359 protein-coding genes, 1 tRNA gene and 6 pseudogenes (2 of these 366 cut by a window edge) are annotated in these 461,373 nt (G+C 48.1%); 190 read left to right on the top strand and 176 right to left on the bottom strand.

What is annotated here, in order from left to right; all coding sequences use genetic code 11:
* The 4 genes from H6629_11290 to H6629_11275 all read left to right on the top strand — a co-directional run.
* Nucleotides 1-339 carry the 3' portion of a VCBS repeat-containing protein gene (locus H6629_11290; GenBank protein ID MCB9068379.1) on the top strand. Its footprint begins 435 nt before the window's first position, so only the last 339 of its 774 coding nucleotides appear in the window; the start codon falls outside the window, past its left edge; its stop codon occupies nucleotides 337-339.
* Between the two features lie 13 nt (nucleotides 340-352).
* Nucleotides 353-733, top strand: a complete 381-nt coding sequence (locus H6629_11285; protein MCB9068378.1) for a VCBS repeat-containing protein — start codon at nucleotides 353-355, stop codon at nucleotides 731-733.
* A 77-nt stretch (nucleotides 734-810) separates the two neighbouring features.
* Nucleotides 811-927: an ASPIC/UnbV domain-containing protein gene (locus H6629_11280; protein ID MCB9068377.1), complete on the top strand. Its 117-nt coding sequence runs from the start codon at nucleotides 811-813 to the stop codon at nucleotides 925-927.
* Between the two features lie 117 nt (nucleotides 928-1,044).
* The gene (locus H6629_11275; GenBank protein MCB9068376.1) at nucleotides 1,045-2,763 is read left to right on the top strand and encodes a T9SS type A sorting domain-containing protein; all 1,719 of its coding nucleotides are present in this window, start codon (nucleotides 1,045-1,047) and stop codon (nucleotides 2,761-2,763) included.
* Nucleotides 2,764-2,785: 22 nt separating this feature from the next.
* On the opposite strand, the gene H6629_11270 is transcribed toward H6629_11275, so the two are convergent.
* Nucleotides 2,786-4,279, bottom strand: coding sequence for a polysaccharide biosynthesis C-terminal domain-containing protein (locus H6629_11270; GenBank protein MCB9068375.1), 1,494 nt, complete (start codon nucleotides 4,277-4,279; stop codon nucleotides 2,786-2,788).
* Nucleotides 4,280-4,511: 232 nt separating this feature from the next.
* Between H6629_11270 and H6629_11265 the strand changes: the two genes are divergently transcribed.
* A complete protein-coding gene (locus H6629_11265; protein MCB9068374.1) occupies nucleotides 4,512-5,018 on the top strand; it encodes a class I SAM-dependent methyltransferase in 507 nt (168 codons plus the stop codon).
* A gap of 53 nt (nucleotides 5,019-5,071) precedes the next feature.
* Nucleotides 5,072-5,524, top strand: a complete 453-nt coding sequence (locus tag H6629_11260) for a glycosyltransferase (protein ID MCB9068373.1) — start codon at nucleotides 5,072-5,074, stop codon at nucleotides 5,522-5,524.
* A gap of 322 nt (nucleotides 5,525-5,846) precedes the next feature.
* Here H6629_11260 and H6629_11255 read toward each other — a convergent pair whose 3' ends face one another.
* Together H6629_11255 and H6629_11250 are read right to left on the bottom strand one after the other, a co-directional pair.
* Nucleotides 5,847-6,176: a hypothetical protein gene (locus tag H6629_11255; protein MCB9068372.1), complete on the bottom strand. Its 330-nt coding sequence runs from the start codon at nucleotides 6,174-6,176 to the stop codon at nucleotides 5,847-5,849.
* 151 nt (nucleotides 6,177-6,327) lie between these two features.
* Complete coding sequence (locus tag H6629_11250) at nucleotides 6,328-6,741, bottom strand: hypothetical protein (GenBank protein ID MCB9068371.1); 414 nt, start codon at nucleotides 6,739-6,741, stop codon at nucleotides 6,328-6,330.
* Nucleotides 6,742-6,884: 143 nt separating this feature from the next.
* Here H6629_11250 and H6629_11245 point away from each other — a divergent pair, with 143 nt between their 5' ends.
* Nucleotides 6,885-8,357 (top strand): polysaccharide deacetylase family protein, encoded by a 1,473-nt coding sequence (locus H6629_11245; protein MCB9068370.1) that lies wholly within the window; start codon nucleotides 6,885-6,887, stop codon nucleotides 8,355-8,357.
* A gap of 76 nt (nucleotides 8,358-8,433) precedes the next feature.
* On the opposite strand, the gene H6629_11240 is transcribed toward H6629_11245, so the two are convergent.
* From H6629_11240 to H6629_11120, 25 genes are all read right to left on the bottom strand, one after another.
* On the bottom strand, nucleotides 8,434-8,688 hold the full coding sequence (locus H6629_11240; GenBank protein MCB9068369.1) for a PspC domain-containing protein: 255 nt from the start codon (nucleotides 8,686-8,688) through the stop codon (nucleotides 8,434-8,436).
* Nucleotides 8,689-8,859: 171 nt separating this feature from the next.
* Nucleotides 8,860-10,275, bottom strand: a complete 1,416-nt coding sequence (locus tag H6629_11235; protein MCB9068368.1) for a DUF342 domain-containing protein — start codon at nucleotides 10,273-10,275, stop codon at nucleotides 8,860-8,862.
* A gap of 291 nt (nucleotides 10,276-10,566) precedes the next feature.
* Nucleotides 10,567-11,742, bottom strand: a complete 1,176-nt coding sequence (locus tag H6629_11230) for a hybrid sensor histidine kinase/response regulator (GenBank protein ID MCB9068367.1) — start codon at nucleotides 11,740-11,742, stop codon at nucleotides 10,567-10,569.
* A gap of 193 nt (nucleotides 11,743-11,935) precedes the next feature.
* A complete protein-coding gene (locus H6629_11225) occupies nucleotides 11,936-13,426 on the bottom strand; it encodes a hypothetical protein (GenBank protein MCB9068366.1) in 1,491 nt (496 codons plus the stop codon).
* Between the two features lie 46 nt (nucleotides 13,427-13,472).
* Nucleotides 13,473-14,417 (bottom strand): HAMP domain-containing histidine kinase, encoded by a 945-nt coding sequence (locus H6629_11220; GenBank protein ID MCB9068365.1) that lies wholly within the window; start codon nucleotides 14,415-14,417, stop codon nucleotides 13,473-13,475.
* A 194-nt stretch (nucleotides 14,418-14,611) separates the two neighbouring features.
* Nucleotides 14,612-15,382: a FliA/WhiG family RNA polymerase sigma factor gene (locus tag H6629_11215; GenBank protein MCB9068364.1), complete on the bottom strand. Its 771-nt coding sequence runs from the start codon at nucleotides 15,380-15,382 to the stop codon at nucleotides 14,612-14,614.
* A 15-nt stretch (nucleotides 15,383-15,397) separates the two neighbouring features.
* Nucleotides 15,398-15,655 (bottom strand): hypothetical protein, encoded by a 258-nt coding sequence (locus H6629_11210; GenBank protein ID MCB9068363.1) that lies wholly within the window; start codon nucleotides 15,653-15,655, stop codon nucleotides 15,398-15,400.
* On the bottom strand, nucleotides 15,652-16,536 hold the full coding sequence (locus H6629_11205; protein ID MCB9068362.1) for a P-loop NTPase: 885 nt from the start codon (nucleotides 16,534-16,536) through the stop codon (nucleotides 15,652-15,654). The genes H6629_11210 and H6629_11205 overlap by 4 nt, the downstream gene beginning before the upstream one ends.
* A complete protein-coding gene (flhF, locus tag H6629_11200) occupies nucleotides 16,536-17,777 on the bottom strand; it encodes a flagellar biosynthesis protein FlhF (GenBank protein MCB9068361.1) in 1,242 nt (413 codons plus the stop codon). Before flhF ends, H6629_11205 begins: the two co-directional genes overlap by 1 nt.
* Nucleotides 17,767-19,821: a flagellar biosynthesis protein FlhA gene (gene flhA / locus H6629_11195; protein ID MCB9068360.1), complete on the bottom strand. Its 2,055-nt coding sequence runs from the start codon at nucleotides 19,819-19,821 to the stop codon at nucleotides 17,767-17,769. The genes flhF and flhA overlap by 11 nt, the downstream gene beginning before the upstream one ends.
* A 56-nt stretch (nucleotides 19,822-19,877) precedes the next feature.
* A complete protein-coding gene (flhB, locus tag H6629_11190; GenBank protein MCB9068359.1) occupies nucleotides 19,878-20,951 on the bottom strand; it encodes a flagellar biosynthesis protein FlhB in 1,074 nt (357 codons plus the stop codon).
* On the bottom strand, nucleotides 20,952-21,722 hold the full coding sequence (gene fliR, locus H6629_11185; GenBank protein MCB9068358.1) for a flagellar biosynthetic protein FliR: 771 nt from the start codon (nucleotides 21,720-21,722) through the stop codon (nucleotides 20,952-20,954).
* A 1-nt stretch (nucleotide 21,723) separates the two neighbouring features.
* Nucleotides 21,724-21,993, bottom strand: coding sequence for a flagellar biosynthesis protein FliQ (gene fliQ, locus H6629_11180; GenBank protein ID MCB9068357.1), 270 nt, complete (start codon nucleotides 21,991-21,993; stop codon nucleotides 21,724-21,726).
* 15 nt (nucleotides 21,994-22,008) lie between these two features.
* Nucleotides 22,009-22,776: a flagellar type III secretion system pore protein FliP gene (gene fliP / locus H6629_11175; protein MCB9068356.1), complete on the bottom strand. Its 768-nt coding sequence runs from the start codon at nucleotides 22,774-22,776 to the stop codon at nucleotides 22,009-22,011.
* A gap of 266 nt (nucleotides 22,777-23,042) precedes the next feature.
* Nucleotides 23,043-23,522 carry a flagellar biosynthetic protein FliO gene (fliO, locus tag H6629_11170; GenBank protein ID MCB9068355.1) on the bottom strand — a complete coding sequence of 160 codons (480 nt, stop codon included), beginning with the start codon at nucleotides 23,520-23,522 and terminating at the stop codon, nucleotides 23,043-23,045.
* On the bottom strand, nucleotides 23,522-23,971 hold the full coding sequence (gene fliN, locus H6629_11165; GenBank protein ID MCB9068354.1) for a flagellar motor switch protein FliN: 450 nt from the start codon (nucleotides 23,969-23,971) through the stop codon (nucleotides 23,522-23,524). The genes fliO and fliN overlap by 1 nt, the downstream gene beginning before the upstream one ends.
* Nucleotides 23,961-24,977 carry a flagellar motor switch protein FliM gene (gene fliM / locus H6629_11160; protein ID MCB9068353.1) on the bottom strand — a complete coding sequence of 339 codons (1,017 nt, stop codon included), beginning with the start codon at nucleotides 24,975-24,977 and terminating at the stop codon, nucleotides 23,961-23,963. The genes fliN and fliM overlap by 11 nt, the downstream gene beginning before the upstream one ends.
* Before the next feature lie 31 nt (nucleotides 24,978-25,008).
* Complete coding sequence (locus H6629_11155; GenBank protein ID MCB9068352.1) at nucleotides 25,009-25,524, bottom strand: flagellar basal body-associated FliL family protein; 516 nt, start codon at nucleotides 25,522-25,524, stop codon at nucleotides 25,009-25,011.
* 19 nt (nucleotides 25,525-25,543) lie between these two features.
* A complete protein-coding gene (locus H6629_11150) occupies nucleotides 25,544-26,398 on the bottom strand; it encodes an OmpA family protein (protein MCB9068351.1) in 855 nt (284 codons plus the stop codon).
* 282 nt (nucleotides 26,399-26,680) lie between these two features.
* A complete protein-coding gene (locus H6629_11145; GenBank protein MCB9068350.1) occupies nucleotides 26,681-27,451 on the bottom strand; it encodes a MotA/TolQ/ExbB proton channel family protein in 771 nt (256 codons plus the stop codon).
* 16 nt (nucleotides 27,452-27,467) lie between these two features.
* Nucleotides 27,468-27,671, bottom strand: coding sequence for a flagellar FlbD family protein (locus H6629_11140; GenBank protein ID MCB9068349.1), 204 nt, complete (start codon nucleotides 27,669-27,671; stop codon nucleotides 27,468-27,470).
* A 197-nt stretch (nucleotides 27,672-27,868) separates the two neighbouring features.
* Nucleotides 27,869-30,091: a flagellar hook-basal body complex protein gene (locus H6629_11135; protein MCB9068348.1), complete on the bottom strand. Its 2,223-nt coding sequence runs from the start codon at nucleotides 30,089-30,091 to the stop codon at nucleotides 27,869-27,871.
* A 98-nt stretch (nucleotides 30,092-30,189) separates the two neighbouring features.
* A complete protein-coding gene (locus tag H6629_11130) occupies nucleotides 30,190-30,585 on the bottom strand; it encodes a flagellar protein (GenBank protein MCB9068347.1) in 396 nt (131 codons plus the stop codon).
* Between the two features lie 102 nt (nucleotides 30,586-30,687).
* Complete coding sequence (locus H6629_11125) at nucleotides 30,688-31,479, bottom strand: hypothetical protein (protein MCB9068346.1); 792 nt, start codon at nucleotides 31,477-31,479, stop codon at nucleotides 30,688-30,690.
* Nucleotides 31,480-31,527: 48 nt separating this feature from the next.
* Nucleotides 31,528-35,235, bottom strand: a complete 3,708-nt coding sequence (locus H6629_11120) for a flagellar hook-length control protein FliK (GenBank protein ID MCB9068345.1) — start codon at nucleotides 35,233-35,235, stop codon at nucleotides 31,528-31,530.
* Nucleotides 35,236-35,572: 337 nt separating this feature from the next.
* Here H6629_11120 and H6629_11115 point away from each other — a divergent pair, with 337 nt between their 5' ends.
* The 3 genes from H6629_11115 to panB all read left to right on the top strand — a co-directional run bounded on the left by H6629_11115 (nucleotide 35,573) and on the right by panB (nucleotide 39,054).
* Complete coding sequence (locus H6629_11115) at nucleotides 35,573-36,127, top strand: hypothetical protein (GenBank protein ID MCB9068344.1); 555 nt, start codon at nucleotides 35,573-35,575, stop codon at nucleotides 36,125-36,127.
* Nucleotides 36,128-36,222: 95 nt separating this feature from the next.
* Complete coding sequence (locus tag H6629_11110; protein MCB9068343.1) at nucleotides 36,223-38,034, top strand: HAMP domain-containing protein; 1,812 nt, start codon at nucleotides 36,223-36,225, stop codon at nucleotides 38,032-38,034.
* Between the two features lie 156 nt (nucleotides 38,035-38,190).
* On the top strand, nucleotides 38,191-39,054 hold the full coding sequence (gene panB / locus H6629_11105; protein ID MCB9068342.1) for a 3-methyl-2-oxobutanoate hydroxymethyltransferase: 864 nt from the start codon (nucleotides 38,191-38,193) through the stop codon (nucleotides 39,052-39,054).
* Here panB and H6629_11100 read toward each other — a convergent pair.
* The 8 genes and pseudogenes from H6629_11100 to H6629_11065 all read right to left on the bottom strand — a co-directional run bounded on the left by H6629_11100 (nucleotide 39,051) and on the right by H6629_11065 (nucleotide 48,886).
* Nucleotides 39,051-41,917 (bottom strand): annotated as a pseudogene (locus tag H6629_11100) (molybdopterin-dependent oxidoreductase). The gene panB and the pseudogene H6629_11100 overlap by 4 nt on opposite strands.
* A gap of 107 nt (nucleotides 41,918-42,024) precedes the next feature.
* A pseudogene (locus H6629_11095) lies at nucleotides 42,025-42,354 on the bottom strand (GxxExxY protein).
* Between the two features lie 48 nt (nucleotides 42,355-42,402).
* The gene (nrfD, locus tag H6629_11090; protein MCB9068341.1) at nucleotides 42,403-44,031 is read right to left on the bottom strand and encodes a polysulfide reductase NrfD; all 1,629 of its coding nucleotides are present in this window, start codon (nucleotides 44,029-44,031) and stop codon (nucleotides 42,403-42,405) included.
* A gap of 100 nt (nucleotides 44,032-44,131) precedes the next feature.
* Nucleotides 44,132-44,578: a YeeE/YedE family protein gene (locus tag H6629_11085; GenBank protein ID MCB9068340.1), complete on the bottom strand. Its 447-nt coding sequence runs from the start codon at nucleotides 44,576-44,578 to the stop codon at nucleotides 44,132-44,134.
* A gap of 15 nt (nucleotides 44,579-44,593) precedes the next feature.
* On the bottom strand, nucleotides 44,594-45,076 hold the full coding sequence (locus H6629_11080) for a YeeE/YedE family protein (GenBank protein MCB9068339.1): 483 nt from the start codon (nucleotides 45,074-45,076) through the stop codon (nucleotides 44,594-44,596).
* Nucleotides 45,077-45,118: 42 nt separating this feature from the next.
* A complete protein-coding gene (locus H6629_11075; protein ID MCB9068338.1) occupies nucleotides 45,119-46,813 on the bottom strand; it encodes a solute carrier family 26 protein in 1,695 nt (564 codons plus the stop codon).
* Nucleotides 46,814-46,906: 93 nt separating this feature from the next.
* Nucleotides 46,907-48,343 (bottom strand): MBL fold metallo-hydrolase, encoded by a 1,437-nt coding sequence (locus tag H6629_11070; protein ID MCB9068337.1) that lies wholly within the window; start codon nucleotides 48,341-48,343, stop codon nucleotides 46,907-46,909.
* Between the two features lie 84 nt (nucleotides 48,344-48,427).
* Nucleotides 48,428-48,886 (bottom strand): dCMP deaminase family protein, encoded by a 459-nt coding sequence (locus H6629_11065; GenBank protein MCB9068336.1) that lies wholly within the window; start codon nucleotides 48,884-48,886, stop codon nucleotides 48,428-48,430.
* 189 nt (nucleotides 48,887-49,075) lie between these two features.
* Here H6629_11065 and H6629_11060 point away from each other — a divergent pair, with 189 nt between their 5' ends.
* From H6629_11060 to H6629_11035, 6 genes are all read left to right on the top strand, one after another.
* Nucleotides 49,076-50,068 carry a 2-dehydropantoate 2-reductase gene (locus tag H6629_11060; protein ID MCB9068335.1) on the top strand — a complete coding sequence of 331 codons (993 nt, stop codon included), beginning with the start codon at nucleotides 49,076-49,078 and terminating at the stop codon, nucleotides 50,066-50,068.
* Between the two features lie 30 nt (nucleotides 50,069-50,098).
* On the top strand, nucleotides 50,099-50,944 hold the full coding sequence (locus tag H6629_11055) for a pantoate--beta-alanine ligase (GenBank protein ID MCB9068334.1): 846 nt from the start codon (nucleotides 50,099-50,101) through the stop codon (nucleotides 50,942-50,944).
* 83 nt (nucleotides 50,945-51,027) lie between these two features.
* Entirely contained in the window at nucleotides 51,028-51,399 is a 372-nt protein-coding gene (locus H6629_11050) for an aspartate 1-decarboxylase (GenBank protein ID MCB9068333.1), read from the top strand.
* A 453-nt stretch (nucleotides 51,400-51,852) separates the two neighbouring features.
* A complete protein-coding gene (locus H6629_11045) occupies nucleotides 51,853-53,934 on the top strand; it encodes a pyruvate dehydrogenase (GenBank protein ID MCB9068332.1) in 2,082 nt (693 codons plus the stop codon).
* A gap of 106 nt (nucleotides 53,935-54,040) precedes the next feature.
* Nucleotides 54,041-55,243 carry a 2-oxo acid dehydrogenase subunit E2 gene (locus H6629_11040; GenBank protein MCB9068331.1) on the top strand — a complete coding sequence of 401 codons (1,203 nt, stop codon included), beginning with the start codon at nucleotides 54,041-54,043 and terminating at the stop codon, nucleotides 55,241-55,243.
* 299 nt (nucleotides 55,244-55,542) lie between these two features.
* On the top strand, nucleotides 55,543-57,012 hold the full coding sequence (locus H6629_11035; protein ID MCB9068330.1) for a hypothetical protein: 1,470 nt from the start codon (nucleotides 55,543-55,545) through the stop codon (nucleotides 57,010-57,012).
* Between the two features lie 41 nt (nucleotides 57,013-57,053).
* Here H6629_11035 and H6629_11030 read toward each other — a convergent pair whose 3' ends face one another.
* From H6629_11030 to trpE, 3 genes are all read right to left on the bottom strand, one after another.
* Nucleotides 57,054-57,326, bottom strand: a complete 273-nt coding sequence (locus tag H6629_11030; protein MCB9068329.1) for a DUF493 domain-containing protein — start codon at nucleotides 57,324-57,326, stop codon at nucleotides 57,054-57,056.
* 54 nt (nucleotides 57,327-57,380) lie between these two features.
* Nucleotides 57,381-57,962 (bottom strand): aminodeoxychorismate/anthranilate synthase component II, encoded by a 582-nt coding sequence (locus H6629_11025; GenBank protein MCB9068328.1) that lies wholly within the window; start codon nucleotides 57,960-57,962, stop codon nucleotides 57,381-57,383.
* 68 nt (nucleotides 57,963-58,030) lie between these two features.
* Complete coding sequence (trpE, locus tag H6629_11020; protein ID MCB9068327.1) at nucleotides 58,031-59,509, bottom strand: anthranilate synthase component I; 1,479 nt, start codon at nucleotides 59,507-59,509, stop codon at nucleotides 58,031-58,033.
* A gap of 605 nt (nucleotides 59,510-60,114) precedes the next feature.
* On the opposite strand from trpE, the gene H6629_11015 reads away from it, so the two are divergent.
* The 6 genes from H6629_11015 (at nucleotide 60,115) to H6629_10990 (ending at nucleotide 67,466) form a co-directional block, all read left to right on the top strand.
* Nucleotides 60,115-60,678, top strand: coding sequence for a hypothetical protein (locus H6629_11015; GenBank protein ID MCB9068326.1), 564 nt, complete (start codon nucleotides 60,115-60,117; stop codon nucleotides 60,676-60,678).
* 151 nt (nucleotides 60,679-60,829) lie between these two features.
* The gene (locus H6629_11010) at nucleotides 60,830-61,306 is read left to right on the top strand and encodes a hypothetical protein (protein ID MCB9068325.1); all 477 of its coding nucleotides are present in this window, start codon (nucleotides 60,830-60,832) and stop codon (nucleotides 61,304-61,306) included.
* Nucleotides 61,307-61,391: 85 nt separating this feature from the next.
* Nucleotides 61,392-62,576 (top strand): endonuclease/exonuclease/phosphatase family protein, encoded by a 1,185-nt coding sequence (locus H6629_11005; protein MCB9068324.1) that lies wholly within the window; start codon nucleotides 61,392-61,394, stop codon nucleotides 62,574-62,576.
* A 95-nt stretch (nucleotides 62,577-62,671) separates the two neighbouring features.
* Complete coding sequence (locus H6629_11000) at nucleotides 62,672-63,346, top strand: hypothetical protein (protein ID MCB9068323.1); 675 nt, start codon at nucleotides 62,672-62,674, stop codon at nucleotides 63,344-63,346.
* Between the two features lie 203 nt (nucleotides 63,347-63,549).
* Entirely contained in the window at nucleotides 63,550-65,931 is a 2,382-nt protein-coding gene (locus H6629_10995; protein ID MCB9068322.1) for a protein kinase, read from the top strand.
* A complete protein-coding gene (locus H6629_10990; GenBank protein ID MCB9068321.1) occupies nucleotides 65,931-67,466 on the top strand; it encodes a sigma 54-interacting transcriptional regulator in 1,536 nt (511 codons plus the stop codon). Before H6629_10995 ends, H6629_10990 begins: the two co-directional genes overlap by 1 nt.
* 3 nt (nucleotides 67,467-67,469) lie before the next feature.
* On the opposite strand, the gene H6629_10985 is transcribed toward H6629_10990, so the two are convergent.
* Nucleotides 67,470-68,357: an NAD(P)H-binding protein gene (locus H6629_10985; protein ID MCB9068320.1), complete on the bottom strand. Its 888-nt coding sequence runs from the start codon at nucleotides 68,355-68,357 to the stop codon at nucleotides 67,470-67,472.
* Nucleotides 68,358-68,599: 242 nt separating this feature from the next.
* Between H6629_10985 and H6629_10980 the strand changes: the two genes are divergently transcribed.
* The 7 genes from H6629_10980 to H6629_10950 all read left to right on the top strand — a co-directional run bounded on the left by H6629_10980 (nucleotide 68,600) and on the right by H6629_10950 (nucleotide 77,896).
* On the top strand, nucleotides 68,600-71,122 hold the full coding sequence (locus tag H6629_10980) for an AAA family ATPase (protein ID MCB9068319.1): 2,523 nt from the start codon (nucleotides 68,600-68,602) through the stop codon (nucleotides 71,120-71,122).
* Nucleotides 71,123-71,409: 287 nt separating this feature from the next.
* On the top strand, nucleotides 71,410-72,579 hold the full coding sequence (locus tag H6629_10975; GenBank protein MCB9068318.1) for an acyl-CoA dehydrogenase family protein: 1,170 nt from the start codon (nucleotides 71,410-71,412) through the stop codon (nucleotides 72,577-72,579).
* Nucleotides 72,580-72,677: 98 nt separating this feature from the next.
* Nucleotides 72,678-73,688: a response regulator gene (locus H6629_10970; protein MCB9068317.1), complete on the top strand. Its 1,011-nt coding sequence runs from the start codon at nucleotides 72,678-72,680 to the stop codon at nucleotides 73,686-73,688.
* Between the two features lie 438 nt (nucleotides 73,689-74,126).
* Nucleotides 74,127-75,212 (top strand): M20/M25/M40 family metallo-hydrolase, encoded by a 1,086-nt coding sequence (locus tag H6629_10965; GenBank protein MCB9068316.1) that lies wholly within the window; start codon nucleotides 74,127-74,129, stop codon nucleotides 75,210-75,212.
* Nucleotides 75,213-75,346: 134 nt separating this feature from the next.
* Nucleotides 75,347-75,802, top strand: a complete 456-nt coding sequence (locus H6629_10960; GenBank protein ID MCB9068315.1) for an aminotransferase class I/II-fold pyridoxal phosphate-dependent enzyme — start codon at nucleotides 75,347-75,349, stop codon at nucleotides 75,800-75,802.
* A gap of 305 nt (nucleotides 75,803-76,107) precedes the next feature.
* Nucleotides 76,108-76,506, top strand: a complete 399-nt coding sequence (locus tag H6629_10955) for a hypothetical protein (protein MCB9068314.1) — start codon at nucleotides 76,108-76,110, stop codon at nucleotides 76,504-76,506.
* A 304-nt stretch (nucleotides 76,507-76,810) separates the two neighbouring features.
* The gene (locus tag H6629_10950; GenBank protein MCB9068313.1) at nucleotides 76,811-77,896 is read left to right on the top strand and encodes a tetratricopeptide repeat protein; all 1,086 of its coding nucleotides are present in this window, start codon (nucleotides 76,811-76,813) and stop codon (nucleotides 77,894-77,896) included.
* A gap of 93 nt (nucleotides 77,897-77,989) precedes the next feature.
* Here the strand turns inward: H6629_10950 and H6629_10945 are convergent, their stop codons facing one another.
* Nucleotides 77,990-79,084 (bottom strand): histidine kinase, encoded by a 1,095-nt coding sequence (locus H6629_10945; GenBank protein ID MCB9068312.1) that lies wholly within the window; start codon nucleotides 79,082-79,084, stop codon nucleotides 77,990-77,992.
* Between the two features lie 375 nt (nucleotides 79,085-79,459).
* Here H6629_10945 and H6629_10940 point away from each other — a divergent pair, with 375 nt between their 5' ends.
* The 12 genes from H6629_10940 (at nucleotide 79,460) to H6629_10885 (ending at nucleotide 91,351) form a co-directional block, all read left to right on the top strand.
* Nucleotides 79,460-79,879 carry a hypothetical protein gene (locus H6629_10940; protein MCB9068311.1) on the top strand — a complete coding sequence of 140 codons (420 nt, stop codon included), beginning with the start codon at nucleotides 79,460-79,462 and terminating at the stop codon, nucleotides 79,877-79,879.
* Entirely contained in the window at nucleotides 79,872-80,765 is an 894-nt protein-coding gene (locus H6629_10935; protein MCB9068310.1) for a hypothetical protein, read from the top strand. Before H6629_10940 ends, H6629_10935 begins: the two co-directional genes overlap by 8 nt.
* Nucleotides 80,758-81,285, top strand: a complete 528-nt coding sequence (locus H6629_10930; protein ID MCB9068309.1) for a GTP-binding protein — start codon at nucleotides 80,758-80,760, stop codon at nucleotides 81,283-81,285. The genes H6629_10935 and H6629_10930 overlap by 8 nt, the downstream gene beginning before the upstream one ends.
* 7 nt (nucleotides 81,286-81,292) lie before the next feature.
* On the top strand, nucleotides 81,293-82,669 hold the full coding sequence (locus H6629_10925; GenBank protein ID MCB9068308.1) for a sigma-54-dependent Fis family transcriptional regulator: 1,377 nt from the start codon (nucleotides 81,293-81,295) through the stop codon (nucleotides 82,667-82,669).
* 496 nt (nucleotides 82,670-83,165) lie between these two features.
* Complete coding sequence (locus H6629_10920; protein MCB9068307.1) at nucleotides 83,166-83,576, top strand: DUF4332 domain-containing protein; 411 nt, start codon at nucleotides 83,166-83,168, stop codon at nucleotides 83,574-83,576.
* A 69-nt stretch (nucleotides 83,577-83,645) separates the two neighbouring features.
* Nucleotides 83,646-84,086 carry a peptidoglycan-binding protein LysM gene (gene lysM, locus H6629_10915; GenBank protein MCB9068306.1) on the top strand — a complete coding sequence of 147 codons (441 nt, stop codon included), beginning with the start codon at nucleotides 83,646-83,648 and terminating at the stop codon, nucleotides 84,084-84,086.
* A 97-nt stretch (nucleotides 84,087-84,183) separates the two neighbouring features.
* On the top strand, nucleotides 84,184-84,771 hold the full coding sequence (locus tag H6629_10910) for a DUF937 domain-containing protein (GenBank protein ID MCB9068305.1): 588 nt from the start codon (nucleotides 84,184-84,186) through the stop codon (nucleotides 84,769-84,771).
* A gap of 229 nt (nucleotides 84,772-85,000) precedes the next feature.
* Nucleotides 85,001-87,430 carry an ATP-binding protein gene (locus H6629_10905; GenBank protein MCB9068304.1) on the top strand — a complete coding sequence of 810 codons (2,430 nt, stop codon included), beginning with the start codon at nucleotides 85,001-85,003 and terminating at the stop codon, nucleotides 87,428-87,430.
* A gap of 12 nt (nucleotides 87,431-87,442) precedes the next feature.
* Nucleotides 87,443-87,958, top strand: coding sequence for a hypothetical protein (locus H6629_10900; protein ID MCB9068303.1), 516 nt, complete (start codon nucleotides 87,443-87,445; stop codon nucleotides 87,956-87,958).
* A gap of 160 nt (nucleotides 87,959-88,118) precedes the next feature.
* Nucleotides 88,119-88,451, top strand: coding sequence for a LapA family protein (locus tag H6629_10895; protein ID MCB9068302.1), 333 nt, complete (start codon nucleotides 88,119-88,121; stop codon nucleotides 88,449-88,451).
* A 341-nt stretch (nucleotides 88,452-88,792) separates the two neighbouring features.
* Entirely contained in the window at nucleotides 88,793-90,313 is a 1,521-nt protein-coding gene (locus tag H6629_10890) for an OmpA family protein (protein MCB9068301.1), read from the top strand.
* Nucleotides 90,314-90,472: 159 nt separating this feature from the next.
* On the top strand, nucleotides 90,473-91,351 hold the full coding sequence (locus tag H6629_10885; GenBank protein ID MCB9068300.1) for a DUF3078 domain-containing protein: 879 nt from the start codon (nucleotides 90,473-90,475) through the stop codon (nucleotides 91,349-91,351).
* Between the two features lie 84 nt (nucleotides 91,352-91,435).
* Here the strand turns inward: H6629_10885 and H6629_10880 are convergent, their stop codons facing one another.
* The gene (locus H6629_10880) at nucleotides 91,436-93,283 is read right to left on the bottom strand and encodes an ABC transporter substrate-binding protein (GenBank protein ID MCB9068299.1); all 1,848 of its coding nucleotides are present in this window, start codon (nucleotides 93,281-93,283) and stop codon (nucleotides 91,436-91,438) included.
* A 182-nt stretch (nucleotides 93,284-93,465) separates the two neighbouring features.
* Here H6629_10880 and H6629_10875 point away from each other — a divergent pair, with 182 nt between their 5' ends.
* Nucleotides 93,466-94,053 carry a hypothetical protein gene (locus H6629_10875; GenBank protein MCB9068298.1) on the top strand — a complete coding sequence of 196 codons (588 nt, stop codon included), beginning with the start codon at nucleotides 93,466-93,468 and terminating at the stop codon, nucleotides 94,051-94,053.
* A gap of 121 nt (nucleotides 94,054-94,174) precedes the next feature.
* Here H6629_10875 and H6629_10870 read toward each other — a convergent pair whose 3' ends face one another.
* Nucleotides 94,175-96,007: a HAMP domain-containing protein gene (locus tag H6629_10870; protein MCB9068297.1), complete on the bottom strand. Its 1,833-nt coding sequence runs from the start codon at nucleotides 96,005-96,007 to the stop codon at nucleotides 94,175-94,177.
* The gene (locus H6629_10865; GenBank protein MCB9068296.1) at nucleotides 96,004-97,650 is read right to left on the bottom strand and encodes an ABC transporter substrate-binding protein; all 1,647 of its coding nucleotides are present in this window, start codon (nucleotides 97,648-97,650) and stop codon (nucleotides 96,004-96,006) included. Before H6629_10865 ends, H6629_10870 begins: the two co-directional genes overlap by 4 nt.
* Before the next feature lie 303 nt (nucleotides 97,651-97,953).
* Between H6629_10865 and H6629_10860 the strand changes: the two genes are divergently transcribed.
* Together H6629_10860 and prfB are read left to right on the top strand one after the other, a co-directional pair.
* Nucleotides 97,954-99,570 carry a SpoIID/LytB domain-containing protein gene (locus tag H6629_10860; protein MCB9068295.1) on the top strand — a complete coding sequence of 539 codons (1,617 nt, stop codon included), beginning with the start codon at nucleotides 97,954-97,956 and terminating at the stop codon, nucleotides 99,568-99,570.
* Nucleotides 99,571-99,583: 13 nt separating this feature from the next.
* Nucleotides 99,584-100,694 (top strand): peptide chain release factor 2 gene (gene prfB / locus H6629_10855; GenBank protein ID MCB9068294.1). Its coding sequence is split into 2 segments (ribosomal slippage): nucleotides 99,584-99,652 and nucleotides 99,654-100,694, totalling 1,110 coding nucleotides; the frame shifts between segments, so codons are not numbered across the junction.
* Nucleotides 100,695-100,754: 60 nt separating this feature from the next.
* On the opposite strand, the gene H6629_10850 is transcribed toward prfB, so the two are convergent.
* The 13 genes from H6629_10850 to mnmH all read right to left on the bottom strand — a co-directional run bounded on the left by H6629_10850 (nucleotide 100,755) and on the right by mnmH (nucleotide 117,439).
* On the bottom strand, nucleotides 100,755-101,525 hold the full coding sequence (locus H6629_10850; protein ID MCB9068293.1) for a DUF481 domain-containing protein: 771 nt from the start codon (nucleotides 101,523-101,525) through the stop codon (nucleotides 100,755-100,757).
* A gap of 130 nt (nucleotides 101,526-101,655) precedes the next feature.
* Nucleotides 101,656-103,965 (bottom strand): tetratricopeptide repeat protein, encoded by a 2,310-nt coding sequence (locus H6629_10845; protein MCB9068292.1) that lies wholly within the window; start codon nucleotides 103,963-103,965, stop codon nucleotides 101,656-101,658.
* 85 nt (nucleotides 103,966-104,050) lie between these two features.
* Nucleotides 104,051-104,707: a transglutaminase domain-containing protein gene (locus H6629_10840; protein ID MCB9068291.1), complete on the bottom strand. Its 657-nt coding sequence runs from the start codon at nucleotides 104,705-104,707 to the stop codon at nucleotides 104,051-104,053.
* Nucleotides 104,708-104,807: 100 nt separating this feature from the next.
* Nucleotides 104,808-105,281: a chemotaxis protein CheX gene (locus H6629_10835; protein ID MCB9068290.1), complete on the bottom strand. Its 474-nt coding sequence runs from the start codon at nucleotides 105,279-105,281 to the stop codon at nucleotides 104,808-104,810.
* A gap of 75 nt (nucleotides 105,282-105,356) precedes the next feature.
* Complete coding sequence (locus H6629_10830; GenBank protein MCB9068289.1) at nucleotides 105,357-105,746, bottom strand: response regulator; 390 nt, start codon at nucleotides 105,744-105,746, stop codon at nucleotides 105,357-105,359.
* Entirely contained in the window at nucleotides 105,743-106,231 is a 489-nt protein-coding gene (locus H6629_10825) for a chemotaxis protein CheD (protein ID MCB9068288.1), read from the bottom strand. The genes H6629_10830 and H6629_10825 overlap by 4 nt, the downstream gene beginning before the upstream one ends.
* A gap of 2 nt (nucleotides 106,232-106,233) precedes the next feature.
* A complete protein-coding gene (locus H6629_10820; protein MCB9068287.1) occupies nucleotides 106,234-107,286 on the bottom strand; it encodes a chemotaxis response regulator protein-glutamate methylesterase in 1,053 nt (350 codons plus the stop codon).
* Nucleotides 107,287-107,289: 3 nt separating this feature from the next.
* Nucleotides 107,290-108,123, bottom strand: coding sequence for a protein-glutamate O-methyltransferase CheR (locus tag H6629_10815; protein MCB9068286.1), 834 nt, complete (start codon nucleotides 108,121-108,123; stop codon nucleotides 107,290-107,292).
* A 69-nt stretch (nucleotides 108,124-108,192) separates the two neighbouring features.
* On the bottom strand, nucleotides 108,193-109,449 hold the full coding sequence (locus tag H6629_10810) for an MFS transporter (GenBank protein MCB9068285.1): 1,257 nt from the start codon (nucleotides 109,447-109,449) through the stop codon (nucleotides 108,193-108,195).
* A gap of 83 nt (nucleotides 109,450-109,532) precedes the next feature.
* On the bottom strand, nucleotides 109,533-112,346 hold the full coding sequence (locus tag H6629_10805; GenBank protein MCB9068284.1) for a PAS domain-containing protein: 2,814 nt from the start codon (nucleotides 112,344-112,346) through the stop codon (nucleotides 109,533-109,535).
* Nucleotides 112,347-112,452: 106 nt separating this feature from the next.
* On the bottom strand, nucleotides 112,453-112,950 hold the full coding sequence (locus tag H6629_10800) for a purine-binding chemotaxis protein CheW (GenBank protein MCB9068283.1): 498 nt from the start codon (nucleotides 112,948-112,950) through the stop codon (nucleotides 112,453-112,455).
* Nucleotides 112,951-112,967: 17 nt separating this feature from the next.
* Nucleotides 112,968-116,141 (bottom strand): Hpt domain-containing protein, encoded by a 3,174-nt coding sequence (locus tag H6629_10795; GenBank protein ID MCB9068282.1) that lies wholly within the window; start codon nucleotides 116,139-116,141, stop codon nucleotides 112,968-112,970.
* A 266-nt stretch (nucleotides 116,142-116,407) separates the two neighbouring features.
* Nucleotides 116,408-117,439 (bottom strand): tRNA 2-selenouridine(34) synthase MnmH, encoded by a 1,032-nt coding sequence (mnmH, locus tag H6629_10790; protein ID MCB9068281.1) that lies wholly within the window; start codon nucleotides 117,437-117,439, stop codon nucleotides 116,408-116,410.
* A gap of 262 nt (nucleotides 117,440-117,701) precedes the next feature.
* On the opposite strand from mnmH, the gene H6629_10785 reads away from it, so the two are divergent.
* From H6629_10785 to H6629_10765, 5 genes are all read left to right on the top strand, one after another.
* A complete protein-coding gene (locus H6629_10785) occupies nucleotides 117,702-118,316 on the top strand; it encodes a hypothetical protein (GenBank protein MCB9068280.1) in 615 nt (204 codons plus the stop codon).
* Between the two features lie 139 nt (nucleotides 118,317-118,455).
* Complete coding sequence (locus H6629_10780) at nucleotides 118,456-118,905, top strand: GNAT family N-acetyltransferase (GenBank protein ID MCB9068279.1); 450 nt, start codon at nucleotides 118,456-118,458, stop codon at nucleotides 118,903-118,905.
* A 1-nt stretch (nucleotide 118,906) separates the two neighbouring features.
* On the top strand, nucleotides 118,907-121,459 hold the full coding sequence (locus H6629_10775; protein MCB9068278.1) for an ABC transporter permease: 2,553 nt from the start codon (nucleotides 118,907-118,909) through the stop codon (nucleotides 121,457-121,459).
* A 50-nt stretch (nucleotides 121,460-121,509) separates the two neighbouring features.
* Complete coding sequence (locus H6629_10770; protein MCB9068277.1) at nucleotides 121,510-122,682, top strand: carotenoid 1,2-hydratase; 1,173 nt, start codon at nucleotides 121,510-121,512, stop codon at nucleotides 122,680-122,682.
* A gap of 102 nt (nucleotides 122,683-122,784) precedes the next feature.
* Nucleotides 122,785-126,120, top strand: coding sequence for an exodeoxyribonuclease V subunit gamma (locus H6629_10765; GenBank protein MCB9068276.1), 3,336 nt, complete (start codon nucleotides 122,785-122,787; stop codon nucleotides 126,118-126,120).
* 215 nt (nucleotides 126,121-126,335) lie between these two features.
* Here the strand turns inward: H6629_10765 and H6629_10760 are convergent, their stop codons facing one another.
* The 3 genes from H6629_10760 to H6629_10750 form a co-directional block, all read right to left on the bottom strand.
* Entirely contained in the window at nucleotides 126,336-127,295 is a 960-nt protein-coding gene (locus H6629_10760) for an acyl-CoA desaturase (GenBank protein MCB9068275.1), read from the bottom strand.
* Between the two features lie 170 nt (nucleotides 127,296-127,465).
* Nucleotides 127,466-128,824 (bottom strand): glycosyltransferase family 1 protein, encoded by a 1,359-nt coding sequence (locus tag H6629_10755; GenBank protein ID MCB9068274.1) that lies wholly within the window; start codon nucleotides 128,822-128,824, stop codon nucleotides 127,466-127,468.
* Nucleotides 128,825-129,249: 425 nt separating this feature from the next.
* A complete protein-coding gene (locus H6629_10750; protein ID MCB9068273.1) occupies nucleotides 129,250-129,399 on the bottom strand; it encodes a hypothetical protein in 150 nt (49 codons plus the stop codon).
* Between the two features lie 233 nt (nucleotides 129,400-129,632).
* Between H6629_10750 and H6629_10745 the strand changes: the two genes are divergently transcribed.
* The 3 genes from H6629_10745 to H6629_10735 all read left to right on the top strand — a co-directional run bounded on the left by H6629_10745 (nucleotide 129,633) and on the right by H6629_10735 (nucleotide 137,254).
* Entirely contained in the window at nucleotides 129,633-132,653 is a 3,021-nt protein-coding gene (locus H6629_10745; protein MCB9068272.1) for a TonB-dependent receptor, read from the top strand.
* A 112-nt stretch (nucleotides 132,654-132,765) separates the two neighbouring features.
* Complete coding sequence (locus tag H6629_10740; GenBank protein ID MCB9068271.1) at nucleotides 132,766-136,101, top strand: T9SS type A sorting domain-containing protein; 3,336 nt, start codon at nucleotides 132,766-132,768, stop codon at nucleotides 136,099-136,101.
* 121 nt (nucleotides 136,102-136,222) lie between these two features.
* On the top strand, nucleotides 136,223-137,254 hold the full coding sequence (locus tag H6629_10735) for a PorV/PorQ family protein (GenBank protein ID MCB9068270.1): 1,032 nt from the start codon (nucleotides 136,223-136,225) through the stop codon (nucleotides 137,252-137,254).
* Nucleotides 137,255-137,607: 353 nt separating this feature from the next.
* Here the strand turns inward: H6629_10735 and pdxH are convergent, their stop codons facing one another.
* Together pdxH and H6629_10725 are read right to left on the bottom strand one after the other, a co-directional pair.
* Complete coding sequence (gene pdxH / locus H6629_10730; protein MCB9068269.1) at nucleotides 137,608-138,255, bottom strand: pyridoxamine 5'-phosphate oxidase; 648 nt, start codon at nucleotides 138,253-138,255, stop codon at nucleotides 137,608-137,610.
* Between the two features lie 9 nt (nucleotides 138,256-138,264).
* The gene (locus tag H6629_10725) at nucleotides 138,265-138,747 is read right to left on the bottom strand and encodes an SRPBCC family protein (protein ID MCB9068268.1); all 483 of its coding nucleotides are present in this window, start codon (nucleotides 138,745-138,747) and stop codon (nucleotides 138,265-138,267) included.
* A gap of 208 nt (nucleotides 138,748-138,955) precedes the next feature.
* Between H6629_10725 and H6629_10720 the strand changes: the two genes are divergently transcribed.
* The gene (locus H6629_10720; protein MCB9068267.1) at nucleotides 138,956-139,384 is read left to right on the top strand and encodes a BLUF domain-containing protein; all 429 of its coding nucleotides are present in this window, start codon (nucleotides 138,956-138,958) and stop codon (nucleotides 139,382-139,384) included.
* A gap of 19 nt (nucleotides 139,385-139,403) precedes the next feature.
* On the opposite strand, the gene H6629_10715 is transcribed toward H6629_10720, so the two are convergent.
* From H6629_10715 to H6629_10705, 3 genes are all read right to left on the bottom strand, one after another.
* On the bottom strand, nucleotides 139,404-139,988 hold the full coding sequence (locus tag H6629_10715) for a DUF479 domain-containing protein (GenBank protein ID MCB9068266.1): 585 nt from the start codon (nucleotides 139,986-139,988) through the stop codon (nucleotides 139,404-139,406).
* 45 nt (nucleotides 139,989-140,033) lie between these two features.
* A complete protein-coding gene (locus H6629_10710) occupies nucleotides 140,034-140,885 on the bottom strand; it encodes a hypothetical protein (protein MCB9068265.1) in 852 nt (283 codons plus the stop codon).
* Between the two features lie 232 nt (nucleotides 140,886-141,117).
* Nucleotides 141,118-143,160 (bottom strand): S9 family peptidase, encoded by a 2,043-nt coding sequence (locus H6629_10705; GenBank protein MCB9068264.1) that lies wholly within the window; start codon nucleotides 143,158-143,160, stop codon nucleotides 141,118-141,120.
* A gap of 313 nt (nucleotides 143,161-143,473) precedes the next feature.
* Between H6629_10705 and H6629_10700 the strand changes: the two genes are divergently transcribed.
* The 9 genes from H6629_10700 (at nucleotide 143,474) to H6629_10660 (ending at nucleotide 155,753) form a co-directional block, all read left to right on the top strand.
* Nucleotides 143,474-145,015, top strand: a complete 1,542-nt coding sequence (locus tag H6629_10700) for a sodium:proton antiporter (protein ID MCB9068263.1) — start codon at nucleotides 143,474-143,476, stop codon at nucleotides 145,013-145,015.
* 534 nt (nucleotides 145,016-145,549) lie between these two features.
* Nucleotides 145,550-147,427 carry a phosphoenolpyruvate carboxykinase (GTP) gene (locus tag H6629_10695; protein ID MCB9068262.1) on the top strand — a complete coding sequence of 626 codons (1,878 nt, stop codon included), beginning with the start codon at nucleotides 145,550-145,552 and terminating at the stop codon, nucleotides 147,425-147,427.
* Nucleotides 147,428-147,573: 146 nt separating this feature from the next.
* Nucleotides 147,574-147,807 (top strand): PqqD family protein, encoded by a 234-nt coding sequence (locus H6629_10690; protein MCB9068261.1) that lies wholly within the window; start codon nucleotides 147,574-147,576, stop codon nucleotides 147,805-147,807.
* Nucleotides 147,808-147,838: 31 nt separating this feature from the next.
* A complete protein-coding gene (locus tag H6629_10685; GenBank protein MCB9068260.1) occupies nucleotides 147,839-148,876 on the top strand; it encodes an ATP-grasp domain-containing protein in 1,038 nt (345 codons plus the stop codon).
* Nucleotides 148,876-150,231 carry an alanine racemase gene (locus tag H6629_10680; protein MCB9068259.1) on the top strand — a complete coding sequence of 452 codons (1,356 nt, stop codon included), beginning with the start codon at nucleotides 148,876-148,878 and terminating at the stop codon, nucleotides 150,229-150,231. The genes H6629_10685 and H6629_10680 overlap by 1 nt, the downstream gene beginning before the upstream one ends.
* 183 nt (nucleotides 150,232-150,414) lie before the next feature.
* Entirely contained in the window at nucleotides 150,415-152,517 is a 2,103-nt protein-coding gene (locus tag H6629_10675; protein MCB9068258.1) for an urea transporter, read from the top strand.
* Complete coding sequence (locus H6629_10670) at nucleotides 152,471-153,415, top strand: hypothetical protein (protein ID MCB9068257.1); 945 nt, start codon at nucleotides 152,471-152,473, stop codon at nucleotides 153,413-153,415. The genes H6629_10675 and H6629_10670 overlap by 47 nt, the downstream gene beginning before the upstream one ends.
* 26 nt (nucleotides 153,416-153,441) lie before the next feature.
* Nucleotides 153,442-155,082, top strand: a complete 1,641-nt coding sequence (locus H6629_10665) for a T9SS type A sorting domain-containing protein (protein MCB9068256.1) — start codon at nucleotides 153,442-153,444, stop codon at nucleotides 155,080-155,082.
* Between the two features lie 68 nt (nucleotides 155,083-155,150).
* A complete protein-coding gene (locus H6629_10660) occupies nucleotides 155,151-155,753 on the top strand; it encodes a hypothetical protein (protein MCB9068255.1) in 603 nt (200 codons plus the stop codon).
* 115 nt (nucleotides 155,754-155,868) lie between these two features.
* Here H6629_10660 and H6629_10655 read toward each other — a convergent pair whose 3' ends face one another.
* Entirely contained in the window at nucleotides 155,869-157,827 is a 1,959-nt protein-coding gene (locus H6629_10655; GenBank protein MCB9068254.1) for a CotH kinase family protein, read from the bottom strand.
* Nucleotides 157,828-158,014: 187 nt separating this feature from the next.
* Between H6629_10655 and rnhA the strand changes: the two genes are divergently transcribed.
* Complete coding sequence (gene rnhA / locus H6629_10650; GenBank protein MCB9068253.1) at nucleotides 158,015-158,497, top strand: ribonuclease HI; 483 nt, start codon at nucleotides 158,015-158,017, stop codon at nucleotides 158,495-158,497.
* Nucleotides 158,498-158,605: 108 nt separating this feature from the next.
* Here rnhA and H6629_10645 read toward each other — a convergent pair whose 3' ends face one another.
* The 3 genes from H6629_10645 to H6629_10635 form a co-directional block, all read right to left on the bottom strand.
* On the bottom strand, nucleotides 158,606-159,382 hold the full coding sequence (locus H6629_10645) for a T9SS type A sorting domain-containing protein (GenBank protein ID MCB9068252.1): 777 nt from the start codon (nucleotides 159,380-159,382) through the stop codon (nucleotides 158,606-158,608).
* 118 nt (nucleotides 159,383-159,500) lie between these two features.
* A complete protein-coding gene (locus H6629_10640; protein ID MCB9068251.1) occupies nucleotides 159,501-160,382 on the bottom strand; it encodes an EamA family transporter in 882 nt (293 codons plus the stop codon).
* Nucleotides 160,383-160,398: 16 nt separating this feature from the next.
* Nucleotides 160,399-161,646 (bottom strand): sensor histidine kinase, encoded by a 1,248-nt coding sequence (locus H6629_10635; GenBank protein MCB9068250.1) that lies wholly within the window; start codon nucleotides 161,644-161,646, stop codon nucleotides 160,399-160,401.
* Between the two features lie 215 nt (nucleotides 161,647-161,861).
* On the opposite strand from H6629_10635, the gene H6629_10630 reads away from it, so the two are divergent.
* The 4 genes from H6629_10630 (at nucleotide 161,862) to H6629_10615 (ending at nucleotide 167,922) form a co-directional block, all read left to right on the top strand.
* Nucleotides 161,862-163,157 carry an MATE family efflux transporter gene (locus tag H6629_10630; GenBank protein MCB9068249.1) on the top strand — a complete coding sequence of 432 codons (1,296 nt, stop codon included), beginning with the start codon at nucleotides 161,862-161,864 and terminating at the stop codon, nucleotides 163,155-163,157.
* A 271-nt stretch (nucleotides 163,158-163,428) separates the two neighbouring features.
* A complete protein-coding gene (locus tag H6629_10625) occupies nucleotides 163,429-166,305 on the top strand; it encodes a DEAD/DEAH box helicase (protein ID MCB9068248.1) in 2,877 nt (958 codons plus the stop codon).
* A gap of 297 nt (nucleotides 166,306-166,602) precedes the next feature.
* Nucleotides 166,603-166,821 carry a DUF2283 domain-containing protein gene (locus tag H6629_10620; protein ID MCB9068247.1) on the top strand — a complete coding sequence of 73 codons (219 nt, stop codon included), beginning with the start codon at nucleotides 166,603-166,605 and terminating at the stop codon, nucleotides 166,819-166,821.
* A gap of 33 nt (nucleotides 166,822-166,854) precedes the next feature.
* The gene (locus tag H6629_10615) at nucleotides 166,855-167,922 is read left to right on the top strand and encodes an AI-2E family transporter (GenBank protein ID MCB9068246.1); all 1,068 of its coding nucleotides are present in this window, start codon (nucleotides 166,855-166,857) and stop codon (nucleotides 167,920-167,922) included.
* Here H6629_10615 and yaeI read toward each other — a convergent pair.
* Nucleotides 167,919-168,854: a phosphodiesterase YaeI gene (gene yaeI / locus H6629_10610; GenBank protein ID MCB9068245.1), complete on the bottom strand. Its 936-nt coding sequence runs from the start codon at nucleotides 168,852-168,854 to the stop codon at nucleotides 167,919-167,921. The genes H6629_10615 and yaeI overlap by 4 nt on opposite strands.
* 77 nt (nucleotides 168,855-168,931) lie before the next feature.
* Nucleotides 168,932-169,258 (bottom strand): hypothetical protein, encoded by a 327-nt coding sequence (locus tag H6629_10605; GenBank protein ID MCB9068244.1) that lies wholly within the window; start codon nucleotides 169,256-169,258, stop codon nucleotides 168,932-168,934.
* Between the two features lie 192 nt (nucleotides 169,259-169,450).
* On the opposite strand from H6629_10605, the gene H6629_10600 reads away from it, so the two are divergent.
* Nucleotides 169,451-170,914: a sigma-54-dependent Fis family transcriptional regulator gene (locus tag H6629_10600; GenBank protein MCB9068243.1), complete on the top strand. Its 1,464-nt coding sequence runs from the start codon at nucleotides 169,451-169,453 to the stop codon at nucleotides 170,912-170,914.
* Nucleotides 170,915-171,089: 175 nt separating this feature from the next.
* Nucleotides 171,090-172,310, top strand: a complete 1,221-nt coding sequence (locus H6629_10595) for a hypothetical protein (protein MCB9068242.1) — start codon at nucleotides 171,090-171,092, stop codon at nucleotides 172,308-172,310.
* 130 nt (nucleotides 172,311-172,440) lie between these two features.
* Here H6629_10595 and H6629_10590 read toward each other — a convergent pair whose 3' ends face one another.
* The gene (locus H6629_10590) at nucleotides 172,441-172,602 is read right to left on the bottom strand and encodes a hypothetical protein (GenBank protein ID MCB9068241.1); all 162 of its coding nucleotides are present in this window, start codon (nucleotides 172,600-172,602) and stop codon (nucleotides 172,441-172,443) included.
* 130 nt (nucleotides 172,603-172,732) lie between these two features.
* Between H6629_10590 and H6629_10585 the strand changes: the two genes are divergently transcribed.
* Nucleotides 172,733-174,094, top strand: coding sequence for an outer membrane protein transport protein (locus H6629_10585; GenBank protein MCB9068240.1), 1,362 nt, complete (start codon nucleotides 172,733-172,735; stop codon nucleotides 174,092-174,094).
* Between the two features lie 136 nt (nucleotides 174,095-174,230).
* Here H6629_10585 and H6629_10580 read toward each other — a convergent pair whose 3' ends face one another.
* From H6629_10580 to ccsA, 8 genes are all read right to left on the bottom strand, one after another.
* Complete coding sequence (locus H6629_10580) at nucleotides 174,231-174,941, bottom strand: hypothetical protein (GenBank protein MCB9068239.1); 711 nt, start codon at nucleotides 174,939-174,941, stop codon at nucleotides 174,231-174,233.
* Nucleotides 174,938-175,666 carry a glycerophosphodiester phosphodiesterase gene (locus tag H6629_10575; protein MCB9068238.1) on the bottom strand — a complete coding sequence of 243 codons (729 nt, stop codon included), beginning with the start codon at nucleotides 175,664-175,666 and terminating at the stop codon, nucleotides 174,938-174,940. The genes H6629_10580 and H6629_10575 overlap by 4 nt, the downstream gene beginning before the upstream one ends.
* 63 nt (nucleotides 175,667-175,729) lie before the next feature.
* Nucleotides 175,730-176,341: a glucosaminidase domain-containing protein gene (locus tag H6629_10570; GenBank protein MCB9068237.1), complete on the bottom strand. Its 612-nt coding sequence runs from the start codon at nucleotides 176,339-176,341 to the stop codon at nucleotides 175,730-175,732.
* Nucleotides 176,338-177,300, bottom strand: coding sequence for a M48 family metalloprotease (locus H6629_10565; GenBank protein ID MCB9068236.1), 963 nt, complete (start codon nucleotides 177,298-177,300; stop codon nucleotides 176,338-176,340). The genes H6629_10570 and H6629_10565 overlap by 4 nt, the downstream gene beginning before the upstream one ends.
* Before the next feature lie 81 nt (nucleotides 177,301-177,381).
* Complete coding sequence (locus H6629_10560) at nucleotides 177,382-178,377, bottom strand: hypothetical protein (GenBank protein ID MCB9068235.1); 996 nt, start codon at nucleotides 178,375-178,377, stop codon at nucleotides 177,382-177,384.
* Between the two features lie 79 nt (nucleotides 178,378-178,456).
* The gene (locus tag H6629_10555) at nucleotides 178,457-180,565 is read right to left on the bottom strand and encodes a hypothetical protein (GenBank protein ID MCB9068234.1); all 2,109 of its coding nucleotides are present in this window, start codon (nucleotides 180,563-180,565) and stop codon (nucleotides 178,457-178,459) included.
* A gap of 107 nt (nucleotides 180,566-180,672) precedes the next feature.
* A complete protein-coding gene (locus H6629_10550) occupies nucleotides 180,673-182,625 on the bottom strand; it encodes a sigma 54-interacting transcriptional regulator (protein MCB9068233.1) in 1,953 nt (650 codons plus the stop codon).
* Nucleotides 182,626-182,674: 49 nt separating this feature from the next.
* Nucleotides 182,675-183,460, bottom strand: a complete 786-nt coding sequence (ccsA, locus tag H6629_10545; GenBank protein ID MCB9068232.1) for a cytochrome c biogenesis protein CcsA — start codon at nucleotides 183,458-183,460, stop codon at nucleotides 182,675-182,677.
* A 323-nt stretch (nucleotides 183,461-183,783) separates the two neighbouring features.
* Between ccsA and H6629_10540 the strand changes: the two genes are divergently transcribed.
* Both H6629_10540 and H6629_10535 read left to right on the top strand, forming a co-directional pair.
* Nucleotides 183,784-185,238 carry a glycosyltransferase gene (locus H6629_10540; GenBank protein ID MCB9068231.1) on the top strand — a complete coding sequence of 485 codons (1,455 nt, stop codon included), beginning with the start codon at nucleotides 183,784-183,786 and terminating at the stop codon, nucleotides 185,236-185,238.
* A 52-nt stretch (nucleotides 185,239-185,290) separates the two neighbouring features.
* Complete coding sequence (locus H6629_10535; protein MCB9068230.1) at nucleotides 185,291-186,745, top strand: DUF2029 domain-containing protein; 1,455 nt, start codon at nucleotides 185,291-185,293, stop codon at nucleotides 186,743-186,745.
* Between the two features lie 75 nt (nucleotides 186,746-186,820).
* Here H6629_10535 and H6629_10530 read toward each other — a convergent pair whose 3' ends face one another.
* Both H6629_10530 and H6629_10525 read right to left on the bottom strand, forming a co-directional pair.
* The gene (locus H6629_10530; GenBank protein ID MCB9068229.1) at nucleotides 186,821-187,084 is read right to left on the bottom strand and encodes a type II toxin-antitoxin system RelE/ParE family toxin; all 264 of its coding nucleotides are present in this window, start codon (nucleotides 187,082-187,084) and stop codon (nucleotides 186,821-186,823) included.
* Nucleotides 187,084-187,287, bottom strand: coding sequence for a hypothetical protein (locus H6629_10525; protein ID MCB9068228.1), 204 nt, complete (start codon nucleotides 187,285-187,287; stop codon nucleotides 187,084-187,086). The genes H6629_10530 and H6629_10525 overlap by 1 nt, the downstream gene beginning before the upstream one ends.
* A gap of 76 nt (nucleotides 187,288-187,363) precedes the next feature.
* Here H6629_10525 and H6629_10520 point away from each other — a divergent pair, with 76 nt between their 5' ends.
* The 29 genes and pseudogenes from H6629_10520 (at nucleotide 187,364) to H6629_10380 (ending at nucleotide 214,176) form a co-directional block, all read left to right on the top strand.
* Nucleotides 187,364-188,095: a glycosyltransferase family 2 protein gene (locus tag H6629_10520; GenBank protein ID MCB9068227.1), complete on the top strand. Its 732-nt coding sequence runs from the start codon at nucleotides 187,364-187,366 to the stop codon at nucleotides 188,093-188,095.
* Between the two features lie 96 nt (nucleotides 188,096-188,191).
* On the top strand, nucleotides 188,192-188,974 hold the full coding sequence (locus H6629_10515; protein MCB9068226.1) for a DUF2064 domain-containing protein: 783 nt from the start codon (nucleotides 188,192-188,194) through the stop codon (nucleotides 188,972-188,974).
* Between the two features lie 118 nt (nucleotides 188,975-189,092).
* Nucleotides 189,093-190,352, top strand: a complete 1,260-nt coding sequence (locus tag H6629_10510) for an FAD-dependent oxidoreductase (GenBank protein ID MCB9068225.1) — start codon at nucleotides 189,093-189,095, stop codon at nucleotides 190,350-190,352.
* Nucleotides 190,353-190,446: 94 nt separating this feature from the next.
* Complete coding sequence (locus H6629_10505) at nucleotides 190,447-191,358, top strand: radical SAM protein (protein MCB9068224.1); 912 nt, start codon at nucleotides 190,447-190,449, stop codon at nucleotides 191,356-191,358.
* A gap of 189 nt (nucleotides 191,359-191,547) precedes the next feature.
* Entirely contained in the window at nucleotides 191,548-192,348 is an 801-nt protein-coding gene (locus H6629_10500; GenBank protein MCB9068223.1) for a metallophosphoesterase family protein, read from the top strand.
* Nucleotides 192,349-192,426: 78 nt separating this feature from the next.
* Nucleotides 192,427-193,563: a hypothetical protein gene (locus tag H6629_10495; protein MCB9068222.1), complete on the top strand. Its 1,137-nt coding sequence runs from the start codon at nucleotides 192,427-192,429 to the stop codon at nucleotides 193,561-193,563.
* Between the two features lie 10 nt (nucleotides 193,564-193,573).
* Nucleotides 193,574-194,974 (top strand): sodium:solute symporter, encoded by a 1,401-nt coding sequence (locus H6629_10490; protein ID MCB9068221.1) that lies wholly within the window; start codon nucleotides 193,574-193,576, stop codon nucleotides 194,972-194,974.
* Between the two features lie 400 nt (nucleotides 194,975-195,374).
* Nucleotides 195,375-196,160, top strand: a complete 786-nt coding sequence (locus H6629_10485) for a ParA family protein (GenBank protein MCB9068220.1) — start codon at nucleotides 195,375-195,377, stop codon at nucleotides 196,158-196,160.
* A 76-nt stretch (nucleotides 196,161-196,236) separates the two neighbouring features.
* Complete coding sequence (locus H6629_10480; protein ID MCB9068219.1) at nucleotides 196,237-196,482, top strand: hypothetical protein; 246 nt, start codon at nucleotides 196,237-196,239, stop codon at nucleotides 196,480-196,482.
* A 143-nt stretch (nucleotides 196,483-196,625) separates the two neighbouring features.
* The gene (locus H6629_10475) at nucleotides 196,626-197,411 is read left to right on the top strand and encodes a hypothetical protein (protein MCB9068218.1); all 786 of its coding nucleotides are present in this window, start codon (nucleotides 196,626-196,628) and stop codon (nucleotides 197,409-197,411) included.
* Nucleotides 197,412-197,417: 6 nt separating this feature from the next.
* Entirely contained in the window at nucleotides 197,418-198,461 is a 1,044-nt protein-coding gene (locus H6629_10470) for a glycosyltransferase (GenBank protein ID MCB9068217.1), read from the top strand.
* Between the two features lie 136 nt (nucleotides 198,462-198,597).
* A complete protein-coding gene (locus tag H6629_10465; protein ID MCB9068216.1) occupies nucleotides 198,598-198,915 on the top strand; it encodes a hypothetical protein in 318 nt (105 codons plus the stop codon).
* A 246-nt stretch (nucleotides 198,916-199,161) separates the two neighbouring features.
* Nucleotides 199,162-199,614, top strand: a complete 453-nt coding sequence (locus H6629_10460) for a hypothetical protein (GenBank protein ID MCB9068215.1) — start codon at nucleotides 199,162-199,164, stop codon at nucleotides 199,612-199,614.
* The gene (locus tag H6629_10455; GenBank protein ID MCB9068214.1) at nucleotides 199,614-201,875 is read left to right on the top strand and encodes a TonB-dependent receptor; all 2,262 of its coding nucleotides are present in this window, start codon (nucleotides 199,614-199,616) and stop codon (nucleotides 201,873-201,875) included. Before H6629_10460 ends, H6629_10455 begins: the two co-directional genes overlap by 1 nt.
* A gap of 223 nt (nucleotides 201,876-202,098) precedes the next feature.
* Nucleotides 202,099-202,308 (top strand): hypothetical protein, encoded by a 210-nt coding sequence (locus tag H6629_10450; protein ID MCB9068213.1) that lies wholly within the window; start codon nucleotides 202,099-202,101, stop codon nucleotides 202,306-202,308.
* A gap of 35 nt (nucleotides 202,309-202,343) precedes the next feature.
* Entirely contained in the window at nucleotides 202,344-202,583 is a 240-nt protein-coding gene (gene rpmB, locus H6629_10445; GenBank protein ID MCB9068212.1) for a 50S ribosomal protein L28, read from the top strand.
* 67 nt (nucleotides 202,584-202,650) lie between these two features.
* Nucleotides 202,651-202,818 carry a 50S ribosomal protein L33 gene (gene rpmG / locus H6629_10440; protein MCB9068211.1) on the top strand — a complete coding sequence of 56 codons (168 nt, stop codon included), beginning with the start codon at nucleotides 202,651-202,653 and terminating at the stop codon, nucleotides 202,816-202,818.
* Between the two features lie 301 nt (nucleotides 202,819-203,119).
* The gene (locus H6629_10435; protein MCB9068210.1) at nucleotides 203,120-203,299 is read left to right on the top strand and encodes a type II toxin-antitoxin system HicB family antitoxin; all 180 of its coding nucleotides are present in this window, start codon (nucleotides 203,120-203,122) and stop codon (nucleotides 203,297-203,299) included.
* 14 nt (nucleotides 203,300-203,313) lie between these two features.
* The gene (locus H6629_10430; GenBank protein ID MCB9068209.1) at nucleotides 203,314-203,565 is read left to right on the top strand and encodes a hypothetical protein; all 252 of its coding nucleotides are present in this window, start codon (nucleotides 203,314-203,316) and stop codon (nucleotides 203,563-203,565) included.
* Between the two features lie 160 nt (nucleotides 203,566-203,725).
* Nucleotides 203,726-206,233, top strand: a complete 2,508-nt coding sequence (locus H6629_10425; protein ID MCB9068208.1) for a PP2C family protein-serine/threonine phosphatase — start codon at nucleotides 203,726-203,728, stop codon at nucleotides 206,231-206,233.
* A 123-nt stretch (nucleotides 206,234-206,356) separates the two neighbouring features.
* Nucleotides 206,357-206,929: a sigma-70 family RNA polymerase sigma factor gene (locus H6629_10420; protein MCB9068207.1), complete on the top strand. Its 573-nt coding sequence runs from the start codon at nucleotides 206,357-206,359 to the stop codon at nucleotides 206,927-206,929.
* Entirely contained in the window at nucleotides 206,926-207,372 is a 447-nt protein-coding gene (locus tag H6629_10415; GenBank protein MCB9068206.1) for a hypothetical protein, read from the top strand. The genes H6629_10420 and H6629_10415 overlap by 4 nt, the downstream gene beginning before the upstream one ends.
* Nucleotides 207,372-208,013 (top strand): hypothetical protein, encoded by a 642-nt coding sequence (locus H6629_10410; GenBank protein ID MCB9068205.1) that lies wholly within the window; start codon nucleotides 207,372-207,374, stop codon nucleotides 208,011-208,013. The genes H6629_10415 and H6629_10410 overlap by 1 nt, the downstream gene beginning before the upstream one ends.
* Before the next feature lie 129 nt (nucleotides 208,014-208,142).
* Nucleotides 208,143-208,940: a hypothetical protein gene (locus H6629_10405; protein MCB9068204.1), complete on the top strand. Its 798-nt coding sequence runs from the start codon at nucleotides 208,143-208,145 to the stop codon at nucleotides 208,938-208,940.
* Nucleotide 208,941: 1 nt separating this feature from the next.
* Nucleotides 208,942-210,315: a TolC family protein gene (locus H6629_10400; GenBank protein MCB9068203.1), complete on the top strand. Its 1,374-nt coding sequence runs from the start codon at nucleotides 208,942-208,944 to the stop codon at nucleotides 210,313-210,315.
* A 25-nt stretch (nucleotides 210,316-210,340) separates the two neighbouring features.
* Entirely contained in the window at nucleotides 210,341-211,630 is a 1,290-nt protein-coding gene (locus H6629_10395) for an efflux RND transporter periplasmic adaptor subunit (protein ID MCB9068202.1), read from the top strand.
* A gap of 1 nt (nucleotide 211,631) precedes the next feature.
* The gene (locus tag H6629_10390; GenBank protein MCB9068201.1) at nucleotides 211,632-212,390 is read left to right on the top strand and encodes an ABC transporter ATP-binding protein; all 759 of its coding nucleotides are present in this window, start codon (nucleotides 211,632-211,634) and stop codon (nucleotides 212,388-212,390) included.
* A gap of 132 nt (nucleotides 212,391-212,522) precedes the next feature.
* Complete coding sequence (locus tag H6629_10385; GenBank protein ID MCB9068200.1) at nucleotides 212,523-212,834, top strand: GIY-YIG nuclease family protein; 312 nt, start codon at nucleotides 212,523-212,525, stop codon at nucleotides 212,832-212,834.
* Nucleotides 212,835-212,956: 122 nt separating this feature from the next.
* Nucleotides 212,957-214,176 (top strand): annotated as a pseudogene (locus H6629_10380) (ABC transporter permease).
* Nucleotides 214,177-214,247: 71 nt separating this feature from the next.
* Here H6629_10380 and H6629_10375 read toward each other — a convergent pair.
* Nucleotides 214,248-216,548, bottom strand: coding sequence for a tetratricopeptide repeat protein (locus tag H6629_10375; protein MCB9068199.1), 2,301 nt, complete (start codon nucleotides 216,546-216,548; stop codon nucleotides 214,248-214,250).
* Between the two features lie 322 nt (nucleotides 216,549-216,870).
* On the opposite strand from H6629_10375, the gene H6629_10370 reads away from it, so the two are divergent.
* Both H6629_10370 and H6629_10365 read left to right on the top strand, forming a co-directional pair.
* Complete coding sequence (locus H6629_10370) at nucleotides 216,871-217,842, top strand: DUF4097 family beta strand repeat protein (protein ID MCB9068198.1); 972 nt, start codon at nucleotides 216,871-216,873, stop codon at nucleotides 217,840-217,842.
* 126 nt (nucleotides 217,843-217,968) lie between these two features.
* Nucleotides 217,969-218,727: a M15 family metallopeptidase gene (locus tag H6629_10365; GenBank protein MCB9068197.1), complete on the top strand. Its 759-nt coding sequence runs from the start codon at nucleotides 217,969-217,971 to the stop codon at nucleotides 218,725-218,727.
* Between the two features lie 36 nt (nucleotides 218,728-218,763).
* Here the strand turns inward: H6629_10365 and H6629_10360 are convergent, their stop codons facing one another.
* Nucleotides 218,764-220,965 (bottom strand): S9 family peptidase, encoded by a 2,202-nt coding sequence (locus H6629_10360; protein MCB9068196.1) that lies wholly within the window; start codon nucleotides 220,963-220,965, stop codon nucleotides 218,764-218,766.
* Between the two features lie 159 nt (nucleotides 220,966-221,124).
* Here H6629_10360 and H6629_10355 point away from each other — a divergent pair, with 159 nt between their 5' ends.
* From H6629_10355 to H6629_10340, 4 genes are all read left to right on the top strand, one after another.
* Nucleotides 221,125-222,012, top strand: coding sequence for an MBL fold metallo-hydrolase (locus H6629_10355; GenBank protein MCB9068195.1), 888 nt, complete (start codon nucleotides 221,125-221,127; stop codon nucleotides 222,010-222,012).
* 89 nt (nucleotides 222,013-222,101) lie between these two features.
* A complete protein-coding gene (locus H6629_10350) occupies nucleotides 222,102-222,821 on the top strand; it encodes an ABC transporter ATP-binding protein (protein ID MCB9068194.1) in 720 nt (239 codons plus the stop codon).
* A gap of 102 nt (nucleotides 222,822-222,923) precedes the next feature.
* On the top strand, nucleotides 222,924-223,178 hold the full coding sequence (rpsT, locus tag H6629_10345) for a 30S ribosomal protein S20 (protein MCB9068193.1): 255 nt from the start codon (nucleotides 222,924-222,926) through the stop codon (nucleotides 223,176-223,178).
* A gap of 209 nt (nucleotides 223,179-223,387) precedes the next feature.
* Entirely contained in the window at nucleotides 223,388-223,687 is a 300-nt protein-coding gene (locus tag H6629_10340; protein ID MCB9068192.1) for a DNA-directed RNA polymerase subunit omega, read from the top strand.
* Nucleotides 223,688-223,769: 82 nt separating this feature from the next.
* On the opposite strand, the gene H6629_10335 is transcribed toward H6629_10340, so the two are convergent.
* From H6629_10335 to H6629_10305, 7 genes are all read right to left on the bottom strand, one after another.
* A complete protein-coding gene (locus tag H6629_10335; GenBank protein MCB9068191.1) occupies nucleotides 223,770-224,360 on the bottom strand; it encodes a hypothetical protein in 591 nt (196 codons plus the stop codon).
* Nucleotides 224,361-224,385: 25 nt separating this feature from the next.
* Entirely contained in the window at nucleotides 224,386-225,495 is a 1,110-nt protein-coding gene (locus tag H6629_10330; protein ID MCB9068190.1) for a metal ABC transporter permease, read from the bottom strand.
* A 6-nt stretch (nucleotides 225,496-225,501) separates the two neighbouring features.
* The gene (locus H6629_10325) at nucleotides 225,502-226,650 is read right to left on the bottom strand and encodes a metal ABC transporter permease (protein ID MCB9068189.1); all 1,149 of its coding nucleotides are present in this window, start codon (nucleotides 226,648-226,650) and stop codon (nucleotides 225,502-225,504) included.
* Nucleotides 226,651-226,659: 9 nt separating this feature from the next.
* Nucleotides 226,660-228,921: a TonB-dependent receptor gene (locus tag H6629_10320; GenBank protein ID MCB9068188.1), complete on the bottom strand. Its 2,262-nt coding sequence runs from the start codon at nucleotides 228,919-228,921 to the stop codon at nucleotides 226,660-226,662.
* Nucleotides 228,922-228,999: 78 nt separating this feature from the next.
* On the bottom strand, nucleotides 229,000-229,800 hold the full coding sequence (locus H6629_10315; protein MCB9068187.1) for a metal ABC transporter ATP-binding protein: 801 nt from the start codon (nucleotides 229,798-229,800) through the stop codon (nucleotides 229,000-229,002).
* Nucleotides 229,801-229,909: 109 nt separating this feature from the next.
* Entirely contained in the window at nucleotides 229,910-230,866 is a 957-nt protein-coding gene (locus H6629_10310; protein ID MCB9068186.1) for a zinc ABC transporter substrate-binding protein, read from the bottom strand.
* Between the two features lie 10 nt (nucleotides 230,867-230,876).
* On the bottom strand, nucleotides 230,877-231,560 hold the full coding sequence (locus tag H6629_10305) for a metal-dependent transcriptional regulator (GenBank protein ID MCB9068185.1): 684 nt from the start codon (nucleotides 231,558-231,560) through the stop codon (nucleotides 230,877-230,879).
* Between the two features lie 177 nt (nucleotides 231,561-231,737).
* On the opposite strand from H6629_10305, the gene H6629_10300 reads away from it, so the two are divergent.
* The 8 genes and pseudogenes from H6629_10300 (at nucleotide 231,738) to H6629_10265 (ending at nucleotide 238,292) form a co-directional block, all read left to right on the top strand.
* A complete protein-coding gene (locus H6629_10300; GenBank protein ID MCB9068184.1) occupies nucleotides 231,738-232,862 on the top strand; it encodes a glycosyltransferase family 4 protein in 1,125 nt (374 codons plus the stop codon).
* Nucleotides 232,774-233,847, top strand: a pseudogene (locus H6629_10295) (oligosaccharide flippase family protein). Before H6629_10300 ends, H6629_10295 begins: the two are co-directional and overlap by 89 nt.
* A gap of 24 nt (nucleotides 233,848-233,871) precedes the next feature.
* Nucleotides 233,872-234,177, top strand: a complete 306-nt coding sequence (locus tag H6629_10290; protein ID MCB9068183.1) for a polysaccharide biosynthesis C-terminal domain-containing protein — start codon at nucleotides 233,872-233,874, stop codon at nucleotides 234,175-234,177.
* A gap of 176 nt (nucleotides 234,178-234,353) precedes the next feature.
* On the top strand, nucleotides 234,354-235,130 hold the full coding sequence (locus tag H6629_10285; GenBank protein MCB9068182.1) for an ATP-binding cassette domain-containing protein: 777 nt from the start codon (nucleotides 234,354-234,356) through the stop codon (nucleotides 235,128-235,130).
* Complete coding sequence (locus H6629_10280; protein MCB9068181.1) at nucleotides 235,127-236,326, top strand: ABC transporter permease; 1,200 nt, start codon at nucleotides 235,127-235,129, stop codon at nucleotides 236,324-236,326. Before H6629_10285 ends, H6629_10280 begins: the two co-directional genes overlap by 4 nt.
* A gap of 14 nt (nucleotides 236,327-236,340) precedes the next feature.
* Entirely contained in the window at nucleotides 236,341-237,240 is a 900-nt protein-coding gene (locus H6629_10275; protein MCB9068180.1) for an ABC transporter ATP-binding protein, read from the top strand.
* A gap of 191 nt (nucleotides 237,241-237,431) precedes the next feature.
* Nucleotides 237,432-238,070 carry an HAD family phosphatase gene (locus tag H6629_10270; protein MCB9068179.1) on the top strand — a complete coding sequence of 213 codons (639 nt, stop codon included), beginning with the start codon at nucleotides 237,432-237,434 and terminating at the stop codon, nucleotides 238,068-238,070.
* A gap of 15 nt (nucleotides 238,071-238,085) precedes the next feature.
* Nucleotides 238,086-238,292, top strand: coding sequence for a hypothetical protein (locus H6629_10265; GenBank protein ID MCB9068178.1), 207 nt, complete (start codon nucleotides 238,086-238,088; stop codon nucleotides 238,290-238,292).
* A gap of 56 nt (nucleotides 238,293-238,348) precedes the next feature.
* On the opposite strand, the gene H6629_10260 is transcribed toward H6629_10265, so the two are convergent.
* The gene (locus H6629_10260; GenBank protein MCB9068177.1) at nucleotides 238,349-239,554 is read right to left on the bottom strand and encodes an O-antigen ligase family protein; all 1,206 of its coding nucleotides are present in this window, start codon (nucleotides 239,552-239,554) and stop codon (nucleotides 238,349-238,351) included.
* Between the two features lie 191 nt (nucleotides 239,555-239,745).
* On the opposite strand from H6629_10260, the gene H6629_10255 reads away from it, so the two are divergent.
* Complete coding sequence (locus tag H6629_10255; GenBank protein ID MCB9068176.1) at nucleotides 239,746-240,633, top strand: pentapeptide repeat-containing protein; 888 nt, start codon at nucleotides 239,746-239,748, stop codon at nucleotides 240,631-240,633.
* Nucleotides 240,634-240,702: 69 nt separating this feature from the next.
* A complete protein-coding gene (locus tag H6629_10250) occupies nucleotides 240,703-241,053 on the top strand; it encodes a hypothetical protein (protein ID MCB9068175.1) in 351 nt (116 codons plus the stop codon).
* A 3-nt stretch (nucleotides 241,054-241,056) separates the two neighbouring features.
* On the opposite strand, the gene rfaE1 is transcribed toward H6629_10250, so the two are convergent.
* From rfaE1 to H6629_10205, 9 genes are all read right to left on the bottom strand, one after another.
* Nucleotides 241,057-242,043 carry a D-glycero-beta-D-manno-heptose-7-phosphate kinase gene (rfaE1, locus tag H6629_10245; GenBank protein MCB9068174.1) on the bottom strand — a complete coding sequence of 329 codons (987 nt, stop codon included), beginning with the start codon at nucleotides 242,041-242,043 and terminating at the stop codon, nucleotides 241,057-241,059.
* A 4-nt stretch (nucleotides 242,044-242,047) separates the two neighbouring features.
* Nucleotides 242,048-242,362, bottom strand: a complete 315-nt coding sequence (locus H6629_10240; protein ID MCB9068173.1) for a hypothetical protein — start codon at nucleotides 242,360-242,362, stop codon at nucleotides 242,048-242,050.
* Between the two features lie 59 nt (nucleotides 242,363-242,421).
* Nucleotides 242,422-242,973, bottom strand: a complete 552-nt coding sequence (locus H6629_10235) for a thioredoxin family protein (protein MCB9068172.1) — start codon at nucleotides 242,971-242,973, stop codon at nucleotides 242,422-242,424.
* Nucleotides 242,974-243,084: 111 nt separating this feature from the next.
* Complete coding sequence (locus tag H6629_10230) at nucleotides 243,085-244,014, bottom strand: DUF4115 domain-containing protein (GenBank protein ID MCB9068171.1); 930 nt, start codon at nucleotides 244,012-244,014, stop codon at nucleotides 243,085-243,087.
* 13 nt (nucleotides 244,015-244,027) lie between these two features.
* Entirely contained in the window at nucleotides 244,028-245,728 is a 1,701-nt protein-coding gene (recJ, locus tag H6629_10225; GenBank protein ID MCB9068170.1) for a single-stranded-DNA-specific exonuclease RecJ, read from the bottom strand.
* Between the two features lie 229 nt (nucleotides 245,729-245,957).
* Nucleotides 245,958-246,902: a tRNA (guanosine(46)-N7)-methyltransferase TrmB gene (gene trmB / locus H6629_10220; protein MCB9068169.1), complete on the bottom strand. Its 945-nt coding sequence runs from the start codon at nucleotides 246,900-246,902 to the stop codon at nucleotides 245,958-245,960.
* A gap of 148 nt (nucleotides 246,903-247,050) precedes the next feature.
* Complete coding sequence (locus H6629_10215) at nucleotides 247,051-248,094, bottom strand: isoaspartyl peptidase/L-asparaginase (GenBank protein MCB9068168.1); 1,044 nt, start codon at nucleotides 248,092-248,094, stop codon at nucleotides 247,051-247,053.
* A gap of 138 nt (nucleotides 248,095-248,232) precedes the next feature.
* On the bottom strand, nucleotides 248,233-250,167 hold the full coding sequence (locus tag H6629_10210) for a TRAP transporter fused permease subunit (GenBank protein MCB9068167.1): 1,935 nt from the start codon (nucleotides 250,165-250,167) through the stop codon (nucleotides 248,233-248,235).
* Nucleotides 250,164-252,182, bottom strand: coding sequence for a molybdopterin-dependent oxidoreductase (locus tag H6629_10205; protein MCB9068166.1), 2,019 nt, complete (start codon nucleotides 252,180-252,182; stop codon nucleotides 250,164-250,166). Before H6629_10205 ends, H6629_10210 begins: the two co-directional genes overlap by 4 nt.
* A 313-nt stretch (nucleotides 252,183-252,495) precedes the next feature.
* Between H6629_10205 and H6629_10200 the strand changes: the two genes are divergently transcribed.
* The 3 genes from H6629_10200 to H6629_10190 all read left to right on the top strand — a co-directional run bounded on the left by H6629_10200 (nucleotide 252,496) and on the right by H6629_10190 (nucleotide 256,634).
* On the top strand, nucleotides 252,496-254,637 hold the full coding sequence (locus H6629_10200) for a hypothetical protein (protein ID MCB9068165.1): 2,142 nt from the start codon (nucleotides 252,496-252,498) through the stop codon (nucleotides 254,635-254,637).
* Nucleotides 254,638-254,662: 25 nt separating this feature from the next.
* Nucleotides 254,663-255,949, top strand: coding sequence for a hypothetical protein (locus tag H6629_10195; protein ID MCB9068164.1), 1,287 nt, complete (start codon nucleotides 254,663-254,665; stop codon nucleotides 255,947-255,949).
* Nucleotides 255,950-256,154: 205 nt separating this feature from the next.
* A complete protein-coding gene (locus H6629_10190) occupies nucleotides 256,155-256,634 on the top strand; it encodes a metallophosphoesterase family protein (protein ID MCB9068163.1) in 480 nt (159 codons plus the stop codon).
* An 89-nt stretch (nucleotides 256,635-256,723) separates the two neighbouring features.
* Here the strand turns inward: H6629_10190 and H6629_10185 are convergent, their stop codons facing one another.
* The gene (locus tag H6629_10185) at nucleotides 256,724-258,136 is read right to left on the bottom strand and encodes an aminotransferase class I/II-fold pyridoxal phosphate-dependent enzyme (GenBank protein ID MCB9068162.1); all 1,413 of its coding nucleotides are present in this window, start codon (nucleotides 258,134-258,136) and stop codon (nucleotides 256,724-256,726) included.
* 80 nt (nucleotides 258,137-258,216) lie between these two features.
* Between H6629_10185 and H6629_10180 the strand changes: the two genes are divergently transcribed.
* Both H6629_10180 and H6629_10175 read left to right on the top strand, forming a co-directional pair.
* Complete coding sequence (locus H6629_10180) at nucleotides 258,217-259,050, top strand: glutaminyl-peptide cyclotransferase (GenBank protein MCB9068161.1); 834 nt, start codon at nucleotides 258,217-258,219, stop codon at nucleotides 259,048-259,050.
* Nucleotides 259,051-259,165: 115 nt separating this feature from the next.
* Nucleotides 259,166-262,096, top strand: coding sequence for a histidine kinase (locus H6629_10175; GenBank protein ID MCB9068160.1), 2,931 nt, complete (start codon nucleotides 259,166-259,168; stop codon nucleotides 262,094-262,096).
* Between the two features lie 56 nt (nucleotides 262,097-262,152).
* Here the strand turns inward: H6629_10175 and H6629_10170 are convergent, their stop codons facing one another.
* Complete coding sequence (locus H6629_10170) at nucleotides 262,153-262,677, bottom strand: HIT domain-containing protein (protein ID MCB9068159.1); 525 nt, start codon at nucleotides 262,675-262,677, stop codon at nucleotides 262,153-262,155.
* Nucleotides 262,678-263,460: 783 nt separating this feature from the next.
* Between H6629_10170 and H6629_10165 the strand changes: the two genes are divergently transcribed.
* The 15 genes and pseudogenes from H6629_10165 (at nucleotide 263,461) to H6629_10095 (ending at nucleotide 282,882) form a co-directional block, all read left to right on the top strand.
* Entirely contained in the window at nucleotides 263,461-265,335 is a 1,875-nt protein-coding gene (locus H6629_10165; protein ID MCB9068158.1) for a HAMP domain-containing protein, read from the top strand.
* Nucleotides 265,336-265,423: 88 nt separating this feature from the next.
* On the top strand, nucleotides 265,424-265,909 hold the full coding sequence (locus H6629_10160) for a chemotaxis protein CheW (GenBank protein MCB9068157.1): 486 nt from the start codon (nucleotides 265,424-265,426) through the stop codon (nucleotides 265,907-265,909).
* 84 nt (nucleotides 265,910-265,993) lie between these two features.
* The gene (locus H6629_10155) at nucleotides 265,994-267,652 is read left to right on the top strand and encodes a hypothetical protein (GenBank protein ID MCB9068156.1); all 1,659 of its coding nucleotides are present in this window, start codon (nucleotides 265,994-265,996) and stop codon (nucleotides 267,650-267,652) included.
* A 294-nt stretch (nucleotides 267,653-267,946) separates the two neighbouring features.
* Complete coding sequence (locus H6629_10150; protein ID MCB9068155.1) at nucleotides 267,947-269,293, top strand: HEAT repeat domain-containing protein; 1,347 nt, start codon at nucleotides 267,947-267,949, stop codon at nucleotides 269,291-269,293.
* Between the two features lie 28 nt (nucleotides 269,294-269,321).
* Nucleotides 269,322-270,197 (top strand): protein-glutamate O-methyltransferase CheR, encoded by an 876-nt coding sequence (locus H6629_10145; protein MCB9068154.1) that lies wholly within the window; start codon nucleotides 269,322-269,324, stop codon nucleotides 270,195-270,197.
* Nucleotides 270,198-270,200: 3 nt separating this feature from the next.
* Nucleotides 270,201-270,566, top strand: coding sequence for a response regulator (locus H6629_10140; protein MCB9068153.1), 366 nt, complete (start codon nucleotides 270,201-270,203; stop codon nucleotides 270,564-270,566).
* Nucleotides 270,567-270,579: 13 nt separating this feature from the next.
* Nucleotides 270,580-270,951 carry a response regulator gene (locus tag H6629_10135; GenBank protein ID MCB9068152.1) on the top strand — a complete coding sequence of 124 codons (372 nt, stop codon included), beginning with the start codon at nucleotides 270,580-270,582 and terminating at the stop codon, nucleotides 270,949-270,951.
* A gap of 141 nt (nucleotides 270,952-271,092) precedes the next feature.
* Nucleotides 271,093-272,064, top strand: a complete 972-nt coding sequence (locus H6629_10130; protein ID MCB9068151.1) for a protein phosphatase CheZ — start codon at nucleotides 271,093-271,095, stop codon at nucleotides 272,062-272,064.
* A gap of 129 nt (nucleotides 272,065-272,193) precedes the next feature.
* Nucleotides 272,194-275,706 (top strand): annotated as a pseudogene (gene cheB, locus H6629_10125) (chemotaxis-specific protein-glutamate methyltransferase CheB).
* Between the two features lie 142 nt (nucleotides 275,707-275,848).
* The gene (locus tag H6629_10120; GenBank protein ID MCB9068150.1) at nucleotides 275,849-276,736 is read left to right on the top strand and encodes a hypothetical protein; all 888 of its coding nucleotides are present in this window, start codon (nucleotides 275,849-275,851) and stop codon (nucleotides 276,734-276,736) included.
* A gap of 235 nt (nucleotides 276,737-276,971) precedes the next feature.
* Nucleotides 276,972-277,553 carry a sigma-70 family RNA polymerase sigma factor gene (locus tag H6629_10115; protein MCB9068149.1) on the top strand — a complete coding sequence of 194 codons (582 nt, stop codon included), beginning with the start codon at nucleotides 276,972-276,974 and terminating at the stop codon, nucleotides 277,551-277,553.
* 21 nt (nucleotides 277,554-277,574) lie between these two features.
* The gene (locus H6629_10110) at nucleotides 277,575-278,447 is read left to right on the top strand and encodes a hypothetical protein (protein MCB9068148.1); all 873 of its coding nucleotides are present in this window, start codon (nucleotides 277,575-277,577) and stop codon (nucleotides 278,445-278,447) included.
* Between the two features lie 75 nt (nucleotides 278,448-278,522).
* A complete protein-coding gene (locus tag H6629_10105) occupies nucleotides 278,523-281,108 on the top strand; it encodes a helix-hairpin-helix domain-containing protein (GenBank protein MCB9068147.1) in 2,586 nt (861 codons plus the stop codon).
* A 65-nt stretch (nucleotides 281,109-281,173) separates the two neighbouring features.
* Nucleotides 281,174-281,562 (top strand): annotated as a pseudogene (locus H6629_10100) (four helix bundle protein).
* Between the two features lie 30 nt (nucleotides 281,563-281,592).
* Nucleotides 281,593-282,882: a hypothetical protein gene (locus H6629_10095; GenBank protein MCB9068146.1), complete on the top strand. Its 1,290-nt coding sequence runs from the start codon at nucleotides 281,593-281,595 to the stop codon at nucleotides 282,880-282,882.
* 76 nt (nucleotides 282,883-282,958) lie between these two features.
* On the opposite strand, the gene H6629_10090 is transcribed toward H6629_10095, so the two are convergent.
* Together H6629_10090 and H6629_10085 are read right to left on the bottom strand one after the other, a co-directional pair.
* The gene (locus H6629_10090; GenBank protein ID MCB9068145.1) at nucleotides 282,959-283,339 is read right to left on the bottom strand and encodes a LysM peptidoglycan-binding domain-containing protein; all 381 of its coding nucleotides are present in this window, start codon (nucleotides 283,337-283,339) and stop codon (nucleotides 282,959-282,961) included.
* Nucleotides 283,340-283,411: 72 nt separating this feature from the next.
* Entirely contained in the window at nucleotides 283,412-284,704 is a 1,293-nt protein-coding gene (locus H6629_10085) for a hypothetical protein (GenBank protein MCB9068144.1), read from the bottom strand.
* A gap of 75 nt (nucleotides 284,705-284,779) precedes the next feature.
* Between H6629_10085 and H6629_10080 the strand changes: the two genes are divergently transcribed.
* Nucleotides 284,780-284,929 carry a hypothetical protein gene (locus H6629_10080; protein MCB9068143.1) on the top strand — a complete coding sequence of 50 codons (150 nt, stop codon included), beginning with the start codon at nucleotides 284,780-284,782 and terminating at the stop codon, nucleotides 284,927-284,929.
* Here the strand turns inward: H6629_10080 and H6629_10075 are convergent.
* Both H6629_10075 and H6629_10070 read right to left on the bottom strand, forming a co-directional pair.
* Nucleotides 284,926-286,095 (bottom strand): helix-turn-helix transcriptional regulator, encoded by a 1,170-nt coding sequence (locus tag H6629_10075; GenBank protein MCB9068142.1) that lies wholly within the window; start codon nucleotides 286,093-286,095, stop codon nucleotides 284,926-284,928. The two genes, H6629_10080 and H6629_10075, sit on opposite strands and share 4 nt — an antisense overlap.
* A 136-nt stretch (nucleotides 286,096-286,231) precedes the next feature.
* Nucleotides 286,232-288,547, bottom strand: coding sequence for a TonB-dependent receptor (locus H6629_10070; GenBank protein MCB9068141.1), 2,316 nt, complete (start codon nucleotides 288,545-288,547; stop codon nucleotides 286,232-286,234).
* A 455-nt stretch (nucleotides 288,548-289,002) separates the two neighbouring features.
* On the opposite strand from H6629_10070, the gene H6629_10065 reads away from it, so the two are divergent.
* Complete coding sequence (locus H6629_10065) at nucleotides 289,003-291,405, top strand: S9 family peptidase (GenBank protein ID MCB9068140.1); 2,403 nt, start codon at nucleotides 289,003-289,005, stop codon at nucleotides 291,403-291,405.
* Here H6629_10065 and fabF read toward each other — a convergent pair.
* On the bottom strand, nucleotides 291,297-292,550 hold the full coding sequence (gene fabF / locus H6629_10060) for a beta-ketoacyl-ACP synthase II (protein MCB9068139.1): 1,254 nt from the start codon (nucleotides 292,548-292,550) through the stop codon (nucleotides 291,297-291,299). The two genes, H6629_10065 and fabF, sit on opposite strands and share 109 nt — an antisense overlap.
* Before the next feature lie 225 nt (nucleotides 292,551-292,775).
* On the opposite strand from fabF, the gene H6629_10055 reads away from it, so the two are divergent.
* The 7 genes from H6629_10055 (at nucleotide 292,776) to H6629_10025 (ending at nucleotide 299,225) form a co-directional block, all read left to right on the top strand.
* Nucleotides 292,776-293,225, top strand: coding sequence for a type I restriction enzyme HsdR N-terminal domain-containing protein (locus H6629_10055; GenBank protein MCB9068138.1), 450 nt, complete (start codon nucleotides 292,776-292,778; stop codon nucleotides 293,223-293,225).
* Nucleotides 293,222-294,031, top strand: coding sequence for a ribosomal RNA small subunit methyltransferase A (rsmA, locus tag H6629_10050; protein ID MCB9068137.1), 810 nt, complete (start codon nucleotides 293,222-293,224; stop codon nucleotides 294,029-294,031). The genes H6629_10055 and rsmA overlap by 4 nt, the downstream gene beginning before the upstream one ends.
* Nucleotides 294,028-295,404 carry a magnesium transporter gene (mgtE, locus tag H6629_10045; GenBank protein MCB9068136.1) on the top strand — a complete coding sequence of 459 codons (1,377 nt, stop codon included), beginning with the start codon at nucleotides 294,028-294,030 and terminating at the stop codon, nucleotides 295,402-295,404. The genes rsmA and mgtE overlap by 4 nt, the downstream gene beginning before the upstream one ends.
* 76 nt (nucleotides 295,405-295,480) lie before the next feature.
* Nucleotides 295,481-296,245: a DNA repair protein RecO gene (gene recO / locus H6629_10040; GenBank protein ID MCB9068135.1), complete on the top strand. Its 765-nt coding sequence runs from the start codon at nucleotides 295,481-295,483 to the stop codon at nucleotides 296,243-296,245.
* A 138-nt stretch (nucleotides 296,246-296,383) separates the two neighbouring features.
* Nucleotides 296,384-297,814, top strand: a complete 1,431-nt coding sequence (locus tag H6629_10035; GenBank protein ID MCB9068134.1) for a glycine--tRNA ligase — start codon at nucleotides 296,384-296,386, stop codon at nucleotides 297,812-297,814.
* 195 nt (nucleotides 297,815-298,009) lie between these two features.
* Nucleotides 298,010-298,459: a single-stranded DNA-binding protein gene (locus tag H6629_10030; protein MCB9068133.1), complete on the top strand. Its 450-nt coding sequence runs from the start codon at nucleotides 298,010-298,012 to the stop codon at nucleotides 298,457-298,459.
* A 124-nt stretch (nucleotides 298,460-298,583) separates the two neighbouring features.
* Complete coding sequence (locus H6629_10025) at nucleotides 298,584-299,225, top strand: hypothetical protein (protein MCB9068132.1); 642 nt, start codon at nucleotides 298,584-298,586, stop codon at nucleotides 299,223-299,225.
* Here the strand turns inward: H6629_10025 and H6629_10020 are convergent.
* Nucleotides 299,222-300,628 (bottom strand): DUF2225 domain-containing protein, encoded by a 1,407-nt coding sequence (locus tag H6629_10020; GenBank protein MCB9068131.1) that lies wholly within the window; start codon nucleotides 300,626-300,628, stop codon nucleotides 299,222-299,224. The genes H6629_10025 and H6629_10020 overlap by 4 nt on opposite strands.
* Nucleotides 300,629-300,834: 206 nt before the next feature.
* Between H6629_10020 and H6629_10015 the strand changes: the two genes are divergently transcribed.
* Nucleotides 300,835-302,073, top strand: a complete 1,239-nt coding sequence (locus tag H6629_10015; GenBank protein MCB9068130.1) for a competence/damage-inducible protein A — start codon at nucleotides 300,835-300,837, stop codon at nucleotides 302,071-302,073.
* Between the two features lie 16 nt (nucleotides 302,074-302,089).
* Nucleotides 302,090-303,559, top strand: a complete 1,470-nt coding sequence (locus tag H6629_10010; GenBank protein MCB9068129.1) for an alpha-amylase — start codon at nucleotides 302,090-302,092, stop codon at nucleotides 303,557-303,559.
* A gap of 9 nt (nucleotides 303,560-303,568) precedes the next feature.
* Here the strand turns inward: H6629_10010 and H6629_10005 are convergent, their stop codons facing one another.
* The 6 genes from H6629_10005 to H6629_09980 all read right to left on the bottom strand — a co-directional run bounded on the left by H6629_10005 (nucleotide 303,569) and on the right by H6629_09980 (nucleotide 308,148).
* Complete coding sequence (locus tag H6629_10005) at nucleotides 303,569-304,045, bottom strand: CYTH domain-containing protein (protein MCB9068128.1); 477 nt, start codon at nucleotides 304,043-304,045, stop codon at nucleotides 303,569-303,571.
* A gap of 28 nt (nucleotides 304,046-304,073) precedes the next feature.
* Nucleotides 304,074-304,928 (bottom strand): ABC transporter permease, encoded by an 855-nt coding sequence (locus H6629_10000; GenBank protein MCB9068127.1) that lies wholly within the window; start codon nucleotides 304,926-304,928, stop codon nucleotides 304,074-304,076.
* Nucleotides 304,929-304,946: 18 nt separating this feature from the next.
* The gene (gene ftsE, locus H6629_09995) at nucleotides 304,947-305,636 is read right to left on the bottom strand and encodes a cell division ATP-binding protein FtsE (protein ID MCB9068126.1); all 690 of its coding nucleotides are present in this window, start codon (nucleotides 305,634-305,636) and stop codon (nucleotides 304,947-304,949) included.
* A gap of 24 nt (nucleotides 305,637-305,660) precedes the next feature.
* The gene (locus H6629_09990; protein MCB9068125.1) at nucleotides 305,661-306,437 is read right to left on the bottom strand and encodes a class I SAM-dependent methyltransferase; all 777 of its coding nucleotides are present in this window, start codon (nucleotides 306,435-306,437) and stop codon (nucleotides 305,661-305,663) included.
* Nucleotides 306,438-306,534: 97 nt separating this feature from the next.
* Nucleotides 306,535-307,776: an isocitrate dehydrogenase (NADP(+)) gene (gene icd / locus H6629_09985; GenBank protein MCB9068124.1), complete on the bottom strand. Its 1,242-nt coding sequence runs from the start codon at nucleotides 307,774-307,776 to the stop codon at nucleotides 306,535-306,537.
* Nucleotides 307,777-307,875: 99 nt separating this feature from the next.
* Nucleotides 307,876-308,148 carry a zinc ribbon domain-containing protein gene (locus tag H6629_09980; GenBank protein ID MCB9068123.1) on the bottom strand — a complete coding sequence of 91 codons (273 nt, stop codon included), beginning with the start codon at nucleotides 308,146-308,148 and terminating at the stop codon, nucleotides 307,876-307,878.
* A gap of 399 nt (nucleotides 308,149-308,547) precedes the next feature.
* Here H6629_09980 and H6629_09975 point away from each other — a divergent pair, with 399 nt between their 5' ends.
* Complete coding sequence (locus H6629_09975; protein MCB9068122.1) at nucleotides 308,548-309,636, top strand: T9SS type A sorting domain-containing protein; 1,089 nt, start codon at nucleotides 308,548-308,550, stop codon at nucleotides 309,634-309,636.
* Between the two features lie 9 nt (nucleotides 309,637-309,645).
* On the opposite strand, the gene H6629_09970 is transcribed toward H6629_09975, so the two are convergent.
* Nucleotides 309,646-310,641, bottom strand: coding sequence for a hypothetical protein (locus H6629_09970; GenBank protein MCB9068121.1), 996 nt, complete (start codon nucleotides 310,639-310,641; stop codon nucleotides 309,646-309,648).
* A 22-nt stretch (nucleotides 310,642-310,663) separates the two neighbouring features.
* The gene (locus tag H6629_09965) at nucleotides 310,664-311,953 is read right to left on the bottom strand and encodes a glycosyltransferase family 4 protein (protein MCB9068120.1); all 1,290 of its coding nucleotides are present in this window, start codon (nucleotides 311,951-311,953) and stop codon (nucleotides 310,664-310,666) included.
* Between the two features lie 561 nt (nucleotides 311,954-312,514).
* Between H6629_09965 and H6629_09960 the strand changes: the two genes are divergently transcribed.
* From H6629_09960 to H6629_09885, 16 genes are all read left to right on the top strand, one after another.
* A complete protein-coding gene (locus tag H6629_09960) occupies nucleotides 312,515-315,496 on the top strand; it encodes a SusC/RagA family TonB-linked outer membrane protein (protein ID MCB9068119.1) in 2,982 nt (993 codons plus the stop codon).
* 25 nt (nucleotides 315,497-315,521) lie between these two features.
* Nucleotides 315,522-316,871, top strand: coding sequence for a RagB/SusD family nutrient uptake outer membrane protein (locus tag H6629_09955; GenBank protein ID MCB9068118.1), 1,350 nt, complete (start codon nucleotides 315,522-315,524; stop codon nucleotides 316,869-316,871).
* 315 nt (nucleotides 316,872-317,186) lie between these two features.
* The gene (locus H6629_09950; protein ID MCB9068117.1) at nucleotides 317,187-319,133 is read left to right on the top strand and encodes a SpoIIE family protein phosphatase; all 1,947 of its coding nucleotides are present in this window, start codon (nucleotides 317,187-317,189) and stop codon (nucleotides 319,131-319,133) included.
* 241 nt (nucleotides 319,134-319,374) lie between these two features.
* Nucleotides 319,375-319,875 (top strand): hypothetical protein, encoded by a 501-nt coding sequence (locus tag H6629_09945; protein MCB9068116.1) that lies wholly within the window; start codon nucleotides 319,375-319,377, stop codon nucleotides 319,873-319,875.
* 141 nt (nucleotides 319,876-320,016) lie between these two features.
* On the top strand, nucleotides 320,017-321,045 hold the full coding sequence (locus H6629_09940; protein ID MCB9068115.1) for a hypothetical protein: 1,029 nt from the start codon (nucleotides 320,017-320,019) through the stop codon (nucleotides 321,043-321,045).
* Between the two features lie 177 nt (nucleotides 321,046-321,222).
* Nucleotides 321,223-321,840 carry a TetR/AcrR family transcriptional regulator gene (locus H6629_09935; GenBank protein MCB9068114.1) on the top strand — a complete coding sequence of 206 codons (618 nt, stop codon included), beginning with the start codon at nucleotides 321,223-321,225 and terminating at the stop codon, nucleotides 321,838-321,840.
* A gap of 85 nt (nucleotides 321,841-321,925) precedes the next feature.
* Entirely contained in the window at nucleotides 321,926-323,236 is a 1,311-nt protein-coding gene (locus H6629_09930) for a TolC family protein (protein MCB9068113.1), read from the top strand.
* A 383-nt stretch (nucleotides 323,237-323,619) separates the two neighbouring features.
* Nucleotides 323,620-324,498, top strand: coding sequence for an efflux RND transporter periplasmic adaptor subunit (locus tag H6629_09925; GenBank protein MCB9068112.1), 879 nt, complete (start codon nucleotides 323,620-323,622; stop codon nucleotides 324,496-324,498).
* A 90-nt stretch (nucleotides 324,499-324,588) separates the two neighbouring features.
* A complete protein-coding gene (locus H6629_09920) occupies nucleotides 324,589-325,218 on the top strand; it encodes a hypothetical protein (protein MCB9068111.1) in 630 nt (209 codons plus the stop codon).
* A 63-nt stretch (nucleotides 325,219-325,281) separates the two neighbouring features.
* Nucleotides 325,282-326,220: an ABC transporter ATP-binding protein gene (locus H6629_09915; protein MCB9068110.1), complete on the top strand. Its 939-nt coding sequence runs from the start codon at nucleotides 325,282-325,284 to the stop codon at nucleotides 326,218-326,220.
* On the top strand, nucleotides 326,217-326,942 hold the full coding sequence (locus H6629_09910; GenBank protein MCB9068109.1) for an ABC transporter ATP-binding protein: 726 nt from the start codon (nucleotides 326,217-326,219) through the stop codon (nucleotides 326,940-326,942). Before H6629_09915 ends, H6629_09910 begins: the two co-directional genes overlap by 4 nt.
* A 149-nt stretch (nucleotides 326,943-327,091) precedes the next feature.
* The gene (locus H6629_09905) at nucleotides 327,092-327,451 is read left to right on the top strand and encodes a four helix bundle protein (GenBank protein MCB9068108.1); all 360 of its coding nucleotides are present in this window, start codon (nucleotides 327,092-327,094) and stop codon (nucleotides 327,449-327,451) included.
* 52 nt (nucleotides 327,452-327,503) lie between these two features.
* Nucleotides 327,504-328,616 carry an ABC transporter permease gene (locus H6629_09900; GenBank protein MCB9068107.1) on the top strand — a complete coding sequence of 371 codons (1,113 nt, stop codon included), beginning with the start codon at nucleotides 327,504-327,506 and terminating at the stop codon, nucleotides 328,614-328,616.
* Between the two features lie 80 nt (nucleotides 328,617-328,696).
* Nucleotides 328,697-329,887 carry an ABC transporter permease gene (locus tag H6629_09895; protein ID MCB9068106.1) on the top strand — a complete coding sequence of 397 codons (1,191 nt, stop codon included), beginning with the start codon at nucleotides 328,697-328,699 and terminating at the stop codon, nucleotides 329,885-329,887.
* A gap of 195 nt (nucleotides 329,888-330,082) precedes the next feature.
* Nucleotides 330,083-331,564 (top strand): CRTAC1 family protein, encoded by a 1,482-nt coding sequence (locus tag H6629_09890; protein ID MCB9068105.1) that lies wholly within the window; start codon nucleotides 330,083-330,085, stop codon nucleotides 331,562-331,564.
* A gap of 149 nt (nucleotides 331,565-331,713) precedes the next feature.
* Nucleotides 331,714-331,986, top strand: a complete 273-nt coding sequence (locus H6629_09885; protein ID MCB9068104.1) for a hypothetical protein — start codon at nucleotides 331,714-331,716, stop codon at nucleotides 331,984-331,986.
* 60 nt (nucleotides 331,987-332,046) lie between these two features.
* On the opposite strand, the gene H6629_09880 is transcribed toward H6629_09885, so the two are convergent.
* The 6 genes from H6629_09880 to H6629_09855 all read right to left on the bottom strand — a co-directional run bounded on the left by H6629_09880 (nucleotide 332,047) and on the right by H6629_09855 (nucleotide 338,885).
* Nucleotides 332,047-333,699 (bottom strand): bifunctional metallophosphatase/5'-nucleotidase, encoded by a 1,653-nt coding sequence (locus H6629_09880; protein MCB9068103.1) that lies wholly within the window; start codon nucleotides 333,697-333,699, stop codon nucleotides 332,047-332,049.
* 28 nt (nucleotides 333,700-333,727) lie between these two features.
* A complete protein-coding gene (locus H6629_09875; GenBank protein ID MCB9068102.1) occupies nucleotides 333,728-334,297 on the bottom strand; it encodes a DUF3267 domain-containing protein in 570 nt (189 codons plus the stop codon).
* A 122-nt stretch (nucleotides 334,298-334,419) separates the two neighbouring features.
* A complete protein-coding gene (locus H6629_09870; GenBank protein ID MCB9068101.1) occupies nucleotides 334,420-335,268 on the bottom strand; it encodes an RNA polymerase sigma factor RpoD/SigA in 849 nt (282 codons plus the stop codon).
* Between the two features lie 38 nt (nucleotides 335,269-335,306).
* The gene (locus H6629_09865; GenBank protein ID MCB9068100.1) at nucleotides 335,307-336,362 is read right to left on the bottom strand and encodes a CapA family protein; all 1,056 of its coding nucleotides are present in this window, start codon (nucleotides 336,360-336,362) and stop codon (nucleotides 335,307-335,309) included.
* 460 nt (nucleotides 336,363-336,822) lie between these two features.
* Nucleotides 336,823-337,257, bottom strand: coding sequence for an ATP-binding protein (locus H6629_09860; protein MCB9068099.1), 435 nt, complete (start codon nucleotides 337,255-337,257; stop codon nucleotides 336,823-336,825).
* A 110-nt stretch (nucleotides 337,258-337,367) separates the two neighbouring features.
* Nucleotides 337,368-338,885 (bottom strand): hypothetical protein, encoded by a 1,518-nt coding sequence (locus H6629_09855; GenBank protein MCB9068098.1) that lies wholly within the window; start codon nucleotides 338,883-338,885, stop codon nucleotides 337,368-337,370.
* Nucleotides 338,886-339,407: 522 nt separating this feature from the next.
* On the opposite strand from H6629_09855, the gene yedF reads away from it, so the two are divergent.
* The 4 genes from yedF (at nucleotide 339,408) to H6629_09835 (ending at nucleotide 343,262) form a co-directional block, all read left to right on the top strand.
* Complete coding sequence (gene yedF, locus H6629_09850; GenBank protein ID MCB9068097.1) at nucleotides 339,408-339,743, top strand: sulfurtransferase-like selenium metabolism protein YedF; 336 nt, start codon at nucleotides 339,408-339,410, stop codon at nucleotides 339,741-339,743.
* Between the two features lie 282 nt (nucleotides 339,744-340,025).
* Nucleotides 340,026-340,982: a DmsE family decaheme c-type cytochrome gene (locus H6629_09845; protein ID MCB9068096.1), complete on the top strand. Its 957-nt coding sequence runs from the start codon at nucleotides 340,026-340,028 to the stop codon at nucleotides 340,980-340,982.
* A gap of 15 nt (nucleotides 340,983-340,997) precedes the next feature.
* The gene (locus H6629_09840; protein MCB9068095.1) at nucleotides 340,998-342,791 is read left to right on the top strand and encodes a hypothetical protein; all 1,794 of its coding nucleotides are present in this window, start codon (nucleotides 340,998-341,000) and stop codon (nucleotides 342,789-342,791) included.
* Between the two features lie 51 nt (nucleotides 342,792-342,842).
* Nucleotides 342,843-343,262, top strand: a complete 420-nt coding sequence (locus H6629_09835; GenBank protein ID MCB9068094.1) for a hypothetical protein — start codon at nucleotides 342,843-342,845, stop codon at nucleotides 343,260-343,262.
* Between the two features lie 188 nt (nucleotides 343,263-343,450).
* On the opposite strand, the gene H6629_09830 is transcribed toward H6629_09835, so the two are convergent.
* From H6629_09830 to H6629_09755, 16 genes are all read right to left on the bottom strand, one after another.
* Entirely contained in the window at nucleotides 343,451-345,916 is a 2,466-nt protein-coding gene (locus H6629_09830) for a hypothetical protein (GenBank protein MCB9068093.1), read from the bottom strand.
* 293 nt (nucleotides 345,917-346,209) lie between these two features.
* Nucleotides 346,210-349,371 (bottom strand): T9SS type A sorting domain-containing protein, encoded by a 3,162-nt coding sequence (locus H6629_09825; protein ID MCB9068092.1) that lies wholly within the window; start codon nucleotides 349,369-349,371, stop codon nucleotides 346,210-346,212.
* Nucleotides 349,358-350,449 (bottom strand): glycosidase, encoded by a 1,092-nt coding sequence (locus H6629_09820; GenBank protein MCB9068091.1) that lies wholly within the window; start codon nucleotides 350,447-350,449, stop codon nucleotides 349,358-349,360. Before H6629_09820 ends, H6629_09825 begins: the two co-directional genes overlap by 14 nt.
* Nucleotides 350,450-350,654: 205 nt before the next feature.
* Nucleotides 350,655-351,602 carry a hypothetical protein gene (locus H6629_09815; protein ID MCB9068090.1) on the bottom strand — a complete coding sequence of 316 codons (948 nt, stop codon included), beginning with the start codon at nucleotides 351,600-351,602 and terminating at the stop codon, nucleotides 350,655-350,657.
* A 7-nt stretch (nucleotides 351,603-351,609) separates the two neighbouring features.
* Nucleotides 351,610-352,731 (bottom strand): Gfo/Idh/MocA family oxidoreductase, encoded by a 1,122-nt coding sequence (locus tag H6629_09810; protein MCB9068089.1) that lies wholly within the window; start codon nucleotides 352,729-352,731, stop codon nucleotides 351,610-351,612.
* Nucleotides 352,732-352,806: 75 nt separating this feature from the next.
* A complete protein-coding gene (locus H6629_09805; GenBank protein ID MCB9068088.1) occupies nucleotides 352,807-354,114 on the bottom strand; it encodes a glycoside hydrolase family 9 protein in 1,308 nt (435 codons plus the stop codon).
* A gap of 79 nt (nucleotides 354,115-354,193) precedes the next feature.
* Nucleotides 354,194-355,003 carry a carbohydrate ABC transporter permease gene (locus H6629_09800; protein ID MCB9068087.1) on the bottom strand — a complete coding sequence of 270 codons (810 nt, stop codon included), beginning with the start codon at nucleotides 355,001-355,003 and terminating at the stop codon, nucleotides 354,194-354,196.
* An 89-nt stretch (nucleotides 355,004-355,092) separates the two neighbouring features.
* Complete coding sequence (locus H6629_09795; GenBank protein ID MCB9068086.1) at nucleotides 355,093-355,944, bottom strand: sugar ABC transporter permease; 852 nt, start codon at nucleotides 355,942-355,944, stop codon at nucleotides 355,093-355,095.
* Between the two features lie 38 nt (nucleotides 355,945-355,982).
* Complete coding sequence (locus H6629_09790) at nucleotides 355,983-356,465, bottom strand: four helix bundle protein (protein ID MCB9068085.1); 483 nt, start codon at nucleotides 356,463-356,465, stop codon at nucleotides 355,983-355,985.
* A 43-nt stretch (nucleotides 356,466-356,508) separates the two neighbouring features.
* A complete protein-coding gene (locus H6629_09785) occupies nucleotides 356,509-357,792 on the bottom strand; it encodes an extracellular solute-binding protein (GenBank protein MCB9068084.1) in 1,284 nt (427 codons plus the stop codon).
* Nucleotides 357,793-357,886: 94 nt separating this feature from the next.
* Nucleotides 357,887-358,909, bottom strand: coding sequence for a PorV/PorQ family protein (locus tag H6629_09780; protein MCB9068083.1), 1,023 nt, complete (start codon nucleotides 358,907-358,909; stop codon nucleotides 357,887-357,889).
* 169 nt (nucleotides 358,910-359,078) lie between these two features.
* Nucleotides 359,079-362,249 (bottom strand): hypothetical protein, encoded by a 3,171-nt coding sequence (locus H6629_09775; protein MCB9068082.1) that lies wholly within the window; start codon nucleotides 362,247-362,249, stop codon nucleotides 359,079-359,081.
* Between the two features lie 197 nt (nucleotides 362,250-362,446).
* On the bottom strand, nucleotides 362,447-365,131 hold the full coding sequence (locus H6629_09770) for a TonB-dependent receptor (protein ID MCB9068081.1): 2,685 nt from the start codon (nucleotides 365,129-365,131) through the stop codon (nucleotides 362,447-362,449).
* Nucleotides 365,132-365,365: 234 nt separating this feature from the next.
* Nucleotides 365,366-366,820, bottom strand: a complete 1,455-nt coding sequence (locus tag H6629_09765) for a T9SS type A sorting domain-containing protein (protein MCB9068080.1) — start codon at nucleotides 366,818-366,820, stop codon at nucleotides 365,366-365,368.
* An 83-nt stretch (nucleotides 366,821-366,903) separates the two neighbouring features.
* Nucleotides 366,904-367,917, bottom strand: a complete 1,014-nt coding sequence (locus H6629_09760; GenBank protein ID MCB9068079.1) for a LacI family DNA-binding transcriptional regulator — start codon at nucleotides 367,915-367,917, stop codon at nucleotides 366,904-366,906.
* Nucleotides 367,918-368,204: 287 nt separating this feature from the next.
* Nucleotides 368,205-369,731, bottom strand: coding sequence for a peptidylprolyl isomerase (locus H6629_09755; GenBank protein ID MCB9068078.1), 1,527 nt, complete (start codon nucleotides 369,729-369,731; stop codon nucleotides 368,205-368,207).
* A gap of 255 nt (nucleotides 369,732-369,986) precedes the next feature.
* On the opposite strand from H6629_09755, the gene H6629_09750 reads away from it, so the two are divergent.
* A complete protein-coding gene (locus H6629_09750; protein MCB9068077.1) occupies nucleotides 369,987-370,745 on the top strand; it encodes a class I SAM-dependent methyltransferase in 759 nt (252 codons plus the stop codon).
* Between the two features lie 79 nt (nucleotides 370,746-370,824).
* Here the strand turns inward: H6629_09750 and H6629_09745 are convergent, their stop codons facing one another.
* Nucleotides 370,825-371,007, bottom strand: a complete 183-nt coding sequence (locus tag H6629_09745; GenBank protein MCB9068076.1) for a hypothetical protein — start codon at nucleotides 371,005-371,007, stop codon at nucleotides 370,825-370,827.
* A 240-nt stretch (nucleotides 371,008-371,247) separates the two neighbouring features.
* On the opposite strand from H6629_09745, the gene H6629_09740 reads away from it, so the two are divergent.
* Nucleotides 371,248-373,896 carry an ATP-dependent helicase gene (locus tag H6629_09740; GenBank protein ID MCB9068075.1) on the top strand — a complete coding sequence of 883 codons (2,649 nt, stop codon included), beginning with the start codon at nucleotides 371,248-371,250 and terminating at the stop codon, nucleotides 373,894-373,896.
* A gap of 29 nt (nucleotides 373,897-373,925) precedes the next feature.
* Here the strand turns inward: H6629_09740 and H6629_09735 are convergent, their stop codons facing one another.
* On the bottom strand, nucleotides 373,926-374,897 hold the full coding sequence (locus H6629_09735) for a DUF1028 domain-containing protein (GenBank protein ID MCB9068074.1): 972 nt from the start codon (nucleotides 374,895-374,897) through the stop codon (nucleotides 373,926-373,928).
* A gap of 129 nt (nucleotides 374,898-375,026) precedes the next feature.
* Here H6629_09735 and thpR point away from each other — a divergent pair, with 129 nt between their 5' ends.
* From thpR to H6629_09710, 5 genes are all read left to right on the top strand, one after another.
* A complete protein-coding gene (thpR, locus tag H6629_09730) occupies nucleotides 375,027-375,605 on the top strand; it encodes an RNA 2',3'-cyclic phosphodiesterase (GenBank protein ID MCB9068073.1) in 579 nt (192 codons plus the stop codon).
* Nucleotides 375,606-375,727: 122 nt separating this feature from the next.
* Nucleotides 375,728-376,789 (top strand): recombinase RecA, encoded by a 1,062-nt coding sequence (gene recA / locus H6629_09725; GenBank protein MCB9068072.1) that lies wholly within the window; start codon nucleotides 375,728-375,730, stop codon nucleotides 376,787-376,789.
* 66 nt (nucleotides 376,790-376,855) lie between these two features.
* A complete protein-coding gene (locus tag H6629_09720) occupies nucleotides 376,856-377,503 on the top strand; it encodes a RecX family transcriptional regulator (protein ID MCB9068071.1) in 648 nt (215 codons plus the stop codon).
* A 57-nt stretch (nucleotides 377,504-377,560) separates the two neighbouring features.
* Nucleotides 377,561-378,235, top strand: a complete 675-nt coding sequence (locus tag H6629_09715) for a TIGR04282 family arsenosugar biosynthesis glycosyltransferase (GenBank protein ID MCB9068070.1) — start codon at nucleotides 377,561-377,563, stop codon at nucleotides 378,233-378,235.
* 155 nt (nucleotides 378,236-378,390) lie between these two features.
* Nucleotides 378,391-381,690, top strand: coding sequence for a T9SS type A sorting domain-containing protein (locus H6629_09710; protein ID MCB9068069.1), 3,300 nt, complete (start codon nucleotides 378,391-378,393; stop codon nucleotides 381,688-381,690).
* A 154-nt stretch (nucleotides 381,691-381,844) separates the two neighbouring features.
* Here H6629_09710 and H6629_09705 read toward each other — a convergent pair whose 3' ends face one another.
* Entirely contained in the window at nucleotides 381,845-384,880 is a 3,036-nt protein-coding gene (locus tag H6629_09705) for a serine/threonine protein kinase (GenBank protein ID MCB9068068.1), read from the bottom strand.
* A gap of 121 nt (nucleotides 384,881-385,001) precedes the next feature.
* A complete protein-coding gene (locus H6629_09700) occupies nucleotides 385,002-385,565 on the bottom strand; it encodes a sigma-70 family RNA polymerase sigma factor (protein ID MCB9068067.1) in 564 nt (187 codons plus the stop codon).
* A gap of 311 nt (nucleotides 385,566-385,876) precedes the next feature.
* On the opposite strand from H6629_09700, the gene H6629_09695 reads away from it, so the two are divergent.
* Nucleotides 385,877-386,470: a hypothetical protein gene (locus tag H6629_09695; protein MCB9068066.1), complete on the top strand. Its 594-nt coding sequence runs from the start codon at nucleotides 385,877-385,879 to the stop codon at nucleotides 386,468-386,470.
* Nucleotides 386,471-386,649: 179 nt separating this feature from the next.
* Here the strand turns inward: H6629_09695 and H6629_09690 are convergent, their stop codons facing one another.
* Both H6629_09690 and H6629_09685 read right to left on the bottom strand, forming a co-directional pair.
* Nucleotides 386,650-387,576, bottom strand: coding sequence for an aminoglycoside phosphotransferase family protein (locus tag H6629_09690; GenBank protein ID MCB9068065.1), 927 nt, complete (start codon nucleotides 387,574-387,576; stop codon nucleotides 386,650-386,652).
* A 27-nt stretch (nucleotides 387,577-387,603) separates the two neighbouring features.
* Nucleotides 387,604-388,290 (bottom strand): M23 family metallopeptidase, encoded by a 687-nt coding sequence (locus H6629_09685; protein ID MCB9068064.1) that lies wholly within the window; start codon nucleotides 388,288-388,290, stop codon nucleotides 387,604-387,606.
* 194 nt (nucleotides 388,291-388,484) lie between these two features.
* Here H6629_09685 and H6629_09680 point away from each other — a divergent pair, with 194 nt between their 5' ends.
* Both H6629_09680 and H6629_09675 read left to right on the top strand, forming a co-directional pair.
* Nucleotides 388,485-389,258, top strand: coding sequence for a sigma-70 family RNA polymerase sigma factor (locus tag H6629_09680; GenBank protein ID MCB9068063.1), 774 nt, complete (start codon nucleotides 388,485-388,487; stop codon nucleotides 389,256-389,258).
* 85 nt (nucleotides 389,259-389,343) lie between these two features.
* The gene (locus H6629_09675; protein ID MCB9068062.1) at nucleotides 389,344-391,089 is read left to right on the top strand and encodes a hypothetical protein; all 1,746 of its coding nucleotides are present in this window, start codon (nucleotides 389,344-389,346) and stop codon (nucleotides 391,087-391,089) included.
* Nucleotides 391,090-391,530: 441 nt separating this feature from the next.
* Here H6629_09675 and H6629_09670 read toward each other — a convergent pair whose 3' ends face one another.
* Nucleotides 391,531-391,875, bottom strand: a complete 345-nt coding sequence (locus H6629_09670) for a hypothetical protein (GenBank protein MCB9068061.1) — start codon at nucleotides 391,873-391,875, stop codon at nucleotides 391,531-391,533.
* A gap of 297 nt (nucleotides 391,876-392,172) precedes the next feature.
* Between H6629_09670 and H6629_09665 the strand changes: the two genes are divergently transcribed.
* A complete protein-coding gene (locus H6629_09665) occupies nucleotides 392,173-392,310 on the top strand; it encodes a hypothetical protein (GenBank protein MCB9068060.1) in 138 nt (45 codons plus the stop codon).
* A 50-nt stretch (nucleotides 392,311-392,360) separates the two neighbouring features.
* Here H6629_09665 and H6629_09660 read toward each other — a convergent pair whose 3' ends face one another.
* From H6629_09660 to H6629_09605, 12 genes are all read right to left on the bottom strand, one after another.
* Entirely contained in the window at nucleotides 392,361-392,948 is a 588-nt protein-coding gene (locus H6629_09660; protein MCB9068059.1) for a nucleotidyltransferase family protein, read from the bottom strand.
* On the bottom strand, nucleotides 392,941-393,957 hold the full coding sequence (locus H6629_09655; protein ID MCB9068058.1) for an XdhC family protein: 1,017 nt from the start codon (nucleotides 393,955-393,957) through the stop codon (nucleotides 392,941-392,943). The genes H6629_09660 and H6629_09655 overlap by 8 nt, the downstream gene beginning before the upstream one ends.
* Before the next feature lie 43 nt (nucleotides 393,958-394,000).
* Nucleotides 394,001-396,187, bottom strand: coding sequence for a xanthine dehydrogenase family protein molybdopterin-binding subunit (locus tag H6629_09650; GenBank protein MCB9068057.1), 2,187 nt, complete (start codon nucleotides 396,185-396,187; stop codon nucleotides 394,001-394,003).
* 54 nt (nucleotides 396,188-396,241) lie between these two features.
* Nucleotides 396,242-396,697 (bottom strand): (2Fe-2S)-binding protein, encoded by a 456-nt coding sequence (locus H6629_09645; protein MCB9068056.1) that lies wholly within the window; start codon nucleotides 396,695-396,697, stop codon nucleotides 396,242-396,244.
* A gap of 315 nt (nucleotides 396,698-397,012) precedes the next feature.
* A complete protein-coding gene (locus tag H6629_09640; GenBank protein MCB9068055.1) occupies nucleotides 397,013-399,034 on the bottom strand; it encodes a T9SS type A sorting domain-containing protein in 2,022 nt (673 codons plus the stop codon).
* A gap of 91 nt (nucleotides 399,035-399,125) precedes the next feature.
* The gene (locus tag H6629_09635) at nucleotides 399,126-399,869 is read right to left on the bottom strand and encodes a T9SS type A sorting domain-containing protein (protein MCB9068054.1); all 744 of its coding nucleotides are present in this window, start codon (nucleotides 399,867-399,869) and stop codon (nucleotides 399,126-399,128) included.
* Nucleotides 399,839-400,204 carry a hypothetical protein gene (locus tag H6629_09630; protein ID MCB9068053.1) on the bottom strand — a complete coding sequence of 122 codons (366 nt, stop codon included), beginning with the start codon at nucleotides 400,202-400,204 and terminating at the stop codon, nucleotides 399,839-399,841. Before H6629_09630 ends, H6629_09635 begins: the two co-directional genes overlap by 31 nt.
* Complete coding sequence (locus tag H6629_09625) at nucleotides 400,165-400,395, bottom strand: hypothetical protein (GenBank protein MCB9068052.1); 231 nt, start codon at nucleotides 400,393-400,395, stop codon at nucleotides 400,165-400,167. Before H6629_09625 ends, H6629_09630 begins: the two co-directional genes overlap by 40 nt.
* 376 nt (nucleotides 400,396-400,771) lie before the next feature.
* On the bottom strand, nucleotides 400,772-405,010 hold the full coding sequence (locus tag H6629_09620; protein ID MCB9068051.1) for a response regulator: 4,239 nt from the start codon (nucleotides 405,008-405,010) through the stop codon (nucleotides 400,772-400,774).
* A gap of 436 nt (nucleotides 405,011-405,446) precedes the next feature.
* The gene (locus H6629_09615; GenBank protein MCB9068050.1) at nucleotides 405,447-411,782 is read right to left on the bottom strand and encodes a choice-of-anchor J domain-containing protein; all 6,336 of its coding nucleotides are present in this window, start codon (nucleotides 411,780-411,782) and stop codon (nucleotides 405,447-405,449) included.
* A gap of 55 nt (nucleotides 411,783-411,837) precedes the next feature.
* A complete protein-coding gene (locus H6629_09610) occupies nucleotides 411,838-417,015 on the bottom strand; it encodes a choice-of-anchor D domain-containing protein (protein ID MCB9068049.1) in 5,178 nt (1,725 codons plus the stop codon).
* Nucleotides 417,016-417,313: 298 nt separating this feature from the next.
* The gene (locus tag H6629_09605; GenBank protein ID MCB9068048.1) at nucleotides 417,314-421,561 is read right to left on the bottom strand and encodes a response regulator; all 4,248 of its coding nucleotides are present in this window, start codon (nucleotides 421,559-421,561) and stop codon (nucleotides 417,314-417,316) included.
* A gap of 645 nt (nucleotides 421,562-422,206) precedes the next feature.
* Between H6629_09605 and H6629_09600 the strand changes: the two genes are divergently transcribed.
* Nucleotides 422,207-425,470 (top strand): caspase family protein, encoded by a 3,264-nt coding sequence (locus H6629_09600; GenBank protein MCB9068047.1) that lies wholly within the window; start codon nucleotides 422,207-422,209, stop codon nucleotides 425,468-425,470.
* A 94-nt stretch (nucleotides 425,471-425,564) separates the two neighbouring features.
* On the opposite strand, the gene H6629_09595 is transcribed toward H6629_09600, so the two are convergent.
* From H6629_09595 to H6629_09570, 6 genes are all read right to left on the bottom strand, one after another.
* A complete protein-coding gene (locus tag H6629_09595; protein MCB9068046.1) occupies nucleotides 425,565-426,551 on the bottom strand; it encodes an NADPH:quinone reductase in 987 nt (328 codons plus the stop codon).
* 246 nt (nucleotides 426,552-426,797) lie between these two features.
* Nucleotides 426,798-427,613 (bottom strand): SDR family oxidoreductase, encoded by an 816-nt coding sequence (locus H6629_09590; GenBank protein MCB9068045.1) that lies wholly within the window; start codon nucleotides 427,611-427,613, stop codon nucleotides 426,798-426,800.
* Nucleotides 427,614-427,624: 11 nt separating this feature from the next.
* Nucleotides 427,625-428,503, bottom strand: a complete 879-nt coding sequence (locus H6629_09585) for an SDR family oxidoreductase (GenBank protein MCB9068044.1) — start codon at nucleotides 428,501-428,503, stop codon at nucleotides 427,625-427,627.
* Between the two features lie 150 nt (nucleotides 428,504-428,653).
* Nucleotides 428,654-429,562: a helix-turn-helix transcriptional regulator gene (locus tag H6629_09580; protein ID MCB9068043.1), complete on the bottom strand. Its 909-nt coding sequence runs from the start codon at nucleotides 429,560-429,562 to the stop codon at nucleotides 428,654-428,656.
* Nucleotides 429,563-430,339: 777 nt separating this feature from the next.
* Nucleotides 430,340-431,112 (bottom strand): IS5 family transposase gene (locus tag H6629_09575; protein MCB9068042.1). Its coding sequence is split into 2 segments (ribosomal slippage): nucleotides 430,340-430,776 and nucleotides 430,776-431,112, totalling 774 coding nucleotides; the frame shifts between segments, so codons are not numbered across the junction.
* 333 nt (nucleotides 431,113-431,445) lie between these two features.
* Nucleotides 431,446-431,772: a hypothetical protein gene (locus H6629_09570; protein ID MCB9068041.1), complete on the bottom strand. Its 327-nt coding sequence runs from the start codon at nucleotides 431,770-431,772 to the stop codon at nucleotides 431,446-431,448.
* A gap of 374 nt (nucleotides 431,773-432,146) precedes the next feature.
* Here H6629_09570 and H6629_09565 point away from each other — a divergent pair, with 374 nt between their 5' ends.
* Both H6629_09565 and H6629_09560 read left to right on the top strand, forming a co-directional pair.
* Nucleotides 432,147-433,415 (top strand): exo-alpha-sialidase, encoded by a 1,269-nt coding sequence (locus tag H6629_09565; GenBank protein MCB9068040.1) that lies wholly within the window; start codon nucleotides 432,147-432,149, stop codon nucleotides 433,413-433,415.
* A 23-nt stretch (nucleotides 433,416-433,438) separates the two neighbouring features.
* Nucleotides 433,439-435,790 carry a TonB-dependent receptor gene (locus tag H6629_09560; GenBank protein ID MCB9068039.1) on the top strand — a complete coding sequence of 784 codons (2,352 nt, stop codon included), beginning with the start codon at nucleotides 433,439-433,441 and terminating at the stop codon, nucleotides 435,788-435,790.
* A gap of 376 nt (nucleotides 435,791-436,166) precedes the next feature.
* Here the strand turns inward: H6629_09560 and H6629_09555 are convergent, their stop codons facing one another.
* The 9 genes from H6629_09555 to nadC form a co-directional block, all read right to left on the bottom strand.
* Nucleotides 436,167-437,570 carry an aryl-sulfate sulfotransferase gene (locus H6629_09555; protein ID MCB9068038.1) on the bottom strand — a complete coding sequence of 468 codons (1,404 nt, stop codon included), beginning with the start codon at nucleotides 437,568-437,570 and terminating at the stop codon, nucleotides 436,167-436,169.
* Between the two features lie 958 nt (nucleotides 437,571-438,528).
* Nucleotides 438,529-439,038, bottom strand: coding sequence for a thioredoxin family protein (locus H6629_09550; protein MCB9068037.1), 510 nt, complete (start codon nucleotides 439,036-439,038; stop codon nucleotides 438,529-438,531).
* 137 nt (nucleotides 439,039-439,175) lie between these two features.
* Nucleotides 439,176-440,516 (bottom strand): serine hydrolase, encoded by a 1,341-nt coding sequence (locus H6629_09545; protein MCB9068036.1) that lies wholly within the window; start codon nucleotides 440,514-440,516, stop codon nucleotides 439,176-439,178.
* A 1,174-nt stretch (nucleotides 440,517-441,690) separates the two neighbouring features.
* The gene (locus tag H6629_09540) at nucleotides 441,691-442,683 is read right to left on the bottom strand and encodes an IS4 family transposase (GenBank protein MCB9068035.1); all 993 of its coding nucleotides are present in this window, start codon (nucleotides 442,681-442,683) and stop codon (nucleotides 441,691-441,693) included.
* Nucleotides 442,684-443,478: 795 nt separating this feature from the next.
* A complete protein-coding gene (locus H6629_09535) occupies nucleotides 443,479-444,249 on the bottom strand; it encodes a hypothetical protein (GenBank protein ID MCB9068034.1) in 771 nt (256 codons plus the stop codon).
* Between the two features lie 124 nt (nucleotides 444,250-444,373).
* On the bottom strand, nucleotides 444,374-445,351 hold the full coding sequence (locus tag H6629_09530; GenBank protein ID MCB9068033.1) for a DUF2911 domain-containing protein: 978 nt from the start codon (nucleotides 445,349-445,351) through the stop codon (nucleotides 444,374-444,376).
* Nucleotides 445,352-446,856: 1,505 nt separating this feature from the next.
* Nucleotides 446,857-446,933, bottom strand: a tRNA-Val gene (locus H6629_09525).
* Nucleotides 446,934-446,944: 11 nt separating this feature from the next.
* Nucleotides 446,945-447,214 (bottom strand): hypothetical protein, encoded by a 270-nt coding sequence (locus tag H6629_09520; protein MCB9068032.1) that lies wholly within the window; start codon nucleotides 447,212-447,214, stop codon nucleotides 446,945-446,947.
* A gap of 62 nt (nucleotides 447,215-447,276) precedes the next feature.
* Nucleotides 447,277-448,122, bottom strand: a complete 846-nt coding sequence (nadC, locus tag H6629_09515) for a carboxylating nicotinate-nucleotide diphosphorylase (GenBank protein MCB9068031.1) — start codon at nucleotides 448,120-448,122, stop codon at nucleotides 447,277-447,279.
* A gap of 146 nt (nucleotides 448,123-448,268) precedes the next feature.
* Here nadC and H6629_09510 point away from each other — a divergent pair, with 146 nt between their 5' ends.
* Complete coding sequence (locus H6629_09510) at nucleotides 448,269-449,045, top strand: hypothetical protein (protein MCB9068030.1); 777 nt, start codon at nucleotides 448,269-448,271, stop codon at nucleotides 449,043-449,045.
* Between the two features lie 111 nt (nucleotides 449,046-449,156).
* Here H6629_09510 and H6629_09505 read toward each other — a convergent pair whose 3' ends face one another.
* Together H6629_09505 and H6629_09500 are read right to left on the bottom strand one after the other, a co-directional pair.
* A complete protein-coding gene (locus tag H6629_09505; protein ID MCB9068029.1) occupies nucleotides 449,157-452,339 on the bottom strand; it encodes a VCBS repeat-containing protein in 3,183 nt (1,060 codons plus the stop codon).
* A 56-nt stretch (nucleotides 452,340-452,395) separates the two neighbouring features.
* Nucleotides 452,396-454,342, bottom strand: coding sequence for a SpoIIE family protein phosphatase (locus H6629_09500; protein ID MCB9068028.1), 1,947 nt, complete (start codon nucleotides 454,340-454,342; stop codon nucleotides 452,396-452,398).
* 235 nt (nucleotides 454,343-454,577) lie between these two features.
* Between H6629_09500 and H6629_09495 the strand changes: the two genes are divergently transcribed.
* The 6 genes from H6629_09495 to H6629_09470 all read left to right on the top strand — a co-directional run bounded on the left by H6629_09495 (nucleotide 454,578) and on the right by H6629_09470 (nucleotide 460,848).
* Nucleotides 454,578-454,889: a cold shock domain-containing protein gene (locus H6629_09495; protein MCB9068027.1), complete on the top strand. Its 312-nt coding sequence runs from the start codon at nucleotides 454,578-454,580 to the stop codon at nucleotides 454,887-454,889.
* Between the two features lie 99 nt (nucleotides 454,890-454,988).
* A complete protein-coding gene (gene obgE / locus H6629_09490; GenBank protein ID MCB9068026.1) occupies nucleotides 454,989-455,990 on the top strand; it encodes a GTPase ObgE in 1,002 nt (333 codons plus the stop codon).
* Nucleotides 455,991-456,080: 90 nt separating this feature from the next.
* The gene (gene dprA, locus H6629_09485) at nucleotides 456,081-457,178 is read left to right on the top strand and encodes a DNA-protecting protein DprA (GenBank protein ID MCB9068025.1); all 1,098 of its coding nucleotides are present in this window, start codon (nucleotides 456,081-456,083) and stop codon (nucleotides 457,176-457,178) included.
* Between the two features lie 117 nt (nucleotides 457,179-457,295).
* On the top strand, nucleotides 457,296-458,477 hold the full coding sequence (dusB, locus tag H6629_09480) for a tRNA dihydrouridine synthase DusB (GenBank protein MCB9068024.1): 1,182 nt from the start codon (nucleotides 457,296-457,298) through the stop codon (nucleotides 458,475-458,477).
* Between the two features lie 251 nt (nucleotides 458,478-458,728).
* The gene (locus H6629_09475; GenBank protein MCB9068023.1) at nucleotides 458,729-460,357 is read left to right on the top strand and encodes a metallophosphoesterase; all 1,629 of its coding nucleotides are present in this window, start codon (nucleotides 458,729-458,731) and stop codon (nucleotides 460,355-460,357) included.
* 203 nt (nucleotides 460,358-460,560) lie between these two features.
* Nucleotides 460,561-460,848 carry a hypothetical protein gene (locus H6629_09470; protein MCB9068022.1) on the top strand — a complete coding sequence of 96 codons (288 nt, stop codon included), beginning with the start codon at nucleotides 460,561-460,563 and terminating at the stop codon, nucleotides 460,846-460,848.
* 74 nt (nucleotides 460,849-460,922) lie between these two features.
* Here the strand turns inward: H6629_09470 and H6629_09465 are convergent, their stop codons facing one another.
* Nucleotides 460,923-461,373 carry the end of a cation transporter gene (locus H6629_09465; GenBank protein ID MCB9068021.1) on the bottom strand. The gene runs 494 nt beyond the window's last position, so only the last 451 of its 945 coding nucleotides appear in the window; the start codon falls outside the window, past its right edge; it ends in the stop codon at nucleotides 460,923-460,925.

Here is a 461,373-nt window from a genome sequence, read left to right as displayed (position 1 = left end):
TATTGCGCTGTTTGGGGTGATTACGATCTCGATGGCGATTTAGATCTTTTTGTTGGTAATTTTGGTGGTGAAGATCGCTTATTTCGGAATGACAACTATTACTTTGTGAATGTTGCATCTGAAGCAGGTGTAGATAATTATGGTTTTACACGAGCAGCATTATGGACAGATTTTGACAATGACGGAGATTTAGATTTATTTGTTGCCAGGGGTTCAACTAGTAATGCTCAAACGGATTTACTTTACATCAATGAAAATGGTGTTTTTACAAATATTGCCGCTGATGTTGGCATTACTGAGGTAGAACCTATCATTAGGAGTAGATGCAGGCGATTTTGATAATGACGGCGATTTGGATATATACGTTTCAACTCATTCAGGTTTTCCGAATAAATTGTATTTAAACAACAACGGCACATTCCAAAATATTGCTGCAAACGGTGCCGTTGATGATAATTCAGCTTGTTATGCTTCAACATGGTTAGACTTTGACAACGATTCCGATTTGGATATTTTTATCGTCAGAACTCCTGATCTTGGTCCTATATTATTTCAAAATGATAGCGGATTCTTTACTCAAGTCCAAAATCAAGTTGGCTTTAATAGTATTACAAATAGTACCGGAATGTCTTGGGGAGATTATGACAATGATGGCGATCTTGATGTATACTTACCCAACAGACAGGGTGCTAACTTTTTTATGAAAATTCAGGGAATTCAAATAATTGGTTAAACGTAAAATGTAAAGGCACCAGTTTTGAAAACCGTTTTGGAATTGGCGCAAAAATTAGATTAGTTGCTGGAAATTCAGTGCAAATCAGAGAGGTCAGAGCTGGAACAGGTGAATCGACTCAACATTCTCTTGATGAAGAATTCGGTTTAGGAAACATCACCCTCATCGATACACTGACCGTTTTTGGCATGTAGCTGATACATCCGTCACTCTCACCAATATTGCAGTCAATCAGTTTTTAGTAATAAATGAACCTGAAGTGCCTTTAATTACAAGGATTTATCCAGATAGCGGTTATCAAGGGTATCCACTTGAAATATCCATTTTGGAAAAACACACATTTTAATGAAGGTTCTGGAATCAACAGGGTTTGGCTTGAAAAAGACTCCAGTGAAATTGAAGCAATGAATTTTACTGTTATAAATAACACTGAGCTTCAAGCACTGTTCAACCCACCGGTAGCAGCGGATACTGGTATTTGGAATCTATTTATTGAGTCAAATATTGACGGGACAATATCCTATCAAGAATCCATCCGAATATTTGAACCACCTGCAATTGTGGATGTAAATATCGATTCTATAATAACAACACTGGATGTTGGTGATTCAATTGATATCAATATTTCCATAACCAATAATGCCGCAATAAATGGCGACACTCTTTCATGGCAGGCAGAAATAAAAACATTGTTTTCAAATATCACACTGCCAAGCACCCCACCAACAGCAACTATTATTAATTACAAAAAAAATGCTCAAACATCCATGTTTGTTGCCTCGAATATAACTTCAAACCGTAAAACAATAAAAGAAACACCAGCCCTTATTAAAACCGAGACCGGAAATATCGCATATGGTATAGAATTGTTAAATCTCAATACATTTGTAAAATTCGGTTTGAATGACCCTGAATCATTGAATGAAATAACACCCATTTCTGCGTCATATTTTGCTGGTGATTTTGATGACAAAGGTACCTTTTATACGATAAACAATTCGAACCAAACGCTAGCTTATTTCGACACTTTGACTGGCGCAGAAACAAGTGTTGGCCCAATGGAAGCACTGCCCGGACATAATTGGACAGGTCTAAGCTATAACTTTACAGATGGTTCTTTTTATGCGTCCAGTTCCAGTGGCATCAGCTCCGCACTTTACAGCGTTGACCATTTTACCGGAAGTGTAGTCTTGATTGGGGAAACCTTTGCAGCTCCGGTTATTATTGATATTGCAGTGGACAATAACGGCGTTTTATTTGCCCATGAAATCGTTAATGATGCAATATATACAGTTGATAAATTAACCGGGCAAGTAAACTTTATCGGCTATACAGGATTCGATGCAAATTATGCTCAGGGTATGGATTGCGACCCAAACAATAATGAGATATACCTCGCAGCGTTTAACAACAGTAGCTCCACAGCAGAATTACGTAAAGTGAACAAAAGTAACGGACAAACTACCTTTATCGGTTTTATAGGGGATGGTTATTCTTATGAAATGTGTGCATTTGGCATTTCAGGAAATGCCCCATCTTTTGCAAAAATCATCTCAGAAAAGGCAGGACAAATTGCTCCTGGAGATATCGGTGGATTCACTCTGAGATTATATGCGTTAGACATTCCCGATACAACATATTATGCAAATATCAACATTAAAACGAATGACCCGTTTACACCAACAATTGAGATACCAATTCTCATTAAAGCCAACAAAAGTGTTAATATTACTTCAAGGAATTCCATACCTGTTAAATTTCAAATCAATCAAAACTACCCTAATCCATTTAATCCCTCAACCAATATCGAATATGCAATCCCATACCAAAACCGTGTAAGGGTAACTATTTATAATATTTTAGGGCAAATGGTTCGTAAATTGGTCGATGAACCACAGCAACCCGGTAAATACAAAGTCCTCTGGAATGGACGCAACGATAATGGCAACCAAGTCGCTAGTGGAACTTACATATTAAAATTTGAAGCAGGAAAATTCCGGCGTAGTTATAAACTAATATTGACCAAATAATGAGAGGGGTGATGTGTTGTATTTATTTTTTGTAAAAGTTGAAAATAGAAAATGTTTTTTTCTTCAACTTCAGGCTTGAACCTCTTATTCGATTGATTTCAACAGGTTCGTAAAAATTGATATAGTATAATAAAACCGGAAAAGATAAAACAATACTTCCTTTCAAAATTATTCGCATTACCAATAATACGTCATTTAGCAACAAGGTAATCGAGTATAAAACTAAAGCAACAAAAGCCAACACTAGCAATCGTCTGATTTCATATTTTATCGGATAAAATTTTTGCGCGACAAAATATGCAAGCAAAGCAGACGCCAAGTTTGACAATACATTTGCAAATGCGGCACCCACCATGTTGAATAGCGGTATTAACATCAAATTCAATAAGATATTAACTATTAAAACACTACTTACAAGTAATGGAATCAATTTCGTTTTTCGAACAATCTCTAACTGAAAAAATATCATTCTCTGGATACTCATTAACACGATACCCAAAACCAATAATGGCACGACTTTATGAGCCCCCCAATATAAGGGGTCAGTAGCCAAAATCTGGATTACACCTTTGGCAAAAGCCGAGACAGCCAAACCTATCCACAAGAGAACAAAGACAAGGTATGTCATTGTTTTCGAAAAGAAACGTTTTGGATTACTATCTTCTTTAACTACTCGCCATCCAATAATTGGTAGACCTAAAAAAAACGAGTCGACAATAAATACCTTCAAAACATTGCTCAATTTAAACCCGAGCGAATATAAGCCGACCATTTCCAGAGTTGAAATTTTAGTTAGAATAAATCTATCACCAAGACTTAAAATAGTAGATGTGATAGCAGCAAACATCAGGGGCAAGCTATATAGAATCATTGATTTTAGCTCTGGAGTGGCAAAATTAAAACTCATCCGGTTAAACAAGTATGGAATCAACAATAAAAGTATCACTCCATTACTAATTGCCGATGCAATCAAGATACCGGCAACACCCATACCTAAGAAGACTACATAATAAATGTTTAACAAAAGGCTAATGAGAAACTGAATTAAAATCAAAACAGCAAAATAAAACGATTTTTCTTCTATTCTTAACAACGTTAATGGTATTTTTCCCAAAATTTGAAATGAAATTGACGCATATAAATACAAAAAATAATTGCCATAAGCAGAAGAATCTAATAGAAAGGATGAGATCATATCACCCCCATATATCACGAATGGCAGCAAGCCCAAAGTAATCAAAATCAGCAATGTAGTAATAGAGAATACATAGCTTTTTTTCTGAGCTAAATCATCTGATAAAGTATACCATCTGAACAGGGCCGTTTGCAATGCCAGTGAAAGCAAATGAACAAATAACAATTCCACTACTTCGAGGAGTCCCAAAACACCGTATTGCTCAGGTAACAACGCCTCAGTATATATTGGCAGCAGTATAAATCCAACCAACTTAGACCCCAATTTGCCCAAAGCAAAAATTGCGGAATGTGTTGCGGTACGTTTCAGTTTATCTAACATTATCTATTTTCTTTTAATTAATCACTAATAACACTCGGGCTTAAACAATTTAAACTTCTGTTCGTTTTGAAAAAACACTTCAAAATTAAAAAACTTAATAAGTTAAGCTTAAAAAATTAATAAAAATTAAATAAATTATTGAAATCTTGAATGCATTAAAGAATTCACTTAAATTGGTCCGCTTTGAAACGATACTTTATTAGCGCAATATCAGTCTGGAGAATTCTAAAGGATGTCAGAAAATACAACATCAATTCTTATTGATTTAGGTTGTGGCAGAGATAAATATCAAGACTCTAACTTTAAAGTTATAGGAATTGATCTTTGGTCAAAATCAAATGCGGATATTCGAGCATCTTGTATGGATTTGCCAATCCGCACAGGAGTGGTTAAGAAAATTTATGCAAGACATTTTTTCGAACATTTCACATACGACCAACTAAGGCTTATATTTGAAGAATGTTACAGAATATTACAACCCGATGGTGAAATAGAAATTATTGTTCCGCATTTTAGTTGTATTTCTGCCTATCAGGATCCAACTCACAGAATGTTTTTTACAAAACGAACCTTTTTCAAATTTGGACCTATGGGATTTAAGCCCATTCAATTTGAATTTCATTGGTTTCGAAAGCCTTATACAGGAAGGTTTCCACAGTTTATCAACGCTATTAACAAAATGATCAATAAATTTCATACATATGAAAGATTTTTTTGGGTTAATCGGCGGCGTGTATGAAATGAGCTGTATAATGAAAAAAGATCCTCTAATGCTGGATACTGAACATACCGATGGAGCAAAAATACTTGGCTAATTTTCCTGAAGAAAAAGTATCGATAATCATTGTAACCTACAATGCATTGGACTATGTTTCAAAATGTGTTGAAACGGTTTTGGCAAATACAGATCCCAAACATGAAATTATCATCGTCGATAATCATTCCGATAAACCGACAATCGATTACCTAAAATCGCTTAAGACGTATCCAAATATTAAACTCATTTTAAATTCTGAAAATCGATTATGGAGCCCGGGCAACAATCAGGGGCTTAGAGCCTCGGCAGAGGATGCAAAATTTTGTTTATTATTAAATTCTGATGTTGAAATTTTCAAACTGAACTGGCTTCAGGAATTGCAAATTCCTATGTATAAATACAGCAATGTTGCAATTACTGGAACACAATTCAACTTTTGCCAATTCGCCCAACTTATGGCGCTATTGATGGGTGCTGTTTTTGATTAGAAAGACCCTGATCGATCAAATCGGGTATCTTGATGAAAACTATCCATGGAACGGTGCAGGTGCAATTTTCACCTATAACGCATGGGTAAAAGGCTGGTATTTCTATCATGTGGATCAACCGGATTTATTGATTCACTATGGAAAACGATCTCGGATTAATAATCAAATTCAACTAAAAACCAAAAAGTTGACGTAAAACATATTATGTATGAATTGGGATTAAAACCGAGGTATGATCTATTTGCATATTTAAACTACAGACTGGATTCATTCGATATTAACAAAAAACTAGCCAACTACTTAAAACCCATAAGCTAAAATATTACATGGCATAACCAAATTTTTGCGCTAATGGAGCAACATGCATCAAACTGCTTTTTTCTAGCTCACTCCAATTTTTATATGTTGGAAATTCACCTTTTAATTGTTGATTAACCGGATGTTTTAACAATCTCTTAACACTCTTTATTTCAAAACCTTCAAGTCCAATAAAATCATATATTTTGCGAGTGATTTCCGGTTGCAAAAATAAATCCTCAGCTTTTACAAATAACTGTTTGTCCATTGGAATTTTTGTCAGAAAATCAAGTATAAATTGATTGGTTTCATTCCATAGCCACCCATTTTTTCGATAAGTGAATAGTTTGTCCACTTCTGAATTGCATTGGGATCTTTGGGAACTATCCGCCCGATATCGTGCGAATGTCCCTCTCAGTACCATCTCCGGCGAATCCCGCTGCGCACAAAGCTGCCCGGATGACGAACCAAATGGATAAAAATTGCATTTGGAAAAACAGCCGGAATTATGGGCGCAAAAAAGTGCTTTGGTTATTGGTTTCGATGTAGATTTTGTCTTGTTTCGCGGCTTTCAGTAAATATTCCTCGCGGGCGCTTTTAAATACTTCGTGAAAAACTTCCGGGAACCGGTCGATTTCTTCATATGCCCGTTTTGATGGGCGATACAGCTCTGGCTTCGGTTCGTGATTGGGATCCGCATTCGGCGAAAGCAGCAATAATTCATTCAACAGCAAAGTGCCGCATCGACCGGTAGAAAGGACAAAACAGGGACGAACGGTTTTCCAGCCACTTTTCTCCAAGTCCAGCAAAAAAATCCGTTTTTCAGGAATCACTTTATCCGCCGCGCCGCGCAATAGCTTGGAAGTATTTTCTAACTTATCGGCAGTGAGGATAATCAGCCGTCTCAATAAATGCTTCATTGTAGCAGCCCGGACCTCTTTGGGATAACGTTTGTCTTTAAAATCACGCAACAAGCTTGCTATTTTACACAAAGATTGCTTTATTGTCAATCGTTTACTGAGATAGCGATTTGGTTGATTTTTCGAAACTTAACGGAAAAAGTATGCCTGTTTGCCTGAACAAAAATCAGTTGGAATACATTGTTAACTATTTCCGTTCGATCTATGCCGTTCCGGCTGAAATCCAACTGGGATATGGCACAGAGCATCTGCCTGTCAATGTTTTTGCATCCGCAAGCAACGTGTTTCGCAATCACAAACTATTGGATGAACAGACAATTGTCTGGACAAAATGGCGGGATAAAAAAATTCCGGTTTTGTTTCCTGCCGCTTCTCATTTGCCATTGCTGGAAACTACCGGCGAACGCATTTTTATCCGCCACGATTTGTTCGCCGGTGCCTTCTATTTTTTGAGCGGATGGCAAGAATATGTGTATATGCAGAGGCACTCTGCCATTCGCTATCCGTTTACAGAGAGTCTGCAACACCGGTTGAATATCATCCGGCTGCCTGTCGTCAACTATTATTTTGATGTGCTGAAAACCGCCATTGAGCAGGCATATTCGCTAAAGTTGGCAGTGCAGCCCACTGCCGGACGACTGTATGATATTTGCTTAACACACGATATCGACGAAGCTACAACCGGATGGAAAGCTGATTTGGCTGCCACACTAAAAAAGAAGCAACTTGGGCAAAGCTGGCACATTTTCCGGGAGAAAATACGCGGCAACGACACCTGCTTTAACCTCTATGAAATCAACGACTTGGAAGCGAATTACAGCGCAAAAAGCTCATATTATTTTATCGCCCGAAGCAATACTGTATTTGCAAAAACCGTCGATGAAAAAGGCTTTGCCAGTGATGAAACTTCCAAAAAAACATACGACCCAGGCTATTTTTTCAAACCCAAACGTTCAGGCGAATATCGGCAATTATTGCAAAATGCCGATTACGACCTTCGTATGACCAAAATTCGCCAGATTTTTCAAATTTTGCGACAAGCCGGGTCAGAAATCGGTATTCACGGCAGTTTTGGCAGCAGCATTTCTGAACCGCAATTTGCAGAAGATTTCTCACGGTTTGATGCGCCCGTATCCGGCGGACGATTCCATTACCTTTGTTTCGACATCACCAAAACTTTCGACATTCTGGAAAATGCCGGAATCCAATATGATTCAACATTGGGTTTCGCGGAACTGCCGGGATTTCGCAACGGCTGCTGTTTCCCTTTTCAGCCATATAATATTCGGGAAGATCGCCCGTACCAGCTGATAGAAATCCCGCTTATTGCGATGGATGCAACTTACCGTTCATACATGAAATTGCCGCTATCCGACGTTCTCGCAGACATTCGGCAATTGCGCGATACTGTTCGGGATTTTGGCGGATGCCTGACCGTGCTTTGGCATAACAACTATTTTACACCCTATAAATTTGCCGGTTGGCGTGAGCTTTATGAGGATATTTTGCAGATGGGAAAATCGGACGGCGCAGAACTGACAACGGGTGCAGCTATCGCAAAAAACTGGGGTCAAATTATTAATTTTAAACAAGATAGTCAAATTATCGAAACATAAAAAAAGCCGGAAAAATATTTTTCCGGCTAATAAAAGCGTTCATCATCATTGCCTGTTTTCGCTGATTTCAACGGTGTTAATGCGAGCTTGCCGGTTCAGAAGGTGTCTCTTCCAAAATTTCCCGCTCACCGGATTTTAGCTCATACGGCGCTTCAGGCAAGATAAACCATGCGGCAATGTAAGTTACCAATACCGGTAATCCGGCAGTAAAAAAGAAGAGTAAAATTGCTGCAAGTCGCAACACGTTCGAATCGATATCAAAATACTCACCTAACCCGCCAATAACGCCACTAATTTTCTGATCTTTTCTGGAACGGCTTAATCGTTTCATAATTTTTCACCTTTATCTTTGTTAACTCTCCAACACTTTTTTTACGTAAGCCGGTACTAATGGTTGCAATATTTTACAGGTTAGCTTTTTTGCGATTGTAACCACAGCCAGTCTGCTTTAAAAAACAAACCCCGCTCAAAGGCGGGGCAAATAATAGTGTCGATTTTTTCGCTAAAGCGATCCGGCGAGAATTTTATCACCGGAAAGATAGTATCGCTTTCGCCGGGCTTTTTCCTGCACCATTAACCGGGCATCGCAAATGCTGAGCGATACTTTTTCATTTACAATTCCCCGGATTTCGATATCTGCATTTTCCAGATCTTTCACCAATTCGTTGATATCCGTAAGTTTCTCTTCAATTTCACGGATCTTTTCGGGAATCATTTTTTTCTCAATTTGCAAAGAATTCAGGTGCTCAAGCTCGATTTCGGTAATTTTGTTATCGATTTGCTTCATTACCAATTCATACATTTTCTGTTTATTTTCTTTGATCGATTCCTGATATTGAACAATCAGATCGTCCATTTCCCGTTTGCGGCGAACCAATTGCTCCCTTCGCCCGACCATCAGTTTGGTTACTACAGCTTCTTCGCTACCGGCAAAATGCACTTGTATGCCAAACAGACCTTTCGTTTCACCGCCAATGATTCCACCGGTACGCCCAACAACTTTTTGCCCGGCAGATACTTTACATCCAATTAGTTCTGTCAGAAAAAACACCGTATCATTCGCTTCGATGGTTTGATACAGCGCAAAGGTTAAAATTGTGTGGCGCTGCGATTTTAATGTCCCTTTGCCGCGTCCCACAAATCCGCGATGGATAATAATATCCCTGCCGGATTTGATACTGACATCTTCAACGGTGCCGTAAATTTCGACATCACCGGAAGATTCTATGGTGCTTCCGGCTTTTACATCGCCCAAAACCAGCACCGGGCGTTTTTCATCCAGCGAGCCAATTTCCGGACCCATATCACCTTTAACCACGGTATATGCTTCAACAGCAACAGTTTGCTCCACAAATGTGGCAAGCCCGTCTACTGTGGCAATAATCAAATCCGGATCGTCCGGCGAAAAAGCAGTATTCGGGCCGGTAATGATTTTCGGTCGCTCCATCGAAACTTGTATTTTTGCAGGAATTCGTGTGCCGGTTACGGTCCAGCCATCTTGAGTGGGAACCGGTGGAATAATGCGGATCAGCGGTTTATCTTTGAAAACGAGATTCTGGTGTTTTAACTCCCCCAAATCAGAAACCTTTAACCGGTTTGGATCAATTTCAGCACGAGAGATAAATTTGGATATTTCCCGAACTTCAGCTGCTTTTCCCGGAACCGGCTGAACGCCTTTGGCGATAACCATCCGTTGATTCGGATTTTGGTCTTTTAACAATTTTCGGGCATTATCGGAAATTAGTCCGCGAGTAATATGATGTTCCGAGAGCAATTGTTTCAATTCTGAGGCTATTTTCTGGAGTGGTTCAGAGAAGTTTTTGATGCGTGCAAATGCAGACATCCCATCTTCAGCGATCTCGATCAGAAATAAATCGGTCTCTATTTTTTGGGTTTGCTTGACAACAGTTGCGGACATTTAGCTCTCCATTGCTATTAATTCCCTCTTCCCCAGGGATGAATAAATATCTGAAAAATCTGTAATTGCACCTTCCGAAACAACAATTTTAGAAACCATTTGGCTTAATTGTGTACAGCTGATTTAGCCCTCTTGCCTTATAAAATTTTCGACAATTAGCCGCAATTATTAAGAACAAATTAATATTGCCTGCCTCCATAACGGGCGTATTCTACTGTCCAAACGGACTCGCTAAGTGATTTATAAACATTGTTTAATCACAAAATGGAGAACAAATAACTAATTGCAGATTTATGAAACGACAACCGAGACATTTGTTTTTTTGGTAGGAAGCAGCAGTTGGAAACGTAATCCTTTGTCGTAATCCCTGTCAACAGTAATATCGCCACCCTGCGATGTTAATGCAACTTTGCAGAAATATAGCCCTAACCCTTTACTGCGATAAATATTCGCATTTTTGAGCTCCAGTTGTGCCATTTTGTTAAACAGTTTTTCCCGGAATTCCTGAGGGATGGTTTTGCCTTCGTATGTGATGTTCAGGGTAATATTTTCGTCCGTTTCATTGTCAACGGCATCGATGTGAATGCGGCTTTTATCCAGTGAGTGGCGGTAGGCAAAATCCAGAATGTTATCGATAATGCGCTCGAACAGCTCGGAATCCATATAAACATTGCGCAAATCTTTATCAACCTGCAGCTCTATCAGCTTTTGTTTGTTTTCCGGGAGATCGCGATAGCGCTTGATGGGCGCACGCAACATGAATGCCAAATTGATTGCCACCGGTTGTAGCATGTATTTTCCGCGCTCCAGCCGACTGATATCCAGCAGGCTTAAAATCATTCGCAGCAACTGGTGTTTGCCCATTTCGATGCGCCGGGTGTATTTGTCACTGTCGATGGCTTGGCCGCTTTTGTTCATCATTTCAATCATTTGCAGGCTGATGGAAATCTGGTTCAACGGTGACCGCATATCATGTGCAATCAGTTCGGTAAGCTGCTCTTTTAACCGATCCTCTTCTTCGAGGGCGTTTTTTTGGCGCTCCAACTCGATGTTTTGCTGTTTGAGCTTATCGTAATAAAATTTGCTTTTCAATAAAGATTTTACCCGCGCAACCAGTTCAACACTATCGAACGGTTTGGTTACAAAATCGTCGGCGCCGGCTTCCAGCGCGCGAATTTTGTCTTTTAAATCTTTCAACGCGGTAATCATGATGATGGGAATGTGAAAAGTGCGTTTATCTTTTTTCAACCGTTCACATACCTGAAAACCATTGAGTCGGGGCAGCATAACATCCAGCAAAATCAGGTCCGGTAAGTCTTTGTTGATATATTCCAGCGCTTCAACGCCATCAATGACGGATATGAGTTGGTAACCGCTGGGCTTCAAAAAATAGGTTAACAGATCCAGGCTTTCGCGAGTATCTTCTACAATTAATATTTTTACCTGCTTTGGGTCGAAATCAATCATAACCGTGCCTTGTTTTACAACATTTCCAAAAGACTTATTGTTTTAGATGAAGTAAACTAAAACAAATTTATCATTAATGCAATTGTTGGTGTTTATGGTTTTCTGTGAAACGGAGCAACGAAAAAAAGCGTAAGGGAAGAATTGTCGGCAATGCAATGCAAATCTTTAACGGTTTTACAAAATTGATCAATCGTTACCGTTGTTTTCGGTTTCCATTTTGATTCGCTTTGGCGAGGCGCAAAAACAGCTCAACTTCGCCTTTGCCGAGATTGGCTTCCCGGGCTATTTCATCGATGGTTAGGTGTTGGCGGTGTAAATCGAGTATGTGTGAACGAATGTCCCGCTGCCGGTTGGAATGCAAATTCATGGACGATAATTTGAGCGCCAGCTCCACCTCGCCCTGACCGAGATTGAGTTCCCGGGCCATTTGGCGGGTTTGGTCAGCAGATGTGCTATCCGGATTTTCCGATTCATTTTCACCATCATTTTGCGTATTTGACGATGGGCGAAAGCCGTTTGCGGTTTTACCGAGCAATTGGTCGATCAGTGCATCAACTTGCGGATTTGCGTCGGAATAGTCACGACTTAAATCATTGAGTTGCAGCTCTTTACCATCGCTTTTCAGCGACGGTTTTGCCGGTTGAATAACAACATGCGGACGGTGCTCCCGGCTCGCTTTCTTTTGGGCTTTTTCTGCAGCAGCTTGCTGTGCAACTGCGGATTTTACAACTTTCTGGGCGTTCTTTTTGGCTATTTTGCGAACGGCTTGCTGGTTATTTTTGGATTTACGCAGCCGTTTGATAGTGAAAGGGATCGCCCAGACCAAAAAGAGCAGCGGCAAAGCCATCAATATAAAAGAGAGCGATTGCGGAAAACCGGAAAGCATTTCCCGGAGTTGCGCCAAATATGTCAGCGATTCGCTGCCGGATTCTGCGATTTCGGTCGCAGCGCTATCTGCTGCGTGAATACCGGCAAAATCGACATCTTCCAGCAATCCGTTTGTTGGCGGTGCAGGCTTGGGTGATTGTTTCCGGTATTGCTGTTCGTATTTTTCTGCAAGTTTGCGATTGCCGTAAATCCGGTAAATTTTACTCAGCCCCCGGTAAATTCCCAAAGAGTCGCAACCGTTGGAGAGGGCAATTTTAAAATTGGTTTCCGCTTTTTGATATTCTTCATGTATCAACCGAATTTGCCCGGCTTTATAAAAAACGTAGCGATGCTTTTTCCGCGCCCGCGCCACCTGCTGATACAGCGATAAAGCCATATCGTATTCACCCATTTGCTGATAGTGCATCCCACGGAAGAAATCGTGTTCAACCGGATCGCGAAATTGAGCGTCGCGAATCGACAGTTCAAAACCGTTTGCCCGGGGATTCAGCTGGAAATCCACCGGATGCAGTAAATCTATAATTAACAGCATGTTCTGGCTGTATGGAATGCAACGATAGCCAATAACGGCGGATAGTTGTGGAATTGTCCAATCATCGCTTTGGATTTCATTTTGCTGTACGGTCAGTCCCGTAATTTTTAACACAATTTTGGTGGTCATTGCCGGAGGATCCAGCGCAACAACCTTTACGGGCGATTCGCTGCGAAAAGTGAGTACTGTCTCTCGATTGTTTTGTTGGTAGGAATAATCTAAACCGTATGCGGCTATTGTCAGCGCAATCAAAATTAACAGCATCCGGCCGGATAAATTCTCAGCCAAATACCGCACATTCTGCTGGAGGCTACATGTGCTCTCCTGTAAGTTGGGAATATTTTTCTGCTCCCAGCGCATATATATTCACGTCCTTATGTAGCCCAATGGGCACGTTAAACTTCAACATATTTCCTTGCGGGGGTGTGGCTGTCAAACTTGCTGCCCCACCCAAATGCCGGACCATTTCAATACTTGCGATCAGCCCGTAGTGGTCGCCCGCTTCGGGATCTTCCAAAGCCTCCATAAAAGGCTTGCCGATATTTCTGATCAGTTGTTCATCCATTATCGGCGCAGAATCGCGGATCTCAAGTTCCAACATATTTTTTTCAGAACTTTTTACGCTGATTTTTAACTGCCCGTTATACTCAATTCGCCGTTTGGCGCTAAGCATACCGCTCAGCACGATTTGCTGAAAAGTGATCGGGTTTCCCATAAAAACCGGCACTTTCCCAATTTCTACTTCAATTTGGATACTGCGTTTGTAAAATTGGGTTTTCACCAAATTCATCACAGCGTTGATGGTTGTGCTGATGTCTATTTGTTCCGTTTTGCTATCGCGACTTGCAAACGACTGCAGCCCGCGAATAAGGTTCGCAATACGCATGGTTTGCGATTCAATAATCTCGAGACTCTCTTCAGTTTTTTTCCCCATCCGGGCTATTTGGGTTCGCCCCATGATCACCTGAAGCGGGTTGTTTATTTCGTGTACAACGCCGCCGATAACTTCGGTTAATGCTGCAAGCGAAATAGTTTTTAGCAGATTATTATCTACGTTTGAATGTTGGGAATTGAGTTGGGTGGGCGGTGTAGATTGTGCAATTGATTGCACGGTTGGCGGCGCTTTTTCCAGCGCATTTTCCTGAATAGCTGATAGCCGCGCTTCCAATTCGGAGATCCGGGCAGCGGTTGCTGCGGGTTTTTCGCTTGCCGCTGCGCCGGTTTCGTTAAAATTGCTGATGAGCTTTTTAAACATCCCTGTTCACACTCCTTGTGATTTTAACCGGCGAATCCATTTGCCGGTTGTGCCGTTTTCAAGCTCCTTCTATCAACGACTATTTTCAAAAAAAAATTAAAAAAAATTTTCTACTAAAGTTTTACAACCCTTGCTGCCGATAATTTGTCGGATATTCAAACATTTAGTGTTGATATTTTATACACTTTTCGGCATCAATCTTCATATTCACGAACAATCAAACGCTTCAACCGATCGATCGTTTCGGAGTGAATTTGGGAAATACGGGATTCAGATACGTTCAGAATCTTGCCGATTTCTTTGAATGTGAGTTGTTCGTAATAATATAATTGAACGGCAAGGCGAGATTTTTCGGGTAATTTTTTGATTACTTTAACCAGTAATGCACGCTGTTCGTCGTCTTCGATATTTTCCAGCGGATTGGTAGAAGTAACATCTTCGATAGCTTCGTACAAATTGTGATCATCAAAATTCGGGTTCGGCTTATCAAGAGAAATCATGGATGTTGAATTCAGTTGCGACTGCCAGTGCTGATATTCGGATTCCGAGATACCAAGGTGGCCGGCAACGGTTTTATCGTTTACATCGCCACGGCAAGCCTGCTCAAGCTCTTCCATTATCTTTTTGATTTTATTGGACTTAGAACGCAGCGAACGGGGAATCCAATCTTGTTTGCGCAGTTCATCAATGATCGCACCGCGGATGCGGGGAATCGCATATGTCTCAAATTTAATCCCAAAATACGGATTGTAACGATCCAATGCTTCGCTTAAACCCAGAACGCCGATATTCACAAGATCTTCCCTGTCCACGTTGCTCGGCATTGATTTGAACAACTTATTGACCACATAGTGTACCAGGCCAAGATATTTAACCATGAGTGCGTCGCGCATCCCTGCTTCTTTCGACTCAAAATATGCTTCCCAGGTTGGCTCTGCATTTGCGACTTGTACTTGAGCTTTCATCGACTCCCTCTCAAATTATTTGGTTGATTCTCCGGTTACTGACTTTTCTGCACCTTTTTTTGATACCTGATGCTGTTTGTTCAACTCCGACTTCAGCATGTTGTAGGCACTTTGGTTGTGCAAAATATATACAAGCAAAATCAGTACCGAAAAAATCACGTAGACGATGAAAGCACGGATAAAATTTTCCATCATGGGGATTTTCAGATAAAACCCCGATAGCAACGCTAACAGAAAAATTAATAACGTCAACTTAATCGGCAGCTTTTTCATAAAATAACCTCACGGGTTTTTGAAGTGGCTGCCAAAGCACCCACTTTTGTAAGATATTGTTTTACAATGAGTTCGATCGATTCACCGGCTTCGCCGGAATGCTTTTTTTCCCAAAAAGGCGCTTGAATATCGATCGCAGATTTTAAATCATATTCGAACGGAACGGCACCCAGCAACGGAATTTGGTAAGAAAGAAAGTGATCCAATGCCAGATTTAACTTATCCTGCGCTTCAATACCGCTCTGCGGATTAAGTGTTTGGCTGATTAAAAGCCAAAAATTTTCTGTAGAAATATGTTGAAGTGCCGATTTCATATAAGAATATGTATCGATAATTGAAGCAGGTTCCGTCAAAGTGACGAGAAATACGTCAGTGCATGCTTCCATTATTGCCAGATTCCAATCGTCCAGCCCGGTATGGGTATCATAAATAATACAATTGTAGCGAGCCGTGTGTGGCGCCAGCGCTTCCAGAAAGTATGCGGCATTGGTGGAGCCAATATACGTTTCCTGGCTGGATGGCGCAGCGCCGGACAGCAAATCCACATTCGGGGCAATTTCCGGAAGCTGCAGTTTTTCAGGCTGGTGGCTGTAACTGAGCAAATCGTGAACGGTAATTTCCGCATGCGTATTGGTCAAAATATGCAGCGATGGCGAGTACGGATTTGCATCCACCACCAGCACTTTTTTGCCAAGAACGCCTAAAGCCTGACCAAGCTGGATAGCCAGTACACTTTTGCCAACGCCACCTTTTCCGCTGCCTAAAACGATTTTAAGGCGATTCTCGCGGGCGTTCGCGCCGGCAGCCTGTTCCTGGGTATTATCCTGCTCATCCCGGTATTTGCGGCTCATATCACGTAGTTGAAAGGCCTGGTCGTTCATCAATCCAAACCTCCTTTATATACAAGTTTTGCGATGCTGGCATGATTTGCCGGAACAATATCGTTCGGCACAACTTGCCCGGTTGTCAGATATGATACCGGAATTTGTTGTTTATACAGCACGTTTAGCATCACGCCGGGACCGGTTGCTTCGTCCGATTTGGTGAAAATTAAGCGGTTGGGGCGGAGCGGTTTAAATTTATCCGCAATTTCCATCATGGTTTTGGAGCTGGATGTAAGGCTCATTACCAGATGCACTTCGTTCGGTTCGGCGGCGTCCACAAACCGCTGCAAATCTGCCAGTTGTTCGGCATTTTTGGGGCTGCGACCGACGGTATCAATCAAAATGAGGCTTTTTTCGCGATATTTAAAAACGGATTTCTGCATCTCTGACGGGCTGTAAACCACGCTCATCGGGATGGTGGCGATATTCGCAAAGGTTTGCAGTTGCTCTATCGCCGCGATGCGATACGTATCCGCGGAGATGAGCGCCACATCTCGTTTGTGCAGCAGCTTCATGTTTGCGGCAATTTTTGCGATGGTTGTGGTTTTCCCGACGCCGGTCGGACCGACGAGAACCACGACATACGGTTTTCGATCGAGTTTTTCCAACGGCGGCGCAACCCGGATCATCTGCCGCAACAGTGAAAAAATGGTTTCCAGCACCATTCGGGTGTTGTTGTAATTTTTGGGCTCAGTGCGGGCGTATGCGGTTTGCACAATCGCTTTGGCAAGCTCTTCGTGCACTTCGTTTTCCAGCAGGCGTTTGAGCGCCATTTTGAAAACCTGCGGCAACGCGGGCATGCGGCTGTATTTCACAAACTCGCTGAGTTGCTCCAACACCTTTTTCATGTCCTGAACTTCGCCGGTGAGGTCCTGAAGATGCGTCATTTGCTGCGCGATGCGCTGCTCGCTGATAGATGAGCGGATGGTGTCCATCACTTCCACTTTCTCAACGCGCTCTTTTTCTACCGGTGTTTCCGGTTCCGCAGGCTTGGGACGCGAATACACATATCCGGGCGTTTTCGGCGTGTTATTAATAACGCCGGTACGCTGGGTAATATTTGATGGCGTGTCTATCGCCGCAGTTATTTCGTAAAATTCTTTCCCTCCGAGGAAATCAAAGGAACCGCCTTTTTTGACCTTTTTGGAATTGAGGATGATTGCATCTTCACCCAATTCACTTTTCATGTCGTTAAACGCTTCCTTGAACGTTTTTCCCGTGTACTTCTTAATCTTCATTTCCTATCCTCACCTTACCAATCGACTCAATTTGGACATCAGGCGGCAACTCTCCGAATGAGATTACCGCGATATTTGGGAAAGTTGCTTCCAGCAACTTGTGGAAATATGCGCGAATTGTGGGCGAACAGATAACAACCGGCGAATAACCAAGTGCGCTCACATTCTCGATATTTTCCGCCGTACTGCGATACAGTTGCTGAATAACCGCAGGCGGGAGTCCAAGGGTGTTGTTGTTAACTTGCTTCTGTTTCTGTAATGTATTTGTGATCAATTGCTCAATTTTCGGATCTAATGTCATTGCATGAATCACGCCTTGCTCATCCATATACAGCTTCGCGATGGTATCGGACATGGCGTAACGGACATATTCCGTCAGCACTTCCACATTCTTGGTCATGCCGGAATAATCGGCGAGGGTTTCCAGAATGGTCACCAAATCGCGGATCGGCAGGTTTTCTTTCAGCAAATTCTGCAATACTTTCTGGATGGCGCCAATACTGAGCTGATCCGGTACCAATTCTTCCACCACCGCGGAATAATCTTTTTTGAGATTATCCAGCAATTTTTTCACTTCTTGGCGACCCAGCAGTTTGTCCGCATTTTTGCGGATCAACTCCATCAGGTGGGTTGCCATAATTGCGGATGGTTCAACCACAGTGTAACCGGAAATTTCCGCTTCGTGGCGGAATTTCTGCTCGATCCACACCGCCGGTAATCCGAACGCCGGTTCGATGGTTTCGATACCTTCGATGGCTTTTTCGACGTGCCCGGGGTTCATCGCCAGCAGGCGATCCATCACGATTTCGTTGGTGGCGATTTCGTTGCCGCGAACCTTTACGGAATACTGATCCGGATTGAGCAACAGGTTATCCCGAACGCGAATCGGCGGGACGATGATGCCCACTTCCAGCGCAATCTGTTTGCGCATGGAGGTAATTCTGTCGAACAGATCGCCGCCCTGTTCGGTATCTACCAAACCGATCAGGTTGTAACCAATTTCCAATTCCAGTGGATCGACCTGTAAAATATTTTCAATTTCTTCGGAAGGCGCGGGCAAAGCATCGCGATTTTCCGGCATTTCGATAACATCGGCTTCTCTCTCGGGCTGAATTTTGCGCATGTTGTATGCCACCAAACCCAAAACACCCGCGATAACCAGAAACGGTATCGTTGGCAATCCTGGCGTAAATCCGAACAGCAACAGCGTTACCGATGTGATATACAACGCTTTGGGATTCCCGAACAGCTGGGTGCGCAAATCGCTGCCCAAATTTTCGTCGCTGGCGGCGCGGGTAACCACAATACCGGCAGAGGTCGAAATGAGTAACGCGGGAATTTGCGAAACCAGGCCGTCGCCGATGGTTAGCAGGCTGTACGTTTGCAACGCCTGCCCGGCACCCATGCCCATTTGGGCCATCCCGATAATCAATCCCGCAACCAGGTTGATGGATGTGATAATCAATCCCGCAACGGCATCCCCTTTTACAAATTTGCTGGCACCGTCCATCGCGCCGTAAAAATCCGCTTCGCGGGAAATCTGGATGCGGCGGTGACGCGCTTCGTCTTCGGTGATGATGCCGGCGTTCAAATCCGCATCGATGCTCATTTGTTTTCCGGGCATCGCGTCCAATGTAAATCGTGCGCCAACTTCGGCAATCCGACCGGAACCTTTTACGATGACCACAAACTGGATAATCACCAAAATTAAAAAGATGATAAACCCGACGACGTAATTGCCTTTCACCACAAAACTGCCAAACGCCCGGATAATTTCCCCGGCGTATGCTTCGCCGAGAATCAGCCGGGTGGATGCCAGGTTAAGCGATAACCGGAACAACGTCAAAATGAGCAACAAACTCGGAAATACGGAAATTTCCAGCGGATTGACCAGATACAACGAAACCATCAGCAGCACCAGCGCCGCCGAAATGTTGATTGCCAGCAGCACATCCAATATGATTGTTGGCAGCGGAATAATCATAACTGCCAAAATCAGGATGATGCCAACGGCTAATAATATATCTGTATTTCGTTTTACCACGTCTGTGTAACATCCTTATTTATAAATATTTACAGACAGCTTGTCTGTTTGGTGCGTTAACTTAAACGCTTGTTTTTCATGCGATAAACATGCGCCAACACCTCCGCAACGGTCTGGAAAAATTCCGCCGGTACTTCCTGGTTCAGCTCTACGCTTTTGTACAGCGCGCGCGCCAGTGGCGGATCTTCGACGATGGGTATGTTATTTTCTTCGGCGATTTCGCGAATTTTGAATGCAATATGATTGCGCCCTTTCGCGATGAGCCTCGGTGCGCCCATCTTTCCGGAGTCGTATTTCAACGCTACGGCATAGTGTGTTGGGTTAGTGATTACCACGTCCGCTGTGGAAACTTCCTGCATCATGCGATTACGGGACATTTGCATTTGCATGGCGCGAATCCGGGATTTGATTTTCGGATCCCCTTCCATCTGCTTCTGCTCATCTTTGATTTCCTGTTTGCTCATTTTCAGGTTACTCATGTAATCGTAACGCTGAAAAGCATAGTCTGCTGCGGCAATCAGCAGCAGTCCCAAAGAAATTTTGAAGGTGATCCGTAATGCCGCGCTGATCATCAACCCGGCAATTTGGCTGATCTCCTGATCCATCAACGGCAGCAGATCATCCCGATAATCCATCAAAGCATAGTACCCGATTAATACGACTATCGTTAATTTTAACAAATTCTTTACTAATTCTTCCAAAGAACGCTTCGAGAAAAAGGTTTTCTTGATGCCTTTGAGAATATTGAACTTTTCCGCTTTCGGCTTAAGCGGCTCGAAGGTGAATAAAAAACCGACCTGCAGCAGATTTGCAGCAATACCCACCACCATCAATCCAGCCATAAACAGCAACGTGGTAACGCCGATAGTGCTCAGCCCTTCCACCAGATAGCTGTATATGTCAGGGATTGTCAGCTCCACCAGATAGCCACCGCTGTAAATGCGGTAGTAAATGCTTTTCAAAATCCCGACAAATGAATTTCCGGAAACATACAACAGCATGGTGCCCAACAACAGCGCCATCGCCGAGTTGACCTCCATACTTTTTGGAACGTTACCTTTCTCCCGCGACTCAGTGAGTCGCTTGGGAGTAGGTTCCTCTGTCTTTTCCTGAAAACTGTCATCAGCCATTTAGAACGCCTTCAATAAAAATATGATATCTTCCTGAAACTGGGTGAGCAACACCCGAAACACATAAACAAACACGGGAAAGCCGAAGGCCATAAACGAGAGCCCGGCGGCGATGCGGATCGGGAAACCCACAAAAAAGATGTTCATTTGCGGCACAGCGCGGGCAATAATGCCCATCGCCACCGATGTTAAAAACAGCGCCACAATTACCGGCGCAGCAACTTTTATCCCAATCACAAATACCTGTGCGGTCAACATCATCAGTTTTTCCATGCCCAAAGTGGATATTTTCCAACCGCCGATCGGCAGCACTTCGTAACTGTAAACCACTGCCTGAATTAAAAAATGGTGTCCGTCTAAAATCAGAAAAAACAATATCGCAGCCACATTTTTTAACCGGGCAATTACCGAAACCGTCTGGTTGAGCGTAGGATCAAACACCTGCGCCATTGTGAATCCCATATCCAAACCGACATATTCGCCGGCGAAAGAAACTCCCGCAAAAAGCAGCGAAATCGTGAAACCGATCGTTACACCGGTGAGGATTTCCTGAAACACCAGCATCACTGCAGAAATGTGGTTAAAATTCAGATCAAAATTTTTGGCGTCCGCGATGGGAAAAATGATGATAGCCAGCAATCCGCCCAGCCCGATTTTATACATATTCGGAATTGCCCGATCGCTGAAAACCGGCGCGCTGGCAAACATGGCTGTTGCGCGAACCAGTAGCAAAAAAAATAGATAAATTTGCTGTTCGGTAACCAGTGTCATGCTATCTCGCCAATGCCGGTATCATGTAAAACACGTTGATGGTAAACGTTTCCATTACTTTGATCATCCACGGCAGAATAAACAGCAGCAAAATGATCACGCTGATGATTTTGGGAATAAACGTCAACGTCATTTCGTTGATGGATGTGACCGCCTGAAAAATACTGATGAGCAAACCGACCACCAGCGTAACCAGCAATATCGGCCCGGAAACCAGCATGGTTGTATAAATGGCATCGTTCAAAAATTGAACCGCTAATTCTTCTGTCATCCGTAACTCCTTTACTTATCCGAAGCTGCTAACTACTGAATTAACAAGTAGATACCAGCCATCTACCAGCACAAACAACAGCAGTTTGAACGGCAGCGAAATCATCATTGGCGGCAACATCATCATCCCCATAGACATGAGGACGCTGGCAACCACCATATCAATAATCAGAAACGGAACATATAAAATGAAGCCGATCTGGAACGCCACGCGCAGTTCGGAAATCACAAATGCGGGTATGAGCGTTAGCGTGGAAACTTCGTTGGCGTCTGCCGGTTTGTTGTTTTCCGCCAGCTTTACGAACAGCGCCAGATCTTTTTCGCGGGTGTTTTTCAGCAAAAATTCGCGAATAGGAATCATCGCTTCATTAAATGCATCGCGTTGGGAAATTTTTTTATCGAGATATGGGGCGAGCGCGTTATCGTGCACTTTTTCCCAGGTTGGTGTCATTACCATAAATGTGAGGAACAGCGCCAGCCCGATGAGCACCTGGTTAGGCGGAATGGATTGGGTGCCCAGGGCCTGCCGGATAAAGTGAAATATGATGATAATCCGCGTAAATGAAGTCAGCATAATCAACAACGCCGGTGCCAAGCTGAGAATCGTCATCAGAAAAACCAGCTGCAACGTCACCGAAAAATCTTCCGGATTGTCACTGGCTTCCAGATTCAGCGATATGTTGGGGATGGGCAACGGCTGATTACCGCCACCGGGTTGCTGAGCGAGCAGATCGCCGCCAAACAGCAGCAATCCGAACAGCAAAACCAGCCCCAATCGCCAAATAGTGGGATTATTTTGCCGAAATAACGCTATTTTGGACATTAGATTACTCATTTTAATACCAATTTATCGAATTGCCGGAAAACAGAGCCGGAACAGTCACCCGGATTTCTGCAGCTACCGACAGATAAAAGGCCCAAACGCCGGTTTTATTTCGCATGCCGGTCATTCGAACAACAGAAAGATGTGTTTGGATTGAACGTTAACGGGTCTCTCACCATCCCGTTGTAATTCTACAGCTATTTTTGAATCCGGAAATCAGCTGTTGCCTATTCCTGATTCAGTTTTTGTTGCATCATTTTCCGGAAAAGGGTATTGCTGAAACCGGTTCCGGGCATATTTGCCGCATCGATCATTTGCTGCAGGTCGGGCGTTTCGTCAAATTCTGCGAGTGTGTTGATGTTCATATCGGTTACGCCCAGCAGCAACACTTTGTCCAGCACTTTCACCAGCAGCAGCGTTTGCTTTTGCTGAAGCGGCACTCTGGCGATCACCTGGCACCAATCCCGGTTCAGGTTTCCCGGCATTTTTTGCCCCATGTATCGCCGCAATACATACACTAATCCGATAATCAAAGCAATAATCAGCAACAGCGAAAACACGGTTTTGAACAACAGCCAACCCATTTCCATCGATGGCGGCGATGTTGTCACCGGCAAATTGCTGCTGTCCGGCGGTGTCGAAATCGTCCAGAACACCGTGGAAAAAGCGGCAAACGTTTTGCCAAAAACCGTTGTTTTTTCTCGCATTAGGGGTTGCCTAAATTTTTGATTCTGTCTGCCGGATCGATCAGGTTAGTGATGCGCACACCAAAGTGTTTATCCACCACAACCACTTCGCCTTCAGCCATTTTTTTATTGTTGATGTATAAATCAACCGGTTCGCCGGCCATTTTATCCAGTTCCACGATGGAGCCGCGTTCCAGATCGAGAATTTTTTTGATATACATTTGGGTGCGTCCCAACTCGATGGTTACCGGCAACATTACATCAAGCAACATCCCCAATTTCCGGGTTGAAGCATCTGGCGAGGCTACACTACCGGCAGCACCCGCAAAATTTTCGAACTGTGCATGATGAACCTCGGGCTCTTCAACAGCACCGGTTTCGTTTTCCTGGCTCTCCGAAAATGCATCCGCCCAGGCATCATCCAGTTCATTGAGTTCTTCTTTTGGATCTTGCGATTTATCATCTGCCATTCGATGATTCTCCCTTCATCAATTTGGTTTCCTGATCAATTTCGTTGGTAATTCTGACAGCCAAACGCCCCTCAACAGTGCCCGGACGTCCGAAATACTTCAGCCGGTCCTGTATAAAAATGGGAATTTCGGCATCTACCCGGTTATCCAGATACAGAATATCGCCTTCTTCCAACTCCATTAATTCCTGAATGGAAATTTCGGTTTTGCCCAGTTGAGCACGCACTTCCATTGGGGTAGACTGAAGTTGTTTGGTAATTTTGTAATAGGACATCTGGCGATTTTTTGCGGACATGTTGGATGGATAAAACTGCACGTTCAACCGCGCGATCACATCTTCCAGCGCAAAAGAGGGATAACACAGGTTCATCAGGAAGGTGTCTTCTCCCACCTTCAATTCAAATGAAATGACGATTACGATTTCACTGGCCGGAGCGATTTGCACAAAATCCGAATTGCTTTCAAAACCGAACAAATCGAAGTTCAGTTCGTGCACCGGTTTCCACGAAGCGGTGAGGGTTTTCAGCGCTTTTTCCACAATCGGCTCAACAATGCGTTGCTCAATTGCGGTGATGCCGCGCGGTGCGGTCGGCTTTCCGCCAACGCCGCCCAACAGCCGTTCCACAACCATAAACACCAAATCCGGTGTCATTTCGATAACGGCGCGCCCGTCGGTTTCTTTGATATCAAATATGTAAACCACACAAGGGTTTGCGATAGACAACACATATTCCGAATATCGCAGCTGATCGACCGCCAGCAGATCGATGGTAACCATCGTTTGCAAACGGGACGCCAGATAAAATCCGAACAGTTCCGAAAAGTTTTCGTGCAGCGTCCGGAATGTTTTTAGCTGATCTTTGGATACACGGGTGGGGCGCCGGAAGTCGTATTCATAAATTTCTTTATGATCCAACGCCTCGGATATATTGTCTTCCTTAATTTCCCCGGAATTAATACCAGATAGTAGTCGATCTATTTCCTGTTGCGATAATACTTCCGACATCCTGGCTCACCTTACCTGGTTTGAAATGGTGTTACTGAATAATAAAGCTGACAAAATACACATTGTCCAGATTGCCTTTTTTGGGCAATAACTCGCTTACTTTTTCCATAATTTCCATCCGCAGTTGCTCTTTGTCATCCGGTCCGTCCAACTGCTCGATGGTTTTACTGCTGATGGTGCGGATCAAAATATCGCGCAATTTGGGATCTTTTTTGTGGAGAACCTCGGAATCTTCTTCGCTGTCCAGCTCGAACGCCATATTGATTACCACATAATGAGTACCACCGCTTTCCGCGGGATTGACGATAATATCCTCAACCTGATAAACGATCCCGAATTCTCCGTCATCGCCTTCCTCTTCTTCCTCAACTTCCTGCCCGGCTTGTACCGGCGAAAAAAATGCGGGAACAATGACAAAGCTTGCCAGCAGATATGAGGTAATGATTTGCGCCAGCAAAATGGGAATCGCAATTTTGATATCCAGCTTAAAACCACTTTTGGGTTTTTCTTCAACACCTTCGAGATTCAATTCTTTTTCATCTGCCATTTTTTTCCTCCTTGAAAATTCAGTTCCGTTCGTTGGATGAATAATTTACCATCGGTCGATTTTGCGGTGGCTGCACATAAATTTCCACCCGCCGGTTTTTGGCGCGATTCTCTTTGGTTGTGTTGGGAAACAACGGGTGATGCTCCCCATAGCCGAGCGCCGAAAGCCGGGTGGGATCAATTTTGCGACTGGCTTCGAAATAGCGCAACACACTTAGCGCCCGCGCCGCGGAAAGCTCCCAGTTTGAGGGAAATTCCGGTGTGTTTATCGGCAAATCGTCCGTGTGCCCCTCGATGCGGATATCATTTGGCCAACTGGCAACCGATTCGATAATTTTATCGAGAATCGGATAGGCAATCCTGCGCAAACTCGCTTCGCCAAGACTGTATAACAGCGGCGAATCGATCCGGATGACAACGCCGTTTTTACCGGCGCTAACATCAATCATATCCATCAAATTTGCAATATTGAGCGCCTGAAGCTGCGCCAGCAAATCGTTTTCTTTTTCGCTGCCATCAACGTTGTCGATGTTTTTATTGCCCAATTCCTTTTGCTTTTGCAATTCTTCTTCCAACGCTTTTAACGCTTCCTTAATTTCTTGCGCTGTATCGTCAAATTTCTTTTTTTGGTCAACAATCGCTTTCGGGAATTTTGTTTTTACCGGAGAATAAATTGCATCATTTCTCGGCAAAACCCCCAATGCGCCTTTCAAGCTGCCCAACGCTTTTTGGAACTCCACTTCCTGAATGGATGAAAACGATAGTAACAGCACAAAAAAGGTTAACAACAAAGACATCAAGTCGCTAAACGTCACAATCCAGAGTGGCGCACCAGCCGGAGCCTCTTCCTGTTTTTTTTGTTTCTTCCCTGCCATTAAGATTTCCTTTATAATCGACTCTATATGTAAGCAATATATATGCCACTATTTGAGCATTTTTTCTTTATCGCTTAAACTGTTGTTTTAGAATAATTTGAAGGCAGGATTATTTTGGAGAGATTGTTGAAATGTTCTATGCAATACGGGAATTGATTAAGAATTCAACACCCGGCATCGCAGATTTAGACAGTTGCCAATTTTTTCAACAGCACAAAAAATGTGAAATCAGCCGGCATTTGGTGCTGCCGGATCAGTTTACCGGTTTGGGGAAATGCCGGATCAATCGTTGCCATCTTCGCTTTTGCGATCTTTCGGCGGTAAAAATGCCATCAGTTTTTGCTCTACCAATCGCGGGTTATCGCCCGACTGGATGGACAAAATCCCGGCAATGATCATTTCCCGAACCTGAACTTCTTCTTTGGTGCGTTCTTTCAGTTTTCCGCCGAGCGGGATAAAAATGAGGTTGGCTATAATTGCGCCGTAAAACGTGGTGATCAACGCGACCGCCATGGAGGGACCAATACTGGCAGGGTCGGACATGTTTTGCAACATCAGCACCAGACCGATCAACGTACCAATCATACCGAAAGCCGGGGCATACGCACCAAAGCCATCGCAAATGCCATGTGCTTTTTTGTGCCGTTCTTCCATGTTGGCAATTTCCGCTTCCAGAATATCGGATAGCAGCTCCGGCTCTGTTCCGTCGATCGCCAACTGTAACCCACCTTTTATAAATTTATCGTCAATTTCCTTGATGTGTGCTTCCAATGCCAACAGCCCGTCTTTCCGGGCTTCTTCGGCAAATTTAACCATCATTTCAATCGTATTTTTTTTGTCTGCTTCGGTAAATTGAACGGCTTGCATAACCATTGCCACAAACCCGGTGATATCGCTGAGCGGATAGTTGATCAAAATTGCCGCTATCGTTCCCAACGATACAACCAGCGCCGACGGAATATCGATAAATGCAGCGAGGCTACCGGCTGCCAAAATGGACCCGATAATCGCTATAATACCAATAACAAATCCGGCAACGGTTGCAATGTCCAGCGCTTTTTTCATGGCGTTATTTCACTTTAACTCTCAGGTTTTCGAAACATCGCTGACGATATGCAACGATTTTTTCTATCACAAGCTCTGCCGGATCCAGAACAAAAATTTTTTTGCCCGTCATTGTGGTAATAATCGTATCCGGCGTCGTCTCTACAAATTCTATTAAATCGGCATTGATTGTGATTTGTTTACCATTGATTCGTGTTACGGTTATCATTATTTATTGAGCATTTCATATTGAAAATTTAGTATCAGTTTTCCATTTATTTTGAGGCGGCCGCTGCATAAACAATAGCCGCCTCAATTTTGTTTTCTGAATACCTGAGTTTGATAATCGGTCAAGAATTTCAGATTTTTAAGGCACTTCGTGAAGTGCCTCTACGTTTTTCTTTATCCTTTACCCTTTATCCGTTATTACCGTTTCAGGTTTGTGACTTCGGACAGCATTTCGTCGCTAACGGTGATGGTCCGGGCATTTGCCTGGAAACCGCGCTGGGCAACGATCATCTTGGTGAATTCTTCTGCCAGATCCACGTTGGATTGCTCCAGCGCACCGGCGATGATGACGCTGTTAAAGCCTCCGCCTGCCGTGCTGTACTGCGGATCGCCGGAGTTACCGGACATTTCGAACAAGCTGCCTTCGCCGCGAATCAAACCTGCCGGGTTGTTGAAATTAGCGACCAACAACTGCGCCAGTGTCTGGTTAATGCCGTTGCTGAATTCGCCGTTGATGCGTCCCTGCTGGTCGATATTGATACGATCTAACACGCCCATGCCGTAGCCATCCTGGTTGAGGATAACCGTATTTGCGTTCGCGCCGGAGAGTTGGGTCAATCCTTCAAAGCCACCCATTTCACCCGGATTCAGCGCGATACTGATGGGCGAAGAGTTGCTGCCGGGAGAGAATTGCAGCGCTGCGGAGCCGTCGGTATATTCGAAACGGGACAGCGAACCATCCGGTGAAAATTCTACGTAACCGTCGCTGCCGCCATTGGCGATGTAGCCGTCCGGCAGTTGCACATCCCACAACCAGCGATTGGGCGATTGCACGTCTTTGGTGAAGACCAGTGTCAAATCGAAATCGTTACCCAGCGAATCGTAAACGGTAACGGTCGCGGACTGCGTGGCATCTTTGGCTTCTTGCGATTCCAGATAGTTGCCCGGTGTAGCATCGAACAGTGTATCGAATTGAGTGCGCGATACGCCCAAACCGTCAACCGCAACGATGTTCAAATCACTCAGTTCATAAATCACGCCGCCATCGCCATTGATGACCAATCCACCGTCTTCGGGATTGATTTCAACACCGGAGTCGTTGGTTAATCCCAGCGTAGCTTCGATTTGTGAGAGATAGTCACCGTAGGTGGTGGTGCCGCCAACGACAGCCAATGTGCCCGTGGTTACAGCCGTTCCGCCAACGTTACCGTCGATGGAAATGGTATCGCCGCCGGCCAAGCCTAAGGAAACACCGTTGTCATTTATCAGGTTTTCCAACAAGTCCGTTGCTGTTGCGATGTGCGCAAACTGGGCTGTGTTGGTTGCGGCAGCATTAATATCGCCTTCCAGCGATTTAAACGCGGCTTTCAAAATCGGATCGGTGCCATCGATGGTGATGTTATTTGCAGCACCGCTGATATCCGTAAAGACAATCTGTCCGCTGGCATTCAATGAGGCTGTTAACGAGTTTGCGCCTGCTGCGCCAAAATCATTGTTGATTTCGGTGATCAGGTCATCCAGCGAGTTGAATGCATTGTTGGTTGTGGATGCATCCGATTCTACATATTTGTACGTGAAAGTATTCGCAGCGCCATCGGTGATGGTGATGCTGGTGTTGTTAGGATTCATGCTATTCAAAATGGATGTTTTGCCTGTTCCGTCAACCGTCAGCATTCCGCTCATATCGGAATCGTCTGCGAGTTGCTCGATGGCGTAAACGCCGCCGGATTTCAGGATCGATCCGGTCGGTTCCAGTTTGGCATTCAGGTTACCGTTGAAGGTAATTTGATTGGTTGCCGAAGCGGGCAGTTTCAGGCTGCCGGGAATCTGGATATCGGTGATTCCTGCTGCCGGATCAATTTCGCCATCCGGTGTTGCTAAAAATCCCTGGACTTTCAACCCGTTGGAAGGCATGGTCAGCACGCCATCTGCGTTAAACTGGAATACACCGGCACGGGTGTAAACGCGTTTTCCGGCATCATCCAACACAAAAAAGCCATCACCCTGAATGGCCAGGTCTGTGCCCTGTCCGGTGGTTTCCAGGCTTCCCATGGTGTGAATGGTGTCGATTGTGCCGACAGCCATACCCAAACCCACCTGAATCGGGTTGGTGCCACCGGCGCTTGCCACCGGCTGCGTGGTGCCGCGGATGGTTTGCGCGAACATTTCGCTGAAGGTCACACGACCCACTTTAAAACCAACCGTGTTAACGTTGGCGATGTTGTTTCCAACAACGTCCATGAACAATTGATGATTGCGTAATCCGGTAATTCCGGCTTGAAGTGAACGCATCAGACCCATTGTTAAATCCTCCTTGTGAGATGAATAATCATCCGTGATGTAAATATCTGCCAGCGTCAATCGGTCGGCCGGCAGCAGGGTTTCCGTGCCAAAAATCAGGAGGTTTTTAGCGTGGTCCAACCCTGTGAGTTAATTAGTTAGTTGCTGTTTTTTAAACCTTTAGCTTTGTATATTCCGCCCTTCGATTTCGCTCAGGGCTCGATTTCTGTCGAAGCGCATCACAAAACTACCGCACTGTCGATATTCGTAAACACGCTGTCGTCCATTCCCTGACGATCCATTGCCGTTACCACTGTCCGGTTATCCGCATTCACGATGAAGGCGTAATCGCTCATCAGCACCAGCGAGTTGTGCCCGCCTTTTTCCTTCGCCTGATCCACCGCGTTGTTCAGCAAATTCAGCTGATCGGCGCTCAAAGAGATGTCCCGGCTGCGCATCCGCGATTGGGCGTGTGCGGAAAACTTCAGTTCGGCAGTTTCATCCAGCTTCGCTTTCAGCAATTCGCGAAATGGCGATTGCTCCGGCGAGGACATCGGCTTCGGCGATTGTGACAATCCATTTACGCCGCCTATCGGCACAAATGGGAGTGGTAAACCGTCGATTTTTCCTGCCACTGTATTTCTCCTTTTTTATGTCGCAAACGCTGCCAAAGAATCCCGCGATCCCGCTCGTACAAGATCGCGGAGATCATGGAGGGTTTACGGTAGATTTATTTTCTAAAAAATGCTTCTTCCCAACGCCGTGTTGAAAACATTCATGCTTTCACCCGGATCGGGATCTGTTTCACCGGTTCCGGTGCCAGTGCCGCCGGTATTACCGGTGATGGCGTCCGGCAGTAACAATTCCAACACGTTGGCCATCGGCACTTCGGTGTTTCCAATCATCAACATTGGTCCGCTGGCGCTGTAACGCAACCCGGTTACCAATCCGGACATGTACGTATTCACATTCATATCGATGCCGTCAAAACTGGTTGCGGAAACCTGAAAATCGTAATTTCCGGCATCCAGCTTGTTGCCGTCGTCGTCTTTGCCGTCCCATTCGTAGATATTTTCGCCGCTGCCGACATTATCCAGCTCGACGGTGCGAACAACTTTGCCATCGCCATCCATTATTTCAATTTTCACATTCTGTGCATCGCGGGGAATTTCGTAAACCAGCGGTGCATCGGCGCTGCCGTCGAAATAGGTTTCGCTGCCGATCGCTTTCACCTGTTTGCCAATCACGTTGGATGCCAGCGTGTTGTTCACCGATGTTGCCAGCAACAGGTTGGTTTCCAGCGATGCTTCCAGTAAATCATTCATCTGGCTGAGCTGTTCCAGCGAGCTGAACTGGGCAAGCTGGGCGCTGTAATCTTCCGGAGATTGTGGCTCCAGCGGATCCTGGTATTTCATTTGCGTCACCAACAATTTCAGGAAATCATCTTTCCCCATAATTTTTTCGTTGGTGCTGGTCGCCTGCGAAATGGGAGAGCTGTTGTTTACACCTAACACATCGCCGATATCCATAAAATCACTCCTTTAAAAAATCTGCAGAACTTATTATAAATCAGTTATTTACACAGTTACATCTACGCCATTTTGCCCGAACATCCGGGGTTGCGGATTGGGTGTTTCGGGAGCCGGATCGTTATCCGGCAGCGTGCCGCTGTGGCGGGCGTTTGTCTGTTGCTGTTGGGTTTGCTCGCGGGCAAACTGTTGTTGCGATCCCAATTGATCGTTGTAATTGATGTTAAATTCCTGCACCTGAACGCCCATTTCACCCAATTTATTGAGCAAATGCGATTGGCCGTTTTGCAGCAGCGCAGATGTTTCCGGCAATCCGGTTTCGATGCTGCCAACCAGTTTTTGGTGCTTCATGCGCAGGCGCAAGCGGATGACGCCCATCTCGTGCGGCTCAATTTGAATGAACAATTGTTGCGCCGCTGTTTGCGGACGTTCCGCCAATTGATAAAATTGTTCCTGTAAAATGGCAGCCATTTTGCCGGTAAACTGCTCCATCGACTGGAATTTTACCACATGCGTTTGACCGGTACCAGTGGTTGGTGCGGTGGTCGGCACATTTGCTTCCCCCGCGGTAACCGCCGAATTGGACCAACCGTTTTTCGCCAAATTTCCGGCAAAACTTCCGGTATCGCCGTCTTCAATCGGCAGATCGGCAGTTGTCGCCGGTGCCGGTTGCGGTGCATCTGTTTTGGTGCGGGATTGCAGCGGCGCAGCTTCTTCAATCAAGGTATTATCGAAATATACGGTTGGCGCTTCGCCCAAAACCGGTTTGTTTTCAGCAACAGTTTCTGTTTGCGGCGCAATGCGCTGTGTGCCATTTTCTCGGGATTTTACCGGACGCTGAACTTGCGATACCGGCAGATTCATCGCCGGAGCGACCGTCAAATTCACCGCATCGCGGAACGGGTTTTGTTGAATTTGTTCAACAGAATTTTGCCGCCAAACCGGAACGGATTTCACTGTTTCATCAGCGCCGGATTGCTGCAACATTTCCCGAACCAGCGTTTGGCTTTGTTCAACGGTCGGCAATTCGCGAACTGTCGTTCCGGTTCCAAATTCCGCCTGGAATTGTTGAACAGGGGCAGCGGTTTGTTGCGTATTGGCTGCAAATCGTTCACCCCAAAACGGTTTTAACAACAGATTGTTGACAACCTGGGTCCAGTTTTTTGTGCCCGTTTGGGTGCGATTGGCTGCCGGATTTTCTGTAATTTCCGGCTGATCTTCAATTATTGTGTTGCTTACATTTTTTTCTGGTTGTTCAACCGGTTTTGAAATCGGATCTGCTGCTCCGGTGCGGCTGGTTTCCACAATCGTAATTTTTGGCGAAACTGGCGACTGCTGTATTTTTGGCGATTGCTCCAAACGCTCCGTCGATGCCGGTTGGTTTTGCGCAGAAACGGGTGTTTTTACCGGAGTCGTTTCGCTTTGCCGGTCAGGTGTTGCAACCGATTTTTGCACGGGAGATTCAACCGGTTTTGCCGTCGGTTGCGGCTGAAGTTCCACAACCGGTTCAGCAACAAGCGGAGTAGCAGACACAGCAGATTTCGGTTGCGCAACCGGTGAAGCCGGTATTTTTTCAGCGCTGTTTGCAGCCTGCGGAATCGGTTTGGCAACCACTTCCGGTGCTGTTATCCCGGCAGGTTTTGCCGATGGTTGCGGTTGTTTTTCAGCAGCAAACACAGGTGTTGGCTGTGTAGCAAATTCACCGGATTTCGGTTGTGCAACCTGCGAAACCGACATTTTTATCGTGCTGTTTTTCGTTTGTGGAGCAGGTTTGGCAACCGTTTCACCAGCCGCAAACACAGCCGGTTTTGCCATTGGTTGAGGCTGATTTTCGATGATTGCCCCTTTTGCAGCTTGAAAATTTGTCACTGCCGGCGCGGTAGTTTTCGCAACCGTTTCACCCGCCGGGGTTCGGGGATTCACCGGATTTTCAAATGGCCGGGTCGAAATTTCGATCCGCTCATTTGGTAAATGTTGTGCGGACGAACCGCTTTTTTCAATCAGCACAGTTGCCGGTTGCGTCGCGTTCCCGATCGGTGCCGGGCGCGTGACAATCGGCTGCGGATTATTTTGCAACTGTGGTCGGTTTGGCTGAGCCGAAAAATCCGGTTGATATCGCACAGATGTTCCGGTAACAACCGTTTCACCCGAACGAAAACCACCGGTTTGTTGCGAAACGGTTGCTGTTTGCGCATTCAAATTTCGATAGCTGCCCTGAACCGCTGTCCCGTTCCGAAGCGGCGTTGCGACACTGGTTATCGGCGCTGCAGTGCGCGGCGATACGTTGGCTGCCGGGCTGACCGGCACATCGTTTTTTGCATCTGCAAGCGGCTGAGAAACTGTCGTTTGCGGATGTTCTGCTACGGCCACTGCAGGTTGTTTTGTCGCTGCAAATTGTTGATTTTCATAAATTTGCGGTGCATCTTTCTGTGCAACAGAAAACACATTCACCGGCGCAGCCACGCTTTTGGATGGCATTGCAGGAGCGGTTTCTTCACCGATCAATTGTTCCGGCGCAACCGAAACACCGCCACGATTAGCAGTCGGCTGAGTAAGTTGTTCCGGCGAAACTGAAACATCCCCATGATTGGCGGTCGGCTGAACAAGTTGCTCCGGCACATTTGAAACTTTGCCACGATTAATTACCGGTCGAATTTGCTGTGCAACGGTATTTGAAACGGCACTTTGCACCACGGTCGATTGACGGTTCGCTACGGGCTGCGGCGTTGCGGCGCTCGTCGGTGTCCGGTAATTTCCGGACAGTTTCCCCTCAAATAATTGCGCTGCACTGCCGGTTTTCGGCGCTGCAGTGTGGACCCCTGCCGTATTTTTTTCAAAAACACGATTTATCGCCGATGCCAAAATGGTTGGCTTTTCGGATACCGCGGCTGCCCTCGCAGGTTCAACCAACGGCACAGTAACGCCGTTCACAACCGTCGATTTCGATTGCAAATTTGTATTGTGTGCTATCTTTGCACCGATGGCAGTGGGCATTTCCGGTTGCACATTTGCTGGATTTGCGGTTGAGGCTGCAGTAAATACAGTATTGTCCGCCACATCGCCAATAACCGCAGTACCCGCCGCAACTAATTCCGGCGAGAAATTGCCAACCGCAATAGGCGCACTTTTTTGAACAACTGTTTTTCCCGATACAACCGTAATATTTGGCGTTTGCTGCGGCACATTTTCGCCGAATGCAGCTTCAACGGGAGCACCGGAAACGGGATCGCCGGTTTCGGTAATTAAGGTTGACGGCTGTGTTTGGGTAAATCCGTTTTCTGGATTGCCAAACAGGTGGCGCGCAGATGGTTGCGCAATCGTTTCCGTTTGTAAATTATTGGAAATTGGGAGGTTGGCAGCCGGAACACCGGTTAGGGTTTGCGGCTGAAAACTATTGTCGCCGGTAACAAACGGCACGCTTTCGGAGCCGGAGCTTGCGATTGAAATCCCGGAGAGATTTCCGGCAAACGCACCTGATCCATCACCGAAACTATTGGTAATATTGAGATTATCTACATTTTTTGTTGATATTTCGGAAAGTAAATTGACCGGAAGCGGGGCAACTTGCTCAACCGGAACGGCAACAGCAAATACCATTGAATTTCCGGATGGCGTTTCTGCTGTACCATCTTCCAAAGCGGCAAACAAACGCCGGAAAGCGTCCGTTTGTGGCAGGTGCTCTGTTTTCTCGCCACTGCTTGCGCCACGGGCAAAAAAAGCACCAATAAATGTCGGGTTTGTCAAGCTTGTGAACATCCGGTTCACCTTTATTTGTTCATCCAGAACACATCATTAACTATTTCGTTATTGCTCATTTTCGTAATCGCGCAGAAGAACTTTAACCGGATTTCGAAATTTTTTTAATTATTTTCAATTTCCCAATCCGTTCTGTAATCCCGGTTTTCGCTGTGAGCATTTTGTAATCTTCGGATGCATTGACAAACGTTATGAATTTCTGATAATTTTAAAGTTGCCCATAACGCTGTCGATCAATCCATATTAAGCCAATGGCTGGAGTAAATTATGGTTTCAAAAACCTGCAAAAAAATAACTATGGATGAAAATATTTAAACTTAGTGCGGAGGCTTTAACAATGCGTAAAACATGGATGTTCTATGGATTGTTTTTCTATTTTTCATTATTTGGTGGTTTGGCAAATGCACAAGATGCGTTAACCCAGCTTCAACAAATGTATATGATGAAAGAACTGCTGCCGGAAATGCAAACTGCTGGCATCATCGTTAACGGAAGCAGTGTTGATATGGCAGAGCTTCAGCAAAAGCTGGAGCGGGTTTCCGCAACGCTAAAAATTAAAATTGTGATTTCCGATGCGCGTTCACTGAAAGATGTTTCTGCGGAATTCAAAAAAATTACCGGAAACCATAGTATTGATATGTTGTGGGTATATCAGGCGGATGATGTGCTGGGTAACAACATCGCCAAAGATTTCCTCATTAAAAATAGCGTTATCCAAAAAATTCCGATGCTGGTGCCAGATGAAACCTGGGTAAAAGCCGGTGCGTTCATCGCCCTTTGTAAAAAGGAAGGCAAAACCAGCTTGTCGGTTAATCCGCAAACCGCAAAAGCGTTGGGTATATCTGTTCCGGAAAAACATTTACCGCAAACGGAATTTTTTGCAGCGCAATAAACGTAAACTACTATAAAATATACGGATAGGTAACTTCCATGCAGCTGATCCAAATATTCCTAAATCTGAGTATTCGACAAAAATTTTTGAGTTTGTTGCTAGTTCTCGTGGTTGTCAGTGTTGGTTCATTTGCTTCTTATGAACAATATTCAGTCAATGAGTTCAAACGCGAATTCGAGAAAAGAGGCGCATTGCTCACCAAAACACTCAGCAACCAGGCACATTACAATTTGGTGATGGAAGATTATGACGGGTTAGAAGACATGCTGAAAACGCTTCAACAGAATAAATATATTGAAGTTGGCGCATTTTACAATGCAGGTGCAACCCAAGTTGTTGGCGTTAATGTTGATGTGTTGCCGGAAAGTGATTTACAAATTTCCGGTGATTTTGAGGAATTATCGTGGACATATAACAAAAATGGCGAAAAACTACTCCTCGCCCGCCACAAAATTGCAACCGACGCCAATCCCGATGACGTGCTGGGATTTGTACAGATTGCCCTTCCTGCAGATGCACTGACAGAACAGGAAAACACCGGTTTATTAATTTTGCTGGGCGGCACATTTGTTTTTCTGATGATCGGGCTTTTGGTGCTGTGGGTGTTCCAGAAAGTAACCATCACACCGGTAAAAGAGCTGAGTTTTGCTGCGGAAAAAGTGGCCGACGGCAATTTTGATGTTCGGGTGTACAGCCAGAGCAACGACGAGATCGGTGTATTGATCGAATCCTTCAATCAGATGGTCCAGAACAACCGCGATCTACTGGCGGAAGCCAACGCCCGCTCCAGTGAAGCCGAGATCGCCCGGAAAAAATCGGAAGAAATGCAGCAAAAAGTATTGGAAGAGCAGAGTTATCTGCAATTTCAATTTGAAAAAATTGAAACCGCAATTACCGCCGTAACGGCAGGCGATTTAACCCAGGAATTGACCATCGACAGAGATGATGCCGTTGGCATGTTGATGCAAAAAATCAACGCGATGATTCGCGATCTCAATTCGCTAATCGGGCAAATGCATTACGCTTCTGAATCAGTGGCAGATGCATCCGGACAAATTGCATCGTCGGTTGACGAGCTTTCCAAAGGCGCGGGTCAGCAAGCCATTCAAACGCAGGAAGTTGCAAAAGCCATCGAGGAAATGTCGCAAACCGTCAATCATTCTTCTCAAAGTGCATCGGATGCCGCGCAAATTGCCCGACAAACCTCGATGCTGGCAGATAGCGGCGAGCGGATATTCCGGACAACGTTGGACGGCATGAAAAATGTTGCCCAGATCGTCCGCGATTCCGCCGGGACGGTGGAAAAATTGGGGCAATCCAGCCGGGAAATTGGTGAAATTGTTCAGGTAATTGATGATATCGCCGACCAAACCAACCTGCTGGCACTGAACGCCGCCATCGAAGCGGCACGCGCCGGTGATCAGGGGCGCGGGTTCGCAGTTGTTGCGGATGAAGTACGCAAATTAGCGGAGAGAACAACATCTGCCACATCAAAAATTGCGGAGATGATCAAACGTATTCAGAATGAAACACACGTTGTTGTGGAAGCGATGGAGCAGGGTTCCACCGAAGCCGAAAAAGGCATGAAAATGGCCGATAAAGCCACCGAAAGCCTCACAGAAGTGATCAGCTCAATCACCCGGATTACGGAAAATATCAACCAGATTGCATCGGGTATTCAGCGGCAATCCAGCACCGGCGAAGATATTACCATTCGTGTGGATCAGATTTCTACCGAAGCCCGGAACGTCTCCGAAGCAACGGATGAATTATCCAATATCTCATTAAAACTCAACCAGCTAACACGGCAACTTTACGGCAGCGTAAAGCATTTTGTTATTCGAAAAGAAACGGCCCAAAGCTGGGATACCGTTTATGAAACCAGCGGCAACCCAACTGAAAGCTGACAAAATTTTTACATTTGAGATGAGCATTTGTTCACCCCGGGTTCCCAAAATCCGGGGTTCTTTTTTTGGTTTTCCACACCGGGATTTTGGAAATCGCTTGCATTCACAGATACGTAACAACAAGTTTCGGATCAAAAAAAACAGGTTGTTTAACATATGAGCAAACACACAGAAAATAGAAAAATCTCCGTTTTGGACATCATCGCCAAAAAAGAAAACGGCGAAAAAATAGTAATGCTTACAGCGTACGATTTTCCCGCCGCCAGGCTTGCGGACGAAGCAGGCGTGGACATCACGCTGGTTGGCGATTCGCTGGCGATGACAGTTTTGGGGCATCCCAACACGGTTTCACTGACGATGGATGAAATGATTCACCACTGCAAAGCGGTTGCGCGCGGCACCCAAAATGCATTTTTGGTGGGCGATATGCCGTTTATGAGCTATCAGGCAGAAATTCCCGAAGCGGTTCGCAACGCCGGACGAATGCTGAAAGAAGGCGGTATGGACGCGGTGAAAATTGAGGGTGGCGCAATCATCGCAGATACCATCTGCGCGATAGTGAACGCCGGTATTTTGGTGATGGGTCATATCGGGCTGACGCCGCAATCCGCTACAAAACTGGGTGGATACAAAGTGCAGGGCAAAACCGCCGAAGTTGCAAATGAACTGCTGAACGATGCGCTGGCGCTGCAAAATGCCGGTTGTTTCAGCATCGTTTTGGAAGCGATTCCCGCCGAAGTTGCAGCGATTATCACCGAACGGTTGTCGATTCCCACCATCGGCATTGGCGCGGGCGTCGGGTGCGACGGGCAGGTGTTGGTCTATCACGACGTGCTCGGTCTGTTCGACCAGTTCGTGCCGAAATTTGTGAAGCAATACGCCAATCTGCGCACCCCGATTCTGGAAGTGCTCCAGAAGTATTGCGATGAGGTTCGCAACGCCAAATTCCCCACCATCGAACATTCATTCACGATGAACGATGCGGAATTGAAACGATTGAACGAGCTGCTCGAAAGTTAAGTTTTTTTGATATAAAACAGCTCCGGCGCCGGACGCAGCGGTCGCCCCAGCCACAGTGGCCGGCGCAATCCGCCCGGTCCCGGTGCGGGTCGGGTCAGCTTCAGCCACTCGCGGTAAATCGCCATCGATTTTTCGGTATCCACCACAATATCGCCGTATGCGTCACCCGCATGCGCTGTTTCGATGCGCACTTTCTGGTGCCAGCAGTGCATCCCGCTGATCGGGTCCGGGTGCACCGGAAAGGTGATATTCTGATGCACACCGCCATCGCTCCAGAAAATCCGTTTGGAATCGGCATCGCTGCTATCGAACGGGCGAATGCCCGAAACGGTGCGCATTTTCCATTTCCCGTTTTCTGTTGAAATTTCCACCGTATTTGTCGCCCAGCGATTCCCCACCGTATCCTGCGGTCGCCGCCAGCGCCCGATGTGATGCGAGCACGCCACAACGCCCGGTTTCATGCTTTCGGTCACCCAAACCTTGTCCACAAAATAGCCGATTTCTGTGTTTACCCGAACCAGATCGCCGGTTCGGATGCCGAAAGTTTTTGCATCGGAGGTGTGCATCCAAATGGGATTCCGGTTGGAAATTTCCGTCAGCCATTTGGCGTTGCCAGAGCGCGAATGGATCAGCGTGGGCAGCCGGAAGGTCGGCACCAGCGGGAATTCGCCGTTGGCGCGATCGAGATGTTGCTCGTGAATATGGCTTTTGATGTAAGTTGGAATTTTGAATTCCGGCCAACCCCAATCGACCAGCGTTTGCGAATAAAACTCCTGTTTCCGCGATGGCGTCGGGAAGCCAACGCAGGCGCGATCGCCAATTTGCACGCCGATATTTTTGCCGTTTTTGCTGATCGCGCCGATCGATTTATCAATCACTGCGCCGCCCAAATCCGATTCGCCAAGCTGCTGTAAATGTTTGGCATACGATGTTTTTTCAACTTCAAAAACGCCGTATTTTCGCATGTAATCCAGCGGCGTCAGTCCCTCGCTTTCGGCTTTTTCCGGCAGCCCGGGCGTGTGCTCAAAAATGTAGCGGTAGTATTCATCGATGTTGATTTTTTCGCCATCGCGCCACGGCGAAAGGAAATGTTTGCGGATGCCCAAATCGCCGTCCGGATCGATGCGCCAGGATAGCTCGATCCAAAATTCGTCCTCCTCCCACACTTCGCCGGGATTCGCCTCGTAGGTAAATTGCACCGGTTTGCCCATTCGCCGCAGCGCCTCCCGCTGCACCGGCTGGCGAAACGCCATCCACATGCCGGAGTGGGTTTCGTAGCTGATCAAATCGTGGCGTTCGCCGGCGTGTCCCATCGGCAGCACGTAATCCGCGAAATAGGCGGTTTCGTTCCATGTCGGCGTCATCGCGATGTGCAGCCCGACCATATTTTCATCAGACAGCGCTTCCATCCACGTAAATCCGTCCGGATACGTCCACACCGGATTGAACACGCGGGTGAAATAGACATCCATTTTGCCGCGCCCTTCTTTCAAAAAATGGGGCAGCAAAAAGCTCATTTCAAAATGCGAAAGCGGGTATTCATTGGGAAAGTGCAGCTCGTTCCAGAATTTTTGCGCCGGCGGATTGTCGAAAAATTTCGGGTGAAATTTGTTCCACGCGCTCGGCGATGTGCCGCCAACCGTGCCAACGCTGCCGGTGAGCACGTTCAAAAATGCAGGCAACGCGCCACCGCCCAACCGCCGAGATTCCCGCTGCCCGCGCTGCGCCAGTTGTGAGTGGCAAAGCGTTCGCCGGCTTCGCCGATTTTTTGGGCGATTTCCACGATCATTTTGGGATCAATACCCGCCTCCGCAGCGGCAAATTCCGGGGTGTATTCGTGGTATTCTTCCCGGATTGCGACGATGAAATTTTCGAAAGTTGTAGCCATTTCCGGGCGTTCGTTGGTCATGTATTCCTGCCAATTCACCCAGTTTCGCAGAAAATTTTCGTTGTATAAATTGTTGTCCAGTATAATTTTAGCGATGGCGAGCAACACCGCCGCTTCGCTGCCGGGATTGGTGGGCATCCAGTAATCGGCCATGCTTGCGGTGTTGGACAATCGCGGGTCCATCACCGCGAGTTTGGCGCCCTTCATCTTACCCTCGATGATACGCTGCGCATGCGGGTTGAAGTAATGCCCCGATTCCAAATGTGCGCTGATGAGCAAGATAAATTTGGCATTCGCGTGATCCGGCGATGGACGGTCGTAGCCGTGCCAGATGGCGTAACCGAATCGCGCGCCCGCCGAGCAAATATTGGTGTGGCTGTTGTGCCCGTCCACGCCCCAGGCTTGCAGCACGCGGTTCGCGTAACCCTCGTGTCCCGGTCGCCCGACGTGATAGGCAACCTCGTTGTTGCGCCCTTCGCGCAGCGCGTTGCGGATGCGTCCGGCGATGTCATCCAGCACGGTGTCCCAGCTAACGCGCTCCCATTTGCCCTCGCCGCGTTTGCCGGTGCGTTTCAGCGGATACAAAATCCGGTCGGGATCGGTGATCTGGTTGATGGTTGCCGGACCTTTGGCGCAGTTGCGCCCGCGACTGCCGGGATGGTAGGGATTGCCCTCAAATTTGCGGACTTCCAGCGTTTTTTTATCCACGTAGCTCAGCAAACCGCAACCGGATTCGCAGTTGAAACACTGCGTCGGCACAATCATGTAATTGCGTTTTTCCCGACGAAACCCGCTTTTGGCTTCGTATTCCGTCCAGTCGTCCCACTGTTCCGGCGGCGGATAATCGGTGAGTTTGCCCGGCTCGGTCAGTCGCGGCAAATCCACGACATCTGCGCTGTTTTCGTGCAAATCTGGAATCAGCCGCAGCTTTTCGGCTATTTTTTCGATGAATGAAGGTTTGTGTTTTGTCGCCATTTTCTCTCCGAATTTATTTGCCGCAAAGGCGCAAAGATCGCAAAGAAAATTAAAAATCCCTTGGGGCCTTTGCGCCTTTGCGGCTAAGGCTATAAACTTTATCGTTTTCAACCATTAAAATTGATGAGCAACCCGACTCTGTAATTACCTGATTTCAAATAACTTAAAAGCTGGGCTTCAAAAAGTGGGTCGTGTCTTTCAACACTTTTCAATTCCAAAACCACAATGTTTTTTACCAAAATATCGACCCTGAATTCACCAATACCCTATTTTGTAATATGCAACGATTTTTGCCTTTCAAATCGGATATTAATTTCTTCAAACTCTATACACAAAGCTGCTTCATAAACCGATTCCAGTAATCCGGGGCCTAATTGTTTGTGAACTTCAATCGCACAACCAATTATTTTCTGGGTCAATCGATTAATTTCATCCATTATTAACCTCTGTGATCTCCGTGTCTCTGTGGCAAATCTAAATCAATTTCAACTCAACGGTATCAATTGCGGGGCACGGACCCAGATGTGCTCGGTGATGTAAATCCCGGTGAGCGCCAGCAATCCGGCAATAGCCAGCAGATTTTCGCCGAAAATGATCATCAGCGCCAGCGGGAAAATGTTACCGATCAGCAGCACACCGATCACGAATAATTTGCGGAATCGCCCGGCGATGATCATCTGAACGGTGCGTTTTGCATCGGCTGTGGGATGGGGCGTAAACAGCTCAACTGCCAAAATGACGAGATTTGCAGTAATTGCCAGCATCAGCGCATCGATGATGAACAGATCCCAATTGGCATCACCAATTCCAGCGACGGTGAACAATGCGAAGAATGCTGCGCCGGCCATCAGCGAGTGAATGAGCATGTGCAGTGGCAGCGTTGGCGATTGCCAGAAATCGCGACCTTTGGCTTGCGCGAACAAAAACGCGGTGTAAACCGCGACGATCACCGCAAATGCGGCGGTCAGCCAGCCGGAAATTGCCGCCAGATCGGGCATGTTCCAAAATTTGGCGTGACCCCAAATCGCCAGCAACGCGCCGTAAAATGTGATGGCGTAGCCACCCTTCACCAGCCAGGATTTCCACTGCGGACGCAACAAAACATATGCGAATCGTGCCGGTTTGTCGAGGTCTTTCACCAGCAGCAACCCGGTGATCGCCAAAAACAGCAGGCTGCCGCCCCAGCCGATCCACTGAACATTTTCCGCAACCGGCGAATCTGCCAACAAAGTCGCGAGAAATGGCAGCAAAAATGCCCCGGTGGCGATGGCTTTTGTCCAGACATACGCGGACACTTCCCATCCCCAAACCGCACCTTTGCCGGGAGCGTCGTATGCGCGACGAGTGTTTTCCCGCCGAACGTCATCAATTTTCTGATCGATATTTTGGGATTGATTTTCCGGAACAACCCGCCCGTCGCCGCCGTTTTGGGCGAGCTGTTTGACCATTTCCAGCGGGTCGGATTTGGCGATCAGCGCCTCTGCATATTTCGCGAAATGTCCCACGCCGGTCGATTGCGAACTCCACAAATAATCGCTCGATGGCGCAGTTGCCGTCGGCACCAGAGATGCCAAATCGCCGTCGATGTAAAACAGCTTTGGCTGCGTTCCCTTCTCGATTTTCCGGGCGCTAACCTGTTGCCGGGAAAGGAGTTGGCTGATCTCCGAAACGGGATCATCCATATCGCCGGAAATGATGGCGTGCTCCGGGCAAACGTTCACGCACGCCGGTTCCAGCCCGATATCCACCCGATGCGTACAGTAGTTGCATTTGGCTGCAGTTTGCGTTTCGGGATCGATATACAGCGCATCGTACGGGCAGGCTTGCATGCAGGCTTTGCAGCCGATGCAGCGGCGATTGTCGAAATCCACGATGCCGTCATCGCGGGTGTGTAGCGCTTCCACGGGGCAAATATCCACACAGGGCGCGTCGGCGCAGTGATTGCAGCGCATCACAGAAAACAGCCGGCGCGTGTGGGGAAATTCCCCTTTTTCGATGTATTTCACCCAGGTCCGGTTGACGCCAATGGGCACATCGTGTTCAGCTTTGCAGGCAACGGTGCAGGCGTGGCAGCCGATGCATTTTCGGTTGTCGATGACAAATCCGTAGTTCAATGGACCTCCGGTTTTGGACAGCAGATTGTCACCCCTGCGCAGGCAGGGGTCTCCCGCTGAATCCCCCTAAACTTTAATTTTTGTTACACTTCTGCATCTTTTATTGCATGACTTCCGCAGATTCGGCGGTTGCCACTTTTGGCATTTTGCGACTGTTCCACAATCCATAAAAATAGGTGCCCAGCGCGATGCCGATCACGGTGAAAATCGCGGCGAGTTTGCCTTCACCGGCCATCGCGAGCACGGTTCCGGGGCAGGCACCGGCCATTCCCCAACCTGCGCCGAGCAGCAGCGATCCGGGGATCAGCGATTTCCGGTACGGTTTCGCTTCAAATGTGAGGTGTTCGCCCATCAGCGATTGTTGGCGGAATTTTTTGAGAATCGCCATGCCGACGGCGCCGGTTCCGGCTGCGGCAGCGATCACCCACAACAACTGTAAATCTTTGAAAAGAAACAAGTTGGCGTAAAAATCATAAGTTGTCGCACCGGCACGGCTCAGCAAAAAACCGAAAACGATGCCAAATATTGTGAATATAATTTTGTTCATTTTTTCCCCTATAATTTACAAAAACAGCAGTTGGACAACCGCCACGCCGCCGACAAAAAATCCTGCGCCGGCAACCATGCTCGGCCAGTTCAGCAATGCAACTCCGGTGATGGCGTGTCCGCTTTGGCAACCGCCCGCAGCGCGCGCGCCGAAGCCGATCATCGCACCGCCGGACATCAGCCACAACCCTTTTGCCCACCAGCTTTCCGGCAAAACGGCGTCGTACATCGCGCCGGTGGACAGGCTGAATACGACATCTCCCGGCGAAGTGAGCGCCGCAAGCAACCCGCCAACCGGGATGCCGATGATGAACCACATCCGCCAATTGCTGCGGTATTCGCCGGCGGCGAAAAAATTGATCTTCGAAAAATAGGCGCACATATTTCCGTACGCGGTGGAAACGCCGAGCAATTTCCCGGTGACGAGATACAGCGCTATCACAAAAATGCCGATGGCAACGCCGCCAATCCAGCCCTGCCAGACAATTACTTCCGTCATTTTGCATCCTCCAGGTTTAAATAAAACAATAGCTTGCGAACATCATTTTGAGCCCATCGGGGTTTCCGGATCGTTCCCGAAAAAATGCCGCACTGCATCCTTTTTGCTGAAAAAAAAGTGCTCATTGCCCAGTTTTTCGTAAAAACCGGATTTTTTCATCATGTCTGTTATGTAGCCTTTCAGGTTGGTAAAATTGAGTGAAATGCCCTCCGCTTTCAGCTCGTCCACCATGTCGCGCAGCACAGATTCCGCCGATGAATCCACTTCGTTGATGCTGCTGCCATCGATAATCACCATTTTCACCGGTTCCTCGCGGTGCTGGATGGCTTTGTATAATTGGTCCTTAAAATACGAAATATTTGCGAAATAAAAAGATGCATCCATCCGGATGATGATCAAACCGGGAATTTCCCCGGCATTTGCGACCCGGTGGACGTTGCGGTAAACCTCCGTGCCGGGCACTTCGCCCATAAACACGATTTTCGGGCGGGTGATGCGCCGCAAAATCATCACCACCGATGCAACAACACTGAGCAGCACACCGCGCTGGATGCCCAGCAATAGCGTAATGACGAACGCGAACACCATCACCAGAAAATCTGATTTCTTGATTTCGAAGAGCCGCCGCGCTTCCCGCACGTCGATCAGTCCGTAAACCGCAACGATTATCACCGCGGCGAAAACTGCTTTGGGCATGTAATAAAACAGCGGCGTGAGAAACAACGTTGTGATGCCCACAATTCCGGCGGAAACCATCGACGAAACGCCGGTTTGCGCCCCGCTTTCCGCATTCACCGCGGTTCGCGAAAAACTGCCAGCGATGGAAAATCCGCCAAAAAGACCCGATGAAATGTTCGCCGCGCCGAGTCCGAGCAGTTCTTTGTCCGCCTCCACTTCGTAACTGCGTTTGGCGGAAATGCGTTTGGCAACCGCAAATGCTTCCATAAAACTGACGAACGACAGCGTGAGCGCGATGGGCATCAGTGATTCAATTTTAGCAAGCGTAATTTCGGGAATGCGCGGTATCGGCAGACCTTCCGGCACGTCGCCGACAATGCTGATGCCGTATTTTTCCAAACCGAATGCCCACACCGCCAGCGTACTGAGCACCACGGCAACCAGCGCGCCGGGCACCCGTGACCGCCATTTTTTCAACCCGATCAACAACACCAGACATAAAATTCCGGTCAAAAATGTCGGGAGGTGAAATTCGTCAAGATGAAAAATAAGATAGGTTACGAGCGTGTCAATTTCCTGGCTGTTGGGAATGCCGATGCCGCTCATGTGCCGTAGTTGTCCGAAAATGATAATCACCGCTGCCGCAGATGTGAATCCGCTGATCACCGGATTCGACAGAAAATCGACCACAAATCCCAATCTGGCAACGCCAACCAACAGTTGAATTGTGCCAACCATAACTGCCAGTAACGCCGCCAGCGCGAGATAATCATCCGTTCCCGGATTCGCCAGCAGCCCGATGCCCGCCGCAACCAGCATGGAATCCAGCGCCACCGGACCAACCGCCAGTTGACGGCATGTGCCAAAAACCGGATAAACAATCAGCGGGACAAACGCGGCGTACAACCCGTGAACCGGGGGCAAACCGGCGAGCAGCGCATACGCCATCGCCTGCGGAATGAGCATCACCGCAACTGTAAATCCGGCAAACAGATCGTTTTTGAGATATTCGCGATGGTAGTTGGGCAGCCAGTTTAGTATGGGGAAAATTTGGTTCATGAAATGCGGTTTACCGGTTCAAAATGCCGGAAAATTGTAAGTTACAACATTCCGGCATCGTAAAAGTGAGATGATTATTAGACTGGAAAACGATTATTTCTCGATTTCGCCACCCGCTGCGCTCCACGCCATATAACCGCCTTTGAGATGCACAACATCGAATCCGTGGGCTTCCAGCATGCCGGCGGCAAATGCGGAACGGTTGTCCGTGCGACAGTGAATCCAGAGCTGTTTGTTTTTGGGAATCTCGTTCATCCGCGCCAGCAACCGCGTGTGTGCGATATTTTGCGCACCTTTGAGATGCCCTTCCTCAAATTCATCTGCGCGGCGCACATCGAGAATAAGCGTGTTGCCGTTCGGCGACATTTTTTTCAAATCGAGCATATCCCTCGAAATCATCTGGATCATTTTTCCGCCGGCTGTCGCGTAATGTTGCAGGTCCGCCGGTGTAGCAAAACCGACCACTTTATCCAGCCCGATGCGAATCAGATCGATCACCGCTTCGCGAACGCGAGTATCCTCGACAATCAGGTAAATTGCAGTATTCTCCGGCACATACGATCCCGCGATTGTGTTGAAGGAATTGTTCAGCGGCGTGAACAATGCGCCGGGCAAATGTGCTTCGGCGTATGCGCTCCATTCGCGGGTATCGAGCAGCGCAGCGCCGTTTTTGGCAGCATCGAGCATCGCGGAAACAGTTGTTTTTTCAGGATTTGGCAATCTGCCAAGCAACGGCGGACCGTCCCGGTTGTCGCGTTTCATTCGTGCGAAATACAGCGGCGGTTCCGGCTGTCCGTGCAAAATAGATTTCACAAAGCCGGATTCGCTGTTCGCCGCGGCAATCGATGCGTTAAAGCGTTTTTCGTAACCGACCGTCGATTGCGGCACTGCGCCGAGCGCTTTTCCGCAGGCGCTGCCGGAGCCGTGCCCCGGCCACAGTTGCAGGTAGTCCGGCAAATCTTTAAAGCCCTGCAGCGACTGGTACATCACTTTGGCGGATTTCTCTTTTGCGCCCGCAACACCGGCTGCCGATTCCAGCAAATCCGGTCGCCCGACATCGCCGACAAACACAAAATCGCCGGTGGCAATGCCCATCGGCGCGTTCGCGCCACCGCCCTGGTCGGTCACCAAAAAAGAAATATGCTCCGGCGTGTGTCCGGGCGTGTGCAGCACTTTCAACTCAATATTCCCGATGTTGAACGTATCGCCATCGTAAACCAACTGATGATTGTATGTGCCGCCGCCGCTTTTTTTGTCGAGCCAGCGATATTTCCAGTCGTCATCGCCTTCGTCGGAGAGATACAGTTTTGCGCCGGTTCGCTCCGCCAATTCCCGCGCGCCGGACAAAAAATCAGCATGAATATGCGTTTCGGTAATCGCAACGATTTTCATGCCCTCATTTTTGACAAAATTGATGTATCGATCCACGTCGCGTTCCGGATCGATCACCACTGCCTCGCCGGTTGCCTGGCAACCGATAACATACGATGCTTGCGCGAGTTTGTCGTCATAAAGCATTCGAAATAACATGGGAACCTCCTGAAATGTATATGAATCAGGTTATGTGCAACACACAATTCTCTGTAGCGGCAATTCATGAATTGCCGCTATTTTTCACCGAATGTAACGCTCAAATTTACCCACAAGTTCGGGCAGCGCAGGCATTTCCAGCTTGCGCGTGGCGATACCGGCCGCACCAAAAATCCGTTCGCTGGCTTCATGAAATTTTTCGCCGCGATATTTGTCGGAGAGAAAAACCACTTCGGCAATTTTTTTCTGCGCGATGTGTTTGGCACATTCGTTACAGGGAAACAGCGTCGCGTAAATCCGGCAACCGTGCAAATCGTTGATCGTCGAGTTCAAAATAGCATTCGCTTCCGCGTGAACCACGTACGGATATTTTGTTTCCAGCCAATCGCCGTCGCGTTCCCAACGAAACCGCTGCTCGTCGATGCCCGCCACAAAACCGTTGTAACCCGTGCCGACAATGTGATTTTCGCGATTCACGATTACCGCGCCAACCTTGCTGTTCGGGTCTTTCGAGCGCAGCGAAGTGAACACGGCAATGCCCATAAAATATTCATCCCAGCTCAAATGCGTCAATGATTTGCCTCCGATTCGCAGATTTTTGATTCTCCGAATTTACTGAAATTCCCAGAGAAACGAAACGACGAAATCGGTGGTTTTTCAATTTCCGTTCAATTTTCGATAGTTTTAGATGTATTATTACGCCCCGGAACCGTTTTGAGAGGTTGAAACGCATTGGATAAATTTCACATTGCCATTGTTGGCGTTGGCGCGATGGGCACCAGATTCGGCGCGATGCTGCAGCAAATTGCCGATGCGCATTCGCTGAAAATTACGCTGATCGGCAGTTGGGCGGAGCAGATTACCGCGCTGAACAACGGGCTTTCCGTAACCGATGAGCAGGGCAATGAATCCAATGTGCGGCTGGCTGCCACAGCAAATTGGCGACATGCGCCGCAGGCAGATATCGCAATTGTGTTGGTAAAAAGCTGGCAAACCGCGAACGCCGCGCAGAAAATCGCTCACTTTTTGAAACCGGACGGCATAGCCGTTACGCTGCAAAACGGTTTGGGAAATGACGCGATTTTAGCAGAAACATTCGGTGAAACCCGCGTTTTTCGCGGCATCACAGCGATGGGTGCAAATCTGGTTGCGCCGGGAAAATTGCGTTTTGGCGGCAACGGTCGAACGCTGATCGAACGGAAACATCCGTCGCCGGAGCGATTGCAATTGTTGGTGGGTGCGCTTAACGCAGCGGGAATCCCAACCGAATATTGCGATGAAATTGAGCTGCCGATTTGGGAAAAATTGGCGGTGAACGCCGCCATCAATCCGCTGACTGCGCTGCACAACATCCCGAATGGCGAACTGCTGGCGCGACCGGATTTGCTGGCGCAAATGGAACTGATCGTCCGCGAAGTGGTAGAAGTGGCGAATGCCAGGGGCATCAAATTATCGTTTCCGGAAACCTGGCAAAATGTGCAGTCGGTTTGCCGGCAAACCGGGCAAAATATTTCGTCGATGCTGCAGGATGTGCGCAACCGCCGCCGCACGGAAATCGATGCCATCAACGGAATGATCGTAAAATATGGCAGGGAATCCGGCATCGCCGTACCAGAAAATACCGTAGTTTGGCAACACGTGAAAAATCATGTAGAGACGATTCACGAATCGTCTCCAACCAAAACCGGACAACGCATTGGCGATTCAAACAAAGGCGATTCATGAATCGTCTCTACCAAACAAAATACAAAACATATGAACGTCGTCGAACACATTGAATTATTGCGGAAAATCCGCTGGCAAAACCCGCTGGAAAGCTGGGGACTGGTGCCCACAATGGGCTTTTTGCACGAAGGTCACCTGAGTTTGGTGCGTCGCGCAAAAATGGAAAATGACCGGGTTGGCGTGAGTATTTTCGTGAATCCGGCGCAGTTCAACAACAGCGCGGATCTGGAAAAATATCCGCGAAATTTGCAGCGCGATCTGGATATGTTGGCTGCCGAAGGCGTCGATCTGGTGTGGACACCGACGCCGGAAATCGCTTATCCGAACAACTTCCAAACCTATGTAAATGTTGAGGATATCACCCAACCGCTTGAGGGCGAAAAACGTCCGGGGCATTTCCGGGGCGTTACCACGATTGTCGCGAAACTGTTCAATGTGTTCCAGCCGCAACGGGTGTATTTCGGGCAAAAAGATGCCCAGCAGGTTGCGGTCATTCGCCGGATGGCGACGGATCTCAATTTCAATCTGGAAATGGTGGTTTGCCCGACTGTTCGCGAATCCGACGGTTTGGCGATGAGTTCCCGCAATGCCCGGCTTTCGCCGGAAGCGCGACAGGATGCGCTGTGTTTGTATCGCGCGTTGCAAACAGCGGAAGCGTTGGTGCAATCGGGTAAAAAAAATGCAGGCAAAATCATCGCGGCGATGCGGAAAATTATCGAACCGGTGGAGCGGGCGAGCATCGATTACATCAGCATTGCCGATCCCGAAACGCTCGCGGAAGTGGTGGAAATCCGCCAGCACGCGCTCATTTCAATGGCGGTTTTTGTCGATGATGTTCGATTGATTGATAATGTGTTGGTTGAATCGAAGTTTTGAGATGAGCCCCCTGCCTTTGGCGCGAAATCAGGAATCTCGTTTTTACTGATTATTTTTCTAAAAAACAGGAGAAATTTGATAACATGCGATGGGTTATGCGATCAAAAATACATAAAGCGACGGTTACGCAGGCGGATTTGAACTACGTCGGCAGCATCACGATTGACGAAGATTTGATGGACATGGTCGGGCTGTGGCCGGGCGAAAAGGTGCTGGTTGTTAGCAATACATCCGGTGCGCGGCTGGAAACCTACACGATCAAAGGTGAGCGCGGCTCCGGCGATATTTGCATGAACGGCGCTGCGGCGCACCTCATCAAAGCCGGTGAAGAGCTGATAATTATGGGATTTGAGTTGACCCATCGCCCCATCGATCCGAAAGTGATTTTGGTGGACGAAAACAACCGTTTCGAGCGCTACCTCACCGAGCAGCCGCAAACCCGGCTTACGTTTTGAATTTTCAGAAATGGCTCTTTTTTACAGATTTTTTCCGCAAAGGCGCGAAGTTCGCAAAGGATTAACAAATATTAACGTTGCACTCAATATTGTTGAAATATTTAAGTTTCGTTGAAATGCCGGGAGATTCCTGCCTTCGCAGGAATGACAGGCATTTCAACGAAACTTAAATATTTCAACAATATTGAGTGCAACGTTAATATTTGTTAATCCTTTGCGAACTTCGCTCCTTTGCGGCAAGATTGGCAAGAGCAACCAAACATTAACATCCAACAGCCGCTGTAATTTTTATCCGATCACCCCATCCCCAAAAAGTTTGCTACTGCTTGACACGCCTGTGACGCCGCTCTAAATTGATAGCCTGCAAAATCGCGACATTTCTCAACATCGCATCAACGCGACCGATTTTTATTAGATGCGAATGTTGAGAATCTTGAAAATGAGGTCCATTGAATGAATAGAGCTGACTTGCTGGCGCAGTTCGACTGGCGCCATATTGCCCGTTTGGTGTTCACATCGCGGGCGATGGATGATATCGAAGAAACCGAATTAGTCCCCAAAAAACAGGTGTTGTATCAATTTTCCGCGCGCGGGCACGATGTTACGCAGATCATCTTGGGATCGCTGTTGCAACATCCCAAAGATGTCGTTGGTGCATACTACCGCTCCCGCCCTTTGATGTTGACACTTGGTCTGGATTTTGAAGATGCGCTGGCAGGACCGATGGGAAAATCCGGCGGATACAGCAACGGGAAAGATATCGGCGTGGTGTGCAACTTGCCATCGCAGGGTGCGGCGTCCGTACTGCCGATGGCCGGTGATGTCGGTTCGCAATACACCCCGACCGTCGGTGCGGCGCAGGCGATTGAATATCGCCGGAAATCGTTGCAGGACAACGCATACGGCGATGCCATCGCCGTGGTTCTCGGTGGCGAAGGCTCGGTGGCGACCAACGGATTTTGGGCATCGCTGACCATCGCGACAACCCTCAATTTGCCGATGCTTTTTTACATCGAAGACAACGGCTACGCTATTTCCGTGACCAGCGAAAAACAAACGCCAGGCAAAAATATCGCGGAAAATCTGGCATCGTTCAAAAATTTGCAAATTTGGGATGGCGACGGTTGCGATCCGGCGGTTGCCGCGCCGATGCTCATCGACGCCGTGGCGTACGTTCGCGATCGAAAAGGACCGGCGCTCATCCGGCTGACCGTTCCGCGACTTTCCGGGCACTCCGGGCAGGACACGCAAGCCTACAAACCCGCCGGACTCGTCGAAAACGAGCGAACCAACGATCCGCTGAAACAGCTCGAAAAATTTCTGGTACCGAAACATATTTCCAAAAAAGAGTGGCAACAGCTCCAATCCGACGCCAAAAATGATGTGCAAAAAGCGGTCGAAGCCGCGCTCAATCGCCCCGAACCGGATGTGCAAACCGTTAAAAAATATGTATTTGCAGAAACAAAACCGGACGGCTCGCCGGATTTGCCGCAGATGGGCGGACTGATTGCCGAAGGGCACCGGTTTCCGGCAGCGAGCGAAACGCCATCGCCGGAACCGGCGCGCATCAACATGCTGACGGCGATTCGCCGGACGATGGAGCACGAACTGTCAACCAATCCCAAACTGCTGATTTTCGGCGAAGATGTTGGGCCAAAAGGCGGTGTGCATGCCGCGACTATGGGATTGCAGGAAAAATTTGGTGATGATCGCGTGTTCGACACCAGCCTTTCGGAAGAAGGCATCATCGGGCGCGCGGTGGGCATGGCGATCTGCGGGCTGATGCCGGTTTCGGAAATCCAATTTCGCAAATACGCCGATCCGGCCGCCGAACAGCTCGACAATTGCGGTACGATCCGCTGGCGCACCCACAACCGCATCGCTGCGCCGATGGTGGTACGTATGCCCGGCGGTTTCGGCAGCAAATGCGGCGATCCGTGGCACAGCGAATGCAACGAAGTGATGTGGGCACACGGCATCGGCTGGCGCGTGGCGTTTCCCTCGAATGCGGAAGATGCGGTCGGGTTGCTCCGCGCGGCGATGCGCGGCAACGATCCGGTGATATTTTTCGAGCATCGCCATTGCCTCGATATGCCCTGGGCGCGGCGTCCCTATCCCGGCGATGCGTATCTGCTGCCGTTCGGCAAAGCGCGCATCACCCAAACCGGCGACGAGCTGACCGTGGTGACCTGGGGCGCGATGGTCGAGCGGTGCGAAACAGCCGCTGCGGAATCCGGCGTTCCGGCAGATATCATCGATTTGCGAACGCTTTCGCCGTGGGATAAATCCGCGGTGATCGATTCCGTACGGAAAACCCGCCGCTGCCTCATCGTTCACGAAGACGGGATGACTGCCGGATTTGGCGCGGAAATCGCCGCCATCGTCGCAAAAGAATGCTTTTTCGATCTCGATGCGCCGGTGGAACGCCTCGCCACGCCAGATATTCCGGTGCCCTACAACGTCGGATTGATGAACGCCGTGGTGCCGGACGTATCCGCCATCGCGGAAAAAATGGTAGATCTGGTTGAATTTTGAAAAACAAATTGCCACAGAGACACGGAGGGCACAGAGATTTTAGAAAATGATTAAAAAAACTCAGTGATCTCTGTGACTCTGTGGCAAATAAAATAATGAGAAAATTATGGCAGAAATGATCAACATCCTGATGCCTCAATCGGACGAAGGCACCGAATCTGTGGTGGAACGCTGGCTGAAAAAAGTCGGTGAAGCCGTCACCGCGAACGAACCGCTGATCGAAATAAACACAGATAAAGTGAGCCTGGAAATTCCCGCGCCGGCAGACGGTTTTTTGGCGGAAATAGTCAAAAAAGAGAATGAGCCGGTGAATCCCGGCGATTTGCTGGGCAGGCTTTCCATTAAGGCAAAAGGTGAAAGTCAAAAGGAAAAAGTTGTCGTCCCGGCCGATATGCCAAAAATCGAACGGCAGCGACGGACATTTGTCGCAGGCGAACGGGAAGTGCGGCTAAGTCCTATTGTTCGCAAGATGTTAGCGGAACACAATATTCGTCCGGAGGAAATCATCGGGAGCGGCCGCGGCGGACGAATCACCGCGCGGGATGTGGAAAATTTTATCGAAAATCGCGCGGAAGTGCCAAAAGCTGCGCCTCCGGTTTCTGCGCCGTCGGGCAAAATTCCCAGCCACATGGTTCCGCACAACGCGCTGCGCCGCAGCACCGCACGACACATGGTTGAAAGCATGCTCAACATCGCGCCGCACGTTACTGCCGTATTCGACGCGGATTTGTCCGGAGTGGTCGCGCATCGCGCCAAAAATAAAGCCATTTACGAAAGCAAAGGCGTGAAACTGACTTTCACGGCGTATTTTGTGCACGCCGCTGCACAGGCGCTGCTGGCCGTGCCGGAAGTAAACAGTCGCTGGCACGACGACGCGCTGGAAATTTTTGATGAGTGCAACATCGGCGTTGCCGCCGCAACTGATGCCGGGCTGATCGTGCCGGTGCTGCATCGCGCGGAAAAACTCAGTTTGCTGGCAATCGCGGAACAGTTGCAGTCGCTGACGGAAAAAGCGCGCGCCGGAAAACTCGCCAAAGCAGATGTGCAAAACGGCACATTCACCATCACCAATCACGGGATGACCGGCAGCATCATCGCAACGCCGATCATCAACCAGCCGCAATCGGCAATTTTGGGCATCGGGAAAATGGAAAAACGCTTTGTGGTGGTGGAGAAAAACGGGCAGGATGTTCCGGAAATCAAACCGATGGCGTATGTCACGCTGACCATCGATCACCGGGCACTGGACGGGTTTCAGGCGAATCAGTTTTTGTCGGCGTTTGTGGAAACGCTGCAGTCCTGGCGGTGACGTTCTGAACTGAATTATAGATAGCAAGCCTACCCAAAAATTAATTTTATTCCGCTGCTCTGCGCTCAAAAATTTATATATTGGTTTTAGTAACGACTGAAAAATTTCATGTTTAAAAACATGGGATTGTAATTTGCCATCAAAATAAATAACCAAAAAATGCAACAGGTTCCTCAATGGTTTTCATATTTGATAACCGGAATCCTCTGACCAAAATTATTGCGGTTTGCTTCTGCGCGGTTTTTTTGGTGACATGTTCAAAAAGCAGCAGTAATCCAGAGATTGCTCCCGAGCCTGAAGTGCGCATCATTTATCCCAAAAACAATGCGCAAGTTACTGACACCACATCAATCATTGTCGAAGCATCGGACGACAAAGGGGTTGTGAAAGTAGAAATGTATATCAACAATGCGACTTCATGGGATCGAACGTTTTATGTGGAGCCGTATCGATATTTGTGGACAACGCCGCAAACCCAGGATAGTACAAAATACCGGATTTATGCAAAAGCGTATGATGGTGATGGGAACGTTACCAGTTCAAATGTGGTCGATGTTGTGGTGTATCGCTTCGGAGCCCCATCCAATTTATCGGTGATTCCAATAAACGATGGTATGCTGCAACTCAACTGGGTAGATAATTCTGTCCATGAAACGGGTTTTATTATTGAAAAAGCCGCAAGCGACGGAATTTATTTACCGCTGAACACGGTCATGCCAAATCAAACGACATATTTCGATTCATCGGTGGATACATCGCAGGCGTATAGCTATCGGATTAAAGCCGTTTTTGACCAACATGTATCGGCCTGGTCACCCACGGCAAAAATTAATTTTGTTAAGAGCTTATATTTTAACAAACTTATGAAAATTGTGAGTTCGGCAGCACCGGGCTATCCGTTGCCATTCGTCCGGGAGCAAAATCGGGTAACGTGGTGCATCAACAGGAACTGGGATGGCAAGTTTATCAAAACAAATTCATTTCAGAATAATTATGAACTGCTGTCGACATATGGCCGGTACTCAGCCCTCAAATGGAACCCCGAAAGCAATGTTTACGCACTTGGCACAACCTCCGGGAAAATGCACATTTATGATTATGAACTTATTGGATTGGTCGGGTATTACAGCTACCAATTTCCGAATGCCATTGTCGATATCTCATTTTCAAATGACATGGAGTTGCTGGCGATGGACAATGCTAACAATATTTATTTACTGGATATTACGAATGAAACCGTAACGAAAACTTTTACAATGAACCAGGATAGTTCAATCGCATTTTCATTCGACAAAAATAGCGGGTTTATCGCATCTGCAGGCATGGACAGCTCAATTAACGTCTGGCATATTTCGGATGAAGAAACGCTGCAATCATTTCGGATTCATGACTTTAAATTCATCCAGATCCTGTTTTCCCGGAACGGTAATTTCATTTATGGAATCAACGGGGCTGATCCAAATATTTACGTGATAAATTCCCGCACAGGTGATTTGGAAACAACACTTTACGGCAACAGTGACGCAATTTCATTTATCGCAATGGAATCAACTGGCAACCATCTGTTCAGCGGTGATAATGCCGGAAAATTTACAGTTTGGTCGTTAAAAGATCATTCTGAGGTTTACAGCAATATAGATTTGCTAAACCAAAAAATCATTGCGATTAGCAGCTACAATTATTCAGCAGATAAGATTGGCGTAAGCACTGTTTCACAAGATGGCAATATCCGGGACTGGCTGATTGAAAAGCGGTGGCTGAGTCTGTAATAAACCATACATTTATTTTCTGACATTGCGAATTTCGGATATTACAGCACCATCGAAATATGATCATGTTGTTTCAGCGAATGGAAAATATCGTTCCGCTGCGATTCGTTGTCCACCATCATTTCCACATTCAGGCAAATGTATTTCCCGCCGGAACTGAAGTTCGAAAATTTGACCGTATACTCATTTCCCGGAATAATATCTGCGACAGCATCGTGCAATCGCCGGGCATCTTTTCCGATAATTTTGTAAACCCACTCACACGGATATCGCAAATGCAGGTTGTCATCAAACCATTTTATATCGACTTGCATAATTGTCCCTTCCGATTAATTACCATTCAGTATAATCCTTATCATCGTCAAAAATTATACGCGATTAGCCGTTAACGCCAAAAAATTGCTCAAAATTTGCTTTCCACCCTCTGTCAAAAATGATTCCGGGTGAAACTGAACACCGTAAACGGGAAACTCTTTGTGCGTGAATCCCATGATGACGCCTTCCGGCGTTTCGGCTGTGATGTGTAAACAATCCGGCAGCGATTCGCGTTCCACAGCCAGCGAATGATAGCGCATTGCCCGGAAGGGATTGGGCAATTTCGCGAAAACATTTTCCGATTGGTGTTGCACCTGCGATGTTTTACCGTGCATCAGCGTTGGCGCAGAAATTACTTTGCCGCCGAACGCCTGCCCGATAGATTGATGACCGAGGCAAACGCCGAAAATCGGGATTTCCTGATGCAATTCGCGGATCAGATCGAGGCTGACACCGGCGTCATCCGGCGTGCCCGGTCCCGGCGAAATGACGATGCCGTCCGGTGCTGCATCGCGGATGCCCTGCACCGTTATCGCATCGTTGCGAAAAACGGACAATTCCGCACCAAGTTCACCCAAAAATTGCACCAGATTGTAGGTAAAGCTGTCAAAATTATCGATGACCAGTAATTTCATTGTTTTCTCCTATTCCCCTTCGCGGAGGGAAATTTTTATCCTTTATCACTTATCCTTTACCCTTCGCCTCAAACCTCCAGCCCGCCTTCGGCGAGGGCGATGGCCGCACGAATGGCGTTGGATTTGTGCACGGTTTCCTGATATTCCTTTTCCGGCACGGAATCGGCGACAATGCCCGCACCCGCCTGAAAATACGCCACACCGTTGATAACTTCCAGCGTACGGATGGTGATGCAGGTGTCCATATTTCCCGAAAAACCGATGTAACCGAGCGCACCGGCGTACACACCGCGTCGCTCCGGCTCAAAATTTTCGATAATTTCCATCGCCCGGATTTTCGGGGCACCGCTAACGGTTCCGGCGGGAAATCCGGCTTTCAACGCGTCGATCGCATCCAAACCGGGATGCAGCCGCCCGCGAACTTCGGAAACGATGTGCATCACGTGGCTGTATTTTTCGATGATCATCCGGTCGGTGAGCTGCACGCTGCCGTATTCGGACACGCGCCCGACATCGTTGCGCCCCAAATCCACCAGCATGGCGTGTTCGGCAATTTCCTTTTCATCGGCGAGCAAATCTTCGGCGAGACGCGCGTCTTCGGCAGCGGATTTTCCGCGCGGTCGGGTGCCGGCAATCGGGCGAACCACCACTTCGCCATCTTCAACGCGCACCAGTAATTCCGGGCTGGCACCGATAGTCGAATGATCGCCATGCCGCAAAAAATAGAGATACGGCGAGGGATTAATCACCCGCAGCGCCCGGTAAATATCGAATGGTGGCACGGATATTTTCCGGGAAAATTTTTGCGAGAGCACCACCTGAAAAATATCCCCGGCTTTGATGTGCGCTTTTGATTTGCGCACAGCTTCACAAAAATCATCTTCGTTGAAATTGGAAGTCACGTTTTCGTGCCCCCCTTCGCCGGTTACTTCGCGGGGTTCCAGCGGTTGGCGCAAAATGTTTTTGATAGCCGCGATGCGCGAGATGGCTTCGTCGTATGCGGCTTTCAGATTCATCCCACCTTCGAGAATCACATTTGCGACGATAATCACCTGTTGTTTTACGTGATCGAACGCCAGAATCGTGTCGTACAAACCGAGCGCGGCATCTGTCGCGTTGTGATCGTGTTCGTGCAAATCCGGCAGCTTTTCAATCAGCCGAACCGTATCGTAGCCAAAAAACCCGACGAAACCACCACAAAAGCGCGGGAGATTCGGGTCATTCACAAAACGGTATCGTTTCAGCTCCGTTTGCAGAAATGAGAAAATATCTTTCGACACGGTTTCGCGGTGTCCGTTTTCGATCAGCTCCACAGCGTTGTTGCGAAAGACAATTTTCTGACGGGGATTGCGTCCCAAAAATGAGTAGCGGGCGAGTTTTTCACCACCTTCAACAGATTCCAGCAGGAAACCGTCTTCCGTATCGCCGCAAAGTTTGAGGAATGCCGAAACCGGCGTGAGCATATCTGCGAGCATCGCTTCTGCCACCGGAATCACATTGCCGTGCATCGCCATTTGTTGAAATTGCGCAAATGAAATTGTGTTCATAAAATGTCCTTTTTTCGCCGAGTGACGTCGATTTTATTCCAAAAGTAAAGTACCGAATTAACCGCAGAGGGCTCAGAGAACGCAGAGTATGCAGAGGTAAATAAAGCTTTCCTCTGAAACGAATTAATCCGCTGCTCTCTCCGCGATCTTTGCGTTCTCCGCGGTTATAAAAAAGCGCTGAATCGTTACGCCCAAAATATAAAAAAAATCCCGCCTGTGTTGGAGGCGGGACGGATTGTTCTCAAAAATTGTTGCAACTGATGTTAGCGCACAGAAATCCCACCTCGTTTGTCGAGCAGATGCCACCACCAGCCGTGCCAGTTGTTGGAAATTGCGGGATTTGTTTTCTGCGTCATCATCTATCCTAAGTTTCGACCGGAGAATATACATCTGATTGCGGGTATCGTCAAGCGTAAATATCGCGAAATGCCCGCACAATGTTATACATATTTATACAGGTTTGAAATCAATCATACTTTTTTGCAAATGGCCTTCATAAATACATCTCACCCAACTTCATAATTTTCAGATACTTGGCATCGCATTGTTTCTGTGGCATTAATATTGAAGTATCGAATACTGAAATCAAGATGGAGGTATTAAAAATGAACAGGCATACCAAAGTTTTCATGTGCATTGCTATCGCCTTAGCTGCCATTTCGAGTGGCTGTACCCACACGAAAATGCTCTATCGTGCAGATTTGGCAAATGAAATTCGCTCCTCGAAAAATACAACTGGAGCAATCGTGCTAAATTCCGGTGAGCACTTTAACATCCGAAGTATCGATGTGCACGGCGATTCTGTTTCGTGGAATGTTGAAGAATCGGAATCAGCCGCAACTGCGCATAACCGCGATATTTACGAAATCAGGTTAAACAGCCGGGGTAAAGGCTTTGCAGACGGCATGGGCATTGGTGGATTGATCGGATTTGTTGCCGGACTATCAATCGGTTTCTCCAGCGGCGGGGATGAGTGGCTTGGCGCAAGTTCTGCAGATTTTGCGGCTGCCGGGGCAATGTTTTTTGGTTTCACAGGTTCAATTTTGGGTGGTATTGTCGGCGCAGCAAAGGGGAGCGTGAACAACCATATCCTCACCGATGATCCACCGAAGAAGAAAGAATCTCCTCCGCAACAGGAAATCGATTTTGGCTACAATGACACAGAATAGTAAAGCAAACGATGTAAAAAGGTAAAGAGAAATGAACACCTTAACAACGATCCGTTTGAACATATTCAAATTGTTCATATTGACTATAGCGATGATGATTTGCGGCTGCACCCACAGCCGCATGGTATCGCGGATTGATCTGGCAAAAGAATTGGAGCGCACCAACAATCCTAACACTGGTGAAATAACAAAACTGAATGGCAACAAATTCCGGGCTAAACATATTTTTGTCGAGAGAGATTCCGTATTCTGGCTCAATCCCGGCATGGAAGTTTTGGGATCCCGTCACATTTCCGGTCACATTTCGAATATTCGGGAAATTTCATTGATCAGTTATGGCAAAGGTGTGGCGGAAGGATTCGTTACGGGTGCTGCAATTGGATTTGCCGGTGGATTTTTCATTGGCTATGCAGATGGCGATGATCCACCGAGTAATGAGCCATTCGGCGATTTTCTCCGGTTTAGCGCCGGTGAAAAAGGATTGATTCTCGGCGTTGCTTTAGGGGGGATTGGTGCTATTGTCGGCATTGTTACAGGTGCGATATCAGGTAGTCGTGAAAAGATGATTATTAAAGATAATCAACCGGTGAATGCCGCCAATTTGTTACCCAAACATAATGGAAGATAGTTTTCAACTGATTCGCAAAATATCCCAGCTTGTACAAGCGATATAAAATCATGCATCAACATTTATTTCAAAGGAGGATTTTATCATGAACCTCAAACCTTTGTTTTATATGATCTTGGGTGCGTTTTTGGTACTGTTTAGCTGTGACGATACGGATTCGTCAGTTTCAACGAAATTCCCGGATGAACAAAATATGGCATCTGATGAATGGGATGACGACGCAGATTGGGCACTCGAAAAGCGGCGGCATCGCTATGAAAAAGTAACCGTAATGACCTGGAATGTGTATGTCGGCACAGACGTGGACAAAGTGCTTGCGGCGCAAAATCCGGATGAGATTCCCGTACTGGTTGCGGAAGCGTTCGCGTTGTTGCAGCAAACCAATTTCGCCGAACGGGCAGATTTTATGGCAAAAGAAATCGCCCGGAAAAAACCGCATCTCATCGGATTACAGGAGATTTCCAAAATTTTGCTGCAATCGCCGGGCGATGCCCATCTGGGCAATCCGGTGCAGGCAACGGATGTGTATCAGGATTTTCTGGAGATTTTTATGGCAGCGCTGCATCATCATCGGCAACATTATTCGATGGCAGGCATCATTCAAAACACCGATGTGGAGGTGCCAATGTTAGTAAGCGTTGATCCGTTGGCATTTGACGATGTCCGGCTGATCGATTACGACGTAGTGCTGGTCCGCAACGGTGTGGAATACTCAAATGTTGTTACGGCAAATTACAATGCGCGGCTGCCGATTTCGACATTCGGCATCGACATTTTGCGCGGCTATGTTGCTGTGGACGCCAAAATTTGCGGTAATGATTATCGCTTTGTCAGTACACATCTGGAATCCGATTACGATCCCATTCAACTTGCCCAGGCGAGTGAATTGATCGGTTATCTCCAAACCGAAACCAAACCGGTCATTCTGGTTGGCGATTTCAACAGTAATGCGGCTCTCGATGAAGCGACATATCAGTTTATTTCGGAAAATGATTTTGTAGAAACGTGGCCGCTCAATCACGGCTGGAATCACCAAAATCCGGATGGGTTTACCGCGCCGCATGACCCGGATTTGCGAAACACGGATATTCATCTTGCCGAAAGGATTGATCTGGTATTTTTCCGTCCCGAAATGCAATCCAACGGTGAGCTGCTCATCAAATCCCGGGTGATCGGCGATGAATACCGGGAACGAACCCGTTCAAAAATGTGGCCATCGGATCATGCCGGAGTGGCTGTCAAACTGGCGATTCCGTATAAACGCCATTGATGGAATCATATTCATAAATGGCAGTTTTCCCCCGCTCAATCGATGCTGCAATTGGTTGAGCGGGAAAGAATAAAAAAATTACCCGGAGGTGAGTCATGAAACCATCAACAGTCAATTTACACAAAAACGTTTTTCGCAATCATTTGCGAAGCAATGTTTTCCCGGCACTGATGATTGGCGCACTTCTGCTGACGCTATTGAATTGCGCACCGGTTTTTTCCGATCTGCAAAGCGCCCGCATGGTCGAAAAAGATAAAGTTGAAATTACGCCAAGTTATTCATCAATATCATTTTCGGAAGACGGAGAGTCAGGGCATGTGCAAAACCATTATGGGTTACAAATTGCCCACGGCTCTTCCGATAAAGCTAACTTGCGTTTTCGCTACGAAAGAATTCAAGAAGAAGATTTTGGGTTAAACGTGATTGGTTTGGGGCCAAAATACGCGATTTTACCCAACCGCATTGCGTTTTATTGCCCGATAGGAATGGCGTTTGGAGAAGATGTCGATATCTCTGAAACATATGAAATTCACCCGACGTTACTGATGAATGTGTTGGAAAACCGCCAGTTTGATTTGTATGTCAATTCAAAAGTGTTAATTCCTATTGCGCGAGAAAACGGAGAAATATTGATTGCATTTAATATCGGCGCGGCAGTTGGTCCCGATTTGGGGAAATTTGCGATTCGACCGGAAATAGGCTATCTGTTTAATCCGGAAGAAAAGGGTCATTTCCGGCATTTAAGCATCGGGTTTTCTGTAACGCCGTAAAAAAAACAATGTAATAAACATTCTTTATGCGATGCGGGCTGTTACTCCGGTTTATAAAACAATGTAGCTTGAAGAAGGTCAGGATTTCAGGAAAAGGTTTCCTTTTGGTTGAACATATCGTAATTTAACGGAGGTTATCGATGCCAATAATGTAAGTTAAGATAGATCGGAATATACGTTCTCACTCAAACGGGGAGAAGTATATGAAGAGCCGGCGTTTCGAACAAACGATTTCCCATTACCGGATCATTGAAAAAATTGGTCAGGGCGGTATGGGAATCGTTTATAAAGGCATCGATGAAAAACTCTCCCGACCTGTTGCCATCAAATTCCTGCCCCGATATTTGAGCGATGAACAAGAGCACATCGACCGGTTTGTTCAGGAAGCCAAAGCTGCTTCCGCACTGGATCATCCCAACATTTGCACCATTCACGAAATTGATGAAACCGAAGACGGGCAACTGTTCATCGTGATGAATTATTACGAAGGCGACAGCCTGCGAACAAAAATTGACAGCCAACAATTAACTGCAAATTATGATGATATTGTAAAATTGGCAATCCAGATTGCCGAAGGATTAGAGGTAGCACATGAACGCGGCATTATTCACCGCGATATAAAACCGGAAAATATTTGGGTGACACCTGAAAATGTTATAAAAATACTGGACTTCGGGCTGGCGAAGATCCGGGGTTCGGCCGTCACGCACGATTTCCTGGCGTTGGGCACACTTCGGTATGTCTCGCCGGAACAGTTGCGCGGCGATCCCGCCGACGAACGCAGCGACATCTGGTCGTTCGGTATTGTTTTGTATGAAATGCTTTGCGGCGATATACCGTTTTCCGGCGATGTGGATTCTGCACTTTTTTACAGTATTTTGAACGATGAACCGGCAAGTTTGCAGGAAAAGATACCCGACATTCCTGCAGCACTTTTACAGATTGTCCAAAAAGCAACCCGTCGTTCACCGGCGGAACGCTACCAAAAAACATCTGAAATTTTGGCTGATTTACGAGCGTTTTCGCAACAAACAGTGGTTGCCCCAATAACGAAAAAGACAGTAGCGGACACAGCTCATCAAAAACGTAAACGTTTGTTTTTATTTGGATTTATCATCGCTATTGCATGGTTGTTTGTCTTTCAGTTGAATCGCGATTCCCAACCGCCGCCGGAACAACCCATTCGCCTGGCGGTGTTACCGTTCGAAACCCCGGACGCAGGCGGCAGCGACGCATATTTTGCCGATGGTATCACCGAAGCCATCATCTCGCGGATTTCCCCGCTGGATAATCTGGAAGTTATTGCCAAACCATCCAGCGACCGGTTTCGCCAAAAAACACATGATTTGCCGGAAATTGCCCGACGCCTGAATGTATCCCACATTGTTACAGGAAGTGTGCGAACAACGGATTCGCAAATTCACATTAATATTCAAATTATCAATCTGCAAAATGAAACGAATGTCTGGTCGAACGCCTACCTTGCACCGTTCGATGACATTTTTGCCGTCCAAAATGACATCGCCCGTAACGTTGCCGACGCATTGCAGATTCGACTGAAATCTGCAGAGCAGGCACAACTGGTGCGCAAGCCTCCTGAAAATATGGAGGCTTACACACTGTATCTGAAGGGGCGATATAACTGGAATCAGCGGACCCCGGAATCGCTGGTCCGGGCGCTGGAATTTTTCCAGCAAGCAACTGTTTTGGATTCCAATTTTGCGCTGGCTTATACCGGCATTGCCGATGCGCTGGCGCTATTCAGCAGCACCGAATACGGCGTAATGTCTGCAGCGCAGGCAATGCCGCAAGCGAAAGCGGCAGTGTTGCGGGCCATCCGGCTGGCACCGGATTTGGCAGAGGCACACACCGCGCTGGCAAATATCAAAATGAATTATGATTGGGATATTCCCGGTGCGGAAGCGGCATTTCGAAAAGCATTATCGTTGAATACCGATTACGCCACAGCGCATCACTGGTATGCCATTTTGCTAATGCTGAAAGGCGAAAAGGCCGCTTCACTGGCAGAAATTGAGATCGCCCGTCGGCTCGACCCGGTTTCCGCGGTAATCAATACAGAGGTTGGTTGGCTGTTGCGGTTCGCCAGAAAATACCCGGAAGCCGTTCAACAGTTCAAATCGACAATTAAGCTGGATCCCCAATTTGCCGTAACCCATGTAAATTTGGGGTTAACATATTCAGCGATGAATCAACCGGATAGCGCCATTCTCGAATTCCGGATTGCGGAAAAGCTCTCCAATCGCCATCCGATGACCATTGCATTACTGGGTTATGCCTATGCTTTGAACGGTCAGGATTCTCTGGCAAACAGCAAGCTGGCACAATTGGAAGAAATGGAGAAAAAACATCTGTATCTGAACCCGTTTTATCCGGCTGTGATTCAGTTGGGATTACAAAATACCGACGCAATGTTTGCGATGTTGGAAAAAGCAGTCGCGGAGAAATCCGGCTATCTCATTTATTTGGCGATTGACCCGCTGGCTGATCCGTTGCGCGAAAACAACCGCTTCCGGGAAATTGTTCGGAAAATCGGCATTTCCCAGCAACGCAGGGAGAAAACCTGATGCAACAGTTGGATGAAGATTATCTGACACCCATTTCTGCAAGTGAGCAAACGCGATGCGTTGCCAATTACAACAAGGTGATTCGGTTGCTCACAGAAATCTGGACTTTTTCCAAAATTTCCGATGTTATCGAGCATATTTGCCGGAACTGCCTGGAATTAACCGGCGCGGATCAGGTGACCATTTTCCTGTTTGATCCCGCACAACAACTGGATGCTAAAACCCTCATTCGCAAAGGCGACGACAAACACCTGCTTCTCGATAATTATTTGAACCGGTTGCTCGGCGGCTGGGTGACCCGAAACCGCCGCGCATTATGCTGCGGAAATCTGGAAAGTCATTTTGGGATGGAAAATATTTCGTCCAGATACAGAGAAATTTCATCGGTAATTGCGGTACCGCTGGCTGTTGACGAAACGATAATCGGTGTGATCAATCTGGTCGTCGGAAAATCCGGCAAGCTGTTGGATAAATTGGATTTACATCTCATCGAAATGCTGGCACCGCACTGTGCACAATTCATCCGCAATGCGCATCTTCAGGAAGAAATGTTCTCCGAAACCAACCGGCTGAAACAGGCGCTTCGGGAAAAATATGATTTCGAAGAATTGGTGGGACGCAGCCGTAAAATGCAGGCGGTTTTTACACTGTTGGAAAACGTGATGCCAACCGATGTGCGAGTACTTATCCACGGCGAAAGCGGCACCGGGAAAGAACGCATCGCACGGATTCTGCATTTTAACGGCCCCCGAAAAAATGCGCCATTTGTGGCGGTGGACTGTGCCGCTTTGCCCGCAGCTTTACTGGAAAGCGAGCTGTTCGGCTATGTGAAAGGCGCGTTTACCGGCGCGGATCGCCATCACAAAGGGCTATTTGCAGAAGCAAATGGCGGAACGATTTTTCTCGATGAAATTGGGAATATGTCAACACCGCTTCAGGCAAAACTGTTGCGGGTGTTGCAGGAAGAAGAAATTCGACCGGTTGGTGATAGCAAAACACATAAAATTGACGTTCGGGTGATCGCCGCAACCAGCGCAGATTTGCGCACCGCGATGGATAACGGCACATTCCGACAGGATCTGTTTTACCGGCTGAACATTATCAACATCCATTTGCCCCCACTGCGGGAGCGAATCGCGGATATCGCAGTTCTCGCTCATCATTTTTTGAAACATTTCACGAAAAAATACGGCAAAACGGTTCGCGGATTGACAGCCAATTGCATCGCACTTCTGGAACGCCACCACTGGCCGGGAAATGTTCGCGAACTGGAACACGCGTTGGAGCGTGCGGTAATTCTCTGTCAGTCCGATTATTTGACGGAATGCGATTTTCCGGAGCAACAGCAAACCGCGCTGCATCCGGACGCCTTGTTTCAGCCACGCCCGCTGCAAAACGCAACTGTCGATTTCAAAAAACTGTTCATCGAAGCAGTGTTGCAGCAAACCGGTGGCAGCCAAATCAAGGCTGCCAAAATTTTACAAATTCAACGAACCTATCTCAACCGGTTAATAAAAGAGTTAAATATCCGCTGAATATCATGAGATTACGTGTTCACTGGCAATTTCGTGCGCAAATTCCCGCAGCGTAACGGCCGGTTTGCCAAGTTCCGCCCAGGTTTTCTCCGATTCAAATTGTTCGGGATATTTGTTGAGCGCTTCGCAAATGTTTGCAACGTAGCTCATTTTCGATGAAAAAATGCCCAGGAATTTCAGCAATCCCAGCGGCGTTCGGAAAATTTTCACCTGCGGCGCAGCAATTTCGAGATAAATTTTAGCCGATTCTTCCAACGTAAATGCTTCCGGTCCCTGCACCGCGTATTCGCGGTTTTCATCGGGTTTGAGAATGTCGAACGCTTTTGCCACCTGTTTGCCGTAATCGCTGCCGGCAATCCACCAGTAATGCACATCCGATTTTCCGGCAACCAAAAATTTATTGCCATCGGTATACACTTCCGGCAAATCTTCCAGAAAATTCGACGGATAAAAAATGGCATACGGAATGCCCGATTGTTTGATATTGCGCAACGCCTCGCGTTTGATATCGAACGCCCACCAGCGAAAACCGTTCATCCCGTTGTATCGCTGCACCAGCGATGACAAATAGCCGATCCGCTGAATATTTTTGTCTTTCGCGGCTGCCAGAATATTGCTGATGCCTTCGCGTTCCGGCTGAAAATCGGTTGTTTTTGAATCCTGCGCAACGGAGAGATTGATGTAAATACCATCCGCATTTTCCAACGCATTTTGGATATCCGGCAAACTGTCCAGGTCACCGCGAATCAGATTGACCGATCCCGGCAGCACCTCGCGCGCCTTTTCGGGACTGCGAACCATTGCAGTAATTTTGTATCCGGCAGCAACCAGTTCCCGAACAACCGGTTTCCCGAGCATTCCTGTTGCACCAAAAACAGTTATATTTTTCATCATTCACCTCCATTTTACAAATTTAACATACCACATTGTATGTTATACGAACGCAATATCCAAAATTTACAGATTTTTTATTTTTTAATCGCCGATCACAAACAACGCCGGACAAATACATTTTTTCTTTGAATCATTTCGCAAGATTGTATAGTTTATTGTAAAAGCTATTGAAATAGCGACGTTTTCGGTGAATATCGTTTTTTCCCACAGAACTCATCTGCAATTGGAAAGGATTTCGAATGGCGATCAAAAAATTAGCACCCGAACAGCTCCGGCGAAGCTTCTCCGCGAAAGCGCTTCCCTTTAAAACAACCGACGACATTAGCCCGCTGGAAGGCATTATCGGGCAGGAGCGCGCGCTGAAAGCGTTGGAATTAGGTTTGGAAATCGATTCGAACGGCTACAATATTTTCGCAACCGGCACTGCCGGAACGGGACGAACCACCATCATCAAAAAAATTTTAAAAGATTACGCGCGAAAGCAAAAAGCACCGGACGACTGGTGTTACGTTTACAATTTTTCCGATCCCGATTCGCCAAAAGCACTGTCGCTGCCCGCGGGAAAAGGGCGCGAATTTCAGAACGATATGGCAGCATTTGTGGAAACGCTCTGGCGGGAAATCAAACGTGCCTTCAGCGGCGAACATTATGAGCAGCAAAAAACCGCCATCATCAACCGGGTGAATCAGGAAAAACGCCAGTTGCTCAAAAAGCTGGATGAAAAAGCGGCAGAGTTGAATTTGAAAATTCAGCCGACATCGATGGGATTTCAAACCATCCCGTTAAAAGACGGCGAGCCGATCACCCAGGAAATGTTTCAGGAATTGCCCGGAGATGAGCAGGAAAAATTGCAGGGCAACGTCGCAAATATCGAGGGCGAAATTACCGAAACCATTCGCCAGTTGGCGCGGCTGGATTTTCAGGTACGCAAACTCCTCAACCAACTGGATGAAGATGTGACCCGTTTTGTGGTCGAGCAATATGTGAACGAGCTGAAAGCGGATTACAAAAAATTTCCCCAAATTCTGGAATATCTCGATGCGGTGAGCAAAGATATTGTGTCGAACACCGCCGGTTTTTTTGAACCGGGCGGGCAGGAAGAAAATAACGGACGGGAATTCTCGCCGGAAGCGTTGTTCCGTCGCTATCGCGTTAACGTGGTGGTCGATAACGGGCATTTGAAGGGTGCGCCGGTCATCCACGAAACGCATCCCACTTACAATAATTTGATCGGGCGGATCGAAAAATATCCCGTTCAGGGCGGCGGCTATGCGACTGATTTTACGATGATTAAAGCCGGCAGTTTGCTGAAAGCCAACGGCGGATATTTGCTCACGGATGCGGAGGAAGTGCTCCGGAATCCCTATGTTTACGAATCGCTGAAACGCAGTTTGCGCAACCGCTGTTTGCGGGTGGAAGATGTGACGGAACTGTACGGAACGATCTCGATTGTTTCGCAGAAACCGCAGCCGATTCCGCTAAAATTGAAAGTGATCATGATTGGCTGGAACCGCATTTACCAAATGCTCAACGCGTACGACGACGATTTTATGCGGATTTTCAAGGTCCGTGCGGATTTCGATGAACGCACCGAATCCAAAGGCAAAGTTGCCCTGCAATATGCCCGGTTTGTCAAACGCATCATCGATGATGAGCAATTGCGAGCCTTTGACCGCGAGGCGATTGAAGAAATTATCCAGTACGGTCACCGGCTGGCGGGCGATCAGGGGAAAATTTCGCTGGAATTCGGGCAGATTATTAAAATTGTGCAACAAGCCGCTTTTTGGTCTGCGAAAGAAAATTCAAAAGCGGTGGGCAAGGATCACGTTCGCAAAGCAATTGTCGAATACGAAAACCGCCATGGTCGCCTGCGGGAAAATGTGCAGGAAAGCATTTTGCAGGACATTCGCAAAATTGTAGTTAAGGGTGAACATGTCGGGGAAATCAACGCGTTGTCGGTGTATCAGGCGGGCGGATTTTCGTTCGGCACGCCCAGCCGCATCACCGCGAAAACGTTTATCGGCAACGATGCCATCAACACCATCGAACGAAAAGTGGGGTTGAGCGGCAAAATTCACGACAAAGGCAGCTACATTCTCAGCGGTTTCTTCAACGCCATTTTTGGCGATTACAATCCGGTAAACTTTTCCGCAAGTATCGCTTTCGAGCAAAGTTACGGGCGAATTGATGGCGATAGCGCGTCATCAACAGAGCTGTATGCGCTGCTTTCCAGCCTTGCAGATGCGCCCATTAAACAGGGCATCGCTGTTACCGGATCGGTGAATCAGAACGGTGAAGTGCAGGCGATCGGCGGCGTCAACGAAAAAATCGAGGGCTTTTTTGATATCTGCAACGAAAAAGGCTTAACCGGTGAGCAAGGCGTAATGATTCCGCGCAGCAATGCCAAAGACCTGATGCTGAAACCGGAAGTGATTGCTGCGGTAAGCGCCAAAAAATTTAACATCTGGACAGTTGAAACGATTGACGACGGCGTGAAATTATTGATGGGCATGCGAACCGGCACCCGTAATATCAAAGGGCATTTTGCCAAAAATACCTTGTATTATAAAGTGGAGCAAAAGCTTCGCGAACTGAATGTCCGCTCGGAAGTCTATCGCACCGAAATCAACGAGGAGCAGAAAAAACGCACCGGCAAAGACAAAGTGAAATCTGCAAAGAACAACGACAGGAAAAAACCGGACAAAAATTCAACACCGTCAAATGGCGAAAACAGTTCGGATGAGGATAAATCCAAAGGGTAAGCTCCGGAAAATTTTCTGCCAAATCTGACACGATATAATGATCTTCAGGGCAGGTGAACACCTGCCCTGTTTTGTGCAAAATTGAGATCTCACCAGTATTTATTTTAAAAAAAGTAATATCACTTTCGTCAAATTCCTCACATGTGAATGTCCAAAAAATTTGTTTTTTTACACGCTGTGGTTTGTTTGGTGGCAGATTTTATATGAGCTTGCCAAACCTTCTCACTTTCAATAAATTTGGGCTTCTATAGGTCAATCTGCCATTAAATGAGAAGGATTTGAAACATATGAAACAATTTGAAGCTCCAGATTATTTTGATCTCGACAGCTTATTGAGCGATGAAGAAAAGATGATTCGCTCTGCTGTTCGCGAATGGGTGAGTGAACGGGTTATGCCGGTCATTGAAAATGCCTACCAATCTGCCAAATTTCCCACAGAACTGACACGCGAAATGGCTGAACTCGGATTGTTCGGCGCGAATTTACCCGAAAAATACGGTTGCGCCGGCGTGAACAACGTCGCGTACGGCATTATGATGCAGGAATTGGAACGCGGCGACAGCGGTATCCGAAGTGCTGCATCGGTTCAGGGTGCGTTAGTGATGTATCCCATTTACACTTTTGGCACCGATAAACAACGCGATCGCTGGCTGCCGAAACTGGCTTCCGGTGAAGCCATCGGCTGCTTTGGGCTGACGGAACCGGATTACGGTTCCAATCCCGGCGGGATGGTTACAACTGCTGTAAAAGACGGTAATTCGTATGTTCTGAACGGCGCAAAAATGTGGATCACCAACGGAACACCCGCAGATGTTGCGATTGTCTGGGCAAAACTGGACGGCATTATTCGCGGATTTTTGGTTGAAAAAGGAACACCCGGTTTTTCCGCACCGGAAATGTTGCACAAACATTCGCTGCGGGCATCGATCACATCGGAATTGATTTTGCAGGATTGCCGCATTCCGGCTGAAAACCTGTTACCGGAAACGGGACATTTGAAATCGCCGCTGATGTGCTTAACGCAAGCGCGTTACGGTATCGCGTGGGGCGTGATGGGCGCAGCAATGGCATGTTACGACGAAGCGCTGAACTACGCCAAATCGCGCATCCAGTTCGATAAACCGATTGCTGCGTATCAGCTCGTTCAGCAAAAACTGGTGCACATGGTAAACGAAATTACCAAAATGCAGCTGATGTCTTTACAGCTTGGACGATTGAAAGATCAGAATAAAATGAAATTTAACCAGGTTTCCATGGCAAAACGGAACAATGTGTATCACGCTCTGGAAATTGCCCGTTTAGCGCGGGATGTGCTCGGCGCGAACGGCATCACAGCGGAATACCAGACCATGCGCCACATGTGTAATCTGGAAACGGTGAAGACTTACGAAGGAACGCACGATATCCACACCCTCATCATCGGGCAGGATATTACAGGAATTCCGGCATTTTCCTGAAAATGATTAAAACGGTTTATGGCGAATGCTTCTTTTCGGAGAAGGATTCGCCGGTTTTAAGCGTCGCAAGGTGAGTGCCAAAATCATAAGGAGATGATATGTCAGGGAAGAAAACGATCCTGATTATCGAGGATGATCTCGCCTACGGCGAAATGTTGTATGAAACCATCCGCTCAAACGGATACGACGCCCATCTCGCCTATTCCGCAACTGGCGGAATTGATATCATAAAACGGGAAAAGCTGGATCTCATCATCAGCGATGTGAACATGCCGGAAATGGACGGTGTTCAGATTGCCGAGCAGATCGCCAAAATGTATCTGGATATTCCCATTGTGCTGCTCACCAGCATCAACGATCTGGAACTGGTGCGGCGGGCGCTGGAAATTGGCGTTGTCGATTATCTTGTGAAACCCACCAGCCTCAACGAACTGCCGATTGTCATCGAAAAGAACATCACCAGAAACCAACTTAAATACAACAAAAGCCACAACTTAAAAACACCTATTCTCATCAAGGCGCTTAAAGTACTGATGCGCGCGCTGGACGCAAAGGATGCATACACCTGCGGACATTCCCAACGTGTTGCACATCTGGCAATGTTAATGGGCAAAGAGCTGGAGTTGAGTCCCGAAGAAGAATACGTGCTGCAGATCAGCGCATTTTTACATGATATCGGCAAGCTGGGCATTCCGGACAGCATCCTCAAAAAAGCGGACGGATTGGAAGATTACGAATACCGCATCGCCCGCGATCACCCGGAAATCGGCAGCAAAATTATCGGCGAAATCAGCGAGCTGACCGAAGTTGCCTCCGTTGTCCGCCACCATCACGAGCGGTTCGATGGCAGCGGCTATCCCGACGGACTGAAAGGCAAAGCGATTCCTGAATTTTCCCGGATTATCGCCATCATCGATGCGTACGAAGCGCTGGTTTCCAACCGCTGTTATCGCCAGGGCGTTACCAAAAACAGCGCACTTCAGGAAATCCGCAGAAACGCCGGAATCCAGTTTGATCCGGATTTGGTTGAAATTTTCGCGACCGTTATTTCCCGCGAAATTGCCGCTGAACATGAAGTGCACGAAGATATCGTTTTAGCCGTGAATTGATTTTTTTACGGAATCAGCTCACGGTTTCTGGATGAAATCGACCGGAACAATCACTCGTTTTCCCCATAACCGGCATTTTTTCTCACTCGTTTTTTTTCCCGCCAATGCCGTTTTTCCCATTTTCCCCAGCCAAAGGTTTATTTTTTCAAGTATTTGCGAGAAAAGTATAATTTTGAAAAAACAACTTGCCTTTTTGTCATTCAACGGTTAGGTTTTGCGCAGAGCATAGAGGCGCCACGATTATCAGTAAGCGCATCGAGAGACCTGCTACTCGATTGCAGATGCGGCTGAAAGGAGTCGTGGCCGAAACATCGGACACACAGGAACGCCGGTGTTGGGCTGCAGGAAAAAATCTTGTAGACTGTCATCTGAAAACCGGATGGAGCGCTATGACTCAACCAATTTCTGTTGACAGTTGTTTACCATCGAAATGGGTTGATGATTTGGGCTGCTTCGTCCCAAACCATTAACCCATTTTTGATTATGTGGCAAATTGAAACACTTCTGACAGATTTAATCAACACGGCTTCCCCGACCGGGAACGAAACTGCCGTGTTGCAGCTGCTCACCCGAACTTTCGGGCGGCTCGGGCTGCAGGTTCAATCTTTTCCGGTTGCGCCGGAACGGTTCAATCTGCTGGCCGGATGGGAAAGCTCACCGGATATCCTGCTCACCACACATTGCGATACGGTTCCACCGCATATTCTCGCCAATATTTCTGATGGCAGAATTTATGGCCGCGGTGCCTGCGATGCCAAAGGCGCACTGGTTGCCATGCTGCACGCGCTGGCCAATCTGCCGGAGTATTTGCGCTGGCGCGCCGGTTTGCTGGTCGTAATTGGCGAAGAAACAGATAGTTGCGGTGCCCAAACATTTTTGGAAGAGCACTATCCCGCGCGGTTTATTATCAACGGCGAGCCGACGGGCAACCAACTGGTCAGCGCCCAAAAAGGTGTGCTGATTTTCGAATTGAGCGCAAACGGCGTAGCGGTACACTCCGGTTATCCGGCGCACGGAAAATCCGCCATCAGCCTGCTGCTGTCTCAATTGGCAAAACTGGAAGCGCTGGATTGGGGCGATTCGCCAACTGCCGGAAAAGCAACCGTCAACATCGGGAAAATTAGCGGCGGCGAAGCTGCAAACACGCTGGCCGAACGCGCCACCGCAACTGTCTGTGTGCGATTGGTGGATGATGCGGCAACAGCTATTTCGCTGCTGAACGCACATTTATTACCGGATGTAACTGTCGAAATTATTGCCCACAGCGATCCGGTCGAGCTGTTCGTGCCAACCGGATTCAACCATTCGCCGGTTTCTTTCGGGTCCGATGCAGCGTATTTTTCGCAAATTTGTCCAACAATGATGGTTGGTCCCGGCAATATTCTGGATGCGCACACGCCCAACGAATCCGTTGCGATATCGGAATTATACGCAGCTTCGGAAATTTATCAGCGGTTGATTGCCACGCTGGCAGCCGAAACACCGGCAATTGCGCGTCCCAAAAATCAATCGCAAATTTTGTAGCTATCGAGGGAAACAATGAAAATCGGGCAGGTCACTAAATCGGCATATTGTATTTTTGTGATGAAAAACCGCGCAGCATCCGAGAACTTTCCGACCGCGCAATTGTAGTTTCCAATCTCTCAAAATAGGCTGGATTGACCGGCTGGCGGCTCGGCGGGCTGATTGCACCTGCGCCAGAAAGTTCGGCGTTAATCCTTGTTCATCAATACTTTATGACTTGTGCACCGTTGATATTACAACACGTTGCAACGCTCATTTTTGAACGCCACTGGCAACCGCTGATTGAAAATAACCGGCTGGACGAGTTGCATCGCCGCAACCTGTTGCTCACCGAATTGCGCCCATTTTCCGGCTGGCAAACGGCAGCACCGGATGGTGGCTTGTTCGTATTTTCTAACATTCCGCAACTTTCCGAAATCGAGTGCGCATCCCGCTATTTTCCGCATCCGGCAAAGGTAATTACCGTTCACGGAAACGCGTTCGGCAACCGCGGCGACAGGTTTATTCGCCTGTCTTACGGTATTTCTACAGAAAACATTCGCACCGCTATTCGCCAATTGCGTGCTGCGCTGACAAATCCCGTCGGTTGATTTCCGCTTTTCTTCCCTCAAAAAATTGGTTTCGTTTTTCTGTGACATCTGATAAACGATGCGTTAGTAAATCAAATATCTTATAACTGAACGATGACTTTGGGACAAGTTAAGTAAGTGATGACAGAGATAAGTAAGTATGTTAGCTGCTGATTCGTTGACCTTCCCATTCTGTCTTTCGGGACATCGAAGGGCAGAAGGGAAGGTGCTTCGAATATTGGTTTTATTCAACTTAAGTTTATAAAATTTTTATCGCAGAAAATAGAAAAACCAGGGACGGAATATTCAACAAGGAGGCTTGGGCCATGTTTACAGTAAATGCAGACCAAATGATGCGCCGGTTAAATATCACCATCAACAACTATTACGATGAAGAAGATTTAAAATCGATTTGCTACATGATTGATCGCGAAATTACCCGGCTGGATGAAGGTTTTATTGCTGCCATCGACGTTCGCGGCATGCGCGTATTGGAGCAAAAATGGACCCGTTACATGAAACGCATTCAAAGCGTAATGATGGAGCACCGCGTTTCCAAAATTGCAACGCTCGTCGATAATGTCATTTTGAAAATGCAGTTGCAACGCCTCGGCAACGAAACCGGCAGCACCGATATCACCCGCCAATTTAACGATGAAGATGAATGGCGAATGTTCATTTCCACACCGCCAAAAATGGACAAACCACATTCTTCGATGTTTTAAAGCCAACTTTTCCTTCCCTGACGGCTTTGTAGCTTTTGCTGCAAAGCCGTTTCCTTTGAAAAAATCTCCAAAAATTATTCATAAAATTCAATATTTTTACGATTACGGCATTGACGGGCATTCAAAAAGGTTTCAAAATCCGTCATTGAGAATTTGCGATAGAACACAATGAAATGTGTAATCTTTCGCATTTTTTACCGATCTTTACCGATTTTTTGCAAGAAAATACTTTCTCTGAATCGCAAATTTTGAACGGGAGAAAGATGCATATTCAGGATGAAGTTTTTATATCAGGAGTGAATTAATGAACCAAAGATCCGAAAAACTGACCTTCTTTTGCCAACTGTGCAACTCACGGATTGAAGGTAATATTTGTCCGGAACATGGGATTGATTTTGTAACCATCAAAAAAGTGTCGGTTGCGGAATCGGCGGAAGCTGCAAAAAAACAAGACCAAAAGCGCCGCATCAACGGCATGTTACAAATTGATGGGGATGAAAAAAAACCAACCCCGGACGATCGCCAGATAGCAGTGGACGGACAAAACGAGTCTGACGAAGCACCTTTTTTGCCGGTCATTCAAACAGAAACAGGGGAAGATAATTCGCTGACAGCCGTTTCGCAAAAAAGCAACAGCAACGCGCAACCATCCCAAAATGCCGGTGTAGATGCTTCCAACGAAGCAGATTATGTGTTTGCCCGCGATGCGGAATTTCAGGAATTGGACGACGATGTGCCAGATTATTACAGCGAACAAGCCCAAACACCACAACCGCCGCCCGTTAACAATAGCGAAAAAAGCAGCATGGTTTTCGCCGTTTTAACGATTGTTTTTATTATGGTTGCAACGGGTATTTATTTTGTCGCTTATTACAATCCGGAAACCGCCGGCACTATTTATTCCCGCGCGGAAAGCTATTTTAGCACTGCGCAATACGAAGAAGCGTTGGTGCTGTATCAGCAGATTGTTTCGGAATATCCGGATGACCCGTTAGCAGAAATGGCCAGCCAGCGCATCGGACGTATAAATCCGCAAAACGAGGGCACAACTGCACTGTCGGAAGAGCAGCAACAGCAGGTCCAGGCGTTTATCGTAAAGGCCAATATGGCATTTCAGAACCAGCAATTTTTATCGCCGGAAAGCAGCAGCGCACTTTATTTTGTGAATCGAACGCTGGCGATGGACCCCCAAAATTCCGCCGCACTCGATTTGCAAAACAAGCTGATCGGCCATTTTGATAATCTGGCAACCATTGCGATCAACGAACAGGATTACGATCGTGCGTTGGCGCATTACCAAAATATTTTGAAAGTGAATCCCGGCAGCGATGACATCCTGAAAAAAATGCGCAGCGTGCTCGAAATAAAGAGCACAACCGCCAGAAACTAATTGTTTATAGCATATTTCAATCACCGCCTCCTTCGGTTGAGACGTCGTTATCATTAAATAAATGGTAGCGACGTTTTTTTTGGCAGGATTTTTTTATTGGGAAACGGTTTCGGAAATTCGTGCGGCAGGGCGAGCCGGAAGATAAAACTTGACCCGAAATAGCTGCTCCTCGGGGATGGATTGGGCGGAAAACTGAACATCTTTTCCGTAGATAAGTGCCAGTCTTTGCTGAAGGTTACGTAATCCCGACAAATCTTGCTGAATCATTTGCCGTTCAACTCGCCGCGAAGGTGCGATTGTAACGCTGTTTTCCACTACGGCAATCACATTTTGATCCTGTTGATTGATATTCAGGCGAATCCAGCCGCCATCTTCCGCAGTTTCGATGCCGTGTTCAATTGCGTTTTCGAGCAGTGGCTGCAGCATCATTGCCGGAATCGGATAGCCCAACAAATTGGGATCAATATTTTCCTCAAAATGAAAACGGTCTTTGAGCCGCAATTTTTCGAGTTCAAGATAATGGCGCACAAACGTCATTTCGTCGGCAAGTGCCAATGTATCAGTGGATTTATTGCGGATGGCATGTTGCAGCATTTCGATGGTTGTGCGCAGCACTTTCCGTGCTGTTCCCGGAGAACCGGTGATGCTGTCGTGGGCAAAATTCAACATTTCATAAATAAACCGCGGATTCAGCTGGATGTGCGGCACCGGTTGCGTTTTCGGTGCTGTGTGCAACGTGCTTTTTTGGGTTGAGCCGGCAACAATTACTTTTGGCGAAAGCAGCCAATAATATCCGCCGGTAATGATGGCATACAGCAAAATACCGATGGGAAACAGCCAGGCTAAAATTCCCTGCCAATCGATGGGCAGCGATACGATTTCCGGGAATAGCACAATTGCGCTGCCGGAAGCCATCGCCAGCCAAAGCACAACAAAAATGGCGCCCAAAGCAATGTGGGTGCCGGCAAACACAACATCAGATAACCGGTTCCGGCGAATCTGGTTGCAAATGGGCCACCACAGCAAACTCAACACAACTGCCGGAACAAACAGCAGTGCCGAAATTGCCAAAATTACGGGCAGCGAAACCGCACCCGGATTTTGTAAAATCAGCGCCACAGTGGAAACAGGTAGCCAACTGCCCCACAAAATGGCATTGAACTTTAGCACTTTTTTAATGGGATTCAATCCCGGACTCCGTTAGATTTCAAGGTGTTTATCGATAGCATACGAAATAAAATAAATATTTTTTGATGACGCAAGTAAAATAAAAACAACGGTTCAGATAAAATAATTTTTGGTTTTCACCGTGAAACATGCGATTAATATTGTTACAATTGTGTTTTGTTGCGTTATAAACATTTCCGCAGAAGGATACGGTTGCAGCTTTATTTTTCGAATCGCAGTACCGGGATGGAAGATCTCGCAAAAAATTGATCCGGGATTTTTTTTCAAATATCAATTTTCCCGGCGAAGATATGAAAAACACAATTTGATTTATGTCACAGTTTTGTTACATTTGCACGCTTGTACTAATGAAAAAAGAAGTAAGGAACACTAACAATGAGCAAACAGATGCAACCATCGTCAAACAACATCGACCAAATCCGCAGCCTTATTTTCGGGCAGCAGATGGAAGAATATCAGGATCGTTTTAACACCTTAAGCCAGGAAGTCAGCAATCTGCGCGACGAAATGCGGTCATCGTTTACCCGTATCGAAAAAATGATTGAGCAACTGAACGCCAATACCGACCAGCAGAATACGGACGTCCATTCCCGATTGGATGATACGAAAAAGCAGCTTGAAGATTCGCTGGCAGCAACTGAGCTTCGGCTGACAGAATCGATCCGGCAGTTGGATCACGATAGCGCCAAACGATTGCAACTGGCTGCATTTCTGGAAAACGTAAGCCAGCAGTTACGCAACGGCGATACCGCAGAAACCAATCACAAACCGGCGCAAAAAGAGCAACATGAGTAACGCAGAATCACATCGCCCGATGGATGATGCATTTCTGCAGCTCAAATCGCTTTTACTCACCGAAGATCAGGACCGAATTCAGGAACTCGAAGCAAAAATCGTCGAACTGAAAACCCAATTAGCTCAAAAAGACCAACTGATCAAAACATTAGAACCTGTTGTTGTTGAAGTGCTCAAACGAAAAATCGTCGAGTCCAAAACCGAAGTGGTTGAGGCAATTTCGCCGATTATGAGCGAATCCATCAAAGCGCAGATCGCCAATGCCAAAGATGATATGGTGGATGCGCTTTATCCATTGCTCGGCGCGATGGTTAAAAAATCCGTTACCGAATCCATCAAACATTTGGTGGAGCAGGTGAACCGGATGATGGAAAACGCGTTCAGCTGGGAAATGCTGAAAGCCAGATTAAAAGCCAAATTTACCGGCGTTTCGCCCGGTGAAATACTGCTCGCCGATGCCTCGCCGTTTCAATTGGAAGGCATTTACCTCATCGCCAAAGGCTCCGGAATACTGATCGCATACGCCCTCCGGGAAGATCGACCGGAGTTGCAGGAAAATTCCCAACTGATCGGCGGAATGCTTACGGCCATTAAATCGTTTGTGGAAACCGCGTTTTCCGGCTCAGGGCAGGACGACCTGCGCGATGTGAATCTCGACGATCACAAAATCCGCATTCAGAACGGGCGATACAGCTACATCGCGGTCGTTTACACCGGATATCCGAACCGGGAATTTGACGACATGCTACGGGAATGTCACGATATTATCCACAAAAATTTTCACCAACAATTACGCAATTACGACGGCAACAACGAAGCGCTCTCGGGCATCGAAACGCCGTTATTGGACATCATTCGGAAAATGCAAGCCATCGAAAATGAATAAAGTTGTGATCCAAAAAAAAATTTGTGTGCTCGGCAAGTTCGGTGTGGGCAAAACCAGCCTCATCCGCCAGTTTGTTCACGGCATATTTGACGACACCTACCTTTCCACCATCGGCGTAAAAGTTTCCCAAAAGCTGCTCTCGCCCATCGAAATTTCGCCGGGAACATTCCGGCAAATCAATATGTTGGTTTGGGATATCGAAGGATTTGAAACAGATTCCCGGCAGTTGGGTAACTATCTCGTTGGTGCCAGCGGTGCAATCATCGTTTCCGACCTGACCCGCAGCGACAGCGTGGCGCTCGTTTCCCAAATTCAGCAAACTTTTTTGGAAAAAAATCCTGCGGGGAAAATGATTGTGCTGGGCAACAAAACAGATGTGCCGGTCGACAAAAGTGAAAACACCGCCCAGCTCAACCAAATTTGCAATTCGCTAAAACTGCCGCATTTGCTCACCAGCGCAAAAACCGGCGACAACGTAGAATCCGCATTTACGAAACTTGGCAAACTAATTGCTACATAACGCACTTATGGAAACCACATTTTTTGAAAAAGTGCTGAGCGAAAACGCCAGTCAATTTGCATATTTGGATAATCAGTTGCGCATTGTTTCGCACAGTTCGCAGTTCGAACGATTTGCGGAAAAACGCGGCTCGCTAAAATCGCAGCCGATCACCGCCGTTTTTCGCGAAACGATCGGCTTGGAAACCGTTTTAGAACAGCTGATCAGCAGCAATCACGGCACATTTTTGCTGGAAAACCTCAATCGCGAATTTGAAAACGGCGATCTGGGATTTTTCAATTTATCATTTTTCGCCACCGGCGATGCTCACAAACCGCTGTTTTGCATGATTCAGGAAGTCACTGAAAAAGCTGAACTTATGCAAAGTATTCGCCAAAAAGAAAACCAATTGTTATTGCTGGAAAGCATGCTCTCCGCCCAAAACAGCGACGCCGCGGTATCGTTTTTGGGCAACTCACCGGCTGTTCAGCGGATTCGCCGGACCATCGAAAAAATCGCCCGAATTCCCACCTCAACCATCCTGCTTCACGGCGAAAGCGGCACCGGAAAAAGCATGGTCGCCCGCACCATTCACCACGCCGCGTTTGGCAAAAGCCGCCCGTTTGTAGAAATCAACTGCGCTGCAATTCCCGAAGCGCTGCTGGAATCGGAGCTGTTTGGCTACGAAAAAGGTGCGTTTACCAACGCGATCGCCAGCAAACCGGGATTATTGGAAGAAGCCGGCGGCGGCACATTGTTTTTGGATGAAATCAGCGAGATGTCGCCCAAACTGCAGGCAAAATTGTTGTCTTTTCTGGAAACACGACGGTTCCGGCGGTTGGGCAGCGTTAAAGATGTGGAAGTGAATTTGCGCGTCATCACTGCAACCAACCGCGATTTAACGGAAATGGTTCGCGAAAACGATTTCCGGGAAGACCTGCTCTATCGCTTAAATGTTGTAAATATTGAACTTCCGCCATTGCGGGAAATGGGCGACGACATTTTGATGATCGCCCGGCATTTTGTTAATATTTTTAACAAAGAATTTCGCAAACAGATCAGCGGATTTACGCCCGACGCTGAGAGAAATTTGCGAAATTACAACTGGCCGGGCAACGTTCGCGAACTTCGCAACGCCATTGAACGGGCGATGATTTTTGTGGAAGAAAATATCATCGATGCGCCGGATATCCAGCTCGGGAATCTGCGCCGGAACACCGTTTCCGCCGATCCGCTGGCGTCCATCCAACTCCCGCCGGACGGCATTTCTTTTGAGGCTGTCGAGCGAAAACTGCTGCAGGACGCGCTGGAAAAATCCAACGGCAACCAGTCGCAGGCAGCGCGTTTGCTCCACCTCACCCGCGATGCTTTTCGTTACCGGCTGGAAAAGCACGATTTGCTGTAAGACCCAAATTTCTGGGTGATATTCCCCAACACACGCGTATTTTCTGAGGAATATCACCCAGCCATCGCCACGAAGCTCACCAATTATCTCTCGTGTTTTGTATATTTTCTCCAAAAAACCAACTTTCTGCGAATACAACTAACGTATCTACATCAGATTGTACAAAACAGCCCAAAACACCGGTTTTGCCAGGGTATTTCTCTAAAAATTACTGTTTTATTATACTTTGGCACATGAATTGTGTAACTCAATGCGCCGGACGTTGCGGTAATTAAAAAATGCAAATTCTGTTTGCAATTATCTTTTAAAATGCTGTAACTTGAAAACTTAAGGACAAATATGTCTTCGGTGCGGAGTTAAATTAAGTTTATCAAAGGCTTTAGCGCAAATTTTTCACTAAGCCGGTATAGATCTGATAATTTTGCAAAACGCGCACAATGTTTTTCGAAATTACTGATTATCTCAAAACCCTAACTTGCACCGGGGAGAATATCCAATGCCAAATTACAAAATCACTGAAATTGAAGGGATCGGCGCAGCAAATGCGGATAAGCTGGTAGCTGCCGGCGTCCGGACTGTGATGATGTTGTTAAAAAAGGGATGCACACCCGAAGGGCGCGAACTTTTGGCGGAAAAATCCGGCATTAGCGAAAGCAAATTGCTCTCCTGGGTAAATATGGCTGATTTAATTCGCATCCGCGGCATTGGCGGCGAATATGCAGAACTGCTGCACGAAGCCGGCGTAGATACCATAAAAGAACTGCGCAATCGTAACCCGGAGAATCTTCATTCTAAAATTATTGGCATTAACAATTCCTATCGACGGGTTCGCCAATTGCCAACGCTTAAACAGGTGCAATCCTGGGTGTTATTGGCAAAAACAACCGAACCAATGGTAACTTATTAAAAAACAACCCCCAAAACCTGGCGACAGGTTTATCTTTAAATCCATATATTCAAAATAGGAGGCAATATTATGGGATTTTTTGATTTTTTAAAAGATGTTGGCACCAATTTGTTCGGCGGTGGCGACGAAGCAGTTGAGATTAAAGAAATGCTCACCAAAGAACTGGGTGACAAAATTACCAATCTCGATGTGAAATTTGAAGATGGCGCAGTTACGCTGTCTGGCGAGTGCGACAGCGTTGCAACCCGCGAAAAAGCGATGCTGCTTTCCGGCAACATCAAAGGTGTTGAAAAAGTGGATGCAGACGGCTTATCCGCTCCGGCACCCAAAGTTGAAGAACCGACCACGTATTACACCGTAAAACGCGGCGATTCACTCTCGTTGATTGCCAAACGTCACTATGGCGATCCGATGAAATACAAACAATTGTTTGAAGAAAACAAGGAAATCATCAAAGATCCGAACCTGATTTATCCGGGTCAGGTATTGCGTATCCCCAAACTGTCATAAGTTTCGCATACGCAAATTCATCAATTGATAGTGCTGCGGAAGAAGGCTGCAAAACCCTTCTTCCGCTTTTAACCATGCTTAACCCGAAGGAGTACGAATGTCTAATTTTCTGGAAGATTTTATGGGGAATCTTGGCGGTGATGTTGCTAAAAAGATGGCCGCCAATCTCGATATCGACCCAAACACCATTTCTGCGATGATTCCCCAGGTTGCTCCGTTAATTCTGGGCGGACTGAAACGCCAGAAAGACAACTTTGGCGGCGAACAACGTATCGATCACATTTTAAACAAATATGGCAGTGCCAGCGTGCTGGATAACCTTGGCGATCTGTTTTCCGCGAAAGCCGGCGATAGCAGTGCCGACCCGCGTTTGGGTGGATTGTTGGGCGATTCCGGTGTGCAGGCTGCAAATATGCTTTCCAACCAATTCAATCTCAAAACCGATACTGCCAACCAGTTTATCACCATGTTGGCGCCGGTCATTTTGGGCTTTTTGACCAAAAAACGCGATAGCGACGGCATGGGCTCATCCGGCATCGGCGCATTACTCGACCAAAACGGCGATGGCAGCATTCTGGACGATGTTGCGGGATTCCTGATGAAAGGACTCAGCGGTGGCGGTTCGCAAGGTGCCGGCGGTTTGCTCGGTGGTTTGCTCGGCGGACTTTTCGGCGGCAAAAAATAACCGTTTGAACAACCGATTTTTATCGAAATAAATTTCTTGCTAATCAACCGTGCGCTACTGTTTTGAGGCGTGCGGTTTTTTTATGAAAAATGATTCTGCCGGACAGAAAATATCGGTGCATCGCTGTCGAAAGCCAAAAACCGCAAAGTGCGTTGCAATTGCGGCTTTTTTTATGTAATTATTAGCGATTCAGAAATCCAAGTTCACAATTGTGCGGGAGCGAAAAACGATGAAGCAATTCGAAAAACTGGGTGTGTTTTACCTCGGGAAAACGGTCGATCAGCAAACCGGCAAACCGGGCAGCGACTATTTATTGTATGATTCCAAAGATTTGGTGACGCACGCTGTATGCGTCGGGATGACCGGCAGCGGCAAAACCGGCTTGTGCATCGGGCTGCTGGAAGAAGCGGCAATCGACAACATTCCGGCGATTATCATCGATCCGAAAGGCGATTTGGGAAACCTGCTGCTCACCTTTCCTGAATTGCGCGGCAAAGATTTTCAACCGTGGATCAACCCGGACGAAGCCAACCAAAAAGGCGTTTCGCCGGAAACATACGCCGATCAGCAAGCCGAATTGTGGAAAAACGGGCTGGCATCATGGGATCAGGATGGCGAGCGCATTCAAATGTTGCGCGATGCCGCAGATTTCGCAATTTACACACCCGGCAGCAGTGCCGGATTGCCGGTTTCCATCCTCAAATCGTTTTCCGCGCCCGCACCCGCCGTGCTCAATGATTACGATTTGCTCCGCGAACGCATCCAATCCACCGTTTCGGGGATTTTGCAATTGCTGGGCATCAACGCCGATCCGCTGCAAAGCCGCGAACATATTTTGCTTTCGAACATCATCGAAGAAACCTGGCGCGGCGGTAAAGATCTCGATCTCGGCGGGCTGATCCAGATGATCCAAACCCCGCCAATGCAGAAGATCGGTGTTTTCGACATCGAAGCATTTTATCCGTCGTCCGATCGGTTCAAACTGGCGATGACCATGAACAACCTGCTCGCCGCGCCCGGATTCAAATCGTGGCTGGAAGGCGATCCGCTGGACATCGACGCGATGATGTACACCGCCGAAGGCAAACCGCGCGTGACCATTTTTTCCATCGCCCATTTATCAGACGCCGAACGCATGTTTTTTGTGACACTGCTGCTCGGGCAAATGCTCAGCTGGATGCGGGCGCAGTCCGGCACCACCAGCCTCCGCGCTCTGCTGTATATGGATGAAGTTTTCGGATTTTTGCCACCGATTGGCGAACCGCCATCCAAAAAACCGCTGCTCACGCTGTTGAAACAGGCGCGGGCGTTTGGCTTGGGCGTGGTGCTGGCTACCCAAAATCCGGTCGATCTGGATTACAAAGGGTTGTCCAATACCGGCACCTGGTTTATCGGGCGGCTGCAAACCGAACGCGACCAGGATCGATTGATCGACGGACTGACCAGCGCCAGCGGCGACGGACTGAACAAAAGCGACATCAAATCGCTGATCAGCGGATTGCAAAAACGCAGCTTTTTGCTGCACAACGTTCACGAAAAACATCCCGTGGTGTTTTCCACCCGCTGGGTGATGTCCTATTTGCGCGGCCCGCTGACCCGCAACCAAATAAAAGTGCTGATGGACGAACGGCGTAGCAACACAGTTGCCAAATCCGAACCGGCGACGGCGACGTCAACGGCTGCTTCGCAACCCATTACTGCCGCATCGACCACAACCGCCCAAATCCGGCCACAGTTGCCACCGGAAATCCGGCAATATTTTGCACCGCAAAAACTGGTGTTGCCGAAAGGCGCGCGAGTGATATATCACCCGCATATCGTTGCCGGCGGTGCAGTGCAAATCGTCAACAGCCGTTACAATATTGCGGAAAGCCAAACCATCGGGCACCTGCTGCCATTGCCGGAAGATGCCATCGGGCTGCGCTGGGATGACTCCAAACCCGCATCGCCGGACAGCGATTTGCTCGGCGGGGCTCCCATTGACAGCGCAAGCTATCTACCTGTTCCTGCTGAAATTAACCGCGTTACCGGATACAGCCGTCTGGACAAAGATTACGAATCATTTGTCTACCGGGATTTCAGTTTTTCGCTGTTGCAAAGCAAGGAATACAAACAGATTTCACGTCCCGGTGAGAGCGAACGCGATTTTCGCATCCGGCTGACGCAGATCATGCACGAGCGTCGCGATCTGGAAATTGACCGGCTGCGCCGCCGTTACGCCAGCAAAATTGATTCGCTCGAAAAGCAGATTCGCACCGCCGAACGCCAACTGGATAAAGAAGCGACCGATCTGCAACAGCAAAAAATGAACACCGCGTTGTCCATCGGTTCAACCGTTTTGGGCATGCTGTTTGGCAGCCGGTCCAGCACCCGGATTGCCACTGCGGCAAAAACAGCATCGCGCATTTCCAAAGAGCGCCGCGATTTTGATCGCACCGAGGACAAACTGGCCGATTTGCAGGACAAACTGCGCGATCTGGAATCTGAGCTGCAGAACGAGATCGATCAGTTAACCCTCCGGTTCGATCCGGCATCCGAACCGCTGGAAACCGTGGACATCCGCCCGAAAAAAAGTGATGTGCTGCAACGCTATTTCGGCTTGCTCTGGCTGCCGTTTGCCCATCTGCCAACCGGCGAAATTCAGGCGCTTTACGAATAAAACGGGGAACCCATGAGCATTGCAGAATTGATCAGCCGGCTGGATATTTTCGCCCCGTATCTTGCGGGAATACTAATTGTAATTCCAATATTTTCATTTATTTACACTCGTTGGCTTGGACCGGCAAAAACAATGACGCGTCCGCACAATTTTGTACTGGCAACCATCGTTTATCTGTCCTGCGTGCCGGGGATATTTGCGGCGGTGCTCACGGCGTATTCGCTGTTTTTTCTGCGCAGCAATCTGTTGGAAGTAAACGCGCTTATCTACTTTTTGCCAATCATTTCGATGATCGTTACACTGGCACTGATGCGCCGGAACGTCAATTTCGATTATCTGCCCGGCTTCGACCGGCTGCGCGGATTAATGCTGCTGCTCGCCGTTACATTCATCGTTTCATTTTTATTGATGCAACTACGGATCTGGCTATTTTTCGGCGGCTCCATCGGGTCATTGCTTATTGGCATGATCCTCATTTTTCTGCTGCTGCGCTATGGTTCCCGTCTGTTATTGCGCGGCAAAAAATAAATTAGAACACCCCAAATGGCACTATTGCCCAACATTGCTACTATTTTTTTTCATCTATTTAGTGTTTTATAAAAAATGTGTATATTGTGAAGCTGTATGGGTTAGCTGGCTTTGCAGCCGGTTTTAACTAAACTGGAAACCAAAATACGATCAAAATTAAATGCCGATTTTTTTGATTTTAGCCGTTATCATCGCTATTATTGCGGTAACGTTTGCATTGCAGAATGCCATAATGGTAACCGTTTCGCTGCTGTTTCTCGAATTCGAAAGCTCGCTGGCGCTGGTGCTATTGATGACACTCGGCATTGGTATTCTGGTCGGGTTTCTGGGCATTTTGCCAACGCTTATCAAACAGCGGCTCGAATTATCGCGACAGCGCAAAAAGATTTTGGCATTGGAAAACCAGCCGAAACCAACTACCGCTTTGCCCGATACCGGCACGCTTCCGAATGAATCAATTTCCGATGATCCAAACCTGCCGGTACAGCAATGAATGCTAATATATCAGCCAAATATCATTTCGAACCATTATCTCAACTCAACCATGATACTGGGTTATTTGACACAAACCTGCCCGTAATATGGGCAATATAACCCGGCTAACGTTTTCGGGCATCCATTTCAAAACAAAATCAACAAACATTTACGTGACACCTAAATCGAAAATTATCAAACACTTAAAGTGTTTAGCAATATAAAAAAGGAGACGTGATGAGTTGATAGACATTTCCGGCATATACTTTGAATATGGAAAGGTTCTGTAAGGGAGGGATTTCATGAACAGCAATAAATATTGTGAACAATCTAATTTGACCTAACATTAAAGGAGACGATATGTTGAAGCGTTACATGGCTATTTTAGCTGTTTTTTCCCTCGTAGTTTCGACGGGAGTTTTTGGGCAGTTCCGCGCCAATCAATTGGGTGGCGGTATGGGTTTCGGACAATCCTACGGCTATTCCGACGACGGCGGCGGATGGGATGAAGAAGGCGGACTGAGCTTCCGGGCTTTCTTGCGCCACAGTTTTTCGAACGTGATTGAAGGTGAATTTAGCGCCGGTCTCAGCTCAAAATTGGTTGGCATCGAAGGCAACACCACCACCGTACGTCCGTTTGATGTTCGCCTGTTGGTTCGCCCGTTCGTAAAAGAATATTGGAGCCCCTATGTTTACGGCGGTCTGGGTACTGCAAAATACATCATCGAAAAATTCCCGGCGAACGCCACTGCCGGTGTTGAAGCAGAAGGCTGGGAACCGTATGCACCGTTTGGTGTTGGTGTCCAGTTCAAAATAGATGATAACACATCGTTAGAAGTTAGCGGCGGTTATAACTATGTATTTTCCGACGTACTGAACGGCATCGAAAAAGACGCATCCAACGATGGCTTTTTGAATCTGCATGTTGGTTTAACAATGACCGGATTTGATTGGGATGCCGATCCAGATGGTGACGGACTCACCAATCGCGACGAGAAAAAACTTGGCACCAAATACAACGTCGCCGACACCGATGGCGATGGTCTGAACGATGGCGAAGAATTTCTCGAAACCAAATCCAACCCGTTGGAAATGGATACAGATGGTGACGGACTGAACGACGGCGCAGAAGCCAAAACCCACAAAACCGACCCGACCAAAGCCGACACCGATGGTGACGGACTTGATGACAAAGCAGAAGTGATGACTCACAACACCGATGCAACCAAAGCCGACACCGATGGCGACGGGCTGAACGACAAAGACGAATTGATGTCGCACAAAACCAACCCGACCAAAGCCGACACCGATGGTGACGGACTGAGCGACGGCGCAGAAGTGAACACGCACAAAACCGACCCGATGGCTACTGACAGCGACAAAGACGGTTTGAGCGACGGCGACGAAGTGAACAAATACAAAAGCAACCCGTTGGCAATGGATACCGACAACGGCAGCGTAAACGACGGTGACGAAGTGCGTCGCGGTACCAACCCGACCAACAAAGATGACGACGTAATTCTGGAAGTTACCGAAGTTGGTGGCAAAATTACGCTGGAAGGTATTGTTTTCGCCAGCGGTAAAGCAGCAATTACCGCAGAATCCGAAGAAATTTTGGAAAAAGCCTATCAAACTCTGAAAGCATATCCGGATATGGAAGTGCAAATTCAGGGCTACACCGATAACACCGGCAGCAATTCCGCAAACATGCTCCTTTCCGAGCGCCGCGCTGTTGCTGTGAGAGATTATCTGGTCCAGAAAGGTATTGCAGCAAATCGCATTACTGCCAAAGGCTTTGGCCCGCAAAGTCCGGTTGCTGATAACAGCACACCGGAAGGCCGCCGGCAGAATCGCCGTATCGAATTTGTTCGCACGAAGTAAACCGTAACAACAGAATCTCAAAATATTGAAAATACACACAGTGCCTTCATCAATTCTGGTGAGGGCACTGTTATGTAAAATAGTATTATCCTGTTTGGGAACTTAAAATTTTCTATATCTTTAAATCTTATATTTACAATTATTTAGGAGGCATTAACCATGAAGAAGTATGTGAGTTGGATGTTGTTAACCGCAGTAATTTTAACAGCTTCGGCAATTGCGCAGGAAGCGGAAAAAGAAGCACCGAAATTCGGCTGGACAGAAAGCCTGGTCGGAAACCTGAATTTTACCCAAACCTCATTGAGCAATTGGAGTGCCGGCGGCGACGACAATTGGAACTGGCAACTGGATATTAACGGCAAAGCCGTCAACGATCAGGAAAAGATCAACTGGAGCAACGCAGCCAAAATTTCCTATGGACAAACCAAAATCGCTGACCAGTCTTCCCGCAAATCCGCAGACGAAATTCGTCTGGAGAGCGTGATGGCTTACAAACTGGGCACGTTAATCAATCCCTATGTTGCCGTTACCGGCATCAGCCAAGTAACCAGCAGCTACACCTTCAGCGAAGACGCCAACGGCAACGAAGAAAAAAAGGAAATCTCCAAATTCCTCAATCCCGGCTTTTTTACCGAAAGCTTTGGTATCGCGATCAAGCCGATCCCGGAATTCCAGACCCGCCTCGGTTTGGCCTTCAAACAAACTGTTGCGACAGACGAAACGTTCGCTCCGGCATACAGCGACGACCCCGATACACCTGAACTTGAGAAAGTGCGTTCGGAAGTTGGTATGGAATCCGTTTCTGATTATTCCCGCAAAGTAAGCGAAAACATTCTCTACACCTTCAAACTGGAAATGTTTTCAGCATTTTCCGCAGCCGATGAAATTGACGTGCGTTGGGACAATATGCTCTCAGCAAAAGTGTCCAAACTGATTGCTGTCAGCTTCAACCTGCAGTTGTTTTACGATAAGGACATCTCCCCGAAACGCCAGTTGAAACAGGTGCTGGCCGCCGGGTTGACCTATTCGTTCCTGTAAGTAAAACAGAAAACACATGTTTTTACAAAAAAAAAGCCGCGTCAATTGATGCGGCTTTTTTTATTCTACTTTATATTTTATTCCTCAAAAACTGATCGGAATCACCTGCCCGTAGTTCAATTTTAGCACAGATAACTTGCTGTTTACCCTCGGCTTACTGCCAAACTGGATACTCTGCATCAATCCCTGATACAACCGCGATTTTTCCAGACGGTCGCGGTAATCCTTGCTTGAAATGCCCGGCGAATAATTGTCGAGCATCCATTTCATGGTATCGTAACCGAGCAGGTGAAACCGTTCCGGCGTGGCTTTCATGGCGTTGCGGAAGCGGTTCATAAACAACCGGTAATTGGAAGATTCCGGGTCGAAATAGCCGGGTGAAATAAACACCATCCCTTCCAGATAATCCCGGAATTTGCGAAGCTGCTGCACATCGTTCCAGCCCTCGTTACCGAGCAGCGTGGCTTTGATATTGTTGAACGCCAATTGCGGCGCCAGAAACGGGATAAATTCCGGGGATCGAATCACAATCAGCAATCCGTCCAGACCGGTGGACGCCACATCGGTAGAATCAACCGGGAAACCGGGACGGCGCGGCTGGAATGTGCGTTCCAGATACGCCCGATATTCGCGATCAATTTTGCCCTGGCTGGCATCCGGTTCCGCACCGAGCAGCGAATCGCGGAACGCGAGAAAAATCCCTTTCCGCCAAACGGCCCGGAACTGTGCGTTAAAATCCTCGGTATCTTCGTAATACCACTGGATGGATTCCACCGATGCACCTTCGCCCTGCGCAGCTTCTACAAAATTTTGGACAAAGGTTTCGCCATACTGGTTGGCAGGTGCCAACACCGCCAAACGCTTTAACTGCAACGATTGCGCGGCATAACTTCCAAAAAATTGCCCTTTGCTGCGGGCATCCGGGTTAATCTGAAATACAAATTTATTGAGTTCCGCCAGTCCGGTTTGCGAGCTGAGCGGCGCGATAAACGGGCGTTCTTCGTAGGCTGCCAGCGCAGCCAATGCAGCGGTTTGATCCACATCCACCGGGCTGACAACCGCAACCGGCGCACTGGTGATTATCGATTCTTTGTATGCCGAAACCGCATTGTACACTGATGGCGAAATGTCCTGAATTTTCAGACCGACATCGCTGCCGGGATTCCGCTGGCGATATTCATCCAGCGCATATTGCATGCCCAAAGCCAGCGCTTCGGAAACATCTTTTGTGTTGGCATCCGTATCCTGCAGATACAAAAACGTGCGGCTACCACTGCTGCTGCCCGAAACGGGAGCGCCGAGCAGTTCGCGGGCTTTGCCGGCGTATGCATGATCCGGTTGTGATTGCAAAAATCCACTCAACACGGATTTCGCGCGGCTGTTTTCCCCTGCGACCAGCAATTTACGCCCGATGGCCACCTGGGCAACGCCATCCAAAAACGGGTTCTGATGTTTGACACGAATTTGCTCAATTTGCGAAATCGTAAAAAAGCTGTTCATTGTGTCAAAAATATAATCACCGGTGACTTGCTTTAACCGGGGATCTTTGCTGTTGCCCATCACCCAAACCCACTCGTCAATCGCGGCTTCGTAATTGCGCTGTTTGTAAAACGAGTTGCCGAGCAATTGGTGCATATCGTCCAGATATGAGCTTTCCGGATGTTTGCTAAAAAAGAATTTCGCGACAATTTCCGTGCGGGAAAAATCGTTCATTTGATAATACGAACGCGCCAGCATATAGCGCATGCTGGTTACCAGTTGCCCGTTCGGGTATTCCTGTAACGCCCGCAAAAAGGTGCTTTGCGCATTGGTAAAATTGCCGGATTTATACGCATCCATCCCGCTTCGGAAAAGGTTTGCCTCACCCGTTGTCTGGGAAAATCCAGTCACCCACAACCCGCAGATCAGTACGATCAGCAACCGAGATTTCAATATGATCTCCTTCTAAATATCGGTAACACCGTTTGATAGTTGTTTCACAGCTTGTGAATATAAAAGATATTATTCGAAATGTCAACGGATGAAGTCTTACGACAACGGGCAAATGAATCAGCTGCCGGTTGATTCGCACCCAAAAAGTAGATATATTTGCCCTCAAAAAATGGAACATGTACATGCGAAAATTTCTGTTTGCGATGCTATTCGTTGGCTTGGCGGCGAATCCGCTTTTTGCGCAAAATGAACTCATCGGATACGGCGAACGCCACAACCAAATCAATCGAAGGGCGATGCAGATTTTGAGTGGCTGGTCGTTGGCAAATATGGCCGCAGCGGGAATCCAGTATCGCGCCAGCGACGGCCGCGACAGATATTTTCACGAAATGACGCTGATGTGGAACGCCGTGAATCTGGGCATTGCCGGACTCGGCTATTGGCGCGCCCGCCATTCGCTGCACAATCTTTCGCTGGCGGATGCCATCGACAAACAGCGCGGCATCGAGAAATTGCTGCTGCTCAACACCGGGCTGGATGCAGCATACATCATGACCGGCGTTTACCTCGTCAATCGCGGCAACGATATCACCCGCGAGGGCGAACGGCTGCAGGGCTACGGCGCTGCGATAATTTTGCAGGGGAGTTTTTTACTGGCGTTTGATGTGGTGTATTATTTTTTCCACACGCGCAACAACCGGAAATTGAATGCGATATTGCAACGGGTGGAAATTTCCAGCAATAGCGTTGGCGTGCGGTTTTCATTTTGATTGTTTTTTGGCGCAATGGCGATTGGGCGGGTCAGCGCTGCGCCACGACAATTAATATTCATTCCTTATCCTTTATCCTTCATCCTTCATCCTTTATCCTTCATCCTTCATCCTTCATCCTTTATCCTTCATCCTTATCCTTTTCCGGCTCCACCGGCGGATCGATCGGTAATTCCAGAAAAACAGACGTCCCCACACCCGGTTTGCTGCGGATATAAATTTTCCCGCTGTGTCCCTGAATAATTTGCCGGGCAATCGCCAAACCGAGCCCGGTGCCGGAGCGTTTGGTGGTGTGATAAAATTCGAACACTTCCTGCAAAATTTCCTCAGGGATACCTTCCCCACTATCCTTAAATTCAATAATTACAACAAATTGCTGATTTTCATCATCGGATAAATCTTTCACAGTCGTGTTGATGCGCATGATGCCCGTATCGGGAATCGCTTCGATGGCGTTGATAAAAATGTTGTGAAACACCTGTTTCAACTGATTGTAATCGAACATTCCGGTCACTTTTTTTCGCGTAAATCGCGTTTTGACGGCAATTCCCTCAGCTTCAGCGCGGGTTTTTTGGAGCAAAATCACTTCCGAAAGCACGGCGTGAATATCGGTTCGCACCGGATTGAGTTCCGGCGGGCGGGCGATGGTCAAAAAATTGGTCACCAAATCGTTGATGCGGTTGATCTCCGACGAAATCACATCCAGATATTTGATTTTGCGCTCTTCCGGCATATCCGGGCGGGAAATGGTGCGTTTGAGCATTTGCATATTGATGTTCATCGAATTTAGCGGATTGCGCACCTCGTGGCTGACCAGCGCGGCAAAACGGCTGAGTGCCGCCAGGCGCTCCATCCGCTGCAATTCCCGCTGATTTTCTTTTAGCGAATTGGCCATCGCGTTAAATTCGCTGGCGAGTTCCGCCAGTTCGTCGCGGGTCGGTAAATCGATTTTGTGTTCCAGATTTCCGGCGCCGTATTCGCGGGCACCGCGAACCAGTTCCAGCAACGGTTTGGCAAAACGGCGCACCCCAAAAATCCCCAAAATGATGGCAATCAGCACGGTTAACGTGGTAAAATACATCACGTTACGTTGCATTTGGCTGGCCAGTTGGAACGCCTCTTCCTGCGATTGTTCCACCAAAACGCTCCAGCCGAGTCGCGGCACTTCGGAATGCACCAAAATGACGGATTCGCCGTTGACATCGTGGGTAATTTGCTGTGCTGCGCCAGATTTCAGATTTTGGTAAAAATCGTACGCAGAATAATCTTCGCGATTGAACACTTTGTCCCGGTCCGGATGGGCGATCACCTGACCATCCGCGCTCAGCAAAAACGCGTAACCGGTGTTGCCGATGGTAACGCTGTCCACCAGCGTCCATATACTTTTGAGATCGATTTCAGCAACAAGTTTGCCCACCTGCTGGTTAAACCGGGAAATCGGTTCGGCAATGGTCATCAGCGGAAAACGTGATGGCGAGAAATAAACTTCCGAGAAAAACTCGTGCTCTTCCAGAAAAAACGGCTGGTCGCGCATATCGCGCGCTTCTTCGCCAAATTGAGTAGTAACAACCACATAGCCACTGTCGTTCAGCACATAAATTTTGCGAAAAATGGGATTGGCTTCTTTAATCCGGTTGATGAGGCTGCTTTGCTGGAACACGTCCATTTCGTAAATATCGCGGGTGAGCGAGGTGGTTTGCAGCACGGTCAGCGGATCTTTGAGGAACAAATAAATTTCGTTGCTGGCGCGACGGGCGGTTTCCTGATTGAGTTGGAAAACGTAATTTTGCACGGTTTCCTGCGTTAGCGAAATGAGCAAAATGCTCACGAGCACCAACGGCACCACGCCCAAACCGACATAAGTGAGCATCAGCCGGGTGGAAATTTTCCGGGCCAGCACCTGCTGAAATCGCCGTTTGAGCAGGCGCAACCGTGTTTTGACACGCCATTTCATGGATATTTCTGCAGGTTTTTGGGTACAAACCAGTTTTCGATGGGATTCAGCCGGAAGAACATCCGTTTGTCGCGGGTGCGCACCACATCGCGGAACGATGCGAAGCGTTTGTCCAGCCCGATCAAAATATCGTTATCGAAAAACAAAAATGTGGCCGGCGTTTCGCGATTGAGATAATATTGCAGTCGTTCCAGCGCGTTTTCGTGTTTGGCCGGCACGTTGCGAACGAGGTCGAACAGTTGGCTCAAATATGCGTTGCGATAGTTGGGAACGTTTTGCTCCGCACCGAGCACATTTTCGAAAAAATCCTCTGCCGCGCTGAAGGGATAATCCGGATCGTAGGTATAGGAATAAATCATCGCTTCGTACTCGCTGTTGCTGAGCAGGCGATCTTTGGCATCCGGCGAAACCGGGAACGGCTGAACGTTCACATTTATTTCCGCCAGATTAAGTTTGATCGCCCGGGCCAAATTTTGCTCCAGCTCGGAGTTTTCCGCAAAAAACAGCTTGAACGTGAGCGGTTGTCCATTTTTTTCGATCATCATCGATTGGCGATTGTATTGCCAGCCGGTGGCTTTCAGCAATTGGATGGATTCGCGCGGGCGGTAGCGATCTGTAAAAAACTCCCGTTTGAAATGCGGCGAATCGTCCGGAAATAGCGAATGGCTCACCTCCCCGATGGATTTTGCGAATCGCTCGACGATATTTTCTTTGTGAATCGCCAGATTTATCGCGCGGCGCACGCTGGCATCTTTCAACGCGCCGTGTTGTACATTGAACAGCAGCACGTATAATTTGGCTTCCGGTCGCGGCGTTAAAAACACGTTGATGCGGGTGCGCATCAGTTCCAGCAGCCGGTCTGTGGTGTTGCGATCGGGAAATTCGATGTAGTCGATTTCGCCATTCACCAGCGCGTCAATCAGCGATTGTTCATCGTTGTAAAAACGCAGCCGAATTTCTTCCAGAAACGGGCGTCCGTAAATGTATTGCAGGTGATACCGCAACATGATCAGGTCGCGGGTTTGGTAAACAATTTGGAAAGGACCCATTCCCATCGGCTGAATTTCGTCGAACAGGCGATAGCCCATTGTCGTTATTTCCGCGTAATAATCCGCAGAAACGATGGGCACATCCGCCAGCGTTTCCAAAAAATTTTCGTCGGGTTCTTTTAAAGTGAAGATTACTTCGAGGTCGCCGCTGGTTTCAATTTTGCTGATGTTTTTGAAATCCAGCCTGCGGTTGAGCACATGCCCCCCGAATCGCCGCAGCAAATTGAAAGTGAACTGAACATCGGCATTGCGCAAAATCTGGTTATTTTGAAAAACCACGCTGCGTTTGATGAGGATTCGCCAAATCCGGAAATCGGCGCTGGCAAAATGCTTCTCGATGAGCGTTGGCGGCGCGGCAATTTTCCCGGGTGTTTTGAGCAAACCGTAGCCAAAAACGAGCTGCACAGCGGTTTTTTGAATGTCGGAGTCTATTTCAAAAGGATTGATCGAAAATTGGTTCTGCCGGATCGCCCCGTAAACCAGGCGATCGCCATAGGTTGCCGTTGTTGATTGGCCGGGTGTTGACAAGCTTTGCCCATACACCGCCGTCAGCATGCAAATCAGCAACCAGAATATGCTTCCCCTGTTTCTCAAAAAGGCTTCTCCATCAGCGATAACCCGTCAACATAACAAAATAGCGACGTAAAATCAATTTTTTATCGGGAGATTTTTTTTATGCGATGCTTTGGCACATCTAAAACTTGATTTTTTAGCAAAATGACGCTATCTTACCTAGCTAAACTATGTTCTGGCAGATTGCCATAAACATAATTAAACAGCGGTATCAACCGGCACCGGAACGGCTCAGCAAACGTATTTACTGAAAATTCCAAAGCTGTTTCCGGCAATAATAAACGAATTATTTTACTAACTTTATTAAAACCAAAGAGTTACGATATGTCAAACAGCGCTCAAGCGATCCATCTCAAATCCACGAACAACCAGCCTGTCTTTCGGATCGGTTTATTCAAAGATCAGGAACATATCGATTTTCGCGTTATGGGTGCATTTTCGCTGGTTGATGGCGAAAACAAACCTTTGATAGATAATATCAAAACAGACCTGAAATGGCGAATAAAAATCAAGGATAGCAAGCCCGGCAAAGAGCATTATTTTTTAGTGCTCTACGAATCTTTTAAAAAAGATATGGCGGAGCAGAAATTGAAATCAGCACAACTGATTGACAAATCTGCGGAGCTGAGAGTATTGGGCGGCAGCATTAATCTGGACAAACGCCAGGTGAATAATAACACCAAATATGTGGTGGTTGCCGGCAATTACCCGACAGATATCGCGGCACGCAAAGCGTTCAAACGGTTTCAGCCGGAATTTATTCCGTATGTGGAAAAACACCGCGACAAAGCGCCGGGCGGGCAGTTGGAAGCGTTTGACGCAGAATACGACAAATCAACCGAAGTCAAAGATGTTTTGCGCATCATTCCCAAAGACCTCAACAGCAAAATCAAAATTTTTGCGGTACGCACATTTGATGATGTGTTGCAACGCGATTATTACGCCGACCAGGTTTTCAACGGAATTCTGGAATTCCGGCTGGATATCAACGGTAACCTGATGGCCATCAGCGAAGTGCCGCTGGAGCTGTATCTGGAACGGGTGATCCATTCAGAAATCGGTTCGGATTTGCCGCCGGAATTTTCCAAAGCGCTGGCAATCGTTTGCCGCAGCGAAGCGATGGCACGCATCAACCACCAGTGCCTCGGCGATCCGTTCGATTACACCAATATTGGCGAAACCCTGCGCTATTTCGGGACGGATTTTGACGATGAAAATATCATCAAAGCAGTACAGGAAACTGCCGGACAGGTTATTTTTCTCAACGATCACATCCGCGATACGCCGTTTCACCTGATTTGCGGCGGTCACACGGAAGATTCCCACGCAGCAACCGAAAGCAGCGACGAAGCGCATTTTCTCGGAAAATACGACTGGCACACCGTGCCGGAAACCTTTACTTCGTTGCAGAACGAAAAAATGGTCAGTAGTTGGATCGAATCGCGCCCGGAAACATGGTGCAACCTGAAAGGGCGCAAACTGCCGCCATCGCTGGAACGCGTCAAAAAATTTTTCCGCTGGGAAGTTGATTATTCCCGCCGGGAACTGGAAGATATTATCCGCAAAAAAACCGGTGAAGATATCGGTATTTTGTTCGAAATCATTCCCATCAGCCGCGGACGTTCCGGACGGCTTTTTGAGATTGAGTTAATCGGCAGCCTGAAAAATTACCGGATTCGCGGGCAGTTGAACATCCGCGAAGCGCTGTCATACGATTATCTGCCAAGCTCCTGTTTTGTTGTTGAACGGGATTTGGATGACACCGGAACGCCGATCAATTTTACATTTGTGGGCGCCGGACAGGGTCACGGCGTGGGCATGTGCAAAACCGGCGGCGCGGTAATGGCAATGGAAGGCTTTACCAGCGAACAAATTCTGGAACACTATTTTGAATCGTGCCAGATTCGCTCGATTTACGACATCAATCTGGACAAGAAATAAAGGGGAAGAAGGTATGGTTGAAGAAATTAAAGCACGGCTCAACGAATCCCGCGAGATGTTGGTGAATCTCCGGGGGTATCTTTGATGTTGATTCGCTGCAACAAAAAGCGGAAGAATTAGAGCGTATCACCACAGATCCCGAATTTTGGAACTCCCCCGAAGCCGCCCAAAAAACCCTCAAACAACTGAGCGATATCAAAGAACGGGTGAACGACTGGAAGGGTCATTTTCAGCAGTTGGAAGATATGGATTTGATGCTGGAAATGGCTGCAGACGCCAACGATACTGCCGAGCTGGAAGCATTGGCAAAGCAAAGCGACGCGCTGCTTAAATCTGTAAAAAACCTGGAATTACGCGGATTATTGGGACAGCCGGAAGATCAGAAAAACGCCATTTTGACGATTCATCCGGGCGCAGGCGGAACCGAAAGCCAGGATTGGGCACAAATGCTCATGCGCATGTTTTTGCGCTGGTCGGAACGCCAGGGCTTTAAAACCGAAACGCTGGATATTTTACCCGGCGATGAAGCGGGCATCAAAAGCGTCACCATCGAAATAAAAGGGCGTTTTGCTTTCGGATATTTGAAATCCGAATTGGGCGTGCACCGATTGGTGCGGATCTCGCCGTTCGATTCCAACGGACGACGCCATACTTCGTTCGCATCCGTTTTTGTGCTGCCGGAAATTGATGAAGAAATTGAAGTTGAAGTAAACCCGAATGATTTGCGGATCGATACGTATCGCGCCAGCGGTGCGGGCGGCCAGCACGTTAACCGGACAGATTCCGCGGTGCGGATTACCCACATTCCAACGGGAATTGTGGTCACCTGCCAAAGTGAGCGTTCCCAGCATAAGAATAAAGCCAACGCCATGAAAATTCTCAATGCGCGGCTGTATCAAAAAAAGCTGGACGAAGAACGCGCCAAACAGCAAAAACTGGAAGACAGCAAAACGGATATCGGCTGGGGAAACCAGATTCGCTCATACGTTTTCCACCCCTATCAAATGGTGAAAGACCACCGTACCAGCCACGAAACCGGCGATACCCAACGGGTAATGGATGGCGAAATTGATGATTTTATTTATTCGTATTTGCTGAAAGCGCCGGAACTGGCAAAAGAATAGCAGACATTTTTATCAACTTTTGACCGTGCAGATTGTCAAAATCTGCACGGTTTTTTATGCCTAAAACAGCACACTAATACCGTTACTCAACTCCAGATCATACGATTTTACACCTGCGGGCGGTTCGTTATCGCGCCGGTAATTGACCGTTGTGCGGAAAACCACCTGTTTGGTCAGGTTGAACGCCAGCGTGCTTTCGGACAGTAAGCGGTAATCGCTGCTGCTTTCCAGCGACGGCTGAAAATAGCCGATCACCAGAAATCGCAGCCGTTCGTCAATTCGCCAGCGAATGGAAAGATAATTGGTTGAGCGAAACTGGTTTTTATCCTGAACCGATGTTTCCAGATCCAGCGATTCGTGTTCCCACATGATGCCAACGCCCAAATACGCAACAATGGATTGTTTGGCAGAATCCTGATTGACCAGCTGAAAACGCAATCCGCCGCCGACCAATTCCCGGTCTTTCAATTTGATAAAATCGTTGAATTCTTTTTGGAGAAAAACTTCTACCTGTTGATTGCTGAAAACACTGCGCATCAATCGCCCGTGCACAAACGCTTTGTTGATAAACAGCTCATTTGCCTCCAACCCGCGCTGATAATTACCCACCAAAAATGCAGAAAACGGCGTAAATTTAACGTCGATCCGCGAACCGGCTTTCAATTTTAAATATTCCGAGTTGCCGGCGTTGTATGCCATATCGAACGAAAAATTGGCGCTCCAGCCTTCGGCGGCATCCTGTTTCCGCAATGCCTCGGTATTCACCTGCGCAACAACTATCTGAGCTGGTAAAACCAGAAATAACAACAGCTTCAACACTTTATTCTGCATGAAAAAAAGCTCCGTTTTCATCATCAATTAATCCGTCAATTGCGGGAAAATGTAAACATCGGGTGGTAGGTTTGTCAATCATTTCCGTGAATGATCGTACTCAGAACAAGTTTCGGGCGATTGGAAATTTTTAACTGGTGGGACGCAGCTTTCCCAACATCTCGCGAGCTAATATAGCATCTCTAAAATCCGGTTCGGCATCTGCCCAAATTTCCAGGGCACGCTCAAAATGGGTTATCGCCAATGAATTATCGCCTCGGGCAGCAGCGAGATGCCCCATTTCCATTTGCAAACCGGGTGAATGTGGGGCAATTTTGAGCAATTTTTTCACCAACTGATTGGCATCGACAAACTTCCCCAATTTCCGGTAGCAACGAACAATATCGAGATTCGTTGAAACATGAATTTCCCGCCACGGCTCCATCTCAATACGACTCTGGAACGCCGCCAAGGCGCTATCTGGCTTCCCTTTGGCTTCTGCTATTATGCCACGGGCATATTGAACAAAGTGCCGTAATTCTTCCCGTTTATACAAGTCGATGCCGGCGATAACATCTACCAACGCTGCTTCGGCACGCGGAATATCTTTTTGCCTCAAAAACACCCGTAATTCGCCAAACGCAACCAGCTTTTTTAGCGATTCCGGCAGTTCGTTTTTGGTGTTTGCCAGTATTTTTGTAGCGCCGTCAAAATCTTGGGCTTCCACAAACGGTTCGATGCCCAATATCTGATATTCGATGTTAAATGATAGTGGATTGGTGCTGCGCTTCAACAATGCCAGGCGCTTTTTGTGGATGTCTAACGCTTTGCGCACCTGCCCTTTATATTGATAAAATCGCATTATTCCGTCGAGCACATTTGTGCTATCAATCAAACTCGTGCAGCTTGCCAACGCATCGGCATACATTTCGCCTGCAATTACCGGATTCCCGGTATTGAGCGATACGCGTGCCAAAGCTATTTTGGCAGCAACACCGCCCGGCTCCAGCAGCAGCGCTTTTTCAAAATTGGATTTGGCGGCTGCAAAATCACCCAAATCCTCATACATATCGCCAAGCTTGTAAAACGAACGGTATTCGTTGGGATAGGCCTCTGCATAACGCCGGTAGCTTGCCAGTGCGCTTTCAAAATCCCCTTTTTTGAATTGGATAAAACCGATATTGTGCAAAATATATTGCTTTTCCGGATCGAGATCCGCGGCGATTTGCCACTGTTTTATCGCTCCGTCGAAATTGTTTCGTTGATTCAACGCCGAGCCATAATTCAAATGCGCGTTGACATCCTGTGGATAGAGTTCTGTCCACATTTTCAGCAGGGCAAATTGTTTATCGATTTCCTGATTGACGAAATAATAAAAACTTTTGAGATAAAACTGGTTACGTTCCGGCAATTTGTAGTGATGTTTCATTGCTTTTTCGAGCACTGTTTTGCCCTGCACTTCCTGCCCGTTATTTAAATAAACGCCTGATAAATCCCAAAGCGCGGAAGCGAATGTCGGATCATCTGCAACTGCTTTTTCGAACAGTTGCTGTGCGGTAGCGTAATCTTTCCTGAAATTGTTGGCAAAACGCCCTTTGGCGTAATTCTCGAAAGCGTCCGCATTTGATGTCAGTATTTCGCTGAGCGGTAAATCCACAGCGTTGATGCGGCTTTGCTCGGGTAAATCGACATTATTTTTGATAAAAATGGCAACCGAATCGATTAGATCAACATAATTGTCGCCGCGGAAGGACGCCCCGGCAATTTTTTTCCCGAGCTTGGTTTGATAAATTTCACTGTCAAGCTGCAGGTTTTCACCGTCGGATTGATAATTTCCGGTAATGACAAAATCGAGGTGCATATCGCGGGCAATTTTTTGCTTCAGCGCAAATGGAATATTCACGCCATTGGAAAAACCGGCGGCTTCTACCCGGTCTTGCAGCCACTCGCTGCTCCACAAATCCAAAAACATATTTTGAGAAAGATCGTAAAACAATGCAAAAGAGATACCGTGTTGCAACCAATCCAAATCATTGTTTTTGCTTTGATTATCAAACGCAAATAACGCCAACCGCCGCCGCGCGTTTTCGGTCGGGATACTCCGCTTCATTTGTTTTCCGTACTCGTCTTCGATAGTTACGGTTTGCGACGCAGCATCCAGCGATTTTCCGCTGAACAGAAAAAATAGCAATCCGGCAGTAATTAACGCGTTTACCGGAATACCGATTTTCTCCAAACGTCCCCATTTCTGGCGATTTGGCGCACCGTGGAAATAGGCCAATAACAAAACAGTCGGGATAAGTGACACGAGTGTAACTTGTGCAATATCAGTTAGATACGACGACAAACCATAGCGATTGACCAGCCAATCCACATATTGAATCGCAGCCCAGCTACCACCGAGATACAAGCCAAAAATTTGCGGGACCCGCCGGTGAACCATTTCTTTGATAACACTCATTTACCGCCTCTTCTGTTGAATTCACAGAAAATAGCGGTAATCACCAAAAAAAACAAGATTTGGCATCGCAGAATTTGATGTAATTTTACAACCCGGAAATGATGACCGGCAGGTTTTCATCTGTTTGCTGTTGGTTGAACAAATGCGGATAATGACGCTTTAATTCGGTGATGAACAGATCGCGTGGCACATCCGCAAATGTGCCGTAATCATGCAAATATTCCATAAATTTTCCGCCATCCGCTGCGTATTGCTGAAACAGCGAATCTGTTTTTCCATCGAATTCCAGCGGTGCAACGTTCAGCCTGTCGCACAGTTGCCGATTAAACGCAGGCGTGGCTTTCACCCAACAGTTATCGAGATATAATTCTGTGTAACCGTGGAACACCAGCACATCCGTCTGGAGAATTTTTTCCAGTTTTTCCGTGCCGATGTGGTTGCGGACGTTGGCAAATCCCAATCGCGACGGGATGCCCAACACCCGCGCGCTCGCCGCCAGCAAACAAGCTTTTTCGATGCAATATCCATAATTGCGGGTGAGCAAATGGCTGGCTTTCATGGCGGATTCGGAGAGGTCAATTTGGTAGGGATCGTATCGCCACCCATCGCGGATGGCGTAAAAAAGAGACATTGCAACTTGCTGCGGATCGCGGTTGCTACCGGTTGTTTTTTTCGCAAAAGCGATCACTTTCGGGTGATCGCTATCGACAAAAAATTTAGGCTCAAGGTATTGTTTTTTCATAGTTTTTGCCAACATTTTCAGTATGAAAACCTGTTATGGAAATATACCGAAAATGTTCAGCAATGTCGAGCGGGGAAAATTCTATCGAGCAGATTCGCCATCATTTTTGCGGCACGTTATGGCTGAAGCTGAGGTAAATCGGCTCCATATCCACATCGCAGGATAGCAGCATGCTTTTGTTCACTTCTTCCATGGCAATGCGTTGCGCCTGGCTGCCAGATTTGGGATAACCCAAATTGAACGGTTCGCCATTATTGAGCAGATTGCGCACAAAACAACCAAAAATGGTGTTGGCAAATTCGCCGAGCATATCGTCCACAATTTGCGGGTCTTCGGCGGTTAATCCAACGGTTGTTTCGAACAATTCATTCGCCTGTTCTTTCTCAAAAAAGAGGGATAATTTAGCCGAAAACGGTTGTTGCAGTTCGATAACGGCAACCCGGTAATCCTGAACCGGTTTTGGCAGCACATTCACCTGTTGGCAGGGTTCGGCTTCGGCGAATGCCAAACCTTCGAACGTTTCGGCAAGTGCATCATTTAAAGCGGAGAGCATTTTTTCTGTTGCCAATTCCATAAGTTCTTCCTCACAATCTACTGTTTTATATAACTTTATATTTTTTTTAATCCATTTTAGAAAACAGACTTTCGGCTAAAACGATGTCAGTCCGTCGCGGTATTCGGTCAGAAACTGGCAAACTTCGGGCATTGCCAACGGTTTTTTGAAAACTTCCAGCGCCCCGTTTATTTTCAATTCCTGAACTTTTTGTTCGGTTACGATGCTGGAAATGACGATAACTTCGGTTTGGGTTAATTTTGGCGATGCTTTAATTCGCCGTAATAATTGAAAACCGTCCATTTTCGGCATGTTTAAATCCGTCAACACCAGCTCCGCCGGTGATTGTTTGAGCATTTCCAGCGCTTTTTCGCCGCAGTCAGCTTCCCGGATTTCCAGATTTTCAAATCCTGCAGCTTCCAACACCCGCCGCACGATTGAACGTGCAATAGCTGAGTCATCTGCGATTAACACTTTCTGAATCATATTTCCCATTCCCCTTTTCCCGGTGATGAAATAAGAACTCTGCCGGTTTCAATTTCAATCGAAACTTTTCGGCCGTAATTTTCCCCAACTTCTTCTGCAATGGGCGCGAGGTGATTTTTCCAGAGCATTTTACGGATAGCGAGCACATTTCGTTTTCCGATATTGAATGTTCCCCCCTGATCCATCACAGTTGCGCCGCCGGTCAATTTGATGATCAGATCACCCGGTTTTTGAACGCCGTATTTGCGCTGAAATTCCTGAATCATGTGCGGTACGGCGGTATCGGCATATTGTCCCGGTAGAATGTTCTGGTTATTCGGATCAGCAATTTTGGAATCCGGTAATGCAATGTGCGCCAATCCGACCGTTCTGGTTTTTGGTGCCAAAAAAACGAGGGCGACACAAGAGCCCAAAACAGTCCGGATCACATCGCCGGGCGTGTTTGAAATACCAATTTCGCCGGTTTTAACAAAAATAATTCCCATAATTATTTCAAATATTCAGTGATGATGTATGGTATTTTATCCAATGCCGCCAATTTTTCTGCGCCACCACGTTGGTAGGCTTCTTTCGGCATGCCAAATACGACAGATGTAGCTTCGTCCTGTGCGACGGTACGTGCGCCGGCTTTGCGCATTTCTACCATTCCGTCCGCGCCATCCGCACCCATTCCGGTGAGCATAACCCCAACCGCATTGGTGCCAACCGTTTTGGCAACGGATCGGAACAGCACTTCCACAGAGGGTTTGTGTCCGCAAACCAAATCGCCATCTTTAATAGATACGCGATATACGCCGCCGGAGCGTTTGAGCTCCATATGCTTCCCTCCCGGTGCAATCAGCGCAGTTCCGGTTAACACGCGGTCGCCATCTTCGGCTTCTTTTACATCAATCGCACAAAGCGAATTGAGCCGTTCGGCAAATTTTTGGGTGAAAACAGGCGGCATATGTTGCACAATTACAATTCCCGGAGTGTTCGGCGGAAGCATGCTCAGCACATCTTTGATAGCTTCCGTACCGCCGGTGGATGCGCCAATGGCAATCACTTTATCCGTAGATTCTGACAGTGACTGAACAGTTGCACGCTGTGCAGTATTCCGGGAATGGCGGGTGCGCCCCTTCCAGTGATTGACGTTTACCCGTGAGGCCATTTTTACTTTAAATCGCAAATCACTCATCATTTCCTGTAGCCCGTTTGCCACATCGATAGACGGCTTGGTGACAAAATCTACCGCGCCGGCAGCTAGCGCATCCAGCGTAATTTGGCTACCCTTGCGGGAAAGCGCGCTAACCACAATTACCGGCAACGGAAATTGGGGCATCAATTTTCGTAAAAATTCCACTCCGTCCATTCTGGGCATTTCGATATCCAGTGTCAACACATCCGGTTTCAGTTGCACAATTTTATCCCGCGCGATATACGGATCAGACGCACGACCGACCACTTCGATATCCGGGTCCTGGGCAAGCCCAGTACTAATCACTTCCCGAACCAGGGCAGAGTCGTCCACAACCAATACTTTTACAGGGTTTGAATTCATTGATTAATTCCTCCGATAGACTGCCGGTTGGACATAATGATATGGAATATCGTAATTTCGCAGGGTTTCGGAATGCCCGATAAATAAATAGCCATTGGGCTCCGTATAATTATGGAAGCGTTTAACCAGCGCATCGCGGGTCATTTCATCAAAATAAATCATGACATTCCGGCAAAAAATCACCGGAAATTTGCCTTTGAACGGAAAGCTGGGGCGCATCAAATTGAGGCGCCGGAACAGGATCATTTGTTTCAGCGAGTCATTCACCTGCCACCGGCCGTCTGGCAATTTGCGGAAATATTTGCGTTTCAAATCCGTGGGAATCCGCTCAATATTTTCTGTTGCATAAATGCCGGTTTGTGCTTTTTCCAATGCGTTGCTGGAGATATCCGTTGCCAAAAGCCCCAGTTCCCAATTACCCCCTTCGTTTTGGAAATACTCTTTGGTGAGCATGGCCAGCGTGTATGCTTCCTCACCGGATGAACATCCGGCGCACCAAATACGAATATCGAGCCGGCCGATTTCCCGTGCTCGTTGGGCTAATTGAGGTAAAACAATCTCTCGAAAATATTTGAAATGATCATCTTCGCGGAAAAAATAAGTGTGGTTGGTCGAAATGTGATCGATCAACAAGCTAAGCGCTTTACCCGATCGATCGTTAATCACATATTGATAAAATTGCTCGAAGGATTGATACTGATGGCTCCGGAGGATTTTGCTCAACCGCCCGACAACCAGCGTTTTTTTGTCATTTCCCAGAGAAATCCCGAACCGGCTATACACCAGATCGCGGATCAACCGGTATTCTTCATCCCTGATTTCAACATAATTGGTAATAACTTCCACGACGAGTCCCTGTCGTTTTGAGTGAAAATTTTACAGCAAACTGCGAAACGTTTCGCAATATTAACGGCTTTTTTTTACAGAATATAACCGCCAAAAAAATGGCAGTGATACCAGCACGCAGAATAATTCGAACGATCCGCTGATAATAAAAGTTTGGCGATATGCCTCTAAATCGCTGTATTGTTGGCTAAACCAGTAGAACAGGCTGCCGCCAACCAACGGTCCAACCACAAAGCCGAGCGACCCGGCAATATTGTATCCCGCGAAAACCGCGCCGTGGCTTTCAGTTGCGGATAAATCTTTGCAGAGCGCCAGCGTTGGTGCAAACATCAACGAACTCATAATACCGCTAAACACCATTGCAACGGCAAACCAGTGGTTCTCCAAATGGCCGTAAAACATAAAAACAACACCGAACAGCAAGCTGCCGGTTACCATCATGCCGACACGTCCGGTGCGATCGGACAACCGTCCGGCGGGATAGGAAAGCAGCGAAAACGGAATAAGAAAATACGATAACGTAATCCCGCGTTGCGCCGGCGACATCATCAAAACATCTGTCATATACAGCCCAAGCGTAGAAACAACCACACCGATGCACAATCTGTCGATAAATGAATATGCATACGGTATCAGAATAAACGGGTTGTTGCGTAACATGCCCATCAAATTACCCGAACGGTGGAGTTTTGGGGATTTTGCCGCTGTATTTTGAACCGCAACAAATGCAAACAATGCGGTTGCAAATGATACGCCCGCCGCAGCCCACAGCACCCGAATAGCGTTATCACCGGCGATGACACCACCAAGTGGAACACCAATCGTAATGCCCAGCATAATCATTCCACCAAGCGCGCCCATTGTTCGCCCTGTGCGACCGGGTTTTGCGGATTCTGCGCCGCAAGTCAGCCAGGCAGACAATGCCGTAATGTGCATTGTGCCTTCCAGAAAACGGGCAACCATCAATGCCGGAAACGATGATGCCACCGCCATACCGGCAAAGCAGAGTGCATTTAGTGACAACGAAACGGCGAACAGCATCCGGCGGTTCACACCCCTATCGAGTATGCGACCAGCAATCGGCGCGAATAAAATCGCACCAATCAAACTGGTAGACATAAAGGCATGTGCCCAAAAAGTATCCACTAAAAAACGGACACTAACCAACTCTTTTAGCACCGGCACAATCATTGTTACCGGCAACATGGTTAGCAAAATTCCGGCCGCCAGCACAACTGTTGGGCTGTGCTGGCGAGCGCGGGAGCTGGTGTTTCCCGTTGTATAAATTTCTGTCACCGTTCTGGTTAATTGCAACATTTGGACAATTTACTTTCTAAAGAACGTTAAATATACATTACAGTCATTATTGGCTCAACAACAATCGTTATTCATCAACGCGATTAAAATTTGCCAAAATCATCATCATCCAGCGAAATGACAGATGACGGATCGACAGATTTACCGGAACTGAGCTTTGACGGCGCATTCCGCTTTACCGGTGCGCTACCCCATGCTGTTTCCGGGGCAGATTTTTTGACAGGCTGAGATTGGAACGGATTAAGCCCCTGAGATTGAAGCTGTCGCAACATCTGCATCAACAACTCCGGCGTAATGCCATTGGGCAACTGTCCATTCCACGCTTCCTGCTCTTCGGTTTTCAATTTAAATTTGCCCAACATCTCTTTCAACCGGGATGATTGACCGGAGAGTTCCTCAGCCGAAGCGGCCGTTTCTTCTGCGCTGGCGGTGTTGGATTGGGTTACTTTGTCAATTTGGCTCAATCCCTCGTTGATTTGCCCTATACCCTGAGCCTGCTCTTTGGATGCAACATCAATTTCGCCCACCAGATCGGTCACTTTGGTTACCTGATTAACAATTTCGCCCAATGCCCCGGCGGTTTCGTTGGCGATATTGGTTCCGTTTTGCACCCGTTTTATGGAATCTTCGATCAATTCCGTTGTTTCTTTGGCGGCTTTGGCGCTGCGCTGGGCGAGGTTGCGAACCTCTTCCGCAACAACGGCAAATCCTTTGCCATGCACGCCGGCGCGGGCAGCTTCCACCGCTGCGTTTAACGCCAGCAGATTGGTTTGGAAAGCAATTTCGTCGATCGCTTTGATAATTTTGGAAATCTGGGTGGATGATTTGTTGATTTCATCCATCGCGTTCAGCATGTCGCCCATTTGACGATTGCCGGTATTGGCAAAATCGCGGGCACCTGCGGCCAATTTGTTGGCCTGTGCGGCGTTCTCTGCATTTTGGCGGGTTTGTGCTGTCAATTGGTTCATCGATGCAGAAATTTCTTCCAGTGAACTGGCCTGTTCCGTAGCGCCCTGCGAGAGTGATTGGCTGGAATCCGAAACTTGCAGCGATCCCGAAGAAATTTGATCAACAGCAACAGCAACCTGCGTTAAAATACTGTTTAGCGAATCCAGCGTGGCATTCAGCGAATTTTTGAGCAGTGCATGATCGCCCATATATTCACCGGTTACATACGCTGTCAAATCGCCATCGGCAATTTTCGGCAGGCGTTGCTGCAGCTCGGAAATCGGTTCCAGAATGGAATCAATAACTTCGTTGATACCCTGCATCATTTTTCCGTAAACATCATCCAGAATTGCCAAATCCCCACGAACGGAGAGATCGCCGTTTTTCAATGCGCTGATCACCCGGTTTACTTCGTTGCGATAAACGGCACGGGCGTTCAGATCCTGCCATTCAACTGCATTGCCAATCTGGTTTCCGGATGCATCGAACAATGCGGTTGCATTTAATCCGAACTCCAGTTCACCTACTTTAATTTCGGTGCGGTGCGGCAATTGGTTCACGTTGCCCAAAATTCTGCGTTGGTTGGACGGCTTTTTGTGGAATGTATCAATATTTTTACCAATTAAATCATCCACAGAAAATCCAGGCCATTTCATGCGAAACTTATCTTCATATTTCCGCAACATTTCGATAACTGAAGGGTTCGCATAGGTGATGTTCAGGTCTTTATCACACATCATAAAAAAGCTGGCCGCGCCGTTGATCATTGCAAACAGTGATTCTGCGCGATTGGCTTCGGCTTTTTCGCGGGTGATGTTTGCCCATTCCAGATTATTGCCCACATAGTGTCCGGCAGCATCGAAAATAGCTGTCACATTCAATTTGAAATATGCTTCACCAATTTTGATATCCGCTTCCCACGGCAAATTGTCCGGATCGCTGAGAAGCTTGCGCTGGTGTTTCGGGTTTTTGTGGAAAACATCGATATTGGTGCCCAACAATTTATCCAGTTTGAATCCCGGATATTGGTGTTCGAAATGGTGAATGTTTTCCTCGATCATTTTGAAAGTGGAGCGATTGGCGTAAGTAATTACAAAATCACGATTTACAACCATCATCGCCGTTGCGGAATTGTCGATGGCACCTTGCAGGCGTGCGGCAACTTCCGCCTCTTTGCGCTGCTCTGTCACATCCACCCATTGAACCACGTAACCGGCCAAATCGCCGTTATCGTCAAATAGCGGACGTGTTTCATGTTCAAAAACATACGGTCCGGGTGTAATTTCGCCTTTTCTGCTGCTGCCCGGTCCAAGTTGTTTCAGAATATCTTTTATTGCCGAAGGATTTTTGTGATAGCGATGAATACTGCCACCGATCACTTCGCTAACTTTAAAACCCGGCAAATATTTTGCCAATTCGCTTTCAAGCCTCGTCAAAACCTCGATTGCCTTTTTGTTGACAAATACAACATTTTCATTGGCATCAGCCATCATAATATTCATTGGAGCATTATCCAAAATATTCATCATGACTGTCAAAGTATTCCAGCCGTTTTGCCCTGTTTTCGCCATTTCGTCCTCCTTGGGATGTTGGTATGCCTCTAACATTATTTTAGCTATTTTATTCAATGCTGCTGCCCAGGCGCTGTGTAATTCCTCTGTCCACATTTCGCCGGCAAGCTCTGCCATTACATCCAGCAGCGTTTCCGCCACTGCCGGATAATGCGCTTCCATCGCGCCATATTGTTGATGTTTCTCGCCCAGATTTTTTAAAACGGGTAATAATTTTTCCGGTTTACGGAGATTGTTAACCACCAAAACAATGGCGTTAAGTAAATGTTTTTGTTGCACTTTGATGTCTGCATTTTCAAATAGCGGTTTTACGTGCGGATATCGTTTGAACAATTCCTCGTAAAAACGCTTCACCAGTTTTTCGCCGGATGGTGCCAATGCTTCAAACGATTGTTCGAGCAGTTAGATTTGCAATTCCGGCTCAACCGAAGCGATATTCTTTTTAGAATTCCCCATTTATAAAACTCCTTTTCCGGTCTGCCGATTAGTTTGCGGACATTTCTGCCAGTGCTTCATCGAACAGCAACTGTTCGATATCCAGCAATATTTTGACATCATCTTCCACTTTGCCCAATCCTTTAATAAAGCGCCCACCGCTGCTTTTGAGGCTGGCTTTAGGTGAAGGTTCAATGTTATGTGCCGGAATGTTCATCACCTCCGAAACCGTATCCACAACCAATCCAACCGCGGCATCGTTAAAATTGACAACGATAATGCAGGTTCGCTCATCGTATTTACGGTTTTCCATGCCAAACCGCAGCCGTACATCCACAACCGGAATTACTTTTCCGCGCAGGTTGATGACACCTTTTATATAAGCGGGCATATCCGGCAGATCTGTAATCCGTTGAATACCGATAATTTCGGTAACGTGACGGATTTCTATACCGTATTCCTGCCGTGCGAGAGTGAAGGTCAGAAATTGCCCTTCCTGAGTGTCTTCAATTTCTTCAACTTCGGAGATATTTCTCGCGTCTTCCATTCATAACTCCTTTTAAATTAATTACTTCCATGAATATATTTTATCAAACTGGCTACATCTAAAATCAAACAGATATCACCATCCCCCAAAATGGTGCAGCCGGAAACACCCCGCACATTACCGGAATAGTCGGGCAAGGGCTTGATCACCAACTGCTTTTGACCAATCAGTTCATCCACAAACAGACAGACAGATTTACCGCTGCTTTCCGCAAGAACCACCAAACCTTCGTTCAGTTTCCGGCAGCTATTTTTAATGTTGTGCAGCTCGTGAATGCGTAAAACGGGGTATAAATTGTTGCGAATTTTCACCATTTCTTCACCATTGATGAGCGTAACAATATTATCGGGCGTTATTTGCAGCGATTCGCGAATGTCCATCATTGGCAGCGCGTAAATTGCATCGCCAACCCGCATTTGCATACCATCGACAATTGCAGTGGTTAGCGGAATGCGTAAAATTATGCTCGTGCCTTTGCCTGCTTCGCTTTCAACATCCACACGTCCACGAATACTTTCGATATTTTTGAGCACAACGTCCATTCCCACACCGCGTCCGGAGAGGTCGGTCAATTTTTCCGCGGTAGAAAATCCCGGTTTGAAAATGAGCGGCCAAACGCTGCTGTCCGGCATATCCGCATCATTTCCGGTGATAAGTCCGCGTTCGCGAGCTTTTGTCAAAATTTTGTCGCGATTGAGTCCGTGACCGTCATCGCGGATAAAAATCAGAATTTCGCTGCCCACCTGTTTGGCTTCCAAAACCACCGTTCCGGTCGGTTTTTTGCCACTTTTGCGGCGCACATCCGGCATTTCGATACCGTGGTCAATCGAATTGCGAATGATGTGCACCAACGGATCGGATATCGTTTCGATCACAGTACGATCAACTTCTGTTTCGCCGCCGAGAATTTCCAGATTTACGGATTTGCCAACTTTGTTGGACACATCGCGAACCAACCGGATCATCCGTTTGAACAATCCCGCGAGAGGAATCATTCGCATCGCCGTGGCCATTTCCTGCAACGAACGGATATTTTTTTGCAAATGCATCACTGCTTTTTCGAAACCGGGCAAATCTCTACCGACAATTTCCGGGTGTTGCGCCACCATCGATTCGGCGATGACGATTTCCCCAACCAGATCCATCAGTTCATTTAGCTTTGCGACATCCACCCGAATCACTTCGCTGCCGGTTTTGGCAATTCCGGATGTCACCGGTTTTGTTTTTGACGCAACAGTCACTGCAATCCCCGTTTTTACTTTATTTACCATCGCTGTTGCTACGGTCGCCGTTGGCGTTGCGGGTTGCTGTTCGGCAAAAATCGGACGGCTTGGCGGCGATTTCTCTGCGGGTGCAGCAGCAACCGGCGGCACCTGCTGCGACGTTTTTATTGCATTTATTTGCGGTGTTGTGTCGGATGCCGGCACAATTTTTTCGTCTTCATTTTGGGATAACACTTCGGCGTTCAAAATCGGTTGCGGCTGCGGTATTTTATCGGTAGACGGTTTGCCGAGCCCCTCTTCAATCAAGCCGATAATGCCGCTGATACCGTCGATCACATTTTTGTCATCGTATTCAAAATTATCCAACCCAATGCGCACGAAATCCAGCACCTGCAACAAAAATGAGAAATGTTGCTCCGTCGCCACAATTTCGCGGCTGCGAACCATGTCTAAAAAATTTTCGATATGATGGCAAATTATCGCAATATCGTGACATCCGAACAGACCGGCGTTTCCTTTGATACTGTGCACCGCACGAAATGCTCCGGATGCCAGCTCCCGATCACCGGGAACGGTTTCCAGTTCCAGTAAAGCGGATTCGATTTCTTCCAACAATTCGCGGCTTTCGATAACAAATTGTTTACGCATTTCCGGCGTGATAAACGATTCGTTTGTCACCATGCGCTGTTGTTCAAAGTTGCTATTTTGCGACGCTGTTTCTGCGGTATCTTCCGGCAAGTCGTCATCATCCGGATCGGGTAATAAATCCGGCATATTTCTTAAACTCTGGAACAGTTGAACGTAATAATCCTCTTCCGCTTCAAACCGGGAAACGCTTTCGTGATTTTTCAACGCGTTCAGATACAATTTGAAAAAATCGATCAGTTTGATAAATCCCAAAACATTGTCATTTGAAAGTTTAATTTCCGATTTCCGGATGCTGTCCAGCAAATTTTCGACTTCGTGTGTGATGGTAACAATAGAAAACAGTTCCAGAAATGCGGCACTGCCTTTAAGCGAATGGAAGCAGCGAAAGAGTGAATCAATTTCAGTTACATTTAACGGTTCGCTATGACCAGATGATTCCCACTCCTTAAACGTGTGCTCTGCGCGTTCCAGTCCTTCCAGGCTTTCATAAATAAAATCTTGTAAAATTTCCAGATCTTCATCAGATGAGAGAAATTTTGAGGCTGGTAAATCCCAGTTAATAATATCGTTTACGGAGATAGATGGCTGTGCCGGTTTCGAATCGGCTTCTTCGGTTTCGATTTTCAGTTCACAATCTTCTTCCACAAAAACAAAAACGCTGCGCACTGTTTCGATTGGCTCGGTTGTCCGCAGCAAAATATCCCAATAGGTATAGCAACTCACCGGGTCGATAGCTTCCAGATCCGGTATTTTATGCGTATTCGCCTGAATAATGCATTCGCCAAGCTCCCGCAATTCTTCAAACAAAATGGTAACATTGGTTCCATTCATCAGCAAATTTGGGTGCGGAGAAAACAATATTCGCAGGTATTGCATATTGGGCTCACTTTGCTGGTTGGTTGGTACTAGCTCCGGTTGGGGCATCGTTTGAGCAGTCGTAACATCGTTTCCTCCAGCACGAATCTGTTGCAAAACGGAGGTAATAGCCTTGTTTTCCAACGATGCTTCTGTTTGGCCGCCCAACATTGCGCGAATCACATCAAGCGATTGTAACGTTATATCAATTAGCGATTTAGAGATGTTCAAATTTCCCGAACGGACCATTTCGTACGCGGATTCAATTTCGTGGGTAAAGGTAGAAATTTCGGCAAATCCGAACATCCCCGCTGCACCTTTTATCGTGTGCATAGCGCGGAACACCCGTTGCACCAAATCGGCATCATTGGGCGTTTCTTCCAATAGCAACAAAGCTTCTTCAAGGTCTTCCAGAAGCTCTGTCGCTTCTTCGACAAATGTATTTTCAAATTGTTCTTCGTTCATTTCACCAAACCAGCAATGTTGTTTCCATTTGTCACAACAAAATCGAGTAAAAATCTTTTTCGCAAACCAGGGATTAAAGACAGCGGTGGGAGTTTCGACAGATATGTTTGTTGGCAACAATTCATCTTTTTACTATCCCTGTAAGCTAAAATTGCAATAGTTATCATCGCCAGTTTGTTATATGGCTTTAAAAAAAATTGACCAAATGTTTTCTGAAAAAAATGTATCGGAAATGTTAGGTTTCGGCGGGGATAATGCACACAAAGTTACGCAATATTGAAACCTTGGGGATACAATTGCACAATTGCAGCCGCATTTTCCGCAGCATCGGGGGTCCGGGTGTCGATTTTTACCATCGGTTTTGAGTCACGTTTTTGCAAGCCATAACGATAAGCTTTATCGTAATAATTTTCCAGAAGAAACGCTGTGAACGCTTCCAAATTTTCCTCCGAAAGCAGTTGCAGTGCTGTTTGGGTATTTTTGCCGCCCAACCGTTTTTCGAGCCGGGTAGTTGCCAATTTCATCAAATGTTGGTCGCAATGGGCGTAATCTGCCATCAATCGCTGCACACGAAGCGCGGCCGGCATTTCCAGCAACAGCATCGGCGCGATAATTTTCTGCTGCCAAAAATCATCAGGAATAATACAACTACCGATGTAACGGCTTTCATCCTCCACCCAAATCGGGCGGGCGGGGTCCAGCTTGTGCAACGCCAGCGCCAATTTATTTTCGAACTGCTGCTGGGTGGGTTGTTCGTCCTCTCCCAAAAAACCGAACGCAGAACCTTTGTGGTTGGCCAATCCCTCGAGATCGATAATCTGTTCGCCCATAGTTTGCAGCGCTTTCAAAATCGCGGTTTTCCCGCTTCCGGTAGCGCCGCTAAGCACAATAATATTATATGGTTGCACAAATGAACTCAACACAAATTGACGAAAAGATTTGTATCCGCCGTTCAGCACGGCAACCGGCAAACCGGAAGTTTTGAGCAACCAGGCCAAGCTGTTGCTGCGCATACCACCCCGCCAGCAGTGCACCAAAATATCTTTTCCCGCTGCCATTTCTTTGATGTTTTCGACGATAGCTTTCATTCGCGGGCCAACGTATTCCAACCCTTTCAGCACAGCAACTTCGCGCCCCTGATGTTTGTATAACGTGCCGATAACACTGCGTTCCTCGTTCGAAAACAGCGGCAAATTCGCCGCACCGGGAATGTGGCCGCGCTGGTATTCCGCCGGTGTGCGAACATCCAACACCAGCGAATTTTCGGATTGTTTTAAAAATTGCTCGACAGACAGCATTTCAAAGGACTTTCGATTAATTCAAGAAACGAAGTTAATCAATTTCGCGGCGGAAACCAAAATTCTATAATGACCGGGATTTCCACGATATTAACCGATCTGACGCACCAGACATTTTTTTGCCACAGCGACACAGAGGAGAATTCGGGCAATCCATTTCAAATGTGACGAAAATCACCGGTTTGGCGAATACATTTTTATCCATGCTATTGCTATTTCCCTCAAAATTATGTATAGTAACCGATCTAAAAAAAGAACTGATATGAAAATTCGCGAAATACAGCTGCAAACACACGATCTGGACGGACTAAAAACGTTCTACCGGGATAAACTCGGGCTGCCTATTTTACGGCAGGGCAAACGGGCGTTTACCGTTGGCATCGGCAATTCGCGCATAAAATTTTCCATCGCAGAAGATGACGATAAACCGTATTACCATTTCGCGATCAACATTCCCGAAAACCAGTTGGCGGAAGCCAAAAAGTGGCTGAGCGAGCGCGTTGCACTGATCGAAAAAGATGGCCAAAATGAGTTCCGTTTTGAAAGCTGGAATGCTGACGCTATTTATTTTTACGATCCGGTCGGCAATATTGTGGAGCTGATCGCCCGGCACAATTTGCGAAATGCCTCTCCCAAACCTTTTAGCGCCGAAAGCCTGTTGAGCATCAGCGAAATCGGGCATCCGGTGGATAATGTGCGGCTGTTTTGCGAACATATCCGCGCTGAACTGCGCCTCCGGTTGTGGGACGGCGATGAGCGCACCTTTGCCGCCGTTGGCGATGAAGAAGGCTTGTTCATCGTTGTGCCGATCAATCGCCCGTGGTTTCCGGCAGACAAACCCGCCGAAAATTATCCGATAGCGGTGGATGTCGTTTGATTTAACGATGGTCATTTCATGGCTTAGTTTGTAACCACTCGATCCCCCCAAAAAAAATTTCCCAAAATACGAATCGATTGTCATCGCGGTAAACAATCGCTATTTTTGCGCTGGAAATCCATTTCCCGAAGGAGCAATTATGGCATCGGATAGTTTACATTTGACAATTGCGCAACTGTCTGATTTTGATGACGTTATCGCGCTGTTAAAATCAGCGGATTTACCGGTTGACGATCTCAATGTGGAGCATCTGCGATATTTTTTAACCACCCGCGAAAACGGAAAATTGACCGGCGTCGGCGGGCTGGAAATTTATAACGATGCCGCATTGCTCCGCTCCGTTGCCGTTGCGGCATCGCAGCGAAACCGGGGAATTGCGCACCAATTATTGGCAGCGCTGGAAAAACTTGCCCGGGAAAACGGGGTTTCCGCGCTGTATTTGCTCACTACCACCGCCGATAAATTTTTTGCGAAACACGGATTTGTGATGGTCGATCGCGAAAACGTGCCGGAGCACATCCGCGAAACCCGCGAATTTGCCTCGATTTGTCCGTCCAGCGCCATTTGCATGAAAAAATCAATTGAATAAAATGAACCTGCTCAACACATCCAGCCTGCGCTATTTATTGAAACATCCGTGGCAAATGCTGCTCTCGATTATCGGGATTGCCATTGGCGTGAGCGTGGTAGTTGCGATCGATTTGGCCAACCAGAGCGCCACCCGTGCATTCGAGATGGCAATGGAATCTGTTGGCGGAAAAGCCACCCACCGGATTTCCGGCAGCACGGATTTGCCCGACACGCTCTATCGCGATATCCGCATCAAAGCGGGATTCCGCAACGCCGCGCCGGTGATCGAACAATACGTCATTTTCGAAAAAAATGGCGATCGCCGAACGCTGATGGTGCTGGGCGTCGATCCGCTCGCTGAAGCGCCGTTTCGCTCGTATGTGCAGGATTTGGGCATCACCGGCGGGAATAATCTCGGGCGATTTATGACGCAGCGCGGCGCGACCATCCTTTTCCGCGACACCGCCGAACAACTGCAACTCGCACCCGGCGATACGTTTACGGTCGCGTACGGCGGTGTTCCGGCGCAATTGCACCTCATCGGACTGCTCGATGCGGCAGACGAATACAGCCGCCAAAAGCTGGAAGGGCTCGCGATTGTCGATATCGCCACGGCGCAGGAAATTTTCGGGATGAACGGGCAACTCAGTCATATCGATTTGCTGCTGCCCGAATCACCGGAAGCAACGCAAATTCTCGCCGACATTGAACAATTGCTGCCATCCGGCGTGCGCATCCAGCCTGCCGGCGCCCGTTCGGACATCATGGCGCAAATGACCCGCGCATTCAACATCAACCTTACCGCGCTCAGCCTGCTGGCGGTCATCGTCGGAATGTTCCTCATTTACAACACGATGACGTTTTCCGTCGTGCAGCGGCTGGAATTGATCGGACTGCTGCGCACCGTCGGCGTCACCCGCCGGGAAATTTTCACCCAAATACTCGGTGAAGCCTTCTTTTTGGGGCTGATCGGCACAATTCTGGGGCTGCTGCTCGGCGTGATGTTGGGCAGCGGCTTGCTGAAGCTGGTCACCCAAACCATCAACGATTTGTATTTTGTGGTCACCGTGCGAACGCTGGCGCTCACGCCATTTATCTTTTTGAAAGGGTTGCTGCTGGGCATCGGCGCAACGCTGTTGGCGGCGTTCAAACCCGCCCGCGAAGCCACCGCCGTCGCCCCGCGAACCGCAATGCAACGCTCCGGACAGGAAACCCAACTGCGATCCCAACTGCCGCAACTGACCGTCGCCGGACTGATTTCTGCGGTTTTGGGCGTGATTATTTTACTGCTGCCCAGCCGCAACATTCCGCTCAGTTACAGCGGGATTTTGTTGCTGATCATCGGTTTCACGCTGTGGACGCCGCTGGTGCTGGTGCTGTTGATGCGCGTTTTCCAGTCACCTGCCGGAAAGCTGTTCGGGCTGATCGGGCGAATGTCCGCCCGCGATGTGGTGGCACATCTCAGCCGCACCGCCGTCGCGATTGCCGCGCTGAGCATGGCGGTCGCCGCTACCGTTGGCGTCGGCACGATGGTCGGCAGTTTTCGCGCAACGGTTGTTCACTGGCTGGAAAACCAGCTCCGTGCCGATGTGTATATCTCCCGCCCGAGCCTCACCACCCGGAACATCGACGCAACGTTGCCGGCGGAATTTCTGCAAAAAGTGCAGGCATTGCCGGGCGTTCGGGAAGTGAACGCATTCCGTTCGCTGACCATCACCGAAGGCGACACGGAAACCAAAGTGATCGGCACGCTGCTTTCGCGTGAGATGTTTTTCCGGCAGCAGTTCAAAGCCGGGAATCCGCAGGAAATCTGGGCGCGATTTGCCGATTCCGCAATCGTGATGGTTTCCGAGCCGTTCGCCTATCGCAATCGCGTGCATGTCGGCGATGCGCTGACACTGCCCACCGCCACCGGCGATGTGACGTTTCGGGTGGCGGGCATTTATTTCAATTATGCATCCGAACAGGGATTTGTGCTGATGAGCCTGCCAAATTTCCGCAAATACTGGCGGGATGACCGGATTTCCGGCGTTTCCGCGTTCGCCGCGGAAGGCATCGATTCCGGTGAGTTGATCAGCGACATTCGCGCACTCGCGCCGCCCGACGAGGAATTGCTGGTGCGCTCCAATCGCGATTTGCGGGAAACCAGCATCGAGATTTTTGACCGCACATTTCTGGTAACCAACGTGCTGCGATTGCTGGCGATTGTGGTCGCGTTCATCGGCGTGCTCAGCGCACTGATGGCGTTGCAGCTCGAACGCCGCCGCGAACTGGGCATCCTCCGCGCCAACGGCTTCACGCCCCGCGAGGTCTGGCGGATGATCACCCTGCAAACCGGATTGATGGGGCTTGCCGCGGGCATTCTTTCCCTCCCAATGGGGTTGATGCTATCGTATGTGCTCATTTACATCATCAACCAGCGCTCGTTCGGGTGGACGCTGCAGTTCCAGTTCATACCGGAAATTTTTCTGCAAGCTGTTGTTTTAGCGATTGTTGCGGCACTGCTCGCCGGACTGTATCCGGCCTTCAAAATGGCCAAAACCTCCCCGGCGCTGGCGCTCCGCGAGGAATAATCCTCCCGCGAAACAGTTGTAATTCCCCGGCTTACATCGTATCTTTCGAAATGAAACGAGCCATCGCAATCACATTATTTACCCTCGCAGCGCTGCTGGTCGGCGCGAAATGGCTGAACCAGTTTAGCGAAAATGCGGACGCCGCGCCGGAACTATCCGTTGCCTCTGTGATGGGCAGCGCGGACACCGCCGGATTTGCCCGGGCATTTGCACCGCGCGCGTTCGTTTTTCCGGCGGATCACGGACCGCACCCGGATTTTCGCACCGAATGGTGGTATTATACGGGCAATCTGCAAACGGCAAACGGGCGGCATTTCGGTTACCAGTTCACGCTGTTTCGCACCGCGCTTTCGGCGGATACGACGGCGCGGGAGTCCGAAATGGCGGCGAATCAACTGTATATGGGGCATTTCGCGCTCAGCGATATTCAAAACGATAACTACTATTATTTTGAGCGATTTAGCCGCGCTGCCAACGGGCTCGCCGGTGCTCAGGCTGCGCCATTCCGGGTGTGGCTGGAAGATTGGCAAACCACCGATCCGGATGCGGATTCGACCGCCGCGTTTCCCAAAATGCGCATCGATGCGGCGGCAGAGGGTGTTTCGCTGAACATCGAGTTGACCCCGGAAAAACCGCATGTGCTGCAGGGCGATCGCGGATTGAGCCAGAAAAGCGCCAAACCCGGCAACGCCTCGTATTATTATTCGCTCACGCGAATGACTGCCGAAGGCAGTGTCTCCGTCAACGGCGAAACGCTGGCAGTCAACGGGCTGTCGTGGATGGATCGCGAGTGGAGCACCAGCGCCCTCGGCGACAATCAGGTGGGCTGGGACTGGTTTTCGCTGCAACTGTCAGACAGCAGCGAGCTGATGTATTACCAGTTGCGCCTCACATCCGGTGAAGCTGATCCGTACAGTAAAGGCTTGCTGGTTGCGCCGGACGGTGCTTCTCAGCTCATCAAACGTGACGATGTTTCGCTGACAGTGCGCGAATATTGGGACAGCCCACGCGGCGGCAGATATCCCGCCGGATGGCGGCTGCAGGTGCCGGAACAGCGCATCGATTTGCAAATTTCCCCTCTCATCGCCAATCAGGAATTGGACGTGGCGATCCGCTATTGGGAAGGCGCGGTAAAAATCGACGGAACGGCGTATGGCAAACCGGTTTCCGGTTATGGCTACGTTGAATTAACCGGATATGCGGAAGGAAAGGAAAAAGGATAAAGGGTGAAGGATAAAGTAGGGGCGCTGCGGTAACGCGCCCAAAACAAATATCGCGGCAATAAAACACATAAACCCATCTACCCATAACCCCATCAACCCAATATGGCGACACCAACTTTTAAATTGACCATCGGACCGGCAGGCGAATATTATTTCTATAAAAAGGAAATTTTATCGCGGATCGGTTCGGGAAAAAACGCGCTGGCGTATGATTTTGTCTATTTGCTGCCGGTGAAACGGGCGGTGCGCTATTTTCATGAGCAGTTGGTTGCCGCTGCGCCAAACGGCGTGCTGGCGGAGCCGCCGATTTTCACGTTTTACGATTTCCTGCTGAAATTTTACCAGAAATTGCCGCGTGCTAAAAAAATCGTTTCGCAGTCGATGCGGCTGTTTCTCATCGAAGAATCGCTGAAAAGCTGCGGCGAAAACCTGCAATTTTTCTCGGCGAACAGCGCCAAACGGCGCGGATTGGTCAGCAAAGTGGATGCGCTGATCAGCGAGCTGCGCGAATACGGCTACAATTCCGAACTGCTCATCGAAGCGGCAGATGTGCAGGGCGATCGCCGCTACCAGGATTTTTCGCTGCTGCTGGCAGCGTTCGAGTTGTCGCTCGGTGACCGGCTGATCGACGAAGCCGGGGCGATCCAGCACGTCATCGAACGACTGGCGGCGCAGCCGAATATCTGGAAACAACATTTCCCACACGTTAAAGCCATTTATCTCAACGGTTACGGATTGTTCAGCCAGCCGATGCTGCGCTTTTTTGAACTGCTCCGCGATAAAGTGGATATTCACATCAAACTGGATTATTTGCCGGAATATCCGCAGCTATTTTCGCATGTGGATGCGGCGTTCGAATCGCTGAAATCGCTGGCGCCGCTGGTGCTGCAAAACGACGCGCCGAAGCCGTGGGAACAAAAACTGTTCAGCCGGAAATCGCTACCAGAACCGCTGGATCTCGGCAAAAAAGTGCTCATCCAGCCCTGCCAAAGCCGCCAGCAAGAGGTTGCGTTTATCGCCAGCTATGTGAAACGGCTGCACCTCGAACAGGGCATTCCGCTGCACGACATCGGCATCACTTTTCCGTCGCTGGAACGATACGCGCCGCTGATTCACGAAATTTTTCCGCGATACGGTCTGCCGGACACCGGGCTGCCGTACAACCTTTCCACCGGATTTCAGCTCAGCCAGTCGCCGCTGATCCGCAGTTTTTTGCTGCTGCTGGAAGTGCCGATGCTCCGTTTCGAGGTGAAAAAACTGCTACAACTGCTCGGATCGCCGTTTTTACGTCCCGATCCGGAACGAAAATTGAGCGCGGATGTCGTCAAACGCATCGCGATGGAGTTACGCATCACCCATTTTGTCGGCGATTGGCAGAACGATCTGGAACAGCTCATCGCGTTTCTGCGCCAGCAAATTGCCGTTGCCATCGAAGATGACGATTTCGATTTGCCAAAGCTGCAGGCGCAACTCACCGAATTTGAAACCGCGATTTCTCCGCTGCAGGAGCTGCTCACCAAACTCGACGAGCTCGATAAAAAACAATCGGTTAACGATTTCCGGAATCACTTTTTGGGACTGCTGGAAAAGCTCGGATTTCTCGGCTGGTATAAATCCGCGAACCCACATTTGAGCACCACCGAACAGGAGAAGGAATTCCGGGCGTTCAACCGATTCATCAAATTGCTCGACCAGTTTAGCTGGATCGTCACCAATTTGCACGGGCAGCAGCCGCTCTCGCTGCGGGAATTTCACGGCTACCTCAGCCTGCTCGTTTCGCAGGCAACCTACAATTTGCGTGAGTGGTCGAATTTCGGGCTGCAAATTATGCCGCGACTGGAAATTCTGGCGGTGGAGCCGCGCGTGCTCATTTTCGGCGGGATGGTCGAGGGCGATTTTCCGCGACCGTTCACCAAAGACGTGTTTTTCAGCGATGACGAGCGCAATGCGATGGGGCTCGCCGCAACCGAGGATTTGCTGGCGCAGGATCGCTACCTGTTTTATCAGGTGCTCAGCTCCGGCGTTTCGCAACTGGTGTTCACCTATCCGCGATTCCAAAAAGAGGCGGCGCTGGTGCCCTCCAATTTTCTGGATGTGCTCCGCGACCAGACCACCGCGCATTGGCGGAAGCATTTGCCGTCGCCGCAACTGCTGCAAAATCAGCAGGATTTGCCGGAACAGGTGGCAATGGCGATGCCCGAAGGTGTGCGAAAATCCGACCAACTGAAGCTGAAACGCTGGCTGCAACTCAACGTCGGCGATCCCGAAAAAATGGAAATGGCGCAGCTCTGGGCGCAAAAAGTGCGCACGGAACACCGCAAACGTGGCGGCGATTTTACGGCGCACGAAGGTATTCTCACGGATTTCCCGGCAATTGTGGCGCAATTGCAACACACATTTGGCGAAAAACCATTTTCCATCACCCGGTTGGAAACCTTCGCGTTTTGCCCGATCAAATTTTATCTGCGATATGTGCTGCGATTGGAAGAGGAACAGGAAGTGGAAACCGGGATGACACCGCTGGAGCGCGGCGAATTTGTTCACCGCACGCTGTTCCGGTTTTACGTTGAATTGCGCAACCAAAAACGCGACCGGACACCGTGGCTCGGTTTGAATTTGCTGCGGAAAATCGCGGAACAGGAATTCGACAAAATGCCCTTTTCCGGGCTGCTGTTCGAGTTGGAACGGGAAAAATATTTCGGTTCCGAACGGCACGCCGGTTTGTGGGAAATTTTTCTCCGCGAAGAAGAAAAGCAGATCGAAGCGAGCGGATTTTTCCCGAAATATTTTGAAGTCGCGTTCGGCAAAGCCGGGCGAAAAGCGGAGCAGGACCCGCTGCTGCCACCGATTCCGGCAATCGAATTGCAGAAAAACGGCGAATCGATCAAGCTCACCGGAAAAGTGGATCGCATCGATTTAAACGATGACGACGAAGCGCTGCTGCTCGATTACAAAACCGGCAACATATCGGCGAGCGCGATGGCAGCGGCGCAGGGCATCGATTTGCAGTTGCCGGTGTACGCGCTGCTGATGGAGCAATTACTGGCTGCCAAACATCCCTCCGTTGCGCCGGTGATGACCGCGCTGTATCAGGTGAAAGACCAGCAAAATTGCCAGCGCAAACCGGTGCTGGCGGATATGGACGCCAATGTTGCCATCGCCAAAAACAGCCGCGCGGCGCTGCCCAACAAATATATTTTGGATGCGCACGGCAACCAGCTCACCTTTGGCGATATTTTGATTCGCACCCGCGATTATTTGTTCGATTATGTCGGGCAAATCCGCGTCGGCAGTTATCGCCACACCCGTTTTCCAACGGACGATGGCTGCCGGACATATTGCGAATTCCGGCGAATGTGCCGGAAAGATGTGCGAAAATTGCTGGATGTTGCGTCCGGGCAGGAGCGGTTTTCCGAATCGGATGAATTGGATAAATAGCTTAGGTTGACCTACGAAATACACGAAACATGCGAAAGTGGTTGAGTTCTTTTTCGCGAAGATTTTTGTGGCATTCCGGGTTTATCCCGGAATCTTTTTGTTGATAAGGGGATTCCTGCCTTCGCAGGTATGACAGCACTAATAGCTGAAAAAAAGAGCGATTACCACAAACAGTAATCGCTCTTTTTTTCAAATTTCAAATATTAAACTTCAGATCACGCATCCGTTCCCTTTTTGGGATCGAGATTTTTGTATTGGAACTGCTCCGGCGGTTTTTTGAACAATCGCCGTTTGGGCGAATACACCTTTCCCGGCGGTCTTTTGAGATCCCACACCAACCGAAACCAGGACATCACCCGCAGCAAATAATGGGAAATATCGATTTCGTACCAGTAAAATCCCTGCCGTTCGGATGAGGGAAAACGGTGGTGATTGTTGTGCCAGCCTTCGCCGAGCGTGATCAGCGAGATGAGCAGGCTGTTGCGGCTGTCATCGGTGGTGCGGAAACGGCGCCGGCCATACACGTGCGTCAGCGAATTTACCGTAAACGTGCCATGATACAGCAGTGTTGTGCTGATAAAAAATCCCCACACCAGCATCTGAAATCCGGAGGTGTTCCAGTGCGGAAAAAAGTGGTTGAACGTGTAGCCCAATCCCCCCAAAATCACCGCCAGCGAAACCGGCGCAATCATGTGATAACGCTCCACAAACATCAGTTCGGGAAAGCGCTTTAAATCCTTTACCAGTTCGAGGTGAGTGCATTTGTATTTGTCACACATAATCCACCCGACATGCGACCACCAAAAACCTTTTCGCGGCGAATGGACATCTTCTTCGGTATCGGAATGGCGATGGTGGTGGCGGTGATGCGCCGCCCACCAGAGTGGCCCTTTTTGCACGGCTGCGGTACCCACAAAAGCCATCACAAACTGGAACCAGCGCGATGTTTTGTACGACCGGTGTGAAAAATACCGGTGATAAAATCCGGTTATCGCAAACATTCTTATTGCGTAAGTTAACAACAGCGCAATAATTGCAGGCCAACTGATACCCGCCCAAAAAACCAGGATGCACGCGATGTGGATCAAAATAAATCCGGTGCTGTCCCGCCAGTTGATTTTCTCGTTTTCCACAACTTTTTTCTCAACCCCTTTTTCCGGTTGGAATTCCTTCATCAACGACTCCTGTGTTTGGTTGATTGTAGTTTGACAATCGGACAATTTTCAGATTAACAAATATAAGTGATCCTGACGCAAAAAATCAATTTTTGATCCGCAAATTTTTGCAAAAAAAAAGCCGGACAGTGCCCGGCTTTTAAATGCTCCAAATGTGGATAATTTCCATATCAGGCGCTGATAGCCTCTTTCAGTTCGAATATTTTTTGATCATCGAACAATCGCAGCTGGTCCAGCGCATTTTCCGGTCCGGCGTAGCGAACCCGTTTGCTCCAGAATTCCAGCAACCACTTGTCGGTGGTTTCCAGCACTTTTTTGATTTTTGCACGCAACTCTTCCACGTTCAAATTGGACGGATCGGCAACATCGCCAAAGTGATTGTATTGCGTATCATACGCCACGCTGAACTGATCGCCGGCAAACGGCAGCACCAGCATCGGTTTGGCAAAATACAGCGTTTCGGTGAAGGTGCCCACGCCGCCGTGATGGATGACCATATCCATATGGGGAATGAGTGCCCGCTGCGGAATGCAGCTTTCGATGTGGATATTTTCACCTTCCAGATGCTTCAGTTTATCTTTTTGCGAACCGGCAACAGCAACAATCATCGCATTGGGATATTCCGCCCGCGCAGCTTTGATGCAGGCTTCGGTAACGTCCACCCGCTCTGAAAAAACGGTGCCGAATGTAATCAATATTTTTGGGGCAGATTTCGGGGATTGCTGCAGCCGTTCCCGCCACATCGGTGAAAGTGTTTCTTCCACCACGCTGGCACCGAGGTAAATCCGGTGGGTATCGATATGCCGGTTGTCGATATTCCCGAAATTCGGGTAGTTGAACAACACGGCAATCGGCGATGTGTGGCGCAGGGCGTCTTCCATTTTGGGCAGCCCTTTGTTAAACCGGCGCTGCAACTGGTTAAAACGGCGGGTGAATCGTTTGTGAGCACCTTTAGCGGTTTTGCGCACCACCCGAACATCCTCTTTTGGCGGACGCATGCCTTTTGGCCAAAACGACGGCACGCCGTGAACACCTTTGGGCATCGGCAGCGTTAACGGGTGACTGCTGCAAAACGCGATAAACGGCTCCTCTAACGCCGTCAGCGCCAATCGGGAAATAACCGAGTTTTGCTCGACAACCCAAATATCCGGTTTTTCGATATCGCGCATTTTGGCGATATCCTGAATAATCTGTTTGCCATCCGGCATTGCACCGGCTTCGGTTCGCACTGTGGCCTGGTGCATCAGCGTTTTGATGGCACCTTCTTTGGTAATATCGATAAGCTGCTGAATACGATCGTTGCAGGTAAGGGCGTGATCGGATTTTGGCGAACAGTCCATTTTCGCGGCGCCGTGCAAACTCAGCGCATAAAATGACAATCCGTGAGCCTCAACAGAGCCCTGCAAAGAGCGGTTACATGCAACAACAACCTCACACCCTCTCCCTTCGAAAGCTTTCCCCATTGCCAGTAAAGCCAAATGTTGGGAATATACTGAAGAACTGATGATTGCTACTTTATATTGCTTCATAACCACCCCGTTGTCTTTGGGTTAATAATAAGCGTTTTGAGCGTTTTCGAATTATATAATAGCGAAAAACCGGCCGTTTGTCAAGCGAAAAATCGCTCAAAACGCGCATTGCAAATCGTTTTGCAATGCATTTCTTGCTTTATTTTCTATTTTTTTTAGCGCAGATATTTGTCGCAGTGCTTATATGAAATCTCAAAAAATCGGAAAAGTGTTTCCGGTGCAGCTATTTTCCGGTTTTTTTCATCCCATCTCCTAACCGTTTTATCCCGGCATTTTCCGGTCTGCCACATCCCGATTGCATTTTTAGCGCAACACATTAATTTGGAATTCAGATGATAAAAAGAACACAAAGATACGCGATTTAGAACCCTTTTTGGCGCTCCCGCCTCCGTCTCTGTCTCCATACGGAGGTGGGAGCAGCTATTTCATCCTGTCGGGTTTCCATTTTGATGTAATATTGTAACGATGGTTACCGGCACCGGTTCCGTACTTGCAACCGGCAGATGATATTGCCACAAAACATTCACCATCCGGCGACCGGACACATTTGCCGGCACCGGCGCTGTTAGAGACACAACTATTTTCCGAATAAGGAAGGTTTCAATCCAACCCACCTCGCATGTGCGTTGCAATTGATCGGGCGTTTGGCGGCTTACGCTTCGAGAAATTGTAACGGCGGGGTGGGTTATTGAACTGTGTTGTTTTGATGAATCGATAAAATGAGGAGGTGCGAGTATGACATAGCCATCGCAACTAACCCACCATTATTAATTTCCAGATTAAATCGATCCTTTAAGGAGGTTTTTCTATGAAGGCAATACAACGATTTTTATGGGTTGTGCTGCTGGCAATGCCAGTGATGCTGTTTGCTCAGTCATCCGGTAAAATTGTCGGCGTTGTAAAAGATAAATCATCCGGCGAACCCTTGCCGGGTGTCAACGTGTTTATCACGGGAACCACATTGGGTGCCGCAACCGATGTGGACGGTTTTTACGTCATCCTGAATGTGCCGGTTGGCGTTTACGATATCCAGGCCAGCTTTGTGGGCTATCAGGAAGTTGTGCTTTCCGGCATCCGCATCACTGCGGATAAAACCAGCGAGGCCAATTTCGATCTCGGCGAAGCCGCTATCGAAGGGCAGGCAGTGGTTATCACAGCGGAAAAACCGCTGGTAGAAAAATATACCACACAAAGCGTTTCGTTAGTGACATCCGAAGATCTGGAAAATATCCCGATTCGCGGATTTAACAACGTTATCGCAACACAAAACAGTGTGGTGCTGCAAGATGGCAACATCCACATTCGCGGCGGTCGCCCGGATGAAGTCGGTTATTATATTGATGGTGCATCCTCCGTTAACCCGTTGAACAACACGCAATCCATTTATGTAATTCAGGATGCGGTTGAGGAATTTCAGGTTCAGGCCGGCGGTTATACGGCAGAATTTGGCGGTGCCAATGCCGGTATCGTTCGTACCGAACTTCGCACCGGCAGCAAACAGATGAAATTTTCCGTTGATTTCCAAACGGATAAGTTTGCAAGTGCCGGCGAAAAATTTCTGGGTACCTATTCTTACCGTCACCACACCGGTGTGGCAACTATCAGCGGGCCGTTATTTAACGATAAAATCCGCTTTTTTATCGCCGGTGAAAATTCCTTCAAAGGCGACCGCGCAACACGTTTTAGCGAAGGATTTACACTGACGGATCTGGTTGATGCCAACCTGCGCAACAGCGACGTCAACAACGGCAATCCCGATACGGTTGCGAGCTACATATATCCCAACGGTTTTACGCCCAAACAAGAAGAAGACCAGTGGGCGCTGCAAAGCACATTATTATTCGATTTCAGCCCGGTTCAATTGCGGTTGAGCGCGTCTTACAGCGACCGTTCACAGCAGTTTACCTCTTTTTACAACTCTGCTCTCGGCAGTATGAATTTAACGCCGATGTTAAATGTGCTGAACGATCGTTATTATCAGGATGTGTTTACCAACACGCTGCTTAGCGCGAAACTCACCTATATCCTTTCTCCCAAAACCATTTTGGATGGATCGGTAAGTTATTTCAAATCCAAACTGGATATGGAAGACAGCTACTTTGGCAGCGACTGGCAAAGCTGGTACGACAGTAGCGCCGTATCGCAACACACCGGTGGCGCTGTAACCTTTAAAAGCCAATGGGAACCGGAAGAAGATTATCTGTTTAACGGATGGTTTTTTGCCCGCAATGGCGAGCCGTGGCGCCGGTATCGCAAACAGGAACAAGATTATCTTGGATTGGCGCTAAACCTGGTAACCCAGGCCGGGCGGCACCATGAACTGAAATTTGGCGGCGATTTCCGACAGTATAATTTGCGCCGGTTTTTGATTAACGCCAGCGTAATGAATGAGCTGAATGTTAACAACGTCAGCAATGTGGAAGACGTTCCGATCAGCTCGTGGGCATCCAGTGGTAACCCGGTTAACTATGGTTACGATATTTATGGAAACAAAGCCGATAGCGACCAATTCCGCAATGGCTACCAAACTGCCGATGCACCCAAAAAGCCGATATTTGGTTCGTTTTATGTTCAGGATAAAATCGAATATAATGATTTGGTAATTAATGCCGGTTTGCGGTATGATTATTTCGATTCCAAAGGACAAACTTTCCGTGACATACTGAATCCGGTTTACGATCAGAACACCAGCACATTTACGGATGATAACTGGGAAGACGTCAAGGCTTTTCAACAGGTCAGCCCGCGTTTAGGCTTCTCCTTCCCAATCAGCGAGAAAACCGTATTTTACATGCAATACGGCAAATTTATCCAAATGCCGCAATTGCAGGATAACTACAGCAGCTCTCAACGCTATGCGTATGAATACATTTCCGCCGGATTTTCATTCCAGGCGCCTTCCGGGTTTGGTTTGAAACCGCAACGCACCACATCCTACGAAATGGGATTCCGTCAGCAGATGGGTTCTTTTGCAGCCATCGATCTGTCCGGTTTTTACCGGAACATCAAAGGCCAGGTGCAGGTGGAGAAAATTTTCCCGAACGCTTCCTCTGGTTTACAGCCGTTTAACATTTTGGCAAATGGCGATTTTGCAACAACCAAAGGGCTGGAATTTGGGCTGACGCTGCGCCGGATTCAGCGGCTGCAGGCACAGATGAATTATACCCTTACCCAGGCAGTCGGCACCGGTTCGCTGAACAATACTGCCGTTGCTGCATTGGAACAAAACACGCCGCGCCCAACGGTTGTTAATCCGCTCAATTTTGAGCAAAAACACCGTGGTTCCATCAATCTGGATTATCGCTTTGGTCATAATGACGGTGGCGCTTTGTTGAGCAATTTGGGTGCAAACATGTTGTTTTCTTTCAACAGCGGTCACCCGTTCACTTATGCGCTGTCCGAAGTTGGGCAATCCAACGCATACAATGCCGGTGTGGATTATATGCTGGATCCGCGTGCCCGCCGTGCGTTGGAAGGCGTTAACTCCTCTGTTACCCCCTGGAATTACAACTTCGATTTGCGATTGGATAAAACCGTTAACCTGATGAAAGATTTACAGGCAACGGTATATATGCGCGTGAACAACCTGTTCAACACCAAAAACGTGATCAACGTTTACAATGCGTCCGGCAATGCCGAAGATGACGGCTTTTTGTATAACATCAACGAAGATACCCGTCAATCTTATTTTTCTGCCTATGGCGAAGCATGGGTGCAACAGTATGAAGCCATTAACATCAAAAATGGTCAAGCTTATTGGGATCAACTCGGTTTGGAACTGTTTAGCAATCCCCGCCAGATTTTCTTTGGGGTAAAGCTTAGCTACTAAACACAGGCGGTTGATTTTGTTAAGAATCTTAGCGTCCTCGCAACAAATTGCAACGCTTATTAAAGGAGTAAATAGCATGATAAAAAGACGAGTTATACTTATTGGCATAGTAATGATTGGATTGCTATTGAGCGGACACCTGCTGGCGAAAGAGCCGGCGGGTTCCTCCAATACCCAATTATTAAGCAAATCGTCGCAGAACGATGGTTGGTCAATTGTGCCGCTAAACCTCTCTCGCTGGGAATACTGGATAAAACGAGATGGGCAATCGGCGCACGATCCTTCCGGGCAGGATGGCGGATATTATCCGAACAATCAGGCCAATGTCATTTATCAGGATGGTCTATTGTGGGGCGGTATTGTCCGCGATACCCGCAATCCATCTTTTGAACGGATGCGTGTCGGTGGACAAACCTTCCGTATCGGCACCAACTCCGGGCATATTGTTACATCCGGAACCGCCAGTACTGCGCCGGTAGCGTCCGATGCGAATCTGGCGTTTGTGTATCGCATTCGCAAAGATTGGGAATCGTTACAAATTGGGCAGGCAAGCCTGATAAACGACGCGGCGTCGGTCAATCAGATTTCCGCCAGCTCCGTATCCGACCAAATGCAGCAGGATATCCTCGACGCATATCGTCGCGATTGGGAAAACTGGCCGGTTGAACTTGGCGCACCGTTTGAAGATTCAAACGGCAACGGCATTTATGAACCCGATTTGGGCGAAACCCCCGGAATTGCCAATGCCGATCAGGTTATCTGGTTAGTGGTAAACGATCTGGATGAAGGGCGCGTTTCCAATTTATCCGGCACCAAACCCATTGGGCTGGAATTGCAGATGACCCTGTGGTGCTACAATCAGCCCTCATCGACACTCGGGCAATTGATTTTCAAACGATTCCGGTTGATCAACAAATCCGGTTTACAGGTAGATTCGATGTATGTCGGGCAATGGTCCGATCCGGATTGCGGTACCGCAGTGGATGACCTGGTCGGTTGCGATGTGGAACGCAGCCTGGGTTTTGTTTACACCGGAAGCGTTACCGACAACAACTTCTCGGCAATCGGGCTTAACCCTGCAGCCGGCGGCTACGACTTTTTCCAGGGTCCATTAGTTGATGGGGTTGCCGGTCAGGATTTAAACAACAACGGCGTAGACGATGCATCTGATTTTGGGTTGTTTAACCTGAAACAGGTCGGACCGGGTAAAATAAACCTGCCCTTAACATCCTTTGGCTATTTTGCATCAGGTAGCACCATTCCCGATCCCGATTTTGGGGAATACAACGCCACATTGCAGGTTTACAATTTGCTGAATGGAAATATTCCCACCTCCGATACGCTGAACCCCAGCCCATACACATCCGGCTTTGGCGAAAATGTCGGGCAACCTACAAAATTCCCGTTAAGCGGAAACCCGGTTGGACAAACCGGAGACCTGGATGCTTTTGGCTCCAACCTTGCTCCCGGCGACCGCCGGATGATTCTCAACTCCGGTCCTTTTACCATGATGCCCGGCGATACGCAGGAAGTTGTAGTAGCTGTCATTGGTGGTATTGTGGAACAGGAAGGCGGAAACAACCGGAACGCCGTTGCGCAATTAAAATTAAACGACGATTTTGCGCAATTTATCTTCAACAAACGTTTTGAAGGAATCCCAAGCCCGCCCGTCGCGCCGGACGTAAAAGCGACACCGCTGGAAGATAAAATCATTCTGGAATGGGGCTCGAATCTGAATCGCATCGCACTCAGCGAAGCAAAAGATCCACTGTTGGGATTCAATTTCGAAGGGTACAATGTTTACCAATTACCCAACGCAAATGCGCCGAAATCATCTGCAATACGCATCACAACTTTCGATTTGAATAACCTGATTACCCAAATCAATTCAGATCGCTTTGTGCCGGATTTTGGTGATATCATCAGCGTGCCGATTCAAAAAGGTACCAACACCGGTATCCAACGCTATTTTGTCATCGAGAAAGATTACATCAACGATGCACCGTTGTTTGCCGGCAACGAGTATTATTTTGCCATTACGGCATACAACGCCAAAGATGAAGATGGCGATGGCGCAATTGATAAAGATGTGCCGGAATCCTCTCTGGAAAGCGCATTCGAGATTATCACGGTTGTACCGCAGGGCACCCGTCCGGGTATTAAATATACCAGTGAACAGGGAGAAGCGCTGGACGTCAACAAATCCGGTTTCAGCACCGGAAATGTTGATGTGGTAGTGGTAGATCCAAATGCCATCACCGGCGATAGCTACATGGTTTCGTTTAACGATACACCAAACTATTCTACCGACGCAAATGGCGATACATTGGGAACATGGTTCACCTGGAATTTGTTGAACACCACCCAAAACAAAACATTGCTGACCAACCAGAGCAACCTTGCCGGGGACAACGACTATGCTGTAACCGACGGTTTATTGGTAAAAGTTGCGGGTCCCAAAACTGCCGGACTGGCAAACTGGGGTTCCGCCGGTGATCGCTGGGTAACCGGTGTAAACTGGAATGCACCGCAATTCTTTGGCGGTTTGGATGTCGGTGCAAACTTCTTTGGCTCCAATCTCTCCGTTGCGGATCTGGTTCCGATCCAGCTTGTCTGGCAAGATTCTGCAGATGTGGCAACAAACGGATACGTCAGCAAAGGCGCTGTTTATCGCCGCGATACGGGATACTCGTTCTCCGGCATCGGTCAGCTACCACTTGCGGCTTATGATGTTACAGATCCTGCAAATCCACGGCAGGTTAACGTAAGTTTTGTGGAAGATGACAATGAATCGCAAGCCAACGGCAGCGCGGCCAACCTGATTTGGGATATGGGCTGGAACCCGACAACCCAAACATACGGGGCAAACGGCGCGCGCGAATATATTTTCATCAACCTCAGCGATTATAGCGAAGGCGCAGGCTACGACGATTCCAACACGGGCTTCGATTCAGATGTGCTCTACGCCATTTGGCCGGACCAACGTGGCACTCGTCCGTATTTATTGGCAGAATTCACGATGGATATTATCATCAACATTCCCAACAATATGAACGATTCGTATGCGTTTTCCACAAAAAGCGTTATCCGGGGTGACAAAGAATTTGCCAAGGACGAAGTTGACCGTATCAACGTTTTCCCGAATCCGTATTATGCGTATAACCCGGAAGAACCCAACCGCTTCAGCCGGTTTATCACTTTCAACCATTTACCTGAGAATGTGACGATCCGTATTTTCACCCTTTCCGGTGTGCAGGTTCGCAAACTGACCTCAGCCGACAAACAGACACCCGAAAGCCAGTTCTTGCGGTGGAATTTGCAAAACGAAGCAAATATCCCGGTCGCAAGCGGCGTGTATATTGCTCATATCGATATGCCGGATCTGAACAAAACCAAAGTTCTGAAGCTGTTTATCGTACAGGCTCAGGAAATACTGGATTATTTCTAATGCCGATTATTGCCAGTCGATTGAATCACCGGGGCACCGTGTCACTTTGCCGGCTGCCCCGTAGTGAAAGGCAATTTTCGCAATCTAACTATCGAAATATATCATTGATAAGGAGTTCAATATGAGACAACTAATATCCATACCAGTGATTGCGCTATTGGTTTTGTCTATGTTCTCGGCTGCATTTGCCGGAGACCCGGCGCGCATTGGAACGGCAGCCGGCGAGCAGTTACTCATTCCGGTTGGCGCACGCGATCTGGCAGTGGGTGGCTCAAATATCGCCTACTCCAACGGGTTGGATGCCATGTATTGGAACCCGGCAGGTCTTTCCAAAATGGAGAATACTGCAATGGGAACATTCTCGACCATGAGCATTTTCAATACAATAGACGTCAACTATCTTGGATTGGCATTTAACGTCGGACGTCTTGGAACACTTGGCTTTAGCCTGAAAGTGCTGGATTTTGGAGATGTCCCCTTAACCACCAATCAGGACATGGACGGTGAAACCGGCGCAACATTTTCGCCCTCTTTTTTAACTGCTGCGGTAACATATTCGCGGCGGTTGAGCGATAACGTTCAAGTTGGGGTTAACGGTAAATTGGTGAGCGAAAGCGTGCCACGTGCCAGTGCATCCGCCTTTGCTTTTGATATGGGTATCCAATATCACGATCTTGGCGGCATTCCGGGCATATCGATGGGCTTGGCAGTCAAAAACATCGGCACCAATATTTCTTATGATGGCTCTGCCTTCCTAAATCAGGCGATTGACGTTGGCGGTGACCGCCAGGAATTTCGCGAACGCCCGACAGCAACCCACGAACTTCCCGCAACTGTTGAGCTTGGCGTTGGTTATCGCCGAAATATCAACGAAGAAAACAGCGTTACAGTAATGGGCAATTTCGAAAACTTTAACTTTGGCAACGACAATTTTAAATTTGGTGCAGAGTATAACTACAACAATCTGGTTTTTCTGCGTGGCGGTTATTTGATCACCCAAAACATTGATGCCGAAGAACAATTGTATCGGTTTACACTGGGTGTCGGTTTGCATTATTCATTAGGCAACACGGCTTTCAATCTGGATTACGCTTTCCGCGATTCCCAGTATTTTGACGGTAACAATTTGTTTTCCATTACTTTAGGGTTTTAGAACTATCGAATAAAACAGTTAAACAAAAAAGGCACCGGTAATTTCTACCGGCGCCTTTTTTTATTGTACCTCTCGAAATTGGTATAAAACAAAACAGCCGATCTAGTGACCGGCCGTTTGTCATCCACCGAACAGACGATAAGATGAAGAGAGGTTGGAGGGGTTTAGGGGGCTTTTTTCTCTGTTTTAATAACCTATTTTATTCGATTGATTTTGATACGATGCCTGCTCTTTTAAGTTTCAAAAAAAGTTCATTGAGCGTTTCTGAGTTGAAAATACAACATACAAAACCTGATGTCAAGTGAAAAACCCGCAAAACGCCCATAAAGCTTTTTTATTTTCATGTATTTTCATCATGGAAACTGCCGTTCAATTCGCCATAACTTACCTGATTCATTCAAATACACAAAGCGATCATGCAACCGGCTGGCGCGTCCCTGCCAGAATTCCACCCGTTGCGGAATTACGCGAAACCCACCCCAATATTGTGGACGCTCAATCGATTTTCCCGCAAATTCCTGCGCATATTTGCTGAATCGGTTTTCAAGAATAATACGGTCATCTAACGAGCGGCTTTGTTGCGAAGCCCATGCGCCAAGCTGGCTATCTCGCGGGCGCTCCTGAAAATATGCATCCGATTCGTCCGGGCTGATTTTTTCAACCCTGCCTTCGATACGAATTTGCCGTTCCAGAAAACCCCACCAAAATAACAGCGCTGCGTTAGGATTTTCCGCCAATGCCCGCCCTTTTCGGCTATCGTAATTGGTAAAAAAAACAAATCCGTTTTCGTCAAACGATTTTAGTAACACCATTCGCAGCGAGGGAATACCACTGGCAGATGCGGTTGCTAACGCCATTGCGTTTGGCTCCGCGAGGTCTGACTGCAGCACTTCCTCAAACCAGCGGCGAAACTGCTCGATCGGGTTTTCTGCCAAATCTTTCCGGTTTAGCTGATCCACAACGTAATCTTTCCGAATGTTCCCAATTCGCTTTTTTTTCATTGGGCATTGCTAGCCATCAACTGTTTCTGTTTTTTCTGCACCGGAAAATATCGCCTGTATTTGCGTTTTTCGGTAGCGAAATATTTGTTCGATATTTTTGCGGACAAACAGCACATGCGGAATAGCCGCGAAAATGCCGCCGGGAATGCGATATTCTACACGGTCGTGCATCCACGTTCCGCCATCGCGCTCCTCGAAGGTGTGGGTGTGCACCCATTTCGAATACGGACCGCGAATTTGCGAATCGACAAAACTGAACGGCGGTTCCCATTGTGTGATTTCGGTGCGCCAGCGCATCGGAATGCCATAAAGCCGGATGTTGTAATCGATCATCCGCCCGGCAAACATGGTGATCGGCAGCGGTGTCAGCACACGAAAATTCAGCCACGGCGGTGTAATTCGCTCCAGATTGGCGGCTTCCTTAAAAAATTCGAACACTGTTTCCCGTGGATAGGGTAACCAGATTTCGGTTTCAAATATATAATCTTTCATCAACATTTCCTGCATTGTTCGAAAAACAAGATCGAATTTGAACAAAAAAAAACGCTCAAATCGCTCAAAATTTAACCAATCAGAAACCTGTTTGCAACCCGGAAACAAATTTTATAATTTTATTCACAATTAAGATGCTTTTACTTATTTCGGTTATGATAGTATTTCTGGTATTTGTGAGATAAAAAAACAAAAAGGCAGGCTGACAATGGTACCGCTATACACATTAATTTATGTGAGCTCAGCATTTCAGAAAATGTCTGAACCTGAGTTGCTGGAAATTCTTGAAAAATCGCGATTGAATAATTCACAGAGAAACATCACCGGGATGTTGCTGTATCACGACGGCAATTTTTTGCAAATACTCGAAGGGCCGAAAAACGCATTGCAACAATTGCGGGCGACCATCGAGGCGGATCCGCGCCACAAAGATTTTTTGGTGCTATTCGAACGCGAAGTGAAAGAACGCGCATTTCCCGATTGGTCGATGGGTTTTCGGGTGTTAAACGCTGATGACATAAAGGAAATTCCCGGCTTCAGCGATTTTATGAATCCCGATACGGAAAAACCTGACTATATGAAAACGCCAAATTATATTTACAAAATGCTGGACTGGTTTCGGGAGAACAGTCGATAAATCAATATTTTACAAAAAATTACAACTCTCGCTTCGCATCCCTGACGAATTGTTGCAGCGCCGCAAAAAATTCCACAAAATCGGTTTCGAACTCGGCATATTTTCCGGTGAGCGAATGAATCCCGCGATGTAAAATATTCGGGCGGCTGATGCGTCCGGACATCCCTTTGAGTACCCAGGCAATCCCGCGGATTTCCCGGTATGTGACCAGCCAGTTGCCGCGAATCATCACCGGCATCATGTGTTGCATGCGTGGCGGCAGCATTTCAAAATGATTTGAGAATTGGCGATACACTTCTTCCGCAAACAATTCCAGCGGTTGGTCCGCATAATTTTCCCAATTTTTGGCCAGAAAATGATCGTAAAAAATATCGATCATGATGCCTTTGAGCAGCCGGAAATCGTCGCTGATGCGCGATTTGCTGCGCAAAAAAATCGGGTGGGAATCGGTAAATTTATCTACCGCGCGGTGCAGCGCGATGCCTTTGCGGATTTCCGGGGAAAATTGCAGTTCGGTTTCCGGAGTCACAAAATCGCCGAGCATGTTACCGATGCGGGATTCGGCGGTGTCATCCGCCAGAAAAAGATGCGCGAGATAGTTCATTCCAACAATTTGAACGGTTGCAGCTAAAAATGCAACCGCTTTTCGCTACTCCCGAAAATAGGTTTTGCCGGCGGCAGTCAATTTGTTGCCTTGCAGCACGATATCGGAAGTGAACTGTCCGTGCTGCCCTTTCATAATCAACAAATTACCGATGACCGTGTAGGTGCCCTGATCTTTATTTTGATCGATTCCCGATGCGGACGATCCGTAGCCACCGGCGGTCACCCGGCTATCTGCCGAAACGCTGGAATTGGAAAACCAGTTGTAATTGCCCTGCCCGTCGAAAATGCAGGTTTCCTCGTAGCTGTGCGCCCAACTGCCGCTATTGGCGATGCCGGAACTGGAATTGCCGCTGTAAAAAATCCATTTTCCGCTGAGCGCGGCGATCATTTGTTGATTGGTTTTCGGCGGGTTTGCGGTTACGGATGCCGCAATCGATTCAGCCCAATTTTTGATCTGCTGATACTGTGCTGTCGGACCGATCGCCAGCACATTTACGCCCGTTCCGTGATTGGTGAACACGCCGACAAAACGGCTCTGCAACGGTCGCTGAAACTGATCGGCGCCGCCGAAGGTTGCGGTTACCGCATTTTTCCCGCCGATTTGGGTGTTTTGTGGCTGCTCAACCGGATAGCCCTGCATGCCCATTTCCTGCGCAAATTTATACAAATCGTTCAGCGATTCATCGGCGGTGGTGTACAAACCGGCGGCAACCAGAATGGCCATTTCCTGCCCGCCGTTGCCGAGAACGTGCAGGCGTCCCAGCCGTTTATCCATTCGCCAGCCGTTGGGCACGTCGTACTGGATTTGCCAGTCGTCAAATGATTCTTTGGTTTGCCCGAAAACCAGCATTGGCGCGACGACAGCCAACATCAAAACAATCAATATATTACGCATTCTTTCTCCGATGGTTATTTTTTCCGTTTGAGATATTCATCCAATTCCGGATACAAATTTATTCGGAATATACGGCAGGGAATGTGAGAATTTGCCCACATTTTGATGGGGGATTTTTGGTGTGGAGAGATGGCTTCGATGCATCTAAACCGCAAAAGGGCGCGTCGCTGCCGCGCCCTTTTGCGGTATCGGTAAATAGAATATTTCAAAAGCTGCAATTCAAAAAATCAGTTTATTCGGCAGACGGATTGAGGTATCGCGCCATCCAATCGTAAGTGGTGTTCCACCAAAGTTTGGCGTTCTGCGGCTTGCGCACAAAATGGTCTTCGTCCGGGAAAAAGAGCAGTCGCGAGGGCACGCCGTTCACCTGAAGCGCCGTAAAAAATTGCAATCCCTGCGTATAGGGTACGCGGTAATCTTTTTCACCGTGAATCACCAGCGTCGGCGTTTTGAAATTTGCGGCGTGATCTGCCGGATTCCATTTGTCGTAAAGGCTTTCGCTGTCCCACGGATTGCCGTTAAATTCCCAACGCGGGAACCACAATTCCTCGGTTGCGCCAAACATGCTTTTCTGTTCGTAAACGCCGTCGTGCGAAACCAGCACTTTGAACAAATTGTCATCGTTATGTCCGGCGATCCAGTTGATCATAAATCCGCCGTAACTGGCGCCGGCTGCGCCAACCCGTTCGTCATCGATAAAATCGAAATTTTCCATCGCCCAGCGCGTGCCGGAAACCACATCTTCAAACGGTGCGCCGCCCCAATCGCGGGTTACCGCATCGCAAAATTCCTGCCCGTAGCCGCGACTGCCGTGAAAGTTAATCATGATGACCACATATCCCGGCGACGCGAACATTTGCGAATTCCAGCGATAGTGGAAATTATCGCCCCATGCGCCCTGCGGCCCGCCGTGAATCAGGTTGATCAGCGGATATTTTTTCTTCGGATCGAAATTCGGCGGCTTGACCATCAGCAGATGAATCGAGTCGCCTTTGGCGCCGGTGAACCAGTAATCTTCGATGGGATTCATTGCCACACCGGCCAGTTTTTCGGCATTTGTGGCGGTCAACTGCGTCATTTTTTTCGATGCCAAATCGAATCGATACAATTCGTTAGGCAAATGCGATTTTTGATGATCGAGCACCAGAAACCTGCCATCGGGACTCACCGAAAATCCGCTGAGATAATCGTTATCCAACAGCAAATTGAGTTTGCCGCCTTTCGCGGGAACGGCGAAAAGCCGGTGCCGACCGTGATGAGAAACGTAAAAATAAATTGTTTTGCCATCCGGCGAAAAATGGAAATCGCTGACGGAGCGATCCAACGATTCGGTGAGGTTGCGGCTTTTTCCGCTGGCGAGATCGACCACGATCAGGTTTTGCTGATCCGCTTCAAATCCGGCGCGTTTCATGGAAAGATATGCCAGCGATTTGCCGTCCGGTGAGAAGCGCGGGCCGTTGTCGTTGCCGCTGCCTGTGCTGATCTGGCGCAAATTGCTGCCGTCGCGATTCATCAGCCACACATCGTTGTTGGTGCTGGTGGCAACCATCGCGTCCGTATTTTGGACGAACGCCAGTTGCGATCCGTCCGGCGACCAGACAAAATCGTGGCTGCTGCCCAGCGAAATTGGCGGGCAATCGTTTGCCGCGGGCGTTCCGCCGAGCACTTCACCGGTGTTCTCAGAAATAACCACCACCCGGTTTTGTTTGCCCTCGCGCCATGCGTTCCAGTGCCGGAACAGCAATCCGTCGATCACGCGACCGCTGGATTTCACTTTTTCTTTTTCTTTTTCCATTTTGGCAGATGCTTCCGGCGATCCGGCTTCCGGGTACATTTCGGTTTGAATAGCGAAATATTTGCCATCAGCAGACATCGCGAAATCGCTGACGTCCAGCGCTAAATCGGTCATTTGCTGCGCTTCGCCGCCGCGAACATCGATCCGGTAAATTTGCGAACTGCCGCCCCGCGTGGATGTGAAATAAACGAAATTGCCATCCGCAGACCAGCGCGGATGCGCATCGCTTTTGGGGCTGCGCGTTAAGCGGCGCTGCTGTTTGCCATCCGCGGAAACGAGGTAAATATCGCTGTTGCTGCGATTATCGTCCATCGAGTACTGGGTGATGGTGTAGGCGATCCAACTGCCATCCGGCGAAATTTGCGGATCGCTAACCCTTCCCATGTTAAACAGGTCTTCAACGGTCAGCGAACGCGATTGTCCCCAACCGGCGGCTGTAGTTGCCAACATAATTAAAAAAATGATGAACATTTGTTTCAAAATCGGGCCTCCTCAAGTTATTTTTTGGTCATAAAATGATACCTGACAGTCCAAAAATTATTACATTTTTCTTTGATATAGTAACTGTTTTTGCTATTCTCTAATTCTTTAAATCAAGATTCACAAAACGTTTGGGGCGGTTAAAATCGTCTTTAACAGATGGCTAATAAATTCCTCAGCTACTTGAGAGTTGATATCCGAGATCAATATTCATTAAATACAGCGCAGATTGCAGTATAAACTTAAAGTTTTCGCCGCAATCTCCGAAGTTTATGTGATGATTCTAAATGGTTAATCATTAAAGGAACTGGATATGAGGAAAAATTTTCACCTTTGGTCTGTTTGCATTTTGATCCTGCTCGGGATTACTTCGGCTCTTTTTGCAGGCGATGCTTCAACAATATTAAGTTCAACCGGTGCCGCAGAAGGCGGCGGTCATGGCAGCATGGGCACCGATCTGCCGCTGTGGAGTATTATTCCGTTTGTCGGTATTTTGCTATCGATTGCCATTTTTCCGCTGGTTGCGGAGCATTTTTGGCATCATCATTTTGGTAAAATTTCCGCATTTTGGGGATTGCTGTTTGCGGTTCCCTTTCTTTTTGCCTATCAGGGCGAGGCGTTACACGAAATTTTGCATGTATATTTGTTGGAATACATTCCTTTCATCATTTTGTTGTGGGCGTTGTACACGATTTCCGGCGGTATTTTGGTGAAAGGCGCACCGGTTGGTGTGCCGACCAACAACCTGATTTTGCTGATTATCGGTACGGCGCTGGCATCGTGGATCGGAACAACCGGCGCTGCAATGGTGCTGATCCGTCCGTTCATCAAAATGAATGCCTACCGGAAATCCAAAGTTCACCTGATCGTATTTTTCATTTTTCTGGTCGCCAACGTGGGCGGTTCTTTAACGCCGTTGGGCGATCCGCCGCTGTTTTTGGGATTTTTACAGGGTGTGGAATTTTTCTGGACTTTCCATCTATTCAATGAAATGATGTTCGTTGTCGCAATTTTGCTGACACTGTTTTTCCTGTGGGATAGCTATATGTTCCGCAAAGAAGGCTGGCACGAAAAAATGCACCTCATCGGCTCGCACATGGATTTACCGGACGACGCCGGAGACCAGTTTGTGCTGGAAGAAGATGTGGAGATGCAGGATGATACCAAAAAGCTGAGCATTCAAAAATACCGAATGGAAATTAAAGGGTTGTTCAACGTGTTTTTCCTGCTCGGCGTGATTGGCGGCGTGCTGTTCAGCGGCTATGTTAAGCTTTCGGACGTTAACGTATTAGGTATCCACATTGCTGCCGAAAACCTGGTTCGCGACGTATTTCTGATCATCATGGGATTGCTCTCGCTGAAGCTGACGCCGTGGGAATTCCGCAAAGGCAACGAGTTCAACTGGTTCCCGATTGTGGAAGTTGCCAAGCTGTTCGCGGGAATTTTCATCACGATTATCCCGGCGATTGCCATGCTCAAAGCCGGCAAAGAAGGGCACCTGAGCTTTATTATTGATATGGTTGAAGAACCGTGGCACTACTTCTGGATTACCGGCGCGCTTTCCAGCTTTTTGGACAACGCACCCACCTATCTGGTATTTCTGAATACGGCGGTCGGTAAATTTAGCGCCAGCATAGAATGGATGATGAATGACGGCAAAGTTTTCCTGCAGGCCATCAGCACCGGTGCGGTTTTCTTTGGCGCGATGACATACATCGGCAACGCCCCGAACTTTATGGTCAAAGCCATTGCCGAGCAGGCCAACATCAAAATGCCCAGCTTTTTCGGATATATGATGTATTCCGTTCTGGTGCTGGGACTTACATTTATTGGCGTAACTCTCGTTTTCTTTTAATACCAACAACACATTTGGCATTCAAAAAGGACGAGTCTGTTGCGGCTCGTCCTTTTTATTTCTACCGGAAGTTTTATTTTTCAATGATTGTATATGCCTTTCTTTAATTTTAAATTTTAATACAAATTCAACACTTTTCATTAAAGGTTTCGCGAAACTGGAAGAACGATAAATTTTTATTGCACTAGCAAAATTGAAAACTATCCTGAATAACTTCGATTCGCAGCGCCTTCAATGTTATGCAATAAGCCAATTAACTGATATAAATCATTGTTTTTCGGAATTGTTTTATTTTTAATAGAAACTGGCAATAGCTATTTATTATTTTTCTGAACGGGTTGTGGGGTTGAGTTTATTAAATAGTTTTGCCGAACAGACGAGAGGGTTTGAACTGCGTTTTACCGGATAATTATTTATTCATCCAAACCATTGCCTTTAAATGCCTCTCCCATATTGTTATAAAAACAATGAAATAATACCAAACTGTTGATTTCCAGCGGTTACTTAACAATCACAAATTTATATGGAGGAAACATGCCGATTGGAAAGTACGAAGTTCCCGAGCATATATCCAACAAGGAGTTGCGCAACTGGTTCAAGGAAATGGCAACACTTTGCAAACCGGATCAGGTTCACTGGTGCGATGGTTCAGATGAAGAATACAACTCACTTTGTGAAGAAATGGTTGAGAGCGGCACTTTCATCCGGTTAAATCCGAAAAAACGTCCCAACAGCTTTTTGGCACGTTCCCACCCCAGCGACGTGGCACGGGTCGAAGATCGCACGTATATTTGTTCACTGAGCAAAAACGACGCTGGCCCCACCAACAACTGGATGAACCCGCGCGAAATGAAAAAAACGCTGAAACCGAAATTCGATGGATGTATGACCGGAAGAACCATGTATGTGATCCCGTTTAGTATGGGACCCATCGGTTCACCCATTTCGCATATTGGCATTCAGCTAACAGACTCTCCATATGTTGTTGTAAACATGAAACTTATGACCCGAATGGGCAGCGCCGTTCTGGATGCGCTTGGCAATGGCGAATTTGTCCATTGTTTGCATTCGGTCGGCATGCCGCTGGCAGAAGGGCAAGCAGATGTCGCATGGCCCTGCAGCCCGGACCCGAAAGATAAATACATTGTGCATTTCCCGGAAGAACGGCTTATCTGGAGTTACGGCTCCGGATATGGCGGCAACGCGCTGCTCGGCAAAAAATGTTTTGCGCTGCGCATCGCTTCCGTTCTGGCAAAAGAACAGGGCTGGCTGGCAGAGCACATGCTCATTTTGGGTGTGAAAGATCCCAACGGCAAAAAAACTTATGTTGCTGCGGCTTTTCCCAGCGCATGCGGAAAAACCAATTTTGCGATGCTTATTCCGCCAAAAGTATTTCAGGATGACGGCTGGGAAATTACCACCGTCGGCGATGACATTGCCTGGATAAAACCCGCCGAAGACGGCAAAATTTACGCAATCAATCCGGAAAACGGCTTTTTCGGCGTTGCGCCGGGCACTAACGACAAAACCAATCCCAACGCGATGGCATCCATGCGCGAAAACACCATTTTCACAAATGTGGCGCTCACCGATGACGGCGATGTGTGGTGGGAAGGATTGACGGATAAAGCACCCGATCACCTGATCGACTGGACCGGACAGGAGTGGACACCGGCAATCGGAAAAGAAACCGGCAAAAAAGCTGCGCATCCGAACTCGCGATTTACTGCGCCGGTGGACCAATGCCCGTCTGTGGATCCGGCATACAACGATCCCAAAGGTGTGCCGATCTCCGCATTTATTTTTGGCGGTCGCCGCAGCACGGTTGTGCCGCTCATTCACCAATCGTTCAACTGGTCGTTTGGCGTTTACGCAGCCGCAACAATGGGCTCCGAGCAAACCGCCGCGGCGTTCGGTAAAATCGGCGAAGTTCGCCGCGATCCCTTCGCGATGCTGCCGTTTTGCGGGTATCACATGGCGGATTATTTCGGGCACTGGCTCAATTTCGGAAGAAATATTTCCAACCCGCCGCGCATTTTCAACGTTAACTGGTTCCGCAAAGATGAAGACGGAAATTTCCTGTGGCCAGGGTTTGGCGAAAATATGCGCATCCTGAAATGGATTGTGGAACGCGCCCGCGGAAAAGCATCCAGTGTGGAAAGCCCGTTGGGCTGGATGCCGCGATATGAGGACATCGACTGGCGCGGACTCGAAGATTTCACCCGCGATCAATTCGATGCGCTGATGAGCACCGACCGCGATGCGTGGATTCGCGAAATCGCTTCACACGATGAGCTGTTCTTCAAACTCTACGATCGCCTGCCGAAAGAGCTGACGTATATTCGCGAAATGCTGCTTTCCGGTTTGTGGCGTTCACCTGAGCACTGGGAACTTGGCAATCAAAGTGAGTAGCTAAATTTTTGTTTTTAAACAACTTGATTTCGAATTCTACAAACGGGTCGGATGCTGCAATAGCTTTCGACCCGTTTTTTTTATTCAATTTTTGCAAGTTTTGAAATGCCGGGATGTCTAAACGTGTAAATAGAGAGGTTACAAAAATGCGACTACATCAACTGGCAATTAACGACGAAGGTTTCGTTTTCGATCCGTCCACCGGCGAAAGTTTTACGCTGAACCATTGCGGGCTATTTATTGTTCAGGCGTTGAAATCCGGCAAATCCGCCGACGAAATCGCGAAGCTGCTACCGGAAAAATTTGACGAAGTGCCGGAAACCGCCGAACGCGATGTGCTGGATTTTATCTCACACCTGAAAAGCTACCACCTGATGTAGCCGGTAACAATTTCTCCAAAAGGAGGGGAAAATGGACGAACTGATTGTGGGCATATCCGGCATTAATGCAGTGGATAACCCGGGACCGGGCGTTGGGGTCGCCCGGAGTTTGAAAGAAGCCAAAGACCTGAATATCAAAGTTGTCGGGCTCGCGTACGACGCGATGGACCCGGGCATATATCTGGATTGGCTTATGGACAAATCGTATTTGCTGCCCTATCCTTCCACCAATCACGAAGCATTTCTGGATCGATTATTTTACATCAAAGAATCGTACGGGCTGGATGTGATCATCCCGAATCTGGATGCGGAGCTGCCGTTTTTCATCAAATATCGCGAACGGCTGGCGGCAGCGGGCATCGACACATTTTTGCCGACCAGCGAGCAATTCCGGCTGCGCGGCAAAGATCGCCTCGGCGATGTGGCGCAAAAAATCAACATCGAATTTCCGGAGTCACGCGTGGTAACGTCGATTGACGATCTCAACAAAGCGATCGACGACATCGGGCTGCCCATTATGGTGAAAGGCGCGTTCTACAAAGCGCACAAAGCCCACACCACCGCCGAAGCACAGGGGCATTACAGCCACATTGTGGCGGAATGGGGATACCCGATCATCGTGCAAAAAGTGGTTTCCGGCGAGGAAATGAACGTTGTCGGCGTGGGTGACGGCGAGGGAAATTCGCTGGGAATGGTCGGCATCAAAAAAATGTGGGTGACATCGCTCGGCAAAATCTGGACCGGCGTGACCATCAAAAATGATCAAATGCTGGATGCCGCCGCCGCATTTATCCGCGAGTACCGCTGGAAAGGCGGATTCGAGCTGGAATGTATTGTGAATAATGGCACAGTCTATCTCATCGAAATTAACCCGCGATTGCCCGCCTGGTCGTATTTCGCAACGGGCGTTGGCGTAAATTTGCCGGCGAATATTTTGAGAAAAATGCGGGGCAAACCGCTGCCGGAAAGCTTCGATTATCCCGCAGGTAAGTTGTTTGTACGCTATACTTACGAAGTGGTGACAGATATGACGCCGTTCCAAACGATATCGATGAAAGGAGAAAGTTGATGCGTTACGAAAAACCGGTAATCAACAAATTGCAAAGCGGGATGATGAATAAATTTGGCGGCAGCCCGTTTTACAGCCGCCGCGTCCGGTCGGATATCGACGGCGTTTCGATCGCGGATTTGGTAAAAAATTACGGCTCGCCGCTGTATGTTTTTTCGGAAACGCGGTTGCGCAATCGCTATCGCGATTTGTATCAGATGTTCGCAAATCGTTACCCGAATGTCACTTTTGGCTGGTCGTATAAAACCAATTACCTGAAATCCATTTGCGCAGTGCTGCATCAGGAAGGCGCGATTGCCGAAGTGGTTTCCGAAATGGAATACGACAAAGCCCGGAAATTGGGCATCCCCGGCAAAGATATCATTTTCAACGGGCCGCACAAACCGCTGCCTGCGCTGGAAAAAGCCGCCAACGAAGGCGCGATGATCAACATCGATCACCTCGACGAAATTTACGATCTGGAAAAAGTTGCCGCAAAACTGGGCAAAAAAATCAAAATCGGGATGCGCCTGAATATGGATACAGGCATCCATCCGCAGTGGTCGCGGTTCGGGCTGAATCTGGAATCCGGGCAGGCGATGGACGCCGCCAAACGCATTGCCAGCGGCGGAAAACTGGTGCTGAACGGGCTGCACTGTCACATCGGCACATTCATTTTGGAACCGGACGCATACGCCACGGAAATCCAGAAAATGATTCAGTTTAGCTATCAATTGGAAGAAAATTTCGGTTTCGGGATTGAATATCTGGATATCGGTGGCGGCATGCCATCGATGAACAAATTGAAAGGCACTTACCTGCCGCCGGATGTTGGCGTGCCGTCGATGGATCAGTACGCCGAAAAAATTACCCGGGCGCTTTACGACAATTTGCGTCCCGGCGATTTTCCGCGATTGATTCTGGAATCCGGACGCGCAGTGGTGGACGAAGCCGGTTTTCTGATCACCTCGATTGTGGCATCCAAACGGCTGCCGGACGGGCGAAAAGCTTACGTTGCGGATGCGGGCATCAACAATTTGTTCACCGCATTTTGGTATAAATTTAATGTTGAAATCGACCGGAATGTGTCCGGCGTGAACGAGCCATCGGTGATTTACGGGCCGTTGTGCATGAATATTGACGTGATCGACGAAGGCTCGTTGCTGCCATCGCTGGATCGCGGCACGCGGCTGATTTTTTCGCCGGTGGGCGCATACAACAACACACAGTCGATGCAGTTTATCGAATATCGCCCGAACACGGTGTTGATCGGATCGGACGGAACGGTGGATATCATCCGCGAAGCGGAATCGCTGGACGATGTGGAAGCCCGCGAACGCCTGCCCGAACGGCTGCAACTGACGGTTCCGGTGTGAAACAATTCGCCGCAACGGCGCAAAGAACGCAAAGGAATTGAATAAAAAAAGGCATGCCCGAATGTTTCAATCGGGCATCCGGATTTTCACAGAACATATTTCCGCTTAAAAATTGCGGAAATGACAACTAAAACAATAAAAGTTGCGCATTTCGCGCCGATGCGACAAAAAGAAATCGAATCCATGAAAGCGCATTTTAAAGCCATTTTCAACAGCTACTCGGACATCTTTTTTCTGAAAGGATTCCGCATCGGTGTGCTGTTGTTTGCCATTACGTTGCTGCATCCAAACGTGGCGATTGCCGGTATTCTGGCGGTGCTGTCGGCGTATCTGTTTGCGCGTTTTATCGAAATGGATCGCGAGTTTTTGAAAACCGGATATTACACGTACAACCCGTTGCTGGTCGGATTATCCATCGGCTATCTGTTTGAAATTAACACACTTACGCTATTCATGATTGTGACTGCGGGGATTTTTACTTTCGTGCTCACGACCATGCTCGGGCATCTGTTTTGGCATTTTTTGCGACTGCCGATTCTCAGTTTGCCCTTTGTGCTGGTCAGTTCGATCGCCTATCTGGCGTCGTCGCAGTACAGCAATTTGTATGTTTCCGGGCAATATCCGCGCATCGTTTCCGGCATCGAATTGTATGTGCCATACTGGCTGGCCGGATTCCTGAAATCGCTCGGCGCGATATTATTCATGCCGGAAGTGTTCGCCGGCGCGTTGTTTTTGCTGATCATTTTATTCACATCGCGGATCTTGTTTTTACTGGCGGTGGGCGGTTATTACGCCGGAACGCTGGTGAATGCACTGCTTATCGGCTCGTTTCAGCAGGCATTTGCCGATGTGAACAGCTTCAATTTTATTTTGATCGCGATTGCGCTCGGCGGCGTGTTTTTGATTCCCTCGCCACGAACGTATGTTATCGCGATTATCGGCGTTTTCGCCGGAACATTTCTGCTCAAATCCGTGGAAGTTTTTTGGTCAACGCACGGCATTCCGGCGTTTACAATGCCGTTCAACCTTGTTTCGCTTTCGCTGATTTATGTGCTGGGCATTGTGCAATCGCCGCTGCTGGCGCTGAATATCCGCCGGACACCGGAGGAAACGCTCGACGATTATCTGGCAAATGTGCTGCGATATCCCGGCAGTTGGCGCTCGCTGGCGCTGCCGTTTTCCGGCAAATGGCGTGTTTGGCAAGCGTTCGACGGCAAATGGACCCATCAGGGCAGTTGGCGTTACGCATACGATTTTGTGATCACTGACGAAACCGGCAGCACCTTCAAAAATGATGGCGCATCGCTGGATGATTATTACGCATTTCGCAAACCCGTGCTTTCGCCGGTGCGCGGTCGGGTGGTGAATGTCGTCCATTCGCAGCCGGATTTGCCGATCGGAGAAGTGGACAAAATCAACAATTGGGGCAACTGGGTGATCATTCACGATCCGCGCGGATTTTATGTGGAAATTTCCCATTTCGTGCAGGATTCCATCAAAGTGAAACAGGGCGATTGGGTGGAAACCGGGGCATTTTTGGGGCTTTGCGGCAACTCCGGATATTCGCCGCAGCCGCACATCCACATTCAGGTGCAGGCGACAGAGGAAATCGGCAGTTACACCGTGCCGTTCAGTTTCACCGGATTTGTTTGCGAAAACCGCTATTTTGCCAATCACCTGCCGGAACTCGATGCGATTATCGAACCTGCGTTTCTGGACAAAGCGCTGGACAGAAAGCTATCGTTCATTCTCGATCAGGAATTTCGTTTTGCGGTGCTGAAAAACGGCGTCACATCCGGCGAACTGCACCTCACCGTGCGCATGGCCCCGGATGGCACATTTTATTTTGATTCCGGCGACGGACAGCTCTATTTCGGGAAAAACGCGGGCACATTTTATTTTTACCGGGTGGATGGCAACGACGAACGGCTGAACGCATTTTTGGTGGCGCTGCCGCGATTGCCGCTCGCTTTCCGGGCGGGCATGCGTTGGACAGATGCCGTGCCGGTTGGCGCGGTCGTTCGCGGCTTCCGCAAAGCCACAGCGCTGTTTTTCGGCTCGTTTCGCCACCAATTGAACCAGATCGAATTTAACGGAACGGCAGTTTCAGAGAACCTGATAGAAGGTGAAATTCGCGCTAAAATGTTGAATATCAACGGCAAAACCAGCGTCGAACTGGACGAATTTACGGGATTCAAATCCGTTAAAATGAACGGAATGGAATTGAGGAAAATTGAAAATGAAATCACTGAAAACTCAACTGCGGAAACGCAGCAAACGCATTAAAAACAGTGCTTTGAATGCATTAGCAATCGTGCTGCTTTTCGCGATCGCGCAACCCGTTTTTGGGCAGGGCGGCACGGTGTTCAGCGCGTTTCCGTATGCCAGCTACGTCAATTATTCGGGCACATTTTACAAAGAAAACAACATCGGCGGCGGCGTTTACGGCTATCTCGGAATGGGGCTGAATCACTCGCTGGAATTCGACGCGGCGTACAGCCGGATCACATTTGGCAGCCGGGATATTTTTATCGACGAATTCCCGTTTCGCACCGAAGCGGTGAATGTTAATCAAACCGATGTGACGCTGCGCTACACCAATTATCATTTCACAAATATGCAATGGCATGTTGGATATCACGGCATTTTCAGCAGCGACGATCCCACCGCCGGAACCGTAATTTTTGGCGGGCTGAAACGCCAGCGATTTAACGAATACGGCGCGGAAGTGCAGGTCTATCACTCCAAATACAGCAATTTCACGCCCGATTTTTCCGCACTGCAGGTAACCGGTATTTTCGGATTTTTCTTCGGCAACGCATTTCTCAATCAACGATTTTATGCGGAAACCGGGGGCAGCTACATTCGCCATTCAACAGATGCCGGATTCGGCGCCACTGAATTTGCCAGCGTTCGCCAATCGCTGAAATATTTTTACAAATCGCTGACGATCGAGGGATTTGTGTGGGCCGGCAAACAGGCGTTCGCCGTGCAAAATTACGGATTTGTGGTGTTCAATTTGCCGGAGGAACATCAGGGCGCGTTTGGCGGCTCGCTGGAAATCGCGCTCAATCCCAAAAGTTCGCTGACGCTAAAAGTATCGCAAGGGCGATTTAAAGAGTTGGGGACTTCCGGCAGACCACGCGCCACTACTTTTGTTGTGATGGGAGCATTCACGTTGTAACTATCAATGGGAAAAGGGGTTTAGCAATGAAACAAATGTTGATACTCGCGCTGCTCGGATGGTCATTTTCCGTGCTGGCGCAAACCTACGGCAACACATTTACCCAAACCTGGCAGGATGTCCCGTGGGCTTCCGGCGGCATAACACCCACCGGTTCGGTGATGTCGCTCGACGGGATGATTGACGCGGACGGCGACGGCAACGGCGAATTTCTGATGAGCAGCTCGTGGAGCGGCGCATTTGGCAACGACGCCATTTTGTACGAAGCTTCCGGCGATTCGTTTGTGATCGCGTGGTATTACTGGTTCAACAATCTGGATCTCACCAATTACAATTATTCCGCCTGCACCACCGGCGATCTGGACGCGGACGGGCTGCCGGAACTGATTTTTCTGAACGATTGCGGCGCGGGGCAAAATGCGCTGTATCTGTTCGAATTTGATGCGACGCTCGGCATTTTTCCGGCAACGCCAACCAGCAGTTGGAACATCAATTTGCCCGGCGGCGTGGACGAATCCGGCGATATTCTCGTTGCCAACATCGACGGGGATGCGCGACCGGAACTGGTGATGGCGCTCTACAGTTTGAGCCCGGCAGCCAGCCACGTCATCGTTGCGGAAATTGCCGAAGGCAGCGATGCAGCCAATCCCAACTGGCATGTGGAAATGGATGATAATACTGCACTTGCGTATTATTGTTACGGGCTGCAAACCAGCGATTTGGATGGCGACGGGAAATCCGAAATCATTGCGGTGGAGTGGAATTATTACCGGATGGTGATTTGGGAAAACAGCGCCGAAGACAGCTACGCAAAAGTAAACGAATTTTACGTTTCGTTCGATCCGAACGCGTTTTCCAACGAAGCGATGGCGGAAGCGGATTTCGACGGAAACGGGCAGAGCGAACTCTATCTCGCCAGCACAGAAGGCTATTTGTGGGTGGTCGCAAATGTCAGCGATGTGAGCCAGATGAATTTTGCCAGCAATTTTTATCTGCTCGGCGATTACCAAACCTACGGTGGATTTAATCTGGTGGGATTGCGCACCGGCAACGCGGATTCGCCCACCGGACAAACGCCCGACGGCCCGGATATCTACCTTTGCGCATCGGACAGCACCGCCACTCAAAGCGCCATTTTCGATTGGGAATTTACCGGCGGCGAAGTTAACAACTTCAACAATTACGAGCTCTCGCAAATTTATGCGACAACCTATAACGGCAGTTTGTTTATGCCATCAAAAATGGCCATCGGCGATGCCAATGGCGATGGCAAACAGGAAATTGTGGTGGGTTCGATGAGCCTTTCCACCGGAACGCCGCACGTGATTGCGCTGACAGCAGACGGACAAACGGCAATTTCTCCCGGTGAAACGTCGCAAAATTTTGCGGAAAATTTTGCACTGATGGGCAATTATCCGAACCCGTTCAATCCGGCAACGCATCTGCGATACCGGCTGTTGACCGGCGGCGAAGTGCGGCTGAACATTTTCGATGCAAACGGCAAAATGGTGAAAACGCTGGTTCGCGGGCAGCAATCGCCGGGCGAATACGACATCGAATGGGACGGGCGCGACAGCAACGGCGCAATTGTCGCCAGCGGATTGTATTTTTCGCGGCTGCAATTTGGCAACGCGGCGCAAACCCGCAAAATGATGCTGGTTCGCTGAAATTCGCACCAAAGATCGAAAACCCAATGAATTAGTGAATTGTGAAAATCCCAAAACGGGTGTCTATTATGAAAAAAATGTTGCTGCTGTTGCTGGTTTCGGCAAATCTGCTGGCGTTGACCGATGCAGAAATCCGCGATGCCTATTACAAATCTTACAATTACGAAAAAATCCAGAATTACAGTGACGCCATCAACACGCTGATGCCGGTTTACAACGAATTTCCAAATACTTACACCGTTAATTTGCGACTCGGCTGGCTGTATTATTTGAGTACCAATTATGCCAACGCCATCAGCCATTACGACCGTTCGATCAAAATTTCGCCGTATTCGCTGGAGGCAAAATTAGGGCGATTGCTGCCGTTGCTGGCACAACACCGCTACGGCGAAGTGGAGAAGGAAGCGTTCCAGATTTTGAACGTCGATTATTACAATTATTACGGAAATTTACGGTTGGCGTATGCGCTGCGGATGCAGCAAAAATTTGACGTTGCCGTAAAAATCACCCAGAAAATGCTGGCGATTTATCCCATCGACGTGCAGTTTTTGACCGAATTTGCGCTCGGAAAAATTGGGCTGGGCGAAACGGACGAAGCGATGGCGGTATTTTCCAACATCCTCATTCTCGATCCCGAAAACGTGACGGCAAAAAGCTATTTGCAGCCATAAACAAATACGTTTAACATTCAGTTTTTTATTGGCTTAAACACTCTCCTCCTAACATGCTTCACAAACAAAAAAGGCTGCACTCGGCAGCCTTTTTTGTTGCAGTTGTTCTCGACTTTTATTGAATTAACAGCAACTTTTTGGTTTGCTGATTCGATTGGCTGGCAACTGAAGTTTGATATTCCAGCCGGTAAAAATAAACACCCGAACTTGCCGAATTACCGTTTCGGTCCAACCCGTTCCAGATTGCCGAATGCCAGCCCGCTTCGCGTGCGCCGGAATGCAGCACCTGCACCAACTCCCCGGTAGTGTTGAACAGCGTCAACCGGACATTGACAACTTTGGGTAAATAATATAAAATATTGGTAGTTCCGTTAAACGGATTTGGGAAATTCTGGTTCAGCTTGAACGTTTTCGGCGTGCTTCCGGGGCTGTTTTCGATGCTCGAAATTAACGCCCGTAGCGTGTACAACGGAGATATTCCCACCGTTTCGCCGTTGCGTTTTGCCAGCAACCGGAAGTGAAAATAGCCCTCAGCTGTGGCGTTCAGCAGCAACTGGCCATTGTCGACAACAGCGGTTAGCTCCGCAGATTCGCTCACAGCAACAATCGAATCCAGATTGTCGGTAACGGGCGCCACATCCGACAACAGCAGCGAAATGGTTTCGCCGTCAACGCTGGTGGGCGAAACATCCTCCGCCGATGCCCAGTCAACCGTCGTGAAATTCGTGCCGATTTGCGAATCCATCCAGTTTACCCGTGCGCTGATCCACAGTTTCAAATAGTTCAGTTCCGACTGGTAATCCGGGCCAACAAATTCGTTCGGCCATACCCAAACGCCCAATATCGGCCAGCGCACAAAGTTGCGGATGCGCGCTTCTTCGATGCTGTCCGCAAACATTTCCACCCGGCTCATCAACGAATCACTGTGAAAAATGGTGTTGCGCAACTCATTCCAACGGCGGGTCAAAAGATTGGTGAACACCGGATCAGCCAACAGTTTATCCCAATAAAACGGGATTTGCCATTGATCGTTCGCATCCTGAAAATTGAATTGCCAGCCGGAAATGGCGCTGCCGCTGTAATAATTGGCGTTACCGAAACCCAGATTGAAATCCCACACAGGTCCCATCACCCATCGGTTATCCACATCTTCGCGATCTTTGTACATAAATGTGCTGATCCGGTAACCATCGACATTGCGTGAGATTTCGTTGATCAACAAAAAATCGATGAACGACCCGACATCGATACGTTCGTAATATCCGTTAAACGGGTGGCGATAATCGCCGGCGTAAAACAATCCTTCAATTTCGTAGATAAAATTCTGGATATAGGCTACCTGTTCGGGCACAATATCTTCCGCATCGGGCGTTTCGTATAAATAATTGATCATTTGTGGCGCATTTTCATATGGCCGGAAGGGCGAATACCAGCCGCCGGTGCCGGGTACATCCGGCTTGTCAATTTTAATAATGTAGCCGCCGGTGAGATCGACGCCGGAAATTTCATCCTCATCCAGCTTTTTGATATTCACCCGGTTGTCATCGCGTTTTATTTTCTCCATTAAAATGTAAACGCCCATATATTCGCCATTTAGCACCAATTCGCAATAATGGGTACGAGAGGCGTATCGCCCCATCCGGTTGGCAAAATCATACGCCAGCACATTGCGCATCAGCGATTTGTCGCTGTACGGCGCATGCAAAATCCAGTCGCTTTCTTCCGGCATTCCCAATAATTCAACGTCCAGATCCTCACCATCCGCGTCGCGCGTTTCGAAACCATATTGCTTTTTGGGAAACATTTGTGAACTGGAACCGCGAATCTCGATCCCGATCAAACCATCGTAATGGTTAAACGGATCGCTGAGAAAATTGCGCTGCCCGTTTTCATTCCAGATGATGCCCATATTTACCGTGATTTTTGGCTCGTCCGGAATGGTTTGCCCGTTCGTGTTGATCACAACAATGGGCAAATTGGAACTGGTAAAATTAACCTGCCCGAAACCGGCAATTGTTGACACCAGCAATCCGAAAATCGATGACAACAGTTTAAATTTATTGAGTTTACACATTTATAGCCCTCGATTGTATTTTTACGCATATCCGTTTCAATTTACGATCGCGCTGTCAAAATAGCCACATCTTTGCACGATTATTAACAAAGTTTGGCAGCAGATTTGAACCCGGTAATGCAAAAACTGCAATTTCGCAATTTGAAAAATTATATCGTTTTTGACTGAAATTTTGTTAAATATGGGCATGAATACGAAAAAACATGTGACCATTTATACCGATGGCGGCGCGATCGGTAATCCCGGACCGGGCGGCTACGGCGCCGTTTTGCGATACGACGATCAGAAAAAAGAAATTTGCGGCGCATTTCGCCTGACCACCAACAACCGGATGGAAATTACCGCAGCCATCGAAGCGCTGCGACAGCTGAAAACATCCTGCCGCGTTACGCTGCACAGCGATTCGCAATATTTGGTAAACGCGATGACCAAAGGCTGGGTGGAAAAATGGCAGGCCAACGGCTGGATGCGCAATAAAAAAGATCCCGCGCTAAACGTCGATTTGTGGGAAGAATTGATCCCGCTGTGCGATTTTCACAACGTGAATTTTGTGTGGGTGAAGGGTCACGCCGGCATCGCTGATAACGAACGTTGCGACGAACTGACCCACGAAGCAATCAACGGCGGCAATTTACAGATCGACACAGCGTACGAAAAAATTGCCAAATGATGCCGGTTTCCGGTTGCTTCTTTATCCTTTATCCTTCACCTTTTATCCTTTTTTTCCATCCGCCCTTTCCCGTAATACGGGACTCAGGGCTCGGTGGTTATCGCATAATTATCGAATTAACAACATCTTACGCGTTTCGGAAAAAATACCGGCGCGCAGTTGGTAAAAATAAAATCCGCTGGCGGCGGCGTTTCCGCGCACATCTTTGCCATCCCATTTAACTTCATAATTTCCGGAAAATTGCACATCATTTACCAACGTCGTAACGGTTTGCCCGCGCAAATCAACGATCATCAATGTCACATGCTGGCGCTCCGGCAATTGGTAGCGAATCACCGTTTCCGGGTTAAAGGGATTCGGAAAATTCTGCGCCAGCCAAAATTCATTTGGTGATATGGCGCCAAAATCGTCCAAAGCGGTTGGCGCTGTTGCGATGATCCGTAATTGATCAAATAATATGGGATGATTATCCACAACCAAACTATCCGCGCTGCGCATGTCCAAACTAAACGTATTCAAATTGAAATCGTCGGTAATCCGAAAATTGCGGTTCGCCGGCAGCGTGGCGCTGTTCCAACGAACGACAATTTGTCCGCTGCCATTCCGCCAATAGCGCACCCGGAATGTGTCCGGCGATGTGGCGGCGTTGCGCATATCTTTAAAATAACCTTCGTTTTTCCATTGCAACTGGCTGAAAAATCCCGGTGACGGCGGCGGTGACAGCACATCGATACCGATATCGATGCCGTCAGTTGCATCGGGCGAAAAACCGATTACCAGAACCTGCTCAATTTCGCCGGCCTGTTTTATCCGTAATTCTGCTTCGGATGTTTGAGCTGTCGCTAAATTGAATAAAATCATCAACATAATCAATGTGCGCTGCATAATTCCGCCTCGTTTTTGCGACGAATTGTGGTGTGTTTTCCACATTCGATTTTTCGTAGAAATTAAACCAAATTACGGGATTTTTCATAGAAAATTTTAGGCAATTCAGCGCTAACAATCAATCGGGAACGGCCGCCCGTTTGCTGATTTTGCGAATCGACTGCCGTTTTTCGTTAGCCAACAGCGCGGCCAAAATAATGCCGCCGCCGATCAGCAATCGCGGCACATCGGCGCTTTCGCCAAAAAACAGCAGCGCGGCCGCCACGCCCAACGGCACTTTCAAATTGTTGGCGACCGCCAAACTGCCCGCGTTCACCTGCCGCGCGCCAAAATTCCACAGAAAAAAACACACGCCGGAAGCCAAAATTCCGAGATACAGCAGCGTCCAGATTTGGGTGGCATTCAACGAAATTGCTGTCAAATCGGCGGAGACAATCGACGAAAAACCGGTCAGCAGCACCGCACCGAGATACAGCAATCCGAAAATTTCCCGGTCCTTCAAATTTCTGTGACGCTGCATCAATTCGCGATAATAAATTTGCCCGAACGCAAAACAAATATTGGACAATTGCACCACCCAAAATCCCAGCCAAAAACCGCCGCGCGCAAATTCGTGAAACACAATTACGCCGGTTCCGAACACTGCCAACGCTGCCATCAGCAAATGGAATCCGTTAAATTTTTGGCGAAAAACATCGTTGAGCAGGGTAACGTAAATGGGCGTGAAAATAGTAAACAGCGCAACTTCGTATGCCTTAAGATGTTGAAAAGAATAGATATAGGCGAGATACATCATGCCGTATTGCAACGCACCGACCAGCAAAAATTTTGGCGCCAGTTTGACCGGGAAATTGCGCAATCGCAAAAACGGGAGAAACACAATCAGCGAAATCAGCATTCGCGCAAACGATACAACATTGGAATCCAGCCCGGTGAGGTTGCCTTTGATGAGCCCGAACGAAAATGCCCAAATCAGCGAAACAGCGATCAGATATCCCAAATTTTTCTCTCCAAATTTACGGCGCAACAACCGATTCGTCGATGTTCAGCACAATCCGAAAAGTGGAGCCATCGCCAATCTGGCTATCTTTGAGCAGCAATTTGCCGCCGTGATATTCTTCCACGATGCGTTTGGCGAGGCTGAGCCCCAATCCCCAGCCGCGTTTTTTGGTGCTGAATCCGGGATTAAAAATTGTTTTCCGGGCTGCTTTGGGAATGCCTTTGCCGGTATCCTGCACGTCGATAAAAATTTGCGATTCGTTCATTTTTGCCGCAGTGATGGAAATGCTGCCGCCTTTGTTTTCCATCGCATCCAGCCCGTTTTTGATCAGGTTTTCCAGCACCCACGAAAATAAATCGGTGTTCAGCCGAACCGGCGGCATTTCCGGCGCCAAATCGGTAACAATTTGCACTTTGCCGCTGCGCTGGGGAATGCGTTTCCGGAAATATTCGATGGTGTCCATGAGCGCATCATTCAAATTTTCCGATTTGAGATCCGGCAGCGACCCGATTTGCGAAAACCGGTTGGTGATGGTTTGCAGCCGCTTCAAATCTTTTTCCAGCTCGGGAATTACTTTCGGAATTTGCTCCGGCGATGATTTGAGATATTCGAACCACCCCATTTGCGAAGACAGCGGCGTGCCGAGCTGGTGCGCGGTTTCCTTTGCCATTCCCACCCAAATTAGCCGTTCTTCACCGCGTTTGATGGAGCTGAATCCGGCGTAGCCGATCAAAATAAACAGCGCCACAATCCCGATTTCGATGAACGGCAGCCAGCGCAAATTGCGAATGGTCGGCGATTCGCCATAGTGATAATAGCCGAGCACGTTATCGCCAAAGGCAATGGGAATTGGGGCGTTGGATAAATCAAATTCTTCGATAAGTTTTTTGATGTAAACCAAAGTATCCGCACTGACCGGGCGACCGTCATTTTCTGCAACATCGATGTTTCGCCAGATTTGCGGGTTCATTTCGTTGTCGGTGTAAATAATTGGAAAATCAGCAGTTTGGATCACGTTGGAAAAGATAAAACTGAGATCGCCGCTTTCCTCACTGTTGATACTGTTTTCAATCACCTTCACCCGGAATCGCAGAAAATCGCGGGATTGCTCCTGCAATTCCTCCACCAGCATCTGGCTGTAATACAGCGATCCCAAAATAATGGCGATCGCCAGAATAAACAGGATTCCCTTAAAATTTCCTTTTGTTCGATAGACGTTTCGCGCCATAAACCCCTGCCGGATGTTGTGTTTCAATTTTGCCATAAATATACCCACCTCGATTGATAAATGCTCCCGATAAGATAAAAGTTGCGAATTGCGGAAATTTCTCTGTAAAATTTTTTAGCATTTACAACAAGGATTTTTTGTTTATATTTCAAATTCTAAGAACTATAAGGACGACGATGAATAAACGAGCTGAGCGAAAAGACCTATTGAGTGGATCGATACTCAAGCATGTAATCAGGCTCGCCACTCCAATGATTATTGCATTTATTTTTGTGACCAGTTATCAATATGTTGACCGGATTTTTGTCAGCCAACTGGGCGATGTGGCAACTGCGGCAATCGGGATGGCGTTTACGTTACAGATGGTGGTAATTTCGCTCGGCGTTGGTATCGGAAACGGTGTTAACTCGTTTATTTCCCGGAACCTGGGTGCGAATAAAAACGAAGTTGCGGAAAACACAATTCTCCATGCATTTCTGATTGCGATTCTGGTCGGGCTGTTGCTCTCAGCAATGGGGTTGTTGGGGCAACGATTTTTGTTCCGGCAGTTGGGGGCAGATGGCCAATTGCTGGAATTTATCACCGCGTATCTCACCATCATATTTTTATTTACGCCGGTGAACTTGCTCACGATGGTATCCAGCAGCGTTTATCAGGGCTGGGGCGATACGGTTTCGCCGATGAAATTTATGTTGCTCGGCAACATTATCAACCTGACACTGGACCCGTTGCTGATTTTCGGGTTGGCATCTTTTCCGGAATTGGGTATTCAGGGTGCGGCGTGGGCAACGGGATTGGGCAGAGCCGTTTCGCTGCTGTATGTGGGATATCAAATGTTCTTCCGGCATCAGCCAACACAGCTAAAATTGCGGCTTTTCCGGCTGGATCGCGCGATTATTTCGGGCGTGTTTCAGGTCGGGTTGCCCGCATCGGTCAGCCAAATGCTCACCAGCGTGGCGATGATGTTTGTGTTTTATGTGCTGAATCCGTTCGGCTCGGACGCGCGCGCCGCGTACACCATCGTGTTCACTTACGAAATGGTGATTTTTTTACCGGCAATCGGCATTTCTCAGGCGGTCAGTATTCTTACCGGGCACAATTTTGGCGCGGGGCATTTCGAGCGGGTCAACAAAGTTTATTTTACCGGAATTGGCGTGGCGTTTTCGATCATGGCTTTTTCTGCGTTGATAATTATTGTTTTTTCAACATTTTTTGCGGGCATTTTTGCCCAAAGTCCCGAGGTGCTCAAAATTAGCGCACATGCGTTGCGGATTACCGCGATCGGGCATTTTTTCAGCGGCATTTATTTGTGCAGCGCCGCCAGTTTTCAGGGATTGGGATTGGGCAGGCATTATCTCGCGGCAAATCTGGTGCGATTATATTTGCTGCAAGTGCCGCTGGCATTTTTCGGCGCCAAATTTTTTGGACTGGAAGGCGTGTGGTACGGGCTGATGGCGGTAAACATCATCAGCGGATTGGTTCTGTTTATCTGGCATCAATATATTTATCGGCTGCAGGTGGTTACCGGGCAAATTCAACCGCTGTGATGCCAAATCCAACTGCCGCAAACATGACCGACGTCAATTTCAAATGTGCACCGCGATTTTATACTATAGCTTGCATTTCAGAAATTTTGTGATGCAGACGATTGATTCCGTCGCTGTTGTTTGCCACACAATTCCATCCGGCACGACATTGCGGATCGGCGGGTGATCTACAAAAAAAACGGAAGCTGCCCGGGCAGGATGCTCATAAAAAACCGTAAATATAGATATTTAAATTGCTGTTAATATTCAAGATAAAAGGTATTTCTGATTTATGACCTGGCGTAACAAACTGGAACAATTGGTTGGTCTGCTCGAAAAAATGCCGCGTCCCAAATCGTTTCAATCGAAGGCGGGAGTTTACGAACCATATTTTGTATTTGAACTGCGCTCCAGTAATTGGGAAATTGTGCCGTACGCATCGTACACCCGGCTGGATGGCTCGCCGGGGCGGGAAGTGCGCCTCACCCTTAGCGTGGTGGATAGCAGCAAAGTAAACATCAGCCAAAGCGAGCTGGACACGCTCATTTTTCTGGAAGGCGATATTAACAGCAACCGCTCGATTTTCAATTATACACAGCCGGTTGGTTTTTTGTTGGACTGGGTTTCCCAAAGCCGCTTAATGATTAAAGAAACAGCCGCCAGCAATCCCGTAAAAGCAACCATGCACACGGAAAAAGCGACCATCATTTTGCGATTGCAAAAAGGGCGCAGCGGCTATTACATGCAACCGGCACTGGTGTTCGAAGGCGGCGATGTGCTGCCGTTGAAAGAACCGGGAATTATTCTCGCCTCCAACCCTATTTACATGCTTTACGGCACAAAAATTTACCTCATCGAATCGGCGTTGCCGGCAACATTTTGGCAAAACTACTTCCGCATTCGCGAAAAATTCGAAATCCCCCACACGGAATTACCGGAATTTATTCGCATTTACCTGCCGCATTTGCTGCCGGTAATCGATTGGGAAAATATCGGTGAACACATTGAGCAGATCAACTATCCGCTCAGCGCAAAAAGCATCGAATTTTCCGAATACAACCACCATTTGCAAATCGATATCAATTTCACCTACGGCGAATTTGAGTTCCCCGCGCAACCAGTTATCGACCGGAGCCTGGCCACCAAACAACGCCAGTTGTGCATCATCAAAAGAGATGTGCAGGCGGAATCGCAGGCGCGCAAAATGCTGGAAGAAAACGGGTTGATTTTCCGCACCGGGCACTGGAGCATCGCCGCGGATTACAACGGGCTGGACTGGATGCGGCTGACGCTCCCCAAACTGGAACGCGCCGGTTTTACCATCATAAATGAAGATAAATTAAAACGTTACCGCGTGCATCGCCAGTTGCCGAAATTGCAAATAAAGGTAAAATCCGGCGCAGATTGGCTGGACATCACCTATTCGCTGACGATGGGGCGCGAATCCGTTTTGGCGCCAAATCTGCTGAAGCAAATCGAAAACGGCAAATCGTATGTCAAGCTGGATGACGGCTCACATATTTTCGTCACCGACGAAATCAAACAGCAATTTAACGCCATTTCGCAATATCTGGAGCTCAAAAACGGGCAGGGCGAAATGCGCTTGCCGATGGCCGGCATCACGATGCTAAAAGAGCTGGAACCGCACACAGAAAGTTTGCGGATCGACAAATACGCCGGCGAACTGTTGGAAAAATATCGCCAGTTTGAATCCATCCAACCGGTTTCGCCGCCGGAAGGGCTGAACGGGCAATTGCGCGAATATCAGCAATCCGGGCTGGATTGGCTGCATTTCCTCAAAGAGCTGCATTTTGGCGGCATTCTGGCGGACGATATGGGTTTGGGTAAAACCATCCAAATGATATCGCTGCTGCTCAAATTGAAAAACGAAGGCTGGCTGGAAAAACCCGCGCTGATTGTTGTGCCACTGACGCTGGTTTTCAACTGGGAAGATGAAATTCAGAAATTTGCGCCGCAATTGCGGGTTTTGCGCTATTACGGCAACCGGGCGGAACGCCAGAAAATGATCAAAGAACTCGCCAGTTACGATGTGGTTTTGTGCAGTTACGGCATGGTGTTGCAGGATCACAAAAGTTTGTCCACAAAGCAATTCAGCTATCTGGTGCTGGACGAATCGCAAAAAATTAAAAATCCGCACACAAAAACCTATCGCGCATTGGAAAAACTGAAAGCCAAACGGCGGCTGGCACTCACCGGAACGCCCGTCGAAAATTCGCTGATGGATTTGTGGGCGCAGATGAATTTCGTCAATCCGGGTTTGCTGGGCACGATGAAACAGTTCGAAACCCGCTATCTGAATGTGGAGGAAGACGAACGCGATGCGCAAATTGCCCAGCTCAAACGCATCATTTTTCCGTTCATTTTGCGACGCACCAAAGAGGAAGTGGAAACGCAATTGCCGCCGCTCACCGAAATTGTTCAACATATTGATATGACCGAAAGCCAGCGCGAAGCCTACGACAAATGGCTGAGCTATTATCGCGAGCAAATTTTTAACAGCATCGATAGCGAAGGGTTGAACAAATCGCGATTGAAAATTGTGGAAGCGCTCACCTATTTGCGCCAGATCGCCTGCCATCCGGCAATTCTGGATGACAAAACCGATCTGCAGGATTCCGGCAAAGTGCAACTTTTGGAAGACATGCTGGACGATCTGTTGGTGAAAGGACACAAAGTGCTGATCTTCTCGCAATTTGTGCGATTTTTGAACATCGTTCGCAAAATTTTTGACGCCAAAGGCTGGAAATACGAATATCTGGACGGGCAAGTCCCGCAGGCATCCCGTGGTGAACGGATTCATAATTTCCAGAATAACCCGGATATTTCCGCATTTCTCATTTCGCTGAAAGCCGGTGGTTTGGGATTAAACCTCACCGCTGCGGATTATGTGATTCATCTCGATCCGTGGTGGAATCCCGCGGTTGAGCAACAGGCAACCGACCGCGCCCATCGCATCGGGCAGGACAAACGGGTGTTTGTTTACAAATTTATCGTGAAAGAAAGCGTGGAAGAGCGCATCCTGAAAATGCAGCAGAAAAAGCGCGAACTATCGGAAGCGCTGATCACCTCGGATGACGGGTTCATCAAACAATTGACCCACGAGGATTTGGAAACGCTATTTGCCATGAGCAATGGAAAACCGGAGTGATTACCAACTAAAAAGCGTTGGTTTTCCCCGTTGCATATCAATATATTAATTGAGAATAATGAAAAAATATAGCTTTACAGCATATTTTGAAAATGAAGTGTTGAGAAAAAGACCTTTCATCAAAAAAGAGTGGTGTATCCAGATTGTCGAAAATCCGATATTGATTGAAGAACAGGATGGTAACCGTTTCAGATTTTGGGGAGAAATAGAAGAATTTGACAATAAAATATTCAGGGTTGTAACGCTATCGGACAAAAAAACAATCCACAACGCATTTCCCGACAGGAGTTTCAAAAAATGAAAATGAACTATTACCCGGAAACTGATTCTTTATATATCGATCTATCATCAAAAACGAGTGTTGAGAGCGTTGAAATTTCGCAAGGCGTCGTTCTCGATTATGATGATGATGGCAACCTCGCCGGGATTGACATCGACAATGCCAGCCAAAAATTAGATTTGAAAGAGCTTGTGTTAAACAGACTCCCCATAAAAATTCAGAAAATATATGCGTAATTCTTATTTCCGCATATATTGCAAGACAAAAACATGCCCATTAAAACACACGATAACCGGGGATTTTTTTACCTGCTGCTGGCATTTGCCGGGCTGAGCGCCTATTGGTTGCTGGAGCCGTATCTCGCCACCATTATTTTCTCGATTGTGGTGGTGGTGATGTTCAATTCGCTGTATCACTGGTTTTTGCGGCGAACGAAAAACCGCGAATCGCTGTCCATTTCGCTGACCTTGCTCACCATTTTTTTGACCGGGCTGGTGCCGCTGGTTTTGGTGATCAACGTTACCGTTAGCCAGGCGATTCAATTTAAAGAAGAAGTGACCACAATGGTTGCCGGAAACAACGTGTCGGTCACCAACGTGATTTCCGAGGTCAACCACTGGATCGCTAAAATACCCTTTGGCAACATTGAGCCGATCACCGAAGAAAAAATCATCGATACCGTGCGGGGAATTATTCAGCCGATCACCCGTTTTCTGGCGGATCGCGCCGTGCAGTTGGGCAGTTCGTCCGCAGATCTGATCACCAAATTCATCATTTTTCTGACCCTCGTCGGGACGCTGTTTCCGAAATATCCCAAATTGATTCAGCTCGTCAAAGACCTCAGTCCGCTGGACGATTCGCTCGACCAAAAATACCTCGATCGCATGATTGCCATGACCCGCTCGATGGTGAAAGGCGTTTTCGTGATTGCGTTGGCGCAGGGCGTTGCCGCCGGTTTTTTCTACTGGATTGTTGGCGTGAAGTATGTGTTTTTCTGGACGTTACTGGCGATTTTTCTCTCGATTTTACCGCTCGGTTCGCACGTTATTTCCGTGCCGATGGCCATCGTTTTGCTGGCGATGGGCAATATTTGGCAAGGCGTTGTGCTGCTCATCGGCAGTTTGCTGGTGGTTGGAAATCTGGATAATGTACTGCGCCCGCGCCTCGTTTCCAAAGATTCGGAAATGAGCACCGCGCTCATTTTACTCAGCGCTTTCGGCGGGCTAAATTTGTTCGGATTTTTGGGAGTAATTTACGGACCGGTGGTAATGATTTTTCTGGTGACGACCATCGAAATTTATCTGGAATACTACCAAATCGGCAGAAAACGCGCCTAATTTTTCCCCTGAAGTTCCACAACGCTGATCCACGGGCGGCAATTGATGCGAATGCCGTGCACATTTCCGATGCCGCGCGTCACGTAAATCCAGCGATTTTCCCAACGATGCAACCCTTCCAAAAACCGCATATCAGAAATGGGCGCATACAGCGCACCGACGCCCGGAATGTGCAATTGCCCGCCGTGAGCGTGGCCACACAGCATCAAATCCCAGCGATATTTTTTGAGAAATGCTTTCGTGTCCGGATTGTGGGAGAGCAAAATGACCGGCGAATCCGTGGTTTCGTCGGGTAATTCCGGTGTTTCGGCAACAGCCAACCGCGACGGTTGTTTCAATTGCAACGCATGTTCCGGCAACATATTTCGCGAAGCGAGATCGCCGAGTCCGGCGATTTGCAGGGTTTCGCCCTGCACGGATACGGTTTCGCTGCGGTTGAACAGCAGGGTAATTCCGGCATCGTTGAGCAATCTTCCCACTGATAATGTATCAATAAAATCAGCCGGAGATTTGCCAGGATAACAACAATCGTGATTGCCAAAAATCGCGAATGTTGGCGCAGCCGCCGGCAGTTTCGCTAAAATGTCACGAAATTTTTGGATGTCGTCCGGCATTTTGTGGGTTACATAATCGCCGGTGAGGCAGATGATATCGGGCTGTTGCGCCAATCCCAAATCGATGGCGTTTTCGATAAACCGGAGCGGCACAACCCGCGAAACATGGAAATCGGAGAGGTGCAACATGCGGATGGTTTTTCCCGCAGATAGCTGCGGCAGCGGAACCGAAACACGGTGAATTTCCCAATCAAAGGTTCCGGTGAACTGAAAATAATTGGTGCGTTCCGCCAGCAAACCGCACAGATATGCAACGGTTCGCTTTAGTGGCGTAATTTTTTTAGGGGGCGGAATTTTCGGCAAATTCTGCGCGTCCATTCAATATTCCATTATTTTTGTTTCGCCGATAATTATATGAAAATCAGCGATTTAAAGATCCGTTTTTTTATCATTTTTTACTGATTGAGCATCACCAAAAACACGACAAAAGCAATCGCCAGAGCGATAACGCCCAACATCATGCAGCCGGCACCGCTGTCATCGGCTTTGGCAGGGGCTTTCGATTTTTTCTTTTTCTCCGGTTTCAAACTCGGGTAATCGCCGCAAAATTGCCCCTCAAATTCCGCAAGCACAGATTTCATTTCGGTAATTTTGCTTTCCAGCGCCTCCGATTCAGCAACGTGCTCTTTGCTCAAATATTGGGAGCCACCGGTGTCCGTTTGCCCTTTCAAATAGGCCAGCCGTGTTTCATATTCGGCAATTCGTTCGTAAACTTTTTCCAACCGTTATCTCCTTTTTCCGGAAACCCAACAATCCGATGCCATATATAGCAACAATTTGCGCAATTTTCAAAAAAAACTTTTTGGGTGGTTCTTTAATGATCACTTTAAAATTGTTGTAAACGCACTTATATTGAAATGCGTCTAATTTAACAGACGTGATTGCCCGAACTCAACCGAATACGATAAAAGTGAATGAACGAATCTCAACGACCAAAAGTACTGGCAGTAGATGATGAACAGTCCAGCCTGAATGCTATTTTCCGCACGCTGCGGCGTGAATTTGACGTTGTGCTGTCGCTGAACGGTTATTCCGCGCTGGAAGTATTGCGCCGCGAACATGTGGACGTCATTTTAGCCGATCAACGAATGCCGGAAATGACCGGCGTTTCGCTGTTTCAGCAGGCGCTGGAAATCCAGCCGGACACAACGCGGGTGATGATTACGGGCTACACCGACATCGAAGCGATTGTGCAGGCAATCAACGATGGCAAAGTATTTTATTACATCAACAAACCGTGGGAACCGGAAGATTTGCGGCTGGTGATTCAGCGTGCGGTGGACCAAACCCGGCTGATCCGCGAAAACAACCGACTGATGCAGGAACTGGCAACCGCCAACCAGCGACTCAGCGCAGAAAACACGGTATTGCATCGCGAAGCGCGAAAACAATATACGTTTGAACACATCATCGGGCAAAGTCCGGCGATGCAGCAAGTGTTCCGGATGCTGGAAAAAGTGATCCCAACGGACACCACAGTGCTGCTGCTCGGCGAAACCGGCACCGGAAAAGAGCTGATCGCCAAGGCGATTCATTTTAACGGACCGCGAAAAGATAAAATGTTTGTTGCCCAAAACTGCGGCGCAATGCCGGATTCGCTGCTGGAAAGCGAGCTGTTCGGGCATGTGAAAGGCGCTTTCACCGGCGCAACCGGCGACAAAAAAGGGCTGTTCGAGATCGCCGATGGCGGCACGATTTTTCTCGACGAAATTGCCGACACATCGCCGGCGATGCAACAACGGCTGTTGCGGGCACTGCAGGAAGGCGAAATTCATCCGGTCGGCTCCGAAAAAACCATTAATGTGGATGTTCGGGTGGTTTCCGCCGCCAATCGCGATCTGCTGGCAGCCATCGAAACCGGCGAATTTCGCAAAGATTTGTATTACCGGCTGAACGTTTTTCCGGTGCGGATTCCGCCGCTGCGGGAACGGCGCGAGGATATTCCCCTGCTGGCGCGCTATTTTCTGGAAAAATTTGCAATCAAGCTGGGTAAATCTGGGTTGCAATTTTCCAACGAAGCCATCGCGCGGTTGATGAGCGGCGATTATCCCGGCAACGTTCGGCAGCTGGAAAATCTGGTGGAGCGCGCAGTAACGCTCGCAGACGCATCCGGCATTATCTCGCCGGATCTGCTGGCTTCGCAAATCGATATGTTTGAAGGAAACGGTGCGCAACCGGCTGTTTCGCCGGGAAATGATCAATCGCTGAAAGATATTGTTGAACAGATGGAAGCGTTTTACATCCGCGAAGCAATGGAATCGCACAGCGGAAATATTACCAAAGTTGCCCAGCAACTCGGGTTGAGCCGGCTGGGATTGCACAAAAAGCTGCAACGCTATCAAATCGATTCGACAATATATAAACAAAGTAAACAGTAAACCGTAAACTTTGTTATCAATCCGGCAACGGGATGTAACGTAAAACGAATTAAATATTTTTGATAATTCCTTTAAAATCAACGATTTGAGATTTTATGGACATTTTAGCTTCAAAACATGGTATAATAGTTGAACAAGATATAAGTGAAGTGATTATAGAAAGGGAAGGTGCACTATGAAAAACTTGAAACAATGGCTGAACGTTGCCGCATTAGGAACGATGCTGGCAATTTTCTCAAGCTGTTATACCCAGCTTGGCAGTCCTGCCAGCCAGTCACCGGAGCGGGAGCGTTACGAAGATTATGGCGATCGCTACGAATCGGAAGAGCCGGCTGACAGCGATTATTACGCCGAAAACGAAGGCTATGCGAACGAAGACAGCGACGGAACAGTGTATTACGACGATGATGAAGAATATGCTGAATCCGGCGCATATTACATTTATGACGAAACTGCTGACATTTATTACGATCCGCGATTGTTCAATCCGAATCCGGATGTCCGCATTTACATCGGTTTTGACGATCCGTTCTGGCGCTATCATCCGCGATACACCTACTATCCGCGCTACTATCGCTACACCACATATTATGGCTGGGACCCGTTCTGGTATGATCCGTGGGATTGGCGATACACTGTCTGGACTTGCCCGCCGTACTATTATCATCCGGGTTGGGCATGGCATCATCCGGTGTATTGGGATCCGTGGTGGTATGGTGATTACGGATATCGCGGAACCTATCACGACCCGATTCCCTATCGCAAACGTGATTGGGACACCCGTCGTCCGGGCACAACCCGCACCGGAAATGATGGCTACACTTCAAGAACTGATCGCAATGGTGAATACGGTGGCGGCACTGTCAGCGACCGCGGTTCCGTCCAACGTCCGCCGGTGGTTTACAACCCCGATCGCGGCAGCCGGGAAAATAGCGCAACCCGCCGCGAAGTCAACCGCAAAAATCCGCGCGAAGGCTTGAACAGCAACGATCGCAATTCATCCACACGGCGTGAAACAGTACGGCGCAGCAGCAGCTCAAGGGATCGCAACACAGAAGCAACCCGAAGCCGCAGCAGCCGCAGCAGCGACCGGTCGTATCGGAACAGCACATCCAAACGCTCCGGCGACAGCGGCGTGCGTTCATCCGGTAACCGGAAATCATCGGACAAAAACGCCCGTAGCAGCCGCAGCACACGCAGCAGCAACAACGATCGTTCCGTACGCAGTTCATCCTCACGGAGCAGCAAAAGCAGTAGCAGCAGTTCTGTTCGCAGCGGTTCGTCATCCAAAAGTAGCGGCAGCTCTGCCAGAAGCTCGTCTTCCCGGTCATCATCGGGCAGCAGCAAAAGCAGCTCGTCGTCATCAAGCAAACGCAGTTCCAAACGGAACGATTAACGCAATACATGAACACAGCCGCCTGAGCAACGGAATTTCGAGTGCCAACGATTACAGCAACTTTTTCGCACAGAGGTGAAATCATGACATTGCATGCGTTCCGGAATATTCTATGCTCATTGGCAATTGTTCAACCAACTTTGGCACCTTCTACTTCAGCGGAGCTGTTCGCATCAACAGCGGATAGCTCCGTGTTAATTTTGGGCGGAATTGCAAACCACGCCCGGCACCTATCTCCTGCGTCCGTTCCCGGCGCAGCATTTCCCAAACCACTTATTTTACAACTTTCCATCCGGCAACCGAAGCCGGCTGGCGGGCAATTATTAAACTTTCAACAATATTATAATTGATGCATCCAATGACTTTTGAGACCGTAATATTAACAGATATTTTAGCGTCATTGAGGAAGGAGTAAACACAAGATGAAACGCATAAGTGTGATTTTTTGGATACTGATTATTTTTGGAGCCACTGGTTTTGCCCAAAACGCGTTCGATGCCGTGAGAATTGTGCAGGACGAAAACGGGTTTGGCGCACGCGCGCTGTCAATGGGTGGCGCATACGCCGGTGTTGCGGATGATTACACCGCCATTTACTGGAATCCTGCCGGTCTGGCGGACTTGAACAAATCCCAGTTTTACGGCGAAGTATCGCATTTACAATACAATAATAGCGCTACGTTTAAAGATAACCTCACCGACGAAAGCCAGAACTACACCCGGCTTCGTTCGCTCGGTTACGCTTTTCCCTTGCCCACCACCCGTGGCAGTTTTGTGATGGCGCTCGGTTACAACCGCGTCAAAGATTTTGATCAGCAGCTCATTTTTTCCGGTTTCAACCGGGAAAGCAACGGGCAAGTTTTTACGGTAGATAACGTCGATTATGATTTTGACCGCGACGTATTCCAGACCGAACGCATCAGCGACGAAGGCGGGCTGAACCAGTGGAGCTTGGCTGCCGGAATGGCGCTTTCCCCGAATTTTACCGCGGGAATTACCCTGAACGCATGGACCGGCGAAAGCGATTATTCACTCAGTTTCTTGCAGGAAGATACAGAAGGTAATTACGACACATTTCCGGCGGATTTCGACAGCTATTTGCTGGAACGCAACCTGAACACCGATTACTCGGCGGTGGGAATGAAAATCGGCGGGATGTTCCATTTGAATCAGGGTGTGAAAATCGGTGGCGCGGTCAATTTTCCGGTGACGTTTACTGTTGAAGAAGTGTTCACCGAAAACGATAACCTCGCTTTTGACGACGGTTTCGAAGATCCAGTTGAGTTCGATCCCGGACAATTTGAATATGACGTAAAAACGCCCTTTGTTTTTGATGCAGGCGCATCGGTTTCGCAGCGCATGTTCACGCTGGCGGGCAGTTTTCGCTATCGCGACTGGTCGCAAACCCGATTCAAATTTGACGATGAATCGCTCGGCAGCTCAGGAATTTCCGATCTCCAAAGCGAAAACAACTACATTCGCGAAAATTTCCGCGCTACGATGGAATATCGTTTGGGCGGTGAATTTTATCTCCGCAACATGAATGCGTATCTGCGCGGCGGCTACGCGCTGGTGCCTTCTCCGCTAAAAGATGTTTCCAACGATTACGATAAAAAATATATCAGCGGCGGTATCGGCTTTGTGCTGGATCGCTTTGTGATGCTGGATGTTACCTATCAACACGGCAGTTGGAAACAAGAATCCGAGGACGCCCTGACCCCGGGAATTACCGAAGAAGATATCTCGACAAACAAAGTTTTGGTCGGGCTTAAATACAGGTTTTAACTGATTTTAGATGTTGACAGCCACACCTCATCACAAAACCCCGCAAATCGGAAACGGTCTGCGGGGTTTTTATTTGCTATTGAATCCGGACCCTGAGCGAAGCCGAAGGGTCGTTTCTGAAAAAAAATAACCGCGATTACCAGCGGGGAACAACTGTTTCCGGCCAACCAAACGCGGCAAATATTTTCCGGAATTCCTGCGGCAACGGCGCAGAAATTTGCAATATTTTGGCGCTGACCGGATGCGTAATTTCCAGATTCATCGCCAACAGCAACAATTGGCGACTGTCCAAATTTTCCCGGAAAATGCGGTTTTGGCGACCATCGCCAAATTGCACATCGCCGATAATCGGGTGGGAGATGCCCGCAAGATGGCGGCGAATCTGGTTTTTTCGCCCGGTTTGCGGCAGCACTTCTGCCAGTGAAAACCTCGAAGTGGGAAATTTGCCGGTGGGCACCGGAAGCTCGCCAGTCGCCAGCCGGCGATAAACGGTGATCGCTTCAGCCGGCGGCAAATGCGGTTCCTCCCGCAGCGGCCGGTCGATGCGCTGCTCACCTTCCGGCAAATAACCGCGCACAATCGCCAGATAACGTTTTTTCACTTCCCGCCCGGCAAATTGCGCGGAAATTGCGGTCGCCACATCGCTGTTCAACGCGAACAACAACACGCCGGAAGTGGCACGATCCAACCGGTGAATCGTGAAAACCCATTGCCCCAATTGATCGCGCAACATGCGCATGCAGCTATCTTCATTTGGCGAAAAAGCGGTGGGATGAACGTGAATACCCGGCGGTTTATCAACTGCGACCAGCCATTCATCGCGATACAAAATCGGCAGGGAAATCATTTCGCCGGTTCCAGCGGTTTGGTGCGGAAATATTCGTCGGTGATGATGCCGTTGAACTCAAACCGTTCGATGCGCTGCAGCACAACCGGATCGTTGACCGTCCAGATGTAAATTTCTTTTTTCAACCGGTGGGCGCGTTCGATTAGCCGTGGCGTGGCATTTTTGAAATGCGGATGCCATGCATCGCTTTCCAGAAACGGATCGATCATTTGATACACCCGCACCGGATCCTGAAATAAATAACCGGTTCGAATGTTCGGTTTATATTCTTTTAAACGATGTAATAACAATGGGTTAAAGGAGGAAATCCAGATCTGGTCGTATATTTTCATCCGCTCCACCAATTCCACCAATCGCCGGGCAAATCGCGCCGGTTGAACACCCCAAAATTTGGCATCCAGATTGATCGGCACAGTGTTGCGAAAATGCTCCAAAAATTGTTCGAGCGTGCAAACCGTATCCGGAAACGCGTAATCGCGGACAAACGGCAGCTGCTGCAGCTCGTTCAGCGGTGTCATCGCGACGGATTGCCAGCGCCGGAAATGGCGCCGCAAAACGGGGTCGTGCATCAGCACCAACTCGCCATCGCGACACATCCGCACATCCACTTCCAGGCCGGTTGCGCCCTGTTTCAGCGCAAGTTCGTTGGCTTTAATGGTATTTTCCGGCGCCAGAACCTTGTCACCCCGGTGGGAAATCAGCAGATACGGTTTTTGTCCAATCATGCCAAAATATAGGCAACATGGGAAATGATTACGAATGAATTTTTCCGGGAAATTGCGACCGGATTAGCCGCCGAAACTGTGCAGCTCGCGGATCAGCGATTGCAATTTTTGCCCATAGCGTTTATCCGCCGCCCAATTTCCGGAGAGGTGAAAAATGGTCGGGCAACATCCCCGCCGGACCATCGAAAAGCGGGAATCGACCAGCGGTTGTTTCAGTGATTGATCGGATGCGTATGCTTTGAGATGCTGGATGTGGGCGCGAACGCCAACGCGGGCGCTGGCAAATCGCTCGCCGGAAACACCACCGCCGATTGCGCCGAGTCCGGCAAAATTGTATTGCTTTTCGTAAACGCTGCCGCCGTAGCGCAGAAATCCGGTTTCGAGGCACATTTGCACAAACGCAACATCGTGATTGATGCCCTCCGCCGCCGCTTCGTCGATATACAATTCCGCCATTTCCAACACGCGATCCGGCGACAGCGCCTGATTTTTGTCGTAGATAAACAGCGCCATCATTTCGCCGGTGCTGCGCCCGTTTCCGGAAATCCGGTAGCGCGGATCGTTCAGTTCCGATGCGCCAATATGGGATCCCGCACAGCCGGAAATGAGTAATGCGAACAGCACGAAAACGGCTATTTTTATTGAGTTTAGCGAAAGAATTATAATCGTTCTCAATACCAAAATCCCATCATGTGCCAGCGTGGATTGCGCTGTACGGAAGAAAATACGCCGGAAATATCATCGTTCGAAATGGTCTGATACGGCGGTTGTGAATAGCCGAAATCGTCTTTCAGCGCCAACAATCGTTTGACGCGCTCCGCCGTTGGCGGATGAGTGCGCAGCAGCGACGGCTCCGGCGAGCGCTGCCCCGGAAACACAATGCGCTGCCATAAATTGCCCTGATAATATTCCAGTTTGCGGAGCGCGGAAGCCAGCCCTGCGGGATCGCCGGTGAGCTGTGCTGCACCCAAATCGGCATCGAATTCGCGGGTTCGCGACAGCGCCATTTGCAGCAAATTGCTGAGCGTCGGCGCAAAAATCAGCAAAATAATCGCGATCCACGAAATGGCAACCTCGCCCATCAACAGCAGCGGCAGGTTGATAAACAGCAGCAATTGCCCGAACAGCGAGAATGTGCCGGTCATCCGCCCAACCAGATCGGCAATGCCCATCACCCGCATATCGTTGTTGCGGATGTGGCTCATTTCGTGCGCCAGCACGCCGGAAAGCTCGGCCAAATCCATCTTTCGCAACAAACCGTCGGTTACGGCAATCACCGCCTGATTGCGGGTGCCGGCTGCAAACGCGTTCATCACCGGACTGGGAATATAAAATAATTTTGGCATAAATTTCAGGTTTGCGCGGCGGGCAAGCTCCTGCACGATGCGATACAACTGCGGTGCCTCGTTTGGCGAAAGCGCCCGCGCACGATACATTCGCAACAGCAGTTGCGGCGAAATCCGCGGCCCGAAAAAGAACAGGAAAACGCCTGCTGCCAGCGCCATTACAACGCCGGTTGTTCCGCTCAACAAAAATCCCAGCAGCGCGAGCAAGCCCATCATGCTGCCGAGCAACAAAACGGTGTGCAGCAAATTGCTGCGCGAGTGATCGATGACGATATCTTCACGTATCATGGTTTCTCTCATTTTTTGATCGCTTTTTTATACGCAATTGGGGCGGATTGGATCAAAAAATTGCTGATTTTTGGCGGGAATTTAGCCGGTCGCTTTTTCCGGCAGTTGGCGGGCTTCGGTGGATGGCAGCACAGCCTGGTAATAATATAGCGCAATTTCACTGCCAAAAAACAGGCAGCGCACGGCAACCCGGCTGACCATATAAATTTGCCCCAGCAAAAACGCGAACAGCACAGTAAACCAGGATGCCTGCCACGCGCCCGGCGCAACCAGCCAGTAAATAAGCAGCAACACCAGCCAGGTTAAACCGAGCATCAAAAACAACGTAAAAATGTTGATGGGATGTTTCACCATAAAATAAACGGCGTAGAGCGGAACGCGCCAAATATCTTTTTTGCGCACATCGTGCGCCACAACCAGAATTTTGGCGTAATCGAAAACATGATTGATCAGCAAAATCAGCAGCCAGATGACGCTGTATTTGATCACGGTATCGCGGAAAACCAGCGGTTCCAAAATCGTATCGCGGTGGCGATTTGCGACAAAATCGTTCAACACCGGCAGCAACGCGCCCAAAATCAGCCAGTACAGCAGCACGGCGATGCCGGTGAGCATCAGAAATCGCATAAAATGGCGACCCGCTTCGGCAAAAAAATGCTGCCCGAAAATGCCATCGAATGAGCCGTTATAAAACATTCCGATAAAACCGGCGGACAGATAAATCCACAGCGCGCCGTAAATTAGCGCGATGCCCAGCGTGCCCTGCAATCGGCCAAAATTGCCGGTGACGATTGCGTCCAACCCCTCAAAAATCGCGCCGATGCCCGTTACCGCCGGATGGAATGTTTTGCTGATGCCCTGCGCTTCACCGGAAAATCCCTGAAACCACAGATCGTCGAATCCGTTTCGCAGCCGTTCGGCGGCCAAGCTATTGCCCAGCGAATCCTGAATATCTGCACTGAGCACCAACCCCAACGCCATTGCGATCGCCAGATTCAATAAATAAACAATCAAAATATAGCGGCGCGCCTGCGAAATGCGCCGCAAACCCAGTTTGTATGCTTTGAAAGCTAACAAAATATTCTTCTTACCTTCGTTTGTGAACGTAAGAAGAATAAGACAATTTTATGATTTTAACAATAGGGTGATGGCGATTTCAGGGATTTTCATCATCGATGCGGGCGGTAATACGCATTTCGCCGAGCATGCCGACAAAATCGCTGGCGCGCAGTGTGACCAATCCATCCGTATCCGCAAAACTGAACACAAAACCGTAGCGCAGCGGCGGTGCCTGAAACAGCTGAATTTTTTGTTGGCTGAGTTGCAGCGCAACATCCACCTGGCTTGCCGCGGTTGTAAAACCGGTTTGCGGATCAATCGTTCCGGCGGGAATTTCAAATTCTTTGATGATGGTCAGGCTGCTGTCAAAATCTGCGTCATAAATATTGATATCAGCATCGTCTGCGGAAATAACGAATTTCATGTTGACCGCGACCGGCGTGCGATTGGTCGCTACAAATTCGAGCCGGGCATCCAGCAAATCTTCCTCTGCGAGATCGCTGATTTCCTGATCGATATTTTCGCTGGTCAGCGAATCGACATCGCTTTCGTAGGTATCCAGCCCGGAAATTTCTAATCGCAACGGCGTTTCGAAGGCATAATTGGCCCAAATCCGGCTGTCGGTTGCCACCGCGATATCGCCGGAAGCGCGGATTTCACCGGAAAAACGAAAATCAGTGGGCAACAGGTTGAGCATATCCAGCACTTCCGGATATTGCGCACTGGTTAGGGTAATGTTCGTGATACCGGGATTTCCCCGTTCGCCACCGGCAATTTGTTCATCGGTAATATCGATAATCACCGAATCGACCGGCACGCCCGCGTCATTTTTGTGAATACCGACGATTCGCAAATCCGCCAGCAAATTTTCCACAAACATCTCGCTGAACACCTGAATATCCAGCACAGCTTGTTGGGCTGTTACGCCGCCGTCAAAGCCTTGATAATCAACGATATCCGCTTCCACTTGCGGCTCAATTTCGAACACTTCCTCGTTAATTCTGCCATCCAGCGATTCGAAAACCAGCGATTCGTTGATCAGTTCCACCGTCACGGAATCGCTGCTGCGAACCGTTACAAAATCGCCGGAGGCGCGGGTTTGCGCGTAAAAATAGATTTCGAGACTGTCGATCAGCTCACCGGGATTTTCCGGGTTGATCACATTGTAGCCATCCAGCACCAGTTCGTGAACGGTGGTATTTTGCGCGGGCACCAAAAATGTGGTGGTGTACGGTTGGTTTTGGGCATCGCGAAAGGCGGGCATGGTAATTTGCAAATCGGCGGAAAGCTGCACGGTGTTGGCGATGCGCAATTGCACCCGACCACGCCGCACTTCGGCTTCGCGAACGCGGGTTTCGTCATCGTATGCGATGCGCAAACTGTCGCGATATTCCTGCGGATCGATAATCGCAACAACCTCGGAAGATTGCACATTTTCCAGCGTCACTTCTACCTGCAATCCAAAATTGTCCAGCAAATCATTGGTAATTTGGATGGGTGCGGATTGCGAAACGGGTAATTCGTAAACCAGTCGCAGCGGCGCATACAGCCAGCGATCGCTGACTTCTACTTCGCGAATCACCTCCGCGCCCGGCGCCAGCGGCTGGTCGAATAAAAATTCCGCAAACGGATCATTTGGCAGCGAATCGCTGACCACCGAGAGCAGCAATCCGGCGGAGCTGCCGTTGGGTCCCACCGTCACCGGCAAATTATTGGTGACTTTCATCCGGACAACGCCGTTTAGAAAAAATGCACGTTTGAATTTTTCGGCGGGAATTTGCTGAAATCCGGGAACCGTGGTATCCGGCAGAACAACCGTTTGCCCGACACGTTGCCCCAACGCCGGGATCAGCCTGCGAAGGGTGATTTCCGGCGCAACAAGCGCATCCAGTTGGTCAATTTCCAGCGTATCGATGGCGGAAGTCCGGTTGTAATTATCCGGCTGAATGCTGAAGTCTTCTTCGGTGATTGTGTTCAATTTCAGGCTGTCGCGGAAGGAAAACCAGAGCACCTGCGAGGTGCTGTCTTTGATGATAATTTCATCTTCATCCGTCCATTCTTCGCCGAGAACATAATTTTCCACAACAAATGGCACCCGGAAAGTGGTTTCCCACGCGGGTAAAACGGGTTCTTTAAATGTGCATCCGCTGAGCCAGTAACCGACCAGCGCCAAACAACTTATCATCGCTGATAATGATTTGCGCATGTTTCCACCATGTTAAAATTTCTGTTGCTACTCCCTTAGCAAAGCCGGAATATACCGGATTGCGGGTGAGCCGATACCACAAATATCACACAAAATTGCGGCAAAAATCAGATATCTTCGTCACTATCTATCATATTGTATTCTTTCAACTTGCGCCACAAAGTTGTTCGCCCGATGCCCAGCCGTTTGCTGGCAATTTCCTGATTCCAGTCCGTCGCTTCCATCGTTTCCAGAATGTGGCGGCGCTCCACTTCTTTCAGCGTGAGATGATCGTCTTCGGCAATGTGCCCGTTTTGCGGTTGGGCGCTGTTGAGTACATGCGGCGGCAGATCGTGCGGCAATACCCTGCTGCCAACTGCCAGCGCAACGGCGCGTTCCACGGCGTTTTCCAATTCGCGAACGTTTCCCGGCCAGCTGTATTTGCGCAGCATTTCCACAGTTTCGAGCGCAAAACCGATCACATCCTTGCGCAGTTTTTTGGAGAATTTATCCATAAAATGGCGTGCCAGCAGCGTCACATCATCCGCGCGTTGGCGCAATGGCGGCAATGTCATTTGGATCACATTCAACCGGTAAAACAGGTCGCTGCGGAAATCGCCGGTTTCGACCATTTTCGCCAAATCTTTGTTGGTTGCCGCCAATACCCGCACATCCACCCGGACGGTTTCGTTGCTGCCCACCCGTTTAATTTCGCCATCTTGCAGTGCGCGGAGCAATTTGACCTGCAATTGCGGCGGCAGTTCGCCAATTTCATCCAAAAAGAGCGTGCTTTTGTGAGCCGCTTCGAACATTCCCTCTTTGGCGTTTGCCGCACCGGTGAACGCGCCTTTTGTGTGTCCGAACAGTTCGCTTTCCAGCAGATTATCCGGAATGGCGCCGCAGTTGATCACAAAAAACGGGCGTTCGGCGCGGTTGCTAAGCGTGTGAATGGCTTTGGCAACCAACTCTTTTCCGGTACCGCTTTCGCCATCGATAAGTACGGTGATATCCGTTTGGGCAATCCGCGAAATCATTTCGAACACCCGTTGCATCTGCGGCGATGCACCGATAATTCCCGCAAAACTGTATCGCTCCGAGCTGCCGTGCCAGCGATAAAACGCATCGATTTCCTGTTCGATCAATTTGGAAACGGTGGCTGCGGCACCTTTTCGCTCGCTGATGTTGTGGCGAACCACTTTCTGGATATCGTCCGGTGTGTAAACGTATAAATCGCTGATTTTATTGATTTTGCTCAAATTTCGGATATCGTTCGAAAAATCAAAAACCAGCAGCGGCGATTTCGATCGACCGCTTAATCGTTCTTTGATGAGCGCTTCGGAAAGGTGATGGGTTGCGGATGGAAATGCCAGCAGCAAATCTGCATTTTCCGGTAATTTTTTCAAAAATGAGGATGGCTCCGAACCCGCGCCAACCGGCAAAACGCTGTGCCCCGGTAATTCGCCGACACCGCCCAAAAACGTAATCTGGCGATAGCCCTGGCGATACAATTCATCAACGATGTGCATTTGCGGCACACTGTTGCCAATCACCACCAATCGCGAACGCGATTGCGACCCGAGAATTTTCTGGGCAAGTTCATCGATGACCGCAGCCGGTTCCACCGCAAAACGAAAGAAGGTGGTTTCCTGGCGCACTTTTTCGTGCAGCCAAATACCGCGTTGAAACAACCAGTTGAGCACGCTGCCCACCGCGCCCATTTCCTGCATCCGGCTGTATTCGCGCTGCAACATTTCCATTAGCCGAACGCCGTTAACGGTGCCGCAGGCGCCAACAGCAATTTCCAGAAATCGCCCGATCGCCTCGCGGCTGGTTTGCACGATACCCGGATCTCCATCATTTTCCGGCAGCAGTTTTCGTTCCCGCAACGCGATCCGCAGTTTGTGCTCATCCGGCACGGCATCGGAAACCAGAAACACTTCGCAGCCTTCGGCGTGGCGGAGCATCAGCCATTCTTCCGCTGCCATGATGTCCTGCAATTCCCGCAAGGTGCGCTGGGTAATTACCGGAACCTGTTGCGGCTCGGTTTCCGTGAATAAATATTTGTATGACGAAACGGGCATTTAACGTATCAATTCAACCGTTTTAAATTTTTGTTTTCATTCAATTTAATTACGCAAAATAATGTATTTTTGTAAACAGCATCGAAATAATCAGATACGAGAACATCAGCCAGCCAAAGCCTGCCAATGCAATATTTGCGGCGCGTTGTCCGCTAAAATTAAAGGCACGCCTGCCGATAGCGTGCACACAATAAATCACCCAGGTTAAAGCGGCGCTGAACAATTTCGGTTCACCAAAAACAGAATTACCCCACACTTTGGATGCAAAATAGATGCCTAATCCCATCCCGATTGTTGCAAAAACCAGACCGATATCGATTGCCGAATTGCTGATTTTTTCGAAAAACGGCAGTGAGGGCAATCGCGAATAAAACACGCCCAACTGATGCTGGCGAATTTCCCGGATCAACAATTGATGCAACAAACTGGCGATAAAAGATAGCAAAAATGCACCGTATCCCAACAACATCGCGATAACGTGCGCGCCAAATTTCACATCTTTCAGAATGGGGGCAATTGCTTCGTCGCCGCGAAAAGTGAGGTTGCCGATGGCCAGTAAAATCAGGAATATCGGCAACAAAAGCACGCCCATCGAAAATTCCTGCAACCACGATTCCAGCACCCAATACGTTGCAGCAGTCAGAAAAACAAACGTTCCGAACGTTTCGCTGACAGTAGCGATCGGCATTCGTCTGAAAATCACCGTAAAATAAATGATGAACGCCAGATGTGCCAACAAAGTGCCGCTGAACATTTGCCGTCCCAAACGGTATGTTTCGCGCTGCCTGCTTTTGAATGCCCGGCGATAAATCACTGCCGTTGCGGCATATAACAAAAATATTATCCAGGAAAATGACAAAAATAGCATTTGTCTGCGTTACCTGTTCCTTTCAACCACACGCCCATCCGTTAGAATATACAAAAAAGTAGCCACTTTTCTAACTTTCATAATGTAAATTTTTTCCCAAATAGCTATAATTCGGTGATATTTTTGTGAAGTTACATCCCTAATTTACGCAAATCCCAAATGTCCGTTTAATGTCCGTTTTGGGTTAAGAATTGAAACCATTTGCATATTTAGTGTTGGTTCTCTAATTTTTTTGTTTTGTAGCTCAAAATCGATATCGACAAACAGTCCTGAATTTGCTGAGGAAAACAGTGAACGATATTTTACTACTTTGGCTTTACCTGATCTCATTATTTGCTTTGGGCATATTTGGTATTCACAAATTTTTTCTGCTGCACACCTTTCGCAAATACAAAAAGCAACCGCTGGCAGAACCGCCAACCCCGGAAAACTGGCCGTTGGTAACCGTTCAACTCCCTGTTTTTAATGAACGTTATGTGATGAAACGTTTGCTAAAATCCGTTGCCCGTTTGGATTATCCGGCGGATAAATTGCACATTCAGGTGTTGGACGATTCCACAGACGATACGGTAAAAATTACTGCGCGATTTGTGAAATTTCTCAAAAAACGCGGATTGAACATCGACCACGTTCGCCGGCCAAACCGCGTCGGATTCAAAGCCGGTGCGCTGGCTTACGGCGTTTCCCAAACGCCGGCGGAGTTTCTGGCGATATTTGATGCAGATTTTGTGCCGAACCCCGATTTTCTCAAAAAAACCATTCCCCACATTATTCAACCGGGCATCGGAATGGTGCAAACCCGTTGGGGACACATCAACCGGAATTACTCGCTGCTCACCAAATTGCAGGCTATTTTTCTGGATGCCCATTTTATTATTGAACATCTGGCGCGCAACCGTTCCGGTCGATTTTTCAATTTTAACGGCACCGCCGGTGTCTGGCGCAAACAGGCGATTCTCGATGCCGGCGGCTGGCAGCACGACACGCTAACTGAAGACCTGGATTTAAGTTATCGCGCACAGCTTGCCGGTTGGCGATTCATTTATTTACCGGATGTAGTTAGCCCCGCCGAGTTACCCGCAGAGATGAACGGCTACAAAAATCAGCAACATCGCTGGGCAAAAGGGGCGGTGCAAACGGCGCTCAAACTGGTGCCGCGCATCTGGAAATCGGATTTTCCGCTGCACGTTCGGCTGGAGGGAATTGTGCACCTCTCCAACAATTTCGCCTATTTACTGATGGCAATTCCGGCGGTGCTGCTCGTACCGATCGTGAAAATCCAAATGAACATGGGCGACGTTCCGTGGAAGCTTGTTTTTGTTTACTTTACGGTGTTTTTTACAGCAACATTTTCGGTGCTGAATTATTATTCGGTAGCCATTCGGGAGTCGCTCGGGCGCAAATGGCCGGAAATTCTTTACCTTCCGTTGATGATGGCGCTGGGCATCGGGCTTTCGCTGAATAACGGACGCGCCGCGCTGGAAGCGCTGATCGGTCACCAAAGCGAATTCAAACGCACGCCCAAATACAAGCTGGAAGGCAAAAAAGATTCGTGGCGGAAAAAGCTCTATAAACCGGGACGCAGCTATCAGCATGTTCTGGAAATTCTTATCGCCAGCTATTTTGGCTATGGCATGTTTTATTTTGTATCGCACGAAATCTATTATTCGATGCCGTTTTTCCTGCTGTTTTTGGTGGGATTCTCGTATATCGGATTGTCATCGCTGGCAGGACAACGGCGATAAGCTTTTTATAATCAATATATTATGATATAATTTTTCGCAGCGAAATCAATTCATGCGCCTTTTCAAATATATTTTTTCACCGCACCCGAAAGTAACCGATTTTTCCATTACCGTACATGACGGGCGAACGCGTTTGCCATATCGCTGGGTGTTGGGCTGCGGGTTTATTGCGCTGTTTTTAGCAATTATTGCGCTGGAATCCGGGCAATTTGCGAATACAATCCCACTGCTGAAACAGCCGGTTTTGCGATTTACCGGTTTGCTCGTACTCGCGGGGCTGGCATTTTTTTATCTCAGCGAACTGATCCAGTTTGTGCGATCCGGTAAACGGGTGATGTTGGTTACGCTGTTGCTCGGTGCGCTGCTGCGCATTGCGATGCTGTTCAGCACACCCATTTTGGAAGTCGATTTTAATCGATATTTGTGGGATGGTGCGGTTGTCGTCAACGGAATGAATCCTTACGCATATTCGCCGCAAGCGGTTTTGTCCGGCGAAAACGTGCCACAGGAATTAACGGATTTGGCGCAGCAACCCGGCTCAACCATCGGAAAAATCAATCACGCCTATTTGCGGACCATTTATCCGCCGCTCACCCAACTTTTTTTTGCGGCTGTCTATTTTATCCAACCGTGGCGCATTTTGGCGTGGCAATTCCTGCTGTTTTGTGCAGATTTTGCAACGCTGCTACTCATTTTTGCGCTGCTGCGACAACTGGATCTATCGCCGTTGTGGGCAGCTATTTTTTGGCTGAATCCCCTTTACATTAAAGAAATCGCCAATTCCGCCCATATGGATGCACTGATTTTCCCGTTTTTGCTGGCGGCGCTGCTGTTCCAAATTCGTAAAAAATGGTTTTGGGCGATGGTATTTCTGGCACTTTCCGCAGGAGTGAAAATCTGGACGATCATTTTGCTGCCGCTGTTTTTGCGGGAAATCGGCTGGCATTGGCGAAAGCAATTTGTCGCAATCTGCGTTTTTGGGGTGGTTTGCGCCGCGCTGCTCTCACCGATGCTGCTCACCGGTCTCGACCAACAGGCAGGCATCGCCGCGTACGCCAATCGCTGGGAGCTGAACGATTCCGCATTCCAGATTATTTTTTGGCTTACCGAACCGGTGGTGGAGTGGTTCGGCTATCATCCCGGGCATGCGCAACAAATGTCGCGATATGCAACTGTCGCGCTGCTGCTCATCTGGCTGGCAATCGTTTTTTTCAAACCATCGAAAACGCCGCTGCAATTTATCGATCATTGTTTGCTGGTTGTCGCCGCGCTGTTTTTGCTCAGCCCGACCCAATTTCCGTGGTATTCACTGTGGCTGGTGCCGTTACTGGTTTTTTCACCGCGCAAGCCGTTGCTGCTTCTCACGGTGCTCCTGCCGCTCTATTATTTGTGGTATCATTTTGAGCCGCGCAATCAGTTGGCAATTTTCGAAAACGGAATTATCTGGCTGGAATTTGTGCCGGTGTGGCTGTGGCTGGTTTGGGAGTGGCGCTTTTCGGAGGGGTGATTCGGATGGCGGATGAATAAAATTCACGTCATCAGACATAATTTTAGCGGACATAAATCTCTAAAAAAAATAGATTTACGGGAAATATTTATAGATTTCTTTTCGATGGAGAACCCGTTCAAACGTCAATTCATCTTCATTGATTTGTAAACCAACACGGTATTCGCCAAAGCGAATTTTGAAATAATCGGGATAACCACTCATTTTCTCTATTTTCCGGTGCTCAGCTATCGAGGGGATTTGATGAATTTCTTCAAATACAAATTGTTCGATGCGGGTGCGGTATTTTTCGGGGATTTTGGACAAATCTTTCAAAAATTTTTTGCGATAAAAAATCATCACTTCGATTTTTCCAGTGTGGCATAATAGGCTTTGGCGTCGGCTACTTCCAGCTTTTCATCCGGTTCAGTATCAACCATCAGGTGATAAAGTGCGTAGTTTTCCATGATTTCTTCAATTTTTTCAAATGTCCGAATATCCAGTTGGACAGCGACTTTTTTGTTATTTTCATCAACAATATATTTTTTACTCAAGACGTCCATTTCGATTCCCCGTTTTTTTAGAAAGTAAATTGAGAAACAGGAATTTACAATGAATTTTTCAGCCGAATAAAAAATCATGCGAAACAACATCAACATATCCGTCATTATTCCGGCGATTAACGAAGAAGCGACCATCGGAAAGGTAATTGCGGAAATCCCGAAATTTGTGGACGAAGTGCTGGTGGTGGACAACGGTTCCACCGACCAAACCGTGGCGATTGCCGAGGCGCAGGGCGCGCGCGTGCTTTTTGAGCCGGAGCGCGGATACGGCGCCGCCTGCCTTACCGGCATTGCCGCGCTCAATCCGCAATGCGATATCGTGGTGTTTCTCGATGGCGATTACAGCGATTTTCCCGAAGAATTGGTGAATCTCGTCGACCCGATCATCGAAAACCACGCGGAAATGGTCATCGGTTCGCGGGTGGAAAATGCGCTGCCCGGCGCGCTCACACCGCAGGCGATGTTCGGCAACTGGCTCTCCTGCCGGCTGATCCGCTGGTTTTGGGGCGTGAATTACACCGATCTCGGTCCGTTCCGCGCCATCCGGCGTGACGCGCTGGCAAAGCTGAACATGCGCGACCGCAACTACGGCTGGACGGTCGAAATGCAAATCAAAGCGGCGCAGCGCGGCGTTCGCGAACTGGAAATTCCGGTAAAATATCGCAAACGCGGCGGCGGAAAATCGAAAGTTTCCGGCAATATTCGCGGGATTTTTGGCGCAGGTATCAAAATTTTGTCAGTGATTTTTTTATCGGCAATTGAGTGGTATTTTGGCAACGGGAAATCTGAATCGCAGGCTGCTCCGTAAATTTGTTAACGATTTGTGAACTTTACGGGATACCGTGGTGATCGCTTTTCGGTAAAATATCTCTGTCTGTAAATGTAAAAAAAGGTATTGGGCATTTTGGCAATTCGTAATACATACAGCAAATCGCCGCGACGGGCGCTGATTGTTTTCACCAGCGATCCGGCGAAAGAAGCGCGCCGCAAACAGCTCGATCAATCCGTTGAAAAATCGCGGTTGATTTACCGGGCATTTTTGCGCCATTTGCTGAATATTGCCCGTGCTGCCCAATCGCAGATGCCATTTGAGTTGGTGTTTGTTTCGGATGCTGGTGATCAGAAAAATATCCATCGCGCAGCGGAAGTTTTTCCGGAGTTGCCGCCGGTTCACTTTATCCACCATCGCGGGAATTCGTTCGGCGAGAAGATACAGCATGCGCTAAACGAAACATTTTCAATTGGTTACGATCAGGTTGCGATTATCGGAAACGATTGTCTCGATCTGACGCCGGAAATTCTCACCCACACATTTACCGAATTGGAAACGCAGGAAACCGTGCTCGGTCCCGCCAAAGATGGTGGTTTTTACCTGCTCGGTTTGCGCCGGTTTGATGCCCTTTTGTTCAAAAATGTGCAGTGGTGCGGCGCACAGGTTTCCGACCAGATTTCGGCAAATATCGGGCAATTGCACCGCTCGCTGGCAATCCTGCCAACGCTGAAAGACATCGACAGCTACCGCGATTTATTCAACTGGCTTTGCCAGACGCAAACCGCCAATCGCTGGCTGATCCGTTATTTACGGCACCTCCTGTTGCAAACGGGATTTCGCCAAATGTTCATCCCGCCAGTTATTCGCCACCGGCAATTCAGTCGGTGGAAGTGGCAACTGCCGCCACCTGCATGACATTGCACATCGCTATATAAATCAAAAATAAACAATTATTTGCAGATGATATTTCTCGCTGCCGTTTTTAACGGATACGGGCGAATTGCATCCATCTGCGCACAACAGGAGCATTTTTATGTCGAAGCGAATTGTGGTTATCGGTGCAGGACCGATCGGTTTGGAAACTGCGTTGTATGCCAAACATCTGGGTTTTGAGGTCACCGTCCTCGAAAAAAATGAAGTTGCGGCAAACGTGGCGGAATGGGGATTTGTGCGTCTGTTTTCGCCGTTCTCGATGAACCACACGCCGTTAGCGAAACGGCTGCTCGCCGAAAAAGGTGTCTCTCTGCCAAAAGATGATGCCTATTTGACCGGTGATGAGTTTATCGAAAAATATTTGCATCCTTTGGCGGATTTGCTCGCGGATCATATCGTTGAAAATTGTGAAGTAACGGACATCAGCCGCAAACACACGCTGAAAGACGATCACATCGGCACGGGCGAACGCAGCAATTATCCCTTTCGCATTGTTGCAAACGCACACGAAAGCGATCCGGAAATCACCGAATACGGCGATGTAGATTTGAACGAATTCTTTTTCGAGCAGCAATTTGAAGCGGATATCGTCATCGACACTTCGGGCACGTACGGCAATCCCAACTGGCTCGGCGATGGCGGCATTCCGGCGCTCGGCGAACGTGCGCTGCGCGACGAAATCGATTATCATTTGATCGAATTTGATGATGTTAACGCGGCCGATTTTATCGGTAAAACCACATTGCTGGTCGGCAGCGGACAGAGCGCAGCAACCACCGTTCAGCAGTTCGAACCGCTGCTGAAACAATCGCCGAAAACCCGGCTGGTTTGGCTGACGCGCGACAATGCGGAATCACCGATTCGGGAGATCGCAGACGATCCGCTGCCGGGACGATTGCAGGTCGCCAAAGATGCCAATCGCCTGGCGAAACATCCGCAGGTGCACTGGCAAAAAAGCGCTGCTGTGGTGATGATCGAACCGGATGACGACGGTTACATCATCGTTGTGAACACACCAGACGGCGACGAACAATTGCGCGTAGACAACATTATTGCGAATGTTGGCTACAGCCCGGACAATTCCATTTATCGCGAATTGCAGGTGCACGAATGTTACGCCTCTCGCGCACCGATGAAGCTTTCTGCGGCGTTGCTGGCGGAATCTTCGGATGCGGATTGCCTCACCCAAACCGGCAAAGGCGCGGATGTGCTGGTCAATCCCGAACCAAATTTTTTCATCATCGGGATGAAAAGTTACGGGCGAAATTCCAACTTTCTGATGCGCGTCGGACATGAGCAAATTCGCGATATTTTCACGCTCATCACCGGCGACGCCACGCTGGATTTGTATAAAAAATAAGACATTGCCACAGAGGCACGGAGCAACACAGAGATTTTCTTTTAAAATATCTCTGTGCACCTCTGAGCCTCTGTGGCAAATAAAAAGGAAAAAAATGGCAACGATTACCCAAACGGAAATTAAGCACCCGGATTTACACCTCGATGCGCTGGACAACCTCTGGTTTCAGGTCAGCGGCACGCTATGCAATATTGCCTGCAATCATTGCTTCATCAGTTGCAGCCCGACCAATCACAGTTACGAAATCATGTCGCTGGAACAGGTGAAACGCTATCTCGATGAGTCCGTTGAAATGGGCGTGAAAGAATATTATTTCACCGGCGGCGAGCCATTCATCAACAAAGAGCTGCCGGAAATTCTGGAACTGACCCTCACTTACGGTCCCGCGACCGTGCTTTCCAACGGCATGCTCATCACCGAAAAACGCGCGAAACGATTGCAGAAAATCGAAGCTAACAGCATGTATTCACTGGAATTGCGAGTCAGCATCGATGGTTACACAGAAGAAATGAACGACGCGATTCGCGGCGAAGGTGTGTTCAAAAAAGCGATGGCCGGCGTAAAGCTGCTTTACGATCACGGATTTCTGCCCATCATCACCGTTACCAAAACCTGGGACGATCGCGAGGACGAAACAGTGATGCAGGGCTTTCTCGCAACGTTGAAAGCGCACGGTTATCTGCGACCGCGCATCAAAATTTTGCCATCGCTGAAAATCGGTGCGGAAGCCGAACGCACCCACGGCTACGGCGAATACGAGCGCGTCACCGAAGAAATGCTGGACGGCTACGATTGCAGCCAGCTCATTTGCAGCAACAGCCGCGTTGCGACAAATCGCGGCGTTGTGGTTTGCCCGATTTTGCTGGAATCACCCACCGCATACATGGGCGACACGCTCAAAGTGGCGAGCAAAAGCTACAAACTGAAAGATTCGGCATGTTACACTTGCTATCTCTACGGCGCCATCTGTTCAAATTTCAGCACTTCCGGCAAAACTGAAGTGTAACAATAATTCAGCCACGGAGACACGGGGGATCGCAGAGATGAATTTAAATAAAATAACCCGGCAGATTTTTGGATGTGCAATTGAGGTGCACTGTCACACCATTGCTTAAAAACGGGATTAAACGCATGATTTTACAGGAATTTTTGCAATAAAAAAACTTGGCGTTCTTTGCGCCATCGCGGCAAAAAAATGAGCAATAAAATGAACAATTACAAAAAGATAGCCCTGATCGGTGGGGTGTACAGCAATTATCTGGCGCTGCAGGAATCGCTGGCGGATGCCAAAAAACGCGAGGTGGATGCTATTTTCTGCCTCGGTGATTTGGGCGCGTTTGGCCCGCACCCGAACCGCACCTGCGAAATACTGCGCGAAAACGACATTCAGGTGGTGCAGGGCAATTACGATAACTCCATCGGCAACGATTTGCAGGATTGCCAATGCGGCTACACCGATCCGCGCGACAATTATTTTGCGAAACTCAGTTACGATTACACCTTCGAAAATACGGCTGCGGAACACAAACGCTGGATGAAAAATCTGCCGCCGGAAATCCGTTTCACGATGGGCAAATACAACGTGCTGCTCTGTCACGGTTCGCCGCGAAAAATGAATGAATTTTTGTGGGAATCCACCACGCCAACCCATTTTCTGGAAAAACTCTGCCGAGATTACAGCGCGGACATCATCTGCGCGACACACACGGGCATTCACTGGCAGCGACCATTGCCCGGCGATAAATATTTTGCCAACGTCGGCGTGATCGGACGCCCCGAAAACAACGGAAAAACGCAGGTCGGCTACACCATTCTGGAAGTCAGCGACACGCCGGAATTCACCCACATTCCCATCGAATACGACTTCCGGCAACTGGCTGCAGAAATGCGCGCCGAAAAATTACCGGAGGAATTTGTGGAAACCGTGCTCACCGGATGGTGGACAACCTGTCTGGAAATTTTGCCTGCCAAAGAACGCATTCGCGGCAAGTTTTGAGAAAATTTTTTTGCCGCAGATGGTAGAGGCAATTCATGAATTGCCTCTACTTAACATTTAATTATTAAAGGAAACCCGATGCATTCGTTTCAAAAAAAATTGTGGCATCTGTTGCTGCTCACGCTGATTTCGCTGCCGGTTTTTGCGCAACAACTGGCATACAAACCCGGCGGCGGCGTTGCGCTGTTTTCCGATGAAGACATGTGGAAATTGCGCCTGCTCGGCTACATCCAGAGTAACCAAACGCTGCACACCGCAACCGAAAACGACGCAATCAGCAACGAGTTTTTTGTGCGCCGCGCCCGGCTGGATTTTATTTTCGATTACAAAAATCGCTACCAGATATTCTTCGAGCTGGACGCACGCGGCAGCCGAACGGAGATGGTTCTGGCGCAGTTCGACATCAAATATGCGGGCAACCACACCATTCGCGTAGGGAAATTTATCACCCCGTTTTCGCCGGAAAACAATCGTTCATCGCGAAGCCTGACCACCGTCGAGCGATACAGCGGGCTGAACAGCGTCTTCCTGCTGCCGGGACTGGACACCCAATATGGCGTGATGCTGTTCGCCAAATCCGGGAAATGGGAGTACTACTTGAGCGCCACCAACGGCAACGGAAAGGCATCGCAAAACGTTCGGGAAGACAATAATTTCAAGGATTTACAGGCGCGATTGGTGCATCATTTGAGCAGTAAATTGCACATCGGCGCGAGCGCGAATTACGATGACGAATCGCCGCAGGTGATCAGCCTCGTCGATCACACATTCACACCGTTCAACAGTGCGGCGGTCGGCGGCAAACGGCTCGGATTTCTGGCAGATGTCGAATTCAACAACCACCCCTTTCTGCTACGGAGCGAGGTTTTTCGCTATCAATTTGACGACGAATTATCTCCGACGCAGCAGATCGAATCATTCATCGGCGGATATGCGGAAGGCGGTTATTTTCTGAACGGCAACACAACCGACGGATTTCAGCTGATCGGGCGAGTGGAAACTGCGCAATACGCGAACCTGCACGAAAGTCTTTCCGGTCCGGAAAAGCTGACCTCGCTGCTGCTCGGCAATAATTTTTACAAAGATGGCATCATGCGGCTGCAGGTAAACCTGATTTACGAAATGGCCGATGCGGTCACGCCGTTCAGCGAATCGCGGTTCAGCGGAAAAGACAACGCGTTCGAAATCTTGACGATGCTGCAACTCAAATTTTAAGGAAAACAAAATGGCTGATATTTTAATCTGGCAATGGATTCTGGTGATCGGTTCGTCCGTCATTTTATACCTCATTTCGCCACTGGCGAAAAATAAATCGAATTTTTTTTCCGGGCTCTCCGCGAAAGACGCGCAGCCGGGATTCTGGATGCTCACATCCAGTTTGGTAATCAGTTGGCTGTTCGCCAAATCCATCACCAACGCTGCGAATTTGGGGCTGAGCTTTGGCATCGTTGGCGGGCTGGCGTATGCTATGTATTATTTTTCATTTCTGGTTGCCGGCGTGATCATTTATCAAATGCGCAAAAACGGCGGTTTCAAAAGCCTGCACCATTTTTTGCAGAGCAAATTCGGGCGCGGCGCGATGGCGTTGTTTTCGCTGGTGATCAGCATCCGGCTGCTCAACGAAGTGTGGTCGAACGCAGCGGTGATCGGCACTTATTTTGGCGAAACCGGCTCCGGGCAATACATCGCGGCGGTGCTGGTGTTCACCGGACTCACGCTGGCGTATTCGCTGAAAGGCGGATTGCGCAGCTCGCTGATCACGGATATGATTCAAATGGCGTTATTCGGTGTGTTGCTGTTTGTAATCTTGAGTGTCATCTTGCCCGCAAAAGGCGATGTTTCGTCGTTTGTCACTTCCGGCGAATGGACGATGGCAACCGGACTCAACCTCTTTTTTGTGGCGATGATTCAGGTGTTCAGCTATCCGTTTCACGATCCGGTGCTGACCGATCGCGGTTTTATTTCCGACGAAAAAACCACGCTGAAAAGCTTTATCGCCGCAACGGTCATCGGATTTTTGTGCATCACGCTGTTTAGTTTTGTGGGGATTTACGGCAAATTTATCGGCGTTTCCGGTCAGGCGGCGGTTGAGGTGTCCAAAACGCTGGGCGTCGGGATGATGCTGGTGATGAATTTTATCATGATTACCTCTGCGGCATCCACGCTGGATTCCACATTTTCGTCCGTTTCCAAAATGGCAGTTGTGGATTGGGTGCAAGACAGGTTGAATGTCGATTTTTCGGTGAGCCGCGGTCGCTGGGTGATGGCAATTACAGCTATCGGCGGGCTGATTCCGCTGCTTTTTGCCCCGGAAATTATTTCCGCAACCACCGTTAGCGGCACGATGGTGCTCGGACTTGCGCCAATTTTCATTTTCTGGAAAATGCCGGCGCCAAAAATTTCCTACCACCTTTCGATCTGGACGGGAATTTTTGCCGGCGTTGCGCTGGCGCTCGGCTGGGTGCCGGAATCGCTGTTTTTCACAACCGGCAAATATGCGGATCTGCTGGCAGTAAATATTTATGGTACGCTGATCAGTTTTGCGGGTTATCTCATTCCCGCTTTTGTTTTTCAAAGCACATCCGAAAAAGCGGTTTTCGCAAAATCTTCACAAGAATCGCTGTAACATTTTTCGCGATCAATTTTTCATCAAACCCTGTCGATTTCCGGCAGGGTTTTCTGTTTTACAGCAATACTTCACGGCAATTTTCATAAAAATTAACGGTTCCGGATAACGTGATTTTTGTGGGTTACTGTTTCCCAATAATTCGATACTATTAGGGCGCTGCAGAAAAAATTACCGTTTTACTGCATTTTTTTACTTTGCAACATCAATTTTATGACATTATACTGCCGGAACGATCAACATTGCCAGATAAAACGCCGATACTGAACATCCTGAGTACGGCTGATTTAACATAAAATTTTCGGTAAACGATTAAAACGGATGCGTTATGAGCATTGACTATAGGGAAATAGAAACCGAACAAACGGAACCACAGATTCAAAACTCGAAAATTGGGCGAATGGAAACAATTGCATTATTCAACCTCAAAGGCGGGGTTGGCAAAACCACGTTAACCGCAAATTTGGGTGCAGCGTTCAGCAGTTTTGGCAAAAAAGTGTTATTAATTGACATCGATCCGCAGCAAAATCTCACGCAAAATCTGGGCGTAAATCCCATGCGGGTGGATGGCATCGAAGATTTTCTGGCCGGAAAACGCAGTTTTGAAGAAGTTGTCAAAAGCTATCGCGGAAAGTTCGATTTTATTTCAGCCGGAAAAGGACTGCGGGATCTGGAAATTTCATTAGCCGCAAACTATCACAAAGATGCCAAAACCGGCGATTTTTTCCGGCGCGCTTTCGCCAAAGTACCGCTGGATTACGATTATCTGCTCATCGACTGCCCGCCATCGGTAAACTTGCTGACAACCAATGCGCTGTCGTTTGTGAAACGGGTGTTTGTGCCGGTTCAGTGTCAGCATTTTGCGTTGCACGGCTCCAAAAAAACCGTATCTTTCGTTTACAAAATCAAGGCGTTTTACAATCCGGGATTATCCATTTCTGCAATTATTCCGGTAATGTACGACCGGCGTAACAAATTGTCCGATTCGATCATCAAACGATTAGAAAACATGTTTCGCGATAAATTGACCAAAACCAAAATCAGCGTGAATGTTGCATTGGCGGAATCGCCCGGTTTTGGCAAAACGATTTTCGATTACAAACCCAATAGCCGTGGCGCAAAAGATATTCGCAACCTTGCTGTGGAAATTATGGAACGCGAAATACGCAACGGCAAACGCATCTAACGCAATCGAACTGAACCGGTCAGAAACCTTTCGATCGATTGCTCGTAAGAGAAGATGCACCAAAGCGGAGGTAATTATGCATCAAATCTGGCAGGCAGTACTAAATTTAATTGACAACGTAATTAATTGGTTTGATAACCTGTTTGACATTGACCCGAATGATCGCCCCAAACAACTTATTCCGGTTCGCCACGACAAAAGCAAACCTGCGAAAAACATCAATCACAACAATTATGAAGAAAAATTGTTGAAAATGTTTTTTCTTTTTATAACCATGTTATTGCTAATGCTCGTCGGCGCGAATCTCGGGTTTGACAACTAATCCCCATTTTTTTTCCAACCTTGAACACTTTAAAAGCGGAATGTATATTCCGCTTTTCTGTTTTATGGGATATTTTTCGGAAAGCAGTACCGGACAGCGGATTGTCTTTCACCACATCACCCAACTTTTTTGCGGAGGAAAATATGCGAAAATTAATTATATCAACATGTTTTTGCTGGCTGGTTATTTCCGGAATGGCAATTGCGCAATCATCCGAAAATCCGGCGATGCCCGGCTTCAACGCTGCGGGATCGGACAAAAAAGCCATCGAAATTGCCGACGAAGTGATGACAGCACTCGGCGGACGCGAAAACTGGGACAACACCCGGCACATCACCTGGAATTTTTTCGGTCGCCGTACGCTCGTTTGGGACAAATGGACCGGCGATTACCGGTTGCAAGCCGACTCCCTTTTGGTGCTGATGAATCTGAATACCCAAAATGGTCGCGCATGGATTAACGGCAGCGAAGTCACCGACGACGCCAAACGCGCCGAGCTGCTCAAACGCGCCAACAGCATCTGGATCAACGATAGCTACTGGATGTTCATGCCATATAAATTGAAAGACAGCGGCGTAACCTTAAAATACATCGGTGATATGGAATCAGAGTCCGGTGCGATGTGCGATGTGTTGCAGCTAACATTCGAAAATGTGGGCGATACGCCGCAAAATAAATATCACGTTTTTGTGAACAGTGAAACCCATTTGGTCGATCAGTGGTCGTATTTCCCAAATGCAGAAGATGATGAACCGCGCTTTACCACACCGTGGCAAAACTGGACGCAGCATGGCAAAATTATGCTTTCCAACGATCGAGGCGAGCGAAAACACACCAACATCGCCGTATTTGATATTCTGCCGGCAAAGGTCTACGAAAGCCCGGAGCCCATCGACATTATGCAATTCAAAATCGGGATGGCAGACTAACACCGCATGAACCAGCACCGATACCAATTTTATTCCGTCATTGTGCCGTCGTATAATCGCGAAGATGAAATTCGCGAACTGCTGGCATCGTTCGAAAAACTGGATTTTCCGGCAGATCGCTACGAGTTGATCATCGCAGACGACGGCTCCACCGACAGCACCGCCGCACTCGTTCAGCGCGTCCAAAAAAACTGTTCGTTTGATCTCCAATTTTTCCGGCAGGAAAACAAAGGTCCCGGCGCAGCGCGAAACATGGGCATGCAACATGCGCGCGGCGATATGTTCATTTTCATCGATTCCGATTGCACAGTTGCGCCCAACTGGCTGGCAGCCATCGACCGCGATGTGAACGCGCAAAACGCCGACGCTTTCGGCGGACCGGATTCTTTTCGCGATGATTTTCCGCCGCTGCTCAAAGCCATCAATTATTCAATGACCTCGTTTATCACCACCGGCGGCATTCGCGGGCACAAAAAAAAGAGCCTTGGGAAATATTATCCGCGCAGTTTTAACATGGGACTTTCTCGGAAAGTCTACGAAACGATCGGCGGTTTCGGCTCGCTGCGGCACGGGCAGGACATCGAATTCAGCCATCGCATTCTGGAAAGCGGCGCAAAAACCATCCTCATTTCTGATGCCGTTGTGTTTCACAAACGCCGCACATCGCTGAAAAAATTTTTCCGGCAGGTGTTTAATTGGGGCGTGGCGCGGATCAATCTCTATAAAATTGATGAAAAAATGTTGGAATTGGTGCACGCGCTGCCGGCAATCGCTACCGCCGGATTAATTCTGCTCATCCTCGCCAGCCTGCTGCTTTCACCCGTTTGGACAATTGCTAAATGGTTGTTTTTGGCAGGCTTAGCGATTTTAGCACTTTCGGGAATTCACGCCGGTTTGCAATATCGCAGCGCCGCTGTCGCCCTGCTCACACCGCTGGTAATGCCCATTCAGGTGATCGGCTACGGGCTTGGGTTTATTTCTGCGTATATTCGCCGTATCATTCTCGGCGGGGACGAATTCACCGGGTTCCGCAAACGCTATTATCAATAATTTTCACTGCTCGTCATAAAAGTTGCAGTTGATTTCACCCCCAAAACCCTCATCCCCAAACAGCCAACATTATTTTTCCGTTAGAAAATTCAACTCAGTTGCATTTTCGCCAAACACTGATTATTATACTTTCGAAATGGAATTGAAAGTGGAATTAATGCAAACGAAACAGCAAAAACTGATGAATCTGTTGTTGACGTTGGCAACCGTAGCGTTGTTAACCCTCAGCTTTGCTGCGCCGTTTTTGCACCACCACGATTCAAAACAGGTTTACACACCCGAATGTATCGCCTGCGTTGTGCAGTATCACTGGCAGGCAACTGCGCCGGGAATTGGAACGACCATTTCCGTTTCCCTCAACAGCACCGTTTCGCTCATTCTCCCGGAAACCGATGTTCAAAAACCGGTTTTCCCGGGATTCATTTTTGTCAACAAAGCCCCGCCTTTCTGTTAATTCACCATTTATTTGTGTTCCGGTTGCGACCGGCAAATTGTCGCACAATAGATTCATTTTATCCTGCATGAGTTCATCCTTATGTAAGGTGAAAATCGTAAGATATTGTGATTTTGCGTCGCAACTGGCATCTATACTGTCGCCGAAATCTACCGGTTGATGCGTTGCGTTAACGTTGGCTTCGTATCAAATAACGGTTTTTCGGTTGTATGAATTCACAATAAATCAAACTGAAAGGCATTCAAAATGACTCGCAACTTATTAAAAATCAGCATGTTACTAATTTTGATTTTACTCATTTCCGCCGGATGCAGCAAAGATTCCACAGAGCCGGATCACACACACGCCGACGCCGAAGGCCTGACACTGACGCTGAACGGCGTGGAAGTTGTGCGCATCGAAGAAGGCGCGATTACCGGCGGAATTTCCGTTTCGGCAGGCACCGAAACCGCGCTTATTTCCCTGCAATTTCTGGATCACGACGGCGACGAGTTTGTGCCGGATGACGAGGATTATTCACTGGGATATTCATTCGCAAACGGCGACATCGCAGAATGGGAGCAGCACAGCGAAGACGGAAAATATCGTTTTCACGTTGTTGGCAAAGCGGCAGGCAGCACAACGCTCACGCTGGAACTGCTGCACGGCGACCACGCCGATTATCAATCACCGCCAATCCCCGTTACGGTGACACAATAATGCGTAATTTTTGGGGTCAAATAATGATTGTTTTGGGGATCGCTGCGATACTGGCGATCCCCGTTTTTGCCGCAGACGCGGATGCAGCCATCGTTCCGCCGCCGAACACCGGCGCTGTGGAAGGTGTTTTGATCGATTCGCAAAGCGGCGAGCCGGTGAGTTACGCGCAGATGTATTTGCCGGAACTCAACCGCACTTACACCTCGCACGACGACGGGAGTTTTCATTTTTACGAATTGCCGACCGGCACTTTTACGCTGAAAGTTTTCCGCGTTGGTTACCGCGACGCCAGTTTCAATGTAGAGATCGTAGAAAACGATACGAGTTTTGTGCGGCTGAAAATGAGTGGCTCGGCCATCGCCGTTCAGGACGTGGTTGTGGAAAGTGAACGCGATGAATTGTCCGAACTGGCGAAACCGGAGCAGGAAATCAGCGGCAAAAAGCTGCGCCAGAATTTGGGGCGAACCATAGCAGAAACAGTAGATTACGAACCGGGAATTTCGCAACGGACGATGGGTCCGGCACCGGCGCGTCCGGTGCTGCGCGGGCTTGGCGGCGACCGTCTGCTGGTTCTGGAAGATGGCGAGCGCACCGGCGATCTCTCCGGCACATCGTCCGATCACGCGGTAACTATCGAGCCGATGACCGCAGAACGGGTAGAAATTATTCGCGGTCCGGAAGCGCTGCTGCACGGTTCGAACGTGCTGGCCGGTGTAATCAACGTTGCCCGGGGATATATTCCCACCACAAAAATCCACCGCGCCAGCGGATCGCTCAGCGCACAGGGCGAATCGGTGAATGATGGCTACTCCCTCGGCGGTAGCGCATCGGTTCCGGCAGGCGCTTTTGTGGTTCGCGGCGATGGCAGTTTTCGCAAAACGCAGGATATTGTCACGCCCATCGGCGAGCTTGCCAACACGAAAATCCAAACCACCAACGCATCTGCGGGCGTCGGGCTGGTGAAAAAATGGGGAACTATCGGCACATCTGCAAGCCACTACCAATCGGATTACGGTATTCCGCCCGATCCGGTTGCCGGGCATCCCGGCGGCGTACAGATTGATCTGGAACGCAACCACATCGAAACGAAAGCGGAAATTTTTCCATCAAAAACAGCCATTCGCAAAATAGAACTGCGCCACGCATTTACCCGCTATCGGCATTCTGAAATTGAGTTCAGCCGCAATCTCGGAAGAGAAATTACCGGTACCGGATTTGATGTGCTCACCCATCACGCCGCCGCGCTGCTGCGCACAAACCGTATCGGTATTTTTGAGAATGGCGCCATTGGTTTTTGGGGCGAATTCCGCGATCACTCCACGCCGAGTGGGCGCAACCTGACACCGCCATCGAAAGAATATTCCGGCGCAGCGTTTTTGTACCAGGAAACAGAATGGGGAAAATTATCGCTGAATGGTGCCATGCGTTTGGATGCCCGGGCTATTAATCCGCAATTTTCCGGTAATAGCAACGCAGCCGGAATTATCCGAAAACGCAGTTTTGCAGGCATATCCGGCGGCATTTCCGGCATTTTCCATTTGAACAGCCAGATTTCCCTCGGCAGCTCAGCGATGCGTTCCTACCGTGCGCCGGGCATCGAAGAATTGTTTTCCGAAGGTCCGCATCTGGCAGTATATAACTACGAAGTGGGCAACAGCAATCTGGATGCCGAGCGCGGACTCGGTTTGGAAATTTTTATGGATGTGAAATCTCCGAGTTGGCGGCTGCGCGTGGCTGCGTTCCGAAACGCCATTAGCAACTACATTTTTGCGAAGAACACCGGCGAACGTAGCATTCGCATTTACAGCCTGTTCCAATATCAATTTGTTGGCGAAAAAGCGCTGATGCAGGGTGTGGAAAGCGCATGGGAATGGCGCCCGTTTACTGCCTGGCAAATTGGCGGCACTGCCAGCTATGTAAAAGCAGAATTGGTGGATCTGGATGAAGCGATTCCGCGCATCCCACCGTTTGAAGGGAAAGCGTATTTGCGGTTTCACTGGCAGGAATTTTCCATTGGCGCGGCGGTTCGCGCAGCGGCAAAGCAAGATCGCACCGGCGAGTTCGAAACCCCAACCGACGGATATGCCATCGCCGATCTCTCCGCAGATTACAGTTTCGCGAAAAGCGGCTTGCTGCATACGTTTTCGCTGAACATCGAAAACGTGTTTGACAGCGAATACCGGAAGCATCTCAACCAGATCAAACATATTTTTCCGGAGCCATCCCGGAATGTTAAATTGTTATACAAAGCATATTTTTAAACGAATAACATTGCGCTGATGCGGTTTCAACCGTTTAGATCAATAATCTGTTCATTTTTATTCAAAATGAAACTGATATTAATATTGACATCCCGGTTGTCATTAATTAAATTAGCAGGCTCCAAAAGAAAATGCAGGGCGATTAACTCGTTTGTCCTGCATTTTCTATCGTAAACTAATTGGAAGCGATTCTTCCAAGCCCCAATAACCAGGGAGTTTTATCATGGCTAAGAAGCAAACGTTCGAAAGCAAGCTTAAAAAAGGCCCAGAAGATAAGAAAGCAATCAAGGTTGTTTTTTCCTATCAATCTAAAGATTCCGGCTCATGGCGCTTTGCCGAAAAAATTGTAAAAGTGCCGTTAGACAGCGACGAAACCAAAGCTGTTGAAGCAGAAGTACAAGCCGGGCTGGAATATATCCAGAACGTGAAGTAATACCCATTCAAACGGCAACAGGAGTATTTTTAATTATGGCACGGAAATGTAAATTAACAGGCAAAAAGCCGCTGGTTGGTAACAATGTTTCGCACGCAAACAACCGGACCAAGCGTCGCCAATATCCGAACTTGCAAAACAAACGCATTTTTGTGGAAGAACTGGACAAATTTGTTCGTGTTCGCCTGTCCACCAAAGCGTTAAAAACAGTAACGCACAAAGGTCTGATGACGTATTTGCGCGAACAGAATTTGCAACTTCAGGATGTAATGTAATTTTACCAATTTTAGTTGACCCGATTGCATAACCTGCAATCATTGATGGCAGAAACCGGAGTTTATCATGGCTAAAGGCAAAGGCAACATCCGCGAAACAATCAAGCTGAAAAGCACCGAAAGTTCGCATATGTATTCCACAGTGAAAAACAAACGGAATACAACAAACCGGCTGGAAATCAAAAAATACGATCCTATCGTCCGGAAACATGTCATTTATCGCGAAACCAAATAGTTTTCGATAACAAAATACGGCTGATCAGTTTGGCAGGTTTTAACCTGCATAAATCGTTATGGCTCCATTGCTGAATTCTAATTTCAGTATGGAGCTTTTTGCGTTTTATATTATGTTCGTTACATCACACCCAACCGGGCAAAGGCAGCTATATTACAGAATATACAGATTTCCGGTATAAAATTAATTTCTTTTCGGGATTTTGTATTGAATTGTAATACTTTTGACGATATATTGAAACGTAAAGAGCCTATTTTTCCAGGCTACTTTTTTATTAATAAGGTTGGTGATTGGCAAATCGATGAAGTTAAAACTGGTAATTCTCAAAATAACGAATGATCAATACATTGGTCATTGTCCCAGCTTACCGGGCTGCGCGATAGAGGCATCCACAGAGGAACGTGCCCGCCAGTTGCTAAAAGCTGCTATAAATGCTTATGTAATCAGCCATAAACAACGCAATGAAAAATTACCCGTTTAAATCGGCATAAAATTATGCAAAACATACCTCACGAAACAGCGATTAAAGCCTTTAGAAAATTAGGATTTAACGTGGAACTCCGCGAGCTCCAGATTACAGTTCTGCGCGAAGCGGAATTCCCTTTCCGGCGACTAACGCTTCCAAATCATAGCTTAATCTCGCAGGAATTGTTGGAAGTGTATCTGGATGATCTTCAGATCGACAAACGAACATTCTGGACAATCCTCGACCAGTTTTCGGTGAACGGTCAGGCTCCCAGCAAATAATAGTTGACAGCGCACCAATTTCACGCCCTTTAATTCAGCAATATTTTTCCAAAAAATGCGAATCATTCGTTGCAAATTCCCGTCTATCCTGTTATTCTATCAATATTATTTTTGAAATTAAGTATGCGAACGATGCTACCGTTTTGCAAAGGTTGACCGAATGAAATTTCGTAATCAAGTCGCAATATACATACTGTTGATTCTTGTAAGTGCCGGGATTTTGTGGCATCTGTATCCAAAAATTCACCCCTTTGGCAACCTTAATTTGCCACTCACCAAATCTGAAATTGAAGCGCAAGCGGTAAATCTCGCACGCGAGCAACAATTGAATATCGACGGATTTTACGCAGATGCTGTATTAAATCGATACACCCAATTGCTACGCCAAACACAGATGGAACTGGGTCTCGAAAAGGCAAACACCGCGCTTAACAACGACCTTCCGGTTTATTTTTGGCAGGTTCGATGGCTGAAGGATGAATTGCTCAGCAATCGTCTTTTTTCTAACGGCAATGACCAATCCAACAAAATGATGAACGGTGCCATTTTTAAATATGATACCAAAGGGCGATTGCTGGAATACACACTTGAATGGCCGGATACCAGCAACTTGGCCGATATTTCACAGTCCGATGCTGAATCAATTTTGGCGCAGTTTATTTCCGAACATACACCGTTTTTCTATTCCAAAACAGATACAATCAAACAACAGCGCAACACAAATAAAATCACCGAAAAAGTGCACCAGGAACGGGTAGATTACGATTTTTTCTGGAAGACAACTGCTCCGCTGATCAATATTCCCATCGAACTTACCGCAACAGTTGTCGGTGATCGTATCATCCGTTTCCAAAGCAATTACCAACCTGCAGGCATGTATCAAACCAGTTTTGTCAATACGTTGGATGATTATCTTTTCCCGCTGATGTTGATGCTGATTGTGATCAGTACAATTATCATCGCACTGCGACGCTGGCAGGCATACGAGATGGATTTCCGTTTCGGCATCGGGCTTGGTATTGTTGCCGGATTATTTTTTGGCATTTATCTGTATTTCAATTTATACCGAACAATGGGTATAAACGTTTACATTCCTGTCATCTTAAATTCTTTATTTACAGGTGGTTCGATCGTTTTTATTTGGGCTGTTGGCGAATCCATCGGGCGGGAAACCTGGAAAGAAAAATTCATCTCGCTGGATTTGTTGCGCAACGGCTATGTTCTGCATTCGCAAATTGGCATTAATATTTTGCGGGGCATTAGTATTGGCATTTTGAGCCTGGCTGCGTGGGCATTGCTGGTAAAAATGGTGTCGTTTTTCGAAGCGGTTGCTATTATCCCAAATTTCAACGGCAGCCTGATGATTTTCAGCTCGGTAAATCCACTGCTACGGATGATTGGCATCGTCAGCTTTGCGATGATCTGGACAGTAACCTGCTATTTATTATTCGGGATGAGCGTATTCCGGCGGCTTTTCCAGTCGCCGTGGGTGGTGATCGGGATTGTTACGCTGCTCATCACACTGGTGCATCGGGATGGGCTCGAGCCTTATTTGCCCGGCGTGATTATCGAAGCGATTGTGATGGCTTTTACACTATGGGCTTTTTGGCAATACGACCTTATTGCAGGATTTGCCGCGTTAGTTACCAACACATTCTGGTATCAGGCCATCGGTTTGTTTTTCACCGGAAATGATCATTTCGCGTTTTCGGGAATGCTGCTCGCGGGGGTTTTTATTCTGATTATCGGATATGCATTAACAACGCTTTTCACCCGCGATCGCATCACAGATTTTGACCGGCTGGCACCAAAATTCTACAAAAACATTACCGAACGGCAGCGCTTGCAAAAAGAATTGGAAATCGCCCGCGAAGTGCAAATGAGCTTTTTGCCGGAGCGAAATCCGCAAATCAACGAGCTGGATATTGCCTCGCGTTGTATTCCGGCGCTGGAAATCGGCGGCGATTATTACGATTTTGTGGATTTGGGGCAAAATCGCCTCGGCGTGGTAATCGGCGATGTTTCGGGAAAAGGCACGCAAGCCGCATTTTACATGACTCTCACCAAAGGATTTTTGCGTGCGTTGGCAAATATGTCCGAATCGCCGGCATTTGTGCTGTCCCAATTAAACCGGCTCTTTTACCAAAATGTCCGTCGCGGCGTGTTTATCAGCATGATTTACGGCATTTTTGATCTCGAAGCGCAGGAACTTGTACTGGCGCGTGCCGGACACAATCCGGTGCTGATGCGCCAAACCAGCGACCAAACGCTCCAAAATATCAACCCGCGCGGACTCGCTTTGGGCATGGAAAAAGGCGATGCCTTCGAACGGCTGATTCAGGAAGTGCACATTCCGTTCAAACCAAACGACGTTTTCGTATTTTATACCGACGGATTCACCGAAGCCATGAATCAACACAAAGAAGAATTTGGCGAACACCGCTTCGAAGCCGCATTCACCAAAGGGCTCAACGGTTCCGCAGAAGATTTGATGAACGGTATTTTCAACGATGTTCACCAATTTGTCGGCAAAACGCCGCAAAGCGATGATATGACGATTATCGTGATCAAAGTGCGGGCAGACGGGCAGGGACTGACCCTCGGCAATTTGGGACGCGAGCTGCTCAACCCGATTGCCTACCGCAGCTCATCTGACAATATTTCATAACTTGCAACATATCGTTTGTATTCGCTTGATTTTCTGAACTCATCTCCCTCCCAAAATATCATCCCAATATAATTTATTATTTTTTTTGAAATATCCGCTAAATTTGCATGTCTAATGCAATGAATGAAGGAAAAGGAAACGCAGGTTTTGACCGACGAACAACTAATTGCGCAAACGCTGTCCGGCAACGATAACGCTTTCAAAATGCTGGTGCAACGGCACGAATCGCGGATTGCGGCAACGGTTATCGGCATGCTGGGCAATCGCCCGGAGGCGGAGGATGTCGGGCAGGAAGTGTTCATCCGGTTTTACAAAAACCTTAAAAATTTCCGGGGCGATTCCGCTGTTAGCACATATCTGACGCGCATCGCGATCAACCTTTCGTTGAATGAAATCCGGCGGCGCAAACTGCGATCGCTATTTTCATCGATCGACGATGACGAAAAAACGCTCGAATTAGCGGATGAATCCGCCAAAAAACCGGATGACAACAGCAGCGCGCTCGTTCACCGGGCGATCCGCAAGCTGGACACAAAATACCGGACAGTGATTGTGCTGCGCCTGCTGGAAGGCTACTCCACCGAAGAAACTGCGGAAATACTGGAGATTCCGCAGGGAACGGTGATGACCCGGCTGCTGCGCGCCCAGCAAAAATTGAAAACCATATTGTCACCCTATTTTGCGGAGGCAAAATGAAATCCAAAAAGAGAGACACGATGAACCACCATCTCAAAACATTGCTGTATCGCTCATTTGATGATGAACTTTCGCCTGAGGAACAGCAACAACTGGCTTCTGCGCTCAACAATTTTGCGGAATTGCGCATCGAAAAACAGCAGATCGAGGCGCTTCGCGAAACGTTGACGGGTGAGCCAAAACCGCAATTCGCCCCGTTTTTTGCGGAACGGGTGATGCAGCGGATTCATGCGGAACGCCAATCTGCCCGCGAAGATGATTTTTTCATGTCGCTGATCTGGACATTCCGGCGCGTGGCGATTGCCGGCGTGATTGCCGTTGCGCTGTTAATCACCACTAACATATTGTATAAACAGGATTTATCGCTGGACAGTATTTTAGCCGTCCCGCAGGTAACACTGGAAAATGCATTGGAACTCGACGAATTGATTGTGAGGGAATGATGAACACAAAAACCAAATCTATTTTGGCGATTTTAACCACGCTGCTGATTGGCATTGCCATTGGCGCGATCGCCAGCGGCACGCTGCGCCACCGGAAAATGGAGCGCATCGAACGGATGTCGCCGCAGGAACGCTTTCTGAAAACGATGGACGAAATCATCAAACCGGATGAACAGCAGCGCGAAGCCATCCAACAAGTGCTCAAACGCGAATCCGAACAGATGGTCAGCATTCGCGAACGCTATCAGGGCGAGGTTTCCGCCGTGATGGATTCGGTGAAAAAAGAGCTGCGCAGCATCCTCACGCCGGAACAAAGTCAGCGGCTGGAAGAGCATTTCAGCCAATTTGAAAAACGGCGTAACGAACGTGAAATCAAACGGTTAGCACGGATGCTCGATCTCACGGAAGCGCAGCAATCTCAAATCGCCGGCATTTTTGAGAAACACGCGTTCAGCAAACGTCAGCCTGGAATTGGATCGCCGGATGACAGCAGTTTTATCAAAACGATTCAAAAAATACAAACGGAAGTTGAAACCGTGTTGACACCGGAACAGCAGGAAAAATACCGGAAATACAATAAAGAAAAACGCAGACGGTTCCGGTTTCCCGGACCGCCCGACGAACCAATGGATCGCGATTAATTTCGATCGCATGTGTTCGAAAAAAGGAGAATAATTTTGTTACGCAACTATCAACAGTTTTCAAGAATACGTCGTTTAATTCGAATAAAAACAATATCCAAAGCATTCTTTTTTGTTGGACTTTCAGCGATGATTGCAGCATGCTCATCCGCAAGAATGGAGAGCCACTGGCAGAGCCAACCGATCAGCGTGGACGGCAACGGCAGCGATTGGGGCGATTTGGCGCTGGATTACAACGAAGAAATGGACATCGTTTACGGCGCCGCCAACAACAGCGAAAATTTGCTGCTCACCTTGCGATTTCGCGATGCGCGGCTGGCCCAAAAAGCCACCCATCGCGGGTTGGTATTTTGGGTGAACGGCGATGGCAAAAAGAAAAAATCGCTCGGCATTCGCTATGTTGACCGAAACGCCATCCCGATGCGATTTGAGGAAATGCGCGAACGAATGGGCGATCTACCCCCAACCGATAACTGGCGCGACGAACGCGCCAATCGCCAACTGCCGATGAACGGCAAATTTTACCGGATTTCCGGCGACACCACCGAAATTTCCGGCAACGGATTGAACGGATTTGCCGGTGCCGTGGCGTTCAACGATGGCGTGTATTGTTACGAAATCAAATTTCCGCTGAGCGCCATCGGCGAAAAAGCGCAACCCGGACAAAAAATAAAAATCGGGCTGGAAGTTGAAGCGGTCAGCAAAGAAATCCGCGAAGAAATGAAAGAACGCATGAAAGAAATGCGCGGCAGCAGACCCGGCGGTGGCTTGGGCGGCGGACCACCCGGCGGCGGGATGGGCGGACGTCCCGGTGGCGGGCGAATGGGCGGCAGACCCGGCGGAATGGCTGGCGAAAACCCGATGGACGAACTGGACGCACAACAACTGTGGGTAACACTTCAATTGGCTACGGAAAATGGTGGCTGACATGAAATACAACAAAAAACCAACAATACAATATGTTCAGAAATCTATGTTTTTATTGATGTTGCTGGCGCTATTTTTTGGAAAAATTTATGCGCAACAACCGCAACGGCTGACACTCGGCGGCGCGATTCAACTGGCGCTGAGCGAAAATATCGATCTGAAACGATCGGAAAACGCGGTGAAATCCGGCAAAGTGAACGTCAAACAGGCGAAAGCCAATTTTCTGCCAAACCTGAATGTTTCCGCATCGGTGAGCCGGCAGTACAGCAAAAATATCGATTTGCAATCGGACGAAACCAGCGGGCAGGTGAACAACAGTTTCAGCGCGGGCGCATCTTCCGGCGTGAATTTGTTTAACGGATTTTCTGATGTGGCATCGCTAAAACAGTCGCGGTTCAATTTGGAAACGGACGAACTGGATTTCGAGCGAAGCCGCCAAACCACCTTGTTTGAAACGATATCTGTTTTTCTGCAAGCAGTTTTGGATAGCGAACTAATCGCCATTCAAAATGAAAATCTCGATGCACAGCGCAAACAACTGGCGCTTATCCAGGAATTTTACAACGCCGGTAATCGTTCGCTCGCCGACGTGCTGCAGCAAAAAGCCGCCATTTCGCAATCGGAATTGCAAGCGCTGAACACGGTTCGCAATTACGAAATCAGCAAATATCAATTGATGCTGGTGTTGGGACAATCGCCGGACACGGCGATGGAAATTGTCAGCCCGGATATTGAACGGCTGCTTCCCAAATTGGGCGAAAACGCGGGCACAGCTATTTTTCAACCGGATAATCGCCCGGATTTGCTGGCACAGCGGCGGCAGATCGATGCATCGTCGCAGGGCATCCGCATCGCCAAAGCGGGATATTTCCCGACGCTGTCGCTGAGTTTCAGCACCAATTCCAATTACCGGACGCTCAGCAATATCGGCGATTTTTCCGATCAGTTTTTCGATCTCAACCCCTCATTTTCAATCGGATTGCAACTTTCCGTGCCGTTGTTCGACCGATTCCGCACGCGATACAGCGTGCAGCTCGCAAAAATCCAGTTGTCCAACCAGCAGCTTGCGCTGAAAAATCTGGAGCTGGATGCGCAATTGCAGGTTCGGCAGGCGCGACTCAATTACCAAACCGCCCTCAAACAGCGCGATGTTGCCCGGGCACAACTGGCCTCTGCGACGGAAGCGCTCAAAGCGGTTGAGGAACGATATAACGTGGGTTCATCCACATTTGTGGAGCTTAGCCAGGTTCGGGCGCAAATGCTCAGCGCCCAAAACGACCGGATTACGGCGGATTATAATTTGTTGCTATCGTTTATGTCGCTGCAATTTTCTACCGGCGATATCGATGCGGCAATTTCGATATTTGACAATTAAACTCAACAAATTCAAAGAGATAGCAATGAAACGAAAAATCATTATCGGCGCCATTTTGCTGATTTTACTCGCGGCAGCGGGAAGCGCATCGTTCGGTTTTTTCACCAAAAAAGCAAAGACCGAATACCTGTTTGCGGAAATCACCCGGGGAAATCTGGAAAGCACAATTTCCAGCACGGGCACGCTCAGTCCGGTGACAACGGTTGAAGTCGGCACGCAGGTTTCCGGCACGCTGGCACATATTTACGCCGATTTTAACGACGAAGTGCGTCGCGGGCAATTGCTGGCAGTGATCGATACGGTTAACCTGAAAACGTCGGTTTTGACCGCAAAAGCGGATCTGAACCGGGCGCAGGCGCAGCTGGACAAAGCGATTTCCGATTACAACCGCAACAAACCGCTGTTCGAAAAAGGATTTTTGGCGGAGTCGGAATTTTTGCAATACGACATCAACCTGAAAACGCAGCGGGCTGCGCTGGTGTCATCGGAAGCGAACCTGCAGCGGGCGGAACAGAATTTGAAATACGCGTTCATTTATTCGCCGATCAACGGCACCGTGATCCAGCGAAATGTGGAACAGGGGCAAACCGTTGCCGCCAGCCTTTCCGCACCCACGCTGTTCGAAATTGCCGAAGACCTCTCGAAAATGGAAATTCTCGCAGAAGTGGACGAAAGCGATATCGGGACGATCAAAATCGGGTTGCCGGTGCGATTTGAAGTGCAGGCGTATCCGGACAAAATTTTCAACGGAAGCGTTCGGCAGGTGCGGCTGAAACCGGCGGTGGTTTCCAACGTGGTCACTTACACAGTGGTTATCGATGCGCCAAACGACGATAATTTGTTGCTTCCGGGCATGACCGCGACGGTCGATTTTGTTGTGGAACAGAAAAATGACGTGCTGCTGGTGCCCAACGCCGCGCTGCGTTTTCAACCGTCGGAAGCAGAAATGACCGCGTTTCGCGAGCGGCGCCAAAAAGAAATGGAAGCATTGCCGGACTCGGTTCGGGAACGGCGCAGCGGGCGCGGTGACGGTGGAAATCGCGGTGGTGATTTTGGTGGGCGTGGCGGAAACAGCGCCCGTGGCGGACGTTCGGGCAGCGATTTCAAACAGGTTTGGTTTATTGATGACGCCGGAAATTTAGCGATGGCGATGATGCGCGCCGGCAGCACGGACGGCAGCAACACAGAAATCGCTCGCAGCCGCAGCCTCGAAGAAGGGATGAAAGTGATCACCGGAACCAGCAGCGGCACAACAGAAACCAGCACGCGGCGGCAACAATCCGGCGGATTCGGCCCGCCGAGACGGGGATTTTAATATGGAATTGACCAACGAAATTGTCATCGAAACGCGGCAGTTGACCAAAACGTATCAGGTTGGCGATGTGTCTGTACGGGCGTTGCGCGGGGTGGATTTCACCGTTCGGCGCGGCGAATTTGTGGCGATTATGGGCGCGTCCGGCTCCGGCAAATCCACGCTGATGAACCTCATCGGCTGTTTGGATGAGCCTTCCGACGGCGATTATTTTCTCGATAACAAACACGTCAACACGCTCGGCAAAGATGAATACGCGGATATTCGCAACCAGAAAATTGGGTTTGTGTTTCAGGGATTCAACTTGCTGGCGCGAACATCGGCGCTGGAAAATGTGGAATTACCGCTGATGTACGATCGCCAGCAGCGAATTGCCAATCCCCGGAAAGCAGCCATCGCTGCGCTGGAAAAAGTGGGGCTCGGCGACCGGATGGATCATGTGCCAAACCAGCTATCCGGCGGACAGCAGCAACGGGTTGCCATTGCCCGGGCGCTGGTCAACCAACCGGCGATTGTGCTGGCAGACGAACCCACCGGCAACCTCGACAGCTTCACTTCGGTGGATGTGATGTCCGTTTTTCAGGAATTGAACGATCAGGGCATCACCATCATTTTAGTGACGCACGAACCGGATATTGCGGAATATGCCAAACGCATTATCCGCATGCGCGATGGCGTAATTGTAAAAGATACGCCGGTGCAAAACCGCCGCAACGCTAAAACCGATCTGGAAACCATGAACGCCGTCGTTGAGACGGATTAGATTGGGACAGCAATCAGCCGTACCCCTCGATACGCGCCGGTGGCGCTACCCGATGGTGAAACTCAAACATTTTGATGCATCCTGAGTAGCCCGGAACGGGCGTATCGAAGGGTGCGAAACCACGAAACTAAAATGACAAATACACAGAAAGCCTGGATTTACATCCTGAAATGTGCAGATGGCTCATTTTACACCGGAAGCACTGAGGATATACAAAAACGGCTATACGAACACCAAAGTGGTATCGGCAGCGAATGGACCCGTAAACGATTGCCAATAGAACTCGTTTTTTCTCAAGAAATGGCTGACATTCATCAGGCATTTTTAGCTGAACAGCAAATCAAAAATTGGTCCCGTGCAAAAAAAATTGCACTCATCAATGGCGAATGGAATTTGCTGACATATTTTGCAAAAAAACCAAAATTTCGAAAAAATGACGGATAAACAACGCACCCTCGATACGCCCCACAAAACGGGACTACTCGGGATGCAACCCCTCGATACGCGCCAGTGGCGCTACCCGGGATGCGGTTTGGTGAATAAACTAAAAAATCAGAGAGCCATACATGAACCAATTTATCCGACTGCTCAAAGTCGCGTTTAAGAGCATCCTCAAAAACCGGATGCGCAGCCTGCTCACGTCGCTGGGCATCATCATTGGCGTAAGCGCCGTAATTGTGATGGTTGCGATTGGCGAGGGTTCACAAAAACAGATTCAGCAAGGCATTGAATCGCTGGGAACAAACCTGATTATCGTGTTTCCCGGCGCCAGCCGTTCCGGCGGTGTCAGTCGCGGGGCGGGCAGTTTCAACCGCTTTACGTTCGACGATGTGGAAAAAATCCGCTCGGAAGCCACGCTGCTCGAAGGCATTTCGCCAGTGGTTCGCGCGGGCGGACAGGTCATCGGCGGCAGCGGGAACTGGAGCACATCCACATACGGGTGACGCCGGATTATTTCGAAATTCGCAAATGGGAACTGGTTTACGGCGAATTTTTCACCGACCGCGATGTGCGCGGCAATAAAAAAGTGGCGATTCTCGGCAAAACTGTTGCGGACGAATTGTTCCCGAATCAGGATCCGACCGGCGAATCCATCCGCATTCGCAACACGCCGTTCACGGTGATCGGCGTACTGAAAGCGAAAGGGCAAAGTGGCATGGGCAACGATCAGGACGACGTGATTTTGGCGCCGGCCACCACCGTTTTGTATCGCATGCGCGGCGGCAGATATGTGGATATGCTCAACGCCAGCGCCATTTCATCAGAAAAACTGGCAGCAGCACAGGAAGAAATTCGGGTGCTGTTGCGGGAGGCGCACCGGCTTAATCCCGGCGATGACGACGATTTCAACATCGCGAATCAGGCGGAAATCACCGAAGCCGCATCCGAAACAACTCGCGTGATGACGCTGCTGCTCGGCGCGATCGCCAGCGTTTCGCTGATCGTCGGCGGTATCGGCATCATGAATATCATGCTGGTTTCGGTAACGGAGCGCACCCGGGAAATCGGGATTCGCCTGTCCGTCGGTGCCCGCAGCGTGGATGTGCTCGCCCAGTTTCTCATCGAAGCAGTGGTGCTCAGCCTTTCCGGCGGGATCATCGGGATTTTGCTGGCGTTTCTGATTACGGTTACGCTGGAGCAATTTACCGAGATGAGCACGGTCATCAACCCGACAGTCATCATGATTTCGACGCTGTTTTCCGGCATCGTTGGGGTGTTTTTTGGATTTTATCCCGCGAAAAAAGCGGCATCGCTCAACCCGATTGATGCGTTGCGATATGAATAATGGGTAAAAAAAATCCCCTTCTCTCATAAAGAAAGAAGGGGAACCCAAAGGAGATGCTATGGTTAACTGGTTTATTTCAATCGATGGATCGTTTTGATGTGATCCGCGCGTTCTTCCAATTCCTTCGCTTTGTCATACTTCCCGATTTTTTGATACAGCACCGCTAAATTTTCAATCACGGTCAGCAGTTGCGGATCGGTTTTTCCGTAATTGTTTTGCAGGATGAGCAGCGAGCAATTCAGCAGTGGTTCGGCTTCCTCAAAACGTCCCTGCAATTCATACATCAGCGAAAGGCTGTTCAGGCATACCGCTACGTTCATCGTGCTCAAGCCTTCGTTCTTTTCCCAGATGCGCAGCGCCTCTTTGTAAAGCGGCTCCGCCTGTTCGTATTTGAACTGTGCGCGATACAATTCCGCCAGATTGTTGAGGCAGGTTGCCGTGTGCGAATGCTCTTTGCCGAGCGTTTTTTCCCAAATCGCCAGCGCCTGGTTAAACATGTCTTCGGCTTCGTCGTATTTTTTTTGCAGAAAATAGAAGCTGCCGAGATTGTTCAGCGATGCTGCGATATCCGGGTGATCGGGATTGAGCGTTTTTTCGCGGATGGACAGCGCGCGGTGATACATCGGCTCGGCTTTGTCAAACTGATCTGTCGATTGATAAAATTCCGCCAGATTGTGCAGCAGCGTAGCGATGTTCGGGTGATCCTCGCCGAGTGTGCGTTCCCAGATTTCCAACGCTTCCAGATAGTATTTTTCCGCATCATTAAACTTGCCCTGCGCGCGATACAGCGATGCCATATTGTGCAAATTCATGCCGACATCCGGGTGATCGCAGCCGAGCTGGCGTTTGCTGATTTCCAGCGCATCGTTGTAAAACGGTTCCGCTTCGCCGTATTTGCCCTGATCCAGATAAAACGTGCCGAGATTGTTCAGGTCCACCGCGAAATCCGGATGATCGCGCCCGAGCCGTTTTTCATCAATATTGATGACGGTTTTGTAGAGCGGTTCCGCCTGCACAAATTTGCCCTGTGCTTTGTATAATTCCGCCAGATTGTTCAGCGATTCCGCCACATCCGGGTGTTCGTTGCCATAAACTTCTTTCCGCAACGCCAGTGCACGGTGATACAATTTTTCCGCATCTTTGTATTTGCTTTGCGATTTATACAACCCGCCCAAATTGTTGAGCGCACTCGCCAGCGACGAGGGATCGGCGTTGGAATTGGCTTCGTAAAACGACAGCGCATCTTGGAACAGCGTTTCCGCAGATTCAAATTTGCCCTGGCTTTGCAGCACGATTGCCAGATTGTTCCGCGCCATTGCCACATTCGGGTGCAACTCACCCAACGCTGCTTCCCAAATTTCCAGCGCATGGCGATAGTGTTTTTCCGATTCACTATAACGCCCCTGCGATTGCAGCAAACCGGCCAGATTGTTCAGGTCCGCTGCCACTTCCGTGTGGTCCGGACCAAAACTTTTTTCGTCGATAGCCAGCGCCTGTTGATACAACGGCTCTGCCTGGCTGTATTTGCCCTGGGTCTTGTACAGATATCCCAAATTGTTCATCAATCGCGCCACTTTCGGATGCGATTCGCCGTAAACATTGCGCAAAATATCCAACGCACGGTGAAAATGATTTTCTGCGAGGCTGTAATTCCGCTCGCCTTCATATAATAATGCAAGGTTGTTCAACGTCGTTGCCAAATTGGGATGGCTGGTGCTGGATGCATTTTCCAGAATGTGCAACGCGCGTAAATACAAAGACTTAGCTTCGCTGCGCTGTCCCATCGTTTTGTAAATATTTGCCAAATTATTAATGGACGTGGCAACCAGCGGGTGATCTTTCCCCAACTGATTTTCCAGAATACTGATCGCCTGACGCAGCAGCGTTTTGGCTTCTTCGTAATTTTCGGTTTGTTTGTGCAACTCGGCGAGATTGTTCAGAGAGGTCGCCACATTTTTGTGATTTTCGCCATGAATGGACTTCCACATTTCCAGCGAACGCAAATAATAGGTGCGTGCGAGGTCGTATCGCGCTTGCGCGTAATATACGCCACCCAGATTGTTCAGCACGGTAGCAACGGTTGCATCTTTATTTCCCAAATGCCGTTGCCAAATATGCAATGCTTTGCGGTAGTATTCTTCTGCGGCGTCAAAACGTCCCTGCGTTTTGAACAATTCGGCGAGATTATTGTAATCGGCGGCAACTTGCGGCTGGTCATCGCCATAAAGGTTTTGGTCAATCGCCAATGCTTCGCGATAATACCGTTCGGATTCTTCGTATTTCGCCTGAAAACGGTGCAAAAACGCCAAATTATTCAGCAATTTTGCAACTTCCGGGTGTTCGGTGCCAAGCTCTTGCTTGGCTGTTTCCAAGGTTCCGACTAAGAGTTTAACGGCTTCCGTAAACTTTCCCTGTTCAAAGTATGTCGAAAGCAAATCCTTTTGCATAGCCTCTCCTGTTCCAGTTTGGCAATATTTCGTTGATCATTCAATTCCTTCGCCTGTAGAATAACGATTTGCTAACGATACGAGATGACCTGCAACACCAAAATACGAAGATTTTTTCTAAAAAAGAAAAACATTTTCGAAGCTATTACGGTATATACAAAGCGTTTCAATGAACAAACGGTTGTCTAATCAACCACAAAAACAGGATAAAACACCTTTTTCATAAAACAAAATGGGAGACAAAATTATGGAAAACAGGCTAACGAAATCTTTCCGTTGGGCAATTGTATGCCTGATGGCAATCACCGTAATGGCCGTTGCCGATACCATTGTGGATAAAAGCTTCGACGTTTCCTCCGGCGGAACGCTGTTTGTGGAAAGCGATCTCGGCTCCATCGAAGTCCGTACAGGAAACGGTAATCGCGTTGACGTTAAACTGTATGCTGAAAAACGCGGCTGGTTTAGCGACAGATCAGACAAAATTGAAGATTTACTCGAAGTTACCGTCGAAAAAGACGGCAAAGATGTGCGCGTAAAAGCATGGAAAAAGCATCGCAGAAACTGGGATAATTGGGGCAACATGCGCGTGGAATATGTGATTACTGTTCCGCAGCAATACAATGTAGATTTGCACACCGGCGGCGGCAGCATCGACGTTGGTGATTTGGAAGGTGAAGTGCGAGCCCACACTTCCGGCGGCAGCCTGAATTTCGGTGATATCAAAGGTCCCGTTTTTGGCGAAACCAGTGGCGGCAGCATTACGTTGGATGGCTGCGTTGGCGATGCAGATATCAAAACCAGCGGCGGCAGCATCAATATCGGGCAAGTTGAAGGCAATGTGGACGCCAAAACTTCCGGCGGCAGCATTCGCATCGATAAAGCCAGCGGCAACGTTTACGCCAAAACTTCCGGCGGCAGCATCAAAGTTGAAGAAGTGATGGGCGATATCGACGCAAAAACCAGCGGCGGCTCGGTGGAAGCGTATCTCTCCAAACAACCGCGCGGCGACTGCCGGTTGGCAACCAGCGGCGGCAGCATCACTGTTTATTTGGATAAGGATATAAACATTGATGTTGAAGCGCGCGGTGATCGGATTGTCAGCGATTTTGATATTGACGGCGAAGAAGAACGTCACTACGTAAATGGCAAAATTAACGGCGGCGGTCCGCTGATTTCGCTGCGCACATCGAGCGGAAAAGTGAAAATTCGCCGAATGTAAATATTTGTTTTTATATCAGTTTACAAAAAAGGCACGGTAACTCCGTGCCTTTTTGCATTTATCCCCAAAATGCACTAAATTCAAAATCAATTCAATTTTCTAGTTCCGGTTTTTTGGAGAAAACGAATGAAATTCATCACCATTTTTATAGTTTTGAGCGGGATTTTTTGCGTCATTTTCGCAGCGGATGATCGCGGCGAAAACATCCCCGATACGTTTGTGGATGTCACCGAAGTAGTGCCGTATGTGCTGCTGGAAATTCGATACGCCACGCCGCATAATTTTGCCGGAACGCCCATCGATGGATATGACGCGCCCAAATGTTATCTGACTATCGAAGCGGCGGAGGCGCTGCGAAATGTGCAGATCGAACTGATGTCGCTGGGATTATCGCTAAAAATTTACGATGGCTATCGCCCGCAGCGTGCGGTGGATCACTTCGTACGATGGGCAAAAGCGCTGGATGACACATTGATGAAAACGGAATTTTACCCGGATGTCGAAAAGCGGCGGTTGTTTCGCGATGGCTACATCGCCAGCCAGTCCGGGCACAGTCGCGGCAGCACGGTCGATTTGACGATTGTCGCAATGCCGCCAGCCGCACAGCCGGAATATTCGCCCGGTGATTCCCTCTGCGATTGTCGCGCAGGAAAAAGCCAGCGCTTCCCGGACAACGGGCTGGATATGGGCACCAACTGGGATTGTTTCGATCCGCTCTCGCACACCGCCAACCCGGAAATCGGCGGGCAGCAACGCGCCAATCGCCTGCTCCTCAAATCGCTGATGGAAAAATACGGCTTTCGCAATTATTCCAAAGAGTGGTGGCATTTCACCCTGAAAGACGAGCCCTTCCCCGATACGTATTTTGATTTTGTGGTGAGATAAAAAAAGGGGCAGCAACTCGCCGCCCCTTTGCATGTCTTACAAATTTTCCAGAAAATAATTGGTGATCATCGTAAATAAATGTCGGTAGGTATTGCCGCCGCTGATGCGATGGTTGCGGTTCGGGTAAATCATCAAATCGAACTGTTTGTTTTTGGCGATCAATTCATCCACAAATTGCAGCGTGTTTTGGGGATGCACATTATCATCGCCGCTACCGTGTACAACCAGCAAATTGCCTTTGAGCATATCCGCGTAAGTATTTGTATTTGCTGCATCATAGCCTGCCTTGTTTTCGCTGAGCAAACCCATGTAACGTTCCGTCCAGATCGTGTCGTAATTGCGGAAATCGCTGACAGACGCCACCGCCACACCGGTTTTGAAATAATCCGCGCCGCGCGTGAGCATCAACATCGTCAAATAACCGCCGCCGCTCCAGCCCCAGAAACCGATGCGATCCGCATCCACATATGGCAATCCGGCGAGATATTTTGCACCCTCAATCTGGTCGTTCACCGACCATTTCGAAAGATCGCCATACGCCAGATTTTTGAACGCTTTGCCACGTCCGCCGGTGCCGCGATTATCCACCGTAAATACGATGTAACCCTTTTGCAGCATCAAATTGTGCCAAAGCACCCGCTGCTGAAAATGATACGAACGGCTCCCAAATCCCCAGCGGTTGATGACCATTTGCGAACCCGGGCCGCCGTATCCGTAAACAATCACGGGATATTTTTTGTTCGGATCGAAATCGGACGGCTTGAACATATTTGCGCTCAACTCCACCCCATCGCTGGTGGTGATATTGAAATATTCCGGGTAAACGATGTCGTAATTCGCCAACGCGGCGATCTCATTTTTCTCCAGCATGCGCACCATTTTGCCATCCGCTTTGCGCAGCGAAACCTGCGTCGGCGTTTGCACGTTGGATGCGAACGCCACAAAATGGCGGTAATCCGGCGAGAAATTGGCGGTGTGCCAGCCATCCAGATACGTGGAAACGCGTTGCAGCGATTTGCCGTTCAGCTTCACTCGATAAATATCGTTGTGCGCCGGCGACTCTTTTTTGCCGTAAAAATACACCCAGCTATCGCGTTCATCCACGCCGATGATGCTGCCGACTTCCCAATTGCCGCTGGTCAGTTGCGCCAGTTCTTTCCCACTGTAATCGGACAAATAAATATGTCGCCAGCCATCTTTTTCGGAGGTGAAAACGAGCTGGTCTTTTTTCGCGAGAAAAATAAAATCGTCAGTGACATCCACCCAAGCTTCATTTTTATCTTCCAAAATGAGCCGGGTTTTTCCGATGGTGACATCCGCGAACAGCAATTCCAGATGATTCTGTTTGCGGTTCAATCGCTGGATAGACAGCACGTTCTGGGTGTTCGTCCAATCCATTCGCGGGATGTAAATATCGTCGTTGTCACCGATGTCCATTTTCACGGATTTGCCGTTGGCAACATCCACCACGTGAATGTCCACGATAGCGTTTTGCTCGCCAACTTTCGGGTATTTCAACTCGATCAGCTTGCTATAATGGGGCATTTCGTCGAGCATATAAAAGGTTTTTACGCGGGTTTGATCGAATCGCCAAAACGCAATGTGTTTGCTATCCGGCGACCAGCGATAGGCATCCGCACGCCCGAATTCTTCTTCGTAAACCCAGTCAAATACGCCATTTAGAATATTAAACGAGCCATCGAAAGTGAGCTGTTTGGACTCACCACTTTCCACATCTGCGACATATAAATTGTTATCTTTTGCGTATGCGACCCATTTGCCGTCCGGCGAAAGCATCACATTTTGCAAACCGGCTTCGCCTTTGGCGAGCGGGCGCAGCGATTTGCTGCCGATATCATACAAATAATACGGCGCGGTGTAGGAATGCCGCCAGATTTGTTTGGTTGTTCCGGTGATGAGCAGCGTATTTTGCATCCCGGTGGTCTGGTACGCGCTCATCGCCACTTTTTGCCCGTCAAGTTGCAGCGATGCGCCGTCGAGCACCAGTTCCTCTTTGCCGCTGCTAACGGTGTGGCGATAAACGTCCACTTCGCCGGTGGCGTTGTTCACCCGCGTGAACGTAAACGCTTTGTCATCCGGCAGCCACTGCACATCGGCAACAGTTTTGCCCTCAAACTGGTCGGACGCAAAAATCTCGTCCAGCGTCAGCGGTTTTTTCTGCGCCATAACGGTTCCTCCCAACAGTGCAATCAACCCGATTATCCAATATTTTCTCATTCTTTCTCCATCAATTTTAATGTTTTGGGACAAAAATCTAACCAATTCCGGCAACTTATTCAAGCTGAATCCCGATTGATGAATTTCAAAACTATTGAATTTGAACCGTTTCCCGGTTACCTTTCGAAAATACAGAAATCCCAAAAACCGGAGCGAAACATGATTCACATTTTTGACATGAATTACGTTGAACAACCGCATGCGATCGCCGTTTTTCTGGTGGAAACATCCGCCGGACCGGTGCTGGTGGAAACCGGGCCGCACTCCACTTTCCCGCAATTAAAAACAGCCGTGGCGTCGAAAGGCTACAAAATGAGTGACATCCGCCACGTGTTTATCACCCACATTCACCTCGATCACGCCGGTGCAGCCTGGGCAATGGCAAAAGAAGGTGCGACAATTTATCTGCACCCGTTCGGGCATCGCCACATGCAGGACCCGTCCAAACTATATGCATCCGCCAAACGCATTTACGGCGATGATATGGATCGACTCTGGGGCGATTTGCAACCGATCCCCGAAGCGCAACTCCGCGTTGTCGATCACGGTGAAAAAATTACCGTTGGCGATCAGACATTTGTTGCCTGGTACACGCCCGGACATGCGGTTCACCACATCGCCTGGCAGCTTGGCGATACGCTGTTCACCGGCGATGTCGCAGGTGTGTGCATCGAAAATGTGCTGGTGCAGCCGCCCTGCCCGCCGCCGGATATCCATCTGGAAGATTGGGAAAAATCTATCGCGCTGATCAAAACGCTGGATGTGAAACGGTTGCTGCTCACTCATTTTGGCGAAATCACCGATATCGACAATCACCTGAGTGCGTTGCAGGAGCGCATCTGGAAATGGGCAAACTGGATCAAGCCGCACTGGGAAGCGGGCGAATCGCCGCAGGATGTAACGCCATCGTTCATGGATTTTACCAATGCTGAATTGCTGAATATCGGCGCAACCGAAGCGCATCTCGCGCAATACGATGCCGCAAATCCCGCATGGATGAGCGTCGCCGGACTGATGCGCTACTGGCACAAACGCGAAGAACAATAGGCATCACCAAAACGCATTTTTCGAAATCTTGTGACATCGGCAGCGGTTGTTCGTATATTCTTTGCTGAATTTCAAAAAAGGCAAGTTTGATGAGTAACGCACAATCGCTGATCCAGATAAACAAACTTTCCAAATCGTTCCGGGAAGGCGAGCAAACGCGTAAGGTGTTGCAATCGCTGGACTTACGAATACATCGCGGCGAAATTATCGTGTTGCTCGGACGCAGTGGTTCGGGAAAATCCACCTTGCTCAACTTGCTTAGCGGCATCGATTTACCGGACAGCGGCGAAATTATCATCGACGGCATCAACCTCACCCGTCAAAATGAACAGGAACGCACGCTGTTCCGACGGCGAAACATCGGGTTTGTGTTCCAGTTTTTCAATTTGATCCCGACACTGACCGTCGCGGAAAACCTGCTTTTGCCGCTGGAACTGAATGATCGCGCCGATGAAACCGGCAAAAACCGGGTGCAGCAATTGCTCGAAGATGTCGGCTTGGGCGATCGCGCAAACAGTTTTCCCGATCGCCTTTCCGGCGGCGAACAACAGCGCGTGGCAATTGCCCGGGCACTGGTTCACGACCCGCTGCTGCTGCTCGCGGACGAACCCACCGGCAATCTCGATTTCGAAACCGGAAAAAAAATCATCGATTTATTGGACAAACTGGTTCGCCAACGCGGTAAAAACATGGTGATGGCTACGCACAGCCGGGATGTTATCGGGCTGGCTGATCGCGTATTTGCTGTCCGCAACGGTCAATTGATCGAGCAAAACGAACAGAAAGTGCTAAATATTAACACTAACTGATGCAAAAAATTCACATTTTTTGATTTTATATTTGACAAATCAGCGAACATCATTTAAATTTACTTCGGACTAAAAATATTGAAAAAAGAGGTAGTTTCGTAAATGGCTCATCATAAATCAGCGATTAAGCGCATTCAGATCTCGGAAATTCGTGAACAACGAAATCGTGCATACAAATCTCGTATGAAATCGGCTATGCGCAGTGTGTTGGAAGCAGAAAACAAGGAATCCGCAACAGGCGCATTAGATAATGCCTGTGGCGTCATCGACAAATTGGCACAAAAAGGAATTATTCCTAAAAATCGAGCTGCGAATAAAAAATCTCGCTTGATGCGTTTTGTCAACGCGATGAACTAAGATTTTCCTTCCTCAACCCAAAAAGAAACCGCATGTCCAAATCCCCCCTGGTTCGTGCGGTTTCTTTTTTTGTTCATTCTATCGAACCATTCCCTAATTTCAGCATGATTTTTGACGATTTATTAATCGATCTAAAAAGATTGCTTGAAAACGGGTTGAGCTAGATTTATATTTAGGATTCGAAATTAGTATAAAAAGGAGATCGTTTTATGCCTGCAAAAACACAAAATTTAGGCACAATGCTGAACACAACCGATGATTTGTACGAAGCAGCAATTGTTATTGCCCGTCGTTGCCGTCAAATCAACGAAGAATATTATCAGAAAAAACGTGATCACCAGATTCTGGAAGAACTGGATGGCGGTTTTGATGATGACTTTTTAGCGATGGAACAGGAAGAAGCCGAAACGAAAGTAATGGCAGAAACCGAAGAAAACCCGATTACGATTGCCATGCGTGATTTTTATGCCGGGAAATTGGCATATCACTATGATTCACCACGCAAATAGCAGATATCATTTTTGTACGTTAAAAAGCCGCATTTTACAATGCGGCTTTTTTGTTTTTAGAGCAATTTTTCAACAAACCTGACTAATTTTTACCTTCAAATTTTAACGGTTGGACTTCCACCGCCGAGCCACGAACCCAATAGCCAAACCGGTCAATTTTCCGGGTTGGAAAGGGCGCCGGCACACGCATGGGAACGCCGTTCGCTTCAATTTGCAGCTCGTTGGTTTGATGCAAAAAAATGATACGATAGACATATAGCGGCCGGGAATCGCGAATTTCAACCGGTTTTGCGGCAATGTTGCGAAGCTGAAATTGTGCAGAATCGCTGCGGGCGATTTCCGAAAAAAAAATGTGTTGCTCAACCAGTGAATATCCGGCAGCCCACAAAGAATCGCCATATCCGAAAGCAAACAGCACTACCGCCGTTTCAGGATTTTCGTAAAAAATATCTCCCTGAACAAAATATTCCCGTGAAAAACCCGGTGCACCGAGTTGGCGAATTGCCAATGCAGGCATATTGCCGGAAGGCACGATTCGAATTCTATTCGCGTTTACTTCCAAAAACGTATCAATATTTGTTGTTTGCCAATCCTGCGCAACAATCGGTAAGCACAGTAAAAACAATAGAATAGCGCAACTACCTTTCATAAACAACTTGAACAATTCTGTCATTTGACAATTCCGATATTTTTCAGGGTTACACGGTCATTGCTTGCTCTGCGAGCGATTTACCGCTTTCGGTTAGTTTCAACAAACCGTTATTTTCTTGCACCAAACCTTCCCGTTTGGCCATTTTGGCAACCTTTTGGGCAAATTTTTTGTCCCATTTAAGGTGCTCATGCAGGGTATTTAAACGGCATTCGCGAACTTCTTCGGGCTGCCCGAGGTGATGCAGCAGGTGAACCGCCAGCATCCGTTGGGCAAAATCCCAACGCTGGTTGATCCGGCGTTTCGCAAGGGCCAGCATACCGCGTTCCGGGGCAATCAAATAAACAATCGCAAAAATTACCCCGCACATTGTCGCCATCGATCCGGCAATGTTGACATCCTGCCAGTGCGCCAGCCAAAACCCGCTGATGGCGCTGGCAATCCCGATCAGCGCGCTGTACACCAGCATTCGCGATAGCCGGTCGGTTAACAAATACGCAGTGGCCGGCGGCGCGATAATCAGCGCAACAACAAGAATTGCACCCACTGCATCGAACGCACCGACCGTTGTCAGGGATACCTGTGTCATCAATCCATAGTGAATGATCGTCGGTGAAAAACCGATTGCTGCGGCAAGTTCCGTATCAAATGCGGCAAGCTTTAATTCTTTATAAAACAATATGATAAACGCGATGTTTATCAATAAAATACCACCCATTACATACAACGATTTTGGCCCGATATCGTATCCGTAAAATACCAAACGATTGAATGGTGCAAACGCCAATTCGCCGAGTAAAACGGCATCGATATCGAGGTGCACGTTTCCGGCGTAATGGGAAATGAGGATCACACCGATGCTGAACAGCACCGGAAACACCAATCCGATGGCAGTATCTTCCCGAACGAGCCGGGTTTTCTGGAGCGTTTCGACGAGGTAAACCGTGAGCACACCGGTAAGCGCCGCACCGACGATAAGCAGCGGCGAACCGAGATCTTCCACCACAAAAAATGCCAGCGCGATACCAAATAAAATTGCGTGGCTGATGGCATCGCTGAGCATCGCCATTTTGCGCAACACCAAAAATACACCCGGCAGTGCGCAGGCAACCGCAACCACTGCGGCAATCAGTTGAATTTCTATTTGCTGGATGCCCATTTGAAATCAACTCTCTTTTTTATCGATATTTTTTTCGCCGAGCGATTGGACAATTCGCCGCGCTTCGGCAATGCCTTTTTCTGTCAATCCCCACAACGCCGGTTTTTCATTTTGGACAAAGCCACGCGATTGCAACAGTTGCAAGCTGCGATTAACGGCTGTCCGGTCGAGATTCATCGTGCGGAGCACGGCAACGCTGTGACCGTGCTGCAAATTTTCGTGCTGCTGTGCGAGTGCGAACAAATCCAGCAACACGGCTTCCGAACGAAAATCGCGGCGTTGCTGCACCAGCCGGAACCATTGCCAAAGCAATCCGCGCGCCGGCGCGATCAGAAATGAAAGGATCACAATTGCACTTACGCAAAGCACAATGACGGGTCCGGTGGGGATTTTTGGAGCGAGGCTGCTGATCACCGCGCCGCTGACACCGGCAATCGCACCAAAAATGCCGGAAAGCAGCAACATCACTCCCAACTTGTGGGTCCATTGCCGGGCAGCAGCGGCTGGTGCAATAACCATCGCGCTCATCAATACAACGCCGACCGTTTGCAGACCGATAACAATGGCGATAACCAGCAAAGTGGTGAGTAAAATATCCAACCGCCGGGTTGGCAGACCGAGCGAGGCGCCAAATTCCACATCGAATGTTAGCAGCTTGAATTCTTTCCAAAATAACATCGTGATACCGATCGTCACGCTACCGACAATTGCCATTGTAATCACATCGCTTTCCAGCAAGGTGGCAGCCTGCCCGAACAAAAATTTTTCCAGCCCGGCTTGCGTTGCGATCGGCAGCTTCTGGATGTAAGTGAGCAGCACCAATCCCAGCCCGAAATAGACCGCAAGCACCAATCCCAAAGCGCTATCTTCTTTGATGCGCGTGGTTTGCACAATGCTGAGCATGTTGAGCGTTGCCAGCCAACCGGCGATGGCAGCGCCAATCAGCAGCACGACTGTCGATTTGCTGCCGGTGAGCAAAAACGCCAGCGCGATTCCCGGCAAAGCGGCGTGGGAAATGGCATCGCCGAGCAAACTCTGTTTGCGCAAAACGGCGTAGCTACCCAATGTTCCACTGATGATGCCGAGCGTCGCGGCACCGAGGGCAACGGTTCGCAAGGTGTAATCGTTGATGATATCTGACAATATTTCAAGCATTAGCGCAATCTACCATCCCAATTTTAATCCGGTGAAAAATGTGCGCGGACGCGCCGGTCCGTAAACATAATTGGAATCGCGATCTTTTGTTTTGTCAAAATCCTGCTGAAACTGATCGAAAAGATTTTGGATACCCGCAATAAATTCCACTTTTTGCACACTGTTCAGTGGCAATTGATAAGCCAACCGCAGGTTCATTTCCCAAAAATCTGATGTTTGAACCAGTTCGTCCGCAGCAATGTATCCGGCGAGATGCGGCACATCCATCGGACCTGTGTAAACACCGGAAACCGACACAGTGGTTGACGAAACCGGATAAAAACTTGCCAAAAATGAGCCGTAAACATCCGGTGTGCGCAGGTATGTTTTTACCGGTTCGACTTCGGAAGACCAAAAAACAGGGTCCTCGTACCGGCTGCGTTGCAACGTAATGTTCCCGCCAAATTGTAACTTGTTATCCACATTCAGCCGGAATTCGATATTCGCACCTGCAACATCGGAATTACCGCCATTTCTCCGTTCCAAAACCGTATTTCCCTGCGCGTCGATCGCCGCTTCTTCCAGCACAAATGCGTCATAAAGTTGGGTGTAAAATCCTTCGATTGTAAATCCGATAAAATAATGTCCTGCCGGTCGATTGAAATCCAGCGATGTGCTAAAACTTTGGGAGCGCTCTTTTACCAGATTTTCCGCAATGCGAATATACGAAATCCCGCCGCCGGAAAATGCGATGTGTAAATCTGCATCAAACGCCTGCGGTGCACGAAATCCGGTGGCATAACTGCCGCGCCATTGCCAGTGATCTGCCAATCCTACCAACACATTTGCCCGCGGGCTGAGGACCGGATTTTCCAAATTACTGTGATAATCCAACCGCCCGCCCAGCAGCACCGAAATCCGTTGCGATATTTTCCAATCGCTTTGGGCAAAAAGTCCGAGTTGGCGGGTAATTTGGTTGGTTCGCAATTGGTAACCGGGAATTTGATCATCCACATGGTCGTACTGCCCTTCCACACCTGCGGTAATAACATTCAATTCGCCCGGAAAATGTAGCAAATAATGATCGTACTGGAGCCCGGCAACGGCAACGGTGTTTTCGGTTGTGCCGTAAGCATCCGGGTTCTGATCCAGTCCGGTGTAATGGGCGCGGTCAACAAATTGCCCGGAAATATAGCCGGAAAGCGCGTTCATATTTCCGCTGAAAAAGCGGTCGTAAGTGATGCCGCCACCCAAAATTTTGTGATCGCGAAATTCCGATTGCAACGCTTCGTGCGGCGGACGATCCACACCATCACCACCCTGGCGTTCTTCAGAAATGCTTTGTGCTTCTAATGTTATTTTACTCAGATCGCCGGGTTTGAAAAACGCCCGAAGCCCCAACGCTGTGCCGCTGATGCGCGGCAATTCGGAAAGCGCATCTGCGTTCGCATCGTATGATTTGCGATTGCGCAAGTTACCAAATATCGAAACGCCGGAAGATTCGTTCTCGCTGAGGACATCCGCATTCAACGATAGCGTTCGATCCGGTGTTTTGCCGGCAACCAACGCCTGATTTGCACCAATCGAAAATGCATTTTTGCGCGGCTCTTTGGTGATAATATTAATGGTTCCGGCAATCGCACTGCCGCCAAACAACGCCGATCCGCCGCCGCGAACCACTTCCACCCGCTCAATCATGCCGGACGGAATTTGCTCCAATCCATATAACCCCACCAGCGGGCTAAAAACCGGGCGGCTGTTGATAAGAATTTGCGAATACGCACCGCCCAAACCGTTCATTCGCACTTGCGTATAATTGCAGGTTTGGCAATCCACCTCCAGCCGAACACCCGGCTGAAAACTCAATCCTTCGGATAAGTTTAATGATTGCGTGGCTTCCAGCATTTTCGCATCCAGCACATTGACAATCACCGGCACTTCCAGCCGGTTGCGTTCGGTTCGTGTGCCGGTAACCACCACGCTTTCCCCCTCGATAATTTGAGGCTTCATTTCAATCGTCATCGTTACAATTTCGTGCGGATTTATCGAAACAACTTTTTTTTCGCTGCGAAATCCGATGTAACTGGCAACAATTTCATACTCACCGGCAGGAATATTACGCAGCACAAAAGCGCCGTCCGCATCCGTTGCGGTGCCGATATTCAATGCCGCGATGACAACTTCCACACCTGCCAGCGATTCCCGCTCAGTGCCGTGAATCACCTGGTCGCGAATAGTGCTGTTGGTATCTGCAATCAGCAAATTACCCGCAGAAGCAGATAAAAAAAGCATGATAAAAACGGCAAAATTTAATTTTCTAACATTAATATTTATATTAAGATACATTCGTTTCAAATACATTATAGCACCTTAGGGTTTTAGCTCTTTCACAGCCTTCCGCGATTCCAGAAACGATACCCTTCCGCCGTATGCGAGGCGCAAATTTTCTTCGGTAAATGCCTCATCGCAGGGACCGCAGGCGATACGCCGAACGTTCAGTAACATCACCCAATCGAAATAATCCGTAACGGTTTGCAGATCGTGGTGCACCACTGCAACGGTTTTTCCGGCGGTTCTCAATTCCTGCAATATATTGACAATCGCGCGCTCGGTTGTGGCATCCACTCCCTGAAACGGTTCGTCCATCAAATAAATTTCGGCATCCTGAACCAGTGCCCGCGCCAGAAAAACCCGCTGTTGCTGCCCGCCGGAAAGCTCGCTGATTTGCCGGTTCGCAAAATCGCGCATGCCCACTTTGTCCAACGCTTCCAGCGCCATTTGCCGTTCTTTTTTGCCGGGACGCCGGAACCAGCCGAGCGTGCCGTAAAGCCCCATCATCACCACATCCAGCACATTTGTGGGAAAATCCCAATCCACGCTGCGGCGCTGCGGCACATACGCCACAGTGTCGCGCTGCTGTTCGTACGGTTTCCCGAAAATTTCCACACGTCCCGCAACCGGTTTCAGCAATCCCAAAATCGATTTTATGAGCGTGGTTTTCCCGGCACCGTTGGGACCCACAATTGCCAGCAAAACGCTTTTCGGGATGCTCAAATCCACATCCCACAACACCGGTTTTTCGCGATAGGCTACGGTCAAATCTTCCACATGAATGGCAAAATGCGATGTTCCGTTTGGGTGATCAGCACCGTTTTTTTGATGATTTAGCATGAGAATTTCTCAAAAAATATTTTTTATAACACATTAAAAATCAATTATTAAGCGTTCATTTTCCGGCAACAGAATTATCCGTTTTACCCGAATTGCGCAAACGAATTTTTTACAGTGGCTGCTGTTCGCCGGCAGAAAGCGCACTGACAATCGTATCCACATTGTGGCGAACCATTCCCGGATATTCGCCTTCCGGCGTGCCGGGATTTCCCATCGCATCGGAGAACAAGCTGCCGCCGATTTTCACGTTAAATCCGCGCGAATTGACCGCGGCTTGCAACGCCTCGATGTAACGCGGCGGCACGGAAGTTTCCACAAAAATAGCGGGAATTTTGCGTTCGACGATGTATTCCGCCAGGTTTTGCACATCAGCAGTACCGGTTTCCGACGCCGTACTAATGCCCTGCAACCCGCGAACTTCGAAGCCGTAGGCTTTCCCAAAATAATGGAAAGCATCGTGCGCGGTGACCAAAACGCGTTGTCCGGCGGGCACTTTTTGCACCTCAGATTGAATGTAACCGTGCAATTCCTGGAGCTGGCTCAGATAATTTTCCGCATTTTCGCGATAAATTTCTGCATGTGCCGGGTCTTTTTCGCTCAGTTTTGCGGCGACATGCTGAATAACCTGCATCCAAATGCTCACATCGAACCAGATGTGCGGATCATGATTTCCGGCAAACTGGGCCGTTTTTTCCAATTTTTCTTCATCAACGCCATCGGCCACCGCAACAACGGTTGCGAATCGCTGCATTTGGTCGAAAACTTCCGTCATTTTGCCTTCGAGATGCAGCCCGTTGTAAAAAATCATATCCGCTTCGGACATACGCGACACATCGCCGGCGCTGGCTTTGTAGAGGTGCGGATCGACACCCGGACCCATCAACGCGGTTACGGAAACGCGTTCACCGCCAACATTCCGGACGGCGTCGCCGATCATTCCGGTTGTCGCAACGACATTAATTTTCCGGTTCGAAACATCCGTTTTTTCCGAACCGCCAGCCGCGCCGCAACTGTTCAGCACAATTGCGCCAAAAATCAACACGACAACTAAATATATATTTTTCATAACTTTACCTTTATTGATTTTCATGTTTCCCATCACCGTCTGCAGAAATTTCGACAAAAATATTTTCCGCCACTTTTCGTCCCAAAATATGCTGTTTACCATCAACTTCGATGGTTACCGGACCGTCAAACGGTGCGACTTCCAGCACCACCAAAACCGTATCGGGATATAACGCCATGCTGCCGAGATAGCGCAACAACTCCGGATTTTTGCTGTTCACCTGCACAATTGCCGCCTGCTGCCCTTTGATGAGATCGGTGAGTTGCACATCGTTCAGCTCCGGCATTTTGCCATCCCGACCGGGAATTGGCGCACCGTGCGGATCTCGGGTGGGATATCCGAGCAACTGGTCGATGCGCTCTTCCACTTCATCCGAAAGCACATGCTCCCATTTTTCGGCTTCGTCGTGAACTTTGTCCCACGGCAAGCCCAGCGCTTCCGCCAAAAACAGCTCGATCAGCCGGTGATGCCGGATCACTTCCAACGCAATTTGCTCACCGGAACGGGTCAGTTTTACGCCCTGATATTTTTCGTAAGTGACTAATTTTAAATCAGATAGCCGCTTAATCATTCCCGTAGCAGATGCTGGCGCAATGCTCATTTTTTTGGCCAACGTTGTCGTAGCCACTTTGCCATTTTCCTGTTGGATGTTGTAAATGGCTTTCAGATAATCTTCAATTGCTTCTTTATACATAGTCCAAACAAAATTTAGTTTAACCTAAATATTTTATTTCAAATATATGAATTAATTTTTTGAACATGCAAGATATTTTTTGCAGAGCACACAAATGGCAACAGCGAACTTGCATGGCACACTTTTTCGGCGTAGTTTTGCAGCGGTAATTAACCAGCGAACTATCGGTGATTTTGCATGCAGAAAATTTACATTAACGCGCGATTTCTCACACAGCCGGTCACCGGCGTTCAGCGATACGGCATTGAGTTGGTGCAGGCGTTGGACACGTTGATCGCTGAAAACGATGATGCGGTCAGGAATGTTGCATTTGAACTTGTGGCGCCGAAACGCGGATTGCTGCATCGCCTCGATTTGAAAAACATCCCGCTGCGTTGCACCGGAAAATTTACCGGACATTATTGGGAGCAGGTGGAGCTGCCCGATTTCGTGCGCGACGGCTTGCTGTTTTGCCCCGGAAACACCGCACCGTTGAAAAGCTTGCGCCGACAAAAGGTAGTGGTTTGTGTGCACAGCCTGGCGTTTCGATATTTGCCCGAAGCATACAGCCGACTGTTTCGAACCGTTTACAACCAGTTGATGCCCAAAATTTTCCGGCACGCGCGTGCGGTGATTACCGTTTCTGAATCGGAGAAAAAATACATCGGCGAACACTTTCCGGGGGCAAAAGCGCCGGTGGTTGCGGTACAAAATGGCGGGATTTCCGCCGCATTCCGCGAATCGCTGGTGCTATCGCAATCGCAAAAAAGCGCGGCTGATTCGCCGTATCTGCTGTTTGTTGGATCGTTCAGCCGGGTGAAAAATCTGGAAAATGTGCTGACTGCGCTACACCTGTTGCACCGCGATTTCCCGAAATTGACGCTGAGGATCGTCGGCGCTAAAGCGAGATCATTCAACGACTTATCAACAAAAATCGACGAACAGCTTCGCCCAAAAATTGTGTTCGAGGGACAAATCAACGACACGGTGGCGATGATCAAATTGTATCAAAATGCCGCCGCGCTGGTGTTCCCGTCATTTTACGAAGCATCGCCGCTGCCGCCGATCGAGGCGATGAGCTGCGGCTGTCCGGTCGTCGCATCGGATATTCCGTCGCTGCGGGAACGCTGCGGAAACGCTGCGGAATATTGCCGGCCGGAATCGCCGGAATCCATCGCAACCGCGATTGCCGCAATTCTCTCCGACGCCCAATTTGCCGAACATCTGCGCCAAAATGGGCTCGCCCGCGCTGCGGAATTTTCGTGGGAACGCTGCGCCCGGGAAACGCTGGCGGTGTTCCGGAACGTTTTATCAACCGATTGAGCCGCAATTGCAAACCTCCATCGCCCGAAATATTGCCCAAACATTTGCCGTGCGCATCGCCATTTTTGCGATGGTGGTGTTCAACAATGTGCTGGTTTCCCGCTGGCTGGGACCGGAAGCGCTCGGCGTGATGGCAACGTTTTTGATGCTCGCGGATGCCGTCAACAAAGCCACCGGACTCGGGCAGGAATCCGCAATTTTGTATTTTGTGGGCAATCGCCGCTTTCCCGAACGCGATTTTTTGGGCACGCTGTTGCCACTCGGCGCGCTGGTTTATCTATCCGGCTCGCTGCTGATTGTGGCGATCGTGCAATTTGGCGGACTGCAACTGCTGTTCGAGCCCACCGAAATTCCGCTCGCGGAAACCAACGCGTACTGGTGCATTTTTTTGCTATTTGCGGCTATTTTTCACGAATACGGCGGCAACATCTGGCTCGGCCGACAGCAATATTGGCGATACAACGGCAACCTGCTGTTTCGCCCGGTGATGTATTTGGTCGCGCTGTTGCTGTTCTATTTTTCCGGCAAACTAACCGCAACAACTGCGCTGATAATTTACGGTATTTCCTGGCTTGCTCCGGGGATTTACATTTGGTTCCGCGATATTTTGCCGGTGAAAATCCGGTTCCGCCGCGAAATTATTCGCGAATCGCTGCGCTACGGCAGCCGCATGATGGGCGCGAGATTGCTGGAATTCCTCATTTTTCGGCAGGATATTTTTCTGGTGGGCTATTTTTGCACGCAGTCGGATGTCGGGTGGTATTACGTCGCGGTGATGATTGTGGAGCGGCTGCTCTATTTTGCCGGTGCCACCGAAACCGTGCTCGTGCCCGCCGCCGCCCGGACCGCTGCCCAACGTGAAAAAGTGCCGACCATTTTGCGGGTGAATGTGTTGGTGATCTTCGCCGGAATTGTGGTGCTGGCGATCGTTGCGCCTTTTTTCGTGCCGCTGTTTTTCGGCGATGCGTTCGAAAAATCCGTGCCGCCGCTGCTGGCGCTGCTGCCGGGAATGATTGCCGCGGTGATCATCAAATTGCTGCTCGCGGATTTCGCTGCCAGCGGAAAACCGCACCTCAATTTGGCAGTCCATCTCGCCAATTTTTTGATCAACTTGTCGCTGAATTTACTGCTGATTCCCCGCATCGGGATTTTGGGCGCGGCGTTGGCGTCGAGCATTTCGTATGGTGCCGCGGCGATTTTGGCGCTGGTGATTTATCGCCAGAGCAATCGCGCATCGCTGCGGTCGTTGCTGCTCATTCGCAGAAATGATTTCCGGTTGCTACGCAACATCCGCTCGCGCAACCGCGAAAATTAATTGCCAAGCAACCATTTGCCCATTTCGCCAAATTTGATAAATTCATTAGCGACGGAACGGTCGTACCCGAACATCTCGTGGCGGTTCACTTACCGTCCAAAAAATAGAAAAATCAGCAACATTGCCGTTCCAAATTCGTTCATTTCTGATGTATCGGAAACAGAGGAAAACCACAAATGATTGACGTTCAACAGTTACGAAAATCGTTCAAAGTGACCCGCGAGCAGCGCAAAAAGATGCCGCCGAGATCACCAAACACCATCGCTGCGGTCGATGGCGTCAGCTTCACCTGCCAGCCGGGACGCGTATTTACGCTGCTCGGCCCAAACGGCGCGGGCAAAACCACCACGCTGCGGATGATCGCAACCATGCTTCAGCCGGACAACGGTAGCATTCAGGTCAACGGATTCGACGTTGCCAAACAGCCGCAGGAAGTGCGCCGCCAACTCGGATTTTTGACTGGTGCAACCGGTTTGTACGACCGCCTGACGCCCGCCGAATTGCTCAAATTTTTCGCAGATTTATACGATCTGCCCGCTGCCACCTTCCGGCAACGCCGTGATGAAATTTTCAAACGTCTCAATATTACGGAATTTGCGGATCGCAGAATCGCCAAGCTCTCAACAGGCATGCGCCAAAAAGTATCGATTGCGCGAACGCTCATCCACGATCCGAAAGTGATCGTGTTCGACGAACCGACCGCCGGACTGGATGTGATCTCCGCAAAATCGATTATCCAGCTCATCAAAGAGCAGCGCGAAGCCGGGAAAACCATCATTTTTTCCACGCACATCATGGGCGAAGTAAGCCTGCTCAGCGACGATCTGGCGATCATCCACAAAGGCAAATTGAAATTTAGTGGCACCTACAGCGATTTCGCCGCAAAAATGCCGGACGCCTCGCTGGTGGACGCGTTTATTCGCATCATCGAAATGGAGGAGCCCGCATCATGAACAGCGCATGGACTATTTTCAAAAAAGAGCTGACCCACACCCTGCGGGATCGCCGGACGATTATCACGATGATCATTTTTCCGCTGCTGCTGTTTCCGGTGATAATGACGGTGATCACCGGCGTAACGCAAAGCCAGATCCAGAAAGCCGAAGCCGCAAAATTGCAGGTTGCCGTGATTGCCAACGGCAACGCGCAGGCGCAACGACTGGCGCAAATTCTGGCGGATGACGACGGCATCGAACTGCAACAAGATGTGCCGGAAGACAGCATCCGGTCGCGTATTCTGGCGGGAAAACTTGATGGCGCATTTGTTTTCGAATCGCAATTTGATGCGCAGATCGATTCGTTCCGGGCCGGAAATCTGCAACTGTTTTTCAAGGCTGCGGAAAACCTCAGCGTGCTTCGCAACCGGCTGCGCAGCCGCGCGGAAGATTTTGAAAAACAACTACTTGCGGATCGATTTTCCGCACTGCAAATCGACAAAAACATGGTAGAAGTTCTGGCATTTGACGAAGTGAACATCGCCAGCGAACGGGAAAAATTCGGCAGCGTGATCGGCGGATTTTTGCCCTATATTTTTATCTTGTTTTGCTTTTTGGGGAGCATGTATCCCGCCATCGATCTCGCCGCCGGCGAAAAAGAACGCCACACGATGGAAACGCTGCTCACCACGCCAGCCAGCCGTTACAGCATTTTGCTCGGCAAATTTGGCGTAGTTGTGCTCAGCGGCTTGCTCTCTGCGATCATCTCGATTGTCGGGCTGTATATCGGCTTTCAGCAATCCAAAGGATTGCCGGACGCATTTATCCGCAGCATTCTCAACATTTTTGAGTGGCAAACATTGATAATGGTGCTCTCGCTGCTGCTGCCGATGGCCATCTTTTTTGCTGGCATTTTGCTGTCTATTTCGCTGTTCACCCGGACGTATAAAGAGGCGCAAAGCGCCATTTCACCGCTGGTGATTTTCGCGATTATTCCCGGGATCATCGGCACGGTTCCCGGCATCACGCTGAATGCCCAAACCGCGCTCATCCCCATTTTGAATGTGACGCTGGCAACCAAGCACCTGCTTTCCGGTGGTCGCGACGTGCTGCTGCTCAGCGAAGTTTATCTCTCGATGTTTGTGTTGGGATTGCTCAGTTTGTATCTGGCATCGAAAATGTTCACCCGCGAAAGCGTTATTTTCCGTAATTAAACAATGGAAGAACAATGGTATCTCCAATCATAAACATTCAGAATGTTAGCAAAAGCTATCGCAAAGGCGATCCGCCGGCACTGCGAAACGTTTCACTGACGATTGGCGAAGGCGATCGTGTGGGATTGGTTGGTGCCAACGGCTCCGGCAAAACCACGCTACTGCGTTTGATACTCAATTTTCTGCGACCAGATAGCGGTAGTATCCAAATTCTCGGCGAACGCGATGCTGAACAATCGCGCCAGCATCTTGGCTTTTTGCCCGAACGGCAATCGGGCATGGAAAATTTTACACCGCGCGAATTGCTAAAATTTTCCGCGCAAATGCACGGCATGCCGAAAGCGCTGGCCGCAACGCGAATTGAGGAATTGCTGGCGTTTGCCAACATCGCCAATGTCGGAAATGAGCTGCTCGCCGAGTTCTCCAAAGGTATGTGCCAACGGGTGCAGGTTTGCCTCGCGTTACTGCACCAGCCCAAAATTCTGCTGCTGGACGAACCAATGTCCGGACTCGATCCCTCCGGACAAAACGATTTGCGGGAAATTCTCGGCCGGCTGGAAAACATAACCTTTGTTTACGCATCGCACGATCTCGCCGAAATTGAGCGGTTTTGCACTTCTGTGGTTATCCTGCATCGCGGCGAATTGAAGGAGCAACTCAGCCTGAAAGCTATTCAGCAAGAAAATTACCAAATAACGTTGAATGCATCCGCGGAGCCGCAACTCACTGAATTTTCTGAATTTTCGTTCGAAATTCGCGAAAAAACGCCCGATACTATAGTAGTGGAGCTGGTCGCAGATTCACCTGTTTTTCAGGCATTCAGCAACCGGCTCAACGAAAAAGGTGTAACAATTAATCGCATCCGCTCACGCGGGATTTTGGAATCGCTGTACCAGCGGTATGTGAAACAGTGAACTTTTTATTGCCCGAAACGTATATTTAAGTGAAAATTGAAAAAAGAGCCGCGACACTATATGCTATTACTATTTTTTAATGTATATTTTTTCAAATGATAGCGGCATCACTACTAACGTATTTTCTGTCGCCTATTTTTAAGCGACAATAATTGAGAGAAGGGTTTTAAGGGCAACAGAGGAAGGAATTTATGCAGGCAATCTTATTCGATTTCGATGGCGTGATCGTTCGAAGTATGGAAGATCATTTCGAAGGTTGGCGGCGCACTCTGGCAGAATACGATATAGAGGTTCAACCGGAAGAAATTTACGTACTGGAAGGCTCGGGAGAAGAGGAGTTAGCGAACCAGTTTTCACGGAAATTCAATTTACCGTATTATGAAATCCCCAATATTATTGAACGCAATCGCTATCACCTCGATCAAATCAGCAATGAGGAAATTTACCACAACTTGCAGGATTTGCTCGACTGGATTGATGAAAAAGGAATGAAAACCGCGTTGGTAACCGGCACCAAACGCGAGCGCGTAATCGCAATTCTTGAAAAATTTAAATTGATGGATAAATTCATGGTCATCATTACGGCGGATGACGTAATGTTTTCCAAACCGGCGCCGGAGCCGTATCTGCTCGCCGCAGAATTGCTGGATGTTGAAGCGAGCGAATGTGTGGTTATCGAAAATGCACCGCTTGGCGTCATGAGTGCAAAAAATGCCGGGATGCGCTGCATCGCCCTAACCACTACGCTATCCAAAATGCATCTAAAGCAAGCGGACGTAATAGCCGATGATTTGGATGAAGCCCTGAATAGCTTGAAAAAAATGTATTAGAAAGGAAAAGCCAGCGTGCAAAACACCAACCTTTTTCACATACCGGAATTTATCGGCGGTGAGTGGACCCGCAAAGATTCCGAAGATCTGGTGATCCTTTATTTACGGGATTATTACGAAACTTTGGATGAATATTATCTGCGTGAGGCGCTGCAAATTGCTCAGGATGACGGTATCAATTTTGAAAAGATGATGCGCCATGTGCGCTTTTCGCTATCATAAATAGCTAATAAACAAATGTTTACTAAAGGCAGCTTATTCTTTTTGGCTGCCTTTTTTTATTGCTCAACAGATGCAGGTTCCACACTTGCCTGATAGCCTAGCACAGCAACCAACCACCAAAAAATATTATTTTCCAAATCCGTGTAATAGCATTGGAACAGCGCAGCAAATAGAATTCCGGCTATTGCCAGCATCGCCCCCGCAATAATTTGACGGTTTAACAATTCAGTTTGGGAATTAGAGAATCCTGTCCAACATTGCCGGAACCAAATCACCCACAGCCAAATCCAGCCCAGCAACGCCGGAATGCCGCTGTTTGCGGCAAGATTGAGATAATCGTTGTGCGCATGTGCAATCGTATCATAAAAACCAGGCACTTTGTAGGTTTCGAACAACTGCCGGAAAAATCCCGGACCAATGCCAAAAATTGGATGTGCTTTGATCATGTTCAGCGAAGTGAGCCATAAGTTAAATCGTGTTTCATTTTGTGCCGGATCAAAAATACTGGCAAAGCGGGTCCGGATTTCGGGGAAAAGCAATGCTGCAAAAATTCCGGCGATAATCGCAAAACCGCCCAACGGTAGCAGATATTTCCGGTCGATCATCAGTGCAGCCAATACGCTGATCAACCCGAATGCCAACCAGGTGCTACGGGCAAAAGTAGCAAAAATGCTCACCAGAATCACGATACACATCGCTGCATATTGGAATCTTCGCCGATCAAATCCCGGCTGTTTCAACAAAAACCCGAACGCGAGGGCAAATGCCATCAATTGATTTCCGGCAAAAGTGAGGTAAAAACTGTATCCTCCGGTGGCCCGGAAATAGTTGCCCATCTGCGCAAGATGTTTCCCCCGGAAAAATTCGATTCCCATAAAAAATTGGACAAAACCGTAGACTGCAACCAGCACCGCAGAAATCAGGAGGGTGTGAACCAACCCGGATTTATTGCTACTGAGCGAAATTGCCACATAAACAACCGGTACAGCAAGCAACACCCACTCATTCTGGAAAACGCTTTTTAATGACATGAGTGGCGCATCGCTGACAATCGCAGAGAGCAACAGAAGCACACCGTAAATCATCAACGGCATCCACAATTTCCCCAAAAAAACCGGGCGTTTTTTTTCAATAAAAACAGCATAGCCGGTAGCAAGAATCACCAATACGAGGGCAATTTGCATGGCAGCCAGCGACCACGGTGTTACTGCACAAAGCAGCAGCATCGTAAAATTGGGATAATTCATTTCGAGATTTTTCATATTCAAATGTTGTAAACAGTGTGCAAAGTGACAGTTGAGATCAAAAAATTTATCAATATAGCCAACTTTCGATAAAAGGGAAACCTTTTTTTCAGATTGTAGTTGTAATAAGTGGATTAATTTTTTATAATTGAGGTCTAAAATACTGTACATTGGGAAAATAGCGTCCATTCAAAAGGGGATCACACAATATGTCTTATCACAAATGTGCAATCGAAGGCTGTCCGTTCAAACCGATTTCGTTTACCCATTACTGCTGGCAGCATATTCCCGACAAACCTGCTTATCTCAAAAAGTTACGTGGACACATCGAAAGCTCCGTTGCGCCAGTTACGCTGGACAAAGTTGTAATGGAAGGTTTCGATTTATCCGGGCTGGATTTACGCAGCGCTTCGTTCACCGGTGCCGTTTTTATTGATGTAAATTTGGAAAATTCCAATTTGACGAACGCCAATTTTAAGCGGTGCTTTTTCCAGAACGTCAAATTTCATCATACAAAATTGATGCAATCCACTTTCAATGGCGCGATTATCGTCGATTCCGATTTTTTGGATGTCGATATGTCGCTGGTGGAAGGCAATTTGATGAAAGTTAAAAAATGCCGTTTCGAAAATCTCTATCTGAAATCTGCTGATTTAAAGAATACTTTCTGGAAAAATGTGGAAATTCGCGCAGCACAAATTATCGATGGCAATTTTATGATGAGCTATTTCGATAATTTAAGCGTGAATGACAGCAAACTGGACAACGCGCTGTGCTCCGGCAGCCAGATTTACAACTGCCATTTTGTTATGAGCGATCTTATTCAGGCAAATTTTATCGGCTGCATTATTGACGATACGGAATATAAGACCAGCCATCTGCGCAATTGCCGTTTTGCCACTGCAATTATCCGCAATACGCTGTTTGATAATTGCAAATTATCCAAACCGGTGATGCGCGAAACACAGGTTGTCGGCGGCAGTTTTGAACGCTGCACCATCACCAATCCGATTTTACAACGCGCCGTGCTTATTCACAACAACCTGAATCCGAACAAATTGGCAAACGCCAACACCGAGGGTTTGGTTGTCATGTAATTTGCACTTTATGATTGTGAATTCGAAAGCCATCTCTTACGGGATGGCTTTTTCTTTTTAGGATAAATTATGGACGCCATCATTTTTGTGTACAATGCAGATAGCGGTTTTTTCAACAAAGTGACTGATTATTTACACAAAACACTATCACCAAAAACCTACCAATGCCAACTGTGCGCCATCACCCACTCTCATAAAATGCACGATGAATGGCGGGCTTTTGTCGAAAACCTGCCGATTCCGGTGGAATTTTTGCATCGCGACGAGCTGATTTTGCGATACCAGATTTCCGATGTACAGCTTCCGGCAATATTTTCCCGCACTGCCGATCAGATGACCGTGCAGATTAGCGCTGCGCAAATCAACTCTGCCACATCGCTGGCAGCGCTTAAACAATTGGTGAATGACATTTTGGTGTGAAATTTACCGGAGCATCGCATTCGTCAGTTTTTCGATCGTAATTGGCACAGCACCAACTTCTTCGCAAACGGCACCAGCGGCAAAATTGGCCATCGACACCGCTTCGGAGATGGTTGCGCCGGCAGCCAACGCAGCCGTCAATGTGGCAATTACCGTATCGCCGGCACCGGAAACATCGGCAACCCGGCGTGCCCTCGTGCCTGTCAGTTCAACCTGCCCGTTTTGCTCAAAAAGCGCCATTCCCTGCGCACCCAGCGTTATCAACACATTTTCTGCGTTCAGCTTTGCGAGCAGCTTTGCACCGGCTTCGCGAATATCGACTTCACTATCCAGCCGCATTGCCAGCGCTTCTGCGGTTTCTTTTTTATTTGGCTTAAAAACGGTAACGTTTTGATACGCCAGAAAATTATCGAATTTTGGATCAACGGTTACGGTAACTTTTTTTCTGCTCGCCATTTCGACAACCGGCGCAATAATTTGCGGAATAAGTAAGCCTTTGTTATAATCTTCCAAAATGATCGCATCAATTTTATCCAATTGCGATTCCACAAATTGAATAATTTTTGCAGCTGTAACGTCAGAAATAGTGTGTGTTTTCTCGCGATCTACGCGTGCAATGTGCTGGTTGTTACCGATAATCCGGGTTTTGATGGTTGTCGGGCGGGACGCATCTTCAATTAACCCACCGATGGTAAGCTGTTGTTTTTCAAGCTTTTCGCGAAAGATATCACCCCATTTATCCGCACCGACGACGCCAACCATCACCGGTTCAACAGCCAGCCCGATCAAATTATTGGCGACGTTGGCGGCTCCGCCAAAACGCACATCTTCATCTTCGATGTTGATAATGGGCACCGGCGCTTCCGGTGAAATCCGGGTGACGTTTCCCCACAGATACCGGTCGATCATCAAATCGCCGATAACCATGATGCGTTTGGCAGCGCAGGCAGAGATAATTTCCGACAGCCGCGGCTCACTAATCGATGTCATTCCACTACCTTGAGGATGTTTTTTGGTCGGTTTTATTAACGGGTGTGTCCGGCCAGCGGTTATCAAAATATTTGAGCATCGGTTCTTTAATAAAGCTGGCCAGGACAATCACGAGTAACAGCGGAAACCCGGTGAGGTAAATTGCCCGGATAAAATCGGGAACCCAGGCATAATCAAAAAGGGGAACGACAATGATAATCACAAAACATAAAAAAATATAGTATTCGGAAAAACGCACAAATCGCCGGTAAAATGTCCGGGCTTTGCTCTCATGTTCTTCCGTATGCTCATGCTGGTCTGTTTGGATATTGGTTGTCAATTGAATTTTTCCACAGTTTTTATGAAACAAATCTGATTTTCAGTTATTCTATATGCCGTTCAATATCCGGCAATTTCAACAAAATCGAGCACAAAATTTTCCTGCATAGGGAATTCTACCAAACGTGCAAATTCTTCACCGTTTTGTTTGAGAATAAATGTTGGCACACGCTCAATCCCGTTTTCCAGCAGGCTTTCCGGCTCCGTTTTATCTCGATTGATAGCGATGAGCGTCAATTGGATATTCGGATTTTTTGCCTCACGAATTGCTCGCACAAAGGGTGGAACACCGTTTCTGGAATCTTCGCACCACGTTCCCAGATAGCAAACAACGTCGATCGGCTCATTGATTGCCTTTATTCGATCAATCAATGGCTGATCCAGCACAATTCCGGCATCTTCGGTCCGCCAGTTTTCAAAATAGTGCAAGATATCGTCATATGCCACGGTTCCGACGAGCATTTCTCGCCCGTTTTGGGTTTGTAATTTTGCCGTTGGCTGATATGTGGTAGTGGTTGTTTTCATTTCTTCGGTATTTGATTTAATAACTTTTCCGGCGCTACATCTCGCAAAAATGATTGACAGCAACATCAATAGCACAAGATTTTTCATTTCATTTCTCCATCCCATACAGAATATTGTCGCTCCAAAAGAAAACCTCCAAAGATAAGACATCCCGGAGGTTTTGGCAAATAATACCATCAATTTTAATGCTGCATTTAATTACTCGCCACTGTCTGGTACACGTGTGAGTCTTTTTTGCGAGATCCCTTGCGGCGTTAAGGTTAACCGGGCAACCTGGCTGCTATCGCCAATCACGCCGAGATTGTTACCATTCAGCAAAATTTCAAGTGCATCGGCACGACCGATAACCAGCTCGATCTGCGAATTCGCATTAATTGATCGGCTCAATCCGCCTTCGAGAATATAATCTGTTGTGTCGGCTTGGTCGCGTATTTCCTGAACCCAAACGCGATCCAGGCTGCGGATTTGTAAATTAACCGCGGAAGCGCTGTTGTTCTCAGATGTTTGCGAAGAAGATTGCGGATTACCGGCTACATTTCGGATATCCGAATTGACGCCTGTGGCTTCGCCGGGAAGCGTTGTCAAGCTATCCTCAAATTGCGCAGCCGGATTGGCAGAGCTATCCGTTGCAACCCGTTCCATCAATTCGCCAATACTGATCTCTTTGATATCCGGTGTCTGATTGGCATTTTCTGCAGCATAAAAACGATACACCAAAAATGAGCCGACAGCAAATATCAACACGATCAACACCGGCCAAAAGTAATTATTCACCCGGTCGAGATTTACTTCATCGAGAGTTTCTTTGACTGTGGTGGAAATTGGCTGGGTGGCAGCAGAAGCCGATTGCTTGCCTTCTGCCTGCTGTTTGGCTTCGTTGGACTCTGCGGGCGTAAGTTTTCCGGAAAGCAGTTCGTAATCGCGAACCACTTCATCGGGCTCTAGCCCGATTTCCCGCGCGTACCGGCGCAAATACATTAGTTCGTAAGCTTTCGGCAATTCCTGCATCCGGCCGTTTTCGATCGCTTGCAGATATTGCATTGGCAGCCGGGTTTTTTGATGAACAGCCTCCAGTGAGATGTTGTTTGCCTGGCGCTTTTTTTTCAGATTTTCGTAAAATTCTTTCAACGCTTTCAGGACCTCACTTGATATCTTTTAAACGCAGTTGTAATTCTTTACGTCCGTTCCAATAATTTTCCTCGACAACATACGCACAATCCAACACGCCTTTATTCGCGACAACGCGTTCGATCTGATCACCCAAATTAAAACCGATCGCATTCATTTTTACGCCATTTTGCTCAACGGACAATTTGAGGTGATTGCTGCCAACAACGCTGGCTTCGCCAACGACATTCAGGTTGCGCGATACAAAAACCGGTCGCAAATTGAGCGGCCCGAATGGACCCATCAATTTCAACAATCGCATTAATCGTTCGTCAAAATCTTTCAGCTCAACTTCGCAATCGACACGCATTCGCGGAATCAAATCATCATCGGTGATTTGCCGATCGGCAACGGCTTTAAATTTCTCCGCAAAAGCAGGAATGTTTTCCTGCTTGATGGTTAGTCCGGCAGCATATTTATGCCCGCCATATGCTTCGAGGAATTCGGAACACTCTTTAATCGCTTCATAAATGTTAAAATCAGCGATGCTCCGTGCCGAGGCTTTACCGATACCATCAACCACCGAAATCATCACCGTAGGACGATAATACCGCTCGACAATTCGCGATGCAACGATACCGATAACGCCAGGATGCCAGCCTTCTTTATATAAAACCATTGCCCGGTCTCGTTCCGGATCGAAGTGCGCTTCTGCAGTTTCCAGTGCTTCTTTGAATGTGTTTTCGTCCACGGAGCGACGGTTTTTGTTTTCCCGTTCCAGCTCACGGGCAAAAACCCGGGCGCGTTGCAGGCTGTTGGCGCACATCATTTGCACGGCTCGACGGGCATCGCCCATTCTGCCAACGGCATTTATACGCGGGGCAACCACAAAAACAATTAACCCGACAGTGATGTCCTTCCGGTCAACACCCGACGATTCCAGCAGCGCTTTTACGCCAAATCTGGGTCGATGGTTAATTAGCTGAAGTCCGTGGCTCACCAATATTCTGTTTTCATCAACCAGCGGCACAATATCTGCGCAACTGCCCAATGCGACAATATCCAGATATTCATCGAGTTCGGCTTCGTTCAATCCCAGGTGCTGATAAAGCCCCTGCATAAATTTGAAACCGACGCCGACACCGGCAAGCTCTTTAAATGGATAAGGACAATCCGGCCGTTTGGGGTCTAATACTGCAACGGCTGGCGGTAATTTGTCTCCGGGTTCATGGTGGTCGCAAATAATAACTTCAACGCCAATATCCCGGGCAAATTGTACTTCTTCTACAGCTGTAACACCACAGTCGATCGAGACGATCAATGAAATTCCCTGATCTGCAAACCGCTGGATCGCATCTTTGGATAAACCATATCCCTCACTGATACGATCCGGAATATAGTAGTTTACCCGCGTACCAACCATGCGGGACAACACCAGATACAACAGTGAACTGCCACAAACGCCATCCACGTCGTAATCGCCATACACCATAATTTTTTCCCCGTTTTCCAGGGCTTTGTGCAGGCGTTGGGTTGCCAGATCCATATCCAACATCAAAAACGGGTCGTGTAAACGATCCAAATTCGGGTTAAAATAGATCTTCGCTTTATCGAAACAATCTATGCCTCGTTTAAGCAAAATCCGGGCTAATACCGGGGGAATTCCAAGTTCTTTTGCAAGGTGATCGACCGCGACTTCGTCAACGTTCTGATCTATCACCCATCTGGATTCCATTCATGCGTTACCTTTCTCTCTAATTTTTTCAATTTTGCCATTTATTTTTCACTCTTAATTATTTTCTTTTTAATTATTTGATGATACGCGATTCCACAGAGTATCGCAAGTTTTTTTTTGTGTCCGACGCGAAATGAAGCAACGGCTGATACACAAATAAACCCTTCACAAAATTCGTTTAATTATCATTCGATAACCACTAGTTTAACGCCAGTTCGGCACCGGGAGTTCAATCGTTCAACTGTTTTCCAATGCCCCAGACAGCTGCTTTTACCGCCGGTGTGCGATACGGTTGAATTATTTTATCCAGCTTAACAATCCAGCGTTCGGATTTGTGGCGATAAATGCCAACCAAAATATTTTGTTGATAATCGCGATCTTTAGCGACAACATTTAGCAGATAGCTACCATTCAAAACATCTGTAAATACATCTTTTACCACATATAAAATATCGGAACCAGTGTAAGTGAACCCGACTAATTTTTCCACTTTTTGCGGAATATTGTTATCTTCGACAAAGGCGTGTGGCATTTCAGAATTCTCCAGTAATCTTGGCACGATAGCCGATTTATTTTTGATTGCAATAACGCGATAGCTGCTTCTGCCCAACTCCCGCCATTTGCGTTCGTATTTTGTTGTAACATCTCGTATCGGGTTAAGTTCAATTTCGGTTGTTGTGAAATTTGCCGATGCAGAAAATAATTCAAACGCATGTTCGGCGTACCATTGCTGATCGGTAACCAGTTCGTACGGGCAACCTGGCTTTAATGTCATCGCCAGAATATCGGCAAAATTTTCATCGAGCAAACGGCGTTTTTTGTGGCGATCTTTTGGCCATGGGTCAGGAAAATTCATCATCACATGCTCAATAGAATTATCCGGAAAGAGTTCGCGAATCCCGAACCGGGCATCTTCGTGCAGGGGAACCACGTTTGCTTTAGCCGACTGAGCAATCCGCTTGCAAACCCGTTCGATAGATTCCATCGAAAGTTCGAATCCCACCAGATTCCAGTCGGGCTTTTTGGTTGCCCAATCTACCAGAAATTCCCCATTTCCAAACCCGATTTCCACAGCAAGCGGGGCACTTCGGACAAATAAAGCGTCCCAATCTACCGGATAGTCAGGTAAACATTTGGCGTTGAGAGAATGGCTTAAATAGAATTGTTGTTCCATATTTCGAATTTGAAAAAAGCGCTTGACAAAGTTTTGAGAGACCGTTATATTGATCGTGACCTTACAAGGTCAAAACCTCCCTCCCAACTCCGCAGGGGACGTACCGTTCGTCCCCTGTTTTTTTGTACTCGCTTTTTTATCTAACCTTTTATTCTTTATAGATTTTGATCGTGTAATTTCCATTGCGGTCAACGTATCCGCGATACATGCCTGCCGTGTTGAATGGCATGGCAATATTGCCCTCGCGATCCAGCGAAATCACGCCGCCGGTTCCGCCCATTTTCGTCAATTTTTCCATGATAACAGCATCTGCTGCTTCATTCAAACTGATGTTTTTGTATTGCATCATTGCGGCGATATCATAGGCGACAACGCCCCGGATAAAATATTCGCCATGACCGGTGGCAGAAACTGCGCAGGTGGCATTATCCGCATACGTTCCGGCGCCGATTACCGGTGAATCGCCGATGCGCCCGTAGCGCTTGTTGGTCATTCCGCCGGTGGATGTCCCGGCTGCAAGGTTGCCCTCACGATCCAGCGCAACAACGCCAACAGTCCCGAATTTATGGTCGCTATCGTGATCTAGATGAATTTCCCGGTTGTGTCCGCTATCTTCCGCTTGTTTGATTTTTTGCAACTGCTGCCAACGCTCATCCGTGCGAAAATATTCGGGTGCGACCAATTCAATTTCATTTTCGCGGGCGAAATCTTCCGCGCCTTCGCCAACCAGAAAAACATGCGGAGAATTTATCATTACTTTTCGCGCGAGGCTTATCGGATTTTTGACGTGCGTTACCCGCGCAACCGCGCCAGCTTGCCGGGTTTTGCCATCCATAATTGAGGCATCCATTTCGTTGGTGCCTGCATTGGTAAATACAGCGCCTTTTCCCGCGTTAAACAACGGCGAATCTTCCATTGTGCGAATGGTTGCCTCAACTGCGTCCAGACTGCTGCCACCTTTTTGCAAAATGGCGTAACCCGTTTCCAACGCAAATTGGAGCGCATCACGATATGCCCGTTCTTTTTCCGGCGTCATTTTCGATTTCAAAATGGTGCCGGCACCACCGTGAATGGCAATCGCAATCGGTTTTTCTGTTGATTGTTGCGGCAACTTCTTTTTTGCCATTTCTGCTCCGGTAAGTACACACGTAATAAATATCACCAAAGTCAATATTTTAATTGATAAAGGCATTACAGTCCCCGTCACGTTGTAAAAAATGCAATCCATTTGAAAGGATAATATAACAATTTTAGAGAAAAAATCGTCAGCAAACAGAAAATTTAATGGCGAAAAACGCAGAATATGCACAAAGCGGAATAACTCATTTTCTCAACCGGTAGGCTGGTTACGATACTTGCGAAAATTCACAACTGCGGCGGCAATCGTAACAGTCAGAGCGCCGAGTTGTGCCCAACCATCTGCAAAATCTTCCGGCGTCAGCAACAACAGCAGGCTGGCAATCAAGCCGATAAATCGGGTTGAAAACCTGAGCCGCGTAAATCCAAAACCAACAATTGCTGCAGCTAACGCAATAATCCCGGTCAACGAAAAAAGGAGTTGGGTGATCACATGCAGCCAATCTGCGAAATTATCGAAATCGTTCATCAGCAGCAGTTCCGGACGAAGCACAAAAGCAAACGGTAGCGCAAATCCCACCAAAGAAAAGCGGAAAGCCGCCAATCCGGTTGCCATAATTCCCGATCGCGCAATTGCCGCTGCGGTATATGCGGCCAGCGCCACAGGCGGGGTTACCATAGACATCATCCCGAAATAAAAAATGAACAAATGCGCCGCCAAAGGCACCACGCCAAGCTCGCCGAGCACCGGGCCAACGAGCGTCGCCATCAGCAAATAGCACACCGCCGAGGGCAAACCCATTCCCAAAATAATGGTGGAAATCATCAGCAAAATGAGGGCAAGCAAGCGGTTATCCTGCGCCAGCGGCAAAATGGCAGCGGGCAATTTGCTGCCGATTCCCGTGAGCGTCACCACGCCGAGAATAATGCCCACACATGCGGCGGCAGCAACCAGCGCCACACCACTTTGGGCAGCTTCGACGGCGGCAGCCACTATTTTTTTTGGCGAAAGCCGGGTGGCAGGCCTTAACGCACCCACCAAAACAATCACCAATAAACTGAGGCTAACAGCCCGGAACGGGGTGAATCCGACAACAAGCAACACAATTAAAGCAACAAACGCCGCCGCGAAAACCACGCCGGGAAATCGCGAACCGGCATTTTTCGGGGCATCCGGCACATCTGTTACGCCCTGCTTTTTGGCCTGCAGGTGCACGATAAACAGCAACGCCACATAATACAGCACAGCCGGTAAAATTGCTGCGCGGATAATTTGCAAATACGTTACCGGCGGATCGATAATTTCCAGCATCATGTATGCGCCGGCGCCCATAATTGGCGGAACGAGCGCGCCGCCGGAGCTGGCTGCGGCTTCCACGCCACCGGCAATTTCCGGGCGAAAACCGGCACTGCGCATCAACGGGATAGTGAAAGTACCAGTGGTTGCCGTGTTTGCAACCGCACTGCCGGACAGCGATCCCATCAGCCCGCTGCTAAGCACTGCAACTTTTGCCGGACCACCGGCGCTGCCCCGAAAAACTCGCCGGGCAAAATTGATCACAAAATCTGTTGCGCCGGTTTGGCTCAGCAGCGTGCCGAATAGCACAAACAAAAAAACGTAAGTGAACATCACTCGCAGCGCCACGCCAAAAACGCCCTGACTGTGCAAAAACGTTTGGCTGACGATGCGCTGCCAATCGTATCCGCGATGCGGGAAAAACCAATCCGGCATGAGGGGACCAAACGCGGCATACAGCAAAAATATGCCGGCCAATAGCGGCAACGTGAAACCGATTGCCCGCCACGCGGCGATCAACACAATCAGCAATCCGGCAAGCCCGATCCAGAAATCCGGGGCTTGCTCCAAACCCGCGCGATCTCCCAGCGATCTTCCGCCGAGCCAAAATTCGCCGAAAAACGGCTCATTTTGCACAACCACAAAGCCAAAAGTGATCGCGGTTGCGAGCAAAACGCCGCCCATCAGCCATTTTTGCCAGCGCTTTTTAACCGGCAGTTTTTGGAGAAAAACCAGCGCAAGACCGAGCAGTGAAAAAATCGCCAGATCGCCCTGCGGCGTGAGCATCGGATAATTCACTTCGGCGAGCACAAAAATGCAGAGCAGCACAGCCAGCCAGCGATAAACAGGCGCAAAAAAACCGGATTCGGAAAGGCGTGAAATTTGGCTCATACGGGCATTTTCAGTTTGGCGATTTCTACTCGGGCATCGTTAAAACATGCACCGCCGCCGACAACGTTGGTTGTTTGCGGACAAAGCGTTGTCGATGTTGCATGATTGATCGCCGATTTTCGCCACGCGCCTTTGGGCATGGAAACGACACCGGAACGCACGGCAGCGCTGATTTCCGCGTGGCAGTGCACTTCACCGAGTTCGTTAAAAACCCGGACGGCATCGCCATTGACTATGTCGCGTGCGGCGGCATCGTCGGGATGAATAGTCACAAATAATGTCGGGTAATTGAATTCGCCGAGGCTGCTGGAAATCATTTTGTTATTTGCCGGACTGATGAGCGCCAGCGGATGCGCATCGCTGCGAACCGGCTGATAGCGAAACGGCGCATCGCCCAGCGCGGGTGGCAACAGCTGGATTTTGCCGTCTGCTGTTCGCGGAAAAACGTTGCCGAATTGCACCGGATTTCCGCCATCGAAATCGACAGTTTGAATTTTCCCCTGCCGGAAAACCGGGGTTTGGCCGGGCTTTCCGTTGAATTTCAACCCGGCAGCAACTTTTTCGAACCAGATTTGCGAATCCCATTGAAACGGGAGATCGTCGAAACCGAGCGCCCGGCCTAACGCCGCAAAAACCGCTTCATTCGGCAGCGCTTCGCCGCAGGCGGGAATCACCGGCTGGACACCACCGGCAGCGTACGCGCCGTACGCCCGTTTGATTTCCCACTGTTCCAGAAATGTAACCGCCGGCAAAACGATATCCGCGAGCAGCGCTGTATCGGTCATCACCTGTTCGTGAACAACGGTAAACAGATCGTCGCGCAGCAATCCGCGAATCACTGATTGCTGATCCGGCACGGTGGCAACCGGATTACAATTGTAAACAAACAACGCTTTGGCGGGCGGATCGAGCTGTGAATCATTCAGCAATTCGCCAAGTTTGGTTTGGTTGAATTCGCGGGAATGCCATTCGAAATCACCCAAAATTTTCGCTTTATCCAATTTAAACGCGCCGCTGTTGCTGAGGGTGTATCCGCCGCCGGGAATGCCAAATTTACCGAGCAATGCGGGCATCCCCAAAATTGCGGCGACTGCCTGCCCGCCGTTGGCGTTCCGCTCCACGCCCCAACCGCAGCGCAGCAACGCGGGTGTGCTTTCGGCATATTTTTGGGCGAGCAACTGCAATTTTTCTGGCGATATACCGGCGGTTTTTGCCGCTTTTTCCGGCGACCATTCGGCGGCGGCATCGAGCAGCGGTTGGGCATTTACGGCGTTTTTGTTGATAAAATCGGCGTCGAGCAGATTATTTTTTTGCCAAAAATGAATTATGCCGAGCGCCAGCGGCAAATCTGCACCGGGAAGCACCGGAATGTGCAAATCAATTTCACTGTCCGAAAAATTGTTGCGGGGATCAACCGATGCGATAAACGCGCCGTTTTTTCGCGCTTGCCGCAAATACGGCATCAAATGAATGTGCGACACTTTGGGATTAACGCCCCACAGCAAAATGAATGTCGCTTTCGGGAAATCGTCAAACGCAACGCCGGGCATTTTGCCATACATTTCCATCGCGATGGCGGTTGTCGGCGCGGCGCACAACGTTTTCACACAGCGCGAAGCCCCGATTTTTGCGAAAAAATAGTGATCGAGCAGTTCATCGCCGAGCAACCCGTTGCTACCGCCGTAGTGATACGGAAGAATCGCTTCGCCGCCCCATTTTTCGCGGATTGCGGAAAATCGCTCTGCAATTTCGGCGATGGCCGCTTCCCAACTGATGCGTTCGAATTTTCCGTCACCCTTGGCACCAGTGCGGCGCAAGGGATGCAACACGCGATCCCGGTGATACACCCTTCGCGCAAATCGCGATACTTTGGTGCAAATAAACCCGTTGGTGTTCGGGTGACCGTTTTCTGCACCGGCGATCCGGGAAATTTTTCCGTCGCGAACGGTGATTTCCAGTGCGCAGGTGTCCGGGCAATCCATTGTGCAGGTGGTGTTGAACCGCTGTTCTGACATTTGATTATCCTCAAATCCGGGTTGTAAATATTTTTTTGAACTACGCTACTTCAACGGAAAGCTGCTGCGAATGTTGCAATAACGGGGTTTTCGAAGGTGGTAATTTAAGCGTGTCTGCCGGTTTTTTCAAGCGATTTGCCGTGGGTGATTTAAAAATCGAAATAAAATGTAAAGTTTTTATACATCGCACGCGATAAGAGAATATAGCAAGGGCAACTGCTAAAACGTTAGAAAAGCAGTTGGCGCTCCGTTCTAAACGGTGGAACGGCATAAATAATTCAGGGAAGAATGACAAATTCAGGGAGGAAGGACAATGAGGCGCACACCGCCCAACAAGCTGTCCACTGCGACAGGGTCCCACCGGTTATTTTCACCAAAATGGTTAATGCTGGCAATTTTGCTGGTGTTCGGTTGCGATCTTTCCGTAAAAGATCCGGTTTTGCCAACGTGGAGCGTTGAACTGAACGTGCCCATCGGCAACGAAACGTTCAAACTGCGAGAGATCGTTAACGATTCAACGATTGTTGTGCAGGGCGCAGATTCCGCACTGTTTCTCTCGTTTGACGGCGATTTGGAATCGATCGAAATTTCGGCAGCGGATTTCAACGCCGGCGCGGTCGATACAACGCACTCATTTGAGCTGGGTAACTTAAAGCTCAACAATCTGGAAGCGCTGAAATCCGGGCAAATTACCCTGGGATCGTTTTTCCCGGAACTTGCCAATCTGGTTTCTGGCGGACAAACCATTCCGTTCAGCATTTCGGACACTACTTTCGATCCGGCGCCATCGCGATTGAATTCCAACGATTTTGTCGGATTCCGGGTGACGGATGGCCAGCTGCGCCTCCGGTTTACCAACACAATGCCAATCCCGGTCGGACCGAACCCATCGCAGCCGAACGGTTTCGAAGTGAGCGTTACCGACAGTTTTGGCACTGAGCTGGTTACGTTTTTGATTGACGAAGTCGTCACCACCGGCAACACAGTAGAACGCGTTGCAGAGTTGAACAGCGATATCTGGATTTATGCACCGTTGCATCTCGATTTTGTGTTGCCGATTGCGGAGCCCACCGCGTTTCAACTGAGCAGCCAAACGCTGAATGAATCCGGCGTTGAGCTGGATGTGGTGTTGGAACAAATGGAAGTGGACGAAGCCATAGCCCGCATCGAGCAACAGGAAACCACCGAACGCGGCGGTTTTCAACTGGACGACCGCGCCAGTTTGAGCGAAGCGGTTATCGAAAGCGGACGCATTCAACTGGATTTTCTGAATCAGACGAATGTGGATATGCAATTGGAATATCGCATGCCCAACATTATCACCACTTCGGGCTTGCCTTACAGCGGCGTGATGGATGTGCCGCAAAACGGCACCGCATTGCTGGATGTTCCGCTCAATAATATGCGACTGGCTAACCCGGATAATCCCGGCGAATACATCGATAGCATTTTTACCGAATATCGCATTATCACCGATCCGACTGCGAATATCGTGCATCTCCGCGCAACAGATAAAGTGAGCATCGGCGTGCAAATCGATTCTATCATTTTCCAATCGATGCGTGGATATCTGGAAAATCAGGTATTCGAAATCGAGCCGTACGAAGAAACGGATGTGATGGATTACGAAGATATTCCTGACAACATCCGGCTGGAAAATGTGAATTTCATGCTCAAACTCTCCAACGAATTTTACATCGAAGATATGACATTTGACCTGACCATCGTCGGGTATCACGAGAAAAACGGTGTGGTGACAGACTCCGCACGGCTGGAATTGGTGAATCAGCAAATCGAACCGGGCTATCCGGGAAATCCGGGAATTTCCTACATTTCCGTTCCGGGCGATGTTGCAGCGGATTTTCTGAATGTGCTGCCGACGCGCATCCGCACCTACGGGCAAGCCGTGGGCAATGGCGCAGTGGAAATCAACCAAAACAGCCTGATTACCGGCAATTACAGTTTTTCCACGCCCTTCCGTTTGCGGATTGAAGGCGACGCGCTATACACCGGCGATGTGAACGAATTGACGGATGACGACATCGATCAGGATATCCGCGATGCGTCCGACGAAAATCTGGAACAGGCGGAGCTTTCGCTGAACGTGCTAAACGGAACGCCGCTGAGCGGCAGCATCCGGCTGGTTGTCAGCGCAGACCCGCAGCACACGGATATTTACGATTCAACCTATTTCAATGCCGCGTTGGAATTTACCAAAACGATTGCACTTTCGCCGGCAACGGTCAACAGCACCACCGGATATGTGGACACGCCGCAGCAAAGCCAGGTTTTCCTTTCGCTGACGCAGGATGAATTCCGCATCTTCAAAAATACGCCGGTAAATGTGGGTTTTGAGCTGCGGCTGGACGACACGGGAGAAACTGTCGCGCTGCGCGCCAGCGATTTTGTGACCGTTTCCGGTTTGGCTCAGGTTAAAGTTGTCATCAAAGATTGACGGGGATCAAAGGAGGATTTACGAAATGAAAATAAATAAATTGATATGGATTTCACTATTTTTGACGCTCTCGGCGTCGATGTTCGCCCAACAGGTGATCGACGCGCGAGGTGCGGGAATGGCCTTCAGCAACGCCGCAGATACGCGCGGGCTGGAGCAGGTCGGCGCAAATCCGGCTACGCTGGCGTTGCATCATGCGTTTAATTTCGAATTTAACCTGCTTTCCGGCAGCGTAGGACTTTCGAATAACGGGTTGAGCAAAGGGCTGTATAACCAATATTTCACCACCGGCGACTCGCTGAGCAGCAGCGATAAATCCAATATTCTCAATTCGATACCGAACAGCGGATTGCAAGGCAACTTCTCCGCAAAGCTGAATACGTTTGCGCTATACATGCCCAAATTCAGCCTGTCGCTAACGGGAATGGGCAACGGTTATTTTAATCTTCCCCGGGAGATCGCTGAAATCGGGCTTTACGGCAACGCCGATCTCGGGCGGACATATGATTTTTCCAGCGCAGCTGGCACCGGTTGGGGCGGCGCGGCATTATCGCTTGGGTTAGGTTTCCCTGTTAAATTCTTGCGCGGCGGCATGTTCGATTTTGCAGCCATCGGGATGACAGCAAAATATATTATTGGATTGCAATATGCGGAAGTGACAAGCGCAGAGGGATATTTCCAAAATCTGAGCGCCGATAATCCGACCACTGATTTTAACGGCATGCTGGAAATGCGCCAGGCCAGCGGCGGCTCCGGCTTCGGTTACGACATTGGTTTGGTGATGCAATCAAACCAAAAACTGACCATCAGCGCAGCGGTGCTGAATGCGTTTGGCAGCGTAAACTGGCAATCCGGCACGGAAATTCACCAATATTCTGTGGAAGCAGATAATTTTGCCATCAATTCCAACACCTTCGATGACGACAACGACAGCGTTCTGGTTTCGGAAGATACCTCGTTTGTCACCGGCAGCTTCAGCACACGGCTGCCCGCAGTGCTGGATTTTGGTGTCAGCTATCGCCTCACCAAAAAACTGATGTTTTCCAGTGAATTTGAACAGGGTTTGTCATCCAGCATGGGTGTGCTGAAATATTCCCGTTTTGCCATCGGATCGGAATTTACAGGTGTGCCGCTATTACCGCTGCGTGCCGGTGTTTCCTTTGGCGGACAGCAGGGATTTTCCACCGCTTTTGGCGTCGGGCTCAACCTGAAATACTGGTTTGTGGATCTAGGATTTGTTAATCACGGCGGTTTCTCCGGCAGCAACACCCGGGGTTACACGCTGGCAGCCACTACCCGTTTCCGCTTTTAAAAATTTAAACTCTGTAGAGTAGCGGGATCTGGTTTCACCGCAAGCGTTTCCCTTGTCTCGCACTCTACATCCAATTTGTATGCACTTCCTGCTGCAATTGTCCTCACCTGAAAGCCCTTCCAAAAGAAGGGCTTTTTTTATTTTGAATGTAATTTTGCCATTAAAAATATTAATTTTCGCAACTGTTACAGCTTAGGGAGAGTTGATGCCTTTATCAAAAATTGGCTGTATTTCCGATACACACGGGTTGCTGCGCCCACAGGCGATCGCAGCACTGGAAGGCAGCGACATTATTTTACACGCCGGTGATGTTGGCGTTGCTAAAATTTTGGATAGTTTGCAAAAAATTGCGCCGGTGTACGCCGTTCGCGGAAACGTGGATTACGGTGAGGGATTATCAAATTTGCCAATTACCGAAGTCGTTGAATTTGCCAAACAGCATTTTTACATGATCCACATTCTGGATGATTTGGATATCGATCCAGCGGCAGCGGGAATGGAAATGGTAATTTATGGGCATTCGCACATTCCGTCCATCGAGGAGCGCAACGGCGTGATATTTTTGAATCCCGGCAGCGCCGGACGGCGGCGATTCGATTTGCCGGTTACCGTGGCGCAAATTCTCATTCGCGATGGCAAGCTGGAACCGGTGATCATCGATTTGCAAACCATGCAACCGCTGTAAAATTGTTGTTGCCACAGAAATTGTTGAGAGCCACAAATCGATATCAGCACAAAAAACATAAATTCTCTGTGTTTTTGTGACTGATAAAATTATAATTCGCGGCTGATTTCCCGAATTAACTGCCACGCTTTTTCCACATGCCGCTGTTCCACATTCGTTTGCCCGATCACCATTCGCAACGTGTATTTTCCGTTCAATTTTGTGTGAGTGAGATACACCTCACCCGTCGCGTTCAATTTCTCCAAAAATGTTGAATTTAATTGATTTAGCGCCTCAATTTCGTTCACCTTTTGGGGATGAAAACGGAAGCAGACAGTGTTCAGTGGCGCGGGTGCGAGCAGCTCAAAATCATCTGAATTTTCGATCCATTTCACAAATTCCTGTGCCAAACGGATGTGCTCGCGAATTTTCGCCTGCAATCCGCGCACGCCGTAGGTGCGAATCACAAACCACAACTTCAGGGCACGAAAACGCCTGCCCAGCGCAATGCCCCAATCGCGGTAATTGTTCACCTGATTATCTTCGCTGGTTTTCAAATATTCCGGCAAAATTTCAAAGGTTTGGATGAGCGCACCTTTGTCTTTCACAAAATAGGCGCTGCAATCGAAATTGGTGAACATCCATTTGTGCGGATTGAAAACGAACGTATCCGCCAGCTCGATGCCGTCGATCATCCCGCGGCATTCCGGCAGCAGCAGCGCGGTTCCGGCAAATGCCGCATCCACATGCAGCCAGATGCTGTTCTCTCTGCAAATTTCCCCAATTTTCCGGAGCGGATCGATCGCGGTCGAACCGGTTGTTCCGATGGAGGCAACCACACACAGCGGCTGCAATCCGGCGGCTTTGTCCGTTGCGATGGCTTCGGCGAGCGCATCCGTTCGCATCGCGAATGCATCGTCCACCGGAATTTTTCGCAAAAAATCGCTGCCGATACCGGCGATTTTCACTGCTTTGTCGATCGATGAATGGGTTTGCTCCGAGCAGTACACCACAAATTTTTCCCCGGAAAATCCGCGCTGGTTTACCGCAAATCTGGAATGCTGCTCGCGGGCAGTCAAAATGCTGCACAGCGTTGCAGACGACGCGGTATCCTGAATGACGCCGTGCCAGTTTTCCGGCAAGCCGGTCATTTGCTGCAACCAGTGCATCATCCGTTCTTCCAGCTCTGCGGCGGCGGGCGAGGTTTGCCAGATCATGCACTGCGCACCGAGCGTTGCGGTGAGCATTTCCGCCAGCACGGATGGCGGACTGCTGTTCGCCGGAAAATAGGCGTGGAAATTGGGATGTTGCCAGTGCGTCATTCCCGGCACAATGATGTGCTGAAAATCCGCCATTATCTGCGAAAACGGCTGCGGCGCATCCGGCGGATTTTCCGGCAGTTGCGCGATAATTTCACCCGGCGTAACCGGCGATTTCACCGGAAACGACTCGATGTTTTCCAGAAAATCGGCCATCCAGTCCACCAGTTCGTGGGCATGTTTTCGAAAATTGGATGTGTTCATCATTGCGGTTGCTTTGAATGTGGAAAATTTGGATATTAAATGACGTGCAGCTATCGCTTCGTCAATCATGAATTACTGAATTGAAAAAAAGGAATATCCCGATTAATCTGCGAAAATACAACATCAAAGGCATATGGACACTTTGGATTTTGCTGCTGTTTTTGCTCCATTCCTGTAGCGAAAATTCCCCGACAACGCCCGGCGGCGGCGACAATAATCCGCCTGAAGAAATCCCGGTGGTGCAGCCGGAAATTGTGGCGACATATCCGCACGACAGCGGATCGTTCACTCAGGGGTTGCTGTTTCACGAGGGATTTTTGTTCGAGGGCAGCGGGCGATACGGCATCTCCACTTTTCGCAAAGTTGCACCGGAAACCGGCGAGGTGCTGCACAGCGATACGCTGCCGAATCAATATTTCGGCGAGGGGTTGGCGCTGAAAAACGGGCGGTTTGTGCAACTTACCTGGCAATCGCGGGTAGCGTTTATTTACGATGCAACTTCGCTGGCGCAGGTGGACACCTTCCGGTACGGCACGGAAGGCTGGGGGCTAACAGCCAACGATGATCATTTTATAATGAGCGACGGTTCATCGACCATCTATTTTCGAGATGACAATTTCAAACTTGTGCGCACCATTTCCGTCACCCGCGATGGCGAAGCGGTCAGCTCGCTGAACGAGCTGGAATTTGCCAACGAATTGATTTACGCCAACGTTTGGCGGCGCGATTATTTCCTGGAAATTTCGCCGGCAACCGGCAAAGCAACCCGGGTGATCGACTGCTCGGAACTGGTTGCCATCGAGCAGCAAACCAATCCGGAGCACGTGCTGAACGGCATTGCCTGGCGCGCCGCTTCCGGCACGTTTTTCGTAACCGGCAAAAACTGGGAGCGCATGTTCGAAGTAATATTTTAATTGCATTTATCGACAACAAAAACAACGGTTTATGATCATGAGCGATTTTCCCGACATCGATTTTAACGCAATGGAACCGGACAGCGGCACCGTATTCAAAGGCTTTCAGGATTTGATGCGCTATCGCATCCGCAACGTGATTTTGGTGAGCAGCCTTTACGATTTGTATGTGTTCGAAGAGGACGGGCGGCTGTACGAACTCATTCGCGATGAATATCGCGGATTGAACCTGAGCGAAGCGCCGGAACTCACCCGCGTTTCCAGCGGATGGAAAGCGCTGGAACTCGCCAAAACCGAAAAACGCTACGACCTGATTATCACCACACCGCACATCGAGGATATGGAAGTTGCCGCATTTGCCAAACGTGTTCGCGATGCGGATCTCGATATTCCCATCGTTTTACTGACCTACGACAATCGCGAAACGTCGGAATTGCTCTCGTATTACAGCGCGGAATTGTTCGATCGCGTGTTTATCTGGCAGGGCGATTTTCGCATTCTTATTGCTATCATCAAACATTTGGAAGACAGCGTAAATGTTGAGCACGACACACAAACAGTCGGCGTTCAAACCATTATTTTAATTGAAGATAGCGTTCGTTATTATTCTTCGTTTTTGCCGATCATTTACATGGAACTGTTCGAACAATCGCAACGGCTGATCTCCGAAGGCATCAACCTTTCCGACCGTTATTTGCGGATGCGCGCGCGCCCGAAAATCCTGCTTTGCACCAATTATGAGGACGCCTGGTATAATTTCGAAAAATATCAGGATTCTATTTTGGGTATCATTTCGGACATTGATTTTAATCGCGATGGCGAGCAAAATCCCCGCGCGGGAATTGAATTTGCCAAGAATGCCAAACAGAAGCAAGATGACATCCCAATTATGCTTCAATCGACATCGCAGGAATTTGAGAGCGAGGCGAACGATGTCAGCGCATCCTTTTTGCTGAAAAATTCTCCGACGCTGCTGAATGATTTGCGGAAATTTATGAGCGATCAGTTCGGTTTTGGCGATTTTGTTTTCCGCATGCCAGACAATCAGGAAGTCGGGCGCGCCCGCGATCTCGTATCTTTGGAGCGCCAGTTGCACCGGGTGCCGGAGGAAAGCCTGAACTATCATGCCGAACGCAATCATTTTTCGAAATGGCTGAAAGCACGAACAGAGTTTTGGCTGGCGCACCAATTGCGTCCCCGCAAAATTTCCGAATACAAATCGATTGAAGAATTTCGCACGGCGGTTATCGAATATCTGCGAAAATACCGCAAAAGCCGCAGCCGTGGCGCCATCACCGATTTCAAAAAAGAAGCATTTGATATTCAGGATGGTTTTGCGCGAATCGGCGGCGGATCGCTGGGCGGAAAAGCACGCGGGCTCAGCTTTGTGAATTTGTTGGTCAACCGGTTCCGGCTGAATGACAAATATAAAAACCTCGTCATCCAGGTGCCGCCGACAGTTGTATTGGGCACGGAAGTTTTCGATGAATTTATCGAGCGAAACAACCTGCGGGCAACCGCGCTTTCGGGCGACTACAGCGATGCGGAAATTACCGCCCATTTTCTGAAAGCAGAGCGTTTTCCGCCGAAACCGCTGTATCAACTCACGCAGTTTCTTAATTTAATGCGCGATCCGCTGGCAGTGCGATCGTCCAGTTTGCTGGAAGATTCGCAATATCATCCATTTGCCGGCGTGTACACAACCTACATGCTGCCCAACACACATTTCGATTCGCAAGTGCGTTTGGATGAGTTGTTGAACGCCATCAAATGCGTTTATGCCTCCACATTTTACAAACGCGCCAAAGATTATGTGAACCTGGCAACCTATCGCGTGGAAGAAGAAAAAATGGCGGTGATCATCCAGAAAATGGTTGGTCAGAAACACAAACAACGCTATTACCCGGATTTTTCCGGCGTGGCAAAATCGCATAATTTTTACCCGATCAGCCCGCAAAAGGCGTCCGACGGCATCGTTTCCGTGGCGTTGGGATTGGGGAAAACGGTTGTGGAAGGCGGCAATACCGTCAAATTTTGTCCGCGATATCCAAAGCATATTCATCAATTTTCGAGCATCGACGAAACGTTGAACAATAACCAGCGCAGCTTTTTTGCGTTGGATATGAGTGTGCCGCTGGAAGCAAATGCAGAATCATTTGAAAAAATTATCCAGCCATTCCGGTTGCAGGTTGCGGAGGAAGATGGCACATTATATTCTGTGGGGTCAACATATTCGCACGAAAATCATGCGATTTACGACGGGCTTTCCCGGCGCGGTTCCCGGTTGATCACGTTTGCGCCGGTGCTGAAAAACAATATTTTTCCGCTGCCGGAAATTTTGCAGGACTTGCTGGAAATCGGGCGGAAAGGCATGGGAACACCGGTGGAAATCGAATTCGCGGTGAACATGAGCGTGCCTTACGGCCAACCAAAGGAATTCGGTATTTTACAAATGCGCCCGCTGGTGCTCAGCAAAGAAGCCGAACAACTGGATGTGGAAGATGCAGACAGCCAAACCCTGATTTGCCAAAGCAGCCAGGTTTTGGGCAACGGCATTTTGAAAAATATTTTTGATGTGGTGATGGTTGATTACCAAAATTTCGATCGCTCAAAAACCGTCGATGTGGCGAAAGAAATTCACAAATTGAACAGCCGTTTGCAGAAAGAAGACCGCCCGTATATTCTGATTGGCGTTGGCAGATGGGGATCGATGGATCCGTGGCTGGGCATTCCGGTAAATTGGGAGCAAATTTCCGGTGCTCGGGTGATTGTGGAATCCAGCTTTCGGGATTTTGAGGTGGAACCATCGCAGGGATCGCACTTCTTCCACAACATTACTTCATTTATGGTTGGTTATTTTACGATTGCCAGCAGTGTTAAATCGAGCTTTATCCAATGGGATTGGCTAAGCGAGCAGCAGGCAAAGTTGCAAAATAAATTTGTTCGCCACCTGCAGTTCGATCAACCGATTGTGGTTAAAATGAACGGGCACAATAACAAAGGGATCATCTACAAACCGGGCGCTGCGCCAATGTCTGAAGATTAACCGTTGTTGTGCACCAAAAATATTTCGTTTGGGCAAAAGAACAGGGTAAAACCGGTTTATTCAACGAAGACACGTTCCTCAAATTCACGGCGGAACGCCTGATGTGCATTTCGCTGGAGCATTTGTAATTCCCGGCGTGTGCGAATAGTTAACATCAGGTTTTTATCACCCATTCGGCGCGGCACAACATGAAAAACCAGATGGCGCGATGCCGTGCCATGCTCAACTTTCCCGGCACTGGTTCCTGTATCGTAACCGTTCGGGCGAATAACTGCATCCAACACTTCCATGCACATTTGCTGTGTCTGCATAATATCCAGACTTTCGCGATCCAACAATTCGCGAATGCTGCACACGTGACGGTTAGGAATTATCAGAAAATGCCCCACCGTGTATGGCGTTGGGCTGTGAATCACGTAACAGTGTTTTCCCCGGTACAACACCTGTTCCGTATCATCATTTTGTGCAGCAACCCTGTCACAAGCCTCGCATTCGCTATTTTCGGCATCGCCATATTCATTAAAAAAATGCTGTCGTCTTCCCGGTATCCAAACGGCGTCATCCACTAAACGCTTGCTCATATTTAGCCTCTTTGCTGTATCCTTAAAACGAATTGACTTTCTCTAAATTCCATTCGACCCAAAAAAATCTGTTGAATATTTTACATTTTTTAACTCATCGGATCCCGGTTTGCCACACAGGAATCGCATTTCACCTGTTCAAACAACAATGAATCGTTGCAAATTGATTGCCATTTTGTATAACAATATTGTGTTTGGAATAAATTCGCGGAATAATATGTAATAATTGTGCAATAGTCGTTCAATTTCGCGGGGATCGTAAATTTATTAAGATTTTTTGATGGAACCCGGCGAATGATATTCCCAATAATGAGCAAAAAAAGTTGTTATATCACTGACCTCTTGCGGCAAATAACGCAAATAATGCATGAATATGCAAAATCTGTATTGCATACTACTTGATCGATCATTTTTATTTTTCAGCTTTCCTCAAAAATATAAACTAAAATACATGATTATGTCATTTCCTGTTGATATGTTGTTTAAATATAATTTTAACCGGATATAAATTCCAAATTAAAAAATTTCATTATTTAAGTGTTGCTACATCTAAATTACGTCAATAAACATAACCGTTCGCTCTGCTCGTGTACAAATCCCGTCTCTTGTCTTAAATCCCCAACTGTTTAATTGATCAAAAAATCTAATTTGTTTTAAGCTACCGTCGAATATTTATCCTACTGCAAAAGTTTGAATCGGAACGGTACCTGCAGAATCGGAACAGTACTTGCAGAAAAAGTATTATAAATCTATTGTTCCAGAATTTAACAGGAGATTGCAGATATGCGATTACAAGCTAAAATGGGAGCCATTTTTATTTCCTTTACGTTATTGTTGATTGCAACTGTAATTGCAACATTTTTTACTGTATCAGACCAGGAAAAAGATGCTGTCGTTATTAATCTTGCCGGACGGCAACGCATGCTTTCACAAAAGATGAGTAAAGAAACACTCGCTTTTTCTCAAAATATTGTACAAGCTACAATTTTAAAAGAAACGGCTGCACTATTCAATAAAATACTGAACGGGCTAATAAATGGAGACGCGGAGCAAGGTTTGCCGGTCTGCAAGAATGCTGAAATTATCGCGCAGTTGACCATTGTCCAGAATTTGTGGACGCCCTTTCGCGCTAAAATAGACATGTTGACATCCGACAATTCCACCGCTGCCGAACAAAAGGAAGCCGTTGAATATATATTCCAGAATAATTTGCAATTATTGAAAGAAATGAACACGGCAGTAAAAATGTTTGAACTGGATGCAAATGCGAAAATCGCCGGTTTGAAAAATGTGCAATTATTTTTTGTCCTGTTAGGTTTTGGGTTGCTTTTGGGCTGTTTTGCTTACGCAAATCGCCAAATTATCCGCCCGATTTTATCGTTGAAATCGGCAGCTGCCGAAGTGGCCCAAGGTAATTATCATCCTGATATTAACATTAATAAAACAGACGAGATTGGTGCGCTCTGCCGTTCCTTTCAGCAGATGGCGAAAGATATTGAGAAAGGTATTCGCTGTGCCAACAAAGAAACAGAAATGGCAAAACAGGCAAATGCAGATGCAGAAGCCTCAAAGCAGCAGTTGGCGAAACAACAAGAAGAATTGCAGGGGCAGATCGATACGGTGCTTTCCGCAATGGACGAATTTGCCAAAGGTAACCTGACGGTTCGGATGCCTGCGCACGGCACCGGTGCAATTGGGAAATTATATGGCGGGTTTAACCAGGCCATTCACAGCCTGGGAGAGTTGGTTCGCAATGTCTTAAACGCCACACAAACTACGGTAAGCGCCGCATTGGAAATTGATCAATCCAGCGTTGAGTTACGCCGAAACGCCAGCCAGCAAACCCGGCAGGCAAATACGGTTTCCGAAGTTATTCAGGATATGAGCGAGCAAATTCGCAGCGTTGCAAAAATGGCTCAGCACAGTAGCCAAATAGCTGGCGAAAGCGGCGAGACAGCCCAAAAAGGCGGCGAAATTATTGCCGAGATTAATCAAAAAATACACCACATTGCTACGGTTGTGAAATCGTCATCCGAAACGGTGCAGGATTTGGGAAAATCCAGCACGGAGATCGGCGAAATTATTGCCGTAATCAACGATATTGCAGATCAAACCAACTTGCTGGCATTGAACGCGGCAATCGAGGCGGCGCGCGCAGGTGAACAGGGTAAAGGCTTTGCCGTTGTTGCAGATGAAGTTCGGAAGCTGGCAGAACGCACCACACAGGCAACAAAAAAAATCGGCAATATGATTCAAATGGTTCAAACCAAAACATCAACAGCTGTTTCTGCAATGCAACTGGGCGATTCCGAACTCAGCGATGGACTGAAACTGGTGGATGCAGCCAGCACAATTCTCAGCAAAATGGTTAGCAGCTCAACCGAAGTTGCCGCTTTGGTCCGGCAGAATTCCGAAAATATGGAAAAGCAAAGTGCAACCAGCGATGAAATCAGGGAGTGTGCCCTCAGCATTTCAACGCTGAGTAGCCAGGGCGAAAGCAGCATTTCCGAAATTTCCGAAGCAACACAATCGTTATCAAAAATGATGACTGTGCTGCAGGAAATTGTTCAGCAATTCCGGATCGAAATGGATGAATATCCTGCCATTTCCATGAACCGGCAGGAAAGTTCGCAGGATTTTACATTAGATAGATATTAATTCGCTCAACTATATAAAATAAAAGTCCGATAAATTTCAAAGACAACGGAACGTGAATTTTTCGCTTTAAGCGTTAAGGAGTGATTCAATGAGTAAAGTCAATCAAGATTCAGGCATAATTTACCAGCTCGTTAGCTTTGTTGTAGAAAACGAAGAGTATGGAATCGACATTCTCAACGTACAGGAAATTATCCGAATGATGGAAATCAGCCGTGTTCCCAATGCGCCCGATTTTATCGAAGGCGTTATCAACTTGCGTGGCAAAATTGTGCCGGTGGTTGATCTGAGAAAGCGGTTTGGCAGAATTCCCCGGAAACGGGATAAGGAAACCCGGATTATCGTTGTTGAGTTGGGTGAAAAAGTAGTTGGTTTTCTGGTCGATCAGGTTCAGGAGGTGTTGCGCGTACCGAAATCGATTATCGAACCGCCGCCGGAATTGGCTATCGATATCGACGCCCGTTACATCACCGGAGTAGCAAAATTGGACGATCGATTGCTGATTTTGCTGGATTTGGTGAGAGTGCTTAGCGCCGGGGAACATCAGGATTTGTTAGCTTTTGAAGAGGTTGCGTAAATTTTTCGCACATTACAGGTTTTTGCACAGTGATGATGTGCAAGCCGTTCAACAGGGAATTTGCAAATGTTAGAGGAAACAGGAATGTTAAACAGCTTACGCCTTAAGTTCATGTTGTTATTCGGATTCATCATACTTTTTGTCGTTGCGATTCTCGGTGGATTTTTAACCCTCGAAAGCAAACAACAGTTTACAAACGAAGCGATCAAAGTCGCGTTTCAGCAAAAAGCGCTATCCATCCAGCTTGAGAAAAATGCCTACCGGGTTGCCAGTTCTACCGGAACCGCATCCGATTTGAGCCAGGCTATCGCCGATTTTGAAACCAACCTGAATCGATTACCTGCATTACCGGCAGCAATTGAATCTGCCGAAATTCAATCCCAGCTTAGCCAAATTGGCAACACCTGGAGTGAATATCAAACGCACCTTTCCAGATTACATGCACCGGACACAACAGCGGCATCGCAACAAGCCAGCCTTAACGCGCTGGAAGTTATTCAACAATACAGCCACGAGCTGATCCGGCAATCCGACGCACTGACAGAGCTGTTTTTCACAGACAATAAAAATGCGCTCGCCACCAAACGGTTGATATTGTTTGGATTGTTGGGTTGCGTCATTATTGCGAGCATCATCGGGTTGGTATTTTTTAACAAATTGGTGCTGAGCCCGTTAGCGCTCATTACCGAACAGGTTCATCAGGCAGATTTGAATACGAGCCTGCATTATCCCTATACCAACGAAATGGGAACGCTCATCCGGGCATTCGACAAATTTATTCATTCAATCAAAGAGACGCTCCAGAAATCTGTGGATACCGCATACATCGTTGCAGATTCCACATCGGAAATATCGACCAGCACCAACAGCCTTGCCAGCAGCGCACGGCAGCAATCGGCGCATGCCAACGAAGTTGCCGCAGCAGTAGAGGAAATGGCACGATCCAGCATCAGCAGCGCCGCAAATGCGACACAGGCTGCAAATGCCGCTGCCCAAAACGGAAAAATCGCGGAAGAAGGCGGTCGGGTTGTTCAGCAAACGGTTGAAAACATTCGGGTTATTGCCCAGGTTGTCAAAAATTCCGCCCAAACCGTTCAACGATTGGGTGAATCCAGCTCGGAGATCGGCGAAATTGTATCCGTAATTGAAGATATTGCCGATCAAACCAACTTGCTGGCGCTGAACGCAGCCATCGAAGCAGCACGCGCCGGCGAACAGGGACGCGGTTTTGCCGTAGTTGCGGACGAAGTTCGTAAACTGGCGGAACGCACCACGCAGGCAACCGAAAAAATTTCGGTGATGATCCAAACCATCCAGAAAGAAACGCAGGAAGCTGTTGAAGCAATGAAACGCGGTAACGAAACCGTTGCCCAGGGCATTCACCTGGCGGATGCCGCCGGACAAGCGCTCAACGAAATTGTGGACAGTGCCCAAACCATTGGCGATTACATCAATCAAATAGCCACTGCCAGTGAGCAGCAAAGCACCACCAGCGAGGAAATTGCAAAAAATATCGATACCATTTCCAGCGTATCTTCGCAGGCAGCGGATGGCGCATCCCAAATTGCCTTGTCTATTAATGAATTGAGCAATATGACCAATGAGTTGCAAAATCTGTTAAAACGGTTCAACCTGAATCAGGATGTTTTTGAACAACGCAACGGTAAATCTTCAAAATCTGATAAACAGGTGCAGCAACACAAAACAATGAAACATCATTCAGAATCGTTTGAAGCATTTTAATCCCCAACCGATACGCGTTATACGCAAAATACCGGCGAGGGACAAAAAGGATGTTGGGAAAGCATAACAGACGTTATTTTTTTGGATTTAAATGATTAAGTAAAGGGCTTTAACGTCGAATATCGAATTGAACGAGGGAAGGATTTTGAACCAGGAAGGTTACTTTTTTTCATCAATAGATGAAAAACCAGCCGATTTAATTTACTAAAAATCAGCGATTTACACCTTTTTGGCTAATCAACTTTCCGGCATAACAACTGAAATAATTGTATTCAGGAATCGGGGAAATTAACCATGAAACCGGAAATCATTAAAAAGCTAAACAGCCAAAACGCATTTGACCGGCGGCTGGCACTGGAAGAGCTGACAGACGGCGATTTTTCGCCCAAAGCAGCATCTCTGGCGGCAGGATTGCTGGCAGATGAGGACAGAGGCGTGCGCGATGCAGCCGCCCAGTTTCTGGTGCTCAATGCCGATGCTTCGCTGGCAGCACAAATTGCACCGCTGATGGCCAGCGATAATATTTCCGTCCGAAATTTAACCGGCGATACGCTGGTTAAAATGGGCGCATTGGCTGTTCCTGCAATCGCCGGTTATATTTGCGACACCGAAAAAGATGTGCGCAAGTTTGCCATCGATTTACTCACCCTGCTCCCGGCTGAAGATTATCTGGATAATATTGCAAAATGCCTGAACGACATTGATCAAAATGTGGTTCTCTCCGCAATTGATGCGTTGGGTGCATTAAAGGGCGAACAATTTGCAGAAGAATTAATGGCGTGTTATCGCAATTATGAATATACCAGAACAAACGTTCTGTCTGCATTTGCACAATTTGAAAACGGTGAATATGCCGAATTTTTTGCCGAAGCATTGCACGATGACGATCCGGTTGTGCAATTGGTGGCAGTGGAAGCGCTGTCCCACAATCAAACACCGGAAACCCTGCCGCTGATTTTGGAAAAATTGGAAAAAGTGAACGAAACAACCCGGGCAATTATGTTGCAGGCAGTGGTGGATATCGCCGAAGCCAATCCCGGATTACAATCCGAATTGCCCCAATATTTGAAAAAGCACTTGCTGCAAATGCTCAACGATAAAGACAGCGAATACGTGGAAACCGCCGTAAAAGGTCTCCGCTATTTTGTGGATGCTGATGTCGTGGTTCAGCTAATTCCCAAAATGGGAATTTCAGAACCGCTGGATATGCAAATTTTCCAGACGATCTGCAACTCCCGGATCAATATTGTTGGCTGCGTTATCGACGCGGCGGAAACAGGAAAAATATCTCTGCAAACCGGCGCGCGTTTCGCTCTCGGCTTAGCCGTTGAATATCTGCAAACCGACGAATATTTAAAAATGGATCAGGGCATCATGCAAATGGGTCGTTTTGTTAAAGAGAATTACCATTTTCTGGATGTCGAATCCAAACTGGCAGCCGTTGAAATATTTGGCAAATTCCGCCTGCCGGAATTTTTGGCAGTGCTTCGGGCAGCCTTGCAGGACAACGAAGCCATTGCCCGTTCCACTGCATTGGAAATGGTGCAACATACCGGCACAGATCAATTTGAAGACCTGTTAGCGCAGTTACAAAGCGATGAGGATGAAAATATCCGCAAACTGGCTGTAGCGCTCAGCTAAGCAAAATTGCAGGAATGAGGTATTATTAATGAGCTTTTTATCGCAACTGAACCTGACATCCAATGTCCAAAAATCCAATATGTCGGACACGGTCTTCGAGGGTTTGCGCCAATTTATTTATGACAAAACTGGCATCTATTTTCCGGATAACAAAAAATATCTGTTGGAAAGCCGGGTGGGTCAACGGGTGCATGCACTGGGAATTCGGGATTATGGCGAGTATGTATCGCGGCTGCGTAACGGCATGGCTGAGCAGGAAATACCGCAATTGGTAAACGTAATAACCATTAACGAAACATTTTTTTACCGGAATGAACCGCAACTGGAAATAGTGGAAAACGAATTGCTGCCGGAAATTATCAAAAGAATTCGGGAAACGGGCAAACGAACCGTACGAATTTGGAGCGCAGCCAGCTCCTCCGGCGAAGAGCCATATACCATAGCATTGATTGTTAAAGAAAAATTGCAACCGGCCAATCCGGATATTCGCTTCGAGATTGTTGGCAGCGATATTAACACTAACGTTCTTAACAGCGCCAGGAAAGCCACATACAGGAACTACTCGATACGCAAAGTTCCGGCACACATCCTCAAAAAATATTTTATCGAAAAAGGTGAAGATTATACCTTGCAGCCACCTATCACCAACATGGTTGAATTCCGGAAAGTAAACCTGTTCGATCGCAATATGTTGCGCAGCATGAAGCAGTTTGATATTATTTTTTGCGCCAACGTGCTGATCTATTTCGATACAAAATCCAAACGACAGGTGATTGGCAGCTTATACGACTCACTCAATCCCGGCGGCTTTTTGCTGCTGGGGTATTCCGAATCGCTGTATGGGTTGAGCCAGGCGTTTAAACCGCTACATTTTACCAAAACGATTGCGTACATCAAGGAGTGAAACATGAATCCAGTGGTAATGGTTGTTGACGATTCCGTGGCAACCCGAAAATTCATAATGCTTGCATTGCGTGCCCAAGGGTGCCGCGTTATTGTTGCCCGCGATGGCATGGAAGCCCTGGAAAAATTGGCTTACGAAAAAGTTGATCTGGTTATTACCGATCTTAATATGCCAAATCTGGACGGTTTCGAGTTGGTTAAAACCTTGCGCGATCACCAATCTTATCGTGAGTTACCGGTAATCATTTTATCCTCGCTTAGCAGCGATGCAGAAATAGAGAAAGGCAAGCAATTAGGCGCAAACGCCTACCTCGTTAAACCATTTGATAGAAAACGTATTCAATACGAAGTAGCAAAATTTCTTAACTAAAGGAGTTGGAACAATGAAATTTTTAGTTGTCGATGATTCACCGACCATGCGCAGAATTGTGAATAATGCACTGGGACGAATCGGCTACACCGATGTTGTAGAGGCAGAAGACGGTCGCGATGGCATGGCCAAACTGAGTATCGAGGAAATCGATTTCATCATCACAGACTGGAACATGCCGAACATGAATGGCTTGCAGTTCACCAAAACCGTTCGCACGTCGTCGGATTATGCCGGGCTTCCCATTTTAATGGTAACCACCCGCAGCGGTAAAGAAGATGTGCTGGAAGCACTACAGGCAAGGGTAAATAATTACATTACCAAACCGTTTACACCTCAGGTGCTAAAGGAAAAAATTGACCAGATTTTGCAGTCCCGACGTTAACAGGAGGATAAATATCCGCATTAACCATTCAGCAGAAGCCTGTTCAAAACGCTTTCGGAAAATGCAAAATCCATTTGTCACAATCCGTTGCGATGCGTTCAGAGTTTCAAAAAGATTCGCTGGTTTAGGAGAACACCAATTATGAAAATACAACAGATCGCCAGTATCTCAAATAAAATCAATGAGTTGAAAGCACTCTTCATTTTCGGGCAACGCGTTATTCCTTTTCTGGAAGAGCTGTTTAACTTTGTTCAGGAAGTAATTCCATTGTTGGACGAAATCAACAAATCCATCAGCGACAGCACATCGAAAATGCCCCGTGCATCATCGCAACTCAGCAAAGTAACCCAGGCAACCGAGATGGCCGCCACCGAGATTTTTGACATGGTGGACAACATCCTCTACAAACTGGGCGAAATGAAAGCCGAACATTCGGAAAACGCCGAAGCCATCAAAAAAGTGGTGCGGCTAGATTCGCACATCCTGCGGTTGCTGCGCAATGAACTGGAAGGCAAAAATGATGTATTGCTGACCAAAATTAACCAGATCCATCTTGAAAAGTTGCGCACCCACAAAAAACTCATCTCATTTTATGATAAAATGAGCGAAATCCTCGATACCGTTCACGATAGCACCAGCAGCATTATGATGTCCATGCAGGTGCAGGATATTACCGCCCAGCAAATTGCCGCGGTCAACCACCTCATCGAATCCGTCGAGGAACGATTGGCTACACTCATCCGCAGATTTAAGGAAGCAGACGACGACAATTTTATCGAAAGAAAACGGCACTCCATGCCGCATGTGTTTGATCCAAATGCCACATACGACACATCTGGAGACAAACAACAACTGGCAGATTCCGTATTCGATGATCACCACAAATCGCAACCGGAAGCCAAAGGCCCGGCATCGCAGGATGATATCGACAAGCTTTTTGGCGCCGAAAAAAACGACAACCCGGTGGCAGATCAGGACGAAATTGACCGACTGTTCGAAAGCGTTTCCGATGCCCCGGAAAGCAGCAAATCCGCACCCAAAGATGTGCAGGATAAAGGCATCGATGGCATCGCATCACAGGATGAAATCGACAAATTATTTAACAATAGCTGAAAAAGTTAGCGGAAATAAGTGAGCAGATTTCCGCTGAACAGCAAATTGAAACAGGTCAGGCATTAATTTGAAAATCGCTATTATAGCGTGAACGGAGATGAAACGATGCACGCAATGTTTTCCGATGACATGATCGAAATCGTTGAAAGTTTCGTCGTTGAAACACAAGACATTTTTGAAGAACTCGATCAGGATCTATTAGTACTCGAGCACCGCGCCGATGACAAAGAGCTAGTAAACAAAATTTTCCGGGCAGTGCACACCATAAAAGGCACATCCAGTTTTCTGGATTTCCAGCAAATGACGGAGCTGACCCATCATTTCGAAGATGTGCTGAACAAACTCCGCCGCGACCAAATCCAGTTCCAAACCAGCATGCTGGATGTGATGCTGGAAGCCTTTGATATGATGAAGGATCTCCTGCAGCAGGTTGTAGACCGGGATATTCGGGATATAGACCTCAGCGCCATTGCCGCCAAATTGGAAGCGATTTCCAACAGTTGCAATTCCGCCGAAGAAGAAACAGCACCGGAAACCGCTGAACCAACGGTAGAAATGGCAGCATTTAACGCACCCCCGGAAGTGGTGCTGGACATGGCAGATTTTGACGAATTGCCCGAAGTTGAGCTCGATATGGCAGATTTCGATGAAACACCCACAGAAGACATCGATATGGAAGCCCTGGCATCTGCAGAACAGCCGGAATACATTCCGCCTGCCGCCGCAGATGGCAACCACCCCATGTTTTCCGAAGAAATGTTGGAAATCGTGGAAAGCTTTGTGGTGGAAACCACAGAAGTGTTCGAAACACTCGACCAGGAATTACTGGAACTGGAGCACAATTCGCAGGACAAAGATCTGGTAAATCGTATTTTCCGCGCCATCCACACAGTAAAAGGCACATCAGGATTTTTGGCATTTGAGGAAATGAGCGATCTGGCGCACCACTTTGAGGATGTGCTGAACAAACTCCGCCGTGACCAACTGGCATTCGAACCATGGATGCTGGACATCATGTTCGAAGCGTTCGATCTAATGAAATCGTTGCTGCAACAGGTAATTGACCGCGATCTGCGGCACGTCGATTTAACCGACATCAATCAAAAACTTGTTGCGATTTCCAACGGCGAGAAAATCTCGCAGGCGCCGAAATCGCCGGCGGCGGTCAGCGGCACACCATCGGAAAAAACCGTTGCACCGAAATCCGAACCGGAAAATACAACCGCAAATACAAACAACGGCAGCGTTGTGGCGGCATCCAAACGTCCGGAAAAAGCCGCAGACACCACCATTCGGGTGGATGTCCGGCGATTGGACAGCCTGATGAACCTCGTTGGAGAGCTCGTTTTGGGCCGGAACCGGCTTTCCCAAATTATCGGAAATGGCGTGTTAACCGAAGAAAGCAGCGAATTTTTGCAGCAGTTAATGGAAACCGGATCACAAATTGATTTTATCACCACCGAATTACAATCCGCTGTAATGAAAACACGGATGGTTCAAATCGGGCGCGTGTTCAATCGCTTTCCGCGAGTCGTCCGCGATATTTCGCGCGAGTTTGGGAAGGAAATTGAGCTGGTTATCGAAGGTGAAGAAACCGAAATGGACAAATCGATCATCGAAGAAATCAGCGATCCGCTCATTCACCTCGTTCGCAATGCCGCCGATCACGGTGTCGAAAGCCCGGAAGAACGCGAAGCGGCAGGCAAATCGCGTCGAGGCAGAATCCGGCTGAGCGCCGGACACGAAGGCAACCATATTGTGATCGCCATTGAGGACGACGGCAAAGGTATCGATCCGGAAAAAATTAAAGCAAAAGCAGTGGAAAAAGGCGTGCTGACACCCCAGGAGGCCGCCGAAATGACCGACACCGAAAGCTACAATCTGATCTTCGCACCGGGTTTCAGCATGGCAAAAAAATTGACCAGCGTTTCCGGTCGCGGTGTTGGAATGGATGTTGTAAAAACCAATATTACGAAACTTAACGGCATTATCACAGTCGAATCCGAGGTTGGAAAGGGCAGCCGTTTCACCCTAAAATTGCCGCTCACACTGGCGATCATTCAGGGATTGCTGGTTAATGTGGGCGACGAAACGTTTGCGGTACCCCTCAGCTCTGTTCTGGAAGTGGTGCGCACATCCCGCAGCGATCTTTCCTACATCCAGGGTCGAGAAATGATCCGGCTGCGCGACCGCATTTTACCGCTGGTTCATGTGGACGATTTGTTGCATGTCCCCGGCAGTAAAAACAAAACCAGCGATCGTTTTTATACGGTCGTGATAGGCGTTGCCAATTCGTTCTTCGGTTTGGTGGTCGATAGTTTGTTGGGACAAAAAGAGATTGTCATCAAAACACTTGGCACATTTCTTAAAAGCACTCAGGGCATTGCCGGCTCAACCATTTTGGGAGACGGTCGCGTAATTATGATTCTGGATGTCGGCGAAATCGCCAAATTGATGAAAAATAAAATCGGGTACGAGGCTTAAAACATGGCTATTCGCGTGTTGGTAACAGATGATTCCGCGTTTATGCGCAAAGCAATTTCGATGATTTTGGAAGAAGATCCGGGCATCGAAGTGGTTGGCACAGCACGGGACGGACAGGAAGCCGTAGAAAAAGTCCGCGAGCTGAAGCCGGATTTGCTGACGATGGACATCGAAATGCCCCGGATGGACGGCATTGCCGCCACACGCGAAATTATGGCCAATACCCCGTTACCGATCATTATTATCAGTTCGCTCACGGCAGAAGGTGCGCAAAACACCATCGAAGCTATGCAAGCCGGTGCTGTCGATTTTATCACAAAAGAGATGTCTTCGATTTCGTACGACCTTATTCAGATGAAGCGCCAGTTAACTGAAAAAGTGAAAAGCGTTATTCAAAGCCACATCAAAAATATCGATGTCAATAGTGATGTAAAACGCCTGCGGGAACGCTACAAAGCGCGTACACCGGCAAAATCGCATGTGGACGGCATATTATCCAGCCGCAAAACGCTTTCCCGATCGAATCCAATTCCTGCAAAAAGTTCCGGCAGAGCCCCGGTTCGGCGGGTTACACAACCAGGATTTGAGCATTTTCAGATTGTTGTCATTGGTATTTCTACCGGCGGACCGTTCTCGCTGCAACAAATTATTCCGGCATTGCCGGGCGATTTGAACATCCCTGTGGCAATTGTGCAGCATATGCCACCGCATTTCACAAAATCGCTTGCGGACCGGCTGAACACCATGAGCGAGTTAAACGTGGTTGAGGCAGAGGACGGAATGGAAATTTTACCCGGTAACGTGTATATCGCGCCGGGCGGTCAGCACCTAAAATTTGCCAAAAGCGGCACAAAAGTACTCGCCAAAGTAACGCCAGATCCGCAGGATGTGCTTTTCCGCCCTTCCGTAGATGTCATGTTCGATTCCGCCAACACCGTTTTTGGCGGAAATTCATTAGCCGTAATTATGACAGGAATGGGAAAAGACGGGTTGGAAGGCACCCGTAAAATCAAAAATTCCGGTGGCTATGTAATCGCTCAAAATGAAGAAAGCTGCGTTGTTTACGGCATGCCCAAAGCGATAGTGGATGCCCAATTGGCCGATCATGTGCTGCCGCTCAATCAAATTGCCGAAGCAATTATCCGCTCTGTTTCTTAAATCGCGCCATCCGGCAGGGTTTCTATTTGTGATATTTTTCCTTGCAATCCTTCCTTATATAAAATTAGATTAAACCTTTGAAATACGAATAATCCATAAGTGATTGTTTTAACTTATGTTCAACAAACATAGAGGCACACGTATGAAAAGCAGATGGTTTGTTAAATCTATTTTAGTTGCAATGTTGATCAGTTTTTCCGGCTTTGCAAAAGGTGTTAAAGTGGTTTCCAAAACAACAGATGCAAAGGGGAACCCGAAAGAAACCAGTACAATAAAATTTGACAACGACAATTTGAGCATGGAATCGAAAGGTAAAGACGGACATATGATCGTCCTCTTCCGCAGCTCCGAAAACAAGATGGTGCTCGCCAATATATCAGAAGGCACCATTATGGAAATTACCGAAAAAGATTTGGAAAAAATGGGTGCGACAATGGAACAGGCCCAAAATCAAATGAAAGACATGATGAACTCCCCGGAAATTGCCGAAGCCATGCGCCAAGCACAGGAAAAAATGAAAGATTTACCGAAAGAACAGCAGGAAATGATGAAGAAGATGATGCCTAATATGGGTGGCGGCGGCATGAATATGAACGCGATGGACGAACCGAATGTGACTTATGAAAAATCCGGCAGCGAAACCGTAAACAGTTGGAAAACCACAAAATACATCGGCAAAGAAAACGGACAAACATCCGAAGAAGTTTGGACAACGGACATGTCAAATTTTGGATTGAGCGAATCTGATTTCGCCGTATTCAAAAAAATGGGCAAATTTTTTGACAAATTATCGCAGCAAATGGGCAACCAAATGTCACCGCTCATGAACTTTGGCAGCAAAGAAGCCGAAGCCAAACGCGGCTACTCCGGTGTTCCGGTTAAAAATAACGATTATGTGAACGGCAAACTCGCATCAACAACTGAAGTTTTGGAAGTAACCAAAATCAGCCTCAGCGCAAATGATTTCAAAAATCCGGAAGGGTTAAAAAAACAGCAGATGTTTGACCAAATGCAAAACATGAAGCGATAAAATATTCTACATATCGCAGCAAGTTTAAATGAATGCTGGCAGTTCCCAAATTTTTTGGGCATTGCCGGCATTTTTTATTTTTCGCAAATTTGCCAGACCAACCTGTTCGTGTAACATTCCGACTTTCATTATATTTGCAAATGGAAATGAGATTCCATATATTTCTAACTCATAATTGGGGAGTGCGCCGCCGCCTTTCACTAAGCGTGAAATTAACCGCAAAAGTATCTTTTAGATGAGCGTTGACGAACGAAAATTAGAAGACCAGCAGCTAATTCAAAAGGCTCGAAATGGCGACCAAAAAGCCTTCGAGCAACTGCTGAATAAATACCGTAACCTCGTGTATCATGTGATGTTACGCATGGTTCGCAATCCGCAGGAAGCCGAAGATTTGTGCCAGGAAGCGTTTATCAAAGCGTTTAGTGCGCTACAGTCGTTTAACGAAGAATTTGCTTTCTCTACCTGGTTGATGAAAATTGCCTCCAATAATTGCATCGATTTTCTGCGGAAGAAAAAACTGCGCACCTACTCCATCGACGAACCCGTGAAATACAAAGATGAGCAAGTTCAGTTCGAACTGCCCGATCACGATCCCACACCGGAACGCCAGATTATCGATCGCGAACGCAGCAAAATGATCGACGATGCCATTCAGGCGCTGCCGCCGCGCTACCGACAGGTGATCGTGCTGCGCCACAAAGAAGAAAAATCGTACGAAGAAATATCCGAATTGCTGCAGTTGCCGCTGGGCACTGTAAAAGCACGGATTTTCCGCGCGCGGGAAATGCTCAACAAAAATATCCGGGACATTTTTTAACCTAAAACGAAACGACCCGCCATGAAAAACATACTTTTTTTTGCTGTTTTTTTGCTCATATCTGCTGCGCTGATAGCCGCAGAAGCGGATAAAAACAAAGAAATCCGCAAATCGGAACAATCATTTCCGCTGGAAAATGCCACATCGGTTTCTGCAAAAGTGAACGTTAGCGTCGCCAATGTGATTATCGAAAAAGCGGGCGGAAACGATGCCTTCGCCGGTGAATTTTCATTTTTGGAAGAACCGCCGCGCATCGAATATCGAACAGAAGGCGATGAAGGCAAGCTGAGGCTTCACTTTGGCGAGTCTGTCAACCACAACGGCAACAACAAAGATATTGATTTTGATGAATTTAAAGATTGGGTGTGCCGTTTGGCATTTACCGATCGCGTGCCGCTCTCGCTCGATTTCAAGCTGGAAATTGCCAAAGCAGATTGGGATTTAGGCGGATTTCAGATTTCCGAACTGGAAATCGCTTCGGCAGTCAGCGATTTGCGTATTGATTTCAGCAAACCGAATCCCATCCGGATGGATGATATGGATATCGAAAGCGGCGTTGGGGAAATGACGCTGCGCCGGATCGGCAATGCCAATATCGAACGGCTCGATTTTGAGGGCGGTTTGGGCGAGTACACTTTCTATTTCGATGGCAAAATGACGGGCAATATGAGCGCCAATCTGGAAATAGGAATGGGAAAATTAACCATATATTTGCCACAAAATATTGGCGTTCGCATTCGCATGGAAGATTCATTTTTAACCAGTGTTTCAGTTCATGACATGCGTAAAAACGGGGATTATTACACAAACGCTTTGTGGAACAGCAATCGTCCGCAACTCGACATTCGCGTGGATGCCGGCGTTTCCAAAGTTGAAGTGGAATGGCTGGATTAATAACGGAAAATGATAAAGGGTGAAGGAAAAATTTTCCACATCCGGGATCAACAACCAGAAACCAGAAGCAATAACTTGATTCGATCACTTATCACAATTTTACTGCTGTCGGCGGTGCTGGCGGCACAGGACATTTCGCCGGATCAGCCGCTGGATCTGAACAACGCATCATTTGAAGAAATTTTGCAACTACCGCTATCGCGCGATTTAGCGGAGCGCATTTACGAGCGCATCACTTATCAGGGGCCGTTCGCCAATATTTTTGAACTGCGCGATGTGCAGGGCGTTGATCAGGAAACATTGCTCAAATTAAAATCGCTGGTGCGAATTGAGCCGTTTCGGGCGGCATCTGAACGGGAAGAGCGGCTGAACGAACTGTATTTCCGGCTGGATCAGTGGGGCGGCGACGAGGGCGCTAATCAGGCGTTGGTGGATAGCTGGATTGAACGCGCTTTGGAGCCATCCAACATCAACGAAATGCGCTACGACGAGCTGCTCAATTTGCAAAGCGTTTCGCCGGTGGATGCCGCAGCGATTGTCAATTATCGTAATACGATCGGGCGGATCAACAGCCAGCGCGATCTGCGCAGTGCGCCGTATCTTTCGTATTACGGTTATCGCAACGCCAGCAATTTTGTTTCGTTTGGCAGCACCGCTAGCGAAAAAGCGTTTCACGGCAACTGGATGGTGCGGATGACCAACGCGCCGTTTATGACCGAAGAAGCGGAAATCAACACCAGCACGCAGGGTGCCGGACTGACGGACGCGGTTTCAGGCAGCATTATCAGCAATCAATATCCGGATGTTTATTCCCGGCTGATCGCCAGTTGGGGGCCGGATGTAAAAATGGGTATTTCGCACTGGCACGCCCTCGGCGAACCGGTTTTTCAATCCGACCTCGGGTTTACCCAAATTCCCAAACCTAAATTTTACATTGGTTTAGAGAACCGGAATCTGGGTCCGGTGCAGATGCGCAAATTTTACGTCGGGAATTATTCGCTGGCGTTCGGGCAGGGCGTCATCATGGAAAACAGCGATTTTTTCCAGCCGCGAAAATCCGGTTTCGGGTTCCGCAAAAGCTACATCGGACTTTCCGGCGATAACTCCCGCACTCGCCAATACACCCTCACCGGCGCAGCAACGCAACTACAATTTGGCAACGCGCACCTCTATTTGTTCGGCGGATTTGACAAACGCGATGCGATTCTCAATCGTCAGGCAGTGCTGTATAATGGCGAATTGGTGAATCCGGTAAACCAGTTGATCGTGCTCGACCAGCGTTTTGAATATGCGCCCGGAGATCCAGCGCGACAGCTCGACAGTCTCGGCTGGCGCGATTCCGTGAAAGAGTTGCTGCTCGGATTCCACGCCGCATACGACGTGCTTCCGGCGACGCAAATCGGTTTCACTTATTACGAAAGCGCTTACGATCGCCCGCTGCGTCCGGAAATTACCGAAATCGTCGGTGCGGACAATCTTGGGCTGATAACGTTGCCGGATAACGAAATTTACGCATCGTACGGCGGCAGCGTTTCCGATGGCGAAAACGCATTTTGGAGTGATGCCAAATCGTTCCGCCGCATTTACGGGGTAGATTTCCAGAGCGTTTACAAAAACGCCAGTTTTCAGGCGGAATATGCCGAGCTCGATAAAAGCGCAGGGATGGGACTGTTTCGCGAGGGTCGCAATCCGTGGGCGTTTGTGGGCAGCGCGTATTTTCAATACAACAGCTTTAATTTTATGGCGTTGTATCGCAATTATCAAACCGGGTTTGACAACCCGTATCAGCGCTCGTTTTCCAACTATCGCCGGTACAAACGCACCATTTACGAAGATTATTTCTACCTGCAAAGTTCATTTTATTATCAATTGTATTCCAATAATCCCCAGCCGCAGGCGGAGCGCGGATTTTATTTTAATACACGATACCAGATCAACCGCCAGTTCACCCTTTCGATGGAATACGACAATTGGCTGCGCAACGCGGACGACGTGCCGCAATATCGCTTGAGCGGAACGCTGCAATTCCGCCCGGTTTTCCCGATCACAATTTCGCTGCGGCAAAAATATCAGGGTCGCGAGGCGTTGAACGACAAAACGCTGGAATATTACGAAAATGCCGAATTCCGCGGTCAGTTGCGACTGCGGCTATCGCGATTCAACGATTTGAGCTTGCTGTATGCAGATTCCCGGGTGAATTTCCGCCCGCGGCCGCGGCTGTCTTTCCCGACAGATCCGACAGATCCGGGACAAAATTACGATGATACCAATTTGGGCGGAACGGCAGCTTTGCCGGGAACTGCCATCGGCGCAACCTACACCCATAACTTTAATGAATGGCTTAAATTCCGCGGTTTTCTGGGTTTTTATAAAGGATTTCTGTGGAATTTTGAGGACACGGAATTTATCGTGACCAACAGCGAGCGCGGTGCTACGCGGTTGTGGTTTTCAGTGTATTCACGGATCAGCAATCGCATGAGCATGCGTATCAAATACACCCGCGATTACCAAAAAGCCATCACTTTTTCGCAAGCCCGCGATGCCAACAACGAGCCCATTGAGCCGGGAAACAGCAGCTACATCGACGGACGCTATTATGGCGCCAGCCTTATCCAACCGTCGCAGGAGTATTATTATATGGAGTTTAATTTCCATTTTTGAGTTGATCATTGTTGATGGGTTATTGTCCATTGTTAATTGTAGATTGCTTTTTTGAGGCACGACTAATGGGTAAGGTTGTCTTTGAAAATTTACAGGTGTATCAACTTCGGAAAAACTGGCAGATTTGTTATGGGAGATTGTTATCCGCTGGAACTATTTTGAACGAGATACAATCGGCAAGCAATTGGTCCGATGTGCGGATAGCATCGGGGCAAACATTGCCGAAGGAACAGGAAAAGGTAGTTTCGCGGATAACAAACGGTATGCGAAAATAGCCAGAGGTTCTCTTTATGAAACCAAACATTGGTTAAGAAGAGCGTACAAACGAAATTTATTAAAACATGATGAAACGACCCAATTGAAATCGTTGATTGATGAGCTGTTGCCGCGACTCAGCGCATACATCAATTCTATCGGGACAGTATCAAAAAACAAAAACTCAATGGACGATTGACAATTGACAATTGACAAAAAAGGTCATTTTATGAAGCGTTTTTTTTGCATTTTTCTTTTTACGATTTTATTTGGCGGGGTTTTGTCTGCCCAAAGTTATCTCGCGTTTCCCGTTGGGGAAAGCTGGCGATTCCCGGACGCACGCACGCTCGGGCTTGCCGGTGCCGGATCGGTGTCCAATAGTAGTGCGGGTGCGCTGCTGCTCAATCCCGCTGCGATGGCGGCAAACGAACCGGGCATTCATGCGAACGCCAACTTGCGCGCCCGCAGTTTGGAAGAACGCCGCGCATTCCCGGTTTTTGACCGGTTCAACGATATCAATTCGTTCGGCATTTATGCGGTGAACGACAACTGGTTTGCCAACCTTCAGGGCAGCGTGCAATACAATCCGAATCTGGCGTCGGTTCCGTTTCTGAAATCCGTTGCCATCGGTGTGTTCGAGGAAACCGATCTCAATTACGATTACGAAGAGGAAGTCCGCGAAAACATTTTTCCGGACGATCCAATGGCGATCAATCGCATCAAGTTTGACGGACGGCTGATGCGCTACAGCTTTGGCGCGGCGTTTAATGTATTCCAACCGTTGAATGTCGGTTTCCAACTCGGCATGATTCGCGGCGATATTATGCAGGAACGCTCCGTCACATTTATCGACGACGATACGAACAATCAGGCAGTAATGAGCAACCGGGAGTTGAGCAATTCACCGCTGGTCGCATCGGTTGGAGCGACGTATCAAATTAATCCGCATACGCAGCTTGGCGGACATTTGCAATTGCCCTATTCCGCGGAATATGGCGTCAGTTTTCCGGTGGTTACCGGCAATATTGTGGACGCGCTGCCGGGCAGCGAAACCATCGAATATCCCATGCAGGCAACGCTCGGTTTCGAGTATCGCGCGCAGCAAATTGTGCAGGCGCGGCTGAATGTGGATGTGAGTTACGAATGGTGGAGCCAAACCGATCAGCAGTTGCTGTATGACAACAGCGACATCGCCAACGGCTTGGACGACGTGCTGAAAATTGCCACAGGCATCGAACATATTTTCTTCAATCAGGTGCCGTTCCGGGTGGGCATTCAGTATCGCACCAGCTTTTTGGAACGCACCAACGCACGGGTAATGTTTGCTGCCGGCACCGGGTTTCACGGGAAATTTTGGGAAGTGGATCTGTCCGCCGGATTCAGCCGGTTGGATTATCGCCACAGCGATTTATTTGCGGATGAGCTTTTCGGCGGCAGCCGAACCGGCACCGCAGCCATCGACAATGTTTCCGAGAGCTATTTTTTCGGTATCGCGAATGTGCGGTTTTTCAAAAAATAGACGGGTTCGTAAAATTTGATTACAACTAAAAAGGGCAGCGAACACTGCCCTTTTTTTATTGAAATTTGTGTCAGTTTTATTTGTTGGGAATTTTCAACTGCTGCCCGATTTTGATCAAATCCGGGTTGCTCAGCTGATCCGTATTCATGTTGAAAATCTCCATGTAACGTCCGGATTTTCCGAGAAATAATTTGGAGATTTTCCCGAGCGTATCCCCTTGCTGAACGGTGTAAACGCCGTAATAATCGGTGTTTTCAACTTTGATGTCGGCTTCCAGATCTACTGGAACTTCGCCGCCAACGGCTTTAATTTGATCCCACAGCAAATCTTTTTCCATCTGATTTTTGGCGACACCACCCATTTTCAGCTTGCCGCCTTCTTCCTTTACATAACCGTCTTTCACGCCAAAACGCAATCCCAATTCCAGCACACTGCGATATTTGTCTTGCAAATTCATTGTTGTCTCCTTTTTAAATTGAATCGAATAATTTACACCATCCCGGCTAAATTGCAACGCATTTTCTTTTACTCATTCACCGGACAGTTTTTTCATTACCGCATCGAGCATCTGATCCGTCGCTCCGCGATTTTCCGCGACCAATTTTTGGGCTGCCGCACCGGTTTGTTGCCGGAAATCTGCGTCCGAAAACAGCTTTTCGATTTGCGATTGCAAATCCGCCGTACCGGAAATTTCGATCGCGCCGCCGCAATTTTTGAGCAATTGGGCTTCGTGCGAGTTCTGGTTCACCGGTCCGAACAGCACCGGAATGCCGTAAACAGCAGGCTCCAACACATTGTGAATATTCTGTTTAAAGCTGCCGCCAACATACGCGACATCTGCCAGCGAATACAAATTTGCCAATACGCCGATCCGGTCAATCAGCAAAACTTGCAGCTGTGCGCTGCTATTTTCAATCTGCGACAGCCGGGTAAATGCTAATCCGCCCAAACCATTTTCGAGCTGTGCCAGATGTGCAGCGGTCGGTTCATGCGGGCAGATAATCACCAGCGTTTCCGGCGATATTTCCAAATAATGGCGTATTGCCGGAATCAGGTGTTCCTCGTCCTCCGGCCAGGTGCTGCCAGCCACAAACACCATTCGGTTGTCGTGAATTTCCGGCGGAAGCACGTTTTTTTTTCGCGACTCCTCACTGCGAAACACCACCTGATCATATTTGGTATCGCCGACCACCAGCGTTGTTTTTTTGCCAGACAGCTGATCAAAATTTTGCCGGTCTTTTTCGGAAATCGCAAAAATACCGTCGAACAACCCGTACACCGGACGAAGCAACCAGCGCAGCGGCCACTTCAGACGGCTGGAGCGATCGTAGAGCGTCGCATTCACCAAAAAACGGGGAATTTTTCGCCAAACTGAAAACCACATCAGGTTGGGCCACACATCATATTTCGCGATGAGCAACGCTTTTGGGCGCAAAATTCGCAAAAATCGATACACCGGAAACCACCAGTCGAATGGTGAATAAATAATGAGATCGACACCGGGTGCGCTTTTCACATTTTCGTAACCGGACGGCGAGAAAAACATAACCACCGTGCGGCTTTTGGGCAACCGTTCTTTCAGCCGCCGGACAAACGGTTTCAGGTGTTCAAATTCGCCCATCGAGGCGCAGTGGATGAGGTATAAATCGCGGGAAGCGTTATCGAGGTGATTGCGGAATTTTTCCGCCGCTTTGATAACGCCGTATCGCCCGAGAATGCCTTTGCGGTATTTTGGGCGGAACAGCGCATAACTGTGGTAAACGATAAATAAAACCGGAAAAAACAACAAGTTGTAAAAAAGAAAAAGTAGCAATTGTATCATGTATTTTACTCATTTCATCTCGGGAATTTGCCAACATTGGCGGGGAGAAGTTAGCTTGCGGCGCTGTATTTTGCAATGAATATTCCGCAAAGCATACCCGACCACATCATCACAAAAGTCGTGCTGAACGTGCTGATCAAACCGGATGGGCAAACGGCTTACGTCCGGCAACCCGGCGGTTATCATTTTGTTACGCGGGATTTTTTCTTCAAAAATATTGATTAATTTGGATGATTGCGAAACGCCGAGGGTGTGGTTCCGGTGTGCTTTTTGAAAATGGTGTTGAACGCGGTTTTGGAATTGAATCCCGCATCCAGCGCAATTGCCAGAATCGTAAGGTGTTGTTTTTGCCGATCTGAGAGGTCTTTTTTTACAGCTTCCACGCGGTAGTGATTGATAAAATCAAAAAAATTCTGGTTGAGCTGTGTGTTGATCACCTCTGACAAATTGTGCGGCGTGACCGACAGTTGTTCGGCGATATCCGCCAGTGTGAGGTCGCTGCGGGTGTATGCCTTTCCGGCTTCCATCAGCGCCAACAAATCCGCCAGAATACGTTTTGCGCGATCCTCACTCAGCCCGGATTTCTGGTATTTCCGGGACGAACCATCATTTTCAGCGGGCATTTCCGGCTGTATTTCCGGCAGCCGGTGCATCGCATCCACAAATTGTGGTTGCAAAAACGGGTCGGTTTTCAGCAACCCAAAATAGCCCACCGTGTACACCGCCACAGCCAGCAGCACCGATGAAAGATCAAAACCCGACAGGTTGATGCCCGCGGAAAGCAGGGTGTTTTCGGCAAAAAATATCAGCCAGCACGCCAGCACAATCATCGTTAAAATGCGCAGCCAGTCGAGCCGGATTTTCTCAATCGACGAGAAAAACGATTCCAGCGATTTCGAATAGCGGCGCAGCAGCAGCACCGTGAGGAGCATGTAAATTAGCCCCTGAATGCTCAGCAGCCAGTTGACAATCAGGTATTCCGCCGGGATAATCAGTCGCTCAAAATCCGGCTGTGCTGCCATAATTTCCGCACCGGAACGCAAAAATCCGGCGACGGAATAGAGCAAAAACAAAACAAACGGCAGGAAATGCAGCCAGTCCGTTTTCTCTATTTTGATATTTCCACCGATGAGGTATTTGGCGTAAAGAAAGTGCAACGGACCAATCAGGAAAGGAAAGCTGGTGGTGAGCAACATCAAATGCGGCGTGGACTGATAAATTCCGATCTCGGAAAACAGCAAGTTTACCAATATGACAGAATACAAAAGCATCATCACCACCAGAAAACGGTCGGCAAAAAGCCGACGGCTTTTCTGGAAGAGCAGCGCCGTGAGGAAAAAGCCCTGCACCGCGCCGAGCAACAAAAGGATGTCTGTGAATTGTAATGCCATTCGTTTCGCCGGAATTTGCCCACCAATTTCAGTTTAACAGCGAAACAATTTATGGCTTTTTGGGGCAAATCCACAGCGAAAGTTGACTGGAGTAGGGGCGAACGGCCGTTCGTCCCTACAATATTTTTCGATAAACTCAGAACTCAACTTCCAGCCCGAAAATGGGCAACAGCGTCCACTGGGAAATGGCGTCCGGTGCATTTTCCGTAGCATTCCAGAAATATTGCGCCACATTTTTGCGATTGTAAGCGTTCCACACGCTCAGGTAAAAAATGATGTTCGTATGCTGCAGCAGAAACCGCCGGTCGAAGCGCACATTCAGCGAATGATAATCCGGGTATCGCGCGGTATTGATGCGATTGGCATCCAGCACACCGCGACGCTGCGCCCGTGACGTCGTCAGATCAAACGGCGTGTACGGCGCACCGCCCGCATAAATCCAGCGCAGGCTGAATTCCCAGCGATTGTTTGGCTTGAATCCGCCCTCCACGCTGAAAGTGAAGCGATTATCGAACACGCGGTTGCGCCAATTCTCACCGGGATTTTGGTATCGCGAGGTAAAATACGACGCGCTGGCCAGCCCGTAAACTTTCTCGACCAGTTTTTTCTGGATCAGCAATTCCACCCCGCGCGACAGCGCTTTTGCATTGCCCGCAACCGTGCTGTGATTCAGAAAAAATCCGTAGCCGTAATACAATTCATCCACCAAAAACAGTCCGGGTTGGGTGGGATCGACCGGAAAATGGCGGTAATTTTTCTGGTAAAATTCCAGCGACAGCCGGGTATTTTCCGTGAGCAGATATTTCGTGCCAAACACAAAATGAGTTGCTTCCGGCGAATCGAGATCGTGCAGTTGCGGATTTTGGGCGAGCATCAACAGCGGTAACTGCTGGCGATAAACGCCCGTCGCAAAGCTGAACGACGTCCGTTCGCTGAGTTGATAATCCAGCGCCAGTCGCGGCGAAAGTTGCACCTGCTCTCCCACCGAAAAATAATCCGTTCGCACGCCCAAAGTCGCGGTCAATTTTGCTGCAGGTTTGGCGACGTAGTTCAGAAATCCGCCAACGCTTTGCGCGGAGAAATCGCTGTCCAGCGTGGCGCCCGGCACGGGATTTCCGAGCACATCGGTGTATTCGCCATACACATTCCGGTAATCGTTGAAAAAATATTTTGCATCGATTCCAAATTCCAGCGCATGTTTTGGGGACAATCGCAAATAATTGATATTCCTGAATTTGGCAACATTTTCTTGCGACCGATTTTGGACAATTTGCGCATCGCTGACCGTTTCGCGATAATCCTCTTCCCAGCGATTGGCGGTGAACGCCAGCGATGTGTTCGAGTAGCCGTGCCCGCCCCAGATCGCTCGCCAGTTAATGCCGCCGGTGTGTTCGAGATAATCCTGCGTGCCGAAAGCCAGCATGTCATTGTCGCGTGCGGTTTCCAGATCAGATTCGGAGTGATCATCGCCGGTGATGCTCAGCAGTTGCAATTGGTGCGAGGGGTTGATGTCGAACACCAGCTTGCCCTGCACATCGCCGTAGCGCGGCGCGATATCCGTTCCCGCATCCAGCGCATCGACCAGCAGATCGAGAAAGCTGCGCCGCACGGAAAGCAGCCACGAACCGCGATTGCCCGGCAGCGGACCCTCGGCGATGCCGCCGAATCCCGCAAAATTCAGGTCGAGCTGCGCTTCCAGCCCGTCGCGATTGCCCTCGCGGAACTCGATTTCCATCACCGACGAAAGCCGGTTGCCGTGCGCTGCGGAAAAACCGCCCGCAGCAAAATTCACGGATTCGATGAAATCGACATTCAGCAGCCCGATCGGACCGCCGGACGATCCCTGAGTGGGAAAATGGTTGATGTTGGGAATCTCGATGTTATCCACAAAAAAGGCGTTTTCCGTGGGGCTGCCGCCGCGAACGATGAGGCTGTTGGACTGGTCGTTGACTTTCGCGACGGCGGGCAGGCTCATCAAAATACGGCTGACATCGCCGGCGGAACCGGGCGCGCGACGAATTTCCTCTGCGGAAAAGCCGGTGCTGCTCACCGGCTGGTTGTCATTTTGTGAAAAATAGCCGCCGGAAACGGTCACTTCCGCCGCCGAAACCGCGGATATTTTCAGCGATGCATCCACAAAAGTACTTCGTCCGGGCTTGACGATCACATCCGTTTGGGCAAACGGCTCGTACCCGAGATAGCTGAATTGCAGCGTATAATTTCCGGCGGGCACATCCAGAATCACGAAATTGCCGTCCGCGTCTGTGGATGCGCCGTTCCCCGTTCCGGTGAGCAGCACATTTGCGCCAACCAGCGCCGCATGCGTTTCGCGATCCGTCACTGTTCCTTTGATATTCCCGCCCGGCGTGCGGTTTTGCGCGATTGCCGCAACCGTCAAAAGTTGGCAAATCAGCCATCCGGCAATGATTGTTTTTTCCAATCGAACGCTCAATTTTTTCCTCCCATGTCTTTTTTTATTTTTTGCCGCAAAGCGCAAAAAGTATTTTGAAAGTATTTCTTTTTACCATTTACCATTCGCGCCTTTGCAGTTAATTTTTGTCAAAAATAAACTGCTGTCGTGCCGGAATCGCTCCTGCCCATTGGTCAGAACCTGCAAATTCGTTCGATCCAACGGGTTCGAACGGGTGCACCCGATTTTTCGCCGGCAGAGTGTCATCGCCCGTTTGTTAATTGGTTGAAAATGATTAAACTTGTCAGGAATTATTGTTGACAGGATAAACAGGATTGACCAGATAACTTTATAAAAAACAATCTTTAAACATTCAATTGTGTTGATCCGCGATCTTGTTTATCCTGTAATCCTGTCAAATAAATACCAGCAATTTCCGGTTTGAATATCGCGATTTCGCGATCAGCCGCTGTTCAACCAAACGATGAGGTTCTGTCATGCGATTTCCCCGATTTGCCACAATTTGGCGCAACCTGCTTGCTGCGCTGTCCATTATTTTGCTCGTTTCCGCTGCCGCGCAGCAGCCGGAAAAAATGACGGCTGAGTGGATTTACAGCGCAGCGGGCAAAGCCGTGGACGATGTGCCGAAATTCACCTGGCTATCCGATAACAGCGCTGTGCTGTTCGATCTGCGGGTGCCGAAAGCCGAACGCAATTTTGAACGATTGGATCCGAAATCCGGCAAACGCACGCCGATGATCGATCGCGCAGCAGCCATCGCCAGTTTGCAATCGCTGGTTGGCGAAGCGGATTCTACCAGTCGATTGGCGTGGCCGCTGGAATTCAACGAACAGGGCAGCTACGCGTCATATCTGTTCAACAACGATATTTTTGTGCTGGACATCGCCAAATCGGCGTTCCGGCAACTCACAAAAACCGACGCAGCAGAAAAATCGGTGCGTTTTTCGCCGGACGGACAAAAGCTGGCGTTCGTTCGAAATAACGATTTGTATGTGTTCGACATCGCTCACGGAAAGGAAATTCGCCTCACCAAAACCGGCTCGGAAACGATTCTCAACGGCACGGTAAGCTGGGTGTATTGGGAAGAAATTTTCGGGCGGCAGGATCTCGGCTACTGGTGGTCGCCGGATTCGCGGGCGCTGGCGTTTTTGCAAACGGATGAATCGATGGTGGATTTGATGCATTACGTTGATTTCAAACCGCAGGTGCCGCGCGTGATCACCCAGCGCTACCCCAAAGTCGGCACGCCGAATCCGCTGGTGCATGTTGGCCTGGTCGAAATTGATAATCCTGAACCCGTGTGGATGGAAATCGACAATCACGGCTACGAATACATTTGCCGGGTAAAATGGCTGCCGGACGGCAAACGGGTGAGCGTGCAAACGATGAATCGCGCCCAGACCGAACTGGAGCTTTATTTTGTGGATCGCAGCGACGCCAAAGCATCGTTTGTGATGAGCGAAACCGACACGGCGTGGGTGAACATCAACGACGATTTGTATTTTCTGAAAGACAACCAACATTTTCTGTGGCAGTCCGAACGCAGCGGATACGCGCATTTGTATCGCATCGGGATGGACGGCAAAAATGCCACGGCGGTCACCAAAGGCGAATGGGCGCTGCGCTCATCCGGCGGCGTTTTCTGGTTTCGCCAATCCGTTTCATCGATCGATGAAAAAAACGGTTGGGTGTATTTTACGGCGCTGGAAAAATCTTCGGTGGAGCGGCATTTGTACCGCGTGAAAATGAACGGCAAAAACATGCAGCGACTCACCAAACGCGATGGCGTGCACCAGATTTTCTTCTCGCCGAACGGCGAATATTATTTCGATAATTTTTCAGATATCCGCACCATGCCCGAACTCACGCTGCACGACAAAAACGGCAAATTGCTGCACACCATTGCCAAACCGCGACCGGAACTGTTGAGTAAATTTGATCTGCAATATCCGGAATTGTTCACGATTCCGACTACCGACGGCTTCCCGATGCCCGCGGAAATTTTGAAACCAAAGGATTTTGATCCGTCCAAAAAATATCCGCTGATTTATTATGTGTATGCCGGACCTTCTGCGCCGACGGTGTTCAACCAGTGGCGTGGCAGCTCTATCTTCTTTGATAACATGCTGTTAGATGCCGGATATCTCGTGGTGCGATTTGACCACCCCGCCGCCACAGCGATCAGCAAAAAACTGGAAAATCGCCTCAACTTGCTGATGTCCGGTCCCCGAGAAGTGGCGGATATCGTCGATGGCATCCGCTGGCTGAAAAATCAGCCGTATATCGATGCGGATCGTGTGGGCGTTTGGGGCTGGAGCGGCGGCGGCAGTTTTACGCTGAACTTGCTCACGAATACGCAGGAATTTAAGGCGGGTATCTCCGGCGCACCGGTAACCGACTGGCATTATTACGACACCAAATGGGGCGAATTTGCCATGAAACGCCCGCAGGACAACCCGGAAGGCTACGAAAAAACCTCGTTTGTGAAAACCGCCAAAAATCTGCACGGCCGGCTGCTGCTGGTGCACGGCACGTATGACGATAACGTGCATCCGCAAAACAGTTGGGCGTTTATCGAGGAGTTGATCCAGCACAACATCATGTTTGATATGATGTTCTATCCCATGCGCAAACACGGCTTTGCTGATAATGCGGCGCTGATTCACAGGTATAACCGGATGCTGGAATTTTGGAAGGAAATTTGTAACAGAAGAAGATCGTTTAAAAAAACCGGGCGAAAACTCTCGCCCGGTTTTTTTTGTGCAAAAAATCAGTCCTCAAATTTCTGGAAAACAGTAATGGCATTGTGTCCGCCAAAACCAAAGGTGTTGCTCATCGCAATATTCACCGGGCGTTTTACGGCTTTGCCGAGGGTGTAATTCAATCCCTCCGGCATTTCCGGATCGATATTTTTGGTGTTAATTGTCGGCGGAATAACGCCGTCCACAATGGACAGCACTGCTGCGATGCTTTCCGCTGCACCCGCTGCGCCGAGCAGGTGTCCGGTCATCGATTTGGTGGCACTGAGGTTAACTTTATCCAGCGAATGTTTGAACAACCGGTGAATCGCTTTCGCTTCGCTCACATCGCCGAGCGGCGTGGAAGTTGCATGCATGTTGATGTGATCGACATCCGCCGGCGTAATTTGCGCATCGTCCAGCGCTGCGGTCATCGCCAAAACCGCGCCTTCGCCTTCCGGGTGTGTCCCGGTCAGGTGATACGCATCCGCGCTGATACCGCCGCCGATTACTTCCGCGTAAATCTTGGCACCGCGTGCTTTGGCATGATCCAGATCTTCCAGAATCAGGCATCCGGCACCTTCGCCGAGCACAAATCCGTCGCGATCCACGTCAAACGGGCGCGATGCCGTTTCCGGTGAATCGTTCCGTTCGGAGAGCGCTTTCATCGCGTTGAAACCGCCGATACCCGCCGCAGTTACCGCCGCTTCCGATCCGCCGGAAACGATGATATTCGCCTTGCCCAGCCGGATGTAGTTGAACGCATCGATCAACGCATTGGTGGACGAGGCGCAGGCTGTTACCGTCGCCAGATTTATACCGCGAAATTTGTATTCCATGGAAATCATGCCGGAAGCGATGTTGGCAATTTTTTTCGGGATAAAAAACGGGTTGAAACGCGGTCGCCCGTCGCCGGTGGCGTATTTGCTGATCTCTTCCTGAAAGGTGTTCAGTCCGCCGATACCCGATGCCCAAATGACGCCAATGCGATCTTTATCCAGTTTTTCCAGATCCATTCCGGCATCGCGAATGGCTTCGGCCGCGCAAACCATGGCATATTGGGTGTACGGGTCCATCCGTTTGGCTTCTTTGCGATCCAGATGATCCAGCGGATCAAAATTTTTCAGTTCGCAGGCAAACTGGGTGCGGAACTGGCTGGCATCGAAATGCGTGATCGGCGCCGCGCCGCTGACACCGGCCGTCAGATTTTTCCAGAATGTTTGCAAATCGTTGCCAATCGGCGTGAGCGCACCCATTCCGGTAACGACCACCCGTTTCAGGGTAATTGTACGCGATTTACTCATCTATCTCATCTCCGTTTTGTAACGTTTTTCAAATTCAATTCAATCGATTATAATTGATTGATAATTAAAGTTGTGCCAAGTTACAGAATTTATTATTTATCCATGCTCGATTGCGTAATGAATCGCAACCCGGTTTTGCGAATAATTGCGTAAATTAATCGAGAAAATGTAAAATTACAAGTGTGGAGATACGTTCCCATCGTGGAAATGCCGATACTCAACTTCCCGCAGTACGATTTCCGGGTGCAAACCATCAGCGATAAACCACAGATTTTTGACGAGTTACGCAAAAAATATGTGGCGCTGACACCGGAAGAATGGGTGCGCCAGCATCTGGTGCAATTTTTGATTCGCGAACGCGGTTTCCCGCGCGGATTGATGCAAATTGAAGCCACGCTGAAGGTGTACACCGCCAGCCGCCGCTGCGATGTGGTCGCTTTTGACCGGGAAATGCAGCCGAAATTGATCGCCGAATGCAAAGCGCCGGATGTGCCCATCAATGAGGAAACGTTTGTGCAGATCGCCACTTACAACAGCGTGCTGCACGCGCCGTACTTGCTGGTGAGCAATGGAATGGATCACTTTTGCTGCCAGCTTTTCGAGGACGGCAACCTGCAGTTTTTAAACGATTTACCAAATTATACGGAGTTAAAATGAGCGGCATTCGCCCGAAACGCCGATGGGGGCAAAATTTTTTGAACGATGCGAACATCTCGCGAAAAATTGTTGCGGCTGCGCTGGATGCACCCGCACCGCGATTGGTGATCGAGATCGGTCCCGGGCAGGGCGCGCTCACCGGAATGCTGCTGGCATCCGGCGATCCGTATCTGGGCATCGAGGTGGATCCGCAATTGGCGGATTTGCTTACGGTGCGATTTGCCGGTGAACCGCAGTTCAATTTATTGCAGGAAGATGTGCTGAATGTCGATTTAACCCGCGCGGCAAATCCCCAAAAATCGACGGTTTTGGCGGGAAATATTCCCTACAACATCACCACGCCGATTTTATTTCACCTGTTCGACGCGGCCGATCACATTTTTCACGCGGTGTTGATGATGCAAAAAGAGGTCGGCGACCGGCTGGTTGCCCAGCCAAACAGCAAAGCGTACGGATTGCTGGCGATCAATTCGCAGTTATTTGCGGATGTCGAGCGGCTGTTCACCGTTCCCGCCAGCGTGTTTTCGCCGCGCCCGAAAGTGGATTCCGTGGTTGTCCGGCTCCGCTTCAAAAAAGGGGTTCGCGACCAGTTTTCCGACTTCGACCTGTTCCGGAAAGTGATCCGCAACTGCTTTCAGCAGCGCCGCAAAATGCTCCGTAAATCATTATCAATCTTGTTCCCTTCAACGCTTTTGCATAAATTAGATGCCAACTTAACCCTGCGTCCGGAACAACTCACCATTCCGCAGTGGATCGATCTAACCGAGGCAATTTACCGCCACCTAAAAGAGGAGCAATCTGGATGACACCCTCTACGCTGGACATCAACAACGAAGAAATTCTCGACAACATCAAATATTTGCTCGAAAACAAACAGACCGAATTGGTGCTGAATATTTTGGCGGACCTGCACTCTGCGGACATCGCCGAGATGCTCGAGCGGTTGGAGAATGAATATCGCGGACCGATTCTGGCGTTGCTGGATCAGGAAACAGCCAGCGAAGTGCTCACGGAACTTGACGAATCCATCCGCGAAGATGTGCTGGAAGTGCTGGACAGTTCGCGCATTGCCGAACTGGTGAACGAGATGGATTCGGACGATGCGGCGGACGTGGTTTCGGTACTCTCCAACGAACGCGCCACCGAAGTGCTGTCGCAGGTGGAAGACGAATATTCCGAAGATATTCAGGAATTGATGCACTACCCGGAGGACTCCGCCGGCGGGATTATGGCCAAAGAATTTGTGGCCGTCAATGCCGATAACACCGTGGAAGAAGCCATCAACGAGTTGCGCAGCAAACGCGAAGAAGTGGAAGAAATTTACCAATGTTACGCCATCGACGATTTTGGCAAACTGGTTGGCTCGGTTTCGCTGAAAGAGCTGATTCTTGCCAAACCGTATAACCTCATCCGCCACATTATGGATGAAGATGTGTTCGCCATCCGCAGCGATATGGATCAGGAAGAAGTGGCGCGCATTTTTGAAAAATACGACCTGGTATCCGCACCGGTTGTCAATACCAAACACCAGCTTATCGGGCGCATCACCATCGACGACGTGGTGGACGTTATTCAGGAAGAAGCGGAAGAAGACATCACCCGGATCGCCGGTATCGGCGAAGAAGAAATCCTGGAAGAAAGCGTTTGGCCGATTGTGAAAGCGCGTATTCCCTGGCTGCTGATCGCTTTTTTTGGCGAAATTGTATCCGCATGGGTGATGCAACTTCATCAAATGACCATCGACCAAATTTTGGCAGCGGCTTTTTTTGTGCCGTTGGTAATGGCAATGGGCGGCAGCACCGGACAGCAATCCAGCATTATTGTGGTTCGCGGGCTTTCCACCGGCGAAATTAATCCGCGGGATATTCGCCGCAGGCTGACCCGGGAACTGCGGGCATCGCTGGTCAACGGTTTGATTATCGCCGCGATGATATTTTCTATCGTTATTTTCTGGTTTAAGGATTTATCGTTCGCGATCATCCTGTCCGGCACACTGTTGATTGTCATTCTCAACGCCTCCATTTTTGGGGCAATGGTGCCGTTCGGATTCAAAAAAATAGATGTCGATCCGGCAAATGCAACCGGCCCGCTCATTGCCACATTCAACGACGTTGTCGGATTGCTGATATACTTTGGGCTAATGACGCTGGCACTTCGCTACACCCTCATCGGCGGTTGAACAAAACCGGATGGGAATTTTTAGGCGCTTCGTGAAGCGCCTCTACGGTTTCATTTAACACATATTCTTAAAAAAAATGCCCTATTTCATAAAAACAGAAGCACTGGTTCTGCACGCTACCCGTTGGCGCGAATCCAGCAAAATTATTCATCTGTTTACCGAAACGCACGGCTGCATCGGCGTGGTTGCGAAAGGTGCGCTGCGCCCGAAAAGCCCGTTTCGCGGCGTGCTGGAAACGTTGAATCATGTTGAAATTGTGTTGTCGCACCGTGAAGGCCGCGATCTGCAAACGCTGACCGCCGCAACGCTGCTCAACGCGTTTCAACATACCCGCGACGATCTGCCCAAAACCGCCGGTGCATTTGCCGCTGCAGAGTTACTCCACCAATTGTTTCGCAGTCACGAACCGGTTGGCGGTTTTTTTCGCTTTACCATCGACTGGCTGCAATCGCTAAACGATAGCCGGCAGGTGGAATCGATGGGTTATCTCTGGCATTTCATTTTCGAAATGAGCCGGATTCTCGGTTTTGGCTGGCAGCTTTCGGAGTGCCCGCAAACCGGTAATCCGCCGGATCAATTTCCGGTGCAACTGGATTATCGCGAAGGCACGCTAATTTGCGCCGGGCAGCGATCTGCGCATATCGGGCAAACGGTTTCGCTCAACCAACAAGCCTGGCAACGGCTTGCCGCGCTCGCGGAATGCACCATCGACGCGCTGCCGGAAGTCACGAACAGCCGCCATTTCTCCCGCCATCCGGATATTACCGCCACTTTGCTCAGCCATTTGGAGCACCACACCGAAAGCCGCATCACCCTAAAATCCTTAAATTGGTATGTGTAATCCCGCCAAATTTGTGTTATATTTTTCGCTTTGACGCATAAAACAACACGCCGGAACACTTCGGCGAGAACAGCGAATAAACAAATCAGTTGAATAATAACCGGAGTTTTTATCGTGGCAAAACAAACCAACGATACGATGGACAAACTTGTATCGCTGTGCAAACGGCGGGGCTTTATCTTTCAGAGTAGTGAGGTTTACGGCGGAATCAACAGTTGTTATGATTACGGTCCGTTGGGTGTGGAACTGAAAAAGAATATCCGGGAATTGTGGTGGAAATCCATGGTTTACGAACGCGACGATATCGAAGGCGTTGACGCCAGCATTTTGATGCACCCGCGCGTTTGGGAAGCCTCCGGGCATGTGGAAGGTTTTACCGATCCGATGATCGATTGCCGCGAAACCAAAAGCCGCTATCGCGAAGACCAGCTTGCGGTGTACAAACCCAAATCCGGCAATGGTGTGATGTATGCGTTTCCGGAAACCAATCCGGATCATATTGCCAAAACCATCAAAAAAGCCCGCATCAGTCTGGATGATTACGAAACCGTGTCGCTCACAGAAATTGCGCACGGCGAATACGCCAACATCGTCGGGCCGGATACGGACAAACCCGGCACGCTCACCGAGCCGCGTCTGTTCAATTTGATGTTCAAAACCTTTATGGGTCCGGTGGAAAGCGATGCCAATATTGTTTATCTGCGACCGGAAACCGCGCAAGGCATTTATGTGAATTTTCATAATATCAAAGAATCATCGCGCCAAAAAGTGCCCTTTGGCATCGCGCAAATCGGCAAAGCTTTTCGTAACGAAATTACCCCGGGCAACTTTATTTTCCGCATGCGCGAATTTGAGCAAATGGAAATGCAATATTTTGTCGCACCCGGCAGCGATGACGATTGGTTCGAATACTGGAAAGCCCGCCGGCTGGAATGGTACGATCGCGTGGGCATCCGCAAAGAAAAATTGCGCTTTAAAGAACACGGACCGGACGAACTGGCACACTACGCCAAAGCCGCGTTCGATATTCAGTACGAATTCCCGTTCGGCTGGAGCGAGCTGGAAGGTATCCACAACCGCACCGATTACGATTTGGGACGTCATCAGGAATTTTCCGGTAAAAACCTGCTGTATTTTGATGATCAAACCCGTGAAAAATTTATCCCGTACGTGGTGGAAACATCCACCGGCGTCGATCGCCAAATTTTAACCGCGCTGGCAGATGCATATGCCGAAGAAGAAGATCGTGTGGTGCTGCGCTTCAAACCGACCATCGCGCCAATGAAAGCCGCCGTTTTCCCCCTCGTGAAAAAAGACGGCATGCCGGAAATCGCCCACAATATTGTGGATGGGCTGCGCAAACACTTCCGGGTTTTTTATGATGAATCAGCCGCGGTTGGTCGCCGTTATCGCCGTCAGGATGAAATCGGCACACCCTATTGTATCACCGTTGATTCCGAAACGCTGGAAAATGGCACGGTTACCGTTCGCGAACGCGATTCCATGAATCAGGAACGTATTTCACAGGATAAAATTATGGAATACCTCGTAGAACGGGTGATGGCATAACGCAAAAATTCCCCCTTTTGGGTATTGCATAATTGTTCAAAAACAGTAAATTTATATCAAAGTATAGCCGTTCGGGATAAAAATTAGACGACAAGACTATGTCTTACAGGTAATCGGGTTGGTGTTCGAGTAACGCCAGCTCGATTGTTTCCGTTTTGAATGGCAGATTATTCATCCAAATTTTTGGAGGCAACAATGGCAAAAGGCACCGTAAACAAAGTCATTTTAATCGGACGTTTGGGTGGTGACCCGGAAATCCGCAACACGCCCAGTGGTGCAACGGTTGGCAATCTCAATCTGGCGACCAATCGTTCCTACAAAGGCAAAGATGGCAACTTTGTTGAAGAAACCGATTGGCATCGCGTTGTGCTTTGGGGACGTACCGCAGAATTAGCAAAAGAATACCTGCACAAAGGCAGCCGCGTTTACATCGAAGGTCGTTTGCAAACCCGCAGTTGGGACGACCAAAACGGGAAAAAACAATACATGACAGAAGTTGTCTGCGAAACCATGCAATTTTTGGATTCCCGCAACGATAGCGGCGGCGGATACTCCGGTGGCGGACAATCCGGCGGAAATTACGATCAACCCAACTTCCAGCAACCAGACGGCATCGATCCGCAAGATCAGGATGTACCGTTTTAATTTTGATAATGATCAACAAGCTCCCGGTATTTCGCTGTAAATTACGGGAGCTTTTGTTTTATTACGTCGTAACAGTATAAAAATAGTTGTAATTTAAAGAGATGTCATTTAAGGAGTTCATCCCATGCATCGTCTATTGTTTATCGTCATCGTTGGAGCATTTTTATTTATTGGCTCAGCCAGTGCGCAAACCGATATTTTTGACGCACCACCCACCCACATGAAAGAACGGGCATTCTCGTTTTCACTGTCCACTTCCGGACTTGGGCTTGGCGGCACGTATCGCTTTCCGCTACCGTCGTACTCGCACATCGGGGTTAACCTGGAATTCTTTATTTTGAGGGATGATAAGGAATTTGAATACTACAACCAGTTGTATAATATTTCGACCAAAATCAACAATGTGAACCGATTTTTTATTGTTCCGGCAAATGTGGAACTAAAAAAACGCCTGTTTACAAACTCGATCGAGGATAATTTTCGTCCGCACCTGATGGTTCAGGCCGGCGCAGTTTTTGGAATGAATTTTCCGAGGGAAGACGCCATTACGCTGGGCGAAGCTGAGGGAGGAAATATCCCGACTGACAATCAATATCAGGTAACATATAACGCGGTTTTTGGATTTGGTGTAGACGTGAGTACCCGAAAAAATTATTTTGTGACCATCCGGCCGCAATACCGCTTAACTTTTTTCCAGGATGAAATCGCCGGCGATAAAAACCACTCGGCATTCGAAATCAAGTTTGAAATTGGCGGACAGTATTAAAATTTGAAAATTTCAAAAATCCCTTTTTTCTTCTCGATCCGGACTTCCGCAATGTAGGACTTCATCACTTCTTCGTCAATTTGCGCTTCTTCCATTTTGATGCGCAACCCCATTGCATCCAAATCCTGATACTGTGCCACGATTTGCTGGGCGAGTTGTTTATCGCGACGCAATTTTAGCGGTCTGATGCGCTTTTGCTTAATTTTCACCGAGCGCATAATTTCCTGATTCCTGCGCAACAGTGATTTCAGATGTTCCGGATCAACCGTTTCATCCGGGATAACTTCCTGCTTCCGCAATCGCTCCGTAATCGATTGATAGTAGTTGGTGGTCATGCTTTCCAGCATATTGCACACTTGCAGCGCGGTTGTGTAATCCTGCCCTTTTTCGGAAATTGAAATGATCAAATCGTAAATTTTGAATTTTTTCAACGAATCCAGATCGTAAACTTTGGCGCTGAGCGCACGCTGAAAATACTCCGCCGCTTTTTTGTATGCGGCTTCTTCGTTAACCGGCAAATCAGGAAATAATTCGTTCAACTCTGTTACAAAATCGCTGTATCGGTGATAATTTTTGTATGGCAAATCCCATAAATTTTTATCTGCATTCAATAATTGGGCTTCCAAAAAATTACCACTTTCGTAATAAATGCGAATAGCGCTGATCACTTTGTCAATAGCCTCGCACATCACGTTGTAGTTATCTGTCAACACACCGTATTGTTTCGCCCACATTTTTTGCCATTCCGGCGTTCCGCTTTTGCGGCGATTTTTTTCAACGACGGTCTCGTTCAATTCTTCAACACAGTGCAACATATTCATGGAATTTGCCTGCAGCCGGTCAAATTTGATGTTGTAGCTTTTCAAAAATTGTTCGATGTCGTCGATCTCCGGCTTTTGCGAAATCAATCGGAACATCCAACTGGCACGCAAATACAATTTGGCTATTTTGTCGTAATTCTGATAAATCGAATCGGGAAGTGTGTGCACATAAATTGCCAGCAAAGTCAGGTTCAGCGAAACCAGCAAATCGTGGGTCGGATATGCGATGTGCGGCGCGATTCTCTCAAAAAAGGCATCCGGTTCATCGTGTTTGGCAATCAGTAATTTTTTCAGATAATCAAACTGGGCGCGCCCCTGGGTCACATCTTTTTGGTAAAACATCGAGCGATCGTCGGTAAATTTACAAACCTCGCAATGCCACAAACCAAACCCGTGTAAATTCAACTGGTTATATTCCGGCTCAGCCCATGAATAATTGCTGACAAAATAATCCGAATCGCGGGTGTTGATGGTAAAAGTATGGTCACGCAAATAATAATGTTGACCGTTATTTTTGCAAACCGGACAGGGCGCTTCCTTTACGAAAAAAGGTTGTTTATTTTTGTCTGAAGTTTTTTCCACTGTTCACCTATCTATAAAATTTCAACTGATATCTGTTATAATTTTCGTATAAAACTTGAGCAAGATTAGCAAAAAACATTAAACAAGTTAAATAAACCGGTTTGGTTTTTTGGCAAAAATTGCTGCGTCGCAATTAGCGATAAGTTGAAAAATGCTGTTGAATATGCTATCTTGTGTAAATCAACGATTTCTGGAAAGGCAGTATTATGAAAGCAGCGCTGATTTCGATTGGCAACGAACTGCTCAACGGCAGAACCGTGAACAGCAATGCAACATTTATCGGCGGCAAATTGTTTGAAATCGGTGTGCGGGTGCGCGAGATTTTTACGATCCGCGACGAACCGGAAAGCATCACCAATGCGTTAACAGCCGCACTCGCAACCAACCAAATTGTGTTGGTTACCGGCGGATTGGGACCAACTCACGACGATATTACCAAAAAAGTAATCGCCGGTTATTTTGATTCGAAACTGATTTTTGATGAATCGATTGTGCAGCGGATCGAGCAAAAATTCCGCGAGCGTGGTATGCGGATGCCCGAAACCAACCGCGAGCAGGGATTTGTGCCGGAAACAGCCACGCTCATCGATAATCCTGTGGGCACCGCGCCCGGGCTGCACTTCCGGCAAAACGGCAGCCATATTTTTGCGATGCCGGGTGTTCCCCGGGAAATGCGCGCAATGGTTACGGATTATATTCTTCCGCTGCTCTCCAGCGAATTTCAATTGAAGCCTACCGAAACCCGCCTGTTCCGCACCACGCGAATTCCGGAATCGGGCATTTACGAACGCTGCCAACATTTTCTGGATGAATTCAGCGATCTGGAAATTGCGTTTTTGCCAAAATTCACCGGTGTGGATATTCGCGTAACCTTGCCCGCGATTGGCGATTTTTCAGAAAAAATAGCCGCTTTTGAACAGAAGCTAACTCAAACCATCGGCAAATATATTTTCACCACAGAAGAAGATGCGATGGAAGCAACCGTTGGCAAACTGTTGAAATCACAGAACTTAACCCTTTCTGTCGCGGAAAGCTGCACCGGTGGATTGATCCAGCAACAAATTACATCCGTTGCAGGAAGCTCGGATTATTTTTCGGGCGGCGTGGTTAGTTACAGCAACGAGAGCAAAATAAAATTGCTGGGCGTTTCGCCGGCGGCGCTGGAAAAATACGGCGCTGTCAGCGAAATTGTGGCCCAGCAAATGGCCGAAGGCATCCGGCAGTCGCTGGGCACGGATTTCGGGATTTCCACCACCGGCATTGCCGGACCGGGCGGCGGAACGGCAGAAAAACCGGTCGGGCTAATTTTCATCGGGCTGGCAACACCGGACGGAACGGTTGTCCGACAATTTAATTTGGGAAAAGACCGGCACATCAATCAACAACAAACCGCCATTTTTGCGCTGGACATGCTGCGCCGCCGGCTCAACGGCATTCCCGCATAATTTTAGGAGAAAACAATTGCAAATTCATACACCGGAATGGGTCAAACACGCTGTTTTTTATCAAATTTACCCGGATCGTTTTGCGCGGAGTTCCCGGTTGCAGCATCCGCCGGGCATTCAGTTTAAACCGTGGGGATCACCGCCGGAGGAACAGGGCTTTCAGGGTGGCGATTTGCTGGGCGTTGTGGACAAACTGGATTATCTGCAGGATTTGGGCATCAACGCCATTTATCTCAACCCGATTTTTTCATCGGCGAGCAACCACCGTTATCACACGTTTGATTACATGCAGGTCGATCCGCTGCTCGGCGGCAACGCGGCGCTCCGCGAATTGCTCGATGCCGCGCATCGCCGGAAAATGCGCGTGGTGCTGGATGGCGTTTTCAATCACGCCAGCCGGGGATTTTGGGCGTTTCACCACATTTTGGAAACGGGCGGCAATTCGCCGTATCTGGACTGGTTTCATATTTACAACTGGCCGTTGCGCCCCTACAGCAGCGACGCAGATAACCCGCCAAATTACGCAGCCTGGTGGGATTTACCGGCGCTGCCCAAATTCAATATTCAAAATCCCGGTGTGCGAAAATACCTTTTGGATGTCGCGAAATTTTGGGTGGAATTTGGCATCGACGGCTGGCGGCTGGATGTGCCGGAGGAAATCGACGATGCATTTTTCTGGCAGGATTTCCGGCGGGTGGTGAAACATGCCAATCCCGATGCATACATCGTTGGCGAAATTTGGCATTTGGCGCAATCCTGGTTGCGCGGCGACCGGTTTGATGCGGTGATGAATTATCCGGTGGGGATTGCTGCGATCAATTTTTTCGGCGCGAAGCATCTCCGGAAATTTGCAAAAAATGAAGATTTTTCGCTGCATTCGCTGACCGCAGAGAAATTCGCCGAACGCATCGACAACATTTACGGCGCTTACGATTGGGAAATCAACACCGCGCAAATGAACATGTTCGACAGTCACGATACGCCCCGGGCGCTGTGGCTGGTGAATGAAGATCTGGATTCGCTGCGATTGGCAACGCTATTTTTGATGTGCATGCCCGGCGCGCCCTGCATTTATTACGGCACGGAAATTGGCATGAGCGGCGCGGACGATCCGCATTGCCGGGGCGCTTTTCCGTGGGATGAGCCGGAAAAATGGGACAATTATTTGCGGGAATTTTATCAGGGTGCGATCCGCTTGCGCAAAGAACATGTGGCGTTGCGAACCGGCAGCTACCACTCGCTGTTTGCGCAAAAAAACGTGGTTGCGTTCGGCAGAAAACAGGGCGATTACCAACAAATATTTGCCGTTTTTAACGCGGGCAGCCGCACAAAAAAGGTGACCATTCCGGCAAGTGAAATTGCCGAAAACGGCAAAGCATTCCACAGCGTTTGGGGCGAACCAACGGATTGCCGCGTCAGCGATGGCGAAATTAAGGATTTACATATTCCCGGCAGGTCTGCAATTATTTTGGTTAATTCCAGATAAAACAGTAGCTTATTTATCGCTTTTCCAATTGCGAAAAGGATTGGCGATGAGATTGGCGTTGTAATACCGTTTGTCGCCGGTAACTTCGCGGGCGATCCATTCCGGCTTTTCAAACGATTGATTTTCCGATTCCAGCTCAACTTCGGCGATCACCAATCCAGCGTTTTCGCCAAAAAATTCATCCACTTCCCACACGTTGCCGCGAAAATCAATGTTGCGGCGCGTTTTCTCGATCAGCGGTTTTTCGCAGAGATTGTCCAGCAATTCCTGCGCATCCGCAACGGGAATTTCGTATTCAAATTCCGGTCGCGTTAGCCCTTTGGCTTTGCCTTTGATCGTCAAAAATGCCTTTTTTCCGGCGATACGCACCCGAACCGTTCGCTCCGGCATCACCGCCAGATAGCCCTGCCGATACACGACGCCTTCCGCCAAATCCCGCCACGCTGTACCGTTCACCAAAAATTTTCGTTCGATTTCCTGTGCCATTTTCCAACCTTTTGAATTTTTGTAAATCTCAAATTTTCAGGTATTTACTAACTGAAATATAGCTGCCCAGCAATCCCAAAACCGCACCGCAAATAATCAATCCTGCGAAATACAACAGCGGCACATGCAGGTTTGAAAAAACCAGATCCCGGATAAACCTGCCCACCCAAAATAAAATGCCACAGGCAAACAGGCTGCCCAAAATCCCCTGCAAAATGCCCTCAATCATAAACGGCGCTTTGATGAACGAATGGGTTGCGCCAACCAGTTGCATAATTTCCACCAGCGTTTTGCGCGAGTGGATGGTCAGGCGAATCGTGTTGTAAATGAGCACCACCGCGATGCAAATAATCACAACGCCCAAAATGATGGCGATGGTTAGCCCGATATCAAAATAACGATTGAGCAGCCGCAGCACATTTTCGGCAAAAACCACATCGTCCACTTCCGGTAAGTTGTTGATTTGCTTAACGATAGCTTCAACTGCAGAAAGCTGTGAAAAACCGCTTTGCAGCTCAATTTTAAGCGACGGCGGCAACGGGTTTTCGCCGAGCACTTCCACCAGATCGCCGCCAAATTCGCTGCGATACGACGCCAGCGCAGCTTCCGGCGACACATATTCGACAGTGGCGACGCCAGCGACATCCTTTATTCGCTGAATCAATCCGTTGCGCTGCGCGTCATTCAGCGATGCGTCGATAAACGCTTCCAGCCGGATTTGGCGATAGGTTCGCTCAAATTCATCCGCCAGATTTTGCACGGCTAACGCAAAACCGCCAACCAGTGTAAGCGCCAGCGCTACCGTCACAATCGTGATCGACGCGGCCAGCGGCGCCCGTTTGAATCCGGCAAACCCTTCTTTTATCAAAAAAAATGTGGTCATTGTTCGATGCTCATTTGGCTAATTTTTGCCTTCCTGACGAATTTGCGATGGCGGAATTTCGCGATACACCCGCCCGTTATCCAGCACCACTGTGCGGTGCGGAAATTGGCGAATCAGTTCGTAATTGTGGGTAGCCATCAAAATTGCCGTGCCGCTGTTGTTGATCGTTTCCAGCAATTCCAGAATTTCTTTGGATACCTGCGGATCGAGGTTTCCGGTCGGTTCATCCGCCAGCAAAATAAACGGTTTGTTCACCAACGCCCGGGCGATGGCAACGCGCTGTTGCTCGCCGCCGGAAAGCTGGTTGGGCATTTGGTAACGTTTGTGATGCAATCCCACCCGTGTTAAAACGGTGAGTACGCGCGGTTTAATTGCCCGTGCAGGTTCGCCGATCACCCGCAGCGCAAATGCAACATTTTCGAACACATTGCGATCGGTGAGCAATTTGAAATCCTGAAAAATGACACCGAGTTTGCGGCGCAGCAGCGGAATTTCCCGCCGTTTAATGCTTGAGGTACTGAAGCGATCCACCAGCACATTTCCGGCGTTCGGCAGTTGATCCATGTATATCGAACGCAATAGCGTAGTTTTCCCCGATCCGGTTTTGCCAATCACATACACAAACTCGCCTTTGCCGATGCTCAGGCTGATATCGTTGATGATCGGCCGGTTGCCGATGCGAATGGTGACGTTAAACATTTCGATCATTGGGTATTTCCGGTTTTCTGCTGATCAGTCCAGTTTTCGCAGCACAAAATGGGCTCGGGTGGTTCGCCGCCCGGCTTTGTGAAAACTGAATTCGTCGAAACAATGCGCCATCAAAAAATCTGTTTCGTCATCGATAATCTGCTCAATTGTTTTGAAACTGTAGATTCTTTGGCGATGCGATTCTTCAAAAATTCCTTCCGCGGTGTGGATGCGCACCTGATTGTACTGGATGGATTCTTCGTCGTCAAAATAGCTTTCCCGATAGTAGGCTGTTTTTTCGTCCAGCACTTCGCTATCGGAATAGTTTTGGAAATAATGCAAACAATTCAACCGGCTGACAACATCAAAAATAAAAACGCCGGGTGTTTGCAATTTGTTGTAAACGGTTCGCAGCGCCTGTGCGAGTGTTTTTTCGTCCATCAAATAATTGATAGAATCATACAAACAGGTCATCACCGGATAGTGATCAGCCGGAACTTCCAGCAAATCCGGGAGCTTGCTGCGAAAAAAATCGGCGCCGGGCAAGCGGTTTTTGGCCTGATTGAGCATTTCGCGGGACGGATCGCAGCCATCGCCGTGATAGCCAAGTTTGTGCATTTCCGTCAAAAAACGGCCGGTGCCGCAGCCGATATCCAGCAAATACGGAAACTCGCCAACCTTCTCCCGACGCAACACCGCATCGATAAATTCCGCCCATCGCGGATAGTTGACATGCAACATCATTTGATCGTAAACAGCCGCAATTTTACTGTATGGCGCTGTCGGCTGTCCTTTTTTATCCGAGAATTGCGTTTTTTTCATTTCCCGCCAGATTTCCAAAAACAAAGGCGGAAGCCGGGTGCCACTAACAGCCTCCACTTCCGCCTGTTTGATTTCATTCTCAAAAGCCGTTGATTTTTTAGAAGTTATCCACAATCGCTTCGGCAAATTCAGAGGTTTTCAGCGACTTTACATTGCCTTCCATCTGACGCGCCAGATCGTAAGTCACCCGCTTTTGCAGGATGGATTTTTCGATGGCTTGTTCGATTAACGCTGCGGCTTCGTTCCAGCCCATGTATTGGAGCATGAGCACACCGGAGAGAATCACGGATGCCGGGTTCACTTTGTCCTGTCCGGCATATTTCGGCGCGGTGCCGTGGGTGGCTTCGAAAACGCTCAGCTCGTCGCCGATATTGGCGCCCGGCGCCATTCCCAAACCGCCAACTTGCGCGGCACAGGCATCGCTGATGTAATCGCCGTTCAGGTTCGGCGTTGCGATAATATCGTATTCATCCGTACGGGTGAGGATTTGCTGGAACATGCTGTCGGCAATGCGATCTTTGATCACTTTTTTGCCGGCCGGCTCTTTTCCGTCAAATTTTTCCCACAGTTCGTCTTCGCTGATCAGCTTATCGGCATATTCTTCTTTGGCGAGTTCGTAGCCCCAATCTTTGAACGAGCCTTCGGTAAATTTCATGATATTGCCTTTGTGCATCAGCGTGATGTTGCGGCGATTTTGGGAAATCAAATAATCAATCGCTTTGCGCACCAACTGTTTGGAGCCAGTCACGCTGATCGGTTTGATACCGATGCCGGAGTCTTCGCGGATCGTCGCGCCCAATTCTTTGGTCAAAAATTCGATCAGTTTTTTTGCTTCCGGGGTTCCCTGACGATATTCGATACCGGAATACACGTCTTCGGTGTTTTCGCGGAAAATAATGACATCCATTTTTTCGGGTTCACGTACCGGGCTGGGCACACCTTTGTAATATTTTACCGGACGAATGCAGGCATACAAATTCAAAATCTGGCGAATTGCAACGTTCAGGCTGCGGAAACCGCCGCCAACCGGCGTTGTCAACGGACCTTTGATGGCGATGTAATATTTGCGGATTGCATCCAGCGATTCTGCCGGAAGCCATTCTTTATATAAATCCTGCGCTTTTTCGCCGGCGTAAATTTCACACCATGCAATTTGTTTTTTTCCGCCATACGCTTTGGCAACAGACGCGTCGAAAACGCGCTGCGATGCCCGCCAGATATCCGGGCCGATCCCGTCGCCTTCGATGAACGGAATAATCGGTTTATCCGGCACGTTATACTGGCCGTTTGAAAACGTAATGGCTTGCCCCCACTCCGGAACTGTGATGTGCTTATACATGAACCTTCTCCTCAAAATTAGTAAATGGGTCCGTTTATATGAACTAACTGTTCAGTTGAGCCGGAAACGGGAGGATGATTTCCGCTGCCGGCAGATTTGCTAATCTGTTGATTTTGTTGAAGATGAATCGGATGATTTGGATTCACCTTTCGAGCCCGTATCTTTTTTATCCGCAGATTTTCCGTTACCGTTCGATTTGTAATCCGTGATATAAAAACCCGAGCCCTTAAAAATCAATCCGGTGCCGCCCGTAATCAACCGCTCAACAGGACCTTCGCATGTCGGACAAGTGGTAACCGGATCGTCACTCATTCGTTGAAACAACTCGAAACGATGCCCGCAATTCTGGCATTGGTAATCATACGTTGGCATTACAACTCCCTTTCGTTAAATCTGAACAACTCGAATCAAATAAATCAAAATATTTTTTTATTGTGCAGTTTACGTAAAAATTCAAATTTTGTAATATTTGAGCTCCAAATTTAATACATTTTTAGCGGCAAACAATATGCAATTGGAATAATTAAAACTGCCGAAAGTCGCAACGATTTGAATGTAAAAGTTGTGATTTGTGCAATCCTGAAATGTTGAAATCGTATTAATTTATATCATAAAATCTACAGAGAATTGTGTTTACCAAATGAAAAAAGCGATACAACATTTCGCTAATTTTTATAAAAAATGAGCAACAAAACACAATTTTGATTATTAGAAGTAATTATTTTTACTACCTTTAAGGCACGACAAAATTGGTATAACGGAGTTTCGAAAATGAAATTATCGATTAAAAATACAATCCTTTTTTTAATATTAATTTTTGGCAGCAACCCGATTTTTGCCCAACAATTTACCTTTGATATCGTCGTTTCAGATAACCTCGGGAACAGCACAACGCTGACTATCGGGATGAACCCAGCCGGCACCGCCGGATACGACTCCGGTTTGGATATCAAACAACCGCCGCCGCCGCCCGCACCAGCTTTTGATGCGCGGTTGATAATTACAGGTGATGAATTACAGACGGACATTCGATTAATTTCAACTGACGAAACCATTTACCGGATGGATTTTATCCACGATCCATCCGCATCCAACATGACACTCAGCTGGAATATGAGTAAAGCGGATAGCCTTGGCGCAATGGAAGTCCAAACACTTGCCGGCGCAACATTACAGGACATGACAACAAATGCCAGCTACACTTTCAACACAACGACACCCATTTTAACCATCTCAATGACCGTAACCGAAGACATCACCCTGCCCGTTTCGCTGATGAATTTTTCCGCCAGCGGTAGCGCTGACGGCGTGCAACTGCTGTGGTCAACTGCCAGCGAGATACAGAATCTGGGATTCGAAATTTATCGCTCCGCACAGCAAAACGACGGATTTCGGTTGATCGGCAGCTACGAAAACAACCCGGATTTGCGCGGCGCCGGAACCACCAACGTGCAAAATGATTACGCATTTACCGACCCATCTGCGACTTCCGGCGAAACCTACTGGTATCGATTGGCGGATGTAGATTTCAGCGGCGTGCGAACGTTGCATGCGCCGATTTCCGTGATTGCCGGTGAAAACAGCGGCGGCATTCCCCAAAAATTCGCTCTGGCGCAAAATTTCCCGAATCCGTTTAATCCCGGCACAACCATTCGGTTTGAGCTGCCGGAAGCGGCAAATGTTAATCTGTCCGTGTTCAATTTGTTGGGGGAAAAAGTAGCAGAAGTGCTTTCTCGCAATCTGCCGGCAGGTACACACCAAACCACCTGGGATGCCGGATATCTGCCCGGCGGCGTGTATTTTTATCAATTGCAAACGCCCAAATTTACGGCCACCCGCAAAATGATTTTACTGAAGTAACACTACAACTTACAATCGATTCAGTTTTTTCAACGCGCGATATTTCAGCCAGTACATGCGCAAAATATTGTGCAATTTGTCGCGTTTGCGCCAGTTGGCGGCGAGCGTCGCAAAATAATCGTCGCCGGACATGCGGTGCAGCAAATCCAATTGCGTCATGATCATGCGAAAATAGATGAGATGCGCCGGATCGACATCCGGATAAAACGGTTGCTCGCACAAATTATAGCGAATCCAGAATCCCAGATCGTATCGCGGCAAATTACCTTTTAATCCGGCTATCCCCTTTTCAAACAACAGTTTAGCTTCCGCATTTTCCGGCACAGCACGAACAAAATCGTAAATACCGAACAGCGAAAAAATAGCGCCGTCCAGCACTGCGGTTAAAAACGGTGCGGGATATTCTTCGTACATCGGGCCATTTTCGGTGAAAGTGGTCACACCGCCTTCGGCTGCGGGAATGTGAAAAATTTTCAGCGCACGGGTTGCTGCATCCAGATATTTTTGCTCGCCGGTGAGCTGCCAACCGCGAAGCAAAATGGTCAATCCGCGACTTTGGGCAAACGCGGACGGCCACGGATCGAACACCCGGTATTCCGGTTTGGGCACGTCGGTAAGCCAATAATCGCCCAACCGCTCGTCGGAAATGCGGTGCTCGTAAAACCAATCGACAATTTTCATGAACCGCTGTTTATCCGAATCCGACTGCGTTTTCAGCCAGGTGTGGAAAATCGCGATGCCGAACTGCCCGATGGAAATCGGGTAATAAATCAGCTTGCGCTCCTCAACATCGATGTAGGTGGGAATCAGCGGAATGCCGTCGTCATCAAAATGGAAATTCTGGCTGTAGCCTTCCCGCAATTCCTGTTCGTCCATCACAAAATAATATTCGCGAAGCTCGCGCGAATGCACGTCCGGCGCAAGCTGGTAAATGATTTTTTTCCGGAAAATATCTTTCCGAAATTTCTCGAACATAAAAAATATTTTCTCAATTTTTGAAGCCATTTCAGCAAGCCCGTTTTAGGGTTCAGCGACCGATCAATGCGTTGAATAAATTCAATAATTTCAATGTGTTGGTTTCGGTTGTGTAGTTGCTCAGCTTATCTGAATTGTCCAACAACACGAAACTATTTTTTTGCCAGATTTTGTATTTTTCCAACACAAAATCCGCGATGCCCTGCAAATCTGCGTATTCGACAATTTCGCCGCTTTCGGTTTCCTGCAGCACTTCCCGCACGATGCCGTTTTTTTCGCCGAGGGTGAGAATCGGTTTTTGCAGCGAAAGATAATCGAACATTTTTGCGCCGATCACCCCTTCGATATAGGTTGCCGAAATCATCGGATGCAGCAAAATACTGGCGCTGCGGGCAAATGCCAGCACTTCGTCCAGCGGCATGTAATTGCGCCGTTCGATCGCCAGTTGCTGCCCAAATTTTTCAAAAAGCCCGGCGAAACCCTCAAAAATGCGTCCGACGAATACAATTTTCAGATTCTCGCGAATCGCGTCCGGCAAGGTACACAGCGAACGAAACAGCGTTTCGGGATTTTGGCTTTTGTTGAGATGTCCGAAAAACAGCAGCATAAATTTGTCCGATTTCAGCGGCTGTGGCGGTTTCGGCTCGAATCCGTTGTGAATCACTTCGCAGGCTAATGCGCCCTTTTGGAGAAAAATTTTGCCCAATCCCTCACTAACCGTGGTGATCAAATCTGCTTGCTGCAACACAGAGCGCTCCAGTTTGCGATCGATCGCATCCGCCAGACGCGATTTTTTCATTTCTTCCGCCCAAAATGCTTCCGTCCAGGGATCGCGCAAGTCCGCAACCCACGGTATTTTGTGGCGTTTGGCCAGTTTTTTGGCGATAAGCTGAACCGTGTGCGGCGGCGATGTCGCAAAAATCAGATCGATATTTTCTTCGCGAATGAGCTTGCTGCCCGCGCGAACGGCGTTCGGAATCCAGCCGATCCGGGCATCGGGAATAAAAATATTGCCGCGTACCCATTTCGCCAGGCGATCTTTTTTGCTGTCACTACTTTTTCCGCTGAGCACAAATGTGGGGATTTTTTCTTCGGCGGATTTTCCGGTAAACTTGCGGTAAATCGCGTACGGCTCCAAAATATCGGTCTTTTCTATCCGCAAATTTTCCGGCAATTGTTTGTGCAGCGTTTCGTCGATGGCGGGGTAATCACCGTTTTTCACGGTGAGCACAATTGGCTCCCACCCAAACTGGCGAAAATATCGCACAAAACGAACCACGCGCTGCACGCCGGGGCCGCCGGCCGGTGGCCAATAATAGGTTACAATTAAGGCTTTTTTCATTCAAATAGGGTTCGCTTAATATTCATTATTTTATTCACCGTTGAAAACACAACAGCCATTTCGCAGCATACAAATTGAGGAAAAATAATGGTTCATTCAAGTATATTATTTCTCCGAACAAACCCAACTGCAAATCCAGCTTCAGTTACGAGTTTGCACTGCTTTCGCAAATCGCTGGTTTACTCATCACAAAATATTTGCATAATTAAAGCTATTCCCATAAACTGATTTGTTTTTTACGTCTGTCCGGTTGGGTTATTATTTGGTTTTCATAAAAAGCCAACGGATGCCCATTTATTTACTTTTTGATACTCCCTTTAACTCACCAAACCCCGATGGAAGCAGCGGAATTGCTTATCGGTTTGTCAAATGTTATTCCTGTTTATCCAAACACCATTTTTTAACCTCCGGACATATCCGGGATCTCATTTCTTGCAATTGTGCAAATACACAATTTGGGGCGAAATATACGGTATAAAAGTATTTCAAAAATATATTTTGAATTGCAAATATTAAGGGATCATTTTAGCTAATTTACCAAACCAATAAAATGGAGGAACCATGGTAAAGCGGTATTCAGCTAAATGGGTCGGCAGAATGATGCTGGCTCTATTATTTAATACGCTTTTGTTTGCACAAACTTCAACAACAGAGGGGAAAATAACGGGCGTAGTTACTGACGCCGCTACCGGTGAAGCATTAATCGGAGCGAACGTGGTAGTTACCGGAACAAAGCTTGGGGCATCTACGGATGCTGACGGCGTGTTCATCATTGAAAATGTGCCCGTTGGAACCTATGAAGTGTCTGTTTTTTATGTCGGTTACACAACGGCACAACAAACGGTGACAACAAACAGCGGCACCGTTAAAGTATTTTTCGAGCTTTCGACAGATGTGTTGCGTTTTGACGAAGTTGTTGTGACCGGAAGCTCGGGAGCTACCAGCAAAAGGCAGCTTGGCAACACCATCTCAACGATTTCGGGTGAAAATATCGCGGAATCCAGAGCTTTGGATATTACCGGTGCCCTATCCGGTAAATTTGCCGGCGTGCAAGTATCTCAAAACTCCGGTGATCCCGCAGCCGGGATTAGCGTGAGATTGCGAAGCGCAAGCACGGTAAACGGTAGTTCCGATCCGCTGTATATCATCGATGGCGTAATTGTGAATAACACCTCTACGGATCTTTTGGGTGTTCAGAGCGTGGTGCAAAACCGCTTGTCAGACATTAATCCGGCGGATATAGAACGGATTGAGGTCATCAAGGGCGGGGCTGCGGCTGCGATTTACGGTTCACGAGCCAGCAATGGCGTGGTCCAGATTTTCACCAAAAAAGGACAGGTCGGAAAACCGAAAATCACTTTCAGCACGAGCGTCAATTTTAATTCTTTAAGAAAGAAAATTGACTATAACCAGGTACCCCTTGATTGGGAAAATGCAGGCGATGTCACCAATTTAAATACCGTCCCCGCACAACGATATGACTATCAGGATATGGTTTTTGAAGGCAGCGCAGGAACTGATAACTACCTGTCTGTTTCCGGTGGTGTGGGCAACACGACCTATTTTGGTTCTGTATCCTACCTGAATAACAATGGCATTATGAAAAACACAGCCTACGACCGCAGCGGTATCCGCTTACGGGTTAACCAAATTATTAACGATCGGGTGTCTTTTGCCGCTGGCACTTATGTTTCTTCCAGCAACAGCAACGACATGCCCAACGGCGGTTACGGCTCCGGTGTTTTACAAACCATTTTGTTCTCGAACAACAGTATCAACCCGGAACCGGATGCTGACGGAAATTACCCGGTAATGACATTTTATCCGAATATACTTGAGTATTTAGAGACATTTAATTTTGAACAACAAAACAAAAGAGCGATATCGGACATCCAGTTTACGTTGCTCCCGATTAACGGAATGCAGGTAAATTATGTATTGGGTTATGACGATTCCCGTTCAAGAGCTACTACATATACGCCCATCGGCACTACAACAGCAGCATTGGGTTCTGCCAGGGCATCCAACCTCAATCGCACCCAAATTAACAGCGATCTGAATGTATCGTACCAAACCCAATTATCGGCCCCTATTTCATCTTCAACTGCTGCGGGCTACTCTTATCAATATGATGAAACAAAACTTGGTACGATTTCCGGCACCGGATTAGCCATTGGTGTCGAAACCACTGCCGGTGCAGCAAGCATTGCAACAACCGATTTTAACAGCAAGCGAGCCATTTGGGGTGGTTATTTACAGCAAACATTTGGATTGCAGAACAAACTGTTCATCACCGGAGCAGCCAGAATCGACGGTTCTTCGGTATTTGGTGAAAATGAAAGAAACCAGTTCTATCCCAAAGCCAGCTTATCTTATGTGCTTTCCGAAGAAAAATTCTGGAATTTTAGCGCTATCAACAACTTGAAGTTGCGGGCAGCCTGGGGTGAAGCTGGTAACTTGACGGCTATCGGGCCATTTGATCGGTTAACAAATTACAGCGCCGTTAGCATTAACGGGCAGTCCGGTTTAATCTCCCCGTCACTTGTCGGCAATCCCGATCTGAAACCGGAACGGCAAACAGAAACCGAATTTGGATTGGATTTGGGCATGTTCAATAACCGGGTGGGCTTGGAAGTGACCGGTTACTTTCAGAACATCAAAGACCTGTTGGTCGCTCGTACCCTTGCCCCATCAACCGGTGCAGGAAGCCGGATTGAAAATATTGCAGATATGAAAAACAAAGGTATCGAACTGCAACTGACCGTCATCCCGGTAACAAAGAAAAGCTTGAATTGGGTTTCCAGCGTTACCTTCACTTCCAATAAAAACGAAGTAAACGGTATCGAAGGCGACCAGATCAGCATCGGTAATTTCGGCTTCTCAAAAGCAATGAACGGCGAACCTTTGGGTATTTTTTACCAGGGTTACTATGCTCGAAATTCTGACGGCAGCTTGCTTTTGGATGCCAATGGATTGCCGCAAAGAGAACGTGGATCCGTGGATGCAAACGGAAACAATGTTCCTTTAAGAGATGCAAACGGTCAACCGACAGGTACTCTTTTGCAGAAGAAAATCGGTGACCCGAACCCCTCCTACATTGCATCCTTTACCAACGAGCTGCAGTATAAAAACTGGTCATTCCGGGCGCAATTTGATGCCGTTCAGGGATTTGACGTATTGAGCTGGGATTCACGCATGTTCTACAGATTTGGCGGTGGTGTCCAAACAGGCAAGGAATTAAACGGCGAAGAGCCGAAAGGCACAGGCACTGCAAAATTCGGTATTGCCGAATCCTATGTTGAAGATGGTTCTTTTGTTAAATTACGCGAGATCTCTCTCTCCTATATGTGGCGTAACCCATTAATGGGATTGAGCAGTTTGAAGTTTACCCTTTCAGGAAGAAACCTCTTCTCATTTGATGATTATTCGAAGTGGGACCCGGAAGTAAACATGGATGCCCAAAGCAATGGGTCCAGAGGTGGAATTATGGGTTTAACGCCCATTCCGAGAATGATCATATTTGGAATTAGCGTAGCCAATTGAACTATTTAATAGGAGAAAGTAAGAAATGATACACAAAAAATATAGAATCGCCATAGCAGCCGTTGCTATAATCGCACTGATTGTTACTGCGTGCGATACGAACTTTGTAAATCCAAACAACCCGACAGAAGATGTAATTTTTGAATCCAAAGACGGGCTGTTTGCACTTTGCATTGGGTTAAACCAATATTTCACAACAACAGTAATGCAGGAAGTCGTCGAAACGCCGGGCATCTCGACCCGCGAATTAGGCGTTACCAACACATTCCTGAACATTAATGAACTTGCCAGAGGCGGCAATGAACTGCCCCCGGAGAGCGGCGGCATTACAGATCCCTGGGTTGCTCTGCTCAGAGCAAAAGGCATGGCAGAATCGTTGATTGCCAGCACACCCAATGTTGAATTATCAGCCGGCACGCGCAGCGGTGTTCTCGCTTATGGGCATTTTTACAAAGCGATGTGCCTGGGATACCTTGCCGGTATGTGGGAACAAACTGTTATTAACAATTCACCAGATGGCGATGCCGCATTTAGCGACAGAGCTGCCGTTCTGGCGGAAGCCATCAGATTATTGACGGAAGCCAGAAATGCTATTAACGCCAACGCGATATCTGATGATTTTAAAAACAATGTACTGGGCGATGACTTTAACCTGTTGAAATCGATCAACGCCTATTTATCGCGATACAGTTTGATGGCCGGAAACTATGCCGATGCAATCACATTCGCAGACGCCGTTTTGAACGATGCAAGCTCCCCGGCAAACTCCTTGTTTAATTACGATGCGAATAATGTCAATCCCGTTTGGTCCCGGATCAACCCGGCAGCATCCGACCTGAAGCCGCAAACCAACTTTGGATTGCTGGGCGCATACGTGCCGGAAGCCGGTGATGGCAGGGTTTCATTTTATTTGGGTGCCGATGCCGGCACAGCGAATGTGGATGCAGGTGGACAGCCCATCAGCCAGGCGCTCGGATTCTGGACCAGCCAAACATCGCCAATTCCGGTTTACCTGCACGGAGAAATGTTGCTCAATAAAGCAGAAGCTCATGCTCGGCTAAACCAATTGCCGAACGCAGTTACCAACCTGAATCTGGTCCGGCAAAAAACCGATGATCCGCTGGGCGTAAACGCAGGATTACCGGCGTGGACCGGAAACGCAAACAGCCAGACAGATGTTTTGGAAGAAATCTACAAAAACAGAGCAATTGAGCTTTTTCTCACCGGTTTGCGACTGGAAGCCAGCAGAAGATTTCACCCGGGTCTGGATCCGACAGTTAACAATCTGACCAACGAACGCAACCGGAATTTTTACCCATATCCATCCATCGAAAGAGATAACAACCCGAATACTCCGGCTAATCCTTCGATCTAATATGATTTGTTAACATATTTTTTTGACCGAGTTAAACGTAGGGAACGTAAGCTTTTGCAAACGTTCCCTATTTTTTTGCCCGTTGTGTATTCACTTCATGAAAATCGGTTGTAACTCTATTTGATTGTTGGCATTAATTTCAGATGCTTCGTCTTTTAGGGCAAATCAAATCACTCAATATCAATCACTATCCAAAAAATTATTGTAAAAAACTGTATCATCTTTGTCATGTTTTCTACGATAAAACAAAATACAAACATTGCAAATTCCGCACGAACTTTTCTATATTCATTCCGTTGAGAATGGAGATTGATTTTGGTCGAGACAAAACCACGTTTAAACAAACCGCTGTTGATCACTTTTAAATTGCTGATTTATATGGCAATTTTTGCCGGATTTTATTTGCTCAGCGCAACAATTATGAGCAAACCGGCGCCGTTTGTGGCGTTTTTTCTCACCATTTTGCTCGTTACGGTCAATCGCGGAAAGCTCACCGATTTTATTCAGCAATTGGTGGACAAGGGGTTTTACCGCGATTTATACCGCTTCAAAAAATTTGCGGATAAATTTAATCGCGAATTAAACGCGACGCTGGATTGGGACACCCAATTAAACAATTGCAGGGATTTTTTAAAATTACATTTTGGCGAAAACGAATCCGCGTTTTATCTAATCGAAAACAAAGAATTGCTGAATGCGCATCCCGATGACCGAAAAAACAGCACCATCGAGCAGATGTTACCCGAACCGGAAGCGCCATCGCCGTTTTCGCGGGGCACCAATTTTTATCCGATCGAGCAATTGTGGCGGGAGTTTCCGCGCTATCGCCCGATGTTCAAAGCGCTGCGCGACGAACATAAGTTTGAATATATTGTGCCACTTAACGGCAGCAACAGCGTGGTCGGATTTTTGGCATTTACCGACCGGATCAACACGTATTTGAGCGTTCCGGAAATCCGGGAGTTTCTCAACGGGCTGTTTCTGGATATGGCTGAAACGCTCGAAAACGCCCGCACACACGCCGAAATTCAACGAAAATCGTTGGAAAACGAACTGTTTTTGAAAATTGTGCAGAACATTTCTTCATCGCTGAACGTGCAGGAAGTGCTGGACAATATGCTGGACAGCCTCTCGCTGCTGCTGCAATACGACGCCGCGATGATCGCGCTGGTGGATGAGGAACGAATGGAATTGCGCCAGATGGTTTCGCGCGGCTATTCGCCAAATGACGAAGAGGCGATTTCGCTAAAAATCGGGCAGGGATTGAGCGGTTGGGTCATCCAGAATCGCGAAGGCGTGGTTACGCCGGATGTCACCAAAAATTCGCAATATTACTCGGCACGCCCGGACACGCAGTCGCAGATTACCGTTCCGATTATCGTAAACGAACACGCCATCGGTGCGCTGGCGCTGGAGAGCAATACACTCAACCATTTTACCCAACAAAACCTGAAGCTGTTAACAAACTTCGCCGGACTCGCCGCGATTGCCCTCCGCAACGCCCAATTGTATGAAGATTCACTGAAAAAACAGCGATTGGAAGGCGAATTGCTGGTTGCCTCCAAAGTGCAGCAGGCGCTGCTGCCGCGCCGCGTTCCGGTTATCGACGGCGTGACCATCGAGGTGCTGAACGTGCCGAGTTTGATCGTCGGCGGCGATTTGTACGACGCGTTCCGCATTGACGAAAATCGCCAGGCTATCGCCATCGGCGATGTGTCCGGCAAAGGCGCGCCCGGCGCAATTTTGATGGCCGTTGCCTACGCCGGATTCAAAAGCCTGTTCAACGAGATTGATCCGCCCGCGACCATCGTCGCCAAACTGAACAACCTGCTTTACGAAGCAACCGCCACCGGTTATTACGTCACGTTCTTTTTCGCGATTTTGGATCGCAGCAGCGGACAGCTCACCTATTGCAACGCCGGTCACAACGCGCCCATTTTGCTGCGAAAAGACGGCAGCACTGTAATGTTGAAAGAAGGCGGCACGGTGCTCGGATTTCTGGAAAACCGCACGTTTCACCAAAATACGGTGGATTTCCGCCCCGGCGATACGCTGGTTTGCTTCACCGACGGCGTCACCGAAACCATGGATGTTCACGAAGAAGAATTCGGTGATGAACGGCTGATGCAAACCCTGAAAACCAATTTGGGCGAACAGCCCAAAACCTTGAAAATCGCCATTTTGGACGACATGCGCGCCTTCGCCGGCGATTGCGAATTCCCCGACGACGTTACCCTGCTCATCGCCCGCCTCGACGATTAGTATTGTCACCCTGATCGAAGTCAAAGGGTGATATTCATACTCATCCATTTTCCCCTGACAGCAATTTTTTGCGACTTTTCTGTCGAATCGCGTTCGACGCTGTTCGGCAAATTTGTCGATTGCAGACAACAACCTCATCTTTCAATTCGTTTATTAACAATAATTTATCAATGTGCTCAAGTTTAATTTCCGACGGCATAGCGATTGCACTTATCCGGTAAACAAAAACCGGACAAATCAAATGAACAATCGATCACGCATTTTCGCAACTGCTGTTGCTGTATGGATGTTTGCCATCGCAACGCCGCTACTCGCTGACGAAACACTTACCTACATCAGTCCCGGTGTTCGTTTCGGTTACCATTTTGACGAAGGCCCGACATTGGGATTCAAAATCAGCCTTGGCTCATTTTATGCAGATTCATTTTTCAACATTACCCTGGGCACCAATTTTCCAGTGGGAAATCGCGTAAAAAAGCCACACGAAAAATACCAATTTGTGGAACTTCAGGCCGGAACATTCAAAAACCCGCTACCATTGGGTTTGGGCGGCGGGGTTGGCATCGCCTTTTCCCAAATTGATGAACAGCCAATCATCGCACCAAAAATTAGCTTGTTTGGCGGCTATCTGGCTTTCGCAACGATGGATATGGTTTTCTTTAAAAACAATGAAATCAGGGACTTCGGGCTTGAGTTTGTGTTGCCGCTTCCCGTTGGGTTGAAAGATAATTTTCTGGAATAGATTGAACGAAATTCACAGAGAATTATTTTTGGGGCTTGCATGATATTTTTCATTTCGGCACATTAAGAAAACTTTCACAGAAAAAATTCCACAGAGGCTATCATGAACCTTCGACTCGTTTTTACGGTTTTAGCTGCGGTTTTGCTGAATGCGACTTCAGGTGTTGCACAATCCTACCCGGATTATTTTATTCCACAACATTTGCGCCCCGCCGATCCGCAAATGGCGGCAATGGGCTTGACCGGTGTTGCCCATCGAACCGGCGTTTTGGCGGCTTATTCAAATCCCGCAGGAATCGCGGATGTAAAAGATCTGCAATTTGCCTATACCCGACACCACCCTATTCTTCAATATTTCACGACCGATGAATATTACACCGGACAACATACTTTTTCGTTGGCAGTCCCGGTCACTAAATTTTTTACTATTGGTGCATACTATTGGAATCTGGGTTTTGGTGAAGTTGAAATTCTTAAAATAAACGGCTATGGCGGAAAAAAAACTAAAATCGGGATTCGTGAATATTTGTTAACACCGGCGTTTCTTTTGGCATTGGATTCGACAACTAATTTACACATTGGCGCAAATGTTAAAAATCTGAAATATTATGGACTCAACGACGCTGATAGCTGGCTGTATGATTTGGGATTTCGAATCAATCATGAATTGAGCACACAAGTCTTATCTTTCGGCGCTACGATTCATAATCTTGGTTCAAAACTCAAAGTCGAGGGATCGACGAGAGAATATGAGATGTATCGCTGGTATAAAGTTGGGTTTGCATTTGGAAACACTAATGCTAAATCATCAAAAAACAAAAAGATAACATACCTCTGGACAGTGGAGTATCAAAAAAATCTGAATCAAAAAAATCTGAATATGGATGAAAACCGCATTTCCACAGGGTATGAGAAATTGGAGGCGCTAAACACCGGTTTTGAATTACGTTTATTTCAGCATTTATTTGGTCAAATCGGGTATGTGAATGATGTTAGCGGCTCAAAAAACCATCTCGAATACCAGGGATTCACCTATGGCTTTGGATTTGAGACTCCGGAGCCATTAGGAGAGAAAATTCCGGTGACGCTATCTGCAATGTATGGCCGTTCCATTCAGTTGGGCACGCTCGATGTAAATATTTTCTCCGCCGGATTAGGGTTTCATTTCTAACATTGTCACAATTCCGGGTGTCGGTGTTGCCGATTTACATTGTAGAGACGTCTCTATCCGTTCCACCGGAACGTCCAAAAAATAAAATTTTTCAAATAGTGTTTGCATCTGGTTTTTGCAAACACTATTTTTGACCGAATTATTTAACCAAACAGTTAAACTTTTTGGATGAACCAAATGGATTACAGCAGCGAAACAGAAAATAAAATTGTCGCCTCGGCGACGGAAGTTTTCCTCGAAAGCGGCCGGGACGGCGCACGGATGCAGGAAATTGCAGATCGCGCGGGCATCAACAAAGCGTTGTTGCACTACTATTTCCGCACCAAAAACCGCTTGTATGATAAGGTTTTTGAAACCATCATCTCATTTTTCCTGAGCAATATGCTGGAATCCGTCAAAGAACGCACCGATGCGGAAACCATGCTCCGCACTTTCATCGATAAATATATCGATGCGCTGGCAAAGCGCCCGCAGATCGTCCGGTTTGTGCTGTGGGAAATCGAGCGCGGCGGCGAAGGTTTTGCCAACGCAGCCAAAAAAACATTCGCCAAAAAGGGATTCAACACCATTCCGCTGATTCCCATTATTCAGGAAGCGGTGGATCGCGGAGAAATCCGTCCGGTGGATCCGGTGCAATTAACCCTCAGCATTGTGGGCATGTGCATTTATCCGTTTGTTGCAAAACCGTTAATCGAGCGGATCATCCCGGGCGTGCAGGTGTATTCGAAACCATTTTTGGAACAACGCAAACAAGAGATTTTCCGGATGGTGTGGAGCGGCATCGCACCGGAATAAATCAATTCGTGGAGCTCACCGGGAACGATGATGTTTTTCTCTTCGTCCGCTGTGGTTCCGTGGCTAATTAACGAAAGGTAAGTTCATGAAAATCAGGATGTTGCTGTTGTTGTTTTTCAGCAGCGGAATATTCGCGCAACAATCGCTGACATTGGCAGATGCCTGGGCAATTGCCCGGCAGAACAACCTCGCGCTGCAGCAACAGCAGGTGCAGCAATCGCAGGTTGCGGCGGAAGTGCGCATCCAGCAAAGCGATTATTTGCCAAAATTGTCGGTTTCCGCCGGCGCGCAGTATGTTTCGGAAATCGCGAAAATCGATGTGCCGTTTCTGCCAAATCCCATCGAAGCGGGCGTTAAAGAGCGTTATGATTTGTCCGCCAATTTGCAACAGCCCATTTTCACCGGATTTCGCACATCCAATCTGGTGAAAGCAGCCAAAAACCAGCAAGCTGCCGCCGAATTGCAGGAAAACACGGTGGAGCAGCAGTTGTTTTTGCAGATCGGTGTGCTGTTTCAGCAGATTCAACTCAATTTGCGTCAGCAAACCGCGCTTCGCGACGGCATCGCCCGGGCGAATGACCAGTTGCAGCTGTCTAAAAATCGATTTGCCGCAGCGCAAGTTGCCGCATTCGATACGCTGGAAGCAGCCAATCGCAAACTGCAGCTCGAAAGCCAGCTTTCCCAATTGCAGAACTTGAACGGCATTTTGCAAACGCGGATGCAGCTTTTGTTGAACAGCAAATCACCGGTGAGCGTCGCGGAAATGCCCGCCGAAACTGTCGATCTGCAAGTGCCGGATGTTGCGGCAACGCGACAAAGCGCCATCGAAAACCGCACGGAATTTGCCCAACTCCGGGAATTGCAATCGGCGCAAGCGCATCGCACCGGCGCGATCAAATCACAATTTTTCCCACAAATTTACGGTGAGGCGGCGTATCACTACGCCAATCCCGGCGTCAATTTTTTCAAATCGGAGTGGATGGATTATTACACGCTCGGCGTCGGGCTTCAGTGGCAATTGTTCAACGGCGGCAAAACCCGCCATCAGGTGCAGCAATCGAAACTGGAAATCCGCAAATTGACGCTGCAGGAACAGCAATTGATGCTGCAGGTGAATCAGCAAATTGACGAGGCGCTGGCACAACTGGACAATGCCCGCACGCAAATCCGCTTTCAGCGGCAGTTGGTGGCGCAGGAGCAGGAGCGCTATCGCATCGCCACAACGGCGTATGAGCAGGGATTGGCAACCACGCTCGACGTGCGCAACGCCGAAACTGCGCTCACGCAGGCGGAATTGTTGCTGCAACAACGGCTGATTGAGTGGGAGCAATACCGGCTGCAACTCGATTTTGCCACGGGGGTTTTGGGGAAGGATGGAAGGATAAAGGATAATTGATAAAGGATAAATTTGACGCCGATGCAATAACTGATTTAACCACAGAGAACGCTGAGATCGCAGAGAGCCCGGAGTTTTTTTAAACGATTCAGCCTACGAAAGGATACGAAAATATCTATTTTATAAGTTTTGCAATTTTGTGACTTACAATCAGAAATTCTGTTGTTAAATGCAGATAGATGCTCAATAAAATGTTTAAATTATCCCGAAAAGTTTGTCTAAAAAATAGGTTTTCGTTCATTTCGCGTGTTTAGTAGGCTGAATAGTTACGTTTTTTGATTTTATACTCAGCGAACTTTGCGCGCTCTGCGGTTAAAAATTGAAAATAATATTAAATGCATTAAAAATTGACAAAAAAACATCGATTTACGGAGAATATTCCGATGGCTAAATATTTGATTTTACTGACAATCAGCAGTCTGATGTTTTGGAGCTGCAACAACAACGAGCAACGCGGATTCACCGCCATTGTTGAAGGCACGACCGTGCAGGTGCCCGCGCTCACCGGCGGCAAATTGACCCAAATTTTTGTGAATACCGGCGACAAAATCGACGCCGGAAAAGCTATCGCGATGGTCGATACGGTTGAACTGGCGCTGCAGCGCGAACAGCTTTCTGCCGGATTGGAGGAGCTTTCCGTGCAGGTGAGCGTCGCCCGCACACAGCTCAATCAGGCGAAACAAAATGAGAGCTATGTTCAGGAAAAACAATCGCGTATCGCAAAACTGGTCAGCAACAGCGCCGCACCGCAGCAAACGCTGGACGACCTGACCATCCAGTTGCGCAACGCACAATCCACCCGGGAAACCGCCGAGCAGAGCTTCCGGGTGCTGGATGCCAAACGCAAACAGTTGGAAGCACAGTTGGGTTTGCTCAACAAAAAAATCGGCGATGCGCGAATCATCGCACCGGCCGGAGGTGTGATTTCTGAAAAATATTACGAAACCGGCGAAGCGATTCCGCCGCTCAGCCCCATCGTGGAAATTATCCAAATAGACGAAGTGTGGGTGAAAATTTACATTTCGGAAACGCAGTTGCCGGAAATCCGGCAGGGGCAATCCGCCACGGTTGCGGTAGATGGCAGCGAACAGTCGCTCAGCGGCACGGTCGCGTGGATCAGCCCGCAGGCAGAATTCACCCCGAAAAATATTCTCACACCGGAAACGCGCACATCGCTGGTTTACGCAGTGAAAATTCTCGTGAAGAATCCCGACGGCGTGCTCAAACACGGGATGCCGGTGGAAGTGCGTTTGCAAGGATAAAGGGGCTTCGGCTACGCTCAGCCACCTTGCAATGAGCCCTGAGCATAGCCGAAGGGCGCGGTAATCGAAACAAAAAAAATGGCATCGAATATGGGACAAAAACTCTGCCCGAAAATCATTCTCGAAGGCACGCGGCTGACCATGAAAACGGACATCGCGTTTGCGCTGAACGAGCATCCGCGTATCGTCGGACCGCGAAAATACCGCTATCACTCGCCGCTGATTTCCGGGGAATGGTGCGCATTTACCAATTTTCCGTGGGGACGCGGGCTGATCAATTTTGAGCCGCAAGAGGAGCAAATGGCGATGGAAACCTACGCCACCTGGGCGCGGCTGTTCGAATTGCAACGCTATTATTCGTGGATCATCGACCGGTTTCATCTTTCCACACAGATGTTTCAGGCGCGGGCGCGCGGCAAATTTTACGATTTTCGCTGGCTGGAAGAACGGCTGCACACGGTTGGTTTTCACCTCGTTTTTTGCACACGCACGCCGGATTCGTTTGCCGCAGCGCGGGAAGAACGGCTGAAAGTTTCCGGAAATCCCTCGCAATATGATGACTTGCAAATATTCATCGAAGAACAGGAAGCGATGCGCGAGTGGGTCGCCAAATCTATTTTACCGACGCTGGAACTGGATATCTCCGATAACAACATCGCACGCGCAGCGGATGATGTCGCCGATTGGCTGGAAGGCAATGGCGGACTTTATGCGAAGTAGATGGGTGGATGGGGAAAAACGAAGAGGCGATCCGTTGGTCGCTCAAAAATCGACAGGAAAAGAATGTCAGCAATTGAAATAACAAATTTCAGCAAATCTTTCGGCGAAACGCGGGCGGTGAAAAATGTGTCGCTATCCGTGAAACCGGGCGAGTTGTTCGGGCTGATCGGTCCGGACGGCGCGGGCAAAACCACGCTCATGCGCGCCATTTGCACGCTGCTGCTGCCGGATGACGGGCAAATTCAGGTTCGCGGGATGAACACGCGCGAAGCCATCGCCGATATACGCGCAATTCTGGGCTACATGCCGCAGCGGTTTTCGCTGTATCAGGATTTATCTGTCGAACAAAACCTGCGCTTTTTCGCGGACCTGTTCAACGTACCGGCGGAAGAACGCGCTGCGCGGATGAAGCGGCTCTACCAGTTTTCGCGGCTCGGCAATTTTAACAAACGGCTGGCCGGACAACTTTCCGGCGGCATGAAGCAAAAGCTGGCGCTCTCCTGCGCGCTCATCCACACGCCGGAAATTCTGGTGCTCGACGAACCGACTTTCGGCGTCGATCCGGTTTCGCGGAAGGAATTTTGGGAGATTCTGCACGAAATCCGCAAAGAGGGCACCACGATTCTCGTTTCCACCGCGTACATGGACGAAGCGGATCAGTGTGAACGCGTCGCGCTGATGTTCAACGGCGAGTTCGCCGCGATCGGTTCGCCGAAATCGCTGAAATCGAATTACCGCTATCCGCTTTACCGTCTGGACGGAAAAAACCTGCGGGAACTGCGGGCTTTTTTTGAAGAAAAAACAACGGTTTACGCCACCCAAATGTTCGGCGATGCGCTGCACGTCAGCTTCGCTGAAAATCCGGCAGATGCCGAGTGGCAGCGCTGGCAATCGGAAACCGGCGGCAATTTGTCAGGCTGGCACACTGAAAAACCGTCCATCGAAGACGTATTTCTCGATTTGATCAACCAGCAAAACCTCACCAAATCGGCGGCGATATGAGCAACATTTCCGTAAAAACCGAAAAACTCACCCGCCGGTTCGGCAGTTTCACCGCCGTCGATGCGGTGAGCATCGAAGTGCAACAGGGCGAAATTTTCGGATTTCTGGGTGCAAACGGCGCCGGAAAAACCACGATGATCCGCATGCTTTGCGGGCTGCTCTCCCCCACCGAAGGCAGCGGCACCGTCGCGGGATTCGATATTTATCGCGAAAGCGAGCAGATCAAAAAGAACATCGGCTACATGAGCCAGAAATTTTCGCTGTATGACGATTTGACCATCTCGGAAAATATCGAATTTTTTGGCGGCATTTACGGACTCCCGCGCGATTTAATTGCGGATCGCAAATCCGCGCTGATCGAACAGGTCGGGTTGCAGAAACAGTCGGATACGCTCACCCGCGATCTGCCGCTGGGATTCAAACAGCGGCTGGCGCTGGGCTGCGCGATGCTGCACGATCCACCCATTTTGTTTCTCGACGAACCCACTTCCGGCGTCGATCCGCAGGCGCGGCGCAGCTTTTGGGATCTCATTTACGATACCGCAAATCTCGGCAAAACCGTGTTTGTCACTACCCATTTTATGGATGAAGCGGAATATTGCCACCGCGTTTCCATCATGCGCGACGGCAAACTGATTGCGCTGGACACACCCGGCGCCCTCAAACGCCAGTTCGCCCAACCGACGATGCAGGAGGTGTTTGTTTCGTTGGTGGATGGCTAATCAGTGAATGTGTGGATGGGTCGATGAGTGGATGAGAAAGCGGTCAGCGGTCAGCGGTCGGTATAAGATTTGTGGTCAGCGGTCAGCGGTCAGCGGTCAGCGGTCAGCGAATGAATATAAAAGCAATGATATCAATTGTGGAGATTAAATTGAGAGATTTCAAAAGCTTAGCGGTTTGGGAAAAGGCGCACCAATTGACTTGTGAGTTGTATTCTTTGACCAAACTTTTCCCAAAAGAGGAGCTTTACGGATTGACCAGCCAAATGCGAAGGGCCTGCGTTTCAATCACCGCAAATATCGCTGAAGGGTGCGGAAAACGAACGGAAGCTGAATTCGCGCGATATTTGCAAATTTCCATCGGGTCAGCCAGCGAACTTGAGTATTACTTCATTCTTGCAAAAGATTTGAAATACATCGATAGCGTCATTTCTGTTCAATGTGAGCAAAAAACGCAGGAAATCAAACGAATGTTAACAGGCTTTATCAAACGTCTGAAAGCTGATCGCTGACGGCTGAAAGCTGACAGCTTAGCCCATTTACCCATAATCCCATAAACCCAACATGAAAACAAGCTCCCGAATTACATCAATTTCCCGGAAAGAAGTGAGCCATATTTTGCGGGACCCACGTACGCTGAGCATCGTTATTTTGATGCCCGTGCTGCAACTGCTGATATTTGGCTATGCGCTGAATCTGGAAATCCAACGGGTGGATCTGGCGGTGCTGGATTACGATAACACGCCGATTGCCCGGGAACTGGTGGATCAGTTCGAAGGCAGCAAATATTTCCACACCTTCTATTTTGACGGGCAGCCATCGGAAATTGAGCAGCTCTTTATGCAACAAACAGCGCGCGTCGCGCTGATTATTCCGGCGGATTTTGGCACGCATATGCAACGTAACAGCGACACGCCGGTGCAGCTACTCATCGATGCGGCAGATCCCAACGCAGCGCTGAGCATCCAAAATTATTGCAATCAGGTGATCAACGCGTTCAATCGGGCGAACAATTTGCAACTCAAACTGCCGTTCGATATGCAGCCGACCATCTGGTTCAATCCGGATTTGAAAAGCAGCTACTTTTTTGTGCCGGGCATTCTCGCGTTGCTGCTGGTGATGATTTCCGCACTGCTCACCAGCATCACCATCACCCGCGAAAAAGAGATGGGCACGATGGAGCAAATTCTGGTGTCGCCGGTGCGACCGCACGAAATCATCATCGGGAAAGTGATTCCGTATATCGTGCTGGCGTTTCTCGATGCCGTGCTGATCATTTTGATCGGTATGTTTTTGTTCGGTGTGCCGTTCATCGGCAGCATGTTGCTGCTGGCGGGATTTACCACGCTGTTCATCATCACCGCGCTGAGTTTGGGGCTGATGATTTCGACGGTCGCAACCTCGCAGCAAGTGGCGATGATGTTCGCGCTGATTATCACGCTGCTGCCGACGCTGATGATTTCAGGCTTCATTTTCCCGATTCCATCCATGCCGTTGCCGCTGCAAATCATTTCATATGCCGTTCCGGCGAAATATTATCTGGTGATCGTTCGCGGCATCATGTTAAAAGGGAATACCTTCTGGCAACTGCTGCCGCAGGCGGGATTTCTGGCGGCGATGTCCGCCATTTTACTGACCGTCGCGTGGCGGCGATTCAGTTTGAATCTTGAAAAATAAAGAATGCCGCAGGCAGTAGAGGCAGTTCATGAATTGCCTCTACCCGTTTAACCAATAACGAATTCAATAAACGGTAACATATGCAACCGATTTTATACATGCTCCGCAAAGAATTCAAACAGATTTTCCGCACGCGGGAGATGCTGGCGATCATTTTTGTGATGCCGGTAATCCAGATGGCCGTGCTCGGTTTCGCGATCACCAACGAGGTGAAGCACATCAAATTGATCATTTCGGATCACGATAACAGCCGGATCAGCCGGGAAATCGCCGACCAGTTCAGCAACACGGATCGATTCAACATCGTCGGACGGGAAACGGACGGGCAGGTGATCGAATCGCAAATTCACGGGTGGCACGCGCAAATGGCGCTGATTATTCCGCCGGATTTCCAACGCGATCTGCAGCGCAACCAACAGCCCGATTTGCAAATTATCGTTGACGGGCTGGACGGCAACACCGCCGGCGTGGCGATCGGTTACGCGCAAGGCATTTTGACGGAATACGCTGCAAAATATCTGCAAAATCCGCGTCAGCAGGCGGCACTGATGGCATCGCTCAGCGCAAGTTCCGGCGATGGCGAATCGCTGCAAAACCAACTCTCCGCCGCCCAACGCAACCGCCCGCACACCGTTTCCATGCAGCAGCGAATGTGGTATAACCTCAATCTGGACAGCGCGCAATACATGGTGCCGGGCATCGTGGCGCTGCTGCTCACCATCATTTCGATGATGTTGTCATCAATCAGTCTGGTGCGCGAACGGGAGATCGGCACGCTGGAACAGTTGATGGTCACACCGCTGAAACGGTATCAATTATTGCTCGGTAAGTTGTTGCCTTTTCTGATTTTAGCGTTCATCGAATTTTTTGTGGTTTTGCAAGCTGCACAAATAATTTTTTCGATCCACATGCAGGGCAGCTACGTGCTTTTGGGTTGGATGACGCTGCTGTATTTGTTTACCACACTCGGTTTGGGCGTGTTCGTTTCGACCGTCACCGGATCGCAGCAGCAGGCATTTTTTGTGTCATGGTTTTTCCTCGTGTTCATGATAATGATGAGCGGATTGTTCATCCCCATCGAAAATATGCCGCAAATTTTACAAAAATTAACCTACCTGAATCCGCTGCGCTATTTCATCGCCATTGTCCGCGATGTTTTCCAGAAAGGGGCAACCGCGCCATTTTTAATCCGCGAAGCCCTGCCGATGGCACTGCTCGGATTACTGATTTTTACATTCAGCGTGCTCAACTTCCGCAAACGGGTGCAGTAGCCTGGATTCTGGATTCTGGATTCTGGATTACCGACAAAGTTATTTCCAGCACCTTTTAACTTTTAACATTCTTCACCCTTTATCCTTTACCCTTTATCCTTTATCCTTTTTCCATCCCTTTGGACGAATCCTTTCGCGAAAATCCGCGTAAATCCATTTGCCGCCCGAAAATTTCAACAATCCAATGAGGTAAATATGACCACGTTGCGACTGGCAACCGGATTTCTCCTGCTGTTTTGCGCCGCTGCGATGGCGCAGCCATTCACAAAAATTAGCGATCAAATCGTATCGAGCGATGGCGGCGATAGCCGCAGTGTTAACTGGGTAGATATCGACGGTGACGGCGATCTCGATCTGTTCGTCACCAACGGGCATTCGCCGGGAACGAACAATTTTGCATATGAGAATCTCGGCAACGGTATGTTTGACAAAATCACAAATTCAGCAATCGTGCAGGATAGTGCACGTTCAGATGGTGCAAGCTGGGGCGATATCGATAACGACGGCGATCCCGATGTGTTCGTTGCGAACTGGTATAACGATCAGAATCTATTTTACATCAACGAAGGCGATTGGCAATTCCGGCGCATCGCGGAAGGACCGCCGGGCGGCAGTATGGGCTTTTCGGAATCGTGCAGTTGGGCGGATGCCAATAACGACGGCTGGCTGGATTTGTTCATCGCCAACAGCGGGAACCGACAGCCGGAGCGCAACGCGTTTTATCTCGCGACTGACGGTACATCGTTCACGAAAATTTTCGACAGCCCGTTAAGCGCAGATGCTGCAGCATCCCGCAGCCCGAACTGGGCGGACGTTGACGGCGATGGCGATGCGGATATGTTCGTTGCCAATGAGGGCGATTCGCCGAACCATTTTTTCAAAAATTTGCTCAAAGAAAATGGAAAACTCGCGTTTGAAAAAATCACCGATGGCGCGATTGCCAAAGATGCGGAAAACAGCATCAGCGGTAGTTGGGCGGATGTTGACAATGATGGCGATTTCGATCTGTTTGTCGCCAATCTCGGGCAGCCGAATGTACTGTATTTGAACGACGGGCGCGGCAATTTTCAGCGGCAAAATGCGTTCAGCGACAGCAGCCGTTCGTTCGGCAGCAGTTGGGGCGATATCGATAACGATGGCGATCTCGATTTGTTTGTTGCCAACGGCTGGGCGAAAACCGGGTTGAACAATCAGTTATTCCGCAATTTATTGGCGGAAACCGGCACTGCGACATTTGAGGAAATTTCCGGCGATCCGGTGGTGCAGGACGGCGGCTGGTCTTACGGCAGCAGCTTCGCGGATTACGATTCGGATGGCGATCTCGACCTGTTTGTCGCCAAATGGCTCAACAGCAAAGACGAGAATAACGCATTGTTTCGCAACGACTTAGCGAATGAAAACAATTGGCTGATCGTTAATTGTGTCGGCACAACATCCAATCGTTCGGCGATCGGCGCAACGGTTCGCGTGAAAGCAAAGATCAACGGAAAAAGCGTTTGGCAGATGCGCCAGATTTCCGGGCAGGACAGCTATTGCGGGCAAAATCTGCAACTGCATTTCGGGCTCGGCAACGCGCAATCCGTCGATTCGCTGATCGTCAATTGGCCATCCGGCGTAACGCAAACCGTTGCGATCAGCGCAATCAATCGTTCGACAACCATTTCGGAACATCGATAAATTTTTGCCGAATTTGCAACAGAACGTTACAGGCATTACCCTTAAAAACCGGTAAATCCGGTGGAGCAAAATCACCAAATTTGTCTATTTCGCGAAATAGCGGTAAATTTTCCGGCAATTAACTATCCCCTTTAACCATTGGAGGCGCAATGGAACTTTTAATTAGCTTGTTGGGCGGCGCAGTTGGCGGGAATTTAGCCGGAGGTTTGTTGAAAAAAATGAGTCTCGGGACACTGTGGAATTCCGTAATTGGCATTTTGGGCGGCGGTTTGGGCGCTCAATTGCTGAACGCTTTGGGTGTCGCAGCGAGCACAGGCGGCGGAATGGACGTTGCCAGCATTGTCAGTAACATTTTGTCATCTGGCGTTGGCGGTGGTGTGCTGCTGGCGATTGTCGGTTTTATTCGAAAAGGGATGAAATAAACAGGGAACGAAGTAAAATCTCATTTCATAAAAAAAACGGCGCTCATCGGCGCCGTTTTTTTATCGTTCAAATTTTTTCAACCATTCTTGTGTTGGCTGATAACCGTCGTCGTTTTTCCAGCGACCGTTCATTTCGATTTCGAATGGCGAGTGGCGTTGGATGTAGCCGATAACCGCATCGCGAACCAGCGTTCCGTGGAAATTCACCCGGCTGCGCGGGATGCGTCGCAGCATCAGTAAACCGGAATTGCCCTCTAACAAATAATCACTGGTAACCACGCGATAGGTTTTCTCCGGGTCGAGCGGTTCGCCGTTAATTTCCATATAAACAACACGTTCGCCAGTTACCATTTCTTTGTTGAACACCACTTTCGCGCCGCCGATTGCCAGCCCGCGACTGTTGCCAGCAAGTTTTTGTTCGAGAATCGATTTGATATATTTTCCGTCCGCCTGAAAACTGACCATCTCGTTGCCGAACGGCAACACTTTAAACACATCCTCGCGGGAGATGCTGCCCAGTTTTATATCCGCGCGAATGCCGCCGAAATTCATGAATGCAAAATCAGCCTGAACAGCTTCGCACATGGCATCGAGAATGAGGTTGTTCATCGGCGATTCGCCAATACTGGACCGCGTGAGCGCGGTGCGGGTCACGCCGATCACTTCGCGGAATTCTTTTTCATATTCCTGCTGTTGTTCTTTTACAAACGCGGCAACCACGCTGTCCGGCCAAAACTGGTCCTGCTGCAACAGCAACAGCGAGTTTTGATCCGCCGCAAAATCGAATCCGGCGATGGATTTGGTCGGTTCATCCACATATAAATTCACCACGCCGAGGTTGCCGCCGTTGGCATAATTTTGCAGGCAAATGGTGTGATTCACCGGATCAACCCACGGCTCCTGATAGCCGCGATGCAGGTGCCCGCCCAGCAACACATCAATGCCTTTCACGAAACGGGCGATTTCCATCGCATCCACGGAGCGGTCGTTCATCACTTCTTGCTCGGTTTGTTGCTTCAACGATTCGTAACCTTCGCGAACGTCATACGGCAAGCCGACGTGCACCAGCGCGACAACCATGTCCACTTTTTCGGCGCGAAGTTCGTTCACTGCTTTTTGCAATTCGGGAATTTCCTGCCGGAATTCCAGCCCTTTGATGTTTTCGGGAAAGCTCATCGCCGCCGTACCGACATTTGCTGCGCCGGTAATACCGATGCGCAACCCATCTTTTTCGATGATCACCCAGGGTTTTACCCATTCCCACACTTTGCCGGTTTCCGCGTTGAAAATGTTGGTCGCCACCCACGGAAAATTAGATTGTTTGATGCGCTCGATAAGGTTGTCTTTTCCCTGATCAAAATCGTGATTGCCGGGCACAACAGCGTCGTAGCCCATCATATTGAAATAATCGACGACCGCTTCACCGCCGGAAAGTGTGCCCACCAGCGTTCCCTGAAAGGTATCGCCGCCATCGATGAGCAGCGTGCTGCCGCCTTCCGCCTGCACAGATTCGCGGATATTTTTGATAATTCCCGCCGCAGAAGCCGCACCGCCGAGCACCGGCGGAAATTCCGGGTTGAGGAATTCCGCTTTTTGGGGCACAATACCACCGTGAACGTCGTTGGTGAAAAATACGGTCAATCGCTGCAGTTCATCCGCCCAGACCAGGCTCTGGAGGAGCATCAGCGCCAAAATGATGAATCGTTTTTGCATGTTCATTAACCAAAATTTGATCGTTAAACTATTCATTTTCATACACATAACACCCCGCTTCAGTGGGATGATCTTCCACGAAACTGCCGGATTTTACGTTTCGCAGTAGCCACAATATAAGCATATCTCCGCCTGCGGCAATTGTAAAAAAAGAACCGAAGATTGCCCAAAATCCGCTGCCGGTGGCAACCGCGAAAACAGATGGCAGAAGCCCCACCAAAATTAGCGGCATTGCCGCACCCAGCCGGTAATGCGCAATATCAATCGGTACCTTGCAGTGTGCGTACGGCGTCAGCGTTTTCAACTGAAAACCGTATTTGATTTGCGAAAACGGTAATCGCGCGGCCAGTTGCCAGGTTAGCCCGTGAACCAGTTCGTGAACAAGAATTCCCAAAATCAACGTGGGCAGAAAATACTTCAATTCCATAAAAATATTAAAACCGTCGCGGAGCGATGACCAGCCCCAAACAGCACTAAAAATTGCTGCGAGCAACAGACCGGTTGACATGAAGGGCAGGGCATAAATATTTGCCTGCGCCATATTTACAGCATATTTCTTTTTTTGAAAATGGTCGTGTGGGAGTGTTGTTTTCAGCATTGCATCGGTCCGTTTCTTTGACAGCAACATTGTAAATTCGGGGAGAATTTAAGCGACTTTTGCCTGAAACGCAAAAAGCCCGGCGAAAAACACCGGGCTTTTTGATGAAGAATGTTTCTTCTTTAACCCAAAAATGCGCGCAACGTACGGCTGCGGGATGCGTGGCGCAACCGGCGAATAGCTTTTTCTTTAATTTGCCGGACCCGTTCGCGGGTCAGGTTAAAGCGTTCGCCAATTTCTTCCAGCGTTAGGGGATGTTCCTGTCCGAGCCCGAAATACAGTCGCACAACTTCCGCTTCCCGTTTGGTCAGCGTTGCCAATGCACGTTCAATTTCTATTTTGAGCGATTCGCTCATCAAATCCGAGTCAGGCGGCGGCTGGTGATCGTTTTGGATCACGTCCAACAACCGGTTGTCTTCGCTATTGCTGAACGGCGCGTCCATCGACAGATGGCGTCCGGAAATTTTCAGGGTATCGGCTACTTCAAAATCGGTCATTTCCAACTGCTCTGCAATTTCGCTGGCGCTGGGCTCACGTTCAAATTCCTGTTCCAGTGCGGAATAGGCTTTTCCGATTTTATTGAGCGCACCAACACGGTTGAGGGGCAGCCGGACAACGCGGGACTGTTCCGCCAATGCCTGCAAAATAGACTGACGAATCCACCACACTGCGTATGAAATGAACTTAAAGCCACGGGTTTCGTCAAAGCGTTTTGCAGCTTTGATCAACCCCAGATTACCTTCGTTAATTAAATCGCCTAAAGAGAGACCTTGATTTTGGTATTGTTTGGCAACACTAACGACAAACCTCAGGTTCGCTTTGGTTAATTTTTCGAGGGCATCCTGATCGTTTTGTTTTATGCGCTGCGCCAGCGAGATTTCTTCATCAGGCGTTAACAGGGGAACTTCCCCGATCTCCTGAAGATATTTGTCTAACGACTGGCTTGCGCGACTAACAGAACCTCTTGCCATTCTTTTTCCGTTCCCTCCGTTTAAGGTGTAAATGTTACTCAGGAATTGTTAATGCTTATCATTCCTTCGTTTGTAATACCGAATGTGCCGCTATTGAGTTCCACCGAAAGATTTTTCAACTTAAGGAAAAACGCATCGCGGTTTTCGCCGTCCAAAATTACCGGACGAAAATTTACGTCTTTATTATAAACGTTTATCGGTATTACCTGCGCTGTTGTTTCAAATGCTTCGTTTACTGTTATTTTAAAGATAAAACTATCCCGTGCACTCTCGCTGTACGAACCGAAAATAAAATTCCCCAGCGAATAGGCAATCCATTTATCTTTATATTGTTCAATTCCCTGAACAATATGTGGGTGATGCCCCAAAATGAGATCTGCGCCGTTATCGATCAGGCGATGCGCCAGTTTCACCTGATATTTTTTAGGTGTTTCCATCAACTCCTGCCCCCAATGGCAAGAGATAATCACAAAATCGCATTGTTGTTTTAATGCTCGAACGTCATTAAATGCGAATTCCTCAAATGGAAAACACGTACCTGCTGATGTATCGGATGCCCAAAATTCTTCCGGAAATGTAAGGCTGTATGCCAGAAAGCCAATCCTTTTGCCTTTGGCTTCTATTATCGCCGGTTTTCGTGCTTGCTTTAGATTTTTTCCGGCACCGGCATAATAAATAGCGTTATTTTGCAACGTTTCTATTGTTTGGTCGAGGCAAATGCTGCCAAAATCCATGATGTGGTTATTCGCCAAACTGACCAGATTTACTCCGCCATCCAATAACACCTGAACCAGTGATGGCTTAACACGAAAGGTAAATTTCTTCTCAAATGCTGTTCCGGCGGTACCAAACGGTGCCTCAAGATTTGTGAAAAAAACATCCGCGCCAGAAACTGTGTTGCGCAAATTTTCAAACGGGTAAGTGACGCCACTATCTGCAATTACCTGAGATGCCCACGATCCCATCATCGTATCGCCGGTGCCGAGAATAACAATGTCGCTTTCCGGCTGAGCCTGCAAAATGACAGCAAATCCAGGAAACAACATCAGGCAAAAAAGGATGGTGCGGAAATAGTGACGATGCGTGTTTATCATTTTTTATTTTTCTCAATTCCCAAACTGCATGTTTAAGTGTATTTTGGATGACTGTTCGCGCAGTTTGTTACACACCTTTTGTTTTTCAAAACGCAGCTAAATTTTCCGCGTTTGTAATGAATGTTCATCGGAGAATACGCGGAATAACTTTATTATTTTATATCGATTTACAAATCACCCGTCACAGAACATGCCCGATAAGTCACACGTTCTAATGCAGCTTATTGTGCATCACAATTGCAATACCGTTTGTTAACGATTTTTTGCAACAACGCGAATCTATGTAAATGGTAAAATTTGCTTCCTTTTTATCTGCGATAATTATACAGAAAAAGGTATTTGTTCGAGCTACAAATATTTCAGCCACAGCCCGGTAAAATACGAGAAACAAGATAAAAAACCTATACTAAAAAATATTTCAGGAATTAACCACAGGAGGGGAATTCAACAATGATGAGGATCAATTTTGATCGATATATTCTGTTAAAACAACGGTTGTGCCATTTGCCGTAGGATGGATTTCCACTTCGTCAATCAAGTTTTTCACTAAAAAGATGCCGCGCCCACCCAACTTCCACAAATTTTCCGGATCAATCGGGTTTTCTATCGCTTCAGGATCAAATCCACTGCCCTGATCAATAACCGAGAATTTAATGCAATTACCTAAAAAAAGCACTTCCAGAGTTACTACCTTATCCGGTGCAAATTTATTGGCGTGAATGATGCCGTTGTTAACCAATTCCGTAACGGCGATTGCAAGGTTATCACTTTGATCAACACTCAATCCGGCTTTTTTGGAAATTTTTTTGACAAACTTTTCCACATCCGGCAGATGACGCTGATCGCTGGGAATTACCAAACGCTCAGTTTGTTGCGACTTCTCGGATTTTTTCATAATGGCTCACAATCGTCTTCTTTTCATTCCCGGAAAATATAGAAAATGCCCTTCAATGAAACAAACGCTAATTTGACAGAATATTTTAAACCTGTTTTTCTAACCAAAATTTATCGTTTTTCAGTAAACAGCGCATTCAGATTTTTTTGTAAAACATGCTGATAATACCATGCAAAAAAAATAGTTGCTCCCCAAAAGCGTTTCCCGGCACTTTTGTTTGCAGCTTGTTTTTCTGATTCAACAAGCTGTTTCAGATAGACTTGGTTGATCGGCATATCCGAAGATAAAATCGCAGAACTCAAAAGATTGGCAAGCTTATCCAATTGCCCCTGATGCCAGTAATAGCTCGGATAACCAACCTTTTTGCGTTCTTTAATCTCCATTGACAATACATCCGCAAAAAAATATTTGATTAGTGATTTTTCTTTTGATTTATCATTGCTGCAGCGCATGTGCAGTGGTATTCTGGCACCAATTTTCAGCAACCGTTCATCTGTAAAAGGTGTATGAATTTCCATTCCTGTATGTGATTCAATATTTGCAAACAATCTTAGCGGCTTTTCCGGTAAATGATTTCGGAGCATTCCAAAAACAACCAGATCGTTTGGCTCATCAATCTTGTGTGAAACTGTTAAATCCAGGCTTGATGCTATATTATCCATTGTCAAATGGCTTGTGAAAGGAAACAGGGCATGAATATCTTCCAGCGCTAAAAATCGTGATAGCATTTTCAAATAGTTATGCGCGTCCGATTGATCATTATCCCAAACTGCCGACAGTTTTTTGGGTCGAATTCGCTCAAAAACAGCTCCAGCTGCACTGCCGTTAAAAATTGATGTCAACCCTTTCTTTTGTAATTCTGTGGATAAAAAATGTTTTGTGAAAACATTTGGTGTCAACAGAAGTTCCGCATCCCGTGGTAACAAATCGATCAAATGGTCAGCGATCGGGAATTGGCTTTTGATTAGCAAATTTGAATGGGAAAACTTGAATTGCTTTGCAACACTTTCCGAAAAAACAACATCCCGCAGATAATCAATTCGCGGATGTTTAATATCAATGCCAAACGTAATTGAATGCACTTTTTTTTGTAAATCGCGCGAAAGTACTGCACCAACCACAGTAGAGTCGATACCGCCGCTCAACCACAAACCGACATCTTCAACCCCGTCGGTTTGCTCTCGTAAAACATTGAGAAATTCATGGCGAAATTCATCGCGAAATGTATTTATGGATTCATTTGTTGGCGCAAAAGCGGGTGGTTCCCAATATTGCTGTTGCGAAATGAATCCATCGGAATTTATCGTAAGTCGCTCTGCCGGTTTAACCTTGAATATGTTTTTGAACAGTGTAAATTTTGAGGGAATATATCCCAGCAAAAAAAACAACGCGATTCCCTCCGGTGACAATTCCCGCTCGCCAACAGCTTTTTGCAAAACACCCAAATGATTGCTAAACAGCAGTTTACCGTTTGTTTTTGAATAATACAGTGACTGAAAACCCAGGATGTCCCGCTGCAAGTGCAGCAGCCGACTTTGAACATCAAATGCGGCAAGTGAATATTTTCCGCGCCAAAAATTGAATTGCTGCTCATCCCGTATTTGAGCACCAGTACCGGATTTGCTCACCCCGGGTTTATTTGAGCATGTTACAATCCAGCGATTTAATGAAGAATTCCTGTTATGCTTTGGGGGTTCTGTGGCAATGCCTTTTGTTTCAACAATTGCATAATTTTGGGAGGTGTATCCGACAGTTTCTGAATGGGTAAAATCTGATAAAATCTGTTTTAACTTTTCGAACTGTAATTTATCATTCCCATATAATAAGCTTCCCAAAAAGCGTTTCATCGAAATTACCCTTATCTATCATTTTTTTTAAGTTTTGATGGTCAGATTAAAAAAACGTATGAATGTTTACAAAAAACCATTTTATTTTGAATTGATCAAGCGCAATTTTATTGAAATGTTTTATCGGGAGTAATTCATACCGCGATGTGCGCGGCATACATTATTGGGAAACACGCATATTCTTTTGCTAATCCTGAAATCGAATCATTCGTAAAAAATAGTCATTTTAATTATTGAGGTTATCCCATCCAATTCCGATATTCCCACCGGTCAACAACATCTTAAAAAATTGGGAGATATTGCATGATTTTCCTGTATTTAAATTCCGACAAAATGGGCGAAGGCGATCCGCAACTGGGCAAAAAACTGATGCGCTCGTTTCTCAGCGAGCTGGCAACATCCGGGCAAACAGTAGATTTTATCGGTTGTGTGAACAGCGGCATCAACCTGACAACCAGCGGCAGCGAAGTGCTGGACAGCCTGAAAAGACTGCAGGAAAACGGCGCAACCATCGCCACCTGCGGCACCTGCCTCGATTTTTACAACAAACGCGATACGTTGGTTATCGGCGTTATCGGAACGATGGACAAAACCGTGGCGCTGATGCTGAATGCAGACAAAATTATCCGGCCATGTTGAAAAACATGGCTGTTGTTTGCCAATACTGTTTTCTCATATCTCCCACCTCTTTTTAAAACATCTCGCAAAATCTGCCAAAATCATTTCTAAACATGATTCTAATCATTTTTTAATAAACATATAGCTATTTATATTTTTCAATATCACAATAAAAATGTAAACAAAGTTTGGCATTATGTTTCATTAATAGGTGTGATAGTTTTTGTGAAAAAAATCCTATAAAGGATAGATCAAACGGCTAAATCAACTAAACAACCAATCAAAATCCAAAGGGGTTACTGTATGAAGACCGACACTCGTCTTCCTCATCGCATGGGGTTTGGCGTGCTTGTCGCGTTTTTTGTAGTGCTTCAGATGTGGGGCTTTCCCGCATTCTCTCAATCACAAACCGCAGCAACAAAAATCGGCGACGCAGCCTGTATGGATTGTCACGACGATGTTGCCGCAGCGTTTAAGATGAATGCGCACATTGTGTACGCGGAAGAAACGGGCTTTATTTGCGAATCATGTCACGGCCCGGGTTCGCTGCACGAAGAAGACGCAGAACGCTCAAGCATTTACAACCCACTAACAGATTATTCCAGCGTAACAGCGAACAATTGTTTGAGTTGTCACAATGGCGTGGAATTTCAATCGGTTACCGGCAGCGCCCACCACGAAATGGCGGAAGGCTGCAGCGATTGCCATACCATGCACAGCAACAATCAACAATTGCTGAAAAAACAGGGCTCAGAATTGTGTCTGGATTGCCACACGGAAACCGGCGCTGAGTTTCGCATGGCTTCCCATCACCCGGTATTGGAAGGGCTGATGGATTGCCAAAGCTGCCACAATCCGCACGGCGATGTAAACACATTCGCAACAACCGACGAAAGTCGCGAGTTGTGTTTGTCCTGCCACGCACAGCACGAAGGCCCGTTCGTTTACGAACATCAGCCGGTTAACGAAAACTGCGGCATCTGCCACAGTGCACACGGTGCTGTTGCCAACAACCTGCTGGTTCAAAACGAGCCGGCATTGTGTATGGATTGTCATTCAATGCACTTCCACACATCCATCACCGGATTCGACGGCGAATTTACCGAGCCGCTCAACCCGGAACGCGGTACATTTACCTCCACGTTGGATGCCTGGAAAGTTTCCATGTTGACAAAATGCACCCAGTGCCATACACAAGTTCACGGGTCAGACCTGCCATCGCAAGGTGTATCCAGCCTTGGCGGCTCACTAACACGTTAAACCAGGGAGACAAAGATGAAGAAGCAAACCAACTACGGTCTGTGGGCTTTCATCGCGTTACTGTGCTGTGTTCTCTTTCGTTTCCCGGCTTCTGCCCAGGAGGCTGCCCAACCCGTTACTAATCAGTGGTCGCTCTGGTTTGGGAGCCACTATACGGGACTGGAAGATTACACACTACGCGTTGCAGAGTTCGACCGTGGCGAAGAAGGGTTTATGCCCGAGTTTCAGCTGAAATGGCTGCGAACACAGGGTCAAAACCGGTTGAACTTCGCCGGAAATTTTTACGATTCAAAGCGCATGTCGCTGAATTTGCAGGGCAATTTCAGCAATTTCTTGAGCGCTAAAGTTGCCTACAAATCGTTTTATCGCCGGAACCAGATTGATCTGCTCCAAAACATGGTTGCCAGAGAATCCGGTAACAAAGAGGGCACGGTTGCCGGTGGTAAAATTATCACCAATGAACTGCTGTTCGATCCGGATACGGAAGATATCGGGTATCGCCGGCAGGAAATTGAAACCCACCTCGAAGCGAAAATACCCGGGTTGAAAAACCTGAAAGTGATCGCCAGCCATCGCAGCATTATGGAGAGCGGGCATTCGCAGGAAATCCAGATTTCCCACTGCGCTACCTGCCACGTTACTTCCAGAAGCATTGCGCTGGACCGCGTGACACATACGGTTGCCGGCGGTGTTGAAGCGGCTGTGACAAACGATTTTATCGTTTCATATCAGGCGCAATACCGTCAGTTCAAATCGAACGAAGGCACATATGAGGCGATGTTCGATACGGCTCGCCACCCGGTAAACGGCAGCTCCGGCGATGAATTCGCATCGCGGAATATTTTTTCCGGCGAAACCGCACAACTCGGTTTGTATCCGGAAACCAAAAAACTGTCGCATCGCTTCAAGGCAAAAGGCGTTTTCGGCAAAACCAATCTGCTGGCACAGGTGGTTAGCTTTACTGCCGAAAACAACAACGATTTGCCGGACGAAAATGTGTTGATTACCGGAGATCGCGAAACATCCGGCACTTACACGCATTTGCGGCTGGCGCATCCGTTCTTCCCAAAAACCAAGCTCATCGCCGGTGCCTATTACGGTACTTACGAAAACAGCTCGGTTTTGGTGGATTTGCCGGATTGGCGGGATAACCGTTCCGGCGGCGATATCGATTTCGATTACACCCGTTTTTCCAATTACACACGCACGGAAATGCGCGGCAATCTGGAATTCATTTATCAGCCGACCAGCCGCTATCGCCTCTCGCTGTTGGGCGAATATTCCACCCGGGAACGCGATGATTATCCGTTCGAAGGCGCGAAAGACAAAACCACAAAATTCCTGCTGCAGGGAGATGTCAAATATCGCCCCAGCCGGGAATTTACCGGGCATTTGCGCTATTATTTTGAAAACATCGACAACCCGTTTTCGCCATACAATAACCTGTTCGAGCGATATGGCAGATCCGGTCCGGACAGCCTGACGCCGATTCCCGGAACGCCCGCAGTCTATTATTATCAGCGCGATGCGATCCGTTACGGCAGCGTCACCAGCTTGCCGGCAGTTGTCAACGGCGGAAAACTGGATGTCGATTATCGATTGACGCCAAAAACCAAGCTATCGCTCGGTTTAACTGCAAAAATCGCCACCAACAACGATACGCCGGAACTGGAATACAAACAAACCAGCATGCAGCCCACGTTGGGCTTCAGTGCGGTGCCGAACGACAAGTTCAGCTTGTTCACCAGTTTCAGCTATCTCTACAAAACCCAGAACGGTATTGCCACGTTCGCAATGATGGATGGCTGAGCGGCTCATCTATTAGGCACCGGGGGTGCCTCAACCACTCAACCGCCTGTTTTGCACTTCGGATCGCTGTATGCCGAAACCGATTACACGAGCAAAGGGCAAGTCGTTTCTGCAAATCTGTCCTATCAAATGACACCCAAACTGGCTGTCAAACTGGATGGCGCTTTCAGTCATACGGAAGCGGCGTTCGATCCCATCAACATGCCAGTAACTCCTGAACGCCTGGAAGCGGAAGAATTAATCCACGCTGCACAGTATGATTACAGCACGATCAATAACTATTCTGATCTGGATTATGATTTTCTGAATCTGCGACTGGGCTTGGATTATTCCCTCTCGCCATCATTTGGTCTCACGTTCGACGTCGATTATTACGATCTGACCGACAACCAGGGCTATGTGTACGGCGTGGAAAGCGGATCGTTTTATGTGGTTCGCACGGGATTTCGTATCAATAGATTTGGCCGATAATGATCAAAAAAGCCAGGCTGCAACCGCGGCCTGGCTTTTTCTTTTTTCCTTCGATTCGCTTCCGCAAACCCAATTTATCAAAAGCTTTTTTCCGAACTATCATTCCTGCGCAGACAGGAATTTCCTCATCATCATGTAACACTACCTTTTTCTGAACTGTCATTCCTGCGCAGGCAGGAATCTCCTCATCATTTATCAAACAATAGTACAAGCGATAGATTTTGTTGCGCCGGAGAATCGATATTGACAACAAAAACATCACCCTGTGATTGGACTTTCATCGCCAGCGATTTGCCGCTATCACGATCGCGGCAAGCTGTCGGTTTCATCGGCGAAACAATTGAAAATGTTGCAGTTGTGCGCGGAATTCCTGCGGCGAAAATTCGCATTTCTTTCGCAGAATTATCGAAATCGACCGATTGAATCCGGCAATTCGCGTTCGCGAGATACGGCGATTTCGGCGTTCCGCGAATCAGCCGCACGCTGTCCGCCGGTTGCGAAAACACTGCCGAGTGCGCCGATTTTCCATCGACAAATATCGCCGAAAAATAGTCGCCATCGCCGCGATACGATACGTTCGCAGTGCGACCAAACAATTGCAAATCGTAGCCGATATCCGTCCAGCCGGCCGGTAAATGTGGCGAAAACGCGATGTTTTCGGGGTTTTCCCGAACGCCCGCCAATTGATATAGCGCGTTGATAAACCATCCGCCAGACCACAAAAATGTCGGTTTGTCGATCTGCCCGTATTCCGGCAAATCGCGGTTGGCTTTGCGATATTCGTAGAACGAGGGCTGTCCGTTCGGGCTGGCCGCAACGCCGGAAAGCGTGGCGTATTTCCGCAGCGCATCACCGGCGACATCCGGTTTGCCCGCCATCAGCCAGCCGAGGGCGTACCACACGTTTCCGTGCGGCCAAATGCCACCGTTGAGATACACATACGGCTCGCCCGCTTCCATCCCGTTAAATTTGTATTCCGCGATCATCGTGTGAAAATCCGCCGGCATGGCGATGCGCAGCCCGATTTCCGCATCGAGCAGTTCCCGTTGCGCCGTTTCCAGCAGCGTGATTTTTTGCTGAACGTCCAGCAAATCGAACACCGCAGCCACCAGCGATCCGGCGTAATAATGATGATCTGTGTTCAGCGAATCGCGCATGCTCATCAGAAATCCGCGTTCGCTGTCCCAACATTTTTCGATCAACGATTGGCGCATCGATTCGGCAATCGCCAGCAGTTCCGGCAATCGCTCGCCGTCGCGCGAGAGTTTTCCGGCGATAGCTGCATATTCGCGAATCGCGCGGATGGTCAGCGCCGTTGTGTACACCCGCGCGGCGCTCACGTTGCCGATATCCCACCAGTCCGGGCGAGTTGCGACACTCAAATTATCCGCACCGCGATTGTGCAGCATCATCGAAAGGCTTTTTTGCAGCATCGGGAAAATGGTGGAGCAGGTTTGCGCATCGCCGCTGTGCCGCAAATAGCTGCCGGAAACGATGATAAACCAGAGGTGATTCCAGTTATCCGTCGCGCAAAATTCGGTTTGATAACCGCCATCGCGCCAATAATAAGCGTGCGGCAAAATGCTGTCCGGCTGCGTAAGTGATTGCAAATATTGGAGATCGCGTTTCACGCGTTGCGTATCGAACATCACTGCGCCGAGATCGGTCAGCAGCAAATCGTGCGTGAAAAAGAAATTGTATTCGGCGGGACAGGGCATCGGCACCACCGCGCCGTCGAGCCAGTGGCGATTGCTGGCCAACACCGCTTTCGACCAGTTGAGCGTTTGGGAAAATGCGCTGTCCGGTTGCCGGAAATCGCCGGTTTCGACGGCGTTTTTCACATATTCTTCGTTGGCGGCGATGCTGTTTTGCCATTGGGAACGGGCGTTGGCGATCAGCGAATCCGCCTCACGCATCCGGCAAGTGCCGATCAGTTGGGTGAATGCGAGGCTGTCGCCCGGCGCCAGATGTTTGGCGAAATCGAACCGGATTTGCGGATTTGCGGAATCCCGCGACACAGCGATATTTGCAGGATTTCCGGCAACATTCGCCACGAACAGCGCGGTGCTGTCCGCATCGGCATCGGGGAATTCGGCGACAACTGTCCGGGTTTCGCTATCGCGTGATATATCAGCCGGATATTTCCACGCATACGTCTGGCAGGTTCGCAAAACGGGCTGCAAACTGAGCTGCATTTCCGGCGAAACGGGGTGTTCGCCCGCGTTCACGATCACAAAACTGAGCGTCATCGCGGGAATATCCGCGCAAAATTGATATTTGATCTGCACCTGCAAATCGCCCAGTTGCTCCGAAAAAACCGCCGCAAACGGCGTGTATCGATAGGGAAACGAAATGTTTTCGAGCTGCCACTGTTGCCCGTTGGCGCTGAGCGTCGCACGAACAGGCTGCGATTCGTCGCGTTTCCAGTAATCCGTACTCAAATCCAGGCTGTTGGCAACCGGATAAAAAAAGCTGATTCGCGACGGCAACGGGCGGCTGTGGTGAAACGCTGCGCCGGCAAAATTTCCGCCGACTTCCACCTGTCCGCGTTTTCCGGCAAACGGCACGGCGATATCATCGAAAAACTGGCTGTCGCCGCTTTGCCCGAACAGATTCGCGCAGATCAGCAGCGCGATGATCCATTGATTTCGCATATTTTTCCTGTCATTTTTTGTAGGTTGGGTGCCGCAAAGACGCGAAGTTCGCGAAGGGTTTATTCTTTGTTTAGCCTCAGTTTTCCCAGCTTGTCGGAGGGTGAAAACGAATTACCTTTGAACATGCCCGGAGATTCCCGCATCCGCGGGAATGACAAACCAGGTACCTGAACAGTGATCGTATTGTCATTCCTGCGGAGGCAGGAATCTCCCCGGAAAATCTCCGAACATGATCTAAAGTAATTCGTGAAAATTCGTGGCAAAAAAACAAAACACCTTTGCGACAAAAGCAATCACCGAACCAGCAACATTTTACGGATGAGCACCGTTTCGCCCGCGGTCAGCCGGTAAAAATAGATCCCGCTGGCAACGGCTTCGCCGGATGCGTTGGTGCCATCCCAAGAAATTGTGTAGCTGCCCGCCGGTAATTTTTCATCGACCAACGTTTTCACCGATTGCCCCAAAACGTTGAAAATACGCAACTTGACATCACTGAAATTTGACAACTGATAGCTGATCGACGTTGTTGGATTGAAGGGATTGGGATAATTTTGCTCGAGCGCGGTGGTTTTCGGCAGCAAGCCGTCCGCGTCATCGCCGATGCCGGTGAGGTTGAACAAATCCATAATTTCCACCGGACTGAGCACGCGGTTGTAAATCCGCACATCGTCCAGCACGCCGCGAAAACCGTATTGGGTGTTGCCCGGCACCATCTGCCCCATTGTGAGATCGAGGTTGGTTGCGCTGATGTTCCCGTTGCGGCTGGCCGCGTTCGCTTCCTGCCCGTTGAGGAAAATTTTCATCTGCCCGTCGCCAAAAGTTGCGGCAACAAAATAGAGCGTATTTTCAGCGATCGCTGCAGGCGTGTCGAGATCATAAATACCCGCGTCCGTGTTGATTGTCCAGCGCAATTTTTTGTCCGGGATGATCGACACTTTCCAGCGATTTTGCCAACTGCCGTGGGAAATCGGGAATTCCTCCGCGCCGGTGAAGCTGCTTTTTTGCAGCCAGAATGCCACGGTGATAGCTTCGCTGAAATTCAGCGAGGGGTGCAGCGGTACGCGAATCTGGTCGTCGCTACCGTCGAAAAAGTAGGCGCTGTTGGGATTACCAAAACGATCATCCGTCAATATTGCACCGGATACAATGCCGTTGTTGCCAAACCCGCTTTCGTCCGCAGCGTTTCCGGAAAAGCCGTATTGCCCGACCAACCTCCCGGCGGTGACGGCAACGCTATCCGAAACCTGCACCTTTCCGTCGCTGACCGTGCAAACGATCACGTAATATCCGGGCGTTGCCGGGGCTGTCCATTCCACGGCGGCACCGCTACCGCTGAACGTTCCGCCCGCTGCCGACCAGTCGTAGCTGAGCGAATCGCCGTCGGGATCTGTCGCGAGGCAGGTGAGTTGGGCGGTTTCCGCCACGTCGATGATTTCCGGCGTCGCCGAAAGCGATGATATTTGCGGTAGCCGGTTGTCGGTCACGGAGACGATCACTGCGCTGGTGTCCGCCCCACCGTTGCCATCGGAAACGATGCAGGTGATTTGCGCTGTTCCGGCAGAATCCGGCGCAGTCCAGTTCACGGTTGCGCCGCTGCCGGAAAGTTGCCCGTCGGTTGCGTTCCAGTTGAATACCGGCGTATCGCCATCGCGATCATCTGCGGCGCAATACACAGCAATCGTTTCACCGATAAAAACATCGTTTTCCGCAACAGCCAGCGCCTTGATGCGCGGCGGATAGTTCGTCACCGCCTGACCGCTACTATAATCCACCGTCACGCCGTCGATGCGCATTTCATCAAAATGATAGCTGACCACGCCACCCGCCGGTGCCAGCACCAGTTGCAGCGCTTCGTCCGCGGGAATCGCCACAGATACAACGCCACTGACGCCGGTTTGCAGAAAAGTGTTGCTCACGGCATCGTATAAATCCACAGAATTGCTGCCGACATCGATGCTCACATTTTGCGCCGTAACATGCGGATTATACAGCAGATAGGTCGGATAAGCCTCGTTGCGGAAAAAGTCGGTTTTGAGCATATCCAGTTTGAGCACGCCGCTCACGTCGGTCGTATCGAGAATCCCGGCGAGATAGCCGACATGCGACGAGCCATACAGCCCGAGATTGGTTTGCGCCCATCCGCCGCCGATCGCGTCGCCGGTGGCATACGGGCTTTTTCCGAACAATTCTTCGCGCAGCGCTTCGTGGGCAATCGTGCTGTTCGGGTCATACTGGAACGACCATTCCTCGCTGTCCTGATTTTCCGGCGGCAGATAATTCGGGTAAAACAGCCGCGATGCGTTCGCCACGTTCAGCACCCATTTGCCGATCGCGCGGGTGAAACGGTCGTCGTAACGGCACATCGGCACCAGCGCGCCGGCCTGTTGGTAGCCGTTCATCACAAATGCGTATTCGTTGCTGATCGATTCGCCGATCAACCCGCTCACATCGTAACCGCCCCATGTGCCCACAATCGCGCCCCACTGCCGCAATGGCCCGATGGTGAAACACCAGTTGAGCATCTTCTCGACATCGTATTGCGTGCCGATGGTCGCGTTCATTTTGGCGGCGGCGTAAACGCCGTAGGGCAATTGCAGCTCGTATGACGGATTGGTGGTTCGCCCGTTGAGAAATTCCATCGCCCATTCCGCGCCCATCCGGTAGCGCTCTTCGCCGGTTTCCAGATATGCGTTAAACAGCAGCCAGGCAATCGCTCCGGCGGCTTCCGGCTCTTTTACGCCGGTGGTCAGCGGCGTCATCGTGGCAAACGACCATGCCCGATAATCCATGAATGCCTTGTTCCACGGGGTCGCGCTGCCGCCCATCGCTTCTGTTGCGCGCAGCCACTGATCGGCAACTGTGGTAAACTGGTTGGCAAAATCGCCGGTGCCGGGATACAAATCGTACAGCTGGTAGAAAAATACGTTCGGCATGGTTTCGTACCACCAGTCGCTGCCGCTGTTGGCAACCGGTCCGTTCAGGTAAATATTTTCCTCCGGGCGGCGATTGAAAAATTCCTCACAGCGCAGCACCCAGTTTTGCGAATTCTGGTTTTTTTTGTTGATGCCCACCAGCGATGCCCCGACCACCGCCGGCAAACCGGTGATGGCTTCGCCACTGTTCGGCGAGTTGGTGCCGACATACGAATGAATCCCGAAACTGTCGTGATTGGGATAGTTGACCGTGTTGATCTGCCGGAAAATGAGCGGCAAATATTGCCCGCTGGCCGTCAATTTGAACGCCAGTGAATCGAACCCGAGCGCCACTTGTTTCCAGTTGCGCATCTGGTATGGCTGCGGCAAATTGGGCATCTGCTCGATACGCGGAATCGCGATTTGCTGGGCAAATGTTGCGGCTGAAAACAGCAGAAGGATGAAGGATAAAGGATAAAGGATAATTCGAATTCGAGAAGGAAAGGATAAAATTTTTCGAGCGCTAACTTTATGACATTTCATGAATTAACTCCGCTAAATTGACCGTCGCGAAACTGCTTGATGAATCCGACTGCGCATACGGAACAATCAATTGTTCGCCAAAAACGATGCTTCCGCAGCTATACACGACGTTGGGCACATAGCCCTCACGCTCCGATTCGTCGGGCGCGATCAGCGGTTGCGGCAGTCGCCCGATGATCTTTTGCGGCGCATCGCGATCGAGCAGCATCGCGGAAATGGCGTATTGGCGCATCGCACCAACACCGTGCGTGATTACCAGCCAGCCAGCGTCTGTTTCGATGGGCGAGCCGCAGTTGCCAAGCTGGGTAAATTCCCACGACAATTCCGGTTCGTTCAGCAGCGCTTTCGTTTCCCAGCAATACAAATCGTCGGAAAACATGATGTAATTATTTTCATTATCCTGCCGGGAAAGCATGGCGTATTTGCCGTTGATTTTCCGGGGAAACAGCGCCAGATTTTTGTTTTGCACCGCCGCGCCGTGCAGCGTCCGGGAGGAAAAATTCAGGAAATCGCGCGTTTCCAGCAGTCGCGAACGGATGCGGTGACCGTCGTACGCGGTGTATGTGGCAAAATATTGCGGCGGCTCCCCGGGCTGCTGCCACTGCACAAATCGCGCATCTTCGATGCCGTTGCTTTCCTCCGGCACCTGCGGAAAAATCACCCGTCCGGACAGCGGGATTTCCGGCGAAAATGCCGCGCCGTATCCATCCGCCGTTGGCGAAATTTCCGGCGTTTCGGTGTGGCGGCTGCGTTCGCCAATCGTGATGTTTCCCGCCGAATCTGCAATCCCGTCGAGAAAAACCAGCGAAGAAATATGCCCTTCACCGGTGGCGCGCAGGCTGATCACAAATCGTTTGCGGCCGGCGGGCACGCCGTTTTGGTCGGGATGCCAGACAATCGACGGATTGAACAGCGCCGCAGATTCCAACGAATATTCCATTGCGAGATGCGCACCGACGAGCAGTTGCTGCGCCGCCGAAAGCGATTGCGCCGCGCTGATTCCGGCAGTGCGTTTCGCGAATTGCGATTGCCAGAATCCCGCCACATCGCGGTGGCGATGGGCAAATTTGTTGCGCAAATCCTCGATTGCGGCACTGGCTGCATTCGCATCCAGCCCGGAAACCCGCCGGACAATTTTTGCACGCGATCATCGCTCAACGGAAACGGGCGCAACAAGACCCGCGTCACCTGCGGTTTGATTCGGACTGTGGATCGTTTGATTTTCATATTTTGTAAATCGTTATTTTTCAGAAACTTGGGCGTGTCAGCACCGCGCCCCTGCATTATTGTTTGTGCTGCCAAAGCGCATCGATTAATCCGGAAAGGCTGCCGGCAGCCATCGCCACAACCTTATCCGCGCCGCCGTAAAACACCTGCAATTCGTCATCAAACAGCGCCAGACCTTCGGGAAACACCACGTTATTCACATCGCCGAAAAGCTCGTATTCCCTTTCCGGCTGGAAAATGGGATAGGGCAGCCGGGCAATCACTTTGTGCGGATTTTTCGCATCGAGCAACGCCGCACCCGCGCGATAAACATGTTTCGCATCAACGCCGTGATAGATCAGCAGCCAGCCCGCATCTGTGAGAATCGGCGGCGGACCCGCACCGATTTTTTTGGTTTCCCAGTCAAATTCCCGGGCCATCACCGTGTATTTTTCGAGATGGTCGAGATGTTCCTGCCAGTATCCCGGCTCCGGATGCCGGAAGTGCTCGATACTGTCGAACAGCGCAATCTGGATGTGCGGGACAATCCGGTGCATGTAGACCACTTTTCCATCGGCTGTTTCGGGGAAAATAAAGGCATCTTTGTCCTGAATGCCGGGCGGACCGACCACGCCGAGTTTCGAAAATGAGCAAAAATCTTTCGTTTCCGCCATCATCACGCGGGTGTTGGCGTCTTTTTCGGGATGCGCGCCGTCATACGCGGTGTAAAAAATGTAGTTCGAGCCGTCAAACGGCACGATGCGCGGATCTTCCACGCCCTGTTTTTCCACGTCCCATTCCCGGCAAATCACCGGTTGTTCGCGGCGTTCGAGCACATTTCCCGCCGAATCCAGCCGCGCGTACCCGATGGTCGAGAAATTTGCGCCCTCCACCGCGCGATAGAGCATGTGCACCGCGTCGCCCACCCGAACCGTGCCGGGATTGAACACCGCCCGCGATTCCCACGAATGCGATTTGATCGGCTCCAGTAACGCGCCGCCCACGCGTTTTAATTGATATTCCATCCGTGCCTCACCTGTTTTGCGATAAAATTGTGGCCATTTCAGCCAATTTTATGGCTTCCAACCCGTTTGTTTCATCGATAACCCGCCGGTGACCGGCGTTGCGAATATACGCAATTTGGTCGGTTATTAATTGCTGAATTGCGCCGGAATAGAGCTGTAATTTTTCCTGCGCGGGTTTAAAATGAATGCGAAATTCGCGATCAACTGCGATGGTTTTGCCGTTGCCGCGCATTTGTTTTGGCGATTCGCTGAGCAGCGAAATCGTGAAATCCGCTGATTCCGGCAGCAGTTCCCACAATCGTTCGTTGGCGTCGGGATCGCCGATGCCCTTGACGATCATTTCTTCCGGTATCCAGCCCAATACGGTGATATCACCGGTTTCACAAACAATGCTGTGACGCTGACGATCGAGCAAATCCGGCTGATTAAACCCGTGATATTGTGTCGAAATCACACCGCTGCCGTGGCGAACCTGGCTGAACACGCGATCGGTTTGCGCCGTTCCGGGACGCGTTTCCGCGTGCGCGTTGAGCACTTCGCCATCGCCGAACCAGTAGCGATACAAATCGAAAAAGTGCACCGCGTGCTCGATGAAAATCCCGCCGCTTTTGCTGCGATCCCACATCCAGTGGTCCGGCGCCAACCGTTCGTCCGATGCGTTGTTGATGAAATTCGCATACAGCGGCTTGCCGAAAATGCCGGAATCGAGGATTTTTTTCACCAGATCGGTGATTTCATTGTAACGCAGCACAAAATCCACCGGCAAGATACGCTGTTTTTCGATCGCTGCAGCGATCATTTCCCGCGCATCCGCGACGGACAGCGCAAGCGGTTTTTCGCAAAGCACATGTTTGCCATGGCGCAGCGCAGCCATCACCTGTGAATGGTGCAAAAATGGCGGCGTCACGATGTGTACCAAATCGATGTCGCCATTGGCGAACAAACTTTCCGCGTCCGGATACGCAGCTGCGCCGAAGGTTTTTGCGGTTTTTTCCGCGAGCGCGCCATCCGCATCCGCCACTGCGGCAATGCGAACGCCGTCCATTTGGGCAACGGCTTTCAGGCAAAATTGCCCGAACCCGCCGCAACCGATTAATCCATAATTAACTGTTTTCACTTTACTTGCCATAGATTTTTTGCCGCAAAGGCGCAAAGTACGCAAAGATATTTTCTTTGATTCATTTGCGCCTTTGCGGCTCATTTTTTAATGCTGTTTAAGTGCCTGCAACGCCAGCAGGGATTCGATGGTCGATTCCGCACCGGAATTACGATTGACCGTTTTTGCATCGTTGATGCCGTCGTAACCGCGACCGGTTGCCGCGTCGTAAATTACCGCTCCCGCCGGATTTTTCCCGAAAAACCATTGCATTAGCTGCGCTGCCTGATCGGTATATTGCTGCTCGCCGGTCGCCTGGTGCGCCGCCAATGCCGCCATCACCATCGGGCGAATATCGTAGGCAATCTGCTCAAATTTGACGGTTTTCTCTGCAGAAATGTCATCGCCATTGCGGGTAAACCGGATTTCCCGGATAAAATTCTGCGCCAGCAGATACGGCTGGAACAGCCGAACTTCTTTCACACCCGCGTCGATCATTGCGGCATCCTGCAGCGCCATTCCCGCGTTAATAAGCGCGTGGGCCTGACTGTTGCCCCAGGCATGCCAGACATTTTCCCACGAAAGCAGCGCGCCATCCGCAAAAAATCCCTCGTGATTGAGCTGCATTTTCATGATGCCTTCGCCGATTTTGCGCATTTTTTCAGCGATTTGCGCATCGCCGGTGGTGCGGTGATACGCGGTCAACCCGAGCAGCAGCACCGATGATTGATCCGCCGCGCCGTAGGGAATCCACTGCGGCTTCGGGAAACCGTTCGCCATCTCGATTTGCGGATAATTCTCGAGCAGCGCATCGATCTCCGGCATCATTTTTTGAATGGTTTCGTCGAGTGTTTTGGCAAAATCCGGGTCATTTTTCTGATAAAACGGATACGCCTCAGCCAATGCCCACAGGCTGCGCCACGCCCACCAATTGGGCAACGGCTGACTGTTTTCCCGCGTCGTGTTGATGCTGTGATCATCAAAAATGAAGTTGTAAAACAGGCCGTTGGGCGCCTGCATGTGGATCAAAAATTTAAGCAAGCGGCGCAATTTTTGTTCGCTGGCGGCGTTGCCGTTTTGCTGCGCATCGTTGAGATAAACCACCGCTGCGCGTGCCACGTCATCCACACATGCCAGACCTTCGCCGGGCGCAACCACCCATTCATAATCCGGCGCTTCTGCGTAAATTACGATAAATCCGACGGTGTCGCCGTTCATCACCGTTTCGCCATACAGGTGATCGAGGTGCGCGAGATTTATTTGCGTTTCGGGTGGCGCTGGCGGCGTTTCCTTTCCGCAACTTATGAAAAGGATAAAGGATAAAAGATAAAGGATAAAAACAGGGATAAAGGATAAAGGGTTAAGGATAAATTCCGGTTTAGCAATATTCAGCGAATATTTTATCAGTTTTTGCATTTTCTTTCCCATCTAATATATTGTTATCTTTTAACTTATCCTTTATCACTTAGCCTTTATCCTTGCGCAGCCTGCGATGCTACTCTTTCAATCCAGAAGCCGCCATGCTGCGGATGAAATATTTCTGGAAAAAGGCGTATGCCACGACTATCGGGGCGGCGAGCAATGTTGCGGCAGCAAGTTTTACACCGAGCTGAGATTCCGCGCGACCGCCAACCGCAAACAAAGTAACGAGTTGTGGCATTGTCATCAAATCCTCGTTGCGAATAACGATGAGCGGCCAAAGCACCTCGTTCCAGGTCGTCATAAATGTGATGATGCCAACCGTGACAATCGCCGGAACGGAATTTGGCCAGAGCACCCGGAACAAAATCTGCGGTTCGTTGCAGCCGTCGATGCGCGCTGCATCGATGAGCGCCTGCGGAATGCCCATGAAATGCTGGCGAAACAGGATAATCGCGAACGCGTTCAGCAAATACGGCACGATCAGCGCCCAGTAGCTGTCCACCCAGTTGAATTCGACCATCAAAATGTATTGCGGAATCAGCGTAATCTGGAACGGGAGCGTCATCGTGAAAATGATGATGTAAAAAATCAGGTCGCGCCCGCGAAACTCCAGCCGCGCGAGGCTGTAACCGACCATCGAGCTGAACACAATCACGCCGAACGTAATTGTCGTTGACACAAAAATGCTGTTGAACAGCGCCCGCAAAATGGGGATTTTCTGGAACACCTGCACATAGCTGTCCAGCAGCAGTTGCGATGGCAGCAGCACCAGCTTGCCGATCTCGCTTTCCGGTGCGAGCGACGCCATCACCATCCACACAAAGGGATACATGAACATGATCGCACCGATTGCCAGCGCCAGATATGTGAGTAGTTTTTTCATTTGCGTTCTGGATTCTGGATTCTGGAAATTTCAAATATCAAATTTTATCTTTATCCTTTATCCTTTATCCTTCACCCTTTTCCCTTGCTTCAGGTTTTTTCGATAAACCGGCGTTGGATGACGATCACCGCCATAACCATCAGCGCGAACACGATACCGAGCGTGGCGGCGTAACCCATGTGATAATAGAAAAATCCCTGTTTGTAGATATACAAAAATGCCGAAAGCGTACTGTTCAGCGGTCCGCCGCCTGTCATGATATACGGCTCGATAAACAGCGAAAACCCGCCGATGGTGGACAGCACCACCACCATAAAAATGGTGGGATTGATGCCCGGCAATGTGATGTACCAAAATTTCTGCCAACTGGTTGCGCCTTCGATATCCGCGGCTTCGTACTGTTGCGGCGGCACGCTCTGTAAACCCACTAAAAACAAAATGATATATAGCCCGACATTCTTCCACGTCGCCATAAATGCGATGGACGGCATAGCTATTTTCGGATCGTTAATCCAGCCAATTTTCGGCAATCCGACGCTCACCAGCAGGCGGTTGAACAATCCCGTATCAAAGCCATATAGCTGCTGCCAGAGCATCGTAACGACCACACCTGAAACCACCACCGGCAGGAAATACGCCGCGCGAAAAAATCCCCGGAACCGGATGTTGCGATTGAGCAGCTCCGCAAAAAACAGCGCCACCACAATTTGCAGGGGAATGTGAATCACCAGAAAAACCAGCGTATTCCACAGCGAACGGAAGAACATACGATCCTGTACCAGCCGCTCAAAATTGGTCAATCCGGCAAATTCCATCGGCGAAATGATGTTCCATTTGTGAAACATCAGCCAGAAGGAAAACAGCACCGGAAACGCCACAAACGTGAGGAAAAATATCACGTATGGCGAAACCATGAGGTATGCGGTGGCGGATTTTTTCATGGGCGGATCGTGTTTTCGTGTTGTTGTGTTTTCGTGTTTTAGTTGCTGGTATTTATGAAGTTATCAGGTATTTCGATTGACTCATTTTTTTGGGCAAAGCCGTATGTTTGGTCGGGTTCTTTGATGACAGTTGCATCATTTTCTATCGATTTTTTGACATATCTGAGTAGTCCGAGGGTAACTTTCCGGGTATCATCCGTCAATTGCCGGATTTTTTGAATGTCACTTTGCTGCACCAAATTTTGATCGACGACAACATACAACAAGCTGCTGACTTCCGCGGCTGAGCTTTGGGCAATATCCAGAAACCGGATAAAATCGCGTTTGTGAAACCGGGCGAAGCCTTCTGCGATGTTGGACATCACAGAAACTGCTGCTGAACGAAGCTGATCGCGCAAACGAAAATCCCTCGAAAAATGATCATGCCGGGTCAGGGAATAAATCTCCCGAACCAGAACCCGGGCTTTTTGCCAGCAAATCAAATCCTCAAACCGTTCAACTTTCGCCAAATCTTTCTCCATTTTTCACGATAACACCCAAACACCAGAACACAATAACACCGTTTCACATCAACAACAACCGTACGGCCTGCGCTGCGTCCGCAACGGCGTTTTCCGGGGTTTTGACGCCATAAATCACGCAGGCTTCGTATTCTTGCGAAATGATGTCGAACACCTCTTTCAGTACCGGACACGGATCTGTGCCACGCACAAATTGCGCCTGTTTCGCGAAAGGAATCATTTTGGGATTAGCCGCAAAATACGGTGCGAACTGTGCATCTTCGAATAGATTTTTCCGGCGAGGGAGCTGATTGGTCAATTCCAGCAATCGCAAATCGTTCTCGCGATTCGTCAAAAATTTTACAAATTCCCACGCTTTTCGGGGATTCGGGCAGGTGTTGAAAATAACCAAATTTTTGGGGTCGCCGTAGGTGTACGCTGCGCCGGAATGATCATCCGGCACGGGCATGCCGGAAAACGCATAGTCGAATCCCTCCGGTTTGAAGCTTTCGGCATGGGCGATTTCCCACGGACCGGTGAAGCGCGTGGCGATCACGCCTGACAAAAACGGGTCCTGTCGCGCGTCCAGCCGTTCCTGCGCGAAGTATTTGTTTTCATATAACTTACGCAGAAATCGAAACGTGGTCACGGCATGCGCATTGTCAAACATCACCTCGTTGCCGCGCACCAGCGAGCCGCCATTCGATGCCGCCAGATACAGCGGATAAAAATCGAAAAACCGTTGCCACCAGGTCACCTGCACGTTGGCATAGCCCACCCAGCGATCCACATAGCCGTCGCCGTCGCTGTCCGTTTTGAATTCGGCACCGGCGCGGATAAATTCGCTGTAGGTTTGCGGCGGCGAATCGAACCCGATGTTGCGCATTTCGTTGGTGTTGTAAATGAGCATGATCGGGTTGACTTTCCAGGGAATCTGGTAAATATGACCGTCGAGCGAGCGGATTTCCTCCACCACGGCGCTGTCGCAGCGTTCGTAAATATATTCCCAAAATCCCGGCAGTGTGTCCAGCGCGACCAGCGCACCAGCCTGCGCGTATGCCTCCACATCGCCCTGCCACATGTTGGAATAAATGTCCGGCGTGGTTTTGCCGACGACCGCCGCCAAAATCACTTCCTCGCTGGATTGTCCTTCGGGCACGGGCTGGTTGTGCACCGGATGTCCGGCGTTTCCGGCATTCCAGCGTTGCACAACTTCATCGGCGAATTTGATTTCGTAGGTGTTGTTGGACGACCAGTAAATGATTTCGCTATCGTTTCGCTGACGGCTGCCGCAAGCAGAGAGGAGCAAGACAATCAACAATAATGTGGCAATGAAATGATGTTTCATTATCAACCTGAAGAATACGTTTGGAATGTATGTATGCGTATTATTGCCGCATATTAAGACGTGCCGGTGGCACGCCTCTACAAAAATTCAACCATCAAAATTGAATCAAAAAGGCGAAACGGTGCACGTTTTCCAGCCGCCCGAAATCGGCGTACGCGTAATCCAGCGTGGTGCGCAAGTTGTTCAAAAACCGGGTGGAAAATCCCGCGCCGAGCGTCAGCCCTTCCTCACTATCTTTCAGGAACAGATTGCGGTAACCGCCGCGCAAAAAGAACAGTTCGCGGAACGCATATTCGAAACCGGCGTGCACGCTTTCGGTGTTATTTTTGGGATGCATCGCTTCTGTGGCAACGGTGATGCGGTGGTTTTCCTGCTGCATCACTTCCATTGCGATACCCGCCTGAAAATTGAGCGGCAGCGGCCACGAGCGCGTTTCCAGCGTGGCAAATACGCGGTCGTTGTTGCCCTGGATGTTCGGGTCGATATCGTGATAGACCAACAAATCTTCGCCGCTGAGCTTCATATCCGTGCCAAAATTGGTCAACGACGCGCCGATGCGCAACCCGTTGTAACCGGTTTTGTAGAGCGTACCGATATCCACGGCAAAGCCGTTGGCGGTTTCTTTCCAGATTTTCTGGTAGATGTATTTGACGTTCATCCCCACCGAAAATTGCTGGTTGAGCGGCAGTGCATATGACAGTTGCAGCGCGAGATCGCCGGCCTGGAAAAACTCACCGGTACCATCCGGTTGATCAACCGTACGAACCAGCATTTCGCCCATATTAAGGCTGGTGAGGCTGGCACCGAGCGTGCCGAATCGTCCCAACGGGAACATTGCACCGGCGAAATCGAAATCGATATCCGCCAGCCAGTCCACATGGACGAACATCATTTCCGGACGCGACAGAAATCCCAACCCCGCAGGGTTCCAGTACATGGCGCTGGCATCGTTGGCGGTAGCGACAAACGCGCCGCCCATCCCGATGGCGCGGGCGCCAACGCCAATTTCCAAAAATGACGCGGCGGTGGTGCCCACATTGGTCACTTCGCCGGTTTGCCCGAAAACCAGCCCGGTTATCATCAACCAACCGGTTATTATGTGTTTTATTCGCTTCATGACGCTTTGCCTGAGGGTTTCAGGGTTATCGATTTTGGTATTCGTACGATTATGGTGTAAATACAATTTATCGGATAGAGACAATTCATGTATTGTCTCCACCTACTTTGTTCGTATACATGAATATTAAATTTAGACGATTCATGAATCGTCTCTACATTGATCGAATCTATTTTATAACTGCAAATTTGCCTACTTTTTCACCGATGCCCGGTGCGGTTACGTGGAAAATGTAAACGCCGTAGGATATTTCCTGCCCGTCCTTGTTGAGCAGATTCCAGGCTTCTTGTCCGTTATCGATGCTGCTGCTGTGCTCAATTTCATCCACCAGATAGCCGCGCGTGGTGTATATGCGAATGGTGCATTCCGCCGGTAAATTGATGAAATACATCTTCCGCTCACCGCGCCCGAAACGGAATGGCGACGATTCTTCCCACGATGCCGTGACCACATACGGATTGGGCACCACCGCGATATTTTCCAGATCATCCTTTGCCTTGTCCGCATCGTAGCCTTTGCCGAGGGTGGTAAATTTGATGACATCGCCGCTGCGGAAGGGCTTTTTGGTGTTGATGTAAAACACATCGCCCGCAGCAGGCGCTATATTTTCGGTGATGTTCGCATCTTTTTCGAGGAAAAATTGCCAGGTCGTTTTCAGCCGCAGCGGATTGCCCGGACGCGTATCCGGCACCCAAATCGTTACGGATTCGATGGAATCCGCACTGTGCACATTGGGAATGTAGGGCGTCAACTGGTTGTCTTTTTCGTAATATTCGAGGAACTGGAAGTTCGCCTGAGCGTCTTCGGTGACATTATACACCTTAAATTTGGTGGGCACCTGCGCCGGAAAACCAAGCCGGTTGATCGCGGTATCCACAATTTCTTCGGAAAAAGTAATCTCGAAATCCGCCGGATAATCGATGTTTAAATCCAGTCCGGAAAAGCGTTTATCTTGCGTAACGCGCCAGCGATAGGTGCTTTCGCCAACCAGCCAGCCGCTGTTTGCTTCGTTGAATGACGCCGCATCGTTGGTGAGGGTGAGCACGATGCCGTCGAACATCGGCGATTGCGAGCCGTCCTCAAACCAGACCGTATCGGTTTTGGCGATGCGCTGACTGCCGGTCACGTCCCACACCTGATAATACGACGCGCCCGCATTGTGAAAATAAGACGTATCGCCGAACGCGATTTCGTATTCGTGATTGTTCGGCACGGAATCGGGAATCAGAAAATCGATCTGGAAATCGCCGGTGCCGACAGTTTCCCGGAAAATGCTGTTTTCCGCAACGCCTGGCTCCACAAATCCGGCGGCCGGTGCGCGCGGCACAACTACCGCAGTGTTCACATCCACGGTAACATTTCCGGCGACATCTTTTTGAATGAGGCTGGTGCACTCCGCCGGCGGCAGTCCCACAAACGCGCCGGTTGCGCTGGTATCCAGCAATCCGTGATCATACGAAACCACAGCGTAGTAATAGGTTTGCCCGTTTTTCACATTCGTATCGATAAAGAAATGGCGCAGCCCGCTGTTGGTGCCGAGATCAAAATTCGCACCGGAAATATCGATCGGGTGCAGCCCGCTCCAACCGTTTTTGAGATCATATTGTGCGATCGGTTTGCGGAAAGTGGCACGACCGTAAGCATCTGTAATCAGGCGCGTTTCCAGAAATTCCGGCTCGGTAGCGCGATAAATCCGGTAGCCCTCAAAATCGAATTCCTGCAAAAACGGGTCGAACGATTGCTCCGCTTTGGTATCCCAGGTCAAAATAACGCGCCCATTGCCGGGGATCGCCGATAACAGGCGCGGTTTGTCAGGAGGTCGTGCGAAGCGATAGTCTGCATTATAAATCTGTTGAATGGTTTTTTTCGTGAGCACCAGATCATCTTTATCCGTGCCGAACAGCAGCGCCATCGAATAGTTTTCGGTTTGTCCGGGCACCAGCGGAAACGGGCCGGAGGAAAAAAACATGCCCAAATTGGCGGTTACCTGCTGGCTGTGCGGCGGCGGTGCAGAGCGGAACACGCCCCAGTTTTGGTTTTCGTTCCACAATTCGTAGGTGTGCACCGGGAAAATCCGGAATCCGGTCAAACCGATCTGGTCGGATTCATCTTTGTCGGTGAAGTCGAAATTCGGTTCGCCGGCGGTGGGCATGCCGTCGCCTTCGCCGTCATCCGGGCCGGGATAGCCAAAATTGTTCGGACCCAATCCGTCCGCGCCAACGTCGTCGTTCAGTGCTTCGCCATCGTCCCACTGTCCGTTTTCGTTAATGTCCGTGTAGGCTGCCCAGTCACCGTCTTCGTCGCCGCTCCAGTGCGGGCGCGGTGCGTAACCAAAGTAATCCTGAAATTTGGCAGGATCATCAACGCCGTATGGCGGCGTATCGAGAAATGTGCCGGGACCGGAATCGCGGGCTTCGTCCACCAATCCGTCGTCGTCGTTATCGTTCGCGTCATCCTGAATGCCGGGGCTTTCCAGAAACGCGAACCCGACCACGCCAACCGGACTCCAGCGTCCGGGCGAGCCAAATCCGTCGAAATCCCACGCCCATGCGATGTCCAGAAATGTGTCGTAATCGCCGGTGTCGTCCGATGAGTCGTCTGTGCCGCCAACGCCCCAATCGATGTAAAAACTGTAATAGGTGCTGTCGTATTGGGTTTGGCCCTCATTGGTGATGAAATACACCGCGAAAATCACGTCTTCCGCGAGCACCTGCGACCATTGGAAATAACGTGCAGCCACCTCAATACCCATGCCGCGCCGTTCGGGATCGGACGGATCGGGCAGGAAATCCCATTCCTCGTCCTGATCATCATCGAACACGAAAAAGGTTTCCAGATCGGCATTTTGCACGCCTTTGCCAAAAAAGCCGTTCCAGTAGCCGCTCCAGCTTGCGTCTTTATCCGGCCAGCTGGTTGGCCAGGTTTCCGCGTCGTCGCTCATGGCGGGTTCGGTGCCCAACGCGTTAAAATAGCCCGGCAGCGGTGCCCAACCCCACAACTCGTCGTTGGGACCACGGTCCACAAATTCACGGTATTGGGTTTCCATGGGATAAATCACGTTGCCGCTGTTGTCGGTGGTTCGCCCCTGCACAATCAACCCAACGCCGTCCACATATTGATGACCGGTGCCTTTCGGCCATTCGCCGGACGGCGAATCCGGCCAGTGTGCCAGTTCGCCCCAGTTGATGTAAATGGAGCGCACCAGGTTTCCGTCCATCGTTCCGGTGCGGCGAAATTTGGCATCGCCGGTGTTGGGGTCCGGTTCGCGTTGGCTGAATGCCGATCCGCTCAGCAGCAGTATCGCCATCGCAGCAAACCCGATGATCTGTCTGTATTTCATAGGTCGCTCGGAAAAGTGTTTGTAAATATTTGATTCAAAATTTCAGCGTTTACGCTTCTTCTGTCGTTCCGGGTTTGTCCCGGAATCTCCTTTTTGCGGAACGCAAATTTGCTTTGCCTATAGATTCGGGAGATTCCTGCTCCGAAGGAGCGCCATCGGCGCATTCGCAGGAATGACCTTTTCAAACATAAAAACGATCAAAACTTAAATTCCATCCCCACCTGAATCTGGCGCGGGGGCGAATAAAAATCCGGGCGGACGAAATATTCGTCCAGCGTGTTCACGCCGCGCGGGCGCAATCCGCCGGTGTAGAGCGGTGCCAGCGTGTATCCGGCACGACCGGTATCCGAGTAAACATCCCGCTCATTTTTGCGATCGAACAGGTTGAACACCCGCACAAACAGTTGCGCGCCATATCCGCCAAACTTCAGATTTTTGTAAATATAGGCATCCACATTGAACACGGACGGGCGACGGGCGCTGTTTTCGATGGCTGTTTGCACATTCTGGAATGTGGGTGTGTAGGGCAATCCGCTGCCGTATCGCCCGATGATACTCAGCGCGTAATTTCCCAAATCGCCGATGGTGACGGTCGTGTTGATTTGGTGGGTACGATCCCAATCGAGCGGCACAAATTCTTTTTCGGTTTCGTTGGGCGGATCGGTTTGCGCATCCAGAAACGCAGTGTTCGGGTCGGATGCGTTGCCGCGCGCCACCTGATAGGTGTAATCGATGGTCGCGCTGACGCCGGCACTGTGGCGTTTCGTCACTTCCAGCGTAATGCCGCGAACAAACCCGTAATCGCGGTTGATGTATCGCCCGTATTTTTGCCCCTGAATGGTTTGGAGCACTTCCACGCCCAGCAGATTGCGGATATCTTTATTGAACGCGGTAAGCGATACGCCGAAATCCGTGCCCATCTGCTGCTGCAAACCGATTTCGTAAATCACTGTTTTTTGTGGCTTTAATTCCGCGTTTCCAACCGTGTTCAGCAGCGATTGCGGTGGCGGTGAGGGCGTGCTTTGCAACGGAAAAATATCAAATTCCGGGTTCACATACAGATAGAAAAAATTGGGAATCTGGAAAAAATGCCCGTAGGAAATGTGGATTTTTCCGCTCGCGGAAATTGAGTGGGCAATCCCGATGCGCGGGCTGAGTTGCGAACTGGTGCCCGCTGCGCGATATTCGGTTTCCGACGGCTGCCGGAAATCCGTGGGAATATCACCGTCCGGATCGAAATAATCGTACCGCAATCCGGCGTTGATCACCAGATCGTTCAGCTCCATTTTATCCTGCAAATATACGGCAAATTCCACCGGCTTGCGGGTGTATTGGTTGTGGTTGAACGAGGTCAGCGGCGCGATGCGCGACGGCACATCCGGCAACACTTCGAACTCGCTCATCTGCAATTCGTGCTGTTTAAATTCCGCGCCAAGCTTCAACTGATGCGATTTGTTGACCTGGCTGACGATATCCGGTTTGAACAGCATCGTTTTGGTGGAGCGCTCGAAATGCCACATCTGCTGCCCGCCGGTGAGGAACGCGTTCGCCCCGGCATCCTGCAGCCGAACGGTTGACGCGTACTGATCGCCGAGATATTCATCAAATACGCGCTGGAAATAATCGGTTTTGAACAGCGAGGCGCGCAGATCCATAAACGTGCGGCTGCTGAACACGCGATTCCACAAAAACATCCCGGTGTACGATTCCTGATCGCGGCGGTAATCGCCTTCGGGATTGAGCTTGAAACGGTGATCGTATTCCCGCCAGTTGCGGTTCTGGTAAATGCCGTCGAGAATCAATTTATCACGGGAGCTAAGTTGGAATATTAACTTGAGGTTACCGGTGTAGCGTTCTTCGCTGTTCATCGGCAAAAAATCGGCGGATTCGATCAGGTTCGCGGCGGTTTCTTCGCTGAAAGCGTAGGTTTCGCCCTTCGCGGAAATCACCCAGTCGTTGCTCGCATCGCTGTTAAAATTGGATGCATCCGTCGGTGAAAACACATCGCGGCCAAACAGATAGCCATCGGATTTCAGGTATCGCCCGCTGGCGAAAAATTTCAATTTGCGAATGCCGGGCACGCGCCCGCTCACATCGCCCTGAAGGTTGTAAACCGGGTTGAAGGCGTCCACATTCCAGAAAATATCGTCGTTTGTGCTCAGGTAATCGCCGGTGTAGGCGCTCAGGTTGCCTTCCAGTTTGTCGCTGCCCTCTTTGGTAACGATGTTAACGATCCCGGACATCGCCTGCCCGTATTCCGCGTTGAACGTTCCGCTGATCACGCTCAATTCCTGAATAGCGTTATTTTCCACCTCGATGGCAAATGAGCCGGAATAGGCATCGTTCACGGAAACACCGTTAACCAGATAAACCACCTCGCCGGTACGACCGCCGCGAAAGTGCCCTTCCACAACACCGGCTTGCAAATTGACCACATCACTGAAGCTGGCAACCGGTAAATTCTCGATTTCCTGGCTGGTGATGATCGATTCGGTTGAGGTGAGATCTTTTTTGATCAGCGGTTTCTCCGCCACCACTTCCACCGCATCGGATTCCACAACGGATTCGCTCAGTTCGAAATTTACGGTGGTGGTTTTATCCACACTGACGGACACACTGGTGACGACCACATCGCGGTAACCGATGTAATTTGCCCGGACTTCGTAAACGCCCGGCGGCACATTCAAAATCATGAACGCACCATCCATATCTGTCGATGCGCCGAGAAAGGTGTTTTCAATAATGATGTTGACAGCAGGCAACGGATCGCCGGAGTTGGCATCTTTCACCTGACCGATAATTTTACCGGTTGTCCCGCCAAACAGGGCGCCGCAACCTACCGTCATCATCACAAACAGGAGTGCAAACGGACGTAGCTTCATGCTCGATATCTCCAGGCTACGCATGAAAAAAAGTTTTTTTGATTACATTATTATTTGCCGGTTTTGATTCACGGAGATTCCGGGACAAGCCCGGAATGACAGTTCATCTTCTCCGGGAGTGTCATTCCTGCGGATGCAGGAATCTCAAAACCAATTTTTGGGCGGCAAATACGATTCGAAAACATCGCAGGGGCGACGTAAAATCGCCCCTGCAAGTATTGAAAATACAGCTACTTACTTCATTAAAACCATTTTCTTGGTAATCAGTGCGTTGGTGCCGCGCAGCGAATACAGATACACACCGCTGCTAACGCGATTGCCGTTGTTGTCCGTGCCATCCCAGTGCACCTGATAGGTACCTGCCTGGCGAACATCGCTGACCAGTGTGCGCACTTTTTGACCCAGCATGTTGTAAATGCTCAACTCAACCGCTCCGTTTTCCGGCACGAGATATTCAATAATCGTTTCCGGGTTAAACGGGTTGGGATAGTTTTGCATCAATTTGAAATTGGTGGGAATGAGTGAGGTAACCGGTGTCGGTTCCGGCTCGATTGCGGTAATCACTTTATTTACTTGCTGTACTGTGAAATCGTCGTACCACACTTTTCCGACCGGGAACGATGTGAAACGTGCGCGAACGCTGATACCTTCGGCATCATCCGGCGCTTTGGCAATGGCGTTAACCTGTACCCAGTCGCCGAGATCTGCGCGCTGGTCGATATACACAAACTGGTCGCCGCCGGTGAGATCCCACGAAGTGGTGATATCCGGTCCGCGATGGAACAGGATGGTGATACCGGCGCGATCGTTATCGCGATCGGGCATAACGTTTGTGGGAATAAACAGCGAATCGGTGTTCACGCCTTCGGATTTCACCATAAAGCTGAACTTGTACCATTCACCGCCGGCTGCAGCAAACGGTTCGCTGTAGAATACCATTTCATCATCTTCGGTATCTTGCTCTTCCAGCAATACGGCGTGGGTGCCACTTGGTGCGCCGGCAGCTTCAACCACATTCGCGAAGCCCAGTTTGCCGGTGTCGAACCAATACATCCACGATTCCGGCGTTTCCGCATCCGCGTTGAACAGGCTCATCGACCACGGATCGGTTGTCGCATCGATGTTATCGAACCAGGTTGTCCCGGTTGCGTCTTTGCCCATTGCAGCGTAGGCATACACTTCGTCCGGCTCGGTGGTTACCAGCAATGCGCCGGTGTATTGTGTCCAGTCTTTGTCCGATACACTCTGATCCACAGGAACAAAACTTTCGCCGACAAGGCTGCCGCCAGCGTAAAATTTATACCAAACGCCAATTTCGCCATCCTGGTTTGCAGGAGCTGTGTTCACACCCGCTGTTTTTGCCCAGAAAGTGAAGTTATACAACACGTTACCTGCGGCGTTGTTCCAATACAGATCCGCGTTGTTTTCCGTTTGCCAGCCCACCCAATCGCTGGTGGCTGCGGTTTTTTCGACCTTGAACGAATACAGGCTCTGCAACGACTGGTTCCACGGATTCGGTGCTGCATCGTCCGATGCCCAGGTCATTGTCGCGCCGCTCTGCGCGTTCCATTCGCTCCAAAAGTTCGGCGTTTGCGACTCAAGATTGCCATTTGGCAACAGGTTAGCCTGAGCCAACAAACCTGCCGAAAACAGCAGTGTCATCATATAGATGAGTATCTTATGTGACATAATAAGACCTCCATAATTTATGGTTTAATAAAATGGATGCGGTGGAACCTTCCACCAATTATTTGAGACGAATAAAAATCAATTTATAACTGCCGCGTTGATTCTCGCTCAATCAGCTTAACGGGTACTAAAATTTTGTGCGGTTTGGCATCGGTTTGAATAACTTGCCGGATGAGGCGCATGGCATGCACACCCACTTCTTCTTTGGGCACTCGCATGGTTGTCAGTGGCGGATCGATAAATGCGGACATTTCCACATCATCAAAACCGATAACAGATATATCTTGTGGAACACGTAAACCCTTTTCTTTCAAATACTTAATCACACCAATTCCCATTGCGTCGTTACAGCAGAACACAGCAGTGACATCCGGGTTACGGTCAAATAAATATTTTGCAGAAAGATAGCCGCTTTCCGTGTTGGTCGAAACAGCGTCGGTAATTATCCATTCATTCCGAACCGGGATGTTTGCTTTTTCCAAAGCAATTTTGTAACCCTGAAGCCGCTCCAGAATACTGGGGTGTTCGATATCGCCGCCAACAAAAGCAATATTGCGGTGATTGCGTTGGATGAGGTGAGTTGTCGCATCTGCGCCGCCGGCGATGTTATCGATCAGCACCATCGAATATTTGCCTTCGGGCGGATAATAATCCGCAAATACCAGCGGCAATTTGTATTCGCCCAATCGCCCGGTCAGCTCTTGCGGCACTTTTCCGGCGATGATAATGCCGTCAACATTGCGTTCCAAAACAAAACGGGGCAATACTTCGCCTTTGTGAAATTCCGGGGAAACAGTGGTCAGTAAAACGTAAAACTCGTGTTCGCGTGCCTCAAATTCGGTACCGAGAAACACCTTTGTGTAAAACGGCTCGCTTTTCGAAAAGTGATCTTCGCGGAGAATAAAACCGATATTTCCGGTGCGATTGGATACCAGCCCGCGGGCAGACCGGCTGGGATGATAATCCAGTGTTTTGATGGCGCTGAGCACTTTTGCCCGCGTCGCCGGTGATATGCGTTTGTGATTATTGATCACCAGTGAAACGGTTGCGGTAGATACGTTCGCTTTTTTGGCAACATCTCTGATCGTCGTGCTCATCGAACCGCCATTAGTTAAACGTTTAACTTGTTGAATGAATATAACGACACCTGGCAAGAAATGTCAAGACTTAATTTGGGGAATTTTTTTGACCTGATTTTGAGAAATTATCAGAAGGTTTGCAATTGTCGCAAAATAAACACTGTTTTTGTATCAAAAAGGCTGTTTTTTCAAATCGCCGCGACTGCTTTCGGGCAGCACCGGGTTGCAACATTTTGCGCGTTAGGTTAAACGATTAACGCCTTAAGTGTATATTTTCCCGTTTTTTAACGACGGTTAATCAGGAATCAGGAAGGCTTGCGAATCATAAACATGCGGATGCGGTTTTCCCAGTCGATCAACGCATTTTCCTGCTGCAACAATGCTTCATCGATGCGGATTTCCGGGGCGTTTTCTGTGCGCAATTTGCTGTGCAACCGGCGATTTGCCTCACTCCATGCCCAGCTTTGCAGCGTGTGGTGGTTGCGCACATCGGGATTTCCGGCGGGAATATCTGCCGCTTTTCGCCCGTTTTCGAAATATGCGGCAACAGAATCTGGAATGCTGATGCCCGGAATTTCATCGCGCAGATACAGCAGAAATGCAAATTCCGTCGCGAAATCGTGCATTTCACGCGTCACGCGCGGATGGTTTTCCAGCCCGGATTTCCGGGCTTTTTCCAGCAAAAACCGGTTGCGCACCCAAATGCCCAAATGGTCGGAAAACTGGCGCGGTGACTGGAATTTTGGACGATCGCCCAACGGCATTTGCGACAGCGACGCCAAATAATCGCCGATGGAGATCGCTCCGCCTGAGTATTGCACCAGCGGATCACCCAAATTTTTGGCAAGTTGCACTTTGACCGTCGCCAATTGCTGATCGTCGAGTGAGTTGCGGAATTGCATGCGCGGCTGCTCTCCGGATGCGTTTTTAGTGAGCGCATTCCACAATTGCCGAAAACCCTGCTCCACCGGCTGTGGATTTTTGTCGCCGATAAATTCGCTGATAAATTGATTGGCAGCAACCTGCTCCCGTTTGCGGCGCAGCCGTTTTTCCAGGCTCGGGCGCTGGCTTTCGAAAACGGATTCTGTTAAAATTTGCGGTTCGCGGCGATCCAGCACTTCGATGAGGTGAAACCCGAAACGCGTTTTCACCGGATTGCTGACGGTGTTCGGCGGCAGTTGCATCGCCACCGCTGCAAATTCCTCCTCCAAATCGCCGGATTTTTGCCAGCCGAGTTCGCCGCCATTTGCCGAAAGCGTGCTGTCGCGAAACGCCTGTTTCGCCAATCGCGCAAACGGCACGCCATTTTGCAGCGAATCCTGCCATGCCACAATTTGCCGATAATCGGGTGAAAACAGATGACGCACCCGCACTTCGGTGTTGTATTCACGGAAAGCCTGCTGCAAATCCGCATCGGAAATTGCCACATCGCTTTGCACCATTTCGCGATACAACTGCCGCAGCATCGCCTGCTGCAACTCCCATTCGCGCGCTTTTGTGAAATAGCTGCTGTCGGTCAATCCCGTTTGTTGGGCTTTTTGGTAGGCTAACAGGTAATCGATCTGCTTTTCCAACTGACTGCGCAACGCGCCGATTCCGCTGGAATCCACCCCAAAATTGGGGTCGTATTCGTAAAATCGCCGGAAATCATCGAGGGTAATTTCGTCGGAGCCGACAGTTGCGATGACCGGCTGATCGGATTTTTTCTGCTGCTCCGCTGTTTCGCAGCCCCAAAAATTGACAACAGCAATCACCGAACAGAGTGTAAACCATCGTAAAATCATGGATTTTTTAATATTCATCACCAATATATTCTCATTCGTTTTTCGCATTCGCTTCTTTCGCACAAGTTTAGCGGGATTCGCCAAAGCTGTCAAGTGCAATTTGAATGATTCTGTAGATGGCAATAACCGTCGGTTCAAAATTTTGCCTAACTTGTCGATAATTCTAATTTGTTGGATAACGTAAATTTGCATTTAACATATTGGATGCCCGATAATCCCGATACATCGGGACGGGCATGACGCGCTAGTCGCAGGTTACTATTATCCACTTACTTTATTGTTCAAAAAAGCAGGATTTTTACAGTGAATATTTACACCGGATTGTTCCCATTAATTTACGATATGTATTGGCCGGCGTTTGGGCGCAGCGCAGCGCCGATGATCTGCGATTTTTACAGCAACACCGCCGCCGGAAAAGAAAAACTGCCCGTGCTCGATTTGTGTTGCGGCACCGGCGATCTGGCGTTGCATTTTCTCCAAAACGGATTTCCGGTGACCGGTGTGGATATTTCTGCGGGAATGCTGGATCTCGCTCGCGAAAAAACCGCTGATTTTTTGGCAAACGGTGCGGCGCAATTTATCGAATCCGATGTCAGTAAATTTAATATTGACAACAAGTTTGGGCTGGTGGTTTCCACTTACGATTCGTTCAATCATCTGCCGGAAATCCAGCAAATTAAACAAACGCTCGCAAATGCCAAAACCATGCTGCTGGACGATGGCTGGCTGATTTTCGACATGAATACGGAGCGGGGTTTGCGCCAGTTCACCAACATTCAAGTGATGGATCAGCAGGAGGTTTTGATGATCAGCCGCAGCATTTTCGACGCGCGCAACGCCTGCTCCATTCTCGAAATCACCGGATTTGTGAAAAACGAAACCGGACAATTCGAGCGCTTCGATCAGTCACTGACCAATTTTGTTTATAATTTGCGCGAAATTTTTTCCTACCTCATTTACCTCGGTTTCCGGAATGTGCGTTTCTGCTCGGCAAACGATTTGTCGCAAAACATTCACAATCCGGAAGATCACGAACGCATCTTTTTTGTCGCACAGCGATAATTTTTTTGGGAAGTTTTCAATAAAAAAATGTCACTGCCGACGGTGGTTCAACGCCGACAGTGACGAGAATCGGTAGGTATTACGCTTTCATAATCGGATTCCCAAAGCGTAATGTAGCTATCAGGAGGGTGTGATATGTGGGAATCGCGATATTTTTTACATTTTTGATCAGCGATTGAACGACCGCCGCTGCACACAACTTACGATTCAATTCATTTTCAAATTGCAGCGCAAACGACACGCCCACCCGAACTGCGCACATCATTATTTCTATTAACAAATATGATGACAAAGTTTGAAACTCATCAAACACGGCAGTGTTTTTCGATCGTAAGCTATTGTTTTTATTGAGCAAACTTTTTCAATGATGCACATCACACCCGTTTCCCGGGCAGCGAATTATTGAGTGTAATGCCGCAACTGCTGGGTGATTTCGAATATTTCTTTTGCCTCAAAACAATTGAACGTATACATTTGTGCATCACAAATTTGAGAACGGCGGATGAAGCTTACCGATCAGCAATTGGCAATCATACAACATCTGGAAGGTCCCGCACTGGTTTTTGCGGTCGCCGGCGCGGGGAAAACCACCTGCATGGTGCATCGCATCCGCAATATGATTGCGCAGCAGTTATGCCAGCCGCAACAAATTTTAGCGACATCATTCAACAATTCCGCGGTGGCGGATATCGTCGGGCAGTTGCAGCGGCTGAACGTCCCGACGGGCAGTAACGGCGTGGATTGCCGCACACTGCACTCGCTCGGATTCCGGGTGATTCGCGGGGCAGTGCAGCGCGGTTTTCTGGACAAAAACTGGTTGCGCAACACCGGCGAGGACAATCTCACCGGAATGCTGATCGGCAAAACGCTGACGCAAATGGCGATCGCGGATAGCACGGACATCACCGAACTGGATGTAGATCGCGAGGATTTGAAAAACCAGATTTCCATCTGGAAAGGGAATCTGGCATATGCGGATCTCGAAGCGGCCGGTTTGCCGGAAGCTGCGCGGCACATCGCCAGCGCCGCAACGCACGAAAACGGGCAATATCTGCGGGCATACAAAATTTTCGAGCATTTGCGGACCCAGCAATTTATCATCACATTCGACGATATGCTGATGATGGGTTGGGAGCTGCTTATCCGCCACCCGGAAATTCTGCAATCTGCACAGGACAACTATCGCTCTATTATTGTAGATGAATTTCAGGACGTGAATTTCGCGCAATACCAACTGCTCGATCTGCTCAGCGCGCCGCACCGCAATTACATGGCCATCGGCGATGACGACCAGTGCATTTACGAATGGCGCGGCGCAAATCCCTCGTTCATCCTCAATTTCGAGAAAAATTACGGTGCGAAAGTATACACCATCAGCGATAATTTCCGCTCCTGCGCGCAGCAAATTTTACCCGCCAACGCGGTAATCGCCCACAACAAACGGCGCTATCCCAAATTTTTGAGCCTCACCCGGGGATTCGGCGGCAGCACCCAAATTCTCGCACAAAAGGATGAGTGGGAAATTGCCAAACACATCGCCGGGGAAATTGCTGATCGCATTGCCGCCGGACAATCGACCCGTGAAATGGCGGTGCTTATCCGGTTGTATTCGCAAACCGCGCATCTCGAAGCCGCGTTTATGGAGAAAAATATTCCGTACGAAATCGTCGGTGCGCCGGAATTTTACAAACGGGACGAGCTGCTGCCGCTGTTCCAGTATCTCTCGTTCGCGTTCGCAGAGGCGGAAATTGCTGAAAGCGGATTTCCCGAAGATCCGAAGCAGATCAAGAAATACCACGAGATGTTCGCAAATATCGTCAACAAACCGCGCCGCTATATTTCCCGCGATATTGTGGACGGCGCACAGCGAATGTCCCGCCAAACCCGCCGCTCGGTGATTGATGTGCTGAAACATCAAAAGGAAGTGCTGCCCAAACGCGTGCAGCAGCAGGTCGATGATTTTTGCGAAACGATCCGCCTGCTGCTGCTCCGGCTGAAACGCCCGGCGCACAAAACGCTCGGCTGGCTGGTGGAGCAAATCGAATACGAATCGCACCTCATTCGCATCAGCGGGCAGATGGAAATCGGGCAGTCGCGCGTGCAAACCGTGAAAGCGTTGATCGAGTTCGCCAAAATGAAAAACCTGCGCTGCGGGGAATTTCTGGCGCATCTGCGGGAAATTACAATTCAGCCGATCCCGAATCCCGGAAACCTGCCGCCGGTGAAGATGCTAACTATTTATAAATCCAAAGGGTTGGAGTGGCAAACGGTTTTCGTTCCGGGCAGTAGCGAAGGCACCGCGCCGTTCGTGGTTTCGGAAGACAAATCGGACGAAGTCGCCAAAATTGCCCATGTGGAAGCGGAGCGCCGCCTGTTTTACGTGGCGATGACCCGCGCAAAGGCAAACCTGTTTTTGTATTATTCCGCCGAAAAAAACATCAGCCCGTTTCTGGATGAAGCCAAAACGCCATCGCTGCTGACGCAGATCGACAAGCTGGCAAAAGAGGTTGCTGCCGCGCCAGATTTCCGGCGGGAATCGGAGCAAATCGAATTTATCGAACGATTGGGGCAGTTGCGGCTGGATCGATTTTTTACGCGCTGGTCGAACGCGCTGCATCCGTTGCGCAACCATTGGCACAGCGATTTTCAGCGATGGCAAACGCACATCCGCGATGCCGAAGCAGCGGAAGCGGCCTATCGAGAGGCGTTGACGCAATATCAATCGGATCACGAAAAAGTGGAGCGGCAGGTGCGCAAATTTGAGAAAAACATCCGCGAATCGGGCATCCTGATTCACAAATTCAAAAGCGCCTATTATCCGGTGAAAATTGGGCAAACCATTCAATTTGAGGTGATGGACGACGGCGGCGTGATTGCCGTTTCCGGCAGCGGAATGGTCGGGATGGTCGATTTTGACGAGATGCCCCGGTTCGATCGCGCGGCGGTAATTTGGGAGCGATCGGCGGTGATTATCGGGCGCATCCTCAGCGATACACAGGTGGAAGCGCGTTTCAGCACGCTGGCGTTCGACAACACCCATCTGCAATCAAAAGTTAGCGGGTGGCGCAAACCCTCCCCGCCGAAAGATGCGCTGCGCCGGTTTCTGAACCCGAATTTCCGGCGCGGACTGATCACCATTTTCGGAAAGTAAGGGCGAGCGGTCGCTCGCCCCTATGTTCACTACTGATTCAAAATTTCCCGCAACTGCTGCGGCGAAACTTTCAGCAAGCCTTTCGGCTGCAGCCGCGATGTCAGCAGCCGCCAATTTTTGTCTTTGCTGAACACATCTTTGAACATCGGCAGCGCCTCGCTCATGCGGTTCATATTCACCAGCGAAACCGCGGTCCAGTATTTCATTTCCAGATTATCCGGGAACATGTCCATCGCAGCGCCATATTCGCGCAGCGCACCGGCTTCATCATCTTGTTCGATAGCCAAGTCGCCCGCGTTCATGTGGTCGTATGCGCGATGCATCCGCAGCAATCGTTTGATCTCCTGCACCGGTTCGGCATGATCTTCCACCCGCAAATCCACCAGCCGGTCTTCCCAAATGTTTCCGGTCGATTTTCCGCGAACCACCAGCAGCGCCGCCGATTGTTTGCCACGAATATCGCCGCCCTGCGCCTGCGCCGCTTCCAACGCTGCAACCAGCCGTTCCGCCAGCGGACCTTTTGCGTCGAGAAAGGCTTTTTCCATCGCCGGCCACACCCGATTATTGAGCATCATATTTGCCTGAATCGAATAATTTTTCCGGGTGATATGCCCGGCATCCGGGATACAGCCTTTGCCGGTGTGGGTTGCCGCATTTCCCCGTGCGTCGATGATGGCAAGCTGCCGGACATCGCGCCCGTCATCGGTTTCCAGCAACGAGTTTACCGCTTGCTGCGAGGTCATCCCCGATTTCAGCAGCGACAATCCGCGCGGCCCGAACGACGGGTTGACAAACGACTGCGTCGCCACTGCGCCGACACCCGCTTCTGCCCAAATCACAATGCTGCCAACCGAAAACCAGTGCGATTGCACCGCCGCGCCAATTTCCCCGGTTACGGTATCCACCGCAACAATTGAATAGGTGTGCGCAAACGGCGTGCTGAAAAACGTCTGCGCGGAAACGCCAACGGATAACATCAACAAAAACAATAACTTTTTCATGAATCACTCCCCAATAATTTTGCCGTTTTGATGCGACGAAGTTAGCGCATCCGCAACAAAATTCCAAATGCAGCTTGTGCCATTTCTGCCGTCGCGCTATATTTTTTCAGAAATTTTTGGAGATGCCAGATGCAAACCCTACGCACATTTATCGCGATTCACCTGCCGGAAAAATTAATTGCTGCGCTCGGCGATTTGATCGCCGGAATGCCGCCCGAAACCGGCGCGGTGAAATGGGTGAAACCGGAATCGATTCACATCACCCTCAAATTTTTGGGGGACATCATGGAAAGTCAGCGTCCGCAAATTGAATCAGCGCTGGAAAATGCCTGCGCAACTACAGCGCCGTTTGCGCTCGCCAGCGGACAACCCGGCGCATTTGCCAACTGGCGAAAACCGAACGTTTTTTGGGTGGGCGTAACTGGCAGCGAGCCCGATTGGGCGGCAATGCTGCAGTTGCAATCCGCCATCGAAGCGCAGTTGGAAGCCATCGGTTTTCCCCGCGAAAACCGCCGCTTTAAGCCGCACCTGACCATCGGTCGGGTAAAAAATCCCCATCAAACGGCTGCAATTGTTGAGCATTTACGCACAAAAACATTCCCCGAAATCGCCATTCCGGTCGCATCGGTTCACCTGATGAAAAGCGAACTCACCCGGCAGGGCGCCATTTATTCTGTGCTCAAATCTGTCAATTTGCAAAAAACCTGAATTTTTATTTGCAAATGAGATTCGCGTTTTCTATATTTTGGTGTAATTGTGTTCACTATCGATTTTTATCAAAAATTGTCAACTATTTATATTGAAACGCATACCTGAATGAGGTCTTTTTTATGAGTACAGAAAACGGTGATAAGCAAAAAGCCATCGGTTTGGCGATGACCCAAATCGAACGCCAGTTTGGCAAAGGCTCGATTATGCGATTGGGCGATCGCCCCAAAATTCATATGGATGTAATTTCCACCGGCTCCATTTCGCTGGACAATGCACTGGGCATCGGCGGAATTCCCCGGGGCAGGATTGTGGAAATTTACGGTCCGGAATCGTCCGGTAAAACCACGCTAACCCTGCATGTCATTGCCGAAGCGCAGAAAACCGGCGGTTTGGCCGCGTTTGTGGACGCGGAGCATGCGCTGGACCCAGTTTATGCCCGCAAATTGGGTGTGGATACGGTCAACCTGCTGGTTTCGCAGCCGGATAACGGCGAGCAGGCGCTGGAAATTGTGGAAACCCTGGTGCGCAGCGGTGCGCTGGATGTGGTTGTGGTGGACTCGGTTGCAGCGCTCGTTCCCCGCGCGGAAATCGAAGGCGAAATGGGTGATTCTCACATGGGTTTGCAGGCACGATTGATGTCGCAGGCGCTACGGAAATTGACTGCAACTGTAAGCAAATCAAATACTTGCGTCATTTTTATCAACCAGCTTCGCGATAAAATCGGCGTGATGTTCGGCAGCCCGGAAACGACCACCGGCGGTAAAGCACTCAAATTTTACACTTCGATCCGGCTGGATATTCGCCGCATTGCCGCTATCAAAAACGGCACGGATGTGGTCGGCAACCGCACCAAAGTCAAGGTTGTCAAAAACAAACTTGCGCCGCCGTTCAAAGAATGCGAATTCGACATCATGTATGGCGAAGGTATTTCCAAATACGGCGACTTGCTGGATTTGGCGAGCGATATGAACATCGTGCAAAAAAGCGGCACCTGGTATAGCCACGGCGAGGACCGGCTCGGTCAGGGACGTGAAAATGTGAAGGTTTATCTCAAAGAAAATCAGGATTTTGCGGAAAAAATTGAACTTGCCGTACGCAAAAAACTAAACCTGATTCAGGAAGAAGAAATGGCCGAAGTCACAGCCGAAACCAATAACAAACCGGCCAAAGAGAAAAAATAAGCTAACTCGACTCAACCTTCAAAACCTCCCGGGATATTCGCCGGGAGGTTTTGTTTTTTAAAGAATATGCCAACTGTCATTCACATGGAATTCAAGCGGCGGCGTCCGGAGCGATTTATCGTGTATCTGGATGACGGCGAAGGGCGCTGGTTCAGCCCGGAAACGGTGCTGAAACACAGTATTTCACCCGGAAAATCGTTTGGCGAAACCGAATTTGCCGAAATCCAGTTGGAAGACGGTATCCGTCGCGCGAAAGACCAGTTGCTCAGCTACCTTTCGCGGCGGCCGCACAGCCGGAGAGAGCTGCTGCTCAAAGCTCTGCAAAAAGGATTTGAAACGGCACATATCGATCCGGCGCTGGACGATCTCGAACGGCTGGAATTGGTGAATGACCGCCAATTTTGCCACCAATTTATCCAGAATGAACTGCTGTTGCGCCCGTGCAGCAAAAACTTGCTGCAGGATAAGCTGATGAAACGCGGTATTTCCCGCGATATTTATTTGCCAGTTCTCGATGAATATTTTTCAGATGACACACAATCGGAGATTGTTCAGGAATTGGCGGATAAATTTTTGGCGCGAAACGCGCATTTGCCGGGACGAAAACGCGCCGAAAAGCTCATCCGGCATTTGCAGGCAAAGGGATTTGAGTGGAGCTACATCAGCGATGTGCTGGAAAATGCCCGGCTGAACACCGATGATGAAACGGAATAAAACAGCATCGTTTATATCGGAACGGTCACGAACGTTCCCTACCCGAGACAACAGTTGATGACTAAATCAGAAAATCTGTTGATTATTTTTATGAAATTTCCGCGCCCCGGTGCGGTTAAAACGCGGTTGCAGCCGGAAATTTCGCCGGAGGGCTCGTACCGGCTGTTTCGCGCAATGTGCGAAGACTTGGTTGCCAACCTTCAAAATAGCGAACAATTTGATCTGCAAATCCACTTTTGGCCGCCGGAAAGCGAAGCGCAAATGCGCGACTGGCTCGGAGAACATCTGTCTTTTGTGCCGCAAATTGCCGGAAATCTGGGTGAAAAAATGAATGGCGCAATTGCCAATTCGCTGGCAGCGGGCTATCGCAAAGCCGCGATTATCGGCAGCGATTTGCCAACGCTGGACGCCGCGCGCATCAACCTCGCATTCGAAAAACTGGACAGCAGCGACGCTGTTTTCGGTCCCACAAATGACGGCGGTTATTACCTCGTCGGGATGCGCCGGGCGAATCCGGCGCTGTTCGAAAATATTCCGTGGAGCACAACATCTGTGTTCGTCAAAACAATGGAAGTTGCGAATTCGAACCATATTTCGGTTGCGCTGCTGCCGCAGGAATCGGACATCGATACATTTGATGAAGTGCGACTGCTTTGGGCGCAATGGAAAAATCGCGTTGCGGACGCACCGTTTCCCAAAACCATCGCCGAAATTCAGCGTTTTTTTAATTGAGAGCGTTCGATCGGAACTGTCAAATCCGTTCTCAAATTGCCTTCCTTTTAATCCATTCTAAAAAAAATCAAAAAAGTATGATCACTTTGATCGCGTTTTGTTGCGTTATCAAGTAGGGGGAAAGTTTAACGCAATATTTCAACGGAGGTGATCTAATGAATCATCATCAAACCAAGCTTTTGGCATTTGCGAAAATTACCGTCTGGTTTTTCGTATTAAGTTTTGCCGCCATACAGCAATTGCTGGCGCAGGAAGTTCGCATTCGCGAAACGGCATCCGGCAAAATGATTGAACTCATCGCGAAAAATGGCGATATCATTTCGCTATCGCCACTGGCGGATGACGACGAAGACGGCATCGATAACTTGTTGGAAATAAACGGATTTACATACAATCCGGCTGACGGACTGCAACCCTGGAACGGCGACAGCAGCGTGGTTTATTACAGAACCGATCCGCTGCGTTGGAGCACCGACGGCGATCCGTATAGCGATTATATGGAAGTTTCCGGCGTAAACATGCCCGCCGGTGTTTCGTCACCGGAAAACGATCCGCTGGTGGCTGCCCGCCCGGTGATCAGCATCGGGATGACCGATTACGACGTCATCCCCATCACCGAAATTTCGAATACGAGCGGCGGCGAGCAAAGCAGCTCATACACGAACGAAACGAGCAGCACGGACGAGGTTGGCGGCAGCGTAACTGTCGGCGCAGAACTCAATCCGTTTAAGCTGGTCAGTGCGGAAGTGACTGCATCCTATTCCCACACCTGGACGAGCACCCAAAGCACCACGAGCACTTTCGGCACCAACTGGAGCGACACGCGAACAACCAATCCCAGCCAGGCTGCACGACTGAAGTTGCGGGTTTTTATGAAAAATCTTGGCAGCGCAACGGCGTTGGATGTTGTTCCGACCTTCAATCTGGTGCTCGGGGAAAAAACCATCGCGACAATCACGCCGAACCAGGCAGCCAATCGGCTGGAACCGAAAGGTTTGCCCAACAGCCGTTATCCGGCGTCCGGCACAATTGCCATCGAAAAAGACAATCAAAATAACGACATCATTTTAACGATGGAAGAATTGAAAGCCATCCAAATGGGTGCGCCGCTGGGTTTGGTGGTCACACAGGTGGATGCAAACGTGGTGCGCTGGAATCCTGATACGCAAAGTTACGATGCTGAAGTGGAGTGGTCGAGCTTCGAAAGCGAGATTGATCCGGTGGTCGTGAATGTCAAAGCCAACCTCGGTGACGACGAAATTTATCACTATCAGGTGTATGTCGGCACGGATTATTACACGCTGGATTACACGTTCAGCGATGTGCTCTCCCATATTTTTGATGTGACCGAAACCGGCGGACAAACCTACATCGACAACCGGTTGTATCCGGATGACTGGTATGTTTCAACGCCATCGGCGGCAGTGATTAACGAATGGAATACTCAGGGTCAGCCGGGCAATTTGCTCGGTCTGAGCATGTTCCGCAATACCCAAATGGTGATGATGAGTCCCGGCAGTTCGCCAATTGCGAATGTCGATCTGGCGACGTTTTCACCGGATTTCAAGCATGTTTACGTGAGTGCGTTTCCCGGCAACTTCCCGATTTTATCGGTGAAAGCGCAGGTGACGGTAAACGGCCAGCTTCGCGAAGTCGATTTGAGTGACAGCAATAACGCATTGTTTACCAATGACTTACCGTTTGAATCTCCGGCAGAAACCACCGGCAAAGTGTTCGTCGAGAACGCTCGCGGCGATGTGACAGAATCAAATATTGTCCTACCGGCACTTTACAAAAACGCAGCCGAAGTAAAGGAATTTGCGGGTTTGTTACCGAGTCCCGGCGGCGAATTTTTGCTTTTCTCCGGCGGCGATCCCGATAAACCGGCGAAATTATTTTGCCTGTTCGACGATCCAAAAACCGGAGATCCACTCGCCACACCGCGCGAATATTTGACACTGCCAAACAGCAGCGACACAACAAATTACATCGACTGGATTCAGGATACGTTCTACCGCCGGGTGTATTTCTCAAAAATCCGCATCAATCCGGACAATTTCAAAATTGACGGAAAGGATACAACCTTCACGGTTCGCGAATGGATCAGCACGGATCAGGGCACATTTTATGGCAATGAACCGCTATTTTTTGGCAGCATCCGGTTGACCTTTGCGCACATGGACACCGCATTCGCAAAGGTCGATTTGAGCGGCACACCGTTCTCGCTCGATCCGTTCACCGAATTCCAGCGGGCAAGTCGCGGCGCGATTGAGCGGATTTCCATCGATGAAACCCGCCAAAAAGTTCACATCCGGACAGACAAACCGGTAAATCATAGCGGCGATTCCGAAGGATTTATCGGGCTGAAACCCGATTCACTCACGCTGGCATACAACCGCGAATTTTCGAATGTCGCGCAAGATGTCAACCTGTCCGGCAATACGCTGGCATTTAATCGCACCACCGCCAACAATCCGGGATATTTGAATATGGGCAATTCTCCCACCATGGAAGCCAGCGACGCCATCACGCTGGAAGCGTGGATTCGTCCGGAAGCCAGCCTTTCCAGTCAGCCGGTTGACGGCATCATCATCAATCGCGAAGGCGAATTTGAAATTGCGCGTTTCACGGATGGCACCATTCGCTGGGCAATCGCGGTTGATTCGCCGCATTGGGTATGGACCAACACCGGATACGTTGCGAAAGAAAATGAATGGGTACACATCGCGTTGGTATACGACAGCAACGCACCGGAACCGGCGATCATGACCTACATCAACGGCAACCTGTTTCACGCGATGAAAGCCAACGGGATCATCGGCGATCACAGCAGTGCCCAAAATCTGGATGATTTTCGCATCGGCGGACGACAGGCATTCACCACGCCGTTTAGCGGCTCAATTGACGAAGTGCGTTACTGGCATATCGCACGCAGCGGCGAACAGATTCGCGAAGCGCTGACCGATACGCTATCCGCAGATGTTTACGGCATCGCGCAGCAGGGCATCGTCGGTTACTGGCGATTTGATGAACTGGAAGATTTGGGCATCGGCGGCGATGGCGCAGATGACGTGCGCGATTTTTCCGTAAACGGCAATCACGGCGATATCGTCGGGGATGTGCTGCAGGGCATCGGCATTACCGGCATTGATGACGGCATCGATCCGGCGCTTGCGGATGAATTTGTGCTGTATCAAAACTACCCGAACCCGTTCAACCCGGAAACACATATTCGCTACCAATTGCCGAAATCTGCTACAGTGAAGCTGGAAATTTTCAACCTGATCGGGGAAAAAGTAGCCGAATTAGCGAGCGGGCAGCAAACCGCGGGCACACACACGATTATCTGGAATGGCAGAAACCGGTTCGATGCGCAGGTAGCTAGCGGCGTGTATTTATACCGGTTGCAGGCGGGTAGTTTTGTGCAAACCCGGAAGATGATTTTGCTGCGATAACTAATTGATTTCAATAGATTTGATGCATCATTTCAGTTTGTGTTTTGTTGACAGGATAACAGGACTGGCAGGATAAATTCAAATTGTTTGCAGTATAAAAATCCGGTTAATCTTGTTCGTCCTGTCAAAAAATGAATGAGAAAACATGATTTGGCTACTCCGTCTGCGTTGCCAAAACTGATACTTCCGCAGCCAGAGCCTCCGCTTCCCGGACATACCGGTGGCGGGGGCTCAGCTGTTTTGCCAACATTTTTTGTGTTTGCTGGATGAGTATTTCGGCGGACTGATTATCACCGCTGGCGATTAGCCAACAGGCTTTGGTCAATTGCGCATGCAGTAATCGCGGATGTTCCGGCAACAGTCGTTTTTGCAAAATTGCCAGCCCTTTGGTGATAAAATCACCCGCTGCAAAAACCTTGTTGGCTGCCAACGCTGTTTGGGCACGCGCCATCAGCAACCAACCGACTTGCTCATTTTCCGCACCCAATTTATTGCTGTAAATTTGCAGCGATTCCCGAAAAACGGAATCAGCCAATTGGACTTTCCCTTGTTTCAGCGCTATTTTCCCCATTTGCAACATCGTCGAAGCCAACGCAACATGCTCCGGACCATAAGTTTTTCGATAAATTTCCAATGACCGCTGAATCAACTCGGCAGCTTTGTCAACATCACCGCGAATTGTCAGCAACCGGCTCCGCTCATACAAATCAACACCATAAACCGGATGCTCCGTGCCGCGAACCTTCCGGTCAATCGCCTCAACCTGATCGAGATATTTTTCGGCAGCATCGAGGCTGTCCAGCAGCATCAGATTTGCGGAGAGCAGCCGCAATGTATGTGCCCTTTCGGGATGATCTTCCCCGAGAAACCGGCTGCCCACCCGCAACGCACGACGATAGTAATTGTTCGCTTCGTGATATTTTCCCTGCAACTGGAGCACTTTGCCGATCACGTTCAAATTAAAAATAACATCCGGGTGTTCCGCACCCAACGCCTCCCGACGGATATCCAGCGCCCGCAAATACAACGATTCTGCAACCGCATAATTCCCCTGAACTTCACTGACTCTGGCAAGGCTGTTCAAATCGAATGCCAGATACGGGTGCGATTCACCGAGCATTTTGCGATCATTTTCGACCACTTGCAGCAGCATTTCTTCAGCTGCAGCATATTTGCCGGTTTTGTGGAGGAGTTGCCCGAGATTGAACATGGTTGTGGTAATTTCCGGATGCAAATCACCCAGAACCCTCGTCTGAATATCAACTGCTGCGCGATACATTGCCTCAGATTCCAAATACTGCCCACGTTCATCGAGTAGCAACCCCAGATTGTTCATCACGATGGACGCTTCCAGCGAATCGCCCTGCCCGTTTTGCTCCCAAATTCGCAGCGCCTGGCGATACAACGGTTCCGCACCGGCAAAATCGCCCTGTTGATTGCGGGATCTGGCGAGGTGATTTACAACAAATGCCATTAAATAATGAGTATCACCTAATTTATTTGAAATTAACAACTTAGCTTCATCCAATAATTTTTCGGCTTCCGGATATTCGCCATTTTCCAACAGCGCACTTGCCAAACTGATCATACATTTTGCCAATTCGGGTGTTTCCTGATCGGGCAATTTCCGGCGGGTGGCAAGGCTTTTTTCCAGCAATTCCAGCCCCTCGCTGTAAAGCCCCAACGAGAGATAAACTTCGCCGATAACCTGCTGAATAGCAGCCTGCGATGCCGGTTGATTCGCCAACTCGGTGTCAATTCGTGCCGCGCCGCGATGCAAAAGCTCGCTCGCCGTTACGGTTCGACCTTTGGATTCGCCGGGATCGGCAACTTCAAAAAGATTGGTGAGAAAACGGGTAATTTGTTCCGATTTACGGGCTTCCTGAACAGCGATATCCCGCTGATGGGTGAGTTTTGCGGTGTAAAATGCGGTGAGCGCTGTCGCTACCAATAATAAAATTGCCATAAATGCAATGCCCAACCGGTGCCGCCGGACAAATTTTTGGGTGCGGTATTGCAGCGTATCCGGGCGGGCGATGACCGGCAAACCGTTGAGATGCCGCTGGATATCCTGCGCAAACTGATCCACCGAGGCGTATCGCCGTTCCGGCTCTTTGCGCAGCGCCATAAGGCAGATATTGTCCAGATCGCCGGACAACCGCCGGCGCAATTTTTCCGGATTGGTGTTGCGGGCAGTTGCGATTTGTTGGGTGTCCGGCAAATGGTCATCAGTTACTTTTGCAACGGGTGGCTGAAAAGTGGTGCTCGGCTTTGCCGGTTCGGTGGAACAGATGATCCGCTCCATTTCAGCCATGCTTCGCGTGGCAATTTTGTATGCGCGAAAACCGCTGAGCAGCTCGTAAAGCACCATGCCGAGGGCGTAAATATCGCTAGCGGTCGTGACCGCCTCGCCGCGCACCTGTTCCGGCGAGGCATATTCCGGGGTGAGCACATGCTGTCCGGTTTGGGTGAGTGCGCCGCTTTCGCCGTCATCTTCGCTGCCGAACACTTTCGCGATGCCAAAATCGAGCAACTTCACTTTGCCATCGCGGGTTACGAGAATGTTGCCGGGTTTGAGATCGCGGTGAATCACCAGATTCCGGTGGGCAAATTGCACTGCATCGCAAATTTCCAGAAACAGCGCCAGCCGCTGGTCAACCGTTAACTTGCGGCGATCGCAATACGTATCAACGGGTTCGCCATCCACATATTCGAGGGTGAAATAAGGCAGCTTGTTTTCAGTTACGCCGCCATCGAGCAACCGCGCGATGTTCGGGTGTTGCAGTCGCGCTAAAATCTGCCGTTCTTCCCAAAATCGCCGCAAAATTTCTGTTGAATTCAGCCCCGGACGGATAAGTTTCAGCGCGACCTGCTGCTCAAATTGCCCGTCGGCGCGCTCCGCCAGATACACCGAACCCATCCCGCCGTGCCCGATCAATTTGACCAATTTGTACGACCCGATGATTTCGCCGGCAAATTCCTTCGGCGACAACGGCAATTCGGGTTTGGCGATCTGGCTTTCCATCAAGCTGTGCGGTTGGCTGTCCGCCGCCAGCAGCGATTGAATTTCATGAAATAACGCCTCATCGCCGGCACATTTTTCTCGAAGAAAAATCGCCTGCTCCGCTGCGTCGAGTTCCGCTGCGGCATCAAAAATTTCCTGTATTTTTTGCCAGCGGTTGCTGTCCATGGGTATCCTTTTTCTGAACATCGGTTGTGGTTTTTTATCGCTTGAGTGTTTTTAATTGCGAGGCAAAATGTTGTTTTTTTGATTAAATAAACAGACACCACCTTTGCTTAAAAATACCCAATCACTGCTTCAACTCCCGGCTGAGCCATGCGCGGGCGAACCGCCAATCGCGGCGAACGGTGGGCAGGGAAATTTCCAGCACGTCGGCGATTTCTTCGTGAGTAAGTCCGCCAAAAAACCAGTATTCGATCACTTTGCTTTGCCGCTCGTTTAATTTTTCCAATCGGGTGAGCGCTTCATCAAGCGCCAGTAATTCTTCGGGCGGTGTTTCGCGGGGCATTGCTTCTTCGATAAAGGTGATCACCGGCATACCGCTGCCGCGTTTTTGGGCGCTGCGGCTTTTGGCGTAGTTGATCAAAATCCGGCGCATCGATTGCGCAGCAATCGCCATAAAATGGGCGCGATTTTGCCAGTCCACCCGGTGTTGATCGATCAATTTTACATAAGCTTCGTGCACCAACGCGGTTGCGTTGAGGGTGTGTCCGGCACGCTCCCTTCGCAATTCGCGTTCAGCCAATTGGTGGAGTTCATCATAAACCACCGGAATTAACCGGTCAACAACGGAGCGGTTACCGCCGCTCAATTCTGCCAGCAATTGCGTCACATCTCCTTTTAAAAGGCTCATGCGATGGTTCCATTTCGTATGTCAGATTGTCGATTCACTTTTTTTACCTGCACAACTATCGATTCAAAATAACATTGCAGTTTTTCAAAACGGTATCAAAACCGGCTTTTTCGCATGTTTCGAATAAAACAAAAACAATCCATTGAAGCTGCCATCACAAAATTACGTCATTTGCCGTATTGCACAACTGCATTTGATTTTCCCAAATTAGGGTAGCTTGAATACGAAAGGATTGTCAAATATCAAATTCAGTTCACTTTTTAAAGGAGATCATTATGAAAGGATTCGTTTTTGCACTGACCGCATGTTTTTTGATCATCTCAACGCATAACAACGCCTTCGCACAAGCTGGTAAAATTACAGCAGGTGTATCAATGGCCATGGGTGGATTTTCGCTGGATGGAAATCCGGATGACAATGCTTTTACTGCCACTCGCCGAATGGAAAATCGTTCTGAAGCGGACGTTGTAGGTGCAGGATTTCTATTGGGTTATGGTGTTTTAAGCAATTTGGATGCGTTTTATCACTGGCATTATGAATACTGTAACGAAGCGAATGTTGACGCTTATTCATTAGTAATGCATGATATAGGTGCTCGCTACTATGTGCTCTCCGGTGGATTCCGCCCGTTTTTAAATGCCAGCTTCACAAAATATACACTCAATGATTTACAAATCGTTGACGGTGCCATTGCATCTCAAGTCCAGCTTCGGGAATACGATTACAGCGGCACCGGTTTTAGTTATGGCGCAGGTATCGATTTAAGCGCGGGCATTATGTCGTTGATTTTGGAATACACAAAAACCGCAACATCATCTTTTGAGAAAAAAGAGGGCAGCATCGATTTTGAAAACAAACCATCGTTATCGCGATTCAGTTTTTCAGTCAGATTCCGGATGTTCTAATTTTCCCGGAGAATTGAGCTGCCCAAAATAAATTTCCCGGATACTTTATCCATCGCCCGATGTTAAAGTATCCCTAACCAAAAACCTCGTAATTAATTTTACGAGGTTTTGTTTTTTCAAATGAGTGATCACGCGGTTGTCCAAATTTGGGCATCGCGATCACCCACATTAACAAATTTTCAATCATCAAGAGATGTTTTGAGAATTGTGAGTTCGCGCTCAATTTCGGCGATGCCGTGCGCCAGCTCCACCCGATCCTGTGATTCAAACTTATCGATTACCCACGAAATGGCTTCGAGCAGATACCATTTGCGAATTTCGGTCATCATTTCCGGCGCGTTTTTTCCGGCGTAATAATTGAGCACCAACTCGAGAATTGACTCGCCAAAATCTTCGTAAATGTAGATAAAATCGCGGGCAGTATTGCCAATGGCGATATCGCCAAAATCGATCACGCCGGTCAAGTGGCCGGATTGCGGATCGAAAAGGAGATGTCCCGGTGCAATATCGCAATGGATCAGCGATTGCCGCTTTTCCGGGTTTGGCGGGTTTGCCCATCTTTCGAGGGTTTCTGCGAGCAGCAAACGGCTTTGCGGATCGAGCAGATGGGAAATTTTGGCTGCCGCTGCGCTCAAATTTGCCGCAACTGTAACCGCATCCAGTTGCGGCAATTCGCAGTCGTCGGCAATTTCGACGGGGATGGAGTGTAGTGCTTTCAGGAAATTTGCCAAATCTGCGACAGCTTTTTCCTGCGAAACAGCCGGCAGTCTTTCCCAAATTTCCCGGGTGAGCACATCGCCAACAATCTCGTTGTGCATCGTAAATGGCGGACATGTTTCCGGCGTATAAATCGATAGTTGAGGAACCGGCAGGGGCAGTTCTGCAGCAATTTTGCGGAGAACGCAGGTTTCCCGTTCAATCGCAGCGGCCGCTTCGGCGTGTCGCGCCACCCGGATAATTTTCTCGCTGCATCGGAACGCGAGACAAAAATCACCTTCTCCGGCAGGTTCAAGTTGCGCAGCATCAAATTCCGGCAACTGATTGGCAATCAACTTTGCCGCTGCAGCATGAGCGAGATTATTCCATTTCGGGTTAAAGGGCTTCAATGTTGAACGAACGCTTATCTGAATATTTCAATATGCAACGGCTTTGTATTGTGTATCGCCCTGCAAAACAACATCCGCAGGCAATGCATTACTGAAAGATACCGCAATGCCGGAATAAGGAAATTCCGGCGGATATTTGACCACAATAAAATGCAAATGCGGGTATCCCGCCAAACCGGAACGACCGGTAACGCCCAAAACATCGCCTTGTTGAACCGAATCGCCCACCGTGACAGCAATGCCATCGTCCGGTGAATGCAAATACAATCCAAACGTGCTGTCCCCGTGATCGATGGTAACGTAATTACCAACAATCGAATAATTATCGCTATTCGTAAATTTGGCGAGGTTGTTTTTGCCGGAGGCATTTTCGACAACTTCGAACACGATTCCACCGCGTGCAGCCACAAACGGCGTTCCGGTAGGCATGTTGAAATCAAACGCATATTGATCCGGCTGCCCCGGGCCATGAAATGAACTTGAGCAGTTGGTTAATCCGGTTTGAAATGTTTGCCCAACCGGAAAAGGTAACACATATGGTGATTCGGAGGGCATGATATACGTTTGTCCGTCGCAACCGAGCACCGGCTCCTGATTGGTTTCAACAGGTGTTGAATCCGGAGATTTGCTGCATCCCAAAAGAAATAGCAACATAAAAGCAATAAACCACCCGGCATATTGACCGGTTTTCTGGCTCAAAAGATGAATAGACATATGCACTGCTTCTCAGTTAATGGTTGCGGAATAATCATTTTTAATGTTTAGAATTAACATTAAAATTGTGATTAAGGCAACCCGGAAAATGACAATTTGTTTTCAAATTTCGCCATTGTTAATCACTTGCATTGCTTCAGTTAACATGCGTAAATTTAACCGGTAATCTTGCGAATAATCCCGTAAAGGCCTCGATGAGCGATTCAAATTCTTCCGACCATTTGAAAAATGATCAACAATTTCAGGAATGGATTTCCATTATCCGGCAGGGCGGTGAATGGGAAAGGCGCATCGACAGGAACCATCTTTCCGATGAAGAATATCAGGAGGGGCTGATCGCAATCACAGCAATGCAAGACGCCGCAGCGCAAATTTACTCACATTTTGCGGATGAGGTTACCCGGTTGGTCAGCAGAAAAATCAGCCCGGATGATGTGTTTAAAGAGGATATCCGGCTGGCGCTGATAAAAGATACCCGTCAACAAATTTTAACATCGGTCATTTTATACATCCGCAACGGAAATTACAGCCCGGAAAAAGGCAATCTGCCTTCGCTGGTTTTTGGCATCGCCAAAAACAAAATCAATGACGGTCTGGAAAAAATTTACCGGGAAATCCATTTTAAAATTTCGATTGACCGTCAATTTTACGATCGTTTTGAGCTGATCGATCAACAAGTTGATCTGGAAGAAAAATTGCGAAAAGAGGATTTGTTCAAAACAATCCACCTGCTGCGACGCAATAAAAAACACGCTAAATATTGGAAAATATTAAAATTAAAACATATCGACGGCTTATCAAACAACCAGATCAAAAATGCGATGAATCTGGAATCAACCGCAAAAGTGGCGGAGTTGATCAATTATGCCATCAAATTATTGCGAAAAAAATTAGATGCACCGGACTATTTGGGCATACTGGCTTTTGCGATGTCGATATTACATCAACTGTTCGAAACCACTGTTTAACGGGCTGGCTTATGTTTCAACTTTTCAACAAATTTAATGAAGATAATATTGTCAGATATAAATTAGTGCAATTTTAGGATACTCAATGAAACACGAAATAAATGACGAACACGGTTTCCAGCGGTATTTTCCCTACCGGATTGTGGATGATACCTGCGGCATTCCCGACCGTGATGCTGTCATTGACCAATATATTTCCGGCGAGTTAACGGACATTGAGCGCGATGCGTTTGACGAACATACTTTTTATTGCAATACCTGTTTCGAAGCGTTGCGATTCCGGGAAGAATTGCAGGAAATTGTGGAAACAACGGGTGAACAGGAACCGGCAATTCGCCCTGTGGCTGTTTCATCCCGGCAACATTTGGGTCGGCAAGCCAAAAGCTGGTCGTGGCAATTAGCGCTAATTGCCTTCGCTGCAATCGCGTTGCCGGCGATGTATTTTTTGGCGAGATTTGTGTTTGTATCGGAGGTTGCCAGCAGCGGATCGGAAACCAACGCATGGGGCATCGCACTGGACAACCGGAACAACGCCTTCATCACCGGCGAATTTGATTCGACACTTTTTTTTGACAATCAACAATTGCGCAGCCAAAACGGTGGCGATATTTTTGTGGCAAAATTTGACCCCGACGGAAATAATCTATGGGCAAAACAGACCGGCGGCAGCGGCGCACTCTCCGGGCAAAGCGGTCACAATCAGGGTTTGGGCATTACAACGGATGAAAATAACAATCTGATTATCACGGGCGGCTTTATCGGCGAAGTCGATTTTGATAATATTCAGCTAAAAAGCAGCGGCCCGAATGAGAATCTGTTCATCGCCAAATATACTGAAAATGGTGAGATACGCTGGATCAGCCATGCTTCGGGCAGTTACGCGGTTGCCGGTTATGATGTTGCAGCCGATGCTGCCGGGAATGTGTTGGTTTGCGGGAGCTTTGCGCATCACAACCTCGGCGGAACGGTAATGTTCGACAGCGTAACCATCGATACGCGCGGCGGCAACGATATTTTTGTGGTTAAATATAATCCCGACGGAAAATTACAGTGGGTCAGAACGGCGGGCAGCGCCGCAACGCCCGGTGGAGATGTCGCCCGGGCAATTGCCACAGATGCACTCGGGAACGTGATTATCGCGGGGCAATTTTCCGGCACCGCCGATTTTGGTTCGGACACGATAAAAAGTGTCGGTTCGAATGATATTTTCATCAGCAAATATGACCCGGATGGAAACCTGATTTCAGCAGTTCGGGCAGGCGGCGCGGACAGGGACGAGGCGCACGATTTGGCAGTTGATGCGCAGAACAATATTCTGGTCACCGGTTTCTACTCCGGACCGGAAGTATTTTTTAGTGATAGCCGCTTGGAAAAAGCACTGCCCACCGGCGATGAAATAAACAGAAATCTTTTTCTCGCAAAATACGACCCGGACTGTCGCTTGCAGTGGGCAATTCCGGTCTCCGGAAATTTTACCCGGCTGGCAGCTCGCGGATTAACAGTTGACAGCGATGGGAACAGTTTTATAATCGGGCATTTTACCGGGCAAATCCGGTTCCCGGACAGCGACATCGCATTTGATAGCGGGAACGGCGATGATGTGTTTATTGCCAAATTCAATCCGGAGGGATTATTTTCCGGTGCTATTCAAATCGAAGGGGATGAGGATCAGTTCGGGATGGGAATTATTGCCGATCGCCGTGGCGATGTGTTTGCCGTTGGCAGCTATCGTGGAAAAGCACAGTTCGACAACACTATATTGATCAGCCTGGGTGGACGCAATATTTTCCTGACCAAAGTAGAAGCGCTGAACTTCCAATACCTTCCTTAATATCAGAAAAAAATAACCGGCTTTTCGAAACACATCCCGAATCGCCGGCTGTTAGAAACCTCCGAAAAATTTCTGACTGGTTAAATCTTCTTTGTGTTTTGCTATTAATTGAATTTTTTTTTGAAAACCAGTGTAATTAATATAAAAAACGGGTAGATGACATCTACCCGCCCTTAGAAACCTCCGGAAAGCCTTTGCATTCTGGCGGTAAGAATTATTTTAGACATACAAAAACATCATAAAATAGATTCCCATTTTATGATTGTTGAATAAGAATTGTATGTTTACAATATATTTCATCACTTTTAACGCATAAAGAATACACCGATAATTTCTTATTTATATAAATTCACATACTATTTTCTGCAAAAAATAAACGAAAGGTGATGGTTAAAAACGGCTCATTCGGCTAAACCGGTGCAAAAAATGTCACTAAATTCGCTACTGAACTTTATACACCTCAAAATCTGTATCGTCAATTTGCAGAACGGGTGTCAGCACCTGGAAACGGATGATCGCCAACAACACATAATACAAGCTCAAAAACGTTGGCATCAGGTGATCCAGATAGTACACATCCAAAATTATGCTCATCATCAAAAATACAGTGGCGGCGATACTGATAAAAATCAACAATTTTTCGGTCAAGCTTATTTGACAGTTGCGATCTTTATTTGATTGATACGGATCCAGCTTTTTACCATAAATATTCCAGAGAATTATTGCAGCGAAAAACAGGTTGCCGCACGTAAGCACGGCTATCACGCTGGTTGCTTTACTTCCCAAATAAAACTGGTTTGGATATGCAGAAAAAGCAAACAGGATAAATGCGATATATACAAAACTCCTGTGCCAAACAGCATCGGTAAAACAAAATCGAACAACCGGTGAGGGCGCAGTTGGGCTTTATGTATGGTGTCCGAATTGGTTTGGCGCATCTTTTTGGAATACTTGAATATTGACATTTCAGAAACCATCATCGGGAAAAACTGGAGAAAGAAAAACAAATTGAGAAGTGTGTTATCCCAATCGCCTGCTACCTCATAGTCAGTAAGAATGCCAGCGACAACCAACAGAATCCCGATGATAAAAATAACAGTATTCATATTCCTGAATTTGCGTTGCCCGCGTTCATTTTTTTCAATCGATACCGGTTTGATGATTTTTTACGCCGGCGAAACGCCGTCAGCCGTGGTAACTGCACCGGATTTATTGCTGTGAATAGATATATGGGGGAAAATTGTTGCGGTTCAAAATGCACGGATGGCAATTCAGCGAAGCAGTTGCCGATAGTCTTCGGGCGTATCAATGTCCTCAAGTTGGTCATCGCATTCGATGCTTTTCACATTTTCGCGGTGGCTTCGGATGATGTTTCTGGCGCCATCTTCACCATCCAGATTTTGCAGTTCATCAAAATAAAAACTGTCGAACAGTGCCGGAACCCCTTTCCAGCCGGATTCGGATTGTGAAACAATCATTTGTTTGGCTCCGGGTTGAAATGAACCGAGCATATTTTCTAAATGCGAGCGAGTAACCAGCGGTTGGTCAATCAGTGAAATGAGAACGCCATCCATTAGCGGAAACGTGTTGCGGCACATGTTTATCCCAAATGCGATGGAATTTCCCATGCCGTTTACCCATTCATTGTTGATAAAAATGGTAACGGGCAATGGTTCGATGACGGGTAAAATAAGATCCGAATAAGCACCCAAAACAATGGCAACCGGTTGACCGGTTTGCAACCGGATATCAATTTGATGTTCAATAAGCGTCTGGTTTCCCCAGCGCAACAATTGTTTGGGCTGCCCCATTCTGCGGGAACCGCCGGCAGCTAACAGCAGGTGCGGAACGTTAGCCATGAATGCTGCCCGGTTTATCTTTCAGCGCCATCGGCTGTTGATTTCGGATGACGCTTAAAATTTCCGCCAATATGGACACTGCGATTTCCGGCGCATTTTCCGCTCCGATATTCAGTCCCGCCGGGCTGCGCAACTGTTCCAGAAATGCCAGCGATACATCCGGGCAATATTCTAAAAATTTGGATAGAATGCGCTCGCGCCGGTCTTTCGGACCCAACAAGCCAAAGTATGCCGGCTTAACATGCCGGAGTGCTATCAGATATTGAACATCCTTATTAAAACTGTGTGTCATTAAAATTATTGCGGTTTGCGCATCGAATCCTGAAGTATCCAATTGGTCGAAAGTGGGCGAAATAAAGCGGTCAGCGCCGGGAAAATACGCAATCGATTTGGCTTCATCCGGCGATGCCACAATGGTTATTTCCCAACCCAACAAATGCGCCGCTTTGCACAGTTGAACAGCATCGTGCTCTGCGCCAAAAATATGCAACTGGAAAATAGGCGGAAAGGTCTGGCAAAATTTTTGTTGATCTGTTGTTTGATCCGATTGAAAAGCGGGATTGAACGAAAATGTTTTGCCGTTCACTATCAGTTGGGAGCCGATGGCGGCATGTTCTCCCGGCACATGGTAATAATAGGATTCAGTTTTGAAGGATTGCCGGTTGTTTAGCACGGAATGGAAGCTTTCCAGCATCGCATCAGAAATAAAAAAAGGCTCCAGCAACATAAACAGGATACCTTCGCAGCCGAGCCGGAAACGTCCATCGTAAGTGATGATTTTGGCGTTGCCGGATTTGAAAACGCTTTGGGCCTGATGCTGTATTTCTTTTTCGACACAGCCGCCGCTAACGGCGCCACAGGTTTCGCCGGTATCGCTGATTAACATTCGCACACCGGGTCGCCGATAGGACGAGCCTTTCAGATCGACAACGGTTACCAAAACACTGTTTTTTCCGGATTTACGCCAAATTTTCGCGGTTTCAAAAAGCTGCTTTATTTCATTCGTCATACGTCAAATTTGATAAAAACGAAATGATTCCCAAAAATATCGTTTAAATATTTTTGATAAACGGTTGATGATAATGGCGCTGCCCGGTTGCCTTATACAACGCATTTGCCAGTGCGCCCATAACCGGCGGAAACGGCGGTTCGCCAAGTCCAGTTGGGTCGATTTCGTTTTTAACAAAATGAACCTCAATGGATTTGGGCGCTTCGCTGTGCCGGATCAGGCGATAATTGTCAAAATTTTTCTGTTGCGGCTCACCATTTTTAAAGGTGAGTTCGCTATACATTGCATGACCGATGCCGTCCACAACGCCGCCTTCGATCATATTTATGGCTGCGTCGGGATTCACGACGATGCCGCAATCGACTGCGTTGTAAACGTTATGAATAACCGGTTTTCCATTTTCGATCGCCATGTCAACCACATTCGCCACATACGAATTATGGCAATAATAAGCTGCCACGCCTCTGTGCAGGTTCGATGCTTCTTTTCCCCAACCCGATTTTTCGCGAACCAGTTCCAGAACGCCGGCGTAGCGATCGGCATCGTAATCGTTATTTTCCCCAACGGGATTTTGTTTCGCGCGATTTAACAATTCGAGCCGGAATGCGATGGGATCTTTTCCGGCAGCTTCTGCGACTTCATCGAGAAAAGATTGCTCCGCCACCGCCATAAAATTTGATCCCGGTGCCCGGAATGCGCCGATGGTGATATTGGAATCAATCGTCCAGTCTTCTGCCAGATAATTGTCAACCGAACCGGCTGGGAAACGGTTGGCGCGTAACGAGCTGTCGCGCATGCCGCCGGCGCGAACATGAAAGGCAGTGAGGTTATTTTGGGCATCCAGCGCTGCACGGAAATAGGCATGATATGCGGGGCGGTAAATGCCAAAGGTCATGTCGTCTTCCCGAGTGTAAATGAGTTTGACCGGTGCCTTCACTTTTTGCGAAATCACCGCCGCTTCTACCATAAAATGGCCATACAACCGCCGCCCGAAACCACCGCCCATTCGGGTCATCTGGATATCGATTTTTTCCAGCGGTAACCCCAGCCGGGCAGACACCGATTTTTCCATGAATTCCGGTGTTTGTGTGGGACCGACCAGTTCTGCTTTTTCCGCTGTGACATCGGCAAAAAAATTCATCGGTTCCATTGTGTTATGTGCCAGAAACGGTGCTGTGTATGTGCCTTCGATGACTTTGGCGGCGTTTTTAAACGCAGATTCGGGATTGCCGTCTTTGCGCCGCACACGTCCGGGCTTGGCGCCGCTTTCATTCATTAATTGGGTGTGCATCTCGGATGTTTCGGGTGCAGAACCATCAACCGGTTCCCATTCAAGTTTCAATGCTTTTTTGGCGTTCAGTACTTCCCAGGTTGAATTTCCGACCACCACAACCAGATCGTTAAAAGCGCTGACATCGGACCACTGCTTTTCATTCTCATTGTTGTAGGTCTGGATGGTGAACACATCTTTGATGCCGGGCATACTTTTGGCCGTTGCATCGTTGACGGATTTCAGTTTCAGGCCAAATGCCGGTGGATGGGCAATCATGGCGATGAGCATTCCCGGTTTGTGATAATCCAACCCAAACAGGGGTTTACCCGTAACGATTTTCAGCCCGTCCACATTCTTTTTCGATGTTCCGATAATTTTGAAATCTTTGATTTCTTTTAATTCCACTTCCTCCGGCACCGGAATTTGCGCGGCTGCGGAAGCCAGTTCGCCATAACCGGCTTGCTTTCCGCTTTTTTTGTGAAAAACGACACCGGAATCAGTAGTGATTTCGTCCAGAGGCACCTGCCAGGTTTGCGCTGCGGCTTGCCGCAACATCTTGCGTGCGGTTGCACCGGCCATGCGCAGCCCCTGCCAACCTTGCCGAATGGCCTGGCTGCCGCCGGCCAATTGCCGGGTGAAAATGGCAGTGTTCAGCGGACCTTGTTCAACAACGACCATTTTCCAATCGACATCCAGTTCATCCGCCACTATCATGGGCATGGCGGTTTTCACGTTCTGTCCGATCTCCGGATTTGGCGACACAATGGTAACAACGCCATTTTCGCCGATTTTCAGATATCCGTTGATCTCGAACCACTCTTTGGGCATCTTCAGCGCTTCTTTCGGGCTGGAGGTGCAAGCCGCCAACCAACTGAAGCCGAGCATCATTCCGCCGCCGGCCACAACAGTGCTTTTGATAAAAGCGCGTCTACCGATTTTCGTTTTTGCAATATTCATAACAGATCTTTTAAAGTTTTATGAATTCCTGATGATCCCGATAATTCAGCCAAATTACAATTTGGCCGCTGTTTTAATGGCAGCTTTGATGCGGGTATACGTGCCGCAACGGCAGATATTGCCATTCATTGCGGCATCTATTTCTTCGTCACTCGGATCGGGATTCGCCTTTAACAGCGCTGCTGCGTTCATAATTTGCCCCGCCTGACAATACCCGCATTGGGGCACATCGTGAGCCAGCCAGGCTTCCTGAAGCGGGTGATCGCCATTTTCCGACAATCCTTCGATGGTCGTGATCGCCTGGCTTCCCACAGTGGAAACGGGTAGTTGGCATGAGCGGATTGCAATGTCGCCCATCAGTATGGTGCATGAGCCGCATTGGGCAATGCCGCAACCAAATTTGGTGCCAACCAGCTGAAGGTGATCCCGGAGCACCCAAAGCATCGGCGTAGATGGATCAACATCCACCTGCTGCTTTTTACCGTTGATATTAAGATTAAAAATTGCCATAAGTATCAATGTTATAGTGGTTAAACAATAAGTCCTGTATTATACAATATTGAAATAACTGATTACATAAGCTTAAAATAATTTAATCAGAATACAAACAAAATTATTCTTGTGCAAGCATCCATAATTCAAAAAGATATGAAAAATCACTTTCTCAAACGCCTGAAGCATTTTGCCACCGAAGCCCAAAACCGCAAACCCAGCCGAACAAGCAAAACCCCGCAAAACTTCCATTTTACGGGGTTTATTGATGGGGGCAATACCGGACTCGAACCGGTGACCGCTGCCTTGCAAAATGCAATTGATAATTAAATTCTATCGCAGAAGCATCATTTTTTTAGTGTCACTAAAACCGCCAGTTTTTAGTCGATAAAAATAAATACCGCTGGGCTGCTGAACACCGCTATCGTTTTTTCCATCCCATAAAATCGTGTATCTGCCTGCGGATTGCTTGCTATTTACCAACGTTGCAACCGTTTGCCCCAAAAGATTGTAAACCGTTAATTTTATGTTGCTTAAATAAGGCAAAACATAACGAATTTGCGTTGCAGGATTGAACGGGTTAGGGTAATTTTGTTCCAGTGAAAATGTTTTTGGATTATTCTCAAATCCCGGTTGCGGAATCCCAACGAGAGTAGAATCAAACGGCGATTCCCATGCACCCATATCGGGCATTGATCCAGTTGGGCTGGGGCGCAGATTACCGCCATAATCTGTCGCAGGTGCAACATACCAAATCCCACCAATTTCTATTGAATCAATGCCTGCACCTAAACAATGACTGGAATCAGACAGTTGAAAATCCACTCTGTCTGCAAAAAACGGATCGACATCAATATTGCCATCGCCCGTCCATCCACCCTGAATATTGCTGTGGCGAACCGAAACGGATCCGCTAATTACATCTATTTCTGATCCCCTTACAGTGAAATTTCCCCATAGGATACTGTTGATCACCACTGACTGAGTATTTTGATTATAAATGGCGCCCCCACTATTCGTCGCATAATTTCTGCTAATGGTATTATTGATCATTAATGGCGAAGCGACATTTGATACATTAAAGTTGTGATTATTTGGAAGTCCTGTTACTGTGGAAAAAGCGCTACCGCCCAATGCAGCCACATTGTTTTTGTTATAATCGTCATTCGCCCCTTTCGCCAGCGTAAGTGTCTGGATGAATAAACCGCCGCCTTCGATGGATGTATTTTCGATAATCAGATTATTTTGAATTAAGACATTGTTATTATTCTGCATCAATATTCCGCCGCCAAGAGAAAATGTGTTTCGCTCAAGATACCGGTTTGAGCGAAAAGTATTATTGTCCAACAACGAATTATTGCACAGTATGAATCGCATACCGGAGCCATAAGACGCTGTATTATTACCGATTACGTTGTAAGCAATACGGTTATTTTTCATCCTGAACGGTGCCGCAAACATATGAACCCCGCCGCCGTAACTAAAACCGGATATTGAAACAGATTTGTTGTTTGCGATCGTATTTCCGTAAATATCGAAAATGATTTGTGTAGCCTGGGATGACTCGCAGGCAATACCCGCACCGGCAGTTGAGCCGACTCCGGCAATTATTGTATTTTTGGAAATATTATTATCGGCGATAACCACATGCGCCTGTCCGGATGCAACAACATAAATACCACCACCCCAAACGCCATCGGCTTCCATAGACCCGCCTGAAATGACATTATTGCTAATGATAATATGTTCATCATTAAAAGCTGCGCCAAAAATCCCGCAACCAAAAGCGCTATCGCTATGTACAATTGAATTGTTTGTAATGAAATTGTGCTGGATTTTGGCACCGGCAAAGCAGTAAATACCGCCACCGACTTTTGGTGCAAAATTTGGTGCAAATTGATTGATTGTGCCGCTTCCCCCTGTAATTGTAAATCCGTATAGCACAGAGTTGGTATCTTCTCCGGTAACAAAATAGACCACCGAACCGCTGTCCGGATTACTCGGCTGGCTGCCATTTATAACCGTGTTGCTGATGTGCGTGGTATCGCTATCGAGAATAAAATGGCTGGCAACATGAATTTTTTTACCGAGGAAATTGATATTTTCAAAATATGTGCCGGCGTCAACCAAAACTGTGTCGCTGTCTTCAGCAGCGTCAATTGCGGATTGGATGGTCGGATAATCCTGCGGTACACGTTTCAGCGTGTTGAATTTGCCGGGATTTTGGTGGGGCATATTTCCCAGCATCGCTGAATTGACAAAAAACCTTTCAGAAATATCCGCATCACCTGATGTTTGACCAATCAGGAATGCAAGTGGCAATAAAAGCAGAGAAACGATTAACGTTAATTTCATAATAACCTTCCTGAGTGAAATGATTGACATCTGGACATTTGTCCAACAATTAATGTGTGTGGTTTTTTGGCCAAACGGCTGTAAAAAATTGCTACCGAACCAGCAGCATTTTTTTGCTTTCGATGTGTTGATCAACGGAAAGTTGATAGATATAAACACCCGAACTTACGGGCATATTCTCACCATTTGTCCCATCCCAAACCCAATTGTATTCACCGGCATTTTGGCGGGACTGGACCAGCGTTTTAATTTCATTTCCGAGTAAATCAAAAATTATTAAAAGCACATTTGCGGGCTTGAACAATTCATAACGAATTGTTGTTGACGGGTTGAACGGGTTAGGGAAATTCCCGTGTAAAACAAATGATTCCGGGTGCATAGAAATTGAGCTCAGCTTGTCTTCAATTGCCACTAATCCACCACTTTTTGTAGAAAGAATCGTACCATTGTTGCCAATAGCCCAGCCAGTTGTATCACTAATAAATACAATATCTTGCAAATCTCTTTCGGTACCGCTAACCTGTGTTTCCCAATTTGAACCACCATCAGTAGTGCTTAGAATGCTACCATTATCACCCACTATCCAACCTTTTAAAGTAGTGATAAAGCAAACGCTATTTAAAGAAAACGATGAGCCACCTACATAATCAAAGTAACCGCCGGGAGACTGCCATTGCGCAATTACCCCGGTATACCCTAAAAATAAATCTCCATAAGAACCAACGACCCATCCAAATGAAGGTGATAAAAATTGAATGCTCAAATGGTAAGTATCTTCCGCAATCGGACCTAAGTGATCCCAGGTCATACCGCCATCAGTTGTATTAAGAAACATATTCCCACCAACAACAAATCCATTTTGGTCATCAAAAAATGCAAATCCTCCATCTCATAAGATGTGCCGAATCCGACAGACATCCAACTATTACCACCATCAACAGTAGAAAAAACAGCACCATTATCTCCGCAGACCCAACCAATACTGTCATTTTGAAAATCCACAGCATTCAGATTTGCAGATGAGCCAAGTGTTTGCGATTCCCATGTTATTCCCTTATTTGTAGTCATTATTATTGTTCCGTTATCTCCAACAGCCCATCCAACTAAATCTGTTACAAAATCTATCCCACTTAAATTTCTGCTTGTATTCCCGTTTTGATGAGTCCACAAGTTTCCTGGTTGCTAGTATATAAAATTGTTCCGGCGTTCCCGACAACCCACCCTGTTGAATCATTTATAAAATAAATTCCATTCAATCCACGGGTGGTTCCACTATTCTGAGAATGCCAACCTGATGTTTGACCAATCAAAAATGAAAATGGTAAAGCGAGGATTACGAATGTGTTTAATATCGCTTTCACAACTGCCTTCCTTTCGTAAACATACATCAACGGTTGTTTATAGATATCCAAACCATAAACAATTGTAAATTATAGACATAGCCAGCAAAACAACCAAAGGCAGACTGTAAGCAACCTGCCTTTGGGCAGCACTCATCCGTGAATGTATGGAGTTTTTATAGGCGATTTTATTTGTCACAGGGCGAACATTAACAAGAGGCGAACGAAAAATTCAACCCACTTCCCAAAAGGATAGTTGTGGTATGGATTTCTGAATTTCATTTCCGTTTGGCACCGTAAGCTTCGGGATAAATTTATTTAAACACTATCGCCGAGTCTACCACTCAGAAAACAAAACCTTTAAATCTTGAAACAAAAAGGGGGTATTAAGGCAGGTTTATGCTTTTTTTTCGGTCTGACGGTGCACAAATTCTGATGGCGAAACACCAAATTGCTCCCGAAAACATGTGGCAAAAAACGATGGATTGTTGAACCCGACACTATAGGCAATTTCGGAAATGTTACCGCTTTTTTGGGGCAATAACTGTGCAGCGCGTTTTAGCCGTATCGAACGAATAAAATGGGTGGTTGTTAAGCCGGTAATAACTTTAATTTTGCGGTTCAAATGCACCCGACTCACGCTCATTTCAGAGCTGAATATTTCTGCAGTAAAATCTGTGTCGGAAATATGCGCTTCAATAATATCGATGGCTTTTTGCAAAAATTGTTGATCCATCGAGGTTACGGTCACGTCGCCGGGCGCCAGTATTATTTGCGATTGAAACAATTCCTGCAATCGACGGCGTTGTGCAATCAGGTTTTTGATACGCGCCAGCAATTCCGGAGCGCTAAACGGTTTGGTCAAATAATCATCAGCACCAATTTCCAAACCGGCAAGCCTGTTTTCTTCCGATGCTTTGGCTGTCAGTAAAATAACCGGGATATGGCTGGTTTTTTCATCCGTTTTTAGCTTTTCGCAAAATGAAAAACCATCCATCTCCGGCATCATCACATCACAAACGACTAAATCCGGAAATGCTTTTACGGCTATTGCCAAACCGATTTTTCCATTTTTTGCAGAAATCGTATGATACGTTTCTTTCAGCGTATCACAAATGTATTTCCGTACATCCGGGTTGTCTTCAATAACCAATATTGTTTTTTCTTTGGGACTGCGCCCGTCAATGACAATTGGTTGCCGGTTATCGTCAAATCGATCCTTTGTTTTATATTCATCGGTGAAAATTGCCGGTTCATTTTCCGTCTGTTCATTTCCGGAAGTGCTGATTTCTTCATCACTTATAATGTCCTCCGGATTCAAATGCTCTTTTCCCGTTGGCAAAAAAATCACAAATTGGCTGCCTTTATTTACATCGCTGGATACGATAATTTTACCGCCGTGCAATTCAACGAGTTCGTTCACCAAAGCCAACCCGATGCCGGTGCCGCTATAACGGCGGGTTGTTGAGTCATCTACCTGATAAAAGCGTTCAAAAATATACGCCTGGTGTTCTGGCTGAATACCGATACCCGTGTCCGTTATGGCAATTTCGATAAAATCATTGTTTCCGGTCGGAAGTTGCCGGTGACCGATTGCCTTGCCTTCATCATTGATTGTATCTTGCTTTAACTCAACCGCAATTTTACCACCTTCCGGTGTAAATTTGAAGGCATTAGACAGCAAATTTGAAATGATCATTTCAAATTTACGACGTTCGACATATACATAAACTTTTTCATTGGGTGCATTTACAATCAATTCGATATTGTGTAATTCCGCCAGTGATTCGAATGCCATTGTCATTCCACGAACCATGCTCACCAGTTCTTCTTTGCGAACCTTAAGGCGCATCCTGCGGGATTCCAGCTTAGAAAGATCCAATAATTGGTTGATGAGTTCCATCAAGCGCTGACAGTTGTTTCTAATCAGGTTCAGGTTATGGCGCCCCTCATCATCGGTGACCTTTTCCCATAATTTTTCAACCGGTCCTTTAATGAGGGTCAGCGGCGTGCGGAATTCATGGGAAATATTGGCAAAGAAACGCGATTTCATTCGATCAATTTCTACCAGTTTTTCAGCCTGCAGATGTTCAATTTCAAGTTTGTGTTTGAGTTGCTGGCGGTTGATTTCAAAGCGGCGGGCGATAATCAGCAACAAAATTCCGGTTACAACATACATCACATATGCCCAGGTTGATCGCCACCACGGCGGCGTAATAATCAGGCGAATGGCTGCGCCGTTTTCATTCCAAACGTTATCGTTGTTGCTTCCTTTTACGCGAAAAACGTATTCTCCCGGATCGATATTGGTATACGTTGCGGTATTTTGATTACCGACATATGTCCAGTTTTCGTCAAATCCCTCCAGCATATAGGCATATTGATTTTTTTCGGGAACGGTATAATCCAGCGCCGCAAATTCAAACGTAAATACGCTTTCGCGGTAGGAAAGGGTTATTTCATCGCATTCAGAAATATCGCTTTCGAGGAAGTATGACTGGTTAGATGCCGCGCTTTTTATGGCATTTCGGATGGGAACGGATTTGTTAAAAATCTTGAAATCTGTAAACACAATTGGCGGGATATTCTGATTGTCTGTTATTTGATCGGGGAAAAAAGAACTCAAACCATTATTACCGCCAAAAAACAGTTCGCCGCTGCTGCTTTTAAAATACGCACCGGTATTGTCCGCAAACAGATTGCCCTGCAAACCATCCTGCACATTATAATTTCTGAAAACCCGGTTTTGCGGATCAAACTTCTCAATTCCGGCGTTTGTCGCCAGCCACAAAAAACCTTCGTCGTCTTCGAGGATGCCGTAAATGGTTTCGTTGGTTAATCCATCTTTCAAATGGAACCGTTCGAAAACTCCGGTAACAGGATCGAACTTGTTTAAACCGGATGCCGTGCCAATCCAATAGTCGCCACTTCCGGCTTTACAAATTGAATAAAGGTAATTGTTGCTAATCGACTGCTCGTTTTTTTCATCAAAGCGATATGCGTAAAAAGACGCCGATTTGGGGTGAAAACGGATCAAACCGCCGCCGTAGGTGGCCAACCAGATCACTTTTTCGCCATTAAAATCACCCTTGGTTAATTGAAAAATATAGTCCTCATTCGTATTAATTCTATTGGGATGATAGTGAAACTGGCGAATATGGTTGTTTGCCAAATTTAACTGATGTAATCCGCCACTTCGAGTACCGATCCACAACACATTGCCCTCACTGGTCGTGTCTTCCAGAATCGTCGATATGTAGTTGTTTTTTAATTGGTGCGGAGGCGGGCTTTCTGTCGAGAATCTTTCGAAGATACCTTTATCCGGGTTAAAGCGATTTAATCCATTATTCGTGCCGATCCAAAAGTTGCCCGATTTATCCTTTGTAATAAACGTGATTTGATTGCTGCTCAAACTGCTCGCAATTTGGGGGTTTTGCTGATAACGAACCACTGTTCCATTTGTCCGATTCAGATGGTAAAGTCCGCTATCCCGGGTGCTAATCCACAATTTACGCCCTGCTTCTGTCGGATCTTCATATATCGCCCAAATGAAGTTATCACCTTTTTGGAAGTCGCCATTTAATACACGCTTTTGATAATGCGTGAAACTTTTTAGTGTTTGTGTTTTGATAACCCCGAGTTCTGTGCCAAACCACAAACACCCCTTTGTATCCTTGAAAATAGAAAGCACAAATTTGCCAGAGAAACTCTGTACATCAAAAGGATCATACTTCAGACGCTTAAATGTCTTTTTATCGGGATTCATCAAACTAACACCTTCTCCATGATGTCCCAATAGCAATTTACCTGAATCATCTTTCAATATTGCTCTAACGGAATGCCCACCGAGACTGTTTGGGTCATTTTCCTGATGCGTGAAACGAGTAAATGTTTCTGTTTCTCGATCAAAGCGGTTTAAGCCCCCTTTGTGTACTCCAATCCAAAGCATGCGGCTGTCGTCTTCGGCGATTGTCATAATATTGTCACCACCCAAGCTATTGGGGTTTGCCGGATCGTGGCGATACCATTTGAATGTTTTTTTCTCCCGATCGAAACGATTTAAGCCGCCGTGTTGGGTACCAATCCAGAGGATGCCGTTGCGATCTTCGTAAATTGCACCAACACCCTTATCGCTAACACTATTTGGGTTATTCGGGTCATGCCGGAACACCTCAAACGATTCTGTCGCAGCATTAAACCGGTTAAGCCCACCATGCGCAGTTCCGATCCATAGCTGTTGTTGGCTGTCAATAAAAATAGTCCATATTTCGTTATCACCGATGGCGTCTGCCCGACTTGAGTCGGCCATAAACCGGGTAAACTGTTGCGTTTTATGATTAAAACGGTTTAACCCACCGCCACGCGTACCGACCCAAAGTGCGCCCGTTTTATCTTCGAGCAATTCCAAAACAAAATTCTGGCTCAAACTCAAAGAATCCTGCGGATCGTGTTTAAATATTGTAAATGAATATCCATCATAACGATTGAGGCCGTCACCGGTGCCGAACCACATAAATCCTTTGGAATCCTGGGTAATACAGTAAACGTCGGAATGCGATAATCCTTGTTCAACACCAATATTGGAAAATACCAGGTCATCAGAATCCCGGATATCAAACAACCCGGTTTGAGCCATTATACCAGCCTGCACACAAACGATACAAAAGAATACAATGTATCTAATCTGGTAGTACATGGATTTTCTCCGTTACATGACAGATTTCAAATCTCTGATAAGATTTTTTTTATCATGCCGACATTTGCAGATCACTATTTTGAATTGAATAAAAAGATACAATATTTTGTGACATATCCAATTAAATAGTGCTTGATCTTTCAATTATTTGCGAAGATTTTAATATACAGGACTGAATTTGGTAGAAAATTTTATTGAGCGCCAGAACCGCTAAGCACAGAGCGACTGGCAGTATTTCCAGCATTATTTTAACTGGCGCAAACTGCTGTCAGGCGCAGACCCCGTCGGCAACGACGGAGTCTCTACGCCCATTTTTCGGACAAATAGAACCATATTGTCCTTATAATTCCCAAAGAAATAGCAGTTTTACAGAACGTTATTTCAGCAAAATCATTTTACGGGTATTGACAAACTCGTTGACCTCTATCCGGTAAATATAAATCCCGCTGGAAACTTTCTCTCCCAGATGATTTTTGCCATCCCACATAACCTCTTTATAGCCGGCAGTCTGATCACTATCCACCAGTATTCGCACCAGTTGTCCCAGCACATTGAACACCTGCAAGCGCACTCTACCGCTTTCTTTCAAACTGTATTTCAGCCGGGTGCTGGGGTTAAAGGGATTGGGATAGTTTTGCTCCAGAGAGTATGTGGCTGGTATATCGGTTTCCGGATCGTTATTAATGCCCAATGGCGAGTCTATCTGCAATTTATTGCCAAGCTCCAGCACCCAATCAAACTGAGCCCTGCGGGCAACATTGAGTAGATCGGTTTCTGAACGTCCGGCAACCAGTGCAAATCCGAGGGTTACACTACTGTCTGGAGGAATGCTCACCGGCGGCAGACCAAACATCTGGGCATGATCGTCGCCGAAACCGATATCACCGTTGGGATTGCCATCCCGGTAGGTAGTCATGTATGCCCATTTGCTGGCGTTGGTCATCAGACCATTGTTGATCTCGGCATCATAGTTCAGAATTCGGCGTCCCGCGAAAACATTGCTGGAGAGTGGGACAATACCCAACCAGGCATCGGGATTGAGGTTATTGTGCTGCTCCATAACCTCGAACGGAAACGGTGCGTCTCCGTTAACCGTGGGAATGAAGTTAAGCGAATCGATGATCACCTGACCACGGTCAGCAAAATCCAGCGAGGCATCCCAGTCCACAAATGCTCCGACATAAACGTCAGTTAAATTTATTCCGCTGGTATTCGTTACCGTAAGTTCAAAGGTTTCACTGAACTGCGAGAGACCTGCGTTGTTACTGATTGTTCGCTGGGTAATGGTTACCCCGATGGGATTTTCTGCAAGCGCATCGCTGTAGCTGGTGATTGCCTCTGCGCGAACGCCAGGAACAACAATTTCTTCGATGTGGGACATGATCTGAAAATCTGCATCAGAGTATAAATCATCATCCCAGGCAGCATCTGATACATGATCTGCGTCTGTAGCTACTGCAATACCGCCATAATAAAGCCGCTGTCCGGATGCAGTACTTGGATTGAACCGGAAACCGCTGCCGGTGCCGCCCCACTCCGGATTATCATTCAAAAAACCGATGCTCCCTTCGTTCGTAACGGAAGACATGTAGCGAGATGTCAGGTGATCGAACGTTGCTTCAGATGCAACGGCAGCTGTAATTTTGGTCAGATTTCCCCAACTGCTTTGATTGTCACCATATATAGCATTAATGGTGTACCAGTAGGTAGTCCCCAATGTAACATCGGAATCAAAATAGGTTTGGGAAGATGTATCCAAAACAGCAATGTCGTTGAAATTAAAACCATCTTCTGACCGCCAAATTTTGTATCCTGTGAGTCCTGAAGGATTGCTATTCAATTTTTGCTGTTGACTGCTACCTGTCTGTAGATTTCCCAGATTTTGGGTTGTCGTAGCTGCTGTCGGAATCAATCGACGATCTAAAATTTGAGGTAATGGCCGCTTGACTTTTTGTGTCACATCGGTAGCGGATATATCTGTCGGTTTCAATTCCATAACTCTGGAATTTTTGCCCGCGCCTTCAACAACCAACGCCCGGATCATCAGGTTTGCGGTGTAAAAATCATTTAAATTAAACCAGTTCACGCCATCATTACTCCACCACGCACGGAATAAATTGCTGCCGTTTTCGTCTGCACCCAATTTATAATTAAGGGTATCAATTTGGGACCAGGAAATGAAGAAATCCCCTTCTGTGATGGTTACTGCGGTAGGTAGATCAATCGTTGTAAAATTACCCCGTTCGTTGATGGCATAATTGGTGTAATCCAATATCCGCGTATGCGGTGGAAATTGACCTGAAGCCACATTTTTCCAAACGGAATATTGTACATCACGGGGCGCTGCACCGGAGGATACCCAGTATGTTTTAATACCAACCAGTGTCGCCGGATAAATATTCGGTTTAAAACGAACTGCCATTTGCCCTGTTACGCCATCAAATCCAAGGTCCAACTCAACAGTATTGTCATCGTATGCCAGTTCTCCCGGCGGAAAGGGGCGTTGCCAATCAAGCTTGACCTTACTGTTTTGCGCTACAGAGCGAATGTGTAACGGGGCATTCAGCGAAAGCGTCGCCGGAGGGGGAGCATTGGGTGTTGGCGCCCGGTCGGCGATAAATGTGTTATTCAAATCTTCACTGGTTTCATCCGCCCCACTAATGCCATTGCCATTACCTGAGTTTTGGGTACCTTCTGTAAAATCAATGCGGTGTGCTGCAAAACCAGTTTCTGGTCCCGGTGCGCTAACTTGCACAGCAATGGGCGTGTCGTCCAGATAAGCCGTTGGCGAGTTATCGGCATCCGGTCCGTCGATGCTCACGCCAGATTTGTCAACCTGTTCATTGATGCTTCCGCCGGAACCCTCGTAGATGATGTAATCTACATCCTGCACCAGATCGCTGAGGCCATCCCAATAATATAGAACGATCACTTCGTCGCTATTGGTGAGCCCACCCTGCTGATTGACCGATCCGGGAAATGCTTCCCGCATGTCAGCCGCATCGGTTGTCACTGTGCTGCTGTCCTCAAACAGCTCATATGTCGGTGTGATGCCAAATGCGTTTTCAAAATTCTGATCGCCGGCCAGCGCGATGGTCTGGTATTCACCCGGATTGATCACCGCCTCCGACGGAAAGCGGGCATGAAAATCATCAAAACCGCCACCGCCACCACCACCTTCAACGATTTGGTAATAGTAGGTGTTGCCGTTTTGTAAGGTCGCATCGGTGAGATAGTAGTTTTCCAGACGCACCGGCGTATCATTGGGATTATAAATTTCAATGAACTCGTTTTCTGTTGGTGAAACCGTAAATTCGGTTATGAGTAGCTTCAAGGGTTTTTCCGGCAAACCGAGTTGACCCCGAATTTCGCCAGAGCCATGGAGGGTTGAGTGAATGTTCACATATATATTTCCGTTAAGCAGCTCTGAAACAAGTTCAGGCGTTAGCGCTTCACCGTCGCTGCTGGTCCACTCGCCACTGAAAGTGCTACCGCCGCTGATGGGTGTTCCGGAATAAATAGTCTTGACAACTCCGCCGTTTTGCCCGGCCGGTGCATTGTGAAAGTGAGCAGCTGTTATTTCCCCGGAGAGATGCCTTACTGCAATTTCGTAACTCAGCACGGTTTGATCGCCATTCAATACAAATTTTCCGGTGCCGCTGCCAACGGTTGCAACCGGAGTGGGCGCAGTTTTGTTGCCGTTCAAATAGCTTGCAAACATTCGGCTAACCGGCGACATTAACCGGGTATAACTCACTAAATCGAGTGAGATTGAAGAACCGTAGTAAATATTATCCACCACATGTTCCCTAAAAGCGATATAGATATCTGATCCTTCCGGCACTTTATCACCGATGCTGAAAGAATATTTACGCCAGGTCGTTATTGTGTCAACGATCTGACCGAATGCCAACTCCGCAACAATCGTGTTAAAATCTGAGGGGGTGATACCGGTGGTTGATATACGCACATCCACCGAATCGATATAATTAAAGGGCCAGTTGCGAATCCAGAAATGCAGGGAATCGCCATATTCAACGCCGGTAATTTGAGGAGTGATAAGCCACTGATCATTAAAATTGCTTCCACCGGTATTCCAGGAGTTAAATGCGACTCTTGCCCCGCCATTCGGTGGCCCGCTCACAATACCGCCACCCCATCCGGGAATAGGTGTGGTACCAATTGTCTGGCTGCTCCAGCCCACCGTTCCGCCGTCCTGATTGTACTTTTGCCAATTCGCCGGTGGAAAGTTTACGTCCTCAAAAGATTCAAATAGAATGGTATTGAAAGGAATCTTAAACGGCTTCAATTCAACAATATTGGAAGGATTGCTCTCTTCATCGTCAACCAACGCGGTCACGTAGTAGTAATAGGTTGTTTCGTTGACCAGATTTGAGTCGCTAAAGGTTGTTTCCGTAGCATCCACAGTATCAATAGCAGTGAAGTTAAACCCATCTGTTGAGCGATAAACCGGATAACCGATTAAACCCATCGTCTGCAATTCCAGATTCAGCATGCTTTTATCGATGGTTAATTTGCCGGTTTTGCCTTCCTCGCGGGTGGCTGATCCAGGCAAACCGAGCTTCTTTTGAATCATGCTCAGCAGAGATGGGGGCGGCTCCCATGATAAATCCACCGCTTGATTGCGAGGGTTGCCAACCAAATTGGCCGGCGGTGGAAAACCTTCCGCAAGTTGAATATTATCAAATAAATAGGTATTGCCAATCGTCATGTCGTCCGAGGCGCTGAAACGCAGCTGAAACGCCTGGTGATACGCATCTGCGGGCAAAAGGTATTCTTTTCTATCAAATTGCCGGTAATTTCCTGCACCATAGTTGTTGCCGGGAAGGGAATCCAGTGTTCTCCAACTGCCGTCATCGGCAAGGTAACTAACCAAAACATATTGCCCAAGCCACATGTTCTGTTCGGATTTCCAAAAAGAAAGCAGAACGGTGGTTTTATCTGACAAATCGAACAAACCGGTCGTCGCCACATCAACGTCCTGGTTCTGAAACAATTTTCCTGATATATCCATCATATACGGTTCAGAGGGCAAACTGTAAGGATAAGGTGGCACAAGCACACCGTTTCGGTCGATGACTCTCGGCGAACCACGGAATTTGGAAATATCCCAATTGTTAAAACTAAAACTGTTTACCATAAAATTTTCATTCCAGGGGATATCTATTTGTGGAACGGAAAATCCTGTGCCTTCAACGGTGATAACCAAAGGTTCACTGCCGGTAAGCCCGTCATGGGTAATGGTAATTTCACCGGATGACGGTCCAATGGCCGGCGGGGTAAAGGTGATGTCGAATGATGCCGTTCCGGCGGGAGGTATTTGACCCGGAACATTGCTGACAGTAAATGCCGGCATATTTGACAAAACAGACAGGATGTTCAGTGCCAAACCGCCGTTGGTGAGATAAACCGTTTCCGTGGCGCTTTCACCCGGTTGAATGTAGCCAAAATCAACATTCACTGCGGTGCTGAACAGCAGTCCGCCCGCCGGATCGCTCAGTGTGATGTCGTCAATCGCCCACCACCGGCTCCAGTTTCCCGTCCAGTTCCACTTCAGGCGAACCTGTGACTTGCCTGCGGCAATGGCTGTGAGGTCAAAAAATTCCAGTTGGGGATTGGCGGTTGTTTCATCTTGCCAGACAGCCAGAGAACTCCAGGTTGCTCCGTCATCGCTGCTAACGCTAAGTTCGCCCTTACCCCCAAAACCGGACTGAAAAAGATGCTCGAATGAGAGGATAACATTGGCGGCGCCGGAACAGTCAATTGCCGGGCTGATCAGGTCACAGTCTTCCGGGGGTGTATCAAAATTGTAAAAATCACTATCAAAAATGGCAAACCCATTTGCAGCGCTGCCGGTTAAGATTTCCCGCTCGCCGGGGTTATTAAACTGCCAGACCTCGCCGATCCCGGCATGGTCAACAATCGACCATCCGGCAGGCAGGCTGCCACCAGAAAACATTTCATCGAATATTGCGCTGCTGATGAGCACATCGTCAACAGCCCAGAAATAGCCCCAGTTGCCGGTCCATTTCCAGCGGACAAGCACCTGGGAATGACCGGCCGCCTGAGCAGTGATATCAAACGTCTCTTTTTGGCCATCTTCGGTATTGACATTTTCCCAGTGGGCAATGGTGAACCATGTTGCGCCGTTGTCGTTGCTGACGCTCACCTCGGCGACACCACCAAAGCTGCTCTCGAAAAAATGTTCGAAAGAAAGTTTTACTGCCACGGCATCCGAAAAATCGAGCGGTGGTGTGATCAGGTCGGCATCTTCCGGGTTGCCGTTATTGCCGTAATTGTCGCTATCAAAAATAGCGAAGCCATTGTAGCCGGTGGTCGTTTGTATCTCCCCCCGTCCGCCAGGATCGTCAAATTCCCAGATTTCGCCGTTGCCGACATTATCCACGTTGCTCCATCCCGCTGGCAGAACGCCATCAGAAAAATCTTCCGAAAAATAGACCGTTGACTGCTGTGGTGACAGGCGGTACAACGGCGACGGTGTCTTTTCCTGCTGAAGGTATGGGTAAATTTTCTGATACGCTTCTTTACTGAGCGCTTCTCCTGAGCGATAAGTCTCCAGCAATTTTAATATTTCTTTTTTGCTGTTTTTATTTGTTTCTTCATCGCCGGCGTGCAGGCTGTTGGCAGCAATCAGCAGCAGAATAAGGATAAATGTTTTACAAATTTTCATATTGTTGCCCTCTGAATTGGGTGTTTTTTTGTCTTTTCGAACGATTTCCGATGCATTATTTCATCAAAATCATTTTACGGGTAACCTGATGTTTACCGGTGTTTATACGGAACAGATAAATACCGCTAGAGGCGGGCTGCCCCATCTCATTATTTCCATCCCAAACGACCGAATGGATACCAGCTTCCTGTTTACCGGCGAATAATTTGCGAATTTCCTGCCCCAGGGCGTTAAATATTGTTACGCTGACACTGCTGTTCTCCGGCAGTATGTAGCGGATCTCGGTTGTAGGATTGAACGGATTGGGGAAATTTTGCATCACCTGGAACTGCTCCGGTACTTCGCTGCCAGTCTGTCCGAGACGGAGCGTTTTTACGAGGTGATTACTGATGGTAACACTGCGACCTTCCTGTAATTCATGTCTTGCGAGCACATTCTCACCGATCAATTCTTCGATGTAAATACCTCCCTCGCGGAAAAACGGGAGATTCTCTGCGCTAATCGTTAGCGGATATGCTGCCGCCTGAATGTCGATCGTTGCTTCTGTGCCGCTGGTTGCTCCATACCCCCCACGAAAACGGGCATCGAACAACCCGGATGGCAACATGTCCAGCGAAGGAAGCTTCGGATTGGGCATATTGTCATACTGTTCAAAATCCACAGAAAAATGCAATCTTTGTTTCATTCCTAACGCATCGCTGATTACCAAACCGGGACTTTCAGAGAGTATTTGACTACGGAGTATCCGGAGATGGTCATTAGCCTGGAAGCGCGTTCCTGAACAATTCATCGAGATAGTTCCTGCCTGACTGGCTGTTACGTAATACGCCCGACCCGGCTTCATAACCGTTGTCTGCACCCACCCGCCAGTAAGGGAGTTTTCCCAAACCTCTTGAATAATGTTATTTGGGTCATTGATAGCTGAAACCTGGATGTCACAGGTTGGCCCCGCGATAAGATTATTTGTGCCGGCGAAAAGGTTAAGCGTCAACGTATTGATCGGTGTGCCGGTAATGCTGACATTTTGCGTTGTTGGGTGACTGATCCAATATCCGACTCCCCGGGTAAAATGCGTGGTGATGTTGGGATCGGGCACGTGGTTGGGATATACCGCACCAACCGATGAGTCCGGCATAGCCACCGGCATACTCAATATTGTATACCACCCCGTAACCGGTACGATAACCGTTTGCTGGGCACTATTGCCAACGGTCAGTTTAACCGGTACGAACAGAGGACTTTCGTCCGGATCGTTGCTGGTAATAATCAGGTTACATTCATACAAGCCTTCGGACAGTCCGGAGGCATTCAGCCCCACAGATATGGCGGCATTGTTGCCAGGTGAAACTGTGCCATTAGTTGGGCTTGATGAAAGCCAACCACATGCCGGCGGCAAAGGTGGTTGAATACGTACGGCATGCTGGTTTTTCAAATATGCTGCATTGTAAACAACCGGGAGCCCAACCGATCCACCGGCATTCTCGACACCTACGGTAGTGGAATTCGTGTTACCTACCAGGTTATTATATTGCATAAGAATTTCGCCATTTGGCGAGAGAATCACCTGAAATGTAAATCCTGTGTCGAAAGTGCCTTGATATATCGGCACGTCTGTATATTGCACAATAAATCGATTTGCATTACTATCATGATAACTGTGAATTGCCCCCTTGAAGCTTAAATCCAGATCATCCCAAAATGGGGCAATAAAGTTACTGGGATCTGCTGCATTCGGAATCGCCTTGTTTTCCCAATTCGATCCGGGAATTGCTCCGAAGGACAGAAATCCGTTTGCGGCGATTTTTACGGTTGTGTTATCCACACCATAAAATGGAAAAGTAAATGGAAGATTGACTTCCGACCATCCTTCATCCTTGTCAGCCAGCGTCAATTGTGTGCCAATTGTGGAAATATCTTGCCAGCTGTATGACGGTCCGCCCGACTCATCGCTATCTATCCATTTATAACCAAATGCATCCGGTCCTCCGGCACCCACTACAACGGCAGCGCCCATAATTACTTCCGGTCTCGCTTTGCGGCGTAAATTCTCCTCAGCCGAGAGTTGCTCAACAGGCTGTGGAGTAGCCGTTAGCCATGCCGTGTTCACCGTTGGTAGAATGTTTGCTCCTTGAACAGCCACACTCCAATTCAAATTACCAGATCCAACACCGCTGGCATCATTAAAAATCGTCAGACTAACCGAACCGGACTGATTAGTACCGAGTGTTGAAGTAATCGTTGAGGGCGAAACCCGGATATCCGGTGATGCCGCCGTTCCGCTGCCGCTCAAACCCACATCAAACGTTGCATTGCCGGTAGCGTTACTGGTTAGGCGCAACGCAGCGGATTTGTTGCCTGCAGAAAGGGGCTTAAATGAAACCGTGATATTACGGGTGGCGTTCGGCGCGAGCGTAAACCCGCCGCCACCGGCAGTGACAGTAAAATCGGCAACATTAGTGCCCACAAGTGAGCTGTTGCTAACAACCAGATTGATGTTGCCGTTATTTTTAATTTCCACGATTTTGGAACTGCTCTGATTAACGGCAATCAACCCATAACCCAGGCTGGTGGGATTGGCAGCAATTTGTGCTGTTCCGCCCGTACCGCTCAGCGCAACATCCAGAGTGCCTGTATCGGGATCGTTGCTGGCAATACGCAAAGCCGCGGATTTGACGCCGGTCGAAAGCGGTTTGAAGGTCACCGTTACAGTGCGGGTAGCGTTGGGTGCCAGGGTAAAAACGCCGCCGCTGCTGATGGAATAATCAGCCGCATTATTGCCGGTTAACGAGGTGCCGGAAACGTTCAATGTAGCATTGCCATTATTCTTAACAACCACATTCAGAGGGCTGTTTTGGTTAACGCCGATGGTGCCATAGCTGAGACTGGCCGGCGTTACAGCAATGTCCGGTGTGCCTGCGGAACCGGTAGCAAATTGACCTTTAAACAAGCCCCGTCCATAGGTTACCGCCATAACCGTTTTATCAGAACTGCGATAGAGCAGCTTGCGAACCCGGACGTTGGGCAGACCGGTGTTGGCCGGTTGCCAGCTGGGCGAAGCCGCTGTAAAATTGTCTGTGCCCCAAACACCAACATCCGTTCCCAGAAGCACCTGACTGCGGTTATCCGGGTTGAACAGCGCCCACCACACCGGCATATCCGGGAGATTACTCTTTTTGTTCATCCAGTTTTGCCCACCATTGCCACTATACCAGACTGTTGGTACACCATAGCTTGTTGTTGTCAGCAGCAATTCATTATCACTGGCACCGAATTCAATATTAGACGGATATCCATTAATATTCAGATCACCGGTAATTTCGGTAGTCACCGGGCTGTTCGTCTGCGCGTTGGTTATTTTGTAAATTCTGGCCTTTTGGGTCGAGAAATCAAACACGCCGACAAAAACCGTTGAGGAAGCAGGGTTATGTGGAGAAACCCGCACCATGTCGGGCGTTTTGCCAAAATTCACACCGTTGATCGGTGCAACATCGACTGTCGCAGCCGTCATGTTGCGAATGCGCCCCAGCGAATTTTCATTACGCGCGAAATAGTAGGTATTGGCATCGTGATCATAGTCCGCCGGATTGATAAACTGTCCGCCGCTACCTGCGTCTATGTAACTATAGCTACTATAGCCACCATTTTTGCCATTAATATTCCGGTAAATAGAGACATATTGTCTGGCAATCATCATCACGTTGGGATCGTTTGCATCGATGAAGCTGGCAATGCCGTCACCGAACTGCAACGGCTCGGCAATGCCCTTGTTCGAATTCCAGTTGATTCGCATCATACCTTGATCCTGGGCACTGCCCAGCATAAAAGGATCACCGGCAGTTGGGTGCATGGCTGCGGAATAGAACTCAAGCGTTGCATAGCCATTGTTTCTCGGCTGAAAAGAATAATTCGTTCCAATCGTCGTTGACAGTGCCATACCCACATCTGACCCAACAATGGCAGTGGTAGCAGAACCCGGTTGAAAGGAGAGAATTTGATAATCCCATCCACCACCGGAGGTGTTCCAGCTATTGCCGCCATCCGCTGAACGGTACATTTCGAACATGCCGGCCCAAACTTCATTGGCGTTCCCCGGCGTTACCTGCAGCGCCATCGCATAATTACTGGCATAGGTGCCGATATAAGGCGGCAATGCTTTTTGTTGCCAGGTTACACCGTTGTTATCCGAGCGGTACAAGCCCGAGCTTTCCAGGGCATACACCACGTTGGCATTGCTCGCTGCTGCCAGCACAATTCGCCTCACCCCAGTATCGGGGAAACCGTTGGTGCCGGTATTCAGCTTCGTCCAGGTGCCTGCATTGCCGCTGACGGAGCGATAAATACCGTCTTCTTTCATTGCGGCGTAGAGAGAATTGTCTGCAGCCACAATAATATCATTATCAACACTGAAATATATGCTGGGTGCTTCGAGAACAGTTTCCCAACTGCTGCCGCCGTTAGTAGAGCGATACACCGCCGATCCGGATAAAGCGTCGGCTTTGGGTCCCACAGCATACACATGACCGGTGGCAGGATGGACCACCAGTTCGGTCACATAGTAACTGCCGGCAGCAGCCAGCGGCGACCAGCTGGCCCCACCGTCTGTACTTTTGAAAATGCCCGGCTGGGCGCCGGCATAAAACACCTGAGTGTTTTGTTTGTCATAGTCCAGCGAATAAATTCTCAGGTTTGCAAATAAATCACCCACCGGTGTCCAGCTTGGATTCGCTTCCGAATTGCTGAAAATGTCGTTGGTATACCATATGCCGCCATTGGTCATGCCAGCCCAAACTTTTTTCCCCGAAACGTCGTTGGGATCCCACATGATGGCGCGGGTACGACCCCCGGCGTTATTTGGCCCGGCGGATTGCCAGTTGATATTAACCGCGCTATTCCCGCCTGCAGATAAATTGGAATTAGCTTTAAATGCCTTGATCCGCTCGATCGCTGCATTCAGCCGTTCGCGTGGCGGGTAGCCCAGCAGGGGATCAGCGGTAATTCGCTCTTCATATTCTCTCGCCGCGGGGGAGTCGGTTGCCTTCTCGTAATTGCCCGCCTTGCGTAATTCGCGATACTGATAAGCGTATTGGTCTTTAAGAAGGTTAGCGGTATCTCCCTCGCCAAATTGCGCTGTTTCAGTGAATTGCCAATAGGCAACTGCGCCGGTTATTACGGTCAACAGAATGATAATTCCTGCCAGCACAGTTTTAAGCTTAATTTGGATAGATCTGATCATTTTCCGATCCTCTGTAAATGGAATTGATTGCACAATTTTTCGATAGTGCCTCAAAATAAGAAAAATGACTCGGAATTATCTTGCCACTATCAACCATATCTTTGCCATTTTCGCACATCAGGCAAATTTTCTCTCATTCCGGGTCAGTTGATACTGAACTGTAACACCAGTGATGCGGCTTGACCCGTAAACGACGAAAGAAAAATGTCAGGTGTTAAAAAATTGAGCGAGGGTAAATTTCAGAAAAGCGGAGATTTGATTTTGAGAGAGCAATGCCTGCAAAATCGGCAGAGGGTTGTCAGCCATTGTATTTGGTGGGCGGGCATCCGAATTGTTTTTTAAAACTGCGGGTAAAATGAGCCTGGTCGCTGAAACCGACCCGGTAAGCGATTTCTGCCACATTGCCGGCGTTTTGCAACAACAGTTCTGCCGCGCGTTGCAGTCGTTGGGATCGGATAAATTGCCCGGGTGACTGATCCAGCAGCGCCCGTAATTTGCGGTTGAGGTGGGTAACGCTCATTCCCGTATTGCTGGCGAGGTCTTCCACACCAAAAGTTTCATCGCCCATGCGGGATTTGATGGTATCAATAACCTTGCGAAGGAACACCTGGTCCAACGGCAAATCGCTGACTTCTGACGGTTCGATGTTTGCAGCATTGCTGAACCGCGCCCGAAGCTGTTTTCGCAACTGAATGAGGTTTCGCACCCGCACCTGGAGTTCCCTGGCGCTGAAGGGCTTCACCAGATAATCGTCCACACCGGCTTCCAGCCCTTCGATTTTGCTATCCTCCGAAGCTTTGGCGGTTAACATAATCAGGGGAATGTGACTGGTTTTTTGATCGGCACGGATTTGTTTGCTGAATTCATAGCCATCTACTTTCGGCATCATCACATCCGTGATGATGAGATCCGGGATAATTTCCCCGGCTTTGGAAAGGCCGTCTTCGCCGTCCGGTGATTCGAGAACTGTATATCCGTTATCTCGTAGATGTTCGCAAATAAAAGAGCGAACATCGCCATTGTCCTCTACCACAAGAATAATTGGCAATTCTGTTGCCGTTGTGATCATTCCGGGTGTTGTTTTATTATTAGTAGCGCTGATATCAGGTATCATTTCATATTTATCCATCAGTAATTCATCCTGATACCGTGCCTTTCCAACTGATGTATCATTAGTTTTTGATTGAATGCCTCTGGCAGAATAAAACTCTTTCCCGGCAGGAAAATATAAACTGAAAGTTGTTCCATCACCTTCGGTGCTCATGAATTTGATTTTGCCGTGGAGCAACTCAACCAATTCTTTCACAAATGCCAACCCGATACCGCTGCCGATGTTTTCTCCGGAAATTGGATTTTCTATCTGGTAAAAGCGGTCGAAAATAAATTTTTGAAGGTTTTCCGGAATTCCAACTCCGGTATCTTTCAAATGGATTGCTACATAATTCGTTTCTTCCGCAATGCTTACCTGCGAATTTGGCGACTCAACAATCAGCGTTATGCTACCACCAGACGGTGAAAATTTGAATGCGTTTGAAAGTAAATTTAGAATTATTTTTTCTAACTTTTCCATGTCGTAATTCATTTCAAGGATGTCAATATCCGAATGAAAATGCAAACTCAATTGTTTTTGCTCTGCCAACGATTCAAATGAGAACAAAAGATTTTTCAAAAAAGGAAGCACATCATTATAGACCAAATTCAGGGTCATTTTCCCTGATTCCAATCTCGATATGTCCATCAATTGATTAATTAGATGTAATAACTTGCTGGCATTTCGGTGTGCAATATTCAGCCTGTTTTTATCTTTCTTGTTATCGATTTTCGACACTACATTTTTTATTTGCCCCAAAATCAGGGTCAGTGGTGTGCGAAATTCGTGAGAAACATTTGTGAAAAACCGCGATTTGAGATGGTCAAGCTCCCTTAATTTCTCACGTTCAATTTTTTCGATTTGCAAGTTATATTTCAACCGTTGGCGGTTTACCTCATAGCTGCGCAAACTTAACAATAGAACGATAATCAACACCGCGTAGATGGCATAAGCCCAGTAAGTACGCCACCATGGGGGTGTGATAATAATCCGGATCGATGCTTCTTTTTCGCTCCATAAGCCATCATTGTTTGTCCCCTTAACTCGAAACGTATATTCACCATGATCAAGGTTGGTATATGTCACATGGCGATTGGTACCGGCATCTTGCCAGTCATTATCAAAGTTATCCATGATATATGAAAAATGATTTTTGGAAGGATTTGTAAAATCCATTGCCGCAAATTCAATGTTGATTACTTTGTCATTATAAGACAGCTTGATTTCTTTATTTTCTTTCGTATTTGAAATATGCGGTAAATCAGGATCATTACTATAAATAGAATTATTTGACACCCGGAAATCCGTAATGGTTATACTGGGGCTGTGATCGTTGTTGCGAATGTTATCGGGGTAGAAGGCATTTAATCCTTCAATTCCACCAAAGAATAACTCACCCGAAATACTTTTGAAAAAGGCACCGGCGTTAAATTCATTATTTTGCAATCCATCATTGACGTCGAAATTTTTAAAAGACAAGGTTTCCGGTGTAAAGCGGGATATACCATTATTTGTGCTTATCCAGAGATTTTTGTTATTGTCACTTAAAATCCCATAAACAACATTGTCTGGCAATCCATCTTTTTGTGTAAAATAATGAAATGTATCTGTTTCCAAGTCAAGGCGATTCAGCCCACCACCTGCAGTTCCTATCCATAGAAATTTTTCCGGTTGACCGGGGTCACTAATGATTGACCGCACAACGCTATGACTTAAACCCGATGACTTTTTGGAAGAAAAATGATATTCTTTGAATGTTTTACTCTCTGAATCAAATTTTCGTAAACCGTCAATAGATCCTAGCCAGATGTTACCGTTTACGTCTTCATAAATTGTCGGAAATTCTGAGTTTGAAGAATTGCCGGATTTTGGCTCTATAAATGTTATAAGGTCATAACTAGCCGTAGAATGATTAAATTGCCCGAATTGAGTAGGAGTTGCGACCCAAATATTGTTGTTGCGGTCAACGAGTAATTTATAAACAATATTGTTTTTGTCCCTTTTCGGAACAGTAGGATCAATTGGGAAGAAAGTAACTTCCGGATTTTCCGATTCCGGTTTATTAATTTGGAAAACGCCATCTAAACTGCTCGCCCATAACACACCGGAAGTATCTTCAACCAATGAATACACTTCCGCAGTGCTTGAATATTGATTATTTAGTTTTGTCAATTGCGAAGATTCGCCGGTATGCCTGTCGATTCGGATTAATCCGGATGCCACCGTGCCAACCCACAATAAACCGCTGCGTGATTCGCAGATGGACCGAATACTCGCACCTTTCCAAAGTGTTAATCGAGAATCATTCAGGCGTTTTGTGGAAAAACGCTTTGATTTTGGATCGAGTTTATACAACCCATCACCGTTTGTGCCCATCCAGATGATATTACCTTTATCCTGAAGAAAAGCAGAAATGCCATATCGATGAATTTTTGGTGTCAAGTTGATGTAGTTTTGTTTAGAATCATATTTACCACTTTGGGGATTGAAGGTTGCCCAACCACCAAATGTTCCAAATAAAACATTGTTATTATTATCTTCAAATATTGTCTGAACCCACCCCCAATTTTCTCCGGGTGGAATCAAACCATGTTGGCTGAGGTTGTAGAAATCTGACGCTCCGGTATGGGGGTTGTAACGGACCAAACCCGGTCCGGCACCGAACCAGAGATTGCCATTTTTCCCGTTGGCTATTCGCAGTATCTCTGTTCCGCTTTCCAGCGCTCTTCCCCACTCCGATCCAAATTCTTTACTGCCAACGCGGAGTATTTGGTAGTTTTTATATTGTTGATCGAAATTGATTTTATGAAGTGCAGAACCCAGGGAGACCGATGTAGTTGCCCAAATTGACCCGCTATTGTCCACGATAACTTGCCGCACAAGGTTGTTGCTTAGGCTGTTTGATGAACCGTGAATATGTTGAATTTTCTTAATGGATATTTTGTCAATTACAAGAGTTTGTTGATCCTGTAAAGGTGTGAGAATGATTAACCCACTCCCCCAGGTTGCCACCAAAATATTGCCATTTTGGTCTTCGGTAATATCACGAATATTTTGTTGGCTAAGGTTGTTCTTGTCGGCATTTTCTAAAGGTATTTGATAAAAGATGTTTTTTGAACGATCTAAAAAGTTCAAGCCTTTTCGGGTGCCAATCCATAGTCGCTGCTGGCTGTCTTCGTATATAGTTGTGATAAAATTATTCGAAATGGAAGTTTCATCAAAAGGATCGTGACCATAAACAACAAACTGATAACCATCATAGCGGTTCAATCCGTCTTTCGTTCCGATCCACAAATAGCCTTTGTGATCCTGTAAGATGCAATTTACCTGATTTTGAGAAAGGGTTTTCGGATATTTGATTTTTTCCGGCTGGATGTGTGAAAATGGCGTAACTGAGGTGTTTTGCGCCAAAACAATAGCCGAAGAGAATATCAACATGGCTAATATCGTTTTCATAGCAGATTTGTGAGTATATCCAGCAGTAGTCATAAAAATAGAACGATCTTTTTTGCGCCGCAGGTAGAAAGATATGAACAAATCATTGTAAAGGGTCTCAACTATGCAGGAAATAGTGAAAAAATGAACATCCAGTCATTAATAAGATAATAAACTCTGAAGGTTTTGCCAACCCCAACTGTAAATCAACCACTTTTGTGAAATACGCTGAAACAAACTGCAAACTAATATTGGCATTGCGCTAAATGCTTACTGAACAAAATCGAATGAACTTTTGGAGTTCGATCCATCTGTATCTTAAAACGTAGTCCTAAACGATAACCTATTGGGTGAATACTTAAACCTGACGTGTTATGTTGTCACGATGAAAAATGAACGGTATTTCGATGAAAAATATCGCACCCAAGTGATACAACTTGTTTGTTAGCATTTCTTTTTATAACATTACCTCACAGTAGATGATAACATAAAGCGCATTCCACATAGCAATTTCTTAATCACACCATGCGCACCTCAACATCTTAAGAACGTTGTGACTGGGTTAATATTTGCGCTACACTTTGATTTGCCGGAATTAAGGCGCTTATTTCGCATGGTGTATAACCCACAAAGTGTTGTTACACAACACCAAAACAGGAAAAAAACATGAAATCCAGGAAACATTTCAACAGATGTGCAATTGCTATTTTAGCAGCGTTAACAATCATTTTCTCATCCGCTATAAGCCACCTAACGGCTCAGGATATTGAAACAGTTGTTCAGATTGGTCACTCGCACATTCTTGGACTGGAATTCAGCCCGGATGATAAAGCGATTGCTACCATTGGTGGAGAGGGCTCCATAAAACTTTGGAACGTCGAAAGCGGGCAGGAATATCGAACTTTCGAAGGTGACGGCTCTGTGGATTTCAGTAAAGATGGAAAATATATTGCCATGGGTAGCCGGTATTTTAAAGCATATGTCCACGATATCCAGACTGGTGAAAGGGCTTTTGAATTTGAACATCAAAATGATGTTCCATACATTTCATCAGTGCAATTTTCGGAGAGTGGCAGATATCTGGCGACCGCAGCCCGGGGGGCGGCGAACATGTGGGATTTGACGAAATCGCAACTCATCCATGCGTTTTATGATCCTGCCATTTATGTTGTAAACCTGAAATTCAGTCCGGACAAAAAGAGCCTTGCCGGAAGTGGTGCAGAGGGATCGGTAATCGTCTGGGACTGGATGTCCGGAGAACGACGCCATCTGTTTGTGACGGACAGCGCTTTAACAAGCATAACGTTTAGCCCTGACAATCGCTACCTGGCCGGACTCACAAATGCCGGCATGCTATACGTTTGGTCGCTCGAAACGGATCAACCCGTGCACACTATATCGATGGCTGCATCGCCCATCAAAGCCTTTACCTACAGCCCGAACGGTGAATATCTCGTTACTGTCAACGCTGCCAACAAGATTCATTTCTGGGATTCGCAAAGCGGTAATCGAACAGCGACAGAATTAGACAATGGGTTCGCCGGTTCTGCAATCCGATTTTCAAATAGTGGTGAGTATTTCGCCATCGGCGGTGATGGCGTATCGCTGTGGCATGCCTCCGATAATCGACTGGTGCGGCGTTTTATCAGTCAAGTTAAGGTTGTCGAAGCAATTGCATTTAACCCGAAAATGCCTTACATCGCCATCGGCGGAAGAAAAGGTGCGCGCATCTGGAACCTCAAAACTGCCCAACTGATGACCTCGCTTGACATAGCCACAGGCTATATTTATACGATGGCATTTAGTTCCGATGGCAAAATGCTGGCGATCGGGGAAACCGATGGCAACATCACGTTGTGGGATTGGAAAACCGGTAAGCAAATTCGCGCCTTAACCGGTCACAGCAACGGGATTTACTCCCTGAGTTTCAGTCCGGATGGCAAGATGCTGGCTTCCGGAAGCGCAGATAATACTGTGCGAATATGGAATCCCGACAATGGTCAGCAGATCCATCTTTTTGATGAATATGATGGCGGGATATTTGCCGTCCGAATCAGTCCGGATGGCAAGCTGTTGGGCACAGCGGGTAAACATGGAAGCGTTCGGGTTTGGGATATCAAAGATCATCTCCCGCTATTATCCTTGAATTTGCCGCAAAATGAATCTCTGTATGCCATCGATTTTAGTTCCGACAGCAAAGAATTTGCCTATGGAAACGCTCACGGACAGGTCGATATTTGGGATATTCAGTACGGTGAAAAACCAACTATTATTCAAACCGATCGCATCTGGATTACCTCCCTGCATTTCAGCTCTGATGGTAAACGCCTGCTGATTTCTACCGGTGATGGCAGATGCATGATTTACAACCGCTCAACCGGCGAAACAATCATATCCGGCGAGAAACAGCCCCAAACCCTGACAGCAGCAAGCGTGAGCGGCGATGGCAAATATATGGCTATTGGTGGCTGGGATGGAAAAGCCAAAATTCACGACACGACAACCGGCGATCAGATTGCATCGCTCGTTGCCATTGGCGAAAAAGATTATATCTCGATTACCTCTGATTTCCATTACCAGGCTTCGAAAAATGCACACAAAGGCGTGGCATTTCGCGTCGATAACAAGCTGTATCCCTTCGAACAATTTGATCTGAGATTGAATCGTCCCGATGTGGTTGTTGAAACATTGGGGTACGGGTCACCGGAACTCGTCAAAGCCTATCATCAAGCCTATAAAAAACGTCTGAGAAAAATGAATTTTACCGAAGAAATGCTCGGGAGTGATTTTCATCTGCCGGAAATTTCTCTGCATTCATCGAAAATTCCCCTTACGACCACAAATAAACAATTGACATTTCAGCTACGCGCCGTGGACAATTTGTACAATCTGGATCGTCTGCATGTTTATGTGAACGATGTTCCCATCTATGGCAGCAGTGGTCTGGATCTGCGTTCGCGCAATACCCAGTCGATTGTTGAACAAATTGAACTGACACTATCGAACGGGCGCAACAAGATTCAGTTTTCAGTGGTAAATCAGCGCGGAGCAGAGTCCCTGCGGGAAACATTTGAAACTGTTTACACCGGCACACAAGCCCCGGCGGATCTCTATCTTGTGACCATCGGTGTTTCCCAATATCAGGATGAGCGCTTCAATCTGGAATACGCTGCAAAAGACGCTATCGATTTGGAGACCCTTTTGTCCGGGAATTCCGGAACGTTTCAAAACATATATCCCATCAAATTGTTAAATAGCGAGGCAACGCTTGAGAATGTTTTAAACGTGAAAAAAAATCTGTCCAAAAGCCGGGTGGATGATGTTGTCGTTTTATTTTTTGCCGGGCACGGACTGCTGGATGCGGATCTGAACTACTATCTGGCAACTACCGATATTGATTTCCGCAATCCTGCTGAAAACGGGCTGCCATACGAAATGCTGGAGGGTCTTTTGGATGGCATTCCCGCACGCAAAAAATTGATGATGATTGATGCCTGTCATTCTGGTGAAGTGGACCGTGATGAAACAATACTCGCTGCAAAAACAAACATCGTTGACAACAACGTAAAAGTTCGTTCTTTCCGGGGTTTAGAGGTCATCGGCCTGAAAAAGAAGGTAGGCTTAAGCAATTCGTTTCAACTGATGCAAAATCTTTTTGCCAACCTGAACCGCGGCTCCGGCGCCATGGTTATTTCAGCCGCCGGGGGCGAAGAATTTGCTTATGAAGGTCAGGGGGTTGCCAATGGCGTATTTACTCATTCCGTGCTGGTCGGCATTCAACAGAAATCGGCGGATAGCAATGGTGATGGACAAATCGTGGTATCTGAACTGCGGGATTTTGTTACAGCACAAGTCAAAACGTTGACCGGTGGCAAACAAACCCCGACATCTCGTCAAGAAAATCTGGAGTTTGATTTCAGAGTGAATTAATAATCCTTCAAGCAACGTTGAATGACATGTTTATCTAAAATGACACACTACCAACAAATTAACTCAAGGCCTATTTTTTCTGGGTTAGAGCAATTTATACCGTCAGCACAACTCGCCCACCTCGCAGGGGACTCTCTACCAGTTCATGCGCTTTTGCTATAGAATCTAGCGGAAACCGCTCAACCATTTCAAATCCCGGCCACTCTCCCCCAAGTGCCTTATTCAGATCCGCAGCAGCAGCGGCCTTTGCTTCTGCCGGAAAATCATCGCTGCCAATAAAATATATGTGTATGTTTTTAAATACGAGTGGCCAAAACGGAATAGCTGGCATTGGGCTCCCTGTAGCGTAGGCAGAAATGGAACCGCCTATTGCCAGCAATTGCTCGTCAATCTCAACATTGGCATGGAAAGCAACTTCGATGATATGATGAACGCCCTTTGGTGCAAATGTGTGGATATGTTCAACCACTTCATCTTTTGAGCGCCCATCAGTTCGAACAACAACGTGTGCGCCCGCCCGCATCGCAATAAGCTTATCTTCCTCAGATCGCACGGTTGCGATTACATGTGCTCCTGCATGCCGGGCGAGTCCTATCGCACATTGCCCCACCGCACCTGCCCCACCTTGCACAAGTATAGTTCGTTCTTTAACTGCTCCTGCGACATGCAATGCACGATGAGCAGTAATGCCGGGAATACCCAGACAAGCACCTTGTTCGAAAGACACATCTGGTGATAGTGGTATTGCCTGCTCCGAGGGTAACACCGTATATTCAGCGGCTGTTCCGAATGGCCGGTAGCTTTGCGCACCGAAACACCACACCCGCTCTCCGACACGCGATAACGAAACGCCTTGCCCCACACTGTCAATTATTCCAGACCCGTCGCTATGAGGGATAACCCTTGGATAAGACATCCCTATTCCAAATGTATCCTGACGTTTTTTGACATCACCGGGATTGATACCTGATGCCGAAATGCGTATTCGCACCTCACCAGCTTTGGGTTGGGGATCCGGCATCTCTCCTACTATAAGTACTTCCGATGCTGGACCTTGTTTTTCGTACCAGACAGCCTTCATCCATCATCTCCTTAAAACCATTATATGATGCAAAAACACGGTTTACCATCGCAAAACGACACTATAAATTGCTGATGTTTTACAACTGTTTGCACAAACTAAAATTTAAAACATAATCACAGCCATTTTGCAAAATTCCCAAACCACAAATAAAAACCAACTACCTTTGGCTCACATTGATGCGCAGGCTATTGCAGCCGCTTGCGAAATGAATCTTTCTTTAATATACTTAACATCAAGGCTATCTTACAAATCAAACTGGCTTTTGATCATTGCAATAAAATCGTCCTCGTTCATTTCTCGTCGATTGTCCAGCAGATATTCTGCATCTGCACCGGCCCGAAACCGTAGCGTATTACCTTCATCGTTTGCTGCTGCAAAAATCACTTCTGCTACCATGTTGGCAGGTGAGGCATTGCCCCCGAATTTTTCAAACCCTTTGAATACAGCAGCAATCAGCTGCTGATACTCGATCATACTTTCATCATTTTGAAAGTCAAAGGAACGGCCGCCGAAATCGGTGGCTATCATCCCGGGTTCTACGATTTTCACTTTTACGCCAATCTTTGCCATTTCATAGCTTAGAGCTTCGGATATGCCTTCAACGGCAAACTTGGTTCCATGGTAGAGGGAACCCAATGGGAAGGTCATTTTTCCGCCAATAGAGGAAATATTAACAATGACCCCATTTTTATGCTGCCGGAAATGAGGGATAACAGCCCTGGTAACATCGATCAGACCAATGACATTGGTATTAAATTGACGGATGATATTTTCTCTCGGGAAAGCTTCCAACGGCCCGTAGGCACCATATCCAGCGTTATTTACCAAAACGTCAATTTTCCCAAATCTGGTGATCCCCTCCTGGATAGCTTGATCAATTGATGGCAGATCCAGCACATCTAACCGGGTGAGGAGTACATTCTCCAAATGATTGAATTCTGTTTCTTTTTCGGGGCTACGCATGGTTGCGATGATATTCCAGCCTTTTTCATGAAACAAGTGGACAGCGGCTTTACCAATGCCGCTGCTGGTTCCTGTAATTAAAACTGTTTTATTCATTTCCAAATTCCTTATTTGTTAAGTTTCAACATATCGCCCATCCCGTTAGCAGCATAAAGTTGCTGAGTGATGTCATGCAATAGTTTGTTGTATGCTTCAACAGGTTCTTTCAGGAAAGTGTAATCAACCACCGTTCTGAACGGTTTTTTACCGAATGGCATTACCAGCAGGTCAACAATGGCATCGGCGACCTTCTGCGGATGCTGATCGGGAATTGTTTGCAATACTTGCTGAAGTCCTTCCATGCCTGCTTGCGGTATATGGATCATGTCTCCATAAACTTTGCTTCTTTCTTCATCCTTTGGTTGCATTTGGAGCATAACATCCAAAAACTCTGTCGGCATCGCACCCGGTTCTATAATGCACGACTCGACGCCGAAGCTTGCAAGTTCGGCTCTGTAGCTTTCCGCAATTGCTTCCAACGCATATTTCGAAGCACAGTAAGTTCCGTAAAACGGAAATGTCAATCGGCCAATGCCACTTGAGATATGAATAACGGTACTTTGCGCTTGCTTTCTGAGATGCGGAAGCGTTGCCCGCATAACTCGTTGAACCCCATAAACATTGACATCGAAAACTTTGTGCATATCTTCAACAGTAAAAAACTCCTGTATTCCTATCGATCCGATGCCAGCATTGTTTATGACGACATCTAATCCGCCCAATATTTGAATTGCCGCTTCAACCCCCTGATTAACACTGGCGATGTCCGTTACATCCATTTCAACCAATTGGACGCCTGCAGCTTTCAGTTGTTCGGTAGCTTCTGCATTTTTCCCTTTTAGCGAACGCATCGTACCAACTACCTGATTTCCTTTTTCCGCAAGGGCTATGCTCGTGAGTTTGCCAATACCGCCACTTGCACCTGTGATGAGAATTTTTCTGCTCATAATATCTTCCCTTCAATTTGGTTATATTTTGATAGAACCAAAATAACGATATGAGTGGTCTGTCCTTAACACAGATTCGGGAAAGAAAAACACAGTTTTGGGATTTTTTTGGTGTGATGCTATAAAAAGAGGGGAAATTGCACCCTTTTATTAATTTTGGCGTCGATATTCCTGTGGGGTAATACCGGTTTTGTTCTTAAAAAGGCGGCTGAAATAATGCGGATAGTTAAAGCCAAGCGTGTAAGCGATACCGCTTATCGTTTCATCGGAACCAAGAAGTAGATTTTTGGCTTTTTCGACCAAAAAGTGGTTAATGTGGTCTTTTGCGGTTTTATCTGTCTCTTTTTTTAAAAGATCACTCAAATAGCCCGGCGACAAAAAGCATTCCTTAGCAAGATATTGAACAGTAGGAGGGCCAAATTCCAATAAATTCCCGGATTTGAAATAGTCATTCAATATCGTCTCCACTTTGGATACGACATCCAGATTTTGTGCTGTTCGTGTATTGAACTGGCGTTCGTAATATCGTGTGCAATAATTCAGTAATAATTCGATATTTGAGACCAAAACCCGTTGGCTATGATTATCAATTCGTTCTTTGATTTCTGCCTGTATCATCTTGATAATTTGAGTAATGGTTGCTTCTTCCTGAGTTGATAAATGCAGCGCTTCATGCACCGCATAGGAGAAAAAAGAATAATGTTCAATCCTGGAGCCAAGTTTAGTGTTTCTTATCAGGTCCGGATGGAAGTACAGCATCCAGCCTTTGACTTCATTTAGCGCCTGTGCCTTGTTAACCGAAAACACCTGATTGGGAGCCATAAAAATTAAAGTGCCTTCATCAAAGTCGTAATGGGTTCTTCCATAATCAAGCCCGCAACTTTTGTCTTTTAGGGCAATGCAATAAAGGTCAGATGTAAACTTTGTTCCAATGAGTTCTTCACCGTATGCAAGTTTGGATACATCAATAATTGTGATCAACGGATGGGTAGGTTTTTTGAAGCCCATTGTTTCATGAAGCTGGCTAATAGACTTGTGTCTGATACTTTTATTATTCATATTTCAACTCTCTTCAATAGTAATAGTGGAAGTTAGCCATTCTTGCTAACAAACTTTAACACAAATAACTTTTTCTTTAACATAAATTCCGATTCATTAACTGATGTTACGCGGTCACGAAAATGTAGTTCGCATATTTAAGAACCCTACAATAGTAGACATTTTGTTGGTAGGGAACGCGTATCTGCGTTCCGCAACTGAAACAGGTTTTTCGTTACGTCTGAATATTTTCAAACTGTTTGATTATGATGCTTGACATCAGTCATTAATATAAAATTTGTATGGTTAGGAAAAATCCTAAAAAACAAAACCCCGTAAAACATTCATTTTACGGGGTTTATTGATGGTGGGCGCTACTGGACTCGAACCAGTGACCCTCGCCTTGTAAGGGCTATCAAAGACGCTTTAAATTCAATAAAAACAACACTTCAAACAATTTTGAGAGGTCAAGACTTTTTCGATACGGCGACCCTGTTTTCCAGATATTCACTAAGAATTTCAGTCTTCTTCTCTGATGTTATACGTATGTGTTGCTTCAATTAACCATCCGTATTTTCGGGGTACTTGAATATAATGCATAATTTTCAAGTGTTTGATTCCATGAAGCAGATCAACGACGATTCTCCGTTTCCAATTCTTTGAGCGTGCCATTAACGAAACAGTCATACCCCCATTTGGAGCGCCATTTGTAAAAAGCCGCTGAACTAATGCATGCTCGAGGTACAACACCAGAACCGGTGTACAAGTTCAGTCTGGTTGAGAATACTAGAAGTCATCTCAAAAATACCTTTTGAGTAAAATCAGGCTACACGCCAGTTTAACCATAGCCAGGTAATTGTCAAGTTTATGTTCGTATCGAACCACCAGCCTTCTAAAGTTTTGCAGCCAGGCAAAAAGTCGTTCAACTTTCCATCTACGCCTATAGCGCCGCAATTTTCTGCCATCCTGAGTCGCCGCCTTTTTACGATTCGAGCGATGAGGCGCAATCATTTCAATTCCTTTTTCAGCAAGTCGTTGATCGAGCGGGTCACTATCATATGCCTTGTCGCCAATCAGCAAATCCGGAACTTCTTCAATAAACCTTTTTTCGAGCGTTTGCTCTACCAGTTTGACCTCATGTGGGCTAGCACTCGTGACGCATACGGCGATAGGAAGACCAGCACCGTCTGCCACTGCCATGAGCTTCGAACCCTTGCCCCGCTTGGTTTTCCCAACACCTGGGCCCCTTTTTTTGCCGGCGCAAAACTGCCGTCAATAAAACATTCCGTCAAATCCAGTTTACCGCGTTCCTTGAGGTCTCTAGCCAAGGCTTCCAGTATCGTGTCCATGACACCGGCGCTGTCCCATTCCTGGAAACGGCGGTGGCAGGTTTGGTATGGCGGATATCGATCGGGCAAGTCTTTCCAGGGTGCCCCGGTTCGAAGAACCCATAGTATCGCATCCAGGATTTCACGCGATGATCTGCGAGGGCGACCACGCCTATCTTCACGTGCGGGAATAACAGGAATATGCGGTTCAATGACTGCCCATTGTTCGTCTTTGAGTTCCATCGCTCACCTCTTCTTTTATACAGTGAGCCTAATTTAATACATCATTTACCTATTTTTGAGATAGCTTCTAATTATTTATAGTTGTACAACCTTTGATTGATAGCTTTATTGCGAATCCCAATTTGATAAAAAGCTCCCGTCAGTCGCAAGACTACGCAGGGCTTTTTTGATCAGTGTGTTAATGTGGAAATTGTCTAGATTGGTAAACCTTCAATGTGTAGATATTAACGAAAATTTGATGATATATTATCTGGGATGGTGTGGTCTGGCGCTATTATTAATGGCACCGGAATTGCTCAAGAATGTTGTTGGAATAAAAACCTAACAGCTATTTTAAATACTTGTTTTTATATAAATGAAATATACAAAATCAAAATTTGTTAGATGGTTGGTTCCGGTTATGTTCTTTTGTTTTTGCCAAAAAGGGATATTGCCGTTACCGGAGGATTCCCGGTCGGGAAAGTTAAATGACGCATGCTGTTCGGTTGTCAATACATGTTGTTGCGTAAGCCCGGGTTCTTTGGCAGCTGGAAAATGTAATTGTTTTGCTGAATCCTTTGTACCATCAACCGGAAAATCATTTGTGATGATTTCCGGCAATTGTATGCCGCCGGGGAATACTGCACATATTCCGGTATGGGGTTCCTCTTTTTTCAACATTGAATATTCGCCGAATGTGCAACAATTTTATAGCAGCCATGATAATAAGTACAGCCTTTCGCAATTATTAAATACAATTACATTTGTTTTTGAAATTGACAAACCGCCAGAATTTTTTGCCTGACCCGTTATTCAATCGTATTGCAATTATAGAAGATGACGGAAAAACCGGAATAAATGGGTGGTGAATATTTTACCATTTCAAAACGGCTATAAAATGCAAAATAGTTATGGTGTTACCAGACACCGCAGTTATTTTCGCTTCAATATACCGTTATGTTTTATATTTACCGCTGCCGGTAAACTGGAATTCTAATTACTGAATTTCTTTACTACCTAATAAAACTGGTCATTTACGCTGTCAAAGGATAAAAATGAATCTATATAAACTATTGTTATTCCATGGTTTAATGGTGTTGACATTTGTGCTACAATCCTGCGAAGAAAGCAGATCAATACCGCAATTTTCTGATACAGTGATCACTGTTACAGAAACCGGCGGCAGTAACCCAACGGTTGCCATTGACGGTCAGTCTGCGACATATGTTGTATGGGTTGGCGAAACATCGGAAAATCGCTTTGATGTTTATCTTCAAAAATTCGATAAATCCGGACGACCTTTAAAAAATCCGGTTACGGTTAATGATATTCCGGGCGACGCGGCACCTCACACAATGGCCCCTGCAAAAGTTGTTGTGAATAACGCCGGTGATGTTTTTGTTGTTTGGCAAAACAATACAAATGTTGAAGGACGTCGTTTTCCGGCCAGCGATTTGCGTTTTGCCAGATCAACGGATGGCGGCGAGCGTTTTGAAGATGCTATTTTTGTAAATGATGACGCTGGAAAAATTCTCGCCGGTCATACTTTTCAGGATATGACGGTTTCTGAAAACGGGATAATTTATGTATCCTGGATAGATTCGCGCAATAAAGCGATGATGAAGCATGGTGCTGCGGGTCATGGCAATAACGGGCCAAAATCGGAAATACGAGTCGCCCGTTCTTTTGATAACGGGTTAAGCTTTGAACCATCGGTGGTGGTGGATACAACGGCTTGCCCCTGTTGCAAAACAACCATCGTTTGTGCTGAAAATGGCGATGTATTTATCGCATGGCGACGGGAATATCCCGGTAGTATTCGCGATATTGCCATTGCTAAATCGACAAATAATGGCTTGTCTTTTTCTGATCCGGTGCGGGTTCATAACGACGGCTGGTATATTGACGGTTGTCCGCATAATGGTCCTTCGCTTGCAATTGCGGAGGATGGCAATGTTTATGTCAGCTGGTTTACCGGTAGCGAAGCCATAACCGGTAGCTATGTTGCCGTCTCCGAAAACGGGGGGGAATCATTCGGTCAGCCAATTCCGATTGCGGCTGAAAAAGACATCTCCGCCTATCGTTCAATAATCGTATCGGACCGCCCGGAGCGTTTGTTTATTGCCACCGAAAGCCAAATCAATGGACAAAGCCAGATTCATTTTCTTGTGCAAAGCGTGCATGAAAGTGCAAATAATGTTCCCGTTGCCAGCACGCTGTTATCTTCCGGAATTTTGCCGGCAATGGCTTTCGCCAGTTCCAAAATAGCGATTGCCTGGCAGCAAGACCAATCTGTCCGGTTACAAATCAGTGATATCAATTGAATACAATAATGAGGAAAATTCCCATGAAAATAGATCCTGTGTTTTTCCCATCCCGCAAACTTGTGAGGGGCTGGGTGCTGTTGTTTGCTGTATTTTTGCTTTTTTGTGTTACCGGGCAACAACTGATCGCAGAAGAAAACGCTGTCCAAAAAATTACCGGGCAGGTTACTGATGCCGAAACCGGATTGCGCCTTCCGGGTGTGGATATCATTGTAACAAATTCAACAATGGGCACAACCACAGACCGCAATGGACGATTTGAGCTGGCTGTTCCGCTGCGCGTCAAAATGCTTTCATTTTCGTATCTCGGATATCGTCAACTTACCGCGAGCATCGATGAAAATACCCATAATCTAGACATTCGTTTGCAGCCAACAGCGTTAGATGCGGAACCGATGATTGTTACCGCCAGCCGGGATGAACAATTGCGCCATGAAGCGCCGGTGAGCATTTCGGCGTTGAGTGTTCGCCAACTTGATGAATTAAAACCGACCATGTTGTATCAGGCATTGAACAGCGTTTCCGGCGTGTATATGGTTGATTTGGGAAACGAGCAACATTCGATGAGCATTCGCCAGCCGATAACGTTGAAATCTCTGTTTCTGTATCTGGAAGATGGTATCCCGCTGCGACCTGCTGGTCTGTTTAACCACAATGCATTGATTGAAGTTAACATGTCCGGATTGGAACGGGTGGAGGTGGTCAAAGGACCTGCATCGTCGATGTATGGCAGTAATGCCATTGGCGGCGCTGTCAATTTTATTACGCCGCGTCCGTCCCCGGTAACGGAAATTCGCGCATCGCTGCAGGGTGATGATATTGGCTATCGACGGGCGGATGTTAGCGCCAGCGGAACCACTGGCAATCTGGGGTTATACGCCGGCGGATATTTCGGACAACGCCGTGACGGTTGGCGGGCACACAGCGATTTCGATAAACTTTCGCTCACTTTCCGGGCTGATTATTCTCTTTCGTCAACCACGCAACTAACGGCAACAGCCACAACCAACCATCTCGATACAGATATGACCGGCGATTTGGACAGCCTCAGTTTTTACGGTCAACAATACAGCAGTTTGCAAACATTTACTTTCCGAAAAGTAAACGCCACACGGTTTCGCACGACCCTCAGCCATGCCTGGAATTTATCCGGTAAAACGGATCTCACAGTGTATTACCGCAATAACAGTATCGCCCAAAATCCCCATTACCGGGTGCGAACAAGCCGCACCAATCCCGCGCAGGCAACCGGCGAGGAAAATGATAATGCCTTTACCAGTATCGGTGCAAATGTGCAGCATTTGCAATATCTGAATTTCTGGGATAGCCGCATCACCACCGGGCTTTCGATTGACCGGAGTCCCAACACTTACGAAGCCTTTTTTATAACAGTCGATCGCGATCCTGCCAGCGGAATTTTTACCGGATATCAGCTCAGCGATTCTCTGCTTTCCCGTTATGATATCGATTTATTGAACACCGGTTTATATAGCCAGATTGAATTTTCCCCAATACAGCGGCTGCGGTTTGTCGCCGGCTTGCGGTTCGATAAAATCGATTATGCTTTCGATAATTATCTTCCGCCAAGTGCCTTTACCGGCGCACCCGATGAAGAAAACGGTTTTGATCACATCAGTCCAAAGCTCGGTTTAACATACAACCTGCAAAACAATCGTGGATTTTATGCTAACTTCAGCCAGGGATTTTTACCGCCGGAAGTGACAGAACTCTATCGCGGCGTGAAAGTGCCCACCCTAAAACCGAGCTATTTCAATAATTATGAAATCGGGGGATGGGGCAGTTTTGCCAACGGCAAATTATATGCAGATGTAAGTATTTATCGCATGAACGGGGAAGATGAGATCATTTCGGTTCGGTTGGAAGGTGGTTCAAGTATAAGTGTAAATGCCGGAAGAACAAGCCATCAGGGTATCGAATATAGTCTGAAATATGTACCGGTTAGCTCGATTTCCATTCATTTTGGCGGTACAAACGCAACACATGAATACGTTGAATATGAAAATAGCGGTGTCATTTACAATGGCAATGAAATGGAAGGCGCAGCAAACTGGATTGCCAACGGCGGGCTTACCTATCACCCGAAATTTCTGCCCGGGTTGCGTGCCGGGATGGAATGGCAACATATCGGAGAATATTATCTTGATCCTGAAAATACAGAAACGTATCCCGGTTACAATATTCTCAATCTGCGATTTGGCTATAAGATAAGCAATGCGGAAATATGGACAAATATTTATAACATTACCGATGAACTTTATGCCGTGAGCGCAACCAAAACCGGCACCCGGTATGCCTTTGCGCCCGGTATGCCGTTTTCTCTTGCTTTTGGTGTTTCGTACGGAATTGGCAGGTAATCAGGATTCGTTTGAATCCGGCAATTTTAGGCTCCGGCAATTTCAATAGTACCGGAGCCTTTTTTATTTCCACAAGTTTAAGCTCTGTTTTTGGGAACCGGTTTAAACTATTCTGGCAGAAAAGATACCCGGATCGTCAGACTGCCACACCGGATTTCTTCACCGCACTCCAGACGCCGGATGCGTCTGAAAGTTTCCGAAGAAGATATTGCTTTAATTTTTCTGAAATCGCATACGAGGTCAGTTTTAACAACCTCTCTCATATTACAGCCAAAAGGGTTACATATTCCTCACTTTCAAAGCAATGAAGTGGCGGCGCATATGCGGCATCCCATTTTATCCCGTCATCAAGCGCGATCCAATCGTATTTTATCTCTTAATAGATCGAATTAATTCGAAAAGCCCGATAAACATAAGAGCTGTCCTGAATTGCAATTTCCATAACCGGATTTCCGAGCATATCAACTTCTAAAATCTTATTGGCAGTTCCGTAATCGATTAAGGTATTTCCATCAGGAAGACGCTGAGCAAAACCAATGGCAAAACTGAATATCGCTGGCATATGGGTATAATCCCATACCCGTTCTGCTGTTTTATTTTGTTCATCGATTTTATATTCAACCGCCCTGCTGGTTGGGGGGGAGTGTAAATTCCCATTATCGAACATAATTAGATTTCCATTCTCTAACCTTCTGATACCATGTTGATGGGAAAATCCACCTAGTGGATCATTAATAAATGTGAATTCATTTTGCTTACCTCCCAATCGCCAAATTACTTCACCGGTTTGAGAATTTATTTTGGTAATCTCATCACTATTCCGGAAAGAGGCTAGAAGATTACCGTCTGTATCAATTTCGAGGGCGTTGCCGTGCCAGGGATCAACATTTTGAGTATTGAGAGGAATATCTGATGCCGCATCCGTTACCTGGAAATAGTCAAAAGGACTCCAATAGAAAGCAGGTTGTCCCGATCGAATAAATTCAATATTCGTTCCTGTAACCTGGACATTAGGATATCCACCCAAAAGGGTAAGATCCATCTCCCTTACTTCCACGTTGAAAAGGCAATATCCACCATCGAACAACCTGATCTCATGGGGATCTGTCTCAAAACCATTGCTTGCTACAAACTCCCGAATTACTTCACCCAGCGAATTGATTTCATAAAAACGAGGGGTTGCACCGTTTTCAGATGTAAATACTGTATAATTGCCGTTAGGTTGCTTTTGAAAATCGACAACGGGACCACTAAATTCGCGATACCACACTACATCACCATCGTTATTGATGATGATCGCATATCCTTTTGAATTTGGGGTTCGAGATATGAGATCTATCATAACATATTGCTGAGACGGCGTTTGATATATTACAGTGGTTATCTGTGGCATCTCATTAGGAAGATCACCTGAAGTAAAGAAAATGGTATCGCTGACGGCGATATCTGCGGTGGAAGATGTAGCGATTACGATTATTGAGTAATTTGTGTTCGGTTTTAACCCCAATAACGGGATTGTTACGTTATTTTCTTCAACAAAAAAGGCCGGTGATTGCTGCACATTTGATGTATCATAACTAAATTTAAGATACACTTCCTCAGCATCTAATATTGAAGCCGTTATTTTGGCGCTTAGGGAATTAAATTGATTACTATCAATTTGTACGGCGGTAAATTCAGGAATTATTTGCGGTTCTATTGAATTTATGGAAGAGTCTGAGCAACTGCTGTATATAATCAATAGTATTGCAATGCAAAAAAAGATTCTAATCGATTTCATTAAGAATATTTTCCTTTTTTGAAATTAAAAAAACAATTCTCTGCTAAATATACAACTCTAAAAGATAAAGCCGAAATATACTCACGTTGTCGAATTGTAGTTTAAATTTCTTAAACCGAGAAGTCCTACCCTTTGACCAAAAACAATACCAAAGCATACCAAATGTTACATCAGCATCAATTTTATGTTACACCAGCGACAGACAACTCTTTATAAAATCAATATCTTACCTTTTAGAATTTTTGACATCTGTTTTTCTTGTACAGATTGCTGCGCTAATGTTTCAAAATGAGGATAAAATGAAAAAATTATACGCACTCAGTTTTTGCCTGTTGCTGGCTGTTAGTATTCAGATACAAAGTATTAATATTCCGTCTGATCCGTTTGTGGGGATGACCTTTAATGCCAGGCAGAAGGGAGGTATTTTATCGAAGTGAGAAAGTTGGGAAAGTGTAGCTGACTGCTGTTTCAGTATTGTTCGTTCAGTTTCGCGTGCCGGTGCCACGCCAGCGATGTGGCGACGTAACCGGTGATGAGTAGGGGCTGGTTTTTTGCTTTTTTATGCTCAGGAAAGATTACATTTCCTTTTGCATTTTGTGCAATTTTTCTTGATTGCCAATTAAGATCGGAACGGTAAAATGAACGATAAGGTACAATCGAAAATATTTGACTGACACGATTCCGGCGCTCGCCCGGATGATGCCCTTCCGGGGCATCAAACTCGCCAGACAGAATTCTCGTCGGGAAGCATCCCTGCGGGAGAAAAGCTCTTTTGGGTGATTTGGGGGTGAATCGCCCGATTTTTATGGAGATAGACGGCTGTTTGAATAAAAACTATGGTTCTCAGGTTTTATTTCAGTCAACATCGCGTTTCAGCCGTTGGCGGTGCTCGCCGACATTCACTGTACCGGCTTGTTCGAAGGTTCTTCGATCACCCGTAGCCCATCCAAGACAATTTTTATCTCACGCTAGCAACGCCGTCCAAATTCTCAAGCATTTCGAGGAACTCTGTTTTTCCTATCCTACCAACCGCATAATCAAGTACGTTCCCCTGTGAATCAGTAAATATGGTTACCGGTGTGCCGCCGACATTATACAGACTGAATACCTCATCCGCGCCAGGGCTATCCTCAGAGATCATTACCGGGACAACTTTCGCATTTATTGCAGTCATTGCTTCCTGATCTGCAAAAACCTCTCGCTTCATTATCCGGCACGGTACGCACCACTCCGCAGTGAAAAATAGCATCATGTTTTTGCCAGACTCAGTGGCTAGCTGTCGAGCCGAGACGATGTCATCAGCCCAGACCACATCATTCGAAGGAACGTAGAATGAATACCATGCATAGCCAAGGGAAACCACAAGGAAAGTCAGCCAGAACCACTGCCAAAATGGATGAGATTTGCCTTTCGCTGCTTTGGATGTCGTGTCAGATGTGTTCGTTGATGGGGCTTCTGGGTTTTTCATTGACTGCCTGTTTTGAATCTTCGTAATATTTATAGTCTGTTTGACCGCTGCTAACGTTGAGATCAGCGGACCCTGGGTGAGCGTAAGCGAAGCCCAAGGGTTCGCTGCATTGATTTGCTATACCATATTTTTTTGCACTACAATCGGGAATCTTCAAAAATTGGAATGATTTTCTCAATGACCATCGGAATTTTCCTCCGTGCCATTTCACCACTTTCAAAATCTGATGCAGTAGCAACTATTACCAGATTTAAATCCCGGACAATCATAATATACTGACCGCCGTGACCAAGTGCGGTGATTAGATCGTGCTCTTTGGGCGATACGGCATTTGGTTCTTTCCACCATTGTAAATTACTCTTAGAATGATGCCACCATTGATATCCGTAGTCAAAGAATACACTTTCGCGCGTATGTGGTTTGGTAGATTCGCGTATCCACTTTTTAGAAACAATCTGTTTGTTTTGCCATTTTCCATCATTGAGAACCAACAATCCAATTTTTGCCATATCTATTGGACGTAAGGATAGCCCCTCGCCACACCGTAATACATCATTGTTATGGCTTTCCCAAATGTAATTTGTAATGCCCATTGGTGTGAAAAGATACTCCTCAGCAAATTCAAGAGTCTTTTTTGCTTCAAGGAATTGAATGATACCTCCAAGAATGACAGAACAACCACTATTATAATTGAACTTTTCACCAGGCTTACCTGCCATTGGCCGGCTAAAAATATATTTAAAACAATCATCAGTTTTAAACATTTCGGGCGGATAATCATCCCATTCCAAACCCGCTGTCATGGTTAAAATATGTTTTAACTTGATTTCCTCTCTTCCTTTGGATTTTAGGGCATCATACTCTGGGAAAAAACTAAATACAGGTTGATCGATATTTATGCTATTATGATGATCCAGTGCGATTCCAAAAAGTAAAGAGGTGACGCTTTTTGTGCAGGAACGTATTTGTTGCAGGTCATTCCGGCTATAGCCATAAAAATATTCTTCGGCTATTAATTTGTTGTCTTTGAGTATTAAAAGTGATTTTACTTTGCCATACCTCTGATCGATGATGTCCTTCATCAGATTTGAAACTGAAGAAGAATCACTGGAATAACTGTATATAGATTCCGTTTCCAAGCCATCATCTGTTTGTTCAGGCTTCGTGCAGGAATAGGATATCTTCCCTTTCTTATCAGGAACTCGTGGGTACAATAGTCTGATTTCGAGATTTCTACTGGCACGAACAAAATTTAATGGGTTTTTATCGTCCTGCGAATGGACTGAGCCATTAAGAATTTCAGTTCCAGCATCCAGATTGCATATTAGAGTATCCAAATCAGAATCAAGGAATGTGATCCTATTTGTAGTAGTATCATGTTGTATATTAATAAACTTCCATTCTGCTTTAAACTCATCGTTCTTCAAAAAAAAACCGCGAGCTGTCAATGTATTTATACTATCTCTTCTGACTTCCAATGCAACCTTTTGTGCCCACGGCTCAAATAGGGCGACGTTTCTTCAGTTGATATCCACAATCCTTCGATGTTTGTAGTGGTTTTATTGTTTAAGCAACTATTTAGGGAGATTGCCATCAAAACCGTCGCAAGAAATACTTTTGGTGTATTCATCGTAAAACCCTAAAAATACTGAGGATTACTTTATTGAAATATTATTAGTGTTATAACAACACAGTTTATGCCGAAGGCATCCCTTTGGGACCGGCGCAACACTACAACACAATTTGCTGACGTTTTACATCCCATTTAATTTAGAACGAAAGCACAGCCCTGTATTTGCGTCCGCATAACCGGAAGTTAGCATAATAAGACAATAATAGTTTTAATGATATCGAAAATCTGGGTATTTCTTTCTAAATTCAGATAAATTAATAATATATAAACTATTGTTGATAATGCTGTTAATGACACTATTTGACTTCTTTGGATATATTACAAATGAGTTATATAAATTAATTAGCTTATTTAGATGTTCGGTAGACATTATGGCATGATTCTTTCTCTCAAAAACACTCAGAATAAATTTAGTTGTTTCAAGATCGTTGCCAAATAAATATTTTTCTGCTTCTCTCAAGGATAGCTTTGCTTTGGGCTGACCTGATAAAATATCGATTGTAGTTATACTATCATCGGAGTGTATATGAAACATGAGAAAGCCTTCATTTCTATCAATTGCAAATGAATTGTAATTCTGAAAGTATGAATTAATTTCATAATCTAATACCTTTGTTCCATTATTATCTATGCCGATAATTCTATTATTACCTTTGAATTGTAATTCTGAAAGTATGAATTAATTTCATAATCTAATACCTTTGTTCCATTATTATCTATGCCGATAATTCTATTATTACCTTTATTTGTCTGACTTTTCATCGATAATGTGATTAACATATTTTTGTAAACACCTTGCGATGTAGGATTATATTCAGAACAGGATGTCTATTGATTTCATTTCCATCTAATCCTATTACTAAAATTATGGCACCTTCACCCTTCTTGTAAGCAATTGTATAGTAGGTGTTTCCATCTGTTGAGAAGACACCCCAATATGGAAGGTCACCCCATCCGAAATGAAATGTGATTAGAGAATCATTTTTAAATAACTTCCAATTGGAATCAGTGATGTCCGGTTAAGTTTTTGCATATGGTTTTGATTCATGTATAGACTCAGATGTCGGGCTTCTTCCACCAAGGAAGTTAGCATTTCTGATTTCATTTTGAATTTGAATACGTAGCTGGCGAACACGTTTGATAGAGACTTTTTCATTATATTGGTTATGACAATAAATTGCAAGGAGTAGATAGGTAATCAACCCGGCAAGGATCTGAATCATCAGACCGTGATAGCTTCTGGAGATGAGATGATAAACTTTGAGATGTTGTTTCCACCATTTAAAGAAATCTTCTATGCGCCATCTCAGGCGGTAAATTTCAGCAACTTGCTCTGCCGACAGATCATAGCGATTGGTGGCGATCCAATATATTTTGCCTTTGACCCGGTAGCCAATGAGTCGAATCGGTCGTTCTGTTTGGTTTAGATATTCAGATCCCAGCAATACCATTGCATCAAAGAAAACAATGCTGTCAGATTGGGGTTGGTTATTGTTAATAATGACTTTACGCGTATTGGCTTTAATGCGACAGACAAACTGTTTGCCCTCGGTTTGCCAGCGATCAAAATTCTGATGATGCTGGTAATAGCGATCCATAACCGCTGTTTGTCCTGGTTGAAGAATTGAGTCCACAAAGGGGCGTTCATCGGCTTTGCCATTGGTCAAAAAGATCTTGCTGGGGATAGCGCGATTGACATCAAACCCCAAATGCACCTTGGCTTTTTTGGCACCATCCCGATAGTCAGCCCAGGTCATAGATAAAACCGCATCAATTAAAGAGCCGTCAATGGCCACCAGATCGCCCAGTTCTTTAAAATCTTTGGGAATCATGTGACTGGCTTGTTGCTGCAGCGCCTGATAAACCGATAGGAACTGTTCCAATCCCCGGTTATTAAGAATTTCGAAGAAAGTGCTATTCTTCATTCCATCAGGCGGCGCAATCTCACTTCGGGCAAACGCGTCTTCTTGCAAAATTTGAAGCAGATGCCGCCCGGAAGTATGTTCTTCCAGATGAAAAAAAGATGAGAGATTTCAACATATGCTCAAAAGTAACTTCCAATGGTTTATTCCGCGAGATTTAAAGGGTGATACCGTCATTAAAATTGCTTGCAACGGCTTTAACAATTCAGCAAACGATGGCGTATCAAATCGCCGTGAATTCGGATAAAAATGTTTGGGCATGTCGTGAAATACCAGTGGTTAAATATATACGAATAATTTAGGGTAGATAAATCACGACAAATTTTAACTCATATGCAAATTCCTAACCGGACATTACTGAATTGGAATAAAATATTTATTATAAAAAATTATTTTATCGAAGTGCGGTATTGCCAAATCCCCTTATTTGAGATGTCAGGTATCACAGGTGTATTTGTCAAGGTGTCAGTTAGTATTATATTTGCTTCTTTAATAATTAAGCGCTGATCGCCAACAGCCCTTCAAATGCATAGCCTTCCAGAGTTAATTGAAACTGATTGTTCTGAGAAGATTTGAAACCACTGAAAAAGTAGAGTTTTTCAGATCTGGCAAAGGTTGAATACACGCAGATAATAAAACACAATACAAATTTCATATTTATAATCCGAGTTTGAGCTTGGTTAACAACACAGTTTATGCCGAAGGCATTCCTTCGGGACCGGCGCAATACTTGCACCACAATTTTCTGATGTTTACAACTATTTTGCACAAACTAAACTTTAGAACAAAAGCACAGTCCTGCGGTTGCGTCCGGTACAACCGCCAGTTTAGAATGATGTGGTTATCACCTTTAATTCGACATCTCAGCAATTTGATAAAACAAACTCAGTAGGCAAAAGTCAACTGAAAAGCGTTTATCGTAAACCCATCGATCATGATTGGCGGATCTCCAATGCGACCATAAATCGGATCAAAATCATTCTGATTGTACGTCCAGGAATATGAATACCCGAAATAGAGACCCTGGGCAATTTGTATATCCAGCCCAATCGACCATAAGTAAAATTCGTCCGTTGGAAAGCTGCTTGATTCAACAAGCTTCCCCTTCGATCTCGTTTTTGCATGACGCGACCGGCCTTCTTCGACGAGAAGCCATCCGCCTGTTATCAGAAGCCGTCTGCTTATCAATGCTTGTTTCAGCCGAAAACCGCCAACAAAATAACCGATATCAATATATGTATCAACCGTGCCGCCATTGGTAGTCGATCGGAATCCGCCTTCCTCAAAAAACTCCCCTTTTGTCCAGCCGACCTCAAGCTGTAAATGCGTCCTTTGTCGCCATATATGCATACCTATACTAAATCCTAAAGCCGTTTTCCCGCTAAGTCGAGTAGCATCATAGGAATCCGTTTCTTCGATATATCGATCCTGTGCACCGACACCACTCAGACGATTGTAACAGATCCCAATTGAAAAACCTATCGGACGGTAAAAATCTTTTATTGGAACCGCCTTGACCGTGTCAGCTGAAGCATTCTTATCTGATTGAGCATATAATTCCATGCCATTAAGTAATGCTAAAACCGATATGACAGTTACAAAGTATGTACAAATCACCCGTGTTTTTGTAGTGATCTGCTTTTCAACAGTATTCATACTTCTTCAATCTTGAGTTAGATATACTTAACTGCGTACCGCAATTGAGTGTTAACGGATGAATTTCGTAAAATTCATCGCCGACGCCTGGCGTCTACCAAGGTATTTGGTCTGTCAGGTTTTTTTATTTATCTCTATTTGTTAGCCGCGTTAAAATGGCAGTGTTAAGTTTTGTGTATTCTTCCAGTAATTCGCGATTCGCTTTTGATGATAGTTCTAGTGAGCGTTGGGCTGCATCAATGGCACCTTCTATATCCCCCTGACGTTCCAGAATCAGGGCTAAACGATATAACATGCCAATATGGTCAGGTGTTTGTTCTAAAGCCTTCTTCATTAATTCTGCTGCTCTGTTAATATCAAGATTGTTTTCAAAATAAAACATTGCTGCCCTGAAATAAGGCTTGTTGCCATCTTTAGCCAATTCTGCTTCAATCAAAGGGACAACTGTATTTTCAATATTGATTGTAATTTGAATAGGAACTCGAGTTTTTTCCCATGAAATGTTTAAAACTGCAGAATTACTTGTTATATCATCTAAACTAATTGTAAATGTTTCAACGAGATGATCTATAGACTTTGGATACACTTTTATTCTGGCAATATCGAATTGAGAGTCATACGAATATGATCCCCATTGCGATCGGTTCTCTTGAAATATGATAATCCACTCTGTTTTGTCGGGAATAGAGAATAATTCATAAGTACCAGCTTGAATGATTGTCCCATTTATAAAAACCGGTGTCGAAAATGATATTTTTGTCGATGCATCTGAACCCGTTCGCCATATTTGTCCATATTGTACTAAGTCACCGAATATTTTTCGCCCCTTTACTGATGGTCGATTATAAACAACTTCTATATCAGTAGCTGCAACCCGTTGTTGTATTTTAGCACGTGTATTTGTAGTGGGTATTTCAAAACTTGTTGTTTGAGAAGTTGCAATCCCAATTGAAATAAGATTTATCATGCATATTAGTGGTAGAAATTTATGTTTCACCGGAAAACTCCTTTCACGTATGGCACAAACCTGCAGCGTATTTTTAGCGCTTTTAGCTTTTATACCTTTGTTAGGCAATAATAATTGGCTTGATATTAAACTCACAGCGTATATCTACCAGTTTTCTATCAAGGTATTTTTCATATTCTGCCCACGGCCACGGCTTGGCCATTGCTCTACACCTAATTATGACTTTGGGCATAAGTAATAGCGACATGATGAAATAAGGTAACCTGATTGCAATATTGATCGTGGCTGGGTAATACCTGTTTTCAGGATCATAAGAAGATATGGAAATTGGATTGGGTTGGCAAATATTATTATATGATTATTGTCGTATCAGGAAATTGTTTGAGTTTGGTGAAGAATTGGGGGATCGGTTATATTGGGATTGACATTGGATACTTCGGTGTGAAGGTTATCACGGTTTTCCCGATAAAAACACGTTCATCCCTGAACGTGAATCGGGATGAAATCATCAATGATTTCATCGGGTAACGTGAGCCCGTTTCAACCTTGTTTGGCTGGGCGGTTTTTTTTGGTTTTTGGGGCGCTTCCCTGCTCCTGAGGGGTGAATACTTTTCCTTAGGTACGTGATGCACTTTTTGCTTGACCCTTCGACAGTGCTCAGGACAACGCCAAAAAGTGCGCAAAAAAGTCAAGACGGAATATCCGGCTTACATGCTTCCGGCATACACCCGGGTTATACTCATCCTGAGTAAGAAACTCACCATCCAAGGTTTAAATAGAAAAATCGTCGGGCGTGTCCTTGCAAGATTAAGAACAGGTGCCCGTCGACACTTCGACAGGCTCAGTGCAGCGCAGGCTCAGGACGACGCCTCCGGTGAGGACAATTTGGGTGAATGAGTGGATGGGTTGGATTTCCAGCTATTGGTGGTTAGCGGTTAACGGTTATTGATTGGAGATAAGCAATTCGCTGACTTTGGCGGCGGGTTTACCACCGATGTTATTCATTCCGTATTGCATCTAAAAATTCCGGATATTGAAATTTTTGTAGAGTTTCTGGATGATGGGACTGTCATCGATGGTCATTAGCCAGTGGTGGGGGCATTTGTGTAATTGCTCAGCTAATTGCTGATGATCGAATTGGGTGTGGAGCTTGCAGTTTTTGCTGTAGAGAGCTGATTTGGTGGCACTGTGGTATGGGTGGGTCGAGGAAGATGAACACGTCTTCGCCGGGGCGGTGGAGCTCGGTTTGATAGTTGTTGTGGTGTAAGGATATCATGGTGAGGATATCGGCAACGTGCCGGAGCCAGGCTTGTTCTGGTTCGGCTCTGTTAATACAGAAACCACATATAAAACGGAGATAGGAAAATGGTCGTAATTGATAAACGATTGCTGGACCTGGATGAATTTGTGGATGGGCTAAAAGCTGTATCTGAAAGCAATGAGAAATATTAATAAGGTATTCGTTGTCGGGGAATCGGTGGTTCTACAAAGACTTTGGCTCAACGGACGCTTGAGAAAAAAAGGAGAAAAATGATCAACAATATTAACGGAAAGCACTCATTTGCCACCCGAACCCAAAACAACGAAAACAGCCTGAAAAACAAAACCCCGTAAAACATTCATTTTACGGGGTTTATTGATGGTGGGCGCTACTGGACTCGAACCAGTGACCCTCGCCTTGTAAGGGCGATGCTCTAGCCAACTGAGCTAAGCGCCCGGAGATAAATTTTATTCGCTATCTGTTTTTTTCCGGTACATCAAGCCAAAAGGAATAACAACCAAAAAGGATAACACCAGCATAATCGGAGCAAGCGTTAGTGTCAAAAAATCATCCGGATGATCCGGCATTGCCATAAAAATATAGCCCAAAATAATCAACGCTACACCCAATCCCAAAATAATGAAATTGGTTGAATCGAGTGGAAAAATAAATGCTTTATCATTTGCTGCATCAACAGCTTTTGTCGATTCTTTTTTCAGTTGTTTTATCTTTGCCATAGTTCTTTCATCCTCAAAACGGTGCAAAATATACATGTCAGTAAAACCAAATGCAAGCACAATTAACGAAAATACATACTAATATCCAATGCTGGAGTGGAATGGGTTAGCGCACCAACAGATATGCAATCCACACCGGTTTCCGCAATGCTGCGCACACTGTTCAATGTTACACCACCGGAGGCTTCGGTGATTGCTTTATTTCCAATCAATTTTACGGCTTCAGACATGGTGGCATTGCTCATATTATCCAGCATAATAATATCTGCGTCGGCAGCCAACGCTGCTTTCACTTCATCCAGATTGCTGGTTTCGACTTCGATGAGCAAGTTACGCGGATTTGATGCCCGCATTTTTGCAACCGCTTTCTGAATTCCGCCGGCAATTTTTATATGATTATCCTTTATCATAATGCCATCGAACAATCCAAATCGGTGATTGGTACCACCGCCAACCGCCACCGCATATTTCTCTAACACGCGAAGCCCCGGTAAGGTTTTACGGGTATCCAAAATTTTTACCGGCAGGCCATCAACTGCTTCGATAAATTTGGCAGTTTGTGTAGCGATGCCGGATAGCCGTTGAGCAATATTCAGCGCCAGCCGTTCGCCGGTGAGCAGGGCACGCAGGCTGCCAGAAAATTCTGCAATCACCTGTCGCGGTTTGATCCGACTACCTTCCTCGACGGTGCTGCGCCATTCAACACCAGCGTCCAATCGCAAAAAAACCCGTTCCGCGATATTCAGTCCGGCAACAATCCCGGTGGCTTTGCTCATCAAATACGCCGAAGCTGTTTCGCTTTCATCAAACAAAGTATTAGTGGTTACGTCGCCTTCTCCAATATCTTCCTCCAATGCGGTATCGATAATCCGATCCACTTTTACCCAATCAATCCAGGGCACTCGCATAACAACACTCCTTTAATATTTTCTCCCAACATTTTCGAGATTAAAATATAAGTCGATAAACCGCGAAATAGAATCATTAGAAAATATTGCATCTTTCTCTTTTTTTGAGAATATTGTGCCGTGATGATTGAAATTAGAGAGGATGTATGAAACGCTACCTGTTGACCGCAGTTATTATTGGTTTTTCGTTATTGGCAGCCTGCAAACAAAATTCCGGCGACGCCAGTCGCGATCGCGATGTGCAAAAAAGCGCAGAAATCAAGCTTCCCGGTGACATAAAACCGGGCGTCGAGACAATCTGCATTTGGGATCAGGCGGTGTTGCGCTCAATTCCGTCCCGCGAAAAAGGTAAATTTCTGGCATCCATTTCGCTCGGCGAAACCGTGATTTGGCTGGGAGAAAGCACCATCGATTCAACCGATCAAAATTTGGAATATCACAAGATACGGCTATCGGACGGCAAAGAAGGCTGGACACTCGCCTACTCGCTGGTGCGCGGGGCACGTGCAGCAGCCATCACCCAAAAAAGCTATGTGCATCAACGCCCGGACATGCTGACAGTAACCGATAAAATTTTTGAACCAATGGATATGATCGCCATTTCCAAAATTGATAGCGACTGGCTGGAAGTTGTCGGAAATCAGCGAAAAAAATCGGGCTGGATTCAAAATAACGGGGTTTCGTTTCAGGAAGCGGATGTTGCCGTGGCAATCCTCGCGACCAAAGCGCTTCGCGAAGCCGATCCCGACAAACGCCGGCAACTGCTCACCGGAATTGCCGAAAATCCTGCGTTGTCCAACTCCGTTTTTATGGCAGGTTTACGGGCAATGTTAAGCCCGACACCATCGCTGGAAGAAGAATTGGAGGGATTGGAACCGCCCATCGATTCCGGCGAACAATATCCGGATGATCCGGGAAATTAAATGGTGAACACTAAAACTCGGCACCCTAAAATTTTTAAAGCCCGATGAACAAGTTCGGGCTTTAAAATTCGACACTGCAAATAACTTTCTCACCAAACATCGTTTAAACCGCTATTTTTTAACACTTTGCGCAATCGGCAAAACAATAGTAAAACAGGTGCCTTTGCCCTGCTCGCTGCTTACTTTAATTTCGCCATTGTGTTTGCGAATGATTCCGTAGCTCACACTCAGCCCCAAACCCGTTCCCGATCCCACCGGTTTTGTGGTAAAAAACGGGTCGAAAATTCGCGGGAGCACATCCGCCGGAATGCCGCTACCGCTGTCGCAAATCTCGATTTCCACGCCGTCACCAACGGAGCGGGTCGCGATGCGAATCTCGCCTTTTTCCGAAATTGCCTGCGCCGCGTTTACCAACACATTCATAAAAACCTGATTAATTTGCCCCGGATTGCAGAGCACCGGCGGTAATTTTCCGTAATTTTTGCGCACGTCGATGCGGTTTTTCAACTCATTATTGATCAGCATCAGCGTAGAATCCAGTCCCTCGTGCAAATCCACCGCTTTCCAGTCCGATTCATCCAGCCGCGAAAAATTCCGCAAATTTTCTACCACCGCTTTCACCCGGCGGCTGCCTTCCAGCGATTCCGAAATGAGGTTGTCGATATCTTCCCGCAAAAATTGCCAATCGTGCTTTTTATCCAGATCGAGCAGGTTTTCCCGCAGTTTTTCGGCATTTTCCGGCGCATGTTTCAGCACGGTCAGCAATTCGCGAATCGCATCGATATAGCCCTGCAACGATTTCATATTGGCGTAAACAAAGCTGATCGGGTTGTTCAATTCGTGCGCAACGCCGGCGACTAACTGCCCCAAACCGGCCATTTTTTCACTTTGCACCAGTTGCGATTGCGTTTCCTGCAATTCCCGGAACAACTTTTCCAGCGATTCATTTTTATTTTCCAGCTCGCTGATGTATTGTTCGCGGATTTCCGATTCGGTGAGTTTTTGGATAAGCTGCTGACTTTCCTCAATATAGCGGTTGTTTTCGATGGCGATGGCCGCCTGACGTGCCAAAATTTGCAACATCCCGAAATCCTCGCCGGCCAGCGGCTGCCCATCGTGACGGGCGCCGAGCAGCATCAGCGCAAAAAACTGCTCCTGCCGGGTGATCGGCACGACCAATTTTGCGGCAACGGCAGCAACTTCCGGCAACACTTTTGGCAAATTACCGGCTTCGAGAACCGGCGCTTCCGAAATCGTTTTTCGCAGATGCTCCGGCAGCGCAACGGAAAAACCGGATGACGACCAATCTCCGGCGGCGGCGCGGATTTCCGCAGTATTCTTCTCCGGCACAAATTCCAGCAATGCGCAATATTGCACGTTCATCGACTGCTGAACAGCGGCGGTCAATTTCTCAAAAAGCTCGTTGTTATGTTTAATAAAAATAAGCTCTTGCGAAAAAGATTCCAGCAATTTTCGATAGCCAAAACGCCGCCGTTCCAGCCGGAAAATCTTCTCCTGAAATGCACCGAGCACCAAACCGACAACCAGCAACGCCAGAATTTGCCACAGCAAAACCTGGTGCGTCGGCGTGCTGTCCAACAGCAAAAACAGGAGGTAACCCAAGGCCATCATTCCCACCAAAAATAGCGCGGTTTGGGTATTTTGCCAGCGATATCGCCGGGTGAACAGCAGCAAAATTCCGGCGATGCTGCCCAGCCACACCAAAAACAGCAGCACGTTCACCCAAAAAAATGAGTGGCGCACCAGCCGCGAAATGCCATTCAGCGTTCGGGTAAATTGTTTGCGGATGCCTTTTTGTTCGGCAAGCTGAACCGATTGCCCGGCAGTGAGATTATCCAGTTTTTCGGTTTGTCCCGATGGAAAACGGATGGTCGCACTGTACGTTTTTTGTGGATCGACGCCGAAATGCTGCGGCGATTCGCCAATCGACAGATACCCGCCGCCGCCGCCAATTTCCCGGTACGCCAATGTGCGCTCGGTCGTATCTGCTGCATCAAACAACCGGATTTTCGCGCCGATAGCGTCGCGGTTGCTGCGCACACCTTCCAGCGAAATGCGCAGCGCATTTTTCCCGCCAACCGGGTTAACAAACAGCATGCTGCTGGTATCTTTGTTCGCAACGAACAAATCGAGATCGCCATCCGCATCGACATCTGCGACGGCGGCGCCGGTGCTGTAATAGCGCTGCCCTGCCGGCGCGCTCTCCTCAAATGCCAGCCAAAATTTGCCTTGATCATTCACAAACAGCCGGTTCGGACCGATGTTCGTGAGAAAAATGTCCTGCCAGCCATCGTTATTTAAATCCGCAATGACGATGCCGTATCCCGGAAACGGATTGCGTAACGTATTGTTTTCTTTGAACAAAAAAGCGCTTCCCGGCGCGACTGTGGCGTTCTCGTACAGCGCGGTGCTGCCCTGACGATCGGTCACCAGCATATCCGCATCGCCATCGTTATCGATATCGCCAAAGCAAACGCCGTTGCTGTTCAGTGATTCCAGCAAGTGCAAAATGGGCAGCGACACCCGCTCGAATCGTGTGCCGTTCACGTTGCGATACAGCGCGTCCGGCGCAAACCAGTTGCAGACATACAGATCGGGAAAATCGTCGCCATCCACATCCGCGAACGCCGCACCCTGACTGACAGCGGCGAGATCCAGCCCAAAATCAGCGGCTTTTTCCGTGAAATTGCCGTAGCCATCATTGATCAGCAGGTGGTTCGGGTGGTGCTCGTCAGTGATGAACAAATCGAGATCGCCATCGCGGTCGATATCCGCCCAAACGCCGGCGTTCCCGTCAATCGGCGGGAATTGATTCGCCAAAATATGGTCCGAGAAATTGAGCTGATCGCGTTGCGGGAAAAGTGTGGTGGTGCTGTTCCAGCCGATGATGAGCACATCCTGCCAGCCGTTGTTGTCGAAATCGACTGCAGATGCGCCGAGCTCCAGATTTTGTTTGCCAACGGACATCAGATCGCCGCCCAAACCGGAGGCTATCGTAAAATCGCTAAATTTTCCGTTGCCGTTATTGATGAACAACCGGTTGAGATCGCGAAACCGGACGGCGTAAATATCTGCCAATTGATCGTTGTTCAGGTCGCGAAAAACCACGCCGTAGCTGTCGTTGAACTCCGGCAGCTCCGCCGAAATTGCCGCATTTCCGAACATTTGCTGCGCCCATTCGCGGGCAGCCAGCGAATCCTGCGGTGATGGGTTTGCCAGGGCAATCGCAGAAATCAAAACAAGGTAAGCAATTATTTTAATTGAATTTATCATATTTCGCAGATTGGCCGTTTTTTGATAATCAGCCCGAAGTTTCATGGTGAAACAAATTACGCATTGCAGTAAACGAGCACCAACGTCATATCATCCTGCTGATTTTCGCCGGTTGAATATTGCTGCACGGATTGCAAAATCAAATCGCGGGTTTCCGCCAGCGATGCCCGATGGTTATCGTCAAAAATGCGTTGCAGCCGGTCATCGCCAAACATCTCGTTTTCGGTATTCATCGCTTCGGTGATGCCGTCGGTATACAGCACAATCAGATCGCCGTGTTTCAATGCAATCTCGCATTCTTCCAGATATTTATTGAAAATACTGCCGCGATCCAGTCCCAAACCAATGCCGCCGGGCGTGAAAAAGTAGCTGTCGCCATCGTCGCGAACCTGCAATGTGGGGCTGTGACCGGCGCGGGCAAAGGTGAACTGGCGCGTTTTCGGATCGAGAATGCCGTAGGTCATCGTCACAAAAATGTGGCGATCGGTGTTGTGAAACAACTGTTCGTTTAGCTCCACCAGCAATTTGCGCGGCGAGTGATGCGTTTTGGTGAGTTGCAGCATCATCCCTTTTATTTCCGCCATGTAAAACGATGCGGATGCACCGTGTCCGCTCACATCGGCAATAGCAATGCCGATTTTTCCGTCCGGGAGATAAAAAAAGTCGAAATAATCGCCGCCAACTTCCGTTGCGGATACGCACACGCCGTCGATCGAAAATCCGTTGAGTTGCGGCATTTTGGCGGGCAGCAGCTTGCGCTGAACTTCGCGGGCAATTTCCAGCTCGCGTTTCATGCGTTCCTGTTCGCGCAAATCTTCGTAAAGCAAAGCGTTTTCCAGCGCGAGCGCCGCCTGGCTGGCCAGCGTTGCCGCAAAATGGATTTGCCGTTTGCTGTAAAACGGCTGATCGGGCGGCAGTTCAAAAAAAAGCATCCCGAACAGCTCATCTTTTACGGTCATCGGCATCACCAGTCCATCTTCCCGGCGATGTTCGTGACGCAGCGATTTCAAAACGAATCCCGGAGCGGATTTGATCATAAATCCTTCCCGGTTTTGGGTGAGAAAATGGAGCGTTTCTGCATCCGGAGAGAGCGGCGGAAAGGATTCCGTATCGCCGGAGCGTGCGGTCATTTCCCGGAAAAATGCAGCGTTGTGGCGATCTTTGATATACAATCGCGCGTTCGCCGCACCAATTGCACTGCTCAACCGATCGCGAATGAGCACCGCCAGCCGGTCAAATTGAAACGATGCGCCGAGCTCATTTCCCAAATTTTCGATGATTTCGCGCTCGCTCAGCCCATCCACCATTTGGTTGAAAGAATGCGCCAGCTCTGCAATTTCATCGTGGGTTTGCGGCGTCACTTTGGCGGGAATCCGCCCATCGTTGATGGCCAACATCGCACGGTTGAGGCGTTCCAGCGGACGGGTGAGCCGCTGGCTGATCAGCCAGGCCACCGCAGCCGCAGCCAAAATGAAAATGCCGCCCAAAATGGCGTTCATCAAAATGCCGTTGCGCAAATCGCGATTGATATCGATCACTGAAAAACCAATGTGCACGCTGCCCAAAACGCGGTCGCCGATCATGATATTCACCCGTTCGGTGCGCATATCTTCGCGGCTTTCTGCAGCGATACCGCCGCTTTCCAACCGGCGGATAATTTCCGCTTCGATACGGCGGCTCTGCACCGGCATTTCCAGCGCCAGCAATTCGTCGTTCAGCGCGTGGGCACGCAATGTGTTCCGGTCGTCATAAATGGCAATGTAAACGATGTCTGCATTCACCGCCATCAATTGCGAAATGTAGTTTTGGTAAACGCTCCAGTTTTGACGGTCGAGCAGTTGGGTTGTGGCAATGTTTTGGGCAATTCGCTGAATTTGGGACTGAACCGATGCCCGTTTTTCAGCCAATTCGCGGTAGGTAAAAAAATAGGTAAAACTGATCATTATCCCGGCGATCAGCACAGTAGAAAACACGATAAATTTGGTTCGCAGGGTGGTTTTCAACCATCATCCTCATCATTTTTTATGAATTTACAATCAAACCGTGCATTATCCAAAAACTAATGCCCTGGCAAAAGCAGTAAAACGGTCTAAAACTATGCACTACCGAAACCTGAAAGAAAACATTTCCGGCAAAAAACCGGTTCAAGTCTTGACAAAATTATGATTCTTAATTATCTTCGTTCTAATAACGCTCATTGAACGTTATTAGACCAGATTCGCTATTGTACAATACCAAATGAAATTATCGCTATTGAAAAATCCGGAGCGGCTGTTACTTTCCGGAGCATATTGTTTCACCAATTGTATTATTATCCATAAGGAGGAACACGCTGTGCAGGAAAGACTTACCGGCAAAGTTAAGTGGTTCAATACGACAAAAGGATTTGGTTTTATCCAACACGACAGTGTTAACGGCGACATTTTTGTGCATTATACAATGATACGCGGAGAAGGATTCCGGACACTGCAAGAAGGACAGGATGTCGAATTTACGCTGGCAGAAGGCAATAACGGCAATCAGGCGAATGATGTAATTGTTGTAACCTGAGGTCTCACCTGCCCAATCAACTTGCCTACCATTTTCGCCGGGTGATTATCATCCGGCGTTTTTTATAGCTTTTTCAATAATTTATTAATAACTTTAACGATGTTTTTAGATTTCGTTCAAATACACGTACAGGCCGGTCAGGGTGGCAGCGGATGCACCAGTTTCCGCCGGGAAAAATTTGTGCCAAAGGGTGGTCCCGATGGCGGCGACGGTGGTCGCGGCGGCAGCATTTTTCTGGAAGTGAACCCGCAATTGCACACGCTGGTCGATTATAAATACCATTCCCGATACAACGCACCGCGCGGGCAACACGGCATGGGTTCCAACAAACACGGCCGCAAAGGTGAGGATATCACCTTGCAGGTGCCCTGCGGAACGGTGGTTCGCGATGCCGAAACCAACGAAGTTCTGGCGGATTTAACCGAACCCGGCAGCAAAATTGTCATCGCGAAAGGCGGCAACGGCGGTCGCGGCAACGCCCGGTTTGTCACATCGACACATCGCGCACCGCGCGAATGGGAAGTTGGCGAATCCGGCGAAGAGCTGGACATTATTCTGGAATTGAAACTCATTGCCGATGTGGGTTTGGTTGGCAAGCCCAACGCCGGAAAATCCACTTTGCTGGCCAATGTTTCTGCCGCTCGGCCGAAAATTGCCGGATACCCGTTTACCACGCTGGAGCCAAATCTGGGCATCGTTAAGTATATGGATTATCAAAGCTTTGTGATGGCAGATATTCCCGGGCTCATTGAAGGCGCGCACGAGGGAAAAGGGTTGGGACTGCAGTTTTTACGGCACATCGAGCGCAACCGGATCATCCTCTATCTGATCGATCCCGAAGATCCAGAAGTGGAAGATCCGATGGAGACATTCAACACCTTGCGCAGCGAATTGAAAAAGCATTCGCCGCAACTGGTGGAAAAACCCGCCAGCGTGGTGCTCACCAAACAGGATATCTGGCAGGAAACCGACTGGCTGAAAGAATTGGAAAACAAATTGCCGTATCCGGTTTTGGCGATTTCCGCCGTTTCCCGCGACGGGCTGGAAGCGCTGAAACACCACATTTGGCAGCAGTTGGAAAGTGTTGAAATTCCCGAATAAAGTGTGAAAATCCGGTTCGCAATGTTGCGAACCTACCATATAAATTTTTATTGTTGACACGGAGCGCGAAACTGCGTTCCGCAAAATCTCATGCCCAAACAGAAACCCAATATTCGCGATATTCTGTTGCTGCTTTCCATTCCCGGCATCGGTGGCGGAAAAGTGCGGCAGATATTTTCTATTTTCAATTCGGCAGACGACGTATTTCGCACGCCGCTGAAGCAACTCACCCGCATCGACGGCATCGATACGAAAACGGCGCAACTGCTCAAATCCGGCGGTGACGAACGGCTGGTTGATCAGCAGTTGACCCAGTTGGAAAAAGAGCACGCCCGCTGCGTTACCATCTGGGATGAACAATTCCCGGCATTGCTGAAAAAAACCGCTGCGCCGCCGGTAGTGCTGTTTTATCTCGGCGAATTGCCGGAAATCTGGTCGCCGATGATTGGCATTGTCGGCACGCGGATGCCCACCCAATACGGGCGAACCGTCACCGAAAAACTGACCGCCGGACTCGCTGAAAAAGGCATCGACGTGGTGAGCGGATTGGCACGCGGCATCGATACCATTGCCCACACAACCGCCATCCAACGCGGCGGCAGAACATTTGCCGTTCTCGGCTGCGGCGTGGATGTCATTTATCCCCCGGAAAACCGGCGGCTGCACGAACAAATTCAGCAAAACGGCGCCATTTTATCCGAATATTTCATCGGCGCAAAACCGGATGCAGTCAATTTTCCGCGCCGGAACCGGATTATCAGCGGTATGTGCCTGGGCATTTTGGTGGTGGAAGCGGGTGCAAAAAGCGGCGCGCTCATCACCGCGAATTTCGCGCTGGAACAAAATCGCGAAGTGTTCGCGGTGCCCGGATCGATCATCAGCCAGCGCAGCATCGGGCCGAACCGGCTCATTCAGCAGGGCGCAAAACTCGTGCTGGATCTGGACGACATTCTCGAAGAAATTGCCCCAAAACTGGTTGCGCGAGAAATGCAGGAAAAGCCGCTGCCACCCGATCTGAGCGATGCGGATAAATCGCTGCTCATCCGGCTGTCCAACGAGCCGTGCCACATCGATCAACTGGTGCTGGAGCTGGATCAATCGCCGGCGGTGCTGCTCGGGCAATTGCTCCGGCTGGAATTAACCGGACTGGTGAAACAGCTTTCCGGGAAAATGTTTATCCGGTTGTGATTTTTCTTGAAGATTCCTGCCTTCGCAGGAATGACCGTTTTACCGAAAATGTCATTCCGGGCTTGTCCCGGAATCTCAAACTATTAGAGCAGCTATTTATTAGTTTATTATTAATTTATGAACCCAATTTTCCGCAGTGAAATAAATAAAAACGTGCCGTTGGCGAAGCCGGACGAATTCCGCCCGGTGACCATCGGCGATTTTCAGGTATGGCCGCCAGTGGTGCTCGCCCCGATGGCCGGCGTGACCAACGCGCCCTTCCGCAGGCTTTGCCGGGAGTTCGGCGCAGGGCTGTATGTCAGCGAAATGGTTACGTCGCGGTTTCTGGCAACCCGCGAATGGTACGCGCTGAAACAGGCGACATTCGCCCCGGACGAAACGCCCCGGAGCATCCAGTTATATGGCACAGACCCGTATTTCACCGGCGAAGCCGTAAAATTGCTGGTGAACGAGGAGCGCGTGGATCACATCGACCTGAATTTTGGCTGCCCGGTGCGCAAAGTGACCCGGAAAGGCGGCGGCGCGGCCATCCCGCTGAAACCGAATTTGCTGCGAAACATCATCCGCGCGGCGGTGCAAAACGCCGGCAGCATTCCCGTGACCATCAAATTTCGTATCGGCGTGAGTGACGAATATCCGACGCACATCGCCACCGGAAAAATTGCCGAAGGCGAAGGCTGCGCCGCCGTTGCCCTGCACGCCCGAACCGCCGCGCAACTGTATTCCGGCGAAGCCCGCTGGGAAGCCATCGCCGAGTTGAAAAACGCGGTGACAACCATCCCCGTTTTTGGCAACGGCGATATTTGGGAATCGTTCGACGCGCTGCGGATGATGCGCCAAACCGGCTGCGATGGCGTAGTGGTCGGGCGCGGCTGCCTCGGGCGTCCGTGGCTGTTCCGGGATCTCGCGGATGTGTTCAACGGTCGCGAGCCGCAGCAACCGCCGCATCTCGGCGAAGCGCTGCAAATCATGCTGCGCCACGCCGAATTGCTCTGCGATTTTTTTGAAGAACGCACCGCGATTCCCATGTTCCGCAAATTTTGCAGCTGGTATGTAAAAGGTTTTTCCGGCGAACCAGATTTGCGCAGTCGGTTGGTACGCGTGACCACCCTTTCGGAAATGACATCGATTGTCAACGAAAAAGAGCGCAACGAGCCGTATCCGCTGGCATCAGTTCGCGAGCCACGCGGCAAAAGCGGCGATCCCCAAAAAGTGGCGCTGCCGCCGGATTATCTCAATCAACTCGACGACGATACGCCGCCCTGCGCCGAAGCCGAAGATGCGACTTCCGGCGGATAAAGTTTCATTTTTCGCGCAATTTATTCACAGTTGCCCATTCGATTTATACGCACCCGTTTGCAAATCCCCGTTTTCGATAGCTGCATTGCATCGCAACCCTGATTTTTCTCAAACCATTTATTATCAACAATTTAGAAACTTGAAAAATCAATCGTTTTATCAATATTTCTAAGCGGTTTTTCTGTTTTGGCATAATCATTGACAATAATCCCCCACTGTAAATCGAGTTGGATAAACAGTGGAGGAAACTAATGAAACGATTTTTTAGCAGCGTAATTATCGCCATTTTATTGGCATTAACCGGTGCATCAACGCCGGGGTTTTCGCAAGTTAATTTGACGCGCGGACCGTATTTGCAGGTCGGCACGCCAAACAGCATCGTGGTTCGCTGGCGCACCGATGCGGAAACGGACAGCCGTGTTCGCTACGGGACGGATGTCCAAAATCTGGATCAGGTGGTGGATGTTTCCGGCAACACGGACGAGCACGTGGTTACCATATCCGGACTAAATCCCCAAACCCAATATTTTTACGCCGTGGGCAGCAGCACAGATGGCGTTATCAGCGATCCAAATTATTTTTTCGTCACTGCGCCGCCGGTTGGCACAAAGAAAAAAACGCGGGTGTGGATTTTGGGTGATTCCGGCACTGGAAATCAGGATGCCAAAAATGTGCGCGATGCCTATTTCGATTTCACCGACAATGTTCACACAGATTTATGGGTGATGGTCGGCGATAACGCCTACGATGACGGGCAAGACGATGAATATCAGGACAACATGTTCGACATTTACCCAACGATGCTAAGCAAATCCGTTTTGTGGCCCGCGTTTGGCAATCACGATGGCAAAAGTGCGGATTCCGAAAACGAAAGCGGCGTGTTTTACAATATTTTCACACTGCCGCGAAACGCAGAAGCCGGTGGTGCAGCCAGCGGAACAGAGGCATATTATTCGTTCGATTTTGCCAATATTCACTTTATTTGCCTCAATTCGCACGATATCGACCGGTCCAGCAACGGGGAAATGCTGCAATGGCTGACCCAGGATTTGGCACAAAATGAACAGGACTGGACCATTGCCTATTGGCACCACCCGCCTTACACCAAAGGCAGCCACGATTCTGACGATGAAGATCAGCTGATCGAAATGCGCGAAAATGCACTGCCGATTCTCGAAGGCAGCGGTGTGGATCTGGTGATTTCCGGGCATAGCCACTCGTATGAACGCTCCTTTTTACTGGATAGCCATTACGGCGATTCCGGATCGCTCACCAACGATATGATTCTCGATGGCGGCAACGGCAAAAATGATGACGACGGCGCATACGAAAAAGCCACGCTCGGACAGGCGCCGCACGAAGGTGCAGTGTATGTGGTTGCCGGCAGTTCCGGCAAAACCAGCAGCGGCGATCTGGATCATCCGGCAATGCATGTTTCACTGAAAGAATTGGGCTCTGTCGTTTTGGATATCGACAACGCACAGCTCGATCTCACATTTCTGGATGATTCCGGTAACAGCCTGGATTATTTCACGATGGTAAAAGGTAGTGGCGTTGTGGGCATTTCTCACGACGACGGTCAACTGCCGCAGAACATCGCGCTGCATGCCAATTTTCCTAATCCGTTTAACCCGAACACCACCATTCAATTCGATTTACCGGCAGCAACAAACACTACATTTGATGTCCGGTTGGAAATTGTGGATGTTGCCGGCAGATTGGTGAAAACGTTGGTCAACGATAAATTTACAGCTGGCAGCTACGCCATCAATTGGGATGCAACCAACCAGCGCGGCGCTTCGGTGCCCTCCGGCGTATATTTTTACCGGCTGATGGCAAACGAAGAAATCCAGACCCGGAAAATGACTCTCACCCGATGAACTTCTTCCGTTCATTACTCAACGCACAACCTCAGCCGCCCGGGAATTTTCCGGGCGGTTTTTTTGCATAACAATCAAACACCCCCTGCATCCAAAATTACCGGGGCAATTTGACCAACCGTTTCACCAATCGCGACATTGCTTATTCGCACCAAAATGGTTAACCTGTTGAGATTACAAAATTCAAACCGGAGATACTTGCGATGAAATCGATATTGCTGAAAATTTTGCTGGTGGTTCAAGGTGTGATAACCGGTGGATTGCTGGGCGGCGCCATTCGCTCAAAATTATTTGAAAATCCACCGGCGATCGATGGCATGTTTGTGGTGTTAAATGCCATAATGGTCGGTGCGTTTATCGGCGCATTTGCGACCATTGCTGGCGCATTTCAACTGCCGCAGGAAAAATTGCCGCGATACAACGCAATTCTGGCTGTGATCTGGATATTGACGAGCGTGCTGCTGCTTATTTTTCGTCCCGAGCCGCAATAAACACCCGAAAAGCAGTGCGACGAACAATATTTTCCCAACGAATACATCAACCTGAATGTAGATTTTTTCGACAGTTACAAATTGTGGCGATTGTTTTCGTGAACTTCGCTGTGATCCTCGATGGACTCGAGATGGGTGGATACAACTGCGGATGGCTTCAGCGAGCCCTCGATGCGATTTTCGATTTCCGTGGCAATCCGGTGCGCTTCGCGAATGGACAAATCACCCGGAAACAGCAGGTGCACTTCCACCCAATAAGTGCTCCCCAAACTGCGATGTTTCAGTTCATGATATCGAATACCGTATCTTTCGGATTCCTCGGAAAGTATGCTTTCCAACGATTCCTGAACCAAGGGATCGGCTTTATCCATTAAACCGGCAATGCTTTTGTGAATCAACCCGAATCCGGAATACAAAATGTTCAGCGCCACCAGAATGGCGCAAATCGGGTCCCACGGCAGCCAACCGGTCAACAGCGTCAGCCCCAATCCGACCAATACACCCAAACTTGTCCATGAATCGGTG

It is taken from the genome of Calditrichia bacterium (genome assembly GCA_020634975.1).
GTDB lineage: Bacteria > Calditrichota > Calditrichia > RBG-13-44-9 > J075 > JACKAQ01.
Note: the sequence above shows the minus strand (reverse complement) of the source record. Positions and strands in the feature narration are given on the sequence as shown.

Bases quoted from the DNA above. Each gene is read 5' to 3' on its own strand.
- H6629_11270 (MCB9068375.1), bottom strand. From the start codon at position 4,279: ATGTTAGATAAACTGAAACGTACCGCAACACATTCCGCAATTTTTGCT.
- H6629_11265 (MCB9068374.1), top strand. From the start codon at position 4,512: ATGTCAGAAAATACAACATCAATTCTTATTGATTTAGGTTGTGGCAGA.
- H6629_11260 (MCB9068373.1), top strand. From the start codon at position 5,072: ATGGAGCAAAAATACTTGGCTAATTTTCCTGAAGAAAAAGTATCGATA.
- H6629_11250 (MCB9068371.1), bottom strand. From the start codon at position 6,741: ATGAAGCATTTATTGAGACGGCTGATTATCCTCACTGCCGATAAGTTA.
- H6629_11245 (MCB9068370.1), top strand. From the start codon at position 6,885: ATGCCTGTTTGCCTGAACAAAAATCAGTTGGAATACATTGTTAACTAT.
- H6629_11240 (MCB9068369.1), bottom strand. From the start codon at position 8,688: ATGAAACGATTAAGCCGTTCCAGAAAAGATCAGAAAATTAGTGGCGTT.
- H6629_11235 (MCB9068368.1), bottom strand. From the start codon at position 10,275: ATGTCCGCAACTGTTGTCAAGCAAACCCAAAAAATAGAGACCGATTTA.
- H6629_11230 (MCB9068367.1), bottom strand. From the start codon at position 11,742: ATGATTGATTTCGACCCAAAGCAGGTAAAAATATTAATTGTAGAAGAT.
- H6629_11225 (MCB9068366.1), bottom strand. From the start codon at position 13,426: ATGCTGTTAATTTTGATTGCGCTGACAATAGCCGCATACGGTTTAGAT.
- H6629_11220 (MCB9068365.1), bottom strand. From the start codon at position 14,417: ATGTTTAAAAAGCTCATCAGCAATTTTAACGAAACCGGCGCAGCGGCA.
- H6629_11215 (MCB9068364.1), bottom strand. From the start codon at position 15,382: ATGAAAGCTCAAGTACAAGTCGCAAATGCAGAGCCAACCTGGGAAGCA.
- H6629_11210 (MCB9068363.1), bottom strand. From the start codon at position 15,655: ATGAAAAAGCTGCCGATTAAGTTGACGTTATTAATTTTTCTGTTAGCG.
- H6629_11205 (MCB9068362.1), bottom strand. From the start codon at position 16,536: ATGAACGACCAGGCCTTTCAACTACGTGATATGAGCCGCAAATACCGG.
- flhF (MCB9068361.1), bottom strand. From the start codon at position 17,777: ATGAAGATTAAGAAGTACACGGGAAAAACGTTCAAGGAAGCGTTTAAC.
- flhB (MCB9068359.1), bottom strand. From the start codon at position 20,951: ATGGCTGATGACAGTTTTCAGGAAAAGACAGAGGAACCTACTCCCAAG.
- fliR (MCB9068358.1), bottom strand. From the start codon at position 21,722: ATGACACTGGTTACCGAACAGCAAATTTATCTATTTTTTTTGCTACTG.
- fliQ (MCB9068357.1), bottom strand. From the start codon at position 21,993: ATGACAGAAGAATTAGCGGTTCAATTTTTGAACGATGCCATTTATACA.
- fliO (MCB9068355.1), bottom strand. From the start codon at position 23,522: ATGCGAGAAAAAACAACGGTTTTTGGCAAAACGTTTGCCGCTTTTTCC.
- fliN (MCB9068354.1), bottom strand. From the start codon at position 23,971: ATGGCAGATGATAAATCGCAAGATCCAAAAGAAGAACTCAATGAACTG.
- fliM (MCB9068353.1), bottom strand. From the start codon at position 24,977: ATGTCGGAAGTATTATCGCAACAGGAAATAGATCGACTACTATCTGGT.
- H6629_11155 (MCB9068352.1), bottom strand. From the start codon at position 25,524: ATGGCAGATGAAAAAGAATTGAATCTCGAAGGTGTTGAAGAAAAACCC.
- H6629_11150 (MCB9068351.1), bottom strand. From the start codon at position 26,398: ATGGCAGGGAAGAAACAAAAAAAACAGGAAGAGGCTCCGGCTGGTGCG.
- H6629_11140 (MCB9068349.1), bottom strand. From the start codon at position 27,671: ATGATAACCGTAACACGAATCAATGGTAAACAAATCACAATCAATGCC.
- H6629_11125 (MCB9068346.1), bottom strand. From the start codon at position 31,479: ATGGATATCGGCGATGTGTTAGGTGTAAACAACAGCTCTCCCATTTCG.
- H6629_11120 (MCB9068345.1), bottom strand. From the start codon at position 35,235: ATGTTCACAAGCTTGACAAACCCGACATTTATTGGTGCTTTTTTTGCC.
- H6629_11115 (MCB9068344.1), top strand. From the start codon at position 35,573: ATGCGTAAAACATGGATGTTCTATGGATTGTTTTTCTATTTTTCATTA.
- panB (MCB9068342.1), top strand. From the start codon at position 38,191: ATGAGCAAACACACAGAAAATAGAAAAATCTCCGTTTTGGACATCATC.
- H6629_11085 (MCB9068340.1), bottom strand. From the start codon at position 44,578: ATGAACAAAATTATATTCACAATATTTGGCATCGTTTTCGGTTTTTTG.
- H6629_11080 (MCB9068339.1), bottom strand. From the start codon at position 45,076: ATGACGGAAGTAATTGTCTGGCAGGGCTGGATTGGCGGCGTTGCCATC.
- H6629_11075 (MCB9068338.1), bottom strand. From the start codon at position 46,813: ATGAACCAAATTTTCCCCATACTAAACTGGCTGCCCAACTACCATCGC.
- H6629_11070 (MCB9068337.1), bottom strand. From the start codon at position 48,343: ATGTTATTTCGAATGCTTTATGACGACAAACTCGCGCAAGCATCGTAT.
- H6629_11065 (MCB9068336.1), bottom strand. From the start codon at position 48,886: ATGGGCATTGCCGTGTTCACTTCGCTGCGCTCGAAAGACCCGAACAGC.
- H6629_11055 (MCB9068334.1), top strand. From the start codon at position 50,099: ATGAACGTCGTCGAACACATTGAATTATTGCGGAAAATCCGCTGGCAA.
- H6629_11050 (MCB9068333.1), top strand. From the start codon at position 51,028: ATGCGATGGGTTATGCGATCAAAAATACATAAAGCGACGGTTACGCAG.
- H6629_11045 (MCB9068332.1), top strand. From the start codon at position 51,853: ATGAATAGAGCTGACTTGCTGGCGCAGTTCGACTGGCGCCATATTGCC.
- H6629_11040 (MCB9068331.1), top strand. From the start codon at position 54,041: ATGGCAGAAATGATCAACATCCTGATGCCTCAATCGGACGAAGGCACC.
- H6629_11030 (MCB9068329.1), bottom strand. From the start codon at position 57,326: ATGCAAGTCGATATAAAATGGTTTGATGACAACCTGCATTTGCGATAT.
- H6629_11025 (MCB9068328.1), bottom strand. From the start codon at position 57,962: ATGAAATTACTGGTCATCGATAATTTTGACAGCTTTACCTACAATCTG.
- trpE (MCB9068327.1), bottom strand. From the start codon at position 59,509: ATGAACACAATTTCATTTGCGCAATTTCAACAAATGGCGATGCACGGC.
- H6629_11015 (MCB9068326.1), top strand. From the start codon at position 60,115: ATGAACAGGCATACCAAAGTTTTCATGTGCATTGCTATCGCCTTAGCT.
- H6629_11005 (MCB9068324.1), top strand. From the start codon at position 61,392: ATGAACCTCAAACCTTTGTTTTATATGATCTTGGGTGCGTTTTTGGTA.
- H6629_11000 (MCB9068323.1), top strand. From the start codon at position 62,672: ATGAAACCATCAACAGTCAATTTACACAAAAACGTTTTTCGCAATCAT.
- H6629_10995 (MCB9068322.1), top strand. From the start codon at position 63,550: ATGAAGAGCCGGCGTTTCGAACAAACGATTTCCCATTACCGGATCATT.
- H6629_10990 (MCB9068321.1), top strand. From the start codon at position 65,931: ATGCAACAGTTGGATGAAGATTATCTGACACCCATTTCTGCAAGTGAG.
- H6629_10985 (MCB9068320.1), bottom strand. From the start codon at position 68,357: ATGAAAAATATAACTGTTTTTGGTGCAACAGGAATGCTCGGGAAACCG.
- H6629_10980 (MCB9068319.1), top strand. From the start codon at position 68,600: ATGGCGATCAAAAAATTAGCACCCGAACAGCTCCGGCGAAGCTTCTCC.
- H6629_10975 (MCB9068318.1), top strand. From the start codon at position 71,410: ATGAAACAATTTGAAGCTCCAGATTATTTTGATCTCGACAGCTTATTG.
- H6629_10970 (MCB9068317.1), top strand. From the start codon at position 72,678: ATGTCAGGGAAGAAAACGATCCTGATTATCGAGGATGATCTCGCCTAC.
- H6629_10965 (MCB9068316.1), top strand. From the start codon at position 74,127: ATGATTTGGGCTGCTTCGTCCCAAACCATTAACCCATTTTTGATTATG.
- H6629_10955 (MCB9068314.1), top strand. From the start codon at position 76,108: ATGTTTACAGTAAATGCAGACCAAATGATGCGCCGGTTAAATATCACC.
- H6629_10950 (MCB9068313.1), top strand. From the start codon at position 76,811: ATGAACCAAAGATCCGAAAAACTGACCTTCTTTTGCCAACTGTGCAAC.
- H6629_10940 (MCB9068311.1), top strand. From the start codon at position 79,460: ATGAGCAAACAGATGCAACCATCGTCAAACAACATCGACCAAATCCGC.
- H6629_10935 (MCB9068310.1), top strand. From the start codon at position 79,872: ATGAGTAACGCAGAATCACATCGCCCGATGGATGATGCATTTCTGCAG.
- H6629_10930 (MCB9068309.1), top strand. From the start codon at position 80,758: ATGAATAAAGTTGTGATCCAAAAAAAAATTTGTGTGCTCGGCAAGTTC.
- H6629_10925 (MCB9068308.1), top strand. From the start codon at position 81,293: ATGGAAACCACATTTTTTGAAAAAGTGCTGAGCGAAAACGCCAGTCAA.
- H6629_10920 (MCB9068307.1), top strand. From the start codon at position 83,166: ATGCCAAATTACAAAATCACTGAAATTGAAGGGATCGGCGCAGCAAAT.
- lysM (MCB9068306.1), top strand. From the start codon at position 83,646: ATGGGATTTTTTGATTTTTTAAAAGATGTTGGCACCAATTTGTTCGGC.
- H6629_10910 (MCB9068305.1), top strand. From the start codon at position 84,184: ATGTCTAATTTTCTGGAAGATTTTATGGGGAATCTTGGCGGTGATGTT.
- H6629_10905 (MCB9068304.1), top strand. From the start codon at position 85,001: ATGAAGCAATTCGAAAAACTGGGTGTGTTTTACCTCGGGAAAACGGTC.
- H6629_10900 (MCB9068303.1), top strand. From the start codon at position 87,443: ATGAGCATTGCAGAATTGATCAGCCGGCTGGATATTTTCGCCCCGTAT.
- H6629_10895 (MCB9068302.1), top strand. From the start codon at position 88,119: ATGCCGATTTTTTTGATTTTAGCCGTTATCATCGCTATTATTGCGGTA.
- H6629_10890 (MCB9068301.1), top strand. From the start codon at position 88,793: ATGTTGAAGCGTTACATGGCTATTTTAGCTGTTTTTTCCCTCGTAGTT.
- H6629_10885 (MCB9068300.1), top strand. From the start codon at position 90,473: ATGAAGAAGTATGTGAGTTGGATGTTGTTAACCGCAGTAATTTTAACA.
- H6629_10875 (MCB9068298.1), top strand. From the start codon at position 93,466: ATGCGAAAATTTCTGTTTGCGATGCTATTCGTTGGCTTGGCGGCGAAT.
- H6629_10870 (MCB9068297.1), bottom strand. From the start codon at position 96,007: ATGAAATGGCGTGTCAAAACACGGTTGCGCCTGCTCAAACGGCGATTT.
- H6629_10860 (MCB9068295.1), top strand. From the start codon at position 97,954: ATGTCAAACAGCGCTCAAGCGATCCATCTCAAATCCACGAACAACCAG.
- H6629_10850 (MCB9068293.1), bottom strand. From the start codon at position 101,525: ATGCAGAATAAAGTGTTGAAGCTGTTGTTATTTCTGGTTTTACCAGCT.
- H6629_10845 (MCB9068292.1), bottom strand. From the start codon at position 103,965: ATGAGTGTTATCAAAGAAATGGTTCACCGGCGGGTCCCGCAAATTTTT.
- H6629_10840 (MCB9068291.1), bottom strand. From the start codon at position 104,707: ATGAAAAAACAATACCTTGAGCCTAAATTTTTTGTCGATAGCGATCAC.
- H6629_10835 (MCB9068290.1), bottom strand. From the start codon at position 105,281: ATGGAATTGGCAACAGAAAAAATGCTCTCCGCTTTAAATGATGCACTT.
- H6629_10830 (MCB9068289.1), bottom strand. From the start codon at position 105,746: ATGATTCAGAAAGTGTTAATCGCAGATGACTCAGCTATTGCACGTTCA.
- H6629_10825 (MCB9068288.1), bottom strand. From the start codon at position 106,231: ATGGGAATTATTTTTGTTAAAACCGGCGAAATTGGTATTTCAAACACG.
- H6629_10820 (MCB9068287.1), bottom strand. From the start codon at position 107,286: ATGAATTCAAACCCTGTAAAAGTATTGGTTGTGGACGACTCTGCCCTG.
- H6629_10810 (MCB9068285.1), bottom strand. From the start codon at position 109,449: ATGTTGCAATTAACCAGAACGGTGACAGAAATTTATACAACGGGAAAC.
- H6629_10800 (MCB9068283.1), bottom strand. From the start codon at position 112,950: ATGGAAGACGCGAGAAATATCTCCGAAGTTGAAGAAATTGAAGACACT.
- H6629_10795 (MCB9068282.1), bottom strand. From the start codon at position 116,141: ATGAACGAAGAACAATTTGAAAATACATTTGTCGAAGAAGCGACAGAG.
- mnmH (MCB9068281.1), bottom strand. From the start codon at position 117,439: ATGCTGTCTGTCGAGCAATTTTTAAAACAATCCGAAAATTCGCTGGTG.
- H6629_10785 (MCB9068280.1), top strand. From the start codon at position 117,702: ATGAAAATTCGCGAAATACAGCTGCAAACACACGATCTGGACGGACTA.
- H6629_10780 (MCB9068279.1), top strand. From the start codon at position 118,456: ATGGCATCGGATAGTTTACATTTGACAATTGCGCAACTGTCTGATTTT.
- H6629_10775 (MCB9068278.1), top strand. From the start codon at position 118,907: ATGAACCTGCTCAACACATCCAGCCTGCGCTATTTATTGAAACATCCG.
- H6629_10770 (MCB9068277.1), top strand. From the start codon at position 121,510: ATGAAACGAGCCATCGCAATCACATTATTTACCCTCGCAGCGCTGCTG.
- H6629_10765 (MCB9068276.1), top strand. From the start codon at position 122,785: ATGGCGACACCAACTTTTAAATTGACCATCGGACCGGCAGGCGAATAT.
- H6629_10760 (MCB9068275.1), bottom strand. From the start codon at position 127,295: ATGAAGGAATTCCAACCGGAAAAAGGGGTTGAGAAAAAAGTTGTGGAA.
- H6629_10755 (MCB9068274.1), bottom strand. From the start codon at position 128,824: ATGAAGCAATATAAAGTAGCAATCATCAGTTCTTCAGTATATTCCCAA.
- H6629_10745 (MCB9068272.1), top strand. From the start codon at position 129,633: ATGAAGGCAATACAACGATTTTTATGGGTTGTGCTGCTGGCAATGCCA.
- H6629_10740 (MCB9068271.1), top strand. From the start codon at position 132,766: ATGATTGGATTGCTATTGAGCGGACACCTGCTGGCGAAAGAGCCGGCG.
- H6629_10735 (MCB9068270.1), top strand. From the start codon at position 136,223: ATGAGACAACTAATATCCATACCAGTGATTGCGCTATTGGTTTTGTCT.
- pdxH (MCB9068269.1), bottom strand. From the start codon at position 138,255: ATGAAAAAAAAGCGAATTGGGAACATTCGGAAAGATTACGTTGTGGAT.
- H6629_10725 (MCB9068268.1), bottom strand. From the start codon at position 138,747: ATGAAAGATTATATATTTGAAACCGAAATCTGGTTACCCTATCCACGG.
- H6629_10720 (MCB9068267.1), top strand. From the start codon at position 138,956: ATGGTACCGCTATACACATTAATTTATGTGAGCTCAGCATTTCAGAAA.
- H6629_10715 (MCB9068266.1), bottom strand. From the start codon at position 139,988: ATGAACTATCTCGCGCATCTTTTTCTGGCGGATGACACCGCCGAATCC.
- H6629_10710 (MCB9068265.1), bottom strand. From the start codon at position 140,885: ATGCGTAATATATTGATTGTTTTGATGTTGGCTGTCGTCGCGCCAATG.
- H6629_10700 (MCB9068263.1), top strand. From the start codon at position 143,474: ATGAGGAAAAATTTTCACCTTTGGTCTGTTTGCATTTTGATCCTGCTC.
- H6629_10695 (MCB9068262.1), top strand. From the start codon at position 145,550: ATGCCGATTGGAAAGTACGAAGTTCCCGAGCATATATCCAACAAGGAG.
- H6629_10690 (MCB9068261.1), top strand. From the start codon at position 147,574: ATGCGACTACATCAACTGGCAATTAACGACGAAGGTTTCGTTTTCGAT.
- H6629_10685 (MCB9068260.1), top strand. From the start codon at position 147,839: ATGGACGAACTGATTGTGGGCATATCCGGCATTAATGCAGTGGATAAC.
- H6629_10680 (MCB9068259.1), top strand. From the start codon at position 148,876: ATGCGTTACGAAAAACCGGTAATCAACAAATTGCAAAGCGGGATGATG.
- H6629_10675 (MCB9068258.1), top strand. From the start codon at position 150,415: ATGAAAGCGCATTTTAAAGCCATTTTCAACAGCTACTCGGACATCTTT.
- H6629_10670 (MCB9068257.1), top strand. From the start codon at position 152,471: ATGAAATCACTGAAAACTCAACTGCGGAAACGCAGCAAACGCATTAAA.
- H6629_10665 (MCB9068256.1), top strand. From the start codon at position 153,442: ATGAAACAAATGTTGATACTCGCGCTGCTCGGATGGTCATTTTCCGTG.
- H6629_10660 (MCB9068255.1), top strand. From the start codon at position 155,151: ATGAAAAAAATGTTGCTGCTGTTGCTGGTTTCGGCAAATCTGCTGGCG.
- H6629_10655 (MCB9068254.1), bottom strand. From the start codon at position 157,827: ATGTGTAAACTCAATAAATTTAAACTGTTGTCATCGATTTTCGGATTG.
- rnhA (MCB9068253.1), top strand. From the start codon at position 158,015: ATGAATACGAAAAAACATGTGACCATTTATACCGATGGCGGCGCGATC.
- H6629_10645 (MCB9068252.1), bottom strand. From the start codon at position 159,382: ATGCAGCGCACATTGATTATGTTGATGATTTTATTCAATTTAGCGACA.
- H6629_10635 (MCB9068250.1), bottom strand. From the start codon at position 161,646: ATGGCAAAATTGAAACACAACATCCGGCAGGGGTTTATGGCGCGAAAC.
- H6629_10630 (MCB9068249.1), top strand. From the start codon at position 161,862: ATGATTATTGCATTTATTTTTGTGACCAGTTATCAATATGTTGACCGG.
- H6629_10625 (MCB9068248.1), top strand. From the start codon at position 163,429: ATGACCTGGCGTAACAAACTGGAACAATTGGTTGGTCTGCTCGAAAAA.
- H6629_10620 (MCB9068247.1), top strand. From the start codon at position 166,603: ATGAAAATGAACTATTACCCGGAAACTGATTCTTTATATATCGATCTA.
- H6629_10615 (MCB9068246.1), top strand. From the start codon at position 166,855: ATGCCCATTAAAACACACGATAACCGGGGATTTTTTTACCTGCTGCTG.
- yaeI (MCB9068245.1), bottom strand. From the start codon at position 168,854: ATGGACGCGCAGAATTTGCCGAAAATTCCGCCCCCTAAAAAAATTACG.
- H6629_10600 (MCB9068243.1), top strand. From the start codon at position 169,451: ATGAACGAATCTCAACGACCAAAAGTACTGGCAGTAGATGATGAACAG.
- H6629_10595 (MCB9068242.1), top strand. From the start codon at position 171,090: ATGAAAAACTTGAAACAATGGCTGAACGTTGCCGCATTAGGAACGATG.
- H6629_10590 (MCB9068241.1), bottom strand. From the start codon at position 172,602: ATGGAAAGTTGTAAAATAAGTGGTTTGGGAAATGCTGCGCCGGGAACG.
- H6629_10585 (MCB9068240.1), top strand. From the start codon at position 172,733: ATGAAACGCATAAGTGTGATTTTTTGGATACTGATTATTTTTGGAGCC.
- H6629_10580 (MCB9068239.1), bottom strand. From the start codon at position 174,941: ATGATTTCCCTGCCGATTTTGTATCGCGATGAATGGCTGGTCGCAGTT.
- H6629_10575 (MCB9068238.1), bottom strand. From the start codon at position 175,666: ATGATTGGACAAAAACCGTATCTGCTGATTTCCCACCGGGGTGACAAG.
- H6629_10565 (MCB9068236.1), bottom strand. From the start codon at position 177,300: ATGATACGTGAAGATATCGTCATCGATCACTCGCGCAGCAATTTGCTG.
- H6629_10555 (MCB9068234.1), bottom strand. From the start codon at position 180,565: ATGCGCAAATCATTATCAGCGATGATAAGTTGTTTGGCGCTGGTCGGT.
- H6629_10550 (MCB9068233.1), bottom strand. From the start codon at position 182,625: ATGCCCGTTTCGTCATACAAATATTTATTCACGGAAACCGAGCCGCAA.
- H6629_10535 (MCB9068230.1), top strand. From the start codon at position 185,291: ATGCGCCTTTTCAAATATATTTTTTCACCGCACCCGAAAGTAACCGAT.
- H6629_10530 (MCB9068229.1), bottom strand. From the start codon at position 187,084: ATGATTTTTTATCGCAAAAAATTTTTGAAAGATTTGTCCAAAATCCCC.
- H6629_10525 (MCB9068228.1), bottom strand. From the start codon at position 187,287: ATGGACGTCTTGAGTAAAAAATATATTGTTGATGAAAATAACAAAAAA.
- H6629_10520 (MCB9068227.1), top strand. From the start codon at position 187,364: ATGCGAAACAACATCAACATATCCGTCATTATTCCGGCGATTAACGAA.
- H6629_10510 (MCB9068225.1), top strand. From the start codon at position 189,093: ATGTCGAAGCGAATTGTGGTTATCGGTGCAGGACCGATCGGTTTGGAA.
- H6629_10505 (MCB9068224.1), top strand. From the start codon at position 190,447: ATGGCAACGATTACCCAAACGGAAATTAAGCACCCGGATTTACACCTC.
- H6629_10500 (MCB9068223.1), top strand. From the start codon at position 191,548: ATGAGCAATAAAATGAACAATTACAAAAAGATAGCCCTGATCGGTGGG.
- H6629_10495 (MCB9068222.1), top strand. From the start codon at position 192,427: ATGCATTCGTTTCAAAAAAAATTGTGGCATCTGTTGCTGCTCACGCTG.
- H6629_10490 (MCB9068221.1), top strand. From the start codon at position 193,574: ATGGCTGATATTTTAATCTGGCAATGGATTCTGGTGATCGGTTCGTCC.
- H6629_10485 (MCB9068220.1), top strand. From the start codon at position 195,375: ATGGAAACAATTGCATTATTCAACCTCAAAGGCGGGGTTGGCAAAACC.
- H6629_10480 (MCB9068219.1), top strand. From the start codon at position 196,237: ATGCATCAAATCTGGCAGGCAGTACTAAATTTAATTGACAACGTAATT.
- H6629_10475 (MCB9068218.1), top strand. From the start codon at position 196,626: ATGCGAAAATTAATTATATCAACATGTTTTTGCTGGCTGGTTATTTCC.
- H6629_10470 (MCB9068217.1), top strand. From the start codon at position 197,418: ATGAACCAGCACCGATACCAATTTTATTCCGTCATTGTGCCGTCGTAT.
- H6629_10465 (MCB9068216.1), top strand. From the start codon at position 198,598: ATGGAATTGAAAGTGGAATTAATGCAAACGAAACAGCAAAAACTGATG.
- H6629_10460 (MCB9068215.1), top strand. From the start codon at position 199,162: ATGACTCGCAACTTATTAAAAATCAGCATGTTACTAATTTTGATTTTA.
- H6629_10455 (MCB9068214.1), top strand. From the start codon at position 199,614: ATGCGTAATTTTTGGGGTCAAATAATGATTGTTTTGGGGATCGCTGCG.
- H6629_10450 (MCB9068213.1), top strand. From the start codon at position 202,099: ATGGCTAAGAAGCAAACGTTCGAAAGCAAGCTTAAAAAAGGCCCAGAA.
- rpmB (MCB9068212.1), top strand. From the start codon at position 202,344: ATGGCACGGAAATGTAAATTAACAGGCAAAAAGCCGCTGGTTGGTAAC.
- rpmG (MCB9068211.1), top strand. From the start codon at position 202,651: ATGGCTAAAGGCAAAGGCAACATCCGCGAAACAATCAAGCTGAAAAGC.
- H6629_10435 (MCB9068210.1), top strand. From the start codon at position 203,120: ATGAAGTTAAAACTGGTAATTCTCAAAATAACGAATGATCAATACATT.
- H6629_10430 (MCB9068209.1), top strand. From the start codon at position 203,314: ATGCAAAACATACCTCACGAAACAGCGATTAAAGCCTTTAGAAAATTA.
- H6629_10425 (MCB9068208.1), top strand. From the start codon at position 203,726: ATGAAATTTCGTAATCAAGTCGCAATATACATACTGTTGATTCTTGTA.
- H6629_10420 (MCB9068207.1), top strand. From the start codon at position 206,357: ATGAAGGAAAAGGAAACGCAGGTTTTGACCGACGAACAACTAATTGCG.
- H6629_10415 (MCB9068206.1), top strand. From the start codon at position 206,926: ATGAAATCCAAAAAGAGAGACACGATGAACCACCATCTCAAAACATTG.
- H6629_10410 (MCB9068205.1), top strand. From the start codon at position 207,372: ATGAACACAAAAACCAAATCTATTTTGGCGATTTTAACCACGCTGCTG.
- H6629_10405 (MCB9068204.1), top strand. From the start codon at position 208,143: ATGATTGCAGCATGCTCATCCGCAAGAATGGAGAGCCACTGGCAGAGC.
- H6629_10400 (MCB9068203.1), top strand. From the start codon at position 208,942: ATGAAATACAACAAAAAACCAACAATACAATATGTTCAGAAATCTATG.
- H6629_10395 (MCB9068202.1), top strand. From the start codon at position 210,341: ATGAAACGAAAAATCATTATCGGCGCCATTTTGCTGATTTTACTCGCG.
- H6629_10390 (MCB9068201.1), top strand. From the start codon at position 211,632: ATGGAATTGACCAACGAAATTGTCATCGAAACGCGGCAGTTGACCAAA.
- H6629_10385 (MCB9068200.1), top strand. From the start codon at position 212,523: ATGACAAATACACAGAAAGCCTGGATTTACATCCTGAAATGTGCAGAT.
- H6629_10370 (MCB9068198.1), top strand. From the start codon at position 216,871: ATGGAAAACAGGCTAACGAAATCTTTCCGTTGGGCAATTGTATGCCTG.
- H6629_10365 (MCB9068197.1), top strand. From the start codon at position 217,969: ATGAAATTCATCACCATTTTTATAGTTTTGAGCGGGATTTTTTGCGTC.
- H6629_10360 (MCB9068196.1), bottom strand. From the start codon at position 220,965: ATGAGAAAATATTGGATAATCGGGTTGATTGCACTGTTGGGAGGAACC.
- H6629_10355 (MCB9068195.1), top strand. From the start codon at position 221,125: ATGATTCACATTTTTGACATGAATTACGTTGAACAACCGCATGCGATC.
- H6629_10350 (MCB9068194.1), top strand. From the start codon at position 222,102: ATGAGTAACGCACAATCGCTGATCCAGATAAACAAACTTTCCAAATCG.
- rpsT (MCB9068193.1), top strand. From the start codon at position 222,924: ATGGCTCATCATAAATCAGCGATTAAGCGCATTCAGATCTCGGAAATT.
- H6629_10340 (MCB9068192.1), top strand. From the start codon at position 223,388: ATGCCTGCAAAAACACAAAATTTAGGCACAATGCTGAACACAACCGAT.
- H6629_10335 (MCB9068191.1), bottom strand. From the start codon at position 224,360: ATGACAGAATTGTTCAAGTTGTTTATGAAAGGTAGTTGCGCTATTCTA.
- H6629_10330 (MCB9068190.1), bottom strand. From the start codon at position 225,495: ATGGGCATCCAGCAAATAGAAATTCAACTGATTGCCGCAGTGGTTGCG.
- H6629_10325 (MCB9068189.1), bottom strand. From the start codon at position 226,650: ATGCTTGAAATATTGTCAGATATCATCAACGATTACACCTTGCGAACC.
- H6629_10320 (MCB9068188.1), bottom strand. From the start codon at position 228,921: ATGCTTTTTTTATCTGCTTCTGCGGGTAATTTGCTGATTGCAGATACC.
- H6629_10315 (MCB9068187.1), bottom strand. From the start codon at position 229,800: ATGCTAAATCATCAAAAAAACGGTGCTGATCACCCAAACGGAACATCG.
- H6629_10310 (MCB9068186.1), bottom strand. From the start codon at position 230,866: ATGAAAAATATATATTTAGTTGTCGTGTTGATTTTTGGCGCAATTGTG.
- H6629_10305 (MCB9068185.1), bottom strand. From the start codon at position 231,560: ATGTATAAAGAAGCAATTGAAGATTATCTGAAAGCCATTTACAACATC.
- H6629_10300 (MCB9068184.1), top strand. From the start codon at position 231,738: ATGCAGAAAATTTACATTAACGCGCGATTTCTCACACAGCCGGTCACC.
- H6629_10290 (MCB9068183.1), top strand. From the start codon at position 233,872: ATGATTGCCGCGGTGATCATCAAATTGCTGCTCGCGGATTTCGCTGCC.
- H6629_10285 (MCB9068182.1), top strand. From the start codon at position 234,354: ATGATTGACGTTCAACAGTTACGAAAATCGTTCAAAGTGACCCGCGAG.
- H6629_10280 (MCB9068181.1), top strand. From the start codon at position 235,127: ATGAACAGCGCATGGACTATTTTCAAAAAAGAGCTGACCCACACCCTG.
- H6629_10275 (MCB9068180.1), top strand. From the start codon at position 236,341: ATGGTATCTCCAATCATAAACATTCAGAATGTTAGCAAAAGCTATCGC.
- H6629_10270 (MCB9068179.1), top strand. From the start codon at position 237,432: ATGCAGGCAATCTTATTCGATTTCGATGGCGTGATCGTTCGAAGTATG.
- H6629_10260 (MCB9068177.1), bottom strand. From the start codon at position 239,554: ATGAAAAATCTCGAAATGAATTATCCCAATTTTACGATGCTGCTGCTT.
- H6629_10255 (MCB9068176.1), top strand. From the start codon at position 239,746: ATGTCTTATCACAAATGTGCAATCGAAGGCTGTCCGTTCAAACCGATT.
- H6629_10250 (MCB9068175.1), top strand. From the start codon at position 240,703: ATGGACGCCATCATTTTTGTGTACAATGCAGATAGCGGTTTTTTCAAC.
- rfaE1 (MCB9068174.1), bottom strand. From the start codon at position 242,043: ATGACATCGATTAGTGAGCCGCGGCTGTCGGAAATTATCTCTGCCTGC.
- H6629_10235 (MCB9068172.1), bottom strand. From the start codon at position 242,973: ATGAAAAATCTTGTGCTATTGATGTTGCTGTCAATCATTTTTGCGAGA.
- recJ (MCB9068170.1), bottom strand. From the start codon at position 245,728: ATGGAATCCAGATGGGTGATAGATCAGAACGTTGACGAAGTCGCGGTC.
- trmB (MCB9068169.1), bottom strand. From the start codon at position 246,902: ATGGAACAACAATTCTATTTAAGCCATTCTCTCAACGCCAAATGTTTA.
- H6629_10215 (MCB9068168.1), bottom strand. From the start codon at position 248,094: ATGCCTTTATCAATTAAAATATTGACTTTGGTGATATTTATTACGTGT.
- H6629_10210 (MCB9068167.1), bottom strand. From the start codon at position 250,167: ATGAGCCAAATTTCACGCCTTTCCGAATCCGGTTTTTTTGCGCCTGTT.
- H6629_10205 (MCB9068166.1), bottom strand. From the start codon at position 252,182: ATGTCAGAACAGCGGTTCAACACCACCTGCACAATGGATTGCCCGGAC.
- H6629_10200 (MCB9068165.1), top strand. From the start codon at position 252,496: ATGAGGCGCACACCGCCCAACAAGCTGTCCACTGCGACAGGGTCCCAC.
- H6629_10195 (MCB9068164.1), top strand. From the start codon at position 254,663: ATGAAAATAAATAAATTGATATGGATTTCACTATTTTTGACGCTCTCG.
- H6629_10190 (MCB9068163.1), top strand. From the start codon at position 256,155: ATGCCTTTATCAAAAATTGGCTGTATTTCCGATACACACGGGTTGCTG.
- H6629_10185 (MCB9068162.1), bottom strand. From the start codon at position 258,136: ATGAACACATCCAATTTTCGAAAACATGCCCACGAACTGGTGGACTGG.
- H6629_10175 (MCB9068160.1), top strand. From the start codon at position 259,166: ATGCGCTATCGCATCCGCAACGTGATTTTGGTGAGCAGCCTTTACGAT.
- H6629_10170 (MCB9068159.1), bottom strand. From the start codon at position 262,677: ATGAGCAAGCGTTTAGTGGATGACGCCGTTTGGATACCGGGAAGACGA.
- H6629_10165 (MCB9068158.1), top strand. From the start codon at position 263,461: ATGCGATTACAAGCTAAAATGGGAGCCATTTTTATTTCCTTTACGTTA.
- H6629_10160 (MCB9068157.1), top strand. From the start codon at position 265,424: ATGAGTAAAGTCAATCAAGATTCAGGCATAATTTACCAGCTCGTTAGC.
- H6629_10155 (MCB9068156.1), top strand. From the start codon at position 265,994: ATGTTAAACAGCTTACGCCTTAAGTTCATGTTGTTATTCGGATTCATC.
- H6629_10150 (MCB9068155.1), top strand. From the start codon at position 267,947: ATGAAACCGGAAATCATTAAAAAGCTAAACAGCCAAAACGCATTTGAC.
- H6629_10145 (MCB9068154.1), top strand. From the start codon at position 269,322: ATGAGCTTTTTATCGCAACTGAACCTGACATCCAATGTCCAAAAATCC.
- H6629_10140 (MCB9068153.1), top strand. From the start codon at position 270,201: ATGAATCCAGTGGTAATGGTTGTTGACGATTCCGTGGCAACCCGAAAA.
- H6629_10135 (MCB9068152.1), top strand. From the start codon at position 270,580: ATGAAATTTTTAGTTGTCGATGATTCACCGACCATGCGCAGAATTGTG.
- H6629_10130 (MCB9068151.1), top strand. From the start codon at position 271,093: ATGAAAATACAACAGATCGCCAGTATCTCAAATAAAATCAATGAGTTG.
- H6629_10120 (MCB9068150.1), top strand. From the start codon at position 275,849: ATGAAAAGCAGATGGTTTGTTAAATCTATTTTAGTTGCAATGTTGATC.
- H6629_10115 (MCB9068149.1), top strand. From the start codon at position 276,972: ATGAGCGTTGACGAACGAAAATTAGAAGACCAGCAGCTAATTCAAAAG.
- H6629_10110 (MCB9068148.1), top strand. From the start codon at position 277,575: ATGAAAAACATACTTTTTTTTGCTGTTTTTTTGCTCATATCTGCTGCG.
- H6629_10095 (MCB9068146.1), top strand. From the start codon at position 281,593: ATGAAGCGTTTTTTTTGCATTTTTCTTTTTACGATTTTATTTGGCGGG.
- H6629_10090 (MCB9068145.1), bottom strand. From the start codon at position 283,339: ATGAATTTGCAAGACAAATATCGCAGTGTGCTGGAATTGGGATTGCGT.
- H6629_10085 (MCB9068144.1), bottom strand. From the start codon at position 284,704: ATGATACAATTGCTACTTTTTCTTTTTTACAACTTGTTGTTTTTTCCG.
- H6629_10080 (MCB9068143.1), top strand. From the start codon at position 284,780: ATGAATATTCCGCAAAGCATACCCGACCACATCATCACAAAAGTCGTG.
- H6629_10075 (MCB9068142.1), bottom strand. From the start codon at position 286,095: ATGGCATTACAATTCACAGACATCCTTTTGTTGCTCGGCGCGGTGCAG.
- H6629_10065 (MCB9068140.1), top strand. From the start codon at position 289,003: ATGCGATTTCCCCGATTTGCCACAATTTGGCGCAACCTGCTTGCTGCG.
- H6629_10055 (MCB9068138.1), top strand. From the start codon at position 292,776: ATGCCGATACTCAACTTCCCGCAGTACGATTTCCGGGTGCAAACCATC.
- rsmA (MCB9068137.1), top strand. From the start codon at position 293,222: ATGAGCGGCATTCGCCCGAAACGCCGATGGGGGCAAAATTTTTTGAAC.
- mgtE (MCB9068136.1), top strand. From the start codon at position 294,028: ATGACACCCTCTACGCTGGACATCAACAACGAAGAAATTCTCGACAAC.
- recO (MCB9068135.1), top strand. From the start codon at position 295,481: ATGCCCTATTTCATAAAAACAGAAGCACTGGTTCTGCACGCTACCCGT.
- H6629_10035 (MCB9068134.1), top strand. From the start codon at position 296,384: ATGGACAAACTTGTATCGCTGTGCAAACGGCGGGGCTTTATCTTTCAG.
- H6629_10030 (MCB9068133.1), top strand. From the start codon at position 298,010: ATGGCAAAAGGCACCGTAAACAAAGTCATTTTAATCGGACGTTTGGGT.
- H6629_10025 (MCB9068132.1), top strand. From the start codon at position 298,584: ATGCATCGTCTATTGTTTATCGTCATCGTTGGAGCATTTTTATTTATT.
- H6629_10015 (MCB9068130.1), top strand. From the start codon at position 300,835: ATGAAAGCAGCGCTGATTTCGATTGGCAACGAACTGCTCAACGGCAGA.
- H6629_10005 (MCB9068128.1), bottom strand. From the start codon at position 304,045: ATGGCACAGGAAATCGAACGAAAATTTTTGGTGAACGGTACAGCGTGG.
- H6629_10000 (MCB9068127.1), bottom strand. From the start codon at position 304,928: ATGACCACATTTTTTTTGATAAAAGAAGGGTTTGCCGGATTCAAACGG.
- ftsE (MCB9068126.1), bottom strand. From the start codon at position 305,636: ATGATCGAAATGTTTAACGTCACCATTCGCATCGGCAACCGGCCGATC.
- H6629_09990 (MCB9068125.1), bottom strand. From the start codon at position 306,437: ATGAAAAAAACGCAATTCTCGGATAAAAAAGGACAGCCGACAGCGCCA.
- icd (MCB9068124.1), bottom strand. From the start codon at position 307,776: ATGTATAAGCACATCACAGTTCCGGAGTGGGGGCAAGCCATTACGTTT.
- H6629_09980 (MCB9068123.1), bottom strand. From the start codon at position 308,148: ATGCCAACGTATGATTACCAATGCCAGAATTGCGGGCATCGTTTCGAG.
- H6629_09975 (MCB9068122.1), top strand. From the start codon at position 308,548: ATGAAATTATCGATTAAAAATACAATCCTTTTTTTAATATTAATTTTT.
- H6629_09970 (MCB9068121.1), bottom strand. From the start codon at position 310,641: ATGGCTTCAAAAATTGAGAAAATATTTTTTATGTTCGAGAAATTTCGG.
- H6629_09965 (MCB9068120.1), bottom strand. From the start codon at position 311,953: ATGAAAAAAGCCTTAATTGTAACCTATTATTGGCCACCGGCCGGCGGC.
- H6629_09960 (MCB9068119.1), top strand. From the start codon at position 312,515: ATGGTAAAGCGGTATTCAGCTAAATGGGTCGGCAGAATGATGCTGGCT.
- H6629_09955 (MCB9068118.1), top strand. From the start codon at position 315,522: ATGATACACAAAAAATATAGAATCGCCATAGCAGCCGTTGCTATAATC.
- H6629_09945 (MCB9068116.1), top strand. From the start codon at position 319,375: ATGAACAATCGATCACGCATTTTCGCAACTGCTGTTGCTGTATGGATG.
- H6629_09935 (MCB9068114.1), top strand. From the start codon at position 321,223: ATGGATTACAGCAGCGAAACAGAAAATAAAATTGTCGCCTCGGCGACG.
- H6629_09930 (MCB9068113.1), top strand. From the start codon at position 321,926: ATGAAAATCAGGATGTTGCTGTTGTTGTTTTTCAGCAGCGGAATATTC.
- H6629_09925 (MCB9068112.1), top strand. From the start codon at position 323,620: ATGGCTAAATATTTGATTTTACTGACAATCAGCAGTCTGATGTTTTGG.
- H6629_09920 (MCB9068111.1), top strand. From the start codon at position 324,589: ATGGGACAAAAACTCTGCCCGAAAATCATTCTCGAAGGCACGCGGCTG.
- H6629_09915 (MCB9068110.1), top strand. From the start codon at position 325,282: ATGTCAGCAATTGAAATAACAAATTTCAGCAAATCTTTCGGCGAAACG.
- H6629_09910 (MCB9068109.1), top strand. From the start codon at position 326,217: ATGAGCAACATTTCCGTAAAAACCGAAAAACTCACCCGCCGGTTCGGC.
- H6629_09900 (MCB9068107.1), top strand. From the start codon at position 327,504: ATGAAAACAAGCTCCCGAATTACATCAATTTCCCGGAAAGAAGTGAGC.
- H6629_09895 (MCB9068106.1), top strand. From the start codon at position 328,697: ATGCAACCGATTTTATACATGCTCCGCAAAGAATTCAAACAGATTTTC.
- H6629_09890 (MCB9068105.1), top strand. From the start codon at position 330,083: ATGACCACGTTGCGACTGGCAACCGGATTTCTCCTGCTGTTTTGCGCC.
- H6629_09885 (MCB9068104.1), top strand. From the start codon at position 331,714: ATGGAACTTTTAATTAGCTTGTTGGGCGGCGCAGTTGGCGGGAATTTA.
- H6629_09880 (MCB9068103.1), bottom strand. From the start codon at position 333,699: ATGCAAAAACGATTCATCATTTTGGCGCTGATGCTCCTCCAGAGCCTG.
- H6629_09875 (MCB9068102.1), bottom strand. From the start codon at position 334,297: ATGCTGAAAACAACACTCCCACACGACCATTTTCAAAAAAAGAAATAT.
- H6629_09870 (MCB9068101.1), bottom strand. From the start codon at position 335,268: ATGGCAAGAGGTTCTGTTAGTCGCGCAAGCCAGTCGTTAGACAAATAT.
- H6629_09865 (MCB9068100.1), bottom strand. From the start codon at position 336,362: ATGATAAACACGCATCGTCACTATTTCCGCACCATCCTTTTTTGCCTG.
- H6629_09860 (MCB9068099.1), bottom strand. From the start codon at position 337,257: ATGAAAAAATCCGAGAAGTCGCAACAAACTGAGCGTTTGGTAATTCCC.
- yedF (MCB9068097.1), top strand. From the start codon at position 339,408: ATGATTTTCCTGTATTTAAATTCCGACAAAATGGGCGAAGGCGATCCG.
- H6629_09845 (MCB9068096.1), top strand. From the start codon at position 340,026: ATGAAGACCGACACTCGTCTTCCTCATCGCATGGGGTTTGGCGTGCTT.
- H6629_09840 (MCB9068095.1), top strand. From the start codon at position 340,998: ATGAAGAAGCAAACCAACTACGGTCTGTGGGCTTTCATCGCGTTACTG.
- H6629_09830 (MCB9068093.1), bottom strand. From the start codon at position 345,916: ATGCGAAATCAATGGATCATCGCGCTGCTGATCTGCGCGAATCTGTTC.
- H6629_09825 (MCB9068092.1), bottom strand. From the start codon at position 349,371: ATGAAATGTCATAAAGTTAGCGCTCGAAAAATTTTATCCTTTCCTTCT.
- H6629_09815 (MCB9068090.1), bottom strand. From the start codon at position 351,602: ATGGAATATCAATTAAAACGCGTGGGCGGCGCGTTACTGGAGCCGATC.
- H6629_09810 (MCB9068089.1), bottom strand. From the start codon at position 352,731: ATGGCAAGTAAAGTGAAAACAGTTAATTATGGATTAATCGGTTGCGGC.
- H6629_09805 (MCB9068088.1), bottom strand. From the start codon at position 354,114: ATGCAAAAACTGATAAAATATTCGCTGAATATTGCTAAACCGGAATTT.
- H6629_09800 (MCB9068087.1), bottom strand. From the start codon at position 355,003: ATGAAAAAACTACTCACATATCTGGCGCTGGCAATCGGTGCGATCATG.
- H6629_09795 (MCB9068086.1), bottom strand. From the start codon at position 355,944: ATGAAAAAATCCGCCACCGCATACCTCATGGTTTCGCCATACGTGATA.
- H6629_09790 (MCB9068085.1), bottom strand. From the start codon at position 356,465: ATGGAGAAAGATTTGGCGAAAGTTGAACGGTTTGAGGATTTGATTTGC.
- H6629_09785 (MCB9068084.1), bottom strand. From the start codon at position 357,792: ATGAAACATCATTTCATTGCCACATTATTGTTGATTGTCTTGCTCCTC.
- H6629_09780 (MCB9068083.1), bottom strand. From the start codon at position 358,909: ATGAAGCGAATAAAACACATAATAACCGGTTGGTTGATGATAACCGGG.
- H6629_09775 (MCB9068082.1), bottom strand. From the start codon at position 362,249: ATGAAATACAGACAGATCATCGGGTTTGCTGCGATGGCGATACTGCTG.
- H6629_09770 (MCB9068081.1), bottom strand. From the start codon at position 365,131: ATGAAGCTACGTCCGTTTGCACTCCTGTTTGTGATGATGACGGTAGGT.
- H6629_09765 (MCB9068080.1), bottom strand. From the start codon at position 366,820: ATGTCACATAAGATACTCATCTATATGATGACACTGCTGTTTTCGGCA.
- H6629_09760 (MCB9068079.1), bottom strand. From the start codon at position 367,917: ATGAGCACGACGATCAGAGATGTTGCCAAAAAAGCGAACGTATCTACC.
- H6629_09755 (MCB9068078.1), bottom strand. From the start codon at position 369,731: ATGCGAAAAACGAATGAGAATATATTGGTGATGAATATTAAAAAATCC.
- H6629_09745 (MCB9068076.1), bottom strand. From the start codon at position 371,007: ATGTGCGCAGTTCGGGTGGGCGTGTCGTTTGCGCTGCAATTTGAAAAT.
- H6629_09740 (MCB9068075.1), top strand. From the start codon at position 371,248: ATGAAGCTTACCGATCAGCAATTGGCAATCATACAACATCTGGAAGGT.
- H6629_09735 (MCB9068074.1), bottom strand. From the start codon at position 374,897: ATGAAAAAGTTATTGTTTTTGTTGATGTTATCCGTTGGCGTTTCCGCG.
- thpR (MCB9068073.1), top strand. From the start codon at position 375,027: ATGCAAACCCTACGCACATTTATCGCGATTCACCTGCCGGAAAAATTA.
- recA (MCB9068072.1), top strand. From the start codon at position 375,728: ATGAGTACAGAAAACGGTGATAAGCAAAAAGCCATCGGTTTGGCGATG.
- H6629_09720 (MCB9068071.1), top strand. From the start codon at position 376,856: ATGCCAACTGTCATTCACATGGAATTCAAGCGGCGGCGTCCGGAGCGA.
- H6629_09715 (MCB9068070.1), top strand. From the start codon at position 377,561: ATGACTAAATCAGAAAATCTGTTGATTATTTTTATGAAATTTCCGCGC.
- H6629_09710 (MCB9068069.1), top strand. From the start codon at position 378,391: ATGAATCATCATCAAACCAAGCTTTTGGCATTTGCGAAAATTACCGTC.
- H6629_09705 (MCB9068068.1), bottom strand. From the start codon at position 384,880: ATGGACAGCAACCGCTGGCAAAAAATACAGGAAATTTTTGATGCCGCA.
- H6629_09700 (MCB9068067.1), bottom strand. From the start codon at position 385,565: ATGAGCCTTTTAAAAGGAGATGTGACGCAATTGCTGGCAGAATTGAGC.
- H6629_09685 (MCB9068064.1), bottom strand. From the start codon at position 388,290: ATGTCTATTCATCTTTTGAGCCAGAAAACCGGTCAATATGCCGGGTGG.
- H6629_09680 (MCB9068063.1), top strand. From the start codon at position 388,485: ATGAGCGATTCAAATTCTTCCGACCATTTGAAAAATGATCAACAATTT.
- H6629_09675 (MCB9068062.1), top strand. From the start codon at position 389,344: ATGAAACACGAAATAAATGACGAACACGGTTTCCAGCGGTATTTTCCC.
- H6629_09665 (MCB9068060.1), top strand. From the start codon at position 392,173: ATGATAAAAATAACAGTATTCATATTCCTGAATTTGCGTTGCCCGCGT.
- H6629_09660 (MCB9068059.1), bottom strand. From the start codon at position 392,948: ATGGCTAACGTTCCGCACCTGCTGTTAGCTGCCGGCGGTTCCCGCAGA.
- H6629_09655 (MCB9068058.1), bottom strand. From the start codon at position 393,957: ATGACGAATGAAATAAAGCAGCTTTTTGAAACCGCGAAAATTTGGCGT.
- H6629_09650 (MCB9068057.1), bottom strand. From the start codon at position 396,187: ATGAATATTGCAAAAACGAAAATCGGTAGACGCGCTTTTATCAAAAGC.
- H6629_09645 (MCB9068056.1), bottom strand. From the start codon at position 396,697: ATGGCAATTTTTAATCTTAATATCAACGGTAAAAAGCAGCAGGTGGAT.
- H6629_09640 (MCB9068055.1), bottom strand. From the start codon at position 399,034: ATGAAATTAACGTTAATCGTTTCTCTGCTTTTATTGCCACTTGCATTC.
- H6629_09635 (MCB9068054.1), bottom strand. From the start codon at position 399,869: ATGTTTCTTAATACAACTGATGGCGGTATGACCTGGGATCACTTAGGT.
- H6629_09620 (MCB9068051.1), bottom strand. From the start codon at position 405,010: ATGGCTCAAACCGGGTTGTTTGATATCCGGGATTCTGATGACCTGGTA.
- H6629_09615 (MCB9068050.1), bottom strand. From the start codon at position 411,782: ATGAAAATTTGTAAAACATTTATCCTTATTCTGCTGCTGATTGCTGCC.
- H6629_09610 (MCB9068049.1), bottom strand. From the start codon at position 417,015: ATGATCAGATCTATCCAAATTAAGCTTAAAACTGTGCTGGCAGGAATT.
- H6629_09605 (MCB9068048.1), bottom strand. From the start codon at position 421,561: ATGAAAACGATATTAGCCATGTTGATATTCTCTTCGGCTATTGTTTTG.
- H6629_09600 (MCB9068047.1), top strand. From the start codon at position 422,207: ATGAAATCCAGGAAACATTTCAACAGATGTGCAATTGCTATTTTAGCA.
- H6629_09595 (MCB9068046.1), bottom strand. From the start codon at position 426,551: ATGAAGGCTGTCTGGTACGAAAAACAAGGTCCAGCATCGGAAGTACTT.
- H6629_09590 (MCB9068045.1), bottom strand. From the start codon at position 427,613: ATGAATAAAACAGTTTTAATTACAGGAACCAGCAGCGGCATTGGTAAA.
- H6629_09585 (MCB9068044.1), bottom strand. From the start codon at position 428,503: ATGAGCAGAAAAATTCTCATCACAGGTGCAAGTGGCGGTATTGGCAAA.
- H6629_09580 (MCB9068043.1), bottom strand. From the start codon at position 429,562: ATGAATAATAAAAGTATCAGACACAAGTCTATTAGCCAGCTTCATGAA.
- H6629_09570 (MCB9068041.1), bottom strand. From the start codon at position 431,772: ATGTTGAAAAAAGAGGAACCCCATACCGGAATATGTGCAGTATTCCCC.
- H6629_09565 (MCB9068040.1), top strand. From the start codon at position 432,147: ATGAATCTATATAAACTATTGTTATTCCATGGTTTAATGGTGTTGACA.
- H6629_09560 (MCB9068039.1), top strand. From the start codon at position 433,439: ATGAAAATAGATCCTGTGTTTTTCCCATCCCGCAAACTTGTGAGGGGC.
- H6629_09555 (MCB9068038.1), bottom strand. From the start codon at position 437,570: ATGAAATCGATTAGAATCTTTTTTTGCATTGCAATACTATTGATTATA.
- H6629_09550 (MCB9068037.1), bottom strand. From the start codon at position 439,038: ATGAAAAACCCAGAAGCCCCATCAACGAACACATCTGACACGACATCC.
- H6629_09535 (MCB9068034.1), bottom strand. From the start codon at position 444,249: ATGAATACTGTTGAAAAGCAGATCACTACAAAAACACGGGTGATTTGT.
- H6629_09520 (MCB9068032.1), bottom strand. From the start codon at position 447,214: ATGGCAAAGATAAAACAACTGAAAAAAGAATCGACAAAAGCTGTTGAT.
- nadC (MCB9068031.1), bottom strand. From the start codon at position 448,122: ATGCGAGTGCCCTGGATTGATTGGGTAAAAGTGGATCGGATTATCGAT.
- H6629_09510 (MCB9068030.1), top strand. From the start codon at position 448,269: ATGAAACGCTACCTGTTGACCGCAGTTATTATTGGTTTTTCGTTATTG.
- H6629_09505 (MCB9068029.1), bottom strand. From the start codon at position 452,339: ATGATAAATTCAATTAAAATAATTGCTTACCTTGTTTTGATTTCTGCG.
- H6629_09495 (MCB9068027.1), top strand. From the start codon at position 454,578: ATGAAATTATCGCTATTGAAAAATCCGGAGCGGCTGTTACTTTCCGGA.
- obgE (MCB9068026.1), top strand. From the start codon at position 454,989: ATGTTTTTAGATTTCGTTCAAATACACGTACAGGCCGGTCAGGGTGGC.
- dprA (MCB9068025.1), top strand. From the start codon at position 456,081: ATGCCCAAACAGAAACCCAATATTCGCGATATTCTGTTGCTGCTTTCC.
- dusB (MCB9068024.1), top strand. From the start codon at position 457,296: ATGAACCCAATTTTCCGCAGTGAAATAAATAAAAACGTGCCGTTGGCG.
- H6629_09475 (MCB9068023.1), top strand. From the start codon at position 458,729: ATGAAACGATTTTTTAGCAGCGTAATTATCGCCATTTTATTGGCATTA.
- H6629_09470 (MCB9068022.1), top strand. From the start codon at position 460,561: ATGAAATCGATATTGCTGAAAATTTTGCTGGTGGTTCAAGGTGTGATA.